This window comes from Paenibacillus sp. J23TS9 (assembly GCF_018403225.1).
Classification (GTDB): domain Bacteria; phylum Bacillota; class Bacilli; order Paenibacillales; family Paenibacillaceae; genus Paenibacillus_AQ.
In genome coordinates this window covers 346,028-802,995 of sequence record NZ_BOSG01000001.1, presented here as the reverse complement: position 1 = coordinate 802,995, position 456,968 = coordinate 346,028, and the positions used below count along the sequence as shown (strand labels likewise).

Sequence of the window (456,968 nt, the reverse complement as noted above, 5' to 3'; positions counted from 1 at the left end):
AAGGTTGCTGTTGCACCGGGCATCGGTTTTGGTGAGCATGGCGAAGGCTATGTCCGCGTGGGGCTCCTGACTTCCGAAGAAAGGCTTCAGGAGGCTGCAAGACGGATCGGAGAGCTTAAACTTTTTAAATAACTTTTTTGCAAACCCGGATATTCCGTGGTATTCTATGTGAAATAACGGGTTTTCCATACCTCATAAAACGTGACGACGGGACCAGTACGAGCTATATATCGCGAAAATAGAGAGTAAATTCCACCGGCTGAAAGAATTTACCCGATTCGCTCCGAATCCTACCCCTGAACGGCCCGCATTAACCTGTGGGACAGTGCCTTCTGTTACAAGGCCTTAAGCCGGATGATTCACATCATCAATAAAGGTGGTACCGCGGAAGTTAAGCTTTCGTCCTTTAACCAAAAGGATGAAGGCTTTTTTTGTTTTAAGTATGAAAATGTTCGAATTCCTATACCTATGAAATGGAAGTGATGACATATGTCGACGCGCGTCGTCGTCAAAATTGGAAGCAGCTCGCTCACATCCGTCGAAGGTGGCCTCAGCCGTGATGCTGTAGCATTTTTCGCGAGTGAAATTGCTGCTTTGAAACAAGCTGGCTGTGAAATTCTGCTGGTTACCTCCGGAGCAGTCGCCGCGGGATTCCGTGCGATTGGTTATAGCTTCCGCCCTAAGCTTCTGCATGAAAAGCAAGCTGCGGCGGCCGTTGGCCAGGCACTGCTAATGCAGGCTTATCAGGAGGTATTTGCCTCCCATGGCATTACAACCGCGCAAATCCTCCTCACCCGTACGGATTTCGGAAACCGCAAGCGGATGAATAATGCCGGCATGACGATTGAAGAACTGCTGAAGCAAGGCTCCATCCCGATCATAAATGAAAATGACACCGTATCGATTGATGAGCTGAAGTTTGGTGACAATGATACCTTATCCGCACTGGTAGCCAACCTGGTAAAGGCGCAGCAGCTTCTCATTCTGACCGACATGGACGGACTATACACGGGTGACCCCCGTAAACATCCGAATGCTGTGCGTTTCGAGCATGTTGAAGAGATCACCGAAGAGATTTACTCCATTGCCGGAGGAGCCGGATCTTCTGTTGGTACAGGTGGTATGCGTTCCAAGATCGATGCCGCCAAAATCGCCACACGCGGGGGGGTTCCCGTATTTGTGGGCAAAGCGGACTCAATCGGTGATTTGCAAAACGCCGTTTCGGGTCAAGGCAGAGGAACCTATTTTGATACCCACCTTAACTCATTGCCGATGAAAAAACAGTGGCTCGGATTTATGTCTACGCCGCTAGGCTCGCTGAAGGTAGATCCGGGTGCGGAGCAGGCCTTGGTAAATGGAGGACACAGTCTTTTGCCCGTTGGCATCAAAGAGGTTGAAGGACATTTTCAGACAGGCGATGTTGTTGAAGTGCTTAGTCTGGAAGGCACAGTTCTCGGACGTGGAATTGTGAACTATGACGATGAGCAGCTGCGCCGGATTCAAGGCATGAGCAGCTCTGAAGTCATTCAGACACTGGAGCTGGTCCATCGTCTTGAAGTGATTCACAGAGATGAATGGATTACATTAAAATAAAAGATTCAAAGGCCCTACGAAAAAAAGGAGGCTTATATATGAGTGAAATAAAAATGAAAGCCGGGAAGGCCCGTTCTGCCGCGGCTGTACTGAACAGGCTCAGTACCAATCAAAAAAATGATGCACTTCAGCTCATGGCTGACAGCTTACGTAATCATAAAGACGACATTATCGCAGCCAACCAGGAAGACCTTGAGCGCGGCCGTGCACAGGGCACATCTTCTTCCCTGCTGGACCGCCTTGCCCTAAATCCGCAGCGAATTGAAGCCATTGCCGAAGGACTGGAGCAGATTATCGCACTGCCAGACCCGGTCGGAGATGTACTCGACAGCTTTGAACGCCCCAACGGATTGCAAATCACTAAAGTCCGTGTCCCTCTCGGTGTCATCGGTATTATATATGAAGCGCGGCCCAACGTTACGGTCGATGCAGCAGGACTTTGTTTGAAAGCAGGCAATGCAGTCGTTCTGCGTGGGGGTTCGTCTGCGTTATCGTCCAATCGTAAAATTGTGGAAGTACTCCACACTGCCCTATCAGCGTCGCCGCTGCCTGCGGACGCAATTCAATTGATTGAAAGTGCGGACCGCTCGTCCGTAGATGAAATGCTGAAGCTGAACGGCATGCTGGATGTGATAATTCCCCGCGGCGGCCAATCGCTGATCCGTAACGTCGTGGAAAATGCCACGGTTCCCGTTATTGAGACAGGTGCAGGCATCTGTCATACTTATGTGGACGAAACGGCAGCGCCTGCCATGGCTGAGGCCATTGCGGTCAATGCCAAAGTTCAGCGGCCTTCGGTCTGCAATTCCATGGAGACGCTGCTCGTAAATACCCGCTTTGCTGCAGCCCATCTGGGCCATCTTGCAGATCAGCTGAAAAACTCCGGCGTAGAGATTCGCGGCTGCACGGAAACCGTCAAGCTCATACCTTGGGCTGTTCCCGCTGAGGAGCAGGATTTTGCAACAGAATATAACGATTATATTTTAAATATAAAATTGGTCGATACTCTAGATGAGGCCATGGATCATATTTCCCGCTTCAGCACCAAGCATTCGGAGTGCATTGTTACCGAAAATACAGCAAACGCCGAGCGCTTCCTTCAGGAAGTCGACGCAGCTGCGGTCTATCACAACGCTTCCACCCGGTTCACGGACGGATTTGAATTCGGCTTCGGTGCGGAAATCGGAATCAGTACCCAAAAGCTTCATGCACGCGGTCCGATGGGACTTCCCGCATTGACGTCAACCAAATACATTATCCATGGCAATGGACAAATTCGCGGGTAGCTTTCACTGCAACATCTAATCGAAACACCTGCTGGGAGGATGAACAAAATGAGTCAACAACAAGCGATGATTACAGATCCGATCACCTTTTACGGTGCCGGATCAATGGCCGAGGCTATAGTGAAAGGGCTGATCGGCAAGTCTGTTCTGCAGCCATCCGATATTATGATGCTGAACCGCAGCAACAACCGCCGTTTGGAAGAGCTGCAGCAGCTATACGGCGTGCAGGTCAGCAACAATGCCGACAAACTGCATGACATTTTGCAGAGTTCTCCGGTGATTGTGCTCGCCATTAAACCCAAAGATGCGGCGGAGGTTCTCAGAAACCTGGGTCCTCTGCTCTCAGAAGATACACTCCTTGTTTCAGTCATTGCCGGCCTGACCATCCGGACCATTCAAGACCTTTTGGGACGAAAGCAGCCGGTTGCGCGTACGATGCCGAATACTTCAAGCTCCATTGGACTTGGTGCAACAGGTATTTCTTATTCGAAAGAAATCAACGACCGGCAGCGTCAGACGGTTATGACCCTTTTCGGAGCCGTAGGTACCGTCACCATTGTCGAAGAAGACAAACTTGAAGTGCTCACAGGCATTTCCGGCAGCGGCCCAGCTTACATCTACTATATGATGGAAGCCATGATGGCTGCCGGTATCCGTGGTGGCTTGACTCCCCAGCAGTGCCGGGAACTGACCGTGCAAACGGTATTGGGTGCCGCCCGTATGGTCCAACTGACCGGCGAAGAACCGGCAGCGCTTAGAGCCAAGGTAACATCCCCTAACGGATCTACGCAGGCAGCACTCGAGACATTGGATAAAGGCGATTTCTTTGAAACGGTGATTGCTGCCGTGGCCCGCTGCGCGGAACGCTCGAAGGAAATGGGAACCGCTTTGAAGGAGGGAATTTCATGAATAACTGCACAGCGACATACCGTTTATATGATGATAAAGCGGATTTCCGCAAAAAGGCTGAATCGATTGCTGTCGGCATGACTGTAGGGAGCTGGACTGAGCTCCCACAGGCCAAGCGGGAATCGATGCAAAAGCATCTGGGACAAGTTCTGAAAGTCGATGTCCATGAACCGGAAGGTGCTCAGCCGGGCGAACGCTACGCGGATGTGACGATTGCCTATCCGGATGTTAATTTCAGCAAGGATATACCGGCACTGCTAGTTACCGTTTTTGGTAAAATCTCTATGGACGGCCGCATTAAGTTGAACCACCTCGGATTCTCTGATGATTATCTCTCTGCTTTTCCAGGGCCGAAATTCGGCATTTCCGGCATCCGCGATCTTCTCGGTGTGCATGACCGGCCGCTGCTCATGAGCATTTTCAAATCCGTGATCGGCCTCAACATGGATGAGCTCCGGGATCAGTTTACGAGACAAGCCCTGGGCGGAGTTGATCTGATCAAAGACGATGAAATTCTGTTCGAGAATGAGCTTACCCCCATTGAAAAACGAGTCGAGGTCTGCCTGAAGGCGGCAGAAGCTGCAAGCCGTGAAACCGGCAAAAAGCTGCTCTATGCAGCCAATCTGACCGGGCATACGTCTAGTCTGAAGTCGCAAGCCAAAAAAGCGATCCAAGCCGGCGCCAATGGCCTTCTGTTCAACGTGCTGTCTTACGGCTATGATGTGCTGCATGAACTGAGCTCTGATCCGGAGATTACCGTTCCGATTGCTGCGCATCCAGCACTGGCAGGTGCTTATTACCCATCTCAGCACTACGGTATTTCAGCGTCGGTACTGCTTGGCCAGCTGATGCGTCTTGCAGGTGCAGATCTGGTCCTTTTCCCTTCGCCTTACGGTTCCGTAACCATGCCGCGTGAAGAGAATATGGCAATCCGCGATGAACTGATCACGAGTTCGCTCCCTATTAAAACCAGCATGCCGGTTCCTTCCGCAGGCATTCATCCCGGCCTTGTTCCGTTGATCATGCGTGACTTCGGCCAAGACGTGGTTATCAATGCAGGTGGCGGTATTCATGGTCATCCTATGGGTACAGAAGCCGGCGGACGAGCTTTCGTGCAGGCCATTGAAGCAGCTCAGCAGTCCCTCCGACTGGCCGATTACGCCGAAGCCGGACATCCGGAACTAAAGGCAGCTCTTGAGGCTTGGGGAGGAGAACGATAATGACAGCAGGTAAAAAACCCGTCATCTTTTGCGATTTTGACGGAACCATCACACTTTCTGATAATATCGTCGCGATCATGAAGCATTTCAAGCCGGAAGGCTATGAACCGATGATGAAACGGACTGTGGATCAGGAAATCACGCTGCGTGAAGGCGTTGGCAACATGTTTGCCCTGCTGCCTTCCAGCCGGAAGGATGAAATCGTAGATTTCGTTCTCAGCCGTGCCGGTATCCGGGAAGGCTTCCGGGAATTTCTTGATTATGTGAAGCAGGAGAATATCGAATTTTACGTCACAAGCGGCGGCATGGACTTTTTTATCGATCCTCTGCTCGCTCCTTTTGACATTCCTGTAAGCCATATCTACTGCAACAGTGCTGATTTTAACGGTGAAAACATTGAAATTTTATGGCCGCATCCCTGCCAGAATCCATGTGACAATGGCTGCGGCATGTGTAAGACTACCGTGATGCGCCGTTTCCCTGAAGATCAATATGAGCGGATTCTGATCGGCGACAGCCTAACGGATTTTGAAGGAGCGAAGATTGCCGACATGGTCTATTCCCGTTCCATCCTCACCGATAAATGTGCCGAGCTGGGTGTTAAGCATGTACCTTTCCAGAACTTTTTTGATATCATGGGCGATATGAAACAGAAACAACAACAAGGAGTGCTGTAACCAATGACGTTTGCAAGCATCAATCTGGAGCATAAGCAGCAGGTGCTGGATGAGCTCCGTCACATTAAACAGCAATTTGCGGCTAAGAATTGGTTCCCGGGTACCAGTGGAAACCTATCCATGCGCGTAGGCGATTTTGATTCTGAGGAATTTCATTTCGCCATCACCGCCAGCGGTAAGGACAAATCGCTGAGTACACCTGAAGATTTTCTGTTCGTGGATAAAAGCGGCAAAGCCGTGGAAACGACGAACCTGAAGCCAAGCGCGGAGACCCTCATTCATTGCGAAATATACCGCTTGACCGGCTGCGGCGCAGTTTTTCATGTGCATACCATTTTCAATAATGTCATCAGTGAATGGTTCGGCGATCAAGGCGCTGTTCCGGCACAAGGGATCGAACTGATCAAAGCATTTAACATCTGGGAAGAAAATGCGCCTGTCTCCATTCCGGTGCTGCCCAACTTTGCCCATATCCCATCCATTGCCGAGCGCGTTCCCGACGTACTGAATCCAAGCATTCCCGGAATCCTGCTGCGTGGCCACGGCATTTACGCTTGGGGTAAAAACGCATTTGAAGCGAAGAAGCATCTGGAGGCCTTTGAATTTATTTTTGAATACTTATACCACAGCATACTGCTGAAAAACAGCGTGCCGCAGGTAATTGCCGACGGCCGCCGTTAAGCTGAAAATGAAGATGAAAAGCCCTGCTGCATACGACATGCAGTCAGGGCTTTTTTCGTTTATTGCGGTGCACTACATTGCTTCAGCAGTTCCGTCACTTTGTGATTCCCCTGCTTTTCGGCTAATCCAATTGCAGTTTCGCCCTCATCAAACTGAGCATTCACATCTGCACCATACTCAATCAGCAGATGAATCAGCTCCACATTGTCATCATGGAAAGCGGCACTGTGCAGGCATGTGTGGCCGTTGCTGTCAAAAATCCGGGTTCCAGCATGATGAGTAAGTAACAACCGGATGACATCCATATTCCTCTCCCCGGCGATCGCCGCGTGCAGTGCTGTATTCGAAGGAATGAACGATATATTCGAATGAGAGACAGCATCAACATCCGCTCCGGCAGCAATAATTACCCGCACAGCCTCCGGATGCCCGAAATGCGCAGCATAACCAAGCAGTGTCAGCCCTTCTGCGTTTTCCATGTTCACATATTCAGGACGGGGAATCAGGAGCTCCTGAAGTCGTGCAGCATTTCCTTCCTTCGCTGCATCAAATAACTCATTTATTATCTGATTATGATCCATTCACTTGTCCTCCAATTCAATTTCAAAGTATGTACAGGACTCATCATAATTCCGGAAGCGGTTTTTTACTTCTTGAAAATCACCTTTTACACTTCCCGCGATATACTGACGGACTAACCCCAAATTTCTGTGTAAACAGGCTGCTGAAGGAGCCAAGGCTTTGAAACCCGACCTCCAAACAAATTTCAGTTACTGGCAATTCCGTTCGCTGCAGCAGCTTCCCTGCCTCCTGCAGTCTTTTCTCCTTCAGCAGCTGATGAGGCGTGAAGCCAAAAAGCTGTTTAAAGCTTCTGAGAAAATGATTCGTTGAAAGACAAGCCGCTTCCGCTGCCTCTGAAATGGAGATAGATTGATTAAAATAAGCGCAAAGATATTCATATCCAACATGCACGCGCCGATATAGCTCTTGCCGGGTTGAAGATTTGATGGAATGAAGCTGGGCGATCTCTCTTTTTACCTGTTGTTGCTCTATCAGTAGACCATATGCCAAAGCATGCAGCTGTTCTTCCACACGAGTACGGTCTTGAAGTTTATGTAAGGAATCTATCCGCATCTGCTGCATGACTTGCGAGAGCTCCGGTGATGTCTCATAAGTTTTGACGACAAAATCAATCTCCCGTACCACCGGGTGAAATGGCTCGACCAGCAGCTCATCTGCCGGTACCATCAAGCTTCGGCGCATCTCTTGAACCATCCCCTCCGGAAAGAACACGCAGAAGGATTCGACAGGCTTTTCTGATTCTATAGTGATGCTGTACTCCTGCCCTTGATTTAACAGCAAATACCGGTCTTCCCCTACAGCAAAATGCCCATGCCCTGCCTGGTACAAGGCTCTTCCGCCTCTGAAGGTTTTGATCGATAGCCCTCCTGTTCCTTTCCAGTAATACTCGGCACTTTGCTCGTGGAGAATCGGTGAGAAATTTAGGATGCTGCCATTGCTATGACTCATATTCCCACAGCTCTCTTTCACTTAAAAATGTGGATCGGTAAGCTGCTTCAATATCGAATGCGCCCGGTTCACGCTCTCAACCGTCCAAGGCGGCGTATCAGGGTGATTGATTATTTCTTCGGTCGTCATCCAATATACCGCCTCGACTTCCTCCGGACTTTTTCTATAGGCAGTTCCATGATCATATTCACAAATAAATACCACGTTGATCACAGGAGACCCGCCCTCCGTAACAAATGATGAACTATATGCAAAATGCAGCCTTTCCTTGACCTCAACGCCGACCTCCTCGAAAATCTCTCTTTTGACGGTCCGCTCCAGAATGTCCTGTGAGAATCCTTCCTGCTCTACGGTTCCTCCTACGAAAGACAAGGTTCCAGCCGCATTCTCTTCCCCCGATCCACGCTTAATCACCAGCCACTTATTCTCTTGATATACAGCCCCTTCAACATTTACAACGAACATCGCCTTTACTCCCCTTCTATAATTTACCTGTAATTCCCTATTTCATTGTAATCTCTAAACCGTAAAAATAAAATAACCGGCTCATCGCCGGTTATTAAGAAATCTCAATCATCATTGCAACACCATCGCCCATCCAGACCACTTGATAAACGATTATCAATCAACTTTCCCTGATTACACTTTAGCGAGTATGGAGCCGGGCAAGCGCCTGATCTGTAAACCACTGATGTTTTTCCCGCATACTCTTTTCCGTATGGCTATCGAGCCCCCAACTAGACAAACTTGAAGCAGGCTTGAGCGCTGCAAAAAGATCCCAGAAATGAAGCTCCGATATGTCTGTTTGCAGATTGAGCGCTTGATACTGCCGTGTAAACTCATGCATAGCGTCCGTGCCATATGCCCAGAGCACCTCGAGTCTGCTATTCGCAAGGTCATACATTGGATCACCGATTGCCGCATCCTCCCAGTCGATCACCGCAGCAATTCCGTTGTCTTTCCACAAGATGTTACCCGGCCAATAATCTCCATGCAGCAGCACATTTTTGTTTAATGGAGACAACGGCCATGCGGATTCAAGCACATCCCGGATTGTACTTTCATTTAATGATTCATCCGGGTTCCTGGGCCTATTCCCAATCTTGTCGGAACACCATACAAGCTGTTCAGGAAGAAAATCCAGTGAATGGCTTGTCCAATCCACTTGATGGATATCCGATAATATCCCCGCCATTCGCTGCATAGCATCTGACAAATCCGAGGGAGACATATTCACGAATCCATCCACAAAGTCGGTCACGATGTAAGGAGTGGGTAGAATAAATTCGGTTGCATCGTATGCATATGGCTGAGGTACAGGCAACCCCGCGTCCACTAGACCTTGTAAAAGCTTAAATTCATCCTTTGCAATTTCCGGATTCCTGTTTCGGTCAACAGCGCCATGCTGACGGACAACCAGCTTTTTCATACTGCCATCCGTCTTTTCAATCTCAATCAACGTCACTTGGGCTGAAACCCCGCCTTTAAGCTCCTTTGTTCGAAGCAGTCTGGACCCGGGTTCTGTCATGCGCGCGACTTGTTCCCATTGTTCTTCTGACACTTTGGTTACACCAACTTCTCCTTGATCTTTTGCAATACCTGGAGCTTCAGCTCATTCGACTGGTTTGATAGCTCGGCTCCCGTTTCTTGAAATGAGCTCCTGACACCTGCATCTTTAATGCTTCCTAGATTTATTTCTACCGTAATCCATGCCGATTGTACAGCCGCATCCAGCATGATGAGCGCTATGCCTAGATCTGATATGACATTTTTATTGACTTCTTCCGTAATTTTATCCAGTGCCGACATCATCTCCAAGCTTCGCTTCATGAGGTGCAGCGGAACAGAAGCAGCTTGAACCGCGGCCTTTTGCAGAGCAAGGGAACGTATTTTCTTTTCCTCATCATTCCCTTTAGGCAAACCAAGTGCGGCCATATAGCCGTTAAACGATTCCATGTCCTTCTTCAGAAAACTTTCAGCCTCCAACATCGCAGACTGCATCAGCACCACGATGTCCGCCATCTGCTCCCGCACACTCGCAAACTTTGGCCCGCTTGTAATGTTCGCCACCATGGCCCCCATGGACGCACCCAATGCGGCAGATAGGGCAGCAATACTCCCTCCACCCGGCGTAGGTGCGCTTGAGGCAGACATCTGCAGAAATTGCCGGATCGTTTGGTCAAATACCTGTTGATCCCCATTCGTTTTCAAGGCCTCAGCAGATTGCTGCTGCAGCCGGATTGCCAGCATCAAGTTCTCAAAGAGCATAACCGTTGTGAGTGTTCCCACACCGCCGGGGACAGGCGTAGTCGCTTTTGCAAACGCTGCAGCTTCAGGTACAACATCACCTGTTATCCCGGTTGCTGTCTCATTAATGCCTGCGTCAATGACAACGAGGTCCGGATGCATCATATCTGGAGTAATCAGTCCGGCCTGTCCTGCGGCGGTCATCAGAATATCCGCATTCGCAATATGACCGGCGATGTTTGGGGTATGGGAATGACAGACGGTCAACGTGGCATTTTCCCGCAGCAGCAGCTGCATCAGGGGTCTGCCAACCGTCTCTCCCCGTCCTACAAGCACAACATTTTTGCCTTTCAGCGTGAAGCCAAAATGCTTTAATATAGCGATACAGGCCTGTGGTGTTGCCGGATAAATGCCAGTGTTCCCCGTCATGCAGGCGAGCTTGTTCGCCGATGAAATGCCATCCACGTCTTTTTCAGGCGTAATCGCGTCCGAACACTTTTGAACACGGATATGTTTGGGTACAGGAAGCTCGAGCATAATGCCATGTACCGCCGAATCCTGGTTCAAGCCTTCAATTTCATCCAGCAAACGACGCTCTGTGACCTCCGGATCAAACTGAATCAAATCGAATTCAATGCCCAGCTGCTGGGCTTTTTTCTGTTTCGCTTTCGCATAATATTCCGAAGCAGGATCCCCCTGCACTAAAATCGTAGCAAGCCTCGGCTGTATGCCTTTTTCTTTAAGACGGTTAACCTCTGTGATGATGGATTCAGAAACCTCGTTTGCCAGTTCTTTGGTTTTAAGCAGCATGCTCATTCCAGTCGCCTCCGTTAATGGTAGTAAGATTATATTTCTTAAATCTAAACAAAAAAAGTATTTGGATGGAATGAACCACCAAATACTTTTGCCCAGGCGTACGGCTGTTATGATCCATGTGCTCCCTCGTGGTTTACCCACGTTACGCCAGTCACACACGGCTGAAATCAAGTCAGGTTTATTGTAGCACAGTTCATCTAGAATAGAGGATACAAATTTACGAATCTTGATGATTCACTTGATCTTGCTGCAGAATGCTGTAAATTTCAAGATCGACAATCCCTTTTCCCGACCATAAGGCCGCTTGTCTCAAGAGACCCTCTTGTTGAAAACCATTCTTTTGCAAAACCTTCTTTGATGCTTCATTCCGCAGCATAACCTCTGCCTGAATCCGGTTGATGTTAACCTCATTGAACAGATAAGGCAGCAGAAGCTTTAGAGCTTCCGTAGCCACTCCTTTTCCCCACTGTTGTTCAGCTAAATAATATCCCACTGACAGCGTGTTTACCTTTTGGTTAAAATTAAATGCCTCAATAATGCCAAGCAGCCGATCAGGTTCCTGCACCGTAAATATGCCCCACTTGATCCTTGCCTTTTTCAAAAAATCACGCTCGAAATGTCCAATCATATTTTTGACCGTGTCTTTGTTATGCTTCGGAATAATGCCGCAGTATGTAAATACATTTTCATTATTATAAATTTCAAAAAGGTCCTCCAGATGGCTGGCTTCGATTTTTTTCAAGATAACTCGATCTGACGCAAGAATAGGAAATGTTCTAAATGCCGCTTCTAAATTCATACCATCACCACTCCAAGTCTAATGATTTCATTTCATCCTCTTTTCTTAATGGGGACATGTAGATCTACTTTGCATTTCCCTTCCGCATCCGTTGCAGGATCATTTTTACAGATTTCGAGGCAAGGACGGTCATCGGCTTCATAACCGCTGTTCGGCAGCCACAGGCTGTATACATTCTGATAGGCTAGGACAAACCGTTCAACGGTATCATAATAGGGATATACCGCATACAACCCGCCCGACAATATTTTATAATCCACTACCTTTGAATCATGTTCTTTTCGATGTCCTGCCGGTAATGTGACACAAGCATCATAGCGGCAGGCCCATTCATCAACCAAATTAAGATCATCCAGCGAAATGCCGATAAACTGTTGATTTGCAGGTGATATTCCCCTTCCAGCGGCCCATCGCCCCAGCTTGTCCCAAGCAGAGTACGTATCCAAATAACTCCCCACATGTCTGACGTATGCCACTTCAATATCCATTAGCTCTTCGAATCTGATCATCTGATCCCACACCCTTGTTAAAAGAGAATTCTTACGGTTCTGATTGTACTCTTCCAGGAATGCAGACTCTTCCGGATTTTTGCTATAAAATGATGGAAAATTGCTATCATTTCTCATACCTCTACGTACCTCACTTGGTGTTTGGCCATAGTGCTTTTTAAATGCGGCATTAAAGGTGGACAGCGATTCGAAGCCGCATTGATTGGATATTTCAAGAATCGTCAGCGGGGTGTCGGCAAGTAAATGCACGGACTTTTGTATACGCTCCCGATTCACAAAAGCCACAGGCGTCACACCGACGATGGCAGTAAATATGCGGCTGAAATGATATTTCGAAAAATTAGCCATGTCCGCCAAAAGATCCAAGGTGAGCTTATCGCTGCTATTCTCCTCGATATATCTGATGACCGTTTCGATCCTGTCTTTATACTCATGGTTCATCATGTGTGGTTCTCCATATCTGATCATTTGGGTTTACCAAAATTATACACGCTAAATGAAAATTTGGGTGTAAGGTTCTTGGTGACGGAATCGTTTTTTAAGCTTAAAATGGGATAAAAGCTGGTTCAGGGAGGTTCAATATGCCGTACGTTCAACTTCAGGATCTGGAGGTATTTTACGAAAAAATGGGAAGCGGTGAGCCCATCATATTTTTACATAGCGGTTATTCCAGAGGCATATTGGCCTTTGCGAGTCAGCTGCTGGATTTCCAAAAAAAATATACCTGTTATTATCCCGATTTGAGAGGCCATGGCAGAACACGCTGCGAAAGCCTGGAATGGAGCACGCCACAGCTCGCAAAGGATATGATCGCTTTTATGGATGCACTTCACATTCCAAAAGCTCATTTGGTGGGTTACAGCTTGGGGGCAAATGTCGGTTTATACTGCGCGGTTCAACATCCGGAAAGGGTGACAACGTTGACTACCATAGGCACGAGCGGTTTTGCAGACCCTACGGGTGTGGAGGAATTTGAGCCGGAGTGGCTCATTGAACAGGACCAACAGGATACCATCAAGCAAATGACGGAGCGGCATGAAGAGGCGCATCGTGGAAACTGGCAGGAGCATATGCGGCAGTCGGCGCAGGATTGGCGTCTCTATCCTCAGCTTACGGAAGATCAGCTGCGAAGTATTCGATGCCCCGCTCTCTTGATCACCGGCGAGTTTGATCCTTTTGTGGGCGAGGAGAAACTATCCTATTTAGGCTCACTTATTCAAGATTCGGAGATTTATATGGTTACAGGCGGAAGTCATAGACCGCATATGTCCAGGGAACATCCGACTCAGGTGAATGATCGCATTTTGCAATTTTTGGACGCATATTCTTTTGAATAATCCTTATGTGAAAGAAATGAAAAAGGTACAGAAGCTTTTGTTCCGATCCCTTTCAGGTGGATGCATCTGTACCTCACTCCATTTAGATTCCCCTTGTAAATCCTTGTCTCAAATTGTCCCGGGAACGAGCGAACTTCAACCTGACATCCTCAAGCCAGTCCGGACCCTGCTCCATCTCGCTGTCGTCCAGTGACCCTAACAATCTCGAGAATCCATACAGGTTCATGAATCTTTGGAAATAGGGGATCTGCTCTATAAAATCATCGCCAAGCACTCTCACGCTGCGGTATCCCTTTAAAAAGGACTTCATATGTTCACTCGACAGCGGATCTCCCTGACCGGGCATATCAGGAAGAGCTGACACAATATCAAGAGCGTACCAGCTGTAAAAGGAATCATCAAAATCGATCACGTTAAATGAATGCTGCTCTTCATCATAAAATACGTTATCCAGCTGAAAATCATAGTGGATTAGCCCATATGTCTCCTTCGTGACGGGCTGGGATTTAAGCCATAATGTCATCCGTTTAAGCTCTGCGGCTGCATCCTGCTCCTGCGGGTGATTTTGAAGAACATGATCGATCCATCCCAGTATATCCCGCCAGCTTTTTCTTTCAGAGTGAACAGGCTTATAAACTGCAGATAACGAATGTAATCTGGCAAGCGACCTTCCCCATTCCTCACATTGTTCAGGAGACAGGCTTTCATCCAGATTCGTTCCCTGGGCCGCATGAAAAACAACTGCAAAATACTTCCCCTCTGAATTCTGTACCGTTTCAATGAGCTTGTCGTTAATGGAGGAAACCGGAGAAACACAAGGAAAATGATTCGCGATCAAGTACTGCATGAACTCAAGCTCGGCTACTATCTGTTCCATGTCATGGTCCTGCTCCGTACTGAATCTCAAAAAATATCTCTCCTGATTCCGCTGAAAAGCATACACAAAATTGGAGCTGGCACGCCAGAACCTCAAAGATCCTTTGTCATGCTCCCAATTCCGGATAAGATCTCTGGCAACATGATCGGATGACAATCCGATCACCATGGTTTTTAAATTCATCAATGGATGATTTCCTCCCGCTGCAATAGAGAGGACGGAACGTCGTTATGAAGTGCGCCCTCTCATCTGCATATCATTTTGAAAGTCGACTTTTTTCAAAACGTCACCCCTTCCTTTGATTCTCATTAACATATTTTCACTTATTCAACTTACCATACGATGAAGGGAATCATAGGTCAGAGAATGGCTTTAATTAAAAAATCCATATCACACCAATGATCCGCCAGGTGTTGAATTATACGATTTGAAAACAAAAAGAATGACCGCTCAAAAGCAGCCATTCTTCTTAATCTGCTGACATGAATTGCCGTCATTTTATAGTTACAAAGTATAATTGAGCATGATAAAATGATCACTGTAGTTTGAGTGGAGATCTATATCCCTCAGAAGTAATGACCTTCTGTGCCAGCAGGAGGTCATTTTATTTCAGCAACGATGACGCTTACGCCGCTTGCTTGGATCTTCTCGATTTCATCCCTCGATGTTTCTTCATCCGTAATAATCAATTGAAGCTGATTCAGCGGACCAACTCTTGCAAAGCAGTCAATTCCAAATTTATAGTGCTCAGCCAGACATATATTTTTTCGTGAATTTTCAGCAATAGTACGCCCAAAACTCGCTACTTCCGGCGTAGCTGTGCTTAGTCCTTTTACTGATAATCCGCCCCCCGTTGCAAAAGCAAGATCAATCGTAAATTGGCTTGCTAATTCATTCGCTAAAGCATCCGTCATATTTCCGGAAGATTTAATTTTGCCTCCAAGCAGATACGTCTGTATATTTTCATCGTCCTTTAAAGTATCTGCAATTCTCAATGAGTTGGTGACCACCGTAAATGGAAGATGCTTGAGAAGTACATGCATGTTTTTGCAGTTTTTTACGTTATCCATGAAAGACCGAAAACAGACTACTTATTCTAGGTTGAACACTCAACCGATGTAACCAATGCGATTCCACCAACTTTTAGATTTTTTGATATCAAAAAAAGCCTGTTGAATTTAATCAACAGGCTTTTTTAGAGATACTCTATTACTGATGAATATATTCCGATCACTCGCTGCACTCATTATATTCATTCAATAGGATCAGTTAAGCTTCAAGCTTTGCTTCTCCTCTTCCGTAAAAACACGAGAACGGGTCAGAAACCTTTTGCCCTCAGGTCCCTCTAATGAAAACATCCCTCCCCGCCCAGGGACCACATCGATGATGAGTTGTGTATACTTCCAATATTCATACTGTGCCCTGCTCATATAAAATGGAGCCCCGCCGATTTCTCCCATTTGCACATCGCTGTCTCCTACGATAAATTCTCCTAGAGAGAAGCACATTGGTGAACTTCCGTCGCAGCAGCCACCCGATTGATGAAACATAACCGGCCCGTGCTTGGCCTTCAGCAGTTCAATTAGCTCCAGTGCAGCGTCTGTAGCAATTACCTTGTGAACCTCACTGTCTTTCAGGGTCATATCAATGTCCCCTTTTTAGAAGAAGCCCAGCTTATCTGGACTGTAGCTGATTAACAGATTTTTCGTTTGCTGATAATGGGAGAGCATCATCAGATGGTTCTCACGGCCGATACCGGAAGATTTATACCCGCCAAAAGCAGCATGAGCAGGATAAGCATGATAGCAGTTAGTCCACACGCGGCCAGCTTGAATCTGACGGCCAACCCGGTAAGCGGTGTTCATATCACGCGTCCACACTCCGGCTCCCAGTCCATAGAGTGTATCGTTGGCTATTGCAAGGGCCTCCTCCTGATCCCTGAAGGTCGTAACAGCCACAACGGGTCCAAAGATCTCTTCCTGGAATATTCTCATGTTGTTTTGCCCCTTCAAAACGGTCGGCTGTATGTAATACCCGTCAGACAACTCTCCCGTAATTGAAGCTCTGCCTCCACCGATCAGACATTCCGCACCTTCCTGTCTTCCGATGTCGATATAGCTGAGGATTTTTTCCATCTGTTCCGTAGAAACCTGTGCACCAATCATCGTGGATGGATCCAGCGGGTTTCCTTGCTTAATTGCTTCCACGCGCTTCAAAGCCCGCTCCATAAATTCATCGTAGATGGATTCCTGGATCAAAGCACGGGAAGGGCAAGTGCAGACCTCCCCCTGATTGAGCGCAAACAATGTGAAGCCTTCCAGCGTCTTATCGAAGAAAGCATCATCCTTAGTCATAATATCCTCGAAGAAAATATTCGGAGACTTGCCGCCAAGCTCCAGCGTAACAGGGATCAAATTCTGAGAGGCATACTGCATGATCAAGCGCCCCGTTGTCGTTTCGCCCGTGAATGCCACTTTGGCAACCCTGCTGCTGGAAGCGAGCGGCTTGCCTGCTTCGAGACCAAAGCCGTTTACAATATTCACCACGCCCGGTGGGAGCAGATCCTCAATAAGCTCCATCAGAACCAGGATGGAAGCCGGAGTTTGCTCTGCGGGTTTCAGAACAACGCAGTTGCCTGCCGCTAGAGCGGGAGCTAATTTCCATGTCGCCATAAGCAGCGGGAAGTTCCAAGGAATGATCTGCCCGACGACACCAAGCGGCTCATGGAAATGATATGCCACGGTATCATCGTCAATTTGACTCAGGGATCCTTCCTGTGCCCGGATGCAGCCGGCAAAATAGCGGAAATGATCGACCGCAAGCGGCAAATCCGCTGCCATTGTCTCCCGTATCGGCTTGCCGTTGTCCCAAGTCTCAGCGACCGCGAGCATTTCCAGGTTTGTCTCGATCCGATCCGCAATCCGGTTCAGAATGACCGCACGCTCCGCAACAGACGTGCGTCCCCAGGCATTTTTGGCCTCATGTGCCGCATCTAATGCCAGCTCAATATCATCAGCAGTTGAGCGGGGCACCTCGCAGAATGCCTGGTTGTTAACAGGTGATACGTTTTCAAAATATTGACCTTGAACAGGTGCAACCCATTTGCCACCGATATAATTTTCATAACGCTTCTTAAAAGTTACTTTCGATCCATTCTGTCCTGGTTCAGCATATACCATAAAAGAACAGCCTCCTCTAATATAGATATTGTCATCTTATCAGCCTTGGTTCATTGAAGGATTAACACGTAACTCCGCCAAAGAAAGCGCTATCAATATGAAAAACATCAACATGATTGTTTCAGACATCCACCGCAAATATTCAGAAACCAATAGCTTACGGCGGTTTTACAGTCAGTCTTCCCACCTTCTTTCCACTTTGGAATCTCGAATACATGCCAAGAATATTTTCCTATGCGTGATGCGATACCTCATTGACAACATCACGCTTTATAAATCCTCTTCACCAATATGATAAAAACTAGCCCTTGCATTGTCAATAATTGGTTTTGTCGAATGCCTCTGCACAAAGCTGACTTAATGTTAAACACTTCGTTCCCTGCTTTAATAGATTAGTAAGTCAGAGCGCGTTTAATATTTGCTTTTGCTTCTTCAGCTATTTTCTCGTCTTGATCGCTGGTAGCCTGCAATAGAATCAGCATCGGAATGTATACGGCTATGAAACGGGCTAATATTTTCGTTTCTTCGTCCACCTCCCCATATTCTTTGAAAAAGGCTGACCGAGCATCGGGAGGTAAAAAGCTGTATACGAGATTCAAATCACAAGCAGGATGACCGATATTCATGTCTCCCCAATCAATAATTCCAGATATTTTACCGGTTTCGTCCACCAGCATGTTTTTGAAGTGAAGATCGCCATGTAGGAATACATCTTTTGGTTTTACATGATCCAACGTTAAATGCTGCAAATAAGCTTCTATTAAGCCGTATTCTTCCTTCTGAAGATGTTCTCTTAGATCGGAGAGGAAGTTCAGCATTTTTTCTTTTCTGGAGGTTATGTCGATAAGAGATCGATGGTCATGCGGGACACCATGTTCCCGTGCGATCTGCAATGGAAATGCATGCAAGCTTTTTAAAAATTGCGCAAGAGCGCTCACCGAGAGCAAGCGCTGCTCGTCTGTCAATCCGATCGGAAACTCTCCAGCCAAATATGTATATCCCAGAAAAGGTGAGGGATAATCGCCGGTTTCTTTGCCAAAAAACAGAGGTTTCGAATACGGAATCGCAATACGATCTGCAAGCTCCGGCAGTATCCTGCTTTCCATTTCGAGCAAATTCACTGCAATCTTTCTTCTTGGAAAACGAAACACAAATTCATCTCCAACAACATAAACGGTATTATCCCAACCATGACCTAATTTTTGAATCCTTTTGGAAGCTAACTGAGGAAACTGACTACTTATTAATCGAGAAGCTAATTCCTCTGAAACTTCCCAGTCCGCGTCCCATATCTTTGAGTTTCCCATATCCAGCTTCTCCTAAATTTCAAATTTAATTTCTTTACAACAGTTACTATCATAGAGTATGTTTTCTAATATATAGATTGTGGTTGATTTAACTGTGCATTAATTATTGGGAACATTAATTACTATTTTCGTGTTAGAATAGATAGATTCTACTTTACATAAGAGGTGTATATTGGGTGTGATGGCATGGATTGACTTCGCGGTGTGTATCCTATTGTTTGTTTTATTGGTGTATGTGTTTGTTTCAGTAACAATAACTAACTTGCACAAGGCTTATCTAGTATTCCACTTTGCCATGATGTTATGGCCCTTCTGCCAGTTTGCTATTAAAATAGCAGATACTACCAAGCTTCAATTGTTTTATGTGAAACTCGCTTTTGTTGATATGGCTCTTTTGGCTGTTGGATGGTTATTTTTCACAATACTCCTAACGAACCACTCTCTACTATCACGAATTCGAAAAATATCCTTTCTCATACCTATTCCAGCCTTATTAACAGCCGTAGCTGCAATTTTCAACCCAAATGCGATGTTCGTCCAGCCAATACACGGTGGATACATCCAAAGAATTTACGGACCTCTTTTCTGGATTACCGCTGTGATCCTAATTGGCTATGGTATCGTGTCACTTTACATCATCTTTCAGACTTTAGTTTCGGAAAATGCCCCTCGAATCAAAAAAAAGGTAAGGCAAGTACTTAAAGGGATTGTAGTCGTCATTGGGTTTATTGCGGCGGATATTTTAATCAATGTTGTCTTCCCTATTTCTCAAAAGGTGACGCCAGGATTGACTTCTCTTGGCATTCTATTTTCTGCTGTCTTTTTTATCATTGCCATCAATCGGGATAAAGTGTTTGATATCGTTACCATTGCTCATCAAGATATCATTAACACGATCACTCTTGGGATCCTGGTTCTTGATGATAATGAGATCATTGTAGAAATCAATCAGTCGCTTCCTTCCCATATTGACCTACATACGGGCGAACGCTTTGATATCACAACCATACTGCCTCCACAGGAGCCGGTAAACAGCATGATCACATTCATCAAAACATACCAAGAACATCCGCTGGAAAGTGTGGAGATTGAAGTTCTATATCCGAAACTCGATCCAAGCTATGTTCATATTCATGTCTCTCCGATCTTGGTTGGCGGTACCCGATTGGGGCGGATCATCACCTTTCAGGATATGAGCGAGCTGCGCCGTCTCATTAACGAGACAACATTGCAAAATGACATCCTGCAAGAACGCAACCTATCGCTAACTACCATTCAGCGGGAGCTATATCTGACTAACCAAAAGCTACAAAAAATGGCGATCACCGACGGTTTAACAGGCTGTTATAATCGAAGTTACCTAACGCAGCAGTTAGAGCATGAAGTGATAAAAAATATGAAATATCAAATACCATTTTCCATACTTTTATTAGATATCGACTTTTTCAAACTAATCAACGATAATTACGGCCATTTGGTCGGTGATGAAGTGATATGCGGCACGGTGAACGCCATCCAAGAAAAGCTTAGGCAGACGGATATTTTAGCCCGTTTTGGCGGAGAAGAGTTTATCATCTACTTGCCAAATACGCCTTCAGCCCATGCGCTTCATATAGCTGAACAAGTACGCACTGCAGTCGAATCCAATGTGATCGCCGTTCCTCATTCCATTGAGTCTATTTCCATAACGGTCAGCATCGGATTGTTATCCATACATAATTTCTCGATTGAAATGAATCCAGATTCCAGAACAATGATCAATGATATGTTTCAGGCAGTAGACCAAGTCTTATATCAAGCTAAAAGAGAAGGCCGAAACAGGATGGTCGGCACCATAAAATAAGGCATTGACTTCAAGATAAAACAAGCGGAACCACTTCGACATCTTAGTGGCATCCAGCTTGTTTTTATTTTTTCTTTTTTGTTATCGTTTTACTTTCGGCTTTTTCAACGTTGCGCGCAGCTCTGAATTTAACAATTCTGCGTATCAATTCATAAGGCACCGGCTTATCGAATGGAAATTGAATGGCCCCTTTTGACGTCTGGTATTCTGTTAATTCTTCTTGAAATTCCTCGACTCCATCCGGAGCCGGATAGAAACCGATGTGTTTCTTAAATGCCGCAAAGTGGACGAGATTCCCATGAAGTTCAAAGGTAGGCATCTGATAGCTAATCTTTTCCTTCGCCTCCGGTGCCGATTCTTGAATGACTTGTCTCATTGTTTGAAGAGTATCCTGAATTTCAGGAGAAAACGCGGAGATATACTCGTCAATCGTTCCATAAGCAGCTTTATTTTCATTCACGGGGTCCATTCTCCTTTTTCTAGAATATGTGGATTTTAAAAACCATTATAACAGGCTCCCCCATGGCAAGCCACTTCATAAGATGAGGAAATGACGGAGTCGATGGACACGATAGTCTAATATTTCAACGGACAATACAAACAAAGCAGACGATATGAGCTGATCGTTATACTAAAAATTAAACCAATTTATTTTGTAGCGATGTGCTTTAAATAAACCTGCCTTCTCAGCTGTTTTTTGCGAAGCCATATTGCTCTCCATGCAGTCCCACCAAGCTGTAGTGTTGTTTTCATTGAATTTTTTTAATAATAACTGCACAAGTGAACTAGACAGCCCTTGTCTTTTATACGTTTCTTGTGTTTCAACCCCAATTGCATGTGTGGAATTAAAAATGAATGAGGAAACAGCTATACTTACGATCTCTTTATTCTCCGTGAGTGCAGCATAACCATAGCCTTTCCCTAAATAATTATTGAATGTGCCCCAATATTGTTCAATGTAATTCACCAAAAATTCCGCATTTTTGATTCCGCCATTATTCAGTTCACGATAAAAGGCGTCATCAATCTCCGCGATCATATAAGATGGTGGAATATCTGTGTAGAGATAATCATTTTTATTCGTACTTGATTTATAGACATACTGGAAACTTTCTTCTATTTTTCGGTTTCCGATAGCTTGATATATTGTAGGAAACCAGTCATATGTATCCACTGAGAACTCAAAACTATGTATATTTTTATTACTTAAGAAGGGAATTATTTCATGATCAATGAATGTTTCTATTGATTGATTAAAGTAAGTGTTTCCAGCACTCCCCATAAAATTGAAACCTCCAAGCCCACTAGACCATACGATCGCGGATGATGGATTTAATTCGTTATCTGCCCACACTTGCCCTGGATTATTACCAGCAACGACGCCTGCAAACATCATATCACTGTCGGCATGAACCAATTTACGGGCCAACCATTCGTTTCTTTCGTTCATAAGAATCAACTCTCTGTTACCTCCTCTCATTCCGGTGTCTCAAAGGATATACGAGCTGGATATCCTTTTCTGTGATCAGCCCTTCATACAACACATGATTATGGTCTGCACCAACAATGCACAGGATTCGTTTCCCTGAGTGCTTCAAAATGGCATTTTTTATTCGTTGAATCATGATTAAATGTCTACATACCCACCTGAATAAATGTGCCTGCGGATTTATTTGTTCTAACCACTCGTACTTCTGCTTCGTAACCATATCAAATTCTAAAGAATTTAACGGAATAGCACTCATATCCCATGTAGAAAACTGTCTTTGAAACCATTGCTCTAACTCACAGCTCAATTCTTGTCTTTTTTGTTCATTGTAAATATTAAATGGGTCAAAATCCATCCACACATCCAGCTCAACCCAATCAATAGGTACAAATTCGATTCTCTCTTCTTCACATAGTGGAAAGATCAAATCCCAATATTCACTAGCCGGCTCTCCCCAATATCCCCGATTCGTTCTATCTAGATGATATTTTTCCCAACTGTCGGGAAGCACCTCGCCACAAATAACATCCGGATTAAATTCTAATATTAACTCCTTAATGAAATCCAAAGATAAATTATACTTTTGCCTAAGCTCATCATCATGTACTACACCTAATATGCCTACTGTCGTCACGAGAGAACCTCCCATCTTGCCCACATTTCTTGAGGATTTAATTCGTAAATTTGATTCTCTCTAAACATGAATTGATGCATAATAAATTCCCTGCGTATCGTCGCAAAATCATCATGGAAATTCTTAATAAAATCATTGATTTCCTTCTCGCTATACTTGCGCCCCTTATCCAACTGGGACACGAGATGTTCCAGCACAATAAGTTTTTTCTTAAGTTGAACGGGGAGACTTTTCAATTTTCCATCGGATGTGAAAAAGTTTTTGATGATGGAATCTTTCATTCGCTTATGATCATCGCGCAAAATGTCCATATCTCCCTTAGAGTTAGCTTTTCTATAAATCAAATCTTCTGTAGCGCTGGCATTATTTTTGATGAAGTAGTGATTTAACGAAAAATATATCGTATTTTTATCCCTTCGCTCATTAATCAGACTCGCTTCTCGTAATTTCGTCGTATGATGCGTTATTGTTGCAGGCGTAACACTTAATTTTTCCGCCAATATTTGACCATTAAGTTCTCCATCAGCGAGTAGAATCAAAATTTTTATCCTTGTAGGGTCTGCTAGCGCCTTATGATAGTTGACTACCTTATCTAACTGCATTATCACAATCGACCTCCAAATTCAACAAACATCTAATTTATATATCATTAAATTAGATGTTATTCTAATAGGAATAAAATGTAAAGACTTTTGTTGAATTGTAATGAGGCCCAACAACCTGCCTGGCAACATAAAAGAACCACCCAAATTGCGGATGGCTCTAGTTTTTATCATTCCACTTCTATAGTCCTTCAATGGACATGGTAGTCGGAAGAATATTTTTTCTGACAGATTATTGGGTTACATGTGTCGACTCTGATGATGATCCCAATACAGTCAACAGCATGACAGAGGTTTGGAATCTACCGCTTTCGGGCACTACGCACAACACCTGCTCTCCCTCAGAGAGTTGTCCCGAATTCAGCATTTCCTCCAGCATAATATAAATCGAAGCCGAGCCCGTATTGCCCTTCGTGTATAAATTCGTAAACCATTTCTCTTCCGGGATTGTCACCCCGCCAAGTTCCAATAACCGGAATATTTCTTCCTTGAAAACATGAGATGAATAATGACAGACCATCCAATCAATCGCCTTAGGGTCAAACCGCCCTTCCTCCACAAGTTCCAAAAATCGAATTACTCCTACCTTTGTTATTTCATTTACAAGCCGTACATCTTGCTTCAGATTAAGGACTCCATGATCCGCCGCTTCATGAATGGATGAATAATCAAGCCAGGATTGATTTCCGTCTTCTTTACTCATTCCTGAATACATACAAACATCGTATTTATTCGCATACGACTTGTTATCAATCCATTCAATTCGGAGCGATTGTCCCACGCTGGAGGGAGTATTTTGCAATATAGCTGCACCTGCTCCATCCGATAGCATAAATCGTAAAAAATCCGTGTCGAAGGGTACTCGGCTGCTGCCATGAATACCCTGCGCTTCATATTTGGTATGTTTAAATTCACGGCTAAGAAACTCACTGGCACAAGAGATCGCAACTTCATGCTCACCGGATTTAATATGTAAATAAGCATTCTTAAGGGCATGCATTCCACCCGCACATAACCCGGAATGCGATGCAATTTCCATAACGGGTAAACCGCTCTCTGCATGCACCATACTCGCAAAGCCAGGTAAAAGCACGTCACCTCTAGTCGTACCTGTCGCAAGGAACCCGATATCATGATCTGCCACGTTCCCATTTCGTTCTAATGCATCTCGAATAGCCAGAGAAGCCATCTCTGCGTTCGTGTATAAACTCTTCTGTTCTTTATCCATCGCATAATAGCGATACCGAATTTGATTCTTCTCAAGAATAAGACGCTTGGTTTTGGAAGGCTTGCCTCCAATTTTGCCGAGATAATCCTCCATTTCATCATTGCTAACCGGAGATCCAGGAAGAAACTTACCCATACCTGTAATGTAGACTGAATTCATAGAACACCTCTCAAATTTTAATATATTTGTTAATTATTATAACTTATAGCATTTGTAAAGTATTGGATTTTTTTGTTATTAATCTCAAATATTTGACGAATATTGTATTTTGTTCTTGTTAGCTGATTGAATAAAAGACAAAAAGACGCCTGGATCATATACATCCAAGCGTCTTCTTTATTCTCTATTTTGCATAATTCATATTTAATTAGAATCCATTGTTGGGCTCTCGCATCTAATTCACATTAAACTGCCTGAAAGTCATCTGCTACATTTTCTACATTCGTCTTACACTCTACTCCACATACCTCGCAAGCGCCGCCTGGTACACTCCTTTGGGTCTGAGTCCAATCAATTTATCCATCGGTTCGCCGTTACGAAACACGATTACAGTAGGCGTGGACATGACACCGAATTCAGCGGCTATCTCAGGTGATTCGTCACAATCCACTTTTAGGATCGACAGTCGGTCCCCTTCTTCATTACTCATTTCGTCAAGAATAGGAAGCAGCACTTTACAGGGCGGGCACCACTTCGTGACAAAATCGACAAACGTCACTTCCTTCTCTTGAATAGCACGCTGAAAAGTTGATGCGTTGATCGTTTCAATACTCATGTTCAGTCCTCCGGTTCGCTGGTTTCCCGTTCATCTAGAATCGACTGCATGCGTTCCTCCAGATTCGCCTTGATGTTTTGCAGCTGGAGTATTTGTGCTTCGATCTCCGCGAGTTTTTGGCGGTAAACCGGAAACACTTCCTTGCAGAACGCCTCTTTACTCGTCAAGACGCAGTGCAGAAAACTGGCGATCTGCTCCGTAGACAGTCCCAGATTGAGATACAGCTGTATGGTCCGCACCTGCTCTTCCGCAAATGGCGAATATTCCCGGTAGCCATTCTCGCGCCGAACCGGCGTAAGCAATCCCTGCTCGTCGTAATAACGAAGCGAACGGATGCTGACTCCGGTACGTGCTGCAAGTTCTCCAATTTTCATGCTTCAGCGCCTCCTACATGAACGATTCGATTTCATTCTATACCCTGACATTAATGTGAGGGTCAAGAGTTTTCTCTCCGAGAATTAATATGAACGGACGTTAACCCGGTAAAAGTCTGAATATGTGAAGGAGTTCTCTATTCCTTGTGCCTGATTACCGTTCCTGAAATCACATCATATATCGTTTGTTTATTTTTACTCCACAATGAACTAAGCAGGTAGAAGAGTATTAGTCCATAGACTGCCGACAATAAAACATAAATGATCGGATCGGGGTAACCGGAAGGAATAACCATGTGCCAAATCGTGAAATGGGCCAGCTCCCAAGGAAGGAATTTAAGCGCAGAACGAAAAAGCGAGGAACCGAGTCCGATGGATTGACCGCGAATACCGCTTACTACAATCCCCATTTTCCGTTTCCCCCATGTCGCATGTGATTTGGAACACTCACATATGGCAAAATACAAATACACTGGCAGGGTAATAAATAGAAAACCGGTGATCTCTGCCAGTAAGGCACTTGTCGTAAACAGCGGAACCAACCACGGGCGTATAAGAAAAGATAGGCCCACCAGCAGGAGCAGATAGCCCGCAATGATCACATAATCCCACAAAAATGCGATTATACGAGTACCTAAAGATACGCTTTTCATATTTTCATGTATATACATAGCTATACCCCTCTAGGAAATAATCCGGGATTTTCATTCAATGAAACCTCCCCGGTAGCTTCTTAGTACTTTAACAAGAACATTGCTTCTGAGCTGTACGGCAGCTTTTTGAATGATTCTACAAGATCTGCAGTAAAGTAAACGAGTAAGCAGCTCATGGATAAACCTGAAATCTACAAGGGGATTAATTTTTCGTCGTAATAAGTGATCTGCCACAAAGCCTGCAAGGAGCATTCTATCTATTGCCCAGCAGGTAACGACTTTTCTTAAGATCACAGTAAACTCTTGAGATGCTCTGCAGTCGATGATGAAGCGATATAAATCATGATCTTTAGCGTCGGGTAGTTTGGTTGCTGTAATGTCACGTGCTCAAACTCCATCTCCCCGATCAAGGAGTCACTCCATCGCTTGTGGCAATCGGTGATGACTTGAACGTCATGTCGCAGCCAGCAAGAACGGAACAGTTCACTTATCTGCATAAATTCCTCTATCAGTTCCTTAAACCTCGGGTCATGTTGGCAGTACACGTAATCTGCTCGAAACCGTGCAATCATGACACGCGCTTTTTCTTCCCAATCCAAGTTGTTCATTTGAAGCGATGGATCAGTCAAAAACCGTCTTAGCCAATTGGGCCGCTGCTGCATTTCCTTAGAAAAAACCGGTAGTCTAAACACAACCTCCGCCGCTTTGTTCCACATCAATAAATCCCAACTTCTCCCCAGTATAAAAGCTGGATTAGGTTCAGGAGCAAACACTGTTCGCTCCAAACCGGTACTCACCTCTTGATCCATTTCATCTTTCTCCAAATCTGTTTGGCTTGCCAGCATGTGGAGATGACGTCGTTCATCCATGGACAATCGTAACCCTTCGGACAAACCATCCAGTACCTGCTCGGACGGATTAACTACTCTGCCCTGTTCTAATGAGGTATACCACGAGGTACTTATATGGGCAAGTTGGGCCACCTCTTCACGTCGAAGTCCAAGCGTTCGGCGTCGACCATATGACGGCAACCCTACTTCTTCCGGGGTAAGGCGCTCTCGACGTGCTCGCAAAAATTCACCCAGCGATTCGTTTGTAAAACTCTTTTTCATAGTTTAATCCCCTTTATCCTAACACTGCCAATCGTACGATAAACACAGGAAGGTTGTTGATTCCACAATCTGTAATACTACAAGTATAGCATCGACAATATGAGGAGGACATCGAAAGTGAATATATTCGTAACTGGAGCAACAGGAAAAATCGGAAGCCGGTTTGTACCTCGTTTACTGCAACGTGGTCATAACATTAAAATTTTGGTTCGCGATGTTTCGAAGGCGGATTCTTTTCGACAGCAAGGGGTCGAGGTTATAGAAGGTGACCTCTTGCACATAGAAAATCTCGCAACTGCGTTGCAAGGCATGGATACCGTGGTACATCTGGCGGCACAATTTCGTGGAGTAGATGAAGCAACTGCGAGAATGTCAAACATCGATGCCAGCATTGTTTTAGCAGAGGCTGCCCTGAAGGCGAATGTTCCAAGGTTTGTGTTTGCTAGCACAAATTTAGTGTATGGTGCAGGTACTCATAGCAGACCGAGCCGTGAAGAAGATGGGCTACGACCTGCATTCCCTTATCCACAAACTAAAGCGGCAGCTGAAAAAGATTTGCTTCTGATGCATCATGAGCAGGGATTAGGGCTTCGTATCGTAAGGTTTGCTTTTGTCTATGGAGAGCGTGATCCCCATATCTCGGAATTTCTGCCGATCATGAGCAAATGGAACCCTGCCAAACGACTCCATATGGTACACCATGCGGATGTAGGCCAAGCGCTGCTACTTGCCACCACCACACCGGACATTGATGGCAGCATCTATAACGTTGCCGATGACTCCCCCATAACAGTGTCAGAGCTGGTTCAACTCCATGGTTTTCCCCACCAAGAATTAGTGGGAGCCTTACAGCAAGAATTCAATCCATGGGATATGATCGTGGATACAACACGCATACGGAACGAATTAAACTATCGTCCTATATTCCCTTCCTTCTATACGGCAAGGGATGCAGGAGCATTGTAATAGCTTTTAAGCCCCTTATCCCTTTTAGGGGCTTTTTCAGTTTCATAACAGGCGAGTATATCTTCATCTATAGATCTTATTCGTATTAGGCTAGCCTGCGGGATCAAACCGCTGAGCAACTGAGCCAAGTAACCTACCAGCAAAAACAAACCTTGTGCAATACTGTTACATCTCATCTATTCTTTCAGTACCATCAATATTACGCATTCCACGTGACTTGAGTGTCGGTCACTTAAAATGAAACAGCGGCGCACTAGGACTTGAAAAATAAAGTCTTAGACGGCCGCTGTTTTTATTGTGATACCCGTTACTTAATTTATAGATATAGTTAATTTTTCTCTGTCGTATAATAAATCATCGCGATGATTGGAAAAGCTATTCCAATCCATAACGCTGCACTCCAGCCACCTATGGCATATGCCCAACCACCTAAGGCAGATCCTATAGCACCGCCAAGAAAAAAAATGGCCATGTATAATCCATTTAATCGGCTACGAAACTCTGCCCCTAATGAAAAGATAACACGCTGTCCAAGAACCAGATTAGCAGAAACTCCCATGTCTAAAAGGATCGCTGCAACGACTAGGGTTGCAACTGCAGTTGTCGAACCGCCTTGAATCATCAGGGGAAGCAATATAGAAATGATAACAATAGCTAGCGCTAATCCTGTGGCAGGTCGAATCCAGCCTCTATCTGCAAAACGTCCTGCCACAGGCGCAGCAACCGCTCCGGATACTCCGACCAGTGCGAATAATGCAATCTCTTTTTGAGAAAAATGAAAAGTGGAGCTGCTCAATAACAAAGGAACCGTTGTCCAGAACAGGCTAAATGTTCCGAACACACAAGCGTGATAGATCGCTCGACGACGCAGGACCGGAGTCGTTCGGAGTAAATGCCACATGGAGCCCATAAGGGTTGGGTATTTTACATTTACCAACGGTTTCCTTGCAGGCAGCGCCTTTACTAATAAAAGTGCCAGAACAAAGATCATTGCAGCAGACAAGAAGAATACAGCGTGCCAGCTCAGGATATCTGCAACCAAACTCGATACAGGACGCGCAAGCATGATACCGAGTAACAGACCACTCATGACATTACCAACTGCACGTCCACGCGAGGCATTGGGCGATAGATGAGCTGCATAAGGTACAAGCACCTGAGCTGCGACTGACCCTACCCCAATAAACAGTGAAGCTATGAGGAATAGCGCTGCATTATTCGCTACTGCCGCAATCGCCAAAGCGACTGCAGTGAAGAGCAATAATGTCACTACCAGCCGTCGGTTTTCAAGAATGTCTCCCAAGGGTACGATAAATAATAAGCCGATACCGTAACCAATCTGGGTTAGTGTGACGACAAGCCCTACAATTTCTGTAGATAACCCGATTGTTGAACTGATTGGTCCCACCAGGGGCTGCGCATAATAGAGATTAGCGGCGATTACACCGCACGAAATGGCTAGAAGGAGGGTGATCCAAGACGAAACAGCTTTCTCAACTTTTTGGTTTACGCTTAAACTCATAGTAAGCCCCTTTACAGTAGTTATGGAAGATGTATTTTTCGGAACGATCGTTCCGGTAAGATCAAAAAAAAATATGTTACAGCATCTCAATCACAATATTAATCATGTCATGAAGAACTTTCTTGTCACTTTTCACTTTGGAAATTACATTTATACTATGATTAAGGTTAAGTAATAAATGTGATAGCACTTTTATATCTTTTTTGGGGTCGATTTCTCCTGTCTGCTGTCCTTTACGTAAAAGTTCATAAAAAGACTGTTCCAATCCCTCAAATCGGTCACGTATCAATTTACGTAGTTCTTCATCTGGTGAATCCATATCAATGGTTGCATTTGTTATCAAGCATCCTTTTGGTGAATCCTCATCAAATGCGGAAGTAATGTGCTGATCAAAATACTGGCGGATTCCAACTTTCGCAGACGGAGCATTTACCAAGAGATTTCTTTTTTTTTGCCCTATTTTTTTGTAATGGTGTATTGCCTCAACATAAAGCGTCTGTTTGTCCACAAATGTTTCGTACAAGCTTGATCTGCTTAATCCCATTGCTTTTAATAAATCCGGTACGCTTGTCGCTTCGTAACCTTTTTCCCAAAAAACTAACATTGCCTGATGAAGTACGCGCTCCTTGTCAAACTCTTTTGTACGTCCGATGGTTACTCCCTCCTCTCTGTAGGAACAGTATAATATTTCAGGAACGAATAGTCCAGTATTTTTATTATGATTCCAATCCAGTTCCATTAAACTGCTCGTTAGCGTAATGATCCTAAATTTTTTACGGAGCGAACGAGGGTAAACCCTACGGCAAGAGAAGGAAGCAAATCATCAGGCACCCCGTGGGGGTAACAAGGTCGGCTCTACTTACCAATCACCGATACTAGCGAAGAAGCAGGTAATTGGAGGGGAATTATAGAACTAGTTATCGTAAATGAATAGGTAGGAGGAGCAGAGATTGGCAATTGAAACGGATATTCCTGAAAATCACAGATTATCTTCGAAGGCTTTAGTAGAGTTTTTCACACGAATTGAACAATTAAAATTGGAAATAAACAGCTTTATGTTGCTACAAGATGGTAAAGCCATCGCTCAATTTTTTCGCCCCCCCTATCGTAAGGACAGTCCAAAATTATTATATTCTCTGAGTAAAAGCTTTACTTCTATAGCTGTAGGAATCGCTTGGGATAATGGCTTCCTAAATTTAGATGATAAAGTCATATCTTTTTTCCCTGAAAAACTACCGAGAATTATTACACCAAATTTAGCTAAAATGACCGTACATCATTTGTTATCAATGAACGCAGGTCACCATGATAATATCTATGCTACAGTGGCGAATGAACAGGATTGGGTAAAGACATATTTATCTTTAGATGTTGAACATGAACCGGGAAGTCACTATCGTTACAGCACTCATTCCACATACATGTTGTCTGCAATTATTAAACAGGTAACAGGACAAAATATGATTGACTTTTTAATGCCTAGATTATTCGAACCATTAGGGATATCAAGACTATCATGGGAAACCTGCCCATTGGGCATTTCAGCAGGCGGAATGGGATTGAGCATCCCAACCGAAGGCATAGCTAAATTTGGTCTTATGCTCTTGAATAGAGGGGTTTACGAAGGGATAAGAATTGTTTCTGAGCAATTCATAAAGTTAGCTACAACGGAACAAAGTGATAATCGTGCAGGAGCGGAAAGAATAGATTCAGCACAAGGTTATGGATATCAAATTCATTTATGTCGACGCGGCTGTTATAGGGGCGATGATGGATTCGGTCAATTATGTTTCGTAGCCCCAAAAGAAAATTTAGTCATTGCCGCAACTTCTAGCTTCAAGAATATGAAGCCATTACAGACACTTTTAGATTTAATTTATGAACATATCATCGACCAGTTAGACAATAATGTTTCCTACAATCCTGAATACAATATCGAATTGCAAAAACTATTATCTATAATTCCTAATTCTGTTCCTGCAATAAAGCCTGTGCCCGTCAACATGCCAATCGTAAATGCTAGTAGTTATGTCATGAATGATAACCCCCATGGTCTTAAAAAGATAACCTTCCATTTGAAGGAAGGGCTGTTGGAACTTCAAGTTATTTACGGGGATAATAGGGACAACATTCTACCATTTAATTTTACTGAACCAATGGATACTAAGGATGTATTTAATAAAGATTTATCCATGCATCTTCAAAAAGTAATTACATACGCTACATGGCAAGATGAAAACACATTACAGCTTACACTTTTCTATATCGAAACTCCTTACGTAGTCACTTATACAATAACATTCCATGACCAAACTATTGATTTTCAATTCAACATCAATGTATCCATGAACATACCGGATTTTAGAGTTACTGGGCACTTAACAAATGTGCAAGTTTGATTCACAACAAATGAGAAAAGCTTGGACGCTCAGGATCACTTTCTAGATACTTGTTGTCCGCCTAATATTGTCACAAGCACTTTCACTAAACCTTAATTGCTTTCCAGCAAGCTTCAAGAGTCTGCTGAATCTGATATTCATCAAGAGAATATTTTCCTGCCAAATAGCCATTTATGACAGAGTTGATCATTCCAGTGACGAGTTGGCAACATAATATGATATCCATTTCTCGGATAATACCCTGTTTTTGACCCTCTTCAATGATTGAGAAAATTTCGATATGCGAGGGATCTAACTTATTCCTCAATTCTTCGGAGATATAGGGTGACTGACAATAGTTCTCAATAAATGAAAGCTCCTTGGGATAGTTAAGCGCATAATCTGCCGTGCTTTTTAGAATGCCTTTTATTCTTTCATAGACAGTCAGGCTGGGATCATATCCAACCATAACTGCTTCTCCCATATGAGTACGAGCATTCATAAAGAGCTCACTAACTAGTTCCTCTTTGCTCTTATAATAATTATAAAAGGTGCTAGAACCCACATTTGCCCTCTTAAAGATTTTCGAAAAGGTAACGGACTGCAAGCCCTCTTCCGTAATTAAATCAAGGGTTGCCACCAAAATGTCTTCACGTTTACTCATTTCGCACCTCACTAAGGAATATTTATTCTGACTAATCATACAACTTGTTTAAAAGTGTGTCAATTTAGGGAATAAACATTCCACTAAATTAGCTGTTATGTACTTAAAATTAGCTATTTAACGCATTTATCTCATGAAAATAGAATGTTTTTTCTAATTTAATTGACTTTTAAATATTGAAAACCTATAGTGAAGTAGAATAAATATTCCAATCGATGGGTTAAGTAACACAGAAACTCAAATTTTATATCCAGGAGGCTTTAACAATGGTCGATTACAAAGGCAAGGTGGCACTGGTTACCGGTGCTTCAACAGGTATCGGCAAGGCATACGCTTCGGAACTGGCTGCTAAAGGCAGCCATGTGATTGTGGTGGCCCGGTCGAAGGACAAACTAGAGACCCTGGCAAAGGAATTATCATCTAAATACGGTATAAAGGCATATGCCCTACCAGCTGATTTATCTAAACCAGGTGCGGTGCGACTGTTGGCTGAACAAATTGCCGAGCTTGGCCTGAACGTCAACATTCTGATCAATAATGCAGGTTTCGGTACACACGGTCGTTTCGAGGAGATTTCGAGTGAGCGAGAACAGGAAATGATTAGCCTGAATGTAGCTTCGCTCGTGGATATGACCCATCAATTTTTGCCCTATATGCAGCAGCAGAAGAATGGAATTATTGTAAATGTAGCTTCCCTTGGCTCCTTTCAGTCAATCCCCTATATGGCTACTTATGCAGCTACCAAAGCGTTTGTTCTTTCATTCACTGAGTCAGTCTTTGCAGAAAACCGTCATCTTGGGGTGCGCGTTCTTGCATTATGCCCGGGAACGACCAAGACGGAATTTTTCGATGTGATTGGCACAACGGAAATGCCAGGAGGAATTAATGGCACTCCCAAGTCGGTTGTGAAAGCTGGCTTCCGTGGGATCGAGAAAGGGCGAAGCTATATCATAGATGGAACCTCCAATTATTGGCTGGCTCAAAGCGTTCGCTTTCTCACACGAAAATTTACTGTCATCATGACCGAGCGAATGACGCGTCCTGCTTCATCTAAGACTGCCGCTTCAATACCAGCTTCGGGTAAATCCAAATAAAAGGTTAGGCAGGAGGAAATCCAAAAATGAGTTCCATCCATATTATTTCTAGGAGGTAGAATGCATGAGGTCGGAATCTATACAAAAAAGGAAGCTTGGACGTGAGGGATTAGAGGTTTCAGCATTAGGTCTTGGAACCATGATGATGCCGAATAACGAGGAATCGGTTCGCGTGATTCATGAGGCGCTGGATATCGGCGTCACTATGTTTGACACAGCGGATATTTATGGTGAATTTGCGCAGCAGCGGTTTGGAGAAAATGAGAAGTTGGTAGGGCGGGCGCTTAAGTATAAACGGGATAAAGCGGTGATTGCCACGAAATTTGGTGTAACGCATACCCAGGGACCCAAAGGTGATCGGGCGTATATTAAAAAATCCGTGGATGCTAGCTTATACCATCTCGGATTGGATTACATTGACCTTTACTATCAACACCGCTACGATCCGAATACCCCTATTGAAGAAACCATTGGAACGATGGCAGACTTGGTCAAAGATGGGAAAATCCGTTATATCGGTCTTTCCGAAGCACCTGCTGATATCATCCGTCGTGCACACGCCATTCATCCCATTACGGCAGTGGAAACGGAGTATTCTTTGTGGAGTAGAGAAGTGGAAGATGAAGTACTTCCGGTTCTTAAAGAATTAGGAATTGGTTTTGTACCTTATAGCCCGCTGGGACGGGGATTCCTGACAGGACAAATTAAAAAGTTCGATGATTTGGCAGAGGATGATTATAGGCGACATTATGAACGGTTCCAAGGCAATAACTTCTTTAAAAATGTGGAAGTAGCAGAGCTGATCGAACAAATGGCTTCAAGAAAAGGGTCCACCTCTGCTCAACTTTCTTTGGCGTGGCTGCTCGCCCAGGGAGATTTCATTGTTCCAATTCCCGGTACAAAGCGAATAGACCGGGTTAAGGAGAATCTTGGCGCTTTGCAGGTTCAACTTACTCCAGAGGATTTCGAAGAAATTGAACGTATCTCTCCAAAAGGCTTCGCTGCCGGGGGGCGTTTCTAAATTTACAGTAGTCATTTATCAGAAAACTCCTATATAGGAGTTTTCTTTATTTTTACAATCACGTTCAAGATGAGTCACCAATTACTGTTGAGGCAGGTCCGAAATACTGATAATAGGATCATCTCCACCTTGTAATGTTTCCATTTGAATAAATTTAGCCACAACATTAACGAACTGACTTATAAGCGTGCTTGAGCAATACGGCCACACCTCATTTTCGGACCATCAATAATAAGCACTCCACATGACTCGTCTGCGGAAACATATCCACCGGCTGTACCCACTCAAGATGATAGCCGCCGTTCAGCAGCACCTGGCAGTCTTTTGCCAAAGTTGCCGGGTTGCACGATACATACACCAGCCGCTTAGGCTTGGATTTCACGATGGCGTCCAGAAGCGGACGTTCGCACCCGGTACGCGGCGGATCGACAACCACGACGTCGGGACGGATACCGCGGCTGACCCAGTCCGGCAGCAGCTGCTCGGCGCGCCCTTCATAGAAATGGGCGTTAGCAACGCCAGAAGATTTCGCGTTGTCGCGGGCATCCAGCACCGCCTCGGGAATCAGCTCGATCCCGCGGACTTCCTGTGCGAACGGTGCAAGCCAAAGTCCGATCGTACCCGTACCGCAGTACGCATCGACCACAAGCTCTGAGCCGCTGAGCCCGGCAGCCTCCTGCACGGCATTATACAACTTTACCGTCTGATCCGGATTCAGTTGGAAGAATGCCCGCGGAGACAAAGCGAAACGCACGTCACCGAGAGATTCCTCCAGCTGCTCTTCACCCCATAGAATCACGGTCTTGTTACCGAAAACAAGTGGAGATTTGCCCTTATGGATGTTTTGTGCGACCGTAATCACCATCGGCAGCCGCTCGCGTATTTTTTCAACCAGTCGTTTCGAATCAGGAAGACGGTCCGTTGATGTAATGAACGTCAGCTGCACTTTGCCGGTGGCTTGGCCTACACGAGCCACGATGGTCCGGATCGCTCCCTCACGCGTCCGTTCATTGTAGACAGGGATCTGCAGCTCCTCCATCACTTCCTTAACCCGCTCGATGACATGGTTGACCACCGGATGCTGAATCGGACATCCGCTGATATCGATCAGGCGATGCGAGCCTGCGGCATACAGACCTGCGATGATGTCTTCTCCTTCTCGCCCTGCCTGAAGCTGTGCTTTATTCCGGTACCCCCATGGATTGTCCATGCCGAAGATCGGTCGAAGCGGAATATCCTGCAGCCTCGCATATCGCTGGAAGGATTCCCGCACAATTTCTTCCTTGGCCTGCAGCTGCGCCTCATAGGTCATATGCTGCAGTTGACAGCCCCCACAAATCCCGTATACGGGACAAGGCGGCTCCTGCCGCTGCGGCGAGCGCTTTTCGATTTCGATAATCTCTCCGTTCAGGTATCCCGGCTCTACTTTGATTACTTTAGCCTTGACCACCTCATTCGGCAGTGCGCCATCGATAAACACAGCCTTGCGGCGGTAATATCCGACGCCTTCTCCATTGATGCCGATACGCTTGATCGTGACAATGATCCGGTCTCCGGACTTGACATTCTCCGCGGAAGCAGCCGGTTTATTCGCAGGATTCTGCTGCCGATATGTCGACTTTAGATTTCTCTGGGATGTTTGCGGTTTACCTTGCTGCTGTTGCTTCGGATGGGCAGCTTTTGTCCGGGCTGAAGGAGCACCTGCCGGTTTGGCAGTTCGCTTGTCCGCTCCGCTACCCGCCTTGCTCCCTTTCGCCTTGTTGTGTATTCTCTCAGCCATCCTGATAATCGCTCCGTTTCTCACATAAATTCATTCTACTACTATATCACATCGGGCCTTCATTCCCAATGCGTAGGGCTCTCCTTTAGGCAATAGGTGTTCCGTTAGGCACCACCACGTCCGGCTTCAAGAGCACCACGTCACCCTCTTCTGGAACTCCGCCCAGCACAAGCACTTCCGAATCAAAACCCGCAATCCTGCGAGGCGGGAAGTTCACCACCGCAGCCACTTGTCTGCCGACAAGCTGACCCGGCGTATATCTCTGGGTGATTTGTGCTGAAGACCGTTTTATCCCCAGCTCGCCAAAATCGATTTCCAGCTTGATCGCTGGCTTACGTGCTTTTGTAAAAGCCTCAGCATTCGTAATTGTGCCAATCCGGATATCCAGCTTCAACAAGTCTTCTATATTCGCCACTTTGATCACACTCACTGTTCTAAAAATTATAGTCTGGTACCATCTTAACAGACCCCTTAATAGGTGACAAACCATTGGAGTTCATATGAAATCCTGCCAAAACGGAAAAAAGGAGCAGTCTCTGCTCCTTCATCCACAATTTACATATCTGCTGGCTCTATCACCGTGCCATCATTCCGGCGGATTTCCACCTTCAGGCTCTTAGGGGCTACGACGGTCATATTGAGCGGCGACCAGCTCCCTCCAAACATGCTATTACTTTTAGGTGGATCCGAGAACATAATGTAAAGTGTATCTCCAACCCGCTTCATCTGCGTTAGACTGTCAGTATCCAGAAAGCCTGCATTCGCTGCCGTGGTCCGAAAGTTTGCGAACATATGCACTTCCTGCACGTTCCTCTGGTCTACTTTGACTTGATAAGGGTTATCCCCTTGAATAACAAGATTATGGACATCCGCCGGTATATTCTCGGTCCATTCCGGAAGTGTAATGGTATGCTCCACTTCGTTCAGTGACTTTCGCACACCGTCAACGACCCCTAGCGAGCTTAAGCCGGCAAATACGAGGCAGCAGAGCGACAGAAAGCCAACAAAAAACACACTCAGCACATCATAAGACATTTTCCCGTTTTTACGAAAAAACAAAGTGTACAGCAGAATCTCAAGGCCCAATAAAATAAAGATGATAGGCCACCACGTCATTGCAGTGTCGAACACATCGCTTCCCTGCCATTGCGACAAGAAAATAATGATGCCAAGCATGAAAATGGAAAGTCCCATGGAGAATGTGCCTACCCGCCAGTGCCTCTGGGAAGTGAGCGCAGCATCTGATTCTAAAGAAGAACCTGGAAAAGGCTGCGGCACCAGTGTTTCACCAAACACCATATGCGTTTGCGGACGATCACTTTCCATGCCGCTTCTCCTCCCTGCTCGAACGCTTCTCTTCTGTACCCATCATCAGTTTGATTCCGCCAGCAATCAGGAGTATCGAAACGATCACCGGCTTAAAATATTGACTGATTCGATCATCGATATACATATCAGGTAAAAGCTTATTCATTACGGGAATGACAAAACTGGTCACCACATAATACAATCCGAGCAGTAGCAGCCCGATGCCCAACCAGCGTTGATGATTCGATATGCCCTCCACGATCGGGCGGTCCACCAGCGGCTCACGTCCATAACGGCTCGTTTGCTGCAGTCCATCAAAAAATGAGAAGAACCAGATCAGCGGGATCAAAAAGAGAAAGAGCGATAAATGCAGTACATCCAGCACATATACACTGCCCAAGAAAATGACCATGAGCTGAAGTCCTCTCTTTTGTAGTCCAAGATACATATGCCCTGCGCCTGGAAAAGCGGACAACAGTGTAGCAATGACTTTGCTGCGCTTGCCTTCCTCGCGTCCTGCTTCCATATCGTCGAACAGACTATGGTCTTGAAGCACTTCTCCCGCCTGTCTGCGGTGAATGAGCTGAACGGCATCAAACATACAGTACAGCCAAATGATCGGGAGTATACCGAGGAACAACAGGAATATCGTATGACTGGTCAAGCCCGTCAGGAAAAACATAATCGTGCCGAGTCCGAAAAAAGCAATGAGAAAAGAAAGCCCGCGCTGCATCAACCCCATATGAAGATGTCCAAGTCCCGGTACAAAGGAGAGCAAAATAGTATAAAAGCGCTCACTCTCCGGACTCCTTACTGCGCTTGCTGGAGGTGGATATGGCTGGAATGAATGCATTTGCTGCCCTTGCATCTCCTCCGGATCCGGATAGATGCCCATTCCAGCAGGCGGATTGCCCGGATTACCATAAGGGGGATGCATATTCGGACCATATCCGCCTGAGTGATATTGATTATTCTGTACAGTAGGGATCCGCAGCAGATAGACGATAAGATCCAGCATGCAGATGATCCACAGGACGAACGCGCAGACTGCTGTTAGTGCAAAGACGGCTCCTTCACCATTACTGGCCACAAACAGCATAAACCCGAGAAGGATTCCTCCAAAGAACAGGAGTGGATATATAAATCCTCTGCCTTTTCTTCCCATATAATAGTGCCCCAGCCCAGGGATGAAATTGAGGATAAAGGCTGTCATTTTATTGCGGTACGGTTCCAAATTCATCTTTCCTTTCAACAGATATATTCATCTATTTATTAGTTTTTAAGGCTTAATCCGGTCAAGCCACCCCGTCGTCACTCGAACGAGCTCCTCGCTGTAGGAAGCTTTGTTTGCATGGGCATTAACCTGCTGTGGCCCAGGCGTAAGCTTATCGAACCACCCTGCCGAGAGGAAGATCAAGGTTAAGCAGGCTGCTATCGCATAATGGAACAATCGGTGCTCATACCAACGACGCCTGTTGTCTTTTTGCTCCATGGGTATATTATTGACTTCCGGTATTTCAAGCTGATTCATGACATTCTGTACAAACTGCTCCGGATTTCCCATCACAGGAAGACCATCCGCTTCCATATCCATGGCCTGCATATACAGTGAAAAAGCAGTTTCATCCTCAAGAAGGAGCGTTTCCATCCATTCGGCCTGCCCCTGCGGGATTTCACCACGAATATAAGCTATCCATTCCTCGATTGTCAGTATTGACTGCCTGTTGTCACTCATTCCATTCTTCCTCCTTCCAGTGGTTGCGAATCCAGCTTCTTGCCCGGTACAATCTTGACTCCACAGTTTTCACCGCAATATCCTGCTCCCTGGCAATCTGGTCATAGCTTTTTTCCTGTATATAAAATTGAATTAAAATATCCTTGTGCTGGGCAGGCAAACTGTCCATTTTTCTCTCTAGCAGCATCTTTTTCTCTTGGCGGACCAGCTGCCCCAGCACATCCTCTTCAGCTGATGGCAGATGCTCGATAAGCTCTCCTTCAGCCATTTGGTCTTCCCGCCGCCTGTTCAGCTTGCGTTTGGCGTCAATCGCTTTATGTACCGCGATGCGGGTAATCCATGTTTTGAACCCTTGGGAACGGTAATCCGGGAGAGATTTATAGACTTGCAAAAAAACTTCCTGTGCCGCGTCTTCCGCTTCTTTCGGTTCTTTTAGCACAGAATAGGCGGTTTGGAAAACATGCTGCCCGTAATGCTCTACAAGCATCTGGAATGCAGCCTGGTCGCCGCGCCTGATTTGATCGATCAATCGTTCTTCGTCAATCTTTCTCTCCCCCTTCCCCGTATCAATAGACGACATGAATTTTGCTAACCCTGCATCTTTTCCGAAAAAAAGTTCATGAAAAGAAAACAGCCACATTCCCCATGGGGAAAGGGCTGCTATGATATCCTTTTTTTAAAATTCGCCAATACTACTTTTCTTGCATAGACAACTGGCGGATTAGCGCAGGCAGCCAGGAACGAAGCGGCTGGAATTGAAAACCTAAACGTTCCGCCTTGTTCGTATCCATGACCCAGGAGTCCGGCACGCCAAAAGGAGATTTGTTGCTATCCGTGATTTGCTTCGTAATCAAAGCCTTCTTACCGGCTTCCTTCTCAATCCATCCCATCAGTTCGGATAATTTCACATCTCCCTGAGAACGGGCATTGATCGGGCCTTCCACTCGCTGGTTTTTGAGCCAGCTGAGAAAGGCTGCAGCCTCGCCAGACGAAATAAAACACATTTTTGCCTGAAGGTTTGGAATCCCGATGGGCTCCTCCTGCTTCACATGGTCGATATGGAATTCCAGCCGGCCCGTATAATCATCCTCTCCAAGCACAATCGGAAAACGGACCGCCACAGCCGGAAAATCGGCATTTTGGAAAAATACCGCTTCGGCAAGACGTTTGCCTTCTCCATAGGAAAAGTCATTTTTCCCGCCCAAGGTCACCGGGTAAATATAAGGATTCACATCCTTTTCCTCATGCGTGCGGGAAGCAGGCTCGTACACAGATAGCGTGGAAGTCAGTATGTACCTCTTTACTTTCCCCTGGAAAACATCGCAAGCGTCCTGGGCAGCCTGAGGGGAGTAACAGATATTATCATATATCGTATCCCATTCCTTGCCACCTTCAACCGCTTTGGCCAGTGATTCTTTATTTTCGCGATCAAGCTGGATGCGTCCGACTTCATCGCCAAAGCCGTCCTCCGTATTCCCCCGGGTTGCGATCGTCACTTTATGCCCTTCATCCAAAAGAAGCTGGACAAGTCTTTTACCGAAAAAGCGGGTCCCGCCCAAAATAAGTATGTTCTTCATCTATGATCCTCCTTCATTAGATTTCCTGATAAAGATAAATTAATAAAATTCTCTTCGTATTTTACCACAAAAAGCGTGTCTTCCGAATACTCTCGGAAAGACACGCTCATATGAAAATTATGCTCGTCCGCCACTGCGGAACTTTTGCGTATAGGCTTTGGCGTCATCCACTGTTTTCACTCGGTTCCGGCTCCATTCAAGCAGTATCCGGTCGATATACCTGAAATGTACCTTTCCGGCGAATACAGCTTCTTTCAGCGCCATACGAATAAGCTCATCCGGGTACCGGTCCTGATCCATCCAACCGGAGATCGTCTCGCATTCCATGGGAGACAATGGCCGGCCAAATTCCTTCTCGATGACGATGAACAGATTATTATGTCCTTCCTCCTGATCCAAAGACTCCTGAGGCTTTGGAGGGGAAAGCTGGGAAGATCTGTTCTTCTCTTCGGCAGCTAAGCAGCGCCCCAGTTTCTCGTAAAGACCGGACAGATTATAGCGTTCATATTGAATATTACGCAGCTCATCAAGCTCTTCATCGATACTGATCAAGCCCGCTTTTAACAATTTCTGCAGGCATTGCGCGATCGCTTGGGACGAAGCCCCCATGACTTCCTGGAGTTCTTCCAATGAGGGGAAATCCTTCAGTTCCACCTGTTTGAAAGAAATCAGATGAATCAGCAGGAGCATCTCCTGATCGCTAATCTTCAGCTTGCGGTAATGTTGGAGCAGGACATACGGTATAATCGCCATGCCCGCTCCCAAACCGGATGAAGCTCCCTCGGCCCATGTCTTCCATCCAGCGCTGTCCATGAGCTTCACCTCTCCTTATCTTATGGGTAAAGACGATACAAGGTACGAGGGAAAGGAATGGTTTCGCGAACATGATCCAGACCGCAAATCCATGCCACCGTACGTTCCAGACCAAGCCCGAAACCCGAATGCGGTACTGTTCCGTATGTGCGCAGATCCATGTACCATTGATATGTTTCCATGGACAGATCATGCTCCTTGAAGCGTTGTTCCAACAAAGCCGGATCATCGATACGTTGTGATCCCCCGATAATTTCTCCATAGCCTTCCGGTGCGATCATGTCCGCACAGAGAACCACTTCCGGACGGTTAGGATCTGGTTTCATATAGAATGCCTTAATACCGGCAGGATAATTCGTGATGAATACAGGCTTGTCGTATTTCTCAGCAATAGCTGTTTCATGCGGAGCGCCAAAGTCCTCACCCCAAGGAATGTCGAAGCCTTCCCCTTGCAGAAATTCAATGGCATCGTCATACGAAATGCGCGGGAATGGAGCTTGAATATGTTCCAGCTTGGAAATATCGCGTCCAACCGCTTCCAGTTCCGTTTTGCAGTTCTTCACTACGGATTGAACTACATAACTGATGAACTGTTCCTGAACCTGAAGGCTTTCCTCATGATCCGTAAAAGCCATTTCAGGCTCAATCATCCAGAACTCGATCAGGTGACGGCGCGTTTTCGATTTTTCAGCGCGGAATGTCGGACCGAAGGAATACACTTTTCCGAGTGCCATGGCTGCGGCTTCCATATAAAGCTGGCCGCTTTGCGTCAAATAGGCATCCTCTTCAAAATACTTCGTATGGAATAAATTCGTAGTTCCTTCAGCAGAAGTTGGAGTCAAAATCGGCGGATCCACCAATGTAAAGCCATTTTGATCGAAAAACTCCTGAACGGCGCGGATAATTTCGCCACGGATAACCAGAATCGCGCGCTGTTTCGGCGAACGCAGCCACAGATGGCGGTGATCCATCAGGAAATCGACACCATGCTCTTTCGGTGTAATCGGATAATTCTCGGTCAAATGGATAATCTCAATTCCAGTTACCGTCATTTCATAACCGGATTGGCTGCGCGGTTCCTCACGAATGATGCCTGTAACATATACGGAGCTTTCCTGAGTTAAGCTCTTGGCGTCATTCCATATTTCCTCGGAAACTTCGCTTTTTACGACAACGCCTTGAATATATCCACTTCCGTCACGAAGCTGCAAAAACTGGATTTTACCGCTGGAACGCTTGTTGTTAATCCAGCTGCCGATCGTAACGGTTTCTCCTACATGCTGATTCACATCACGAATCACACTTTTAGTGGCCATGCCTAAATCTCTCCCTTTGCTTTTGCTTGCTTGGATTCATTAAAGTCTACGACTTTAATCCCTGAACGATGCGATTGGTATCCCGTGCAATGACAAGCTCTTCATTGGTTGGAATCACCAAAACCTGCACCTTGGAATTAGCCGAAGAAATACGGCGCGGTTCACCGGAACGAATCTCATTAAGTTCCTCGTCCAGCTCAACGCCCAGATAAGTCAAATTTTCGCATACTTTTTTCCGTAAAACAACCGAATTCTCTCCAACGCCTGCTGTGAATACAATCACATCAACGCCGTTCATTAAAGCTGCGTAGGAGCCAATATATTTACGGAGACGGTATTCATACATATCAAAAGCCAGCTTCGAATTGGCATCGCCTTTTGACATTCCATCCGTAATCTCGCGCATATCGCTGCTGATACCGGAAATAGCGAGAAGACCGCTGTGCTTGTTCAACATGGAATTCACTTCATTAACCGTCAGTTCTTCCTTGTTCATGACATAAGGCACAATCGCTGGGTCCAAATCACCGCTGCGCGTTCCCATCATAAGTCCTTCCAGCGGCGTCATGCCCATGGAAGTGTCGATCGAACGGCCATCTTTCACAGCCGTGATGCTGGCCCCGTTGCCGATATGGCAGGAGATGATCTTTAAATCCTCAATTGGACGATTTAGGAATTCCGCTGCTGTCTTGCTGACATACTCATGAGACGTACCATGTGCACCGTAACGTCTTACCTTATGCTTGCTATATAGCACTCTTGGAATGGCGTATAGATAAGCATGCTCTGGCATGGATTGATGGAAAGCCGTATCAAATACCACTACCTGCGGTACGTTCGGCATATTTGATTCTGCCGCCTTGATCCCCATCATCGATGCAGGGTTATGGAGCGGAGCGAGATCAAACAGCTGTCGGATTTTGGTCTTCACGTCTCCATCAACCAACGCGGACTCCCCAAAGTACTCACCGCCGTGGACAACACGGTGTCCTACCGCTTCGATATCTTCCACAGAACTGATTACGCCATGCTCTTTATCCGTCAGCAAAGCCAGAACTTTGCGGATTGCTGTCGTGTGTTCCAGAATTTCGCTGACCTCAGTAACCTCGGCACGCCCCGCTGGCTTATGGGTTACAATGGAAGAGTCCATTCCAATCCGCTCCACCAAGCCTTTTGCCAGTACGGACTCATCCCTCATATCGTACAGCTGGTATTTCAAAGAGGAACTTCCTGCGTTAATGACTAAAATTTTCATACCCGGTCACCATCCTTGTCATACTTGAAGAAGCCTTCACCCGTTTTTACGCCCAAATGTCCTGCGCGCACCATTTTTTTCAATACAATCGACGGACGGTATTTCAGTTCGCCGAATTCACGGAACATGCGCTCAAGAGCAGCCAATACGGAATCAAGACCGAAGCGGTCAGCCATCTCCAAAGGTCCGTGTTGGAATTGATATCCAATACGCATAGCATCATCGATATCCTCTGCAGATGCCACACCTTCCTGAAGAATATGTAACGCTTCGTTAATCATCAAACAGATCATACGGCTGGATACAAATCCTGGTGATTCATAAACCATGACGCCTTTTTTGTGAACGACTTCTTCCACAAAACGCTTGGTTTCTGAAAAGGTTGTATCCGAGGTTTTCAGTCCGCGGATAATTTCTACGAGATCCACTTTACTTACCGGATGAATAAAATGCATGCCGATGACGCGCTCTGGATACATCGTAGAGCTGGCAAGCTCAGTCAGGCTGAGTGAAGATGTATTGCTGGCAAGGATAATATGATTAGGACAAACCTGATCCAGCTGGGAAAACACCTGCTTCTTGGCATCCAAATCCTCGGAAATGGTCTCAATAACCATATCGCAAGTGCCAAGCTCAGCAAGATGTACCACCTTATGAATTCTGCCCAAAATTAATTTTTTTTCTGCCTGGGTAATAGCCCATTTTTCAAGCTGTTTGTCCAGACTCATTTCGATCAAAGAATAGGAGTATTCCAGCTTCTCCGGCGATTTCTCAACCAGAAGAACATCGAGACCGCGCGCAGCCAGCATCTCTGCGATACCTTGGCCCATCGTTCCTCCGCCAATCACACCAATTTTCTTAAAGTACATGTTTCTCTTCCACCTTCCTATGGTCACTATTTCTTATATTTATAATGTACCCGATTCTTTATTTTTGTAAGAGAGCACATAGTGACCCAAACTATAATAATAACTTAGCACATGAAAAAAGTAAAAAAAAAGAACCAGCATCACAATTCATGCTGGTAACAGGGAATGTTCATGAAATAGACACCGAAATTGATCACCTGATAACGTCTCTTCCTTAAGCAGTATATCCAGTGACTGCTCATAGATCGTCCGGCGCTCCTCGAGCATGGTTCGTGTCCGTTTCATCAGGTCTTCCAAAATAATATGGTTTTCTTTCATCAGCTCTTCTTTCGTCACCATGTCCAGATCCACAATACCAAGGGATGTGAGCCCGGATTTCATCATGGTCTGCACAATGTTCAGCGCCTGCTCAAAATCATTGCTTGAGCCGGTACTGCGTCCGCCGTAAAATATTTCCTCTGATGCGGCGCCGCCCAAAGCGATCATAATCTGCTCTTCCAGGAACGATTTTGTATACAAATATTGCTCCTGCTGCGGATTATGGCGCACATATCCAAGCGCTTTGCCGCGGGGGCTGAGTGCAACCTGGCTGACGCTCCCCGGACGGACAAGCTCTGCCATTATGGCATGTCCGAGTTCATGAATCGCGACGCGTTTTTTCTCTTCGAGTGAAGATTCACGGTCGGTACGTTCACCCATCATAACCTTATCGATGGACATCGACAGATGTCTTTGTTCGATTTCCTTTAACCCTTCACGCATGGCGTAAATGGCAGCTTCATTCATCACACTTTCAAGCTGGGCACCGGAGAAGCCATAGGATTCCTCAGCGATCTTTTCCAGGACCACTTCGGGCTGAAGCGGTTTGTTCTTGGCATGAAGCTCAAGAATATGCTTGCGGCCTTTTTTATCAGGCAAGTCCACTTGAATATGCCGGTCAAAACGTCCCGGACGAAGCAGAGCACTATCCAGCATCTCTTTCCGGTTGGTGGCTGCAATAAGCAGAATACGCGGACTTTCGGAAGAGTAAATCCCGTCCATCTCGGTGAGCAGCTGGTTGAGCGTCTGGTCATATTCACGCTGCTGTCCGCCCTCGCGTTTGCCGCCGATAACATCAATTTCATCAATAAAAATAATGGCGCTTTGCTTATTTTCCTTGGCAGCACGATTGCGAGCATCACGGAAAAGCTCGCGGACACGTCCGGCACCAACGCCAACATACATTTCTACGAACTCACTGCCTGATGAAGCGACAAATACAGAATCCGTATAATGTGCCGCAGCTTTCGCCATTAGTGTTTTACCTGTTCCTGGAGGGCCAGTCAGCAAAATCCCCTTCAGAGGGCGGATACCCAGCTTACGAATTTCTTCATGCTTGATCAAAAAGTCGAGAGCTTCCATCAGCTCCTGCTTAGCATTATCTTGGCCGCCGATTTGTTCAAACGTGAGCTTCTGAGGACCACTCTTTTTACGTTTACGCTCAGCACCTGCGCCAACAGCCAGGCCGCCGCGCATATTGGCTACGAACAGCAGGCCGCCGATCATCAGTCCTGCGATCACGAGCGGAATAATATTAACACCAATGAAAGCAAGGAAAATAAACAACACGGGTACGAATCCAATGAGTACTTCTTTAATCCATCTTGGCATTATTCCCACACCCCTATCTTGGCGGGATCACGAGGCAATACGATAAATTTGCTGGCTGTTCCATCGCTAAGACTGATATATACATTCTTAGTGTCCATCTCCGTTTGGGCTTTGATCCCTGAATCCTTAGCCAGATCCTGCAATTTCGCAGGAATATCCGTATACTTTTTATTATCCATGGCTTCCGCTACCGAAAACATGGCGGAATCCCAATATCGATTCAGCTTGTCGGAGGAATGATCTACAAAATCGAATTTCAATGTGCGGCTCCCTACAACCGACTTACCTTTCGTCGTAATCTGATCGACAAGACCAGATAAATTCGTTTCCGGCTTCAAATCAAGTTTCAAATTGATCTGATTGCGGTTAATATTAAATTGAGCATTATTAACGCCCTTATAATCCTGGACAATTTTTTGAAGCGGCCCTTGCATGGTTGTCTGCCGGTAAAAGAACCAGCCACCAAACAATATTGCAGCTGAAACAACAACAGTAAGCACAATAGGTATTGGACGTAGTTTCAAACAGTTGTCCTCCTCTCAAAATTGAAAAAACTAGATTACCTAGTTACATCATACAAAAAATAGACAACCGCGGCAAAGGAGGCTATGGCAGCAGCTTCTTGTCACGGTTATTCAGGCTCTATTCTATCAACATCAATACAGCCGATACATCGAGCTGCATATCTTATATCTCATGAATACAAATAAAAGTATATCACATCGTATATATGATTTCGAAGGTAAAGTGTGAAATTATTTAAAATTTTATCCTGTACACACCAAAGAACCCCATTTTTCAATGAGGTTCTTCCATTTTCAGGATGATTTTTCACCTATTCGGCAGAGTAAATGGTCCACCAATACTTTGTCCATCGCTGAAACGATAGAATTGATAGTAATAGTGGTCCTTAGAGCGGTAAAACAGCTGCCAAGCATATTCTCCGTTATACGTTCCAGGCAGCAGTCTCATTTTGTCCAAATCCGGTATTTCCTTTTGAATCTTTTCTTTGATCTGGGCTTCGGACAAACCGTTTGAAAGCAGCTCCTCATGAACCGCTCCCTCTCCCGACTTGACCTTTCCGTTCTCATCCATTGTCACCCACACCATAATTGGCCGGTTCTCTTTATCCAACCCTTCAATAGCCCAGCAGATCGTGTCCCAAACTGATTTCTCTGCCTCGGTCACCTTTACCAGACTGGTATCCTGTTTGGCTTTGAGAATGGCTGCCGTTTCTTCTGCGCGGATATCCTGCGTTACATATATGTAATAACGATAAGAACCGAACCCAAGCAGCAGGAGTAACAGTATTCCGAGAAATATCCACGTTTTTTTATTCTTTAACATAAGCTCCCTTTCTGAGGCCCTCCGTCCTTATCGGGACAGAAGACCATCAAAAGCGGCTTGGGCTTCCCGGCGGATCCGCTCTTCGTCCAGCGTCAGACAGGCGCCATGTTTCACAATTTGCTTGCCGTCTACCCAAACATGCTCAACATCCTTGCTGCAAGCGGAGTAAATAGCATGTGAGATAAGATCGGTATGTGGCAGGAAATGCGCCTGATCCGTATTCAGGGCGATGAAATCTGCCTTCATCCCCGGAGCCAGCGTACCCACATTTTTCAAAAAGAGCGATTGAGCCCCATACACCGTACCCATTTTGAGTGCTTCGGCTGCAGGAATAGCAGTAGGATCGCCGGAAACACCTTTATGAATCAATGCCGCAAGACGCATTTCTTCAAACATATCCAAATTATTATTGCTTGCCGCTCCATCGGTACCCAGCGATACGGTTACTCCTGCTTTGAGCAGGTCTGTTACGCGGGCCACCCCACTGGCCAGCTTCAGATTGCTTCCCGGGTTATGGGAGACAGCAACATGATTAGCAGCCAGAATTTCAATTTCCTCATCCGTCAGATGCACAGCATGTGCCACCAGAGAAGGACGCGAGAACATGCCAAGCTTCTCTAAGTGGGCGACCGGACGAACTCCATAATCGCGGACATTTTGTTCCACTTCAGCCTTCGTCTCGGACATATGGGTATGCATCGGCAGATCCATGTCATGGGCTGCCTGCACAAACTTTTCGATAAAGTCCGGAGGGCAGGTATATGGTGCATGTGGTGAGATCATAGTCGTGATACGACCGTCTGCTTGTCCGTTCCAGTCACGTGCAAACGCGATAGCTTCATTCAGCTTATGGCGCTGAACCTCTTCTGGACACAGACCAATAACCCCGCGCATAAGTGATGCACGCATGCCCGATTCCTTAACCACCTTAGCGACTTGGTCCATATGGTCATACATATCCAGGAACGTAGTGGTACCGCCTTTCAGCATTTCCAGTACGGACAGTGAAGTGCCCCAGTACACATCTGAAGAAGTAAATTTAGCCTCCATAGGCCACATTTTTTCTTCCAGCCAAATTTGCAGCGCAAGGTCATCACCATACCCGCGCAGCAGTGACATGGCAGCATGACCATGGGTGTTAACCAGTCCTGGCATGAAGAAAAGGTGAGTTCCATCCACGACAGAAACATCGCTTTCGATCTCAGGCATTTCCTCTCCTATATAAGTAATCATGTCATCCTCGATCACCATACAGCCGTGAATCACCGGCTTGTCTGCATCAGAAACCGCAAAGCTTCCGTTCTTAATTACCCATTTATTTGTCTTTATGTTCTCCGTCATCCGCAGAATCGTCCTTTCCATTGTCCAAATAATAAGCCAGACTCAGCAGATCTGTTGTGAAATCAGCCGCATGGATCCGGATGTTCGCAGGCGCCTTCAAAATGGTTGGTGCGAAGTTGAGAATAGCCTCAATACCGGCGGTAATCAACTTATCTGCCACATTCTGCGCTTCAACATCAGGAACCGTAATAATCCCAATACGGATGTTCTGGCCTTTGATCGTTTCACTAATTTCATCCATCGACTGAACCGTTAAGGTACTGATGCGCGTTCCTACCTTTTTGGGATTCTCATCGAATACAGCGACAATCTTGATATTTTCCCGAAGGTATAAGTTATAATTCGATAGCGCGTGACCCAGATTACCGGCTCCAACGAGCACGGCATTGATCTGCTGGTCCAGATTCAGGATATGGCGAATTTTCTCGATCAGGTACGATACATCGTAACCAATCCCCTTGCGGCCAAAATCCCCGAAATAAGCCAGATCCTTACGAATCTGTGCAGGATTCAAATCCAGCTTCAGTCCGAGCTCCTGTGATGATACTGTGGATACCTCGCGTTTATTCAGATCATTCAAGTATCTTAAATACACAGGCAATCTGCGGACAACCGCTTCGGATATTTTCTCCGATTTCATGCTTGCTCCCCCTATTTAACAGCTTAATTTATATACATGTTTTTCAGTCAATTGATTCGGATGCATGCTTAGCCCTCATGAAGCCATTCGGATATGCGAGGAACCATTTTTTCAGTAATCATATGTTCCATTTTGGGTCCTGGCAATGAGTATAGGAAGTACTTGCCGTAATAGGATTCAATCACACGCGTATCGTATACAATAACAATCCCACGATCATTTGCCGTACGTACCAGCCGACCAAAGCCCTGTTTGAAGCGAATAACCGCCTGCGGCACAGAAAGCTTCATAAACGGGTTTTTCTTCTGCCGCTGCAGCAGTTCGCTTTTTGCCTCAACGAGCGGATGGTTCGGCGGTTGGAATGGCAGCCTTACAATAGCCAGACAAGTCAGCGCTTCTCCGGGAATATCCACACCTTCCCAGAAGCTGCTTGTACCGAGCAGTACAGAAGCGCTGCTGTCTTGGAATCTGCGGATGAGTTTGGTGCGGCTGCCGCTGTCAACACCTTGGCCTAATACAGTTATATCGCTGCTGGCAAGTGCATTTTTGAGTGGCTCATGGACCTGCCTTAGCATGCGGTAAGAAGTAAACAATACGAGCATTCTTCCGTGGGTAGCAACCGCGGTATCCGCCAAAGATTGAACCAGTGTATTCACAAACACTGCATCTCCGACACTTCCTTTTACACTTGGAAAATCACGCGGAATCACCAGTAAAGCCTGATCCCGATAATTGAATGGAGAAGGAAGCTGCACAGAGACCAATCGCCCGTTTTCCTGATCCTCTTGCAATCCCAGATTATCAATCATGTATTGGAATGATTTATCCACAGACAACGTGGCAGACGTCAATATGACGCTTTTTTTCTTATCAAAGAACAAATCCTTGAGCTGCTTGCTTACATCGACGGGAACAGCGTACAGCTGGAGTGACTTGCTCCGGTAATGGCTGCTGGCTTCCATCCAGTATACAACGGTCTCATCATTAAGATTCATGAAGAAACGAAGATCATCCCGCTCGACTGCCAAATCCTTAAATAGACCGCTTAGATCCGTGATCAGGCTGTCCGCGCTGTAATCGTCTTCATCCTCCTTGTACTCTGCAAGCATTTTCTCCCCGCGGCGCACAATTTCGCTGATTTTAACATGATTTTGGTTTTCCAGCGCCTTGAGCGTCTCCCATTCCTGAGGCCATTTGCCAGGCTGCAAACGAAGTACAAACTGACCGGCATCACCAGGTGCAGCATCATTACGCTCCGGAATGAGACTAAAGAGGGATTCGCTGAGCTTATCCCAGTTCTCTTTGACATCGACCAGATCCTCACTGATGCGGTCGATTGCCGCAATCCAGTCTCCGGCGCGTTCCTGTCCCGAGGACTGGAGCTGCTGGCGTAGTGCAGGAAGCTGACCGCTGCGGCCATCCTTGTACAGGCGGGTAAGCGTGTGGACCACACTGAAATATTTCATATTAAGTCCGAGATGCTTGCCTGCCACATCCTCCAAATGATGCGCTTCATCGATCACCAGACGCTCATATGCAGGCAGAAGCTGATGGCCTGCTTTCACATCGGTGAAGAGCTTGGAGTGGTTCGTAACGACCACATCCGCGATGCCTGCTTCATGCTTCGCCCGGTGGTAATAACATTTGCGGAACCATGGGCAGCCTCGTCCGAGGCATGAATCGGAATCACTGCTTACGGTTTCCCAGAAGTCGCCGCCACGCCCGCCGAGATTCAGCTCTTCATCATCCCCATTTTCGGTTTGGGCCAGCCAGACGATCATCTGTGCCGCCGTTATCGTGTCTTCCTTGGGATTAAAGAAGTCTCTTCTGTTTATTTTATGTTCAAATTTTCTCAAACACAAATAGTGTTGTCTGCCCTTAAAGACAGCGGCCTTGAAGGGGAACGGCACAACCTGTGTTAATAGAGGCACATCCCGTTCACGGAGCTGTTCCTGAAGGTTAATGGTATGCGTGCTAACCATCACTTTTTGCTGCTGCTTCACGCTTTGATATATGGAAGGGATCAGGTAACCCAAAGATTTACCAGTGCCCGTACCTGCCTCAATTAGTAGATGCTTGTCCTGATCCAGGGCATTCATCACTTCTTCGAACATAATCGACTGCGGTTCACGCTCTTCATATTGGGGCATAATACCTTTTAACCGTTTCTGAATCTCATCAAGATACTCTTTGAAATCGACTCCCGAAAGTGGATTATCATCCGATTCCTCTCTCGGCGGCTTCATTTCAGTCCAATCATCCACAGCAAGCGCCAGTTGGCGGTAAAAGGTATGGCTGTTCAGGTCCTGTATCGGCTCTTGTTCCTTTTGTTGACACAGACCGTCGAAAAACCAGCCGAGGTCACTGTCTTCCTCTGCAAAAAGCTCACTTAAGCGCTGCAAAGTAATCAGAGGAAGATCATCCAGCTCATCCAGACATTTTAACAATACATAGGCTGTAGCTAATGCATCGCTATCGGCTTGATGCGGATGATCATGCTTTATTTGAAAATGCGCTGTCACCTGCCCCAATTGATATGAAGTCAGGGACGGAAAACATATTTTAAGAAAGTCCAGTGTATCCAGGATCCGGCCGGAAAACGGCAAATATCCGCTGCGGTCCAGCGCATTCTGCAGAAAATTAAAGTCAAACGCAACATTATGTCCTACAAGAATGACATCATCCAGCATAGGGACAAGCTCCATGAGCATCTCTTCCAGCGATGGTGCATCTGCAACATCCGCTTCCGTTATGCCTGTCAGACCGGTAATAAAAGGCGGAATTTCCACACCAGGTTTCACATAGGAACCATAAACACGGGAAATCGTCAAATCTTCTTCTATGATGGCAAGTCCAACTTGAATAATTTCATCGGCGGACTGGTTGCCTGTCGTTTCAAAATCCAGTACGGCAAATTTCATGATTTATGTTTAATCCTTTCATTCCAGTCTCATTACCAGCATAACAGAAGATTTCACATTTGAAAATTAAGTGACAACAAAAAGGCGATGCTCAAGGCGCTTTTTTGCGCAAGATGCATCGTCCCTTTCGCGTTGCCTTACATTAAGGAAATCAACTGGCTGCCATATTGAAGCTGACCGCGGTTTTGCTGGCAAACCTTCAAATTAACCAAGGGATCGGGAAGTGTGGGATCACTCTGCAATGCCAATGTAAAAAATTCCTGGGCCTTGCCGGCATTCCCATGCTTCACGGCGATACATCCTAACGCATTGTAGATCATGGCCTTCAGCTTCTGGCTTTTGGCCAGCGGGAGTATCCAGTGAAAATGAAGATGCGCTTCCTTGGTTTCCTCGAGATACAAATGTGCCATGGCCAAGTACATCCGGGCCAGAAGACTGTCCGGATATTGACGGATAACCTGGGAAAATTGCTGGGCGGCCTGACGGTACATTAGTAACCGGAAATATCCCTGTCCGCGCACAAATGCGTTTAACTCCATTTCAGGTGTCTGCTCCGAAAATAAGGTGGAAGGCACCTCGGCATGCTGGCGGAACTCACCCATCTTCTCCTCAAAAGATAACCACTCATCAATAATTCCATCACTCATGGTTTTAAGCATATTCCACTTTTGTATCAGCTGATGCTTTTGGGCCTCCTGCGCCGTCGGGTAATGTTTCATGATCTCATCTAACATGTGGTTCATTTCCGCGAATACATGTTGGAACATGGCTGCATCCCACCCTTAACCAAAAATGAAATCAGTGCGGTCACCTGCATTCATTTTTTGTAGATACAGCCAATTTCATTCCTCGATGGACCTGCCATTCCTTGTCTTTACCCGAGTCGAGCCAAACCTTAAATAATGGTAGCGTGCACTTCCTTATTCATGGTCGTCTTAGGCTGATTCGATTCATTAACGAACACGACCGTAGGCTTGTGATTCTTGATTTCATCACTCGACATCATGGCATAAGAAATAATAATGACGGTATCTCCAGGCTGAACCATACGCGCTGCTGCGCCATTGAGACAGATCACGCCGCTGCCCCGGGGTCCTGGAATAACATAGGTTTCAAGGCGTGCACCATTGTTATTATCCACGATTTGCACTTTTTCGTTCTCCAGAAGATCGGCAGCTTCCATCAAATCTTCATCAATGGTAATGCTGCCAACATAATTCAGATTCGCCTCCGTTACGGTAGCACGGTGTATTTTTGACTTCATCATCGTTCTAAACATGCTCTTATTCTCCCTTCGGGTATAACAGACAGTTATCGATCAAACGGGTTTTGCCAAACTTTACCGCAAGAGCCATCAGAACAGGTTCATTATTTTCTAATACGCCTGCTTCATCCTCCAGAAGTGAAAGCTCTGGAAAAGCTACAATTTCTACGTAATCAATTACAGCCAGTGAGGTTTTACTGATGCTGCTCACCAAAAGATCTCTTGCCTCTCCTGCTGTCCGGATCTCCCTCTTCTCCAGAGCCTCTTGCGTCTTGCGCAGTGACTGGGAAAGCACAAGGGCCTGGGAGCGTTCATCAGGGCTCAGGTACACATTGCGGGAGCTAAGTGCAAGACCGTCTTCCTCACGGATGATCGGACAAGGAACGATTTCGACATTAAAGTTCAGATCAAAGACCATTTGCTCAATGACCGCTACCTGCTGCGCATCCTTCATGCCGAAAAAAGCATAATTCGGCTGGACGATATGAAACAGCTTGCTAACAACCGTCGTTACGCCGTCAAAATGCCCCGGACGTGATGCTCCACACAAACCGGAGGTTACGTCTGAGACAGCAATTCTCGTCTTCGCAGCTTTTGGATACATGGTCTCTACGGAGGGCAGGAAGACCAGATCAGCTCCTGCTCCTTCCGCAGCTGCCAAATCCCTTTCTTCATCACGCGGATAGGTTTCAAAGTCCTCTCCGGGTCCAAATTGGATAGGGTTGACGAAAATGCTGACTACCACGATATCCGATTTTTCTTTTGCGGCTCGGATCAAGCTGGCATGGCCCTGATGCAGATACCCCATCGTAGGTACCAGGCCGACGGTAGTTTTATTTAAAGAGGATTTCAATTCCTCAATTTGTGCTCTGAGTTCTGTAATGGTTCTTACAGCTTTCATGCGTTGTTCACCTTTTCCCGGCCTTTACCGTATAAATTCTCCACAACTTGATCCTCTGCAGTAAATACATGGCTCTCATCCGGAAAAGAACGTTCCTTCACTTCTTTGACGTATTGAGCGAGTCCTTCGCGGATCAAGGTGCCGGCATCGCCGAATGTTTTCACAAATTTTTTGCTGCGGTATGGGGAAGCATATTGAAAAATATCATGGAATACAAGCACTTGGCCATCAACTCCGCGGCCGGCACCGATTCCAATCGTTGGAATGGACAGCTGGGACGTGATGTATTCAGCTACCTGCTCCGTTACCAGTTCCAAAACAACGCCAAATGCTCCTGCCTGTTCCAATGCCTTGGCATCATCCAGCAAACGCTGCGCGTCCTTCTCATCCTTGCCTTGAATTCGGTAGCCGCCAATTTGATTCACCGACTGCGGTGTAAGACCGATATGTCCGAGTACAGGAACACCGGCTCCGACAATCGCTTCAACTGCAGCGCAGATCTCTCTTCCGCCTTCCATCTTGACGGCTTGAGCATGACCTTCCTGCATCAGCTTGCGTACATTGCGCAGCGTTTCATCAATACTTCCGTGATATGTCATAAACGGCATGTCCGCGACAATAAAGGTATTTCCTGCCCCACGTACTACAGAGCGCGTATGATATACCATATCCTCAATCGTTACCGGAAGTGTCGAGTCGTATCCAAGCACAACATTTCCAAGTGAATCGCCGACCAGGATCATATCCACGCCTGCTTCCTCAGCCAGACGTGCAGTAGGGTAATCATAAGCGGTGACCATACTGAGCGCGCTGCCCTCCTGTTTCATTTTTTTCATTTTCACAATGTTTAGCGGATGTTTAACTGCCATTTTTTTTGCAGCTCCTTCCATTTCGGAATATTTTGAAAAACAAAAAAACCTTTTAGCATTTCACTAAAAAGTTCCGAAAGGGCAAAAAAGAGTCACTTGCGATCGTCCCTTCTGTCTCGGTCCCTTCGGCTCAGAGCAGAATCCAACGTAGCGGCGTCTTGCTATTATGAATGCTACATGTCTTTCACTTGCACAGGCAGAGTGCAGTTCGGTCACGCCGATACCGCCTCTACATGTCAGTATAACAAAAACATCTATCGAAGTACATTCAAATCAGCATGGGCCACGTTTTATGAAGAAGTTTTTTTCCTTAAGATCTATTTATTCTTAGCAAACCCTGTGGATGATTTCATCGTTTAAGTTCGACATCTCCGGAAAAAATAGACACATGCTGTCCCTCGCCGGTTGCGATCAGCAGCGCTCCGCTGTGATCCAGCTTCTCCGCAGTGCCTATGACAGCTCCACGGGCTGTATTAACGGTCACTGACTTCCCCAGAGTAACGGATAATGCTTCCCATAGCGATGCGATCGGTCCGAAGCCTTCCTGCTGATACAAGGCATACAGCACTTCAAACTCTTCCAGAACAGCAGCGATAAGAGCTACTCGATCAACCTCTTCACCCGCTTCGATCTTAAGTGAGGTGGCAACATCGGTTAGCGCTTCGGGATAATCCTGCGGATCCAGATTAACACTAATACCAATTCCGGCAATGCAGTAGCGTACATACTCATCCTCGGCTGCGGATTCCAGCAAAATGCCGCTGATTTTGCGCCCATTCACCAACAGGTCATTAGGCCATTTCAGCCCGGCCATAACTCCTGTAGTTCTGCGCACTGCCCGGCAGACGGCGACTCCGGTCATCAGTGTCAGCTGCGGCATGTAATGCATCGGCTGTTTGGGTCTGAGCACAAGGCTCATCCATATTCCTTTGCCTTTAGGTGAATACCATTTACGACCCATTCTTCCTTTACCGCCGGTCTGTTCCTCCGCGATCACAAGAGTCCCCTCAGGCGCATCCTCTTCGGCCAATAACTTGGCCTCCTCCTGCGTGGATACGGTAGATTCTATAATCTTTACCTTTTGGCCCATGGTTTTTGTCTTCATAGCTTTGATCAGCGATAACGTATCAAGCCGCTCGGGCTTGCGCAGGATCCGGTAACCTTTATGGGGAACAGCCTCAAATTCATAACCCGCTTCCCGCAGTTTATTGATCTGTTTCCAAACGGCCGTTCTGCTGACAGACAGCCTGCGGCTGATCTCTTCGCCGGATATAAACTCCTGCGGGTTCGCAAGCAGCAAATCCAGAAGCGTTTCCTTCTCACTCATGTAATCATCACCCGTTTCACTTCATCAATTAATATCTCTCTGTCATTGGGCAGAATTCGAGAAGCTACTTTAACAAGCAGGATGCCAAGTATCTCTCCGATCCATGGACCGCCTCTCCGTCCGGATAGATCCATCAGGTCCTTCCCTGTAACGGATAACTCGGACAAATGATAAATTTCCATCTCTCGGGTCCAAGCATCGCCGTTCTTCAATATTTCAGATGGGTAAACTCCGGGGTGCCGCCGGGTAATGTAACCCGCCATGAACAGCCATCGTTCAGCCGTCTCCCGTCCGTGTTGAAGCACCACCGAAACCCATTGTTCTTGATATGGGATATCCGTATTCATCGCTCCTACGGCTTCACCGACACTCAGAATCCCCGCTATTTGTTCCCGCATTGTATTCGCAAACGTCCATGAACGCAAGCTGTTATGTGCCCCTTGTGCGCTTAATCCGCAGGCATAAAGGAGCATTGCCCAACGGATGATTGTATTTTCAGGGGATATCTCATCAATCACCGAAACCAGATCTCTATCCGGTTCATATGTAAAAGGGATTTTTGCATCCGACAGGAGCCCGCTCCGGTGAAGAAGGTGAAGCCCTCTGCAAGGCCTGCTGCCCTCCATCAGCTTTTCAAGTTCTACCCGAAACCGTTCCATGGCAATATAACGGATACCCTCGCGCTCTTCAAGCAGTGCTCTCCATGTGCGGTAAGCGATGCCGAACCCGAAGACCGAGGCAAAGCGGATACAGCGGACCATACGCAGAGCATCTTCCTGAAACCGAGTTCTCGCATTGCCCACGCAGCGGACAACGCCTTTACTTAAATCCATTGTCCCTTCAAAGGGGTCGACAATCGTTCCATCAACCGCCCTTGCAATCGCATTTATCGTAAAATCTCTCCGTTTGAGATCTTCCTTCAAATCACGGACAAATTCAACCTCTGCAGGTCTTCTGTGATTTTCATAGGCGCCCTCAACACGGTATGTCGTTACCTCATAAGCGAAAGATCCGCAAAGCACCGTAACCGTTCCATGTTTAATACCTGTCGGTACAGTCCGCTCAAATACGGTTTCTACTTCTTCCGGAAGTGCGGATGTAGTGATATCCATATCATGCACAGGCCTACCCATGAGCTCATCTCTCACACATCCGCCTACCCAGTAAGCTTCATGGCCATGCTCAAGCAGCTTGGATACCACCGCTTCGCTATGAAACGCCATATCTGCGTCCGCCTGTTTCCAAGTTACCAAAATAATTAACCTCCCGCCTACAGCTATTACCGCTTTGAATTAGCCGCAAACCGGATTAAGCTTCGGAACCTCGCGTCCCAGTACGCGGTAGTAAATTTGCTCATACTGCTGTGTTATGAGACCGTCAGCAAATTCACGGCAAGCTCTCTTCAAACATGCCTCCCGGAAATTTGCGGCAAGCGCCTCGTTTGACAGAAGCTGAATCGTGTAATCCGCCATGCGTTTCGTATCCCCGATAGGAGCCAAAAATCCGGTTTCGCCATGAACGACAAGCTCGGGGATGCCCCCGGCAAGTGAACCGACAGTTGGTACGCCGCAGGCCATCGCCTCAAGCGCAACCAGTCCGAAGCTTTCCTTCTCGGAAGGAAGCAGCAGCACATCCGCAAGCGAAATCACCTGTGCAATTTCATCCTGTTTTCCAAGGAAAAAGACTTTATCCTGCAGACCAAGCTCCTGAATTTTGCATTGTACCTTAGGCAAATCCGGACCTTCTCCAACAAATAAGAGCTTGGATGGAACCTTTTCGTTTACCTTTGCAAAAATCTCAACAACATCCCCCACCCGTTTTACAGGACGGAAATTGGAAATATGCATCAGTATTTTTTCATGGGGCTCAGCAAAATCACTGCGAAGCGAGCTGGTGTCTCGCGGATAATATATCCGTTTATCCACAAAATTATAGGTGAGGTCAATATCTCTGCTGATATCCAGAACATCACGTGTCTCATTGATCAAATCCCGGGAAACGGCAGTTACTGCATCGCTTTCATTAATGGCCAGCCGGATCAGGTCTTTTAAAGACTCATCCTGCGCCAGGACGGTAATATCCGTACCATGGAGCGTCGTCACAACCTTCAGTTGATCCCCTACCATTTGCTTGGCAAGAAACGCGCAGACAGCATGCGGAACCGCATAATGCACATGCAGAACATCCAACTGCTGCATTTTCGCAACCTGAGCCATTTTCGTAGCCAAGGACATATCGTACGGCGGATAGCGGAATACATAATAATCGCTTACTTCCACCTCATGATAGAAAATATTCTTGTGGAATGTTCCGCCCAAGCGAAATGGTATGCTATGTGCAATAAAATGGACCTGATGCCCTCTTTCAGCCAGCAGCTTCCCCAGCTCAGTCGCTACAACACCAGAACCGCCCAAAGACGGATAACATGTGATGCCAATTTTCAATTGTTGGCTCAATGTGACCCACTCCTTCCTTAAACATCCATTATATGTTTATATTATTGTTCCCAAAGCGTTAAATAGCCAGAACTGATCTCCTGTTATCTCCAAAAGATCAGCCCTGACTTTTTTTAATGGGAATCCTTCATGAATTTGTCCACAAGAAAAGGCGACCGCGCAGCAAAGCCTTCCGCATAAGGAACGAGTCTGCGTTGCCCGGTAAGCTTGTCCCGGGACCGCACACGTTCAATATACCCCTGATTCAGCGGGGTCGAAACGGCATCTTCCCCATCCTGGCTGCGTTCAAACTGTGAACGGTAGCACAGAAGGGATTGCTCCTTCTTCTCCTGCTGGGCCGTTATATCAACCATAAGTTCGGCTCTGCCCATATCATTAATGAAGTAAAAATAAAGCTGATCTACGAGCACCGCAGGCTTGTCCGGCATATAACGCCGAAGCTTCGCATTAAAAACAGCTTCTTCCACAAGCTTGCTGCAGGCGACATGATCCGGATGCCTGTCCTCCCAATAGGGTGCAAACACGATTCGGGGCGCATGAAGGCGGATTTCTGCTGTGATTGCCTCAATATGCTCAGGTGTATTAAACAAACCGCGGTCAGGAAGTCCCAAATTGCTCCGCATCGTGAGCCCAAGAACATCGGCGGCGGCGGCTGCTTCCTGCTGGCGCCGCTCGACGGTACCGTTAGAAGACATTTCAGCAAACGTTAAATCGCAAATCCCTACACGGTACCCGGCTTCTACATGCTTTATAATTGTACCGCCCATACCAATTTCGGCATCGTCCGCATGTGCTCCGAATACCAAAATATCTAGTGATTCACTCATATTTCAGCACCTGGCTTATATTTATGCACCAGCTCCCGCCAAGCGAAATCTCCGCGATCCAGAGCTTTGACTAAAATTTCCGCTGTTGCAATATTGGTTCCGAGTGGAATGCCCTGCACATCGCAAAGTCTCAATAGAGCATTAATGTCCGGTTCATGCGGCTGAGCCATCAGTGGATCACGCAGGAATATAATCAGATCCATTTCATTTTCCGCGACAAGTGCTCCGATCTGCTGATCACCGCCGAGGGGGCCTGACATAAAACGGTGAATTTTCAAGTCTGTGTTTTCCATGATCCGTTTCCCTGTCGTTCCGGTTGAATACAGCTCATGTCCTTCAAATACTTTTTCATAGGCCGTTACAAAATTGACCATCTCGTCTTTTTTACGGTCATGTGCAATAAATGCGATTTTCATCCTGTCCCACTCCTTTAGAAGCTACTCTATAAAGTGATCAAATCCGTAAACCATACCGGTATAGCTCATAACTTTTTCAATGGCCATTTTCACGCCAGGCATATAACCTGCCCGTTCATAGGAATCATGGCGGATTTTCAATGTCTGGCCGAATCCGCCGAAAATCACTTCCTGCTGTGCAAATACGCCCGGAAGACGGACACTATGAATGCGGAAGCCATTGTAATAGCCGCCCCGCGCACCATCAATTGTCTCTTCTTCCTTCGGATTGCCCTGACGAATTTCTTCGCGGTTCTGAGCAATCATCTCAGCTGTTTTAATCGCGGTTCCTGATGGGGCATCCAGCTTCTGGTCACCATGAAACTCCATGATCTCCAGATGAGGGAAATATTTAGCCGCCTGAGCAGCAAACTTCATCATGAGAATGGCGCCAATTGAAAAATTCGGTGCGATCAGTCCGCCAATATCCTTGCTTTGACACTGCTTGTCCAACTCTTCGATTTGTTCGGGAGTAAACCCGGTGGTGCCTACAACTGGCCGGATGCCAAGAGAGACTGCCAGCGCCGTGTTCGGATAAGCAAACTGCGGCGTTGTAAAGTCGACCAGAACATCCGGTTTTGTTTCCACTAAAGCTAGCTCCAGATCACTCGTCAGCTTGATTCCGCATGCTGGCAGGCCTACTAATGTTCCTGCGTCTGTGCCTTCCTGAGAGCGGTTCACAGCTGCTACCAGTTGAAGACTTGCATCCTCAAGCACTAGTTTGACTACCTCTTTTCCCATTCTGCCGGCTGCACCGGCTACAGCAACTTTAATCTGATCTGACATCTGCTTTCCCCCGCCTTCCTGTACTATGTTCATCAATCATGCAAATATGTGCTTAATCGATTTTTAAGCTGAGCGAGCATATCCTGCAGTCCATGATCCTGCGGCTGAAGCGCTATGACCTCCTTCAAGGAGGATATCGCCAATGCATGTTCATTCAGCTGGCTGTACGTTAATGCAAGCCAAATATACGCCTCACCATACAGTGGATCGAGCCGCACAGCTTCCTTCAGCATGGATACTGTCTGGTATAAATCACTTGCAGGTGCCACCTTACCGGAATCGATGATCTTTTTTGCATCCTGCACCAGCCTCATTGACTGCAAATGCTGTAGATAAAGCAAATATTCTGCTTTTTCCGGATCCAGCTCACATGCTCTTTGCGCATGATCAAGCGCCTTCTCGAGCCTGCTGCTTCTGGCGTAGGTCACGGAGCAGCGGTAATGAATTTCCGCGGATTCCGGATCCTCTGTTACAGCCGCTTCAAACCATTGTAAGGCCCCTTCAAAATCATTCTGCAAAATGCAGTGATATGCATTCCGGACGAATTGTTCGGATTTCATTCTGCTGTACTCCCCCCTGTTATTACGGGCTATTGTACAGCATATGTATGACGGACTTATTCGGTGTCCTTTTTCGTCCACCGGTTCGCGTCACGAGTATTAAATTTATGCATGACCTTGTCATGCGCCTCGGCTAGATCAATCCCCAAGGAATTGGCAAAGCATATCGTTATGAACAGTATATCCCCAAGCTCAAGCTCGATCGAATTATCTTCTTCAGAGGCCTTTTTCGGCTTTTCTCCGAAGCTGTGATTCACCTCTCGCGCCAGCTCGCCGACTTCTTCCGACATCCGCGCCAACATGGACAGAGGACTGAAATATCCTTCTTTAAACTGGGAGATATACTGGTCAACTTCCCTCTGCATTTCAGCCAAAGACTTCTCCATCTTGATGACCATTCCCCCTTTTTAACTGTATCCATATACCGGATAAACCGGGTATTAGTTTACTCCATATGTTATCGCAAAGCAGAATTGAAAACAAATCTTTTTTAAATCCGGAGGGAAAAAGGTATACTAAGAATGGAGCGAAGAACAAATTCTTCCTACTTTTAGCTATGCGAGGGGTATCATGAGTTCATCAAAATGGTTTGTACAAATGAAAATGGTATTGCCGATTATACTCGGAGCTGCGATTTATGCTTTTGGACTGCTCTACTTCATTATTCCCAATCAGTTAATGGAAGGCGGTGTGACTGGTGTCACCGTGCTTCTCAACTATGCTTTTTCCATACCGCCCGCGCTCTCTACACTGATACTTAACATTCCGCTATTTTTGCTTGGTTGGAAAATATTGGGATCAAAGCAAATGGTATATACAGGCGTAGGTATCGCTTCACTGACGTTTTTCTTATGGCTGTTTGAAAAAATGATTAACGCAGGGTGGATTTCGCCCTTCCAAACGGAGCGGGATTATATCCTTGCCTCTCTCTATGCCGGTGTGACATTAGGTGCAGGACTTGGTATCGTCTTCCGATTCGGCGGAACGACTGGCGGTTCAGATATCGTGGCGCGAATCTGCAACCGGAAATTCGGCTGGAGTATGGGTCAGGTTATTCTGGGGATCGATATCATCATTATAGGCGCTTCCCTTTTCTTTATCCCGAGAGAAAAAATTCTCTATACATTTGTAGCCGTCTTCATCTCATCAAAGGTCATAGATTTCATCCAAGAAGGGGCTTACGCTGCTAAAGCCTTTACGATCATCAGCGATCATGCGCCTGAAATTGCCGATCTGATCACGGTAGAGATGGAACGGGGGGTTACGCTCATTCCTGCGATTGGCGCCTACTCCAAACAGGCCAAGCATATGGCCTACTGTGTTGTCGCCAGGCATGAAATCCGCAGGTTAAACGGGATTGTCAAATCCATAGATCCACGTGCATTCGTCATTATTAATGATGTCCATGATGTACTCGGAGAAGGATTCAAGGAAACCTAAAACCGATCTCAATCAAAAAAGCTCATCTGAACTTTATGTTCAGAGAGCTTTTTTAAATGAATGAATTAAAACGCTAAACGCCTCAGACACTCGACCCCTGATCACGCAGGTAAAACTTCCATTAGATATGGTCTGTCTTCATTTTTGTATCGTTAGTTTACTTACCACTTCGGTGTCACCTTTTTAAAACTGTCCCGCTCTCCCCGATATTTCCGGTATGCTGTATATGCGAGAATGACGAGGATAAAAGCACCCGCCCACATCGCCCATGGCCATGCCCCGTTAACCTGCTCCAAAGGAGCAAGTGCCGGATAATCCTTTTTCTTACCAAACAGACCGTTGAATATTTCCTCGCCTATCTCAATACTTCTCTGCATTTCACCCGTTTTGGGTGTCACTGCGTTGACCAACCCTCCCGCATAAGAAAGCCATGAGTCCACCATCGTCACGTCGGCAGGCTTGCGCTGAATAACCACCGCAGGACGTATGATTTCATAATGCTCCTGGAGACGCTCGTATGCCTGTTTTGCGGCTAGAAAATCACCTTTTTCGGTGTTAGACTTCATTTGAGTGAGCTCTTCACGGATCAGCTTGTAATACTGAAGCCACAAGGCCTGCTTCGGATTGTTTATACTGTCAGCCGCCATTCTCAGCTTAGCCGATGCTGTAAGCCAATGTTTCGGGTCCAGCTGAACCCTGGCAACGGCTTCTTTCATTTCGATGATGCTTTCCGAGAGGGCATGTATGCCTTCTACAGTGGTCAGTTTTTGCAATGAGGAATTCTCGAATATGGAATCAACCTCTTGAAGATCCTTATGCACGAGATTGGTATCTCCTTCGAGAACATGCTGATACAGCCGCTCAACAGTCTGGCTAAGCGTTGCTGCCTGCTTAACAGCCTCTGCTGACTTTCCCGAATCCTGGTTATCACCAAGAGCGTTTATCTTAGCAGGCTGCATGGTAATGCATAGAGCCACCAGCAATATAAATAACCATGGTTTGCGTTTAAATAATCGTTTGCTCCCCCGCATAGGACATCCCTCCTACCGTAAATCTATGGCAGAAGGGATGGTTGTAGAACAAGCTATATGTTTTTGCGTTTGGCAAGCCTTAGAAAGACCCAAGCCAACAGTACACTGAAAGCAGTCAGTCCTAAAGTAAAATACTGAACTCCAAGAAGATCATCCTGCAGTTCATTTGGAAGCCATGGAAACACACCATATGTATAATCCACAATATCGTTCAGGAAGGTCCATGCCGCAGCCGGAATCAGCATAATAGCTCCAAAGCGGAAGAAACGAACAAACAGCAGCGCTTCTACAGCCATCGCAAGATGCGATGCCACAAGCATCCAATCCTGCCATACCAGATGGTCCCCTTGTGCGGCTCCTGCGAAAATAATACTTACCGCCCATATCCCATATTTAACAGAAGTAACGACTGCTAGGGATTCCATCAAAAAACTGAACCCCTTCACAGCCTGCGACTTCGGAGGATATAATAAAAAGAGAATTCCGATGGTGAAAAAAAGACTGGCCGTTGGACTGTCTGGAACAAAAATGACCTGCCAAATGGCATTATGGGCGATGGTATATTCCATCTGTTCACCGTACCACATATATCCATATATGGTTCCAGCCAGATTACACCAAAACAGCAGCCATAAAACAAACCGGTTAGTCAGCAATGCACGGCTCCAGAAAAAAGAAATGGACATGATCGTCCCTCCTACATGAAGAGCTTGAAATTAAATCTCTGTGTATGATCCTATACTCCCAAAAAAACCTGACCGCTTTCACGATCAGGTTTTTGGTAAGTATATTCGGCTTATTTTGCTTCAGCCTTTTGTTTGGAAAGCCAATCTGCCAAATTATCAACGTCTTTGTCGGTCAAGCCTGCTGCAATTGCACTATCGTACATCGCAGGCATTTTACCTTCATAGCCTTCTTTGATAATTTTCAGAATGTCATCTTTACTATGTTTATCACCGACACCGCGAAGCGATGGACCGCTGGCACCCTTCATATCAGCAGCGTGGCAAGAAATACAGCCCGCTTTTTTGAAGGATTCCATGGCTGGGTTTTCCTTATCTACAATAGCAATTTCTTTTTGCTGATTGCCGCTTGTCGTAGGAAGACCTTTAGCCTTGTTCTCAGCAGCTTTTTCTTCACGCTGAATGTTCTCAGGAATTTGACCAGTTTCAGCCATCTCGTCCTTGTAATGAGTCCAAGCGCTGTTGGTCAAATATACAACCGCGATCAGAGAAAGAATCATTAATGACGATGCAATCGGTCTGCGGTTGAAACGACGTTCTTTACCCGTATCCAGGAATGGAGCCAGGAGCAGTGAGCCGAAAGCCACGCCGCTTACGCCGATCGTACCAAGAACGATATAACTTCCGGAAGCGTATGGAAGCTTCAGGTACTGATACAAGAACAAGAAGTACCAGTCCGGCATCGGAATAATGGACGCACTCGGATTCGCAGGGAACCATAGTGGAGCAGGTTCTGCGATGGTAAGCACCAGGAACCCTACGAGGACAACAACACCAACCATCCATTCTTTCAAAAGAAAGTTAGGGATGAACGCTTCCGATTTGCCCGGAAACGCAGTGTAATCCGGAGGAGTTATAAATCCGCCGCCTCTTTTAACACGGGAATCGCCTACATATACAACTTTTTCTTTTGAATCTTTTCCATGTGCCATCGATATTCCTCCCTTCTTATTATAGTGGACCGGAAATGCCCTGTCTGCGGATCATGATAAAGTGTCCCACGATCAGTACGAGCAATACGGCTGGGAGGAAGAATACATGCAGTGCGAAGAAGCGCGTTAGCGTCTCTGCGCCTACAATGGTTCCGCCCTGCAGGAATTCCTTAATAATTGGCCCGAGCCATGGAACGGAATTCGCAATTTCCAGGGTAACCTTTGTAGCAAAGTAAGCTTTGTTATCCCAAGGAAGCAGGTAGCCTGTAAGGCCCAGACCCAGCATAACAAAGAAAAGAAGCATACCAACAACCCAGTTCATTTCACGAGGCGCCTTGTAAGAACCTGTGAAGAACACGCGCATGGTGTGCAGGAACATCATTACGATAACTAAGCTCGCGCCCCAGTGATGCATACCGCGTACGATTTGACCAAAGGCCACTTGCGTTTGCAGGTATTCAACACTGTTATACGCGTTGATGATGTCCGGTACATAGTACATGGTCAGGAACATTCCTGACAGGATTTGAATGACCGTGATAAAAAACGTCAATCCGCCAAAGCAGTATACGAATGCGGAGAAATGATGCGCCGGGTTAACATGCTCAGGCACTTCATGGTCAGCAACGTCTCTCCAAATCGGCGTGACATCAAGACGTTCATCAATCCAGTTGTAAACATTCTTAAACATCCGAATCTACGCCTCCTATTTCACTTCAGTATTTGGCTCCAGTTGTCCCAAGTATACCCAACCGTCTTTTTGTTGCAATTTGTACGTGTCGAGTGGTTTTGGGGCTACAGCCAAGTTCTTGCCGAGTTTGGTGTAACGTGCGCCGTGGCATGGGCAGTGATACTCATCCGGGAAATTTTTATCATTGTTCCAGCCGACTGTACAGCCCAAGTGCTTACAGATCGGGGACAGCGCGTAGATTTTCCCTTTTTCATCCTTACGGATCCAAGCTGTTAACGTAGCTTTGCTCGCATACCATCCATCCTGCTGCGGGAGTTCAAAAGTGAATTCCTGAGGCTCGTCCGTAATTTTGTTTACTTCCACGACCTTAATGAATTCGCCTTCACCTTTTTTATGCAGAATCGGATCGACTGCAAACCGCACCATTGGCAGGACAGGGCCCATAGCCATAAATGCGCTTGCACCACCTAAAGTATAAGCCAGAAATTGTCGACGGGACATTTCTTTACGCCCGGGTGGTTTTCCAGATGGTTCATGGTGGTCATTTTGGTTGCTCATAATGTCTTCAACCCCCTTTGTCAACCAATTCTTTAAGTGCTTTCAATGATTATTATCACACGACTTACTAGGACATAATAATAATATATTAGCCTTATAAGACCGTCAAGAATATCCAGATCTTTTTATCATATAGATGAAGATTTACCCAAATAAATTGTTGAATTTCTGTCACATTTACGTCAGAAGGACAGGATTCCATAAAATTTGGATTTTTGCCTGTACAGCAGCCGCAAGTTCCTTCCCTTCCAGCTCCTTCATCTCAGACCGTGAAAGAATAAGATCTGCTTCCGTTAAATCCTCTGATTGAAGTACATTGTCTGATGAAATTACGACTACATGCTTAAATCCCGTACTCTTCATGTTTCCGCATATTTCATTCAAAAGTGACATTTCTTGCTGCAATCCATACTGGAAAGCCGGATATGTAATAATTCTGCCCTTATACGGAATCTCGACCAGATCCATGAAATCCCGCAGCCGCTCCAAAGCTGCGGTGGCCTGCATCGGATTCTCCTTCCCGGTAAGTCCGGTATAGGGGATAAGGCAGGTGTCGAAATAGGGCTGCAGCTCCTGCCAGGAAGCCTCGTCCACTTCACTGAACTTCATTACTTTCATCCTTCCATCATTTTTCTCCATTATATTTCATATTATGCCAAGACTGAAGTAAAAAAAGAAATGCAGGTGTCTTTCAATTCATTTATATTTGGTATTTAATAAATGAATTGCAGCGAACTGCATTTCTTTTCAGTTATATTTTCAGTTCAGCAACCTCAGTTCATCCGTAAGATTGCGGAAAGCCGATTCGTCTCCGGAGGCTAGCGCCCGATCAATTTCTCGGTAAAGCTCCTCGCTCCGGTGTTTGCGCAATGCTTCGTCCCATACCATTTCAGCCGCCAGCCCCAACATGACTTCATACGTAACTTTCATTTTATCCATAGGATGCACCTCCAAGCTTTTGTTAGAACATCCTATACTCCTTCCCCTTCTCCACATAATTTTGAGTCGTGCGGTACATTCTTTGCAAATCTGCCTCCGTTAATTCACGGACCACTCTCGCGGGAGACCCCAGGGAAAGGGTATAGGGTGGTATTTTTTTATTTTCAGTAACGATAGAACCTGCTCCTATTAAAGCATATTCTCCAATGTCAGCCCCGTTCAATACAATGGCCCCCATACCGATTAATGTACCCTTACCTATCGTACATCCGTGAATGATGGCTGAATGTCCAACGGAAACATCATTGGCTAAGATCAGTGGCTCATCCGCATTCACATGCCCGACGGTTCCGTCTTGTATATTGCAGCGTTCGCCAATGATAATCGGTGCCATGTCTCCTCTGAGAACAGCGTTGAACCAAACACTCGAGTCCATTCCTATTTGAACATCCCCGATAATCTTTGCTCCCTCGCCCACATAGACCGAGGAATGGAGCTTAGGCATATGTTGACCATAACGCAATAACATTTCTCATCACTCCTAACTTTGGGAGTGATTTTAACAACATCGCTCAGGTCTTGTCAATGGATGTATGGAGCGTACCTCCACCCAAAACAGAGCTTTTGCCGGCAATCTTTTGCCCCCAGGCGGTCATTTGAACAACCATGCCATGCTCAGGGCTTTCTCCAATCCGCAGTAACCCCAAATGAAGCATCATCCCAAGGATTCGCTCATTCAATATCGATTCTGCCGTATCGTAGTAGTATGGCTTAATCAGCCAGCCTATAGCCTGATGCAAAGACGAAACCGTTACCCAGTCTTTCGTGCATTCGCTTGTCCAATATACCAGTGAGGAAAGGTTTGGCACGGCTTGTTTATAAAGTCTTAACCAGAAACGAAAAATTTGTACCATGCTCTCTTTCATTCCGCCTTCTAGAACCTCAGTTCCTTTTGCAGTTAAGCGCAGCCTTAGTCCATCTTCCGATATATATTCATGGTAGTATGCAAAATCGTACAGTAATGCAAACCGGCTTGGATAGGAGCTGAATGTTCTGCCATAGCCAAAACGCCACCCACCCTTCAGCACCAGCGGCTCTCCCACATGCAGCATCTCCATGATTTGCTGTTGATGACGTCGATACATCACTGACTCCTGATTAAGCTCGATATCCTGTTGATGCAAGTACCGGAGAAATAGCAACAGATCATCCGCGCATAAATTCTGTTCCTCCCGGTATACAGGAGGCTCGCTAGTCCTGCTGATTTGTTTGCGGAGTGTCATCCCAAGCTCTAGTCTAAACCTGTCCTTCAAGTCATTAGGCATCTGGAACAAAAATCTCGTGTTTTGCGTCATTCCGTTAAACAGCCACCCGCTCCGTTTGTAGCGTGCAATAGCTTCTCTGGGACTTTCGGGCTTCTTCTTCCCCTTCTGCTCGCCATCGAATGCCGTTTGCGTAATCATGGCCTGCAGCTCTTCTACGCTGTATGAATTGCGGTTATCAAACAAAAGGGTGTTTAGAAAACGCAAATCCTTGGCCGAGCAGTTACTGACCTGTTGCTCAATGAATTCCCTGCGGCTTAGCATAACCAAAATGCTCTGGATCAGTTCATGCTTGGAATTCCGTTTGCACTCGCATTCATAATGCTCCGCAATGGTTGTCAGCTGGCCGATATCCGCGTATGTCAGCATATCCGCTAAATTCATCTCTGATCGCCTCGCCGTTTTAATACCATTATGGGAATTATTACAATTTTTATTCGGTAGAGACAAAAAAAATAACCCGAATGAGTTCGGGTTATTCCTTGTTTTCCAAGAGGTGCCTTGTGCAATTATAGAGAAGCGGGACCCAATCCAGATCCGTTTTCTCAACAATGGTTAAGGACAGATTACCTATCCTTTCCGTATAGCGTTCCTTATACAAGGAGCGGTAAAGCTGCGCCAGAAAGCCACCATGAGAAATGACCAGCATATTTTTGTCAGGATATGTATTCCACATGTCATCCATAAAAGCAAGACCCCGTGCCTGGATCACTTCATCCTTTTCCTGACCGAGCTCCTGCAAATGCCAATCGGGTCCCCATTTACCCTCTCTTTCGGAAAGTGTCAGGCCTTCCACCTGACCGAAAGAACGTTCATTTAATCTCGGATCAGGCTCAAGTACGGGAATATTCAGCTTCGAGGCTATAATTCTCCCGGTTTCTTCTGCGCGTGAAAGTCTGCTGCTGATCACAAAGTCCCATGTGTACTCCTCAGTAAGCAGACGATCGCCAAGAAGTTCAGCCTGTCTTCGGCCTTCCGTATTAAGTGGTATATCACTTTGCCCTTGAATTTTGCCCAGCATATTCCAGTCCGTTAACCCATGCCGGATTAAACCAATTTTCATATGTGAACCCACTTTCTATCTGCAGTTCAAGGAAGAACCGTTCTATTTTCGCATCTGACTTAATTTCCGCAGTGAAAACAAGGCCATTGCAACACCAAGCACCGACAGAATCATCCAGTATTGCGGATGAGTAGGACCCATCCCTACAACCAGTGGCTCAATAATCCCACTGTTTGCAGCGGGGATGTCGTAGCTGAAACGATCCGATATTAAAGTCGCATGCCCAGCAATTCCGGTTGGCAAAATTCCGGTGGCTGCCTCCGCCGTTTCTTTCACATGCGGTTTATCCATTAGCATAAAGTATAGAAAGCTGCACAGAAAAACCATGACAAAGCCGGCTATCCAACGTGACAGATGCCTTCTGGCAACCGCAGGCACATCAAACGGTTTGCTTTGATCCGGGATTAGCCACGGGGATTCACGATAAATCCTATCCATGACATTCCGGTTGATTTCCTCAGCACGCGCATCGGATGGTTCATCCTGCAAGTCCATAATGAAGCTGCTGCTCTCCACCCATAATTCAAACTCGGCCGCGCAGTCGCTGCATGTAGTCGTATGCTCCTTCAGCAGCCTCAGTCTTGGATCATGCTCCTCCATATCCGATATCAGCCCGAATATTTCCTGAGCTTCATCGCAAGTCATCTGCTTTTCATCCCTTCGTATTGTTCATAGTAATTCTCATAAAAATACGGTTCCAGCTGTAATTTAACACTGGATCGGGCTCTAAACAGCAAGGATTTGACCGAGCTGACACTTTGTCCAAGAATATCTGCTATTTCCTGGTAGTCCAGCTGATCGTACTCCCGAAGGATTAAGGCTGACCGCTGTTTCTCCGGCAAATTGTTAATGGCCTCGCGGACAAGCTCCACCTTCTCATTGCGCAGAATGGCTTGTTCCGGGGCAATCTCTGCCGGCGCTACCGGGGTAATCCCGCTTTCCTCCAAAGGAATATGTGCGCCTCTTTGCTTTCTCAGCTCACTAAGCACGGTATTCCGTGCAATCGTATACAACCATGTCGAGAAGGATGCATCTACTTCCCGGAATGAGTGCAGGCTGCGAAAAGCCTTATAGAATGTCTCGGAGCATAGGTCTTCTGCCATGAGCTCCATGTGGGAGCTTTTAAGCATATGATAAACAAAAGCCAATATTTTCCGTTGATAACGGCGCATTAATTCAGAGAAGAGCTCAATATTGCCCTCCTTGATTTCCCTAATCATCTGGGAATCCGTCATTTTTATGTAACCTCCTCGCCCGTACAAAAGCGTTTCCGTTCGATTCAGTTGTATATTAGTACCGAACAGGACTTGAAAAGTTGCGGTCGAATACTCGCGTTGGCGGTTTTCGTCAAGCAAACCTATGTATTGGCAATTTCACCAACGATTCTATAAAAATACCTAATTCATTGTACCATATTAATGTTTGATAGTCAGTTAAACCCTGCACATATTGCCGGATTTTGCTGGTACATAAAGATTTTTCCCGACATAAAAATATACTCAATATCCTATTAGACGAAACAAGTCCTTAAAAAGTTACTAGAAAATACATATTTTTTCCGAGTCGTTGATAGAGGTATAAGTTAAGGCATTGTTTTCGGTGGAAAGTTCATTTTCTCATCTATTTATCCACAAAAATGACCGCCATAATGGCGGCCTGTCCCCCCTATTTGGGCAACACCTTCCCAACATCCGTTGACAATTCTTTCTAATTAAATTAATGTTTATGATGATATTGATAATCATTATCAGTTAAGTGTTTATCATCCATGCAAGATACTAGTGAATTGGAGGCGGATCATAGTTCGGCTATATACGACAAAATTATAATTTGAATGCTCTTATTTAATAATTTGAAGGAGTACATAACTATGAAAAAGGCATTACTTCCACTTTTATTATGTTTTATCTTAATTTTAAGCGCCTGCGGTAAGCAATCATCGGATGACAAGGGGGCAGCGCCTGACTCTGCTGCAGATCACGGAGACAAAACGATCACTTATCAATCCGAGGACGGTCCAGTCGAGGTACCAGATCATCCTGAGCGGGTCATTGTCCTATCTACTTATGCCGGAAATGTAATTTCGCTGGGAGTAACTCTGGTGGGTGTGGATGTTTGGTCGAAAAAGAGTCCGATCTTTGAAAAAGACTTAAAGGCTGTTGCCGAAGTATCGGATGAGAATTTGGAGAAAATTATTGAACTCAATCCTGATTTAATTATTGGTTTGTCCGGCTCTGATATTAAGAATCTTGACAAATTGAAGCATAGCTCCTACCGTTACTTTTACCTACGGGAAATTGGATTATTTAACGCAGCATTTAGAGATCGGTAAGCTGCTTAATAAAGAGAAAGAGGCTATAGCCTGGGTGGATGATTTCAAACAGCGGACAGAAGAGTCCGGGGAGAAAATCAAGGCCAAAATTGGTGAGAATGCTACGGTTTCTGTGATTGAGAATGATGATAAACAGCTGTATGTGTTCGGAGACAACTGGGGTCGGGGTACAGAAATTCTGTATCAAAAAATGAAACTGAACATGCCGAGTAGGGTAAAAGTGGTGGCCTTGAAGAAGGGTTACTATGCGATTTCTTCTGAAGTATTGTCAGAGTTTGCAGGTGATTATGTGATTTTCAGCAAAGACAGAGAGGGTGACACTTCATTCGCATTCCAGGAAACATCGACTTACAAAAATATTCCGGCTGTGAAGAATCATCATGTATTTGAAGTCAATGCGAGATCGTTTTATTTTAGCGATCCCATAAGTCTTGACTATCAACTGAAATTCTTTGAACAAAGCTTTCTGGGTGAGTAGCACTAGATAGTACATGTGGAGCGTAACAAGTATTCGGTGAAAATAAAGTCTTTCGAGTATATCGGTCTCATTTGCGTCCTCCTTGTTAGACCTTTTACTTAAATGCCATACCACGTTAAATTGCCCGTTTGTTGAACAAATGGCAGCCGATTATGTTGAGATCGGCTGCCTTCTTGTTTTTATTGAGCTATCGCTTCCCGTCAACGCCACCGCCCAATCTATAACTTTATTATTACGGTCTAGTTCTTTATTGTTCAGTACTTCATTTTATCGAACACCAACAAATCTTTTGCATTTCCCCACCCCATGCGTTATTATTTTTACATTGACAAATATGCAGGTCTATATAAGGAGGTTAACACGCTATGTGCCCCCGTACCAAAGCACAAAATGAACTCATACGCATGCAGCGCAGAGAACAGATTCTGGACGTCGCCGCGCTCTCCTACTTTCGCACGGGCGGCAGCTTTGATATTCGCGACGTCGCCCGCGAGGCAGGGCTTGGTTACGGCACAGTATACCATTATTACCCCAATCGGCATTTATTAATAGAAGATGTGCTAGGAAGCGGCTTCGAACGATGTGAGCAAGTTATCGCACAATGGGCGAACATCAGCGGCAATCCCCCGGATGACTCTCCGTTGTTGACGTATTGTAAAGCGCTGCTCCGGCTGTGGCAATCGGACGCCCGCGCATATCTCGTATACAAAATGGCGGCGGAACATTATTCAGGCTTGCCTGAAAGGGATCGGCACCACGCCAAAAGAAAATTTATGGAACGGCTGTACGTTCCACTCCAATCGATCGCCCAGTGCGAAGACGACAGCGTCGACCATATGCTTGCCGTGCTGGTCGGTTGCTGTGGGCTGCACTACTATGCGGGCAATTCCGACCTGGACGTCGAACGAATCGCCCGACTCGCTATACAAGCTATTACGAAGGAGTCCTGATACCAACATGGTCATTTTAAAAAGCAAGCATGAAATTGAGGCTATCCGCAAGGCATGCCAAGTGGTAGCTGAATGCCATCGTACAATCGCCCCGCTTATCAAACCGGGGATTACCACCAACGAAATTGAGCGCATATTCGAGGACATTATGCTGAAGCACGGCGCAAAGCCATACCAGAAAGGCTATAAGGGCTATCAATATGCGACCTGTGCCTCCGCCAACGATGTGATCGCACATGGCTTCCCTAGCAATAAGCCACTTGAGGAAGGCGATATCGTGACAATTGACACGGTCGCTGAGCTCGATGGATGGCTCGGCGATTCGGCCTGGAGTTATGCGGTCGGGCAGATCTCGCCGATGGCCGAGAAGTTGATGCGTGTCACGAAGGAATGTCTTGACCTGGGCATCGAGCAGGCGCAGCCCGGCAATCGACTCGGTGACGTGACGAGTGCGATTCAGCGGCATGCGGAATCACACGGTTTCGGCGTCGTTCGCGACCTTCTCGCCCATGGCATCGGCCGCGACCTGCATGAAGAGCCGACTTATATGCATGTCGGCAAGCCTGGAAAAGGCCTCCGTATCAAGGAAGGTATGGTGTTCACGATTGAGCCCATGATCACCGAAGGCTCCTACTTCATGACGATCGATCCGGACGGCTGGACCGCACGGACGATGGACAACAAGCTCGCCGCCCAATACGAGCATACGATCGCCATCACGGCTGAAGGTCCACAGATATTGACCGCGCAATAGAAAAATTAGAGGTCGACCAACGAATTGGTCGACCTCTTTTTTTCGTATTCGGCATAACATCTTTCTTTATATTTTTTCATTCTACAACTTTATTGTTGTCCGCTAACTCATCTGCCTGGCGTTCATAATCTTCTACATTAGCTGGGATCTTTAATCTTACTTTATCGCCATCAAGGACTACTCCCATTTTGCTCGCATGTTTGAATGGATCATACGGTTCGTTGTTTTTAAGGCATGAGTATAGAACTTGTGCAATCTTACCGCATACATGACCTATGGCTTTTCTCTTGGCCATTCCTCGATCAACTAATCGTTTATAGTAAACGCGAAAACTATTTTCGCTTATTTTTGGGGATATTAACAGCAAAGCTGTTTGGTAAACGCCGTGACATGAAAATAGCAGGAATAAGGGGCACAGCACCCTTTGTTCCTGCTATTTCTTTTATTGAATAATAACTATCGTCAGCTGAACACAACTATCAATAAGTTCCAGCCTCTCTCCCCTAAACGGGAGGCACAGGTATCATTTGATTGCGTTCCATCAGAATCCACAACTCTTCAACCAATTCTTCTGCGGGGTAAGACTCGGAAGAGGTAATCCACCATTCAATCATGCCTGCCATTGCGGAAGCGAGGAATTGAAGCATAATCTCCTTGTTCCTCCCCTGGTTGATGCCACTCATGTCGATCTGTTTATCCAATCCTCGAAGCAGAGCAGCCTGCAAGCGGGTTCGAAATTTCGGGACGCTTTGATCAGCCAGCACTGCATCATAGAATGGGGCATGCTCTCTCAGATACCGAAAACTGTACAGCAAAGCTTCTTTGGAAGGGAAAATGCCAGTAACTCCACAGAAGAGACTGCTCTCGATCAGCTCCACCAAGTGGGATTTAATACACTGATCCAGCAAGTCAAACTTGTCCATAAAATGCAGATACACCGTTCCGCGACTTACATTGGCCCGCTCAGCGATTTGATTAATCGTGATTTGCTCAAAGTTTTTCTCGGACAGCAGTTTAATAAAAGCCTCTATAATCGATTCACGTGATTTTAGTATTCTTCTATCCATGCTTACTCCTTTTTGATCGAACAGAGATTGAACAATACCGTGAAATGTGTTCAATATTGTACATATTCCATTGTTTTAACAATTGTTCCCCAATCCCATTATAAGTACAATCAATTATATTGAACGGCTATGTACAAATCAACCAACAGCCAGCAATACCGAATGGAGGACGACAATGATGAAAGCAGTAGTGATAGAAAATTATGGTGGCTCGGAAGTTTTTGCGGAGCAGGAGTGGGATATACCACATATTCGTGATACACAGGTGCTCGTGGAGATGAGGGCGACCACGGTATCCTCAGCAGATCAACTGATCAGGAGTGGAACATTCCGTCAATTCATGCCAACCCAATTCCCTCATGTTCTTGGAGTCGACATCGCTGGTATCGTCGTGGCTACCGGAAAAAAGGTTACTCGTGTACAAACCGGGGATCGCGTTCTTGCAGTGTCCCGTACAGGCGGGGGCTACGCTGAATATGTCGCTGTGGAAGAATGCGATCTTGCTGTGATACCGCAGTCTCTTTCCGATGCAGAAGCCGCTTCGCTCTCTGCTTCCGGCATGACGGCCTGGCTATCCCTATTTCACTATGGCAAGCTGCAGCCGGGACAGCGTATTCTGATCCACGCCGGTGCAGGTGGCGTAGGACATCTCGCCATACAATTAGCCAAACAGCGTGGAGCTTATGTGATTACCACAGCTCAGGCACATAATCATCCCTTTGTTCTTCAGCTCGGTGCTGACGAAGTGATTGATTATACATCAACCGACTTTGCGGAGACTCTGAGTCCTGTTGATGTCGTGCTGGATATGGTCCGTGACCCAGATGTCGATAAAGTTACGGGAATCGGAGTAACAGAACTGAAGAATTACAACATTTTAAAGGATAATGGGACGTTCATCTCTCTTGTAAATCCGGCGATTGCGAAACACCCTCTCATCCGTGGGATTCATGCCCAGTTTGCCTTGATCACCCCGGGTGCGGGTGACTGGGAAGCGTTTATTCAATGGATTCAGACGAATAAGCTCGACATACATGTGGACCACGTATTCCCCTTTACCGGCCAAGGTGTAGCCGAAGCTCATGAATATTTCGATACCCGGAATAAGAGAGGCAAATTAGTCATTCAGAGGGACTCTATTCACAGTTAATCCATCGTTAGAAATCATACTACGTCTAGGATGGTCGAATTGTGCAATCGGACAGGCGTTAGGACGGCACCATTCCGCGATTGCCAGAGAGCGGCTATGCGGGGGTGAAGATAGTATGTATACGGCGGAGCATTCCCACTCGGCCTACATCGCACGCCTAATGTCCAGTAGACCTGTAGGAAGGCTGACTGCGGAACTGGCCTTTGAACTTGAAGAGAAGCTCCATCAAACCTTTTGTATGCTTCAAAACGATCTACCGATGGTGATATGCGAGTCACACATGCTGAAGGCGAAGTAAAGGTGCTGCGGCATAAGGGAAAGCGTCGTAAGCCTGTCATCCATAGTCTGTCATCGGGAAAATGCTTCAAAAGATTAATGCCCCCCCTACCGCCCTAATGATCGTAAGAAGGGGCTTTCTTTATAAAAACTTGCTGCTATTTATGGTAAGGTTAAGGTTCACCGTGTTTGATCTTAAACTAAACTGCCCGTTAGTTCAATAAAAGGACGCTCCCATGCCTTGCTTGGGCTTTGTCCTCCTCCCTACATTCCATCTCCAATATTTAACTAAAGAACGTATCCGGGTAGCATGTAATGCTTAAAAGGAACCCTATCTTAATCAAACCACTAAGAAAACACTTTATTTTCCAGTCTAGAACTGAATTTTATTATCTTTTGACAGACAATAAGCCCGCATGTTCGTGTATGTAAGAACTTATTATTTCATAAAAAAAAGGCCACCTTTATTGGTGGCCTGTCGCCCATATTAGGGCAACTCAGTTATTTGGATAGGAGTGGAGAGAAACCATACTGTACTTTTATTATATGTATACGTTTTCATTTTGTCAACCCTATATTAAAACTTGAAATGTAAACGTTTCATGGACTACAGCGAAATGCTGTAGTCCATGTTGTTAAGCAGCTCTTTGGCCCGCTCCATATCCGTTTCTTGGCGGAAAGACAGTCGCATAATGCCAGGTACATCTTCTCGACTCTCGATGATCTGCATATTACTCAGGTTAATATGGTTTATCCCGAGCTCGGTTGCGATTTTTCCAATAATACCAGGATGATCCGGTACGTCGATGTACAGGTCAAAAGAGGAAGTAATCATGCCCTTACGGCCTTCTGGAAGCTCGCTGCGGAAGTCGTTGGCTTTGGCAAAGGCTTCTGTGATCCCTTCTCCGTCTTCTGCCTCAAGCATCTGTACAAACGAAGTGATCCCCTCGTTCCAATCCGAAAGCATCTGAAGCATAATATCGCGGTTATTCAGCAGAATATCACGCCAAATCAACGGATCACTGGAAGCAATCCGTGTTATATCCCGGAAGCCGCCTGCAGCCAGCCTGCGGTAAAGGGAATTAGTTTCATTGTAATCACATACTTGGTTTACCAGCGCTACAGCAATGATATGCGGAAGATGGCTGATGGCACCAACAATTCTGTCATGCTCTAGCGGATCGACCTTAACAATTTGAGCACGGGTATATACGAGTAGTTGCACTAATGATTCGTACACCCCTTCCGGAAGCCCAGTTGGAGGCGTCAGAACATAATAAGCGTTCTCGAACAGCAGCGGTGTTGCCGCTTCGACTCCTGAGCGCTCTGAACCCGCCATAGGGTGACCGCCGATAAAATAGACATCCTGAAGCTCAAGCTTGGATGCCGCAGCAGCGATGCTCGCTTTGGTACTTCCAACATCGGTAATAATGCAGCCCTTCTTCAAAGGCATGGAGCTAAGCTTCGTCAGGTACTCGTCCAACTTGCCCACAGGTACACATAAAAAAATGAAGTCGGCATCGAGTGCCGCTTCCTCTATGGACAGCGTGGCTTCATCGACAACACCACGGCTTATATACTTTTCAGCGGAGACGGGACGGTGGGCATGACCCACGACGGTAATCCCCGGCTTGCCTTTGAAGCAAAGAGCCAGAGAACCGCCGATGAGTCCCACTCCGAAAATTGCAATTTTCGTAGTCATGTTACCTCACTTGATTGTTCGCATCTTATTATGCATGAGCCTTTTCTTCTTCCAATACCTGCTCCAGCGCATGAATAAATGCTTTATTTTGTTCTTGCGAGCCTACGGTCACCCGGATATAAGTCGGGTACTTGCTGTGGCCACCCCGAATAATGATACCTTTGCGGAGCAATGCTTCGAATATTTGACCCGAAGGCTTGCGTACATCCACCATGATGAAGTTGCCATGTGCAGGGAAATACTCCAGACCCAGACGGTCAAATGCATCCTGAAGCTGTACGATTCCCGCAGCATTGGCCGTACGGCACATCGCAATGTATTCTTGATCCTTCAGCGCTGCTTTAGCCGCTGCCTGGGCTACACGTGACGTGTTGAACGGTTCACGCACCTGATTAATCAGTTTAATAACATCGGGCTGGCCTACACCATATCCGATACGCAGGGAAGCGAGACCGTAAATTTTGGAGAATGTGCGCAAAATGACAACATTCGGATATTTATCAAGATATTGAATGCTGTTCGGGTAAGATACATCTGTTACATACTCACAATATGCTTCATCGAGGACAACCAATACATCCCCTGGAACTTTTTCCAGGAATGCTGTCAGTACTTGCTCAGACAAAATGGTGCCTGTCGGATTGTTTGGATTGCATACCCAAATCATTTTCGTATGGTCGTTGACCTTATCCAGCATCGCATCCAAGTCGTGGGTCCCATCAACAAGTGGCACTTCAATGCTGATTGCCCCTTCGATATCCGCGTTGCTTTTGTATACCGAGAACGTTTGGTCTGCCATGATGGTTTCATCACCAGGAACAAAGAATGCACGTGCAAGCAGGGCGATAATTTCATCGGAACCGCAGCCAAAGATGATTTGATTGGCATTCACGCCAAGAGAGCTCGCAAGATCAGCCGTCAACTCGACAGACCCGCCATCCGGATAGATGCTGATATTTTCCAGCTCAGCCAGGATAGCCTCTTTTACTTTGGGAGAGGCACCATATGGGTTTTCATTTGACGCCAATTTGATGACCTCATCCAGTCCTAGCTCTCTTTTCACGTCTTCAATTGGTTTGCCCGGCTGATACACGGGAAGATTCACAATATGGGATTTTGGTTTCATGATAACCACTCACTTTCAGCAAATTTATGCTTTTAATTGTGCCACAAACTTGCGTATTTGCAAGAGCCCTTCCTGGCGGGTGTCCACATTTTGTAGGAGTGGTATGGTTTCTTCTATCTGGCGGACAATAGCGCTGCCTACGACAACGCCGTCGCAGATCCGTGCAAACTTCGCTGCTTGCTCGCCGTTAGAGATGCCAAAACCTACCGCTGCTGGAATGTCCGTATACTCTTTCACTTGGGCGATAAACTCCTCCACTCCATCAAAGAAACTGGAACGCTCACCCGTCACACCCAGGGAAGATACGCAGTATACAAAACCTTTGGCACTTGCCACGATGCTCTTGATTCTTTCATTGGAAGTCGGTGCTACCAGAGGAATGAGATGAATCTCCGCGGCTTCTGCGCGTTTAGATAATTCCGCTGATTCTTCTACCGGCAGATCCGGAATGATCAGTCCGCTGATGTCATGCTTCTTCACTTCTTCGAAGAAACGCTCCAGACCGAACTGAAGCACCGGATTATAATAGGTAAACAGGATAAAAGGAAGCTTTACGCCGGCAGCCCGCGCTTTAACAGCAGCCTCCATGCAGCTGGCAATGTTCACTTGATGCTTCAGCGCCCGCTGGGAAGCCCGTTGAATGACAGGTCCATCCGCAAGAGGATCTGAGTAAGGAACACCGAGCTCGACAATATCAGCCCCGGCCGCCTCCAGCTCTGCTATAATCTCAACCGAGGTATCCAAGTCCGGGTCACCAATGGTCAAAAAAGGGATCAAAGCAGTCTGCTGATTTTCTTTTAATCTGGCAAACGTTTGGTCGATCAAATTCATGCCTGGTTCCCTCCTGTGTATGCCATAATGGATTCCACGTCTTTATCCCCGCGTCCGGAAAGGCAGATCACAACAATATCATCACTGCTGAGACCAGGTGCCATCTTGATCACCTGCGCAACTGCATGCGCGGATTCCAGTGCAGGAATAATCCCTTCCGTACGGCACAACAGCTGCAGTGCATCAAGTGCTTCCTGGTCCGTAACCGGTACATATTTGGCACGTTCAATATCCTTCAGATACGAATGCTCTGGTCCTACTCCAGGATAATCCAATCCTGCAGAGATCGAGAAGGCTTCCTGAACCTGTCCAAAATTATCCTGAAGCAGGTAGCTCATAGAGCCTTGGAATACCCCCTTGGTGCCTTTGCTCATGGTCGCTGCATGAAAGGCGGTTTCCACACCCTTACCGGCAGCCTCAACACCTATCAAAGCCACTTCCTTATCTTCGATAAAAGGATAAAACATACCAATTGCGTTGCTGCCGCCGCCGATTGCCGCTACTACATGATCCGGGAGACGGCCTTCTGCTTCAAGAATCTGGCGCCGTGTCTCATCTCCAATAATCCGCTGAAAATTACGCACCATCATAGGATACGGATGTGGTCCAACAGCCGATCCCAAAATATAAAACGTATCCTCCACGTTGCTGACCCAGTAGCGGAGAGCCTCATTGCCGGCGTCCTTCAGTGTCCGCGAGCCAGACAAAACCGGAACCACTTCGGCTCCGAGCAGCTGCATGCGGAATACGTTCAACGCCTGACGCTTGGTATCCTCTTCCCCCATGAACACCTTGCATTCCATTCCCAGAAGAGCTGCTACTGTTGCGGTAGCCACACCATGCTGACCTGCTCCCGTTTCAGCGATGACCTTTTGCTTGCCCATTCTTTTGGCCAAAACACCCTGCGCCAAAGCGTTGTTGATTTTGTGGGCACCCGTATGGTTCAGATCCTCACGTTTTAGATAAATTTTGGCCTTACCCAGATGCTTACTCAGCCGTTCCGCATAATAAAGCGGGGTTTCCCTTCCCGAATACTGCTTCAAAAGATAGGAAAGCTCCTCCTGAAAGGAAGGCTCCTCTGAATAATGATTATAAGATTCTTCCAGATGTATCAGAGCGTTCATCAAAGTTTCCGGTACAAACCGTCCTCCGAATTCGCCAAAGCGTCCATTTTGATCCGGCAGTTGTGTCATGCCTGCTTCACCCTTTCCACAAAAGCTGCGATTTTTTCGAGATCCTTGTCCCCGTTCGTTTCCACACCACTGGATACATCAATTCCGTCCGGTGCATAATCCTGTATGAGTCCTGCGACATTGGAAGCGTTCAGCCCCCCTGCCACAAACAGCGGTATACGTTGACTTTCGGTCCACTTCTGATATGCCGGGATCTTATCCCAGGCAAAAGTGGAGCCAGATCCGCCTCCGTAATGCGGTTCAAATGTATCAATCAGCAAAGCATCGATAAATCCCGCATAATCCTGAAAAGCCACGGGGTTTCCGTCCGCGCGCTGCTGAGGTCCTACAGAAACGACCTTGAACAGGTCAACTTGAAAGCGTTCCTTGATATCCCGGCAAAAATTCGGACTTTCCTGGCCGTGAAGCTGGATCACATCAAGCTCAAGATGAGACATAACCTTCTCAAGCTGATCCATATCCGGATTGACAAACACTCCCACACTGCGTGGAATGACAGGCGCTTCCCATTCTTTCAAAACGGCTGCCATGGAGGCCGCCGCTTGGGGCATGACCTGCCGCCGGCTTTTGGCAAATACAAAACCAATATAATCAACAGGCATGTTTATCATTGATTTTAGCACTTCAACGCCCTGAAGTCCACAAATTTTTACTTTTGTATTATTCATGCAAATGAACGCCGCCTTCCTCCGTTACCGGCCCCATCAGGCTCCGAACCGCCGCAGCGATATCTTCCTGTCTCATGAAATATTCACCCACAAGGACGCCCGATGCACCTGTATTTCTTAGAAACTCCATATCCTGCGGGCCTGCTATCCCACTTTCACTAATGACGGGCACACCTGCCGGCACCAGCTTGCTCAGCAATTCTGTTGCTGCAAGAGAAGTTTCAAAGGTATGGAGATTTCGGTTGTTGATACCAATCAAGGCACCATCGTGAAGTTCGAGTTCGAGCACCTGATTCATCTCTTCCAGGCTGTGAACCTCGATCAGAGAGTCTAGGCCAATCGAGGCTGCCGTTTTCATAAACGATGAAATTTGTTCCGGTGTGAGGATCGCTGCGATGAGGAGAACCGCGTCTGCTCCCAGCAGCCTCGCCTCATAGATCTGACGCTCATCGATTACAAAGTCTTTGCGTAACAGCGGGAGATTCACAGCTTGACGTACAGCCTTCAGATATTCGCCGCTTCCTTGAAAATAAGTGATATCCGTCAGTACTGACAAGCAATCCGCTCCCGCCTTTTCGTAAGCAAGTGCAATTTGGACCGGATCGAAGTCCGGACGGATCAGTCCTTTCGAAGGAGAAGCCTTCTTCACTTCCGCAATAAGCCCCATATCCCGTTTCCGGCCTGCTGTAAGCGTACGGGCGAACCCTTTGGTTGCAGGCAGTCCTGCGATGGTCTCAAGCGCCTTATCTATTGAAAAGGTTTCAGCCAGTATGGCTGTTTCTTCACGTTTGGTTTCTACGATGCGATCAAGATACATAGCTCAGCTCTCCTGTCATTTGAATCAGCTGCTGCAGTTTGGTATATGCGCTGCCGGTATCAATAGCCTTTGCCGCTGCAAGGACCCCTTCTGCTATGCTGTCTGAAAGTCCGGATACATAGATACATGCGCCTGCATTCGCAAGAACAACATCCCGGTACGGACTTTTTTCTCCTTGAAGTACGGACTCCACGATTTTGGCATTTTGCAGCGCATCCCCGCCCAGTACGGACTCAAGCGGATGAACATCCAGTCCAAGATCATGGGGATGAATATCATAAGTGCGGACCTCACCATCACGGAGCTCAGAAACTTGGGTTGATGCAGAGATACTGATTTCATCGAGACCGTCATGACTTGTCACGACAAGTGCACGTTTGGAACCAAGCTCTCTAAGTACCTCGGCAATCATCTGGGTCCGGTTACGATCATAGATTCCAAGCAGCTGCCGGTCTGCACCTGCAGGGTTCGTTAATGGTCCAAGCATATTGAATACCGTACGAATACCAAGCTCCTTGCGCGGGGCAGCAGCATGCTTCATCGAAGGATGATAGAGCTGTGCGAATAAAAAGCAGATGCCGATCTCATCAAGACAGCGCTTTGCCTGCTCACTGCTTAGATGAATGTTCACACCGAGTGCTTCCAGTACATCTGCGCTTCCGGCCCGGCCCGATGCCGACCGGTTTCCATGTTTGGCTACCCGCACAGAGGCGGAAGAAGAAATAATGGCCGACGCTGTTGAAATATTAAATTTGTGTATTCCCGATCCGCCTGTGCCACAGGTGTCCAACAGCTTCTCATTATCGGTTTGGACCGTGCTGGCAACATTCCGCATCGCTTCTGCAAACCCAGTAATTTCTTCAACCGTCTCTCCCTTGATTCGCAGTGCCATCAGCAGCGCTCCGATCTGTGACTGGGTAACATTACCATCCATGATCGACGACATCAATAGACGTGCTTCCTCACGCGTTAAATCCTGCCCCCCGATCAGCTGGTTCAAGCATGCTGGAATAAACTCGCTAGTACTCATACCTTCTTCTCCTCCTTTGTGTTTATGGCGTGTATTCATAAAAATAATCCTGATTCAGCTGCTGCTCTATTTCCACTTTGGACTCTGACGGAAACATGGCTTCAGCGGTCCGGATCGATTTTAGCAGTGCTTTGGCTTTATTCACCGTCTCTTCGTATTCCTTCTCGGGCACCGAATCCCATACGATCCCTGCCCCGGCCTGCACGTACGCTTTGCCCTTACGGAAGATGATCGTCCGGATTGTAATGCATGAATCCATATTGGAGTTAAAGCCCAGGTAACCAATGGCTCCCGCATAAGCTCCTCTGGCTTCCCTCTCCAGCTCGGCGATAATTTCCATCGCTCTCAGCTTTGGCGCGCCGGATACCGTTCCCGCGGGCAGGCAGGATAGAAAAGCATCGAAGAAATCCTTGTCGTCCCGAAGCGTGCCGGATACGTTAGAGACCATGTGCATGACATGCGAATAACGCTCAATTTCCATAAACATGTCGCATTTAACCGTCCCGAACTGTGAAACACGGCCCAAATCATTGCGTCCAAGATCGACGAGCATCAAGTGCTCAGCCCGTTCCTTTTCATCCTCAAGCAGTTCCTTTGCCAACCGATCATCCTCGGCTTCGTCCGCTCCTCGGGGCCTCGTACCTGCAATCGGCCTCGTTTCGACTTTACCACCGTCAATTTTAACCAGTGCTTCAGGCGAGGTTCCAACAATGATCTCCTCATGCATCTTAAGGTAATACATATAAGGGGATGGATTGAGTGTTCGCAGCACGCGGTATACATGCAGCGGAGAGACTTCCGTTTCAATATGAAAACGCTGGGACAGTACCACCTGGAAAATATCGCCTGACCGTATATATTCCTGTGCCTGCTCCACATTTGCCATATATTGTTCCTTCGTCATATTGGACTTGATGTCGCCCAGCTCAATATCTGCAGGAATCGTACGTCCATTTACGTTTTCTCGCGGCCCCTGCGTCTGCAGCTGTTCAGCAATTTGACTAAGCTTGTTGTCGATCTCCACGTAACTGCGGCGGATATCCTCATCCCGATCACCGTCCTGGACATGAACATTACCGACCAGCAAAATCTGCTGCTTTACATGATCGAAAACAATCACCGTGTCGCAAAACATAAACCGGATGTCATCCATGACAAGATCATCTACTGCATGGGAAGGAAGCTTCTCATAATATTGCAGCAAATCATAGCCGAAGAAGCCGATCGCTCCACCCGTGAAAGGAGGTAGCTCCTCCGTTTTCGGACTCCGGTAGCTGCGGAGCAGTGCCTTCAGCTCTTCAACAGGCTTGCCCTTGACGACTTCTTCTGCGCCGTTTCTTTCCAGTACAATCTCGCCCTTCTTGCCGTAGATCATCATGAAAGGATCGGTTCCAATAAAAGAATACCGTGCCCACTGACTGCCACCCTCTACACTTTCAAGCAAAAACGCGCAATCGCGTTCAGCGTAACGCTGAAAAATTCGTATCGGGGTTTCCATATCCGCCAGCAGCCGTTTTACGACAGGAATCAGATTATACTCGCGGGACATCTTTATGACCTGCTCCACACCCGGATTCATCATGACTTGTTCCCTCCTTCGTTTTTCATTCGGATTTCGGTAATACTAGGGTGAACTATTGATGTAGATAACAAAAAAACCTCTACCGAAGTAGAGGTTTGACGTTCATTAAGTATGTGGAAAGAGTCGTCCGCAGCAATCACGTTGTGCTTAGATTATTTGTAATTCCCGCATCCCAGATCTCTGGAAAGTAGAACTAGAAACATCTATGCAAAACATTATGGCTGGACGTTCCAAAATTTGCATTACGCATATGGACTCAGCTCTTCTATACTCAACTCAGCTCATCTAAACTCTACTCAGCTATACAGATTAACTTAGATCTCTATCTAAGTTCAATCCATGGACATTGTTCGAAATCCTTCGTTCGAACTTTGCGTTATAGAATGATCATCAACATCTTCTCGCATCTGTCATTCTATGTAACTTACCTACACTATACAGGATGGACCCTCGTCCTGGCAAGCATACATCTCAAAAAGTTAGGCCTTGGGGGCGGCAAGGTCCGGGCGAAGCTTCTTCGCTTCGTTCATATACACATGCTTAATATCGCTTTGGCTCTTTTCGGTGTTAACCTGAACCATTAGGCGGATGCAGCGCGGCAGGCTTCCTTTTACAGGAACTTCTACGGAACACATCAAAGGAACCAGTTCCCAGCCCTCCAATTGTCGGATAGCTTTCGCCGGAAATGCGGCGTCCAGATCTTGAGTCAGGGTGATCCAAACACTGCAAATATCTTCCGGATTTACTTCATTGCGCTCCACGATTTCACGCATTAATACGACAGTTTCATCCAGAATTTCACGTTCCTCATTAAGCTCCACGGTTGTCGCACCGCGAATACCTCGGTTATACATGGGCTTCTCCTCCTTTTCTAAGCTGTTTCAGGATATCTCTGACCAGTTGCTGCGGAATATCCTTCACAATGCTGACTGAGCCGATCGAATCCGGTACCACAAATACCATTGTACCTTCCTTGAACTTCTTATCATGCATCATAGCCTCCATCAGGTCGTCCTCATCCAAATGCTCCGGTAGTACAACCGGCAGATTCAGAGCGGTAAGCATTGCTGCCGTTTCAGCATAGATACCTTTTTTTCGTCCCAATGCCTCAGCCAAGAGCGCCGAGCCGGCCATTCCGATCGAGATGGCTTCACCATGCAAAAACTCTCCATAGCCGCCAACAGCCTCTATCGCATGTCCAATGGTATGTCCAAGGTTTAATATGGCACGCAGACCACCTTCACGTTCATCCTGGGATACAACATCCGCTTTAATAGCAACGCCCCGCTCCAAACCATATCCAAGCGAATCTAAATCAAGGGCTAACAGTTTACCCGCATGATCCTTGCACCAGTATGCAAACGCTTCGTCTTTGATGAGGCCATGCTTGACCATTTCAGCCAATCCGGCAGAAACCTCGCGGGGAGGAAGTGTTGTAAGGGTGTCAAGATCATACAGCACAAATTCAGGCTGATGAAATGCGCCAATCATATTTTTGGCAAGCGGATGGTTAACGGCAACCTTGCCGCCAACGCTGCTGTCATGTGCCAGGATGGTGGTTGGCATCTGGATAAATGAAATACCGCGCATATAAGTAGCGGCTACGAAACCGGCCAAATCTCCAACGACGCCTCCACCAAGGGCGATAACAGATGAGTTGCGATCAAGTCCACCCTGAATGGCATCTGTCATGACATTTTCAAAGACTGACAAAGATTTGGACCCTTCTCCGGATTTAACGATTGAGATCACTAACCGGAATCCTGCCTCTTGCAGCGAGGACTTCAAGGTTTCAAGGTGATAAGGAGCGACCTTATCGTCTGTGACAACCAGATGCGGACTTTTAACAGATAATCCATGCTTTATCAGATAAGCCGCGGCCTGCGGCAGCAGGCCGGAGCCGATATAGATCGGATACGAACGCTCTCCCAATTCCACATGTACGTTTCTCATCATCAGTAATTCTCCACTTGTGTTAAGTAGTTATTGTAATTCGCACGGATCTCATCCATCGAATCGCCTCCGAATTTCTCAAGGAAAGCTTTGGCGATTTCCCATGCCACGACATGTTCCATCACGACACTCGCCGCAGGTACCGCACAAGCATCAGAACGCTCAACCTGAGCTGTAAATGGTTCCTTTGTATCAATGTCCACACTTCTGAGCGGCTTGTAAAGAGTTGGGATCGGCTTCATTACGCCGCGCACAACCACAGGCATTCCATTCGTCATGCCACCCTCAAAACCGCCGAGACGATTACTTGCGCGGTAGTATCCTTGTCCGTCTTCGTGAATAATCTCATCATGCACCTGAGACCCACGGAGAACGCCCGCTTCAAATCCGATACCAATCTCTACACCCTTGAATGCGTTAATCGACATCACCGCCTGAGCAATGCGCCCATCAAGTTTTCGGTCATACTGGACATAGCTTCCAAGTCCAACCGGCAGACCTTCAACAACACACTCGACAACCCCGCCGACCGAGTCGCCTTCTTTTTTAATTTGATCGATATAAGCTTCCATCTTTTGTTCCGTTTCGGAGTCCACCACTCGTACGGAAGAAGCTTCTGTCCGCTCATTTAGCTCATCCACAGATAGTTGGTTGGCAGGTGCCTCAATCTCTCCGATACGTATAACTTGTCCGCCTATCTTCACGCCGAAGGCTTCAAGAAACTGGCGGGCGATCGCTCCACAAGCGACGCGGACGGCCGTTTCTCTTGCGCTGGACCGTTCCAGCACATTCCGAAGATCCTTCAAATTATATTTCAGGCCTCCGTTCAAATCCGCATGACCCGGACGTGGACGATGCACACGACGCTTCTCTTCATCACTGCCTTCAATTGGCTCAACATTCATGATCTGGTTCCAGCTGGCCCAGTCCTTATTTTCCACCACGATGGCCACGGGTGCACCTGTCGTTACGCCATGGCGTACGCCACCGACGATTTTTGCAGTGTCCTTCTCAATTTGCATCCGGCGTCCACGACCATGACCTTTCTGGCGGCGGTGGAGCTGGAAATTCAATGCTTCAAAATCAAGCTTAAGATTGCTTGGCAAACCTTCAATAATGGCAGTAAGCTGGGGACCATGCGTCTCCCCGGCTGTTAAGTAACGAATACTCATGTTGCTTTCCCCCTTTAAACTGTTAAACGGTAATTGGCTAAAATCCGAAGATATCTTTGCTCATTATAGTATAGCTGCCACCGCTTTGACAAGGAAGGTATACATTTGCAAAAAAAGACGCCAATCCCTCAATTGAAGGGACGGCGTCTTACTCTGCATTACTGCTATTAACGGGGAAGCACTCTTTTTGATTACTTTCTTCCTTCAGTCTTTCCACGGAATCCTGTACCATCTGGCTGAGACGGATGTCCTCGATACCCAGGATCTGACCGCATTCCTGAATCGTTATAAAACCGCGACGGTACGCCGAAATCACTTTCCGCTTATCCATACTGAAGCAGACCTCCACTTATCCATATCATTGTGTTAGCCATAGTATCGCATCAAGCGGCTGCAATTATACCCTCAGGATGGAATTTCAGGATTTCTTCCGGTAGAAAAAGGTTTCTGTCGGTTCGAGGCCATATTGCCCAGGTGTAAATATCTGCTCTGTGCTGCCAACAAACAAATAGCCGCCTGGACGAAGGGCCTCCGCAAACTTATGATACAGTTTGTTTTTGGCATCCTCTGTAAAATAAATCATCACATTTCGGCAGACAATCAGATCATGTTTCTCCTCGAAACGGTCCATAAGCAAGTTTTGTTTGCGGAACTGAACGCTTTTCTTCAACTGTTCGCTGAATTTATACATCAAGCCATCCTGTGCAAAATAACGGGAAGCGACATCTTGAGGCACGTCCTTCAAAGAGCGTTCCATATAGAGTCCTTGCTTCGCCTTTGCCAAAGCCCCTTCATCAATGTCAGTCGCAACCAGAGATGAATCAGCCAGCAACCCTTTTCCATCAAGAATCATAGCAAGGGTATAAGGCTCTTCACCCGTGGAGCAGGCGGCACTCCACACCTTGAGGCGACGATTGCCGCCTGCGGACAGCTCAGGGAGAATGATATCTCTAAGAACCTCCCAACGGTTGGGATTACGCCAAAATTCTGAAACATTGATGGTCATACGATCGAGGAATTCATAGAAAAGAGTTTTGTCCTTAGAAATGGCTTCATAGAAAGACGCAAAGCTTTGATAGCCATTTTTTACCCGAAGTGTCGTCAAACGGCGCTTCATTTGGGCTTCTTTATACTCCGACAAATCAATGCCGGTACTTTGCTTAATATTTTGAATGAATTTCAAATAATCCGGATCCGGTTGATGCTCTCCGGCAGGAGCGCCTCCGGATTGAGAAAACGGGTTCATTACATCCACGGCGAAATGCTTTTGTCGTAATTCACCAGTTCATGCGCTTCAAAAAAATTAGCAATTTCGCGCGCGCTGCTTTCTGGAGAGTCGGACCCATGAATCAGATTATGAGGTGTATGCGATGCATAATCGCCTCGGATTGTACCCGGCAGAGCTTCTTTTACATTTGTTTTCCCCATCAGAATTCGGGACAGCGCAATAATATCATCGCCTTCCCAAACCATAGCGAACACAGGGCCGGAAGTAATGAAGCGCACCAGATTATCATAAAAGTCTTTTCCTTCATGCTCGGCATAATGCCGCTTCGCCTGCTCCTCAGATACCTGGACCAGCTTGCCGGCTGCCATGGTGAATCCCTTGTCTTCCAGTCTCGCAACAATTCTGCCGATTAAACCGCGCTGAACGCCATCAGGCTTGACCATTAAAAAAGTTCGTTCCATAAACTCACTCTCCTGTTTTGATTCAAGTCATAAGGTTTGGTTTGGTAATCTTATTACAGTTATTTCAGACTGACAATTGATAGAGGATCGGATCAAAAACCTTAATAAGAGCGCTTCGCAACAAAATTTGCAATATCCCTGAGGTTTTTCTTCGTCCGAATGTCCGGCAGCCGTTCAAGCGCGTCAAACGCTTTTTTGAAGTAGCGGTCGGCCAACTCCTCCGCCTTCGTAATGCCCTTGCTTTCCTTGATGATTCGAATGGCACCCGTGACATCACATTCCCCGTTTCGTTCACGGATATAGCTGATTTCACGCAGCAGCGGACCCCGTAATTCTTCGTCCTGCAATGCATATATGACCGGAATCGTAATGTTTCCCTGTCTCATGTCGCTACCCGGCGGCTTGCCGATCTGCTTTTCGGTGCCGCACAGATCGAGCAGATCATCCTGGATCTGATACGCCATGCCGACATTGTAGCCATAGCGGTACAGCAGATTAACGGTTTTCCGATCAGCGTCGGATGCAACAGCACCAAGCTGGCAGCTGATCGCGATCAGTAGAGCGGTTTTCCGGCGGATACGCAGAAGATAACGGCGCACGTTCTGTTCCGTATTAAAGAAATCACGGATCTGTTCCATTTCACCGATGGACATTTCGACCATTGCTTTGGAAAGCACCTGATGGATCAGAGGATTTCCCAGCTGCGCAGCGATCATAAGCGCTCGGGCATAAATATAATCCCCTGTGTACATCGCGATGCGGTTATCCCACTTTGACTTGACGGTCAGCTCCCCGCGGCGTGTATCCGCATCATCGATCACGTCATCATGAACCAGAGAAGCCATATGAATCAGCTCCAAGGGGACAGCCACATGCTTCAGCTTTTCCAGATCATAAGAGCCGAATTTGCCGCCCATCAGGACAAATACCGGACGCAGACGCTTTCCTCCCGCTTTAAGCAGGTGCATGGACGTTTCGTTCAGCAGTTCATGCTCGCCTTCGATACTCCGAAAGAGCTCGTCTTCAATATAATTCATGTCTTTTTTCAGTAAGCCGAATATGTCTAATCTTTTCATTCCTTCACCCGTGTCAGCGTATTCTCAATCCGCAATCCTTTTTCACAAGCAGCAGAATTCGAGTCGAAATTCTTCATCAGAAGCATTAATAGTCAAATCATAGCATATTTCTATCCCATAAATCACTTATGCGATCTCTCAATTCTCTGTAGACAACCTAGCCGCAGCTTGACCGCCGTTCCAGCGAGTAAAGAGACGATGCTCAACGCGCATGCTATCAAGCATTTTCCCCACCTGAAAATCAACCAAATCCGCAATCGTTTCCGGATGAAAATAAAAAGCCGGCATAGCCGGGATAATCCGTACGCCCAGCCTGGCGAGCTTCAGCATATTTTCGAGATGGATGGCGTGAAGAGGCGTCTCGCGTGGCACCAGAACCAGCGTCCGCCCCTCCTTCAGCATTACATCCGCTGCACGGGTCATTAAATTATCGGAGGTCCCGTTTGCGACTGCAGACAGCGTCCCCATGGAGCATGGAGCAATCACCATGCCCTCTACCCGAAACGATCCGCTTGCAATAGTTGCACCGATATCGGCAATGGGATGATAATACAGTTTCCCCGGGAGTCCGTCGAACTTCTCTCTAAGAATCTGTTCCCTCTTGCCGGCATTCCATTCCAGTTCCTCGCTTAGCACCCGCCAACCCGCGTTGGATACCACGACATGAACAGGAAAGCCTTGTTCAAGCAGCACTTCGACCAAGCGCACCCCGTAAACGGAGCCGCTTGCTCCCGTTATGCCGACGACCCAGCCCCGCTTTTCATTTTCCGTATGTATCAATGGTACTGCACCACCAGATCAATCAGTGTAAATACGAATACCGCAATACTAAGTACGCTGTTCATCGTAAAGAACGAGGTTTGCAGCTTGCTCATATCTTTAGGAGACAGGATGTAGTGTTCATAGAATAAAATAATATATGAGATCACCATTCCGGCAAAATACCACCAGCTAAGATCTGTCGTGAAGAACAGAACCACAAAGCCAACCGCCGTCACAACATGGAAAAACTTTGCAATCTGAAGTGATTTATGAATCCCAAAACGTGCAGGAATGGAATATAACCCCTCGTTTTTGTCAAACTCCATGTCTTGAATCGCATAGATCACATCAAACCCTGCAGTCCAGAAAGCAACCGTTACATAGAGCAGGACAGCAACCCAATCGATGCTGTTAGTCACTGCAACCCACCCTCCCAGTGGAGCAAGGCCGAGCGTTAAACCAAGCACCAGATGGCAAAGCCAGGTAAACCGTTTGGTATACGAATAAAATACGAGCATAAACACTGCAATAGGAAGCAGCTTCAACGCAAGGGACGAGAGTTCATATGCCGCCCAGAATAATAAAATAAATGACACGATCGTAAATACGATGACTTCCGCATTCTTCAGAAGCCCCGCAGGAATCGCACGGCCAGCCGTACGCGGATTCTTTTTATCGATAACCTGGTCAATCATCCGATTCAGACCGAATGCCGCACTTCTTGCCCCGAACATGGCCATAAGAATCCAGCCGATCTGTGCCCATGAAGGCAGGTGGCTATTGACCACTACCGATCCCAGAATGGCTCCCATGAAAGCAAAAGGAAGGGCAAACAATGTATGCTCAATCTTAATCATTTCCAAAAAAACACCGATTTTCTTAAACATGCCGATTCTCCTTAATCCCAATATGTAATGCCGCGATGCCACCAGTCAGGGGAAAGGCCTCGACATGCTGTAAACCGACGTTCCGGAATATCGTTGCCAGCTCCTCCCTTCCTGGAAAAAGGGCTAATGAATCCGGCAACCACTTGTACTGCTCATATCTTTTGGCAAAGAGCTTGCCCATATTAGGCAGTATTTTTTGAAAATAAAAATAATAAATGCCTTTAAACGGCTGCCAGGTAGGTTTGGACAATTCCAGACAAACTACCATGCCGCCCGGTTTAACGACTCTTCTCATTTCCTGAAGCACCTTTTCCAAATCAGGCACATTCCGCAGCCCAAATCCAATGGTGGCATAGTCAAAGCGGTTATCTTCGAACGGCAGCTCCATTGCATTCCCCTGAACCAGTGTAATTTGGTCTTCCAAGTGCTTGGCGCGTACCTTGCTCTCCCCAACCTTAAGCATGTTCGGACTGAAATCCAGTCCCACCATTTTACCGTTTCCGCTTGCTTCAGCCATGCTCAGTGTCCAGTCGCAGGTTCCACAGCACAGATCCACCGCCGTATCACCCGGTTTCATCGCCATCTTCTTCATGGCAAATTTACGCCAAGCCTTGTGTCTGCGGAAGCTCAAAATGTCATTCATAATGTCGTACTTGGGAGCTATGCTTTCGAATACGGACTGGACATGATCATATTGTTCCTCCGTATGTGCTTTGGGCTCAGAAGTATTGATATTCATTGAAGCAACCCTACCCTTCTCCGACAGCAGATCCGGAAGCATGAAGCTGCCGCTGGAAAGGCTCCAAAACTTGTCCGATTTCACGGAAGCGGCTATCAGCCTTGACGCTTTTCAGTATGGACTGAACACCGTTTACCGCTTGGCGAAGCTTTTCAGCCATATGCTCTCCTGCTTTATATTTCAGCATCAGCTTTTTCCAATCCTTGTTGTCGATTTTACGTTCTCTGAGTGCCTGTTTGTCTTCTTCACTGGCAACATCCAGGATATGCCAATACGAATAACTGTACATAAACGGCTCATTACTGCTCCGCTGCATTTCTCTTGCTACGGTCTCACACTCGCTGACATTGCGCAGGAGCGTATTCCACAAATCATGCAAGGATTCTTCGAGCAGGGGAGTAAAAGAAAGAAACAGCTGCATATTCAGCTGCACCGTTTGCCGCAAATATTCTTCCGCTGACATGAACAGGCTCTTCATTTTCCCATACAAATTCATTTTTAACACGTTCACGTCGCAAATCGCCTGACTGAGACGTGACACAGTCTCGATTTGCCCTTTTTGAGACAGGATCTGATAAAACCGGCTGCTGAAATAATCTCCTGCGAGAACCTTCAGCTGGCGGGAACGCATAAATCCTTCTCCCGGCTTGCCCTCCTGCGTATCAATCGTTTCATGCGTATCTATACCCATTTGCACCAGGGAGGTAACCAGCGAGAACAATTCGCTATGAACGGATGTCTTGCTTGTTCCCTGGTTCAGAAAAATATATAACAGCTGAACACGGGCGTCAGGAAAAGGCGGCAGCTCCGTATGTTTTTGTATCATGTCGTATTCGACATATTTCTTTGCTAGTTGGGGTACGCGGTACGGTTTCATCGTCAGCCTCCGAGCCTATTTCTTTCTTGAATCACTTTCTTTTTCACGAACAAGAACTTTTGTTCACAATCTTTCCTATTATATCACATGTTTTTTCGCCACGCACGGTGGCACTTCTTCTTTTTTAGATTATAAACGGATAAGTTTTCAGCAAAGTGAAAACGATTCTATAATCGTAAGATAAACTTCCATTAAAATGGGATCTGTCTTATGAGAAATAACATCAATCATGTTTTTCTTACCCGTTTTGGAGCAATCCGAACTGGTTTTTCCACAATATTGTTTCGATGACATGGAAACGCTGTTTAATCAGATCAGACAATGGCGCTTCCCCCGTACGTTTAAGCTCCCCATTTAGTCCGCTGTCCCAATCTTCCCTTCTGACATCCGCTGCGAGCAAAAGATGTTTTGTTCCAAGCCACTTGTCCTCAGCCACAAGCCTGAGCTTGACCTGATTCACATTAATAGTACTTGAAAAGCTAAAAGAAAGGAGATCAGCAATATTTTCATACATCTCCGAAAGCTTGGTATCCGGAGCCGATACGATGAGATCAATAGACATGGCTGGTTCATTCCATTCCACTCTGCGGATTGGCATAGTCAGAGGAAGTGAATGCAATGCATCGACGATATTGTCATTGCTAAGTTCCCAGCCGGGTTGATGCAGTAGAACAGGTAATGTTTCTGGTGAACGCGACACCGAGGTATGAAGATTGCTGAATGGTAAGAGCAGAAGTACTGTTCCCAGAGTGATGAAGAGTGCAGCACTAGTTAGGATAAAGCGGTTCATGGAAAAGGCCTCCCTCGCTTGTTGTATCCTTTAGTTTAATCTTCATCGCAGAAGTCCATACCTCGATTTACAACGAAAAAAAGCAGGCTATGCCTGCAATCTAGCTTTCGCTCTCGATAACGCCATGCTTCGTCTGAACTTCTGCCTTGCCACGAATTTTCATTGCAGAAGTATGATCTGTAAACTGAGCAATCAGGACTTCACCCTTGTCGAGCTTTTCCGTGTGATGAAACTTGGTATCCGTACCCCGGGTCAGTCCGATCACTTGCACACCGTTTTCCTTGGCCTTGACGACAATGTAATCCGTATTATTGGTATTTTCCATTCTTCATCCTCCTCTCCTATATCATTTTAATGGTCATAAGCTGTTGCGCTGCCGGGCATACTGACACGGTATTTATTATAAAAGGGAGTGTTTGCGATGAACTATGAACCAGCACAGCTGGATGAAGAAACAGTATTCAAGCTTCGCGAGTTTGAGCAGCAAATGAGTGAAGCCGCAGGCGAAACTGTGGTACTCATTGCTTATACGGATCAGGAAACATCCCGATAGAAAAGAAAAGGCCGTGAACAGCCTGCAGATCCATTCGGTTGAACCGAAAAGACTTGCAGGTATCTTCAATTCTTTACTGACAAAAGTTGAACAGTAAAAATTTGAAGATTTATCACGGTCTTGTTCTTGCTTACATATGGAATATGTAGAAATCTTATTTGATTCCGTCTTTGAGCGCTTTGCCTGGTTTGAAAGCAGGAATTTTGCTCGAAGGGATTTCGATTTCTTCACCTGTTTGCGGGTTGCGTCCTTTGCGTGCAGAACGTTCGCGAACTTCAAAGTTGCCAAATCCAACGAGTTGGACTTTGTCTCCGCTTTGCAGAGCTTGTGCAATGGATTCGAACACAGCGTCAACCGCTTTAGTCGCATCCTTCTTGGACAATTCTGCCGTTTCAGATACTTGGGAAATCAGTTCGGATTTATTCATTTCTATTTCACCTCCCCAATGATTGAATCGGTTGTTACTCACTCTTTCCGTTTTGCCGTAAAATATACGTTCATCTGTTTATTTTACAGATAGAATCGCCATAAAGCTAGTACAGCCGCAGGCGCGGACAAACTTATAGTAATACAGTGCAACTAGAATTTCAAGAGTTTTAAACTTGAGAACGGTTTAAAACATAAAAAGTGACGATAAATGCATGTCTATATACGCTTCTCTCCAGAAAATCAAGCATACAATTTCTCCGCAAGATAACACTCCCATTCCCTGCATTTCACCATTCTACGGCCGCAATTACTGCTAGGAATTTAATGAGAATTAATTTACAAACAAATGAATAAATATTAATTTTGTAACGCTAAATTGACAACAGCATGGTATATATAACTCCTGAGATTCAGGCTATTTTAAAAGCATCATGTTATTAACTTTGTAAATGTAAACAGCAAAAAGCCGCAGGAGGAGTATTCCGCCTGCGGCTTTCTTTTTGCATTTTTATAAGATGATGGCAATGAGACCGCCAGAGCCTTCGTTGATGATCCTGCCAAGTGTCTCCTGAAGTTTGTATCTTGCATTATCCGGCATCATGGCAATCTTGCCTTGAATACCTTCGCGGACGATGGAGTGCAGAGACCGGCCGAAGATGTCTGAATCCCAAATTTTGATCGGATCGTTTTCGAAATCCTGGATGAGGTAGCGCACAAGCTCCTCACTTTGCTTCTCGGTGCCGATGATCGGGGAGAATTCGGATTCAACATCCACCCGGATCATGTGGATCGAAGGTGCAGTAGCCTTCAGTCTCACGCCAAATCTTGTTCCCTGACGAATGAGCTCAGGCTCATCCAATGACATTTCCGCAAGAGATGGTGCAGCAATGCCGTAACCCGTCGTCTTGACCATCTCCAGTGCCTCAGCGAAGCGGTCATACTCCCGTTTGGCATGAGAGAATTCCTGCATCAGCTGCAGCAGATGATCCTTGCCGCGGATTTCAACACCGACCACTTCCATGAGGATCTGGTCATATAATTCATCCGGAGCGAACAAGTCGATCTCCGCTACACCCTGACCCATGTTCATGCCGCTGAGAGCAGCACGGTTAATGAACTCATAATCCATGAACTGCGATACTACACGGTCCACATCACGCAGACGACGGATATCCTTCACCGTATCGCGGACGGAATTTTCATAGTTGCTGCGGAGCCAGTGCTTCTCGTTCAGCACCATCACCCAGCTCGGCAGATTCACGTTCACTTCGTGCACAGGGAATTCATAGAGAACTTCACGAAGAACCCCTGTGACGTCATCCTCAGTCATCGTAGCAGCGCTGAGAGACATGACCGGAATGTCATACTTTTCAGCAAGTTCATTCCGAAGCTGGAGTGTTTCTTCACTGCGCGGACGGGTAGAGTTGATTACAAGAACGAATGGCTTACCCACTTCCTTGAGTTCAGCAATGACACGCTCTTCTGCCTCCACGTAAGAACCGCGGGGAATTTCGGCAATAGAGCCGTCTGTTGTAACAACCACGCCAAGCGTGGAATGCTCCTGAATTACTTTGCGTGTTCCGATTTCAGCTGCTTCCTGGAATGGAATCGGTTCCTCAAACCAGGGAGTGGAAATCATACGCGGACCGTTTTCGTCCTCATATCCCTTCGCACCTTCAACCGCATAGCCCACACAGTCCACCAGGCGGACGTTGACGTCCAGACCTTCAGCCACCTTAATTTGCACTGCGTTGTTTGGCACAAACTTCGGCTCGGTTGTCATAATGGTTTTGCCTGCTGCGCTCTGCGGCAGTTCATCTACGGCTCTGGCACGGTCGGCTTCGCTTGCGATGTTCGGAAGCACGATGGTTTCCATGAACCGTTTGATGAAAGTTGACTTGCCTGTTCGGACCGCGCCGACGACACCCAGGTAAATATCCCCGCCGGTGCGTTCGGCAATGTCTTTAAAAATGTCCACTTTTTCCAAAAGAGATCCCCTCCTCATTTACTCCGAAGGAAAAATGCTTAAGAGCATCCGCTTCGTGTTCCATCTGGAGCCTCGAGCCATTGCAACGGATTGGAGCCATACAATGTCGTCAGTAGTCCGCCGCCGGGGTCAGAATTGGATCGGAAACGGCAAAGCGGCGATACTCGCTTTAGGCATTTGGACTAGTATCATATTATGTACCTATCAAAAACAATATGACGGGTATTTTGCAAAATCTCATAACTTATAGATTGAGTTAAGGTTGCTTCTGCCCATTCCCCTCAACATTAGCTCATTCTATATACCCAAACTTTGCCCGGCCTCGTCATCCATCTCAGATATATGCGAGAAGATGTTCATCTATGTATATCAATTGGATGGAGAAAAAAAAGAAAGCCATTCTCCAAAGTGCAGAAGCACGATAGAGAACGGCTTTGAAGTTAAATCATTGACCTTCAGGATATTATGACTGTGGTTGAATCGCGACCGGAGAATCACCGGACCATTTATAAGGCAGAGACTTGACGGGGACATAGTCCGAGGACTTCACGAGTTCTTCCCGCAAATCTTCCTCTTTGGAAGGCTTCAGCCCTTCCTTGTCAATCAACTGCATAATATCAAACGCATAGTCAACATAGACCACACCCGTCTGATCCATGATAAAATTCATGTCTTGACCTGAGTAGACACTTTTGAGAACGATATTTTTAGTATCCGCGAGTGCCGGATCTACCATATGAATACCTGCATACACTTCATCCCCGGCAGGGAGCTTACCGTCATGAGCAATCTTATAGCGGTTTACAGCCCGTTGTACATCGTTAACTTTCTGTACCGTTATCAGATCCATGACCTTAATCGTCGGGTCTGTTTCCTCATTCTGAATGATGAAATAGCCGCTACCGCCTTTTTCAAAGGCTGTGGTTGGTATTTCATCAATGAATCCCCGCTTTTGAAGCTGATCCAAATCAACACGAAACTTTTCATATTTCGGGGTATCTTCATCCGCATTCAGAATCGGCAGCAGGCCCTGATCCTTCTGAAAATCATCAATAGCCGACTGAATCCGTTTCACGCTTTCACGGTATGAGACCCTGTTTTCGTTCTTCTTATCATCCGGGTACAAGCAACCGGTCAAACTCACTGCGAGCAGAATTACCATAACAGTCGCTGCAGCTTTCCGGAAGCCTCCGGAGCGTCTAGAAAATGAAGCTTGAGTCACAATGATCATCCTTTATATCCATTGATATTATGTTAATGAGACTGTCTTACCACAGCCGATCCTGATCTTCTTGCCGGGCCGCTTCCAATTGTTTACGGATTGCTGCCTTTAATTTATCTTCCGGTATGTCTACGGTTACGGGTCCTTCGATTTTGGACTGACAGGCCAGTCTGACGCCTTGATGCACAAGCGATCCAAGCTTGCGTTTTTCAGATTCGGCCGGACGCGATAACATACCGCGAGCTTCTTCATCCACATTTATCTTGCACATCAGACATCCCATCTTCCCGCCGCAGCGTGTGGGGATATGTACTCCAGCCCGGTGTGCGGCAGCCAGAACAGATGTACCATGGCTTACCACAGCTTTTTTGCCGGAAGGCCTGAACGTGATTTCATGTTTCATTTCGTGTATGGCTCCTCTCGCAACGGAGCTTGAAGAGGATTTGCACTATCATTCCCGATTCGGTTCAAGCCTAATAGACCTTCTACCCGCCGGATATGCATTTCGGTAAAGCTGCTGCTGTCTAGTATTTGTCTTAAAAGCGGTAAATGGGCCTGAAGATCTGTCCTCATTACCTTAGCAATTGCTTCATACCGGTCGGACCGGTCTCTGAGCATATTAAATATCAGTTCATGACTAAGCGGCATTAATGGTACAAATATTCCTTCCAACTCAACCACTGTGGCTTGTGGTAACAACAGCTTGTCTACATGCACTTCATAAAGACTCCCTTGATCACGTACCCGAAAGCCGCCCACCAATTCCATCGTGTAATCTTCAAGCTCATAATGGCTTAGGATGGAATGGTATCTTATCGTTTCACTTAAAGCAGGCTCGTCAACAGAGCGGTCTTGCAGCAGATGATGAAGATCTGCCATATGGACTTGGTCCGTATAAACATCGATGTCTCTTGGCATCGCGTCCAGATGCACGTTCTGGAGCAGAAGTCCGCAGCTACCGCCGATCAGCCAGCATGTTCCGGCTTGGTTCAGCGTCTCGGACACCTGCTGCAGCGCATGCTGTAATTCGGATGTGATCTGCATGACCCACTCTCCTGTTCTTCCCATCCGTTTAGAAATAGGTTTTATTACGCGCTGAAATAATCCCTGATGTCTTCACAACCGCTTGGCAGCCCAGACGGAAGCCTTCGTCAAATTCTTCCGGATCGAGGCGTTTATGCTCAGCTTCCGTCGGCTCCTCCAGAAACTCAGCACCTTCAAGCACCTGACATCTACAGCGGGCACAAGTGCCGCGTTTGCACATATGCTGCCAATCAATCTCATGATCCTTGGCGTGCTGAAGAATGGTCTTACCCGGTTCAGGTACTACCATTTTCTCAATCGTATTGCCCTTAAGCTTCATCGTGGCTTCATGTGTCACAGTCGCTTCAACTTTAATAGTTTCTTGGGCCGGCTTTTTCTTGTCAAAAAGCATGCGGAAACGGTTCATCACATTAACGCCGCCATTCCCCCGAGAAATCCGACCACCATAATAATAAACGCCACAAAGGATAACGTCCCCCGAAGAACGCCGGTCGTTTTGGTACGTGCAAATGTAATTAAAAACACAGATAACCCCATTACCAGCATGGCAATCAGGGAAACCCACATTTTTGTCATCGGATCCATAGGCTCTGATTCTCCAATCTTTTTACGATGATATAAGCGTATTATAGCATGAAACTTGTTCACTTTCTTGCCTATAGATAAAAGCATGATTCCATGGAAGCATGTACATTCTTTTATCTTAAAAAAAGAGCATAAAGTCTCGGAAGCCGCGAGGCTTCGTCGACTTATTGCCCTTTACGCTACAGTATTCATGGGTTATTTCTTCATCATTAGTTTCATCAGCGATTCCATATTTTGCGGACTCATTCCGCTCTTTTTAACCGCGCTTACGATATCCTGTATGGTATCTTCGCTGACTGGAACATTGGCCATCGCGGACACCTGCTTGATCAGTTGGCGGAGCTGGGTCTCATTTTGCATAGTAGAAGGTTTTACGGTGCTGGCAAGCTTCTTAACGGCATTTTCCGAGATATTCTTTCCTGATTTCTTATTGACAACATTCAGAACATCCTTGGAAATATTTTTGCTCATCTTCTCCCCTCCTCCGGCAGTCCTCAAATTATATATATGAGGAATTGCCCCGAAAGGTGAAAAGCATCAGCTGTGCCACTGCTCCCAAGTTGCGAGCTTCATCGACTCCATTTCCGTCTTGGGATCGCGCCCCATCAACGCTTCCACCGCAATACGCGGGTCTTTGTCTTCAAAAAGCACTTGATACAGCTGGTCAGCTATAGGCATCTGAACACCGAATTTTTCTGAAATTGTGTGAGCCGCCTTGGTCGTGCGGATCCCTTCCACCACCATGCCCATGGAATTCAGCACTTCATCCAGCTTTGTCCCTTGGCCGAGCATCGAACCTGCGCGCCAGTTACGGCTGTGCTGGCTGGTAGCGGTAACAACAAGATCTCCGACACCTGCCAGTCCAGAAAACGTTAGCGGATTTGCTCCCATCTCGACACCGATACGGGTTATTTCCGCAAGGCCCCGTGTAAGAAGAGCTGCTTTGGCATTGTCTCCGTAGCCAAGGCCGTCTGACATGCCTGCACCCAGTGCAATAATGTTCTTCAGTGCACCTGCGAGTTCCACACCAAGCATATCCCGATTGGTGTACACACGGAAATCCGCATTCATAAACAGATCCTGAGCAACTGCAGCAGCCTTTTGATTGAGAGATGCGACGACGACCGTGGTAGGGCAGCGCCGGACCACTTCCTCCGCATGGCTTGGTCCGGAGAGGACGACAATATCCCCTTCCGTGCATCCGAGCTCTTCGGAGATTACCGTGGACATCCGCTTCATGGTCTCAGTTTCAAAACCCTTCGTTGCATGTATACATATCATATCCTCACGCCAATAGGCTTTTAAGGACCGTGCAACCTCGCGCATCGCTTTGGAAGGCGCAACAATCAACACAGCGGCTGCTCCATTGACTGCCTCTTCCATATCAGTTGTCGCTTTCAGATTCTCAGGCAGACTTACCTCTGGAAGATAGCGGCTGTTCATGTGCTTTCCGTTAATTTCCTGTACTTGTTCAGCATTGCGGCTCCAAATCACCACATCCGGATGATTGGCGGCGAGGACGCTAGCCAGTGCCGTTCCCCAACTGCCAGCCACTAGTACAGCTACTTTATTTGACAATTCCCTTTCCTCCTTTGGATCCTCCGGAGCCTATCTTGTTTTCCCGACCTTGAACAATTTTCACAATATTGCTTCGATGTCTCCAGAAGGCAAACAAACAGATAACGAAGCTGGACCAGAAGACGGACCAGTCAAAACCAAAGATCAAACCAGAGATCAATAGAGAAATTGGGGTGAGCGCTACAAATACGAGCGACCCGAGAGATACGTAACGTGTGATTACAATAAGCAGTATCGCGATAGCTCCCGCACATAAGGCCGGAACAAAGCTGAGGGTGGCCATTACGCCAATCGTAGTGGCAATACCCTTGCCTCCGCGAAAGTGGAAATAGATCGGCCAGTTATGACCGATGATCGCAGCAATGCCGCAAAGAGCAGGAATCCATTCATTTCCGTCTCCAAGCCATCTGCCAACCCATACGGCAACGATTCCTTTTAAAACATCGAGCAGGAGCACGACAATTGCCGGTCCTTTGCCCAGAATACGAAGTGTATTGGTTGCTCCCGCATTCCCGCTTCCATGCTGGCGGATATCAATCCCTTTAAGCATTTTAGCCAGCACGACGCTGAAGCTGACAGAGCCGAGCAGATAACTCAGAACAATAGCTATGATCTGTAGAATCAATCTATTCTCCCCTAACTTTCATCCGATTTGCGCCGAGTAAAGATTCTAATCGGTGTGCCCTCAAAATCAAACGCTCCCCGGATTTTGTTCTCCAGGTAACGCTCATAGGAGAAGTGCATCAGTTCAGGATCGTTGACAAAAACAACTATGGTTGGTGGCTTCACAGCCACCTGGGTTACATAGTTAATGCGCATACGTCTTCCCTTATCCGTCGGAGGAGGATTAATTGCCACCGCGTCGGAAACTACGTCATTAAGAAGATGGGTCTGTACTCGAAGATTATGCTGTTCAGCCACATGCTGAACTACAGGAAGCAGCTTATGTAAACGCGACTTCGTTTTGGCAGACAAGAACACGATCGGTGCGTAGGTCATGAAAAGAAAATGATCACGGATCTTTCTATCAAACTGCAGCATCGTTTTATCATCTTTGTCCACAACATCCCATTTATTCACAACGAATAGTGATGCTTTGCCCGCTTCGTATGCATAGCCGGCAATGTGCTTGTCCTGATCGATGATTCCCTCTTCGCCGTTAATTACGATCAGCACCACATCAGCACGTTCAATGGCACGCATGGCACGCATAACACTGTATTTTTCCGTTGTTTCATATACTTTCCCACGCTTACGCATACCAGCTGTATCAATAAGCACATACCGCTGTCCATCTTTCTCAAAAGGCGTATCGATTGCGTCCCGTGTGGTTCCTGCGATATCGCTGACAATGACACGTTCTTCGCCAAGAATCGCATTAACCAGTGAGGATTTGCCCACATTCGGCCGACCAATCAAGGCCACACGAATAACATCTTCATCATACTCATCATCATTTAATTCAGGCAGAATCTCGACGATTGCATCCAGCAAATCGCCAATCCCTGTGCCATGACTTCCGGAGATTGGAATCGGGTCTCCAAATCCCAGGCTGTAGAATTCATAAATCTCGTCGTGACGGCCGAGGTTATCGACCTTGTTCACGGCCAGTACAATCGGCTTACCGGAACGAAATAGAATTTGAGCTACTTCTTCATCAGACTGTGTCAATCCGCTCTTAGCGTCACACATAAACACAATGACATCCGCTTCTTCAATCGCAAGCTCTGCCTGCATGCGGATAGATTTTAAGATCTCATCGTCTCCATCAATCTCGATACCACCAGTGTCAATGACGCTGAACGGTTTTCCGTTCCACTCTGAAACACCATAAATTCGATCACGGGTAATTCCCGGTTTATCTTCCACGATGGCCAGTCTATCGCCGATCAAACGGTTGAAAATGGTTGATTTGCCAACGTTAGGCCTGCCAACGATAGCTACTACGGGTCTTGCCATATTCACTCCTCCTGTCAATACTTACGATTATCATCATAGCAAAAAACACTTATTTTGGCTAACGTTTCATCTGACTATGCTCACTTTAATCCTATTTTTCCGTAGAAAATGGTTTCCATGCACCTTTGTGCCATATTTTCACTGCATTTTAGCGAATCCTATGCCAAGATGATAACGGAAAAGATAAAGTAATTTACGTCTAAAAAAAAACAATCGGAAAACCCGGTAAAGGGTTCGCCGATTGTCATTTCCGAGACTGCAAAAATCATTTGAATTTGCTGAGTTTGTCTCCAAAACGCTCTCCAAGCGTAATGCTGAGGCCTTGGTTGCTCAGAGATACGTTAGGATTGTCCTTAAGCTCATCCTTATGATTGCTGCTTCCTCCTCTAGCTGGTCTTTCCGATCTAGGAGCAGCAGCCGGAGCTTCTTCTGTTTCTTTGATGCTGAGACTCACACGTTTTTCTGCAGTGTTGATGTCAAGGATTTTCACTTGAACCTCTTGTCCTTCTTTCAGGACTTCCTGCGGAGTTCCGATGTGTTTATGAGAGATTTGGGAAATATGAACAAGTCCTTCAACTCCTGGAGCAAGCTCAACGAATGCGCCGAATGCCACAAGACGTTTAACTTCGCCTGTAACCACATCGCCTGTGTTGAATTTCTCTGCAGCAGAATCCCAAGGTCCAGGTTGAGTAGCCTTCATGCTGAGACTGATTTTACCTTTTTCAGGGTCTACTTTAAGGACTTTAACCTTCACTTTGTCTCCTTCGGAAACAACGTCGGCTGGCTTTTCAACATGATTCCATGCCATTTCAGACACGTGAACCAGTCCGTCTACTCCGCCTACATCAACGAATGCGCCGAATTGCGTCAGACGTTGAACGGTACCTTCGATTTCTTGTCCTTCTTGAAGCTGGGACATCACTTGCACTTTGTTGGACTCGAATTCTTCGTCGAGAACATCTTTAGCGGAAAGAATAACCTTGTTGTTTTCACGGTCAATTTCTTTCACTTTCACGCGCAAAGTGCGTCCTTTGTAGTCGCTGAAATCTTCAACGAAATGACGTTCTACCATGGAAGCAGGAATAAAGCCGCGTACACCCACGTCAGCAACGAGGCCGCCTTTAACCACGTCTGCTACAGTCACTTCGAGCACGTCTTTAGCTTCAAAATGCTTTTCGAGCTCTTCCCATGCATTTTCGCTATCGATCGCACGTTTGGAAAGAACAAGCTTTTCCTTTTCGTCGTCAATGCTGACCACTTTGCATTCAACTTCTTGACCAACCTGAACCGCATCCGATGCGTTGTCCAGATGAACAGAAGACAGCTCACGAATCGGAATCACACCGTCATATTTATATCCAATGCTTACATAAGCCTGGTTGTCCTCCAGCTTGACGATTGAACCTTTCACGGTGTCCCCTTTTTTCAAGGATACGAATTGGTCCATTTCCTCTTGGTTTACTTCAACTTCCTGATTTTTTGTTTCTTCCGACATGTCAATACCCTCCTCAATTCAAAAAAAGCCATTTATTCAAACCTGCTGAAGCAGAGTTCAAAACATTCAAATATGTGTTTAATATCTTTCCAATAAGTGCTTGCCTTCATGCACGGGACCGTTAATTCACCGTAGGCTTTCCGGTCTTCTGCATCTCATGAATGCGGGACATTATTTTGTCAGTCACTGCATCTACCGCTTCTGCGGACTCCATGTCAGCAAATTCGGATAAATCTAGCGGCTTCCCGTATATAACTTTCATTTTCCGTAAAAACTTGTAATCACCAATGATTGCAGCCGGCACGACTGCGGCTCCGCTTCGAAGAGCAAAGCTTGCAGCACCTTTTTTCGCAGCACCACTGTCAGAATTACGTGTTCCTTCCGGAAAGATCCCCATGATTTCGCCACCCCGTAAAATTTTCAGGGATGTCTTAAAGGATTCTTTGCTGACGCCTCCGCGTTTTACCGGAAATGCGCCAAGCTGTGTGATGAGCCAGCCAAGAACAGGAACCTTAAACAATTCTGCTTTAGCCATGAACCTGACTTTGCGTCTGAATTTAATTCCCACCGTCATGGGATCAAGTAAGCTGATGTGATTCGAGCAGAGCAGAACTCCGCCTTCCTCCGGGATGTTTTCCTTGCCTACCGCCTCAAGACGGTACATAAAAGCAAATATCACCCGCAGCAATCCCCGGCAAAAAATATAAATCATGTTTCGTTCTCCCCATCCTTATGAGTTCGTATGAGTTCTACAATAAGAAACAATCGTTTCCACAACCTGAGGGATGTCCATTTGCGTCGTATCCAGAACGATGGCATCTTCTGCACAACGCAGAGGTGAAACTTCACGACCTTCATCCAGACGATCACGTTCTGAAATATCCTTCTCAAGCTGTTCCAAGGTCAACCCTGGTGCATCACTCATCTCTTTAAAACGGCGGAGAGCACGTTCCTTGACGCTGGCCGTCATGAAAACTTTCAATTCGGCATCCGGCAGTACAGTTGTTCCGATATCCCGTCCATCCATAACGACGCCTTTGCGTGCAGCCATCTGCTGCTGGAGTGCTACCAAATGCTTGCGTAGCCCTTCAATTTGCGCATATTGCGACACCATGCCATTCACTTCCTGTGAACGGATAAACGGCGATACATCCTGACCATCCACCAATACCTTCTGCCCATTGGCACCCGGTATTAATTCAATCACCATGTTTTGAGCATGTTGAAGCACTTCAGCGGAAAATTCCGGTAAAATTTTATGCTTCAGCATATACCAGGTTACTGCCCGGTACATGGACCCAGTGTCCACGTATATGTAGGACAGCTCATTGGCCACCAAGCGGGCAATCGTGCTTTTGCCTGCCCCGGCAGGACCATCAATTGCAATATTGATCTTCAAGTTGTTTCCAGTCCCCTGCCTATCCAAAGGGGCATTCCTCCTCAAACACAAACGTAAGAAAAAAGCAGGCACTGCCTGCGACGTGAAAATTATACCACACAACATACACTGATGCAAAAAAGACCCATGAAATCAGTCATGCCAATCCTTGACATTCCGCTCCTTGACAGGGATGCCATCCAGTCGATCCACCGGTGAAATAAAAGGGCGCAGATAACGGATATGCAGTGCGGCTTGAAAGAATATTAAGGCAGCGATTAAAAAGATCAGCAGGATCTTGGTTAACTTTCCTGCTTGTGCATTCAGCCTTTCAAATAATAGCAAATACTGTTTTACCTGCTCTTTTTCGTTCATAAAGATGCACTCCCGGATTTTTCCTATAATGTTTCCGGAAAATGGCTGCTTTATTCTTGAATCATCTTTTAAGCAGGGACATTTTAACGTCTGAAATCAAATTGACGTTCAAAGCAATAACGGATCAGCTTTTGGCGTTCCATATCTGCAATTGTTGTGAATTTGACCATGACAATTTTGCGGCCATTCTCAAGCACCTTGATGCGGACGACTTCCCCATTAAACGGCACATGTTCAATACTTCCGTTTTTATATGGAACGAGAACCCAGCAAGATAAGCCTTCCCCTTCCGAAATACGGTGGTTGGCGTCGCAGTAGAAGGACAATCCGCCCCCCCCCACATCATCCGTACGGGCAACGAAGCGGAGCATCTTGTCCGTTTTGACAGCTACCTCAAGCTCAGCATGGACACGCAAAAAGCTGCGCCGCTGGATTTTACTGATGGATTCGGGTTCGGGTCTGCGGATCCGTACCATTCGAATAACATCTTCTTTATATCCAAAGACATAAGAATTGAAATAGTTTTTGATTCCGCCCTCGGTCATAAAAAAAATGGATAGCTCGTCCCCGATAAACAATCGCTTCAGCCGTCCGGTGCCCTCCTGCATTGGCACCTCGATGAGAATCGAATCCTCGTCCATATCCCCAATTCTGGATTTGTACTGAACGTTCGCTTCTTTTTCATCCCCTGAATCTACGCTAATAAACAATAAGTCACCAATTTTAGGATACAAAAAAGTTCACCGCCAGCTCATATATTAACCGCATATCCTGATTATACCATGTCTTTCGTCACAGGTAATATGTGTTTTTAAGCAAAAAAGAAGCCTCTTTACGAAAGAGGCTTCTTGATAGCTGGGTTAAAAGTCATTTATTTTACAGCCGCCTGCTGGTCTGAAGATTTGAGCTCCTCAACAATTTTTTCGGAGCCGTCAGCAGCATCCATGTATAAACGGTATCTCGCTCCATTAATGTTTCCTCCGAATTCATAGCAGAGCGTTTCCTTGGATTGGTCATCCTTAATCAATGCCAACCGGCTGTAAGTCTCCTTGAACTCGGGGTTTATCTTTTTGCGAACCTCATCAATGGTCATCTTTGGCTTCGGCAAATTACGTTTGCCTTTATGCTCATAAACATAATCGCTTGCTTGGAACCCTGTGACTTCACCATTATCCAAGCCGACTCGGACCGTGATTTTTTCAGGATATATCAAAACACCGTCCTGTACACTAACATAAGTGAGGTTACCCATATTCCCATATTGGTCCGCGGTCACAGCTGTCATATCTTTATAGCCCTTTTTATTCAGAAACTGGCTGGCCTTTTCTTTGGCCTGCTTAATGGTAACCGACTTCTTACCGATCTTCCGATTGTCATGGTAGCTAATCAGAAGTCCGCCTTTTTTGGTAAAGTCCATGGAAACTATCGCAGGCAAGTTTTTGGATTTAACCGTAGCCGTATAGGATTCCCAATCCGTTCCCTTACCGTTTTCTGTTACCTGAATGGAGGCTTTTGGGCCTGCATCCGCGAATTTCGCAGCCTTACGCTTAATATCCTCCTTGGATACCGCTACGCCGGACAGCATTTTAACAGAACGCTTGTCGTAAATGCTTGATACAGCCGGTCCCCAGTTTAGTTCCGGATATTCACCAACCCGCTTGTCCACCGTTTTGAAACCGTCGATGATCGTGTTGTCGAGAGCCTTTTCCTCAGTGGCCATAGCACTCTCTACATCCATCCAGCGAAGCCGGTTCTGAATAACCTTGCTTTGCACCGTCTGCAGATCCTTGGTGATGTCAGCCGAGTTCTTATACAGAGTTTTCAGGTTTATAAGCTCATCCTGTGACAATGGCTCCTTATCCAAATTACGCATCGAGGTCTGATACGAGAAATTTGAAATCCGGGACAGAAAATCCTCTGTCTTATTAAAAGGAAGCATCGTCAGCGGCAGCTGGTTAATCTCATTCTGGGCCTCGCTAGTCAGTCTCCAAACATTTATTAGCCCTTTGCGGTGCATTGCGTTGGAGGTAGAGCTGACCGCAAGCGTATTGCCAAGCTCACTATGCAATCGGTCCATATGATAGGACAAATCATGAAAAGCCCGCTGGTACTGGTTCTCGGCTTTGATGAGAACTGCGTTTTTCTCTTGATTCTCCTGATACCCCCACACGAAAGCCCCGATCATAAAGAGGGTGACGATGGGAAACAAAACAGCGCTTAGTCGCTTGTACATAATTGCTTGAGTCTCCTTTCTTCAACTGTTTAGATCAAACCAAAGCCCGCGGCATATCACAGCTGATTTTGATCAATCTACCACATAAAATGAACTAAAGTTTAGCCTTGTATTTCCTTGATTCTTTAGTCCAATTTATATCGTTGCTGCTGTTAGTTTGACAAGAAGAAAGGAGTCTTATGCATCTTATGGCAGTTTACTTTACCGGTTTTTCAGCTTAGATCGGCAGCTCTTCAATATCGAACAGGTTTTTATTGTTGCATAGGCATTGCTTAAAACCCGTCTCAATCCGTCCCCGGTCTCTTTTTCCCCTTAATATAAAACGTTCTCCGCATTGTTTGCATACAATCGTGACTTTGACACGCAAAAAGGCACCCTCCATCCTGTACAAATTTCCAAAATTGGAATCTCGTAGGATAAAGTGTGCCCATTTTTATTAGGTATTAACCTCTTCTTCACGTTTGACGAACCGGAACGGAGAGCGGTTGTTAGCCCGGTATACCTTCCCCATTCCCCCGTACCACAGAAACGCCATTAACGGAACGATAAACCATATCCAGTACTGGGTCATAGTGGCAAGAATCAGATCATAAACGCCATGCCAGAACCAAGGAATGATCATGGAGTAAATCAAGTAACGCTTAGCTTTCCTTCCCGTGGAGAAGCGGGCGCGTCCCAGATAATAACCCATCATAACCCCAAACATGGCATGGCCTGAGACTGGCAGCAGCGCCCGCAGGAACATCGCTCCGATGGAAGCGTGGCTGTACCAGGCGTACATGACATTCTCCACCGTAGCAAATCCAAGCGAAATGGCGACCGCGTACACAATCCCATCGTAAGGCTCGTCAAATTCCGTATGGTTGTAAATCATATGGTACAATACAAACCATTTCAGAAACTCCTCAACAAACGATGAAATGATGAATGACTCGATATATGGATTGCCTCCAAACCCGTTCGTCATCCCCCGCTGGATGATCATTACCGGCACAACAATCAGAAAACCAAGCACAAACACCTTGATGACCATCATGAGTGGTTCCTGCTCATATCTGTCTTTCAGATAAAAATACGTCAAAAGGGCCAGACCCGGCGCTAGCGCCGAAGCTATGACTGAAAACCAAAGCACCGTTTCTTTCCCCCTTTTCCCGTGTGTTTATCGCTTTAAAAAAGCAATTCATCCCATGAAATCATTGTTCATGGGATGATTCACCAAAATTAATCCTGTCGTTTGAAATGCTCGCGTATGCCCGCGATAGCATTTTCCTGCATGACAACCTTACCGTATTCGTCGAGAACAGCTTCTGTATAGGAAGCAGCTTCTCCGTATTCTGCCAAAACGGCTATGAGTGAAGGATGCTTGCTGGAATCAATCAGTTCAGGATCCATGTACAGCACCCATTTATCTTTATAGTGATAAAGACGGCCTGCCTCTGTAATATGACCGCCGAGAACATGCGCAGCTTCAATCAGTATTTCAAAATCGTTGAAAGCATACACGATGGAGTCGCTCTGCTCCAGGGTCACTTCCATTTCATACACTTCTTCGGGCAGCTCATCTTCCCCTAAATGACTGTAATGCGAATGATCATATTTCCCACGTGTCACGATGACGACCATGCCTTGAGCAGGCAGAGCAAAGACTTCCACAGCGAGCGGTCCAGTTGCGTCAAAACCAAGTTCATTATAGGCTTGATCCATCATTTCGGTGAACAGCTCGTGGACCTTTGGAAGCTCTTGCCACATGTCTTCCTTTTGGATTCCGCGCTCACTCAAATCGTCGAACGTGAGGAAAATCCGTATCTTATCTGAGCTCAATCGTTCTATTTTCATGACAGGATCCTCCTCTGTAAGCAATGATATAACAAATTATGATGTCCCCCATAATGTGTGCTGAAAATAGTTCTATGTAAGTATGTTATCATTATATAACCAGAAATGCACGCTGTAAAATAGACAAAAAAAAGAATCATTTCGAGCATTACCTGCTCTAAAAATGATTCTAAAGGCTTGCGTTTCGTTTACATTCCAGGTATGACCGTATTGGTTTCCTTCATAATCATGTCCACTTCTCTTTTCACGTCTGGATTCGAGTTGATGAAGTCATTGATTTGCTTCATACTTTGATCCTTGGAGTGCGTCTGGACATGTTGGCTGCTATGGCTCCCTGAACTATTCATTCCAAGGGAACTCATATCCATCATTTTCCCCGCATTTTGAGTAATTGCGGAAGTGATCGAGCCTTTGTTTTTGGACATGATAGCCGTAGCTGCGGCACCAATCAGCACACCGCTTATAAATGACGAAGTATTCACAATTACAACCTCCTTATGTGATAAACTCAAGTGTATTGTTCGCGGAAAAGGACATACTCATGCGGCATAAAAACAGGAAAGTGAGATGGAAAAATGGTTAAAAAGACAGCTGCGCTTCTTCTTGTGACTGCCTTGTTGTTAAGCGCATGCGGCGGCAAAAACGAAACGACTGCAGACAAGAATCAAAACACGACTACCCAAGACAACACTAAAACGACGACAACAGCCGTTCAAGGCTCAAATGATGATTCAGGACATGAGAATGCTTCCAATGGAAATCAATCCGGAGAAGCCGGCAAAGATGAGCCAGACGGAACGAAAGAAACAGGCACGCAAAATGATGGTACCCAGGATAACGCGGCGGGACAAAATGGTGAAACTGCTGCCGTACCTTTGAAATACCACATGAATAAGGCATACAATATTGTCCCAAATGAAGAAGGCACGGAGAAAAAGGTCGTGCTGCTGACATTCGATGATGGTCCTAAAAAGGCTGAATGGATTAACAGCTTGATTGATACGCTGGACAAGCATCATGCCAAAGCAATTTTCTTCGTAAATGGATACCGTGTCAAAGAAAATCCGGATTTGCTTAAGCTGATCCATGACCGTGGACAGATAATCGGCAATCACAGCTGGGATCACATTTCCTTGCGAAAAGAACCAGAAGCAAAAGTGAAAAAGCAAATTGAAGATGTACAAAAGATCGTAAAGGATACAATTGGAGAATCGCCTGTATTCTTCCGGCCTCCTTTCGGTGAAGGCGGAGATGTGGGCAAGAAGATCGCGAAGGAAAACGGACTTCTGTACATGACCTGGTCAAACGGTTCTCTCGATTGGACGATGAAGTCCAAAGGGACAGATAATCCACATAAGGTGATCCAAAACGTTATGGACCAGCTGCATGCCGGAAGCAACATTCTGATGCATGAGCTCTCATGGACCACCGAAGCGCTTGATCAACTGCTGACCAAGCTTGAGAGCAAGGGCTACACGTTTGTGGATCCCCGCAGTATTGAACTTGATATGAGATAATGTGACGAAACTAAACAAAGGCACTCTTCCCAATTCATTGTCGGGGCGAGTGCCTTTTCGTATATACAGGAAAATTACTTCAGCTTACCAGCCGTGCCCTTCTTCAACCGAATAAGGTGCATCTCGGCAGGACAGCATAAGCGGAGCGCGACGCGCCTATTGCCGAATCCGCGGCTGATCAGCATTTGCGGCAGCTTCACAGCAGACTGCGGCTGATACCATCTAAACCAGCCGCAATCATATTTGCGGTAAAAAGCGTTCAATCTGATCGCCCCGAAAAATGGCAGTCTGATTTGCCCGCCATGTGTGTGCCCTGCAAGAATCAGATCCGGTTTATCGGAAGCATAGCGGATCCAGGCGGGGTCATGTACCACAACAATCCTGCACGCCTTAATATCACCGTCCGGCAAATCCGGAACCCCAGGATAACCATCCCGCTTGGTTAGCGGCTGGTCGACGCCTGTCAGGCATACCTCTTCTCCTTCTCGTTCCAGCCGTATGTTCTGATCCCTTAGTAGAATTCCACCCGTATCTCTTAGCACCTGTTCCAATCCTTCGGGATCTGCCTTCAGATCATGATTACCGTATACGGCGTATACCTGACCCAAGTCTGATAAAATCTCCAAGTTTTCCTTCACACGCTCTAACGGAACGTTTTTCTCCATAATATCCCCGCCAAGAATTACCCAATCCGCTTTGCCTTTAAATTCCTGCAAATATTTGTCCGAAAGCTTGCGCTTGTGAATATCGGAGATAAAAAAAATGCTGCAGCCATCGAAAGCTTCCGGCAAGCCTTCCATTATAACTTCTGAATGCGTAACGGCATGAAGCCGTGCCTCATAGGACATCCTTGCAAAAATCAGCACACAGCATAAAACAAGGAATCCGGCGATCCAAAGCAGCACTGCCGTTACCATAAGTCCTCCAGTGGGGGTGCACCCTTCACACCCCAGTATACGAGAAATACCGTCAGAACAAGGAACAAGAAAAATAAAGAGTTGGTAAAGTACTTGCTGATCACATTTCTGCGTGAACCATAGGTTTCAGAACGTGCCGGGGCAGAGTCCAGCTCCTCTTCTGTGCTTGCAGCTCCATAACCCGCTTTATGCTTATGTGCGCGGGAAGGGTATGTCTGTTTGGGATCCGGCTTTGGATCAGATACCTGCGGGGCTTCTGACCGGCTGTCTGCAGGAGAAGATAAAACTCCGCGGCTTTTCCTCTCCTTCATTGCCCTCACCCTGCTTAAAGGAGGGGCAGCTGCCGGCTTCTTCTGTTCCCTACGGCTATTCGCGGGCTTAGCCTTAGGAGCTTCTTCAGAAGTTGCAGGGGGCTTTTTTGTTTGGTTTTTTTTTCGGCTTCTGTTATACGTTTCAACTCTGCTTAATTCACTACTCATGATTCCCTCCGAAATCGAATCACTAACCCGGAAATACAATCTATCGCAAAATGGCATACCACAGGGGCAAGAAGTGTGCCGGAGTGTATGTAGATATAACCGAGTCCGAAGCTGCTCAGGAATACCCAGCCCGTCGGAATCCAGTGCTTCAAATAGCGGACATGGATCACGGCGAACAAAATACTGGTCCAGTACGGACCGAATGAATGCTGGATAGCACCCCGGAACAGCAGCTCTTCGCATACCGCCACCAGAGCCGCTATCAATACAATATGCCAAACAGGACGGTTTTGAAACAGCATGTTGTTGATTCCGCCGTCATCCATGACTTCCTCTGGCGTTACGCGGGACACCAGAAAATCAATTAAAAACATGACGGCAGCCAGTCCCAGCCCCCAAGCCACAAAATAGTCACCTTTATGCGGCACGAATAATTCGAAAGGATTTCTCTTCTGAAATAATATCCAGGCCAATCCGATAATTAAGGTAAGACCTTGTGTAAGATAAAGATTGATCAGGAGCAGACGGTCTGTCAGCTGATCTGGTGTCGCCTGCTTCAACTTCGGCGCACGGAATTTAAATTTTTTCATATTATGCCTGCCTGTCTTTAGTTATTAAACGATACAAGGATCATCACCATTTTGAAGGAGTGCAAGAGATCATGAAAAACCGCCCCTCCCGTTTCGAGCTTTACTTCAGCCTATTATTTATACTCGCATTGATTGTGACAGCAGCAGCGTTTCTGTCAGGGGTTCAGGTAGGTGCCAACCGTATGGAGGAAAAGTACAACTATCTGAAGTTATCATCCGCTACACCCGATTTCACCGATTCCTACCAGCAGCAGGATGTCGTCACCTTCTATCATACCGTATTTTTGCCTTATCGGGAATTCAAGAGCGAATGGCTGGCACAAACCGAAACTGCTGGTATCTTTGCGAAAGAAAAATCCGGCATTTTCAAAAGCCTTTCCAAGCTGGCAGATCAAAAATATAATGAGGTTCTCCAAATCTCCATGTATGACTCTTCACCTCTGCTGCAGCAGTCCCAAAATAACACACTGAAAAGCCTGCGGTTGTTCAGTAAGGCTGCTCAACACGCGGCTGTGACGGAATCGAATTCAAAAACTATCCTTGATTCGCTCGAAGAGGATGCATATTATCAAAATGCGGTGAAATACGGTCTCTTGGCTCAAAAACAATATTATTCCTCCATGCTGAAATGGGGAACAAAGGTGAGTCCGTCCATCCCGAATCAATATATCATGCCCTCAACCCTAAAACTGACCGAATGGGAATCTTACCCGTTGATGGTGAAAAACGAAGCGGTAGCCTCCATCATGCTGAGCAGCGCCTTCTTCAGTGCAGCCGATCCGCAGGATGTCACCGCATTCATTGATTCCTGGATTGCAGCAGGAAAGACCAAAACGTATAAACTTAACTCACTTCAGGAGACCATTAACTTTCTACGTAAAAAGAATGCCGTTCATCCGAAGGATTTTATTAAACTGAAGGCACAATACGGCGGAAATGAGCTGCTGCCCCAGCTTCCCTTCTTTTTCGAGTCATAAAGCGACAATGCCCACAGGAAAACGTCAAATAATATCATAAAAATCATAGCAGATTTAGCGCAGAAGATTCAAGGAGCCAAGATTCCCTATTGACAGCCATCACGGGGCCGTGATACATTATGAAAAAATTAACGAGTTAAAACCGATGAAGGAAAAAAGACCCTTGAAAGTCTTCAGAGAGCCGGTGGTTGGTGCAAACCGGTGACAGTCAAGCCGTCTTAGCGTTCCAGAGAAGTTGCATTGAACATTACAGTAGGTGCGACCGGGTCATTTCCGTTATCAAATCAGGTCTTTAGAAGGCCTCTGAGGCTGCCGGATGCAATATCCGGTGGTGAATTAGGGTGGTACCACGAACAACTCTCGTCCCTTACTACGCAAGTAGTGTGCGGATTGAGGGTTTTTTTGTTATATTAAGCCATTTGTCCGTTGTTCTCCCAAGTTGCGGGCGGAATCCGAGTAACAGCATACCTTCACTCTTTTATACAGCACCGCGTTGCCCAGGGAATACAATATTTCCACAAAGCATCTGAGTATGGTTTTACGGGAATGTATTTTTTGTGAAATACAGCCCTCTATTATATATGTTTTCCAACAGAATGAGGAGGAAAGAAACCATGTTTAAAGTGTTAGTATCGGATCCAATCAGTGATCTGGGAATTCAGCAGCTGATGGATGCAGCCGATGTCCTGGTAGAGAAAAAGACGGGACTCGGAGAGGATGAGCTTGTTGCCATTATCGGAGAGTATGATGCCCTTCTCGTCCGCAGCCAAACACGTGTCACGGAAAAAATTATGGAAGCAGGTACAAATCTCAAGGTGGTTGGCCGCGCCGGCGTAGGTGTGGATAACATTGATCTTGAGGCAGCTACCAAGCGCGGAATCATCGTTATTAATGCTCCTGACGGCAATACCATTACCACTTGTGAGCACACCTTTGCCATGATGATGGCTCTGGCTCGGCATATTCCACAGGCTTATGCCAAAACGGTTGGTGGCGTATGGGACCGGAAATCCTTCCTGGGCGTCGAACTTCGCAATAAGACTCTCGGCGTCATGGGTATGGGACGGATCGGCAGTGAAGTAGCAAAGCGTGCGAAAGCATTCGGTATGAACATCCTGGCGTTCGATCCCTTCCTGACTCAGGAGCGTGCTGAAAAGATGGAAGTCAAGCTGGCATCCGTGGATGACATCGTTCGGAATGCAGACTTCATGACCGTTCATACGCCGCTGACGCCTGAAACACATCATATGATCTCCCGTCCGCAATTTGAAGTCATGAAAAAGGGCATGCGTATTGTGAACTGCGCACGTGGTGGCATCATCGATGAAACGGCTCTCGTGGAAGCTATTAATGAAGGCATCGTAGCTGGCGCAGCATTTGACGTATTTGAAAGTGAGCCGCCGGAAAAGGATCATCCGTTCCTTACCAATCCAAAAATCATTGTGACACCTCACCTTGGCGCTTCGACCGTTGAAGCCCAGGAAAACGTGGCCATTGACGTATCGGAGGAAGTACTTCATATCCTTCGTAACGAACCGTTTAAAAACGCTGTGAACATGCCTCCGGTAGCCGCAAGCGTCATGAGCCGTCTGCAGCCTTACTTCTCAATCGGTGAGAAGCTCGGCAGCTTTGCTGCACAAGCTGCCAACCAAGCTGTCAATGAGATCCATGTAGACTATGCGGGCGACCTGTCGGATGTGGATACACTGCCACTGACACGTTATATTGTGAAAGGTGTGCTTGCGCATCATCTTGGAAGCGAAGTAAACATCGTCAATTGCATGCATCTCGCTAAATTGCGGGATATCAACGTGGTTGTGACCCAAGCTTCGAAGTCCAAGGGCTTCACGAATTTGCTGACAGTCACCCTGAAGACACAAAACAATGAGGAAACTCTGGTTGCCGGTACCCTGTTGAACGGTTATGGCGAACGGATCGTACAAATTGACAAATTCCCTGTTGATATGGCACCGGAAGGCCATCAAATTCTCATTTCCCATAACGATAAGCCAGGTATTATCGGCAGTGTCGGTACGCTTCTTGGCCAAAACGACGTCAACATCGCCTCCATGCAGGTGGGTCGTAAGATCATCGGCGGCGCGGCCATTATGATTCTGTCCGTTGACAAAGCTGTCCAAAAAGATGTGCTGGTTCAGCTGACAACCCTTGCTGAACTGAACCGTGCCATCGAAATTACCCTGTAACGATTCACGCAAAATTAAATCAAATAACCAAAAAGCGCATGCCCTATTAGAGGGTAAGCGCTTTTTGGGCATCATCGATTGTTCCACGTTGAACAAGATTAATCTTTCAACTTCAACAAAAAACACCCCAGAATGAGGTGTTTCTTGGTATGCTATCAAGATTTATGGCTTTCGACAGGAAGTCGTATCGAGAATATGGTTCCTTCGCCAAGCTGGCTTGTAACCCGAATCGATCCGGAATGGGATTCTACGATACTTTTCACGATGGCAAGCCCGAGCCCCGTTCCATTGGAACCTCCACGCACTCTGGCTTTATCTGCCTTATAAAACCGTTCAAATACAAACGGAATATCTTCCTGAGGGATTCCTGCACCTTCATCTTCGATCTTTATCTGCAGATCAGTAGCAAGTCCCTCTCCTACCCGTTCGGCTACAATACGGATCTGCTTGCCTTCAGGTGTATGGCGGAATGCGTTGTCCAGAAGATTTGTGAGCACCTGCTCCAGCTTATCTTCGTCCGCCTCCTCCAAAAAGAGATCATCCGACTTTTTAATGTAAGATAGCTCGATTACATTATCCTTCGCCCGTACGGAGAATTTACGGTATACGCGTTCGAGCAGCTCATTTACATCCAGCCTGCTCCGCTGTATATCCGTATGCCCGGCCTCCATTCGAGCCAGATCAAGCAGATCCTTTACCAGCCGTCCCATCCGCAAGGATTCATCGTGAATAACCTGAATCAGTTCCTCACTCTCTTCCGGAGATGCAGCCATTCCATCAAGCAAAGCTTCACTGTAGCCCTGCATCATCGAAAGAGGTGTCCGGATTTCATGGGACACATTGGCCACAAAATCCTGTCGCATTTTCTCCAGCTTCACCTGTTCGGTAATATCTCTGAGCACTGCCACAGCGCCGCGAATATCATTATCAGCATACAGGGGAGCCATATGGACAGACCATACCCCCTGCTTAACATGCACATCCGCACTTACATCCGCACTTTCCTGAAGCATCCGTTCAAACAAATCCAGCAGCGGTTTAGGCACCTTTTCCTCGAATGGACCTTCAAGCTCTTCTGACTGATCCATATCCCAATCGATATCCTTCCACTTGGGAATCAGCTTCTGGGCCGGTGGATTAGTCAAAATAATATGGCCAGAATTGTCAATCGTAATCACTGCATCACTCATGCTTCGCAGTACACTAGCCAAGTGTTCTTTTTCCTGATTGAGATTGCGGATATTGTCTTCAAGCTCAGTAGCCATATGGTTAAACGTATTAGCGAGCTTTCCAATCTCATCGCTGGTTACGATGGACAGACGGGTACTATACTCGCCTTTACTGATCGCCTCTGTTGCGCTGATCAGTTTTTGCATAGGCTGAGTAATTTTAGTGAGAAGGAATAGCGCAAAAAAGGTGGTCATCGAAAAGCCGATGATCGCCGTATACGTAAATAGACGCTTAATGTCTCCGGAATTGTTCGAGAAATTGGTATCGATATACGGAAGCAGGAACAAGGCCATGATAATCAGAATACATGCCACCAGGCATATGATCGTTGCCCACAATTTACCGACCAGAGATGTCCAGAAGTTCACGTTACTTTGGCACCTCTAACTTATAACCGACTCCCCATACGGTTGTAATCATGGCAGCCGACTCCGGAGATACTTTATTCAGCTTTTCCCTTAATCTTTTGACATGCGTATCCACGGTACGCAGATCACCGAAGAACTCGTAATTCCACACATCCTTCAGCAGCTCTTCTCTTGAAAATACCTTATCAGGTGAAACTGCGAGATAATGCAGAAGCTCGTATTCTTTCGGTGTCAAACTGACTTCATGTCCGCTTGCGGTTACCCGGTGTGCGTCATGTTCAATGACAAGGTAAGGAAATACGATATTATTGCTGGAATTACTATCCTTCGACAAATACGCCGTGGCTGAGGAACGTCTCAGGATCGCCTTTACACGATATATAACTTCCCGGGGACTAAACGGCTTAACAACGTAATCATCCGCTCCGACTTCAAACCCTTGAACACGGTTGATTTCCTCGCCCTTGGCCGTCAGCATCAGGATCGGTGTTGATTTTAATTGTCTTAAACGGGTGCAGACCTCCATGCCATCCATTCCTGGCAGCATCAAATCCAGCAGAATAAGACCATAATCTTGATTCGAAGCTTTGCGCAGCGCAGTTTCTCCATCTTCCGCTTCTTCCACTTCATAACCTTCTTTTTCCAAATACATTTTAAGCAAACGTCGAATCCGTTCTTCATCGTCCACAACCAGTATTCGATTTCCGTGCTCTGACATAGACAACAACCCCTTTATGTTCATACGAAGATCTTCCACTTGCTCTCAAAGGACAATTATAGCGAAAATCCGCTTCAACATTCAACATCAAATGCGAAACGGATTCTCTTTATGATGGTTTTTGTCGATTAATGAATGTTATTCAACACCTGCATAGGAATGCAAACCTGCAATAACCAGGTTTACCCCGACCAGGGTGAACATAACTACAAGGAAGCCGATAACCGCGAGCCAGGCCGAATTGCTGCCCTGCCAGCCGCGGGAAAGTCTGAGATGCAGATAAGCACTGTAGAACAGCCAACAGATGAGCGCCCATACCTCTTTCGGATCCCAGCTCCAGAAGATACCCCAGGCAATTTGTGCCCAAATCATCGCAAAGATGAGAGCACCTAAAGTGAAAATCGGGAAACCAATCGCAATGGCGCGGTAGCTGATCTCATCCAAATCGTCTGCATCAATGCCATCCATTAAAGGAGAAGCGGCACGGCCAAGCGGCTTGCGGACGATCAGACGCAGAATACCGTAAAGAATGAGGCCGGTGAGAACGGACCAGATAATCGTGTTGAATTTACGTCCGGCATTTACCCCGTTCATCCAGGATGGAGCATTAAACAACGGCTTGCTCATGCCCAGGAATGGCTCATAGCTTTCGATCTTGCTGTGATACGGTGCAACGATCGGCGGCAGTTTATAGGATACCTTCTCGGTAATCGTTGTTTGTGCCCCTACTTGGCCCGTTACTTTCGTTTGGGTAAACACCGACTCATAACCGGCTGAGCGGAAAATAAATACAGTAGCTATAAAGGATATAACAAGGATGATTGAAAAGAAAATAACTTCCACCCAGCGCTGCTGTTTCTTCGCTTTCTTCTCTTTACTCTTAAAATCAACCGTGCGAATCAAGTACATAAATCCGGCTGCAAAGCCGATGGCGAAGAAGGACTCACCCGCTGCAGCTAAAGTAACGTGAATCTTGAGCCAGTAGGATTGCAGCGATGGAATCAGCGGCTGCACTTCCTGCGGGAACACCGCAGCATATGCCATAATAATGATGGTAATCGGTACGGCGAACAAGCCAAGCAATGTCTTTCTGTAAATCAGGTATACGACCGTAAACGCGACCATAACCATCATCGACAGGAATGACATAAATTCATACATGTTACTAACCGGTATATGTTCGCCGCCAATCCAGCGGGTCACGAAAAATATCAGGTGGAAGATCAGACCCAGGGACGAACCCAGAAAGGCGATCCCCCCCCATTTTTTCATATGTGCTTCAGGGTCGCGATTGCTCCACCTGCGGCCCATCAGAGCAACGGCGAATAATATAAATGCCGCGCAGTAAAGGAAGAATGCAACGACAAACATATTGCTGCTGAAATCCAATAACTTCATGCGTTTTTTCCTCCGTTATCCATGGACTTTTCGTCCACATCCAGATTCATTTTTTTCAGAATGGCCGAGATCTCCCGGCGTATGCCGAACCAGTTTTTATTGGTGTGTGCTCCGAGTGTCAACATACCGTCATCAATCCGCAGCCAGATCCGGCGGTGCTGCCAGTAGAATCCCAGCACGAGGCCAAGCATCACGATGCTGGCGCCGATCCAGATAAACGGCATTACCTTATCCACGCGAATATTCAAGTATGAGGTAGATAAAGAGAAATCGACATTTTCCATACCCTTCACGTCAAGCATGAGTGGAGCACTTCCTCCATTCAGCTTGGTGTTGATGGCATCTTGCTGAAAACGCTCTTTATCAATTTCTTTCGGAAAATAGATATACTGCACACCCGCAGCTGGCAGATCCGGACCTTTAATCAGGAAAAGAAATGCCGGCGCATTTGGATTCGGAGTTTTCGTGACAGGCTTGCCATTTTCATCAAGACCAAAGTCATTGTACTTTTCTTTCAATTCAAGCGAATAGTCGCCAACCGTATAGTTGCGTTGCGGATTTCTGATATCCAGCTTGAATTTCCCGAAGTCTTGGCCCGTCTTGACATCTACCAAAGATGGACTCACCGCTCGCAATATCGGAGTCATGTCATAGTCAAACTGGTATGCCATCAGGCCCTTGTAGTCCAAAGGATCATTCACCTGAATATTATGCTTTGTCACTTCTTCAAGCTTTGGTTCTTTGGTCGGATCATCACAATCGGCAGTGCATTGATACAATGTAGCTTGGGTATTAAACAGCTTGGGAAGAGTCTTGCCTTTATTGCGGAACTCCTCCGGCATTTCCTCCTGCGTATAATACTCGACTGTGAACTTCTCGTTTTTCAGATAAAACGAAGTATCCGGTATGTGTTTGATTTCCCCTTCGGGAAAAGGAATATGCTGGTCCATTTTCAGTCCAGGCAAACCACGTGCCAGAACGGCAAGCAAAAAGATGATGAGGCCGATGTGAATAACATAAGGGCCCCAGCGGCTAAAGCGGTATTTTTCCGCCAAGAGAGCGTTTCCGTCTGTGTACACACGATAGCCCTTCTTTTTGATCGGGGCTGACACCTGCTTCATCCAATCCTCAACTGTACCTCCAACCGGGCCCTGATAAACAACCCTCTGTCGTGTCAAAAACTGCATGTGCTTAAGTATTCTTTGTTTGGTAAGTGCTTTATAAAGCGGGAGAACCCGGTCCAAGCTGCATATAATCAGCGATGCGCCAATCATCACGAGCAGCAGAATAAACCACCAGGATTCATAAGTATGTGTCAATCCAAGCTTGTAATAGACCAGGCCCCAGGTTCCATAGGTATCCTTGTAATAGGTCGAAGGATCGACGTTCAGGAAAGTGCTTTCCTGAGGAAATATCGAACCGAGCATCGAACCGATCAGCGTCAGGATGATCATGTATACTGCTATTTTGACAGAAGAAAAGAAGTTCCAAATGCGGTCAATGAAATTCGGATTGACGCGCTGCGATCTGCGCGCCATTCCGTCATAACGCATTTCCAGAACTTCGGTAGACTCACGGTCCTCTTCTTCAAGCGGTCTGCCACAGGCCTCGCAAAGTACGGTGCCCACCGGATTCTGGTGTCCGCACTCGCATTTTGTGTTTTTAAAAGCGATTACTTCTTGTAACATTACGATTTCACCAGCTCTGCAATTTGTTTGTCGAGGGTGGCCAAATCCAGTTGACCGAGATGAATCTTGTTAATTTTCCCGTCCTTGGACACAAAAAGGGTGGTAGGCAACGGCGAAATGCCGTATTTTGCGATAGCATCCTTATTCGGATCAAGAAGAATCGGGAAATTCACGTTAACACTATTCACGAAATTTTCGACAGCCATCTTGTCCTCACCGGCATTAATTCCGACCACAACCACGTCTTGATCCTTCCATTTTTCCCATTGTGCCTGCAGAGCCGGCATTTCTTTCACACAAGGTCCGCACCAGGTTCCCCAAAAATTAAGAACCATAGCCTTTCCCTTGTATTCATCCAGCTTATGAGCCTTGCCATCCAGACCGAGAAGGTCGAAATTCGGCGCTTTGCTGCCTTCCGTAGGCTTGCCGCCCGAACCAGACACTTGCGAAACAATGGCATATCCGCCCAGAACAACGATCAAAAGCAGGATAATTATCTGAATTTTCTTCCTTGATTTACCCATGCCAAATGCTCCTTTACTATGACAAATCTCATGTTTTCCATCGCAGGTTTTGAACATCCTATGAACAATTATATCGAAAACATGTCATATTTGTGGAGGCTGGTTATGAATATTGTGTGACCTTCCGAGCTATTTTTTACCCTGTTTTCCGGATATAGCCATATTCTTCAGGCTCTCTATTTCATCCTTCGTTAAATGACGATAGAGTCCGCGCTTCAGATTCTGGAGCAGCAAATCACCGAACGAAATCCGCTTCAGACGGATGACTTTATGGGAAATCGCTTCGAACATCCGGCGCACCTGACGGTTTCTGCCTTCATGAATCGTAATGCTGATTACAGCCTCTTTTTTCTCGGTATCGATATCCTTATATTCGACTTCTGCAGGGGAAGTCATACCGTCCTCCAGCTTAATTCCCGCGCGCAGCTTGTCCAGCTCGCTGCCGTGAGGAATACCCTCTACGGTCGCGAGATATGTTTTGGGCACATGATGCTTCGGATGCGTCAGCATATTCGCAAATTCGCCATCATTTGTCAGCAGCAGAAGTCCCTCTGTGTCGTAATCCAGACGTCCTACCGGATAGATCCGTTCCTTGATGCCTTTTACATAATCCGTAACAATCTTGCGTCCGGCAGGGTCCGATGCACTTGTAATGACGCCTTTGGGTTTGTTCAGCATAATGTAAATCTTGTTTTCATTTCTGATCGGCTTGCCTGCCACCGTGATGATATCTTGTTCGGGGTCCGCCTTTGTTCCAAGCGCAGTAACGGTTTCCCCGTTAACTTCCACCTTGCCGGCCAGTATCAATTCCTCGCATTTGCGTCTAGATGCGATACCTGCCTGTGCTAAAATTTTCTGTAATCTTTCCATTGTTTATTAGGTCACCTCAAACTAATGATACCCGTGAGAAGGGTAAATCACAAGTTCATTCCAGGGAAATTCTTTTCCCGGACAGGAAGGTGTGTGCGGATAAAGAAAAAGGGGAGAAATGTCATACTGTCTGGACAGCTCCATAATGAGTTTGCTGGCAATAAAAAGCTGCTGTTTTTCAGCAGGACCCAACAGCTCGTAGTCCCTGTTGAAATTGCCTTCCAGACAGATATGAATATGGGATGGGTCCGTCAATAAAGGAGCCGAGGTCACGAAGCCGTCCGCTCCGATCCAGAAATCATAGCCGACTCCATTGATGGACGTGCAAGAGGAATGATGAATAATAAAGCCTTCAAATGTCATGATTTCACCTCAATCCCTGTACAAATTCATGCGTGGTACAGTATATGAGGTGTCTATCATTACGTTACGCTCATAAACGGGGATTATTTTCAGCCGAAAAAGAGAAGGCATACGGCAATTGAAGCTATAAATCCGATCACATCAGAAAAGAGACCGACTTTTAGTGAGTACCTGCCATTACGGACGCCTACCGCTCCCATATATACAGTTAAAACATACAGAGTCGTATCTGTACTGCCTTGAATCGTAGAAGCCATCCTTCCAATCATGGAATCGGGCCCATACACCGAAATCAGATCTGTAGCGAATGCGAGTGAGCCTGTACCCGTTAATGGGCGCAAAAGTCCAAGGGGTAAGATTTCACTCGGTACTCCCAGCCGATGCAAAAACGGGCCTGTCCAGCCCACAAAAAAGTCCAGTGCGCCGGAAGCCCTGAATACGCTAATGGCTACCATCATGCCAACAAGATTGGGTATGATCTGAATGGCCGTTTGGAAGCCTTCCTTTGCACCAATGACAAAGGATTCGTACACAGGCACCCTTCTCGTAAAGGCAAAAAGCGGAATGAAGGCGATCAAAACAGGGATCGCCCACGCTGAAATCATATTAATGATTGCAGTCATCCGAAATCATCCTTTCATATCCGGAATGTCCTGTTTTAAGGCTGATGATGGACCCATTAAAATTGGGGGCTTTGGATGTCGGTTCAAAAATTTCCTGCGGTACCATCTGTCTGCCGCCACCGCGGCAAGAGTCGCCACTATCGTGGCTGCTAGCGTTGTGCCAACGATTTCTGTCGGGTTGGCCGACTGGTAATTCATTCGTATGGCAATCAAAGTCGTTGGAATTAAGGTTATACTCGCCGTATTTAAGGCCAACAGTGTACACATCGCCGGACTTGCCGCGGTTTTATCCGGATTCAGCGTTTGCAGTTCCTGCATCGCCTTAATCCCCATCGGTGTTGCTGCATTGCCAAGTCCGAGCAAATTCGCACTCATATTGGAAAGGATGTACCCCATTGCAGGATGGTTTTTGGGCACGTCGGGGAACAAGAATCTTACGACCGGGCTCATCAGCTTCGCAATTTTTTGAAGGAGCCCCGAGTCCTCGGCCAGCTTCATCATTCCCAGCCAAAATACCAGCACACTGATGAGCCCAAAACATACGGTGACACCGGTTTTGGCTCCGTCAAACGCAGCTGAGGTTACGATTTCTATATTCCCCTGCGCAGCTGCAAACCCAAATCCGATGACGATCAGCGCCAGCCAAATGACATTGATCATTAGACATTCTCCTCTCCCGCTTCTCCCATTATCGACGGTTAGTCATGCTGCAGGAACAGTTTTTTAACCACTTCTGACAGCGCTCCGGCAAAGGTCGATGGATGCACCGGAGCCATTGTGTTCTGGACTGGATTCCGTTCTTTTTCAGCAGGCAGGAAACTTCCTTTCTGATAAACCGGAACCACTCCCACTTGCTTCCCCTCAAGATAAATCTGTATTTCCCCCCGCAGTCCAAAGCTTACATCTGTGCTCCCTTCTCTAACAGGCTGATGGAGAACCAGCTTTTTTTCGACTCCATCCTGTTCACCTTTGGCAAAGGGATATTGGAAGGTATTACTTACCACCAGATCATAGCCCTTTACAGCTTCCCCTTTCTCCATCAATGAGGACAAGGGATAGTATTCAAAGCCGTAGTCCAGCATTTTGCCATGATCATTCCAGTCATCCCCATCATTCAGCGTCACAGCGACCAACTGCTGGCCATTGCGTGTTGCCGAGCTAACCAGACAGCGAAATGCTTTTTTGGTATACCCAGTCTTCACGCCATCGGCTCCATCGTACAATCTAAGCATTTTGTTCTTGTTATCCCATTTGTAATCCCAGGACTCATTAGGATTCGGTGCTTTTTTGGTTGGTGTCTTGACGATATTCCGGAAAACGGGATTATGCAGTGCATAGGCTGTCAGCTTGGCCAGATCATTCGCCGATGAATAATGACCTTCCGCATCGAGCCCATGGGGGTTGGCAAAATGTGAATGCACCAGACCAAGCTGTTTTGCTTCTTCATTCATTAAATAAACAAAGCCTTCCTCTGACCCGCCAACATGTTCGGCAATTGCCGTAGCTGCATCATTCCCTGAACGGAGCATTAGGCCGTAAAGCATATTTTCAAGGGTCATCTCTTCACCCAGCTTGAGATAGATGGATGAGCCCTCTTTTCCAAAAGCATTTTTGCTAACCTTGACCGGTTTCTTGAAATCTCCGTGTTCAATGGCAACAATGGCCGTCATGATTTTAGTCAAGCTGGCAATCCGCAGCTCATCATCTCCATGGCTGGAATACAGCAATCGCCCTGATGTTACATCGATCAAAGCGGCAGCCTGCGCATGTGTGTACAATTCAGGAAGAGATGGTCTGTTTTGCGCTGAAACTGATACGCTGCAGGTCAGCAAAAGTGCAATCATAGCGATCCAGCAAGTGATTGATTTTATCCGCATGGTTATCTTTCCTCCGGGATTCTTGAAAATCTTGTACAAGTATATGCTTGTCTTCGGGCGGTTATGCCCCTGCGTTCATTCACACAAAAAAATCCCCTCCGGCTGGAAGGGGACGGGCAAGTGTTAATAAAACGTTGGATTGGGTTGCTCGACTGGTGTTTGTGTAGTATTTACGCCAGCGGTTGCAGCAGGATTGGTTTGGAACATGGACTGGATCTTTTCAACCATCATCGGTGCAGAGTCGATCAGCTTCTCAAACAGATGGGTTTGATTATCCAGCGGCACGATATGCACACCTTCTTTACCCACAACAAGAAACGCGATTGGACGAATAGATACACCACCGCCGCTACCGCCGCCAAATGGCATGGAAGATTTAAGATCGTTGTGGTTTTGGCCGTTTGCGTTAACGTCTTTACCGGCATATTCTCCGTTAAAATCGCTGCCTCCGGCTGCAAACCCAAACCCCACTTTACTGATCGGAAGAATCACGCTGCCATCCGGTGTTTGAACGGGATCTCCCACAATTGTATTCACATCAACCATGCCTTTGATGTTTTCCATAGCGGTCTGCATGAGGCCTTGAATTGGATGATCGGTCATTTGCTGCTTCCTCCTTCATGAAATCTAAATAAGGTCATTTCAAAAATTAGTTTGCCCAACTTCATATCGAGTATGTAGGAGGGATTTTACTCATCTCCATGTCAAACACTTGGAACTTTCTGCCCCTTACCCTTACCTTTCCTCTGTCGGTATAAGCGAATCCATTTTTTCAATCCGCCTTCCACTTTCAGAATCCGTGATAACAGAATAATGGCAGCGAATAGGGCGTAACCGAAGGATAGCCGGGAAACACAATAAAATTCCGTCGAAAAAAGCATCTCGTCTTTGAACACGGGAATGACATTTATCCGGGGACTGCTTTTCATACGGACCTGAAAGGATAACCAGCCGATCAGCGTTGTTTTGATGCTCCATAATACACCCGAAGCGATGGCAGTCCACTCGGCTTCGCCTGTTGAGAAATTAGTTGACCACTTCAGCTCGTGAACCCGAACATGGGAAAATGTCCGCTGAAGCCATTTTTTTAATGAAGCGGTCGATCTTAACAAAATCCGGATTTCATGAGCCCATAAATCCGTTTTTTTCTTATTAATCCGGGTATGCGTCGTGTTTCCCGAATTCCGGCTCAGGTTGCTGCTTTTTTCAAGCTTAAGGAGAAAGCCTTTTTTCATATTTTCAAACACAAGTTTGGGCATTTCATAATGAAACCGTACCAGTCCGTACAGCATATGGATGTCGATTATTGCCTTATCATCATGACCATCCTTGCTGAAACGGATGGTGCAGATGATGTTCGACATGGCGGCAGCGGCAAGCAATATGAGAATAACGGCTATAACAGCCAGCGTAATCCACACAATATAGCCCCCTACAAATGACCATTCGTTATCTTCGGACATAGTATGGCATACAAAGCTGGAAAAGATTCGAATTTCTATTTTAAGCTCAATTTGGACATGATTTCTTTTTCGTCTGATCACAATAAAAAACCGGCAATCTAAGATCTAGATTACCGGTTCTATTCATCAAATTAGTTCACATCATCGATCGTAAGCTGTCTGCCGTCAAGCTTTTCGAACAGCAGCTGTGTTTCTTCCTCCAGATTTTCTGTGCTTTCAAATAATTGCGGTTCCGGAAGCGCCTGTAGACTTGGAAGGCCGAAATAATCGAGGAATGATTTTGTGGTCCCATATAAAATCGGCCGACCAATCGCCTCTGCTCGGCCGATCTCTTCTATAAGGTCCTTGTGTACCAACGTCTGAATGGCACGCTCCGATTTAACACCGCGGATCTCCTCTATCTCAACCCGGGTGATGGGCTGGCGGTAGGCTACGATGGCCAACGTTTCGAGCGCTGCCTGGGACAGAGAGGACCGGGAAGGCGAATAGGCCAGCTTCTCATAATATGCTGCATGATCCCCGAGCGTGGTCAGCTGGTAGCTTCCTGCAATTTGCAGCACCTGAATACCCCGCTGCTGCTGTTGAAAATCCTCTTTCATTTCCGTGAGCGCATCAGCGACAAGCTCTGCCCGGTGATCCACTATTTCGGCAATTTGTTTGACCGTAAGGCCTTCATCCCCTGAGAGAAACAGCAGTCCCTCAATAATCGATTTCAATTTCGGAAAGTCCATGATCCTGCTCTCCCCCTTTCCATTCCATTACAATGTCGTCGAAGAGCTTTTCCTGATAACATAGAATTTGTTTCATCTTCATCAGCTCCAATATGGCCAGAAAGGTTACGACGATCTCATGTCTCATCATGTCTTCATGTAAAAGCCTGGAGAACAGCACTTTGCCGCCCCGCCCAGACTGCTCAAGTACGTTTACGACCTGTCTGATCCGGTCCTTGACCGATATCTCATCCCGCTGAATGCGGGTATAGGTTGTCCGTTTAACCGCTTTGCGGAGAGCTTTCTGGAACGCGGCGACCAAATCTGAAGCATGGAGGCCCCGCACCGGATTCTCGGTTACCGCCGGCACCCATGGAGTCAAATCCTCTGGCTCTTTCGCATAGAGCAGGCTCCGTTCCCATTCCTTCTCCTGCAAATGCTTGGCAATTCCTTTATACTTCCGGTATTCAATCAGCTTCTGCACCAGCTCCGCACGCGGATCAAGATCCTCTTCATCGTAAAAATCAAATTCGTCCATGATGAAAACCGGGGGCTTCGGTAATAGAAGCTTCGATTTAATGGATAGCAGCGTGGCTGCCATCACCAGAAACTCACTTGTAATATCGAGTTCCAGCTCCTGCATGCTGTGCAAATACTCCATATATTGGTCGGTAATCTCGCTGACGGGGATATCCTGGATATTGATTTCCGCTTTGTCTATCAGGTGAAGCAGCAAATCGAGCGGACCCTCAAATGTCTCCAGCTTGTATAATACTGTGTTCACGGCCTATCCTCCGTCCATAATAGATCAATCTATCAAATTTTATCAGCACTACTTCTACTTCTATATTAAAAAAATGTAGTGCCCTATGTAAAGGCACTACATTAACTAAGCATGATTTCTGCAGTTTCGTCAAGCTCGTAAGCTTGTCACATAGAGATTATCCGATGATCTTTTGGGCTACAAACGCCAAATCACTCAGATTTTACAGAGAAGGATACCAGCGGCAAACCCAGGATATCTCCTAAATATGGCAGGGAACTTGTTGGCTTTGGTCGCCTCAAAACCATGAAGTGAAAGAACTGCCTCCTGGTACCCGGACAACTGGGAGGACTTCAAATAAAATACATCCGGCAAATCGTTTGCCGCGAGCCTCACCTTTAAATATTGACCGTTGTTATCCGGTATGGTCTAGATTTCCTGGCTGGGCGGTTTGCAGGGAGCGATCCGTATTTTGCTGCAGAATATCGCGTTTGTAAATTGAGGATGATAGAGCAGATCAGCTATAAATAAACGCAAAAACACCTACCCAGCCTTCGAGGTATTTCGGGAAGTTACCCTATCATTTGACGGTAATGCAGAAGGACTCCGATGATTTGAAAAGCATCTATCGACGTATTATCACATAAGGGGGGCCCATCATTGGAGCATGCAAAAAAAAGACACCCTATGAAAAGAGTGCCTCCTTGTCCTTGAATTCTTATTTAAACTGTTTTGTCAGGTTGGCCATTTCGATAGCTGACGTCGCCGCTTCGTAGCCTTTGTTCCCCGCCTTGGTACCCGCCCGTTCGATGGCTTGCTCAATGCTGTCTGTCGTCAGAACGCCGAAGATGACCGGAACGCCTGTCTTCAGACTGGTAGCGGCAACGCCTTTGGCCACTTCATTGCATACCACATCGTAATGGGAAGTGGCCCCGCGGATGACGGTTCCGAGAGTAATCACGGCGTCATACTTTCCGCTTTCGGCCATTTTGCTGGCAACTAACGGGATTTCAAAAGCTCCCGGTACCCACGCCACATCAACTTCATCTTCACCAGCACCATGACGCTTTAATCCATCGAGAGCGCCGCCGAGCAGCTTACTTGTAATAAATTCATTGAATCTTCCAACCACAATCCCGTATTTTAAACCGCTTGATACCAAATTGCCTTCAAAAATATGTGCCATTTCTATATCAACCTCTCTTATATGTGATTAAGATTCCATGCTCAGCATGTGTCCAAGCTTCGTTTGTTTCGTATGCAAATAACAGCTGTTATCGACTCCGGCTTCCATCTGAATCGGAACACGCTCGACAACTTCCAGACCATGGCCTTCAAGACCTTTGATCTTTCTCGGGTTATTGGTCAGAAGACGGATTTGCCGAACGCCCAGATCCTTAAGGATTTGAGCGCCGATGCCGTAGTCGCGAAGGTCCGCCGGAAATCCCAGCTTGAGATTTGCATCCACGGTATCCAGCCCCTGCTCCTGCAGCTCATAAGCCTTTAACTTGTTAATCAGGCCGATTCCCCGGCCTTCCTGCCTCATGTATAACAAGACGCCGGAGCCTTCTTCTTCGATCTGCCGGAGCGCTGCAGCGAATTGCGGACCGCAGTCGCAGCGCAGCGAATGGAACACGTCCCCTGTCAGGCATTCGGAGTGCACCCTCACAAGCACCGGTGTTTCACTGGATATCGTCCCTTTGACAAGTGCCAGATGCTCTTTATCATCCACATCGTTGGTATAAGCTACTGCCTGAAAGACTCCGAAATCCGTTGGCATCCGCACCTCGGCTTCCCGGTGGACCAACTGCTCTCGCTGATTGCGGAATTTAATCAAATCCTGGATCGATATCAGCTTCAGATTATGCTTATTCGCGATGCCCTGTAAATCCGGAAGTCTCGCCATCGTTCCGTCCTCTTTCATAATTTCACAAATCACGCCGGCGGGGGCGCAGCCGCTTAATCTTGCCAGATCCACCGCTGCTTCGGTATGACCTGCCCGCCGCAGGACGCCCCCATCCTTGGCGATCAGAGGAAACATATGCCCGGGTCGGCGAAAATCCGCGGCTGCGGCTGCCAGATCGGTCAGAGCCTTTACTGTTAATGAGCGTTCAAAAGCGGATATGCCCGTAGTTGTATCTCTATAATCAACCGATACCGTAAAAGCCGTACCGTGATGGTCGGTGTTTTGCTCTGTCATGGGAGACAGCTTAAGTACTTTCGCCCGTTCTCGTGTGATCGGCACGCACACCAGCCCCCGGCCTTCAGTAATCATAAAGTTAATAACCTCTGGCGTGGCCTTTTCTGCCAATGCAACAAAATCCCCTTCGTTCTCCCGGTCCTCATCATCCACCACGATAATGACCTTTCCTGCCCGAAGTTCCTCAAGCGCGTCTTCAATCGGGTCAAATATGAATGGATCCATCATGTCAATTCCCCCTTTTGTTCTGCTGAAAATCATATACGTCCATTAATTAAAGCCGTTCGCTGCCAGCATCTCAAGGTTGATTCCCTTCGAACGGCTCCCGGATTCTGTACCCCTCTGGCCAAGCAGTGCATGCACATACTTGCCGATAATATCGCATTCGATATTCACTACGCTGCCTGCCCTAATGCCTGATAGACCTGTTTCACCAATAGTATGAGGGATGATGGATACCCTGAAGCTATCCCCGTCTACCTGCGCAATCGTAAGACTGACGCCATCTACTGTGACCGATCCTTGAGGAATGATGTATGCCGACATTTCCGTTCTATCGGGCGCAATATCAATCAGTACCGCATTTCGTTCTTTGGATAACCTGCGAACTGTACCAGTCATATCGACATGCCCCTGCACCAGATGTCCTCCGAAGCGTCCATTTGCCTTCATGGCTCGCTCCAGATTTATCTGGCTCCCCGGTTTAAGAAGAGCCAGATTGGAATGCCGGTAAGTCTGCGGAGTAACATCCACCGAAAATCCGCTGCTTCCAATCCTCGTCGCTGTCAGGCACACACCGTTCACCGCAATGCTGTCACCGATCCGGATGTCATCCATAATCACAGAAGCCTTAATACTTAGAACCAGGGCTTCACCCTGTCTTGTGATTCCATCCAGAATACCGATTTCTTCTACCAATCCGGTAAACATGCCATCTCTCCTTTATTTATTGAGCTTCATCACTTTGGCCACACCGGTATTCCCGTTACAGATATGTTATTCCCGATCTGTTCGATCTCCAGGGAATCGAGCGTAACAGCGTCTGCGATACGGTGAACCCCTTCAAAGTTGAAATTAACCGGGGCTGCTTTTCCACCGACAATCATCGGAGCCAAATACATGATAATCCGGTCTGCAAGACGCTCTTTAAGCAGTGAACCGTTCAGCGTCCCTCCGCCTTCGACCAATATGGACCCGATCTCCAAGCGCCCCAGTTCCTGCATAGCGAACCTGAGATCCACGGAAGGACCACTGCCGCAAGCGAGAACGGCAGCTCCCAGGTCCCTTAGGAGCTTCACTTTCTGCGGATCCGCCTGCTCCGTCGTTAGTACGATAACCGGAGATAGGCCTTCACTGAAAATCCTGGATTCAGGGGACAAACGAAGCTTGGAATCCACAACGATTCGGATTGGCTGCAGGCCGTCGACCTCGTCATGCCTTGTCGTCAGTGCGGGATCATCAGCTTGAACCGTTCCGATGCCAACCATGATGGCCTGATGCCGGTGACGGAGACTGTGTACCTGCCGCCTTGCCTCTTCATTCGAAATCCACTTGCTGTCACCCGTGTCGGTTGCAATCTTCCCGTCCAGCGTACTCGCCGTCTTGATGGTCACATAAGGGGTACCTGTCGTAATATATTTCATAAATTTCTCATTTTGGCGAATGGCTCGATCTCTTAAAACACCGACCTTCACTTCAATGCCGCTCTGTCTGAGCCTTTCGATTCCTGTACCCGCGACCTGCGGATTCGGATCTTCACAGGCGATAATCACCCGCTTCACCTTGGCCTTCACCAGCAGATCGCAGCAGGGCGGGGTTTTGCCGTAATGGCTGCAGGGTTCTAGCGTCACATATACGCTGCTTCCTTCAGCTTTTTTACCGGCCATATCCACAGCATGAACTTCCGCATGCCCGCTTCCCCGCTGGAGATGCGTTCCCAGCCCAACAAGCGCACCATCCTTAACGATGACACAGCCTACCACCGGATTAATGCCTGTTTGTCCTTGTGCACGCTCCGCCATATCCAGTGCCAGCGACATATAAAATTCATCGTTAACAACCGTTTCCATGCCTTTCTCAACCTCCTCCCTATTCCAAAATGCAACAAAAAAAGCCCGCCGGATCAACATCCGGGGGCAGCTTGAGAGTAATTTGAAGACACGCAAATAAAGCTTCTGTCATGATGAATTATAGACAGATCCTGTGTGCAGGAATAGCAAATAACAATGTCTTTTTTATGGATCGCATACTATCCGGTATACAGAATACAGAGTAAGCCAAATAAACTTCCCCTATTTAGAATGAACTAAGAATAACCAGATTAACCAGATTCTCCCCATACAAGTGAATGGTGCAGAATGATAGCAAGACAAATAATAGTTCAATCTGTGTTCACACCAGAGTACGTGAAAAAAGACACGCATGCCTAAGCTTTATTGGGTGGCATCGCATGAACAATATGTAACATGCGCTTCCTCTCCTTCTCCCATCCAGACTATACTGTCGGTCCCGGATTTGCACCAGGTCCACCGTACGCGGGCCAACTTGCCACGCGTCCGGGTCACGGACTGAGACGCATCCGCTTCATGGCTTCTCACCTTGAAACAATATGCATCATCACCGCCGGTAGGGAATTTCACCCTGCCCCGAAGGATTAAACCAATTAATATGATTGCTCATGATGTCCACTTCATGACCGATAGTGTCGGAACCCCAGTGTTTACAAGAGATTGGTCAGGTTCTCCGTTTCCTTTGAATCTCTGAATGTTACCCTTGTTCCTACCAAGTATCCTACCAAAAACCTACCGTTTTGAAATTACTTTGACATCACTTGCTTAGGTGTATGTTACTACCGTTTTTTTATAAAAGCAAGAGGCAAGCTCCCCTGCTTATGATTCTAAACCTTTCTCTCCATCCAACCACCGAAAGAAATCATCCCTCGAAATTTTGATTACACCGCGTCCGCCTAACCTTTGAACAGTAAAGGGTGGATCTTTCAGTAACTCATAAGTCTGCCGTCGACCGATAGCCAGAATTTTTTGAATATCTTGAGGATTGAGGACAAATGGCAGTTCTTCTTTTTTATAGATCATTAGATGGTTCCCCTTTCTCGCTAATTTCAACTTTCACAGCAATACCCAAATGCAGTGCGAGTTTATAAAAAGCTTCCCAGCGATATTTCTTATACAATGTCCAACTGATCGGCGGCTGGAACTCAAAATTATAAATGTGCTGATCGTTTATATAACTGCTTTCCTCGGACATATAACGCTTTTCGATTAGAAACTTCTCCATTCGAGGGAGTCTTGCCACAGCCCTCTCAACTTTCAAACAGTATTTTTTTCGTTCATTTTGTTTGTCGACGTTGTACGTTGCGATATCTCCTGTCTGATCACTGGTTGTTCCGGTATAACCCCTTGGAGTATCGCTAAGACCTGCAGTGACATTTGCTTCACGATCTTCAAACGTTAGGTATTTGCATTTCCGGTATTTATCAAATGCATCAATGACGGCCCTCTTTGTTTTCGATGCATCCAGTTCAGGAAGAAATTCATCCCCGAGGCTCATTTGTCCCACTGTCTCACCCCGTTGTTAAGATGTTCCCCGACCGAAGCCGGGGCCATGTTGCAATCAATCAAAACGGCAGATCATCGTCACTTTCAGGCATCGTCGGACCATCTTCCCCTTGTTCCTCAGAACCCGCAGCAACCTCATCGAGAGTCATTTGGTTCTTATCATCCACATCGACTGTTCCGTCCGGATTGATCTTGCCGCGAACACCTTCACGAGGCTCATTAAATTCCTCGATGCTCATCTGACTTGGAGCCACGCCCAGGGTTACGTTTCGACCAGCGAGTTTATAAAGCTGCTGGGCCTTGTCATCCTTATCACCTTTGATGCCGAACTTCATGACAGTCTTCTTGCTGTCGCGCTGCATGGAGACAAACTCTGCAGAAATGCCACCGCACACATCGTCTCCACCAACTTCCAGGGAGAGCACCACAATACTGCCAGAGAGCTCAAACAGCTCCATTTCATCGCCAGCATCCTCCGATCCCTTGATTTCGAATTTGAGGATCTCCTTCTTGTCATCCTTTTGCATCGATTTAAACAGTACGTTCATATTAGTTTTCATTTATAATTGCTCCTCTCGATTTGAAAGTAAATTAATTGCTTGTCCTTGCGGTTTACCTGAAATCACCTTAAGCGGTGAAAGAAGGCTGACCGTCATTTCAAACATTTGCTGTTGCTCAGCTGTGAGGGCCACAGGATACAGCGTGCCATCCTTGCAGTAAAACAGAACTGGTTGATCCTTCATCTTCACAGACCTCTCCTTTATGAGCTTTTCGTTCGTACTGTTCAGTTTGCTTTTGTACCGTCCAAGTCTCGACGTGGATTTCTATGTTTGTCTTCCCATTTCTTCAAATCAGGAACTTTATTCGCACAACCGCTGTGATAGTAGAATTTACTTTCACTAATCACAAAATCTTGGTCTGCCCATACAGGCTCAAAACACAATCGGCAAATACCTTTTGATCCCTCGATTTTTGGCATACTATTCATCTCTCCCCTTCGCATAATGCGTCAATAAATCTATTTCGTAACATCTAAGAGCATGAGAAACGATCTCCCAGATTTGAACTTCTGTCAAAGTCTCCGGGTCCTTACCCTCCATAACCGCGATTTCCTTAACCCTTTCAATATCAAACCCTACTAAATCAACTTTCATCTTAAAACCTCCTTTGTATCGCATTTTGTGTCTACTGCGTCATACGGTCGGAATGCGCTATTCCGACTTATCGAAAATGCCGGCATTAATCCGTTCGAGAATTCTTCTGCACTCCCATTCAATTGCCTTATCGCTGCCTGTTCCAACGATCCTAGCAGACATGATTTCAGATTCTATAAACTCAACGAGTTTATCTTTATCGATCACGTTTATCCCGGTCAGCTCTTTAATAACTGCATCCTTCTCCTCAAGTGCTCGCTGCAGTTTTCCGATCGTCCCGCCGATCACCATGCTTTCAGTCAGTGGAACATGCTGGAGAGAATGGCGAGCTGGAGCGATCATCTTTTCAATGTCTGTCTTTTCGCTCACAATTTCTTCCCTCCGTGCCGCTGCGGCCACGTCGCGTTATAAGCCATCTTCTCCCGGATCGCTTGTTCCAGGTCGATACTGTACCGCCCACAGGCGTCAAACACGCGAATTACAATGTCAGCCAACTCGGACGGAATGCCACAAGGTTTCCGAAATTCCTCACTTTGCATATCAGAGCATTCCCCTGGCCTGCTTTTGCTTTCGTACCACATTGTCCTTGGGTGTTCTCCGTTCCGATAATCCTCCAATGCCTCAGAGGCCTCGGAATGGATCAAGGCAATGATCTCACCGAAACTCCGATCCTCGTCCCACCAGCCTTTTGATTTCGCGTTTTCATGTGCTGCTTGTACATATTCATTAATGGATTTCATCCGTTCATCTCTCCTCATTTCACAAATCTTCTTGCAAACCGTAGTTGCTGTTCGATATATGGGTCCGTAGATTCCCCGCCCATCGCTAACCAGTCACCTATTCGCTTGTTAATATCCTCCAAAACAGCCATAGGCAGTTGATCTGAAATTTTCAGGATCTCTTCCATTGGATTAGCTTTATCCGTCTCATTCATCGGGATTATCCCTCCTCACAATGAAAACTCCATCTGTCCGGCCCCGACCGCTTCCTTATAACGTTCGTAGCTCAATGTATTTCCCGACCCCATACACATCTCTGGCAGATTCGCGAGTACAAATGCCTTGGGAATAAGGGGGGATACACTATTTCCGCATCTTGCCACCTGGGCCGACTTGGGAACCGATTTACCATCCGCATACCGATTAATGATGTAGTTGCTTGGGAATCCCTGTGCTGCGAATAGTTCGTGTGGCTCCAGCATCCGCATGCCGATATCAACAATCTGGTAATCAACACCCTCGACCGTGACCAGCCCGAACCTATCTTTTGTGGTTACTGTATGCAAAGGATTGTCCAGCTGCTGGCCGTTGTCAGCTGAGCCGTAATATTTCAATAAGAAAGCTCTAACTTCCCCAACATGTAATCCGCCTGCCGTTATGGTAGGCATCGGTTCTGTGACCGGCTGGCCGTCTTGGCATGTTCCACGCAGTTTGATGAGATGGCTGGTCACAAGAGAACTCTTACCGCCACCTCCTGCAGTTACTGTACCGATTGGATCGTCTGCTGCGCTGCCAACGGACTCTCCAAAATGCCGAGCAATATGAGCCGTAACCAGTGCGTTATGATCAACCGTTGTAACTGTACTAAGCGGGTAATCAAGATCAGTTCCCGGCCCTGCATAATTGCCGCCGTAGTGCTTCGCAAGAAAAGCAGCTACAAGTGCATGCTTACGTCCTCCAGCAACCACTGTCCCCAATGGCTTTTGTAGCCCCGGTACTCTTGGATTCTGTCCCGGTCCTTCGCCATATCCGATTTCAATGAGCGTCGGACTGACAAGCCCCCATCCGTTTTTGGATGTAATTGTCTTGAATGGCTCATCAATATCATCCGTATAGTGGTGGTTTGATCCGCTGTGATTGACTCGGACTATGAATGGTTTGGGATTGTTAGTCACAAACCGCTGAATCCCTCTGGCGATCCGTCGCTCCGTATTCTCGGCCAGTGGCTTCTTGCGTTCAAAGATACTCGGGCAGGGAATGGACCAGTCGATGATCTCCGCTGCCGTTCGCCAAGGCTTCCGCTTTCCAGCCATTACCTCCGGGCTATCCGGTGCGCCGTGGGTCGGTTCGGGCCATACGATAGGTCGGCCGTCACAACGAGCGATTAAAAATAGTCGTTTCCGAATCGTTGGAGCCCCATAATCACAGGCCTTCAACTCTTTCCATTCAACCTTGTAACCTTGCCGACGAAGAGCATTCACGAAGCAATTAAATGTCCGACCTTTCTGGTCAGGATCCGGATAACCATCTTTCATGAGCGGTCCCCAGGTTTTAAACTCTTCCACATTCTCAAGCATGATGACTCGAGGTCGAACCGTTGCCGCCCAGCGAACTGCAATCCATGCCAGTCCTCGAATTGCCTTTTCTACTGGTTTTCCACCTTTCGCCTTACTGAAGTGCTTGCAGTCTGGAGAGAGCCAGACCAGACCCACCGGACGGCCTGCAGCTACCTCTCGAGGATCAACATCCCAAACCGATTCGCAGTAATGCTTGGTTTCCGGGTGATTTGCCTCGTGCATCGCAATGGCAGCCGGATCATGGTTAATTGCTATATCCACACTTCGTCCGGTAGCCAACTCTATACCTGTACTGGCACCACCACCGCCGGCGAAGTTATCAACGATAATCTCTCTTTCCTTCCGGTTGTACACACCTTGCCAATATGCAACCAACTTAGCGCGGTCGGCCTCATCTAGACGTTTTTTACGAGGAATTATGACATTGAATCTTTTTGTCTCAGCCATTCACACCCTCAACCTTATGCCCTAAAATATCAGCGGCAATCTGTAAACCTGTCCTAAAGGCAACACCCGAATGAGCCCCAAATCGTGCCTCTGCATTTTCAAATTCCTGAAGTAGCAGCTCATCGGGAGTCTTTACTGCTTCGAATCCGAAATACAGAGCGCGGATCATTTCGTCCATGGACAGATCATTCAGTGGGTCCAGCGCATCCAGCCATCTCTCCCGAGTAACAATGAATGTTGAAGAGTGATGCAAAACAATCTCGTCCGGTTGCTTAATCTGTAGGACTAACCGAAGTGCATCAGCCTGCTCCTGGGTCAGTTGCACCGGTAGCGAAGGGATTACTTCAATCTGCTTTTGGGCTGGAGTTGTCTTTTCCGGTTCGATCGGAGCCGGGGGAGTGGATGTCTCTGACTTGATCTCTGTTGCCAGTTGATTGGCGGGAACCTCCTGCCTCTTCTCGGTGCGCAACTCTTTATATCTAGCGATCTCCACTTCTTCGGAAGCGTCACTCTTAATGCCCCACTTACCGAACCAATAGGTCTCCAAGCTTTGTTTTGAGGTACCGAGTTTCTTAGCTGCATCTTTGCGTGAGGAACCTTTAACACGCAGCTCCAGGTAATCTTCTTTTTTGATCTTTGGCATATCTGATCTAACCTCCTCAGGATTAGTGTTCTTGACCTTTGTTCTGAAACCAAGGGGCGTTGAATGTGATTTTGGTATGGGCTTTGGTTGAATGGCTGCGAGCTCTTCTGGAGTTAATGTGTAGGTCTTTATAGCACCCTGACCAGATACGTTCAGTTCGTTTTCCCGTCTGGGAATTGATGTCCCCATTAACACTCATCCTCTCAAAATAAGAACTGCTGTTCCTTCAAATGGGTGTGACTGCCCGCCGCCGCAGGCTTCCCTGTGCGTTTGTTATGCTTTATTTAATATGGCTTCGACAACCTCGATCTGGTAAGGGAGCGTGTCCAACAAGGGCTTGTATTCACGCATCAGGTAGAGATTTAAGGCTATTCTTGCGATGATATAAGCATCAATGACGTTGTCGCTTTTATGTGTATATCCAAAGTGCTCTTTAACAGCATCCTTGATTGCTTTCTTCTTCTCCTTATCAACCAGGCGCCTCTTATTACCTGCCTCGCCTACCCATCCAGTTACTCCTACATATTTCTTGACCGCGGCAGGTGCTACAAAATTCGGGCTCAAAGACCTGCGACGGATCATGTAACGTAAAACACCATGTATCATTCCAGTGGTTATACCCCGCTGTGTACCATGAGCCGCGTCTTCCATGACGACCTCGTCACCAGGTTTCAGATGTTTATACAGCTGATGCCCTAAGTCTGCAAGCTGCTCATCTGTGATTCCGCCTTTCATGGTTTTGCCAGCGCCCTTGAGTTCAACTTCTTCCAACACATTACCTTGCTCGTCCAAGGCAACAAATCCGGTGGCGGTAGCCGGGTCAGTTCCAACAAACCTCATGATTCAATCACCTTCCTCCTATTCATCCAGCCAGCCTGAGAGCCTAGAGGATGGCTTCTCTTCTTTCTGTTCCTGCGGTTCCTGCTGCTGCTCTGTTACGGATGACTGTATAGGTTCAGACTCCAATTCCTGCCACTGGTACCCGATCTGCTGGTATATTTCTCGGAGATGCGGGAACTGCTGGACGAGTCCGCCGCGTCGGTACTTTGTCATTAGATCGACGGTGCGGTCATAAACCATATTCTTTTTCTCGCGTTCTGCCGCAGTCATTCCGCTCAGCGGATCATCCAGGTCGGCAGCCATTTTGAGGATCGCCAGCCTGGCCGTTTCGTACTGCTCATCGTTTTGAATGACCTTGCCGCTCACGTTCTCTCACCTTCTCTGCAAGCTTTTCCTTTTCTTCCTTGGTCATGTTGATAAAACGGCCTGTATCTTTTTTGAATACCATTTCGAAGGTTCCTGTGCCGATATCCCGACCCTTGGCAACGATTAACTCGACGATGTCCTTCTTGATGGTATCGGCATTGTAATACTCATCTCTGTAAAGGAATGTGATCACATCCGCATCACTCTCGATATCACCGGATTCCCGGAGATCGGACATCAAAGGCCGCTTGTCTGGTTTCTTCTCACAATCCCGGCCGACTGCAGATATGGCAACAACACAGACGTTAAACTCGCGAGCAATCCCTTTAAGCACTTTGGTGATGTGCCCAACTCGTTCATTGTTTTTTGAAAATTTCCGCTCGGTGTTAAGGAACTGAAGATAATCCACATACACGACCAACTTGGCATATTTCTTCTTGAGCTGCTTCACCTGCTGCCGTACATACTCAACAGTTGCTCCCGGAGTATCATCGATGAACAAATTTCGGTTTGCTATGATCTCCACAGCTTTGCTATATGAATCCCAATCGTTATCCGACATTAGGCCGGACTTGATTTTTTTGTTCTTAATGCCGCCAATACTGGATACCAAACGCTCTACCATCTTTAAAGCGCCCATTTCAAGAGAGAAGATGACAGCCGACCAACCCGATTTAGTAACGGCGTCCATATCATTCAGGACATACTGCGTTTTCCCCATACTCGGGCGGGCCGCTATAATCTCCAGGTCACCCGGTTGGTGTCCTCCGCTCATCTGATTCATTTCATGATTGGCGGTATTCGCCCCAGTTACGCCTTGCGTTTGAGCCCGTTTCATAATGGTTTGTCCATGGCCTTCGAGAATGGATGCCATGTGAACCGGACCTGTACCTTCTTGACCGCGCTGAAGCTCTGCCAATACATTCATTTTGAGTCGGAGCTCGGAAAGATCGCCTCCACCAGTAGCTGCAATCTGTCGGCCGACCTCTTGTATTTCACGCTGAATCCTATCTGCTCGTACACTTTGTTGGTAATGGTTGAATCCTGCTGTGCTGGGCACTGACTGACGCAGAGACATTAGCCTGGATATTCCGCCGACATTCTTCAGCCGCTCGCCCCATTTCGTTACCAGGAGCACTGGATCGAATGGTTCCTTCTCTCCTTCAAAATGCTCCTTGGCGAACTGTAGGACTTTGAACAGTGTGCGGTTGTCTTCCTCCTCGCTGAAGTCGTCCGGCGCAAGGTAACAATCATCCATCAGTTCGTGATCTTTGAGGAGTGACCCAAGGACGGCGCGTTCTGCTTCAAGATTCATCTTCGTTCACCCGCATCCCCGCAAAGAGTTGATCCAGCCGATTAGCGATATGTTCCGGCATCGGTTTTACTTCTTCCCTTTCGTGATACTCTTGGAGCTCCAATAGCTGCTGCTCATGTTCTTTCTGCTGAATCTGGTAGACGGTCAACGTAGAGCTGCTTTCAGTACAAGCTTGATAGATTTCAGCAGGAGTTGGAGCGAAATCTGTCTTTAAACGGCAGAGCCTTCTGGTTTCCTGCTGAGCCGTTTCAAAAGGTACGTTCTGGAGAATATCCATCCAAACGTTCACAACACCCTCCGCTTCATCTGGATCAATCGTAAAGCTCCGGTACGCTGCCGATAGATAATTTAGGATCCACAGAACTTGAGCTCGGTTCACTGATCATCAACTCCTCTTTCAGCATCCGGTTCAGGACACTGCCAGTCTTCTTTGGTTCTGTCACCTGGGACAGTCCTTCCGGATCAACAACGACATAATCCTCATACCGCTTTTGGTTTAAGTATGTGGAGGGATGCGGAATGTGCTTTTTATCTGTCTTAAGCAGCCTATGCGTTTCTGCAAAATTGGCTGTATTTCGAATAACAATGTCTGAGTCGAATTCAATATCCTTACAGAGCTTTCCCCATACTTTTTTCGCATAGGCTTTTGAGATCTTTCTTGGATAGATTTCATAGAATTGTTCAAACATCGCTATATTATCTTTAATACTTTTCTTTAAAAGATCTTTTTCTTTATATGGGGGAACAATACTTCCCCCCAAAACACCATCTGGAGGTGAAGGATACTTCCCCTCAGGGGTGAACGATCCTTCCCCCCTCTCCCCATCTTCAGGGGGTGAACAATACTTCCCCTCGGTGATTGAAAACAGGTCATCTTGCTTCACCGATTGATCACCACTTTTCGATATAGTCCATTGATCATAATCTTTGTTGAATGCGAGCTTTCGTGCTGTAGTGCTGGTTTCTGGTTTGGTTACAACCAGCACCTTTTCTTTGACTAGGGTTGCGATCTCTTTTTTTATGGTCCGATCCGACAACCCTGTCGTTTGCTGTAAAAAGGAAATTGAAAAATCATGGTCCTTCCTGCTGTACCCATACGTCAATCTCCATACCTTGAGTACGATACGCAGTTGCGCGCCATTGAAGGTGTACTGACATATCGCGTCTAAAATCTCATTAGCGATTGGCGCGAAGCCGTGTTCCTTCTGGACGTTCGCCATTCCACCTCACCAACGTTCAGGATGTTTTTTGCAACAGATCAATGATGCCATCGGAAAGATCGTACAGTTCAGCGTCGGTTACATCGCCGGGAACGGCGTACCATTTCTCGATGAGTTGCTTTACCTTGTCGCGTGGTTCGAGCTCGACGGTGTAACCATTGACCAGTGCCAGTATAATCAGATCACCATTACTTGGTTGGTCATCCGGAGTTGTTGTGTTGCAAAACGTCTGAATAATACGCAATTCGTCGTGATGATCTTCAGCGTACTCGGGCTTGTTTCCGTGATGCATTATTCCGAATGTTGAATATTTGGCATCTGTTAATGCTTTTAGTGCGTTCGCCACGTCCCATGGGAGCCTCACCTTCTTCTCATCAATCGTCCGTTCTATCTGCTGGAGAAGCACCAGCTTTTCATTTTGAATATCAACTATGGTCTGCGCATGCCGGGCGAGGTCGCCGATAGCCTTGTCGCGCTGCTGCTTGAAAATTCCGTTCTGTTCCAACGCTGCATCTTTCAGTTCCTCCAGGCGTTTGTATTCATCGGCCGTATAAACGTTTTTGTACGATTGCATTTATCCCACCTCACGAGGTTCAAATTTATTTGAAGTCCCAAACAGATAAGCGTATTGAGGAGCCCATGCAGGAGGACCGTATTTGCTCAAATATCCAAGCTTATTAAGATACCGATCAATCGGATCTGCTTCGTGCATAGCCTTAAGCAATTCCCAGCAGCCGATTACGTCATTTAGCGCTCGATGAGCTCCTTCCAACTCAATTCCGTATTTACCACACATATCCGTCAGCTTATGAGGGTAGGTATGCCGTTCTCGGCTGATCGTCAGCGTATCGATAAATGGATTGGTGAACGTCTTTCCGGCGAGACGCTGCAGCGCATGGTGCAAGAATTGAAGGTCGAAAGCCGCATTGTGAGCAACCAGCAGGCTGTCTCCCATTATGTTCCGAAGGATACGGAAGGCGAGAGACTCATCCATCGCATCAACAAGCATGTCATCTGTAATGCCTGTAATTTCCGTGATCTTGGGTTCCAATAATCGTCCTGGCTTGACCAGTGCATGGAAACTGGTTACGATCTCACCCCCGGTCACCCTGATTGCCGCCATTTCGATAACACGCTCTGTCTGAGCATTCAATCCTGTTGTTTCAAAGTCGAAGACCGTAATATCTGAAAGCATTTATACCACCTCGATCGTGTAATGTTTTCCTGCTTCGAATCCCCTCTGCCGGAGCGCCGCCTTTACAGTCATCTCCGCTAGCTGCGGGTTATTGTTCTCGCCCGACAAGTGCGTTAGGTATATCTGCTCCCCGCGGCCCCGTACGACTTGCTGCAAGGCCGCCGCTGTTTGCTCGTTACTCAGGTGACCAATGTCGGAGAGGATACGGGTCTTAACGGAGTCCGGCCGGCTGCATAGCGGCACCAAGTCAGGATCGTGGTTTGCCTCGATAATGATGACCTGACCCTCCATCATGTCGATGATGTCTTCGTCTACATGGCCCGTATCCAGAACGATGCAAGCGCGGCCGCCGTAGTCATACTCCACTGCATAACCGACAGGCTCGTATGCATCATGGTGGACCTTGAAGGGATAAACGTGGAGTCCACCGAGCTCTATCATCTCGTATTTGCTAAACCTGCTCTCCACAGTCCGCCGCAGCTCATCATCTACACCGGATATCCCTTTCCATTCTCCGTCCGTAGCCCATACCGGGATCCGGAATTTGTTAGCCAGCGGCAGTCCCTTCACATGGTCGCTATGAGCATGAGTGATGAATATCCCTTCGATGTGATCCGGCCGGATGCCCGCGGCCAGCAACCGCTTTTCAATCTTCGTTTTCGGAATGCCGGCATCGATCAGGATGATCTGCTCGCCGGATGTTACCGCAATGCAGTTACCGGATGAACCGGATGCAAGGATGTCGACTTTCATATCGCACGCTCCCTCATTGTTTTCTCCCGCCATTCCTTGTCAAAGGTGCACCCCTTAGCGGCCCATTCATAATGCCGGCGCCCGAGGACAAAGGATACAAACAGCCCCGTCGCCTGCTCATAGTACACGCCGTTCAGTACTTCCTGGGTGGGAGCCGGCGGGACTAGGTCAGCCCCTCCGAACAGGTCGAGCTGCTCGGGATTGCTTCCGTCTATCATGCTTCCTGTCCACCTCCAGTTCCCATTTGCAGGTCTTGCATACCCGCAGCTGGTGGTACTTCTTTTCATCGCCGAGACTTATTTCATCACCACATACCTGACAATCAGGCGTAAGCTGGTAGATCTCGATTAGCGGCTTCATGGCTTACAATGGCAGTTCGTCGTTTGCTTGCTCTGCTGCCTGTTTTTCTTGAATTTGCAGGTCCATGATTTTGAGGTAAGCCTTTACCTCTGCGATCGTCGGCTCGTTCCCCTTCACCGTCATAAACTCTTCTCGGTGAGATATGATTCCCTCGGATGTTGTGATGCCGAGCTGTTTGTATTTCCGCTTCATTTCAGTTTTTAACTGCACTTTTTGTTCGGCATCATCGTCTTTTTCCTTGGTAGGCTCAGGTTTAGACGTTGTTTTGATCGCTTCAGACTCAGGCGTCACGTCTTTGCGTTCATAGGAATCAGTGACGGCAACTGGCGGCTGTTCAACATTTTCGTCACCAAACTCCAAGCCGTATTGCTTTTTAAGCGCCCGCTGTTCGGCATGCTTACCGATCATATCCGGCTCCCATTTGTTCCAATTGTCCTTGTTCTGTCCGGTATAGACATGTGCGATATGCTCCTTGTCCACAAAAACAGTGACAGGACGGTACCCGTCTCGATAAGCGATGGAATAGGCACCAACGATGGAACCGCGTGGGAAAGTAACCTCATGATCGATAATCTCCCAGTCGTCCTCACCCTTTTCATTTTTGAATTTACGGGCTTTGAAGGTGTCATTCGCGCAAACGGTTTGAGTGTCTGGCGCCTGAAAGCCCTCCTTTTCACGAGCTTTGGCGAGGTATGCTTCCGCTGCGAACTGGATGCGAGCCTGGTTACCATATTTGATAAAGAAGATTTCGTTTTTGAATGGATCGAGTCGGTAAGATGCAGCTTTATGAGCAAAGAGAAGGAATTCCGGATCTGATGCTGTGGGGCAAAGGGATGTACGGATTACATCAAGAACTTCTGCTGGGAACACTTCTTTGATTTCAGGAGTGAGTGTCATGATTTGCGAATTATTTCCCATATGAATGATTGCCTCCTATAAGTAAATGATTTTGGTAGTGCCGGTTAAGCGATGGGTGAGTTCAAGACGGTCGTCTAGCGCTTTGCATACCAGCCAGTTATCCGGGTTAAAGCCTGCTTCTTTGATTGCGATCTTCTGGCGGCGAGATGGGTTTTTACCGTTTTTCAATATTCGTACACCCCCGACCGCAAACCGAGTATTTCAATGGCATCCTTAAGTGCCGATCTTGCCCTACGGGCGGATCTTGTATCGCCTGAGAATTTTTCAAATAGAGCACTCAGCCTTGACTGATCGGCAATAGTAACGAATGTTTCAGGAAACAGCTTTTCAGTTTCTAGTACCACAGATACCGCAGCTGAAGGGCCTTTCAATAGCTTCAGATCAATTAGTTCTTCAAGAGCATTTCTAAGATTGAGAGATTCAGAAATTGTAAGATCAATGTTTGGCGTATCCTCGTGGAAAGGCAGTGCCAGTCTGATTGTTTGTTCGTTCTCAATACGTCTAATCACAAACGCATCAGATGAAGGACCACTGAAGTATCTGTAATTTTGAAAAGTTACTGTTTTAATCATCTGACTGCTACCTCCGTTTCGATCTTGAGCTCCTGATCGTGTACCGCCCTTGCAGTGATCAGCTGGTCGTATACTGCAATCTTTCCTGTGTACTCGCCGATCCCATCGATGAATGTTGGAACGATCAGGCCGGATTGCTTGTGCAGCACCTCGGTTAGTTCAAGCCCGGCAGTGATTTTTTCTCCTACAGACAAGGACACATAATCTTTGCCGTCCATCTGGATCGAGAAGTCCGGTTCATACTCTCCGCTGGTCTTTACATACTTGAAGAGGCGAATCTTCAATCTGGTGAATAGCGACTGGACCTTTTCAGCCTGGAGCTCGGCTTCCTTGGCGCGATATGCTTTGATCGCGTCCAATATGAATATGGACTCTTTCAGGTTGGTGAGCGTGTCGGATTCGGCCTTTTTCGCTGCGGTAACATCAGCTTCTATTCTCTCGCAGGCTATCTGGTTACGGATATCATCCAGCACGACGTTTAGCTGATTCTCCAGTTCTCGAACCTGCTTTGGTAGGTCACCAACATCGATGGGAATAATACTTGCAAGCTCATCTTCCAGTTCAATGCGTTTATCAATGAGTTCTTGGTGTGCTTCGCGAGCTTTAGCAACACGGGTATCCTTGTTCTCCTGAGCAGCGGCTACAGACTTTTTGTCCAAAGCCTGTTTGCATGTTGGACAATGTCCTTCGATTTGTTCACCATGCAACACCAGGAAACGCTCTTTACTTTGGTTGATTTTTTCACGTTGTAGATGGAGTTTGGTTGCCACTTCTCGGTGCTTCATTTCGATTTCATGAGCCTTAGCAGGCAATGCATCGGCGATCTTGATTTGCTCTCGTAATTCAGCTTCCGAGGATCGTAATGATTCCAAATCTTTGCCTGAGCTATCGGGCAGACGATCAAGCTGCTCCTGCAGTGTTCTGGTCCGGCTCTGCGCGGCGATGTGCTGCTTCTCCAGCTTCGATTTCTGCCCGCCCGTGCCGCCGTGAATTTTTTGCAGATCGTCTAGCGAGTGCTTCTTCATGAGCTCGTCCAGCTTGGCTGCCGCTGGATTCAACTTAATTTCCTTAGCTTTCTGATCCGGGCTTGTCCGGCTCATTTCCTTAAGCACTTCGGACTTAGCCGGCGGAATGGAGTATTTCAGGACCTGCTCACGTTGCTTGGACCAGTGTTGGGTAAAAAAGTAGCCTGGATTGTACATCGCAAGGAAATCCTCTTTATCGAATAAGGCAGCCACCACTTCCTCATATTCCTTGGCTTTAGTGGGAACCGAATTGATGTACGTGGCGTTCTTGCCCTTCTCGTCGATCTCCCTAGCGAATTCGATTTGCTCTCCATCAACCTCCAAGGTCAGGGCTGAGTAAACACGATCAAACTCGTAGGTTGTTGGAGACGGATTATATTTGCTCCCGTTAATGTCCGTGCCGCAGAAAGCCCATACAGGACCTGTACCAATGGATGATTTTCCTTCGCCATTTTTGCCGGACAGTTTGGTAATATCGCCGTACTCAACCGCTGTGTCACCTTCAAGCCCGGCGAAGTTCCGGAGACCGAGACGGATAAATCTAAAGTGCTTTGCCATTTGCGCACCTCGTCTTTCGTGTTATGATGGATTCGGATAATTTTTAATTGACCGCTCTCACTGGGCGGCTTTTTTTGTGTGATTTAACGTAAGATTGTACTTGCGCTCATAAAGCTGCATTTCACCAAGAAGCACTTCCCGCACTGCTGGATCGCTCTCTTCCAGATACATTTCGTAAACGTAGAGGTACCGATCGATGTCTACCTGAATCTCGGGTGATAGGTTACTGCGGAACAATTGGAAGAGTTCTCCTTCAGAACGATTCACGACGGGCTTTCCCATATTAGCCTCCGTTTCTGGGCTCAGAACCCCGATTTTGGCAAAAAAATAATAGGACCTACGAATCCAGATCAATTTCCCCGTCCATTCCCGTCCAGTACGTGTTGCCCATGTTGTCGGAGACAAGAATATCAACGGTGCCATCTTCATGCTGCTGAGCGTCCATGACTTCAATTTGACGGGTGACCGTGCCTTTAAGGCCGATCAGATCCTTCCGTGTTTTTGTGCTCATTAGCTTTGTTCACCCCCTTCCGTGGAATCTTCGTTTCAGTTGATCATGCTGGCTTTGCTTCCCTTGCCGGAATCAGTTCACCATCGCCCCAGCTACCAGTCAGCTGCCTGCGATATGTGCGATACTCAGCTCGGGCATCCAGTGCTTCGATGTATTTGTGCTCTGCCAGCAGGCGTTTCTCAGTTTCCAGAGCGAGGACCATCTTGCGGCGTAGTTCGTTTGGATTCAAATGAGCTTCTCCTTTCAGTGCAGATATTTACTGTAAATAGCATTCGATATCGGGATATCTAGAGCGAACTTCTCTTTGACCGACATCAGATTGACCGTATCGTCCAAGACCGCCTGCCGGCTTACCAGCATGTCCGGTGTCATCTGGTCCTTCTTGATCATCTTGGGGTGACCGTACATGGATGACACCGCCTTGTTTGCAATCGTGTTGGCTTTGATGAAATCAACCCGGACCGGCTTCCGCAAGGACGATTTAAGATGCTGCATCGCTTCTTTCTGGTGGTCCTTGTCCAACATTCGGAAGATTTGGAATCCTTCTAAACCGGTGGATTGTCTGATGGTTTTCAACATTGTAAAAATCCAATCTTCAAACTCTTCGGCTTCGGGACGTTGTGACCGTGTAACGGCTTTATAAATGCCCTGCTCGCTGATGGCTGTGAATTTCTGGTTTACACCCGTCAATCTGACGTATGTGAGAAATTTAGATCTTAAGTGTCGAGTCATCGCATTGGTATTGCTGTATTGCAAAGCATCTGCAACATCTTTTGCAATTCCAAACCATTCGCCACGTGAAACTTCTACAAATCGGATTTCATTGCCTAGCCAGTTTTCAGTTCGAATGTTCATCGAAATTCCTCCTTTCTCTCAGTTCTGCTACCAGCCAAAGCCTGAGAGCAACCCAGATATTAAACAGGATTATCGTGAAGACGATCAGGAGTGGTTTCATGGTTGCGGCTTGATGCCTATTTCGCGTTCGATTGTGGCTATTTCCATGCGGACGAAATCGACTTTCAAAGGATCAATGAGGCCACTGTTTAGGAAACGGTGAAGGTTGTTGTAGTGTTCGGCTACTCCTGCTGGGATGTCGTTAATTTCAGGCATTAGTGACTGCCTCCTCGATTTTTATCCATTGTGTCATTTGACACATTGATATCAAAAAAAATCACGTAATCAAAAACCTTTTTTCCAAAGTACCCAATAAGACCGCTCCACACCAACCCACTTGGTTCTCTCTTTTGGTTTAGTACTCTTGACATACAAGAAGGGGACACCCCAATTTTTTCTGCTAGTTTTGAGGTGTTCAAATCTTTCTCATGTAAATAAGCAGTTAATTTTTCGACATTCAAACCTGCACCTTTCATCGCTCTATTCACCTCGCTTTCCTCTGTGCCTTTTGACAAAGCCAATGTTAAGCCATTTGTGTCAAAAAGCAAAATGTCATATTATTTCATATTCAGGCAAAATAACCCTTGTTGGTCCTATTTTGTCATTTGACACATTATTTCCTTAGATTTTCTTTGCTTTTTGACAAAACACATGTATAATTACTTTTGTCAATCAGCAAATTAGTATAGAATATAGTCAATGGATTCTAATGAATGGTGGGAACTTTATGAATAATTTTGGTCAGTTTATCAAGTCTGCTCGTGAAGCGAAAAAATTAACTTTGACTGAGGTTGCTGAGAATGCTGGAATAAGTCACTCACATTTATCTCGAATAGAGAGTGGGGAAAGAAATCCCCCTAAAGCACCTGTCATGCAAAAATTAGCACATGCATTGGGTATTAATTTCTTAGAATTAATGGAACAAGCAGGTCAATGGGGGAATTTAAGTTTAGAAGAAAAGGAACAATTAATAGAAGTTTATAGTAACGAAGAGATTACATTAAATAATATACTGTCTTTTCTAAGAATAATAAGAACTGATGAGGGGACTTTCCCAGGATCTTGGCACAATGATTTATATAAAATATTTGGCGGAAGAATTAATATGTTAAGTGACGAACAGGATCGACTCGATAAATGGTACCCTGATTATTTGAGCTCAGAAGAGGAAAATAGGACTAAAGCGGAAGAAGTTGAGGCACTTGAAGAGTTCAATACTGTATACAACTATAAGAATATTAAGGATGCCCTCATACAACATGATGAAAGGTACATTACAGGGCAAAAATCATTAAGTGAATTTTTAGAAGAACTTCAAGAGTTATTTTTAAAGAGAAACATAAAAACCCCTCACGCATCTTCCGATACAAAAGGGGATAATAGCATCGACATAGAGGATCTAGTAAACAACAATCTCATATTCCGAGGTCGTGTGTTGTCTGAAGAAGAAAAGGAACGATATCTCAAGATGACTCAGGCGCTGTTTGGGTAAGTAGCAAACTCGTTAAAAAGGCTCTTAGTTCTGAAGTGTCTTTTCCTTCACTTTCTAACTGTAGTAAATGTTTTTCTAGATCGATTACTTTAAGTTTATTATGCTTCATAAGCATCGCTCCTCAGATGTAATTTATTTCCGTACGAGATGTTAGATTGAGTATATCATCATCTCATTAAAAATGCGAACAAAAACACGAACATAATGTGTACAAAAATTGACTGGGAAGGAGAAATACATGAGTCTCCAGCTCGGGAAATGTCTCCTGCTGGAACGACTAAACGATAAAGAAATGAGTCAGGCAAGCTTTGCGAAGAGAATGGGCGTTTCACGTCAGTATGTAAGTAAACTCGTTAGCGGAGAACGAAAAATGTCCCTTGAATTCGCATTTAATGCCGCTCAAATTCTTGATTGTCACATCTCAGATCTATACATCCTTAATGTCGTTCACAACAGGCGCGAGTAGTTTTCTACTCTCCCGCGAGCTGATTGTCACCCGCATGGGTTACAACCTATTCTACCTTCTTCCAGTAACTTCCGGTGTCACAAAGTGTCGAAATACATACTTGTAAAATAATCCAGTTCCACTCCTTTCAAGAGAACGCAAAAAAGCCGCCAAAACTTTAGAAGAAGTAACTCATCTTTTATAAAAACCACACTTTCTCGTTGACTATGGGCAACGACAATGGTTTTTTTGAAAGACGGTAAACTTCCTCCCTGAAGTTTTGGCGGCTTGAGTTCTCGCCGCATATCCCAGGATTTCCTCCATGAATCAACGCTCTCAAAGAATCGAGTTGCGTATCCTGTGATAAATAAATTTTCAATTTTCGCTAATGTCAATGTTATGCGTGTATACTATCATGCCGTTCTAAATATTGTCAAACAAATTCGTTTTTCTAGTATGAAATCGACGTTACGATACCATCATCAAAATACACATATCGATAGCCATCATATACCCATTGCTCGCTCTTAACGTGCGCTGTGACTGTAGTATTAATACTATCAGGCGTTCCCCACAAAGAAGCTTCAACCTCTTTTTTTGTCATACCAATCGTAGGATCCATGTTGGCAACTTGTTTCAAACGTTCTCGCTGCTGCTTCCATTCTTCTAAGTCCTGTTTTTTAGCAAGTTTTTCAGCGATTGGTTTGTATATACTATCGATCTTCGCATTTCGACTGTCATCCTCTTTGATGCTAGATATTTCCTTAATTTCCTCATCAGTCATCATATACTTCTCAGATAACAAGTTAAGTACATTATTTCTTTTGTCCCTTAACTCGTTATCCATTTGTTTTTGAGGAAGGTCCGTTTCATCTAATATACCGAACAACCACTTCAGACCAGCTTCGACTTTATCATCTCCATCCAGTTCTTGTGATTCCTCATACATATACATTCCAGCATCTGCATTCTTTTTAGCATCTTTTAATTCGTTTGAACACCCTCCTAAAATAGCCATGAACATACAGCATCCAATTATGATTATGCCCCTGCTTTTCATAATGACTTAATGCACCCTCTTATTTTTTATGTAACAAGGAGTATTCTACCATGTTTGGGATATTAGGGTAGTACATTTTTCCTATTTTATACGTTTTATCATGTCCTCTACCGAGCTCTGATAGACTCTGTATGGACGTCCTTCCACCTTGTACCGCCCTACTCCCACGATCCACAAATACGGAAACACCTTCTTCCCCGCAGGCTGCCACAGCTCCTTTTCCCACGCTCCACTCACATAATACTGCTCATACCGATTTAGCTTATCGGCCATCACCCGGTCCGTGTAATGAGTCCTTTGAATCTCTACGAACCATGGAGCTGCCTTCCATATCATAAAGATATCCGGTTCAGGAAGCCCTTTCCCATATTTGGGTTCCACTATAAATATCCTGGGCTGCTCAGCCTTACGAACCTGCTTGTAAAAGTCAGCTATCGCCAAGAAGTGATTGATCTTCTGAGAGTCCGTCTTGATCGTCCGCTCCGCTGGGAAGTAGATATACTTGCGCCGCTCTATCGAGCACTTGATCAGGCCATCACGCCGCAGCCGCTTAAGGACCATATTGGCATGAGTTACTGGGTGCTTGGTGTGTGTAAAATGTAGGTCAGCAATATCATCTCGGGACAAGCAACGGAAGCGTTCCAGGTCGGCCAGAATGGCCTTGTCTCTCGCAATCATAGTAACCCCACCTCCACATACTCAACCTCTTGCTCTGGCGGCTCTGTTGTTGCTGTCTGCTCTTGATGCATGACAGCTTCCGTCCGTCGGTATGGAGCGAGCATCTCATAAGCTTCTTTTAGGTCCAAATGCGGCCCCTGAACATATCGGCACCCATCGAATTTGAAGATCATACGCCCCTTCTCACTTTGTTTAATCGTGGCAGCTTCGCCCCCATCAATGGTAATTCGGCTATTGATCTCATCAGCATGTCGGAACGCCATACGGACCGTCAAGTTATTCTTCAGCTTTCCATCCAATACATCTGCATCCGGCCGCTGCATGGACAGGATCAGGAAGACACCCAGGGCACGCCCGATTGTACTGATCTCCTCGATGCCCTCCATAATGCTCTTTTCCTTTTTGAGCAATGCTACCTCATCTACAGCCAGAATAATATATGAAGGGCGGTCCCACTCAGGCAGATCGTTTACGTGGGCGACCTCATGGCGATCCAGTAGATCTCCGCGATTCTTCATTTCCCTCCGTAGCTTAAGAACAATTGCATGCAGCCCAACAGCGTCCATGACAACCTCCTGAGCAATTCCACGAAACAGATGGAACTCACTGCGCTTCATATCGGCACAATATAGTTCCAGTTCAGGAACTGATCGGAGCAACGTGCTTAGCACCGATCTAACGGCAACTGATTTCCCACTACCGGTCTCCCCGGCGATAAGCAGATGCGGATGCTCTACCATGTCATACGCCACGTCTCCAGACCGACTACGCCCCACGTAGATAGGTAGATGTAGTTTTCCGATACATTGGTCTATCTGCTCGCAATCGTACTCAAACGGAGCCACGGACGTACTGTACACCTGCATGACAAATGTCTTAGCGTCCTCACTACAAGACAACTCTGCACCTGGACCAAACACTTGCCTGAAAAGCCACTCGTTGTCGGTTATCGTCACCGGTGGCATTCCCACTGGAAGAATAAAGGCAGCTTCGGTCCTGTCGAAATACATGGTCACTCGTTTTATTATTGGGTAACTCCGGAGTTCACGCCCCTTGTACCCAATTATCGTGTAATACAGATTGCCCGTTCGAAAAAGACCCATTAGCTTACGCCTGATAACCTGTTCCGGCATACCGCGCCAGACAAGCCAAGCCGCAGCCCCGCTCCCTCCTGCTCCAATCAATTTAATTGCCGCTGTTGTCGTTACTCCGCTCACTACCATTCGCGTCGCTCCTAACACTTTTCATTTTTGCTATAACAGCAGGTTTTTAAGCCCGTATTACATATTCAGAGATACATATGCAATTACATGCTCAATTGCATATGCTGCTGCATATGTCACCAGCTCACATGGACACCAAAGGCAAGCCCCAGCATACGTAACGCAATACGCCATTGGTACAAGGCGATCCCGGCACAGACTACATATGTCGACATCCGAACCAAGACGACCCTGCCACCATGGCCGGCACGTTCGAGTTTTCGCTCAACGACATGTGCGACTATTCCCACGCCTGCCAGTTGAGCAAACGGTATTAAGCTAATCATAAAAAGTCACGCTCCTTTAAAGTAAGGCGTCTTTGATCCAATCTAAAACGGCATCTAACGAATGCTGTTGACTATCCAGATAATCAATACGTTGGTTTACTGCTTCGATGACCTCACGCGCCCGAAATCCGCTGATATGCAACACATCTTTAAACATTCCAGTAGGTGCCCCATCGTATGCTTCGATCACTCCGCTTTTGATGGCCTGCAGCTCCTCGATGTTTCTGCTTTTGCTAATGATCCTCAGAATGGTTTCCCACATCATATACAGCCCCTTAGTCTGTCATACTGCTTCGTACCTTTGGCGATAACATAGGTTCTTGGCTTTTTATCGCTCATGATCTTCATGCCGATCCATGTGCCGATGATGTAGTAACGGTAAGCCGGACAAAGGAAATATACTGTAACAGCTGCCGTGGCCAGAGCAGTCTTGACTGGTTTACGCATGTTTTCATCCCCCTACAAAATCAGGTCTTTGACCAAATGTAATAAATCCTCTGCGTTAATCTGAGACATCACATCGGATGGATCGACGGCAATTGTCTTCTCGGCAAGCTGCTTGATAATTTTTTTGATAAGGAAGCTCATATAAACCCTCCCAGGTTAAAGTCATCATCTGTGCTCAATGCTTCCGCCACAGTACCACCAACGTTAAACATCACACCGTCCAAATCTCGCTGGATCAACCGCTTAAGATATCCCGAGGAATTGATCTTTCCGTAAACATGCTCATACAGCCGCTGCTGATCCGGGTCTAGCACATTAAACGTAACCTGTATTCGCACTATCTGTTTAGGCATAAACTCGCCTCGCAATCATGAGGAATGCACGGACGTTTGCTGTGGACGGATCTTCATCGATCAGCTGCGCATGCTGGAAATATTCCTGCAGGTGAGTCAGCAATGCCGCCGCACCGCCGCCAACCAGGTACACCTTATCAGCCGCGGACCATTTACGGGTTATTGCCTTGGAGGCGATCTGTCGAGCGAAGGCAGCCGGCTGTAGTTCACGTTTACTTTCCATCCCCTCGGTAAAGGTCCAGCTGCCACGGTTATTAAATTTTCGGTTGATGATCGTTGCAAAGTTCACGCTGCCGCTACCGATATCGATAACTCGGATCATGCCAGTGTTTGGGGCAACCAGGAGTCCCGCAGCCGCCCCTTCCGGTGATACTTCGCATCTATTTACGGTGATGATCTTGCGCTGGTCATTTACCGTCAGATCATGCCGCCCGATGTACATTTTCTTGATAGCCATCTTTTCGGAATCCGTGTGCGTCTCAATCGGCTGGCCTACAACAATATCAAATTCATTTCCAGCTCCGAATCGGTGCAGAGCAATCAGCGTCCGCAGTTTAGCGTCAAAGTGCGCTTTGGAGTCATCCTTCCGGCTCTCCACGTACTCGCTCTCCTCGAGCGCAAGAGTGCCAGCAAAACCACATTTACCTTCGTAACGCCATTCGAAATCATATGGACTAGGATCTCGTTTAAGGTTACGTGCTAGGTCATTAACTCCAATAGCCGATGGAAATATAAAAGGGTTTTGCTGCAAACCTACGAACTTAGTGTTGCAGTTGCCTGGATCAATCGCGGCTATCATGTAGTCCAAGCACCTCCTCTGGTTGTGTATCTGGTTACACCACTCAGCCCCGGCCGGACGCCGCAGTGACGTATCTGGTTATATATCTATGGCACATAGCTTGCTCAAATTGCTTCAACCAATGAATAAATTTTTCATAGATTGTCCACCCTGAATAATAGGGAGGCGGTCAGTATATGTATGGATTAGGTAAGAGTAGATCACCATTAGGACGGTATCTCGATAAAAACAAAATAAAGCAAGATTGGCTTGCTAAGGAGGCTGGGTTAAGCAGGAACGTTATAGGGAGATTATGTGACGGAGAAAAAAACACGGATAAAATACAGATCCGTTCAAAGTATCTAGTCGTTTCTACTCTCCGCAAGAACGGATTTGATGTACGGGTGGATGACTTTTGGAATTGAATGTATTCGTGGAAAATCCCACCAGTCTCTGATAAACTAATTAAAAATCGTCTCTTACGTGAGGTGAAAAAATAATGATCTTGAAAAAATTGACCAAAGCTACTCTAATTGCGATAGCAGTAATCATATTGTTATCTGCCTGCGCCAGCAAAAAAGATAAGCTAGACAAAGAGCCGGTATTGATGGAAACTAAGTTACTTCTCATGGAGAACAACCCGACTGTTGATGAGAGAAAAAAAACTGCTGAAGCAATTAGGACGGCCGTTGAATTTCCGACTGCACTTGAAAAAGATAAATGTCTTAAACTTGCTGATTTAATCGAACAAGGTGAAATAGAAAAAGCAAAGGACTTGTATAATGAACTGAAAGATGGAAACTAAGGGGAATTATAAGGGGTGACGCAGTTGAAAATCGGAATGCGTAAACCAAGCATTAAGAAGCGCATAGCAGCCCGAACCAGCATCAAGAGACAGATTGTACATAGAGCCGGAATAAAGATGCCCCGCGGTTATGGATGGCTCAGAAACCCTAAGAAAGCAGCATACAACAAGGTTTATAATCGCACTACATTTGACATTTTTAAGCTTATAAAAAAGATACTTAAATAAACAAAGACCGCTCATAGGCAATATGCCTCAGCGGTCTTTTTCTTTATGTACTTGCCGACAAAATGTCATTGAATTTAATCCAGTCCCAATCATCCTCATTGCGGAGTTTGATTTCCTTCAGAAACATATTGATTACCGTAACAAAGCCGCTTAACTCTATTTCTTCATACGGATCAAAGACTTTGATTGTAATACGAACATGTTCATTAAACGACTCGCTCAATACTTCCCCGATCTGCTGCCATTCCTGCTCATCAATCACCGGCTTAATAATTGGGTCCTTGTGTGTCAGCTGATGTGAGTACGCCTCACGATGCTCTGGTAATAACCAACGAGATGATTCAAATAACCCATTGCCCTCCAGTTTCTTTGCCATGCAACACGCCCTCCTAATATTGAGTCCAGTAATCTGTGTTGCTCGTTGTGCTTGGTTTCCGCTCTTCTTTTACAGTTCCACCATGTTCCCAGCCGTTCAAAATCTTAATTGATTGGACCAGGCGCTTATTATCCCAGATGATGAACATTTGATCTTCAAGGTTGATCAGCGACTGCTTGATGTCCTGCTTGCTCTTACCTGTTTTTATGATCAGTTCTTCCATAGATGGCAGTCGTCTTCGACCACTGGAATAGTTGTAAAGGATCCGGAGTATTTTACGATCGATATCTGCAAGCATTAGCTCGCCTCCTGATTATGTAATGACAAGAACAATTGTTCTTAAATTATATCCAAACAGGCGTTCGATAATCAATGTAAATTTCCTCCTGCTTCACCCTTCTTCCCCTTCTTCGGTAAAACTATTGGAAAATTATTGTTATAGTTTTTCGTCAATATCACTATAATTAGAATGAGAGTTTATAATTATATAAGTTGTATCGTGTTGATAAGGAGGAAATAAACCATGTTAAAAAAAATATCTTTAACAACCTTCTCTGCAATAATGTTGATTTTTGGAGTAGCTCTTACTGTACATTTATCAGCGGATGATCCTAGTATTGGTATCCCCTCGAGTCCAACATCAAGCACTTCAGAAGAAGCCCCGGCAAACCTTGGTGCTACTGATTTCGAAATCTCTGATCCAAAATTAAGGACTGTAGAAAATTCCGACCAGGATCCAGACATCAGTCCAAAAGTTGATTTCGAAACGCTCAGGTATACAAGTAGAATTTCTACAACATACGGCGATTTTGTTAGACAAGACAAACAAATTATTTCCAATGAGTCCGAGATAGCACGAGAATTAAGGCAGGTTGGACCTGATACAAAGCAACTAATTCTTAATTTTGGAACCTTTTTAAGAAACGATTACTCAAAATAGGCGTCCCGCCGATCAAGGTCAGGAAATTTTTCCTTAGCGGTTGACTCTTAGAAAAAATTGCAGGTGGTGTTTAATATGGGTTTCGTTATAGAATCAAAATTCGATGACGAAATTAAGAGAAACGTTCAAGGGGTGACATGAATCAATGATCGAAGCTGAATACACTATTGCGGCATCGTATGGGCAAAAGGTAATTATACGGTTAAGTAACGGGGAAATTATTATTGGAACAGCTGAATTAACAATGGACCTGCACAGAGCTAAAATAACAACAGACGATGGGGTTATTTGGATTCCGTTTTGCGATATAGAAGATCTGCAAAGGTCCATTATTCTTCATTAAGGAATCTTATAGAAATTAAAAAATATCCCTGCCGCTCACATATTATCCAGCAGGGATATTATTATTTTCCTGGGGGATTTATTTGTTTACTATGATGTTATTTTCTTTCCGGTAGTTGATCACGAGCTGCCGCCAAAAGTCATAGCTGCCCTTTTCGTTAGCAATATACGGTTTATAAAATGCATAAGCATCCTTCGCCCAAGACGGGCACGGCATTTCAGTCAGTTCCTTTTGGGATTTAATCCATTCTGCTTGCTGCTTAATGGTGCTTTTAAGTTCTTCAAACTCCTTCTGCTCTGCTGCTGTCATTGGTTGTTCACCTTCCTTTAAGTCATATTGGTAAAGCTTGTACTGCTCAATGATATTGATCAGCAGCTGTGTGTAATTTGGATCAGTTGCATACCCACCTTTCCGAATCTCCAAGGCTGCTGTTTTATAATCAGCATTCAGGACGCCGTGGTATCTCGTGGGTTTATACTTGGTACCATTGAGGATCAACTTGGAGTGATCTGCAACGGATTCTGACCAGTTGTAATAGGCCCGGAATGCAGCATTTACCGTGATCTGCTTGCCATTAACATATTCTTTTGTTGGCATAGTGCAGCTGCCGGCTGTCCCCTTACCTTTTATGCCAAATAGGTTATTAGCCTGTTTGGTCAGCCCACTAGCTCCCCATCCGGACTCCAGCGCGGCCTGAGCTATCGTGAGAGATGCAGGAACGCCTGTTACCTGCATATCCTTAACAGCGCATGGTGCAATTGTTGCGATAAACTCAGATTTAATCATTCCTGATCAGCCCCGTTCTTTGCCTGCTTGACCACCTGATGCCCAAACACAGCAAAGGCCCCAGCTAAGATGCCCTGTATAAGCGACTCTGGTCCCCAACCAAGCAGCCATACAGTAAGAGCTACAGCAAATACCACCACGACATAAACAATGATCCAATCAGGTACGCGCGGCGTCTTTTTGAGAATAAATCCAATAATCCAGCATGCCGCCACCACGATCAGCAGCCGCGGGTCAATCAATGTCCAAATCATATTCCAATCCATAATTCTATACGCCTCCATTCATTTCTTCTTTGCGATCCAACCGTTTATGAGCCTGCTTTGCCGACTCTTCCACCCTTGTAACGCGCTCAGACAATGCGTCAATTCGTTGACCTTGTACACGCTGCTCGAGTCTTATATCATCCACACCACGTTTGATATAATCCACGTCTGCACGCTGCAAAGCATCAGCTCCCGCCTCTTGGATTATGTCCTGTCTGTAGGATCGGGTTTTCCCCAACCACCCAAGGATAATCCCACTTATAGCTGCTATTAATGCGATCATCGTCTTATAGTCCACCCTTCTTCCCCCTGTCTCTATTTCTAAATAAAACTGCCCCCGGACCACTCCCGAGGGCAAAATAAAAACGCCTATTGGCGTTGGTCCTTACGAAACTATAAGATCGGTACGTTCCTTTTCAGTCAGGTAAGCATCAATCCCGCCCTTAAGGTCTGGCCGTTTACTTATTACGAAAGAATAATTTTGAGCTCCGTCAACAATACGTTGCGCCATAAACTCTGCCATTATAATCCACCACCTGACAGAATAAGTTCCTCAAGAGCTTTTTTCATGAGTTCAGTCTCTGCTTCTGCTTGATCTAATCGGACTTTCAAAAGTTTTTCACTTTCGGTTAATGGAACATCGATATATTCATAAAACAATTCGTTAGTGGTTGTGTTTATGCATAGTTCTGCAACTTTACCTAGCTTTGATTCTGGTTCAGGTAATTTACTGACATCAACATGGGTTATTAGAGTTTCGTTTGTGTAAGTGGCTATAACCTTCGCTTTTGTATCATTTTCTTGTAAGCTAACTATTTTCATTCAGAAAACCTCCTATCTAATATAAAATGAATACTCTACCGCTGCTACCGCTGCTGCCACTACCACCAATTGAGATACCATCACCAGAACCACCATCGCCACCGCTACCAAATCCATGCTTTGCTCCATACCCACCAACACCATTATTTTTAGGCGCACTCCCGCCACTTCCCCCAGAGACACCAAAACCGTACGTAGAAAAACCGGAACCAGGGCTACCACCTGTTCCTGGATTACCAGATCCACCGTTATAGGTTCCAGGGTACCCGCCACCTCCACCATATGCGGTAATTGTAAAACCGTTGACGCTAAGGCTTGAGCTTCCGCCATCGCTACCTTTCTCAGCACTGCCACCAGTAGTACCATTACCGCCCTTGCCACCGCTTCCTACCACAATACTACAGCTTTGACCAGGAACAACATTAAGTGTACCTATGCTGACCCCTCCTGTAGCTCCGCCGCCACCGCCTGCAGTGCCATTGTACCCACCGCCACCGCCGCCGCCTCCCCCAGAGAGTACAACAGTTATCCTGGTTACACCTTCAGGAATAGTGAAATTATAGGTCCCTACAGTAGAAAATTCCTGCTTTCCCACTGGAGGTGTTCCAACTTTTCCTCCGCTGTAATACCCAGCAAGCAGGGTATCACCCACTTTAAGCGCTGGTGCACCCCTATTTGGCATTGTACCAGTCAATCCGTTTCCGTTAGCATTTGAGAACTTTTTCCCTGTTAACACATCTGCTACTGTTGCATCACCTGTTGCTCGGATCACCGCAGCAATCTTTGGTAAGAGCTGCGTCCATGACTCGCTTGTGGATGCCATTACGCCAATGGAATTGAGCGCGGCAACCACTTCCGCTTTACGATCAATTCCAGCTTGCTTTCCCTCCTGCGCTTCTTTCATGACCAACCCCAAGGCTTTCTCCGTTGGCGCCACATTCTCCCTCACTCCGTCCGTCGCGTTGGACAGCTGAACGATACCCTCTTTATCAAGAGTGGCTCCAGGTATCACAACTTTGACCCCATCGATCGCTTCTTGTAATTCCGGATGCGTTACATACACGAGCGATTGATCTATACTCGCGGACACATTAGTTGCCTGCCCCACAAATGCTAAGATATCAACACTTTTTTGGATAACATCACTGTTTCCGCTTGTGTTTTCACCGACAAATTGTATTTGATCCTCCCAGATCGTTGTTCCGGGAGATAGACCAGGGGGTCTTCCGGTCCATAACTCAACAGGCTGCACGCCGTCCCAATAAAAAGGTAATTCCACCCATGTCCAGTCCGTCTTCAGTTCGCTCGGCGAAAACATTACCTGGTCATCACTCGGAACCCCATCCCCTTTATGCTGTTCGAATGGCGTCATTGTTTGAGGATTTTGCATGCAGAGAACGAATGATTTAACAGTTGAAGCCGTATTGTCCACTTTGAGCCTTGCCCGCACTTTAAATTGCCCAGCCTTGTTCCCTAGTAGACCTTTGAGAGTATCACCGCTTATAGCGGCTTTTCCGTTTCCGTTTGTCGCATAAGCAAACTTTACACATTTACCATTAGTTGCCCCGGCCTGCGTATCATCAACGGTTGCTCCATAACCGACATTAACAACCAGGTTCTCAGCTTCCAATAATGACACTATGCCATTCGTACCTGGTGGGATGTAATCAGCAGTCTCCCCTGCATTTGCATACCAATATAGAATTTCACCCTCATCCGGATCCATAGCAAAGAGTCCCATTTCACGAAAGAAAAAGCCCGTCGCAACATCCTGATTCGACAGAACAAATCCGACTATAGCTTCATTAGGAGGCCGCATTTTTAATTTTGTGATTGGTACTGTTTTTTTCGGACTTATAATATTAGTGAGCGCGGGCATCGACTGTCCAGTAAGACGTCCATCGCCGATTACAAACTTGGTATATTTTAGCTGGACTCCAGCCTGTGCCTTGGCTTGCAGAGCTAACCCTTTGTTCGTTAATGCCTTCGTAAAGGACGACATCTAATCACCTACCTAAATTCTAATAAATTCGCCAATCTGAATTGCAAAGCCGGTATAATTGCGGATTTCTTCAACCTGAGACAAGATGACCCGTTCCAGTTTGGCAGATAGCCTGTTAACAGACTCGACAGCTCGGTAAAACTCCTGAGCACGCTCCTGAGTTACTGCTGGGTTATTGGTGATGACTTGGAACCGACCAGGAACGCCACCGTATTCAAACCACTCCTCGACTTTACCCTCACCAAAGAGAATCGAGATAAGATCCTCAACGGCAGCAGGTGTGCCTTTCCTACGATGAAACCGGAAAGCGTTCTTCACCAGTTCCCGCTTCTGCTCGATCGGCAGCGCCGGGTCGTAGAAGTCCACATGGAACTGCCAGGCCAGTTCGTCGGCTTCTTCGTCATCAAGTTCATCCATGCGCGAAAACCGTGGGAGTCTCATGATCTGGTCAGATAAACTTCGAAGTTGATCATCTAGCGCACGGGCTGATGCTGATATATTAGGATCACGTTTGAAATTATCCGGCAGCATATTAAGCATGCTGATACTCTTAAGATCAATCATCTGCCAGTCCTCCATATGTGACGACAACCTGGGTATCCTGAGCTAGTTGTATCTCAGACACCTCAACAAAAGCAGGTGCTGCCACGTTAACCCGCAGCGCTCCCGCTCCCATTACACGCCAAATAAGCTCCGATGGATTAATATCCCGTCCGAGCTTGGACCTTTGCCAAAGCCTGTATGCTTCTACAGCTGCTATGACTGCTGCTTGTATGGAGGTTGATTCTGCCGCGCGACTCCGGGCTACATAATAGGTTAAAGTGATGTCGTAGTTGATTGGGATTGGTGCTTGGACAGTCACATGGTCTGTAAGCGGACGGACTGTACGATCATTCAAAGCTTCGTTAACAGCGTCCAAGATATCTGGTGTCGGCATCTTCCCACCTGTAAGGAGTGGCACCACCACGACCTCTCGCTCTGCAGGAGATGTTACCGCAACATCAACAATCGATGAGCTGGCCGTCATCGCCCAATAACGATATGCACCTTCGGGGCCAGCTACCGAGAAGCTTTCCGGCGCTGTCCGGATCCGCTCACGGAATGCGTCATCCGTTTCTCCAGCTGCACCTCCCGCGCTCTCAGTAACATTCACCGCACTCTGAACGAACGGGATGGGGTCAATCAGCGTGTCTATCTGTCCCGGAAGGAATTCATTCCCCAATGCTCCTGGAATCGAACACAGTGCTGTCACGCTCCCCACAAGAGCTCCTGAAGGAATCTCTAAAACATCATCAGTAACAAAGAACAGCGAACCGTCTGCCCCTTGTGGAGCAGTCCGGGTACCCGCTGGAATGATAATTGCCGATGTAAGGGGCACAGAGAGAGTGAATGTGATTGTCGTCCTGGCGGCTGCTGCAGGTAGACGAGTTACATCCTGCATGATCCCAATATGATCCAATTTCGGACCGACTGCATATTTGAGCAAGTCTGCCTTTTTGTTGTGGTTAAGTAAAATTTGCTGCTGGATAATGATTTGAGCCAACCCCAAAACAAAGAGGCGTCTCGGATCAGCCGGAAACAGCTTTTTACCGATAAGCCCCTCGAAAGTGGTTATGATGCTATGTTGAATTGATGCTGCATCTACTTCTATAAAATCAATGTCTTGCAGTGAGTCAAAGCTGCTGCTCACGTCATCGCCTCCTCCGCGATGCTATATTTAACGTATGGTTTAACCTTGCCAGCATCGTCTGTATCATAAGTGACTGAATCAACAACAACACGGGGCTCGAAATCTTGGATCGCTGAGATGATTTTGTTTGTCATTTGGGACTGTACAAAGTTAACCGGAGTATCAATATCAGCCTGATCAATACCAAATGATCGAGCGAGAGGCACTGATCCCGCAATAGTCTCAGTAATACACTTAATATTTTGATCCAGCTCTTCGACAAGATTCTTTGGAGCAAAATTTACAATCATTGTACATACTCCTTTAGCTCGATGGTAACTTCAGAGACAAGAAGCCTTCCAGCGTTATCGACGGTTATAAAATCCTCATCCAGCTGCCGTATTGTCCATTTATAGACCCCCAAGGCTTTATCATCTATGGTTAGAGTGTACGGCTTTCCAGAGCGCTCCATCGTCACCAGACGGTCCATCTCAACTCGTGGGTTAAGCCCGAGAAATGCGTCAAAGCGCATTTTAAAAGTAATGGAGTCGAGTCCAGGACCGATGAATTGTGATAGCGGCTTTTTTCCGATAACCTCATGATCCGCCCACCTACCTGTACAGGATCTGCGGAAGTCATCAAAAGTCCGAATTTTTGTGTCGGATACCAGGAAGTTCACTTCTCCGAAAGCGCCAATCATAAGCTACCACTTCCCGGGGTTAATCCATTGATTGTACCGGATACCTTGAAATCACCCGTCACAATCACTTCAGGAGCAGTAATAGTAACCTTTGTCCCTTCAAAGATGACTTCCTTTGCTTTCACGGACAATATTCCGTCCTTATACATTACTTGGTTCTCGTCATCAAACAAAATCCCCCACTCACCCGCAGTCATCTCCGGTGTAGCATCCTGTATCATCCCGATGCAAAATCCCTGCGACTCCGTGAACACACATAGCACAGTATCACCTACGTCAGGCATATGGTACTCCTGTGCGCGCGATGGAGGAATGACAATAGACAACTCATCTGATACCGATGTATCCAGTCCATCAAATACAACCTGCACGGTCATATCCTCCGGATTAAGAATTGAAACCGTCCCGATCTTCACCCATTGCATGATTACCACCCCAATATCTTTCTGATATCCATCCGTGTCTGGTATCCGCCTCCGCCGATTTGATGCACAACGCTATCCACGATGTACTTCCCGTCAAAGCGTCCAAAACCGGCAACAGTAACAACCACACCCTTTGTGATCCGGATATCTCCAACGATTGTCATTGTAGCCTTATTTGCGAGCTTGTTCCGCTCACGTAGCCGATTTTTGGCAATACGTCGAGCATCGGCTTGAGAGGATGCATTCTCTTTTATACGCAAAATGGGCCCGGATGCAGGAGCACCGGGCGGTATATAGGTTACCTTATTCGATTGTTTAATCGACTTGGCTTTGCCCTTTTTAGGCTTCTTAACAGGTTTGGGTTTCGTTGAGCTTCCCCCACCCGGTTCAAATATCCCGCCATCGGTTTTTGTGGTCTTAGCTTTTAAGGCCATCGGCTCAAATATAGAGCCCCCATTATCCTTGTCCTTGCCGGGCGTTTTAACAGTGGTCTTTATGGTCTCATCGTAGGTGAGTTCACAACCGCGGTATGCGCAATTCTCCGCCGACCAGTCAAAAGAATAGCTCAGTATGTTGTCTTTACCACACTCAAAAGTGGCCACTGATTTTCCTTTTTCAAATTTAGACTCATCAAAGAGCACCAGTTTGTTGTCGGTTACCTTTACTGCAATTCCCTCTTGCGACGTCAACTCCAACAAAAATGCAAAGTCTGTTTTTTCAAACTGCTCAATGCGATCATAGGACGGATCATCTGGAACCTCGCGCACAAGCTTTAATTTTGCACGGCTCGCGATGTCCTGGGCGATTGTAGATAGCTTTACCTTTTCCCATACTTTCGTTCGTTTTTCTTGTCTTACGTCTGAAGATACAGGAAATGAGGCAGCCTTTATTGTTACTTCATCAGGCACTCCGGAGAAGGTCAGCCCATCTACATGGAATGTACCGCAATTATATTTCTTACGGTCACCTTCCTTGTACCAGTTTACGACCTCGATGCTTGCTTGTATCTTGTCTCCTTCTTCGGGAGCCCATGTTTTTTGCCATTTGCGATCACGATCAGACAGCCTGATCTGCAGGTCGTCCAGTTCTCCACTCGGAGCATCGGTAAAGGAAATGTCCAGATTGTAATCCGCAAGATCCTGCGTGATGTTCTTGCCGTTATAATTCACAAGGACATTCGCTTGTCTCAATCGACATCATCTCGCTTCCATGGTGGGAGGTCGTCCACCGTTTCCTCTGGTGGATCGGGAACGACGAGCTGAGCGCCGGCATCAAAAATTACCACGGTTATATATTGAGGATTAGCCACCATCAGGATAGGAAACAGCTTTTCATTTCCGTATACCTTATAAGCGAAGGCATCCCACATATCGCCTTGAATTGTCCTATACTGGCCCACTCATACTCACCCTCCCTTTCTGGCGTTGATATTGTTCGAACATACGGCCAAATCTTTCTTCATATTGGCGTAAAGCTTGCTCGATGAGTTTCACCGTGCCTGGATCAGCACTCCCTTGGATGAAAATGCTTGGTTTATGTTCAATGACTATTGGCGCTGCCGATTGTGAGGAATTACCTTTATCGTTCCAGACAGACTCAGCACGTTTACGCCCACCAAGTGCAGCCTTAGTCGAATTGATGATCCCACCGTTGGCAAATGGTTTAACACCCAACGACCGCCCCACATCTTCATACAGACTCAAGGCCCGGCTTCTGCGATTACTCGATAAAGGTATGATCGCTTCCGGTCCAGCTTCTCCAACAAGCCCAAGATGCGGACGAGTGATCATGCCACCATCTGCATACGGCAACGCTTGATTGACTTTTGCATTTGGTATGAACGCGCCGGTTGTACGCTGAATCACATCGATATTGATCTTCTTATCAGTCGGCAGTAGCTGCATTTGTCGATTCAATTCGGACAACTTTTGTAAAGCTGTGTCAAACTCCTGTTTCTGGGCATCTGTCATGGTCTTGTATTTCTTCGCTTGATATTCAATCGTTCCGCCCAGGTCCAACTCGATCATTTGCTTTTGTGCATTATACAATTCTTGATAGCTGGACTTTGCTGCTTCGAGATCATCTGATGTACTTACGAGCGAATCAAGCGTGTCCTTGTACTTGGCGAACAACTCATCCGATGTTCCCATCAAGTTCCCTAGATGGGAAAAGTTATAACCGACTGCTGCACCTACCTCATTAACGCGATCTCTAAGGGTCTCTATCTGCTTTGTTCGATCGTCTGAGTATGGAGCATTCAATATCTTTTGAAATTCGTTCTCGAATTCTTTAAAGCTTGCAACAGCACTGAGGTACTTTTCTTTATCAGCTTCTTGCGTGCCTTTTTTTCCTTGGAGACTATTTATCTCCTTTTCCATCTTCCCTTTATTGCTTAATCCTTCAGCGATATCTTGCTCTAATTTGAGCTTCATACCTTCGTTCTTGGCAATATTGATACGATCAATAAGACCAGCTGTTTCGCGCAAGTTCCCATTCTCAATATCTTGCTGTGAGAGCATATCTGGGTACATGTCGATCAATGTTTGTTCGACTACAGATAGTTTTCTTTTAGCCTCTGTGAGCTCATCGGCTGGTGTTTTCGCGTCAGCAATCTTGGTTTTCAAGCGGTCATACTCTTTGATCAGATCTTGGGTTTTCTTGGTTTGAGTATCAATAGCAGTGTATTCACTGAGTTTTTCCTTCAAGGCATCGCCCATATGGATCAAAGACTGCCGCGCATTTTCCTGATGCCGTTTGTACATATACCAGCTGCCAGCCAAGGCGCCAACGCCTAATACTGCCCATCCGATTGGATTAGTAAGTGCAGCTGCTGCACCAGCCATTAAGCTAGTACCTTCCGCTGCTGCACCAGCCGCCGTAGCCGCGGCGGAAGCAGGTTTAACAAATTTACCTACTGTAGATACCAGCGGAGCAATGGCACCGCTCGCTTTACCCGCCGTTTTACCCAGGATTGCAAGCGAAAGCCAACTTGTTGCCCCGCCACCTGAAAACACTTTGCCTGACTCACTCAACAAAGCCTTAAAACCTGTCCACATCCCTTTTCCAAGCATGGTTCCGGTCTTCTGGCCAAAGCTGTAAACAATCTTCTCGCCTGATTCTTTCCACCAGGAGTTCAGCGGTTTAGAGATGACGTTTTCCCATGTGAGATGAAACTTCCCCGTCAAATCTGCTTCCTTCCAACCTTTGGTATTGATTAGAGCGTTGAGTTTATTTCCGGCAGCAGTTAATTCTGTTCCCGCGGATGCAAGGACGCCGCCGATCGCGTCAGCCGCTGCCTTACCGAGTGGTTCAGCTGCAACAAGAAACTTGTTCTTGATGGTCTGGATTTTATCGTCCAGCGTTTCGGTGTCTGCGAAGTCTTTATCAATAGCACCTTTTGCGTTTCTTAAGTCCTCTGCGAGCTTACCAAGCTCAAAACGCCCTTCCCTTACGGCTGCTGCCATATCTGGGCCAGCTTTTGAACCGAACGCCTGCATGGCTAGGGCCGTTGCTTCGCCTGTGGTTTTAGCCTTCTTAATCTTATCGATGACAATATTCAGCGCCTTGTTGGTATCCTTGACGCCCACCTTTGCCATCTTCCCGAGTGCGATCCGCAGCGACCCGAGAACAAGCTCAGCGTTTACACCTTCTTTTTCCCATTTGCCCATCAAGGCCATCGATGTCTCGAAATCAAAACCCATCTGGCGCAGCGGCCCTCCGAAAGTCGTCATTTTCTCGGCAAGTTCCTCAACACCAATTCCGGTACTCTGCGATGCGATATACAGCTTGTCAAGTGTTTCCCCGCCTTTTTCAAGCGGTATAGACCAGTCTCCAAACATCCGAGTACTCTTCTCGATGGCTCCGCCTAGATCGGCTGATGCAATTGCGGTCAAAGACAAGGCTTTACCCGATAAATCTTCGAGTACCTTCCCTGTTGCACCCGTACGCGTATTGAAATCGGACAATGCCGTCGCAACATCTTTTAGATTATCAGGGACAACGGAGCCGAGATTATGATAGCTACTCATTAAGCCATCTAAATCTTTACCTGCTGCCCCAGTACCTGTTTTGATGATCCGGAAAGCGCCCTGATACTGATTAATAAGCGTCTTTCCCACGTCTATGCCTTTTTTGACGACATACAGACCAGCTAACGCACCAGCTGCTGTCTTTAATGTGGATGTCATGGCGGATGCTCCGCTTGATGTCTTGTGGAACATACTCGTGAGTCCGCTGAACTTTCGTGTAGATTGATCTACCCGGTCGTTCAGATTTTTCGCCGATTTCTCTGTTCCTTTGAACTTATCCTGAGCAGACGAAAAAGCTCGGGAGAATGAGCCTTGCAGCTCTCCCCCGAGTTCAAAGGATACTTCATATTTTTTTTTAGCCAAACTCACTCACCCCTTGCGTCTACCATCCAGCGGTAAAAGTCCTGCATGGGCATTTCCATCCAATGTGTCACCGCCGTATGGGTTGCCACAGATAGCTCGATTGCCTTCTTACGGAGCACACTCGACCTATCCTTTCGCGCCAACCCTACGGCGCTAAAAAAGCTTGTACCTCGACGGTGATCCGGCAAAAATCCTTTGCGCTTAGTTCTGCAAACAAATCATAAGGGGCCTTCGCAGCGCGAGCTGCTAGGATCGCTAAGAAGAGTTTATTCACTTCAATGAGCTCAACGATCTCGCCTGGTCTGCATCTGTCACGAAACTCCTGCTCACATATCATGATGTCCTGGCCCGTCAAACCTTCCAAGTTAAGGCTCAATTTTTCAATTTTCTTACCGTCGAATTCTATCGGCTTTGACAATTTATATTCTTCCATAGTGGCCTCCTACAGTCCGAGAATTGAGCGAAGCTCTGCACGATAATCCACACCGTCAACAACATAAATGTTATTGAGCTTGTCGATCTCGATCATAACCTTGCCGTCTTCTTCAATTTTCAGATAAATGCATTCCATTTCGGTGCTTCCGTCCATGGTTGTCGCCGCTTCCGCTTTGCCGAGGTCCAGCTTCTTCGGCATTGCCTTAACGGTAATTTTCTTGCCGATGGTTTTGTATTCCGAGTTCGATTTATCAAAGACTTGGATCGCAGCACGGAAGTCAATCAAATGCGCTTTTGGCTTCATTAGCTGGATCGCTTCTTGTGTTGGCGATGTTCGCCAGTTCAACGTGATCGGCATCGGACCAAAGTGTCCCGGCGTAATGGAGTCAATCTCCCCGGCAATCCCCGCCCCCTTCAGCGTATCCGACATCATTTCCAGAGACGGCAGCTGCACACCCGATACGCCAAGATATGTGTTCGCATTCAAAAACACCGTATAATCAATCAGTTTTTCATCGATTTGATTACGTCCCATTTAACATTCCCCTTTCGTTACCCCGCAGTAATAGTGGATAGGTATGATGTATCTACTTCGATCGTAAACTCCATTGCCTCAGCAACAGGTGAAAGCCCTACGGCCACGGCAAATTTGATTTTTCCGTCAAGAAGTTGACTGTCTGGGTTGTCCGCTGGGTTGAACGTACAGCGGCCGCCCAGAAGCACCCCCATGGATACAAGCCCATTAAGCCTAAGGTTGTGCTTATCTGTAACCGACTCAACAAACCGCTTGGTGATGTTGTTGTCTACATCTTCCCAGGTGTCGGTGACGATGCGATTATTGAGCCAGAACATCATGCGTTTGGCTGAGATAAACACATCCTTCATCTCGGTTGCTCCGTCTGGATAGGCGGCAGTTCGGTTGCCCCAAGCACGAGGTGCACCGATAAACGACAACAGCGTCGAAATGCCAGCACCGTTGAGCTCATTGGCTTCATCCATGCCGATAAACACCGGGGTGCCATCTGCCAAGACGCAGCCATCTGCAATCATTGTCCGGTTTGACGGCGAAATTGATGGGATACCGTTATTCGCTGCATCCATCTGTACGATAAGTCCCGCCTTGAGCGTACTCATGTGGTACTGTTTATTTTTATAAATAACTTTCGGCCAGCAGATATCCTGACCAGACGCCCCTGTTTTCTTCGCGTCAATGGCCGCTTTCTTCGTCCTGATCGTGGTCGTGTCGAGGTCAGTCAACGCGAACACCTTAAACATCGAATTGATCTTTTGCGATTTTGCTGTCAGCGCCGCAGCCACCGCATTATCCGCGCTGTACTTTGGAGCCAATACCAGCCCGGGAACCACGCCGAACATCGGGATGACAGTATCCAAAAGCTCAAATCCTGTTCTTTTCCCCGTAGCAACATCTGCCTTGCCGATCAGGTCAGCGCTTTTGACTTTTGACGGATCAGCTGCATCGTAGGTCAGGGTCAAACCTGCAGCAGGCAAAACAACCGAGCTGCCTGTCGGTATGGAAATGACCAGATAACCATCACCGTCCAATTCGACGGTGTAATCCGTTCCTTTGACAAGCTCAGCCGATGCCTTCTTGATCTTAACGCTGTCCATGACTGGATATTGAACATCCGTGACGGTGAGTTCCTGAGAAATGTCCAAGTTCCCCGTATTGCTCTTTTTGGCCGTCCCCGGGTCCAAGACGTTAATGAGGATCGCCTGAGATAGACCGTAAAGATTAAAATGAGCATCAATAAATTCGGATAGCGTAAAGCTGACAAAATCCTCTGAGAACCCGAAAACTTCAACAGCTTGTGAGTATGACTTGACCATCACCGGGGTATTAGCAGGACCTTTCGGAGCCGTGCCAAACACCACCGGGATTGTAGAGTCCTGATTACTTGATACAGGAGCCTGCGCCTTTTCGTTAACATATACACCATGTTTAAACACCATAGCTTTTATCATCTCGCTTTCAGCGTATATTCACTTTGTTCAAAGACCGGTTGCATGTCCCATTCCGTTGTCACAACCGCATTCCAGATAGGGCCGAAACCTGCTGTTTGCTCATCAATAATAAGACCCCATTTGTACGTGGGTTCCATGCGGTATTTTTTCTCTATGGGGCCGCTTATCTGCAGCAGTTGACGCACCCGTTCCGACAAGTTCATGAGCTCAATTAAACCATCTTCGCCCTCACCATAAGCCCCCAGGATGATTTGTACCTTCACCGTGGAATCGGCGTCCTGGCCTGTTTCATCCGTGTACTCGGTTGGACGAATAATGATATAAGGGTACGACTGACTAGAATCGCCTGCCTCCTTGGCTTTCGGCCAACCTATGGCGACACCGGGCGCCTTTTCCTGCCCATCTCTGGTGGATAGGATCAGATCAGCAAACTCGGCGATAAAAAACTTCTTTAAAGCTATTAGCAGACCAATAAGAGTCATTTTCTCAATCGCTCCCATTCACGATTTGCTTCGTGTTCGATACGCTGCATGAAGGTTTCAGAGGCCACACGTTCAACTTCTTTACGCGCTTCCTCATTGTTAAACATGGACGGAACGCTCGGACCGTACAGCTCTGCTATAGGCAACTGTGACCAGATGGCGCGGTCATTCTTGGATATCTTTTGATGCCGAGCATTTGGCCCCCTCATAAACACACCTGTATGTCCGCCAGCCTGTGCCACAAATGCCCCGATAACAGATTTCAGGCCGCCCTTTTTGACCATGGCTTTCTGTACTTTTGGCCGACGTTTAAGGACACGACTTGGATTTGTTTTAAATTTGATAAGCTTTCGAGCTTCCCCACTGACAACGATCGTAACTAATCCGTTTCCTGTGCGGATGACCTTCACAGCCTTGCTGACCTCTCCGGCAGGAACAGTATAGAGTTCACGCACCTTGCGAGATACTTCCGTTTTGGTCTTCTGCCCGGTCCGCTGGAGGGCATTGTTGAGCGCCCGTACCTTCACCTTATCACCAAAATCAGCAAGCACTTCCTCGGCCTTTTTGATGGCTTCGGCGTTGAGCTGGATATGAATGCTCATAGCGATTCATCCCTCTCCAGAGCGATTTCCATCATGCCCATTTCCTCAGCCACATTCGTTACACGATACCGTTTTCCATCAAGGTTAAACTCGTTACCTTCCTTTGGCATACGCTCGATTCTCTCGAGCTCTGTTCGGCTGACGTGAAGCAACAAATACGAACTGTATGCATCCAATGCCATTGCCTGAGATGCTTGCTTGAGTGAATCGTTGTTGATGACACAAAGAAGATCCATTCCGTATATAGAATGGATCTCTGCGAATTCATTTGGATTCATGAACGTCTGCTGCACGTCTCTTGCCATTTGCTCTTTAAGGTTCATAGCGAATCAGCTCCTTATTCAGCTGCTTCTTTTGCCTTCTTAGCGGCCGCCTCTTTAATCGCCTTCGCTTCAGCTTCAGGATCTTTGATTGCCTTTATTGCAAGAAGACGATCAACATCTTCTTTTTTCATGTCTTTTGGGATAGGCTCCCCAATTGCAATTTTCGTACCGTTATGACGGATGTTCCATTCAGCAATATAGCCCATGATTATATATCCTCCTTTGGATTAAAGAACTTTAGCAACGTACCAACCATCAACATTAACAGGAATGCAGATCGGACGGGACAACAATTGCAGCACACGTTTAGGCGGCTCTTTTTCTCCCCACACTTGCGGGTAGATTTTAGCTTCAGCAAACATAAAATCACCGTTTTCATCAGCGACTAAGTTCGCTCCGTACAAGAATTCAAACGGCTGACCATCAGGCAACATAGCCAGAGTTCCTGCTGGGATGTAACTCACGTCGTTGCCTTCATCATCGGTGTAGGAGTTGGTATATGACCAAATCTCCAAATTGGCTTGGCGCAGGTAACCATGGTAGATTACTCCTTCAGGCAAAATGCGCTGATTCAGATCTCCCACGTCCAGGTTTTCTTTACCGTTTTTGATCAGTTCCACCACAGTTGGGTGACTAACGATTCGTCTACCTACCTGAGCTGTTGTCAGCACGCGGCGAACTGTGCGACCGCTCTTGTCCATGACTTCCTGAACCTTTTCGGTGAGATAACCAACAACATCAAAGGAATTATCCGAGAAGTCAGTACCAGAAAGAACTTCAATATTCGTAAAGCCCCAGTCGAGTATCTGACTCACGCCCTCACCGATCTGCTCAGTTTTGCCCGTGAACATGATTTCGGAGAGTTGCTGCACTTTACGACGATCAATAGTATCTGTTAATTCTGACAGGTCCTTTACGATCAGCTCCTGATAACGTTGTTCAGGAGATTTAGGATTAAGCAGCGTCTCACCAGCCTGTTTCACCTTCAGATCGTGGCGAGTGATTACGCGCATCGGTTTCAAAAGAGCAGGCTTGTACGTTTTGGAAGAAAACCCGGTCCGCAAAACAACCTTGCCTGGTAGCAACTCGTTTACGTAAGGCGCCAGCGGCCGGTGACCCTTTTTGGTTTGAATTTCGATTTCGTCTGTCGTGAAGGTATCGCCTTCACTTGCGAAGGTATTGGTCAGGTAATAGGAATCCTGTGGGAATGCTTCAACAACTTGTACAAGCGTTGGAATTTCTAAAATATCGTGGTAAGATGCCATGTTTTTTTATCCTCCCTTTATTTAACTACTCGTTTTGTGATCAAGCCGACATTGCGCATTTCAACTTCATGCTGAGCCACTTTATCAGTACCGCCAAACTTGAGTGCATCACGATTAAATTCACCGTCGAGGTAAGCAGCTGCACGAGCGTCTCCTGTTGCAGCATCAACAATCGTGTCAGCTAAGATGCAATATGGATGTTGGGACCCGTCCGACTTAGTTGAATCAACCGGGACCACAACCGGAGTGCCGGCATAAAGATCGGATTCAGGTAACTGGTTTACACGGCCCATAACTGTACCGCGCGTCACCAAACCGGATCCAGATTTGATGATGATCGCCGTCATTCTTTCGGGCTGCACGCCCCCTGCAAACAGTTCGTCAAACGATGGGCTTGTATACTCTTGCATTATTTGCGACCTCCCTTTTTAATGTTCTGTGCCATGGCAACCATATTGGCTACCGCATTTGTTTTCGTCTCTTCTTTGACTGTCTCAGGTGTTTTGGCTTCGATTGCCTCTACGTCATCAACGCTACTTTCCTCCGCATCCAGTTTGCGGTTTGTAGCCTCTTGACCTGCTCGCTTCATCGATGCTTCCATAACCTTCAACGCAACGTCCTGTACAGTTCCTCCATTGGTGATAGCCTCGTTAATAAACGCAGCTGCACCTGGAGCTGTCGCATACGCTTGCAAAGCAGCAATCCGATCACGCTCGGCTTTTTGAGCCTCATTCGTGATCTGCGCATATAGATCGGGGTGCTTTTCTTTCATTTCGTTCATATCCATTGTCTTAGGTACCTCCTTATTTTTAGTGATCGCTTGCGGCTCAGCTACTGGCGAAACAACGGCAGCGGCTTTAGTGGGTTGCTTATGTTCACCATACTGATTGCGCATTTTCTTGATGACTTCCGGCGGGAGTGTATGTCCCATAGCAACGTTATTAGTTACCCCGGACTTTTCGACGAACATGATTTCGTCCGCGAATCCCAATTCAACAGCTTGCTGTGCGTTCAGCCATGTTTCTTTATTCATCATGGCGAGAAGTTCGTCGTGGGCCATACCAGTTTTAAGCGCATAGGCGTTAACAATTGCTTCGTCAGTGTTTTTCAACATTTCTGACGCGCCACCCATGGCATTCTTGTCTCCCCATGCGATAGTAGATGCGTTGTGAATCATGATCTGAGCTGTTGGAGACATCAGAACCCTCGTTCCTCCCATTGCAATCACCGATGTGGCAGATCCAGCAAGGGCAGTGATTTTACTCGTCACATCTACGGAGTGATCCTCGGCGTAAGACTTTAACATGGTGTAAATTTCCGACCCTGAATCGACCAAACCACCGCCGGAATTGATAAGCAGCTCAATCTCTTCTCCATTGGCATCGTCCAAGAAGTTTGAAACCGCACCGGGACTGATTGTAGGAATGTCGAACCAATCATAAATCCACTTTTCATCGTCTGAGATAACAGGGCCATTAAGCTTGAGTTTCTTAGGCATTAGTTTTGTTCACCCCCTTCCCCGTTATCATTGTTTTCATCACCTGCATTTGAAGGTTCGGAAGGTGTTACTGGCTCCGCCCCTTCAGTCAGACCCAACTCAGCAAGACGCCCCTTCTCATACGCACGCTGCTGTACATTCTGTTCCCACGACCCGCCATTAAGTTCTGCGGTTTCACGCTCAGCCGTTGACATGTTGTATTCAATCCGAGCAATGGCTGCAGCTACTTCCTTAGTCGGATCAAGCAAGCCCTGTGAAGGACCATGCCATTCGGCCCGAGTGTAGGCAGCAAAAATAGCCGGATCATCAAAGATGCCGGGTGCGTCGATTCTTCCTTTGGATACTGCTTCTACAAACCATTCCTCATATATGGGTTGGCAGAACGTTTTTGATAGCCAGGCACGACGCATTCGGTACATTTTCCACGCTTCCAACAGGGCGCCGCGGGATGCAGAATACGAACTCGTGAACTGCTTGGTTAGGATCTCGTAAGGAAGCTCGAGAGCCGCTGCAATCTGTTTCAGCAAGGCGCGTACGAACGCCTCATAGTTGGGATTTGGTCTGGTCGGATCGGCAAATTTCACATCCTCGCCCGGATCGGTCCGCATGATAGCCCCTTGCCCGAGTTTAATTTCATCTCCCGAAGCTCCAGGAGTATTTTCCACGCCGTCCAATTCTTCCTCTTCCATGCTGACTCCGTCAAACGGGTCCCCGCCTTCGTTTTCTGCAGGTGACGTGATAAACACCGTGTACATCGACGTGATAACTGCAGCGGCAAGTTCAGCGTTCGTGTACTGACTGAGCTGCTTCAGCGATTCGATGATTGGAGCGATGATTGGAATTCCCCGGCGCTGTCCCGGCCGTTCAGCTTCAAACAAATGAAGCACGTTAACTCGTCCTGTGCGCTTGCCGTATTTTTCAACGCGGACCCATTCGTTGGCCCCACTCAGACTGTACCCACCCGCTCCGGGGTGGCGGTTACTGAAGTGATAAGCAGCGACCATCCCATCAGCATCAACCTCAACCCCGGATTGGATTCGTTCCCTATCAAGGTTATCCTTGTCCGGAGGGGTTGCGCATCTGTCAGCTTCGATGAGGTTAATTTTCAAGTCATAGACCGACCAGGGGCGTTTTTTGCTTGGCAGCAGCGCGAACACATCTCCGCTCATGAGCGTTGAAATGAAGGCCAGGCCCTGCAATTCGTAAAAATCGTTCAGACCGGCAGCATCGCACTTTGTCGTCTCAGCCCATAAGGCCCATTCACGTTGGATTGAGCTGCGTAGCTTCTCCGCTTGCTCCTTGGTTAATCCCAGGTACGATGCATCAAAGGCGGGGTTTAGGCGCAGCCCTGTTCCCACGATGTTGGTTCGCAGACCCTTGTGTGCTGCGGCGACGATGTCCGAACCCATATGCAGGTCCCGGGCTCTCTCACGGAGTTTAGGTACGTTCTGATGGATATCCGTGTCTGCGTCCCCGACCGGGGTTTGCCAAAATAACATGGACGACTTGGTTGTGCTAGCTCCATGCTTGCCATAGCCCCGTCCGTTACTTCCAGACCCTCCGATGATGCTGTTTGCGACCTTCCTTACCGCCTGTTGCCTCACGACCTCCGTCCTGGCTCGCTCACGTTTAGCGGCAATTCCAGGAGCGAAGATATTCAAAGTCTTATCAATGATGTTCATCGGTCAACAGGGTAAAATCCCGATGTTCGGGAACGACGTTTACCACCGCTATCATAAGTGTCAACGATGCGTCCATATTTCCTTTTCATCATCTGGACCGTAGCCATGTCAACACGAGTTAAAGATCTGCCTGCAATGCTGTATGACATTCCTGTTGCTATGGCATCCTCGGCATCGTTCCACATCTTGTACTTCTCTTTGGCTTCTTCGTATGATATTCTCGGCATTTTCCCTTTCTCACCTCCTTCGATTGGTCTAGATACTGCTGGCCACATTCTTTTTCTTTGGTTTCTTGGGACGTTTAGCCCCGGCAACCGCGATGTAACCAGGTTCAGGTAAAGGCATATCAAAATTCGGGTTTATCATCTCAATTGCCGCACGATTGTAGACCGCTAGGTCAAGGGCTTCGTTTCTAGCGCGAGTCTGTACCCACGCGGTATATGGCTTGCCCTCCTTATACCGTGTGACGAGTTGTTCTGCAGTGAGTTGTTGGAAATATTCCTCGTCGTAAACAAACGGGTCTGGGTGGTCTGGGTGCGGCAACGGGAAACGACATGATCCCGGTTTGCCTGGTTCCATGCTGAGCGAAGAAAATATAATAGACTTGCCCTCGGAAACACCGACCCGGACGACGGTCGCTTTCGGGACATTGTTCGTGCTTATTCCGTTCAGAAGTGGAGTCTCCTGTCCGTCTCCCTTCTCTTCCCCTTTGAGGGCATAGATGTTCCGACCCTGTCGGGGTTTGCAAAACTTGTACACCTTGAGTGTAAAGTGACCACCGGAATCTATCAGGGTCCTAACCGGGCGGAACGAACGGCCATCAGCGTCTTTCCAAGTCCGAGACAGGAATTCATCCAGCTCCTGCCAAGGTTGCTGCTGATTAAGATCTCCAACTATCACATGACGCTGGATTCTCCAACTGGAGAACCCTTTCCCCCAGCCGACCACGTCTATTTCGAAGCGTGTATCCTGGGTATCGACCGCTGCGGTGATGAACCTGACACCCTCCGGCACCCTAGCCTGATACATCTCCCGCCGATTCATCAGGATTTCGTGTTCGAGCTTCTGGCCCTCTTCCTCCCAGGTCTCAGCAAGGACTGTATTAATAAATACTTTAATAGCCTGTTTGCCCTCTTTGTTGGCCTGCACCCACTCTTTGACAGCCATTTTCCAGGTGTAATTGATAGTCGCAGCGAGTGCCGAGAGATGAAACCCTCGCGTGGTGGCGTGCTTTCTGCCCGCGATCCACTTCGTTCGGTTTTCGTAATCCCTTTTCCACTCATGTTCTTCGTGCATCGCGCCGCACACTTTGCAGACATGATGTACTTCGGTACACTGGCTTGTTTCCTCATCGTATTCATACTTGATCTGAGCCCATTGCAGCGTTTGAAGCTCATCACAGCTTGGACACATGAAATGAAGTCGCTCTTGCGTACTGTCCTCGTAGAGCTTTTCTATTTTCGAGTGACCTTTGATCGTTGGTGTCGAGACGAAAATCATCTTCCGGTTATGAAATGTGGTTGTACGCTTAATCGCCAGGTTAAGCGGATCACCCTCGGTTCCGGCCGATTTCGCAAAGCGGTCAATTTCGTCAGCGAGCAGGATACGAATTGGCTTGGAAGCCAAAGACGCTGGAGCATTCGACCCCGCTATATTTATCCGGCCCCCTGGGAAGCTTTTGTAATATATCGTATTACGGCTATCGCGACTCTTCCCCTTACCGAATAGCTTGGATAATTGCGGAGAATCCCGATACATTGGCATCAATCGGTCGTTAGAGAAGTCCTTCCCGACACCTAAATCCGGTTGAACCATCATGATAGGAGAGGGATCATGCCCGGTATAATATCCAATCACGTTAAGCTGGATAGCTGTTTTTCCGAGCTGGGAGCCAGCCATTATTGCGATTGTGTCTATTTCCGGCTGAGTTAAAGCGTTCATAACCTCTTTTTGAAATGGAGAACGACTCGTCCGCCACGGACCAGGCTCGGCAGAATCCTCAGGAGACAAGACCCGGTGTTGGTCGGCCCATTCCCACACCTTGAGCGATGGAGGCGGGGCCACAAGCCGTAAAGTATCCTTCAGCAGCAGTCGTGTTCTTCTCTTTGCGTTGTTCACGTGGCCTCACCACTAAAAGGTTTGTCCCCCTCCTCAAGGGGGTCGTACTTGGACAACTCCACGAGCGCATCGGTTAGCCTAGATTCAAGCAGGGTTCTGATTTCTTTCGCATCGGTCATGAAAGTCAATTCACTGGCGAGTTTCGGAGGAAGAACCATAAGCCTGCCCCGGAAATTAACCAACAAATCTCCCCACGCCTCTTGTACATCTTTTGTGGTGTGGAGATTCTTCCGCTTTTCCTCTAGTTCGAGCTGAGCGATCTCCTTTTTAATCTGCTCGTGCTGTGCCTTCTCATCGTTATAACTGACCTTTCCCTCCTCAGCTACACCCGCAACATGCCTGATGTAAGCCTGAACAGATTCGGCGAGATTATATTTTCCTCGCGATACCTGAGTAAGCACACCGTCACGTGTCAATTGGCTGATCCATTGCTTCGTTTTGCCCACGATTGCAGCTAATTCGCTTGTTCCCACAATACCTTCCGGCTTCTTATCTCCTTTCCTCAATTTCGTTCCCCCACTTTCCATTCTTGATCTATATTTTAGCGGTGCTCTCAGACCGATTTAAAAGCCGTTTTTAGCGACGCATTAATTAGAAGCGATATTTGTACTATTTCAGCAAAAAGAGCCCTTAGCAGGGCTCTCGTTAGGCGACAGACACATATAAAGGGAAAGTGTTTTTGAAATTTGGAATCTAGCGGGATTTCGGGGTCGTCCGCACCCGCAGTCAATCCGAATGTCCAGAAGAACCTACGCCCCAGAATTTACCGCCTCTCAGCCGTTCGAAGCACTTTCGTGTCTCTTTGTTCATCTTTACATCAGAACGCCTACAGAAGCCATTTCCGTCTGTCTGACGACGTCCTATTAAATATCCCTGAAACAAGAGCTTGAAGACTCTTCTTCCTCTCTTCAGCATCCGCTGTATTATCAATCTTCAAAGACTCACTAATAGATACTGCCGTATCGGTAAACGCAAGGCGCGGCCCACGTGATCTATATGCCTCTGCGCTAATAGACGGCATTGCAGCAATCACCATGTCCATGACTCTATCGTCATCACCGAACTTCTCAACCAGTTCGTCATATAGATCCTTGGCATTGCTTGCAATCCTCTCAGCGATGGTCGTCACATCAGGTGGATCAATTGCTCTTCTTATCTCTTCAGAATAGATTCCAGCACCACTCAATGGAATAATCCTTTCAGGCGTATCATCGCCGATCGTTCTCAGATGTTCACCAGAAACAATACCACCTGCAGCATACTTGCTTTGATTCATATCATTTCACCCTTTCCTAATCATTCCGCCCATGTCGGCGTTCTTTGCGATTACGTGGCGGTGTCGATATTCCCTGCGTCTTCCTAGCCAGCCATGAATTATCAACTGGCTGGATGTCCTCCGCTGAATGCTTCGACTACTCTGCGCTTTCCGCATTTGGTGCATTCCTGATACCTGTACTTACTGGATCGTTTCGCTGTGATCCATTTGTGGAATATGTGCATGCCCTTCACGTCCTTTCCCCAAAATAAAAAGCCACTCGAATGAGTGACTTTGTTTATCCCACATCAAACCGCCTTGGTGCAGCATGCAGGAACGCTATGATATTCCCATTGTTGCTCTTCGGCAGCTCTTTGAAATGCTCCATGACCTCAGCTTCCCATTCCTCTACAGTAACTCCAAAGGAATGCAGCAGATCGATCTGCTCAACAATGTTTTGATATTGCTCTTCTGTAATTCTCATATGCTGTTTATTCTTTAATCTTTTGAATTGTTCAAAGTAAGTTTTTATAAATGGATCGTCGATTTGATTAAAATCGATGTATATTCTTTCTTTAACTTCTTTTTTTACTTCTTTTTTTATATGGGTGTCTAATGAGTCACTACCTCTAGTGTCTAACGAGTCACCCCCAGTAGTGTCTAATGAGTCACTACCTTCAACCTGTTTAATTAATGTATGCATTAACTCTGCACAATTAATGCAAAGCATCCGTTTTGCACCATCATAACGTTCAATTAGTATCTTCTGCTCAATGAGCTTACCGAGTTCCCTTGTGACCTGACGTTTATTGCAGCCGGTCTGTTCAGAGAGGAAAGTCAGTGAGAATTGATTCCAAATCTTATGGAAACCGAACGTGTGCCGGATCACAACATGTACAATTCGGAACTGGGTCATATTTAAACCGGCGGTCATTAGGTAGTCCATCAGCCAGTGCGGTACCTGAACATATTTTTCATTATTACTTGACTTGGCCATAACCTACACCCGCTGTTCCATAAGCTCACGGGCTTTATAATGATCCGTACACTCCCGAAGTTTAAGCAACAATTCTTGATCAAGTATTTCACCAGGCTTAGTGATATAAATGAAATGTCCCTCAAAGAATAACCCTTCCCGCGGCCTTAAAGTTTCTCCTTCAAGGTTACTTAATTCAAATACTTGAACTCGATCCTCATCACCATATACGTTGCGCATAGCTTTGACTGAAAGATACCACTCAGTTGAACCGTGCTGAGTAAATCTCCTCACTTCACCGTTAGAAAGATGTTCGTTAAATCTTCCTCTGTTGAGCGCAGCTATTAAAGTGTTACGTTTCATGCCCCAACGATAAGCCGCCTCAGATGGCGTTAATTCGTCACTATCTTCCAAGTACTGCTTGTAATCTTCGCGCAATATGCTCACCCCTGTAATCATCATTTGATGATATTTTACATCACCATATGATGATTGTAAAGAAGGTGTTTATGGCTTCTTTGAAAATAAAAAGCCGCTCATTTGAGCGACTCAATCAATTTTCAACCTTCTACTTTGTCGAAGCCTTTTTTAGCAATCCTAACTTTGTATTGTGTATTATTACTACTCACTAAAGTCAGATACTCATTCTCAATTAACCAAAGATAATCGAGAAAAGCAGGACCTTGTACTCGATTCAAATCTATTGTCAATTCTGCTCTTCCGTTTTCATGGTGTCCGTATACTATATCTAATAAATCAAATCTTTTTTTCGATCGTTCATTGTACTCGTCAGGGCTGAATTTCCCCAAAAAAAATCCCACCTATCTGCTTATTGAATTTGATATTTTTCTGCAACTTCTTCCATCTCAAAAAGAATGGATTCAAATACCCCATCTTCATCCAAATTTAGTTTTTTGAATTTTGTAAGCAATTCGCCTACTTGACGAGCAGCGTCCAGGTTCGTGTCCTTTAACCTTACCGCAGTTCTTGGCAAGAGCATGATTAGAATGTCGGCGCTTGTTGATGTATGCAGTTTATTTGGAAGATATTCCAGCAGAGATTCAACATCTTCTCCAATGTAATTTAAATACAACTTATTCACCTTAATAAACCGTTCTTTATCTTCGATCGATAAATTTGTTATAATGTCCACCCCCTCTCAATGCCATACTTCGACATTCAGGAAGGAATTTCCTTTTGATGCACCGAAATACCCAGGAGGGAAGGAGGTATTTACATGGCTACGTACATCGTTAACATCGGACCCAACAAAGAGGTCCATCGCACTGCTCATGTCGTTTCTGCTTGTAATATTCATCTCATCAGCTCGAAGCACCGAGTTGAAACGAATGATGATTGGACCGTCCTTTATCCAAACATCTATGATGGATGCAAACATTGTTACACTTCGAAGCATCGAAAGTAGTCTTTTAGAGAGGAGTTCGCTGCTCCTCTCTTTCCTTCCATTGCGCGCAAGCTGCTTCTGTAAGGCATCCTGTCTTCAGATACATTTTAGATACCCCACATTGTTCTCCATCTGCATAAGTATAAGGGAATGGACGATATCCTAACTTCTGCGCCTGTTCTACGCTTTCTTCGTCTATAAGTGCATGTGGTGGTTCAACAAATCCTTTCCACCGCCCGAAGCCGTTCTCCCACTCCGTGATCTTACCTGCGGATCCATGACCGCAGCAACACCCAAGAGTCACGACACCAGCCATATTGAGTTGTTTAATTTCGTCTGATATGCACGCATCAACTGGTACCCGTTTTCGAACCTGGTTTGGATTGATAACATCCACCATTACATAAGTTCCGTAGAGACACATTTATCAACACCGCCTCAATGCAGTTCTAATTTTATATTTAGCCATTATATTCAAACAGCGTTTGTAGCATACCCAGATGACATGAAGCACGACACTCTATCCTTGTCCCTTCAATGAGAGTAAAAAACCACTCAAGTGAGTGGTCTTCACGATCAATTATGTGCTCCGCTTCACCAAGGCAGCGGAAAGCCCCTGCGATCTGTTCTTTAACCGCTGCAGTCACGGCTGAGATAAAAGGGGCTGGCGTTGTCAAGAACAGCCTAATACATTCTATGTCTGACTTGAAAACTAAGGAACGGCACTTTCCCGGGTTCTATCTAGTAATTTTAAGGAGCCCCTCACAAACTCAGCCACGTAGGAACGTAACCTTAGACACTTATGACAGGCCCCTAATATAGCCCACCTCCAACAATACAGTTTGAACACAATATATTGTCAGTGGACAGGATCGGCGAGATTGGAACTTTCACCACTAATTAAAAGAGGCCGGCTCATTGGCCGACCTGGTAGGTAGGGCATTCATGCCCCTGTGGTGTCCTCTTCTCGATTTTCCATGATACAAATATAACACGATAAAAGCTAACAGAATCATTAATCGTTAGTTTTTTTTTAGATAATTTTTATAAAATAAATCAGTCCATCCTCATTATTTGTTACCTTATTATTACATTTAGTTGCCGCTAGTCTCCTTTGTTTGCTATAGTGTTTTGAAAGGAGGTTCGGCTAGATGCCTATTTATTCTTACATGAAGAAAGGCAAAGAACATTGGTACTATGCTTTTGAAGTTAAGGACAAGTATGGAGAACGTAAGACAATTAAAAAACGTGGATTCACCGGAAAAACTGAGGCACGCGCTGCGGAAAGGTTAGCACGAGTTGAATGGGAAAAAGGACAGTATGTTGATCCTTCAAAATTAACCGTATCAGAATATATGGAAGATTGGCTTGCAAACAAACAAGATGTTTCTAAAGAAACAAGAGAGACAAATGAAGGGCATATAAAGAATCACATCTCTCCTGCTATAGGGCACATTCTTTTCCAGAAACTCGATGTAACTGATATTGAAAGGTTAACGAGATCGCTTCAGGAAAAGGGCCTTGCTGATGGAACAGTACGAAAAATATTCAATCTTGTACAGACAGCGTTCAAAACTGCACAAAGAAAAGAGCAGATTGCTAAGAATCCTTTTGATCTGTTAGACAAAGGCTCTCGACCTCGAGCTGGTAAATCAAAAGTTGATTATTGGACGAAGGAAGAAGTAAAACAATTCTTTAGTGTATTAAACCACAGACACAGAATATTGTTTGTTCTGGCTATTTACACAGGCATGCGTCGAGGGGAAATATTGGGATTGAGATTTAAGGATATTGACTTCGAAAATTCTCAGATCAGAATTCGTCAGACGCTTAAACCTCGAGGAAGGGTTAAGGAAGGCGGAAAGAATGAAAACGCAGAACGTTCAATTACAATCTCGAAATTTGTGCAAAAAGAATTGAAGCGACATAAAACTGTGATTATTCAAGAACGTTGGGAAGAAAAGATCGACTTCAAAGATGACAGCTATGTAGTTTGTCATCCTGATGGACAACCAGCGAGCTTGGGGAACTTCCATAAGTTTTGGATGAGAATCCTCAAGAATACAAATATGCGACAGATCCGCTTCCACGATCTGAGACATACTTGTGCATCCCTCCTACTTACATCGGGAGCTCATCCTAAAGTAGTCCAAGAATTATTAGGACATTCTTCGATAAAAGTTACACTCGATTTATATTCCCATCTAATGCCGAATATGCAACGTGAAGCACTTGAAAAGTTAGACCAAATGTTAAACTGATAACACCACTTGATTACCTATGGGTGGTGAATTATTATCTCCTGTTCCCTACCAAAAAACCTACCAGAACAAGTTCCCTACCAAACAAAAAACGCTGAACCCATTGGTGCATAAGGGATTCAGCGTTTTTTAAATTCGAGGTACTACTTTCCTGCCCCGAAGGATTAACCAATCTTGCTTATGAAATTGTAGAGAAAACTTTCCTGAACATTCAGGTGCTTTCTTAAAAGGAATGTTAACACCGCATTTCGTAAAATGCAACCTCAAATCTGCGGGGCTCATTCTTTTTCAAAACGAAAAAGACCGCCTTCCCCTTGCAACAGCAATGAAAAAGGCGGCTTGATTGTTATGAATTTTGCTAAAAACCCCCTCCGAAGGACATACCTCTGGAGGGGGTTTTTCAAGAATATATTACTCTGCGTCCCAAACCTTAACTTCTTTCATTTTGTCGCCTTGTTTGACCGCATCGATCAATTCCATGCCCTTTGTAACTTTTCCGAAGACAGTGTGTACACCATCCAGATGAGGCTGCGGCTCATAAACAATAAAAAATTGGCTGCCACCCGTATTGCGGCCAGCATGTGCCATAGAGAAAACACCTTTAGTGTGTTTCGTTGTATTCGTTGCTGTTTCGCAATCGATGGTATAACCCGGTCCACCTGTTCCGTTACCTACTGGACAGCCGCCTTGAGCGACAAAACCAGGAATTACACGGTGAAATGACAGTCCATTGTAAAAGCCGGAGTTAGCAAGCTTTTCAAAGTTTGCAACCGTATTTGGAGCTTCTTGTGGCAGAAATTCTATTTCAACAACTCCACCATTTTCAAGTTCAATTGTTCCTTTTTTCATTAGTAGTCACTTCCTCTGGAAATTTTTTAACCATAGACAAACCCCTTTAAAGGCATGTCCTTATTTTCATCACTTTCTGATTGTATCTCAATTCACAGCACTTTTGCAATATTTCACATACTTTGTCTACCAGTAATCTTAAGTAAGGATGAGCAAAAATCGGCAAAATTAAACGAAAAGAATCATTTCTGCATTCCCCAATACAGAAATGATCCTTTTCGTGTTTTGTTCTTCACCAATTCTTGCTTTAAGTACGGCTGATTTCTATTTCAAAACAGCCTGCTTGCTAATACGCTCAGGTACCATGTCATTGCCAATGATATCCTGCAGCGTTTCCCGGCGTACAACCAGATCGCTTTCGCCCTGATTGACAAAGACGACCGCCGGACGGCGAATCCGGTTATAATTGCTGGCCATGGAATAGTTGTATGCTCCCGTGCAGGCAACAGCCAGTAAATCACCACTGTTTACCTGTGGCAGATCCAGATCCCAGATCAGCATATCTCCGCTCTCGCAGCATTTACCGGCAATCGAAACCGTTTCTTGAATCGGTTCATTGGCACGGTTAGCGAGCACGGCTTCATACTTGGATTCGTATAAAGCAGGACGCGGATTATCCGTCATGCCTCCGTCAACGGCCACATACTTGCGAACGCCAGGAATATCCTTGCTTGTTCCTACGGTGTACAACGTCGTGCCGGCATCTCCAACGATGCTGCGTCCCGGCTCTACCCAGATTTCAGGTACCTCGGAAGACCAGCTGGAGAAATGTGTTTTGACCGCATCGGTGATCGCTTTGACATACTGCGAAACCTCAAGCGGTGTGTCGCCTTCCACATAACGGATACCAAAGCCTCCACCAAGATTGACCACTTTGAACTGCACGCCAAGCTCTTGATGAACCCGTTGAGCGAATTCTGCAACTCTTTGGACGGCCATTTCAAAGCCCTCTACCTCAAAAATCTGAGATCCGATATGGGAGTGCACGCCGAGCAGATCCAAATTGGACTGTTCGGATGCCAGCTTCACAGCTTCAAATGCAGAACCATTTCCGATGTCAAAACCGAATTTCGAATCGGTTTGGCCTGTGGAAATGTACTCATGAGTATGCGCTTCAACACCAGGCGTTACGCGGAGCAAAATCTGTACACTTACATTTTTCTCGGCAGCCACCGCATTGAGAAGATGAAGCTCAATCAAGTTGTCCACAACGAAGCAGCCGATTTCAGCATCAATCGCCATTTCGATCTCTTCGAGTGTCTTGTTGTTGCCGTGAAAATGAATGCGCTTGGCTGGAAAACCCGCCTGCAGTGCCGTGTACAGCTCACCGTCAGAAACGACATCCAGTGACATGCCCTCCTGATCCGCAATACGGCACATGGCCATAACGCAGAACGCTTTGCTCGCATATGCTACCTGGAATTTCAGTCCTGATGCGCGAAAGGCGGCTATATACTGCTGGCAGCGCTGGCGCACAAGATCCTCATCCACGACATAGAGCGGGGTTCCGTACTTGGCCTTGAGATCCGTAACATCGCATCCGCCGATCTCCAGATGTCCGGCTGCATTTATTTGACTTGTACCATGTAAGAACATATTCAGCATCCCTTCACTTTCTGTGGAACATGTAAAGATTCCATCTGAACTTTTACACCAGTATAACAGACAACGGAAGAGTTTGAATGGATTTTTATGCACATCATTTGTATTTTTCTACGATTGGTCGGTATCGTCCGGATTTGGTGCCATTCGTGTATTATCCCTTGTTTTGTTGAAGGATGGCCTTTTCTTGGATTCAAGCAGCGGAAAACGGAATAAAACACTTGCCAGTGCTTTTGCATTAAAAGGTATAAATGGCCACAAATATGAAGAATTGTAGGACCGGTGCATTGTCAACAGCAGGATGAGCAGCGTGGTGCCAACGACGAAGCCCTGAACTTTAAAAATAGCCACCGCTACCAAGAGCACCAGTCTTACCATCCGGTTGGCGAGCCCGAGCTCATAACTCGGTGTCGCGAACATTCCGATGGCGGCAACAGCCATATACAACACGACTTCATTTACAAACAGACCTGTCTTGACAGCTATATCACCGACCAAGATCGCCGCGATGAGACCCATAGCCGATGCCAATGGCGTCGGTGTATGAACCGCAGCCAAGCGCAGCAAGTCAACCCCAAATTCGACCATGAGAAATTGTGCGATTATAGGGATTTTGCCATGATCATGCGGCCCGATAAAATCCAGTACAGCCGGCTTCAATTCAGGATTCACCACAAAGAGCATCCAGAGCGGCAGCAGAAACATCGAGGCGAAAATACCGAGGAAGCGGACCCATCTAAGGTACGTGCCCATGAACGGTGTTTGCCGGTTTTCTTCGGCATGCTGGCATAAATCAAAAAAGGTCGTCGGCATGACCATCACGCTGGGGGAGGTATCCACGAATACGGCCACTCTGCCCGCAAGCAAATGGGCAGAAACCAAATCGGGACGTTCCGAATAGCGAACTAACGGATAGGGATGCCAGCCTTTATTGATAATGGCTTCCTCCAGCTGTTTATCCGCCAACGGAAGCCCTTCAATATCCAATCCTTTAATCTTCTCACGGATGGAATCTACCTGCACTTTATCAACGATGTCATCAATATATGCAATACATACATCCGTGCGTGTGCGTCTGCCCACCTGCACCAGGTCGCATTTGAGGCCCGGATCGCGCAGACGCCTGCGGACGAGTGCCACATTGCTCAGCAGTGTTTCGGTAAAGCCATCTCTTGCTCCGCGCACAACTCTTTCAATACTTGGCTCTTCCGGGCTGCGTACAGGAAACGTACGTGTATCCATCACGATTGCTGCATGCTCACCCTCGATAAAGAGGGCGGACATTCCCATCAGCACCTTATTGATCGTCGAGCTCAGCTTTTTATCGACTTCAACCTGAATATGCGGGATATAGCATTCGAAAAAGGAGCGCAGCGCATCCGTTGACAGCTGATCCGCAGTCAAATATGTCAGCCTTTTCAGAATTTCCAGCATAATATTATCCTTGGCGAAGCCATTGACAAAGAATAAGCCCGTTCTCTGTTCGGCCAGCGTCATCTCGCGGAATACGATGTCAAAGGAGGTTCCAAGACCAACCACTTCCTTCAACGTTGCCTTCGTCCGGTCCAGGCTTCCCTGTACATCATCGGTCTGCTGCCAATAAATGACGGACTCCTCAACCGAGTCGGACTTCTCCGCCTCCCGCTTCTTTTCCTGGGCCTTTAGCTTATCTGACTCCTCCGGATCACCTTCTTCGGAAGAATTTGCTGATTCCTTCTTTCCCTCCTCCCGCTCCCTTTCTTCGCCGGAAGCTTTATTTTCCTGCTTCTTGTCTGCTTTCTCCTGACCATGCTGCATCAGCATCGCTAGTCCTGACGGATCCTCTACGCTGTTCTGTTCGTTCTCATGCTTGTTCATAATCCACCCGCACCTTTCGCGTCTTACTTTCTGTATACAAACCAGTCAAACAGTGAGCCTGCCACCTTTCCGGTCACCATAGCCATTAGCAAACCAAACAAATAGTGGATCATTCTCAATCTCTTCGCCAAAATCGGAAGCACATTCAGAACTTCTGTCAGGGCCGCTGCCAGCAGGCCAACGAAGATCCCGTTGAACAAACCAACGATAAATCCGGACCATGCCCCAAGGGACATCTTCCAGTTCCAAAAATCAAAAACCGTACCTATCAGCGAACCTGACACCATAGCACCCTCATACCAATGGACCCTATGATATGATTTGGTCAACTGAGCTAACCGCGGAATCATGTCGAGTACGATAAACAACGCAATGACACCTCCGCCTACCGCAATGCCGCCTGCGATGCCAAGCAAAATTTGTACAATCCATCCCAGCATGCTATTCAAGTCTTATCACCCTGATTTTGTGATGATTTCATCCGCTTATATTCCTGGGCAACGACGTATTGGTCGATATTCTCCTGGTAGAGATACATCTCGACTTCAAGCGGCGTCGGCTCTTCGTTCCATTTTTTCTTGAACAGATGATTAAAAAAAACCACCATACCAAATCCGATACCGAAAGAATACGCTGTCTGGAACAAATACGGATGCTCGTCCCGTTTGCCTGTCAGCATCTCCACCGTCCGGATCTGGACCTCCTGCATGTTCACGTCCGCGTGGAAATTCATAATGGTAAGCGCAGATCCGAAGAATAGCAGCAGCCAGACGAGCAGAAATAGCAGCATCGAGGGCTTTTTAGGTTTTTTGATCACTTCCACAAGCACATGGTGCTGTCCGATCGGTTCGATTTTGGCGCCAGGGATAAGCTCCTGCACCTTTGGAATGATTTGCATAAGATCAATAAGTAACAAGTTACCGTCCCATTTATGCGGCTGTACCAGCTCAAGATTGCGAAGCGGCGTCTCCCACTCCGGGTCACTCAATATCCGGGCTACATGCCCGAGTGTTACATTCCTTCCCTGACTTATCGGTACGCGGCTGCGCAGCTGCAGGTACACCGTAGGAGCCGGATTTGGAGACATTCCCTATCACTCCTTTGCTGTTTCATTGACGTTAGTATAGGAAATAGCACCGTTTTCTAGTCAGGTATTGCAATTTCACCATAAAAAGGGGCGGCCTCAAAAAGTAAAGGCCCCCACAGATCCCTCCACTCACCATCGATGCCATACACAAAAAATAGACCGGCCAAGGTTATCCTTGGCCGGTCTATTGATCTTCATAGCGCAATCTGATCACGGATCAGCTGCAATATTTTCTTTTCCAGACGGGATACCTGCACCTGTGATATCCCAAGCCTCGAGGCTACCTCCGACTGTGTCTGATCGCGGTAATACCGTAGATATACGATCAGCTTCTCACGCTCGGAGAGACCGTCTATGGCTTCGTTAAGAGCAAGCTTATCAAACCACCGTTCCTGGGAGTCGTCGGCAATCTGATCCATAAGCGTGATCGGATCCCCGTCATTCTCAAATACGGTTTCATGGATAGAGGTTGGCGGCTTGTTGGCCTCCTGGGCGAAAACCACTTCCTCCGGCGTTACCCCGAGTTCTTCAGCAACCTCTTTGATCGTAGGCAGTCGGTCCAGATGCTTCGACATCTCGTCCTTCTTCTTCCGGACCTTATTGGCCATTTCCTTCAACGAGCGGCTGACCTTGAGTGTGCCGTCATCCCGCAGGAAACGCTGGATCTCTCCGATAATCATGGGAACAGCATACGTTGAAAATTTAACATCGTAGCTCAAATCAAATTTATCAACAGACTTCAGCAAACCGATACAGCCGATCTGAAACAGATCCTCGGGCTCATAGCCGCGGTTCATGAACCTTTGTACAACGGACCAGACGAGACGGATGTTGCAGTTTACCAGCGTATCGCGGGCCATGCTGTCACCGGTCTGACTCAGTGCGATCAGACGTTTGACTTCCGCATCTTCCAGATAGGTCTGAGAAGGTTTTTTCACATCAGCATCCATGCGCCCAACCCCTAATTATACAAAGCTTTCTTGGATTCAATCCTTTTCTTCATCCTGATCGATGTACCGGAGCCAGGTTCGCTGGAAACTTCAAACTCATCCATGAAGTTTTCCATGATCGTAAATCCCATTCCTGATCTCTCCAGTTCAGGCTTTGACGTGTATAGCGGCTGCCTTGCCAAATCCAAATCCTCAATGCCGGCTCCCTTATCTTCAACGGTAATGGTAACCGTGTCGCCGACAATCTCGGCGGTGATGGTGACCTTCCCTTCCGGATTGCTGTCATAACCGTGAATAACACTGTTCGTGACCGCTTCCGAAATGACCGTTTTCAGATCGCTCAATTCATCCATGGTCGGGTCAAGCTGGGAAATAAAGGCCGCAACCGTTACCCGGGCAAAAGATTCATTTTCGGATTTGGATGAAAATTGGAGCGTCATGAAATTACGCTGCGGAGCCTTTTCTTCATTCATGACACAACCTCCAGTCCCGAGAGCGCCTGGCCCTCGTTATCATAAATAGGCATGATCTTAAACAGCCCGGACATGTCCAGCAGACGATAGACCGCTTCATTCACATCGCATACCGCCATTTTGCCGCCTTTGCTTTTGATCAGCTTGTACCGTCCCAAAATAACGCCTAGTCCGGAACTATCCATAAACTGTAAATGTTTAAAACTGAGCACCAAATGCTCCGTTTGTCCTTTCTGAATGGATTCATCCAGCTGTAAACGGACATGATCGGCTGTATGATGATCAAGCTCTCCGGATAGACGGACAATCAGTGTTTTGCGGTGATGTTCCATTTCCACTTGCAAATTCACGCCTGCTCACTCTCCTTCCTGTCTTGAACAAGGATTTCTACGCAGTAAAAAGAGATTCCTGCACCCCGACAAAACTAGAAGAAAACTGCTATCAATCTACAAGAAATAATTTGGCCGTCGTTCGCTTGAAAAGCTTCCACCAGCCAGCCTTTCCGATCTGTTCAGGGGATTTGAGCTCGAATTCCTTGAGAACTTTGTCGCCCTGGTAAACCACCAGCTTACCGAGCACCTGTCCGGCCTGAACCGGGGCTTTCACTTCTTTCGGAACTTGGAGCTCATGACGCACGCCCTCCGCTTTTGCATTCTTCTTCAGGAGAACACTGTAGTTTTGTCCGGCTGTAAGCGTCAGTTCTTTGACATTGCCTTTATTGATTTTCACCGTTCCGATGGTATCTCCCGGTTTAAATATCGTATGGGTACTGTACTGCGCAAACATATAATCAAACATCTTGGATACTTCTTCATTGCGCGTCTTTGTATTCGGTTCACCGAGTACAACGGCTACAGCTCTTAGATTACCATTCACGGCGGTAGCCGAAAGGCAGAACTTTGCTTCAGAGGTGTATCCGGTTTTCAGTCCGTCGGCCCCAGTATAAAAGCGAACCAGCTTGTTCGTATTAACGAGCCAGAACGGCTTCTGTGAATCTTTGCGCAGATAATCCTGGTATGAGCCGGTGTATTTGGTAATTTCCTTATGCTTCAAGAGCTCACGGCTGATCACCGCGATATCATGTGCAGAAGAGTAGTGATTTTCCGCAGGCAGACCGTTACAGTTAGCAAAATGGGTGTCCGTGAGTCCCAGCTCCTGCACCTTGTCATTCATCATTTGAACGAAGGCTTCTTCGGTTCCAGCGAGCTTCTCTGCCATCGCCACAGAAGCATCATTACCCGATGCCATCGCAATCCCTTTCAGCATTTCATTGACAGACATTTCCTCGCCGGGTTCCAGGAAAATCTGTGAGCCCCCCATGGATGCAGCATACTCGCTCGTGCGGACCATGTCGGTCAGCTTCAGCTTCCCGGAATCAATGGCCTCCATGGTAAGCAGCATGGTCATGATCTTGGTGATACTGGCTGGCGGCAGTTTATCATGGCTGTTTTTTTCATAGATAATAGTTCCCGTATCCGCATCCATGAGGATGGCAGACTTGGCATTTGCCGCGAGCTCCGCTTGGGCGGACTGCTTGGCCTTTTCCTCGGCAGATCCCATTTGCGGAAAAGCAGCAGTCGAAAAGCATAACATAAGCACAACTGCTAATAGCGTTTTTTTCAAAATAAGTCCCCTCCTGACCTCTGGTCATTAGTGATATGAGAATTTTGGAAATCCTGCATCACCCTAAAGCCTGCGCGAATTCACAAAAATCTGATATTGCTGCTGTTTTCCAGTGTCGTCAGGTTGGCAGAAAAATATTCCATGCAAAGGCGGGATATGGAGGAAAATTTTGGACAAACCGGACAAAAAAATGTCCACAGGTCTATGACCTGCGGACATTCTCATTCATTTGATTAAGAAATTATGCTCCAGTCTTACATGTTCGGAATGACAGAGAGCACCAAGCTCAGGAATTTCTCACGCACGCGGTCCGTGGTTTCCATGACTTCGTCATGCGAAAGCGGCTGGTCCAATATCCCCGCAGCCATGTTGCTGATACAGGAAATACCAAGCACTTCGAGTCCGGCATGGCGGGCTACGATGGTTTCTGATACCGTTGACATTCCTACAGCGTCAGCGCCCAGAGTCCGCAGCATTCTGATTTCAGCAGGAGTTTCATAGGTAGGACCCAGCAGTCCTGCATATACCCCTTCTTGGACATGAATGCCTTTGGATTCAGCCGTATCCTTCAGAAGCTTGCGCAGACGGCGGCTGTAGCCTTCGGACATATCCGGGAAACGTACGCCTAGTGCAGCGTCATTTGGACCGACGAGCGGACTTTTGCCTGTGAGATTTAGATGATCCGAAATCACCATCAGGTCCCCGGGCTCATAGGAAGTATTCACGCCGCCGGCCGCATTGGTTACGAGCAGGCTTGAAACACCCAGCTCTTTCATCACGCGTACCGGAAACGCCGTCACTTCAGGCCCATATCCTTCATACATATGAAAACGGCCTTTCATCATGACTACTGCACGCCCTTCGATGGTACCGAGCAGGAGCTCACCGTCATGTCCTTCAACCGTGGACACTGGGAAATGAGGAATTTCCTGATAAGGAATCGAAATTCCGTCCTGAATCAAATCCGCAAGTACACCTAGCCCTGATCCTAAAATCAGGCCTACCTCCGGTTTCGCCTCTGTTTTGCTTTGAATATAAGCTGCTGCCTCTTGAATGACTGTCTGATTAATCGTTGTCATGGGAAGATCTCTCCTTCAATTGTGTTGAATGCATGCGCTCCCGCGGATGATGGTTTTCATATACATCCTTCATCGCTTTTTTCGTTAAAGCGCCGTATATTTGGGTAGTTGAGATATCGCTGTGTCCCAGCATTTCCTGCACGGACCTTATATCGGCCCCATCCTCCAGCAAATGTGCGGCAAAGGAATGACGCAGCGTATGTGGAGTAATATCCCCGTTTATGCCGGACTCCGCGGCGTATTTCTTCAGTATTTTCCAAAATCCCTGCCGGGTCAGTCTTGTCCCCAGATTGTTTAGAAACAGCGCCTTTTCCTGATGTTCCCGGGCCAGCTTCGGCCGCATCTGTGACATGTACATTCCCACGACATCAGCTGATATGCTGCTGATCGGCAGCACCCGCTCTTTCCCTGAACTGCTTGTACACTGGAGAAACTTCATGTCCGGGTTCACATCATCCAAATTGAGCGCCATCAGCTCCGATACCTTCATGCCTGTAGCATATAGCAATTCCAGCATCGCCTTATCCCTCAATCCCGGCGGGGACGAAATGTCCGGCGCTGCCAGCAGGCGTTCTACCTGCTCCACGGTTAAGACCTGGGGAGCCTTCTTTTCCAGCCTTGGTGACTCCATGTAAAGTGTGGGATCCTGTTCGAGCAGTGACTCCTTGACCATGTAATGAAAAAAAGAACGCAGCGACACCAGCTTCCTAGTAAGCGTGGATGATGCGAAACTGTGGCCTTTGAGATTATTCATATACATGGATATATGGACCTTCTTAATCTGGTCCGCCGACTCAATCCCCTGCTTCTCTATAAACTCAAAAAATTGCAGCAGGTCGCGCTGATAGGATTCGAGCGTGTTTTGTGACAAACCCTTCTCATCACCTATATAACGAATGAAGGACTGAACATACTGCATCATAAGTTAAAAAAGCTCCTTCGGTTAGATTAGCCGATCCATTCAACAATTCGACAAGAAACCTCTGGTTCCCTGCTTAACACCCGCTGCTACTCCCCGTACCAGTAAAAAAACCGCAGCCGGTCACCCATCATTTCACCTGATTTAGCCTTATCCGACGGTTGAAAAGCCTTTACGGCATGTCCCTCCGGTATACGGTAATGATCCACAGGAGTAATCCAGGCACCGATCAAACCAAACAGCTGATACAGTGTATATGTAAGCGCCGCAAAGACAAGCAAAAATTTCAAGGAAGTCAAGCATTTACGCATTGATATGACCATCCCAATCACTCTCCCGGAAAATAAAAGCTAATGGCTGATTGCTGCCAATTACTCGTTATTTAAGCTTATGAATCTTTATCCGGTTGTATGACAAGCCCGCGGCTTTAAGTCACCAAAAAAGCCCTCTCCGGCAAACATTATGCCGGCGAGAGCTTGTGATCTTGGAGGATCATATCCGATTGTTAATTATCCGACTTCTTGTCATCGCTGCGCTGGCTTTCTTCCTTATCCTTGCAGCGGTAACAAATTCCATGAAAATCAAGCCGGTGATCGGAAACCGTAAAATTAAACTCGCGTTCCAGCCGCTCTTCCAGCGGTCCCAGCCAATCCTCGCGGATTTCATCCATGCTGCCGCATTTCACGCAGATCAGATGATGGTGGTGGTGTTTTGCGGTATCTGTCCGCAAATCATATCTTGCAACGCCATCGCCGAAATTAATCTTTTCCACGACATGCAGTTCACTGAGCAGCTCAAGGGTACGGTATACGGTAGCCAGACCGATTTCAGGAGCCTTTTCTTTGACGAGCATGAAAACATCCTCCGCACTGAGGTGATCTTCTTCATTCTCGAGCAAAACTCTGACGGTAGCTTCCCGCTGGGGTGTCAGTTTATAGCCCTGGGATTGCAATTGTTGTTTGATTTTATCGATCCGCGCTTCCATTTTCTCCCTCCCCACAGGAAAATCACTGCACCATTTGCTATATCACATCTTACATTATAGGGGGAGTTGAACCGCAAAGTCAAACGATTTTACTTACATCCCAGGCACTACCGCGGTCTCCAGCAGTGTTGGAGTTACCCATTTCATCATCGCCGGAGTCACCCAGGCTTCAAACGAGGAAATTCCCAGCATAATCAGACACATGAACACAGTCAAACCGACATAAGCTGCAAACGGGCGAATTACATTGACACGATTATGCATCATAACTCTATTTTTGATCACATGCAGTGAAAAGGCAATGGCAGATACACTGGTCACAATCAGAACCGGGATAATCAATAGATTGGGCGGTGCAACTGATACCAGGGCAAAGAGCAGTCCCTTCCAAGAAAATTGCCCCACCAGATAGCCCACCGAGAACCCAATCAAAACACCTTTCAAGAAATCCAGAATAAGAATCCCCGGCAAACCGATAACCGACAGCCCGAGAAACCAGATCAAACCGACCCATTTCAAATGCAGGCCCGCGATATTCCAGAACGATTCTGCGGCGCCCGTTCCCGGTTCACTTTGATCCACCGTAATGAAAAAATTCTGAAGATACCGCCCCAGGTCCTGCTGCTGCTCCAGCGACAATGCATTAACCATTAGAGCACCGAAGATAACCCCGACAAGAAACAGCACGGCGACAAATATATAGAGAACCGTTTGCTCCTTCAAGGTATGGCGGAAAGTTCGCATACAGGATTTCCCCCTTCCTATCACATACCTCTACTCTATGAAGACAAGCTCCAAACTATGTCTTGTCTGTTGATGCTGCTACTCTTCCGTAGGTTCCTCCCCCGCCGGAAGTGAGGGACAACGAGCCGTTTCTTGCCATAACAATTTGCTTTGCCATGCTGCCTCCAACAACCTCGGCCAGCTCCGCTTCGGCAGTTCTATGCAAAATGGACATTTCCGTTCCAAACCGGTCCAGCAGCTTTTTCATCGTGACTTTGCCAAGGCCCGGAATAAACTCCAGCGGCACCTGATAATGATAGATTGGACGCGAAGCAGGACTCCAGGACTCCTTGCGGTCGGCGATATCCAGAATCCGGTCCAATACCCCTTGAACCTTCTTCAGTCCGCCGCAGTGAGGGCATGCGCCCGTCATGGCTTCATTTTGGTCCAGGATACGGCTGCAGCTCAGGCAATAAGTACGGTGGTATTTTCCAAGACGGGGATTCAAGCCGAAATTGGCAGTTACCTGACGCCCCTCTTTATTGCCAAGCGCCAGAACAAGTTCATTGAAGCTTGGCTCCGCCAGCTTGATCCGGTTATACTCCCGGCCGATCTTTCCAAGGGAATGGGCATCCGAGTTCGTAACAAAGGTGAAGCTGTCGAGCTCGGAAATCAATCCGGCCATCTCGGAATCAGAGCTGAGTCCAAGCTCCACGCCGCTGATCATATCCAGGTCCAGAACTTCGGACATACGGGGTGTCACGTTTCCGTAAATACCTTTATGCGGGGTAAACACATGTGCGGGAATCATGATGCCGCCCCTGGCATAGATTTCCTCCTGCAGCTTGCGTGCCGGCACATAAATACGCTGGGAGCTGAGATTGACATTTTTCATATGCTTCGTCATCCAAGCCGTAAAATGCTGCATGACAGATAAATCCGGGAAGTAAGCAAGCAGATGCGCGGCTCCCTTGCCTTCCTCGTAAATCTCAATTTCACTGCCTAGTAAAATCGTCGTGCCTTGGTAGGATATGCCTCCGCCTTCAAGCTCACTCATATCACCTGCGTAAAGACAATCCATAATGTCCTTTTGCACTTCAGGGGAATGACAGTCGATGATCCCGACCAAGTCGATGCCCTTACGGCCGGCAGCTTCCTTAGCGATATTGGCAAAAGTCAGATCCTTGCTGCCGCTGATTTTCACTGCCTGTCCAGAAGTCGTACGGCCAATATGGATATGCAGATCGGCGTAGTACTCATTTAGACAACTGTTAGATTTTCGCGTCAAATCTTCAGCTTCCTGTCTCATAGCCCAAATGTCCCTGTCGCTTGCTTCAGCTTCATGGCATAGACGGCCATAATGGTTTTGGCATCGCTGATTCTGCCTGATGCGACAGCCTCTTCTGCCTCTGCGAGTGTCAACTCATAAAGCTCAAGGAATTCATCCTCATCTGGAGCAGCATCTCCGCTTTCAAGTTCTTCCGCTACATATAAATGAATGATCTCGTCAGCAAATCCCGGCGATGTATAGAAGGAATGTAACAGTTTGATGTTTTTGCAAACATAACCGGTTTCCTCCTGCAGTTCCCGTTTGGCAGCTTCCAGCGGATCTTCCCCTTTTTCAAGCTTACCCGCGGGTATTTCCAGCTCGCAGCGGCCCATAGCCTGGCGAAACTGATCCACCATAATGATTTTATCCCCATGAACTGCAAGTACTGCTACCGCGCCTGGATGTTTGACAATCTCTCTGGAAGCTGTGCTCCCATCTGGTAATTCGACAGTATCAATCTGCAGTGAAATGATTTTCCCTTCAAAAATGGGCTTGGTTGAGACTGTTACTTCGTCAAGTTTTGAGTTCTGTTTCGAAATTTCTTTCAACGTCTCATCTCTCCTTATTTTAAAAACAAGCATGTTTGTACAAGCTGACACATATGGTGTTATTATAACAAACTTCAAGCGGAAAGAAGGAAGGCAAATGAAAAGCTATCGTACAGGCAACTCATTTCATATGGTTGGACAGGCTTGGCAGATCCAAATCATGCTTAAACAGTGGATGAAAGAAACAGATCCTCATACCCCATTGGCAGCCATCCTGAATGGGTCCAAAGACAAATGTAATGGCTAAAGTAGTGTAAAAAGCATCGATTTTTAGTAAATCTATCAATAAATGTGAGAAATGACATGGATTTTTCGTTTTTTTTAACTTTTTAATGCGCTTCTTATAACAAAAGACAGCTAAAGTTGTTATATATAGCGGAGGGTTCACAATGACCCTGCTTTCACGGACGGGGATGAATGTTAATGAAAATGAAATATCCCTTCAACTTACATAGGTCAACAATCCCGTTCTGAATTAAATCAAGTCCACTACATACTATGTCTGATTTATATAAAATCAATTCAAGGAAGCGCTCATCCTATGATCACGAACGCCCATGAATCATGATCGTGTACTGCTTATGACTGCTCAGCAGATGATCAGAGTCACGGAAGTTATTAATGTATGTAAATGGTGCCTGTATGGTATGAAGGGAGGAATCGGTATGCCTGTCTTATCCAGGTATGAAGCTTTGGAAACAGCCAAAACCGCCATCACTCTAGGAAAGATCGATGAAGCGCTCACCATCCTATCAAGTCCGACAACACAGGAGTACAATGAATTAATCTATACCTTGTACCAGCAGGGATATCGTGAATTGGTCGCAATGCGAATATCCGAAATGAAGCAGCTACCTCTTTATGATCGCAGTCAGATATCGCTTGAAATTTGTTTCATTGCCGCCGAGATTCAATATGACGCCGGTAATTACGAGGAAGCCGCATCCATATTCGAAGCGATTTACAGCACGGATCCTAACCATTCACCAGCCAGATTTGGTGCTGCCTCCTGCTACCTGCAGCAAACGAAAGGATCTTTGACCTCCAGACTGGAAAGCAGCATCATCGACAGTGAAATGTTTCTCAAGACCGAACGTTATTTAAGCAATATCACACGTGCTCTGCAGATACTAAATATTACACAGTGGCATACGGAATGGACACCAGCCCAGCAGCAGAATCATACGGCATCTTCAGCCAAATTATTTCATTAATATACATTATTAAAAAAGGCTCTCCTAGCCGGTTTCATAAGCCGACTTGGAATAGCCTTTTTGTTGTTTATTCTCTTATTTCGTTGTCTCACGAATAATACTGATAACCATTTCTGCTGCTTTCGCCATATCTACTGCACGAATACGTTCTTTGGTCGTATGAATATTTTCATAGCCAAGTGCCAAATTAACGGTTGGAACCCCCATACCATTAAAAATATTCGCGTCACTTCCGCCTCCGGAATGGAAAGTCCGGCTGCTGAGCCCCATATTTGCTATGGCCCGCTGCGCCAGCTGGACAACCTCGTCATTCTCTCCAAAGTTAAAGGCAGGATATACAATTTCACTGATGAATTCACATTTCGCTCCACATTCCTGTACGGCACTATGCAGCGCTTCGCGCATATGTTCAATTTGGCGTTCGACTTTGTCCTGGACGATACTGCGCGCTTCTGCGTCAAGTTCGACATAATCGCATACCACATTGGTGGCACCGCCCCCGGCAAATTTACCGATATTGGCTGTTGTCTCATGATCCAGTCTGCCAAGCTTCATACGGGATATCGCTTTGGAAGCTACCTGAATGGCACTGATGCCGTCTTCCGGATTAACACCGGCGTGAGCAGATTTCCCAAAGATTTTCATTTTAACTTTAGCTTGTGTTGGGGCGGCTACGGCTATGGCACCTATTTCACCATTGGAATCAATGGCGTAGCCCAGCTCTGCATCCAAATATTTCGGATCCATGCAGCGTGCTCCAAGTAATCCGGATTCTTCACCCACAGTAATGACAAACTGAATTTGGCCATGATCGATTTGTTGTTCCTGAAGAACCTTAGTCGCTTCTAAAAGTACCGCTAGACCAGCCTTGTCATCAGAACCAAGAATGGTAGTTCCATCACTTGTAATCCAGCCATCTTCACCAAGCGTTGGCTTAATGCCCTTGCCCGGCGTTACCGTATCCATATGGCATGTGAAGAACAGTTTGGGAGCTGTGGAACCCGGCGTTCCTTCCATTGTAACAATCAGATTGCCTGCGCCGTGGCCTGTTCTTGACTTGGAGTCATCCTCGATAACCTTTAGTCCGAGGTCCGTGAATTTCTTTTTCAGAACGACAGAGATCTCTTCTTCATGTCCTGTCTCGCTGTCCACTTTCACGAGTTCCATAAATTCTTCTACTAAACGGTCTTGTCTGATCATTGGACTTTCCTCTCTCTCATGGTTAAGTTACAATAAACATAGCAGCCTGTCTATCAAGATCAAAGTCATACTGCAATCCATATATCTTCAATCTGTAAAGGAGTAACTATGCAAAATAAAAAATGGTTTCGTGTTTTTATTTACCTGATGCTGATCGCCATGGTTGGCTCCGTTATTTTCGGAGTGGTTGAATCCCTGATCGCCCGCTGATTCAGCGGGCTGTATCAGTTACTTCTTCCCCAGTCAACTCATACGAAAAGACTTCGGTAAAGAAAGGCATGATTTCTTTCGCAACCTGTTCGACAGTAAAAGATTCACCCGTGCATTCTTCCAGTGAAGTCACACCGAAATCCTGAATTCCGCAAGGGATGATTCCCTTAAAGCCCTGATCTTCGATACCTGCCTTGATGTTAAATGCGAACCCGTGGCTGGTTACAAACGCACGGCGACTGCGGCATTTATTAAATTTGACCCCGATTGCGCAAACCTTCAAATCCCCAACCCACACACCTGTATACTCAGGCTTACGTCCCGCCTCAATTCCATGGTGCTTTAAATAGTTGATAATGACTTGTTCAAGGCTGCGCAAATACCCGTGAAGATCCAGTCCTTCTCCTTCCAGCAGAAGCAAAGGATACCCTACAAGCTGGCCAGGTCCATGGTATGTAATATCACCACCGCGATCGATTTCAAATAAGCCGATGCCCTTCTCCTCCAGCTCTTGTTTGCTAAGAAGCAGATGCTCCGGATGTCTTTGGGAACCAATGGTATAGGTTGGCGGATGCTGCAAGAGCAGCAGGGTATCCTGCTGCTCTCCAAGGTCAATGCTTTTTACGATTGATTTTTGCAAATCCCATGCTGCATCATAACCCATCATCGGCGTATAGGAAACATTAAGTGCTTTGCTCATGAATGATTCACGCCCTCTCCCTGATGATGAATGCACTACCGGTTTTTAATAAACTTTGGTATCCAGCGTATAGGCTTCGATGTTTTCCTTGACACGCTGCAGGAATCGTCCGCAGATAACCCCGTCGAGAATCCGGTGATCCAGGGACAAACAGATATTGGCCATGGAGCGGACCGCGATCATATCATTAATGACAACCGGACGCTTGACGATCGATTCGAATGTCAGAATAGCCGCCTGAGGATAGTTGATAATCGGATAGGACAGGATGGAACCGAATGAACCCGTATTGTTGACGGTGAAGGTACCTCCCTGCATATCGTCAAGCTTCAGCTTTCCTTGGCGGGTCTTCGTAGCAAGCTCTTCGATCTCCCGGGCCAAACCCGCAATATTTTTCTGATCCGCACGTTGAATGACAGGAGTCATAACCGAATCTTCCGTACCGACAGCCAGCGAAATATTGATATCGCGTTTAACGATAATTTTATTCACGGCCCATACGGAGTTCATGATCGGATAATCCTTGATCGCATTAACAACAGCCTTCAAGAAGAATGCCAGATACGTTAAATTATAACCTTCTCTGCGCTTAAATTCATCCTTCAGCTTGTTGCGCAGCAGCACGAGGTTGGTAACATCCACTTCCACCATTGTCCAAGCATGCGGAATTTCGGACACACTCTGACGCATGTTGGTTGCAATTGCGTTGCGAAGCGGAGTAACATCAATTAGCGTCTCACGCTCGCCGCCTCTTTCCACCTCTATAGGCGGGATTTTAGGATTCTCTGTCATATGCAGACCCGAATTTCTTTCCGGTGCCGGAGGCCGCGGAATATACTGTTCAGGCGTTACCGCGGGATTCGCATGCGGCAGATCCTTAAACGGTGACGGTGTCTCTTGTTGACCCTGACCAGCTGCTGCTTGCGAAGGGCTTCCATTGCCCCCCTTTTCCACAAAGGCAAGGACATCCTTACGGGTGATCCGTCCACCCATGCCGGTTCCCTGTACAGCACTTAAATTGACTCCATGCTCGGCAGCCAAAGACTGAACCGCCGGCGAATAGCGGCTTCTCATGGACTGGTCACCGGCATTACCGGCTGGAGCATTGCTCGGAGATTCCTGAAGAGGCTGAGCCGGAGCAGGAGCCTGGCCGGCAACAGCCATACGGCAAATAATCTCGCCCACACCAATTTTTTGGCCTTCTTCTGCGATTAATTCGGCCATCACCCCATCCACTGTAGAAGGGATTTCGGCGTTAACCTTATCGGTTATAACCTCACAAATCGGTTCGTACTGCTCCACCTTATCTCCAGGCTGCTTCAGCCACTTGGCAATGGTTGCCGAAACCAGCGATTCGGCCAGCTGCGGCATCACCACATCGGTTAACTTTTGATTTTCTGACATGTTTTCACCCCTAAGCTTCCCTAGTAGATTGCCAATTGACGCATGGCTTCTTTCACTTTGTCTTTGCTCAGCATATAGAACTTTTCCATCGGCGGGCTGATCGGCATTGCAGGCACATCCGGGCTGCAGCAGCGCATGATCGGGGCATCCAGATCAAACAGGCATTCCTCGGAAATGATAGCGGCTACCTCGGCACCAACGCCGCCAGTTTTATTATCTTCATGAACAATCAGTACCTTGCCGGTCTTACGGACGGCTTCGATAATGCTGTCGCGGTCCAGCGGCTGCAGTGTACGCAAATCGAGAATTTGGGCGGTAATCCCTTCTTCCTTCTCCAGCTCTTCCGCAGCCTGCATGCAGAAATGAAGCGGCATGCTGTAGCCGATAACGGTAATATCCGCTCCTTCTCGCAGCACATTTGCTTTACCGATCGGAACGGTATAATCGTCGAGAGGCACATCACCCTGTATCATTTTGTAACATTTTTTATTCTCGAAAAAGAGCACCGGGTCCGGGTCCTGAATGGCCGCCTTGAGAAGTCCCTTGGCGTCATAAGCTGTGAACGGAGCGACAATTTTAAGGCCAGGTGTACCAAAGAATATGGATTCAGGACACTGGGAATGATACAACCCCCCGAAAATGCCTCCTCCAATCGGAGCTCTGACAACAATAGGACAGCTCCAGTCATTATTGGAGCGGTAACGGATTTTGGCTGCTTCGCTGATAATTTGGTTCGTCGCAGGCAGCATGAAATCAGAATACTGCATTTCCGCTATGGGCTTCATGCCAACCATCGCGGCTCCAATAGCCACACCGGCAATCGCAGATTCAGCCAGCGGCGTATCCATAACCCGCTCCTCACCGAACTGCTCCATCAGGCCTTTGGTTGTCGTGAACACACCACCTTTGACACCGACATCTTCACCGAGAACAAATACAGCTTCGTCTTTCTCCATCTCTTCCTTGATGGCCAGACGGATCGCATCGATATATTCCATTACTGCCATGTGGTTTCCCCCTCTTTACGATCATCCGCGTAGACATGAAGCATCGTGTCTTCCGGCTTCGGAAATGGCGCATTGTCCGCATACTCGGTTGCATCCTTAATTTCTAGCGCCAGCTGTTCCAGAAGATCCGCTTCCTTCGTCTCATCCCAAATACCGCAGTTCATCAAGTAAGCTTTAAAGCGGGCAACACCGTCATTCTTCCAATTTTCTTCTACTTCTTCTTTGGTCCGATAAGCCAGATCATTATCGGAAGTGGAATGCGGAGACAGGCGGTACATCATCGCTTCGATCAACGTCGGACCTTCGCCACGGATCGCCCGTTCACGAGCTTCCTTGACCGCACGGTAAACAGCAAGTGCATCATTGCCATCTACGCGGATACCAGGGAATCCGTAGCCCAGGGCGCGGTCGCTGACCTTGCCGCTAATCTGTTTATGAAGTGGAACCGAAATGGCATATTGATTGTTCTCGCACATAATGATGACAGGCAGTTTATGCACGCCGGCAAAGTTACAGCCCTCGTGGAAATCCCCCTGGTTGCTGGAGCCTTCACCAAATGTTACAAAAGAGACCAGCTCCTGCTTTCTCATCTTGGCAGCCAGTGCAACGCCTACTGCGTGAGGAACCTGCGTCGTTACGGGACTTGATCCAGTGACGATCCGCAGTCTTTTGGAGCCGAAGTGGCCCGGCATTTGACGACCGCCGCTGTTCGGATCCTCTGCCTTCGCGAAAGCGGAGAGCATCAGTTCACGAACGGTCATGCCTACGGTTAAAACAAAACCATAATCGCGGTAATACGGCAGGAAATAATCCTTTTCCCGATCCAAAGCAAACGCGGCAGCCACCTGTGCGGTCTCCTGCCCAACGCCCGAAACGTGGAAGTTAATTTTACCTGCCCGCTGCAGCAGCAAATTACGCTCATCAAACTTTCGTGCGAGCAGCATATATCTGTACATGTCAATCACTTGTCCGTTGCTGAGTCCAAGCTGCTCATGCTCATGTCCTGTTCCAACAGTACCTTGTTCATTCATGGGAGGTACCTCCTTATTAATAAAGCCTTCGACCAAATTCTTAACCTGCTATTAAAACCTGGTACTAAGACTTGGGTTAACCTTATTATAATCCTTTACGCCCCAAAAAGAAAAGAAGGTTTTATAACTTTTCTCTGCCGCATGTTTCACTTTCCGGTTTACATCCCAATCGACAAACCATCCACAGCCAGCATGCCTTCCCCGATAACCTCAGCAAGCGTGGGGTGAGGATGTACCATCTGCCCTACTTCCCATGGTGTCGCATCCAAGAGCTGTGCCAGGGCTGCTTCACTAATCAGGTCAGTCACATGGGTACCGATCATTTGAACTCCAAGAATGTCATTGCTCCTAGCATCAGCTACAACCTTGACAAATCCCTCTTTGCTGCCATGTACCAATGCCTTGCCGATCGCCTGAAACGGGAACTTGCCAACTTTGACTTCCATTCCTTTTTGGCGTGCTTCCTTTTCCGTTATACCTACGCTCGCCACTTCAGGCCGGGTATATACACAGCGCGGAATCATATGCTGCGGAACGGGATGAACCGCTTCTCCGGCAAGATGATTCACGGCTGCGATACCTTCATGGCTGGCGGCATGGGCCAACTGCAAACCTCCAATGACATCTCCGATCGCATAGATATGAGCTTCACCGGTTTGCAGATGCTGGTTAACCGCGATGAAGCCGCGTTCAACCCGAACATCTGTGTTCTCCAGGCCGATGTTTTCTACGTTGGCTTGTCGTCCGACAGATACCAGAATACTTGAAGCAGTAAGTGTTTCTGTTTTTTCACCCTTACTTACATCAATTCTAACTTGTCCGTCCTCAATCTGGTATGTATCTGTCTGTACCGTGCTGCCCGTGTGTATGATGACTCCGCGCTTCACAAGAAGCTTTTGCAGCTCACGCGCCACATCCTCATCTTCGGCAGGGAGCAGTTGGTTCGCGGTTTCAACCACAGTGACTTGAACGCCGAAGTCATTCAGCATGGAGGCCCACTCGACTCCAATCACGCCGCCGCCAATAATAATGATGGATTGTGGAAGCTCGTCCATGACAAGCGCATCATCACTTGTTAGAATATAACGGCCATCCGGTTCAAGTCCCGGAAGATGGCGTGGACGTGAGCCTGTTGCGATAATCAGATTCGCAGGTACGATTGTTTCCATCTCGCCATCTGCCAGCTCGACGGCTACAGCTCCGCTTTTCGGTGAGAAAATAGAAGGACCGATCACCCGTCCTTTGCCCTGAAGCACTTGAATCTTATTTTTCCGCATCAGGTACTGCACTCCCTGGTGCAGCTGATCTACAATGGCAGATTTCCGGCTCTGCACCTTGGGGAAAACCAGAGTCGCTCCAGAGGTCTCAATACCGTAACTTTCGCTTTCACGAATTTCCGCATATACTTCAGCACTCCGCAGAAGCGATTTGCTTGGAATACAGCCGCGGTGAAGGCAGGTGCCTCCCAGTTTGTCCGCTTCAATGATGACGACCTGTTTGCCGAGTTGAGCGGCACGAATTGCAGCTACGTATCCTCCGGTTCCTCCGCCAAGCACAGCTACATCACATGTTATTGTCATGTTCAACCCCCACATTTATTATTAATTTGTAATTATGAATTTCATTTTTACTGAGCAAATGCCATGAATCTGTATTCATATACCTTTTATATTGTACTCTCTTTTTCCTTCATTACAAATCGGAATGGCTGATGAAATGGACAGAAGTTCATGAAAACGGTATGATATAATTAAGCTAAAAAGAACGACAGGAAGGGATTTTCCATATGAAATTAATGATTTCCCGATTCATAGCCATTCTTATTCTTGTTGTGCCTGGACTGATGGCCATGACAGGTTTTTTATTTATGAAAGACGCCGTATTCGCGTTCTACTCGGTTCATGGTGATGCGAGCATATCCAATCCAACTTTTGGATGGGGCCATTTCATACTCGGCTTACTGTTGTTCCTGATCGGCATGAGCTTTCTTGGCGGATGGATTTTGTACCGGGACCGCAAACGGAATTATGTCGGACCAAGATTCAAGGAAAAGCGCAAACCCAAGCCTCCCGCACAGCCAACTTCATAAGCACAACAAAACCCCGCCGCATTTTCATTTGTGGTGGGGTCTTTTAAATTTTACGGGTTGGTTGAGACAAGGTCGTTAAATGAGTGTTAAAATCTGGTCCGCTTGCGATGACATCCAGAGCCAAATCTTCTTGCTCTTCCCTTTCCTTATTACCTAACACCGGCAGCGCAGTTAGAGTATTGCTGGTAAGAATTACTTTTAACTCGTTATTTCGATTGTAAAGAACGGACTCCACGACAAAAAAGCCGGACAGAAGAGCGCCTATAACGGCAATCTGCTGGGGGCTTAATTCCACCGCCAATGCTGAAGATCGAAGCGGCTTCTTTTTGGGAGGAGCATTGTAATTACGCTGCGGCTTCTTTCTGGAACGGCCCACTTCATCACCCCGCCATATCTGATGTACTCCTTTTACAGGATATAACGGCAGAGCGGAATTGGTGTATCTTAATCAGAAAATAACTGCTGCACCCTTTATTCGTACAAAGCATCCTTCAGCTTTGTCGACATTCTCGATCCCTTATTTGTGCTTTTCAAAATCGTTCTGCGTAAAGCATAATTCTGCTGGATTGTAGTGCTTAAGTCCTCCAGCATTTCATCCAGAAGCGCTTTTACTTCCGGTGCTTGCTCAATGTCTTTCGATATCCCGGATATTCTTTCCTTATACTGTTCAATCTTCTCAAGCATGACTGCATTCCTCCGTAATCACTTTGACTTTCCTTCTCTAACCTTACCACTTTCTCCCCTGAAGACGCCAGTACGCAAAAGTCTATAGCCACTCCCAAAAGATTATGGTACTCTATAAAAGTCGCCATTTTTCGTGATTCTTCATCCTATGAAAGACCTGCTTCAAGTGGGAAAGGAGCATAAAAGTGAATAGAGGACGGATTACCGTAATTACGGGACCTATGTTTAGTGAAAAATCAGGAGAACTGATCCGCAGATGCCAAAAGCTGGTTCAATACGGACGGAAAAAGCTGGTTGCCTACAAACCTGCTGAGGATCAGCGTTATGCGAAGGATGAAATCGTCAGCCGTATCGGTTACAGACTGCCGGCCATTTCCATCCCGAAGCATCTCACTGATGAGCTTACGGCTAAAATTATCAGCGAAACAGCCGATGCAGATGTGGTTGCTTTCGATGAGGTGCAATTCTTTAACAAACCGATCCTCGGAATTGTTGAAGAGCTGGCGTACCGCGGCAAGCATGTCATAGTAGACGGCTTGAATCTGGATTACAGAGGCAAAGAGTTTGGGTTTATCGGCGGACTGCTTGCTATGGCGGATGATATTCAGCAGCTGACCGCTTTTTGCGCGGTTTGCGGCAGCCCCGAGGCTGTCTTTACGCAGCGGATTGTCAACGGCAAACCCGCCCCGCACGGCTCGATCATCCTGATCGGCGATTCTGATGATTATGAACCTCGCTGCCGGAACTGCTTTGTTCCTCCCCACAAAGTTCAATAAGATCAAAAGAATAACGAAAAGCTCTTCATTTCGAAGAGCTTTTTTGCTGTGCCTGTATATGATCAGGTTCGTAATTCCGTGGTGCCGGAATGAACTCCGAAGGTATGACATCTTTTGCTTGGATAGGATTTTCCCTAAATATCCTGACTTTTGTTTCGTAAAAATAGGGCTTTTCTTCCCACACCTTCTTCGGCATCGTAAGTATGAACGAACCATCCCTCGTCGGAACGGTCGAAGAATAATCTACCGGTGACCCGGAACGGACACCAATCATGATCCCCTGATAGACGGCACCTGGAAGCAATTTCATTCGCAGCATATCTGTATTGCCCTCTATCATCGTTCCCTGCTGCGGGAGGGTAATGTCTGTCTCCAAACTCGTTTGATGCGGAATAGGGATATAGACATCTTTTTGAAGCTCATACGTCTTTTCATCCATTTTCACTTGCAGACTGACTGCTTGAATATTTTGGGGAATTGCTTCTATGAGATAATCCCCCTGCTTGCCTGAAGGCTCTGAGGCAATCAAGGGCTCCTCCTTATCGTCTCCCCAAAGCTCCACGACAGCACCTGAAACCGGCTTGCCGTTACTGTCCTTAATGATGCCGTACCATCCGTACCTGTCAAACATCAGCCCCGGGAAAAAGGTTTTCATTTCCAGCTGTGCCTGAGCGTGGATTTCAACTTGATCCGGATCAGCTGCAGAAATATTGACTTGGCGTACTTTAATCGGATAGGCGATTTGCAGCTCCGCTTGTTCCTTCATTAATGTAGACTGCATAACTTTGCTCATCGGTTTACCAGACACAGTGGCTTCTTTCAGCGATTGAATATGCACCAGAACCTTAAGCGGCTGGCTTTGATCCAATAATGCACTAAAATCTCCCTCACCGTTTGTTTTCACCGTTTTAATGGTTGATATGGCAACTAGCGCATGGGTCACTGGTTGTCCATCCATAAGTACTTGTCCATGAATGGTGGTCATATGTGAGTTATCCATTTGCCAGGCCTTGACAGGCAATTCTGTATTCATAAGCTTGATTTCGCCATGATGTTCCTTTTCATTAGCACTGCAACCAACGAGCATCATCAGCACAATGAGCATAAGCATTCCAGTTTTTTTCATGTCCCTCTTCACTTTGTAAATGAGATTTGGTTTGATTTTTAAATACCCCAATCTGGCAAGAAAGACAGGGATAATTTTCCCTGCCTTTCTATAGGTTCTCTAGATTTTGATCTTCTTTAAGATTTGGGAGTTTCAGCCTTAATATGCGTCGGATCTTTGGCAGCCGGCTTTTGCAGCTGGTCCGATGACATCGTATCGCCAGGCTTGATTTCCTTCTCGATAAACCGGCTGAAGTTGGTTTCATAGAATGTCGGTGACTTTTCCCATGCTTCTTTCGGTAGAGTCAGGATGAATTCTCCCTTCTCATCTGGTATCGTCACCTGATACTTCACATCATCGCTTACATCCAAGCCAACCATAATACCGGTATACAGTGCACCTGGAGCCTCTTTACTGACAAGAGTTGGCGGCTCATCCTTAATGTAAGTTCCGTCTTTTGGCAAAGTGATGTTGGTTTCGATACTCGTTTCATCCGGGAAGAAATACACCTTATTCGGAGGCAAGGTATATTTAACCCCATTGTAGCCTACTTCCAGACTGATTTCTTCATCATCCTCCGGAATATAGTACATGCTGTATTTTCCGTCTTTATCTGTCGGTGTGGACTTGGCAAAGCCTTCACCACCGTCACGCGTGATCCATACCACTGCATTTTCAGCCGGCTTGTTATCCGCATCTTTTACGGTTCCATGAATGCTATATTTATCCTCATGAACGACCGGCCATTGTTCGCCGTCCTTCATCTCTGCTTTGATGTGGACATCTACCTTGCTGGAATCTTTGGCATTCACGCTCGTACTCTGCACTTTTAGCGGATAGTACACTTGGAGGGGTGTTTCTGCATTCAGCAGCTTCTCCGATTCCTTCTTATCGATATCCTTACCATCGACTTTAGCTTTATCGAGCGATGTTACCTTAATGTTCACCGTTGAAATCAAGCTTTGATCAACCAGCATTTCAAAAGAGCCGTCTTTATCTGTTATCACAGTGTGATTATTGTTACCAACCTTCACTTCCGCGTTTTCAACCGGCTTATCACCGATCATCAACTTGCCCTTTACAGGTTTCGTATGAGAATAATCCATGCTCCATTGTTTGACTGGAAAGGATGTCTGGTCAACATTCAGCTTTGCATCAGCAGCTTCTTTACCGCTGCCGCAACCCACTAGTGAAATGGCAAGCACTCCCAAAATGGAAAGTTGTGATATTTTACGCATTCTTTTTGGCTCCCTTCCTAACTGCTCCTATATGTAACACAAGGACAGGCTGTCAAATGCTCACAACCTGCCCACTGTGTTTATAACAATAGATTATTTCTTGGAGTGTGCGCTGCTGTCGTCAGCACTGCCTTCATGACCTTGCGTTTTATCTCCGCCAAGACCAAAGACCATAATTTGCGGTTTGGAACCACCTGTCGTTTGAACAAAGTAGTCCTTGCCGTCCACAGTAAAGAAGGAAGGTGCAGCACCGATGTTGTCACCCGTTGTTTGGAAGGTCCATACGAGTTTACCAGTTTTGATATCCATCGCGTTCATTTTACCGTCAAGTTCACCATAGAAAGCAAGACCGGCGCTATTGCTAGTAAAACCGCCTCTCATCATATCGGTGGTTTTGTTTTGGTAAGCCACTTTACCTGTGTTCATGTCAATTGCGGTAATTGTGCCATAGGACTTGATATTATCTGGAGCTGCTCCCATGGTTGTACCAAAAGCTTTGGCTCCAACGTAAGCATCATTGTACGCTTCATCCGTTGATTTTGCGGATTTAAGAACATTTGGTGCTTCGATACCAGGGATCAGAACAAAGTTAGATTCTGGATCATAGGTTTCTGGCGCATAGTTTTCGCCACCAAGTGTGCCTGGGTATACCAGAACGCCTTCAGGAGTTGGTTTTGGATGGTCGATTTTTGCAAAAGGTACGCCGTCATAGATGACTTTGCCTGTTGCAGCATCCCATGCCCACCATTGTCCGGATTTACCGCCTTCAACAACAACCTTTTGCTGTTTGCCGTTCACCGTTGCATTCATCAGCATTGGAGAAGCAGCTGCGTCATAGTCCCAAAGATCATGGCTGATTTCTTGCTTAGCCCATTTCAATTTGCCCGAAGCTGCATCAACAGCAACAACAGAGTCTGTGTACGGGTTCGCACCAGGACGGTCCTCACCATAGAAGTCAGGAGCCGGGTTACCTACGGAAAAGTACATGATTCCGGTTTCTTCATCGATGGTTACAGGGCACCATACTGCGCCGCCACCTTGGTATTTGTTGCCTGCGAGCCAATCTTGGCCTTTAGGTGGTACAGTCCAGAATGGGGAATCCCAGGCAGGAGTCAGGTCGCTGGCTTTGTAAGCCATCACGAAACCGCGTGCGCCGTTATCGCCACCGCTGCTGCCGATGTAGATGTTTCCTTTATAGTAAATTGGAGCTGTTGTTTCATAGTAGCCGTTCGCGAGAGTTACTTCAGGCATCGTATTGGAAATTGGCTCCATTTTAATCAGCTTGCCCGTTTTTTGATCCAGTGCAACGACGTTGTTGTCGATGGTCAGCATGAATACTTTACCTTCAGCTACCGCTACACCACGGTTTGCAACAATGCCCGCTTTTTTGAAATTAGCCGCTTGAGCTTCGTCCGGTTTCCAATGCCACAGCTGCTTGCCGCTAAGCGCGTCAAAGGCGAACACCTGGCTGCCGCTGACCGATACATATACCACACCGTCAGCTACAACAGGATAACTTTGGTTACCGTTCAAAATGGAACTATCTATTTTCTTGAAATCAGCAGACCAGATAACGCCGAGATCCTTGGCATTGTCCGCTGTAATCCCTTTGTATGGAACATGGCGTGTATTGCCGAGATCATAACCCCATGTCGGATAGTTTTCAAACTTTTTGTTTCCTGCAGTCGCATCCCCCAGTTTGGAAGTAATTCCATAAGCGCTGTCCTTCGAATCCGTGCTGGTGTTGGAATCTGTTGTTTTTGCAGTCGAATCGGTTTGTGATTTCGTGTCATCCGCCTTTTTATCATCTGCAGCGTTTCCACAAGCAGATAGCAACATCGTTGCAGCGATGATAGCACTAGCTAATTTCATTTGATGTTTCACAAAAATACCCCCTAATAATTAATATAATTGCTAATTACCTTGCAGCCCACAATATAGCAGCATCATTTCAGCCCTTTATTCAAACACATGCAAAGGAGCCCAAACAATATTATGTAAGGGTGATCTTCATGGTCAAATATCTTGCTTGATCGCATGAAATTTGAATTTCAGCGGTTTATATTGATCTACTTATTTGAAGACTACGCAGTAACTTTCCAGATGCATGATAGACGCACAGCTCCGATGTTTGCTATGTTCATCAAGCGACTTTCTTTTTTACACCTTACAAACGTCTTACATGAATCAAGCAGATAGGGTTTCCGTTTTTTCGATACCGTCCTTGGATCTTCATTAATGAATCGGTTCATTAAATATCTGTTCAGGCTGCATCCAATAAAGGAATCTGCTTTTCATTACCCCTTTTCTTTCCGTTGCAAACTAAAGTAAGCAATGTTAATAAAATTACAAATAATGCTACCAAACGTTAAGTAGCATACTCCTCGTTAACAAATTCGTCAATAATTGATCTTATTACATTTTTGTCATATGATTTTTATCATGGATTTTTCGATGGTTTGAAAATTCAAATAACATTAAATATCATCTTGATTCTGTATATTCAATTTATTTTTATGTTGACACTGACATACGAAAAGCGTAAACTCGTGTTTTGTAATGGTTAATCAACTTAGCCACATAGATAAAAAGGGGAGGCACATAGAAATGAAAAAGAAATTATTTTCTCTGATCGCTGTCGCTGCTCTTTCTGCAACCGTTCTTGCTGCATGCGGCAACGATGATTCCAGTTCCAGCAGCGCATCTGATTCTTCGTCTACTGCAGGCGGAGCTACAAAAGAAATCACTGTAAACGCAAAAAGCTTTGAGTTCACACCATCCGAAATCAAAGTGAAAAAAGGCGACAAAGTGAAGTTGACTTTCAAAAACACTGAAGGTGCGCATGGCCTTGAAATTCCCGAGTACAATGTGAACCTGCAAAAAGATGGCACAGCCGAATTTACTGCTGACAAAGCCGGTAGCTTTGACTTTGATTGCTCCGTAATGTGCGGTGCTGGTCACGATAACATGACTGGTAAATTGATCGTAGAGGAATAATATATTTATTTGTCATATATCTTTCATTTAAGCAAAAAACTCTTCAACTTTTAAAAAGTTGAAGAGTTTTTTAATCTTCCCACACATCATCCATCATTTTTTTGATTTCTTCGCTGCGTGTACGCGTTAGTTCGGGGTTAGGGAGCCACTTATCTCCATTCCACTCCACAACATCGCCCTGCTTCACATCGGAAGCAACTTTGATTTTCGGAATGTATTCTACGCTTCCGTCAATTTCAATCTTGCAGTACTCTTCTTCAAATCCTTCGACATATCCTTTATGCCCTTTCACATGAGCCACTCACCTTTCTGTGACAATATGAAGTGAATTCCCGTCCGATGTAATTTCAATGGTTCCCTGTTTGTCGTTACGGTAAACCTCGACCCCCTGCTTTTGCAAACGACTTAACACCGTACTTTTGGGATGACCATAGGTATTATCTTTACCTACCTGAATAACTGCATATTTAGGATTTACTGCTTTCAAAAATTTCAAGGTTGTGGATGAGTTAGAGCCATGATGGCCCACCAGCATGACATCTGCCTGCACATCCGCACCCGAAGCGAGCATTGCTTTTTCACTTTCAGCTTCAGCATCACCTGTCAGCAGAAATGAATTTTTGCCATAGGTAATCTTAACCACAGCGCTCATATTATTCGTATCCTCGTAGGTACCCTTTGGAGCAAGCATTTCCACATGCACCTGATTATCCAAATCCCAGGATAAACCTGCTTTGGCCGTCTTGACTTTGAGTCCTTTGTTCTTAATCGACTGCAACAGGGATTCAAAGGTTTTCGTATTGGATTGCACCTTGGGCATATATATGGTGGTAACCGGGATATGGTCAATGACCTTATCCAGACCTCCGATATGGTCCGCATCGGGATGCGTTCCAATGACAACATCAAGCTTGGATATACGGTATTTTTTCATGTAATCCAGCATCGTTTGTTCCTTGTCATTATTGCCTGCGTCGATCAGCATTGTTTTCCCAGAAGGAGTGACCAAAAGCTGCGAAGCACCCTGCCCCACATCCAGAAAATATACCTTTAACTTCTTTCCGTCCACTGAATCCGATTTTCCGGTATCCGGGACACTTCCTATGCTGCAGCCTGAAAAAGTGAATATACATATTGCCGCAAGCATGGAAATAATCATTGTGTATGTACTCTTAGATGTTTTCATATACTTCCTTTCACGCGTTTAAGAACGATATTCCGGATATAATTCAAAGGTTGCATTTTCGGCTTGGAATAAGCCATTTTTAAAAGAATATTTCAGATGTATATCACCCACAAATTCCGCAGGAGAAACCTGAACTGCCGTTGTAGCGGTTAATACTCCATCCTCTACAGTATACCGCATTATACCACCGATGCCCGGCTTATCGCCAAGATATTCTTTTTCAGTCATCAGAAGCTCCGAGGGAATGGTATAATGATTCGCTTGAAGCGTTATTTCAAGCCCCTTCGCGGTATAATTGCCACTAAACTGCTTTAAAAACACCGTATTGGCATCTTCGACAGGAATCAAGTCTCCCTCAGCAGTATACACAAGAACATTGGACTGGTAAACTCCGGTACCATACCCGGTGGTCAGAATAATGACGATTTCCTTTTTCCCATCTCCATCCAGATCTTGCGTAGCAATGAACGGTGCGTAAGAGGGATTCGTTACATTGTATCCAGGTATACTGCGGCTAAATACAGGAGTCTGGATTTGAAGTTGGTCAAAGGTTCCCGTTTCAGTCTCGTTCCCTGTAATATGAACGGTTTTATCCTCGGATTCGCCTATCGTAACTCCCGAAATATTGTCTACCGAAACGGTATTGCTTTTCTCGTCATAGGATACTTTCTTGCCAAACAATTGACCAAGTTCTTTTAACGGAAGCATGACGATCCCGTCCACCTTTTGAGCTGCTTTCGCAGTTACAAGCTCAGTGCCATTCAGCATGATTTTTATAGGATTGGCCTTTGCCAAGGCCATAATTGATGTACCGGATAACAAAACGACAGCGGCCGCCGAAGCAGCGATCATCCATTTTTTAAAAGTCAACGTGAAGCTCCTCTCTTCATCGCATAGCACAGCTTTTGTGTAAAGCTGCTACCCTATATCCATACTATGTTTTTTAGGGAAGCTTATCCAGCCAAAAGTTTGTAACCTTTACCAGTTGGCCGCTGTGCTTGTCTTCACGTGCACCTATGTTTTACTGCTCCTCGTTTGCGACCAAGCTGCTCTTGATCTCTTCAAAAGAAACAGGTTTATAGTCCCATAGCTCCACACTGGCATTGAAATAATGCTGTCCCTCGTATTTCTGACTATGAATATGTCCGTGAATATTCACGTAGGGCATATGTTTATTCATATACATCGGTTCATGGGATAAAATGAAAAAAGACTGGAACACAATCGGATATTCACTTACTTCATTAAAACCGGCATCCAGCCACCATGCCTTGCTTCGTCCACGGTCGTGGTTGCCCAGAATCAGAAACTTATTCCCGTTTAATCTGTCCACAATAGTCCGCGTCTTTTCTTTATTATAAAATGAAAAATCGCCGAGATGAAATACCTTGTCCTCTCCGGATACAACGGTATTCCACTGATTAATCATATACTCGTCCATCTCTTCGGCATTTTGGAATGGTCTGGATTCAAAATCGATAATTTTCTGATGACCAAAATGATGGTCTGAAATCACAAATACACGGCTCATTTTCCATTTCCTCCCTTATTATATATCCAATTATAACCTAGACTCTTTCACTTTTTTCAAACTTTATGGAATAAGTATATAAAAAAGCACCATCTTTGCGGAAAAAGATGATGCTTCCTCTTTTCAACTGATAAAATAACTTTGTTCTAATTCAACCTCTTCTACCCATACATCCTTAATAGCTGCATCTCGTAGGTTCATCCATACATCATAATAGTCTTTGGTCATATATACCTTCATCCGAAATCTTTTCCCTATATTAAACTTTACTTTATAACCAACAATCTTCTCTTCTGACATTGAATCTCCTAACCCCCATGAAACAATCTAGATAGGAGTAGTTTAACATATCCATGTTCTTATGAAAAACGGATGCAAATTCAATGCAGAATCAATACTTATCAACAATGGCTCCCAATACGGCTGCACGAACATAACTCTTCGTCTGTAAAGCTTGCAATGATTCGGGGCTTCCCGTAACGACAACACCAATGTTATGCACATCGTCTTTTGTCGGCTCGGCTTTGCTGCCTCTTAATTTATCGAAAATCTGGTGATATTCAAAGTCGTAATTCCCTTTTAACTTGAGACCGGCATGGATGAACGCAATGAACTTTTCCTCATTGTTCTCAAACTTGTCCTCCTGATCGGCATAGGCAGAATAGCCGAACACATTGCTGCCGGATATCGGAAGATAAGGAACATTTCCTAAATACTTCACATAATCGGCAGAATACGTATCGACCCAGAACCATCTGGCATGGACACCAGCAGGAAGCATGGCACGGATTTCTTTGGAAGTGTAGCTTCGGTCGAAAGAGATGGATAGCTCTACTCTTTTTTTCGGGTCAATCTGTCCCAGCTCGGTGACCTCTTTCAGCATTTTGGTATATTGAACCGCCGGATGATAGAACAACAGCTCTCTTTGTCCATTTTGCATGTTATAGGATCTAGCGAAATTCATGCCCTGCTCTACCATCTTCGGATCCGTTACGCTCAGTGGAGAGTACCCGCCATTATACAATGAAAAATGGTTAAGAACATTGTATTGTATCTTCTTCTCCGACCAAGGAAGCGGAATACCTTCGATGATTTTATAGGCTTGGAATTCTGCCGTTCCGCTCCAGATGCCGTCCACGGATTGAATGTTGCCGAGATTCACATTAGGATCCGAAATTTGTTTGTAATGGTACATGTCGTTATAAGCGGCATTCAGGCTGCGGGATAACAGTACCCGGTTTGCGATGAGCAAGCCCAGCACAACCAAGACCGCGCATATGACTGAAATGATAACGTTCCGCAGCATTGTTTTTCTTTTCGTTTTTTTCAGCAGCCTGTGAAAATCCTTCTCTTCACTCTCTCCGAGCTTTCCGAGCTTTCCAAGCTCATCCAATTCATCTGAAAAGTCATGGTTCATATCCGCATTCTCCTTCATAGATCTTTTTGAACGTTTTTCGTGCCCGATATAATTCCGTCTTAATCCGCTCGGACTTCACATTCATCAAAATGCCGATTTCCTCGTAAGACAAACCCATTTCGTACTTCAAAATGAGCAGCTGCTTGTATTTATGCGGAATTAGATTCAGAAGCGCCCTGATCTCCAGACTCTTCTCCTGCCTTAAATACTCGTTTTCCGGGGAATGTTCATCCTGCAGGGACACCGATTCGATCGAAATCGTCTTTCCTCTTCTTGCTTCTTTCCTGTATAGATCATAGTATTTATGGGTGGCCACCTTAAAAAGCCAGGACGTGAATTTGACCGGATCGATTGCTTCCACATGCTCGATCCCCTGCATCAGGGTATCTTGTACGATTTCTTCAGCATCCGGCGGACGTGCGCCGATCCGGATTAAATAACGCTTGATGACATTTCCCCTTTGGATCAATTGTTTGATTAATGCTTCATTGATGATCGCCCGCTCCTTTCTACTGACATAACGAAGAAAAAGACTCCTATGTATACAAAAAACAAAAATGATGCACAAAAATAGTTCAGACCTTCTGTTATCAACACAACGCAAAAAACCGCCGTTCATTGGATTTTCACGAAACCCAATCAACAACGGTCTTGGAAAAGTTTATCATAAAATGCGTGCATTGATTTAATTAAAATATGTTTGCTCTCTCAAAGCCCCTAACCCTTTCAGGACACCTTATGCTCGATTCTCAGCTTGTCTGCGACCATCGCGATGAACTCGCTGTTCGTCGGCTTAGACTTGCTGATATTGATCGTGTAGCCGAACAGGTGGCTGATGGAATCGATGTTTTGCTTGCCAAATCTATGTATCATATTCAATTTTCTCGTTATTTATCGGTTTGGAAGTAAAAGATTAATTGGTAAAAATGATTTCAGTATTACAGTAATATTTTGATTGATTTTTGTCAACTCCGTTCGATGTTGTTGATAATGGAAACAAATTAAAAAAACTTGAGTGTACTAGGACTTAGATTAATAATCTTCATAATTCAATTATTTATAATATTAATAAAATCGAACACACTATTTCCTCAAAATACCGCGTCAGACATTCCGCCAAAAGCTTGATAACACTGTACTTTTCAATGCTTTTCTTACTTTACAATATGTTTCAAATGAAAATAATCTCTAAATTCAGGTTCTTTAACTCTATCAAAAAATAGAGCATTACCTTTAATCTCCTCTAAAAATGATGTTCTCCAAAAATTCCTACCATACATTCTAATGTGGTTATCATAGTCATCGTTTAATGACTCTTGAATCACTTCAATTCTAGCGCCATGATAAACCTTATCCATAATCACAGAAATTTGTTCTTCGATCTTCTTACTAAATTGTTTTGTAAGATCGAGTTTGGTGTAATGGCTTTCAATAACTCGATAAGTCTCAATTGGGATTACTCCAGTATTTTGAATAGCAAAAGTTATTAGAGGTGCAAAATAATATTCATCCGTCCTTTCATTATCAAAGCGAGTATTACAAAAAAGATACTTCTGTAAATTGTCAATATTATCATAGTACATATTAATGAATAACCTCTGACCATCTACACCTAACCAGCGGTCATTTTTTTTACTATTACAATATGAACAACAGGGAATAAGATTGGGTGGAAATACTGAATACTCAGGAAAATCACTTATTGGTAGATAATGATCAATAGTTCTCGGAGAATCAAGACCACAGTACGGACAATTATTTTTGTGCTGCGGAGTCTGGATTTCTATTATTTGAGTTACTACCCTTCCTTCAAAATATCCGTTCGGATTTCTTGAATAACAGCTTTCCAATGCCACTTTATCGTTCTCATCTGTAATTGTACTGATACTTAGTAGCTCTAAATTATTTGTCGTCGCTAAATAGTCATCATACCGTTGAAAAACTGTTCCTTCTAAAGTACATAGTCTATCATATTTATCCAATGTATTAACTCTATTTACATTATTCTTTAAGGTTGAATATATATCCATCGCATCTAATCTAGGAGGTACTAGCTTCTTCATTAGCTACTCCTCCTCTCTTTGTACACGAACAACATTGTTTAGATATGTGAGTGCATTAAAGCTTAGTCCATTTACAAACAATGCCATAATATTTCCTTTAGTTTTTCCATCATTGATTTGATCACTAAGCCAAGTCTTATAATTGCTCTCATGTTCTCTTACTTCAAATAGATCACTTGTGATAACACTAATACTTTCACCGAAGGTTTCTATGTAAGGCTTATTGATATATGTTGAATTTTCACTACGGTAAAATACATTTATATATCTTGAAGGTATTTCTTGAATTATTAATGGGGAGTGAGTAGCAATAACCGCATATGCATTAAACTTCTCTAGAGTTGCGTATAACATTTTCATATATTTTCCAATTGCATTTGGATGAAGGTGGATTTCAGGTTCATCAATAAATAAAATTGAATCATTTTCAATATGTTCAATAATATTGGTTATACTAAGCAATATTACTTTCTGTCCAGAACTTAAAAGAGAGTCTATACTATACTGAACATCTTTACCATTAGCTTTAGCTTCTGCAATTTCCTGAATTAGTGAAATATCATCTTTATTAAAGAACTCAAGCATCAGATCATACCATTTATCTGTATACCCTCTAAAAGCAACACGTGAAAAGCTTTCGTAAAAGTTACGCTCAATACCTTGTAATTCTAACAGACCATCTTTGGTTTTTAATCCACAATATACATAACTAAAAAATATGTTTCCAAGATCTTCTTTTTCGTCAAATGGTTTATAAAAGTCATCATATGCGCTAAAGGATACAACAATTACTTTACTGAATGAAGGTCTCTCTGGGATAAATGAATCTTCATTAGGTTGTAGTAAACCACTCATTTTTGCACTTAATTCTCTTAATACTTTAGTTTTACCTGTAGCATTTTTCCCAACTAAAGCATTAATGCGATAAGGAAGGTTAGATGATTCAAAGTCTAAATTAATTACATGCTTATTAGAAGCATTCTTTAATAGACAGCTAAAATTAAATTTTAAAACCTTCTCGATTGTTTGGTTGTTAAAAATTTCTGCAGCCTCTTTATATGCTTTAACTGCATCGCTAAATCTTAATAAGGATGATCTAAATAAATTATTCCTCTTAAATTGTTCAGCTACATCTGAATTGATGGCTGCATCACGTAAAGCATTAAAAATATCATTTTGTTCTACCGCTGGTATCGTTTCACGTATTTTTTTATAAAACTTTACATCTTGACCAAGGGCGCAGTAAGTTTCATCAAGTTGAGTAAAATATCTATCTAAATGTCTTCTTGTAACCCCGCCCTTAGTTGTCATAATTTTTATATCACCTAACACAGTAAACTCACCATTTCTCTGATAATACTTTGCATGGAATAGAGTTTCTGCTATAAACATATCGTCCCAATTATCAGTTACTAATACAATACAAGGAAAGCGATCTCCTACATCATCTGGAAGCCATCCATTATCACTTACAAAAAAATGCATTTTAATCACCTCTATTTATGTCGATATTTCAATTTTTTAAAACTAAAAGATCGTGAATAATCATATGTGATTGCTTATCGCCAAAATCATCCTTTGAAGTACTTATTAATCTTTGAAATATTTAAATAACCCTTAGATTCAACTAAAAAATTTGTGACGCCCTCAGAACTAAGTTCTCCTTCTTTTACTCGAACAAACAACTCTATTAAAGCATACAAAGGAACTAACTTGAAATTGTGTTTCTTACCCAAATGGCTTGCTTGGTCAATAGCCAACTCTTGGAAATCGGGTCTTCCTAAGCATACATAACCATCTGGGTCTAACCGTGCTGATTGCGGTATAACATCCCCTGCCTTTTTTGAATCAATATACTTAGTCTTGTCTTCCTTTGCTGTTACTTGAATAGTATACTTATGTCCATTACCAAGAATCATTAAAAGATCAGGTTCACCTTTGCTTTGCTCTGAGATTCTATCCACTGTACCATCAATGAAATCCACATTAAACAACTCACATAGTTTGTGTTCAAATTCAAGTCCTAGTACATTGTATAAACTTTTAATTAATGTAGAATCTAAACCTAATTTTTCAATCCTAATAACATGATCTCTTTCCCAGAACTGCGAGTTCCTATCTCTATTATCGTTGATAGCTTTGATAACCTTATCAACTTTTGTAGGGTTTATTATACCTTTAAATTCTGATGTATCCTTCTCCAAAAACTCATCCAAAGCCACTAATCCGGATTCGACCAATCTTATTTTCTCTTCTCGTGTTAGATAATTAGATAGGGTATTTAGGAAATGACTTTTTAGTGTCGATCTATTTGAAACACATTTATTTAGTCGTTCTATTTCACTTGTAAATTCTGGTTTTATCACGTTCGAAATCTGATAAACCACATCTAGCATCCAACTCAAATTAAGCGAAACGCTCCTAATACTAGCTGATGTAAAACCAAAACTTTTTTTAATGGTAGATAGACTATTCTCACTATAAAGTATATCTTTGACTAACAAAACCATTGAGAATGATGCACATAATGATTTAGTTAATGGTCTTCCAATATTTGCGAGCCTTTCATACTCTGATAGATAGACTCCTGTCATCTCACCATTGGCATGTTCTTCTCTAAGACGAACTTGTATCTTATATTTAAGCTCTTGATTATCCCATCTAATTCTGTAGAACTTACCATTAATCTCCTCTGTTTTTGATAACAAGTATATGAGTTCAAGATAATTAAGTTGAGTTATCGTTTGTATATGCTCTACTAGCAATGAAAATGATTCTATTGAACAACCCATGGAAGCACATACTTTTCCCAATTCAGTTATTGTAATTTTAGCATGTGAAGACTGCTCAAACAGTCCATATGTTAAACATATATCTATTCCTTTATTTATGTGATCTATAATCTGTTGCTTTGCAATATCATTATCCCAAGAAAGAGCCGCGTAACTTTTAAAAATGAAATCAGTAATGTTTTCAACACTATCTCCATATCCTGATGCTACTACATCTAACACCCGTAAGCTAATATCCTTGCCTTCAAATGCTGATGTAAATTCCTCTAAAGGAGCCTTCAAATAAGTTCTTTTAATAAATTCACGTTCTACTGCATTTTTAGCTAAGAAAATCCCCCTACCAAAATCGTTTTCTATTCCATAACGACCCGCACGACCAAATATATTTCTCACCTCTCCTACACTCCAATTTACAAGCGTAGGGGTCGCACCTGCTACATCCCATTTCTGATGGTCTGCAAGTATTACAGTCTTACAAGGAAGATTGACCCCCATTGAAAGAGTAGTAGTTGAAACTAATATCTTAATATGTTTCTCTTTAAAACCTGCTTCGACCAATCTACGCTCGTTAATATCGCAGTCAGAATTGTGAAATGCAATAGAATTTCTGAGTGTTACTAATAATTCGTCACGTATTTCAGTTTCAGGCTCTTCTCTAAGTCGACCAATTACTTTTGACGCTGCTGGCATTCTCGAAAAATAACGTGCTAAATCTTTGGCTACTTGTTGCGTTGATGGAACTGAGTTCTTGATAATAATAATTTGTTCATCCTTGCCCACTAAATATTCAATTAAGCCATATAAGTCAGTAGCATTTATTTGCTCTTCATCAATTAATGATGTATTCCATTCCTTATATTCAAATTTCCCATTTGTAAATAATACTCCCTGCCTTAATTCCACAGGTCTTTTATCTACCTGTATTACCTCGGCTCCAAGCCATTTATCAAAACCATTTAGCGAGCTTAGTACTGCACTTAAAGCTATAATTTGGGTTCTTTTACTAGACTCTTTTATTTTAGTCAATAATAGCTCCAAATTTCCCCCTCGTTGTGGGTCGCTCATCATTTGAACCTCATCAACAATAACACAATCACAGTTATTTAACATACTAGGGCTGGCTATTAGCATTCCCGAAAGTTTCTCATAAGTCATTACTGCTATATGATAGTTTCCAACTCGAATATAATCATCATCATCTCTATGATCTCCATCTGAAATTCGAATATTAAACCCTAGATCGTAATATTTTTCTTTAAAATCTTCAAATTTTTCATCTGCTACAGCTTTAAATGGTACTAAATAGATAGTTTTTTTATTTGAATATGAATATTGAATAGCAGCCATTTCGCCTATAAAAGTTTTTCCAGAAGAGGTTGGAGCAGCAATCACCAAATTCTTCCCACTAAATAAACCTTTATTAATTGCCTCTTCTTGAATTGGTGTTAAATCACAAAAACGAGCCTTCTCCCACATATCAATTACATCTGCTGGGAAATCAAAATTTAGCAATTCTCTAATTTCCATAAGACACCTCGTTAATTTTCTATTAAAGTACACTTCCAAAAAATCAATACCTAGAAAAATAGATAGAAAAATAGTTCTATATTACCAGTTAAAACGTACCACATTTATACTTTATATGATATATAAATACAATAAAGACAGCCGGAGTGACTGTCATTAATCCATTCAATTTTAATTATCCAAACACAGCAACCGCATTCAGACCAGTAACAATCGCCCCACTGAAATTCCAATTTCCAAGTGGGTGGCTACTTCCGCTGGAGCTGGAAAACCTTAAATGTCCTCTGTCTGCTGTGAAGTAGTTACTTCCCTGATAGAATAGCTGGAGATCACCAACGCTCCCCCTAGAACTACATAATTGTTAGGAGAACCATTCTAGTAAAGTCTCGCTACCGAAAGGTTTATCGTGTCTATTTGGTTTGCATCCTGCTTAACATTAGACATATTCAACCCCACCTACGATCGTTTACAGTTATCGACTAATAAGGTGACTTTTTACATTTAGCGTACTTACATTTTACATGATGGTCAATGCTAACAACATACATAAGTCTGTGTTATGATCGGATTAGATTTTTGAAAAAAAGCTGGGGGACGTGTTGTTATGAATACTCAATACATGGAAAAGAAACTAGAACAAATTCGCGAAAAGATTTTTGAAATAATTACAAACCAATTTTCTAATGTAGTAGTACAAACTAACTATAAGGCTTACATCGACAAGTTTTACAATAGCAACAATATAGGATTTGCTGAGATCAGCAATACGATTTTTCCAAAGCTAGATAATGCTATTTTCATTGCAAGCAGCCAATATAATAAACAAGACTTAATTGTTGAGGTTTCAGTAAATGGCAAGAACCAAGGTATCGACATAAAAAATCTTTTAGATGAACTTGAAAAAGAAAAAATATATGTATGTATGGAGCAAGAATCACCATTTTATAAATTACTTAGGTTAAACGAGAATTTAGATTTTTCCGAAGTACCTGAAAGGGATCTAAATAATCCACATATGACCACTAAGAAAACCTGCTGTGAGCGTTTAATAGTCGAGAAAATTAACTGGCTTCATACTTTTTATCAGGTAAAAAAACTTGAGCTAACTGATGCTGATAAACGTCTATCTGAAATCTATGTAGAAGCAGAAAAAGAAAAATTGTCAGGGCTTATTCATCTATATACTAAGTTTGAACCTTGTTTATACTGTTATGGCACTCTTATAGAGATTAAAGATAAAAACCCTGAACTTCAACTTAAGGTATACCACAGATATGTTAGAGATGAACATGATAGAATAATGACCATGGCAGAAGACATGATAGCTAGATTTGACTCTGAAATAGTTGAATTATTCAAGACGGTGTTAGGTAATCTGATACCTTCTGGATTAACCCCTGAACAAGAGAAAGAGTTTGTTATTCATCAATTAGTGAACTATTCTCCCCAATAGCAATAGATTGATAGGATAATTTATCGATATTACTTCTTAGTTCAATCCATTTTTCGCATACTAGCTATCCTGCCCGTTAGCATAATGTCGCCGTCAGTCTGAGTCTCTATTTTCTCAGTCACAAAGGTCTGACACAAAGGAATACCCTTGGTAACATTAGTCTATAACTTAGTTAATCATTTTAGGCAGCCTAGCTGATTAGATCAGTTACACCCTTTTTCTGTAAATTTAATTTCGATTTTGATATTTACTCACCCCCTCCCAAAAAATGTAACACAATAAAAAAACTACTACCTTTTTTAAGAGTAGTAGTAATTAAACCAAACTATTTATGATATTCTTTCACAATTTTATAAAAGGTATTCTTTCTAAGTCTTAACATCTCCATAAATTGTACCGCTGTTATCTCTTTATCTTGCCACTTAGAATAATTCAATTCTAGAGTTGCTTTTTGTTCTCTTGTTAATGACTCCCAATTCATCTGGGGTCTCCCTAAATGCTTACCTTTTGCCTTTGCAACAGATATTCCTTCCGCCTGCCTTTGCTTGATGTTCTCACGTTCACGTTCAGCTACGAAAGAAAGCACTTGTAGCACCAAATCACTTACAAACGTCCCTAACGTATCCTTATGCTGCGTTGTGTCGAGTAAGGGCATATCGAGCACCTTAATGTCTGCCTTAATCTCCTGAGTGATGTGTTCCCACTCTCTTTTTATTTCCTTACTGTTACGCCCAAAACGATCAATTGATTTTATGTATAATAGGTCTCCATGGCGTAGACATTGCTTTAAAGCTTGATATTGCGGACGATCAAAATTCTTTCCACTTTCCTTCTCAATGAATATATCCCTTTCACTAATTCCAAGTTGAATCATTTCATGAATCTGTCTGTCTGGATTTTGGTCTTTAGTTGAAACACGTATGTACGCAAACGTTTTGGTGGACATTAGGCATCCCTCTTTAGTTTTGATGCTTTAATCATACCAAATACGTTTATAAATGTATACAAGTATTTATAAACGTTTATAAAATGCTTTACACACGTTTTCAAACTGGAATGTTGGTTCTTTTCTAATAGCCATAAAGGTATACGTTCTTAAACACATTAAAACTTTACTTATCCATAGACTTATTACATCTACACCAACCAAAAGCAAAGAGCCATTACAGGCTTTTGCTTTTGTTACTTATATTTCAAATCGGTCAAATCATTTATCTAGATCATTAATACGCTTTATCGTTCTTAGCAATTGTTCTTTATCAGCTCTAAACTCAATTCAGCTTATTGAAGTCTCTGTTCGGATTGATTGGTTTTCCAACATATCTGCTAATATTTGATTAGTGTCAAGAGATATTTCTGTCGCCTGAACGACCATTGCTTCCTGCCTGTCGTAACGTTCATTAAATCTAGTTTCGGACTTATCGAACCATTCATTCAATTGCTCCAGTTCTTCCTTCACCCTCATTCATCCACTCTACTTACCTTTCTCAGCACTACCTCTGTATTTTCTTCATTCATTAGCTTTCCAATAGCCAACAGACAACATCATATCGCCCATTTGGAACATTGCAATTGATTACTAAGGACTTTCGTATGATTTGTCTTCAGAGATTTTTGATAGTCAATGATACGAGACAAACTGAATTTGCGCCATTGTTCATATCGATTTATCCGCATTACAAAATCTATCGCCCTTTACGATAGAAAGCACGATAATTTATAGCTATTTACGGGACTGGACTATCGTAAATAAACAGGCGGCGCGGTGCTGGATAGATTTAAACCAGCGCTCACACCATTGACAGTGATTTCTCCACTGGCAAATTACATGAACGCTGACACAGTAGCAGAAAATTTGCGTTACAACAATCCTACAGTACAACTTTCAGTTTCTGTTCCTTTCTTGATAATGCCAATTTTGGTGAAATCACCTGACGAATTTGCTTGATCTGTGGAATACTTTCGATCATTTCAACTGAATCTAGCAACTCTTTCATGTGGATTATATAGGGATAGCTACTTTCTTCACCACCAAAGTTAATTTGGGATTTTATTTGCTTGTTCAATCTCGTTTTAACAAGGCTATATTTATCAAGAAACTCTGGAAGCATAGCTTTGAGATGGCGTTCTTTGATTTGTGTATTGCTTGATCTTACCATAGCCAAAATTTCCTTTTCGGTTATCCATCCACGTTCTTTTATATTCTTCAAAGCAACTTGTTCGATTTCTAAACTAATCTTTTCACTCTTTTTAGAAATCTGTTTTCCCTCCATTTTTGGATAAACTCGATTTGCTTCTTCCTCTCCTAATGTCCGTAACAAAAGTTCCCTCCCGAATCCTTTCATTGTAAATCCTTTTTTCACATACTCCATTGCTTTAGCTTTGCTGAATGCCAAAGACAATTCTCCATATGAAGGTATTGAATAAAACTGTATTGTTTGCTTTTGATTCTTCTTTGCAGCTTCATTCTTTGCTCTTTTTAATAAAAACTCTGGAATTTCCGAATCATTTAATTTATCAAGCAATCCTAAATAGGCGAATAAGGCAATGTGCTTTGAAATAGCTTGAACATCTTTTCCAAATTTAGAGGATAAAAAATTGTTACTGGCATAAAAAATCGGTTTGCCATTTGATGTTGTGAATGCTTCTGTTAGAATAAAATCTTTAGCAATTCCATTTAATGAATATAACTCAGGTAAATAATCCTTTATTCGTTTATATACTTCTTCATAACATTCTTCAAAATCATCATTTATTAATAAGCGCTGATTTTCTTCCAGAATGCCTCTTCGTTCCTTCTGCCATTCTGTCTCATGATAAGTCACATTATAAACCTTCCGTAGAAATCCTAAAGCCTTGTAGCGACTATAATTAGTAAGCAGTTCTGTTAATTGAATGATGTTCTTACCCTTGTGGTCAAGTCTACACTTATCGCTGTGACAATAATATATTTGATGCCCTGATTCACTCACAACTATATTAGCGCTCGGATTGTTGTCTTTATGGAAAAGACAAGAGAACTTACCGCCTCTTACTCCTAAATATTTTGCAAGGTCTTGTTTTTTAATGAAATCATAAAACTCATTATGATTATGTAAAGTAATTTGAACTGCATTTAATCGCTCTTTTAATATATCTTCTTTTCTATATTGAACCAGTAACCAATTCGGAGTAATCTGAGTAATATCTGGTTGACTGATAGCGGTGGGTTTTGGCACAGTAATAAAAGAGTTAGTACAATCTTTCTTCTTATCACTGTCACCAAACCCCACCGTATCTGGTGACATGACTTTAAGGAGAGTGGTTGGGCATTTTCTAATGATTTCCTCAATGTTATACCGAACATCGTTTCTTTCAATGATACTAATCTTATACTTGTTGTGGGAATCTTTACACCAATAGGTATTTGGAACTCGCATCAGATTGCACATTTTATTAACCGCTTTATCGGCGTTGAAATGTGTAATTAATAGATTCTCACAAATTTTGAATCGTTCTGCTGTTGCATTGTCATCTAAGAGCCAATAGCAATGTAATCCATTGCGTGTTTCAATAATATAAGTGGGCTTAATAGGGAACGACCTGATTTCAACAAGCTTGTTCTCTTTGTATTCTCGGACTACTTCTAATGGATAATACTCTTTATTTTTATTCTTCCCACAATCCAAATCGACAAAAACAGCATTTATAACTGTAATATCCTTATTTGAATAACCTCCGCTATTAACTACAAAATACACCTCATAGTTCTCCTCGTTTGTTCGTTCCAATGCTTCCCGCAGAGTCGAATCATACTTACCATGATAATCAATTAATTTGCCGCCAGTGTGTCTCATACAGCGAAAATATGCCTTCTCTTCCTTGAATAGATCATCAAAAAATTGTTGTGTTATTTCCATAATATCCGTTCTCCTTTTTTTAAGTTATCCTTATGAAAAAATCATTTACTTCTTATTCTCTTTTCTTCTGCTCTGTCTCCACTAATTTCCTTCGAAGTCACTCTTCCGATGCAATTCATTATCACTTCCATTCCTTGTATTCGGTATTTTGGAGATAAAAAAACAGCCAAAAGGATTTCTCCTAGGGGCTGTTCTAATGCTTACATTAAGTTTTATTTGGCTATGAAGATTATATGATTAGTTAGACTAACTATAATCCTTCCACTTTTGAAAGCACGTATACAGTATATAGGGAGTTGGCAGATATTTTGTGCAAGGTTTTGCCGAATATCCCAATCATTCAGGTACAATTGTGTCTATTGTTTGAAATTCATAGTTTACATCCAATACCAACCATTAAAAACTTGCCATCAATATATAATAGGGAGATGAAGGAGTTTTCGTTAGCGGTTTTGGACATTATAGAAAAAATGTTACTACTTTGCAAACAAAAAAGAAGCGTGCAACGATTTTACAGTTACGTTACCTACATTCTTGGCAATTGAACATCCGGAACATCCCTGATGATAAATGGCTTGATGACTTCCTTACCTCCGATATGTGTAAATGGCATTGGTTCGATACCAGAGATTCCAGCATCGCACAGATCAATAATGCACTCATCTGTAACCTTTCTATGTATCCGTGCCTTTTCATCGAATAATATTAGAATTTCTGACTCATTCTCCGTTACCTTAGCATTATACATTGGGAACTCGATTGCTCCTACTTCTGGCAACACAATACTTGTTCCTGTGTCAGATCGTTTGCTCATAATGTTTACCCCGATAAAATTGTCTTGCGAGTCATACAGCATTTTGCATCTCACGTCTGAAATAGAACATTTGTGCTTATGAACATCTTTATCCTTGAGGTAAATGTACATCTGGCAATCACCAGCAATGGTAATTTGCATTATTAAGCATCCTTTCTCCAATTTGCTGTATTGTTTGCAAGCCAATTAGCTACTTATTACACTTTCGTTCATCATGTATTAAATACTCCCTAACTTTCAACATTAACTTTTTACTAGTATCATACAATGCTATTTCAATGCCCAACAGAGAACGAATGTTTTCCTTGTTGCGCTTCGCTTCTCACCTACTTAAAGAAAAACAAGTAGACCGTCCCGCGATAGGATAATGGTCTACTTATTTTTTGGTTGATCGTCACCTATTCGAAAGCCAACCGTTCTTAAAGCGGTGGTCACGTTACGAGTCATTGATGTTAGCGCATCTTTAACTCAATTGGCATATTACCACTATTACCCAATGCAAATCAAGAGTATATTTTGTTTTTCCCCTCTGGCTACCATTTTGGGGTGATATTTTTCCCTCAAATCGGGATATACCAAGCGTTCCCCATAAAGCTATACGGCTCTATGGCTAAGGTGAAAATTCCGAAATTTGAACGGCGTGATATTTTTCGGAATCTACCCTCCGTGGAGCGAAATCGGCGTGATATTTTTCGCCCAAAATGGGATATAATATTCTTTTTATATTTTAATATTCTTTTAATATCTCTTGTCGAACGAAGTTCTCCAATCGGGCGGCTTCGCCTTGGGGCGCTTCGCTTAGGGGGGCTTCACCCCTACTCCCTGTGGGAGTGATAAAAGTTGAACAGTCAGAAAAACGAGTGCGAATCAACCTTTCATCTATTAATTCAAATAAACCTTACCGCTAGTGTGCAGTAAGGTTTATTTTAGAGAATTTTTGGTTCAAATGGTGTTTTTCCATTATCAAAGCAATATAAAGCAGGAGTATAGATTAGGTAGAAGATTATTACTTTTCATCTGTCATCTACAGTTAACCCTTCCAGTAGTATCATGCGCCTTCCAATCTCAGAGACAAACATCTCCCTGTCCAAGCGTCCGCTAAAGCGTACAACCATACATGACACGCTCTCAGCCCTATCGTGAAGCAGGAGGCACGCTGAGTAACTTTGAAGAAAAAAATCACCGCCAATCTTCCTCTCTCGAACATCGAACTTCTTCTCTCAATTCATCAGCTTCTTCTTTTGTCAAGGAACCTATTGCATTTCTAAGCTTCTCATAGGATGCAGGCTTAACCTTCTTAGGTTTGTAATTCAGGAAATCTTCGTCTAAAGATTCATTCTTTTTTGGTTTCATAACATCACTCCTCAGAGAACCATATAAAATTCCTAACTCAAATATACTGTATCCATTGCGTAGAAAACAAAAAGTAATCGCCCAACTCCGCACCAAGGAAACGGGGACTACTTTTTTATTACTCGACAAAGTTTGGTAATAAATAGAAAATATTGTTCTAATCACTATAAATATATATTTAGCATATTGAAAATTACAACCTTTACTGCAATCAACCGTAGGCTACTCCAGCACAGTTTTAAATACTTTTGCTGGTCAGACGATAATTCACCCATTCTGTCTACTTGACGAGCGCCAAACTATACGTAAACGCTTCTCAATAGCATTCTGAAGAAGGAGGCTCAGTCAGGATTGGTTTGTTCTGTGTGGCGGTGTTTTGAGTTCCTCCTTGCTCCACTTATTCTTAAAGTGATGATTTCTTTACAAATCTGATAATGTGCCTCAAATAAGTTAAAAGCAATATCGCACATTGCCATTGATACTGAGTCACTTTTTGATTTTTCCTCAGTGTATGTGAGGATTGACTCAATGATTTCCCAATGAACTTCTCTTTTCACCTGTAGTTTTTGTACCTCCAGTAAATAGCGCTCTTTGCTGTCTTGATGTAATTTTTCTTGTGAGTTTTCGTCTGTAATCATGTCTTTTCCCTCCGTATCATTTTGAGTAAGGCATCTCGCTCCGCTCGTAAACACTGTATTTCATTTTTTATGGATTCGCGGCGTTCAGGCAAAGTATTGGATTTCGAATGCTCCAAAGCCAGTTTACAATGATATTGGGCAATTTGCACAAGGCATGAGTTGGTTGCATCGTCAATATCAAGGTTATGGAGGTTTGTCATTATATCCCCTCCATAAACGTAAGTGGACTATGTTTCTGATATTTCTTAGCGATCTCTTCATCTGAAAAATCTAAGTACGCTTTTTGTGTAACCTCAACAGAAGAATGCCCCAATATTCTGCAAAGCGAGAACCAATCTCCATTATTTAATATATAATACTTGGCAAAATTGTTCCGTAGCTGATGAGGGTGAATATGGATACCCACTTTTTCGCCAGCTTCACGCAATGCTCGTTCATAATTTCGCACTTCAAGCTGTGTTCCTTTGGTAGTGGGGAACATAAAAGGACTTTCAGAGTATCGATCTTTATATCTCAACCATGACTTTAATTCGTTGGCTGATTTATAGGAAAAGTAAACAAAACGTTCTTGTTTATTTTTGGCATTTAAAATATGAATACTTTTGTGCTGAAAATCAATATGCTCTGGTAAGATACTTAGGCATTCGCCAATTCGCAAGCCTGTGTCCAGCAAAAGACGCGTAATGACTCGATTTCTATATCCATGAAATGTGCTTGTCTCAAACTGATTGAATACTTTCTTCAAATCGTCTGGTGTCAAAGTTTTTTTCATCTTACGTTCTGCTTTCGGATTTTCTAATTTCTCAACAGGATTCTTCGAGATCTCCCTCTCAACTTGATACAAATAATTGAAAAAAACTTTAATATTGCGAACATAATTCGCTATTGTCGTCATAGACACTTCTTTTTTATAGTCCTTCCTGTTTTCTGGGTGATTAATCTGCTTGGATTCCTCTTTGTTGACAACTGTGTACTTACCGCGTTCACGTAAATACTTAATGTACTGCCTCATATGACCTGACTGAACTTTTTTTACGTCCTCAATTTGAAATTCCTTCTTGAGATAGGCAACAAATAGCTTTAATGTCTGCTCATAGCTCGCCAATGTTTTGCGTGATAAATTCTTTGATGAACAATAAAGCATGAAGTTATCAAGCTGAAACTCAATGTCTGTCATAATAAAAAATACCGCCCTTCATTGGATTTTGGCAAACCCAATAAATAACGGTATTAGTTGGTATGATACATAGAAGTTTATCGGTATGGAATCCCTGATCTCAGATATTTACCGCCAAAATTGTTCTGGCTGGATGCTATTTCCAAAACCCGAAATCCCTTGCTCTCTCAAAGCCCCTAACCCTTTCAGGACACCTTATGCTCGATTCTCAGCTTGTCTGCGACCATCGCGATGAACTCGCTGTTCGTCGGCTTAGACTTGCTGATATTGATCGTGTAGCCGAACAGGTGGCTGATGGAATCGATGTTGCCGCGTGTCCAGGCGACCTCGATGGCGTGACGGATGGCGCGTTCCACACGGGATGGCGTGGTTTTGAATTTTTCGGCAATGGCCGGGTACAGCGTTTTGGTGATTGCACCCAAGATTTCAATATTGTTGTACACCATGGTGATCGCTTCGCGCAAATATTGATATCCCTTAATATGCGCTGGAACACCGATTTCATGTATGATTGAAGTAATATTGGCGTCCAAATTTTTTCCTTTTGCCATTGGAACGACGTTGGATTTGATGGAAGAACTCATGCTGAGATTTCCAGTCGTTACACTCTGCTGTCCTACAAGCTGACGAATCCGGCTCGCAAGAACTTCCATATCAAACGGCTTAAGGATGTAATAAGAAGCTCCAAGTTGTACGGCCCGCTGAGTGATGTTCTCTTGGCCGAAAGCAGTCAGCATAATGATTTTGGGCTGTGGTGACAAATTCATTTCACGTAAGCGCTCAAGAACACCCAATCCATCCAGATGCGGCATAATAATGTCCAAAATCAGCACATCCGGAATTTTTCTGGAATCACTTATCATATTAAGTACTTCCTCGCCATTATAGGCGATTCCCGTAACCATCATATCTTCTTGCTCCGTAATGTACTCAGCAAGCAAATTTGTGAATTCACGGTTGTCATCTGCCAACAAAACCTCGATTTTTTGCACTGGCTGCTTCCTCCTTAGAATCATTATCCAATTTTTTTTGTCTGAAATAGTTTTCGACATTCGAATTTAAATTCCTTCTGTCGAAAATTATTTTTGTTTATTTTTTTTCAATATTGATTTATAATGAATATTTTTATTCAAAATACTATGTATTTCTAGCTAATACGACAAAAAAATCTTAAGGCTCAGCTGGCCTTAAGATTTGATGCATCTTTCGTGTTATTGGGAATCACGCCGGAATCCTGAAGCATCCATTCAATAAAGCAGCCATAACCGGACTTCGGATCATTCACAAACACATGCGTGACAGCTCCGATTAGCTTTCCATCCTGAACGATTGGACTTCCGCTCATTCCTTGTACAATACCGCCTGTTTTCTCGATAAGTCTTGGATCTGTAATCCGGATCACCAGGCCTTTGGTGGCCGGGGCATCCTGCTTAGCTACGTGAACGATATTAACCTTGAATTTCTCAACCTGCTGACCATCCACAACCGTCAGAATTTCAGCTGGACCTTCCTTTACATCCTGAGAAAAAGCAACCGGTATTCCTTCTTTATAAAGGCTGTAATCAGGGTTTTGCTTCATTTTTCCGAAGATGCCGAAATGGGTGTTTCGCTCAATGCTGCCCAAAATTTTACTGTCCTTCAGAAAGTGGGCTCTCTTCTCGCCGGGCTCTCCATCTTGAGATTTAGAAATGGATGTAACGCTGGACTGAAGGATTTGACCACTGCCGACGGTAATGGGTGTTTGGGTATTCATGTCGGTAATTACATGCCCTAGAGCTCCATATACACCTTGATCAGGGGCATAAAACGTCAGGGTTCCCACACCTGCAGCAGAATCCCTGATATACAGGCCCAGCCTCCATTTTCCTTCGCTTTGGTCATATGCCGGTGTTAATTTGGTCTTCATGACCTTGTCCCCACGTTTAAATGTAATCTCCAGGGGTCTCTTTGCTTTGCCCGCATCCTCTACAACCTGAGCCACTTTGGATATATCCTGAAGCGACTCACCATTCATATGCGTCATTAAATCACCTAGCTGAATTCCGGCATTTTCTCCAGGAGAAACTCTGGTTGTTGGATCAATATGCACCAAATGGTGACCCACCACCAAAATGCCGGCTGATTTTACCTTTACGCCAATCGTTTGTCCTCCAGGAATGACTTTAAGGCCAGGAATCACATGAATCTGTACTGTTTTAAATGGAATCTTACCAAACAGCTTAAGCGTTAACTTGGCACTGCCGCTCTGCTGGGGAAGCAGCCGCAGCGGATGCTGGCGTGTGACTTTATAGGTTGGAGAAGCAGATCCATTCAACTGCAGCACATCTGGACGATCCACCGTCGCCTGTGCCGCCACCGGCATGGCTAATTGAACGGAGTTCGTGTCGCCAGCGAACATTTTGATCTCACTGGGGATGGACTTAAAGCTTTGCACGGGTGCAGTGATACATAAAAAACACAGAAAGAAGACAACGAAAAGACCGAGCAATTTATTCCTGAGGCTGGAGTTCAATGGCTGTCACGCTCCCTTTTGCTTCTTTCGCTTGACGAAAAAGGTGGTCGCCAATTGCGTACCTTTAAGATTACCCTGCCCCCAGGCTTTTATTACTGTCAATCATTACTCTGGTGCGGTTTTGGCAGCTTTCCGTTCCTCCGCCAGCTTCAGCATATCTTGGGCATGATGGAGTGTCTTTTCGGTAATTTCAACACCGCCCAGCATACGTGCAAGCTCTTCAACACGGCCACGTTCGGAAAGCTCTTCTACCCGCGTCATCGTACGATTACCCTCAATATTTTTCTCGATCAGATATTGGTGATCCGCCATACAAGCGACCTGCGGCAAGTGTGTAATGGAGAAGACCTGGCAGTTTTCAGCAAGCTTATCCAGCTTCTCGGCAATGGACTGAGCCGCTCTGCCGCTCACGCCTGTGTCGACCTCGTCAAAAATCAGCACAGGAATACGGTCATGTCTTGCAAAAATGCTTTTCATGGCCAGCATCATTCTGGAGAGCTCGCCACCCGATGCAATTTTGCTCAGCGGACGCAGCGGCTCACCCGGATTAGGTGATATCATGAACTCTGCTGTATCAATCCCTTGGCGTGTCAATTTGATTTTTTGACCATTGATTTCGGCACCTTTGGGATCCTCCATACGATCTAATCTAACCTCGAGTGAAGTTCTTTCCATGTGAAGATCCTTCAATTCCCTCTCAACCTGTCCGGCCAGATCCGCGGCACACATTTGACGCGCCTCACTTAGCTCCTGTGCCGTCCCGATCAGATCTCCAAGCATAACATCACGGCGGGATTGAAGCTCCTCCAGACGCTCGTCCTTGTTTTCCAGGGCATTGGTCTCCTGAAAAACATTATTGTAATACGCGAGAATTTCATCCACGCTATCCCCATATTTCCGTCGCAATGAGGCTATAAGATCAAGCCGCTGTTCCACTTCATCTAGGCGCTCAGGATTGAATTCGACCTCATCCCGGTAATCACGAAGCTGAAAAGCAGCATCCTCAAGCTGGTAATAAGCCGATTGGAGCTGCTCCAAAATGGGCTTCAATTCCTTCTCATCGTATTGCACTACATCCTCAAGCCGGGATACTGCTGTGCTGATCGTCCCCAGTCCCTGCTGACCATAGATTAGATCATATGCACCTGAGACGGAATCCATCATTTTCTCACTATGGGATAGCTTGACCCTTTCTTCCAAAAGCCATTCATCCTCACCGGATTTTAAGGAAGCAGCGGAGATTTCCTCAAGCTGAAAACGATAAAGATCCAACATTTGATAAGTCTTTTGACTGTTGCTCATTAGTTCTCGATATTCTTTTTCAATCTTGGAGAACGACGCATACTTTTCTTGATAAAGCTTCTTAACCGGCCCGATAACGGCCTCACCGTATGTATCGAGAAGATGCAAATGACGGTCAGCACGCATCAGGTTCTGATGTTCATGCTGGCCGTGTATATTAATCAGCTGCTCCCCAATTTCCCGAAGCATCGTCAAGTTCACAAGCTGCCCATTGATACGTGAAGTGCTTTTTCCTTGACTCGTTACTTCCCTACGGATAATTAAATGTTCCTCAGGATCGGCCTTGATACCGAGTTGCTCCAGAGCAATCCATACGGGATGATTGTAATGAAGCTCAAACATCGCCTCAATCTCGGCTTTATCGCAGCCATACCGGATCAAATCGGCCGAGCCCCTGCCTCCGGCAATGAGCCCCAAAGCGTCAATGACAATCGACTTACCAGCTCCCGTTTCCCCTGTGAGAACATGAAACCCTGCATGAAATGACACATCCACCGCTTCAATCACGGCCAAATTACGGATACTCAATGTCATCAGCATTTCAAAAAGCACCTCCCATTTATGCGCCCATCGCTGATATTAAGAAAAACGTCGATCGACGTACTCTCTTAGGAGACAGACCGCGCTTAGATGTTGTTTTTCTTGCGATATCAGGAAGCTCTTGCTTCGAATTTTATACTATCTGATATCTTAAGAAATATAGCTCATGATTAGCTCAACCAGACTTTCACTGTCCTCATTGGTCCGGCAGATCATCAGGATCGTATCATCACCGCATATGGTCCCCATAATCTGATTCCATTCCATATTATCGAGCAGAACCGCAATAGCGTTAGCCGTCCCCGGTAAAGCCTTCATAACCACCAGATTGTTTGTGTAATCGATATGGACAAAATTATCCACAAGCGCACGTTTCAGCTTCTGGACCGGATTATAACGCTGGTCAGTTGGCAGGGAGTATTTGTATCTTCCATCGTCCATCGGCACTTTGATCAGCAGGAGCTCCTTGATGTCTCTCGAAACCGTTGCCTGGGTTACCTGAAATCCTGCAGAACGCAGCGCCTCCACCAGCTCATCCTGTGTTTCAATTTCCTGTTGAGTAATGATTTCCCGAATTTTAATATGTCTTAGACCTTTCATAAGAACCTCCTGAAAAAAACTTATATTTATTCATCATATCCATTAGAGTCCTCTTCATCCCAATCGAAATGAATGCATGCAACCTCATCATTGTCCACATCCACATACAGCACACCACCACAGCCCGGATATAGCAGAAAATAAGGCAGAAGCCGATCCCTGATCGAGCTTCCCGTCCAGTCCATGGGGAGCCGGCTCCGGGCCACTTTAACCAGATACAGAGTATTCTCATCATTTCTGACAATAAAATCAATAAACAAGCGGCTGTAAAAATCCTCTCCGTCCACATCAAACCAAAGGGGGATTTTAATTTTACCGCCCAATACTTCATACCCCGCTCTCTCCAGCATATCTACGGCCGGATGATCAGGTATTTCTTCGTTTATAGGCATTTCCGGCACACGGGCAGGCAGTGGCTTGAATAGCCAATTCCTTAGCCCATTAGCAATCCAAATCAATAACAGCAATCCAATAAGAAGCATGACGAGCCAATCCGCCCGTTCCCCCATCCCGATCACCTCATGGTTCTATTCGCGGGAAAAGAAGAAATTCCTTTTTTATTAGATTCATGCAAGTTGATTGTGCCTTACGTTTATTTTCTATAGGATCATACGTGTTACTGCATAAAGAATATTTCAAGTACATTATATCCCAAACAGACGTTCTCCTCAAATTCATTTTTATATACTGCGGAAAAATGGCCTGGAAAGAAAAGAAACTCATCACTTGGATGAGTTTCCCGTAAATGTATTCGAGGCTTGAGCCACAATGTCATTAATGATTGCCTGTAGCTTGGAATCAAACTCTTCTGAAGACTCCACTTCTGCTGATTCATCTTCAGCGGGCAAATGCCAGTGTGCCAAAAATTCAATATTTCCTTCACCACCGGTAATCGGCGAGAAGGTCAACCCTTTCAGCACGAATCCAAGGTCATGAGCGAAGGAAAGAATGTTCATCAGTACTTCCCGGTGAACGGCTGGTTCACGAACCACGCCGGATTTACCGACCTTTTCCCGGCCTGCTTCGAATTGCGGCTTAATGAGAGCTGCCACGTCCCCCGGACGTTTCAGCAGCGCCATTAACGGCGGCAGAATAATCCGAAGGGAAATGAAAGATACATCGATACTGGCAAAATTGGGTTCAGGTCCCTTTAAATCTTCAGGTGTCATATAGCGGAAATTCGTTTTTTCCATCACATTAACCCTGTCATGATTACGCAGAGACCAGTCCAGCTGATTCGAGCCTACATCGATAGCGTAGACATAATCGGCACCATGCTGAAGGGCACAATCCGTAAATCCGCCTGTGGAGGAACCGATATCCAGCATGGTTCTGCCTGCCATATCGATGTCAAAGGTACGAAGGGCTTTCTCCAGCTTTAATCCTCCGCGGCTGACGTACGGATGTACGGCACCTTTTACGCGAATTACCGTTTCCCTAGGGATCTTCATTCCTGCTTTTTCAATGCGTTCCTCATTTGCCAAGACCAATCCAGCCATAATGGCTGCCTTGGCCTTTTCGCGGCTTTCATAAAAACCCTGCTCAACCAGCAGGATATCAATCCGTTCTTTTGGCGAATTCATGTTTATCTCCTGATCTGTTTCCCATTACGAAGAGAATCCCGTCTTACCCATCCCAAAAGTATGCAGCGACATCAGCTTTTTCAGCTCCGCGCATACGCCTTCAGCAGTCAATCCGGTTTCTTCACGTTGTTCTTTTACGCTACCATGTTCAATAAACCGATCCGGAACGCCCATCAGGGAAACTCTTGTATCAAAAATATGCTTGGAGGCGTAAAATTCCAGTACCGCACTGCCAAGACTTCCCGCTTCGCACACTTCTTCAAGAACAATCATATTGGTATGACTGTTTGCCAGTTCAACCAGCATATCCTCATCGAGCGGCTTTAAGAAACGGGCATTTACGACACGCAGATTAATACCTTCGCGTTTCAATTGCTCAGCTGCCTCGAGGGCAACTTGAACCATAGGACCGCTCGCCAATACAGCATAGCCTTCGCCCTCACGGACCGTTTCCCACTTACCTATCGGAATGGGCACAAGCTTCTCATCCAGAGGCACACCAAGACCATTAATCCGCGGATAACGGTAAGCGATCGGACCATCATCATAATCAAGTGCTGTTTTCATCATATGGCGCAGCTCGTTTTCATCCTTAGGCATCATCATGACCATATTCGGAAGATTCCGCATAAAAGCTACATCAAAGACGCCCTGATGTGTTTCCCCGTCCGCTCCAACAAAGCCTGCACGGTCAATGGCGAACATAACGTTCGCATTATGTCGACAAATATCATGCACGATTTGATCATATGCTCTTTGCATAAATGTTGAATATACCGCAAAAACAGGCTTCATGCCTTCCATCGCAAGTGCTGCGCACATCGTAGCCGCATGCTGTTCTGCAATACCAACGTCAATCATACGGCCAGGAAATACCTCACTGAAAGGAATCAGACCAGACCCTTTCGACATTGCCGGTGTGACGGCTACAATTCTAGGATCCTGTTCTCCAAGCTCAATGAGCGTTTTGCCAAACACATCCGTATACATCGGATTACCGACAGATTTCAGCTCTTTACCCGATTCAATCTTGTAAGGGGAAATCCCATGCCATTTGTAGGAATCAGCTTCGGCTGGTTTATAGCCTTTGCCTTTGGTCGTCAGAACGTGAACAAAGACCGGCCCACGCACGTTGTCAGCTTGTTTAAACGTCTCAATCAGCTTTTGAGTATCATGTCCGTCAACCGGTCCGAGGTACGTCAAACCAAGCTCTTCGAACAGGACACCCGGCACCATCATATATTTTAGGCTGTCCTTCAGGCGCGAGCCGGTTTTGGCCAGCATGCCGCCGATCGCCGGAATTTTCTTCAGCAGTATTTCAAGCTCATCCTTAGCCCGCAGATAATGGCGGTCAGAACGGATTTTGCTCAGATAGTTATGCATCGCGCCTACGTTCGGAGCGATGGACATTTCATTATCATTTAATATGACCATCAGATCTTTTTGCTCATGTCCGATGTGATTCAAGGCTTCAAAAGCCATGCCACCCGTCAAAGCACCATCTCCGATGATAGCTACGACCTTGTTCTTTTCTCCCTTGAAATCACGGGCAAGAGCCATACCCATGGCTGCAGACAGAGATGTGCTGCTGTGTCCGGCTTCCCAAACATCATGCTCGCTCTCATTTCTTTTTACAAAACCGCATAATCCTTTATATTTGCGAAGAGTGTCAAATTGGTCCATCCGGCCGGTCAGCATCTTGTGCACATATGCCTGATGGCCGACATCAAAAATAAACTTATCACGCGGGCTGTCATAGCAGTAATGCAGGGCCAGCGTGAGCTCCACCACTCCCAAATTTGATGCAAGATGCCCTCCTGTCACAGACAGCTTCTCAATCAGAAATTGACGGATTTCTGCCGCCAGAGAAGAGAGCTCTTCAACCGATAGAGATTTGATTTGATCAGGCTGATTAATTTGTGGAAGCAGCACGTCAATCTCCCCGCTTTCCTTGATAGAATAAAATATTTTCATTAAGTACGGCTTCCATGTAAAAGCCTCTTTTCATTCATATGGTTACGCTTTCCTTGCAGAAACAGCGATTCTTTTCGTCATTATATCACAAAACGTTACGCAAACATAAAATGATGCCGATTAATGATCCCGGTACATCAGATAGTCAGCGATTTCCAGCAGCCGGGAAGGATTGGAAAAACCCGCTTCGAGAACCGCTGCCTTGGCTTCTTGCGTAAGGCGCAGTACTTCGTCACGTGAAGCTTCGAGCCCAATAAAATAGGGATATGTTACCTTTTCCTGTTTAATGTCGCTTTGTGTTTTTTTACCCAGCTTCGACTCATCACCGACGATATCCAGAATATCGTCCTGAATTTGAAAGGCCAGGCCAAGCTTGCGTCCAAACATCCGCAGTGCTTCCAGCTTCGCCGCATCTGCTCCGGCAATTCTGCCGCCGGCTAGCAGTGAAAACATAATCAGATCACTCGTTTTGTGAAGGTGAATATATTCCAGCTGTGATAGCTCCGTCAGACCTTGTTCACCTTCCATATCCGCTGCCTGACCGCCCACCATGCCTCTTGGGCCCGATAGCTCTGACAGATCCATGGTGATCTCCACCACCCGTTCAGCTGGAATGCCATAAGCTCCGGACATTTGCGCAACAAGGTAGAAGGCATGCGTGAGCAGTGCATCACCCGCCAGAATGGCTGTGGCTTCGCCAAAAACCTTGTGATTCGTAAGCTTGCCTCGGCGGTAATCATCATTATCCATCGCGGGCAGATCATCATGGATCAGGGAATAGGTATGAACCATTTCAACAGCACATGCGGCGTCAAGGGCAGCATTCATATTTCCTTCCAGGGCCTCACATGCGGCCATCACAAGCAGCGGGCGCATCCGTTTGCCGCCAGCCATCAAAGAATACTGCATGGCTTCACGAAGTGAGGATGGTATCTGCCAGCTGCCGGGAAGGCTCTCCTCCAGTCTTGTGGTCACCTGGTCAATGATGTTTTGATGATATTGTCCGAAGGAGACCTGTTCACTCAAGTACGTCACCGCCATTTACATCAAGCTCAGAGCCGAAAGGCTTTTTGCGAAGTTCACCGTCTTCTTCCACGATCATTTCGATTTTACGCTCCACCTGCTCCAGCTTTTGACTGCAGAGTTGTGAAAGTTTCATTCCTTCCTGAAAAAGCTCGATTGCTTTCTCCAGAGGCACGTCGCCGTGTTCAAGTTCCCCAACGATGTCTTCAAGCTGAATCATTGCGTCCTCAAACTTCAGCTCATTTTCCTTGTCCGTCATTTTGCCCATCCTCCTTCATTCCCCACACCTGGCATGAAAGCTGACCGTCGCTCATCTTAATTTGCACCAGATCACCAGGCTGTACGTCATTAATTGATTTAATGAGTTTCTTTTCCTGCTCATCATAAACTAAGCTATAACCACGTGCCATAACCTTAAGCGGGCTCAAAGCGTCAAGCTGCCTCAACGAAGAATGCAGCTGTGATTGTTTATTCTTCAAGACAGACTGCATGAGGGATAACAGCTGTTTACGGCTGACCTCATTGCGCTTTCTGGCATAAGTGAGCTGCTCACGTGGATTGTATCGCATCAAGCCGTGATAGATCCTGCTTTGTTTCTCCCGGCTGAGACTCAGCTTCGTACGCATGCTTCCGCTAAGCCGCTGCTTCAACATATCTAAACGCTCAGCATGCTGGAGCATGTATCTCCTTGGATGCACGAGCACCGGAGAACGTTGAAGTGAAGTAAGCTGCTGCCGACTCCGTTTGACGCGCTGCAGAAGCAGTTGTTTAAGTAGCCTTTGGCGCTGCAAGAGTCTTTCATTCAGCTCCGCCGCATGCGGGACAGCTAGCTCAGCCGCCGCGGTAGGCGTTGCAGCCCGTAGATCCGCTGCAAAATCAGCGATGGTGAAATCCGTTTCATGCCCTACTGCAGATATCACCGGAATATGTGATGAACGAATCGCTCTGGCGACCGGTTCTTCATTAAATGCCCATAATTCTTCCAATGAGCCCCCTCCGCGTCCGATAATCAAAACATCCGCTTCATCCATCTCGTTCATATTGCGGATGGCTCGAACGATGGAGGGAGCAGCGCCTTTGCCCTGTACAAGAACCGGGTACAGCACAATTTTCGCCTGTGGGTAACGTCGTCCGAGCGTAATCATGATATCTCTCACGGCTGCCCCGGTTGGCGATGTAATTACTCCGATCGTTTCAGGAAACTCGGGAATGGGTCTTTTTCGTTCAATGTCGAAGAGCCCTTCATCCTCAAGCTTCTTTTTCAGCTGTTCAAACGCCAGATAGAGGCTGCCGATACCATCCGGCTGCATATGAGTCGCGTAGAATTGGTACTGTCCATCGCGCTCATAGACCGTTACATTACCTCTCGCAATGACTTTGGCGCCTTCTTTCGGCACGAATGGAAGCCGTTGATTGTGGGAAGCAAACATAATCGAGCGAATCCGGCTGCCCTCATCCTTGAGCGTAAAATACATATGCCCGCTGGAATGATGGGTGAAATTCGATATTTCGCCGCGAATCCAGACATCGGATAAAAGAGCATCCGAATCCAGCTTCATCCGAATGTATCGGTTTAAGTCCTTAATCGAAAAAATACGTTGTGGTTCCATCTCAGAACCCCTCTCTTACACAAGCCCGTGATGACGTTTTGCCGCAATCAGTGTATTTTGCATCAACATGGTGATCGTCATCGGACCAACGCCACCCGGAACCGGTGTAATGGGACCCGACACTTCCTTGACGCTTTCAAAGTCCACATCTCCGGCAAGCTTGCCATTTTCAAGGCGATTCATGCCCACATCAATGACAACCGCACCCGGTTTTACATAGCTGGCGTCAATGAAATTTGCTCTTCCGATCGCTACGACGAGCACATCAGCCTGGCGCGCGATCTCAGCCATGTTTGCTGTACGCGAATGGCACATGGTTACTGTCGCATTTTCACGTTGAAGCAGCAAAGATACCGGCTTGCCGACGATATTGCTTCGTCCAATGACCACCGCATGCTTACCTGATAAAGAAATGCCTGCACGCTTTATTAACTCAATGACACCCGCAGGAGTGCAAGGAAGAAGACTGTCATCACCAATCACCAAATTCCCCACATTGACGGGATGAAAACCATCCACATCTTTGTCTACTGCGATGGCATTAATAACTGCTTTTTCTTCAATATGCCCGGGAAGGGGCAGCTGCACCAAAATCCCGTCGATGCTGTCCTGGCAATTCAGCTTGTCCACAAGCGCAAGCAAATCAGCTTGCTTTGTTTCCGCAGGCAGACGGTGAACCTCGGAGTAGTACCCCAGATCATGACATGCTTTTTCCTTGTTGCGGACATACACCTGGGATGCTGGATCTTCTCCCACAAGAACAACAGCCAGACCAGGCACAACGCCTTTGGCTGCCAATTCCTTCACTTCAATTGCAATATTGCCACGAATTTCCTCGGATACCTGTTTACCGCTGATAATGGTTGCTGTCATTCTACTCTCTCCCCTGTATATGAATTGATCGATAACGATTGAAAAGTAAAACGGTCAAGCGGACGCAGCCTATGAAGGATTGTTTTTCAGCTTGTCCAGCTCGCGGAACATGTTCCCCAGAACACCGTTAACAAACTTACCTGATTCATCCGTACCAAAATGCTTGGAAAGCTCAATCGCCTCATTTACAGCAACCTTGGCCGGAACGTCCGAGGAATACAGCAGCTCAAACGTAGCGAGGCGTAAAATCTGGCGGTCGACCCTCGACAGACGGCTGATCTGCCAACCTTTCAAGTAATTTTCCAGAAGGCCGTCAATGGCTTGCTTGTGACTCCAGACACCGTTTACCAGTTCCAGCACGTATGCCTTCAGCTCAATTTCATTCTTAATGACACGTTCCGTATCATTTTCCTCTGCAGCCTCATCCAGCAGCATATTAACTGCTTCTTCACCGCCCACCTCATTCATTTCCATTTGATATAGGCTTTGCACGACGATTTCCCTTGCTAAACGTCTTTTCATTATGTTCCTCCTGAACCAGTCATAAGTGTCATTCTTATTATTATGGATTGCCGTATAAGGTTTTTTGCATCATTCTCGAATCAATGGCTTTTTCGCAAAAAAAAGCCGTGATACGATTCACCAGAAAGTGGGCATTATGAAGCTGCAGCTCTGTTTTCCGGAGAAAGCATATCACGGGTTCACTTAAAAGGACGCCAGCGCTCGGAAAGCCACTGCCCCATTTCACTCCAGCGAAAAAAAGACCCTAACCGCAAGTCCTTCCTTTTGCCGGCAGTATATCCTATGAACACAACCAATGCAAAGAACAACATATCCCAAAAACCTGCAAACAAATAAATAAACCCAAAAAAGATTCCGCCGGCAACGCCGATTATCCGCCCTCTGTGACTCTCCCATATTTCTTTCCAGAGCATTGGGAAGATCACCTCTATTCCACTCTACTCTTAATCGCTGCCGACTGGGCTACATTGGCTATATATACGGCCACATTCGACACCGGAATACCAGTTGTTTCCTGAAGATAATCATGGACCTGCTTTTGGATATCGGTCGTCATGGAAGGAATGGATACATCCCCCTCCACGATAGCGCGAATCATGATTTCAAGTCCAGCCTCCGTCACGCGAATCCGCGCCTTCAAATCCTTGGCTCCCCGAATTCTGGCAGCAGCTTTCAAGCAAAGATTTTCAATCGTTTCCACAGAAATCTGGATATCACCATATTCCGTACGCTGATCGATCGAATGAATATGAACCCGTTCGCGGCGAATGGAAATATAGAAAAACCGGATGCTGAGCAAGAACAAAACAGCGCCGACCACGATAACCGTAATCTGAAGTGTTGCTCCGTCCATGTAGTCACCCAGTGCCGGAACCAAATCACTCATGCGGAGGATGGCAAATACACTAATTACTCCGATACTTAGGCTGTACACAAACAGCAGAAGTCTATCCAGTATTTTGGCCACGAGTAGCACAGCCTCCTTAAATTAGAGTAAACCCTCGACGCATGTCGGGGGTTATAGATAGACTGAACTAAAGTTTATTGTCTGAACTTCAGCTCATTCTATATCAATCACTCTTTATTTCACTCGTTGACTGAAATCTATGTCATCCACTCTCTCGGCATTTTTGAAATGAACATCATGAATTTGCACGTTCACTTCAATAACGGTCAGGCCAGTCATCATTTCGATGGAGCGTTTGACGTTGCGTTGAATTTCAGTAGCCACCTCAGGCAGCCGCTGTCCATATTCAATAATGACGGAAACGTCTACAGCAGCTTCACGCTGACCGACTTCCACCTTTACACCTTTGGACAAGTTCTTACGTCCGAGCAGTTCGGCAATACCGCCTGCAAAGCCGCCACTCATACCTGCAACACCTTTAACTTCAACGGTTGCGAGACCTGCAATAACCTCAATCACTTCAGGTGCAATCTGTATTTCACCGATATCCGTACGTTCAGACTCACTCGGTACTGTGCTCATTCTGATTCAACACACCTTTCAGGTTGGATGGATAACCGATACACCCGTTAGGACGCTCTTATTCACTCATAATATAACATTAACGGTGAATCATGACAAACATCCTTTTAGATGCCTATATCTCGTTTTCCTCTAGGAATTTAATATCGAAATCACCTTTGTTGAAGGTTGGATGCTCCAGAAGCTTCAGATGGAAAGGAATGGTCGTGTGAATGCCTTCAACGGCAAATTCAGACAGTGCCCGTTTCATCTTGGCGATAGCCTCTTCACGTGTAGGAGCCCAAACGATCAACTTGGCAATCATGGAATCGTAGTACGGAGGAATCGAATATCCTTGATAGGCAGCGCTGTCTACACGCACACCAGGTCCTCCCGGTGGAAGATAGAACTGGATTTTGCCCGGAGCCGGCATAAAGTTGCGGGCTGGATCCTCTGCATTGATTCGGCATTCAATGGAACTGCCGTTAATTACGATATCCTCTTGAGCAAACGAAAGCGGATTGCCTTCCCCAACGGAGATCATTTCCTTAATCAGATCCATACCGGTTACCATTTCAGTGACCGGATGCTCAACCTGAATACGGGTATTCATCTCCATAAAATAGAATTGTCCGTCTGGTCCGAGCAGAAACTCAAGCGTTCCCGCACCCGAATAGTTAACAGCTTTGGCAGCACGTACAGCTGCTTCGCCCATCTTCTCCCGCACTTCTTGGGAAATAACCGGACATGGTGACTCTTCCACTAGCTTTTGTCTGCGGCGCTGGACTGAACAGTCCCGTTCACCCAAACTGACAGCATTACCGAAATTGTCGGCCATGATCTGGATTTCCACATGCTTCATGCCGGTCAGGAATTTCTCAAGATATACACCCGCATTGCCGAATGCCTTTTGCGCTTCCTGCTGTGCTGCTGTAATCTGCTTGACCAGTGCCGGCTCATCCTCTGCGATACGGATGCCTTTACCTCCGCCTCCCGCAGTCGCCTTAATAATCAAAGGATAACCGATATCCCGGCCAATCATAATAGCCTCATCCAAATCCTCTACTAGACCGTCCGAACCAGGAATGACCGGCACACCCGCTGATTTCATCGTCTGCTTCGCTACGGCTTTATCGCCCATCTTGTTAATTGCATCTGCAGATGGACCGATAAATGTAATATTGCAGGACTCACAAATTTCCGCAAAGTCGGCATTTTCGGCCAGGAATCCGTATCCGGGATGGATAGCATCACACTCGGTAAGCGTTGCCACACTCATTATGTTCGTGATGTTCAAATAGCTTTCCTTGGATGACGTTGGACCAATACAGTAAGCTTCATCCGCCAAACGGACATGGAGCGCATCCTTGTCCGCTTCGGAATATACAGCAACCGTGGAAATGCCAAGCTCCCGGCAGGCCCGGATGATGCGGACGGCAATTTCACCGCGGTTGGCTATCAGGATTTTATGAAATTTCATGCAAGTAACCTCCCTTTAAACATACGGTGCTTATTCCGACTTCACCAGAAACAGAGGCTGCCCGAATTCAACCAGTTGTCCGTTTTCCACGAGAATCTCCACGATCTCACCCTTGACTTCAGCTTCAAGCTCATTCATAAGCTTCATAGCTTCAATGATGCATACCGTGGATTTTTCATTCACTTTGTCTCCGACGCTAACAAACGAACCCGCTTCAGGGGATGGAGATCTGTAGAACGTACCCACCATCGGAGATACAATCTTATGTAATGAAGAGTCGGCTGCACTTTTCTCACCGGCCGCGGACTGCTGACCGGCATCGGTAGCTGCAGACGGATTCAAAAATTGAGGCATCGCTTGCTGCGGAACCTGAAGATATTGCTGGGTCGCAACCGGTTGGCTGGTTACCACTTCGGTTTTGTTTGCCTTGCGGATCGTCAGATGTGTTCCTTCCAATTCGATATCCAATTCATGTACCGAGGTCTGATCGACCAATTGTATTAACTCTTTGATTTCGCTTAACTTCAACATTCACAATTCACTCCTTAAAGGAAGCACCTAGCTTCCGGACATACATACATAACGATATGTATTATATCACAAACGAAAGAAATGGAAAGAGTCCAAGATAATCCCGGACTCTTTCGACTTTTTTCCATTTTTTTCGCGGCTCTTAAGGAGCCATATACTTCACGCTGACCTTATCCTGGGATACATTCATCTCTTTCATGACCAGCTCGACGATGCTGACTGCCTGCTTCACATCAGGTTTGTCGCTGAGAACAAGCACTTGATACTTATCATTTTCTTCCTTCACGAAAGCGTTGGCGAAGGAATATTTTTGCTCAAGTTCCTCTTCGATTCCTTGAATTTTGTTTTCTTTGGTTTCCAGTGTGGTGAGCTCTTCACTTGCCTTGGCGGATTCAGCCGGATCCTTGGTCATGTTGTTCATCGTTGCCATCAAATCATTATGTTTTTTCAGATTATCCTGTGAACGTTGGAAGAGGTATGATTCGATCTCGCTGACCCCGGAGCTTTTTTGGGTTTGAGCAGCTACTTCCTTCAGCACATCCGCATCGCTTTTTTCAGTTTTAGCTGTCGTTTTATCATCTGCTGCTGCCGTCTTGCCTGTGGAAGCCGTTTTATCTGTAGCAGCTTTATCTGCCGAAGCCTGGTCCTTGTCGTCTGTTTTCGCTGTGGCAGCGGTTTTGTCGGTATTGTCCTTGGTTGTGTCCTTCGCCGTATCTTTATCAGCATCTTTGGTGCCTGTTTCCGTGTTTGAGGCCGTCGTTTTTCCGGTTGTGTCATTGACTTTACCGTCTGTAATCACTTCAGTAACCTCGACTCCGTTTTCTGTCGTTGTTTTACCAGAAGACGCCGCTTCCTTATCCGATGTTTTCACCGCAGTCCCGACCTGCTGGCTATCAGCGACCGGTGTCTTGGATGAACCCGAGTCCTCCGTAAACAGGTAGTAAGCGGACAGCACAACCATCAAGCTCAGCATCGATACCAACCAAATCGTTTGTCTTTTACTGTTCATTCCTTAAATCCTCCTCAATTTAGAACTCATTATTTGAAATCTGCTTACCCCTGCTTACGCGGAACAACGGATATGCGGTATCCCGGCACGTTCAATCCTTTTTCCACCGCATCCACAATCAGCTGCTTTACGACTTCGTTCTCTGCACCTTTGGCGACAATCAGCACACCCCGGATTTGCGGCTTCACTCTTTTCGTAATCATGGGAGTTTGGGTTCCTGACTGCTCGTACGTAACAACTTCCCCGTCACGCGTATACTGCGTTGTGTGGCGCTTGCCGCCATTGGCATCATTTTCATCCGACTGCTGCTGTGAATCCTTGATATTTCGCTGGTATACGATTTCGTCTGTGGAATCTACCGTAACCATGATGTCCACCGTGCCCACACCAACGATTTTTTCCAAAATATCCTTCATCTTGTCTTCTGCCGCTTCCTCTATGCTGCTGAAAGCGCTCGTCTCGCTGTCGTTGCTTTGAAAGGTTTCCTTGGATGTTGTCGCTGATGGCGGTTCCCTGCCAATGTTCTCGTTATCAAGTTTTTTCACATTGACAAAGGAGTTGAAAAGAATAATCGCGACTCCGATCAGTCCCACGATAATCAACCAGCGGAAGGTGTTAATCCGCTTTCCGCCCCCCCGCCCGCCGCCACCGATCCACTGTTCCAGCTTCTTGAACCATTTCCCCATTTTGTGTTCACCTCGATTTTTTAGAGCTTCCGGTTTCCGGCTTTGCCGCTTTGAACAACGACGGTTTCCGGTTCGATTCCCCATGTGTTACCCAGCATTTTTTTGATGTCTTCGGCATGTTCACTTACGCTGATATCTTCATTTCCGGTACCCGCTGCTTTTGAAGATGTCGTTCCGCCGGAGTTGTCCGAACTTTCCTGTATCGGATCTATATTAACTTCAACCTGTACGGTTGTAACAGGTTCAACGCGGATATCCGGGGATGAATCCTGTCCGTCTGCCGTATCCTTTGGACCAGCTGCCTCTGGCTGCATAACAACCGTCACTCCTTTTATATAAGGGTTCAGCGCATTTCCCCCATCCGCAGCACGACCCTCCTGCATCGCCAGCACAACCTTCACTTCTGCCGGACTTTGACCATTTTGTTTCCGGATTTGTTCTTTCATCTGAGCTGCAATTTCCTGTGCGGCCCATTCCAGGGACTGCTCCTGCTGTTGATTTTTCAGCTGTTTCGCCTGATCCATAATTTGCTGTAGGCTTCCCTTGTTTCCGCCTAATGCAGATTGCTGATTCCATTTGTTAAAAGCATCCGCGAGTTTCACATCAGCTGCTTGCGTGAGCACTTTGATTAAGGGACTTAGCAGCGTGAGCAATATTAGAAGGCTCAGTACCAGCTTGACGTATCGCTCCATGGACCGGCTCGGCAGGATGAGATCCACGAAGGAGGCCAGCAGCACAACCATGATAACTTCCTTCAGCCAACCACTCAGCCAGGTCACTCTCATGCCTCCTTCCTTACCTCATCATGACGGTCACATTACCCGCTGTGAGCATGATCGTGATGGCCAGAAAGAACATCAGACCAACCGCTGCCAGCGCTGCGAAAACGTACAGCATGCTCTTGCCGATCGTTTCAAGACATGTAGTAATCGGCGAATCACCCAACGGCTGCATAATGGCGGCAGATATGTTGTAGATCAGGGCAAGGACTAAAATTTTTATGGCTGGGAAAGCACACAGGAAGAGAATAATGATAACCCCGACAAGGCCGATGGAGTTTTTGATAAGCAGTGAAGCCGAGATTACGGTATCCGTGGCATCGGCAAACATTTTCCCCACAACCGGTATAAAGCTTCCTGACACATATTTAGCCGCCCTGATGGTAACCCCGTCTGTAATAGAACTCGTGATACCTTGGACTGATATGACTCCTAGAAAGATCGTAAGCAGGACTCCGAGAAATCCAACGCTGATATTACGGAGCAAGTTGGCCATCTGTGTCAGCTTGTACTTATCGGAAATGGAGCTGACCAGGTGAAGCACTGCCGAAAAGAAAAGCAGCGGAAAAATCAGCGTATGGATCAGGGTTCCGACGGTGTTGATCATAAAGATAATGAGTGGATGTGTTACCGAGACCGTGACCACGTTACCCATCGATGCGAGAAGCGCGAACAGGAGCGGCACCATCGCCATCATAAAATCAATCATCCGGTCGATCGCTTCCTTGGCATATCCGATGGCAACGTTGAAGCTGTTAATAGCCAGTACGATGATCACCATATAGCAAAGCGAGTAAGCCACTTTACTGACTGTTTTTCTTTCGAAAGCCGATTGCAGCGTCTCCAGAATCATGCTCATAATGCTCAGTATCACGATGGTGACGAGCAGTTTCCCATTGTAAAGCACTTCATGCCACATAAAGGAGCCTAGAGCCGAGAAGACATTTTTGACATTGAAGCTGTCGCCACCCGGCAGCAATATATCCATAAAGGAAGGCACTTTCTGATCCGGAAAAAACCCTCCATAATCTTTCATCAGGTTCTCCCAGTAGGATTCCACTTGATCCTTCGGCAGGGCTTCCGCCTGCTGCTTGACCCACTGGTCTGCTGGAGAAGCGGCGAAAACCCGCGTTGCACCCACCAGCAAAAACAGAATCAGAAATATGATCAAATGCCGTTTGTCCAGCCGTCGTTGTCCCAGCATGGGTATTCCCACTTTCTTCTACGAAGGCAGCAATTTCAGCACGGTTTCTATAATGATGCCGATAATCGGTACCGCGAGCACCATGATCAAAATTTTGCCGGCCAATTCGATTTTTGAGGCTATGTTCTCCTGCCCGGCATCCCGTACTACCTGTGCGCCAAATTCAGCGATGTAGGCAATGCCAATGATCTTGAGAATCGTCTTCAGATAGATCATCTCGACACCGGAGGACTTGGCCATCCGCTCCAGCTCGGAAATGACAGTACTGATCTTGCCCATAAGGAACATGAAGATCAGTACGCCCGTTGCGGCGGCCAGCAGAAAAGCGAACATCGGCTTCTGCTCTTTAACGACCATAATCAATATTGTGGCTATGAGCCCAAGACCTACCACCTGTATAATTTCCATATGCAACCCCTACTGGAACAGAAAAATGGTTTTGATCTCCTGCAGCAGGTTATCGAGCAGCCGGACGACCATGAACAGCACCACGACAAAGCCGATGACCGTCACCCAATGAGCCATATCCTCTTTTCCCATTTGCTTGAGCACCGTGTGAATCATCGCAATGATGATGCCGATTCCCGCAATCTGGAAAATTGCGTTCACTTCAAAGTTCATTCCTTGGCACCTCGCTAAAAGATCAAAATGACGATCAATGCTCCAATCAATAGCCCGAGACTTCTGCTGATTTTTTCGTATTTTGCCTGCTCATCTCTTGCCACAGCTTCCTCATGCTTTAGCTGCTGGGCGGCCAAGGCGATGTGCTTGATTTGATCCTGCCTGTCACTTGTCCCAAGCGTGAAGCTGAGCTGATGGAGAATGTCGCGCTCCGGCGTTTTCATCGCGGTACGCTTCCAGTTCTCATTCAGGGAACGTTGGATGCTTTCCTGGGCTGTGATTCCTCCAGAGGCCATATGAATGGCTGCACTCCTGAAAATGCTCCGCAGCGGCTCTCCCAGCTGCTCTGACATCTTGCGGAATGCATCCGGGAGAGGCGTAAACCCATACGATATTTCAGTTTCAAGTCTCTGCATCGCAAGTATCAACTCCCGAATCTGCTTGGGTCTGGCCGCAAAACGGGCTGCCTGGTGAAACCCTGCAAGTGTGCCGGAGAGTAATATGAGCACCGCCCCGATCAACTTAAGCATGACGAGCTTCCCCCTTCATTCCCACCTGAAGCGCCCGCATTTGCCGATCCATCAAACGGAATGTTGTTTTGCCATTCCCGCGATGCAACAGGACATACATTTCAAACATTTGGTTTTCCATAAGTCCCTGCATGGCCGGTCGGTTAAGGATCTCTTCAGGTCCACTGCCGTGGGCTGATGCAATAACGGAAATACCTGCATGGAGAGCTTCGGTTACCGCCTCTGCATCCTCTTCCCTTCCGATCTCATCTACGATCAGAACATCTGGTGACATGGAACGGATCATCATCATCATGCCTTCAGCTTTGGGACATGCATCCATGACATCAGTCCGAGGCCCAACATCAAAGCTCGGCACACCATGCAGGCTTCCGGCAATTTCAGAACGCTCGTCAATGATGCCAACCTTCTTCCCCAAATTTCTGGCTGGTGAGGAGCCTAAGCTTCCGCTGCTGATCTGCCGGGCAAGATCTCTCAATAGTGTTGTTTTACCGTGCTGCGGTGGGGAGAGAATAAGCGTATGCTTCATTCTTCTTTCCTTGTCATCGTATAGATAAGGAAGGATTTCATTGGCTGCTCCTTGAACTTCTCTGGCGATCCGAATATTGAATCCGCTGATGTCCCTGATATGTTCCACTCTTCCACCTGACAAAACAGTTCTCCCGGACAATCCAATACGGTGTCCACCAGGAACGGTGATGAACCCTTTGCGCAGTTCCTCTTCCAAGGTATATAAGGAATGATTGCTGATCAGGTCTAGAAATCTGCGGCTGTCATCCCGCTCGGGCCTATACGCTTTCTCCTCTTCCATGGTGAGCATCCCTTGTCCGGTTACGAAGTGGTGTCCGCCTGATTCATTTACTTCCAGCGGTCTTCCTTCGCGGATGCGTATTTCCTCCAGCCTCTCTAGAAGATCACGAGGCAGCTGAAGCAGAATGGACTTGATCCGATCCGGAAACAGTTCAAGCCAGTTTAGATTCGTAATACGACCACCTCCGAGCTGTCCTCTCATTAGGTCTGAACCATGTGGTTGATAATCTAGTAGATGTTTTTTATACCTGATGTTTATGCTTGTACTTCAAATTTATGACGACCGAATCTATCATTTTCTCAAAATTCCGATTAAGAGACAGGATACACCGACAAAGATCCATGCGATCTTTCCCCAGGATAGCTTGTCAGCCAGACCAATGAGACCAATTGATGTCGTTAAGATAAGTACAGTCGGTCCTACGATAGCCAGCAAAGAGTTCACAGCAAGCGCCTTATCGACCTGAGCGAGCCGCAACATTAACAGGGCTGCAGCAATTTCAATGCCGCCCGAAAGCATACGTAGACTGGCCATACTGATTACGAACTTGTCCATTAAAGAAAACCTCCTTACCCAAAAATATGCATCTTCTATATGGATATGCTCCAATCTCTCTTTTTAGATATCTTTTACAAGAAACTGCCTGGAACATTTCCTCGCGGACTGCATATAGTAGCATTAAAATAACACATCTCTGTGGGCTTAAACCGCTGATAGAGATCAGCACATATAAGTGGCTTAAGGAGGATTTATTCCATGCGGGTGGACGTGATTGCCAATGTGGACGATATTAGAACAGAGGATTTTATACAAAAAAGCGCCGTTGTGATAGATGTATTGCGTGCTACGAGTACAATGATCACGGCGCTTGCCAAGGGTGCATGCGGCCTGCTTCCCGTTGAAACCGTCCCCCAAGCCCAAAGTAAACGCAGCGAACATACCTTTGTCGGCGGAGAACGCTATTATAAGAAGATTCCGGGTTTTCAGGCCGGCAACTCCCCTCACGACTATATGTCGGAGGAAATCGCAGGCAAGCTGGTGGTTTTGACCACTTCCAACGGAACTCGTGGTCTTCTGAAATCGCAGCGGGCGTCGCGGCTCCTCGCCGCTTCCTTTATGAACGGCACAGCCTGTGCATCCGCGCTCACAGCTTTTGAAAGAGATGTTATCCTGCTATGTGCAGGCTGCAAAAACGAATTCTCACTGGAAGACGGATTATGTGCGGGGATGATTATTGATGCCATGGAATCCCATTTAGGTCATCCATTGCGTTTGAACGATCTGGGAGTGGCTATGAAGCTTGCCTACCGGCAAAGCCGTCATATGCTGTATGAGACGGTTATGGAGGGGGCTTCCGCCAAACAGCTTATCAAGCTTGGATTCGCACATGATGTGGAATACTGCACGGGTGTTGATACCGTGCCAGTGGTGCCCATCGTCAAAAATGATCTCATTTTGACACCGCTCTATTAGTTGTCCACATTCTTTAGCGCTGGGAGTTAGCATGAAGTCCAAAAAACACAAAAAGGCCTGGAGCATTCGCTTCAGGCCTTTTCCCATATCATTTTCAAAAGATTAGAAATTACCGTCTATCCTGCGGTCCTCCGACAAAAACCTGTACATCGGTATCCAGGTTATAAGCGGTATGCAGTGCTTTAACTACCTGCTCCAAATTAGTATTCTCGATAACACAGGATGTTTTAATCTCCGATGTGCTGACCATTTTAATGCTCACGCCCTGCTTGGAAATCACATCAAACATTTGAGCGGCGACACCCGGATGACTGATCATGCCGGCACCAACGATTGAAACCTTCACCAGGTTGCGTTCGGAAGTAACATCACGGTACGGGAGCTTCGCCTTAAGGCCATGAATTACCTCCAGCGCATGGTCGCACTCGGACAAAGATGTCGTAAAGGAGAAGTCCGCCTTGCCGTCCTGTACGCCGCTTTGAACGATAATATCAACATTTATAGAAGCCTCAGCGAGTGTACCAAACACCTGGGCCAGAACGCCCGGAATATCCTCCACGCCAAGAATACTGATTCTTGCCACATTTTTATCATAAGCGATACCGCTTACCACTACTCCCTGCTCCACGCTTGTTTCCTCCTTAACCGCTGTACCCTCGTTATAGTTAAAGCTGGATCTGACAACCAGATGCACCTTATGATGCTTGGCGTATTCAACTGCCCGCGGATGCAGGACAGCTGCCCCCAGATTGGCGAGCTCCAGCATTTCATCATAGGAAATTTCCGTCAGCTTGCGCGCGCATTTGACGATACGCGGATCGGTCGAATAAATACCATCCACATCTGTATAAATTTCGCACACATCAGCCTCGATAGCTGCTGCCAATGCAACCGCTGTCGTATCCGAACCCCCGCGGCCAAATGTGGTGATTTCCCCATCTTCAGTCATTCCCTGAAAACCAGCTATGATGATGATGTGATTGTCCTTCAGGGCAGACAGAACACGTTCAGGTAAAATATTGGTGATCCGGGCTTTGCCATGCACAGGTTCTGTGCGGAATCCTGCCTGCCATCCGGTCAGCGAAACGGCGCTGCGTCCCAACTGGTTGATGGCCATGGACAAAAGAGACATTGAAATCTGCTCTCCTGTCGTCATCAGCATATCCATTTCCCGTGCCGGAGGCTCCGGATTCAGAAGCTTCGCCTGATCGATCAGATCGTCCGTGGTATCTCCCATCGCGGAAACAACCACAACACATTGATGTCCTTCGTCCTGCTTCTCAACGATGCGTCTGGCGACGCGCTTCATACGCTCCGTATCACCTACAGAGCTGCCTCCGAATTTCATGACGTACAGTGACAACTTCGATTCACTCCCCACTCATTATCCAAATGTCTATTTTTACGCTTTAAATTAGTATAATACGAAAGTCCATCGGAGAGGTAGCTTTTTTTCCTGATGAGGCTATATATATCAAGGGTTTTACCTACTTATGTAAGAAAAAAACATCCAATAAATTCCGACGATGCCAGATTACATTTTCAATATTTATCGACGTATTATTCCTTCTTATTCAAAAAAATTCCCCTCATCCAATTCATGAGGGGAATCCGAAAGTTCACCGCAGTTTTTCCGGAGGAAATCCTAAGCGCGGGAAATGTATTTGCCTTCGCGGGTGTCGATCAAAAGCACGTCGTCTTCGTTGATGAAGAGTGGTACCTGAACGTTCAGGCCAGTCTCAACTTTTGCACTTTTCGTAGCGCCAGTTGCTGTGTTGCCTTTAATTCCAGGCTCGGTTTCAACGACTTTCAACTCAACGCTGGTTGGCAGGTTGATACCCAGGATTTCTCCTTGATAGCTGACAATGTTCACGTTCATGTTTTCTTTCAAGAAATTAAGCTCCCATTTCAGCTGTTCGCTGTCCAGTGTGAACTGGTCATAGGTTTCGTTATCCATAAATGTATGTTCTTGACCGCTTGCATAAAGATAAGAAACTCCGCGGTTTTCGATAATTGCGCGGCCAATGGTTTCACCAGCGCGGAATGTACGCTCAACAGTGTTGCCATTGCGCAGGTTTTTCAGTTTGGAGCGTACGAAAGCCGCACCTTTACCTGGTTTTACGTGTTGGAAATCAATAACGGTAAAGATATCGCCATCCACTTCTACCGTCAAGCCTGTTTTAAAGTCGTTTACTGAAATCACAAAAATGCCTCCCAAAATAAAATATATATTGCGTTAATCACACCGGCAATACGGTAAATTCCTTCGATGAATGCGTCAAGACGGTAATTCCCGTCTCCGTAATCACGATATCATCTTCGATACGCACGCCTCCAAGCCCAGGAAGATAAATTCCAGGCTCTACAGTTACAACCATCCCTGGCTTCAGAATATCATCGCTCAGCTTGGAAAGGCGTGGATTTTCATGCACTTCCATACCAAGGCCATGACCCGTACTGTGGCCAAACTGATCGCCATATCCGTATTTGATAATGATGTCACGGGCCAAAGCATCGGCTTCTCGGCCAGTCATTCCTGGCTTAATATGCTCAAGGGTATGAAGCTGGGCCTCCAGAACAATGTCGTAGATTTCCTTCAGCTTCGGATCAGGCTCACCGATTGCAATCGTGCGGGTCAAATCAGAGCAATAGCCGTCCAGCAGCGCACCGAAATCAAATGTGATGAGCTCGTTCCCTGCGATCACGCGTTCACTGGCAACGCCATGCGGCATTGCGGAGCGCTCTCCTGAGGCGACAATCGTATCAAACGAGGAGCAAGTCGCACCGTGACGGCGCATGTAGAATTCCATCTCCAGATCGACTTCACGTTCCGTCATTCCCGCTTTGACAAAGCCAAGAATATGCTTGAAGGTGTCATCGGCAAGATCCGCAGCTCTCTGCATCACTTTCAATTCTTCCGCATCTTTGATCATACGCAGCTGTTCCACAAGACCTGAAACCGGAACCAGTTGGACCGGCTTCAGCTGTTCAGCGTAAGCACTGTACGCAGCGTATGATACATCATCCTGTTCAAATGCAACCTTGCCAATGTTGGCAGAGGCCAGCAGTTCCTTCACTGTATCCGTAACCCGCTGCGCATGCTCGACAACCTTGAAATCCTTCGCCTGCTGCGGCGCCTGGGTCATATAGCGGAAGTCAGTCAACAAATATGCGTCATTCAATGTAATCAGCACATAACCTGAAGAACCTGTAAACCCGGTCAGATACCGGCGGTTGATCGCGCTTGTTACAAAAAGTGCCTCCACATTTTTTTGCTGCATCGCTTCACGCAGTTTAAGTACACGATGGTTGCTCACTACTAATCGTCTCCTCTCTCTTCACAGCTTCATCCGGAAGAGGCAGCGAACTATTGTCCCTGACTTTCCAAGTGGCGAAGCAGGGCAATCAATCCAAGCTCATAACTGACAGCACCAAATCCGGCGATTTGTCCAACCGCTACAGGAGCAATGACCGAAGTATGACGGAATTCTTCCCGCGCATGAATGTTGGATAAATGAACTTCAACCGTTGGTATCCGGACAGAACTGATAGCGTCACGCACAGCGTAGCTGTAGTGAGTAAGCGCACCAGGATTCAGAACGATACCATCCGCATGTCCAAGGGCGCCATGAATCCGGTCGATAATGTCACCTTCATGATTGGATTGATAAAATGTAACCGTCACACCCAAAGCTTCAGCCTTTTGAAGCAAGCCTTCCTCAATTGCTTGCAGGCTTTGAGAGCCGTATACACCGGGCTCCCGAAGTCCGAGCAGATTCAGGTTCGGTCCGTTGATCACCCAAATGGTTCTCAAAATGGTATTCCCACCCTTATTGTCAAATTACCATCTGCTATTTTAACATAGGGGATGTCTACTTGAGAAGTTTTTTTGCGCGCCTCAGGCCTTGGCTTGCTTCGGTTCCCGCTTCCGCTCATCCGTAAACTCAAAAGCAATGGTGTACCCGATAAACAATCCCCAGAGCAGAAACAAGCAGATTTCGCTGATGATCGAGTTCCATCCGAGATATTTTAGGGGCTTCATCATATGAAGCGGGGGGCCAGCGATTGTGAAAATGATAACCCACCATACCAAGCCATATACCATTCCCGGCCAAGGCCCCTTCAATTTACGGAAAAGTAATACATATATAACGGATGCAACCGCTGAGAGAACGATAAAGAGCAGCCAGCCCACGATTTGTCCGGAGCCACTTTTGAGAAAGGTATGCTTGAAGAAAGATTCCCCGAGATAACCCGGTATCACCTTCGTAAAATGAAACATATAGAAAACCCAATGGATGGCTCCCCAGATTAGTCCCGCAAAAAATCCGAGCTCGAGAGCAAATGCAAGCGGATTCGTGTGACCTTCCTCTGACTTTTGGCGATAAGCAGCGGCCTGTGTTGTCATTTTCACAAGTCTCCTTTTGTTTTCCTTAGTATGTACATTTCATCCATGCCTAAACCAACTAGAAATTAAGCCGGAAATTAGATACAATAGTATTAATCAAGCTCTGGCTCTCATGCAATGAAAGCCGAGTAACCGATACAGGATATGCTAAATCCTGAACACATTAATTTCTCAGGGAAGGTGAACTGGTTGTCGCAAGAATCAAAAACTGTCAGCTACGGCGGCCAAGCTGTCATTGAAGGCGTTATGTTTGGCGGCAAATATGTCAATGTGACAGCCGTACGTCGGAAGAATCAGGAAATCACATTTTTGGAAGTGCCGAAGCAGGATAAGAATTGGATGCGCAAGTTGCGTAAGGTTCCGTTACTGCGGGGCATTGTCAGTATTATAGATTCGAGCGCCAAGGGAACGAAGCATTTGAACTATTCCGCCGATGCTTATGCAGATGATACGCTTGAGCCTGAAGAGCGCGCTAAGCTAAAAGAGAAGGATGAATCCAAATGGAGCCTTAGCATGATTATCGGCGTTGCCGCCGTGGGCGTCCTTTCCTTCGTGGTCGGCAAGCTGGTACTAACGCTGCTGCCCGTTTTTTTGGAAAATATTTTTTTCGGCAAGCTGTTTGACAACTACATTCTGCATAACTTGATTGAAGGAGTCATCAAGCTTCTGCTGCTTCTCGTCTATCTATGGGGAATATCCCAGACACCCGTTGTTAAACGTCTATTTCAATATCACGGCGCGGAGCATAAGGTGATCAGCACCTATGAAGCGGGTGACGAGCTGACCGTTCAAAATGTCCAAAAACACAGCCGTCTCCATTACCGCTGCGGCAGCAGCTTCATGATGCTGACGATTGTGCTGGGGGTACTCATTTATTCCCTGGTTCCGTGGGATAACATGACGCAGCGGGTTTTGCAGCGGATTATACTGCTCCCTGTAGTCATCGCCATTTCTTTTGAATTTCTGAAGTTAACCAACTCGCTCAGAGAGGTTCCTGTCCTCCGCTATCTTGGCTATCCCGGACTGTGGCTGCAGCTGTTGACCACCAAGGAGCCTAAAGACGATCAGGTGGAAGTTTCAATCGCCTCCTTTAAACGTATGCTTGAGCTTGATGCTCAAATGGAAAATGCACCTGCAGCAAACCAGCCTGTAAGAACTGGAGTCTTGGATCCCCTGAAAGGATGAGGATAACATGAAAAGGCATGCTCTAATCTTTGGGGTTGCAGTCGTGCTGGCCGTGCTTGGTTTCGCAAAATTGTTGTTGGCCGATCCACTGCAACTAATTAGAACCCTCCTCATACCCGTTCTGGTATTCGGCGTGATATTCCTGCTTTATAAATACCAGCCCGGACGCAGTAAATCGAGAACAACGCCAAAGGTCAAGCCATCCGCCCGAACAATGGAAAAGGTGGCCGCTGCCAAGAAGACGCATACAGCTGGGAAACGGAAGCATTATCCTTTTCAGGTCATCGAAGGCTCCAAAGGAAAGAACGATGATCAGCCAAAATATCATTGAACAGAACACATTGAAAAAGGCGTTCACCCTTCCCTCGCGGAAGAGTCGAACGCCTTCTTTATATTCAGCCCTTATATCTCGCAAAAAACTTGTTCCCCGCCTGAACTCCCGACTCGAATAGCTCCATGCTTTTTTCCGGTGAAATATGAAACTCTGTTGTTCCGACGCCCAGCGTAGGAATTTTAATGGTTCTGAACCGGTTTACCTGCTCAATATATCGCTCATCATGGGCGGAAAGCATCGTTTCAAACATCGCCTGCAGCATGCTGATCGGCCCGCGGATCATATGGGGACTGTTGGAACTGCGACCCACCATTTGAAATCCAATAGTCTGTACAGTGGTCTGCCCGGGAGCCTCCAGCGTTGTATCATCGAACAGCCATAAAGGGAAGTTGCTGAGTAGCCCTCCATCCACCACATACACAAACTGATCTGCGAAGGCTTTGCCTCTGGCCGCTTCACCGGATAATCTTAATATCACCGGATCAAAAAAATAGGGAATGCTCGTGCTCATCCGGATGGCCTTGGATACCTCAAAATAAGCCGGATTAAGACCCAGTTTGATCAAGTCTTCCGGGAGCACAAGAATCTTCCCATTGGTAATGTCTGAAGCAATAATCATCAGCTTTCCTGCAGGAATATCCGAAAACGTACGAATCCCCTTTTTTTTCAATATATTGTGAATCCAATATTCCAGTGCTTCTCCCGAATAAAGACCTTTTTTAATAATAAGACGTACCGCCGGGCCAATGATTTTCGTATTGAAAATGGGGGCGCGGTGAAGAAAAGAAGTAAAAGGCGTTGTTCTGACAATTTCGCTCATTTCATCCGCCGAAAATCCCGCTGCAAGCAGCGCAGCAACGATAGATCCTGAAGAGGTTCCTGCCACTTTGTTAAATACAACACCCGCTGCTTCCGCCGATTTAACCGCTCCTGCCAGCGAAATCCCCTTAACGCCGCCGCCCTCAAAAACCGCATTGATGAGCATACAAAAAACCCCCGTCCTCAACTATTCAAAATAATGTATGAGAACGGGAGTCGATTAATGACTCATGATATTCGTATTTATTGCTGATAAAATGCGGTAAGTGCCGGAATAAGTCCGAGCGGATTGTTAATCAGATGTGTGGCTCTGAAGAAAATGCTTCCTTTAATATCCGCATATTTTTCATTATATTTCAGCTGATTGATAATCTCCTGCGAGCTCTGCCAGCCAGCTTCTGTTGTGCCGAGCTTATAAGGCGCCTGACCGATATACAGATCCACACCCGTGCCTGCTACTTCACCAGCCCACCAATCGACCAGCTTGTCATATTGTGCAATTTTGAATGACATGCTCCAATAAATTTGAGGAGCAACATAATCGATCCATTTATTCTGAATCCAAGTTCTCACATCCGCATACATCGAATCATACGCTGTGACGCCCGCTTTAGTATCTGAGCCCGTTATGTCTGTCGCTTTATTACGCCACACGCCAAACGGACTGATGCCGAATTCAACCGAAGGCTTGGAAGCATGTATCGATTGACCAAGCTGCTGAACAAACTGGTTTACATTATCTCTGCGCCAATCCGCTTGGGAAAGTCCGCTGGTATTATAAGTTTTGTACGTACTGCTATCGTTAAATGTTCCTCCTGAAGGGTAGAAGTAATCATCCAGGTGAACGCCGTCAATGTTGTATTTGTTCACAACTTCCATAACGGTATCAATGATATGCTGGCGCGCTTCCGGAATTCCCGGATTAATGATCAACTGATTATTTGCCGTCACAATCCAGTCCGGGTGCTCGATAGCCACATGATTGGCAGCCAGCTTCGTTGTCACCGTATCCATGCTCGCACGGAATGGGTTAAACCATGCATGGAACTGCATGCCACGCTTATGAGCTTCCTCAATCATAAACTCCAGTGGATCATAACCAGGGTCTTTTCCTTGTGTGCCTGTCAAATACCTGGACCAAGGCACCAGATCCGAAGGATAGAACGCATCGCCTGCTGGACGTACCTGTACGAATAAGGCATTAATGTCCATAGCCTGCAGCTTGTCCAGCAGGGAGATGAACTCCTGCTTCTGCTGATCTACTTTTCCGTAGGATTTCGTTGAAGGCCAGTCCAAGTTCGAAACGGTGGAAATCCACGCACCATGCAGTCCCTGTGTCTGCTGCCCGTTTCCTTTACCCGGATCGGGTTGGCTAGGCTCTGCCGGATTCGGCAGGTTAGGTATGTATGATCCCGATAGCAGCGCAATGCTCTGAGCCGACTGATTCCAAATCACCTGAAGCCCCAGATTTTCACCAACAAAACGCAGTGGCACCATAATTCTGCCATTCTTGATCTGGACGGATGCATCCAGAGCCACATCGTTGCCGTTCACCAATGCAGTCTTCTTGCCGCTAACCAGCGACATGGATGAACCATCGCGGTTAATCTTAACGGTTTTCGTGGTCTGCTGCCAATCTACCGATGCTCCCAAACCTTCACTAATAACGCGAAGAGGTACCATCGTGACATAAACCTTCGGTATGATATAGGGGGCAACATCACTGCTGATCTTATCTCCATCGAGACTGATGCTGATGGATTGCTTCGAAGTTTCCGCTTGAACAGAACGACTGGTAACAGGTAAAAACAATACTAACACGAGTGCCAGGATCATCCATTTGTGAAACTTCCAAAACCTCATTCTACGAATCCTCCAAGTAATAATAGATTTGCAGGCATAATGCACCGCAGCCTTTTCGGGCAGGCTGTCATGCCTACATATGGGGTATTACCTCTCCAAAAACGAAGAGGCATCCGTCTCTTGGAAGGGACAGATGCCTATTTTACCGAATCGCCCACTAATTCATTGTGAATATTTCGCAAGTCTTGAAGACGCTGCTCATCCCGCCGGAAAAACTCTACAAGCGTTTCAATATGCGTAATGGAATCCCAGCTCAGGTGATGCTCGATCCCTTCCACATCTGTATAGATATGCTCATCGGATACACCGATCATCGTCAAAAATTCTTCCAGCAGCTTATGGCGGTCTACCAAACGTTTACCCATCTTTTTCCCTTTACTGGTCAGGACAAGTCCACGGTATTTCTCATAAATGAGGTAATCATCCTTATCCAGTTTTTGAATCATTTTGGTAACCGATGAAGGATGAACCTCCAAGCCTTCGGCAATGTCCGAGACACGAGCATATCCCTTTTCGTCAATCAGCTTGTAGATGCGCTCCAAATAATCCTCCATGCTGGGCGTTGGCATCTTTTTCCCTCTTTTCTCTTTTTAAGCATGAATCATGGAACCAAAATACCTGCTCTTGTAATGATACATGTTTCCGTGAGGACTTGGCAAGTCCTGCCGGGAAACGGCCCTTTTACCACGATTGAGGCGGGAACGGGCCACGCATAATAAAACGTGAAAGGAGCATGATGCTATGGGGACAGGTGTGAAGGAACGACCGCGCAAGACCTTAAGGCCAACCAAACCGTTCTTACCGGACCTTGTATATTTTGAACCGGATGCGCTTAACTATTCCAAAGGCAAAAAAATAATGGAATGGGTAAAATCCAACAATATTCCGCTGCGCATGACCAGCTCCCATAACCGCATCACGAACTTGCCGGGAGAAACGGATCTTGAAAAGTACAAAAATGCCAAGCGGACGCTAGTCGTGGGTGTTCGCAAGACCTTAGAATTTGATCAATCCAAGCCTTCAGCCGAATACGCAATCCCGATCTCTACAGGCTGCATGGGACACTGCCATTATTGTTATCTTCAAACAACGCTTGGGGCTAAACCTTATGTACGCGTGTATGTGAACACCGAAGACATTCTTGCAGCCGCCAAACGGTATATTGAGGAGCGCAAGCCTGAAATTACCCGATTTGAAGCTGCCTGTACCTCGGACCCCGTGGGTATTGAGCATATTACCGGTTCGCTCGCAGATCTGATCACGTTCATGGCCGATGAAGAGTTCGGCAGACTGAGATTTGTGACCAAATTCCATCATGTGGATCCCTTACTCGGCTTAAAGCATAATGGGCATACGAGGATCCGCTTTAGCGTGAATTCCGATTATGTCATTCGTCAATTCGAGCCCTCGACTTCTCACTTCGAGGAACGGATTGAAGCCGCAGGAAAAGTGGCTCACGCCGGTTATCCGCTCGGTTTTATCATCGCCCCGATTATTTGGTATGACGGCTGGGAAGAAGGCTATGCAGACCTCCTGCAGCGTCTGGAGAGAACACTTCCAAAGGATGCTGCCAAGGATTTAACCTTCGAGCTGATCCAGCATCGTTTTACCAAAACGGCAAAATCGGTCATTGAGCAGCGTTATCCCAAATCCAAGCTCGAAATGGACATGGAGAAACGTAAAAAGAAGTGGGGCCGCTGGGGACAGTCCAAATACGTATATCCCGACGAACAACAAACCGCCCTGCGCGAATTTATCACAGAGCGGATTTTTGAGCATTTCCCATCAGCGAACATTGATTATTTCACCTAAAACTTGAGCCACTCCGGCGTAATTGCCTGCAGCCAAATCGTGATTTTGGTCATTTGATTCGTAAACAGCAGGACACCCATCAAGAGCATCAATACACCGCCGATTTTCATCATAATGCCCGAGTACTTTACGATCCACTTGGTTGAACCGATAAAAAATGCCAAAACGAAAAAGGGAATGGCAAATCCAAGCGTGTATGCGGTGATAAGCGGGAACCAAGCCCCGGGCTCCGTTGCCGCTAATGCAATAATGGCAGCCAAAATCGGTCCGACACACGGGGACCAACCAGCTGAAAAACCGATTCCGAAGATAAAGGAACCTATGTATCCGGCAGGCTTGAACTTGAAATCCATTTTGAAATCTCTCATCAAAAACTTAGGCTGGAATATACCCACGAGAAAAAGTCCCATTAGAATGATTAGAACGGCAGACAATTGACGGATGAGATCACGGTTATTGTTAAAGAAATTTCCGAACAAGCCTGCCCCCACGCCAAGTGTGTAAAAGACTGCTGAAAAACCCAAAATAAATGCAAGCGTATGTGTCATGGTCCGGAAACGGACTTCTTTTTTATTTTGCTCCGATTTCAGCTGTTGAACCGACATCCCTGTAATATAGGACAAATACGATGGATACAACGGCAGACAGCAAGGAGAGATAAAAGAAGCCAGTCCGGCAAGAAATGCGATCCAAATATTCAAGTTTGACAAGGCCGTACCCCCTATTTTGATTCTAAATCGATAACCCCTTTTTACCGGCCATGGTCAAAATCAGAAGTGCAATCAACAGAAGAACAATGGTTGCCCCTGGCGCTAAATTCCAAATGCCGGCGATGACGAGCCCGATAATCACGGCAATTTCGGAAATAACTACGGATAATATCACGGAAGATTTGAAGCTTCGCGCAATCAGCAGACTTATCGCAACCGGAATGGTTAACAGTGCCGATACCAAAAGCGCCCCTACAATCTTAATAGCCGTACTGATAACAAGCGCAGTCAATATCGTAATCAGCATGTTCAACATGCGTACAGGCAGACCATTAACGCTTGCGGCATCTTCCTCAAAGCTAAGCAGAAAGAACTCTTTAAAAAAGAGGGATATCACCACGACCACAACCAGCGTCACAGCCCCTACCACGTACAAGTCCTGTGTATCCAGCGTATAGATGCTTCCGAACAAATAACTCATCACATCTGTATTGTAACCCATACCGAGTGTAAAAAACAAAGACGCCAGCGCGACTCCACCGGACATGATAATGGCTATGGACAGCTCAGCATAGCTTTTATATGCTTTCCTAAGCTTTTCTATCGCAAATGATGCCAGTACCGCAAAGACAAGTCCGGCACCAAGCGGATATACTTCAATTAAAAAGCCGAGCGCGACACCGGCAATGGTCACATGCGCGAGAGTATCTCCGATCATGGACAGCCGGCGCAGCACCAGAAAAATACCAATCAACGGCGCGGTTATTCCGATCAGAATGCCTCCGGCCAATGCACGCTGAAAAAAATCACTTAGCATAATATCGATAGCCAATAATAACGACTCCTTCTGCGGGAGCAGCAAAAGATCAAGTCAGCGAATGCTGCAGATCCTGTACCTCGCAATTTTGAATTTCATGTGAATGCCGGACATAAAAGTTAATGTTTCCGTTTTGCTGCTTCGGATGTTTCCCAAGGTAGCTTTCGACCATCCCCATATCATGGGATACCATCAGAAAAGTCATATGATGATGTTCGTGCATATGTGTAATCAGTTCAGTAAAGTCCGCTTGTGTTTTTGCGTCGATGCCAACGGTAGGCTCATCCAAAATCAGCAGATCCGGATGGTTAATCATCGCTCTTGCCAGGAAGGCACGCTGCTGCTGTCCGCCCGAAAGCTCTCCGATTCTTTTGCCTGCGATATCCTGGATTCTCATGACCTCCAGCGCATCATCGCACTGCTTTTGCTGGCTTTTGCTTACTCTGCGGAATAAATTTTTATTATTGTACAGCCCTGACAGCACAACCTCACGGACGGTTGCCGGAAATAGGGGATTAAAAGCATTCTTTTGCGGTACATAACCAATCCGTTCCCAGTCCTTGAACTTGCGGATAGGCTGTCCAAACAATCGGATGTCACCCTCTCCTGCAGGCAGGAGCCCCACGATCATCCGCATCAGCGTCGATTTACCGGCGCCGTTCGAGCCGATAATGCCTACAAAATCTCTCTCCTTGACTGTAAAGCTCAGATCGGAAATGACCTGCTGATCCCGGTAGGAAAATGAGATATTTCCCAGCTCCACCACAGGTTGATGGCAATGATCATCCATTGGCGTATACATGCGACATCTACCTCTCTATTTAAAATACGATTACGAATATTACTCCTGCAGTGCCAGAATGAGGTTAGTCAAATTATTGCGCATAAGGCTAAAATAGTCATCCCCGCGTTTCAGCTGATCCTCTGTTAGTCCCTCAACCGGATTAAGCACCAGCACCTGCGCGCCAGTTTCCGATGCCAATGTTTTGGCCAGACGGTCCGATACCAGCTCTTCGAAAAAGATATAGTGGATGCCTTTCTCCTTGACCAGCTCGGAAAGCTGCAGCAGATCCCTTGCCCGCGGTTCCGCATCCGGAGATAATCCCATAATGGCATGCTGCGTCAACCCATAATCCCGTGCGAGATAACCAAAAGCCTCGTGAGAAACAACAATTTCCTTCCGGGGCATCTCTTCCAGATGGGTGCTGAATTCACTGTCCAGTTCTTCAAGCTGTTTTTTGAGGTTCATATAACGACTTGTATATGCATCTTTATGAACAGGGTCTGTCTCAATATAGCTGTTCTTCATATTTTCCGCCATGATCATTGCTGATTTCGGACTAACCCAGGTATGCGGATCGACGTGGTGCTTATCCTTATGGCCTTGGCCTTCGTGATCATGATCGCCTTCATCCTCCGCTTCAATCAGCTTTATCCCCTGGCTGACCTCATAGGCTTTCACTTTACTGTCGTGGTTTAAGCCTTTCAAGAATTGCGGAACCCATCCTTCCAGGCCGGCACCATTATAGAAAAAGAGCTGCGCCTTGGAAGTGTTCACAATATCCTGACTCCGCGGAGTCCAGTCATGCGGCTCAACGCCTGCGGGTAACAGGTTAATGACATTGGCGTCCTCGCCGCCAATCGCCTTGGCAAATTCATATATCGGGTAAAAGGTGGTCACTACATTGACCTTGCCTTCAACAATCTTCCCTTGGCTCTGTGGACCGCAGCCTGCAGCCAGTATGATCATGAGCAAAATAACGGACCCTATCGCTCCGGCTTTAAGCCGCCATTTCATCTTCACCGTTAAATGACCCACCTTAATCGTAATTTTTACTAATAAATTATAGAATGGGTTTAGAAATTTTGTCAACTCTATCGAATAAACAAAAAATAACCAAACATGATTTCAAAACAAATATGCAAAACGGAAAAAAGACGGAATACCTATATTTCTTAAGGTATTCCGTCTTATTATTCCTATATTTGTGCCTGTTCAGACCAACCGGGACGTGATTACTTCACAACTGCGCCGTTTGGCATGCTGTCTGGTACAGTAGCCAGCGTCAATTGGTCTCCCTGCGAGGCTGCAAGAATCATCCCTTGAGACAGTTCCCCACGCAGCTTGACCGGTTTCAGGTTGGTCACGCAGATAACCTTGCGTCCAACCAGATCCTCAGGTGTGTAGAACTTCGCAATACCGGAAACGACCTGACGCTGCTCATAGCCCAGATCCAGCTGCAGCTTCATCAGCTTATCGGCTTTTTTGACTGGCTCTGCCGCTATAACTTGCGCTACACGCAGCTCAACCTTGGCAAAATCCTCGATTCCGATTTCTTCCTTCAGCTCCGGCACTTCGGTAACAGCCGCCTCATCTGTTTTCACTACTGTTTCTGTGGCAGCTGCAGCGCCTCCAGTCATGGCTTCCTTGATATAAGCAATCTCCGGTTCTGACTCCAGACGAGGGAAGATCGGGTTCCCTTTAACAAGCTTCGTGCCTGCTGGAATCGAGCCGAATGTTTTGCCGCTGTCCCAAGAGGTCAGCTCGCCTTCTTCAAGACCAAGCTGCTCCCAGATTTTACGCGGAGCCTGGGTTAAGAACGGCTGCAGCAGAATCGATGCAATGCGCAGGCTTTCCACCAGATGTGACATAACCGAAGCAAGCTCGCCGCGTTTGGCGTCGTCCTTTGCAAGTGTCCATGGCTGGGTTTCGTCAATGTATTTATTGCTGCGGCTGATAAACTGGCTGATGGCTGTCAAGGCTACGGAGAATTCCATGTTCTCCATGGCCTCCTCTACCTTGCTGTATACCGCCGCGGCCGCTTCCTCAATATCAGCGTCAAAAGCAGTAACTCCTGCCTGATACTCAGGCACCAGACCATCAAAATACTTATCAACCATGGCTACCGTACGGTTCAAAAGGTTGCCCAGGTCATTGGCTAGATCCGAATTCACACGCTCCACAAAGCTTTCCGGCGTAAAGGTTCCATCCGCGCCAAATGGGACTTCGCGAAGCAAGTAGTAACGCAGGGTGTCCAGACCATAACGGTCGATCAAAGTTACCGGATCAACCACATTTCCTTTGGACTTGGACATTTTACCGTCCTTCATCAGCAGCCAGCCATGTGCGAAAACCTTCTTCGGCAGCGGTAGATCAAGCGCCATCAGAATAATTGGCCAATAGATCGTATGGAAACGTACAATTTCCTTACTCATCAGATGAACATCTGCTGGCCAGTATTTTTCGAATAATGAGGTGTCTTCCGATCCATAACCAAGAGCCGTAATATAGTTAAGCAGCGCGTCAATCCATACATAAATGACATGCTTCGGATCGCTTTTGACTTTAACTCCCCACTCATAGGTCGTACGGGATACAGCCAAGTCCTCAAGTCCCGGTTTGATAAAGTTATTAATCATCTCATTTTTACGGGATACCGGCTGAATGAAGTCCGGATGATCTTCGTAGTATTGAAGCAGACGGTCTACATATTTGCTCATCCGGAAGAAGTAGCTTTCTTCCTTGACGCGTTCCACGGGACGTCCACAATCCGGACAGTTTCCGTTAACCAGCTGTCTTTCAAGGAAAAAGGATTCATCCGGGGTGCAGTACCAACCTTCATATTCACCCTTGTAAATATCTCCCTGGGCCAGCAGACGTTCAAATACCTCCTGAACGACCTTGGTATGGCGCGGTTCTGTCGTACGGATGAAGTCGTCATTTGAAATATCGAGTTTTTTCCATAATTCCTTGATTCCGGCCACAATATCATCCACGAACTGCTGCGGTGTTTTTCCGGCTTCGGCAGCCTTGCGTTCGATTTTTTGACCGTGCTCATCCGTTCCTGTCAAATAACGCACATCATATCCGCGCAGCTTCTTGTAACGGACCATTGCATCACCGGCAACCGTTGTATAGGCATGACCAATATGCAGTTTGTCACTTGGATAATAGATTGGTGTTGTCAGGTAAAACGTCTTTTTCTCGGACATACGTCAGTTCATCCTCCTGAAATCGTTTAATTTTGTTTGAACACAAAAAAATCCCGCCCCGCTATGGGACGAGAGTTCTCTCACGTGTTACCACCCAATTTCCCCGCTTCCTCTCGGAAGACAGGCTCCATCGGTTCCCGGCTTGCTGCCGGATACCGTCCATTAACGCTGGAACACGCCGCCCCCTCACGCAGCTGATCAAGTGCAATCGCTGCCGCTCGAAAGCAGTTCCTCCCGGACCATATTCGGTGATTGGCTTAGACCGGTTTACAGCTACCCCGGCTCTCTGAGCTAAGCTATTTCTCCTACTCATCCGTTCGTTGGAAATGTCATATATTCCTTAATATACTGAACCTCTGGGTCTGAAGTCAAGTCAGACTACCGCTGTCCGTATGCGGCTTGCCGTCTTTTCTCTCCTTGCGCGGAGGAACAAGATCCACCCCGCCAGGGTGAAATGGCTGACATTTGGCTATCCGTTTAGCAGCCAGCCATGATCCCTTCAGCGCCCCATGCACTTCAACCGCTTCGAGCGCATAGGCGGAGCAGGTTGGATAGAAGCGGCATGTCGGCGGCTTGAGTGGAGAAACGTATTTACGATAGAAAATAATTGGACCTTTAACGATCTTTCGCGTAACTCCCACTTTATCGTCCCCCGCCGGATTTGGTAGACATTTGCTCCTCATCCGAAGCGGACTGCTGGCAGTCCTTACAATAACCGAATACTTCAAATTTATGCGTCACGACCTGGAAGTGCTCCGGTGCATCGGCCAGATGTATAGGGCAAAATTGAATCGGATAGGTTCGCTGGCATTGCAGGCAAATCATATGATGATGATGATGATCTTCACTACAGCTCGCCTTGAACTTCATCCCATCCTCAAAAACAACCTGCTCCAGCACTCCTAACTCCTGCATCACTCTGAGATTACGGTACACCGTGTCAAAGCTGAGACCGCTATATTTTTTGCACATATACTCATAAACATCCTTGGCCGACAAATAACCCGAATGTTCACCAAATAATCTGGCGAGCGTCTTCCGCTGGTCGGTAATGCGCAGTCCTTGTTCCGACATGGCGTCAATAATCTGTTCTGTCGAAAGCATAACGCTCATCCTCCCGTTTATATCAACGCAAAGCTATAAATTTAAATGCACTGCGTTCTTCTTATAAATCGAATGTTGCAGCATCCTGATACTAATAATAATGCCTCAAAACGATATGACAGTCAATTACAGCAAAAGGGGACCCGATTGGGGTCCCCTCCATATTTTAAATAGGATTTACTTGATAAAATAAGTTTTCAGATCATCCAACATCAGGTTAGCAGCCAATACGCCGCCCGCCGTATTCCAGATCACATCATCAACTTTATGCGCATTTCCTTTTTTCACGACATCAAGATTTTTCCACAGCTTGTCATTGGTCCATTCCTTCTCCATCTCATTGCCCTTGCCATTACCGGTTTCATACGTGAAGTAGAACAGGATATCGCCGTCCATTTCCGGAATGCGCTCCTTGCCTACGTCATCAAAGAATCCTGCGTTGTCCTGGGATTTCGGACGTGCGAAGCCAAGCTCGCTCAGAATGAGTCCCGAGAATGTGTCTTTGTAGTACATCCGGGCTTTACCTGCCATAAAGCGGACCATGGAAACCTTCATGTTCAGCTTGTCGCCGAGCTCGGCTTTCAGATCAGATACATGCTTGTCATACGCCGCAAGCACTTCTTCACCTTTGGCTTGCTCGTTCACAGCATTAGCCCACAGCTTGAAGTTTTCCTTCCATTCGCCGCGCAGTGTTTCAGAGAACACGGTTGGTGCGATAGCAGACAGCTGATCGTAAATTTTTTCCTGACGCATTTTTGTACCGAGGATCAGATCCGGCTTCAGGGCTGCGATCGCTTCCACGTTCGGCTGGCCTTCCTCTCCGAGGCTTTCTACTCCTTGCATCTGGTCTTTAATATGCGGGTACCATGGATCTCCCGTCCAGGACTTTACAGCCCCTACAGGCTTTACTCCAATGGACAAAAGAGCTTCCGTGCCTTCGTTGGTCAACACGACTACGCGTTGTGGATGAGCGGGTACAGTCACTTTGCCCATAATTGTATCAATTGAACGGTCAGCGTCATCGGAACCTTGCGCCGCCTCTTTATTCCCATTATCCGTTCCTGTGCTGCCGCTGTCTTTACCGCAGGCTGATAAAACTAGCACGGTTGCCAGAAGCATAAGTATGATACCGTTCCATTTTTTCATAAGTATGTGTTCTCCCCTTCGATTTCTATCTGATAATGATTATCAGTATCGTGTTTAATCCTAATCGAAGTTCCTTTTGCTTGTCAACATAATCAATGAAATATTACATTAAACCGGAAGGAACACTTGGGTGAAGCAATTTTAATTGAGAATGATATTCATTGACATTCCATCCCCCTCCCCTTAAACTTTTATATGTTGTTTATTTTGCCTGATAGGAATGAGGGATACGCCATGCAGACAGTATGGCTGCATAAAACTACATATAAATGGATGGGCCTGATTGTCGGGATCATCATCCTGCTGCTCAGCGTCGCAGCAAGCATTCTGTTTGGCGTGCACAATACGAGCTGGAGGCAGGTGCTTGAAGCTTTTACCTCATATAATGGAAGTACGGAACATATCATTGTCCGCGAAGTCCGGGTGCCCAGAGCCTTGATAGCAGCTTTTGTTGGAGGTAGCCTTGGCATTTGCGGGGTTATGCTTCAGTCATTGACTAAGAATCCGCTCGCGGATTCCGGTATTTTCGGCCTGAATGCGGGCGCTTCGCTGTTCGTTGTCGCATCATTTGTCCTTTTCGGGGTCAGCTCGCTGGCTTCATTTACTTGGATCGCTTTCCTTGGTGCAGGTGTCAGCTGCCTGTTCGTATTCATTCTCGGCTCTGCGGGCAGACAAGGTCTTACACCCTTGAAAATCACGCTGGCCGGTGCGGCGATTACCGCCTTCTGCAGTTCAATGACCAATGGCATGCTCATTATCAGCGGACGTGCCATGGAGGAAGTTCTCTTTTGGATGTCAGGATCGGTTGAAGGAAGAAGCTTGGACATTTTGCTCAGTCTGCTTCCTTATATGCTGGCCGCTTGGCTGATTGCCCTGCTCATCAGCTCATCCATCAATACGCTCATGCTTGGTGATGATGTCGCCAAAAGCTTGGGTCAGCGAACCGTGCTGCTTAAGTTGACAATGGGATTATTGATTGTTGTTCTTGCAGGCAGCTCCGTTGCAGTAGCCGGACCCATCGGCTTTCTCGGACTTGTGATTCCGCATATTGCGCGGACTGTTGTCGGCAAAGATATCCGGTGGCTTATTCCGTATAGTGCGATTTTGGGTGGTATTCTATTGCTGCTGGCGGATATTGCCGCCCGGTTTATTGCGATGCCGCGTGAAATTCCAATTGGTGTCATGACCGCCATTATCGGCGTTCCTTTCTTTATTCACGCTGCTAGAAAGGGGCTGTTAAAAAAATGAGCCGTTCAACCAAATCCAAAGAACCGATTGCCGTTCGTATTAAAGGAAGCCAAATTTCCTTTCTAACGAGTAAAAGACAAATTCTTGTTCTTGCCGGATTGGCCGTTCTTCTGCTCCTGGCCATGATCGTAAGCGTCGGATTCGGAACAAAATATGTAAATCCTTGGGCCGTCGTGCAAGGCATTTTCGGACAAGGTGATTCACTTGATGTGGTCGTGGTACAAAAGCTTCGTCTGCCACGTGTCCTGGTCGGCGCGATGGTTGGTGCCTGTCTGGCGATGTCGGGTGCAATCACTCAAGGGCTCATCCGTAACCCTCTCGCATCTCCGGATGTTATGGGTGTAACGAGCGGTGCTTCACTTGCAGCCACGGCCGTCATTACGCTCATCCCTTCTGCAAGCGTGTTCTGGCTGCCACCCGCGGCTTTCGTAGGTGCGGCACTCACCACGCTGCTGATCTATGCCTTGTCCTGGAAAAAAGGTGTCAATCCATTGATGCTTGTTCTCGTTGGCGTTGGGATCGGCTCTGTAGCCTCTTCGATTTCCACGATGCTGCTTGTTACCGGGCCGACCGATGTTGCCCAAAAGGCCTTTAACTGGCTCCTCGGCAGCGTGTATGGCAGCTCGTGGAAGCATGTGAACATGATTTTACCGTGGTTTGTCATACTCGGATGTTTAAGTCTTGCCTTTGCCCGTCGAATCAATATGCTCCAGCTTGGTGATGACCTGGCTGCAGGCGCGGGAAGCAGCGTGGAAAAGGACCGGACCTTGCTGATTTTCACAGCTGTCGGTCTTGCCGGTGCCGGTATCTCCGTCGGTGGTGCAATTGGCTTCATTGCGCTTTTGTCCCCGCATATTGCCAGAAAGCTTATTGGTTCTTCTTACGGTTCCTTGCTGCCCGCGAGCGGTCTGTGCGGAGCATTTATCGTTGTGCTGGCCGATGTGTTGGCGCGGAACTTATTTAGCCCGTTGGATATCCCGGTTGGCGTGTTTACTTCCGCCGTAGGTGCTCCGTTCTTCATTTACCTGTTATGGCGGAGCCGGAGCTCTTAGAAACATTGCGAAAATGGCGGATCGGCAGTCTATTGTGGACTGCTGAGCCGCCATTTTTGTCTCTATATTTCCTTCATCGCTGGTATAACTCATCTTTATAACCTCTTGTTAACCATTCACACTTCATATTTCCTCATATTTAATAAAGAAAGCTGCCCCAGACATCTAATATTCGATGCTGAGGCAGCTAATAATTATTGGTTTTATCCCATAAGGACTGCAATTCTCATGAAGATTATTTTTCCTGTGGCAAAGGCATCAGGAGCAAATTGATCGGCAAGTTGCTTCCTGGCGATGGAGTATACATGATCTCCACATTCTGCTCAAAGTCACCTGTACGGTATAGAACGCTGTTCTCATTCGGCGCGCTTACCGCCGCTTTATTGGCTACCTGAATGACTTGACCATTCACAGTCACAATACCGTTGTAAAGACCTCCACGAGGGTTCAGCGTTATCAAGGTATGTGGTGCGACACGGCTAAATGTAATTTTGTACAATACCCCAAAGTTACCGGCATTAGAGGTCTCCGTTCCGTAAATGCCGTCAAGCCCTATTAGGTTCGGGTCAGCTTTGTTGTCTCCAAGAACCAACCGGGATGGAGTACTACCGACAGGCTCATCATAACGGATCAAACGGACAGAATCCGGATAAGTCCCACGATTATGAACATCGCGTTCGAGGCTTGTGAGATATGGCAAAGTTTGAAGCGGATCCTTGTTTTCATCGATCATGATCACGCTGTATTGAACCGGATAATCACTGAATGCATCAGCAAGGGCAGAAATCGTATCGCCCGGCTTCATTTTCGTTTTATTCACATCCGTCATAATCACTTTGCTTTCACCCGGTGCCAGATTAATAACCTGACGAGCCGATTGATCCTGCATCGATTGGAAATACCGCTCAATAGATGTCTTTCCCGTCAATTCCGGATAAGGATTTGGACCGCCAATGCCAAAGTTTTGCATGGTAATCTGCGCTGGTCTATCCGTGTACGTATTGGTTGCGATAACGTACAGCTTCTCGTTTTTACCGGTTGAATTCACATGATGAAGCATAAAGCGTGTGCTGCCAAGCGCTGTTTCCTTATACAGCAACCCTTCCGAGTACACGGTTTCAGGGCTGTTGCTGCGGATCAAAGTGGCCGGCTCTGATGTGAATGTAAAGTCCATGTTCTTCCACGATGGCACCTTGGTTCCATCAAAGGTATATTTGTCGCCTACCGGAATAAACAGCTTATTGAAATCATCCTCGGTATATAGCGTTTCATTCGTAATGGTGATAGTCTTCTGGAATTCCCCGACGGCACCATGCTTATCTGTGACCGTGAGGCGAATGGTTATAGGACCCGGGGTAAAAAATGCCTTGCGGTCATTCATCCACTGGCGATCCACAATTGCATTCTCATCATCGGTACTCAGATCTGTGATATTTACCAATTCACCCATCTTGTATTCGTCTTTGTCTGTTGTAAAGTTAGCCACTGGCGGCTCATTCGCTTTCAGAACATTGATGGTGACGGTGTATGGATCACTCCATTGTCCGCTGGAATCTTGCACATAATGAGTAATCTTATGAGTGCCAACCTCTTCGAAAATATCCTGCTTGCCTTCCCAACGCTCATCCACAATTTGCAAACCATTCGAGGTTTTTGATTGTGTCGTGTAACTAACATTCGTTTCACCTGCAAATATATCAGAAGGCTGAACGGTAAATGCGGCTACCGGCTTTGTTGAAAGTGACAGAATGACTCTCTTGTTCGCCTGATCCACCGTATACGGAATGTTCAGCGCTTGAGTGATCGAAGTCAGTGGAACCATAAATGTATTATTTTGTTGATAGGATGGTCCTTTCATCGGCTTGGATTCGCCGTTAACACGATAAACATTGCTGTTGGTTTTAAAGCGAAGCTCCTTACCATCCTTGATGATGATCGTTTCCTTCGTCTTGCCATCATAAGTAAGCTTTAGACCCACGCGTTCTACCATTGCCCGAATGGCTACATAGGAAACACCATTTTTCACAGCCATAGGCTGACCTGCAAGGAAGAGCTTGCCATCCTGGTACATTTTGTTACTGTTCATCATCAGGATCAGCTGATTAGCACCTGCCTGAGATGTAATTCCTTTTGTTACCTCCGAATCGCCCGCTTGCTCGGATGTCGTTCCCGGAGTTGTTTCGCCTTTATCTCCTCCGGTTGTACTGCCATCACCCGTGGTATCAGTACCGTTTGCAGTATCTTGATTACCGTCCTGAGAGGATGTGGATGTTGGTGTGTCATTGCCTGTTTTGCCGGAGTTATCCGTACTCGAAGTACCGTTTTCTCCGTTTGTTCCCCCTGTGTTGGTCTGGTTGTCCCCAGTGTTCTCGTTTTGCGTTTTTTCACTGGTGGAATTGCCAGCAATTCCTGCTGTGTTACCCGGTTGCGCGTTTGACGTGCTGTCTGGGTTGTTTGCTGCATTCATGTTGATGCCCTGAATGGTTTCAGGCTGAACTGTATTCGCACCTTCCGCGCCAGCGGCCGGAATGACGAGTGCAGTCTGAGCTACAGCTAACACAGCAATCATTGTCAGTTTTTTGAAATTCATGTACAGACTCCTTTATGCTTCCATTTTTGTATCTCGCCCTCTAATAGACATAGTATTAGACGCATATTTTGTTGAAAAGTTGCTCTCCTGCTTCCAATAATGTGAAAAACGGAAGTTTCCTTCAACTGAAGGAAACTTCCGCCCTTGCAAAGTTTGAAGCAGCTTGCCATAAAAGCATGGATAATGCTAGTTTGCACTTACCATATTGGGCTCATCAAGGCTGACAGGAAGTTTGCCTTCCGCTTTACTTTGACCTGCCAGAATGGAAGCCAGAGCCTCCATGAAATAAGGCGTATTCTCATAACAGCACAGATAAGCGGGAATGCCGGGAATATCGTTCAAATCATAGGGATTTCGTGTAGAAGCAGCAATCAACTTGCTGTGGTTCTGCTGCAGCAGTTGTTCTGCCAAAGCACGCTGACCCTCAGGGAGGGAGCTTCCAGCGGTGTATGTTGCCAACACCACTTGAGCGCATGATGAAGCAGCGTTCAGAACCTTCTCGATTTCTTCCTGATCCGGCTCGGCGCTTATGCGGATTTCTTGAACATCCTTCATCCACCCTGCGAGGGCATCACCCAGCGTCACAACCTCGGTCCAAGGCTCATCGACCTGTGTTTCGGAACGAACTTCAGGCCAAATCACGAGTACTTTTTCATTTATGTTTAACGGAAGCTGTCCTTGGTCTTTGACGAGCGTCACGCTCTTCAGAGATACCTCCTTCAGCAGGCGGTCCACCTCAGGCTTTTCATGTCTTTCAAGAAATACAGGCGATGCATCCGATGCCGGCAGATCGGCAATACGTTTTTGCTTGAGGGCCAAAATACGTTCGACAGCTCGATCAATCGTATTTTCACTGATTCGTCCACTCAGTACAGCGCTTTTGACCGCTTCGAACGCCTCTATCTGGTCACTGAGCGTATGGCTTACAAGCACAACGTCTGAACCAGCCTCTATCGCCTTAACAGCACCTTCACCAACGCCAAAGAATTTGGCAATGGCATGCATTTCGAGGCAATCTGTAACAATAATACCCTTGTAGGCCAAATCCTCTCGCAGCAGTCCGGTTAATACAGATCTGGACAACGTCGCTGGAATAGGCTCGGACTCAATCGCCGGGAAGATTACATGAGCCGTCATAATAACATCCACATCTTCCTGAATCGCCTTGATAAAAGGCTTCAGTTCTACCTGCTGCAGACGGTCCAGATCATGTTCAACGGTCGCCAGCCCCATATGGCTGTCTACACTGGTATCTCCATGGCCTGGAAAATGCTTGGCTGCTGCAGAGATCCCCTTTTCCTGGAACGCCCGGATTACGGCTGCACCATGCTCCGATACCTTGTCCGCGTTCTCACCAAAGGATCTTACACCAATTACAGGATTTTGAGGGTTGTTGTTCACATCCAGACATGGAGCAAAGTTCATATTGATGCCGAGCTGAAGCATTTCTTCCGCGCTGATCAGGGATACTTCATAGCTGTATTCCGGGTTATCCGTTGCGCCAAGGGACATATTTCCTGGAATTCGGCTCATCTTCTTATGGTCAATACGAGCCACCATGCCGCCCTCCTGGTCAATGGCAATCCAAAGCGGCAAATCCTCGTTAGCCGCAGCTAAATTCTGAAGCGAAGCAGACAGGCTGGCCACCTGCTCCAGCTTATCAATATTACGCCGAAAGTAAATGACGCCTCCCAGATGGTAATCCTGAATCAGTTTGCGGATTTGGTCATCCGGTACCAGAGAATGAAAGCCGCAAATGAACATTTGGCCGATTTTTTGTTCCAATGTAAGTTTAGAAATATCCAATTTCTCTACACATCCTTTATATATAAGTTCGGGATTTTGCAAAAAGCCATTCCAGCGTTTTCTGCAAAATCCTCACATAAAACCAGCTTCACAAAACCAGATCACTTAAATTAAAACGAAGTAAAGGTACGTCTTCACATGTGTAATGCCGTATGGGCCGAGATGAACGAAGAACAGACTTCAATCCATTTTATATAGCAGGGATGTTCCTAGCTTGGTCGCGGAATTCCGAAGGAGTCATGCCGGTATACCGCTGGAATACTTTTGTAAAGTACCGCCTTTCGTGATAGCCGATGCCAGAACCGATTTGGGTAATACTTTTTTCACTATGGACTAACAAGTATTTGGCGGCTTCAATACGCTTGGAGGTGACATATTCCACAAAGGTCATGCCCAGATGGTTCTTGAAAAGCAAACTGAAATAGCTGCAGCTGATTCCGAGATACCCCGCCAGTTCTTCGATACCGAGATCTTTGTCGAGTTTGTCCGCGATGTAACCAACGGCTTCACCCATCAGCTGCTGCGGATTTTTCCGGACAATTTGATCGTCCTCATTTTCCTGGATTCTGGATACGGTCTGCCGGAAAGGATCCTTAAGCCGGTTCTGTACAATCTGTTCACCAATAGCGCGGATATTATTTTCCAACTCTTTGTAATGTATTGGCTTGCAGATATAATCGCGGACTTTATACTTAATTCCGGCTTTTGCATATTCAAACTCCTGGTATCCCGTCAGCAAAATGATCTCAGCCATAGATCCTTTGTCCCTAAGCTGGCCGACCAAGGTCAAACCATCCATCACGGGCATCCGGATATCACATAAAATAATATCCGGATTATGGATTTCAAAAAGTCCCAACGCCTCCTGCCCGCTTCTGGCCGTAAGCACCTGCATATTCATTTCTTTCCAGGGAATGATGCTCTTCAGATTATTAAGTATCGGAGCCTCATCATCCACCAGCAGCACTTTAAGAATCATTCCAATCCCTCCATTCAGCATCAGGAATAACACACTGAATAATCGTTCCAGTCAGATGCGATGAACATATAAAAAGTCCATACTGCTCCCCGTAGTGAATTCTGATCCGGTCAGCCACGCTCCGTACACCCAAACCCCGTCTTTCCTCATAAAGATATCTGACCTGGTCTTTTCTGTCAGCCACATCTTCCTTGTCTGTCTTCATATATTGGAACTTCAGAAGCTGGTTCGGTTCCATGCCAATTCCGTTGTCTTGAACCTGCAAAATAATGCGTCCCTGATCCGCCCAGCAGGAAATATGAATATGCCCCGTGTATGCGATGCCTTCGAAACCGTGCTGAATGCAATTTTCCACGAGCGGTTGCAGCGTCAGCTTCAACACGCTCCGTCTCCTCAGCTCAGGCGGTATGTCGATTTCATAATCAAACAAGTCATCAAACCGGAATTTCTGTATTTCTAGGTAGCTCTGCAGATGTTCAATTTCCTGATCCAGGGGGATTTCCTCCTTGTCTTGAATGCTAATCCGTAAGATGCTACCCAGCCTATGCACCATTTCGCTGACCTTGACTCCTTCATTCTGAATAGCCAGTACATTAATGGATTCCAGTGTATTAAACAAGAAATGCGGTTTGATCTGGGCTTGAAGCACCCGAAGCTCGGCCTGGGTCTTCTGCTTCTGCTTGGTGTTGATCTGTTTGAACAGGCTGTTGATTTGATCCACCAGATCATTGAAGCCTTTGGCCAGAATATGAAGCTCATCTTTTCCGCGGTCCTCGACACGGACGTTGAAATCTCCGCCCTCCACCTTTCTCATGAAACGGACAATGACTGCGATGGATCCTGTAATCCGTCTCATGAACACCATATTGAAGGTGATCGCAGCGAGCAGGCACAGCAAAGTGATACCGATAAACCACTGGGCAAACACAAGGGTTTCCTTTGAAAGTGATTTCCAGGAGGTGACCGATACCAGATTCCATGAGTAATCCTTAAGATGATATATGGAAACAATGCTCTTCTCATCATGGAAATCTGTCTTGAAGCTTTGATATCCGCTTCCAAACTTCACCGGTTTTTTCATAACTGTGCTGAGCTGCTGTCCTTCAAATGCTTTATTCGGATCATAAAGAATTAGACCATCATCATTCACCAGCATAAATTCTGTAGATTGCATGCTTTGGGTTGGAGACAGGTTATGGAAGATCGATTCTATATCCCAGTTTTTGATTTGGACCACCAAAATACCGATATTTTTAAAATAGCTAAGCTCTTTGATCAACCGAATTTGTGTGAAAACCGGCTCAGTCCCCGTTAGTTCAGGATACTCATGCGGCGCAATCCATTTGGGCACACCGTTGAGATCCATTACCTCTTTGTATAACGGTTGTTTTTTGAAATCCTCAAAGGGCATGGTTGTGAAATTTTCCTTGGTGAAGATCGATACATTACTGTTTTTGCCTGATCCGTTCAGATTATAGAGGAAAGCATAGCTGATTGCCGGATGATTGTAGAGCAGACTCCGAAAGTTCCGCTGGCTGTTATTCAGACTCAGCTGTTCAGCATTCAAATCCTGCTTGGTAGGATCCTTGGCAGCAAGGGCCATGTGAAATACTGAAGTGGCAATTCCGTTGTCCGTGACATTATCCATCTGCTTCAGCACGGTACTGATGCTATAGCTTATCGCTTTTAGAGAATATTCCGTCTGACGGCTGTATTTTTCCTCAATAGAATGCGAAGAGACAATATAGGTGACAACACCCAATATGCAGAGAGGAACAATGATTAATACCACAAATGCCGTAAATAATTTGATGCGCAAATTCATAGGCACTCTTCCAATCTTTTTCCTGTAACGCCTGCTGCGGCATTTTCGATGTTTTTAGATTTTCACTTATTCTGCTAAAGCATTGGCTTCATTCTGTACTTTCTGCAGGGCTTCAGCCATTTTTTTCGGTGTCGTTTGATTGCTGATGAGCTTTTGAATTTGGACATTGCTGATTTCAGAGGTCACATCCGTTTGGATCAGGGAATCGAACGCCGCAAACTTTGTATGGGCATTTTCCAGCACATCCACGATCTCCTTCATCAGGGTATCGTTGAGGCTCGAAGCAAGTACCGAAACATCGAGATTCATGGCAGGCAGAACACCGTCTTCGACCAGTCCGCGGATTTGCATATCTTCATTGAACATATTTTTGATAAAGGATTTCACAGCTTCAAGCTTGCGCGGATCTTTGGCTACTGCAGCCGAAAAACCATAGCCGTTGTTGACATTGAACATCAGCGATGCTTGGTCACCGACACCTCCCTCCAAAGGTGGAAGATTGAAAAATCCGACCTTGCCGACCATGGCCGCACCAGACTCCCCTTTTTTGAATACGGAGGATTTCCATGTGCCGTCGTACATCAGTATGGCCGTGCCGTCCGTAAATTGGGTCGTATATTCGGGATATTCATAACCAAGCTCACCCTTTTTAAAATAGCCCTTATTCTCCCATTCCTGATGCTTCGCAAATGCCTTAATGACATTCGGATCCGTCCATTTAGCTTCGCCTGAAGCGAATTTGGCTGTAATATCCGGACCCGCATAACGCGACCACAGGTGATTGGTGAGCATCAATGGTACCCAGCCGTCTTTGGAAGCAGCGGCAATCGGCACTCTGCCGTCTGCCTTGATTTCGGCCAGCATTTGTTCAAGCTCGGCAAATGTGGTTGGCGGCTTCCAGCCTTTTTTATTGAAATACTCTTTATTATAGAAGAAGCCTTCAGCCGACCCGCCAATCGGAAGCCCATAAACCTCGCCTTCGTAAGTAAATGGTTCCAGAGAAGAGAATTTGTCCTTGATGCCAAGCTCTTCAATAATGGGTGTCAGATCCAGTAGTTTGCCTTCTTTGGCGTATATTTTGGAGTCCGGACTGCCAAACAGGTCAAATATATCCGGAGGATTACCTGCGGCCATCTCGCCGCGCAGCTTTTCTTTGCGGTTCACATCCGATTCAACGCCATCCAGTCTGAATGTCAATCCTTCCACTTCGCTTTCCACCTTTTTCACCACATCATTCAAAATGGCAAAGCGTTTTTCCTTATCTTTACCAATCTGGGTATGACGGAGTGTCAATTCAAAAGGTTCCGCTTTATGCGACTCTTCGTCTTTGGTTTTGGCAGTGGTGGATGCGTTTACATTTGTTTGTGTGTTTTCACAGGCTGACAACAGAAGTGAAGATACCATGCAAAACGACATCAAAAGAATCAAACTTCTCTTTATCTTCATTGTTGATCCCCCTCGAAACATCTTACAATTCTCATTATAAGAATGAGTATACACTATCGTTAGTGTAATAATCTGCTAATTAGGGGATAAAATCCTCTACTAATTTTCAAAAGAACGACATTCGGCATACACAGATCGAAGTGAATCTGCATCATAAAAATTGTTTTTTACAGCCAATGGCCGCTAGGGGCATCGGAGAATTTCCACATGAAAAAAGAACCCTTTTCCCGGCTGCGGAAAAGAGCTCTTTTTAAATCTTACGACACGGCAGCAGTCTGCTTTCGTCCCTCTTCTATTAAACGGTATGCCCGCTGTACTTCTTCTTCTGTGGGGCTCGGTACACCCTGTAACGGGTACTCTTTGCCAAGAGCCTCCCATTTGTAAATTCCCATTTGATGATAGGGCAGGATCTCGAATTTTTCCACACCTTTTAGGGTGCCGATAAATCTGCCCAGATTGATCAGATCTTCTTCCTGGTCGTGAATACCAGGAACGTACACATGCCGGATCCACATTTTACGACCATGATCCGATAACCACTGCGCGGTACGAAGCGTACGCTCGTTGGACTTGCCCGTCAGCTTAATATGCTTCTCATCATCGATATGCTTAATATCCAGCAGCACGAGATCTGTCACTTCAAGCAGCTGATGTATCCGCTCCGCCTCGTTAAAGCCGTTGCTGTCGAGCGTGGTATGCAGATTCCAGCGGTTCTTCACTTCCTTAAATAACTCCGCTACAAAATGCGATTGTAACGTGGGTTCCCCACCGGAAACCGTTAGCCCGCCTCCCGAGGAACGGTAATAGTTCAAATAAGGCTCAATTTCGGCTAAAGCATCCTCGACCGTCATCTCTTTGCCCTCATTCAGTGCCCAGGTATCCGGGTTATGGCAGTACTCGCATTTCAGCAAGCAGCCTTGCATAAAAAGGACAAAGCGGATGCCCGGTCCGTCTACTGTTCCAAAGGTCTCCATGGAATGGATATGTCCCTTGATCATATGAAGTCACCCTTTCCGCATCCGCTTCTCTTTAAAATTTAGTATATAAACATCCAGTCATTACATCGAACCGTGGAATGTACGGTTGATGACATCCAGCTGCTGTTCCCGTGTCAGCTTCACAAAGTTAACGGCATAACCCGATACACGGATGGTCAGCTGCGGATAATTTTCCGGATGATCCATCGCATCAATCAGCTGTTCGCGGTCAAAGACGTTGACGTTCAGATGATGCGCCTTGCTTCCGAAATACCCATCCAGCATGGCAACCAGATTCGATTTACGAACCTCCGGTTCCTTGCCGAGAGCTTTAGGCACGATCGAGAAAGTATTCGAAATGCCGTCAAGACTATCCTCATAAGGAAGTTTGGCAACCGAACTGAGGGAAGCGAGCGCTCCCTTCTTGTCACGTCCATGCATTGGGTTGGCGCCAGGGGCAAACGGTTCTCCCGCTTTGCGTCCATCCGGTGTTGTCCCTGTCTTTTTGCCGTACACCACATTAGACGTAATGGTCAGAACCGATTGGGTCGGCATGGCGTTACGGTACGCTTTGTGCTTACGGATCATGCTCATGAAGGTCTCTACCAATTCAACGGCTATGCTGTCTACGCGGTCATCATTGTTTCCGTAGCAAGGATATTCACCTTCGATTTCAAAGTCGACCGCTATACCCTTTTCGTTACGCACTGGTTTTACCTTGGCGAATTTGATGGCACTCAGCGAGTCGGCTGCTACCGACAAGCCGGCGATGCCGCAGGCCATCGTGCGCAGAATATCACGGTCATGGAGCGCCATTTCAATACGTTCGTAGGAATATTTATCATGCATAAAATGAATGACATTCAGTGTGTTCATGTACAGCTTGGCGAGCCATTCCATCATTGGTTTAAAGCGTTTGATGACCTCATCGTATTCCAGCACTTCAGCTGTAATGGTCGGATATTCCGGACCAACCTGATCACCGGACTTCTCATCAATACCACCGTTAATGGCATACAGTAAGCACTTGGCCAGATTCGCGCGGGCACCGAAGAACTGCATCTGCTTACCGATACGCATCGCGGATACACAGCAGGCAATACCATAATCGTCGCCATAGATCGGACGCATCAGGTCATCATTCTCATATTGAATCGAGCTGGTCTCGATCGATACCTTCGAGCAGTATTTTTTGAAACCTTCAGGCAGTTGTTCGGACCAAAGCACGGTCAAGTTTGGTTCCGGCGCAGGTCCCAGGTTATACAGGGTGTGCAGGAAACGGAAGCTGTTCTTCGTCACACGGGTTTGGCCGTTCGAAGACATGCCGCCGATCGATTCAGTAACCCAGGTTGGGTCACCACTAAATAGTTCATTATAATCAGGCGTACGCAGGAATTTTACAATTCTGAGCTTCATAACAAAATGGTCTACAAGCTCCTGCGCCTGATCTTCCGAAAGTACGCCTTCCGCCAAATCCCGTTCAATATAGATATCGAGGAACGAGGAAACGCGTCCAAGCGACATAGCCGCACCGTTCTGTTCCTTAATAGCTGCTAAATAACCGAAGTAAAGCCATTGGAAGGCCTCTTTGGCATTTTGCGCCGGCTTGGAAATATCATATCCATGCATGGCAGCCATTTGCTTCAGCTCGCCAAGAGCACGAATTTGTTCAGATAATTCCTCACGCAGTCGAATCACATCTTCATCGATGACATCGACTTCCAGCTCCATAAGCTCCTGCTTTTTCTCTTTTATCAGAAAATCTACTCCATAAAGAGATACGCGGCGGTAATCGCCAATAATCCGGCCGCGGCCGTATGCATCGGGAAGACCCGTGATAATGCCTGCCTTACGAGCAGCTCGCATATCTGTTGTATATGCATCAAACACACCTTGGTTGTGCGTTTTGCGGATATCCGTAAATGTCTTAATCATTTCTTCGGGAAGTTCAAAGCCATACGCCTTGCAAGCATCAATCATCATGCGGATTCCGCCGAAAGGTTGAATGGAACGCTTGAATGGGGCATCGGTTTGTACGCCGACGATCTGCTCTTTGTCCTTGTCGAGGTACCCCGGCTGATGAGAAACAATCGTCGAAACCGTGTTCACGTCAACATCAAGCACACCGCCGTTATCCCGTTCTTTTTTGGTAAGATCAGAAACGATCTTCCAAAGCTCGGTCGTGTTATTCGTAGGACCCGCCAGAAACTCTTCATTGCCTTCGTATGGATTGATGTTGCTTTCAATAAAGTCATTCACATTTACTGCCTTCGTCCATTTTCCCTTCTTAAAACCTTTCCAGCCCGATTGCATGTTTTGAACATCTTTTTCTAGCACCGACATCTGAATCCCTCCATCTTTTTATTTAATAGAGACCATGAGCTTGAAGGAAATCTCACATCTCCTGAACCCGCATGAATCCGCTGTTAGGACTAAAGTATTGTGACTATTTTCACAAATATCGCTTTATTTATGCCTAATGCCCTGCGCCTTTATGCAGCTTCCGCTTCATATGCGATGTTCTTTTTACAAGTTCAGTTTACTGGTTTTTTCTGAAAATGACTGTGACAAATATCACTTTGCGCGTGATACTTGTCACAGTTCCCATCATTTTCTGTCCATGTTAATTCTCGAAGCGACCGTAGAAGGCATCCCGATATACTTCTGCCAGTTCTGTTACAAGCGGAAGCTTAGGATTGGCCGTCGTGCACTGATCTTCGAATGCGCGATCCGCCAAATAATCGACGCGTGCTTCAAAATCCTTGGCATCGAAGCCCAGCTCCTGGAACGATTCCTCGATTCCCAGCGTTTTATTCATCTTGCGGATCGCCAGAATGAGGCTATTCACGCCTTCTTCTGTTGTGCGGGCTGGCAGACCCAAAATACGGGCGATTTCAGCATAACGTTCATCGGCGATAAAATGCGAGTATTTAGGGAACGAAGCGAACTTCGTTGGTTTCTTCGCATTATAACGGATGACATGCGGCATCAGAATGGCATTGGTGCGGCCATGTGCTGTGTGATACTCCCCGCCCCACTTATGCGCAAGACTGTGATTGATGCCCAGGAACGCGTTGGCGAAAGCCATGCCTGCCAGCGTCGAGGCATTATGCATTTTCTCACGTGCTAAATGATCTCCTGTCAATGCCGATTGCTCCAGATATTGGAACACCAGCTGGATCGCTTTGATTGCGAGCCCATCCGTGTAATCGCTGGCCATAACCGAAACGTAAGCTTCAATCGCATGTGTCAATACATCCATACCGGTATCGGCGACTGCGGTTTTCGGCAAAGTGAATACGAATTCCGGATCCACAATCGCCACATCCGGCGTTAACTCGTAATCCGCAAGTGGATACTTCGTATTACCCTGGTTTTTGTCCGTGATAACAGCGAACGAAGTAACTTCCGAGCCTGTGCCCGATGTTGTTGGAATCGCGACAAATTTCGCTTTTTGTCCAAGACGCGGATATTTGTAGATCCGTTTGCGGATGTCCATGAATTTCTGCTTCAGGCTCTCAAAATCAGTATCCGGATATTCATAGAACAGCCACATCGCTTTCGCGGCATCCATCGGCGAGCCGCCACCAAGCGCGATAATGCAGTCCGGCTGGAACCGGTTCATCATTTCTGTACCCCGGTCTACCGTAGTTGTCGAAGGATCAGGCTCTACATCCGAGAAGACTTCAATGACAACCGGTGTTTGGCGCTGGCGCAGATAATGTTCTACTCTTTCCACATAACCAAGTTTGACCATAACGGCATCCGTAATGATTGCCACGCGGCTGATATCCGGCATTTTAGCCAGATACTGAGTCGAGCCTTTTTCAAAATAAATCTTATCCGGTACCTTGAACCACTGCATATTCACTGTACGACGAGCCACCCTTTTCACATTAATGAGATTGACTGCGGTCACGTTAGACGACGTCGAATTCCGGCCATATGATCCACAGCCAAGCGTCAGCGACGGCAGGTTCGTATTGTAGATATCCCCAATGGCGCCGTGAGTCGATGGCGAATTGACAATAATACGGCCCGTTTGCAGCCGATCCGCGAATTTCAAAATAACTTCCTCATTATGCGAGTGGATGACCGACGAATGTCCCATTCCGCCGAAGGCTACGACCTCAGCTGCCCGCTCGATGCCTTCTGCAGCATTCTTCACCTTGTAGCAGGCCAGTACCGGACTCAGCTTCTCAGCCGACAACGGGTACTTCATGCCTACGCCTTCGATTTCAGCGACCAGTATTTTTGTTCCGGCCGGTACGCTAAAGCCGCTCATTTCCGCGATCTTGACAGCCGATTGGCCGACAATCGCCGGATTGACAGCGCATTTTTCCACGTTAATAGCTCCAGCTGTCAGTTTGGCTGCCTCATCCTTATTCACAAAGTAGCAGCCGTTAGCGATCATTTTCTTTTTAACCTGGTCAAAAATCGGCTCCTCGATGATTACGGCCTGTTCCGAAGCGCAAATCATACCGTTATCGAAAGACTTGGACAAGATCAGATCCGTTACCGCCTGGTTGATATCCGCCGATTTTTCGATGAAGCAAGGGACATTGCCAGGTCCAACGCCAAGAGCCGGTTTGCCGCAGCTGTATGCAGCGCGCACCATGCCTGAACCACCGGTTGCCAATATGAGGGCGACATCCGGATGATTCATCAAAGCATTGGTTTTTTCCATGTTCGGCTCATCAATCCACTGGATGCAGTCTGCCGGGGCTCCATGCTTCACGGCTGCCTCGAGCAATGTTTTAGCCGCTTCTCTGCTGCATTGCTGGGCTGAAGGATGGAAGCCGAAAATAATAGGATTACGTGTTTTAATAGAGATAAGTGCTTTAAACATCGTCGTTGATGTCGGATTCGTTACGGGTGTAATCCCCATAATAATGCCGACCGGCTCCGCTATTTTCTGATAGCTTTCATATGGATTGTCTTCAATGACACCAACGGTCTTTTCATACTTAATACTGTGGTAAATATACTCCGTCGAGAACATGTTCTTGGTGATTTTATCTTCGTAGATGCCTCTTCCTGTCTCTTCGACCGCGAGTTTTGCCAGATACATATGCTTGTCGAGTCCTGCCAAGGCCATTGCCTGAACGATGTCATCGATTTGCTCCTGGGTCATGCTCATAAATTTTTCCTGGGCCTTGTTTGCCTTGTTGATCAGGGTCTGGATGTACTCTTCGGCTGATTGCTGTTTTGTATTGGCAACAATATCATTTTTTACAGCCATATCTCTCATCCTCTCAGGTAAATTTTGGTTTTATCTCTCTCTCGACTTGATCATAACATAATCATGAAAAGATTTAAAGTGAAAACTTTCACAATGTTTGAGGGTTTTTAACATTAGTTTTCAAAGCGCTTTCATTACCGATTCACTGCTTTGTATGGTGTTATGTAAAAATCTGAATATAGAAATTCATCCAAAAGTGAAATTTATCACAATGTCGGAATTTCGACACTTTTAAGGGCTATTCTCCCCCCAAAAACAGATTTTTTCAGGTTATAATTAGTTTAAAATTTACTGAAAATTGAAGATACAAAGGGGATAACGAGTATGAGCAACCAACTGAATGTTATCGAAGCCCGTGGGAATACAAGCTGCTTTACAGAACAAAACATGGATCGTCTAATGGTCATTATGAAAGAACGCATCGTGCCTGAAGGCTCGCATCTGTTCTGGGAAGGTGATTTTTCCGATAAGCTGTTTTATGTCAAACGCGGTCGCATCAAATTGACCAAATCGACGGATGAAGGTAAAGAGCTGATTCTATATATGTATCAATCGGGTGACATGGTTGGTCAAGCGGATCCTTTTTTCAGCAGCAAGCACAGCTTTACAGCGGAAGTACTCGAGGAAAGTGAAATTGGGGTTATTGATCAAAAGGATTTGGAGATGCTGATCTGCCAGCACTGTGATTTCGCGATCGATTTTATGAAATGGATGGGCATACACCACCGCCTGACTCAAACCAAATTCCGTGATCTGATGATGTACGGGAAACCTGGTGCGCTCTGCTCGACTCTAATCCGACTCGGCAATACGTATGGTGAAAAACATGGGGATACGATCCTTATTCATAAAAAGATTACCCATACGGACCTCTCGAACATGATCGGAGCAACCCGCGAAAGCGTAAACCGTATGCTCAGCGATCTCCGCAAAAAGGATGCTGTGGAATACGAGAATGGTATGATTGTTATTAAAGATCTTGGAATGCTCCAGGATATATGCCATTGTGAAATGTGTCCAAATGAAATCTGCCGGATCTAGTTGCTTGTTCATTGATCCCTTCCGGCTTAAATATACGTCTGTTAAAAGACTTCCGTAACCGGTGCATGGTTCTGCGGGAGTTTTTTTGTGCGCAAAAAGACCCAAACTTTCCCTGATTTGAATAATTTTCAATCATTTCCTCTTCCTCCCCCTCAATATACCTATTAATGTCACAAAAATGACCTTATTCCTCAATTTAAGGACTTAAGTCCTATGAAACTTACGGATAAAAGAACCGAAAATTAAGTTATAACCCGTTCCCAAGTCTCATTTGATTGCGCAGTTCTTCCTATACATCAAATTAAGGAACTGAGCACTGCCCGATATAAGGAGGTTAGGCTTCTACCCGATAAGAACTACATACATCCAAACTTGTCGCTTAAGGTCAAAGGTCTGAAGTCTAATTCCCCCAATGTAAAAGGGCATAATGAATCATACGTCTGTACAGATCATTTAAGGAGTGTAAACCATATGGCAGCAAAATTTTTAAACCGCTTATGTTTGATCACCGTTTTCTGCAGTGTTATTTTGTCCGGAACCGGACTGTTTTCTCCTCAAGAGGCTAAAGCCCAAGGTTATTATCAGAAGGCTACATGGCTGTGGAATACCGAACGGATTCGGAAAAATCCGCAGGAGGTTTTATCGTTTCTGAGTCAGAATCAGGTCAATCTGGTTTATTTGCAGATTAATATCGATATTCCGGTATCTTATTATAAAAGCTTTATCAAAGAATCCAATGAGCTCGGAATCCATGTTGAAGCACTGAATGGTGCCCCGCTCTGGGGTCTTGAATCCGAACGCTACAAAATTACAAACTTCCTGAGCTGGATTCAGGCTTATCAAAATGGCGCCGCTGCTGCAGAGAAATTCAGCGGTATTCATGTGGACATTGAGCCTCATGTCCTATCCCAATGGAAGATAGACCAAGAGGGTGTCATCCGCCAGTGGCAGAGCAACGTCTTGTATCTGAGATCGGAAGCCGAAAAGCTAAACCTTCCGCTCGCAGCTGATATTCCATTCTGGCTAGGTAATTACACCACTGCAGACGGCACAACGTCACTGAGCCGGTTTATGATCAGCCAATATGATTCTGTCACCATCATGTCGTACCGTGACACAGCCTCGGCTATTAACAGCATCGCAAAAAAAGAGCTTGAGGATGCCACTGCTCTTGGCAAACAAGCCTTTGCCGCTGTCGAAACCAAACCCAGCAATGAAGGCGACTTTCTCACGTTTTATGAAGAAGGGGCAGCCTATATGAACGAGCAGCTCATTGCGCTTCATGAACTTGCCAAAGTAAATCCGTCTTATGCCGGTATTGCAATCCATGATTTTGACGGCTGGAAAGATCTCAAATAATTTATTTATTATAAAAGGGGTGCCCAGGTCATTAGACCGGAGGGCACCCCTTTTTATGAGCAAAGATATTATGATTTCGGCTGAAGCTGCTTTAAATAATGAAGTGCTTCCTGACTATGTCGAACCGGCACGATCCGGATAGAATAATTTCTTTTCTTGGCTTCATCCATGATATCTTTTGCGTTAGTGTCACCCGGCTGCACATCAGCTGGGCAGAAGAAGATGTCCACCTTGCCTTCATGAGCTGCTACGATTTTATCGCGAATGCCTCCGATCTGGCCGACATTCCCTTCCTGGTCAATAGTACCGGTACCTGCTATCTGGTAGCCTTTCGTCAGATCCTCCGGTAGAACCTGGTTTAATATCTCCAGAGAGAACATCAATCCAGCGGAAGGTCCGCCTATGTCATGGGTATTGATTTTAACCTGACGCGGTGGATGGATATCGAATTCATCTTCCGGCTGGATGCCAAGGCCCACCTTCCCTTGGTCATTGATGACAGTCAGTTCGAACGATTGTACCTGCCGTTGCCCTTCATGCAAATACACCATATTCACCGTTTCACCCGCTTTTTTCGCACTCAAATAGGCGATTACATCAGCTGATTTCTTCATCTCTTTTCCATCGATCTCCGTAATAACATCTCCTACGGATATTTTGCCCTTGGCCTTGGAAACCGGAAGAACATTAGTGACGAAAACACCTTTGTTCTGCACAGGAACGACTTCTCCTGCAGCACGCAGACCTGCAATAACGGCATTTTGCTGGGAAGAGGTCATCATATGTCTGAGCAAGAAATCATATTCATCCTCGGAAAGATTGCCGCTGACGCTCTGTTCCTTGCGAATCTGCGTATTCGGTGCAAACCAGCCGTAGATGAGGTAGTACAGATGAGAAGTTTTAATGGTTGAAACGGTAGTTAGATAAAAATTCCCCTGCTCCGATTTATGCCCGTTCTCAACGGTGATAACCGGAGAAAGCGGCTCCACATCACCTGGCTGGTACAAATAATACGGCATGGGAATCATCAGGACGACCAACAAAACCACGGCGATCCCTGCGCTCCATATATACTTTTTCGTTTTTTTAGTTGAGCTCACGTTTAAACGAATCCTTCCTAAGCTATGATGGAATAGGTTATTTATTTGTCCGGATTGAGCTGTACTGCGGCCTGCTTGCCGCTGAGCTGAACTCCTGTGGTTTTGCGTCCCACATGGCTCAAATCCTTCATCAAACGCTCCAGCAGCTCTTTGGCAACCGCCCCCTCTTTGCCTTTGATACGCACCACTAGAAGAACCGCGTCACCGGATTCCAGAATTTTCTCTGCCTGCCGCTGTTTTGTGTCATAGTCATGCTCCTCAATCTGGGGAGTCAGGCGAATTTCCTTGACTTTCATCTGGCGCTCTGAGGCTTTGGCCTGCTGTTTTTCTCTCTTCGCCTCTCCCGCCCCAATCAGCTTGCACGGAGGCGGACTGCTCATCAGAGACATGCATACCAGATCAACCTTCAGCTTCTTTGCCATGGCAAGTGCCTCAGAGATCGGTACTATACCAAGATCTTCTCCATTCAACCCGGTAAGAGCGACTTCTGCCGCTTTGATTTTTTCATTCATTATCATTTGCATACACTCCTGTCCATCCATATTTTACAACGGACAGGTGGTTGTTGAACATACCATATCATGGGTAGATATTAAAAAAGCTTGCATCCGTCGAATCGGATGCAAGCTTATGTTCAATGATGCGCACAGGTACAGCGGCAATTACAGTGATGTCCCGATGCCCTGCTCATGCCCGCTGCTCATGCCTATGCTTACCGTACCTTCTTCAATGAGCACCTGATGCGTTCGAACCTCGCCATGATCCGGCGCTTGTACAAATCCATCCCGCAAATCGATTTTCCAGTCATAAAGCGGATCATAGACAAAATGCCCGGAGACCATTCCCTCCGCGAGCGGTCCTCCTTTAGGATGGGGGCTGCGGTTGTCTAACGCGTACAATTCTCCACTGGTGGTACGAAACACAGCAATTTCATGCCCCTCAATTTGCACTGCACGACCCATTTGCACATAATAATCTTCCAAGCTTCCTGCCGGATAGTATTTCACCGTTTTATTCATGCTGCTCTCTCCTCCTTCCCATACAAAAGCTTTTATACTTCAAGCTTGTTGTGCGGAGCATCCCCATTTACCTCTCCATACATCACCCGCCGTGTTGCGTTTTCTCTCAGCACTTGGCTCCATGGCTCTTCGACCTGTTGAAGCGCAAAATTATTACGCTCGAGGAGCTGCATACGCTGCTCTTCATCCTCCAGTACAGCTGCTTGAATCGCTTCAAGACCCATCCGTTCCACCCATTCCGATGTTCTTTCCAGATATTTGCCTGTTTCACGGTACAGCTGAATGACCGCTCCGCAGATGTCTACCAGCTCCTGGTCGGTTTTCACTTTGCAGAACGAGTCTGCAATTCGAGGTTTAATGCCTCCATTGCCACCAACAAAGATCTCCCAGCCGCCATCATTGCCTACGATGCCAATATCCTTGGTACAGGATTCTGCGCAGTTGCGCGGACAGCCATTTACCGCCATTTTAAACTTTGCCGGAAAATCCAGCCGTTCAAACTTGCGCTCCAATAAAGCTCCCATTGCCATCGAATCCTGCGTGCCAAACCGGCAGAACTGAGATCCTACGCATGTTTTGACAGTGCGGAGTGATTTGGCATACGCGTACCCCGAGGGCATATCAAGCTCTTCCCATACCTTGGGCAAATCCTCCTTTTTGACCCCGATCAAGTCCAGCCGCTGTCCTCCCGTAACTTTTACTACCTTCACATCATATTTCAGCGATACGTCAGCGATTCGTTTTAGATCCTCAGGCGTAGTCACTCCCCCGTACATTCGCGGAACCACCGTATATGTGCCGTCCTTTTGAATATTTGCATGCAGCCGTTCATTTACAAAACGCGATGCCTTCTCATCCTCATGCTCGGCCGGATAGACCATCCCAAGGTAATAATTAAGGGCAGGACGGCATTTCGAACAGCCCTCCGGATGGCTCCATTCCAGAACATTCATAACCTCACGTATCGTTTTCAAACCTTTCCCGCGGATTTCAGCAACGATTTCGTCACGGCTAAGCTTGGTGCAGCCGCATATTCCCTGCTTGCTTTCCGTTTGAAAACCATCTCCAAGCACATACTGCAGGATCTGCTCAACTACAGGCTTACAACCGCCGCATGAACGGGTAGCACCTGTGCATGCCTTGATTTCTTCCACAGTCGTCAGACCTTGTTCCGTGATAGCTTCCACGATCATTTGCTTGGTTACCCCGTTACAGCCGCATACAATTTCTTCACTGGCCATCGTTTCAACGGAGAGGCTCTTTTTCGCACCGCTGCTTCCACAGCAGCCCCCTCCCATGATCTCGTTATAAATGTCGTCTGTCATCAAAGCATGCTCTTTGACCAGCTTTTGCAGTGGAGCTGCTTCCGTCACATCACCAAACAGTACCGCACCTGCTATTTTTCCATCCTGCAGCAGAATTTTTTTGTACGTATGCTTCCAGTCGTTTTGCGCTGCGATAACAGTGTGCATTGGCCCCTCAATAAATTCACCGGCAGAAAATACATCAACACCGGAAATTTTCAGCTTGGTGGATACGACGGAGCCCTCATAAGGCTGCGTTGCCACTCCGCAAATATGTTTGGCCAGCACGTTGCCCTGTTCAAACAATGGAGCCACGAGACCATAACATATGCCGCGATGCTCATTGCATTCGCCCACCGCGTAGACATGATGCATGGAGGTTCTCATGAAATCATCCACGATAATCCCTCTATTGACAGCAATACCGCTGACCTTCGCTACGCCTGTATTGGGTTTAATCCCTGCTGCCATCACCACAAAATCACAAGCTAGCTCCGTACCATCACTAAAACGCAGCCCTTCTACCCGCTTGCCGCCAATCAGCTCTGTGGTCTTTTTCCCCATGGCAAACCCGATTCCTTGACGCTCCAACTCATCCTTCAGCATCAAAGCCGCTTGATGATCAAGCTGCCGCTCCATGAGATCCTCCATCAGATGGACGACTGTAACCTGCATGCCGAGACTGACAAGACCCTTAGCAGCCTCCAGCCCTAGCAGTCCACCACCAATAACAGCGGCACTGTGATAGCTTCGTGCAGCTTCAATCATTTGATTGCAGTCTTCAATATTTCTAAAACCTACCACACCCTGCTTGTCACAGCCTGGAATCGGCAGGATTAGGGGATTCGAACCCGTAGCAATGATGACCTTGTCGTAAGGCACAGATGCCCCGTCCTCGGTAATGACCCGTCTTGTTTCACTATCGATCCTTGCCACGGTCGTGTCTGTATACAATTTGATTCCATGATCTTCATACCAGTTCAGGTCGTTCAGAATAATATCATTGATGGTTTTACTGCCCTCCAGAACATAGGAAAGCATAATCCGATTGTAATTGGGATGAGGCTCACTGCCAAACACCGTAATGTCATATGAACCGCTGAGCTTTAATATCTGCTCTACCGTACTTATTCCAGCCATCCCGTTTCCGATGACTATCAATTTCTCCCTGTCCGCTTTCATCATAAAAGCCTCCTTCCAATGTTGCAGCAGCAATCAGCCATTAATTTATGATCGTTTTCAAGTTCTGCGCTAAATACTTTTTTTGGATATCTTCATTATAGAGGATTGTTAAAATTTAAAATGTGATTTGATTCACATTAATTGTGAATAATTTCACTTATTTTGTCATACATTTATTATTTATTAATTGATTTTTTTCAATCCGTCCGTGATTCATATGTATTTTCAACAGCTAGGACCTGTCCAATCGGATTTCCACCTCGTCCTGAGGTGTTAGCTTCATATCAAGACCATTCTCAACGAGCTCCTTGCTGTTCACTTTAATCACCCATTTTTCAATGGACTTTGGACTATAACCTTTCACGGTATCGATAAACCGCTTATTCATGGACAGCTTGATGAAATCCGTGCTTAGCAGCATATCGCGTACGCTTTGATTTTCAACGTAAGGAAGAATATACGTGTGCGATATTCCCGGCTGGATTGATCCCCCGTTCAGTTTAAGAACTGTGAACTGCAGATTGTTATCTGATTTTCTCTGTTCCGTAGGCTCAATCGAAATACCGATCTCATCATTATCCTTAAGAACCGTATCCAGCTTGTCCTTTCCGAGCTTTTTCTTATTAAGCTCCAGGCCCCATACGAATGCAGGTGAAAGCGACACCTGGCTGATCGAGCGGATGGCTCCGTCGTCTGCAAAGGTCACAATCCCGCTGTTTTGCAAGCCTTCATGAATCGTTTCGCCCTGCTGCAAATATTTTTCAAGATCCCGGATAATTTCTGGAGAGAAAAAATCATCCTTTTCGGAAATCAATATCGTAGAGACGTCGCCGGCATAGACCTTTGCTGTAGCCTCCTTGGATTTATCATTGTTGCAGCCTGCAAGGATGAGCGAAACTGCTATGATGAAAACGATTGCCCTTTTTATTCCTTTCTCCACCCTAACACCACCTTCAGTTATTCATTCCACGCTTCTGTCCGGTATGAAAAACGTCTACCGACATCTATCGACCGCAGACAGACCGATTTTTAGCTGAAGTATCTCATCAGATCAGGAATCCATATATATCGCATATTACTTATCCTAAAATTCTAAAAAAAAATAGAGTTCTCACCCTGAGATCTCTATTTTACCATAGTAGGACAAGGTTTTTCGACAGGAAGGCATGGGTTTTGACGAAAAATATCAATTAATGAGCGCCTGCATAAATGTTCTGCTGCCATCTGTGTTTTTGAGATAGGGTCCGAGCCCCAAAAAGTGACCTCGGTCCACATAAACTCCCGTCATCCAGGTACCCTCAAGCACCTCGCCATCCAAGTGTACGAGCAGTGGTGGAGCCGATATAAATTCTTGAAAAACGGGAATACGCATATCATGCTTTTTGAAGGGTTTACCTGACTGTTGAAAAGGGATTTCGCTGACATACGTAGGAACGAAGTACGTGGAGATGACTTCCATCTCCTCTTCATCATAGAAGGGGGAATCTCCCAAAAAGGGGTGGAACAGTGCAATTTCTTCAAACTGTGACCAGATCAGAACTTGTAAAAGCATACTTTGAAACCTGCCGTTATGGAATATATATTCCCGTTTATCGGGCACTTCCTTCTCCGTGGCAGGTGTGAGACTCTCCACGTAATGTCGTTCACAACCTATACACTTCCAGCCTGACGGGCTTTGAATCCATTTTTGAAAAACGGGACTGCTGTTTTCTCCGCCTGCAGAAAGCGACTCCTGAGTGGGCCTCTGAACGGCCCATGACTTCCACATCGATTCCGGCAAATTACGCATTAGCATCGTGATCGCTTTATCGTAAATATCACGCACTTTGATAGAAGCGCTTTCAAGTTCATTAACATCCTCTTTGCCATACCTGATTCCCTGGGAAAGTACTCTTTTTCTCATCGTCGTCCGCCTCCTTAAGCGCCGAAAAGGCAGTTTTTTACCAATTATACTACAGAACCCGCGGTAAGGTGCAAGTCTCTGCCTAAATTTAGCAAAAAAATCCAAATGGTAATCTATCTTCACCCTCATTCCTTACCTTTACATTAAACAAAAACCTTCCTTGCAAATACAAGGAAGGTCTGTCATTACAGTTGGTTTTTCAGTTGACTACTCAAGGTCAACCCAATGCTCCGCCCAGTTTTGAACCTGGTCCATAACGGGCTGCAGTGCTTTGCCTTTTTCCGTCAATTCGTATTCAATCCGGACTGGTGTTTCAGGATAGACATGGCGTACCAAAATACCTTCGGTTTCCAAATCCTTCATACGCTCGGAAAGCATCTTATCGCTCATGGTAGGTATGATATGGGATATATCCTTAAACCGTTTCGGTCCGGTCATCAACGAGTAAATAATCAATCCATTCCAACGTTTACCGAGAACGGAAAAAGCAGTTTCAAACCGCGGACACATACTGAAATCCTGACTGTTCATGATCTTCACCTCTTTACGGGATCCATGTAAACAGTTACGTCTCATGAAAGCTTACATTAAGTTAGTTTGTTTCATTTTACCACATTTCATGCTAAAAGAAAACTCATCTGCAAGTGAATCCGCGTAAATAGCAAAAAGCGGCAGCATGGACTGCTACCGCTTTACCTGCTTATGCCATGGGTACTTTACCCAATGCTCTTACCGGCTGCATATTGCCAAACTGCAATGCGTTACCCGAGGCTGGATTAGCCCATTTGACACCATTCGAAATGACTTTGATAATTTCAGGCTGATAATAGGTTGGGTATGTCTCATGTCCCGGACGGAAATAAAAGATTTTTCCCCGTCCGCGGCGGAACGTACAACCGCTTCTGAATACCTCGCCGCCTTCAAAGTTACTGATAAATACCAGCTCATCCGGTGTTGGAATATCGAAATATTCTCCATACATCTCTTCATGCTCCAGGATGATTTTCGCGTCAATTCCCTCAGCAATCGGATGGGAAGGATTCACATTCCATAAAATTTCCTGTTCTCCCACCTCACGCCACTTCAGATCGCATGATGTTCCCATCAAAGCTTTAAACGGCTTGGAGAAATGTCCCGAATGCAGGACGATAAGCCCCATACCTTCCTGTACGCGCTTGACCACCCGGGCAGTAATTTCATCACTAACACGGTCATGCGCCATATGTCCCCACCAGATCAGAACATCGGTGGTATTCAGAACTTCCTCTGTCAATCCGTGCTCCAGCTGATCCAGCGTTGCAGTCGTGATAGCATAGCCGCTGCCTTGAAGACCTTCGGCCAATACCGAATGAATGCCTTCCGGATAAACAGCCTTTACTTCATCATGAATCTTCTCATGGACAAATTCGTTCCAGATCGTTACGTTAATCATTAATGTATCCCCCTAGACCCACCACATGTCGCCAAGCGACTCCTCGATGAGTACTTGCTGTAAGTTAGCTACGGCTTTCGAGAAGCCTTCTTCAATAGACATCAGACCGTCTTCATGCTCAATGCTGACCGCATAATCATATCCAACCAGACGCAGCGCACTAATAATATCAGCCCAAGTTTTCACATCATGGCCGTAGCCAACGCTGCGGAACTGCCATGCGCGATCCAGCATGTTGGTGTAAGGCTGCATATCTGTAAGACCATAACGGTTCACGTTGATCGGATCGATCACAGTATCCTTGGCGTGGAAATGGTGAATCGCTCCTGCACGGCCCAAAATGTGAATCGCCTGTACCGGATCAATGCCCTGCCACCACATGTGGCTTGGATCCAGGTTGGCGCCGATGGTTTCCCCTGCTGCTTCGCGCAGGCGTAGCAGCGTTGCCGGCGTGTGCACCGAAAAGCCGCCATGCAGCTCAAGTCCGATTTTCACATGATGCTCTGCCGCGAATTTAGCCTGTTCCGTCCAGTATGGAATAACTTTGTTTTCCCACTGCCAAGCCAAAATCTCCTGGTAATCATTCGGCCACGGAGCAACCGGCCAGTTTGGATACTTCGCATTCTCATGATCTCCCGGGCAGCCGGAGAAGGTGTTAACCACCTCTACACCCAGCTTCTCCGCAAGCTTAACGGTATTCACAAAATCTTCGTGATCCGCTTGTGCCAGATGCTTCTGCGGGTGGAGCGGGTTGCCGTGGCAGCTGAGGGCGCTGATCATCAAACCGCGGGATTCCACCGCATGTTTAAATTCTTTCAGCTTTGCTTCGTTTTCCAGTAGTTCAGCAGGATTACAGTGAGCCTTGCCGGGATTGCCTCCCGTACCGATTTCTACAGCCTTTAAACCTTTGGAAGCCACATAATCCAGTGCATCCTCCAGCTTGCGTTCACCAAACAATACCATAAATACGCCGAGTTTCAACGAAAATTCCTCCTTAGCCTTGATTCATTTAATAGTAGATACTTTCAAGCTACGGTCGCTTTGAAATCCGAATCCCCATACAGCCTTGACTGCATGGGGAAAGGAAGTGGATGATTCCATGATTAACTTATTCGAAAATACTATTCAAAATAAACAGCTTTACCGGTTTTGGCAGACTCATAAATGGCCTCCAAAATTTGTGTTACCACAAATGCCTGCTCTGGTTTGACAACAGGCTCTTTGTCTTCGAGGATGGCATCCAGCCACAATCTTTGCTCCAGATCGGCTTCATTTTCAGCTGCGCCAGAGTAGAATGCAACACCGCCCGCATTGAGGTCAATATTTGTATCATACAAACGGCTTAATTTTTCACCGTTAATACGCAGTCCGTCTTTCATATCTGCGCCACCTTCGGTACCTGCGAGAATGGTTTTGGCTTCGCCGGTTTCCACGACATTCAATGCCCAGCTGGATTCCAGGATAATCGTTGCCCCGTTCTCCATCGTGATGAAACCAAATGCGGAATCTTCCACTTTGAACTGCTCCGGATCCCAAGGTCCGAATGCATTCGCGGCGTTTTCACGGTGTCCAAGCTTATGGAATGTGGAACCAAGCACGCTCTTCGGCTTGTAGTTGTCCATCAGCCAGAGAGTCAAGTCCAGTGCATGCGTACCGATATCGATAAGCGGGCCTCCGCCTTGTTTTTCTTCATCCAAAAACACGCCCCAAGTTGGAACCGCACGGCGGCGGATTGCCAAAGCCTTGCCGAGATAAATATCTCCGAGCTCTCCGGCTTCGCAAAGCTGTTTCAGATATTGGCTGTCATTACGGTAGCGGTTTTGATAACCGATGGTAAGCTTTTTACCTGTACGTTTCGCAGCATCTATCATTTCTTGTGCTTGGGCAGCAGTTTTGGCCATTGGCTTCTCGCACATTACATGCTTGCCGGCTTCCAACGAGGCCACCGAGATTTCCGAGTGAGAGTCATTCGGTGTGCATACATGGATAACATCAATACTATCATCCTTGAGCAGTTCGTGGAAATCCGTGTATACTTTAGCACCTTCTGCCCCGAATTCCTCAGCAGCTTTTTCAGCGCGTTCCTTTACAATATCACAGAAAGCCACCATTTGAGCATTCGGTTGCTTGGCCAGACTTGGCATATGCTTACCATTAGCGATTCCTCCGCAGCCAATGATTGCAATTTTCAATGTTTGATTCGTATTAGACATTTACAGGTCCTCCATTTTGGGCGTAATTTTTAATCCATTCCATACTTTTTGCAATGCTTTCAAGCGGTGGATTCTGGCAGAAATCCTGCTCTACAACAATCCATTCGACTCCTGCTTTGTCCGCAGCTTCAGCAACGGCTTTCAAATCGACTTCGCCTTCACCAAGCTCTACCGTTAATGGTGAACCGTCCTCTTGTCTGCGCACATCCTTCCAATGAACAATTGGAAGACGTCCAGCGTAGGCTTCGATATACTCAGCAGGACTGTATCCTGCGAAGTGAGTCCAGCAAGTATCCAGCTCAACCTTGAGCAGATCCGCAGGAACGGCATCATACATAGAGTCAAACACCGTTTTGTCCCCGATCTTTTCGGTGAATTCGAAATCATGGTTATGGTACAGCAGCGTTGCCTGCTGCTCTTTGCAGCGTTCACCAATCGTCTTGAGATTTGAGAACACCTCGTCCCATTTGCGCTGGTCATCGCCCAAATAAGGAACAATCAGATTGGTATTGCCGATTTCTTTATTGTAGGCGATTTCCTCATCAAGGGCGTTCAACATGCGGTCATACGCAGTATGCGTTCCAAGGGCAACTAGACCGTTTTGATCCAGTAATGCCTTGACCTCAGCTGCGGGACGTCCGAAGAAGGTGTGAAATTCCACGCCCTGATATCCAAGTTCTGCTACTTTCTTCAAAGTACCCTCAAAATCCTGCTCCATTTGATCACGAACGGTGTACAATTGCAAACCCAATTTCAACATGTTTGCCACACTCCTGTTTTTTGGATTGATGAAGATCAGTTTATTTCAGTAGATCTAGGATTTTTCCAAGGAAAAATCCCTATATAGGATGGAGTTATACGAGTTCGCTTGTCTTAAGCTGTGTGTCATATTCGTACTTACTCTCCAAAACCACATGTCGGCCCTCCAGAGAAGAGGTTTGAAATGCGTACATGGCTTCAAGCACATGGTATGCGAGTGCACCGTCAGCCCGGTGGCTGCGGCCTTCCAGAATGGATTTGGCCATATCGTTGACGCCGAGGCCGCGTTCATTCTGTCCACAATCGAACATCGATGTCAGTGTCTCGATCTCATCCGATCCGGTCCGGCGAAGCTTCACTTCTCCATTAAAAAAATTCGGATCTGGTAAAGTCAGCGTGCCTGCGGTTCCATATATTTCGATCCACGGCAACGTGGCACCACCTTGAATGTCAAAGCTCATAATCATGGTGGCAATGGCTCCATGCTCGAAATCAATCGTGCCTGCCAAATGTGTAGGTGTTTTCACCGGAATCTGCTGCCCCGCTTTCGGTCCCGCGCCAATGATTCGCGTTGGAATCTGTGCTCCGACCGATGCGGTGACACGATCAATCGAGCCCATCAGCTCCACAAGCGCCGTCAAATAGTACGGTCCCATATCGAGCATCGGTCCTCCGCCCGGCGCATAAAAAAACTCCGGGTCTGGATGCCAGCCCTCCGGCCCTCCGCCCATCATAAAGGCGGTTGCTGCAACCGGCTTCCCAATCATACCGGCTTCTATGGCTGCTTTGGCCGTCTGGATCCCTGATCCGAGAAAAGTGTCCGGTGCACTGCCGACTCGCAGATTTTTGCTTTTGGCTAACTCCAGTACATGTTTCCCATCCGCAAGCGAAGTTGCCAGCGGCTTTTCGGCATATACATGTTTTCCAGCTTCAAGTGCTGCTATATCAATGGCTGCATGGCTGCCCGGAATTGTTAAGTTGATAACCAGCTCAATTTCCGGATCCGCCAGCAGTTCATTCACACTGAATGCGTTTGCAATCGCAAACTCTGCTGCCCGCGCCGCAGCACGCTCCTGCACCATGTCTGCACAGGCCACCACTTCCACGGTATCGCTCTTTTTTAAATTTTCCAAATAAATCGCACTGATATTTCCACAACCGATAATACCAGCCTTCATTTTGGTTTTCATGCAGTCACTCCCCCGTGATGTAGAAGGTGGAATCAACAATCTAGTACCCATGGTATTCCGAATTCATTTATATTAAAATGAATAATATGATTAAAACATGAACAATCTGGTCATTATTTTTCAAAGAGCCGGATTTTACTTACATTCACCATTGTAAAAGGAGTCATTTCATGTCCACGCAAGATACAGTACACATTTATACAGCAGGATTCTCGTTTCACCACAAACCCTTTTACATGACCGAAATGAACGGTGTCAATAACTATCTGATGCGCCTCCAGACAGATGGAAGATGCCGGGCGCGTGTCGGCGGCGAGCTGGTACAGATTGAGGCAGGAGACCTGCTCATTTTTTCGCCGGATGAGCCCTATGAGTTGAAGATTGAAGAGGAACTTAACGCCCAGAACGAGCTTTCGGTTGAAAGCGGCGATTATCATATCTTTTTTGGCGGGGCCTGGATTGATGAGTGGTGGACCAGTCAGAAACGCCCTACAAGAATCAAAGTACCCTTGAACGAAACCATCCTTGGCCTCTTCCGGCAGATTGTGCTGGAGCAGCGCAAGATATCCAATCCATTTCCCGAAATATCGGGGTATTACATGCGCATTTTATGTCTGGAGACGGACCGCTTGCTGCGGGAGCATCCATCCACAACCCCAAGGACATACCTTGCATACCGGATCAAGCATTACATTGAAGAGCATGCATCCGTATCCTTCAAACTCGAGGATGTTGCTGCCTATGTTGGAATCAGCGTTTCACGTGCCGTCCATCTGTTTAAGGACGCCTTCGGCACAAGCATTATGCAGTACACGCTGGATGTCCGGCTTGAGATGGCGCGTGAACGGATCATTTTCAGCCCGATGTCCCTTGAAAATATCGCCGAAACCTCGGGCTTTGCCAATTATACGTATTTTCACCGCGTGTTCCGATCCCGCTTCGGAAAATCTCCCAAGGAATTCCGCATCGCAAACAGGGAGCAGATATAGTAGGGCACCTGACCCGTTGCGAAGCTCTAATCGCTAAAGTCTTCGAATACTGTTTCATCCGCTTCCCTTCAGATAATAAGAAAAGGCAGGTCCCATACAAGGGGCCTGCCTTTTCTATGTGATGAATCTAGTATACGGTATAGGTTTGTCCTGTCTGCGCACCCTCGACACTCTTGCGGAATGCCTTGGCCGCTCTGGCGGCAGGGACCGGTTCAAAGCCCCGGAAGAAGGGACCATAACTGTCCATGGACTCTTCCAGGACATTCGGGCTTACATTGTTGATGCGGATGTTGCGCGGCAATTCAATCGCAGCAGCCTGAACAAAAGCTCTAACCGCTCCACCTGCCATCGCGGAAGATATACCGCCGATGATCGGATCATCCATAATAATGCCCGTTGTCAGCGTAAAACTGCCGCGATCGTTAACATAATCCAGTCCAAGCAAAACCAGATTGATTTGTCCCTTCAGCTTGCTTTGAACAGCAACTTCGTTATTTTCCGGAGTAAGTTCGCTCAGCGGGCCGAAGTAAGCATTTCCGGCGGCACAAATCACAGCATCAATTTTGCCTACCTTTTGATACATCGCCTTAATGCTTTCTACGGATGTGATGTCAACCTTAACATCGCCTTCACTGCGGCTTGCTGAAATCACCTCATGATCTGAAGCCAGTTCATTACGAACCGCGCTCCCAAGCGTCCCGTTCGCTCCTACAACAAGAATCTTCATGTATGAATCCTCCATAACCCGAATCTACACTCATGATGAGCTAAATCTAGTATAGACCAATACGATGAAACAATTTCTGCAAATTAATTCTTTTGGGCTCTTCTTGAAATCGCCTCTGACACGATAAATGCCAGATCCTCATTGCCGAATAACGATAATACTCCGAGAACGGTATCATCCGGAATCGGACCCGCCTCTTCCTTCGAGACCGTCAGCTCCAGTACACGCTGCAGCCGTTCATTGCTTTGCTGCTGTGGATAGGCCTGCATGTACAATTCCTCAGGATTTAATCCCTCATTGATACACCACTGGGCAAATACCATGATCATCATATCCTCGTCCTGCCGGTAGCTTTCCACGATCCCGTCTTCGATTGATTTGCGGTACTCATCCATTTTCTATTTCCCCTTTACCTGTTATCGCAGACCTTTGCGGCCAGCTCGTGGCTGCTCATCACCTGATCAGCACTTATGCTGCAGTGTTCGGGGCTTCCGATACACTCCAGGAAATGATCGACCGCTCCGGCAAATCCTCTGCGCTCCAGTATCGTGTCCCAGCTGCCAAAGGTCTTGGTAACTGGAAGCATGCCGTTCTCATACAAAACTGCCTGTTCAAGGTTGGTGACCTCGACAGAACGGCCGCTGCCGTGAAGCTCTAACTTTTCAAGATCCGCCCCAGATTGCCGGACCATACCGTAGCTTCCATAACGCGCATCCTGAAAGCTCATCACACCCGATGCATGGCGCATGCGTCCTTCCTTGTCCTGTGCCAGCTGCTGCGAAGCAAGCTTGTAATCATCCCCGCCAAGCCATAGAAGAAGATCGAGCATATGAATCAGGTCATCAAATACCGTTTCTCTGCTGGTGCTGGACTGCTGCCGTGTACGATGCTTAAGCGCCGTCACCTGGTCAAAACCGCCGGCGGCTTGCATCCATGCCTGTGCTTCCCTGTACAGCGGGGCAAATCTCCTATTAAACCCAACGGCCAGGAGCAACCCCTTATTTTCTGCCAGCGCTGCAAGCTCTCTGCATTCGGACAGATCACCGCTAAGCGGTTTATCCACATACACAGACAGACCATGCATTAAACAAGTCTTTACCGTTTCGTAATGAGCCGCTGTCGGACTATGGACAAAAACCGCGTCCACATCCCATGACATCAATTCATTCAAATTCGTAGCAGCATTCCGAAAACGGAATCGTGCTGCTGCATGCTGCACCGTTTCCTCTGAGCGGCTCATCACACCGACGACTTCAGCTTGCTCGTGATGAGCAAGCAGCGGCAGGTATACCTTGTTCGCAATGTCTCCGATGCCTATCATGGCGACCCGTCGCTTGCGGATGTTGTCATTCATTGTGCACAATCCACCTTTCACCTGGTACGCTTGGGATCGATACACATTATACCTTCTTTAAGAAAGAAACTGAATACGAACGGCTTTAGTTCATCCCTACAGCCTGGGCTTTGGCTGCCTCGGCTTTCTTCTTCTTCATTCGGAGTCCAACCAAAACCACGGCTGCAACCACAACGAGTTCAAAAACATATTTCAGGACTGTGCTTGTAAACATGTTGTGAATCATAGGCTCCTCCACCAGCATTTTTGAAGCGGTCCAAGCGAGTACGGCTGACCCGAAGGTAATAATGAAAGGAAAACGTTCAGTCAATTTAACAATCATCGTGCTGCCCCAAACCATAATCGGTACAGAGATCGCCAGCCCGATGATGACGAGCAGGAAGTCACCATGCGCCGCACCGGCTACAGCCAGAACATTGTCGAGTCCCATCATGGCATCCGCGATAATAATGGTACGGATAGCAGCCCATATTTGGTTTCCTGCCGAAATATCATGCTTTTTCTCATCGATTAATAGCTTATAGGCAATCCAGATAAGCGCCAGCCCGCCGACTAAACGTAGGCCTGGAATCAACAGCAGCTGAACGACAAGCAATGTCGCGATGACCCGTATGACTACCGCACCAACCGTCCCCCACAGTATTACCTTTTTCTGATCTTCTTTTCTGACATTGCGTGCGGCAAGACCGATCACGATGGCATTGTCTCCAGCCAGTACCAGATCAATGACGACAATTGACATCAAGGCTGTCCAAAATGCCATGGTTAACAACTCCATTTTTCTTCCACCTCTCCTGTTTTGGGAAATTCATCCCGGATTAAAATGGTTGCTATGACTAGCCCGCCGCATTAAAAAAAGCGCCCCTTACCTTCATTAGGTAATGGCGCTTTTAATCCCACCAAAAAAGACCTTTACCTAATGAAAATCAGGCAAAGGTCTCGCAAAACAACGTTTAAGTTGCCAATAAAGCCGGGGATACGATCCCGTAATGACGACTTTATTGCATGAGCTACTCCCCTTTGGGAACTATTCACTTATTGGAACCATTATAGCAAACACCTTTGGAAATTTCCATGGTTTTATTTTTCACTTCTGTATTTGGTATGATATACATTAGAAGCAATGATTATCAGCAGAAAGGAAACAGCATGAACAAATGGATGCTCGCCGCCTTATATGCGGTTGTTCTTATGATTACTTATATATACCGGAATCCGATTGTGGACTATATGCATCAGCATGGTTCCTTTCCTGTCCTCGTGGGTCTGGCAACCCTGATTGCCCTGTTTCCGATTATTCCTTACAAGCTGGTGATTGCCGCGCTTGGCTATTCCTTCGGGACAGTCTGGGCTGCTGGCATCAGCTGGCTGGGTACGATGATCGCCGCGACAATTATCTACGCGCTGGTAAGAACGGTTTTCCGGAAACAGGGGCAGCAATATCTGGGCAGATTTAAATCCCTTCAGTCATTCACCTCATGGGTGGAGTCCCGTCCTTTTGTCAGCGTTGCCGCCGGACGCTTTATACCTTTTATTCCGCAAATGGCCGTGAATGTGTTCGCAGGCGTTGCTTCCATTCCCTTCTGGACCTATACGGCTGCTTCCGGCATCGGAAAGCTTCCAGGTATTTTTCTGTATGCTTTTCTTGGCGGACAAGGCGGGCGTCATCCGATTGTTTCCATTTTGGTCGCGGCCGGTTATATATTACTGCTCGGATTAATGTTTATACTATACAGGAAAAAGGGACGTTCACACTCACATGCCCGGGTCCTTGGTTCCACCATGCAGATCGATTATAATGAAGAAGAGAAATAAAGAAACGGAGTGATATCATGAGCGATTTACAAGCGGTTCATCAGGAAAAGGCGACCTTTGCAGGCGGATGCTTTTGGTGCATGGTAGCCCCGTTCGAAGAGCTGCCCGGCATTATCAAAGTCGAATCAGGCTATACGGGCGGCCATACCGAGAACCCTACCTATGAAGAAGTTTGCTCCCATACAACCGGACATGTCGAAGCTGTGCAGATTACTTACAACCCGGATATTTTCCCTTATGAAAAGCTGCTGGAGCTCTTTTGGCAGCAGATTGACCCTACAGATGAAGGCGGCCAGTTCTATGACCGTGGACATTCTTACCAGACGGCAGTCTTTTACCATACGGAAGAGCAACGAGTTCAGGCCGAGGCCTCCAAGGTCAAGCTGGCGGAGAGCGGACGTTTCAACAAACCGATCGTAACGCCGATTCTGCCTGCAAAGCCCTTCTATGCGGCTGAAGATTACCATCAGGATTACCACAAAAAAAATCCGGGACATTACAAGCGCTACCGTAAAGGCTCCGGTCGGGATGACTTTTTGGAAAGTCATTGGACCCCAGAAAAGAACAAAGCCGAGCTGAAGCAGCGTTTGACTTCGATTCAATATGAGGTCACCCAAAACAATGCCACCGAAGCTCCATTTCAAAATGATTTTTGGGATCACCATGGTGATGGAATCTATGTGGATATCGTTTCCGGAGAGCCCTTGTTCAGTTCGCAGGACAAATATGATTCCGGCTGCGGCTGGCCAAGCTTCACCCGTCCAATCCGTGATTACAGCGTCAAGGAAAAGATGGACCTCACCCATATGATGGTGCGGACAGAAGTCCGCAGTAAAGGCTCCGATTCCCATCTGGGTCATGTGTTTGATGACGGTCCCGGACCTAATGGTCTGCGTTACTGCATCAACTCAGCAGCTCTTAGATTCGTTCCAAAGGAAGAACTGGAGCAGCAGGGCTACGGCGAATATAAAGTGTTGTTTAATTAAGAATTCAAAAAAGCCTGAGGCTCAAAGAGCCCCAGGCTTTTTTTGTTTGCTTACACGGATGATGCGGTTGCAGCTTTGTCAGTCTGTCCCTGCTTTTGCGATTCTGGCAGCTTGTTAGAGGTCCGCAGTGGAATTTCACGCAGGAAGAAGGTCAGCACGAGCGCTACTGCCACGAGAGCTGCTCCTGACAGGAAAACTGTCGTCAAAGAAGAGCTTAGTGCATGCTTCAGCGTATCGATCATTTGTGTCAGCACCGACTGCACTTCTTGCGGCATCGTTTCCTGCAGTAGGTGAAGCTTTGGTTGATCAAGCAGCATCTCCGGATTTTGGAATGGCGCCAGCTGTTTGGCCAGCTCCGGATCCAGATTCTTCATGTCGACACCTTTGCCAGATGTCATCGCATCCTTCATATGTCCCGTAAGACTTGATGTCATAATGGTTCCCATAACCGCAATCCCAATAGTACCACCCAAATTCCGGAACAACTGTGATGATGCGGTAGCAACACCCAGTTGGTCAGGTCTGACCGCATTTTGCACGGTCAGGGAGAATACCGGCATGCCAATACCCAATCCCAGTCCGAATACGATCATGGCAATGACGGCCAGCCATACGCTGTTCATGAGGGCCATGATAAGCATACCAATGATCATGATTGGAATACCGGTCAGAGCAAATCTTTTGTATTTGCCTGTTTTGGTAATCATCCTGCCCACGATCGTACTTACGATAACCATGGATATCGACATCGGCATGGTTACATAACCGGAATATGTCGGAGAAATGCCTTCAACGCCCTGTACGAAGAAAGGCAGATAGATGAGCGCTCCCATCATGCCTGCGTTCATAATAAAGCCGATTGTGTTCGAGATGGTTACGATATCATTGCGGAACAGTGACAATGGAAGCACCGGACTTTTCACAACTCTTTCCACAAGTATGAACAGAATCAGGAACACAATCGCCCCACCGAACAGACTCAGAATCTGCCATGATCCCCAGTCATATTTCGTGCCTGCCCAGGAGAAGCCGAGCAGCAGCGGTACAATGGTCAACGTCAGGAACAAGGAGCCGAAATAGTCGATTTTCTCGGACTCTTTGCGCACACCTTTTGGAAACAGCATCATAATCATGATAAATGCCACAACCCCGAGTGGAAGGAAAATCCAGAACAGCCACTTCCACTCCATATTATCGACAAGCCAGCCGCCAAGCGTTGGTCCGAGTACGCTGGAGAAACCAAAAACAGCCATCATAATCCCCGTCCACTTTCCTCTTTCACGAGGAGAGAACAAATCACCCACAGCAGTAAAAGCGGATGCCATGATGATCCCCGCACCGATCCCCTGAATCCCCCGGTACGTAATGAGTTGGAAAATATCTCTGGAAAAACCGCTTAGAAATGCACCGATGATAAAAAATACGATACCCGCTAATATAAACGGCTTGCGCCCGTAAATATCCGATAGCTTACCAACGAGAACCGTTGCGATTGTAGAGGTCAGCATGTAAATGGTGATGACCCACGTGTAGTAATCCATGCCGCCGAGAATGGCGATAATGCGCGGCATAGCCGTACTGACAATGGTCTGATTGATTGCGGAGAAAAACATGGCAGCAATGATCGCAATCATGATTGTCACTTTCCTCTTTTGGGATAAATCCTCCAAATGTACTCCACTCCTTGTTTTCATGAATGTATATTTTTGTGTTGCTCTTATGTAATCTCACAGCTGCAGATGCCCTGCTGCTATAAATGCAGCCTGAGCGTTGTTAATTCATTTGCTGTCCAACCATCTTTTCACATAATTCGGTGAACATACGCACTTCGTCAGGCTCAAGACGGGATAAATGTTCCTTAAGACATGCATCCCTTTTTTGGACGGCTTGTGCAAGAACCTTTTCGCCTTGCGGCGTTGCTTCTACCAAAATCACTCTACGGTCTGCAGGATCATGGGAACGCGCAACATAACCGGCCTTTTCCAGACGATCCACCATAACGGTAACAGCGCTAGGTTTCACTTCCAGCCGATCTGCGACCTGTGTCAGATTGCATTTTTGTTCTCCATGGATGTAGTTGAGCATAAATAATTGCGGTCCGGTCAGATAATCCTGCATTTCCTTACAGATATCCGTCTCCAGACTCCGCCAGAATGATTTCACGGCAGCATATAGCCGGTTCGCAAGCGCGTCCATTCCCGATCCCCCTTTCATGTCCAATTAGTAAGGTTAGCTATTATTTCAATGGTTTAAATATTAAAATCTTTAAGGGCTTATGTCAACCCTGTTATATGTAAATTTTTTCAACTTGTTTCGGGCTCATCCTATGATCCAGCCAATCCAATACGCACAAGGCACCAGCAGCAGTTGGGCGAGCATCGTCCCCGCCATTCGCGAAACCATCATAAGTCCGAATACACGGTTGATTCGTCCAAGCCCTTCCTCCCCGCGCAGAGCTTTATCCGAAAGCAATGCAATCCGCGGATCAATCAACAGCGTCAGCAGAATTGTTGCCAGTCCATTAATCAATCCCGAAGAAGTCGAAGCAGTCAGCCTGAAGGCAGGCCATAAATAAGCTGCATACAAGGAAGCAAGAACCCCTACGGTGTAGATCGCAGTTACCGTCATATTGAGCACCATCAATCTTCTTGGCAAGGGTCCATCGAACAGAGAATGCAGCATCCTGAAGGTCGGCCGTTTGAAATAAGTCATTCCATTTTTCCATTTGGAGAAGGACATTAGATTTCTGGTCATTTTTGGAATAGAACCGGCGGCTTCCAAATGAACAACCATTCTGGAGCAGAGCCTAACGACACTGGGAAACAGAAACATGGCCAGCAATGAGCCCACAGTCGCAGCAGCAATAATACCATGAAGTTTTGGCTCCAGATGAAAAGCTGTGGATTTCAACGCTTTATCCACCATGTTTCCGACCATCGGCCCTTGAGCTATATTGGAAGTCCGGGACACCAGAACAAGCAGTCCTGAGAGTGACAAAGCGAGCGTAATCCGCCGGCTGCGAAGTCCGCCTAATCGCAAAGCATAAGAAAGACTGTCTACTGTATGTATCACTACCGTAAACATAAGGATCACGACCAGTTGTATCATTAGGGAAGCTCCTTTTCATCAAATTATTTTTCCATTATAAACCAATCGTTACAAAAATCTACCGTTTGATTCATCCTGCCCCGGGTAATATACGGATAATAGCAAACACCAATCAGGAGGGAAACCATATGCCATGGAATAAACACGACTACCCTGTTTCTATGAAAAATCTCGATGCCAGAATAAGAAATAAAGCGGTTGATATCGCAAATGCGCTGCTGCATGAAGGCTATGAGGAAGGCCGTGCCATTGCGATTGCCACAGCCCAGGCCGAAAAATGGGATCAAGATCACCCTCGTTCAGAGCATCATGAATCAAACCATCATGATTCAAAATCAGGCAATTCAGGGCAAAGCAGTCAACCTAATCTGCACATCGTTTCCTCAGATGAAGGCTGGGCTTTGAAGGAAGAAGGCCTCGACAAGCCTCTGTCCACTTTTGACACAAAAAAGGAAGCTCTTGAAGAAGCAAAAAAGCGGGCATCGAAAAGCGGTGTCAATACGATTATACATGGTGAAGACGGGCGTATTCAGACCACCAAGAGCTCGTAGATCAATACACAATACACATCATATATTCTGCAATCTAAAAAAAACCGCCTGATTCTTAGAAGAACAAGAATCAGGCGGTTATCTGTTAGTGAGCACTCCGCACCGCATGAACGGGTTTAGAGGCAGCTTTCTGGGATTGAGCCGGTTCGGGTATCGCGGTAACATCCGCTTTTCCCATACGGAATGTGAATGTAAATGTTATGGTCTGCCCGGCAATGCCAACCGCCAAAATCGTAAACAATGTTTCTTTCAGCGGTAAATAGAACAGAGACAGCAGCAGTACGGCGGCATCCATTAAAATAAACACGGTACCTACCTTCAAACCACTCCAGCGGCTAATGAGCAGCGATAAAATATCATCTCCGCCGGTGGCTCCCCCAAATCGGAGAACCAGTCCTGTGGCGAACCCTGTGACCAAACCGGACAACAGCGCAGCCAGCAGCAGATTGTTGTGCAGGTCAATGACCAGCACTGAATAGCGTTCCAATAATTCGTAAAAAATAGAAAACGAAAAGGTCGCGAGCAGTGTATTCATCACGAATTTACGGCCTTTCAAAAACATGGCGATCAGAATAACCGGTATGTCCAGGATCAGCATGCTCAGCGAGGGATTCAAACCCAGCACATACTTACCAAGCAGGGACAAACCTACGAATCCGCCCTCTGATAAATGATTTTGAAAATTGATGTGATAATACGCAAATGCTAGCAAAAATGTTCCGAACAGCATTATAACGATTGGTGCAAGCTTAGAAATAAAATGGTCTTTCTTCCTCATACAGGTTCCCTCTCATCGCAGTAGGTTGGTCATGGATGTGACAAACCACTGTGATAAGACAGAAACCTGCAGGACCGAATCCTTCGCATCTTGAGCTTCCTTCTTTCGCAGAGTTTGTCATACGTCCTTGGAGTGTCTAGTTGACTGTATACTCTACGAAAGGGAGCTAAGTGTAAGAGAGATCATAACGTTTCCAAATCGTCCTTTGGGGATTGTTCCTTCGGGGACACATGGTATCCTGATCCTTTCTTTGTTTGTTTAGTTTCTTGTATATATTATAACACAATCCGAGCAGGTGCTAAACAACTTGCTTGCTGGAATTGGAAAAAAACCAAAATTTACATTTAAAATTCATCAAACCGTCTCACCGTCGGAGTGATTTGTGAGCCTTGTCCTTGCCAAGTTCGCGCGTTCACATATTGTCTAACTTTAATGTGATCGGAATCACAATTACGTATTTTCACTTTTCCTATACTGAATAAGAAAGCACCGAAACATAACAAAGGAAAGAGGAATTCGCATGCTATCTAAAGAGACCATCGACATTATAAAATCAACGGTTCCTGTCTTGGAAATTCACGGTAAGACGATTACGACTACCTTTTATCAAATGCTGTTCGATAATCATCCTGAACTGCTAAACATATTCAATCATGCCAACCAACGGGAAGGCAAACAGCCGCAAGCTCTTGCGAATGCGGTGTATGCAGCTGCTGCTCATATCGATCATTTGGAGGATATTCTGCCTGTCGTCAAGCAGATCGGGCAAAAGCACCGGGCACTGAATATTTTGCCAGAGCATTATCCGATTGTCGGGGAGAACCTGCTTGGCGCCATTAAGAAGGTCCTTGGTGATGCTGCTACGCCTGAAATTCTGGATGCATGGGCACAGGCCTACGGTATGATCGCCGATGCCTTTATCAGCGTAGAAGCCGAGATGTACCAGGAAGCCGAGAATGCTCCGGGCGGATGGCGGGGATTCCGTCCTTTCGTGGTGGAACGCAAAATGAAAGAAAGCGACGTGATCACCTCCTTCTATTTAAAACCGCAGGATGGCGGCGCGATCTCAAGCTACCTTCCGGGCCAGTATATTACTGTGCGAGTTCAGCCCGACAATGAATCTTATACCCATATCCGTCATTACAGCTTGTCTGCTGCTCCTGGTGAAGATTACTACCGGATTTCGGTCAAGCGTGAAGATGCAGCTCCCGGCAAACCTGCAGGGCTCGTGTCTACCTATTTGCATAATTCGGTGAATGAGGGAGATGTGCTGGAGATAAGCGCACCGGCCGGATCATTCACATTGGATCAAGAGCAAAACATCCCGCTTGTTCTGATCAGCGGCGGCGTCGGCTTGACTCCGATGATCAGCATGCTGGAAACTGTGCTGAAAGAACAGCCTGAACGCGAGGTTACTTTTATCCATGCGGCTATAAATGAAGGATTCCATGCGATGAGAGAGCATATCGAGCAGTTGGACGCGGCGCATCATTCTATGAAATCTTATGTTTGCTATGAAAAGCCACTAGACCAAACCCTTTGCCATAAGATTGGCTACATCGATCTTCCTTGGCTTCAGGAGGTCACTTCCAAAGAATCAGATTTCTATTTCTGCGGTCCTGTGCCATTTATGCGTGCAGTGAATCAGGCCTTGCAGGCTTGGGGCGTTCCCGCCGAGCGGATTCACTATGAATTCTTTGGACCTGCCGGAAGCCTGTAACCAACTCTTAAGCAAATGATCGGGAACACAAATCAAGGGATACCTCTCCTCATACGGACAGGTATCCCTTATTACGTATGCCGGATTTCTTGTCTGAATTTTGCCATATTGCCCTATGCTGCACGATATTTATCCCCATTTCAGAAACATAGCCAACTTGCAGCATGGGGAGTTTTGAACTTTGGGGTCCACCGTAATTCCAATCCCGCTTGGGGAAAATTCGGATTGGATTGTCGCATTGGAGCTGATCGTTTTCATTAACCGGTCAACTTCCTGCTTATTGCCTGCTTGAGCCGCAGTCATGACTTGAACTGCAAACGAATGCTCGGACAGTTTGCTCAAGACCCTGTAGCCCTCTTCCATAAGCTTGTAATAGTCCTGTATCGATTGGTTCAAAGTATCGGTCTTTACCTGCGGGTACTCACGAATCCAATAATAGGTATGAGGATATGAATAGGGGATAGCAGAATATCCGTAATTTGGGGGGTAACTCATCTGAGTTATCTCCTTTCTGTGTGTACAGATAACCCATTATATGTGCCTGGATATCTTTTGTGAGATCACCCCGGATAAACAAGATGAGGACATAAAAAAGACCATCCTTGTCTTGGGTAATCCATAAAGACAGGGATGGCATATGTTTATCATTATATTTTCATAAGTCCATACCATGGGACGTGTTCAAGACTCATTTACTCATTGCTAACGTTTCAACCGGACCCGCATCCTTCCATATGACATTCTCACCGTAATTTTTGCCCCAATCGTACATCATCCGCAGCACCGGCATCAGAGACTGGCCGTATTCTGTCAGCGTGTATTCCACTCGGGGCGGAACTTCCGGATACACTTTTCTCGAGATCAACTGATCATCTTCCAGTTCGCGAAGCTGATTGGTGAGCATTTTTTGCGTAATATGCGGGATCAATTTTTTAAGCTCGCCAAATCGCTTCGTTCCATCCAATCCCAGATGCCACAGTATAATCAATTTCCATTTGCCGCCGATGACGGCAAGCGTCAATTCCTTCTCACAGTTAATTTCCTTAAGGTTGATACGGTCTTTAATTTCTGTTGCCATGATGCCACCTCCCTTATTAGGATACTACATTTCCGACTCCCAAATCTAATGCAATAATACCCCACTGCAAGCAGTGGGGATATCCAATCAAGCTTTTTAGAATTTGCGGTCTACTCCAAGTTTGCATGTCTGCCGAACATTTGCCTGGAGTTCTGATCCTTCTGATCCATTAATCTGAGAATAACGGCATCGTATAATATGATGAGTGTCTGTTCGAACAGCGATGCCATCGGCTGAATGGTTACATCCCCCGCATTTACCTGATCCTTAGGCGATCCGGGCAGCTTTACCGAGAAATCGGACAAGCTGGCTAGCGACGAATCGGGCTGAATGGTTACTGTAACCACCGTTGCTCCCAATTGCTTCGCCTTTCGGGCCATTGTGACCAGGCTTTGAGTCTCGCCTGAGCCAGATCCAATGATAAGCAGGTCGTCAGGACCAATACCCGGTGTCACCGTTTCACCAACAACAAAAGCATTAATTCCCATATGCATTAGACGCATTGCAAAGGCTCGTCCCATAAAACCGGATCTTCCGGCGCCAGCGAAAAATACTTTTTCCGCCGTCTGGATTACATCTGCCAATCGTTCAGCTTCTTCCTCCGAAATGAGTGTGACAGAGCGCTGCAGCTCCTTCACGATTTCGGCAGCATATTTCACCGTCTTCACCAGACCTTTTACGCCTGGCTTACCAGTTGCTTCATTTCAGACGCCACAGTCCGCTTGTCCTCTTGGCTAGTTATCCCGCCACCAACAATAACAAGGTCCGGACCTGCAGCGATAACCTGAGGCAGCGTACTCAGCTTAATGCCGCCGGCGATAGCCGTTTTGGCCTGTTTCACTACACGCTTAATCGTAAGCAGATCGTCAAAAGAACTGATCCCTGCTGCTTGATGGTCATATCCGGAATGCACACAAATATAATCCACGCCCATTTGGTCGATTTCCACGGCTCTTCGCTCGATATTTTTGACATTGATCATGTCCACCATTACCTTGGTGTTCTGCTTCTTGGCTTCCTCAACCGCGCCCTGAATCGTCGAATCATCCGACACACCCAGCACTGTAATGATGCTCGCTCCCGCTTCGGATGCCTTCATCACTTCGTAACCGCCTGCATCCATAATTTTCAGATCAGCCAGCACACGCAGAGAAGGAAAAGCTTCTTTCAGTTCTTTCACAGCACGAAGTCCTTCATTAATGACGATCGGAGTTCCAATTTCGACGATATCTATATATTCTGCTACCTCATTTACGATTTCTTTTGCGCCTGGGATATCTACAAGATCGAGTGCCAATTGAAGTTCCATATGATTATTTCTCTCCTCATTCATCTATTTGGTCATCAACCACACCCTCATTTTAAATACTAATTTTCTTTTTCGTAAGTAGGCACTATTTAGTAAGGAAGTTACCTGGACGATACTATTGGACCCTGATTGGCATAAAAAAGGGATCCCTGACGGGACCCCCACTACCGCTTATCGATATTCAGATGTAATTCGACCCGGCAAGCCCCTAGACCCCGCAGGCAAGCTCCACCTTGATCCGGTCCGGATCCTCAAAAAACACTGCATAATGCTCCGGGCCGCCAGCATAAGGATATTTATCCTCATACAAGACTGGTATGCCTTTTTGCTTAAGTATGTTGGCCATCTCATCGATCTGACTGCTCGACTCTGCATGAAAAGCCAAATGATTGAGTCCAGTTGCCTTCCGGTGGTATGTAGCGTCCTTAAATCGTTCTTCCGTCTGCACAAATACCAGGTAGGTCTCCCCCTGCTTGAAGCTGAACCCATGCTCCCATTCCTGGAAAATATCATAGCCAAGCCAGCTCAGAAACCATTCCCAGAACTCCCGGCTGCGCCGCAAATCCGATACATTGAGCTCCACATGATGCAACATATTAATGCCCCCTCAGCAAGCGGTTTATAGTTTCTCGCCGCACTCCGATCAATTGACCAATCTCCTCCTGTGTCAACAGCTCGGTAAAATGAACGCCATGCGAATAATCATCCAGCCACTCGGACAAAAGCTCAAGACGCTCTGCGGGTGTCCCTACCGTCAGATGATCCAGCCTTTTTTGCATAAAACGAACCTTCTCCTGAAGCAGGAGCGCGATTTCAAGCGCCTTCTCCGGACTCTCTCTCACATCGCGGTACCACTCTTCAGCCGGAATTCTCTCTACTTCGCTTCGCATCAGGGCTATCGCCGTTCCATGAGCTTCCTTGGGGGTAATCAGCGAATGATGCGGCACCGTTTCCCCGGCATACAATATATTAAAAAGTACCATATTTCCATTTTCGTGAAGACGCGTGACTTTAAAAAGCCCACTCTTGATCTGGTATAAATATTCTCCGCCGTCACCCTGGTGGAATAATATTTCCCCTTTATGCAATATCATATGATATCCTCCCCCCGATACTGATATAAAATGCTGTTGGCTCGGGCTGCCAATTACATATTTATTATACCAGAAAGATCAGGCATCATTTCCAGTGATTTAGCCCTTGCTATCATACATACTTTTCACGTAACATGAATATAAATAGAACATACGTTCTGTATTCTTATTCCTGTAGTCAAGGAAGTGCTCCCATGAAAGCATCATCCCTTCCCCCTGCCCCGGCCGAAGAAGACACGCTGCTGGTCAAAACCTATCTGCTGCATGTTATCCTGCTGGATGTACTGGAGCGGGATATCCGCACGCTGGGTACCCTTGCCCTGAAGCTGCCTGATGTCTATATCCGCGGGCTATCCGGTGTGCAAAACAGAGTCATTTACCGGCTCACAGCCATCCGGAAGGATATGCGAAACCGCGGTATTCGGGTGTATGAGGAAAACCGCAATACGAAAGGCATTGAAGCTCTGTATTTATGCCGGGGTTATCAGCGGCGGTTTTTCATGCTGTGGTCCTATGTAAAAGCGGAGACGGCTTCCGAGCTTTGCGTTTACCTGGGAATCAGTCTGACCTCGGATGATGACAATTAAAAAGGCGCATCCTATGAATGCTCATAGAATGCGCCTTTGCCATTTGTCCTGATGTCAGTTTCTCATGCTGCTTTGCTCCTGCTTCGGATCTGCCGAAGCTATTTTTTCATGCCAGGCTTCATAGTGATGCACTGCCAGTCCCGCAAAGGAAGAATAGGAATCGCCGAGCCGGTATACCTGCTTCATCTCTTCCTCCATGACGGGAAGAGATTTGCCGAAGAAGCTCACATGATCTCCTTCCTTCGTATCTCCCAGCTCCATGCCGATCCAGACGGATTTCCCCAGCTGGTCAGCTTCATTCAGCATTTCCTTGGACAAATCGACCATTTTTTGACCACTGTCACGGTATGACATGACGGCCAAGGCATCAAACCGGCCCAGCATCCAGCGGCTCAAACTGCCGCTGCTGTCATCGGCTTCAATTTTCCCCAGCCAGAACGGCACAGCTGCACTCATATAGAGCCCGCCATTTCGGCCTTTATTTGTCCATTCCTCCATATTGCGGCTCCATTCATTTACCACGCCGGTCTGGTCACGCTCCCACCGCTTCAGCTGATAGGGTTCGACATCAAGCTGAATTCCAGCAAAGCGTTCCTCCGGCGATGCCTTACGGTTATAATCAAGAACCCAGTCCATAAATTGATCCGCTTCCGTTTGCTGTTCCTGATACGCCCATTGCGGCTTTCCATCCAGTGCGTGGACTGAAATATCCTCCTGATGGGCTTCGCTGATGAACTTCCTGTACTGCTCCGCTTCCACATTTTTTTGTATCTGCAGGAAAATAACGTTAACTCCCTGCTCCTTGCAGAAGTCAAGAACCGTTCCCGGATTTTCAATCAATGAGGCATCCCACAGCCAGGTCGCTTTTTGTTCTTCCATGGAAGATGATTTAAACAGGAAGGGCAGGAGCAGCAGGCAGCAGACGACCAGGACGATGCTAGGTTTCGCTTTTGCTTTTGCCAATAACGCTCCCATCCTTCCCCTCCTTTTGGTTTTATACAATCAATGCCATGTTTGGCTCTTCAATATGCTGAACCGAATGTCCGATTTTATAAATATGCGGCTCGTTGAAGCTGCTGAACGCATTACGTGTATCCAAAATCGGTACGCCCATGGCTGCGATCTCGCCGTAATCCAGTCCACTGTGGTTTGTGGTCAGAACAATGCAATCATAGGTCTTGAACTTCGCCAGATCATAGGCTACGCTGTGAACGGTCTCCCCATGCTTGTCACGGAAGCTGACAGCATGCGGATCATAGTATTCAACATTGGCTCCGTTCTCTTTGTACAGTTCATATACCTCAAGCGCCGGAGACTCGCGCAAATCGCTGATGTCTGGCTTATATGCCATACCCAGCACCAGAATGGATGATTTTTTGATGGACTTGGCATATTCATTCAAAATGGTGGATGTTTTGTTAATTACGTAATATGGCATATTGTCATTGGTGGACTGCGCCAGCTCAATAAATTTACTGTAGAACCGGAAGCCCTTGGCTTTCCAGGAAAGATACATCGGATCCAGCGGGATGCAGTGTCCGCCGATTCCCGGACCTGGGTAGAACGGCATGAAGCCAAACGGCTTCGTTGCAGCCGCATCAATGACTTCCCAGATATCGATGCCCATGCGGTCGCACATCATTGCCATTTCGTTAATGAACGCGATGTTGACACTGCGGAATGTATTTTCAAGCAATTTGGACATTTCAGCAACCTTTGGTGATGTGACCGGTACAACCTTTTCCACATATTTCGAATAAAGAGCGGTACCGAGAGTCAGGCAGGCCTGCGTTGTTCCCCCGATAACTTTAGGGGTATTGAATGTATTGAAGCGTACATTGGAAGGATCGACGCGCTCAGGCGAGAAGCAAAGGAAGAAATCCTCACCTACCTGGAAACCAAGCTCCTCGATTTTTTCCTGAATCAATTCCTCGGTGGTTCCTGGATACGTGGTGCTTTCCAGCGTGATGAGAATTCCTTTTTTCATATGCATCTTAATCTGATCAACCACGCTTGTAATATAGGAAGTGTCCGGATCCTGGTTCTCGCTGAGCGGAGTCGGAACACAGATACTGAGTGCATCAATGACAGTAATCATGCTGTAATCCGTTGTTGGCTTGAAACGGCCGCTGGCCACACATGCCTTGAGCTCTTCCGAAGAGATGTCGGTAATATACGATTCCCCATGGTATATTTGTTCGATTTTGGACGGATCCACGTCAATCCCGATGACTGTAAATCCCTGCTTGACCATTTCGACAGCAAGCGGAAGTCCGACATATCCCAGACCTACAACACCCAATACAGCTTTCTTATTCTCAATTCCACTCAACAGTTGTTCATATTCCTGATTCACTAGCTTCAACCTCCATATGATGTAGTTTGGTTATGCGCTTAAAGCGGATGATTATTTAGTGAAAACACCGGTGTATTCGGGCATCCAGCTCGACCGGAGAAAAAGGTTTGGTTACATAGTCGTCAACGCCGTTTTTAAAGCACTGGCTAATGGTTCGCTCCACCCGTTGTTCGGTCAGAACGACAATTTTAGGCGTATTCTCTACCGGCAGCTGCTGGATTTGGTGGATAAAGGGCAATCCGTCAATGCCGTAGAGATTAAGCTCTGTCAGCACCAGATCCGGCTCCCACTTCTCAATCAGCTCCAGAGCCGATGTGCCGTCAAGCGCCTCGAGGGTTTCAAATCCCTGCATTTTGAGGCGAATGGTCAAGAACTCGCGGATGGTATCGTCATTATCGACTATAAGAATGCGTCCAGGCTCCTGGATGGCTTCTTCTTTGGTGAAAATATGAATGTCCGATGATGTGCTGAGCCTGGTTGACTCGGCCATCTGCTTCAGTACCCCCGGCGTAGGATCAACTTGTCCCGGGAAAACGGTCAATGTGATCCGCGGATCAGCATCCTCCATAGTTTCCTGTAAATACTGCTTGAGCAGCAGCGCCTGGTAATGGGTCGCATCGAGTGTGAATCCCGGCAGCAGAATCGCAAGTGTTTGCGTGGAGCTGTCTTTCAGCACTTCAATTTCCAACCCGGATTCATGCTGCAGAAAGTCGCGCACCCGGCTCTCCAGCTGTGGAGGATTGCCGCTGCAGTACAGAAACATGATTCCGCAAAGCTCCCGGGAGGTCTCCTTAAGACGTTCTCCGAGATTGTGATACACGTCGGTTTTCTGTTCGCGCTGCAATGTTACGGATTGGGGCATTATCAATTCCCACCTTTCAAAGAATTAGTTATGAATAATGAATCACGCCGGTTAGGCAGTCTCGCTTTCTTCCTTCCAGCTTTGTCTTGTCATCGCTCCCCAGGAATTGTTTTTCCGGAGATACTGAATATGGCCTTGTACACGCCATATAACGCCAAGCTGATGGTAGCCAGCAAATTTGAGGGCGGAGAAGAGCAGCATTTTCCATAGATCGGAAAGTTTCTTGAACCTGCGGAAAGCAATCTCCTCCAAAATAATGGCACCCACACTCAGCAGATAGCCGCTCAGGAAGTTCAGAAGAAAGAAAGTAAGCAGTATGCGCCAATGCGTCATATCCAAAAGCGTATATCCTATCAGAGCCAACAGGCCCGTGATTCTAAAATAAGGGTTAAATGTTTCAAATAAAACGTTGTACGGCATCGTGATCATACCCATGACCTTATACTTTGGATTAAATAGCATCCCGCGGTTCTCGATCATGTTTTTGAGATTTCCCCGGCCCCAGCGCATCCGTTGGTTGGAGATGATTTTGTATGAATCAGGAGCCTGGGTCCAGCAAACCGCCTCGGGACAAAAGGCTACTTTATACGGCAGCTTGTGGCTTAGCATATACCGGTGGAGCTTGATAATAATGTTCATGTCTTCACCGGGATAACCGCCCCGGTAACCACCGACGGCAATGACATAGTCCTTGCGGAACAGCCCAAAGGCTCCAGAGACGATAACAAGACCATTTATATGACTCCAGCCAATCCGTCCGCCTAGAAATGCTTTTAAGTATTCGATAGACTGAAACATCGGCCATATTTTCCGCGGCAGCGAAACTTTTTTTACCGCACCATTCTCGATCAGGCAGCCGTTCGCTATGCGGACATCGCCGCCGATCGCCACCATCTCCTCCGGATTTTCCATATACATGCGGGCCATCCGGATCAGTGCATCCTTCTCCAGAAGCGAATCAGCATCAATGGAAGATATCAGCGGATAATGTGAAAAGTTGATGCCGGCATTCAGCGAATCCGCCTTGCCTCCATTTTCTTTATCTATAATAAACAGCTGTGGATAATCGGGATTGTGATAAATGCCTCTCATTTCATTCGTTTCGATGGTCCCCCTGATTTCCGGATTGGACATCTTTTCAAGCTTGAATTCCGCGATTAGAACAGACAGCGTCTCGTCGCTTGAGCCGTCATTGATCACGATAACCTCGTAATTCGGATAATTCAGCGTCATCAGGCAGTACACATTCTCGATAATCGTCAGCTCTTCATTATAGGCCGGAACCAGCAGCGACACCGATGGCACCAGCTCGGAGCCAGAAAGCGTATTATAGCTGGAATACTTGGATCTTCTGAATATCGTTGAGATGTTACGGTATGACAATCCCATAATCGCAAAATACAGAATATTAACGATCATGACATAATAAATCGCAACCATGCCGTAAACAAGTAATGTTTCTCTAAGCAGTGTAATCCCCTCCTACCGCAGCTACGCCAGTCACTCGTCTAACCGGCTGTTTCACTCCAAAATAACGGTCGTGAATAAGCCGCTTTTTGTTGTAGGCCACCATTTGTTCAATTGCACTATGCTCCTCTACCTTCTCCATTACAAGCTCAATGCGCTGCAATGCGGCCTCGCGCTGGATTCCTGCTCCGCTGAGCGCGGCCTGGCACAGGGCTTCAAATCCAGCTTCGCCAAGTGCTGCCAAGCTCTCGGCACTGTTATGCCGCACTCTCCAGTTTGCATCCTGAAGTGACTTGACCAGAAGCGGTATGCTCCCCGCAGCATGCAGTGGACCCAGCGCTTTGGCAGCTGCGGCCCGAACCTCCCAGTCGCGGTCGCTCATCAGCTGGACAATGGTCTCATCCTTAAGCGCAGGGTTCGAGCTGAGATACAGCTTGACCGCCTCGGCGCGAACATCCTTCTCTTCGGAGCCAACCAGTCTTCCCAGAACAGGCATAACTTCGGGAACAGCCTGTCCCCACATGGCTACCAGCCCCACCTTGACGAGAGCCGGGTCCGAATCATCCAGCAGCTTCATCAGAATGCTGCTCGCATCCAGCCCTGTTTCCAGCATAATATCTGCTGCCAAATGATGGATCGGCTTCCCGTGAGACAGTAAGCTCCTCAACATTGTAAGGACATCCTCGTCGTTTTCTGCACTCTTGGCAATGGAACGTGCAATAACAATGGAAAGCGAGGTGTATTTGCCTTTCTGCAGCATCTGCAGCAGGTCCGGCACAGCTTCTTCGGCACGCATGCCCCCGAGACGATAAGCCGCCTCAAGTCGGCGTCCAAAGCGGAAGCTGCGCAGTCCTTTCAGGTCAGCTTCCACGAATCCCGCGTCTCTGCAGAGCTGGATCAGATGTGTGCGGTATTCTCCTTTAAACTGCTCAATCCATTCCATGTATTTATCCTGAATTACCTTGCGCTCTAGCGGCTTCAGCTTACCCGGGGGCAGCCGGAGCGCCCCCTTATCCTCAATATGAGCCTGGATATACATAAAGTAATCATGATGCTTTTGCTCATACATTTCTCTGCGCTGCTGTTCTTTGTTATGTGAGATTTTCATCTGGAACAGAAGTATAATTCCCAAGCCAATCAGTCCGAGGCATATATAGATAAATATATATGCGACCATTAAATGCGAGAACATGTTGCAGTTTCCTCCCTTCAGGGTTTTGCGATAATCCAATGCCACTCGCCCATTGGACTATTGCAAAATTCTCCTTCGAATGAATTCTTCCTATCCTAAATGGCAAGAAAAGTTTCCGCTAAACGCGGTCTGTATATTTGGAAAGCCTTTTTGTTATTTCATTCGATATGGCTGTACAGATCTTTCATCGTGTAATAGCTTTGCTTCAGCTGCTCGCTGTAATGAACCGTGTCCCACGGCTTCCATGTATAGGGAGGAATATCGTTGACGTCCATCGTCTCCGCCGTCCCTCCAGGCCAGCCCGCCGTGCTTCCATTCTCGACAATCCAAGGGATCAGCCGGATGCCATCCGTTTTGACGCTGCTGAATGACCGGCCTTCCTTGAGCGGACTGTAATCGATAACCTGAAGTGAGCTCGGATCGGAAAAGCCCAGAAGCATCCAAGGAATGCGCATCTCTATCACATTACCGCTGTACTGCCAAGAAGTTAGAGAGTCAAACTGGGCCTTGCTGCGGTCCGTTGTCCCCCTTTTCAAAGTTCCTACTGTTTTATCGATAAACGGATGTGCGAAGCGCGTATCCGGCGGATTCATCTGCAGGCTGATCGCCAGCTTCCATGGATGGAATGGTGTATCCTGCCCTTTTGTCGTCTCCGGCAGCATCCAATAGCCGTCCTTGCCGTACAGCCTTGTATGAAAATCATAGTCAGCCGCAATCTCTACCTGTGTTTCCTTGTCTTTTCCGATTTCGATCAGCGCTTCTGGCGCTCCTCCTCCCAGCTTTTTGCCTGGAAGCTGTAATGCGGAAGGCTCATTCCCGCCCGCAATCGTATCAGCACCGATATACAGCTTGGAGGTTTTCGGATCAAAGTTTTTATCCAACTGGATTCCCAGGTAAAGGTACCCCTCGTCATGCGTAATCCTCATGTCCTGAATGCCTGGAACTTTTCCTTGCCAGTGTTTGACTTCGTTCTGTGCCAGACCATCCCAATCGTTCAGCTTGCCATCGATCGTAATCTGCTTTTCCTTACCTGGAAGCATACCAAGAACCCCGAATAACTTCTCGTTGGTCAGCACGTTGATCCAATAGGAGCGGCGGTCGGCCGGTATTTCAAACGGCATAGTATTCCAAGTTTTTTTAAACCATTCATCCTGCCACATGAACAAAATGGCTCCCGCATAACCTTCGTCATAAATATCCCGGGTGAGCGAAGCATCAATTTCTCCCTGCTCCTGCTCGTTATGCCCGCCCTGATCCCTGCCGCCGGCACCAAAGTGGGAAATCCCCACAGAAGATGGCACCCCATATTCAGTGACCATGATCGGCATGTCCTTGAACTTGGCCTTCAGCTGCCGCAGATAAACTTTGTAGGTATTGAAGTCACCCTGCTTATCCTTGATCGTCTGCAGCGTGGAATCCGTCCGGAAAAAATCCGGGTAATAAGGATACACATGATATGCGGCGAAATATCCGCCTTTCCAGCCCGTCGGCTGGACATGTCTGGCATCCACACTCACCATATCCTCTTCAAACAGCGGTTCTCCCGGATGGCTGAGCACATCGGTGGTGACCCAGTTTGTAAATGTCACGGGATGCTCCCATCCGTAGTGCTTCTCCTGCTGTGCAGTGTAGTCAAGCAGTCCTGCGAGCCAGCTTTCAAAAGGAGAGGCATCCTGGGTACCCGAGAAATATTCACCCTTGTACACCGGAACGTTGCTGTGTTTCTTATTGGTGTTCTTGACCATCTCCGGATCCCATTCGGTCCCTACATGCCAAGCCATCAAATACTTGCCTGCATTTGTTGTGTAATCTCCGCTGGATGCTCCCTGCTTCTGCGGCACGTCGACATCACCATATACCGCAGCCACTGCCTTCTTTATTTCAGCATTGAACTGCTTGCTGATATCTTCCGCATAGGCATCCTGACGTTCTATCAGCTCTTCCTCCGGGGACCAGATGCCCTGCATGAAATACAAAGGATCGTCGCCTTTATCCTTGTTGTATTTCACAAGCGCCGAGTAAAACACGGGCTGATGCACGGTGTAGACACGGATGACGTTTGCCCCCATTTCATCGATCTGCTTGAACCAGCGCAGGTAATCCTCTTCAGTAGCCGGAAGCTCTCCCGGAAAATGTCCGGGAACCGTAGCACCCAGGTTCACGCCTTTTACAAACATTTCCTTCCAGTTCCCATCCTTGTCATATCGCATAAAACGGTCGCTCTGGGTCTTAAATGTGAATTTAGTTCCATCCTGATCTTTGTATGCCGTCACCGACGAGCTGTTCACCGTAAATCCGGCAACAACTCCTCCGGCAATGAGAACGGCGGCTGCTGTGATCCAGATGAATAGTATTCTACGTTTGATCATCGCCTGAAAGTTCTCACCTCTATTTTGCTTGGCCTCTTCTTGGCCCGGCATTCTCGTTTTTTGTCATAACTTAATTTTTAACGAAGATTAGCAATCTGTAAACTAGGCTGCTGGAAGGATTTTTCAGAACCTGGCGACCTATCCCGCTGATGTCTCAGAAACAAAAAAACGGCAGTGGCCGAACTTCAGCACTGACGTCTGCATGGGTAGTTAAGCAGCGGTATCTTCCCTTGGCCGAAGCGACAACTGGTTATGTATACGTCGAAAAATTGCTAAAGTTGTGGTCGTTTTAACATCTTTATCCATAAAGATTACAAAATTGATACTATAGTCCGATAAAGCAGCAGCGAAAAACCGCGCCACTACAACGTTTTCCGAAAATCGCATTTTTCAAAAAATAAGGAGAGAGTCCCGGACGGGACAAACAGTCCCGGATGTTTATTAAATGGATATATATGGATATAATTGGTATGACTATCCGGGTACTATTAAAGTAGGCCCCAGTTGGTTTGCGCTCCTTTATAACTAGGAATATGGTTGATGATCTCAGAAATTCAAACCGCGGATAAGCCTTTTTTGCAAATAATTCCGGTTGAAAATAGAATATTTCTCCGTTATGCTAATAATAATAAGAACATGTGTTCCTGCAATTGTGAAATGATAAGGAGCGAGTCCCATGGTCAAGGCAAAAAACCGTGTCATTATGCTGGCTGACTGCCAGTCCTTTTATGCCAGCGTCGAGAAGGCTGCCCATCCCGAATATGAGGGCAAGCCTTTAGTCGTATCCGGGGATCCTGCCCGCCGCTCAGGCATCATTCTTGCCGCATGCCCGCTTGCCAAGAAATTTGGGGTGACAACGGCCGAGCGCCTCGGGGATGCGCTGCGCAAATGCCCGCATCTGATTGTCGTCCGCCCGCGGATGGCCGAATATATCCGTGTATCTCTGCATATCACGGAAATTCTGCAATCCTTCACCGATCTTGTGGAGCCTTACAGCATTGATGAACAACATCTGGATGTCACCGGCAGTCTCGGATTGTTTGGCAGCCCGGATGAAATCGCACGCCGGATTCAGCATCAGGTAAAGTATGAAACCGGCATTTATGTACGGGTAGGAATCAGCGATTGCAAGGTTCTCAGTAAAATGGCCTGCGATATTTTTGCCAAAAAGAACAAGGAAGGCATCTACACACTGAAGCGTGAGGAGTTGGCCAAAGACCTGTGGGAAAAGCCTGTACATGAAATGTTCATGGTCGGCTCGCGGATGACCCGCCACTTATTCAAGATGGGTATCCACACCATCGGAGATCTGGCGCAAACGCCGCTGCCCCGGCTGACTGAGCGCTGGGGCGTGAACGGCGAGGTGCTGTGGCGCATTGCCCGCGGCATGGATTCTTCCCCTGTCACACCTCATAGCCAGCTCCAGCAGCAAAAGGGCGTAGGACATCAAATGACACTTCCGCGTGACTATACAGACTGGAAAGAACTTCGGGTCGTGCTGCTGGAGCTGTGCGAGCAGGTCGGCCGGCGCTGCCGGGAAAAGGGACTGATGGGTTTCGTCGTCAGCGTAGGATGCCAAGGGGCAGACTATGACCGCCCCACCGGCTTTTCCAGACAAATGAAGCTTTCTGACCCCACCAATATAACCGATGAAATTTACAGCGCGGCCTGCCTTTTGTTTCATCGGCACTGGAACGGACTTCCAGTCCGTAAAATCGGCATCTCCTTATCCGATCTCAGCGCGGATTCCCTCGTTCAGCTGACGCTGTTCGGAGACCGTGACCGGAAGCGGGAGCTGGAGCGGGCCACGGACGGTATCAAGCGTAGGTTTGGCGAAACCGCCATTCTCCGCGCTTCCTCACTTCAGGATTCCGGCCAAGCGCAGGAACGCTCTCTTCGAATTGGAGGCCACTATAAATGAGCAAAAAATTGCAAGGCAACGGGCTGTTTGAATCATCGCGGATGATGCTGCCCGAGCACCGGGAAGCATATATCCAGCATCAGCAGCATCTGGTACACCGCCATCCGCCGCTCATTGATCCTCAGGCCGAGGAGGAAATGACCAGAGTGATGGCGGCAGCATGGTACAGCGGTTCACCGGTTACGATCACCCTGTTTGACGAACCCGCAGATATACAGCTTACGGGGCATGTACTCCGGATCGACGCCTCCCGGCGGCAGATCCGGTGGGACGGAAATGATGGCGAAGGTCCTGAATGGATCCGCATGGATCAAATCATCGGCGCAGTGGCGGAAAGCGAAATATAGCGGTACACTGGATATCATAAGGCTGCTCGGTCTTCTGTGCTTTAGGAGCATTAGAAAAGTGCCGGCAGCCAGCCAAGGAGGGCTGATGCCGCATGTGTGGGCGTTTTACACTGATTGTATCGCTGGAGGAACTTATGCTGCGGTATGAGATGGATCCCGGACATTCCGTACCCTATCATCACCCGCAATATAATATTGCGCCGACACAGATGGTTCTATCCATTATTCATGACGGAAGCCGTCTCCGGCTCGGTGAGCTGAAATGGGGATTGGTGCCTTCCTGGGCCAAAGACAGCACCATGGGCAGCCGCATGATCAATGCACGGAGCGAAACGCTGCTTGAAAAGCCGGCCTACAGGCTGCCCTTCGAACGGAAAAGATGTCTCATTCCAGCAGATGGATTTTATGAATGGCAAAAGACAGGTAACGGAAAGCGACCCTACCGGATCAAGCTGAAAAGCAGCGAATTGTTCAGCATGGCTGGACTGTATGATATTTGGGTCCGCGAGGATGGAAGCAAGCTTGCGACCTGCACCGTCATCACAACCCGGCCGAATTCGCTGATGGAGCCGATTCATGACCGAATGCCTGTTATCCTTCGTCCAGAGGACGAGCTGCGCTGGATCGAACGGGGAACCGCAGATACAGAGGAACTGCAACAGCTTCTGATTCCTTATCCCGCCAGTGAAATGGAAGCTTATCCGGTAAGCAGTACGGTGAATTCGGTTAAAAATGATTCTCCGCTTTGTATTGAAAAGAGCTCGTTGTAACTATAGCCTACATCTACAAATGCAACGCAAAATACCGCCAGATAGCCTCAATTGAGGATATAGGCGGTATTTTACTGTCCTTACGTGTGATAATTAAAATGCTTATTCTACAATGATTTTACCCACCATGTTGTCATGGCCGGCACCGCACATAACGGAGCAATGGAATTCATGTTCTCCTGCTGCATCCGCTGTGAATTCAGCGGAACCATCCTTTTGCAGGTTTACCTTGAAGTCTGGGATTTCCAAACCGTGTGCACCTTCTTTATTGACAAGCGTAATTTTGACCTTATCGCCTTTTTTAACTTTAATCTCGGCAGGTTCAAACTGGAAATTCGTTGCTGTAACTTTAATTTCCTGAGTTCCCCCGGCACCCGTGCCAGTACCGCCCGAAGAAGCCGAATTATTCGCAGTGTTGTTGTTGGTCTTGCTGCCGCAAGCGCTCAGCGCAAATACCAACAGCAATGTTAACCCCAGTGTCATCCATTTTTTCATGCGTAAGACCTCCAGTAAAGTAATGATGAATGTAACACGTATTACTTAAACCAGTTTACATAATGTTAATCAGATCTTTTCCGGCTATCTCGATTCAGCTCGTCATTCGTGGGCAGCTGCCGGCTCCAGAAAAACGGCTTCCTTTCACCTGTCTTATTTTTGACCGAGAAAGCGCGAACTATGCAAGCTGAAGGTCTTTCTGTATAAAAAAAAGACCTTTAAGGAGATACCGCAGCGGTATTCTCCCTAAAGATCCCATCCATTTTTTCATTATTCACTCGTACGATCAACGGAACATGCCCCAAAGCTTGATTAAATGAAATGTATTATTCGGATCAATCTTCTGAGCCACCACAAAGCGTACGATCTGCTGCTCCTCGGCTTGTGATAAATTCTCCTTCAATACTCCCGTCGCTGATTTGACCAGGCGCTGAACCTTTGCTGGATCCTGAAGATCATACTTACTGACACCTTCAATGATTCCTTTGATCCGTTCCTTGGTCGCAGGATTTTTCATTTTTTGCTTGATTCTAGCCACGAGTGCAGGACTAATTCCATACTGCTGATAACCCAAAACATTGGCACCTCCCGTCAAATTCCAATTCAACTAAGTATATGACGGGGTGCCTGTCCCAAGTGCCTAATCTACCAAATCTCCTTGAAAAATCTGTTCCTGCTGAAGATATTCCCTCAAGGCGGCAAACGCTGGTGAAGTCCAGAAAATATGATCCCCCACCAGTTGTGACGCATCATCCCGCGCCTTCTCCAGAACTTCAAAATCGCTGACCATATCTGCAAGCCGAAACTCCGGGAGCCCGCTTTGCTTCGTCCCGAAAAAATCACCCGGACCTCTAAGATCCAGATCCCGGCGCGACACTTCGAAGCCATCGTCAGTCTCCGTCATGACATTCATGCGTTCCTGTCCAACTTCAGACTTTGGATCGGCAATGAGTATACAGTAGGAGGCATGCTGCCCCCGGCCTACCCGGCCGCGCAGCTGATGCAGCTGGGACAGGCCGAAACGGTCAGCATCCATGATGATCATCAGCGTCGCATTGGGCACATCCACACCGACCTCTACAACGGTAGTAGACACCAGCAGTTGAACTTCATTTTCATTAAAGGAGCGCATTACTTCTTCCTTCTCGGCCGGCGTCATCCGGCCATGCAGCAAACCAACCCGATATTTCGGAAAAGCCTGCTGCATCTGAATATGCAGGTCAATCGCGTTTTGTACATCCAGCTTCTCGGATTCCTCGATTAAAGGACAAATGAGATAGGCCTGTCTTCCCTGGTCGATCTCTTTGGAAATGAAACCGAGCACACGGTCCATCATGTCATGCTTGACCCAATATGTCGTAATCGGAATCCGCCCTTTTGGACGTTCTGATAACGTCGAGACATCCATATCCCCGAAAGCCGTAATCGCCAGCGTCCGCGGAATCGGAGTAGCCGTCATGGTCAGTACATCCGGATTATAGCCCTTCCGCCGCAAAATGCTGCGTTGATTAACACCGAAGCGATGCTGTTCATCCGTAACGACCAGACCCAGTTGGCGGAAGAACACATCCTCCTGAATCAATGCATGTGTTCCCACCACAATATCGGTCATACCCATTTGCAGCGAACCCAGCAAATCTTTCCTTTTCCGCCCGTTTACGCTGCCTGTCAAAAGACCCACAGAGATACCGAACGGTTCAAACAGCTTTTGCAAGGAACGCATATGCTGCTCGGCCAGGATTTCCGTAGGAACCATCAGAGCTCCCTGGAACCCGGAACGGACCGCGCCATACAGAGCGATCGCCGCAATCACGGTTTTCCCTGAACCTACATCGCCCTGCAGCAGCCGGTTCATACAGTAAGGAGAACGCATATCCTGCAAAATTTCCAGCTCCACTTTTTTTTGCGCATCCGTCAGTTCAAAGGGAAGGCTCCGTACAAACTCCCGCATCGTCTTGTTGTCCACGGTATGCACAATCCCATCCATCCGGCTGCGGTTAAGTGCCCGGTAAGCCTGCATTTTTAGCTGGAACAAAAACAATTCCTCATAAACCATCCGTTCCCGCCCCTGTGATCCTTCGCGTGTATCCTGGGGCTGGTGGATGGTAGCAATCGCCTGCTTGCGCGGCATAAAATGATACTTTTGCATAATCGTTTGCGGCAGAATCTCCGGGATCATTTCTCCGTATTGGGTAAGTGCCTGACCCATCGTCTTCCGCATCCAAGACTGCGTTATTTTCCCCCCGACGGAGTAGACCGGCTGCAGCGTACCGCTGCGCCAGGCTCCCTGGTCCGGAAATTCCGATTCAGACACGGTCAGCTGCATTCTCCGCTGATCCCATTTGCCCACCAGCACAATTTCTCTGCCGCTTGTCAATTGATCACGCAGGAAGTGCCTGTTGAACCATGTCGCCGTAAACATCCACTGCTCTGCCATCATCTTGCAGGATAATCTCGATTTCCGCCCGAAGCGCTGCAGCACAGGAATACCCATGATTTTGGCTTGTATCGTTATTTTATCTCCGTCTTTGACTTCACTAAGTGTACGCAGACGATAATCTTCATATCGAAAAGGGTAATACTCCAGCAGCTCTTTCACCGTAGAGATGCCAAAGGCGTGAAGCTCTCCTTCTTTGAGAGCACTCACGCCGCGCACCTGCCGGATTGAAATTTGATCCAAACTAAGACTCATTTCCATCCCTCATTTTAAGCTGGCCATATAAATACGGCCAAAGTCCCGGGTCCCACATGGGTGCCGACAACCGGACCGACATTGGTGAGCACGACTTCACCCAGGCTGTAATGCCGGGAAAGCTCTTCCAGTACCGGATCGGCTGAAGCCGGGTCTGCCGTATGGCCTACTGCCACGTTAATGTTTTGTATCCCGCCCAGATCCTCCTGAAACCGTTCAATCATGCGGGCTATTGCCTTTTTGCGGCCTCTAACTTTTTCCACTGCATATATAATGCCTTCTTCATCAATGGACAGGATCGGCTTAATGTTCAGCAGGTTACCGATGATGGCAGCCGCTTTGCCGATCCGCCCTCCTTTTTGCAAATACTCCAAAGTATCTACGAGAAAATAGAGCTTGCGCTGCTGACGCATTTTTTCTACGGATGAAAGGATCTCATCCACGCTTTGGCCTTCAGCGGCAAGCCGGGCTGCATGCACAACCAGTAGACCGAAACCGTAGGAGGCTGATTTGGAATCTACTACCGTAATTTCCGGGGGATCCTCCATCAGTGATTTGGCCAGGACCGCCGATTGGTATGTGCCGCTCAGTCCCGACGAAATATGAAGTGAGATAATCGGGCTGCCGGGATGCTGAGTCATAATATTCTCATAGACTTGCATATAATCGGCAGGGGAAGCCTGCGACGTGGTAGGCAGCTGCTCCGACTGAACAAGCCTTTTGTAGAACGCTTCAGCTGAGATATCCACGCCGTCTTGAAAGGTTTCTTCACCAAACATCAGGCGAAGCGGTACGACATGAATATCATACTTGCTGACCAGCTCTTCAGGTATGTCAGAGGTGCTGTCCGTCACAATTACCGCATGGGTCATGCGAGTGGCCTCCTTTAACTGATTTAACTATATTAGTTCAATTTAAATCTTCGTTTCTCTTTCAATATGATCTAGGATTCTACAGAGAAAATATAATAATAAACTGGCTGTCCGCCTTGATGCACTTCCACCTCAGCATTCGGATAATTCTCGCCGAGCCAGTCTGCCAGCTCAGCCGTCATCTCAGACTGTGTCTCTTCACCAGCGAGCACCGTTACGATTTCATCTCCGCTCACAAGCATTTTCGACAGAAGCTCCTGGCATGCGCCCAAAAGTCCTTCAGCCGCAGTAACAATCTTCGAGTTCTCGATGCCGATATACTGACCGGCTTTAATATCGAGATTATCGATCTGGGTATCGCGTACCGAATAAGTCACCTGTCCGGACTTGATCCGCATAACAGCGTCCATCATATTGTGCGTGTTGATGTCCTGGGTCTCCTCTTCGGAGAAGGCAAAAGCGGCAGCGATGCCTTGCGGAATGCTCTTGCTCGGAATAACCGTTACACTGCGTTCGCCTTCAAGCAGTTCTGCAGCCTGCTGAGCAGCCAGCACAATGTTGGAGTTATTCGGTAAAATATATACATGCTGTGCTGAAATGGATCCGATAGCATTGACAAAATCCTCGGTACTCGGATTCATGGTCTGTCCGCCGGATAGCACTGCATCCACGCCGAGACTTTTGAAAATATCCGCGATGCCCTGACCGGAAGCCACCGCGATAAAGCCATACGGTGCCAGTTCATCCGCCGGAGGCGTAGCCGGAGCCTGCTCCCGCGAATCCACTACGGGATCGACTGGAATTTCAGCGAAGAGCTCGGGCATTGGAGCAATATCCAGACCGGTAGTTAAAAGATCCCGATGCTGTTCACGCATATTCAAAATATGGATTTGTGTAATTTCACCATAACGAAGCGCAAGATTCAGCACCTCTCCCGGAGCTTTGGAGTGGACATGCACTTTGATCAGTTCATCATCGGCAATAATAATAATGGAGTCCCCATTAATTGATAGCGCTTTCCTGAATAGATCCTCATCAAAATGCGCCTCAGTAACGCCACCAAGCTGACGGTTAATAAAAAATTCCATATCGTACAAAAATTCGATATCTTCTGTTTCAATTTTGGATTGGGCAAGCTCAGGGCGGTTAGCAAATACAGAAGCAGCGGGTCCCGTTACAGCTGCAGACGCTGTCTCCTGATCATTCACCTCGTATGCTTGTCTTGCGGCTGGCTGAGCCACATAATCAGGCGAGCTCAGCGCTCCTTGCAGGTAGCGGAGGAAGCCTTCATAAATGTAGACAAGTCCCTGCCCCCCTGAATCAACTACTCCTACCTGCTTTAGAACAGGCAGCATATCAGGAGTCTGAGAGAGTGTTTCCTGCGCCTTAAGCAGTACCTGCTCCATCAATTCGGTAATATCATTAGTCCGACGAGCATAGTAAACCGCATGTTTGGCAGCCTCTTTTGCCACTGTCAAAATCGTGCCTTCAACCGGCTTTACAACAGCTTTATATGCAGCATCCACACCTGTTTGCAGGGCAGCGGCAAATTGCATCGCATTCAGCTCGCTGTACGGCGCAGCATAACGTCCAAAACCGCGGAACAGCTGTGATGTGATTACACCGGAATTTCCGCGTGCCCCCATCAGCAGTCCTTTGGACAACACACCTGCACTGTGTCCAATCGATTCGGAATTATTTCTTTTTAACTCAGTTACACCTGCACTCATCGTCAAGTTCATATTAGTCCCTGTGTCACCATCAGGCACCGGAAACACATTTAAGGAATTGACATGTTCTGCATGCTGCTGCAATTTTTCAGCACCGGCCAATACCATGGCGGTAAAATCAGTCCCATTCAAAGAACGCTTACTCAATGATAAATCCCCTTCCTAGCTTGATCCCTAAGCCACTGGCGTTCTTATACATACGTATCATTCACGTTTTCGTTTCGCCATTTGCGTTCTAAAATCGTATTTTGCTCAACCCTTATATTAAACATATAAACACCCCATGATAATCCAGTATGGGCTATTCATCATTGTACTATAAGAAGCATGAGAAATAAATGTTTTTGCACGATGGTTGACGAAGCATTTTTTGCTGTGATATTATATACAAGTATTGTTTTATGCAGGTGTTTGGAACAAGGAGGTGTAATCTATGTCTCGCCAATGTTATGTGACTGGCAAGAAGCCAGGAAGCGGTAACCACGTATCCCACGCTAACAACCGTAACCGTCGTTCTTGGGGTGTGAACGTGCAAAAAGTTCGTATTCTTGTTGACGGCAAACCAAAGCGCGTTTATGTGAGCACTCGTGCGCTCAAAGCAGGTAAAGTTACCCGCGTATAATAGAAACAAACTTGTATCGTTTTACTTACACAGTAGAAAGACCGCTTCATGCGGGAGATTATTTCTTAAGTATAGCATATAAGCAAAAAGCACCTTGTTTGCAGCAGGTGCTTTTTTTAATGCCTTTGTTCCTGTTCGGTGGGGTTTCATGCCGCCTGCGTCAGAGGTTTATTGCACTAAGCGGCATACCATAAGGAGTCTTCAGCTTTTATGAAATGTGTTTAAAATAGCTTTTACGAATCCTCCCAAAAACTTTGGCAGCTTAAATGTGTAAAATTTCATATTCCATTCCACCCTCCCCATCATTCTCATGTCATCACGTATGGTATGCCTGAGCGTGTTTGCTACAGAAAACGGACAAAAAAAGGTTACATGAGAACCTTGCTCATGTAACCAATGTATGCGCAAAATGCGTGACCTATGACTCAGGCAGACAAGTGAAGCCCGCCCAATATATTTATCCGTTTTGTACGCTGCTGCGAATGGCCTGAATCGCTGCTTCACGGTCCTTTTGTCCGAACACGGCACTTCCTGCAACCAATACATCTGCTCCAGCCTCTACAACCAAAGGCGCCGTCTCGCTCGTAATCCCGCCATCCACTTCAATATGAACATCGAAGAGAGAAGCTTCATTAAGCCACTGACGCACTTGGCGCACTTTCTGAACTGCCCGCGGAATAAATGCTTGTCCTCCGAAGCCCGGATTAACCGTCATGATCAGAACCATATCGATATCCTCCAGAACCTCTTGAATAACTGCTGCCGGTGTTCCCGGATTAATAGCGATTCCTGCTTTCACCCCATGCTCCTTGATCAGATGGATAACGCGGTGCAGATGAATACAGGCTTCGGCATGTACAGTAATCAGATCTGCGCCAGCCTTGGCAAAGTCAGCGATATATTGTTCCGGCTTATCAATCATCAAATGCACGTCCAGAGGCAGGCTCGTATGCGGCTTAATGGCACTGACAATAGGCGGCCCCAGTGTGATGTTGGGCACAAAATGCCCGTCCATCACGTCCACGTGGATCCAATCGGCTCCCGCTGCTTCCACGATCGAAATTTCCTGGCCCAATTGGGCAAAATCCGCTGACAATATCGATGGCGCTATTTTAATCATTTCCGTTAATACCTCCGCTTTTTATCTTTCATTTCCGTTAAAAACAACACATAATGCTCATAGCGGCTCGCTGCAATCTTTCCCTCTTCCACTGCTTCGATCACTTTACAGCCCGGTTCATGGGTATGGCTGCAGCCCCGGAATTTGCAATTCTCCGCATAGGAGAAGAACTCCCTGAAGCATGTCGACAGTTCCTCCACGCCCAGTTCCAGAAAATCCAACTGACTAAAACCTGGCGTATCGGCTACAAACCCGCCCTGCTCCAGCTCAATCAACTCCACATGGCGTGTGGTATGCTTCCCGCGGCCAAGTCTCATGCTGATCGCGCTGGTTTCAAGATCCAGCCCGGGCACAAGCCGGTTGAGAAGCGACGACTTGCCTACACCGGATTGACCGGAAAAGACACTGATTTGGCCTTTCAATGTTTCCTTCAGCAGATCCGTTCCCAGCCCTAAGCGTGAGCTTGATATGATCACTTGATAACCGATGTTTTCATACAAAGCTTTTACTATAGCGGCCGGGTTCTCAGTACCCGCTTCATCTGGCAGAAGATCATGCTTTGTCAGACAGATCACTGTATCCAGACCCGAATGCTCAATGTGGACCAGAAACTTATCGAGCAACTGCAGGTTTAGATCCGGCTCCCGCACCGAAAATACCAGAACTGCCAAGTCAACGTTGGCCACAGGAGGACGGATCAATTCAGAGCGGCGCGGTAGAATCTCATCCACCATGCCCTCCCCGTTTTCCGTATGGGAATAAAGAACATGATCCCCAACCAATGGAGTCACGCCTCTTTTCTTAAAAATGCCGCGTCCTCTGCATTGGACGGCGTTCTCGCCTCCCGAAGCAGCCATTCCGTTTTCGAGCGGTTTGACGTAGTAATATCCGCTTAACGCCTTCACGATCACTCCTTCAGGCATACATGAAAGGCCTCACTTTCTCTGACAGGCTCACGAACAAATCATCGGAACCTTTAATGGTCATGTTTGTATATTACAGCTTGGTTATCCTTGTTCTTACCTTTACCCTTGCCTGGATTACCATTATTCTTCCCGTTCCCGTTCCCAGGAAAATTCATACCCGTTTCATCATTATTGCCGTCATGGTTTCCGTCACCATTATCATCTTGAGATCCCGGATCGCTACCACTGTTATCCGGAAGGGTAACTGCAGGCACCGTACCATTCTTGGCATCTTCATAGGTAACCGTATAGGTGTCGAAAATCTGTCCGTCCTGTTTCACCGTTACAATCCCGTTAACGGTTGGGGAAAGCACCAGATCCACAGGGAATACCTGCGTTGAGTTAATGGTTTTCGTGCCCCACACTTTGCGCTCGCCACTGGTACGCGCATCGCTGTATTCAATGCTGATCTTGGTGTTCTGCCCTTCGACCGTTGGGGCAACCGGCAAATTAAACGTATATTTAAGCACGTCAGGCGGATATCCCGAGCTGACAGTCAAGACAACCTTGTCTCCTGGATTCGCATCCGAGCCCGGGTCGTACGGCCACTGCTTGATTACTTTACCTTTTTCAACGGTGTAGCTTGCTTCCTGCTCAATCGTCGGATCTGAGGTGAAGCCGTTCGCTTTCAGCTTCTGTACCGCCTTATCCTGCGTCAAATCGATCAGGCTTGGCATCTTCACCTGATTCGGACCCTTACTTACCGTTAGAGTGACCTTAGCTATCTCCGGATCCACATCGGAGTTGGCCCCAGGATCCTGAGAAATGACCGTGTTGACCGGCTTATCGCTAAACTGAGGATCCTGTTTGATGTTAACCTCTTTAAATCCGGCAGCCACCAAAGTCTTTACTGCTTGTTCATAAGAAGATTCTTTGACATCCGGCATTGGCTTGCTCGGCTTGGCCGCGCCGACGGAAAGCTGAATGGTGGAACCCTTCTTGACCTCGGTTCCCTCATCCTTGCTTTGGTCAAACACGACTCCTTCCTCCACACCTTCCTTATATTTGCGGATTACGTTCTCATCCACAACAAGGCCAAGCGCAGTTAGCTGGGAGCGGGCTACATCCTCTGTCTTATTGATGACACTCGGCACCTTCACATCCGGAACCGTGAGTGCATGAGTGACGTACCAAGCCAGCCCCCCCATAGCCAAGAGAAGCAGCAGCGTCAAGCCGATCCACAGCGCAGGGCGCCCCTTGGAATTTTTAGGCTTCTCTGCAGCTGCCGGCCGTTCCTCACGCTCAGAGTCAGCTGCCACGGGCGCTGGTCTGGATCGTACGGGACTTGCCCCGATATGCTGCGGCTTAATCGCGGGAATGACGCGCGTGCGGTCCTCATCATCGATATCCGTAAAATCTATTTTCTTCTCGTTTCTGCGCTCCGGCAGGAGGCAAGTTTCCAGGTCTTGCAGCATTTCTTTTGCACTCTGGTAACGCTCCTGCGGATTTTTACGCATCGATTTGAGAATAATATTTTCCACACTCTGCGGGATGAGAGGATTCACTTCACGCGGCTCTTCAAACTCCTCCTGCAAATGCTTGAGTGCGACACTGATCGGGCTTTCTCCAAGAAACGGGAGGCTAGCCGTCAGCATTTGATACAGTACAATACCAAGTGAATATAAATCCGATTTTTCTCCGGTAACTACACCTTTGGCATGCTCCGGAGAGAAATAATGTACAGAACCGATCACAGACCCGGTCTGGGTTATGGTCGTTGAGGTTACGGCACGGGCAATCCCGAAATCCGTTACTTTCACTCTGCCGTTACGCCCGATCAATATATTATGAGGTTTAATATCCCTATGAATAATCTGATTTTGGTGGGCATGATCGAGCGCATCACAAATCTGGGATGCGATTCGCACAGCCTCATCAATCTGCAGAGGTGCCCGCTCCTTGATAATTTCGTTCAGGTTATGCCCTTCGACGTACTCCATGACGATATAATGAACTTCGTCTTCCTGACCCACATCGTATATGCTGACAACGTTAGGGTGCGAGAGCGAAGCAGCCGATTGCGCCTCACGGCGGAAGCGGCGGATAAACTCCTCATCGTGCACAAACTGCTGGCGCAGCACCTTGACAGCGACGTTGCGGCCCAGTAGCAAATCATGGGCTTTGTAGACGAGAGCCATCCCGCCGCCGCCAATTCGTTCAATAATTTCATAACGGCCGCCCAATTCGTGTCCGATCATGAATCCCACTCCTTTATACTTTGCCCGGCGACTTCATCTTGAAGTTCAAACAGGGCGACGGTAATGTTGTCATCGCCTCCGGCGAGAAGTGCCAGCTGCAGAAGTCGGTCCGCCCGTTCATTCAGCGGAACGTCCTGCATTCCGGTAATTTGGGCGATGTGATCGCCACTAACCAGACTGCTGAGTCCATCGCTGCATAAAAGGAGTACTTCTCCGGCAGATAGTGTGACAGGATACAGATCGACAGATACCTCGGGATCAGTGCCCAAAGCGCGCATGATCACATTGCGCCGCGGATGGGTCTTCATTTCCTCGAGGCTTATCTGGCCGCTTTTAAACAGCTCATTAACAAGCGTATGATCTTCCGTAAGCTGAATGGCTTCACCATTCATAATCTTGTAAGCCCGGCTGTCTCCGATATGTCCAATAATTCCGGACTCGTCATGCAGCAGCAGCACCTCAACCGTCGTTCCCATGTTGTGATATTTTTCATTTTTGGATGCTTCGCTGTAGATGACATCATTGGCATGCAATATGGCATCACTAACCGCAGCGCTAAGACCCTCGGCAGACATGTTCTCTTCCAGCGCGGTCAGGTCTCCCGCAATGGTATCCACGGCAAGCCTGCTCGCGGTATCGCCAGCCTGATGGCCGCCCATACCGTCAGCAACGATGCCGATGGTGTATCCTTGCGGAAGCTGACCGATCCAGACTGAGTCCTCATTCACCGTTCGAACCCGCCCGATGTTACTGGCCTGAACTGTTTTGATCAAGTTTCTCTCACCTCAACTCCATATGCTTGGCACGCAGTTGTCCGCATGCAGCCGCGATATCGTGGCCTTGTTCACGGCGGATCGTTACATTCACACCGTTTTCTGCGAGTACTTTCTGAAACTTGAAAATATCATTACGTGATGTCCGGATATATTTACGCTCAGGCACATGGTTTACCGGAATCAAATTGACATGACAAAGCATGTCCTTCAGCACGTTGGCCAGCTCAAGCGCATGCTCCGGCTGATCATTTACCCCGCCGATCAAGGCGTATTCAAAAGTGATGCGGCGGCCAGTCTTAGCCAGATAGAATCGAAGGGATTCCATCACGTCCTCGAAAGGATAACGGCGGTTAACCGGCATGAGCTTGGAACGCAGCATGTCATTCGGAGCATGAATGGAAATCGCCAGATTGATCTGGGTATCCTCATTAGCGAATTTATAAATATTTGGAACAATGCCGCTGGTGGATACGGTAATATGCCGCTGGCCAATGTTAAGACCCTTCTCATGGATCATGATACGAAGGAATTTCATCGTAGCTTCATAATTCTCAAACGGCTCGCCGGAGCCCATGATAACAATGCTGCTGACACGTTCGCCCCTTTGATCCAGTATTTTTTGGGCCTGGACTACCTGTGCAACAATTTCGCCTGCTGTCAGATTACGCTTGAGCCCGCCAAGGGTAGATGCGCAGAATGTACATCCGATGCGACAGCCTACCTGGGTAGTCACGCAAATGCTGTTCCCGTAGCTGTGCTTCATAATAACCGTTTCGATTGCATGTTCATCATGCAGGCCAAACAGGAACTTAACCGTTCCATCCTTCGATTCGAGCTTGGTAATTTCGTTTAGGGTTACAAACTCAAACTGGTCCTCCAGCTTCTGGCGAAGCTCTTTAGAAAGGTTCGTCATTTCCTGAAAATTATTAACTCTCTTAACGTAAAGCCAGTCAAAAATCTGTCCGGCCCGAAACGCGGATTCTCCGTTTTCTTTTGCCCATTCCTGAAGATCATCCAAATTCAAATCATATATAAAAGGCTTCATTTCACCACACCTGTCTTTTATCATTCTATGCGTATTATTTCTCATTCTTCCTATTTTAACACAAAAAAAAGTAGCGGTAAAAGAGAAACCCCGCCCAAGCTAAAGGCCCAGCGGGATCATTTAAGCTGTATCAATCATGTCTTATTGCGATAGTTTAAGAGAATCTTTGGAGTCTGGCAATATAAAAGCCGTCACTATGATAGTCCTGCGGCAGTATCTGTACACCCGCTCCGCCGGTTGCGGAGTGCAGCTTGCTCCACTCCTCACCGGAATTTTCCGGAACCCCAAAACCGGGATGGGTCTCCAGAAAATGCTGTACCGTTCCTTCGTTCTCTTCCGGATCAATTGTGCAGGTACTGTACACCAGAATCCCGCCGACCCGCAGCAAAGAAGAAACGGAATCCAGCAGTTCAAGCTGCAGGCTGGCGATTTCGCCGATATCTTCGGCGGTTTTAGTCCATTTCAGGTCGGGCTTGCGCCGGATGACGCCTAGACCCGAGCAGGGAGCATCAAGCAAAATCCGGTCGAATGAACCCGCTGGATACCTTTGAACCAGTTCGAGCGCGTTCCCCGTCACGGTGTGGATGCTGTCTAACCCTAATCTTTCAGCCTGTTCGCCGATCAGCTTGCGCTTATGCTCATGTAGATCATTGGCTATAATCTCGCCTTGATCGTGCATAAGCTCTGCCATATGCGCTGTTTTGCCGCCCGGTGCGGCGCAGCAGTCCAGCACCTTCATGCCGGGCGCCGGCCGGACAGCGCCTGCCACGAGCATGGAGCTCTCATCCTGTACCGAGATTTGCCCGTCCCGGTACCACCCGCTAAGCGCCATATTGCCGCCGCTGTGCACCAGAATTCCTTCCGGTGAGAGCGATGAAGGGGTAGCCTCAAGTCCTGCCTCCTTCATTTCAGCCAACATCTCTTCACGACTGATCATCGTGATGTTAACCCGGACACTTACGGAAGGAGGCTCATTATTGGCCCGGCAAATCGCTTCTGCTGTAGTTTCGCCATATTGACTGATCCAGCGTTCCACCAGCCACTGCGGATGGGAATGCTCAAGCGCAATACGTTCGGCAGTCGAAAGACCTTCAGGGATTACCAAGTCCTCGCGGTTTCTCAGTAAGTTCCGCAGAACTCCATTCACCATTCCGGATATTCCTTGATGTCCCCGGTGTTTTGCCAGATTGACCGCCTCGTTGACCACGGCATGCGGAGGAATCCGGTCCAGGTACATCATTTGATACAAGCTGAGCCGCAGTAAATTCCTTACCCAAGGCTGCAGCTTTTTCACTCCTTTGGCTACAAAACGTTCCAGAAAATAATCCAGCGTATTGAGCCGGGAGACTGTTCCGTATACCAGCTCTGTTGCGAGACCCGTATCCTCTTTGGACAATGAAGCCCGCTGCAAGGCCGAATTCAGCTGCAAATTACTGTAGGCTTTATTCTGTTCAACCTGTGTCAGTACTTCCATGGCGAGTTCCCGCGCCGACATTCTTCCTTTGCCTTGGCGGTTACCTGCGCTCACCCGAGCACCGTCCCAGAAGTCATCGTATTGCCGCGGACAAACTCAGCCGCTTCCATCTGTTTTTTGCCGCTAGGCTGAATCCGAGTCAGCCACAGTGACGCATCGCCTGTTTTTACTTCAATCCCCTGATCAGTAAGCTGAAGCACCGTTCCAGGATCAGCTTCCTTGGAGGCTTTGTCTGTTTTTCGGGAAGCCCACGCTTTAAAGACCTCATCATTCCAAAGCGTGAAGGCACCGGAAAAGGGAACCAGACCACGAATCTGATTATAGATATCGCGCGTTGACGCACTCCAATCTATCTTTTCATCCTCGCGCTTCAAATTGGGCGCATACGAAGCCTTCTGCTCGTCCTGCACCTCAGCCTCCAGGCGTCCATTGGCCAGACGCGGCATTTGCTCTTTCAAGAGCGCCGCCCCGGCAATACTCAGCTTCTCAAACAGCGTTCCCGAGGTGTCCTCCTCATCGATAGGGATCTTCACCTGGGCAATCATATCTCCAGTATCCAGACCTTCTGCCATATACATCAGCGTGATGCCCGTTTCGGTTTCACCATTGATGATACAGCGCTGGATCGGTGCACCGCCCCGATATTGGGGAAGTAGCGAGCCATGAACATTGACACAGCCATTGGCAGGCAGTTCAAGCACACCTTTGGGAAGGATCTGCCCATATGCTGCCGTCACGATCAAATCCGGCTTGTAAGCTGCAAGCTCCGCTACCGCTTCAGGACTGCGCATGCGCTGAGGCTGAAGCACGGGAATCCCTTGCTCCAGAGCAACCTCTTTAACCGGTGTTGGCATCAGCACCTTTTTGCGTCCCTGAGGCCGGTCAGGCTGAGTTACCACTGCAACGACGTTATATCCTTCGTCCAGAAGCATGCGCAGACTGGGAACGGCAAAGGCCGGTGTCCCCATGAACACGATTTTCATGAAGCATTACTCCTTTCCGGGACGTTCTGGTACGTATTCATATACTTTTTCAGCAATGTCGGTAAACAGGACTCCATCCAGATGGTCAATCTCATGTTGGAAGCAACGGGACAATAATCCGGTACCTGTAATCGTTACCTCGTTACCGTTCTCATCCAATCCTTTTACCGTAACCTGCTCGGCGCGGCGCACATCCCCGTTATAGCCGGGAATACTGAGGCAGCCTTCGGGACCAAACTGTTCGCCTTCCTTCGCAACAATCACCGGATTCACAAGCTTGATCAACCCGTGATCGTCGCCCACGTCAACGACAATCAGCCGTTTCAGGATTCCGACCTGGGGAGCGGCAAGGCCGACACCTTCCGCGTCGTACATGGTTTCCGCCATATCCTTCAGTAGTTTTTTTACGTTTGGTGTAATTTCTTTTACTTCTTTTGCTATTTTGTGCAGTACTGCATCAGGTTCTTTTACGATAATGCGAATTGCCATGATGACACCTTCCTTATGGGTATTCATGTCAGGATTTTGCATAATCCTCATGTATTTGATTACATCCGTAGTTTCATTTCATATGACGGGGATTACATCAGCATTTGCGGATCCACATCGATACTGATCTGAAGCTTTTGGTTATGTGCCGTGTCTTCAAGCTGTTCGGCCGCTGCGCGTACCAGCCCGACGGCATCGATATTCCCACGCCATTTTACCATACATTGAAATCTGTATCTATTTTTTATGCGCGGAATGGGTGAAGCTACTGGTCCAAGCACGTCGAATGCATCTGCTGTCAGCCGGTCCAAACTGCCGAACCATCCGCGCTGTCTTGCTTTCCCCTGAAGCACCGACACCATGTTTTCAGCCATTCGAACCAGCAGCGGAAGCTGCTCATGAGTTAACGTAATCAGAATCAGGCGGCAGTATGGCGGATAGTGAAGATTACGGCGGTGCTTCAGTTCATCCCTCACGAAGGAATGATAATCATGCCCGCTTGCATGGATGATGGAGTAGTGATCCGGCGTATAGGACTGGATCATCACCTCTCCCGGCAGCTGATGGCGTCCCGCCCGTCCTGCTACCTGAGTCATCAGCTGGAAGGTTTTCTCGCCAGCGCGAAAATCCGGCAAATTGAGGGCGGAATCGGCGGTAATAACACCGACGAGCGTAACATCCGGAAAATCCAGCCCTTTGGCCACCATCTGGGTGCCCAGGAGAACATCCGCCTTCTTATCGCGGAACTGCTTAAGCAGCTTCTCATGAGATCCCTTTTCTGTCGTTGTATCCACGTCCATGCGGATAACCCGAATACCCGGAAATAGCTTGGCCAATTCCTCTTCCACCCGCTGCGTGCCCGTTCCGAAATAGCGGATATGCTCACTGCCGCAGTCCGGACAAACGGATGGTGCCGGCTCGGCATAACCGCAATAGTGACAGCGGAGGTTGTTCGATTTTTGATGATAGGTCAAGGAAATATCACATTCCGGGCACCCCGCCACATAGCCGCAGCTGCGGCACATCACGAACGTAGAATACCCGCGTCGATTAAGCAGCAGCACCGTTTGCTCCTGCCGCTCCAGTCGTACTTCGATCGCCTGATGCAAAGAACGGCTGAACATCGAACGATTACCTTCCTTCAGCTCCTCCCGCATATCTACGATCTCCACAGCTGGAAGCTCGTTGCCGAGCGCCCGGTGCTTCATTTCCAGCAGCATAGGAGAGAAGTTATCATCCGACTGGGAGCGGGCTGCATAGTAGCTCTCCAGCGAAGGCGTTGCTGAACCCAAAATCACAGCCGCTCCTTGCTGCTGAGCACGCTTGACTGCCACGTCCCTTGCATGATACTTGGGACTTTCCTCTTGCTTGTACGACGTTTCATGCTCTTCATCCATAATAATGAGTCCGATTTGCTCAAATGGTGCAAATACTGCAGAACGTGCCCCTATGGCTACCTTCACCTTACCTTCGCGGATTTTCCGCCATTCATCATAGCGTTCGCCGCCGGAAAGCCGGCTGTGCATGACCGCCACCAGATCGCCGAAACGTCCTTTAAAGCGTTCAACCATCTGCGGTGTCAGCGATATTTCCGGTACAAGGACAATAGCCTGCCGCCCCTGCTCAATACAGTGCTGAATGGTTTGCAGATAAATTTCGGTTTTACCACTGCCTGTAACGCCATGCAAAAGAAACACGCCATGACGGTAGGCATCCAGTGTGTCCTGTATACGGTCATAGGCCTGCTGCTGCTCATCGTTCAACTGCAGTGGTACCGAAGGCTTGAAGCGTCGTCCCCTGTATGGGTCGCGGAACACTTCCTGATCTTCGATCGAAATAAAACCCTTGTCTGCGAGCCCCTTGACGGTAGCAGCCGATACCTGAAGCGAGGACAGAATTTCTTTTAGAGGCAACGGCAGCAGTTCCTTCATTTCCAGAATAAACTGTAGAACTTCCCGCTGACGTTGTGCCTTAGCCGGAAAGTCTTCCAGTGCTGCTTCTGCTGCATCCGGCTCCACGACAAGATCGACCGCCTTGAGCGTTTTCTTCTGAAGTTTGTCCTTTATCGATTGATTCTCCTGAAGAACTCCTTTACGAAGCAGAGATTTAATTGTATCTGCACTATCCGGGAAAATACGGCTGAGATGCTGGGCAGGAACCTCGCCTTTTTGCCCGACATAAGCCAGGATCGTTCGGACTTCTTCCGTTGTTTCTGACGCAATTCGGACCAGTGTCCCTGAATACTCATCCTCTTCTTCATCTTGCTCAGGGGCATCTCCGAGTGAGATATACCTTTCGGCCTTACCTTTCAGCGCTGTCGGAACCATGACCTGAAGAGCTGTGATAAACCGGCAGGCGTACTTTTGACTCATCCATTCTGCAAGCTTCACCAGCTCAGGCGATAACGGAGGGACTACATCCAATACCTCCTGAATAGCCTTCAGGCGCATTCCACCAGCGGAAGGTTCCTCCTGCAGCGCCACGACGAAGCCCTGAACCGTCCGGTGGCCGAAAGGAACTCCAACACGGCTTCCTATCTCAATCCATGCCCGCATGGATTCTGGGATAAGATAATCAAAGGGGCGGTCGGTATCCTTTACCGGAACATCAACGATGACCTTGGCCACTTGCGGCTGCATCAGTTACCTGCTCCGTTCATCCGCGCAGCAGCAATGGTCAGAAGCCGCCGTGCAATTTCATCTTTTGACATCACGGGCATTTGCTCCACTAAACCGTCAGCATCATAAACCTGCACGATGTTGGTGTCCGAACGGAAGCCGGCTCCCTCTGCCGTAACATCATTGGCTACAATCAGATCGCAATTTTTACGGACCAGCTTATCCTTGGCATAAACTTCCACATTATGAGTCTCAGCGGCGAATCCGATCAAAAACTGGTTTGCTTTGCTTTTGCCAAGCTGCTCCAGAATATCCACGGTCTTGACGAGTTCGAGCGTCATCGTATCGCCCTTCTTCTTGATCTTGCTGCTCGCTGTTTCGGCTGGACGGTAGTCTGCTACTGCTGCGGCTTTGATGACTATGTCACTATCATGCCAATGCTTCAGAACAGCCTGGTACATATCATCCGCCGATTGAACAGCTTCGGCATCAATTCCTGCCGGTGGAGCCGTATCGGTATGACCATGAATCAGGTGGACCGAAGCCCCCATCTCACGCGCGGCCTTGGCAATGGCAAAGCCCATTTTACCGGATGAATCATTGGTAATATAGCGCACAGGATCAATACGCTCGATAGTGCCCCCCGACGTAACAACCACTTTTTTTCCATGCAAAAGCCCCGGCTCTGCCTTCTCCTTCTCGGCAAAATAACGTTCGACCACGGCCACAATGCTTTCCGGCTCCTCCATGCGTCCTTTTCCAACGTAGCCGCAGGCAAGCAGGCCTTCGCCCGGCTCGATCATCATAACGCCTCTTTGCTCCAGCGTTTTCATATTTTCCATTACAGCGGGATGCCCATACATATGAACATTCATCGCGGGAGCTACCATTACCGGCGCCATCGTCGCCAAAAGCGTGGTGGTCAGCATATCATCAGCCAGTCCATGAGCCATTTTGGCAATCACATTGGCTGTCGCCGGTGCGATCAGCACAAGATCGGCCGCGTCCGCCAAACGGATATGAGAAACCACGGATGGGTCTCTCTCATCAAAGGTATCACTGAACACCGCATTTTTGGACAGGCTTTGCAGCGTCAGTTCCGTAATGAACTGCTTGGCCGAGGACGTCATAATAACATGCACATTTGCCCCTTTTTGGACCAGCTTGCTGCACAGAGTTGCCGCCTTGTATGCCGCAATTCCTCCCGTAACGCCAAGTACGATCGTTTTACCGCTTAACATGTGAATCCCCCTCTTTCACCCAGAAATAGAGAAAAAAATACAACCTTGCGGTTGTATTCGGTACAGCGTCTATTGACGCTAGGACAGGAAGCAGGCCGGCATTACTCATGCGCGCCTCCTCCTGCGACTATAGAATGGTTCAGCACCGCTGAAGCCTTCAAAATTCTATAATCCGTGATTTAACGTTTCTTGATTTCGTCTTTTTCTGTTGCAGGCTCAGGAATAATACGAAGAAGGTCACCGTAGATTTCCTCCAGAGCTACACCCACATATTTATGAGATCTAGGATGTTTGAGACCGGTCTTCTCGCCTTCGCGCAGTTGTCTTGCACGTCTTGACGCAGCGACCACCAGCGAATATTTACTGTCGACTTTATTCATCATTTCATCAATCGAAGGATACAACATGTTACCGCCACCTCTTCTTCATCAAAAGTCTAAACTACTCTCGTCCTATCGTTTCACCTTACAATGTTCGGCTACAATAATAGATTCTATTCGTTTGCACGCGGAATCGATCTGATCATTAACGACAGCATAGTCATAATGCTCCATCAAATTGATCTCATCGACTGCAACCGACATCCGGTGATCGATTGTTGCCTGATTCTCCGTACCGCGTCCGCGGATACGGTCTTTCAGTTCATCCAGTGATGGCGGCAGCAGGAAGATAAACACTCCCTCAGGGAACTTTTCCTTCACCTGCAGCGCACCCTGCACCTCGATCTCTAAAATAATATCATTGCCGCTTAGGAGCGTCTTTTCCACGAAATCACGCGGTGTACCATAATAGTTCCCTACATATTCCGCATGCTCCAAAAGCTGGTCGTTCTGCATCATATTCAGAAACTGGTCACGGGTTTTGAAAAAATAATTCACTCCGTCTTCCTCGCCAAGCCGCGGACTCCGGGTCGTTGCCGAAACGGAATAAACGAGTTCCGGAATCTTGCCTCTCAGTGCGGTACATACGGTGCCTTTCCCGACCCCGGAAGGTCCGGATAATATAAACAATATTCCTTTTGCCATATTACTCCCCAACTCGTTATTCGTCATTATCGTCGTCTTTGCTTGAGAGTCGGTGCGCTACCGTTTCAGGCTGCACCGCGGACAGGATGACATGATCGCTATCGGTAATGATCACGGCACGCGTCCGGCGTCCATAGGTCGCATCAATCAGCATATGACGGTCTCTTGCTTCTTGAATGATTCTTTTAATGGGTGCTGATTCAGGGCTTACAATGGAAATGATTCGGTTAGCCGATACAATATTCCCGAAGCCGATGTTAATGAGTTTGATTGCCATAATCAGGTTTATCCCCCTATACATTTGACTCTTGCCTGTTTTCTGTCGAAACTGCCTGTTTATTCTATATTGGCCAATTGTTCGCGAATTTTTTCCAGTTCCGCCTTCATTTCGACAACACGGTTTACCAGAGTCAGATGATTGGCTTTCGATCCAATCGTATTGACTTCCCTGTTCATTTCCTGAATCAGAAAATCCAGTTTTCTTCCGACCGGTTCATCCGCACGAAGCAATCCCTTGCACTGCTCAAAATGGCTCTGCAGCCGTGTCAGTTCTTCATCAATGTTAGAACGGTCTGCGAAGATAGCAACTTCCATGCCAAATTTATGTTCATCAAAGGCAAACGAACCGTCATTAAGATCAGACAGCCTTTGTTTGAGCTTATTGCGGTAATCCTCGACTACTGTTGGTGCCAGCTGCATCATCTCGCTATGCAGATGCTGAAGCTTAATCAAACGCTGCTCCACATCTGTGGCAAGATGTTTGCCTTCCAGACTTCGCATGGCCGAGAGTCCCTCCATAGCCTTCCGCAGGCCATTTTCCAGGACCGGACCCCAATCATCCAAATCGGAAGCACCCGGTAAGGCGATGTGCTCGGGGGCAATCCACACACCGGGAAGAGACAACAAATCCTTCACAGTCAGCTCACCATCAAGGCCATACTGCTGCGAAAGATCCTGGGCGGCCTGCAAATACGTTTGTATGGCATGCTCGTTCAGCAGGGCATGTGGAGCATGCTCGTCGCCCTCTTCCTTATTGACGTAAACGTCAACCCGTCCGCGTTTTACATACTGCTGCACCGTTCTTCGCAAAGAGTCCTCAAAGCATGTCCACTCACGCGGCAAACGAAGGACAACTTCGCAGTATCGGTGATTGACGGACTTCACTTCAAATACTACTTTATACCCTCCATGCTGGAGGGCAGATTGACCATATCCGGTCATGCTAAAAGACATCGGCACCACATCCATTACACTATTGTAATTGATTACGATCAACGAAACAAGGGGGACAATTGCCGGCCCGATCTGGCCCAAACATGCTCGATGAGCTGGGCGCTCATTTCATAAAGCATAAATGGAGTCATCAGATAGATGCCGTTAAAATGGTCCATCGCTACATCCAGGAGTTCCTTTGCGATCTGAACCCCCATGGCTCTGCCCTCTTCCCCTTCAAGCCCGGCCATCCGCCCGCGGACATCTTCCGAAAGCTGAATGCCCGGAACCTCGTTGTGTAAATATTCTGCATTTCTACCGCTCGCCAGCGGCATAATCCCCATAAAAATAGGCGTCTCCAGGTGGCTTGTCGCTTCCTTGACGGCGCGGATCAGCTCGGGGTCATACACAGGCTGAGTCATAATGTAATCCGCTCCTGCAGCTATTTTCCGTTCCAGACGCGCTACTGCTTTATGCAGATGCTTGCCATGCGGATTAAAAGCTGCGCCTACCACGAATTTTGCTTTTTGCTTCAATGGCTTACCTGAAAAGGATATGCCTTCGTTAAGCTGTTTAATCATGCGGATGATTTCAAAGGATGTCAGATCATACACCGAGCTTGAACCCGGCAGATCCCCAAATCGTGCAGGATCACCTGTTACAGCCAGCACATGATCAATGCCCAGTGCATCAAATCCCATCATATGTGACTGCGTGCCGATTAGATTGCGATCCCGGCAGGCAATATGCACAAGTGGTCTCAAACCCGTTTGTGCCTGAACCAAATGCCCGAGTGCCATATTGCTCATGCGTGTAACCGCAAGGGAATTGTCAGCAAGCGTGAGCGCATCCGCACCGGCTTGCTTCAATCTTTCAGCTCCCTGCATAAATTTGGCGATATCCAGATCACGGGGAGGATCAAGTTCCACAATTACGGTATGACGCTGTTTGGCTAAATCTACCAGGTTAGGCTCCGTCTTCTCCTCATTCTCTTCCTGCGGAAGATGCTCATGGATAACAAGAGGCGCCGTTTGTTCAGGAATGGGCTCATATACAAAAACTGGCGGTGTGTAGCCTTCAAGCGCTCCGGCTATTGCCGCAATATGTGCCGGTGTGGTGCCGCAGCAGCCGCCAATGATATGTGCCCCCAGATCGGCGAATTTCACAGCCATTTGACCAAAGTACTCCGGGCCTGCTCCATATTGATATTCCCCGTCTACGTAGTCGGCAACACCCGCATTCGGATAGACCGACATCGGAGCCGGCAGATGGCCGTCAAGCGTCTTCATTGCGCCCATGATACCGTTTGGACCGGTGCGGCAGTTAAAGCCGATTACATCGGCCCCTTCCTGCTGCATGATCCGGAAGGCTTCCGGCATCGTGTATCCATCGAGAGTTCTGGCCACATCCTCCACCGCGAACTGACAGATGACAGGTACAGCAGTTAAACGCCGCGCAATGGACAAAGCCAACGCAAGTTCTTCAACATCATAAAAGGTTTCGAGCAGAATACCGTCTACTCCCTCGCTTAATAGCACTTGAAGCTGCTGTTCAAAATACTTTTTCAGTTCTCCAGTGGATACATTCGTCCGCTTGCCGCCCCGGATCGAGCCCACAGCCCCGACCACATAGCCATATTCTCCAGCGGCTTCACGGGCGATACGTACGCCTGCACGGTTAATCTCATTAACCTTGGATTCCAATCCGTACTTGGACAGTTTGTCAAAGTTAGCTGAAAAAGTGTTCGTCTCAAGTACTTGTGCGCCTGCTTCCATATAGCGCCGGTGAACATCCCGGATGACTTCCGGTGAGGTCAAATTTAACTCTTCATACGAAATCCCAACGGGAAAACCCATTTGATATAAGAAAGTGCCCATCGCTCCATCCCCGACAAGCACTTGAGTATCCAATGCCTTGCGCAAATCCGGCTTCATCATAATTCCCCCAACCTGACCGTAGTTTCATACTAATGTATCACAAAACCTTATATATTCCCACAAGTTAGGACGGAATTAACGGAATTTTAAAGATAGCATCCCGAAGGGCGGAAAAAAGCCTGCAAACCCATGCCCGCAGGCGGATTAGCAAGCTTTTTGATCAAAAACCCATCGGCTCAGGTTTATGCTGTTACCTTCCCTGTGTATACAAAAGCCGCTGGACCTGTCATGTACACCCGGTTATCCTGTTCATTCCATTTAATATAGAGACTGCCGCCCTTCAGGCGAATTTCCGCCTCACGGTCTGTCTTCCCGTTCAATACCGAAGATACCAGTGTGGCACACGCTCCAGTACCGCAAGCCAGCGTCGGGCCTGCACCGCGTTCCCAGACGCGCATGTCGACGGTTTGGCGGTTAAGAACCGTAGCAAACTCCACGTTTACTTTTTTCGGAAATAGAGGATGTGCTTCAAGCTTTGGCCCCCATGTGTTCAGATCGAAGTTTACCGCATCATCCACATAGATCACGCAGTGCGGGTTGCCCATAGACACCGCTGTGAAATGGAATGAAGATCCATCAGACTCAAGCGGGACATTCACAACGGGCGTGGAATTGATCGTCGTCGGGATTTTGAGCCCCTCAAGCACAGGCTCGCCCATATCAACGGTTACCGTAACCGCCTTTGCATGATCTGTGTGAATGGAAACCTTCTGCACGCCTGCCCCCAACGTTTCGATCGTAATTTGCTCTCTCTGCACATAACCGTGATCATACACGTATTTGGCAACGCAGCGGATCGCATTGCCGCACTGCTCTGCTTCACTTCCGTCAGAATTAATAATTCTCATCCGGTAGTCCGCCTGTTCGGAAGGCAGGATATAAACCAGCCCGTCTGCTCCGATGCCAAAATAACGGTCGCACCATTTGACGGCAAGCTCTGCCGCATCTTCAGGAAGAACCTGCTCACCATATATCACAATAAAGTCATTACCCAGACCATGCATTTTTGTAAATTCCATCGGTTTTGCCACTCCTTCGTTCGGCTTGTTTACTGCTCACAAGCATATCGTAAGGAGTGGCGAAATTGTATTAACTTTATGCTGAAAATTTTGTACTTTTCATCACGAAGCGCCCACCGCCGCCTTTGCGCTTTTGGCGTCTGCCGCCCCATACACTGCCGGCACCCATCAGGAAGGTAGGAATGCCAGCCGCGACGATCGAAATCGCCCATTCGCGGAAGCCAAGCGGCACCGTCTTGAAAATCGGCTGCAGCGCTTCAATATACATCACGCCAAGCATCAATACGACGGAGGATAACACCGCGAGAACCAGGTATTTGTTTTGCAGCGGATTGCGGTGGAAAATGGAGCGCGAGCTTCTGCAATCAAATACATGGATAAGCTGGGCCAGTACCAAAGTTGCAAATGCGACGGACTGCGCTTTGGCAATCTGGCCTGCATTGCCCGGGTCGGTCTTAAGCGTAAGCCAGAAGGCTCCAAGCGTGCATAATCCGATCAAAAAGCCGCGGCTGATTATTTTCCAGCCAAGCCTGCGGGCAAAAATATTCTCTCTTGCACCCCGCGGCTTATGTTCCATTAAGTCCTTCTCCGGCTGATCCACGCCCAGCGCCATAGCCGGCAAACCATCTGTAACCAGGTTCACCCATAAGATCTGGATCGGAAGCAGCGGAAGCGGAAGCGCCAGCATCATCGCGAAAAACATGGTTAAAATTTCGCCCACGTTTGATGCGAGGAGATAACGGATAAATTTGCGTATATTCTCATAGATGTTCCGGCCCTCCTCGATTGCCGCAACGATTGTAGAGAAATTGTCATCGCTGAGCACCAGCGATGAAGCTTCCTTGGTCACATCCGTTCCGGTAATGCCCATAGCAATGCCGATATCGGCAGCTTTGATGGCAGGCGCATCATTGACGCCATCCCCCGTCATTGCTACCACATGCCCTTTCCGCTGGAGAGATTTGACGATACGCAGCTTATGCTCGGGAGATACGCGGGAATACACAAAAATATTATCCACTTTAGAATCCAGCTCGTCATCATCAATACGGCCCAGATCCTGCCCGGACATCGCCAGTCCTCCGCGCGGTATAATACCCAGCTGATGGGCAATTGCTTCGGCTGTTGTCCCGTGGTCTCCTGTGATCATGACGGTTTTGATTCCGGCGCGGCGGCAGGTACTTATCGCGTCACGCACCTCACGCCGCGGCGGATCGATCATCCCCGCGAGGCCGACGAACACGAGCTGGCTTTCTGCTTCTTTTTCATTGCTCAAGGAATCATGCGACCGGATATCCCGGTAAGCCGTGCCAAGCACGCGCAAAGCAGCGGAAGCCATCTGTTCGTTGGCTGCGAGCACCTTTTGCTTCAACGTGGTTGTGAACGGCACCACGTTCCCTTCCCATAAAATATATGTGCATTGATTCAGCAGCACATCCGGCGCACCTTTCGTGCATAGCAGCTTGCCGCCTTGATGGCTGACCACGACCGACATCAGCTTCCGCTCGGAATCAAAAGGAAACTCCTGATCCCGCTTGTACAGTCCTGACATGGATTCCGACGTCATCCCCATCTTGGAGGACAGTGTAATCAGTGCTCCCTCGGTCGGATCACCCTTTAACCCCCACACGGGACCTACCGTTTCTTCCTTTCCCTTCCGCTTACCTTTTGGCTCTGCTTGCTGCATCTCATAAATTTCGGCATTGTTACACAGTGCACCGATCTGCAAGAGACGGCGCAATCCCTGATCGTTCCGGATATCAATAGACTTGCCCTTTTCCAAGACCTGACCGGTTGGCGCATAGCCGTCGCCAGTCACTTCCATGTCGCGGCCGCCGATCCACAGCCTGGTAACGGTCATTTTATTTTGGGTCAGGGTGCCTGTCTTGTCAGAGCAAATGACGGATGCGCAGCCAAGCGTTTCTACGGAAGGCAGCTTCCGGACAATGGCTTTCCGCTTAATCATACGCTGTACACCTAAGGCCAATGCTACAGTAACGATTGCCGGCAGCCCTTCAGGTATGGCTGCTACCGCAAGGCTGACACCCGCAAGGAACATGCCTACCGCTGGCTGTCCGTGCAAAATCCCCGCTGCGACAACCATGACGGTCAGGCCGAGGGAGAGAATGATCAAAAGCTTGCCAAGCTGCTCTAAACGGTGCTGGAGAGGGGTCTGCTGTGAATCCGTATTTTGGATAAGATCAGCAATCTTGCCCATTTCCGTATTCATGCCGGTCCGGATGACGATGGCTTTAGCAGTACCCCGAGTCATCATCGTTCCCATAAAGCCAAGGTTTTTCTGATCTCCAAGCGGCACTTCGGATTCGGTAATAGCCTGGCTATGTTTGCCTACAGGCACCGATTCACCCGTTAGTGCCGATTCCTCAATGTAGCAGCTGCTCGTCTCCAGCCAGCGTATATCCGCAGGAATGCGGTCGCCGCTCTCCAGCATGACAATGTCGCCGGGGACCAGCATCTTAGCCGGGATCGAGACCGTTTTTCCATCCCTTAGCACCTTTGCTGACGGGGCTGACAGCTGCTTCAGTGCGCGCAGGGATCGCTCAGCCCGGAATTCCTGAACAAATCCCAGTATTCCGTTCAGCAGGATGATTGCGATAATGGTAATGGCATCCAGATATTCACCCAGCAGGCCGGACACCAGTGTGGCTCCCATCAGCACCAGAACCATAAAATCCTTGAACTGGTTCAAAAACAGCGCGAATAGAGAGATCTTTTTGCCTTCAGACAACTCATTGCTTCCATGCTGCTTTCTTCGTTCGTCAGCCTGTTCTTCCGTAAGGCCATGCTGCGGCTCTACGCTCAGAACCTGCTGCAGATCCTCGGCATTCATCTGATGCCATGCTTTTTGTTCCATGCTTTCCTTTCCCTCCCGCTCTTTGTGCTGCTGCCGAAGATACCGACAGCTTTTCCACCTGTTCTAACGTAAATGTATTCGGACAGGACCTGAAATATCACAGAAGACGCCTCTTAAGTTTTTGGGCAAACTATGGCATCATAGAGAAGACTGGATTTTGACCATGAGCATTTTGCTAGGATCGACTTAAATTCTGTATTAAAAGATGGGAGATATATAAACAATGGCATTGGACGGAATCGTAACTAGGGCGATCGTGCATGAGCTCGAAGCCTACCGGGGAGCCCGGATCAGCAAAATATACCAACCGAACGATCATGATATTCTGTTTCACCTGCGCACACGCGAGGGCAACGTTAAGCTGCTGCTGTCGGCCAACCCGACTTATCCGCGCGTTCACTTTACGGACCGGAGCTTCTTGAACCCGCAGGAGGCGCCGATGTTCTGCATGCTGATGCGCAAGCACTGCGAAAGCGGAATTATCGAGGAAATCAGCCAGGTGGGGATGGAGAGAATCATTCATCTGACAGTGCGCCAGCGCGATGAACTCGGGGATGTTTCAACCAAAAAGATTATCATTGAGCTGATGGGACGCCACAGTAATATTATTTTGACCGATCCTTCAAGCGGAACCATTCTGGACGGAATCCACCATGTCACCCCAAGCATCAGCAGCTACCGGATCGTTATGCCCGGCTTTGCCTATACCGAGCCGCCGCAGCAGCATAAGCAAAATCCGCTCACGGCAGAGCGCAAGGAATTTTGTGCGAAATGCTCAGGAATCGAAGAGCCCATTCCATGGATCGTCGACACCTTTAGCGGAATAAGCCCGCTCATCGCACAGGAAATGGTTCACCGCTCCGGCACACCTGATATTTACGATCTTCAAGTGAGTGAGGATGAAGCGTATCAGCGCTGCTCCGCTTTATGGGATGCTTTCAGCTCGGTTATGGAACCCGTCCAGAAAAACGAATATACACCGGTTACGGGGGCAAACGCCAAGGGCAAGATGATCTTTTCAGCGGTAAACCTGACTCTGTTAAAAAACGAAGTTAAGCACTACGAATCCATGAGCGCATGCATGGAGGATTATTACGGGGAGAAGGCTGAGCGCGACACGGTTAAGCAAAAGGTCAGTGACCTTCTTCGTTTCCTGCAAAACGAACGCTCCAAAAATATTAAGAAGCTGGATCATCTGCATGAGGATCTGGCTGAGGCTGGCGATGCAGACCAGTACCGTATCTATGGAGAACTGCTCTTCGCTTCGCTCCATACGATTCAAAAAGGCGACAAAACTGCGGTGCTTGTCAACTTTTATGATGAGGACCAAAAAGCGGTCACCATTCCGCTGGATCCGCTGCTCATGCCTTCGGACAATGCGCAGCGCTATTTCAAAAAATACAATAAATATAAAAACAGTCTGGTAGTCATCAAAGAGCAGCTCGAGAAGACGCAGGAAGAAATCCGTTATATGGATGAACTGCTGCAGCAGCTGTCCTACGCCTCCATGAGTGATATTGCCGAAATCCGCGAGGAGCTGATCCAGCAAGGATATCTTCGCGACCGCAGCAAAAAGGTAAAGAAAAAGAAGAAGAACGACCGCCCTACACTGCATGTTTTCACGTCATCGGAAGGGATCGAAATATTCGTTGGCAAAAACAACCTGCAAAATGAGTATTTAACCAATCGATTGGCAAGCTCAAATGATACCTGGCTGCATACGAAGGACATTCCCGGCTCGCATGTTGTCATACGCAGCACCGAATTTGGAGATCAAACATTGGAGGAAGCGGCGCTGCTTGCGGCCTACTACAGCCAGGCTAAAGAATCCAGCAGCGTTCCCGTCGATTACACGCTCATCCGCCATGTCCATAAACCAAGCGGGGCCAAGCCGGGCTTTGTTATCTATGATCATCAGAAAACATTGGTTATCACGCCCGACAGTGAACGGATCAAAGGTCTTCCGAATACCCTAAAACAAAATTAACTCCCGCCAATAAGAAAACCACTGGAAAATATCGCTCCAGTGGTTTTTTTGCATGATTATCCGACTTGGGGGTCGATCCAATCAATGACCTGCAGAGCCCCGCTTCAACTGCTCCAGTACCGAAACGGGAACCCAGCGGCTGCCGATATCACCGTGAAATATAACACCCTGTCTTGCCCCGTGATAATCGGAGCCAGCGGTAACAATCAGTGCGTAATCATCAGCCATAGCCTGATAGCGTTCCTCCTCAGCCTTTCCATGATCGGAATGAAAAACTTCAATGCCTGCAGGCTTGGCCTGCTCCAGAATATCTCTCACCAGATCATCATCCCCGTATATTCCCGGATGAGCCAGCACCGGAGTCCCTCCAGCCTCGCGGATCCACTCGATTGCTTCCAGAGGAGAAATCCTCGGTACAGACACATATGCAGGCGCATCCTCTCCCAGATAACGGTTGAATGCGTCTCTCATATCCCTAGCATATCCTTTGCTGACCAGAACATCCGCCATATGCGGTCGGCCGACGCTCTCATCTGGACGCAGCTCTCTTCCTAACCCGGATATAACATCTTCCATGGTAATCTGGACATCAAGCTCCTGCAGCTTCGCGATCATTTTTACATTCCGTTCTTCTCTGGTGTTCCGCAAATCAGCCAGCCGTTTCAGAAACTTCTCATCCGAGCAGCTTACGTAATAACCGAGCACATGAATATCTTTCCCTCCCGCACGGGTGCTGATCTCCACTCCCGGCACTACGTCTATACCGCAGCGTTCCCCTTCTTCCATCGCCTCGAGGACACCTGCAACGGTATCATGATCCGTGATCGCCACAGCCGATAATCCTTTTTCACTAGCTCGCCGCACGTTGTCCGCCGGACTCTGCATTCCGTCTGAGGCCCGGGTATGGGTATGCAGGTCGCATCTTCCTTCAGCTTGGTTCATCTTCTGATATCCCTCCTGATTCTTCTGTCGATGTCCATTTATTGTATATGATCCGAACAAGGCATACAAAAAAAGCATGAAATCCATCATCGGACCCCATGCTGCTAAAAGCTATTGGTTATGTATACTATCTGCGTTTACGCGTGTTCTTAATCAAAGTCATTCTCCGGGAATGGCGCAGCCAAGAATAATAGGACTTCAAATCTCTCAGTTCGATGGTCTCAGACATTCGTCCCAAAAAAGTAACTACAATCATTTTATGCAGGGGATTGCCACTGATGTCATGCTCTCCCTCTATTTCAGTGAATTCGGCGACAACAACCAAATCCTCATCAATCAAGTATACGTCCTGTTCATTACGGTAATAAGGAAGCATCCGGCTTTGCTTCAGACATTCCCACATCCATGCCGCAATATCGTCAATCTGGCTATCCCCGCTTTGAATACGGTCATTATATCGTGTCTTTGCATGATTGGTTATGACAATGTCTGCGACCCTCTTATCACCCAGAACAACATAGAATGGTTCATAAGTGCTCCATCTTTCCATTCCTTTGTCGCGCATGGAACATCACTCTCCACCATATAGGACTTTTTATCTAAGTATATTTACCTATTATATTACATCATCATCACATGTTAAACAAGCAAAAATATCTTAAAATTAATAGGATTCAGAAACAGGTATTCTACTAAAAAAGCCTAATTAATAGACTATATGCATCTTTTCTATCCATCTTTCCGTTTTTTTAAAATATAAATAATCGACCGATAGAGCTCTCCACCATATAGATCATTATTACTAACTGAAAATTCCATTGCGGTCAAGCCATCGAACCGAGATTAATTATGCAAAAAAAAAAAAGCAGCCCTAGGGCTGCTTCTAGTAAAAATTATTTAGCGATCGATGGGAGACCACAATTGTGGCAGAAAGAACGGTCCGCTTGGCTACATGCCATAATAACTTGTCTTATCGGGGATATCCTTTGTATATTCCGTTTTGATCTCATTGCGATAGGAGCGCTCAATTTTTCGCACATAGGAAAGTCTGCGAATATTTTTGGCAACCTCTTCAGCACGATCCGCATTGACGTACATCACCACATAATGCATACGTCTCGAAATATAATGAACAGTCCCGTACTTTTCAAGATTTCTGGCCGCTTTCACATCTGTTACCCAAATAATGTAACCTGTCCGTTCTGCAAACATCTTTTCCCACCTCACTTTATGTTCCCTGTCTCTTTGTAATTAACCGCCGCAGCCGCATTTGCCGCCCCCGCCGCAGCCCTTTTTGGGATTCGGATCATTGCTTGGCACCTTGATCGTGTCCGATACGGAAAAAGCAATCATCTCGGACATCTGGTGCAGCATGTCATCCAAATTTCTTTCTGCCAGCTTAAAGCGGGCAACCTCTTCAAATTGTTCCAGCTGTTCTTCCACTGCCTTAACCTCATCCTTGGCACTGTGATAGTTTGGATGAAAGTGTCCAAACCGCTGAGTTTCATCAAAGAGTTCTTTCTTTTTGGCAAGCATACGGACAAGCTCCTGAATACCAGGATTGCTGTCGACGCGCTGCTTCCAATATAAATAATCAGATACCTCGACGGACTGATTGATCATATCGCCTAATTCATAGGCGTTCATCAGTACGGCAGCCATGTCCATCGTCTGCACTTCAGATACGCTCATGAAATTCATCTCAATTCTATAAAAGTTCAACTCTCTAGGAGTGGACTCTTCTATCATATCATAACCCGTGTTTCTTAAGAAGAGGATTTCTGTACTTCCTTGCCAAGAATATTTCAGTCAAAGGAAGGGAGAATCAGCTTCAGTTCCCCCAAATCATCTGAAAAGAGCTCCAACTGCTCGAACCTGTCGTTTTCCACATCATACAAAATACCTTCAGCGCGCCATGGACTCAGGTTAATCGTCAGCGGGGCAAATTCCACCCTCTTCCCTGCATGCTGTAAAAGCACTCGCGTTTGCCAGCTTTGGGCTTGTTCTATAATATTTTGCGCTGTTGAACTGTGATAGCTCCTGTAATCATGAAGCCATCTGGGAGGAATCTGATCATGTCCAGGAAATAAGGAGGCGGGCTCAGGAATTTCATGATCAGCTTCAAAAAAATGGACATTCCGCCCGCTGTATACCACTCCCTGATTCTCATACATTCTTTCGCTAAGCAAGCTCCCACGCGGTGTATCTGAAATCTCGCCTTTATGATGAATCAGCGGATACTCTGGGTCATCCCGGTCTCTGCTTCCCGTCAATTTGAGTGGAGCAAGTCCCATGGACTCCAGTATTTTGCGCAGTTCTGCTACTTGAGATGCCGTTATGATAAAATGTTTAGGTCCAATCCGATCCAACTTACCATCCATTCGAGGATTGGCAGCAATCGCATCCCCTTCATCTTCGCTCACACAGGACAACAATAGCACCTCGTCAAAACGGGTCCGGCCGATCTCTTTCCCCCACTGTTCAAGCGCAGCTTCTACATGGCCCGGTATTTCGTGAGCGGAGCTTGCTGTTAAAAAGCTTAGGATCTCGACTATTCGCATCCCATTCTCTACCGCCTTGGCCACACTTGACCTCGTCAGCTTGTATACGGACATCCGGTCCGATTGAACCAGATCGGCACAAGCAAGCAGCTTCCACCGCTGAATGTACGGCACACCGGGAGGACAGATGATATCAAAATCAGGCTGGACGTACAAACGGTCGATCTTCGGTTCATGAACCTCATCCGTTCCAAACAGCAACGGCTCAGGATCCATATTCCAGCGAAAAGCATACTTTCCGTCATTCACTTCAGCTACATCTCCCCAACCAAAGCCAGCTAAGGCATACAGCCAGGCAGCAACCCTCTCCATACTGTTATCTGCTTCCAGCATTCCCTCGGTATCCATCCACTGCACGACGGAAGACACGTCAAACCACATCCCTTCCTGAAAGGCGGGCAGACAGATCAAATAACGAAACAGCTGCATGTCAGCCTCGTTCTGGCTGTAACGCTCGCTGACCGTACGAAGCAGAACCCGATTCATCTCCTGTTCCGTCAGACTCAGCCAATCGCGAAGGCGTTCCTCCACAATGATCAGAGAGCCTGCAGTTTTAGAGAGCAATCCTATACATAACAGCAGGTCAAGAACCACCGCAGTTACCGGACCATATATCTCTTGGTGGGCATATTGAAGTCCTAACCGCTCCAAATGCACTTCCTTTAAGGTGATGAGCTCCTGCAGCTTTTGCAGACTCTTTTTATGAATCGTTCCTTTGGCCGTCAAGGGAAGTCCTTGTTCAGCCGTATAGGCAAGTGTGTGAAGCAGGTCGAGGGCAAGTCCCGGCCCTGACTCACACCGGATGTCCAGCATCGATTCATTCACAGGTCTTGCAACCGGCGTAAAAAAGCCCGGCAAGAGCTGAATCAGTTTATCCACCGGAATAAAATAAAGCCTCTCTCCCCAGGATTTCTTCACTGCCTGTACCCAGCCATGTTTTCTTAAGTGTATGAACGAGAGCTTTAGCTCCGCTCCACTGCGGTTCATGCTGCTCATCTCTTTCCAGGCTTGCTCACTGAAGGATATTCCGCCAAAACGGCCGACCAGCATGCGCAGCAGTTCAAGATCCGTTGCAGCAAGCAGGCTTAAGCTTACTTGTTGTGTTGGTGTTTCGTTGTTCATGTCCCGGATCGTACCTCCTTGGCGGAATGGACTGTATATTCATAACCCTGTTCAATGAGAAACATCTGCCGGCGGACGGCAAATTCTTCTTCCTTGCTATTTTCAGAAACAAGCGTATAGAAATAGGCCCGGTTGTCTCCGGCTTTCGGACGCAAAAGCCTGCCCAGCCGCTGAGCCTCCTCCTGCCTTGACCCGAAGCTTCCTGATATTTCGATCGCCACCGATGCATCCGGGAGATCTACGGCAAAATTCGCCACCTTGGAAACAACCAGCACAGGAATTTCCCCTTTTTTAAAGGAAGCATATAAAGCTGTACGCTGCTGCTGTGGCATTCTTCCGCTGATGAGTGGGGCTTCAACCGCATCTGCGATTGCGTGCAGCTGATCCAGATATTGACCAATAATGAGAACACCTGCAGTTGCATGTCTATTCAGCAGCTCTTTCACGGTATGCGTTTTGGCCGGATTTTCCGCAGCAAGACGGAATTTCTCCTTGCCTTCCGCATATAGGTATTGCTCGCGCAAAGCCGCATCCATGGGTACACGAATTTCACAGCAATCCACCTTTGCGATCCAGCCCTTGGCCTCAAGCTCCTTCCAGGGCATTTCATATCGCTTCGGGCCAATCAATGAAAATACATCCTGCTCGCATCCGTCCTCACGGACAAGAGTTGCAGTCAGTCCAAGCCTGCGCGTAGCCTGAATATCGGCTGTTGCCCGGAATACCGGTGCAGGCAGGAGATGCACCTCATCATAGATGATCAATCCCCAGTTCCGTTCATTAAATAGCTTCATATGTTCAAACTCATCGCCTTTGGAACGCCGATGTGTCAGGATTTGATATGTGGCGACCGTTACCGGCTTCACTTCTTTTTTCTGGCCTGTATATTGACCCACCTCGGATGATTGTAGAGTTGTCTTCCCCGTGAGCTCCTGGATCCACTGCTCCACGGAAGTCGTATTGGATGTAAGAATCAAACACTCACACTGCTGGCGTTCCAGCGCTGCAATGCCTATTACGGTTTTGCCCGCGCCGCAAGGCAGGACGAGCACACCGCTTCCTCCAATGCCCGCCACTCCTTCGAAGGCCGCTACAGCTTCCTCCTGGTAGCTTCGCAGTGCAAATTCATTTACCTCGCTTCCATGTTTCCACTCAAGCTGCAGGGCCTGTCCCTCATGATAGCCAGCCAGATCCAGCACGGGAAACCCATTCCGCATGAGCTCCTGCTTGAGACAACCTCTTTTATCCGCTTCAAGCCGGACCTCCAACGGGGAAATCCGGGACAGCCCTAGCGCTGCCAATGCCGGCACGTCCAATATTCCGTCAAGAAAAAGGCTGTCTGAAGCCGACAGTAGCAGCATATTTGCGTTTCCCTCTTCCTTTTGCAGCTTTAGTTTGCCATATCTCGAAACGAGCTCGCGGATCTCCTGCAGTAATCCTGCCGGCACGCCCCATCTGGACAGGGATGTGAGATCAGCCGCAATTTCATCCGTAGTACAGCCTAATGCCGCTGCATTCCATAGGGAAAGCGGTGTAATCCTATAAGTATGAAATGCGGATGGACTCTTCACAAGCTCCGCAAACCGGGATAATTTCTCCCTTGCCGCCTCGAATCCGGGATGACCGCATTCCAGCAGAACTGTCCGGTCGCGCTGGACGATACAGGCTTTTAGATCGTTCATACTCGTCTCCTTTCTTATATCGAGAAAAAAGTTCATTCCCTGATGAAGGAAATGAACTTTCGGTCTTGTTCCGTGTCATTATATTTTCCCAATGTTCGCCAAATCATTCTCTCAGAGACTCCATTTCATTCTCTGTAACGATACTACTCCCAGCCCTGATAAGACTGAGTCATTGTCACCATAAGCTTGGCTGCGCTCAGCATCGCCGTTTCATCAAAATCGAAACGGGGATGATGATGCGGGTAGATCGCTTGGATGCTTGCGTTGCCTGCACCGACGAACATAAAGCAGCCTGGTATTTGCTGCAGGTAGTAGGAGAAATCCTCCGCAGGCATAATTTTTTCACACTGAGCTACATTTTCCGCTCCAAATATGCTTGGTGCTTCCCGAAAAAAACGCCCGGTCTCGTCCTCGTCATTCACAAGCGGAGGATAACCCATCAGATAATCGACTTTTGCCTCTGCACCATAGGTTTTGGCCGTCAAATGGCTGATTTCTTCGATCCGGGTGCGGATCAGCTCCCGCGTCTCTTCATCAAAGGTGCGTACCGTTCCTGTAATGCGGCAGGATTCGGCAATGACGTTTTGCGCGCTTCCTCCCTTAATGGTGCCAATCGTCACAACAGCCGGCTTTAATGGGTCTACCGTACGGCTGACGATGCTCTGCAGCTGCATGACAAGCGCCGCTCCCGCAACTACGCTGTCAACGGTTACATGCGGCATTCCGCCATGGCCGCCCTTACCCAGTATATCTATAAAAAACTCATCCGCCGCCGCCATAAGCGGTCCCGGTGCGCTTGCCGCCGTACCTGCCGCAAATGGCGTCCACAAATGAACCCCATAAATGACATCGACTCCCTGCAGGACCCCGGCTTCAATCATGCCTTGAGCGCCACCGGGACATACTTCTTCTGCCGGCTGGAAGATGAAACGAACTTCTCCTTGCACATCCTTTTGACGCTGACAAAAATATGCAGCCACCGCAAGCAGCGTCGAGGTATGACCATCGTGACCGCAAGCATGCATGACGCCTTCCACTTCGGAAGAATATTCACAGGATTTCTCATCCTGGATCGGCAGTGCATCCATATCGGCACGAAGCGCCACGGTCTTACCCGGCTTGCCGCCCTTTAAAATGGCCAGAACGCCATGGCCGCCGTCAACGCGTGTAGAGACCTCAAGTCCAAGCTCCCGCAGTGTCCCGGAAATAAATTGCGATGTTTTCTCTTCATGGTACGAAAGCTCCGGATGGCGGTGCAGATAGCGTCTCCACTCCACCATTTGCGGCTGCAGTGCATTTAACAATGCCTCTTCTCTCATGTAAACACGTCCTCTCGCCCAAGAATGTCCTGTCACATTGTTTTCCACAACCTGGTCACAATGCCTTTTTTCTATTGTAGCAGAAACGATTGAAATGGGGTATGTCCCCCTGTAGTGGCAAGGCTTGCACAAGTGCCTGAAACATAATATCATGAGTAAAGAACTCTACAGGCATTTAAATAAGGAGGATTTTATAGGATGATTTTTGAAAATACAGGACTTGTCGGACTGAAAAGCGACTTGGTATTTATGGATGAAGTTGCCGAAAAAACAGGATTTGTACGTTGGCAGTGGGAGTACTTCCGTGCTACATACGAATATAAAATCGAAGACACAGATACCAATTCCGAATACTTTGTGCGCATGAACACACGCGCTGTTGAAGGTAAGCTGGAAAAGCCGGATACCGTGCTCGAAATCGAAGCCGTTTACATGGGAAAAGCCACCTTCCCTCATGGCTTGGAATACGAATCCCCGATTCCTTCCAAGATTCTTAACACGGCCAATAAAAAAATTCAGCAATTCAAAGCCGCTCTGGAAGCCTAAGCAGGTCTCTTATGAATCAGAAAAAACCCCAACCCAAGAAGAGAGGGACGCCGGATTTCCAACTGCTTATCCTTACTTTTTTGTTGGTCGGTTTTGGGCTGGTGATGGTGTTCAGTGCCAGTTCAAGTCTCACCATTTCCAGCAGTAAATTCAATAATGATCCGCTTTATTTCACGAAAAAACAGTTCGTTTGGGCTATGCTTGGCACATTTGTGATGTTTGTCTCGATGAACATCCATTACAGCAAGTATAAGAAGCTCTTTGTCCCACTGTTTATCGTTACGGTGATCATGCTTGCGATCGTGCCTTTTACAAAAAGCGTCAATGGAGCTCGAAGCTGGTTGGGCATTGCAGGTCTGGGAATCCAGCCGACAGAGCTAGCCAAAATCGCGATCATTCTCTACCTCTCCGCCTTGATCGTCAAGAAGGGAGAACGTTTCAGGGATTTGAGGACAGGCTATATTCCCGTTATGGTGATTGTCGGTTTTGTGGCAGGACTAATCATGATGCAGCCGGATCTGGGTTCAACCCTGATTCTCGTAGCGACCAGCGCGATCATTATCTATGCAGGTGGCGCCAGCTTGAAGCATATGCTCGCCTCGGCCGCCCTGCTGATCCTTGGAGCCAGCCTGGTGCTCGGTGCCAATTATTTGATCAAATCGATTGCGCACAGTGATGAGCCCCAGACGCAGTCCAGCAATTACAAAATGGGAAGAATCTCGGCATGGATTGATCCGTACCAGGATGAGAAGGGCGACGGCTACAATCTCATTCAGTCTTTGACCGCCATCGGAAACGGACAGCTTACGGGCACCGGCTTCGGGAAAAGCATTCAAAAGCTGAATTATATTAAAAACCCGTACAATGACTTTATCTTCCCTGTCATGGCAGAGGAATTCGGGTTCATTGGAACGAGCCTCTTCCTGCTTGTATACATTTATTTCATATGGCGAGGAATCATCATCGCGCTCAGGTGTACCGATCCCTTTGGAACGCTCGTCGGCATCGGCATCATGGGACTTTTCGCGATTCAGGCCTTCGTCAATATTGGTGGTGTGTCGCAGACGATTCCGCTGACCGGGGTTACGCTTCCTTTTATCAGTTACGGAGGAACCTCCCTGCTCATCATGATGTTTGCCATGGGAATCATGCTCAGTATCTCAAGACAAAGCAACCAGCCTGTTCAGCAGGAGGTTGTGAAGTCCGTAAATATTAAAAGAGACTACCGGAGGTCCGTGTAGTCTCTTTTTTTTGCCTGTTGTGTAATAACATCCATGGATGTTCTTTGTGCGTATGTGTTTTTATTTTGCTCGGGATGGAATGTCTTCAATTTCATCATCCTTGAAAGCGACGCCTTCAACCTTGACGTTGACTTCCACGACTCGAAGACCTGTCATGCTTTCGACTGCTTCCCGCACGTTTTGTTGCAGCATGCGGCAAACCTCATGAATTGGTGTTTCATACAAAACGATGATCCGCAGATCGATTGCAGCTTCAAGCTGCCCCACTTCCACGGTGACGCCCTTCTGTACATTTTTTCCGCTCAGGCGTTTGGCCCATCCTTCGGATAATCCGCCGGACATTGCAGCAATGCCGGGGGTTTCCAGAGCCGCCAAACCGGCGATTTTCGATACGACATCATCCGATATCCGGATCGTTCCCGTCTCCAGTTGAAGCTGTTCAGTCATACCCCTTCCTCCTTCACCTCATTATCAGTTATTGTAAATCCTAAAGGGACCAAAAAGCAAATATTGAACCCAAGATTTGTTTACAACCCCATACGTTTTGGGTATATTGAAAAAGAATCTTTATCCTACATATCACCGAGGTGTCGAAAATTGAAAAAATGGTTGAGCCCTTTTTTACTGATTGCATTTTTTATTCTTAGTGCAATAGCACACTATGCGGGCTGGGATCCTATAGTCCAATTCATCCTGGCAGCCATTTCTGTAATCTTCGTGGCGGGGTTCCTGGGTAAAGCGACCGAGAATGTAGCTCATTACGCAGGTCAACGTCTGGGCGGTTTCTTGAACGCAACCTTCGGTAACGCTGCCGAGTTGATTATCGCCATCTTCCTCGTCAAAGAGGGTCTGTTCGATATGGTGAAGGCCAGTTTGACCGGTTCCATTATCGGCAATTTGCTTCTCGTGCTTGGTTTGAGCATTTTTGCGGGCGGAGCTAAATTCAAGATACAAAGCTTTAACGTTTCCCTTGCCGGTATGAACGGCTCGCTGATGATTGTGGCGGTCATTGCCCTGTTTGTTCCTGCGGTATTCCTGAACACGCATTCGATTACCACAAGTGATACCAAAACGCTCAGTTTGATTGTAGCCGGTATATTAATCGTAGCTTATATTGCCTGGCTTATCTTCTCCATGATCACACATAAAAATTACCTATCCGATGTGTCAGAAGATTCCGATGAAGAACTGCCGCATGAGCACGCTCCGGAATGGACCAAGGGCAAGGCCATCCTGTATCTGATCATTGCTACCGTGATGGTAGCTTTTGTGAGTGAATGGCTGGTCGGCACACTTGAAACATTCACAACCCGTTTCGGTCTCAGCGAACTGTTTGTCGGTGCCTTCCTGGTAGCTATCATTGGGAATGCAGCCGAGCATAGCGCGGCAATTATGCTCGCGATGAAGAACAAAATTGGAGCAGCTGTGGAAATCGCCGTAGGCAGCAGCTTGCAGATCGCCTTATTTGTGGCTCCGGTGCTTGTGTTCGCCAGTTATTTCTTCGGCAATACCATGAATCTAGTATTTACCACCATCGAGCTTCTAGCTATCGGAGTCGCCGTCTTTATTGCCAAGTCGATCATCCAGGACGGGAAAACCAACTGGTATGAAGGGCTGCTGCTGCTGGTCGTGTATCTGATTCTCGGTGTTTCCTTCTTCATGGTGTAACAATAGTTATTGCAGCTTTACCCTACAAAAAAAGCATGGACTCCATATGGAGTTCATGCTTTTACCATGTAAACCCGTAAAACAGGCTTATTATGCTTCCTTGTTATTCAAGGCCTCGTAAAGGATGGCCAGATTACGTTCAAGCTGGCTGACAAGCTGTTTGCCAGTAAGTTCAGGCAAAAGTCCAGCTCTTACCGCAAAGTCAACTTGTCTTGAAAATCCGTACATCTGGGTGTCCAGCACTTCCTCATAGAGAGGGCAATAGCGGGTTGCCAGATTCTCCATTTGTACTTCGATCAGCTTCTGTATTTTATCTGCATCTTCTTGCAGAAGACTAATTGCTTTCATGTTCAACTGTTCCTGCAGCTCAGAAGAAGTCATGCATCTTCCCCCCTATGTCCAAAAGTCACACCCTCGTTCTCTTCTCTAATATTAGACGAAATCAGTGCCCAATACAAGAACCTGCAAAAAAAAGCGTCCCACCGTATTACGGTAGGACGCTTTTCCAAGTTTATTCTTCTACAAGCTCAACTTTGAGGCTGTGTTTAGCAAACACTTCCTGCATAGCCGCTTTAGCCTCATCCGCATCCGGTCCATGAACGTGAAGCTCATAGCCTTTATTGCTAACAAGGGTCGTAAACAAACCCAGAATGCTCTTTACATCAATGTACTTGTTGTCAGCCTGAAGCACGATTGACGAAGTAAACTGGCCCGCCGTTTGGGCGATTTCCACAACAGCTGCATTATTACTGGACATAGTGATCCCTCCGTAGCTTTGATATCAGGTATAATATCATTTTACCACTATCATGATACATTGAATCCGCTTTCCGGCGCAAGGGATTTCTATGTTATTTTTGTAGATTAAACCAATTGGTCCGGGTTCAGGCCTTTCAGCTCATCAATTACGAAAATACCGTCTTTGCGGATCAACACATCGTCAAAATAGATTTCGCCGCCGCCGTAATCCGGACGCTGGATCAAAACGATATCCCAGTGAATGGACGAACGGTTGCCATTGTCGCAATCCTCATAGGCCTGTCCTGGTGTGAAGTGAATGCTGCCCGCGATTTTCTCATCGAACAGAATATCCTTCATCGGATGCAAAATATACGGGTTAAAGCCGATGGCAAACTCTCCGATATAACGCGCACCTTCATCGGAATCGAGAATTTGGTTCAGACGCTCGGTTTCGTTACTTGTAGCTTCGACAATTTTGCCGTCTTTGAACGTGAATTTAATATTTTCAAAGGTAATGCCCTGGTAAACCGTACTTGAATTGTAGCTGATCGTACCATTAACGGAGTCACGAACAGGAGCGCTGTACACTTCACCGTCAGGAATATTTTTCTCGCCGGCGCATTTAGTCGCACCGATGTTTTTGATTGAGAAGCTGAGATCTGTTCCAGGTCCCACAATGCGGACTTTATCCGTTTTTCTCATCAGCTCGGCAAGAGGATCCTGTGCCTTGTCCATTTTGGCATAATCCAGATTGCACACGTCAAAATAGAAGTCCTCAAAAGCTTCTGTGCTCTTATTGGACAATTGTGCCATACTTGCATTCGGATAGCGGAGAACGACCCATTTGGTATGGTTTACGCGTTGCCCACTGTGAACAGGGTGGTTGTACAGCGTGTTGTACAAACGCATTTTCTCATCCGGCACATCAGACAGATCATTCACGTTTTCACCGGCACGGATACCGATGTAGCAGTCCATTTTTTTCATACGTTCCAGATCAAGCTCTCCCCATGTCTTTACCATTTCTTCTGTGGCATTCATGAGCATGGCGCGCTGAACCGAACGGTCCGTCAACTCGACAAACGGATTACCTCCGCGTTTATGTACCTCTTCGATTACCGCTTTTAGCAAATCACGCTCATTACCGATCATTTCGACCAGAACATTTTCACCCGGCTGAACGTTTACTGAATAGCCCACCAGATTTTCCGCAAGCTTCTTAATTCTTGGATCACGCATATGTCTATTCCTCCCAAACCCCGCACAAAAACTTTTTTGAACAAAGGTTAATTTAGTCGTCTTCTATTGTAGCACTTTCTACCCGCTCCAGTCAGCCGAAAACCAAGAAAACCTTACGGATTAAAAGAGACGTCATTCACCAGTGTTTCCTCCTCCTCCTGGTTGTGAAGATTAAGATAGCGGATCACATTTTCAGAGGAAAGCTTAACAGGAAAACCGGTCTTTTTATCAATCGTTAAATAGTAGACCATTCCTACCTCTGAATGATCCAGCATCTGTTTGAGCTGTGCGTCCCCTTTATTCCACACATCGGCCAACTGCCGCTTTTCTTGCGCGGAGCCCGCCTGCTCCCCTGTATCAGCCTGCTGCCGGATCATTCCCATTTCCGCTTCCAGCTGCTCTGACAGCCACTGTCTGGCCGCTGCAGGCTCAAGTTCGATACGCAGCACTTTCGTACCTCGGGCAGCCCCTGAGGCCTCTTTCATTGACTTAGGCAAGCGGCTGACCGCATCCAGCTGTGCCAAAGGGTTAAACCGGGCCAAGGATGAATTAAGCGTGGTGCTGCCTTCACTGAACAAATGCACCCACTGCCCATCCTGACGACGGAATCCGGACTCGGCCGCATGGACATCCTTGATATTCACCGGTTTAGATGTCTTTACTTCAGTCGGCTGGGAAGGAAGCATGCTTCGGATCGTCAGCTTGTCGTGTTCAGTTAATCTTCCTTCATAAGACAGGCTTTCCCGGAATCCCTTCTGCGACTGCGTGCGTACCGCAGCTTCCCCGTTGAATGTAAAAGAGTCTTTTCCAGCCAGTCCACCGAGCGTCTGCTTGAACCATTCCTCCGGATTTCTATCGTTTTGCAGTAGGCTGCAGCCTGTTAAATAAATGCTCATCCACAACAAGGCAGCCATCCCGCGGTAAATTTTACTTTTTTTCATCATGTCATACCTCTTTAGTAACATTTTGCCTTAGGCTTGCCTGCGGTCTGCGCAATTATGCACTTATAACCAGAAAAAAAGAGTGTCTGCATCAAGTACAGATCACTCTCATTATTCATTCATATTTTCGATTTGAATCTGATTGCGGCCGCTGTTTTTAGCGCGGTATAAAGCCATGTCAGCCCGATAAAAGAGACTGTCCACGCTGACCAGTTCATCAATGATGCACCATTCAGCGATCCCGCTCGAAACGGTCACACCCGGGTCAGTTTCCTGAGCTACCCGCGACCGGATGACCTCGGCCACCTTCATCGCCTGGTGAACGCCCATCTGCGGCAGATATACGGCTAGCTCCTCTCCGCCCCAGCGCGCGGGAATATCCTCAGGCCTAATGGAGGTTTTCACAATCTCGCTGACCTGTTTCAGGATTTTATCGCCCTTCTGATGTCCATAGGTATCATTCACCTGCTTGAACTGGTCAATATCTACGACGATCAGAGAACCGCAAAAATCGTTCGCCTGGTATTCCTGAATCGCTTCATCCAGGTAATGGCGGGCATACATATCCGTCAGCATGTCCCGGTTAGCCATCCGTCTCAGCTCCGCATGCAGCAGCGCGTTGCTTACTGACAGACCGATATGACTCGCGAGCGTTTGCAGGAGCCGGTAGTTATCGTAGGAAAAGAAATGCGGGCTGCGGTGTGTCAGCAAAATCGCTCCCATAACCTTTCCGTTTACCGTCAGCGGCGTTGCAATTAACGATTGGGATCCAGTAACTTCCATCAGCTTGGAGGATACCTTGGTGTTCAAATGGTAGTCCGACAAAATGACCGGCTCTTTTTTCTCGAACACAAGACCACCAAAACCATAATCCCTGTTGAAAATATCTTTTGAAAGCGACGGCACGTTACAGGACATCACCTCAAGCATATTGCGCTCTTCATTGTACTGGAGAAAGCAGCTGTAGTCCGCATTAAAAATATTCAGAAGCTCTTCATTGGCGAACTGATAAATATCAGAAAGCTGAAGGCTCTGGTTCAGCCGTTGCGTCAGTTCATTGATCAGCCGAAGCTCATGGATCAATAAATTGGATTGCTCATACAGCTTCGCATTTTCAAAAGCATTTCCGGCCGTGTCAATCATCATCGTAATCAGCTGCAGATCAAGATCTTCCTTAAGCTCCCGCGTCATTTTCAAATGAAATACACCGTAAATCCCCTGCTTGCCTCCAAGCGGTATGCTCATTTCCACGTAATTCTCTTTACCGGGTTCCTTGCAGTCCTGAATCATAAGGCGTCCGTCCATAAAAGCACGTACACATATATCCTCGCCCCAGGGATGAAACACCAATGGTTTGACTTTCGGATTGCTGTGCTGATGATCCTGAGACATCAATAGACTGAGCTGGATGGACGGATACAGCATGGCAATACTGTCGATCACCTCTGTAAGTACGGTATCCACGTCAATCTGATCATGCATGCGCTGCATAATTTGAAAAAGAATCGACCTTCTGCTTGCTTCTCGTTCGGTATTCTTTTGAATCTTCATGACATCGGAGACAAATATGTATTCATAACGCCTGAAAAAACAGGAATGATAATGCAGCGCTGTCGCTTCGATCGCATCCAGCCCGGAACTGTCGGAAATATGCTTCGGCAGCACACATGCCAGTACAGAGATCACCAGCTGCCCGCTGCGTGACAAAATTGGAACCATGCAAAGAACCTGTCCCGTAAGCATCGGATAGTCCGCATGCTCTATCACGTCGTAAACCAGTTCATGGGACAGCAAACAGTGCTGGAGAAGCCCCGCATGCGGTCCTTCCAGCAGCGAATATACCATTTCCTCTCCAGAGATGTAAGCTCCCTCATGATCAATCATTGCCCACTTCGAATGCTTCGATAGAGGCAGAGAGCCGGTTTCCTTTCGCCAATCCACAAAGGACTGCTGAAGAACCTCACGGACGTAAGGTAGGTCATACTGGGAAATGTCCATCTCCTTCAGCCATAAATCAGAAGACTCGCTAGGAGACGCCACCTCAATATTTGTCTGAAATAAACTTTGATGTCTGGAAAAATCCTGTTGATGTTCTGACATAAGCAGGCGCTCCTTTACACCGTGTTAAAAGGTGTCTTGCACGGCACCATTCGATCGGAATAAAATATGAACTCATTGAATCACGAGCAGACTTTAGACTCATATATCTTAATCTTTATTTTCGCATTCAAAAAAGCTTAATTTCGTTGATGTTTTAATAACCTTATTCTACTCTCTTCAAACTAATTTTGCATCAATATTTCAGAGATTCGTCCTACTTTTTTGGGTCCAAAGCCCTATCGACAAAATTAGACGTTTCTCGATATTTATCAGGACTTGACTTCGCCCTTGCTTTTCGTATAAAATCTATTGTTGAACAAGACTGTTAGACAGTCTGAAATTTGGGCGTAACGTTGTGTCACCCTCACGTGGTTTGTTACTGATTGAACAGCGGCTGAACTTTTCTCTCAGGTGCCTTGCCGATAAGGCTAGCACAATCAACCAACCCGGCGCAAATAGAGCCCTACTTTACATTATTTGAAAATAAAGGAGTCTACTATAACATGGCACGTTACACTGGTCCTAAATTTAAATTGAGTCGCCGTCTGGGCATCTCCCTGAGCGGTACTGGCAAAGAATTGAAGCGTCCTTTTCCTCCAGGACAACATGGTCCTAACCAACGGAGAAAAGTAAGCAACTACGGTATGCAGCTCGCTGAAAAACAAAAACTGCGTCATATGTACGGTTTGGGTGAAAAGCAGTTCAGCACCCTCTTCCACAGAGCACAAAAAATGCAAGGTATCGCTGGTGAGAACTTCATGTTCCTGCTGGAAAGCCGCCTGGACAACCTCGTTTACCGTCTTGGTTTTGCTAACTCCCGTGCAGGCTCACGTCAGCTGGTATCCCACGGTCACGTTACTGTAAACGGCAAAAAGGTTGACATTGCTTCTTACATGGTGAACACTGGGGACGTAATCGGCCTTCGTGAAAGAAGCCGCAGCCTTTCTTCTATTAAAGAAGCTTTGGAAAACCGCAGCCATCTTCCAGGCTACCTGGAATACAATGATACAGCTTTGGAAGGCAAATTTATCCGTTTGCCTGAGCGTTCTGAGCTTTCCCAAGATATCGACGAAAAACAAATCGTCGAATTCTACAACCGTTAATCGTTGCTTTGAACAAATCCCGGAACCTTTGGTTCCGGGATTTTTGCCGTCTTTGCTCGATTTAATGCATTATGAGCAATTAACCCAATTTAATTTTCGCAAATTTCCGTTTACCGGATTGAATGACATCGCCATCCTGCAGCGCTACTTCCGCGTTTGGATCTTCCAGCTTCACTTCGTTCAGCCTGACTGCTCCCTGCTGGATACTGCGTCTCGCATCCGCATTAGATACAGCAAAACCTAACAAAGTCAACAGCCTGATCAAGCGTATTTTTCCATTTTCGAACTCTCCGGCGGAAATGACATGCTCTTCAATATCTTCCGGAAGGGCTCGCTGCTGGAATACCGTCACAAAATGCTGCTGGGCTGCCCCTGCCGCTTCCGTTCCATGATACATACGAACAAATGTGGCTGCCAGACGCATTTTTGCATCACGCGGATGTATGTTTCCATCATTTAATCCCTGCTTCAGCTCAGACAGTTCTTCGTTGGTTAGATCTGTCGCAAGCTCGTAGTATTTCAGCATCAGCTCATCCGGAACGGACATCGCTTTACCATAGATTTCATTCGGCTCCTCATCGATCCCGATATAATTGCCAAGGCTCTTACTCATCTTCTGAACGCCGTCTAAGCCTTCAAGCAGCGGAAGCGTAACTGCGATTTGCGCTTCGGCACTGTATTCCTTCTGAAGCGTACGTCCCATCAGCAGATTGAAGGTCTGGTCTGTGCCGCCAAGCTCGATATCCGTTTTAAGCGCCACAGAGTCCATCCCTTGCATTAACGGGTAGAAGAACTCGTGAATGCTGATCGGCAGCCCGTTGCTGTACCGTTTTTGAAAATCATCCCGCTCCAGCATTCGGGCAACCGTCACCTTTGCCCCCAAATTAATGACATCCGCAAACGTCATCGGGCTAAGCCACTCGGAGTTGTAGTATACGCGCGTCTTGTCAGCATCCAGGATTTTGAATATTTGCTTCTGGTATGTTTCGGCATTAAGCTTAACGTCTTCTTCTGTCAGCTGCTTCCGGGTTTCCGACTTTCCGGTCGGGTCACCGATTCGTCCTGTGAAATCTCCGATGATAAGCTGAACCTCATGACCCAATTCCTGGAACTGGCGTAGTTTATGCAGCACGACCGTGTGACCCACATGTATATCAGGCGCAGACGGGTCAAGGCCAAGCTTAACACGCAGCGGTTCACCCGTTACCACAGATTTCATCAGCTTTTTCTTAAGCTCCTCTTCAGGAATAGTATCTACGGTTCCCCTTGAAATTACCGCTAGCTGTTTTTCAACCAATTGCTGCTGCAGTGGTGATAAATCTTCCCACTTCATCTTTCATTCCTCCAGTACTATTCCTGTATTTAAACGCAAAAAGCTCCTTCTCATCCCAAGGGACGAGAAGGAGCACTCGCGTTACCACCCTAATTAAAGCCGTCTCAAGACAGCCTTCACTTCATTCCTATAACGGATTCTTACATCCGGTACCGGACTACTAACGTTCAACCCGCGTTCCTCCGGACGGCTCAAGACGGTAATTCAACAGGAATAGCTGCCGGTTTACACCACCCACCGGCTCTCTGACAAAGCTAATAACCTGTCTACTGAGTCTTTCTACGCCTTTAACGATATGTACTTTAGCATTATCTATAACATATGCGCTAAAAATATGTCAAATATTCTAAAAAAAAGCCCTCATTCGTTCCCTGCATTCAAAAGCCGCAAATTATGCTATAATAGTTCCGTTAAAAGGAGGAACGCACGCGAATGGTTGAAAATAACAATAAAAAACCTGATAAACAGCCTGCCCCGAGGCGCCAACGATCCTATGCCCGGATAACCGGTCTCGTTATTCTCTGGCTGCTTGTCGTTGGTCTAATGGGGGCCCTGTTTGCTGGCGGCGCCGCCATGGGTTATGTCACTTCCATCGTGAAGGATGACCCCGTCCGCTCAAGAGCTCTGATTGACCAAAAAATGAGTGAAAACTCCATTACAAGCTTTGCGTATTTTCGCGATCAGACAACACCTATCGGTCAGATTCGTACGGACGAAGACAGACGTCCTGTGGAATACAAGCAGATTCCAACTACAGTCATCAATGCGGTTGTTTCTATAGAAGACAACAACTTTTTCAATCATAATGGTGTGGATTTGAAGGGCACGCTGCGTGCCGTCAAGCAAAAGGTACTTAAGGAATCCGTACAAACAGGCGGCAGTACATTGACACAACAGCTGGCCAGGCGGGTCTTTCTGAATCTAGACAAGACCGATGACCGCAAGTTCAAAGAGATTTTACTCGCACTGCGGCTCGAGAGATTTATGACGAAAGATGAAATTTTAACTGCTTATCTTAATAAGGTTCCTTTCGGAAAGGGCTCCAGCGGATACAATCTGTACGGAATAAAAGCAGCTGCAAAAGGTATTTTCAATGTAAATGATTTAAGCAAGCTTAACATTGCAGAGGCTGCTTATCTCGCTGGTCTCCCTCAGCTTCCAACCAAATACTCCGCCTACAATTCCAAAGGCGAATTCAACCCGGACGCCTTCAAGCGGGCCCTGGATCGCCAGCATCTCGTGCTGCGGCGTATGAAGGAGGAAAACAAAATTACGGAAGCTCAGTACGCGGAAGCCTTGGCTTTTGATATCCGCAAAGCTCTGGCTCCGCGAATGGAAAAGGCATATGCCACCTTCCCGTACCTGATGATGGAAACAGAACGTGAAGCTTCGGAGATTCTCATGGAGCTGAATAACAAAGAAGCCAGCAAGAATCAGATCGATCAGACCGGGAAGGAAGACACGAGTGATCAACTCGAAGCCGCCAATCAGCAGTTGAAGACCGGTGGATATCGTGTTTATACCACGATCGACAAGCGTGTTTACAGTTCCATGCATAAGATCGGCGAAAACAAGGATAACTTTGGTCCCGACAGCAAAACCAAAGGACCGGAGCAAACCGCTGCCATGATGATCGACAATAAAACCGGCGCGATCCTGGGGATGCTGGAGGGCCGGGATTTCAACAAAGAACAGATGAACTATGCAACGCAGATGATCCGGCAGCCGGGTTCAACCATGAAACCGATTGCGGCCTACCTGCCTGCCATTGAATCCGGGGCTATCCAGCCTGCAAGTATTTTGGATGATGCACCGATCATTCTGAAGGACTACCAGAAAGGCTTCCATATCCCGAAAAACTCGACCGCGGGCTACAGCGGCTTGATGACAGCACGGACTGCCCTCAACAAATCGGTGAATACCGTTGCATTGAAGCTGTTCAATAACGTCGTCGGGATCGACAATGCCTGGGCCTTTGCCAAGAAGGTCGGTATCAACACCATTCAAAAAGAAGACTACTCGGCATCAACGGGGGTTCTGGGCGGTTTGAAATATGGTGTAACCGTCGAGGATCTAACCAATGCATATAGTTCCATCGCCAATCAAGGGACGTTCAACGATGCCTATATGATCGAGAAAATCGTCGATTCAAACGGCAACATCATATATCAGCATGAAACCAAACCCGTGCAGGCATTTTCCAAGCAAACCGCTTACCTGATGACCGATATGCTGCGCACGGTTATTACGGACGGTACGGGCAGTACAGTCCGGGACACATACAAACACTTCAAAACGATACCGATCGTCGGGAAAACAGGCTCTACCCAAAACTACGCGGACGTGTGGTTTATGGGCTTCTCGCCTGACGTTACGCTTGGCGTATGGGTAGGCTACAAGGAACCGGTCAATACGCTGACAAGCAAGCCGGCCAAGAAACGCGCACAATCCATATGGGCGCTCATTATGAATGAAGTCGCGGATAAAGAACCCGATCTATTCAAAACAGCGAAGTTCGAAAAGCCCGATGGCATCGTATCCAAAACGGTTTCCGCCTATAGCGGCAAGCTTCCAACATCCTTAACAGATAAATTTGTTACAGATCTCTTTAATATTAAATATGTTCCTAAAGATAGTGATGATGGAATCGCGAAGGCCAAGTACATCACGTATAACGGAGTCAACTATATTCCGAAGGATGAAACGCCAGATGATATGCTGAAGGAAAAAGTTGTCGTCAAACGTGAAAAACCGATTCAGGAACTCATCAAAGAGCTTGAAGCGGCATTCGCCAAAATGCGCGGAGGACATGAGCCTTTATCAACCTACATTCCGCGAGATGCAGGTGAAGATATGCCGACGGAAATTGATCCTCGAGTAGACGACGGAAGCGCCCCTACGGCTCCTTCTAGCGTCAGAATGACTCTGAATGGAAGCAAGGCAAGCATTACCTTCAGTCCGTCTGGTCAGGCTGATGTTGTCGGCTACAGGTTGTACCGCTCCCAGAACGGCGGCCCCTTCCAAAATACAGGAAGTGTCGTGCTTACAGGCAATGCGTACAACTTTAGTAATTCTGCTGATTCGGGTTCAAGCTTCTATGTCACTGCTGTGGATGTCGCAGGCAAAGAGTCAGTACCAAGTGCAACCGTCAACAGTCAGGGCAGCGGAAATATTGATCAACCTGGAGAAATTGGCGACCCTTCCGATCCAGGTGATCTCGATCCAGGTACAGATATTCCGGATATTCCGGATGGGAGCGATCCAGGGCAAGGGCCCGTAGCCGCGCCCTCCTCTCCAACAGCGCTGCAAATAGCACCGCTAGATAATGGAATCCTGTTCCAGTGGAATCCATCACGTCCTGAGGACATGGTTACGGCATATAACGTTTCATACAGTGAAAAACCTGGGGGCCCATATAACATTATTGGCTCCAGCCATGAAGCGGGCTTCCAGTTCGTCACAACCGCTCCAATGAAAGGTTACTTCCGGGTGACAGCCGTTAACGCGCTAGGTGAATCGCAGCCATCTGCTGCTTCCTTCTACGAGAAAAAGTAATTTGCATACCTGGTTTCGAGGTAGAGATCCTGCATTTGCAGGGTCTCTACTTTTTTTTATACATGAAATTCTTTCAGAATCTCAGCATCAGACGCTCAACTTAAACGCTTGTTTAGATAAAAAAGGAAGCCCCGAACATATCATCCGGTGCTTCCTTTTATTAATACATATTTATAAATTCCCTATTAATCTTCAATTGTAGAAAGATCACCCGTAGGCAATTTGAGCTCCCATGCTTTGAGTACCCGGCGCATTATCTTACCGGATCTCGTCTTCGGCAGCTTATCGCGGAATTCAATTTCGCGTGGCGCCGCGTGAGCGGAAAGTCCTTCTTTCACAAATTTATAAATTTCGTTCTTCAGCTCTTCGGATTCCTCGTAACCTTCACGGAGCGAGATGAATGCCTTAATGATCTCACCTCGGGTAGCATCAGGTTTGCCAATGACGCCAGCCTCAGCCACCGCAGGATGCTCAACCAGCTTACTCTCAACTTCAAAAGGTCCAATTCGTTCGCCGGAAGAGTTAATAACATCGTCGACACGGCCTTGGAACCAGAAATACCCCTCTTCGTCCATGTAAGCCGAGTCTCCGGAAATATACCAACCCGGAATCCGGAAGTACTCCTGATATTTGGTAGGATTGTTCCAAATTTGATTCATCATGGAAGGCCATGGTGTTTTAATGGCAAGATTCCCCATCGTGTAAGGTGGAACTTCGTTGCCTTTATCATCAAGAATCGCAGCCTGTACGCCCGGAATCGGACGGCCCATGGATCCAGGTTTAATATCCATAGAAGGATAGTTACAGATTAGATGTCCGCCGGTTTCCGTCATCCACCACGTGTCATGAATGCGCTGACCATATACCTTTTGACCCCAACGTACCACTTCTGGGTTCAGAGGCTCGCCTACGGAGAGGACATGGCGCAAGCTGCTCAGATTAAACTGGGAAATGACATCCGATCCCGCTCCCATCAGCATCCGGAATGCTGTCGGAGCACTGTACCATACTGAAACATTGTATTTATCAATGGTTCCGTACCAGTCCTGCGGACTAAATCGGCCACCGCGGATAACATTCGTTACACCGTTCAGCCAAGGAGCGAAGATTCCGTAAGAAGTACCCGTTACCCATCCTGGGTCGGCTGTACACCAGTAAATATCATCTTCACGTAAATCAAGTACCATTTTACCGGTATAATAATGCTGAACCATCGCATTCTGAACATGGAATACGCCTTTCGGTTTACCCGTCGATCCAGATGTATAATGTATAATCAATCCGTCATTGCGATCAAGCCATTCGATTTGAAGATCCGAAGAAGCTTCCTTCATTTCCTTCGCGTAGTCAGCAATTTGCTCGTCCTCGTCCACGTTGTCGCCTATGACGATAATATGTTTCAAATCAGGCAGCTCGTCACGCTTGACACGTCCCAGGAGCTGGCTTGTCGTTACGAGAGCAACGGCACCACTGTCTTCCAGACGGTCCTTGACGGCTGTTTCCATAAACGCTTCAAATAGCGGCCCTACAATGGCTCCCACTTTCAAAATGCCCATGAGAGAGAAATAGAGTTCTGGACTGCGTGGCATAAAGATAAATACCCGGTCCCCTTTGCCGATTCCGTGTTTACGAAGAACGTTGCCGAATTTATCCGACTGTTCCTTCAGATCCGCGAAGGTGTAGCTTTCATCACGCGAAGCATCACTGTATAGCAAAGCATTTCTATCTCCTCGGCCTTCCTCAACATGACGGTCAACAGCCTCATATGCCATATTGACTTTGCCTGTCGTGTACCAGCTAAAATGCTTTTCTACCTCTTCCCATTGAAACTGTGAACGTGCTTCCTCGTAATCACCCAAATTGGACGCTTGGACAACGCTTTTTAAAATTTCATTTTGATTTTGATCCATACTTTCATCCTCCCTCTGTTCTCCCAATTGATAGGGCAGCGCTTACAATCTTGTATGAGTTCATGCCATAATGACAACATACACACGTAATCAGTCTTCAAAACAAAAGCTTTTGATGATTGCTATATAAATTGAACAAAAGTTTAATCCTTCATTTTTGATTCATGTTGCTGATAAAAAAGATGGTTATCCTTCTTTAGTTTCAATTTATCTAGGTAAGCGTAAATCACATGTTACAGCAGGTCTGGCAGATGGTTAAAAAGATCAAAAGATGTGGCTATTTTATGTCAGAAATCATTATAGCATAGGATGAAAGTTCCTGCCATCGCTTTTCATTTATTTGTTTTTTTGCTATAAGTAGGATTAGAAGCAGAAAGGAGCGTCCAGATGGAACACCTTAAACTGTACCATGTACAAACCATACCTCTTGAAGAGCGCTGCCTGGTCATTGAGGGGCCGGTGCCGCCCGGAAGATTAGCAGAACTGACCATGCACCCCGATCTTGATGCTTTCCGCCGCCCGGCAGAGCAGCATAAAGCGCTCGTTGAGATTGCGGGTCTGGAAGAAGGTCGAATCATATTAACCCGGGAAGAAAATATGATTGTCGGATATGTTACCTTCCATTATCCGGACGAGCAGGAGCGTTGGTCCCAGGGCAGCATGAAGGATCTGATTGAGCTCGGAGCAATCGAGGTCGCCAATGACTACCGCTCGCTTGGCCTAGGGCAGAAAATGATCAAAACCGCCTTCGAGGATGGCCAGATGGAACAATATATCGTGTTCACGACGGAATACTACTGGCACTGGGATTTAAAGACCAGCGGTCTTAGTGTGTGGGATTACCGTAAAATGATGGAACGGCTCATGAAGGTTGTCGATATGGTCTGGTACGCAACAGATGATCCGGAAATATGCTCACATCCGGCTAACTGCTTGATGGTCAGAATAGGACGGGACGTCCCGATCTCCTCAAAGGAGCAGTTTGACCGAATTCGTTTTCAGCAGCGTTTTATGTATTAAGTCCTACTAGATAATCACAATATAAAAACAACTCCGGAAATGATTCTTCCGGAGTTGTTTCGTTACGGATAGATAGCACAGCCATCAACTTAAATATGCGAAAGCATATAATCCAAAATGGCATGGGAGCGGCGTGAGGAAGCAACGGTAAATTCAGCGAAGTTCGCGTGCGCCGAGCCGTCAGCTTTATCCGACATAGAGCGGATGATGACAAAAGGCACTCTGTTCATATAACAGACCTGAGCGACAGATGCCCCTTCCATTTCCACACATGCACCTTGCAGATGCTCATAGAACCAGGTAACCTGCTCTACACTGGCGATGAACTGATCACCTGACAGTACGCGGCCGACTATGCAGTTCACCTCACCCAGTTCACCGCAAGCCTTCTCAGCCAGAGCGACGAGCGCTGGGTCAGCTTGAAATGCCGATACCTCCTGATAAGGAATAACCCCACGCTCAAACCCAAGCGCAGTCACGTCCATATCATGCTGCAGGCATTCGGAGGAAATAACGATGTCTCCAATATTCAGTTGCGGGTGAACCGCGCCTGCCACGCCTGTGAACAGCACTTTGGATACTCCGAGGGAATCAATCAGAATCTGCGTGGTTACCGCTGCATTTACTTTGCCAACACCGGATTTGCATACGACAATATCCTGATGCTGATATGTACCTTTGTAATAACGGATTCCCGCTTTATCGACAGTCTCTGCGTTTTGCATTCCAGCCAGAAGAAGCTCAACTTCTTCGTCCATTGCCCCGATAATTCCGATCGTTTCCGGCATGTTTTCTCTTCTCCCTTATTATGATAGATTTCAGACTTAAAAAAAGCTCCCGTAAGGAGCTTTTTTCAGTATATCTTAACCTTCTCATCTCGTGTTCAAGAGACTTTGTTCCTTATTCGTTCACATGGCTTACAGATAAGCGCAGAATCGTTTCATGCGGCAAAATAACCCGAGGGTTGTCCACATTTTCCTTCTTCATCAGCTTGGTCAATAAACGCATTGCAACTGCGCCAAGATCGTACATCGGCTGTGCTACCGTAGTAAGCAAAGGACGTACCATGGAAGCCATACGTGTATTATCGACACTGATGACAGAGAAGTCGTCAGGCACTTTCAAGCCTTCGTCCTGAATGCTGTGAATGGCACCGATGCCCATTTCATCCGTCGCTGCGAAGACAGCCGTTGGCTTCTTCTTCAGACCAAGGAAATATTTCATCGCTTCTACGCCGGATTCATAGCGGTAGTTGCCAATGCGAACCAAGTCCTCTTGGTATTCAATACCTGCATTCTCCAGTGCTTTCTTGTAACCCTGAAAACGCGAATAGCCATTCGCAGGATCCTGAAGCGTGCCGCTGATCATCGCAATTTCACGATGGCCATGACGAATCAGCGTATTAACAGCATCGTATGCCGCGGCTTCATGATCGATATCGACGGACGGATAATTCCCGTTCTCATCCCGCGTCGCGCAGAGCACGATTGGAACTGCAGAGGTCTGGAAAGCCTGAATATGTTCCTCTGTTACCGTACCGCCCATAAAGAGCAGTCCGTCCACCTGCTTCTCGAGCAGTGTGTTGATGACACGGATTTCCTTTTCCTTCTTCTTGTCAGCGTTACACAAAATAATATTATAGTGGTACATGTTGGCAATATCTTCAATACCCCGGGCAATTTCAGCGAAAATAGAGTTCGAGATATCGGGAATAACGACCCCGACTGTTGTCGTCTTTTTGCTCGCAAGACCTCTTGCCACTGCATTCGGACGATATCCCAAACGTTCAATTGCTTCATATACTTTTTTCCGGGTCTGAGGCTTCACGTTGGGGTTGTTGTTTACAACCCGCGATACCGTCGCCATCGATACGCCTGCTTCACGCGCCACATCGTAAATGGTTACCGTCAAATTCCTTCTCTCCATTGCCAATAAATTTTCATTCGTCAACCCATTAAAATAATGATACGACAAATTGTCGCATTCTGCAATGATAACGCTTTACTAGCTTTCTAAATGCTGCTTCAAAGCATCCACAGTAATGTGGGAATGAGATGTATGCCAGACAGGCGCCTGATTTTTGACCAGAATCACCTGAGGGGATTCATGCTGAACACCGAGAACATCCGCCGCTTCAAGCGAAACCGGACGATCCTCCACTACATGGATTAAAGCGTATTCTACCGCTTCGTTTGGCTCTTTTTGTAAGTATGACATTACCTGCTGATGGGCCCCGGCACTGATCGGACAGCGCGTGCTGTGTTTAAAAAGAAGCAGAGGTTTATCTTTTGAGGCTTCCAATGCAGTCTGCAGCTGGTCGCTAGTAGTCAGTTTGGTCATCGTCGCCATTTGATATACATCCCCTTTTTTCGATTAAAATCCTTACTCTATCGTATCAAAAAGCTCGTGAAAAATCCAACTTACTATGAAAATAATTCTGAAAACCGTTTATGTTTCAAACATCTGCATGAAATACATTCATTTCCGGCAAAATTACAGACAGCTGCGAAAGCCTGAGCCGTATTTCCTCAAACCATGCCTCATCCTGCAGGCTTTCTGCCATTCTGTATAAATCCAGAAGCAGGTTGATGCGTTCCTGAATCTCATAATCCAACCTGCGGTTTACATTATCTTCGGAATATTCCCCATCTGCCAGTACTTCATATACCAAATTGGCCAATTCATGATAGTCGGTCAGCGAAAAGCTGGTTTTCGAAGGATCCGGACCAAGCAGATCCACGCACTTCTTCAGGTCGGGTCTCATGGAAGGAATAAGTTCATAAGTTAAACAGTGGTCGCAAACAAGCACCGGAACATGACGGATCATGACACTCCGTGTATACATCACTGTGCGAAGCTCGAGCTTCAAATTTTGCTCGCAGTTACATTTCATGGACATGTTACCACCTCAACGATTTCTATCTATCTACTCAGATGAGCGCAATATTTCAGTTGCTGTTGATATTCGCCTCATCCTCCCCCGATTCCTTCCTCCCGAGGCTAGCTGTTTTATTTACCAAAAAGACCATCTCCTTCATGCCTTTATGCATGAAAATAAAAACAAAAAAAGCCCACGGCATGCAATGGCATGCCGTGGACCTCATTATGCAAAAACGTTAGTTTCATGAAACGTGACTGTCTTTCCCCTTATCCATCTTACGCGCTTGGTTCTCCACCCGGCTGGATTCATTAAAGTCTGTCAGCAGCTTTTCAATTTCCGTGCTGGTCGCAAGCTTGTAGCATTGCTGTGCGGTACTGCACGCTTCCAAAGCCGATGTATTCAATATACGGTGCTTCACCCGAAGCAGCGACTGGATCGACATGCTCAGATCATGAACACCAAGTTCAAGCCACAGCGGAATGGATCGCTCGTCTCCAGCCATTTCACCACATACGCTCACGGGAATACCCGCATTACGAGCAGCATCTACAATCGTACGGAGCATGCGAAGTATCGCTGGATGATACGGATGGTACATATGGGCAATCTGCTCGTTCATCCGATCTACGGCAAGTACATACTGCACCAGATCATTGGTGCCTATGCTGAAGAAGTCGCTCTCCTCCGCCAACAGATCGGCAATCATCGCGGCAGCCGGGATCTCAATCATGACTCCGACTGGAATGTCAGCATCATAAGCGATGCCCCGAGCGTCCAGATCAGCCATGGCTCTGTGGAGAATCTGATTGGCTTGTCTGACTTCCTCCACCGATGAAATCATCGGATACATAATTTTGACTTTGCCGTACGCGCTCGCCCGTAAAATAGCCGTAAGCTGCGTCTGGAATAGCTCCTGCCGTTCCAGGCTGATCCGGATGGCACGATACCCCAGGAAAGGATTATCTTCCTGCGGAAGCGGGAAATAATCCAGCTGTTTATCCCCGCCGATATCCAGCGTCCGAATCACCGTCGAACACCGATCCATCTTCTGAACGACCTGCCGGTATACCTCAAACTGTTCCTCTTCCGACGGGAAGGTGCTACGATCCATGTATAGAAACTCCGTACGGAACAGTCCGACGCCAAGTGCACCATATTTCACAGCCACATCCAGCTCCTTAACCGAGCTAATGTTTGCTGACAAGCGCATTTGTGTACCATCTTTCGTGACGGATTCGACCGCGGAGAGTAGTTCAAGCTGCTCCTTCTTCATCTGCTGCTCGGTACGCATGCATTCAAATTGTTCGACAACACTTTTATCAGGGTTCACGAACATATGCCCTGATTCACCATCCAGCACGATCAGATCACCCGTTTGAATCGGTGTCGGCAGCTTGCTTTCAAGTCCTGCGACAAGCGGAATACCGAGAGCCCGCGCCATAATGGAAGAATGCGATGTTTTTCCTCCCAGCATCGTAACCACGCCCAGAACATGGGATGGATTCAAGTGCGCAAGCTGTGAAGGCGTCAGCTCTTTGACGACAAGAACATAGGGCTGTGTATCCGACGGCAGCGTAATCTCCGGAGCTCCCAGCAGATGCTTGAGCAGTCGGTTGCCGACATCCTTGATGTCCATGGCTCGTTCTTTCATATATTCGTCATCCAGAAGGTCAAACATGGTGACAAAGTGATCGATAGCTTCCTTTACTGCGACTTCAGCAGCCTTATACTGCCGCTCAATGACCCCTTGAATTTCATTCATGAACACGGGATCGTCCAGAATAGCCAGATGAGCATCAAAAATACTGGACTCCTCTTCTCCGACAATATCCCGGAATTCATTCTTGATATATTCGATCTCGTTTTTGGAGGTGCGTATCCCTTCATACAGCCGCTCAAACTCACTGGCCAGATCGACTGCGTCTATACCGGTTTCAGGCAGATCCCATTCCCAGTTTGGCAGAACGAATGCTTTTCCAATTGCGATGCCGGCAGATGCTCCGATGCCTTGTATCATGATTCCAAACCCCCAACATTTCTGTCGTGTAATACTACGGACATGACTGATGTTTGCCCCTTCTTAACCGCTTTAAATGGAGCAAAGCTCCAGGATTTGACACGATCCGGATTCGTAATAACCATCGGTGTCGCTATAGATGTAGCATGTTCCCGGATATACGCCAAATCAAATTTGACAAGCAGCTGACCCGGTTCGACCGGATCACCCTCCTGAACGACTGCTGAAAAATGTCCTCCCTTTAGCTGAGAGGTGTCAATACCGATATGAAGCAGTACTTCCAGCCCTTCCGGTGTGGAAATGCCGACAGCATGCATCGTTGGATAAATATGCATAACCGTTCCAAAAACAGGCGAGACAAGTTCTCCGCGATCCGGCATGAAAGCCACGCCATCGCCAACCAATTTGGCAGCAAATATTTGATCCGGAACCTCCTCGATTGGAAGCATTTTGCCCTGCACGGGAGCGCTGAACAGTACCTGCGGCAGATCCCGCTGCATAAGCTTGTTCACTTCCTCACGGATCAGCTCGGAATAAGTACCGAATACAACCTGCACGTTCCCTCCGCCAAGCTTGATAAGGCCTGCAGAACCAAGGAGTTTTAAGGCATTGCCGTCCACGATCCTGTCGTTTTTTACGGTAAGTCTGAGCCGGGTGATACAGGATTCCACCTGAACGATGTTTTCCTTTCCGCCCAGAGCTTCAAGGATCAGCGGTGCCTGATATGGAATGCTGCCTGCCCAATCTTCAAGCGTAGATCCTTCCTCGCGTCCCGGCGTCGGGATTTGGAACCTTCGAATCGCCCACCTGAATAAGAAATAATACACAAGGCCGTAGCCAATGCCGATTGGAATCAGCAGCCAGGCGTGATGGGACAAATGCAGGTTCAGGAAATAGTCAATGGCCCCCGCTGAATAGGAAAATCCGTGATGGATATCCAGCTCATAGGTCAGCCACATGGCTGCTCCTGAGAGTACCGCATGCAATATGAACAGATACGGCGCTGCGAACAAAAAAGCAAATTCAATCTGCTCGGACACCCCTGTTAAAAAGCATACGAGCGCTGCCGTCAAAAAAGTCTTCTTAATCTTCGGCTTCAGATCCTCGCGCGCTTCCTGTATGATGGCGAGGGCAATGGCCGGCAGCGCGAACATCATAATCGGAAACAGACCGGCCATGAAATTCCCGGCTGTCGGGTCTCCCGCAAAAAAGCGCGGCAGATCCCCCTGCACAATATTCCCGGAAGGTGTTTGATAAGTCCCCACCTGGAACCAGAAAATATTGTTGAGAAGATGATGCAGACCAAATGCAGTCAGAATCCGGTACAAAATACCGTATAAAAACAGTCCGAAGCCGCCCAGATGGCTCATCATTAGTGTCAGTTCATTCAGTCCCTTTTGCAGAAACGGAGAAATGAACAACAGTAACCATGAAAATCCGGCCGAGAAAAGCCCCATAAACAGCAGGACAAACCTTGATCCTCCAAAAAACTGCACGATTTCGGGCAGCTTGATATGTTTGAAGCGGTTATATGCGACACCTGATAAGATACCGAATATAATGCCGATCAGGGTGGTAGGCTGAATATCGCCATTTCCCATATGCCTTGTAATTTGGTCGTAAATGAACATGCCTGCTAGCGCAGCAAGTCCTGCGGGTCCGGCCTGGTTGGCCAGTCCCCAGGCTACGCCAACCGCAAACAGATACGGGAGAAAATAAAAGATGCCCTGTCCTGCCCACGTACACACTTCAGCGACGTGAGGAAGGCCCCATGCGGTCCAGGGAAGACTGCCTACGCTCAGCAGTATGGCGGCCGATGGAAGCACCATCGTGGGCAGTATTACCGCTCTTCCGAGCTGCTGCAGTGATCCGAGCCAATTCAAGAAAGGCACTCTCCTTTCTAAAAACACATCAGAGTTTGCAAAATTCACGCTCGCCGATTCCTGCAAAATCCGCACATAATTCAAATGGTAAGCTTTCATCAAGATTTTGTCAAAAAGAAAAAACACCCCCACGTGCAAAAAAAAGCATCCCCGGTTTGATGCACGATCCGGGGATACCTTTTTGGAAACGGATGCTTACTATTTTCCTGATCGATCAGGCTGGGTCACAGCCTCTTCAACTTTGATGCAGCGGTCCATGATCGCTCTCATGCCGTTTTGCTCCGCGATCGCTGCTGCTTCGTCATTCACGATGCCTAGCTGCAGCCACAGCACATTGGCGTTAATGTCAGCAGCTTCCCGTGCCACGTCCGCACAATATTCACTTCTGCGGAAAACATTGACGATGTCCACCGGTTCGGGAATATCCTTCAGCGATCCATAGCAGGTTTCACCCAGAATTTGTTTTCCTTCCGCAGCAGGATTCACCGGTATAATTCGATAACCGCGGCTTTGCATGGCCTGGGCGACCATATATGAAGTACGGTCCGTTTTGTCAGATAAGCCGACAACGGCTATATTCCCTGCATTTTCCAAAATCTTTCTAATTTCATCGCGAGTCGGATTTTCAAAAGACATGCTTCATCCCGCCTTTCCATATATACGTATGCAATTACACTACGAAATTATTTTACCCATTCTACCTGGGCGCCAAGCGCCTGCATATGATCAAAGAACTGTGGATAGGATTTGGCCACATGATGCGCGTCTTTAATTTTCAGCGGTTCCTTGGCGCGAAGACCTACAACCGTCAACGCCATAATCACGCGGTGATCATAATGCGCATTGATTTCGACACCGCCTTCCACACCTTCGGGACGACCATGAACGATAATCTCAGCCTGACGCTCCTCCACATTCGCTCCGGCTTTGCGCAGCTCAGCCAAATAATCGGTAATACGGTCGCATTCCTTAAAGCGCAGATTCTCCACATTATAGAAACGCGAGGTTCCCTCTGCGAAAACTGCGGCAGCCACCATCGCAAGCACGGCATCCGTTGCTGCGTCACCGTCAAACTCCACCGCCTTCAATTTCCCGTTACCTCTGACATGCACCTCATCATTGTCATGCGTTAGTGGTACCTCCATCATCCGCAGAACATCCACGACAGCCCGTTCGCCCTGCTTGCTCTCCGCAGGCAGACGTTTTATCAGCACATCAGACTGTGTAACAGCTGCAGCTGCAAGCACGGCAGCTGAACCCGGATAATCGCCTTGTACGGTGTAGGATTTGGCTTGGTATGACTGGTTGCCCGGAACCCGGAATCGCATGTAGTCCTCACTTGCATGAATAACGATCCCTGCCTGCTCCAATACTTCCAGCGTCTGTCCAACCACAACCTTGGATTTCAGGTCACCCTGCACTTCAATTTCACTATCCTCTGCAAGCAGTGGCGTCACAAACAGCAGAGCGCTCAAATACTGCGAGCTGACAGATCCGGATACTTTAATCTGGCCACCCTTTGGCTGCCCGCCTTGAATGCGGATCGGCAGACGGCCGTTGTTGTGCTCTACCTGAACATCCATTTGTCCCAAAGCCGTGATCAGATCGTCATGAGGACGTTTGCCCAGCGAGTCGGGATATGTATTCACAAATGTAACGTCAGGGCAAAGTGAGGCCACACCCATCAAAAAGCGGAGAACAGCGCCAGCATTTCCAACATTCAGCTCTTTGACATCACGTGGATGGCGGCCAAACCCGGTAATTACCGCTTTCTCCTCATCCTCCACGAGTACGGCCCCCAAATCTTGAATACAGCGGCGCATCGCGTCACTGTCTTCGCTGTGGGCCGGAAAATACACTGTACTTGTCCCTTCTGCAAGTGCTGCAACGAGCAGGTAACGTGTCGTATAGTTTTTGGAAGAAAGCGCTCCAATTTCCCCTTCTAAGTGTGGAGTCGGTTTTACTATCAAATCCATATGCCCCTTGTCTCCTTCTCTAATATATTTATGCTCTAACCGGCATGCACTTCATTTGACAGCCCATTTAGAGCTTGGTTATCATATACATAATTGCATATTAAAACATCTGAAAAGAGGTTATCTTAATGACACCTATCCATACAATCGAACCATCCGAACTTAGACGGCGCCTTCTTGCAGGTGAATCCCTGCAAATGATTGATGTCCGTGAAGACGATGAAGTTGCACAGGGCAAGATCAGCGGTGCCAAGCATATTCCTCTCGGAGAAATCCCGGACCGTCTGGATGAAATCCCTAAGGAAGGCGAAGTCATCATGATTTGCCGCAGCGGCGGCCGCAGCATGAGAGCCTGCCAATTCCTGCAGCAGCATGGCATTGAATGCACCAATATGACTGGCGGCATGCTTCAGTGGAACGACGAAGAAGCTTAAGCAGTGACTCATCGGCAGGCCTTTTAGGGGCTTGCCGATTTTTTTATGGGATGGTTATCAAAAAAAGTATAACTATTTGATATCTTATCACAAAAAGGCTTAGACGCGGTAATGCGTTAAAATTTTCTGCGCGACTTCATCCGCACCCATATTTCCGGTCTCCACCGTGAAATGGGCAAATTGATAAGCATGCTTCCGTTCCTCAAGTATGGTCCGGATCCGTTCCTCCGCATTCCCAGCCAGCAGCGGCCGGTTGCTGTCACCCTTAACCCGTTCAATGATCTCTTCCGCCTGCGCTGTCAGTGCAACGACCAGCCCCCCATTTACCATCAGCTCGCAATTGAGCGGCTGCAGCACGGCCCCACCGCCTGTGGCTAAGATCTGCTGTCCACCTGAAGACAGCACCTTCTGGAGCATGGCCGTTTCTGCTTCGCGGAAGTAAGCCTCCCCATGAAGGTCAAACATCTCCGGAATCGTCAACCCCGCGTTGGCAACGACTGCCGCATCAAGATCGACAAGAGTATAACCCAGCTTCTGAGCTAATATTTCGCCTACCGTGGATTTGCCGGTCCCCATCATTCCGATCAATATGATATTTTCTTTCCTAGGATTCAACGCTACACCCCTTTTGTTTCCTCGTAATCCTCAAGCTTTTTCATATCATAACACAGGCCAAAATCTTTCGACAATCTCGCAAACTCTCTAACGGGATACCGAAGTCTATTTTCCGCAAGTCTATCATATACATCTAGTAATATGGATTGAAAAAATGAAAATCAGGAGTTCGTAAGGAGTGGAATGTATCCGCCATGCCAGAATCCCGTACCCATTCACCCGAAACGGCCGCCAGGATCAAGCAAATAACGGATCCGCGGCATATTCTTTGCCGGGAAGACATGCTTTGGGTTTTGCATTATGTACAACAAAAAGTGGCTCAGGGAGAACCAGCTTTACTGGAACTCTCTAAGCCACGGATATTACAAAACTTTCAATACTTCGGTGATGCGGCACTGCTTCTGCTGAGCCGCATCACGAGCGGCCAAGCGCAGGACGAACAAATCCGCGCTTGCCTGCAGGAGGCCATGCATGGGCTTATCCCACCAGATGATGAGGATGAGCCTTAACCGATCTGCCTGCTATTCCTGAATCCAGTTGTGGTGGAATACGCCTTCTTTGTCCACACGCTTGAACGTATGGGCACCGAAGTAATCACGCTGAGCCTGAAGCAGGTTCGCAGGGAGTCTCTCTGTACGGTAGCTATCGAAATAGGCCAGTGCACTGGAGAAGCCCGGAACCGGAATGCCGCGGCTAACAGCAGCAGATACGGTGGCACGCCAAGCACCTTGGTAATTTTCAATAATTTCTTTGAAGAATGGATCAAGCAGCAGGTTTTTGAGGCCGGCATCCTTCTCGTAAGCATCGGTGATGTTTTGCAGGAAACGGGAGCGGATAATGCAGCCGCCGCGCCAAATTTTAGCTAGTTCACCGTATTTCAGATCCCATTCATACTCATCGGAAGCCACACGCAACTGCGCGAAGCCTTGAGCATAGGATACGATTTTGCTCGCAAACAATGCTTTGCGGACATTTTCGATAAATTCGGCTTTATCACCTTGGAAAGCTTCTGCATTAGGACCATTCAGGATTTTGCTTGCTTCCACGCGCTCTTCCTTCATGGCAGACAGGAAACGGGAAAATACCGATTCGGTAATCATGGAAAGAGGCACCCCGAGATCGAGGGAGCTTTGGCTTGTCCATTTTCCTGTTCCTTTTTGTCCGGCAGCGTCTAGAATCACGTCAACCATCGGTTTGCCAGTATCTTCATCTTTTTGTGCAAAGATATCGGCAGTGATTTCGATCAGGTAGCTATCCAGCTCACCTTTGTTCCAGTCTTTGAAAATCTCATGCAATTCGTCCGCGCCGAGGTTCAGCACGTCTTTCAGCAGATGGTAAGCTTCACCGATCAGCTGCATGTCACCGTACTCGATACCGTTATGCACCATTTTAACATAGTGACCGGCACCGCCCGGCCCGATATATGTACAGCAAGGCTCGCCATTTATTTTGGCGGAAATGGAGGTCAGGATCGGTTCTACCAGCTCATAAGCGCTTTTTGGTCCGCCCGGCATGATGGAAGGTCCTTTGAGAGCTCCTTCTTCGCCACCGGAAACCCCAGCGCCGATAAAGCGGAAGCCTTTTTCCTCAAGCATTTTACTGCGGCGTTGTGTATCCGGGAAGTAAGCATTACCTCCGTCGATAATGATATCGCCTTGATCCAAATGCGGAATCAATTGATCGATCGTAGCATCCGTCGCTTTGCCGGCTTGTACCATGATCAAAATTCTGCGCGGCTTTTCCAGAGACTCGACAAATTCTTCAATGGAGAATGTGCCAGTCAGTTTCTTGCCTTTCGCTTCTTCGAGAAGGGCTTCTGTTTTCTCCGGGGAACGGTTGAATACGGAAACAGTAAAGCCTCTGCTTTCAATATTGAGAGCCAAGTTTTTGCCCATGACCGCAAGGCCGATGACACCGATTTGTTGCTTCGACATATGGTCCTCCATCCTTTACCTCTTTATTTTTAATAAATAAAAGAATACACCTATTTTAGCGTGTTTACGCGTGAAAGTGAACCCCTCTGTCTTCAAATGATACCGTGACAAAACACCCCGCCTAAGCTGAGGTGCTTCCATCACTTTGTTATATTGTAGTACAAACAGGACATTACCATTCAAGCATGAGCAGCTGTTTGGATAGATCAGAGAGCTTCTGCCGACATACATCCGCCTTCTCGGTATCTCCATTTTGAAGCGCTTCATGCAACCGTTCAAGCTCATCATCGACCTCAAGCCGCAGCAGCATCATCCGCATTTCACCCTCTGTGGAAAAATACAGCTTGGAAATCTCCTGCTCCGTCATGAATGGCCCCTTTTGATACAGCACTCTTTGCTGGTATCCGGATATTTCAACCAAACGGATTACTTCGCCGAATAAAATGCTTTCCACCAGGATTTGACGGTCTTTAAACCGTTTTACAATGGCATGACCGCGGGTATCCTCGATTAACTTTTCCATCCACTCCGCTAATTTGGCATCCCGTATGATATAATCCCCAACCATTTTGTAACCGTTTTTGGTACGATTAAACCGCAGCTTGACAAGTTTGCGCCCCGTTCTGACGGAAACGATGAATAATGATTCGTTCTCGCTCCAGTACAGGGAATATCCTTCCTGAATTAAATCCTTAATCAGGTCCTGAATATGCCGCCGGTTAAACCGAAGCTCCAGATTGCAGTATTCCACTTCATAGCTCTTGTTCACGGCACTCCCTCCTTCAGTTTTGGACCGCTCATTCGAATACATCTGCGATTGGAAATTGATTAAATGCTTTATTCTATTTTATACTTTATCTTATGTAACGGTAACTTGGTTTATTGACTATTTTTACCCTTTCCATATCGTCGCCAAACAGGCAGCAGGGTATGCTATAATAGGACAAACTTTACACAGCACTTGAACATAGGAGGCCGCAGCATGCCGTTTGAAGGTTTTAATTCGCAGGATTTTGAAGTATTCACAGTACCCGGACTTGAGCCTCGGATGGAGGCTTTGATAGCCAACGTAAGACCGAAGCTTGAAACGCTGGGAGGCGAGATCGCCCCATACCTTTCCGCCCTTTGCGGAGAAGAAATGTTTCCCCATGTAGCCAAGCATGCCCGCCGAACCATTAATCCGCCCAATGATACCTGGGTAGCCTGGGCCGCGAGCAAAAGAGGGTATAAAGCACTGCCACATTTCCAGGTTGGAATGTTCGAGTCCCACCTGTTTATCATTTTTGCGGTTATCTACGAAAGCTCAAATAAGGCGATCTTTGCCAAGCATTTGGTGAAAAACCACAGCAAGGTGAAAAAAAGCCTGCCGAAGGAGTTTTATTGGTCCATGGACCATATGGATCCGGGCTTTACCCCGCATGCTGACATGAGCATCAAGGATTTCTCGCAGATGGCTGAAAAGCTGGAGAAAGTTAAAAAATCCGAAGTGCTGTGCGGACTCCGTATTCCTAAAGGTGAAGCGGTTCTCGAAAACGGACCGGAGCTCATCTCCGTTATCCAATCCACATTTGAGAAGCTGCTGCCGCTTTATAAAATGGCATTTTAATATCCGAAAATAAAAAGCTGCACCCGGCCGGTTCATTCCGGAACCTGGTACAGCTTTTTTTGATGCGGCCACTTTTCCAGGCTTCTCATAAAGCTGGCTTCATTCTGCGTGAGAGAATAAAGTGGATGACGAACAGCATGGCCATAACGATCGCGCTTGCCAGAAACGGTGAAGAATGGCCAAGGCGGTCCCACAGCTGACCCGATACAATCGGCCCCACGACCATGCCCGACCCCTGTAATGTGAGGAAAAATCCCCATATGGCACCGCGCTCGCCTTCCGGAATCAGATGAGACACAAAGGTATTCCATCCAGGCAAAATCATCGCGTAGCTGACACCGATAATACATACAAATACAAACACCAAGACAAGGGAATGCACCATTGAGAATATGCTTAGCGAGATCGCAGCCAGCAGAAAACCGCTATTCAAGAACGGTCTCGTACCGAATCGGTCGATCAATTTTCCGCATGGAATCAGAGCAAGTACCGTAATCCCTCCACCTGCGACCAGCAGCAGACTGTACATATTAGGTGAAATATGAAGCTCATTTTGCACATATAACGTGATTACAGGGCTGAGAAGCCCGATCACAAAGGACTGGAGGAAAAGCGCAGGATAAACCATCCAGCTCACCTTCAGTGTATTCTTAACCTCATACAGCGTTTTTTTTACGCTGCCAATCAGATGACCGAGCTTATGTCCCATAACCGAAAAAAAACCTTTGCCCGCTTCCGACGCAGACGCAGCCGCCGATTGAATCGGAATCCTGACTTTAGAAGGCAGCATTAGAGCCACCAGCACCAGGATAATTCCTACCCCGATTAAAATCAGAAAAGCGGTGTGATAATTTTTATCGGTTCGATCCATAAGAAAGTTCATGACGATCGGTCCGGATCCCGTACCTGCCAGTGAAGCCATTTCAAGTGTACCCATCGCCTGCCCGTTGCTGTTATTTGGCCCCGATATTTCCGTAGTCCCCGTCATCGCGGTAGGCCACAGCGGAGACGTGCCGAGCCCAAGAATAAAGCATGCAATCGCCAGCCAAAAGGCACCGGAGGAGAACGCAATAATGCTTACAGCAATAACTGTCATCAGCAATGCACCCGCCATCGTTTTGCGGTACCCTAGCCTCTCTCCGATCCAGCCAAAGGGACTCCGAAAGAGGTTATCACCTATGTACTGCAGCGAAAATGCAATTCCGATCGTGTGTGCCGACAACCCGAGCGAGTTCTTCATATATACGGGCAGCACAGCCACGAGCAGCGAGCCTTTCATAAACTCAACTAGAAATAGGATAATGAGCAGTCCGACAAAAAATGGGGATCTGAGCCGTCTAACGGCAGCTGCTCCTGTTGCTTGTGGCATCTTTTTCACATCCTCTACTCGTGTTTACAAAGCATCTCTTGGAACGACACTTATTTATAATGTACCCCGAATTCCTTCCATATTTTCACCCTTGACGAAATGCACGCTTGCAATCGCCCCCCATTTTGCTATACTCATCCTTGTAATTTTAACAGACGAAAGGTTGTGACAGCATAAAATGGACCACCGCCGTACGCCGCTATTTACTGCTCTGAAGGAACACGCGGCCAGCAATCCCGTACAATTTCACATTCCCGGACACAAGAAGGGCATGGGAACCGACACCGAATTCAGAGAGTTTATAGGTGATAACGCCCTATCCATAGATTTGATTAATATTGCGCCGCTGGATGATCTGCATCAGCCGACAGGTGTCATTGAAGAAGCCCAAAAGCTTGCCGCCGACGCATTTGGCGCAGACTATACTTATTTCAGCGTACAGGGGACAAGCGGTGCCATTATGACCATGATCTTGTCCATTTGCTCGCCCGGGGACAAAATCATCGTGCCACGCAACGTGCACAAGTCGATTATGTCCGCCATTATATTCTCCGGTGCCAAGCCGGTATTCGTATCTCCAGCACGGGATGAGAACCTGGGTATCGATCATGGCATTACGACAAAATCCGTTCAACGCGCCTTGGATCGCCATCCGGATGCCAAAGCAGTATTGGTGATTAACCCGACCTATTTTGGCGTATGCGCGAATTTGAAAGAAATTGTGGATCTTGCCCATAGTCGGCATGTGCCTGTCCTCGTAGACGAGGCTCATGGCGTGCTCATTCATTTCCACCAGGATCTTCCGATGTCCGCTATGGAAGCCGGGGCTGATATGGCTGCGACCAGTGTGCACAAGCTTGGAGGCTCCATGACGCAGAGCTCCGTGCTCAATCTCAATATAAAAAACGGGTTTGTTAACCCGCAGCGCGTTCAGACGATTATCAGTATGCTGACGACAACATCGACTTCCTATATTTTGCTCGCATCTCTGGATACGTCGAGACGGAATCTGGCAATTCATGGACATGATATGGCACAAAAGGCGATTAATCTCGCCCAAAATGCACGCCGTACCATTAATGAAATCGAAGGACTTTATTGTTTCGGAGAAGAAATTCTCGGAGGCGAAGCCACATTTGACTATGATCCGACCAAGCTGACAATCCATGTCCGCCATTTGGGCATTACCGGATATGAAACGGAAAACTGGCTGCGCGAAAAGTACAATATCGAGGTCGAGCTGAGTGATATGTACAATATCCTCTGCCTGGTAACCCCAGGTGACAACGAAGAAACGCTATCGATATTGCTGACCGCTCTGCGGGAGCTTGCGGAAACGTTCTATAATGTAAATACAGCTAATGAGCTTATTGTTAAGATCCCTGAGATTCCTCAGCTCTCCCTTATTCCAAGAGATGCATTTTACGGAGACACCGAGGTGATTCCTTTCAAGGAATCCGCGGGACGGATCATTGCCGAGTTCATTTATGTCTATCCGCCGGGTATTCCAATCCTGCTGCCGGGTGAAGTCATTTCCCAAGACAATATCGACTACATCGTAGACCATGTTGATGTTGGACTTCCGGTTAAAGGTCCCGAGGATCGTTACATCAAAAATGTGAAGGTTATCGTTGAAACCGATGCGATTTTCTAATCTGGGCGCCTAAGGCTTCAGCAATAAGAAAAAACATACAAATTGTTTAAACATAACAAAAAACCCGGAACCACATATGTGGTTCCGGGTTTTAGTTATGGAAAATATTTTAGCCTTCGGAATCCTGCTGAGCTACAAGCTCATTGTAAGCCGCTTCAACTTCATTCCACTCTTGCTCGTCTTCAATATTGTAAAGCATCATTTCGTCGTTTTCTTCCTCAACGCGCAGAATAATGCCGTCCGCTTCTGGATTTTCACGCTCAAGCAGCAATGCGTACATTCTCTCGCCAACATCAAATGTTTCGACAAGAACCATTTCCACATCGTTTCCTTGCTCGTCAGTCAAAGTCAGAACAAATTCCTCATGCTCATGGTCGTGATCATGATTGCAATTTTCGTCATGCACGTGGTTGTGATCGCTCATTACAAAAACCTCGCTTTAGGTTATATAGTCATACCTTCGTATCGTATCACGTAGCCAAGCCCTGGTCAATTTATCCTTTTGCAGCAAGCTTAGACCCATTAATTCAAGGCTGTAATGACCTTCTCGGATACCAATTCATAGTCAACATTTTTCGAAGCTTTCACGTAAAACCCAACCTTATATTTTCCTGCGATTTTAAAATCATACGTGAAATCATACGTCCGGAACCAAAAATTATCCTGTTGGTCGCTACCGAGGTTCTGTGACTGGATATCCTTAACATTGCCTGACGGATCCGTAATTGCCACTTTAACGGCGGTAACATGCTCAGAAAGGCTGTCCACCTGAGAAAATACATTGAATTTCAGCTTGCCCTTATTGACATTGCCAAAGACGGTATCGCCTTTAAATAAGAAAATATGTACGTTCGGCTTGATGAACTTCACTTTATTGGCATCTCCATCCCAATCGACCACACCATTAAATTCCCGGATAGGAACATAAGTTTTGCCGTCAATTACAAAGCCGCCATCCTGTACTTCCTGACCATTCATCCAAACTCTGATTTTCTGGGATACGGAGTCCGCGAACATGACGGAGCCGCCCATCAGAGAAAAGGCAAAAACACATATCAAAATCTTTTTCCAATTTCTCACCCGTAAATCCCCTCCATTTCCTTCATGCTGTTGTATGTATATACGAAATGTGAGTTTGCAAGTTGCGGTCAATCCTTACATTCATTGTGGATTTTTTTTCATTTCTTAAAAGTAAAAAACCTGCTCAAATTCGCGCAGGTTTTTTAAAGAGAGCGAAGGTTATTTCACTTTAGTTAAAATACAAGGTACACCTTTGCCAATGGCCCCCGGCTCTCTCATACGGGCTGCATAAGCCATTCCTCGTGCACAAGGCGTTTTGCAAACCTCGCATACCTGTGAAGTGACCAATCTCATGCCTTTATGCACTTTTTCGCTTTTGGCCTGCGACGGTTTCTTACCCTTAGACTTGACCATGTCTCCATCCCCATTTCCTAAAAGCCTATGGTGCATTGTATGGGGATTTATAACAATGTGGAACCGTGGTATATAATGAATAACACATCACATCAGGAGGTGCTTCTAATGAATTTAGAACTACAGATGATTGGAACCGGCAGTGCCTTTGCCAAAAAGTATTTTAACAACAACGCCCTGCTGAAGGACGGTGATTTCACACTGTTGATTGACTGCGGGGTAACAGCTCCGCTTGCGCTTCACCAGCTGAACAAATCCTTTGCCGACGTGGACGCGGTGCTCATCACCCATATCCATGCGGATCATGTGGGTGGTTTGGAGGAGCTTGCCTTTAAAATGAAATTTACCTTCCAACGGAAAATCAAGCTCTATATCGCCGAATCCCTGACTTCGATCCTCTGGGAGCACTCCCTGAAGGGCGGATTGTATCAGGCGGGTGAAATCGCCTCTTTAGAGGATTTATTTGAGGTATGCCCGCTGACACCCAATGAGCCGTACTCCATATCGGAGCATATCCGTCTTGAACTGATTCCTACCGAGCATATCCCCGAAAAAAAGAGCTATTCGATGTATTTAAATAATCACATTTTCTACAGCTCTGATATGATATACAATCCGGAGCTGCTGAAATATCTCGTGGAGAAACGGAGCTGCAGCATGATTTTCCATGACTGCCAGCTTGAAGGCCGCGGTGAGGTTCATACCACGCTGGATGAGCTGATGAAATTGCCCGAGGATATCCGAAGGATTACATATTTAATGCATTATGGAGATAACAAGGATGAATATCATGGCAAAACAGCGGAAATGAACTTTATCGAGCAGGGCCGCTCCTATTCCCTGTAAAGACTAAGCGCTGAGCCTGGATGTTCAAAAAAGCCGGCAACAAGCAGAATATGCTTGTTGCCGGCTTTTGGATGTGATGCTATTCAAAACGAGGCAGCTGATCCAAATTATTCGAAGGATCTCCGTCCGCGTCACCACGGATATACATGCCTCCGTCTCTTCCCTTGAACACATTGACACCGGCAATCGCACCAGCTTTTACTTCCTGCAGCGCCTCATCGTAACCAAGTACGCGTCCCGAAGAAGTTTTGAAGGCGGTCAAGTCCCCGTCACCGTTCTTTTGCACAGCGATAAATTGCTCACGGCCTGCAGTTCCCATTGTAATCCGCTCCTTTGTCAGGTGAGATACCCATCATATGGGCTTTTAATAGCATCCCCTGACATCCATGCCGCTATTCGGCTTACAAGGTTTTTTTCATGCGGACATGTGGAATTCCGGCGTCATCGAACGGCTCTTTTGAAATGGTCTCATAGCCCTGTTTCGCATAAAAGTTCTCTGCCTGGCACTGAGCATCCAGAATGGAGTAAGCCAGTCCGAGCTCTCTTGCACGTTTTTCCATCGCCATCAGCAGAATGCGTCCATATCCGCCTTTACGGTAGTCCTGAAGCACGGCGATCCGCTGCATTTTGGCTGTTTCATTGTTGTAATAAATCAAACGCCCTGTAGCGACATATTCACCATCTTCATTCTGTACAAGGATATGATGCACATCTTCACTAATCACATCATACTCGTCGATTTCGAGGTCAACGGGAACTTTCTGTTCCTCGACAAACACTTTTTTGCGGATATTCAGACCAAACTGCAGCTGATCTTTGGTCGTTACATTAATGATTTCGGCAGCCATGATGAGCCCTCACTTTCGTCGTTCAGTATACATAAGACTGATTTTTCCGTAAACACACGGTTGAATTATTATACAAAAAAAAGATTTTCATGTATAGTTTAGGCAGTATGTTATTCAATACGGAGAGGAGTCAATGTACAAAAATGGGTATGGGAGCCACTATTGTGATTTGTGCAGTCATGGCTGCTGCATTGATCTATTCCTTTGTTTATGTAACGAAAAAAGGGTATTCCCGCAAGTGGGATGAAGAATAAAAGAGAGAGTCAGCAAAAACGCTGACTCTCTTTCTTTTATGAAAGATGTTTTGAAATTAAGGGGGTGAGATTTGTCCTTTGGAGTAAACGTCACCCGAGACCGACTGGTCGTAGACATCTTTCATGACCGGGGAACTTGAACCACTGTTTGCTTTGGACTGATTTCCTGAACAGCCTGCCAGCATGGCGAACAGACAGCAGCCCAGGACTCCAAACCACAATTTTTTGGGCATATCATGCCACTCCTTTAAGTCGGTATATCTGATATTTTTAACGCTTTTACCTGTTTTTAACACTCTATTAACTGAAAACAGGTCTATTCCTTGCCATTTTCTCTAGTCATGCTGTTATGTATTCGTCCTAAAGTAAAAAAACAATTGACACCCATTCTGCTCGCTGATAAGATATTAAATATCCTTAATTGCCCTATTTGATCTGCTAGCTCAGCTGGGAGAGCACTATCTTGACAGGGTAGGGGTCAGTGGTTCGAGCCCACTGCAGATCATACAGAAAAAGTCCTTGATTATCAAGGGCTTTTTTCTTTGTTCAAATTATGTTTTTTCAATGTTTTATGACCGCCCATCCATTAATCGGATGAGCGGTTTTTTACGTTCTACTTCTCCTGCTCCTTTATCACCTGCTCAATCCCTAACAGAATCAGCTTCAAGCCGAACTCGAACGCCTCGTCGGTCCCCATCAGTACGAACAGCCCGTTCGTGAACATTCTCCGGAATAGTCCCGCATCCGTCTCGCTCATGGAATCCAAAAGGCGAATCATCCCCTCACCCGGAAGCGCTTCCGATCCCTGGTCCTTAAGAATCGCAGAAACATTGCGCTGGTGCTCATAATCATCCAGAACGAAGTTGAAGACATAATTCATAAGCGTAAGAACCACTTGCATTTTCTGCTCTTGCTCGAGCGGCGTCGATTCCACGCAAAGCAGCATACGGTTGGTGAACCGGATGATGTCCGGTTCGTGGGGCAGCGTCGACATCATGAGCTGCGTGGAGCAAGGATACCGGCCGAGCACGCTTCGCACCGTTACCGCAAGCCCCTTCAATTGCTCCTTCCAGTCCCCCCCGGAGTGGTACTCCTCCAGAATGATTTTCGATATCTGGTTGGCCAGACGCTGGTAGAGATTCTGCTTGCTCTTAAAGTACCAGTATAGAGAGGGAGCCTGAATCCCTAGCCTGACGGCCAATCGTCTCATGCTGAATTTCTCGATACCCTCCTCCGCAAGAAGCTCCCACGAGGCTTCCAAAATCTTATCCTCCGAAATCTGAGGCTGCTGTTTTTTCATCGGTATCCGCCCTTTTATCTAACAGTGTAAGTTTATGCTTTACAGGTTCATAGGTTCATGATATCATCTAACACTGTAAGGCACAACCTAACACCGTTAGATTAACGCCAAAATAAATAAAGAAAGTAGTGACCCACATGGATGCAGAAAACCTCCATTACTTTGAAAAGGCACCGGTCGCAAAAGCCGTAGCTCACTTTGCTGTACCGATGATGCTAGGCACGTCATTGAGTGTCATCTATTCCATCTTGAATGCCTATTTCCTTGGTACGCTCCACAATACGGCCATGTTAACCGCATTGGCGCTAACCTTGCCGTTATTCGCGATCATTATGGCGCTGGGCAATTTGATTGGCATGGGTAGCGGTACTTTCATCTCCCGTTTGCTGGGAGAGAAAAAATATGATGACGTAAAGCATGTGTCTTCATTCGCCTTTTACAGCAGCTTAGTTCTCGGTCTTATCGTGCTGGCCGTCGGCCTCCCGTTGATCGATCCAATCGTTCATGGCCTGGGGGCCACGCCTGAGTCCTTCGGATTTACGAAGGATTATGTCACGGTTATGCTTATGGGTTCACCAGTCGTTGTATTATTCTTCACGCTGGAGAATATCGTGCGCTCTGAGGGGGCAGCCATCACGTCAATGATCGGTATGATTCTCAGTGTTATCGTCAATATTATTCTCGATGCGTTAGTCATTTTCGTGTTCCATTGGGACGTGATCGGCGTCGCGTCTGCTACAGTCATTTCGAACTTGGTTGCGAGTGTATTCTACGCCTTCCATATGGGAACTAAGAGCCAATTCTTAACTGTATCCGTAAAATGGTTCAAGGCTACCAAGGACATTCTGAGCAATGTATTCAAAATCGGTGTTCCCGTTTTTATTATGAGTATCTTTTTGGGTGCCATGTCGCTTATCTTTAACCATTTTCTTGTTGAATATGGGGACCCGGCCGTAGCGGCTTACGGAATTTCATCACGTTTATTGCAATTTCCTGAGTTTATTCTGATGGGGTTATGCGAGGGAGTCGTGCCGCTTATTGCCTTCTCTTTTACAGCGAATAAATTGCGCATGAAGCATACCATTGGATTTACGATCAAAACGATTGTGGCATTAGCCGTCGTGTTCGGCGTCATCGTCTACCTGATTTCAGACCACTTGATTGGTTTATTTACGAATGACCCGCATTTAATCGAAATGGGCAGCTACATTCTGCATGTGACGTTCTTATCCTTGTTCATTACCGGAATGACCACTTTGTTTACGGGGATCTTCCAGGCAACAGCGCAAGGAACGGCCGCATTTATTATGTCAATCATTCAAGGAGTTACTCTGATTCCTGTATTGTTTATCGCCAATCATATGAACGGCTTCCACGGGGTTGTCTGGTCGCTCGTCATTGCAGATGCCGTCTCATTCCTTGTCGGTGCCATCATGCTGTATGTTCTGCGAACCAGATTACAGCCGGATTTGGCTAGTTTAGTGCAGTAAGAAAATATATGACACATAAGAAGGCAGGATAAGGGCACTCCCCGATCTTGCCTTTTTTTAGGTACATGGACGGAATAGGGTATTGTCATTAAATATAAAAAGAAACTGCTCCCTCCAATTCGCTCTCAAGGGGGCAGTTTATGGGACTACAGACGAATATCCATCCCGATGCATTTGTATCGACAAATTACCGTATTAGTGATCCAATCTCCATACGCATTTCATGACAATTTGATTCTCGGATAAATCTGCGGTCAGCTCTCCGTTCATTTTGACCATGAGACTTTTGGCAATGGCTAATCCGAGGCCTGTTCCTTTGCCCGACCGGGATTGGTCGGCTGTATAAAATCGATCGAACAAATTGTTCATATCACTTCGTTGCAAGTGATTAGCAGCGTTTCGGATAGACAATATAACCGTCGATTCGTGCCTTTCCATATTGATCCAGATGGGCCCATCGGAATGATGGATCGCATTGGTTATCAAATTCTCGATTACGCGCTTGATGGCAGACTCATCTGCAGTCAAGAGAATGCTTTCTTCGGTAAGTTGAATATCGGCTTCCCCTTTGCGTTCGTTAAACCTGTCGTAGAATCCCAGTAATATTTCAGGAACCAGGACGTTCATGTTTACTTTCACCGTTTTTAACTCGTAATCCATCGATTCTATGACGGATAATTCAAAAAAATCGTTCAGCAATACCTGCAGCCGTTTCGTACGACTTTTAGCGATCGATATATATTCCCGCCTCTCTTCATCAGTCACCTGATCCGATTCCAAGAGCTGAATATAGCCGAGAATGGATGTTAATGGCGTGCGCAGATCGTGAGAAATATGAGAAATACTCTGTTTCAGTTCATGCTCCGTCCGTCTTCTAAGCGCTTTCGCCTCCGCTACCAAATCCATAAGGTTGTTGATTTCGATGGCCAGTTGCTCAAGATCTCGTTCAAAAAAACGAAGATCGACTTTCTTTTCAGTTAATCCTTGATTGTAATCATACAGCTGACGATGAATTTGTTTCATTTCTTTCTTCAACATATACAAGCGGATGAGAGCAGTAATAGCTATAAGACTTACAGCCGCAACGATATAGATCAAGCCGCCTTCACCCGCTTCTCAAGTTTACTTTATTTCTTTTCGCCGATATACCCATGCACTCAACAATCCGAAACAGACAAATGTAATAACCGGAATTACAACCATGCGAACCAACAAGCTGCCATCAAGGGAAACATTTCCTATATCATACAGCAGCTTAAACACCGTATAACTATATATCGTCTCAACAAATGAAATATATTGGCCCACTACAGCAAAGAACATGTCGATGAACAGGAAGAACACCATCGTAAAAGCAATCGTTTTACCACTTTCCGCCATGAGCGTTGCAATCAATGTGGCGATCGATGCGAAGGCTGCCGCGTAAAGAACAAGCAGTCCAAGCGTTCTTATGAAATATAGTGATGTCGATTCACCGGGCAGCTCTCCGAAACCGGACAGCAACGTTGCAACGACACAATTGATTACGGGAAACAGCAAGCCAAGAATGACGGAACCCAGTGCGAACACGAGTTGTTTAGCAGCGATAATCCTTCTTCTACTATTGCCGCTGGAGGCGATACTTTTCATCACACCAGTCGTATATTCGCTAGAAATAAAGAAGCCGGCGAGCACGCACATCCCAATGATCATCATATAATTACCCAAAAGCGCACTTTTCCACATTTCTATCCCCGTAACCGGAGATTCCCCATCCATTCTGTGGTCGATATATTGAAAGATGGACCAAAACAAACCAGATGCCGAGATGATCAAGATGATCGCCCGGAACGACCGATCCCTGCACAGTTTATACCATTCCGATTGGATGAGATTATTCATTCCGCTCACCGCCAATCCGGCTCGTAAAGTAAGCTTCTAAATCTTCACCCATGGGCATAAATTGTTCGATAACCAGTTCAGCCTTCGTTAGCGTCGCGGAAACCTTACCGGGTGTATCTACGTATCTAAACAGTTTGATCGTTCCGTCCGGCATGACTTCAAATTCGGAGGTAGCCAACTCCCCTTCAATAACAGCCGCCGCCTTCCCGGCATCATCTACCTTAATATGCAGATAGTGCTGGCATTTCTTATGAAGATCACTCGCAGACAGCTGCTCCAGTAATTCCCCTTTATGAATAATGCCAAAATGGGTGGCGAGCAGGTGAAGCTCACTTAAGATATGACTTGATATTAAAATGGTAATTCCGTTTTCCTGATTGAGTTTCTTGAGGAGCTCCCTCATTTCGACGACTCCCATCGGGTCCAGGCCATTCGTCGGTTCATCCAGAATCAGAAACTCTGGATCTCCAAGAAGGGCGATGGCAAGTCCTAGTCGCTGTTTCATCCCTAAAGAGAAGTTTTTCGCTTTCTTCCTGCCCGTATTTTGCAGGCCAACCAAAGTCAGTGTCTTCTCGATGCAGGCTTTGCCCGGGATTCCCCGTAGAAGCCTGTGGGTCTCCAAATTTTCTTTTGCGGTCATATTCGGATATAATGCCGGACTTTCAATGATCGAGCCCATTCGTTTTCTCGCCTCGCTCAGATCCTGTGCATCCCTCTTACCGAACAATTCGATGGAACCGTCTGTCGGGGAAGCCAACCCACTGACAATACGAATCAACGTTGATTTACCCGCGCCGTTCTGTCCAATAAAACCATATATGGAACCTTTTTTGATGGACATATTCACTCGGTTAAGTGCATAGTCCGTTTTGTAGACCTTAGTTAAATGATTGGACTTCAGTACATATTCACTCATCATCTCACTACCTCTCTCTGGGATAGCTTCATTATCGGAGGCAAGACATAAGCGATCATAAAGGGATTATTAAGAAAACCTTAAGTTGTTATTTGAGCCGGTATCCCATACCCCATAGAGTTTCGATGTAATCTTCGTCCGGGTTTGCCTTGGATAGTTTATTCCGTAAATTGCTCATATGGACGTTAATCGTATTGTCATCCCCCACAAAGGTTTCCTCCCATACACTCTCAAATAAATTCGCCTTAGAGAACACTTTCCTCGGATAGGACATGAAAAGCTCGAGAATAGCGAATTCTCTAGCCGTCAGCATCACTTCCGATTGGTTGATCGTTACGATCTTTGTATCCTTGTCTAAATGGATGTCTTTATACTCCATTCGATTGCTGGGAGCCATGCAGATCATACGGCTGTACCTTCTTAAATGAGAGTCGATTCTAGCCGACACTTCTTCGATATCGAATGGCTTCGTTATGTAATCATCCGCACCGATACGTAGAGTTGAAACTTTCGTCTGCTGTTCTTCTTTTGCTGAAATAACGATAACAGGAGTCGAATTCTTCTCGTTTATTTTCATGAGAAGCTCCTCTCCAGGCAGACCGGGAAGCATCAAATCCAGCAGCACCATATCCCACTCCTGTCTTTCCAGGTAGATCATAGCTTCTGTTCCGGAATAGGCCGGCTGAGGGGAATAACCGCTTTTCATTAAAATTTTGCACAGCAATTGGTTGATGTCACTATCGTCTTCAACCACTAATATGTGTGTGGTTCTATTCAACATCTCACCTACTTATCTTTCATTTAGAGCAGCTTTTGAAAAGAAGCGCTGAAGCTGCCAGGTTATAATAGAGAGCCTTCGAAACGGAGGCCCGGCTTTCATTCATATAAATTATAGCCAGCTGCCTCATGCCAAGCAAACCTGGGCAGCACTTTAGCAAGTGATTATGCCATGCTCACGTATACCACCGGTTAAGCAGCCTCTGATGGCTGTGTCACTGAATATATCTGCGTAGTGTCTGATTTTTGACGAGCAGCTGATTGTTTCCAATATCTCTTGCGCCAAATTCTCGGTATGTTAGTAGAAGCCACTTGCAAATAGATTTTCCTTGTTATAAAATCCATGATATTCGATGATCTCAACACTTATCTTTCGAAGTCTAACATTCCAAAGTTCTGATGCTATGGACACATAATCCTTTTTTTGTTCCAATCATTTCTATTGTAATTAATCATCCCTATGTAAGTTGTCCGGCCTCCTCATCCCCTCATTTATTAACACATATCCTTAACACTTCCAAGAATGTTCCTTTGTTTTCGGTATAACGCATGTCTTTTTCTTAAATAGTATGAAAAATTCATACCGTATCTAGTTCTATATTCTCAGGATTGTAACAAATAAGTGCTTTATATCCGGCCTCATTTCCCGTATGATAGGAATAGAAAATGATTCCAAAGTCTTGAACACAGGAGAATAGTCGCATGGAAAAGGAAATCGAACTCGCCATCAAACGTGGGCATTATGTCTTTGTCAAAAGCGTCGACGGCAGCACTCTGACTGGAATACCGGAGGAATCCACTGATCCCGGAAAATTAAAAATGCGCACCACTCTTGGCTCATTCTGGATACCCATGGATGAAGTGAGCCATGTATCGCGCCTGATTGCATTCAAATAACTTCTAAACTGCTGCATTCCGCAGCAGTTTTTTTCTTACCCCGTGCCTATCTGTTCAATTGATTCAAGCCTGTCCGTTCCGGTTTATCGTTAGATATAGAACACAGATGTTCGAATAGGGATATGGTCTTTGGATCAACCTATACCGAATTGACGCAGAAAGGGATGGATTATGATGGATAAGCATGATGACCATGAAAACGAAGCAAGATTCCCTGGTGTGGATCCCATTCCCGATCCGGGAACTGAAAATCCTTCCTCCACCAGCATGATCGAGGATATATTGGAGGAAGGCTCCGAAGAGGCCAAGAAGCATAAGGAAAGTGATCAGTCCGATCATTCCTAGTACTGAATACAGATGTTCTTCTTCATTACTGCTTGCAAAGCACTTCAAGCGATACACAAATAAACCAGGCCTGAATGCAGGCCCGGTTTATTTTTTATAAATTATTCTTTTATACTTTCGCTGTCAGCAGCGCCGCGAGCTGATCGGGATAATCGGTAATGATGCCATCCACACCAGCCTGGAGCAACCGCTGCATCTCTTTTACATCATTAACGGTAAACGGATGATAGGCTTTCCCGGCGGCCTTAGCGCCCGCCACAAACTCTGGCAGTACCGCATAATGATATGCATGCAAAGCGTCTGCCTGTAGCGTCTTAGCGTATTCCCATGGCTCGTAGAGGCCTTCCATGTATAATATGCCGGTACGAATCTCAGGAGCAAGCTTTTTACAAAGAAAGAGGGAGTAGTGATTAAAGCTGGAAATAATGACACGGTCACTCATTTTAAAATCTCTCACACGTTCAATGACCTTTTGTTCTAAGCCTTCATACAGAATGACTCCATTTTTCAGCTCGATGTTGATTATGGTCCCACTGTCTTTGACAAGCTCCAAAAGCTCATCCAAAAGTGGAATCTGTTCATCTTGAAAAGCCGGATCGAACTTGCTGCCTGCATCCAGGTCCTTCAGCTCATGCAGGGCATGATCCTTCACCCAGCCCGTACCGCTGGTCGTTCTCTCGAGTGTTTCATCATGTATCAGCACCATTTGGCCGTCTTTTGTGAGCTGCACATCCGTCTCAATGCCGGTTGCACCTTGCTCCAATGCTTTTTTAAAAGCCGCCATCGTGTTTTCGGGACATATCTTGGATGAGCCCCTGTGCGCAAAATTAATGACGTTTCCCAAACCTCTCAGCCTCCCTTATGTACCTTCTCAAAAGCTATTATATTCCTCATTTGTCAAAGCCGTGTTAACTATAAAATTAACATAAATCTAAGCTTCATTTCATCTCCTGTTAACAACCCTATTTTATCATGAATGTAGTCATTACAATAAATAGAACTGAGGAGTGAAGACATGATTGTTTTTGATGTTATCGTACACGGAGAAGTGAAAGAAACGATTCGTCCCATCAGCCAGCGTCTGCATGCCATGCTTGCACAAGTAACCGAAGAAGCACGACGGCTCAGCTTGTTATATGGAACACCCGTACAGGTAAACCGCCGCATTATTTATTAATCGCAACCGCATGATGCTCCTCCAAAATTGCCCGGATCCCCCTGCCGTCCCTCCGTTCACACACCATCATAACGATGATATGATCCTCCATTAGGAAGTCCTCGTATTTTTGCGCATCCTCCTTGGGTATGCCAAGTCCAATCAGGCCAACAACCAAACCATCCGTTACTGTTCCAATCTCCGCCCCGGCTAGCTTAGCAGCAGCAGGTCCAGTCACCCATATAATCTCGGAACGGAGCTCGATGCTGGTAATCATATCTTTGATTTCTCCAAACAACCCCGTATTCCCATTGCCCGACTCGGGTTTTTTCAGCCCCGTGTCATGACTGATCATCGATAGCTCCTTCTTATTTTTTCCCAGAACAGAAATATCCTTTTTGTTATACCCCTTGTCCAGCAGCTGGATAATAGCAAGCGCCGCATCCTGTCGGGATCTATACACACACATAATGATTTGTTTCATCGTGCAGCCTCCTTTTCGAATTCGCCTTATGTAATAGGTTAAACCTTTCAGGTGCCATAAAAAACATCCTGACATGAATCCGCCAGGATGTTTTATGCTGCGAGTCATTAATATATGATTGCGCGAGTGATGATGACCAAGAGAATGAAGAGCACCAGAATCGCTCCCGTGGAACCGAATGCTCCACCAGGAAATCCGTAACCAGCGCCGCCTACCACTTCACTCATTGATATTCCCTCCTTCGCCCTAAACTCATCCATATTTTATGAAGCACGTTCTCCATATGTTTGGACGTAAATCCATTTTTGTGGCCATGATGTAAATATGCCTTTATTTCACAGCCGGCATGGTGAATCAGTGGCCTGCATATTGGTTAAAGGGGTATATAGAAAAAATTTAGATTGTTGTACATAGAAAAGCTGGGGGGATCCGTTTGCTGCAGAACAAATATTTTCGAACATGCCTGGGGATAATCTTCGCACTGTTGATTATTTATCTGGGTTCTAAGGTGAGTTTTATTTTTAATCCGGTGGTTTTACTGTTTAATATCATGATCGTTCCGGTGATGCTCGCTGGGTTTATGTATTATCTGCTTCGTCCGGTCGTGAATTTTTTGGAAAAGCACCGCTGGCCGCGACCGATCTCCATTCTGTTGATTTATCTGGTTTTTGCAGGACTGATTGTCCTGTTCTCGATTCTCGTATGGCCAACGCTGCGTGAGCAGCTCATTAATTTTGCCGAGAATGCCCCATATTTTGTAGAGGGTCTGCAAAAGCAATTCGAGAAGCTACAGCAAAACCACTTCATCTCCAAAATGATTCCGAGTGAATCCGATCTGACCGCCCGGGTCAGCGAATATCTCAACAAATTAATTACCACCGTGACCAATTCCGTATCGAACTTCATTTCGGTGGTATCCAATGTCGTTGTCATCATCGCAACCGTGCCCATCGTGCTGTATTACATGCTGAAGGAAAGCAGCAAGCTGATGCCCATCCTACTTCATCTACTGCCGCGCAAATACCGTAAGGAAGGCCATGAAGCCCTGGGAGAAATTGACTCGGCGCTGAGCAATTTTATTGTTGGCCGCGTCCTATTGAATATTATTCTTGGCGTGCTGATGTATATTGGCTTTTTAATTATCGGTCTGCCTTATTCGCTGCTTCTTGCGCTTATCTCCATCGTACTTAACCTGATCCCGTATGTTGGAGCCATTATCGCTGCGGTGCCGGTCGTTATCGTCGGCTTCATTGATTCTCCCTCGGTCGCCATATGGTCGCTTGTGGTCATCGTTGTAGCCCAGCAAATTCAGGATAACCTGCTTACCCCGATCATTTACGGAAAACAGCTGGACATTCATCCGCTGACAACAATTGTGCTGCTCCTGATCGGCGGCGACATATCCGGTATTCTCGGCGTCATTCTGGCCATTCCAGTCTATATGGTCGCCAAAATCATCATAGTACGAATCTACAACCTTTTTCTGTCGGAGAAAATAGATGACATGATGGAATAAAAAAGGCGGGCCGCGGCCCGCCTTTTCGTATGTTATGAAATATTAGGAATCGACCAGTCGATGGGCTTCATCCCATGTGACTCCAGAAACGCATTCGTTTTGGAAAAAGGTTTGCTGCCGTAAAAACCGCGGTGCACCGATAATGGGCTCGGATGCACAGACTCCAGCACCAGATGCTTGCTACGATTGATGAAGGCACCTTTTTTCTGGGCATGGCTTCCCCATAAAATGAAAACAACAGGCTGATCACGTTCGTTCAGCTTTTCGATCACTGCATCCGTAAAACGCTCCCAGCCCAAACCCTTATGAGAGTTGGCTTGTCCGTCGCGGACGGTTAATACGGTATTGAGCAGCAAAACTCCCTGCTCAGCCCAAGGAACCAAATAACCGTTGTTCGGAATAGGCACTCCCAGATCGCTGTGCAGCTCTTTATAGATATTACTTAATGAAGGTGGTATCCTTACGCCCGGCAGCACGGAAAAGCTCAGCCCATGCGCCTGTCCCGGTCCGTGATAGGGATCCTGCCCTAATATAACGACTTTGGTATGTTCATAGGAAGTAAGTTTAAGTGCCTGAAATAAATTCTCCTTGGAGGGATAAACCGTATGTAATTTATATTCCTTGGCCAGCGCATAGCGCAGCTCATTAAAATACGGCTTTTCCACTTCCTCCTGTAGCTGCTCATCCCAATCATTATCAAACATCTTTTCCAATCTCCTCTCCGGTGTCTTCTCTATTATATTAACCTATAGCCAGGTTCCAACCCAGCCGGGAATGCTGCTGCTTCATCTCGGAATGGACCGGCAAAAATAAAAAGCCCGGCACATGAGTGATCCGGACTTTTTATATGTATTGCTTGATATGCCGAGGACCGGGATCGAACCGGTACGATAGTCACCTACCGCAGGATTTTAAGTCCTGTGCGTCTGCCAATTCCGCCACCCCGGCTCGCAGACTGTGGAAACCTCATAGATTCCGCATAAATGAATATTAAATGCAATGAAATCATATCTTCAAATCTATGAATCCTGAGCGATAAACACAAAGAGTAATTTACCATGTTTGTCCTCTGCCTGCAAGCACTTTTTCCTTCTCTACGTTCAAAGGCTTATAAACAAGGAAAAGCCCCCAGCTTCGGAGGCTCCTTCCTTCTATTATTTAGCCGTGAGTTCATCTTCCGTCACCCATTTATGATTTTTAACCGGTTCTCCACCTGTTGATGGCGTATAATCCACCATATAGACCGTCGTATGTTTAGCGGATTCGATGGTAGCATCTGCGCCCTTCATCCCCTTCATATGGTCTGCTTCCAGGACAACCTTCGCTCCTACTTCATATGGCTGCTCGCCCGCATCTTTCAGTTCTTCATGAATTACCCATTTATGGTTTTTGACCGGATCTCCGCCTGTCGTTGGCGTATAGGTAACGGCATAAGCTGTCGTGTCATAGGCTCCAGCAATCGTTGCGGTAGCGCCTTTCATGCCTGGCATATGATCTGCCTGAATTACAGCCTGTGACCCAACTTTAAAAGCGGGATTCGATGCATTCTTTAATCCTTGAGGAACTTCACCCGAACCCGAATGGTTCATATCTGAATGATTCATGTCCGAATTACTCATGGTTGCGCTGTCCTCCTGTGCCGTATTATTCTTATCTGCTTGGTCTCCGCATCCACCTAAAGCAATCATGGCAGCGGCACCGAGCATTACAAGCTGTTTTTTCATCCTAAAACACTCCTCACAAATAAATTAATGTCTGTATATATAGTGTACCCCCTTTGGGTATATTACAAACAATAATCGAATCAGAGCATCTCTGCCTTGAATGAATATCTACCACATCTTCTTCGTTATATATGAAAAAAGCCCTGCATGGCTTTTAACCATGCAGGACTTCTTCTTATGTACTGATGTTACCTCTACGATATACGCAGAAGCTTAAGTATGCCGAGGACCGGGATCGAACCGGTACGGTAGTCACCTACCGCAGGATTTTAAGTCCTGTGCGTCTGCCAATTCCGCCACCCCGGCAAATACGCATGAATTCTTATATGGTGGGCCCTGAGGGACTCGAACCCCCGACCAATCGGTTATGAGCCGACCGCTCTAACCAACTGAGCTAAGGGCCCTGATCAAATATGTTATCGATCAAAATAATGGCAGTTAAATTGGTTGCGGGGGCAGGATTTGAACCTGCGACCTTCGGGTTATGAGCCCGACGAGCTACCGAACTGCTCCACCCCGCGTCATTAGTCAGTAACAAATTAGCGACAAGAATTAATATACAGCATAAATGCACTTTACGTCAAGTCTTTTTTTATGGAATAAAGCGAACTCCGTATCTTCCCTTGCGCGAACGGAAAATTTCAACCAAATGAGGGTCATCATATCCGTAAATCCAACCATTCTGCTCCAGCCTTTTTGCCAAGCACCCCGCCTGAAATTTTGTCTTATACAGCTTGCTGAAATAGATCCATTGCATGATTACTTCTCCTTCCCGGCATGATATAGGATGTCTTGGATATTGTTGCCTGAAGGTGCAGTCATCATGCATTTTCCCATAAACTTTGAGATTATTTCTAAATTATTTTATAATATTAACTAAGTTGTTTAACATCAAACTCTGGAAGCGAGGAATCTGCATGGCAAAAACACACAGGAAACTCTCCCCCGTCGAATTACTGAAGAAGTTTATTTTTATTACGGCCGGGGCGATATTAATGGCAGTTGCGCTCGAGGTTTTTCTCGTACCGAATGACATCATTGATGGAGGCATCACGGGTATATCTATTGTATTATCCAAAATCACCGCACTCCCTCTCGGGATCTTCCTCTTTGTCATCAACCTCCCCTTTCTATTCTTGGGCTACAAGCAAATCGGTAAAACCTTTGCATTTTCCACATTGTACGGAATCATTGTCATGTCAGTCACGACACAGCTCCTGCATCATGTCAGTCCCTTTACCAATGAAAAAATACTTGCCGTATTGTTCGGCGGTCTGATTCTGGGTCTTGGCGTCGGCCTGGTGATACGTTTTGGCGGCTCGCTGGACGGAACTGAAATTGTCGCGATTTTGCTCTCCAAAAAAACCCGTATGCCGGTAGGCCAGATCATTATGGTCATGAACGTATTCATTTTTATCATCGCAGGGTTTGTGTTTGGATGGGATTCTGCAATGTACTCGATCTTCACATACTACATGGCCTCGAAGGTTATGGATATCGTCGTAGAGGGTCTCAATGAGTCCAAATCCGTCACGATCATTTCCGGCGAGTATGAAGAGATCTCTCAAACGATCCAGGACCGCCTCGGACGCAGCACGACCTTCATTTACGCACGGGGTGGCTATTCCGGAGAAGATACACAGATGATCTTTTGCGTCGTTACAAGGCTTGAACTGGCCAAGCTGAAGTCCGTCGTGCATGAAATTGATCCGAAAGCCTTTATTGCGATTGAGCATGTGTCAGACGTACTTGGCGGTAATTTCGAGAAAAGCGCGATTCACTAAAAGCAGGCATTTCCTAGTTCCATAGGAAAAGTAAAAAAGCAGCCCGAGGGCTGCTTTTTGATTTACTGATATTATACGCCGTATGAAGAAGGATCTTCTCTCCACGCTTTGAGCGTCTGTACATCATCTTTTTCGATAGTGCCCTGTTCCAAAGCCACATCCATCAGTGCTGTGTAGTTAGACAAGCTCTGGAGCGGGATTCCCGCTTCATTGAAAGCTTGTATAGCCTTGTCCAGCTGATAACTGAAAATCGCGAGTACAGCCTGCGGCTCGGCTCCCACGTCTTTGACCGCAAGAGCGGCTTTGATCGAGCTGCCACCCGTTGAGATTAAATCTTCGATAACGATCACTTTTTGTCCCGGTTTAATGATGCCCTCGATCTGATTTTCTTTGCCATGGCCTTTCGCTTTGTCGCGAATGTACGCCATCGGCAGGTTCAGCTTCTGCGCTACCCATGCGGCATGGGGGATACCTGCAGTTGCCGTTCCGGCAATCACTTCGGTATCAGGATACTGCTCACGGATGACCGCAGCAAACGATTCTGCGATATATTCCCGGATTTCCGGATAAGACATCGTAAGCCGGTTATCACAATAGATCGGGGATTTTATTCCGGATGTCCATGTAAAAGGCTGCTTCGGACGCAGCGCCACCGCTTCGATCTGCAGCAAATATGCTGCGATTTGCCCAGGGATTTCTGCTAGTTTCGTCATGCTTCCATCATCTCCTTAATGATTTGTTCTGCAGCGGCTCTCGGCTTCTCAGCGGCCGTAATTGGCCTTCCAACAACAATGTAGCTGCTGCCGTTACGGATGGCTTCTCCAGGCGTTAGAACACGCTTCTGATCGCCCTGGTCGCTTCCTGCCGGCCGGATACCCGGTGTCACGGTAACAAAATCCGCACCGCAGACGCTGGCGATGTCGCTGGATTCCATTGCAGAAGCCACCACACCGTCCAAACCTGCGGCTTTTGTCAGTTCCGCATAACGTATGACTGCATCCTTCACGGTTCCTGGGATGCCAATCTCCTGATTAAGCACATCCTGTCCTGTACTGGTTAATTGGGTTACAGCGATGACAAGCGGTTTTTGCAGGGTACGATCCGATTGAATCGCCTTCGCTACCCCATCCAAAGCAGCGTTCATCATGTCCTTGCCACCTGCTGCATGAACATTAAACATATCCACACCAAGACGGGTGATGCTTTCCGCTCCACCCTTGACCGTATTGGGTATGTCGTGCATTTTTAAATCCAGGAATACTTTATAGCCACGGGTTTTCAATTCCCGTACAAAATCCGGGCCTGCAGCATAATACAGCTGCATGCCCACTTTCATATAACATGGAATGCCTTCAAGCTCCTGAAGCAGAGCTGTAGCTTGAGCCGCATCCGGATAATCGAGGGCCACAATCAAGCGGCCCGCCATTTCCTTGTATTGTTCATTCATACCCTTCATACCCTTCATCCCCCTAGCGCTCGGAAAAAGCCGGCATTGCTTGGGATGAGAAGTTAATCGTATCCAGCATGATAAGCAGTGCTTTGACCGTATCCAGGGAAGTCATACATACCACCCCGTTCTCGACCGCTTCACGGCGGATCCGGAATCCGTCACGCTCTGGTGTTTTGCCTTTAGTCAGTGTGTTGAAGACAAATTGTGCTTCTCCGTTGCGGATCAGATCAAGTATGTTTGGTGTACCGTCGCTAAGCTTTTGTACCGTCGTAACAAGGATTCCAGCCTCTTCGAGCGCCTTCGCTGTACCGCCTGTAGCATAGATTTTGTATCCGAGGCGTCTGAAGCCTTTCATTAGATCCACCGCTTCATCTTTATCCTTGTCGGCCACAGTCACGATGATCGCGCCGGTGGAAGGAATCTTCATACCTGCTCCGATCAATCCTTTGAACAATGCTTTTGCATACTGCAGATCACGGCCCATAACTTCACCCGTCGATTTCATCTCAGGTCCCAGTGTAGGCTCCACTCTGCGCAGCTTCGCGAAGGAGAATACCGGTACTTTAACCGATACATACTCGCTTTCCGGCCACATGCCTTCCTCGTAGCCCAGATCCTTCAGCTTTTTGCCGAGTATCGCCTGTGTTGCCAGATTAGCCATCGGTATGGTCGTCACTTTGCTCAGGAACGGAACCGTCCGGGACGAGCGCGGGTTGACTTCAATGACGTATACTTCATCTTTATAAATGACGAACTGGATGTTTACCAGACCGATCGTTTTCAGTTCTTTGGCAATGCGGGTCGTGATGCTCACAACTTTATCTTTCAGGTGCTGCTCCAGATGCTGCGGCGGATATACTGCGATCGAGTCGCCGGAGTGCACGCCTGCGCGTTCAATATGCTCCATGATTCCCGGAATGATGACCGTTTCTCCATCGCAGATGGCGTCGACTTCAACTTCCTTGCCGAGCATATAGCGGTCGATCAGCACCGGGTGATCCGGATTGATATTTACGGCTTCTTCCATGTAGCTAAGCAGCTCCGTGTCGGAGTATACGATTTCCATGGCCCGTCCGCCGAGTACATAAGATGGTCTTACGAGAACCGGATATCCAAGCGATTGTGCAGTACCCACTGCTTCATCCACCGATGTGACCGTGCTGCCTTTAGGCTGTGCAATCTCGAGACGGGACAGCAGCGCTTCGAATTTCTTGCGGTTCTCTGCTTCGTCGATGCTTTCAAGGCTGGTTCCCAGAATCGATACACCTGCTGCACTCAGTGGTGCCGCCAGATTGATCGCTGTCTGTCCACCAAACTGTACGATAACACCGATTGGCTTCTCCTGCTCAATGACATTCATTACATCCTCAAAGAACAGCGGTTCAAAGTACAGACGATCGGATGTGCTAAAGTCGGTTGATACCGTTTCAGGATTGTTGTTGATAATAACTGCCTCATAGCCTGCTTTTTGAATCGCCCATACGGCATGCACCGTCGAGTAGTCGAACTCAATTCCTTGGCCGATCCGGATCGGTCCGGAGCCCAGCACAACCACTTTTTCCTTATTGGATCTTGTAACCTCATTCTCTGTTTCATAGGTTGAGTAGTAGTAAGGCGTGGAAGCCTCGAACTCGGCTGCGCAGGTGTCTACCATTTTGTATACCGGACGCAGGTCGTTCTGGAGGCGGTAGTCACGTACTTCCGCTTCCGTCGCGTAGCTGTCCGCATTTGCTTGCGCGCGAATTTCGGCAATCGCTCTGTCGGTAAAACCAAGTCGCTTGGCTTCATACAGGGTATCGTATGTCAGCTCTTTTTGCTGGATTTGGGCCTCGAAAGCAATGAGACCATGCAGCTTGTCGAGGAACCACCAGTCGATTTTGGTCAGGTCCTGGATCGACTGAAGATCGAAGCCGCGGCGGAAGGCTTCCGCAATCAGGAAGATGCGCTCGTCGTCCACCTTGACTAGACGCTCTTTCAACACCTCTTCGCTCAGTTCCTCGGTTCCCTTCAAATACAAGCGGTGCACGCCGATTTCCAGCGAGCGGATCGCTTTATGGATGGATTCCTCAAAGGTCCGTCCGATGGCCATGACTTCGCCGGTTGCTTTCATTTGCGTACCCAGCTTGCGGTTGGCGTGAATGAATTTATCGAATGGCCAGCGCGGGATTTTGCTAACAATGTAATCCAGCGTCGGCTCAAAGCATGCGTAGGTTTGCCCCGTCACCGGGTTGGTCAGTTCATCCAGGGTGTATCCCAAAGCGATTTTGGCAGCCATTTTGGCGATCGGATAACCGGTTGCCTTCGAAGCCAGGGCCGACGAGCGGCTTACCCGCGGGTTCACTTCGATGACATAGTATTGGTAGCTGTGCGGATCGAGCGCTAGCTGCACGTTGCAGCCGCCTTCGATGTTCAAGGCACGGATGATCTTCAAGGATGCCGATCTCAGCATTTGGTACTCGCGGTCGGACAGCGTCTGGCTCGGCGCCACGACGATGCTGTCACCGGTGTGCACGCCGACAGGATCGAAGTTCTCCATGTTGCAGACAACGATACAATTATCGTTCGCGTCGCGCATGACTTCATATTCAATTTCTTTCATTCCGGCAATGCTCTTCTCGATCAGACACTGGCCGATCGGGCTGTAACGGATACCTGAGGAAACCGTTTCGCGGAGCTCTTCTTCGGTAGCGCAGATGCCGCCGCCGGTACCGCCCAGGGTGTAAGCCGGGCGAACGATAACCGGATATCCGACTTCTTCCGCAAAGATAAGTGATTCTTCCAATGTAGTGACGATGCTGCTTTCAGGTACCGGCTGTTCCAGTTCACGCATTAAATCACGGAACAAATCGCGATCTTCAGCTTTTTCGATGGATGTCAGCTGCGTTCCTAGCAGCTTGACATTTTCCTGCTCGAGGATGCCTGCCTTTGCCAGCTCTACAGCCATGTTAAGTCCTGTTTGGCCGCCAAGCGTTGGCAGAAGTCCGTCCGGCCGCTCCTGGCGGATAATTTGTGTCACAAATTCAAGGGTAATCGGTTCAATATAGACTTTATCAGCCATATTGGTATCTGTCATAATCGTTGCCGGGTTGCTGTTGATCAGTACAACCTCAACGCCTTCTTCTTTTAGAGCCTCGCAAGCTTGTGTACCTGCATAGTCAAATTCCGCCGCCTGACCGATAACGATCGGGCCCGAGCCGATAACAAGGATTTTCTTGAGTTGTTTATTGAGTGGCATGATTAACGTTCTCCTTTCGCGGCTGCAGCAAGCTCAGCCTGGCGCGGGTTCGCCGGATTCTGCTGTTTATGTTCACTGATCATGTCCAGGAACTGATCGAAGAGATAGCTGTTATCATATGGACCTGGTGCTGCTTCCGGATGATATTGTACGGTGAAGGCTGGATATTTTTTATGTTTCAGCCCTTCAATCGTTTTGTCGTTGTTGTTGATATGTGTTACTTCAAGCTCCGTGCCTGCAACTGAATCCTCTTTAACTGTGAAGCCATGGTTCTGAGAAGTGATATAGCAGCGGTTCGTTCTCAAATCTTTGACCGGATGGTTCCCACCGCGATGTCCGAATTTAAGCTTCTCTGTATCCGCGCCGCAAGCCAGTGCAAACAGCTGATGTCCGAGGCAGATACCGAAGATTGGGTATTCTCCAAGAAGCTCTTGGATTGTACGGATGGCATGCGGTACATCCTTTGGATCCCCAGGTCCGTTGGACAGCTGAATTCCGTCTGGATTAAGGCGGCGGATTTCATCGGCTGTCGTGTCCTGCGGCACAACCACCACATCACAGCCACGGGCAGTCAGTTCGCGCAAAATACCTGTTTTAGCACCGTAATCCACCAGTACGATCCGCTCTTTGGGTCCAGGGCTGCTGTACGTATGTTTGGTGGATACCGTTGCAACCTGATTTGTCAGGATTGGGCTGGCCGTCAGGCGCTCTCTCAGTTCTTCGACCGATTGGGCTGAAGTTGTGAGGATACCCTTCATCGTTCCGTGCTGACGGATCATCCGAGTCAGCATGCGAGTATCGATGCCGCTGATGCCGACGATGCCGTATTCTTTCAGCAAGCTGTCCACGCTGTATTCCGCACGCCAGTTGCTAGGAACCGTCTCATGGCGGCGCACAACGAAGCCATGCACATATGGCGCTACAGATTCAAAATCATCACGTGTAATTCCGTAGTTACCGATCAGGGGATACGTCATCGTTACGATCTGTCCGCAGTAGGAAGGATCCGACAGTACCTCCTGATATCCAGTAATCCCCGTATTGAATACAACCTCACCCGTTTTTTCACCTTCGGCTCCGAACGCACTGCCTGTAAACAGTGTTCCGTCCTCCAGAAGCAATCTTGCCTGCATTCCACTCACTCCTCTGTCAAATACGTATGTTTGAGAATGTCGCATAAGCGAATCCGTTCTTCTTTGCAGCATTCTGCTTTTTTTCTATATCATTGTGTTTCTTTAATCTTGTTTACGGCAGGTCCGGCTTAATCAGCCCATACAACCTTGCCGTTCACCCATGTTTTTACCGGCCAGCCTTTCAGCTTCCATCCGGTAAATGGAGTGTTGCGACCTTTTGTCGCGAATTCTTCCGGATTCACTTCTTTTTCTGTATCCAGGTCGATCATGGTCAGGTCAGCAGGTGCCCCCTCTTCCAGTCTTCCTGTATCCAATCTGAACACCTTCGCAGGATCTGCGGTCATGCGGCGCACCAGAAGGGAGAGATCCCAAAGCCCTGTTTGTACGAATTTTGTGTACAGGAGCGGGAAAGCTGTCTCGAAACCAACGATTCCGAAAGGCGCCATCTCCATTCCCTTTGCTTTCTCTTCTTCTGTATGTGGGGCATGATCCGTTACGATGATGTCGAGCGTCCCGTCCTGCAGAGCTTCGATACAAGCCTCTACATCACGTGGAGAGCGGAGTGGCGGATTCATTTTCCAGTTGGCATCCAAACCCGGAATATCTTCATCGGACAGCAGCAGATGATGCGGGCATACCTCTGCGGTCACGTTGATCCCGATCGATTTGGCCTGACGGATGAGCCGGATGGATTGCTCCGTGCTGACATGGCATACATGGTAATGGACTCCTGTCGCTTCAGCGAGAAGGATATCACGTCCGACATGGATAGCTTCCGATTCATTCGGAATTCCCACAAGTCCATGCTTCTCGGCAAATTTGCCTTCCGCGACGCTTCCTCTTTCAACCAGGGAGTTATCTTCACAGTGTGCGATAACCGGCATATCCAGCTCAGCAGCCATCCGCATGGCGTTTTTCATCATTTGCGCATTTTGTACGCCGACACCGTCATCGGTAAACCCGATCGCTCCGGCTTCCTTAAGCGCTGTAAAATCCGTCAGTTCCCGTCCCAGCTCTCTAACGGTGATCGCAGCATAAGGAAGGACCTTGACGAGTCCCGCCTCTCGCGCCTTGTCCAGCACCAGCTGAACCGTATCCGGATTGTCTGTCACCGGCTTCGTATTCGGCATGCAGGCGATCGTTGTAAATCCTCCTTTAGCAGCCGAACGGCTTCCGGTTTCAATGGTTTCTTTATGTTCAAAGCCAGGCTCGCGCAAATGAACATGCATATCGATCAGGCCTGGCGTTACCAGTTTATCGGCGGCGTCAGTCACTTCAGCATCTTCCCGAGGCTTCCACTCGGAGTCTCCATCGATCAGTGTCCGGATCACTCCGTTTTCCAGAATGATATGTTTTTTCACCAATTCACCTTGTTCGTTCAACACGCTTGCATTCGTAATAATGTGCACGCTGTTTACCTCCGCTCGTTGATTGGCGCTGTGGCTTCCAATCTATTGTATAATATTAATTCATATTTGTGTATATTTATTAGTGCAATTACATGTAAATTCTTTGTGGCAGTTTATTTCAACGCTCTTTCCATGACTGCCATCCGTACCGGAACCCCGTTACTCATCTGCTTGAATATGGCTGATTGCTCACATTCGACGAGTTCGTCATCAATTTCAACATTTCTGTTCACCGGTGCCGGATGCATAATCAATGTGTGTTTGGAAAGCTTGGATGCTCTTTCCACCGTTAATCCGTACTGTGCCCGGTATTCTTCAGCTGAATTCTGCAGTCCTTTTTCATGGCGTTCAAGTTGAACCCGAAGCATCATGACCACATCTGATTTCAGTGCTTCTTCCATCGAGACGTACTTGGCGTATGGCTCAAGCTCTGGCGCAGCCATATTGCGCGGCGCGCAGAATTTGACTTCGGCGCCGAATTTTTGCAGGGCCCAGAGATCCGATCTTGCCACCCGGCTGTGTGATATGTCGCCGATGATGGAAACGCTCAGTCCTTGTAGGGTTCCGAACTTCTTTTTCATTGTGAAAAGATCCAGCAGCGCTTGAGTCGGGTGTTCATTGTTGCCATCCCCGGCATTGATCAGCGGCACCGAAATCTTGCCCGCCAATTCTTCAAGTACGCCTGCAGGCTTCAGCCGGATGACGCCAGCGTCGATTCCCATGGATTCCAGGGTTTTTACCGTGTCGTAGATCGACTCGCCTTTTTCCACACTGGAAGCTGCCGCTGCAAAATTCAGGACCTGAGCACCAAGCCGCTTCTCTGCCATTTCGAAGGAAAACCGTGTTCTCGTGCTGTTTTCAAAAAACATGTTCGCTACAAAGCGGGAGCTCAGCACCGGAGTAACCTTTTCCTGCTGCGCTTCCCAGTAAGCAGCCCGATCCAGTATCGATTCGATTTCACTGCGGCTGAGATCCTTCAGTCCGAGCAAGCTGCGTTCCTTAAGCTTCGTCATCGTCATCATGTTTATTTCTCCTCCCGGTTTTGGAAAATCATAACCTCGTCCTTACCGTCCGTTTCCGTCAGCGCGACTTCGATTTGTTCCTGCCTGGAGGTCGGAACGTTCTTTCCGATGTAATCCGGCCGGATCGGCAGCTCCCGATGGCCCCGGTCTGCCAGTACAGCCAGTTGGATCATTTGCGGCCTTCCGCAATCCATAAGCGCATCCATGGCCGCCCGGATCGTCCGTCCGGTGTACAATACATCGTCGAACAAAATTACCTTTTTATCTTCTATTTTCAGAGCTTTAAGCTCCTTGTTCACATCCATGGCCGCTTTCGGGTCGGTTTCCTTTTGGTCATCCCGGTAAGGCGTTACATCAATCGCTCCCCAAGTCACCGGTGTTCCTTCAATTTCGAGTATTTTATCGGCAAGTCTTTCTGCCAAAAACTCTCCCCGTGTTTTGATGCCGATCAGAACGCAGTTTTCAATCCCCTTGTTCCTCTCCAGTATTTCGTGTGCAATTCGTGTCAGTGCGCGGCGGATCGCCGTTTCATCCATAATGACATGCGCTTCAGTACTCATGCTCCACACTCCTTTTCGTAATAGGGATTTTGACTACATTATCACCCGTGAACAAGCAAAAAACTCCTTGCCGTATTTGGCAAGGAGTTAACGTCGCTAGACATCATGTTACACAGAGATATCCTTTCGGGATCGCACAAAAGAAGACATGCGCATGCCGCGAAAGTGAACCTCGGTTCACGTTACCTTGCCAGTCTCACGGGACTGAATTAAAGGTGCATATTTAACTACAGAGAATTATGACAGACGGGCCTCACAATGTCAACAGGCGCTGATCATTTCAAGGCATGGAAACTTATTCCGGCAAATTTCGAGACGGCTGCGCCTCTGTTTGTGCGGCAGCGGCTGCAGGCTGTTCCGTTTTCTGAACGGATTGCTGGCTGCTTGAGGATTTTGGGGAATCACCAAATATCTCATTCATTTCCCTCTTCACCTCACGCAGCGTCTTTCCTGCGGCGCGGCCCAGTCCAGGCAGCTTATTCGGTCCAAACAGCAACAGAGCCAACAGCGCCAGAAGAATGAACCCCGGTGCTCCAATATCGCTTAACATGTTGTTCAATAAACCTCCTTCATCAAAGCAGATCCTGCATCTAAAAGGCTTGTCTGTTGCTTATACCGCCCCATAGTTCATCCCGTCATCATATTTCGTATCCAGCCGCTGCTGCTTGCGGTAAACGACACGGGACATCAGCACACTGACTTCATACAAAATGATAAACGGTACGGAAACGGAAATATGAGAGAAGAACTCCGGCGGAGATATCATACAAGCGATGAGTACCAGCACCATATAAGCAACTTTCCGCATTTTTCCAAGCTTGACCGGATTCAAAATACGCAGTCTTGTCAGAAACATCGCAATAACCGGCAGCTCGAAGGCAAGAGAAACCGGCACCACAATATTGGTCAGGAAAGAAAAATACTGTGCAATGCCATATGTTTCAACCAGGCCCAAATTTTTCGTTGTATCCGTCGTAAATCGGAACGCCATCGGAAACACCACGAAATAAGCGAATACGAATCCGATGATCACCAGAACAAATGCAACAGGAATATACTTGAGCGCAGCCAGCCGCTCATCCTTACGCAATCCCTTTTTTACAAATCCCCATACCTGGAACAACGTGAATGGAACAGCCACAATCATCGACAGCGCCGCTGAGAGATACATATAGATTTTTATACCGTCAAAGGGGCTAAAAGCATTCCAGGCTATAAGTGAAGCAGGAGGCCGACTTTTCAGAAAATGCAGCACATCCCCTGTAAAAAACATGGCAGTAATCATTGAAACCAGAAAAACAGCGAGAATCCAGAACAACCTTTTCCGAAGCTCGGATAGATGTTCCACATATAAAGACCAGTTCAAACGGTTAAGCAGGTTCATCAGCTCCTGTAATTATAAGCATATGTCATTTCTATACATACCACTTTACCATTTCCGTCTCTAAAAATCACGAATTCCTTCTCATTCTTGCAAGCCGCTCCATCACCATACGGATTGCGATCGCGTCATCGATATATCCAAAAGGAAAACTGAAATCAGGAATAATATCCGCCGACAGTACGAAATACAAAAGCGCACTACCAATGACATGCTGCTCTGCCGCAGGCAAATCCTCTGAAGCGTACTCATCGTACAAATCCCTCAATTGGTCAATGTAATATCCCGCACTCCGTAAATAATCCAGCTTTGGCAGAAACGACTTTTCTATCATGTCCCTGCCTTCCTCTGTCTGTGCGTACGCCTCATATTTATCCAGTTCCTTGCGAATCTGACCAGCCATATCCTCTACGTTAACACCAATCCCCTGCAGGGCGTCTCTCAGCTCGCTGATACCGTCCTTTTCTTCCAAAGATTCCAGCCCGGCAGCGGACAGCAGCTCAATTAGTGGTATCCCCAGATGCTGTGAGAACAAGTTGAGATGCTCGAGCCTTGGCTGCTGCTTGCCGTTTACAATTCTTGAGATGGATGCTGTATCCATTCCTATTATTCCGCTCAATTTTCGCATCGACATCGCTTTGGCCGTTAATGCTGATTTAATTAGCAGGCCAAGCCTGTTTTGCTCTTTTAACTGCTCTCCATCAGAAGCCACAATCCCACCGCCTCTTTTCTTCATCTCAAAACCATGTTGCATATATATCAACAGTATATGATTCAAAGCGTCACTTTTTCTCAACATCCTCAATAAGATATATGAGGAATTTGCAAATACCTGAATTTATTTTCTACAAGGAGAGTGCTCAACAATGATTGCACCATGGTTATCATCCATTTCTATTGCCCTTGCTTCCAATCTGGATAATGCAGGTGTTGGTGCTGCTTATGGCATGAGAAAAATAAAGATCCCTTTTCTGGCAAGCACGGTGATTGCTTTTATGGGGTTTCTGCTCACATTGATCGGCGGTCTGTTTGGGCAAGTCATTGCCCTTTGGATTCCTTCTATGGTTTGTAACATCATCGGTATGGTCATTCTCGTCGTCATTGGCCTTTGGGTGATGCTGCAGCCCTTCCTGTCGCTGAAACAGAGGAAGAAGAAGAAGGAAGCTTCCCCTGGATTGATTAAGGAAATTCTGAAGAACCCGGAAGCTGCTGATATTAACCAGTCCCAGTCCGTTGATTTCAAGGAATCCATCATTCTCGGCATTGCCCTCTCCATTAACAACCTCGCCGGGGGATTCGATGCGGGCATCACTCATATCAATATATGGGAAACCTCATTGTTCTCGGGAGCATTCAGCTTCATCTGTATCGGTATCTGTTCGCTGCTCGGGCGCAAAATAGCCGGTGATCGCTTGGGACGAAACGCCAGCTGGATCGCCGGACTCATCCTCATCATTATCGGACTCCATCAGGTGATTTAGCGATCCTTCCTCTCAGGCACGGTATCAAATGACCAGACAAATAAACGGGCAGCCTAAGAATATACTTGGGCTGCCCGTTAAATCCGTTTTAAAATTCAAATTCCACATCACTCAAACGGTTCTTGATTTCATTGATAACACGCTTCTCGTCTTCTTCCCCATTTGCAATAAAGGTTACGGAGAAGCGTACAAAGTGGCCTGCATCATCCCATGGCACGCTGGAAATCAGCTTTTCGCGGATCAGGAACTGGGAGAAATCCTCGCCTGATTCAAAACGGCTGCCGCCTTTGATCCCTTTTGGAGCTTCCACATACAGGAAGAAGGATCCTTTCGGTTTCTCAGCCTTGAAGCCCAGCTCGTTCAGAACCGCTACCAGCATTTCATGACGGCGGGAGTATTTGGCCGCAATCTTCTCTGTAATTTGCGGATTGTACAAACCGAAAGCTGCTGCTTTTTGAATCGCGATGAATTGTCCGGAATCATTGTTATCCTTCACATCGCCAAATGCTTTTACCACTAGCGGGTTACCCGCGATAAAACCAATTCGCCAGCCAGTCATATTGTAGGATTTGGACAGGGAATGAAGCTCCACACCCACATCTTTAGCACCCGGAACAGACAGGAAGCTGAGCGGCTTCAGGCCGTCATATGTCAATGCTGCGTACGGGGCGTCATGGACGATCACGACATCATGCTTTTTAGCCCATGCAACAACCTCAGTGAAGAATTCCGCTGTTGCACTTGCTCCGGTCGGATTATTCGGGTAATTCAGGTAAAAAAGCTTGGCGCGTTTAGCAATCTCTTCGGGAATCGTGTTCAAGTCAGGCAGGAAATTATTCTCCTTCTTAAGCTCAACGTTGTATACTTCACCGCCCAAGTACTTGGTGTGAGTTCCCATCACCGGATAGCCCGGAACGGTCATAATCGTAACATCCCCCGGATTGATAAAGCATGAAGGAAGCATGGCAAGTGCCGGTTTGGATCCGATGGAATGCAGCACTTCATTCTCAGGGTCAATTCCCTCGACGCCAAACACTTCTTTTAAATAATAAGCTGCCGCCTCCTTGAATTCGGCGATGCCATTATCCGCATATCCGCGGTTTTCAGGCTTGGCCGCTTCTTCCGCAAGCTTAGCGACGATTCCGGCATCCGCCATCTCATCAGGTTCACCTACCCCAAGATCGATCAGTTCGACCTCCGGAAAGTCCTTTTTGGCTTGTGCCTTAGCGCGTTTGATTTTTTCAAACTTGTAGATCGCCGTATCTTTACCGTAATTGGAACCGCCAATCCGGTCCGCAAAATTGTTCTGGATATACGTATTTTGATATAGTTCGATACTCATGTATTGGTTCATCTCCCATTTAGGCAAAATTCTACCCTAAATATGAAGGAATCCATGGCTGAAAGCCATGGATTAATTATCGTATCATTTGTACTTTCATCGACTGCGCAGATTTACAAGCAGTTCTTCTATATCAGGGGGCACCGGAGCCGTAAATTCCATATACTCACCGCTGGACGGATGTACGAAACCGAGCGTCTTGGCATGCAGGGCTTGTCCATTCATTTTGATGCCTTTACTGCGTCCATAGACCGGATCGCCAACAAGCGGATGACCAATAAATTTCATATGGACACGAATCTGATGAGTCCGTCCCGTCTCAAGCTGCAGCTCGAGCAGAGTGTATTCACCGAAGCGCTCCAGCACTGCAAAATGCGTAACCGCATGCTTGCTGTTTCTTTCCGAAACGGTAAACATTTTGCGGTCCTGAGGATCACGGCCAATCGGCGCATCAACAGTCCCTTGATCATGGCTCACATTCCCGTGTACAAGAGCGACATATCGGCGTGTAACAGTGTGCTCCTTCAGCTGGGCGGCAAGTGAAGCATGCGCCTTGTCATTTTTGGCAGCCATCATCAGACCCGATGTATCCTTGTCAATCCGGTGAACGATACCGGGACGCAGCTCCCCGTTGATACCCGATAAATCCTTGCAATGATACATCAACGCGTTAACAAGCGTTCCCGATGAATGTCCGGGAGCCGGATGTACAACCATACCTCTTGGCTTGTTTACCACGATAACATCACTGTCTTCATAAGCGACATCAAGCTTAATATCTTCCGGTACAATTTCCACAACGGATGGTTCAGGCACCGTCACTTCGAGATGATCCCCTTCTGCCAGCTTGTAATTGGATTTAACAGAATGTCCATTTACCTTGACATGGCCAGAGGTGATCCACAGCTGTACCTGAGATCTGGAGATCTCATCTTCCCAGGATTCCGTGATATATTTATCTATCCGATCCCTGGCATAAGCCTGGTCGATCACCCACTCCCTGATTTCGGTTTCACTCACACGATTTCATTCCCTTCCTCGCTCTTGCTCTCTGGTGTTGTTTTGTTCAAATCAATCAATGAATCCAAAATAATTAGCGCGACGCCGATCACAATACAGGAGTCCGCAATGTTGAAGATTGGAAACGTATAGCTCCCGAAATTCAACATCAAAAAGTCCACCACTTCCCCGTTCAAAGCCCGGTCGAGGAAATTGCCAACGGCTCCTCCCAATACGAGACTCAGGGCAATTGGAAGCAGTTTGCGCGAGGAGGATTTTCTCACCCTTTGCATGTACCAGATAATAGCAACGACCACACACACGGTAACGATAATAAAAAACCATCTTTGGTTCGGAAGAATACCGAATGCAGCACCATTGTTACGGCTGGAGGTAATCAGGAAAAAGTTACCTATAACAGGTATTTCTTCACCGATCACCAGTTGTTTGGCAATCATAAATTTCGTTCCTTGATCCACTAAAAATGCAATTAAAGCGAGTATGTAGTACCACACAGCACCAAGTCACTCCGTTCTTATCATTTAGACCATCTGGATTGACGGTTCATTTCATGTAAAGACCTGTATATTGTAGCACAGCACGTCAGAAATCGTCCATTAACGTCCAGCCCCGAGAAGATTTTCCTCATCTAAAACCCTTGCGTTCCGCACATTCTAAGATTGAAGGAATTGTCTTAAGCGGCATTGTGCGCCGCAAAAGGAAAGGGGCTAATATCCATGCAGCATCTTACCGCATCACAGCTAACACATCTGCGTTCCATGCTGGAAGAGCAGCAGCAATCGATACAGCGCAAAGATCAGGACAATGACCATTACGGTCTCGATGAATCCATGCGTGATGAAACTGGCGAATTGTCGCATATTGATAACCATCCCGCAGACTTGGCCACAGAGCTATATAACCGTGAGGTGGACCTTTCCCTGCAGGATCATGATGATCATCATTTGGATTCAATCAGCGACGCCCTGCAACGAATGGACCAGGGTACGTATGGTGTATGTCCAATCTGTGGTAAACCGATTCCTTATGCCCGTCTCGAAGCTGTCCCGACAACAGAATATTGCGTCGAGGACACGCCAAAGCAGCATGTGTCGGATTATCGCCCGGTGGAGGAAGAATTTCTTATGCCTCCTTTTGGCCGTACGAGCTTGGACGAGCGTGAAGATCAAAATGGCTTCGACGGCGAGGATGCATGGCAGGTGCTCGAAAATTTCGGAACATCCAATTCTCCTGCCATGGCCGAAGGGAATGAAATCCACAGCTATAACGAGATGGAAATCGAAGCTTCAGAAGAGCTTGAAGGATGTGTTGAACCTTTGGAAGCCTTTGTGGCTACTGATATATACGGCAACCTCATTGATATTGTCCGCAATCAGGAATACCGCAGATATATCGATAAAGGCGAAGGCATCGACATGCAGCAGCTCGCTGAAGAAGAAGAGGACGAAGAGGAGTTTTAATTTCAGTATGTATTCAGCTCCAGCTGGCGCTGTACAATACGTACAATATCAGCAATATAGTCTCCGATGATCGGCAGGTTAAGCGCACCTAGCACCTGTAAAACGTAAATAATGGTGGCAGCGAAAAAAGTGAATCCGATCGCAATCCCGACACCTCGAGCGGTTCCGGACAGCAGATTCAACCATATTAACCGCCAGGGCTTATGAAGAAGCTGGGTATAGTCAGCAATACGGGATTTTTCCATTTGGTCAGCTATGCTGGCCGTTAGCTTATATATTCGGCTCAGCTTTTCTTCATCTGTCGCAGGTTCACCTTTTTTAGGTTCATGTACCATATCTTTTCCCCTTTTGAATTCGTAACCGCATTTCAAAAGAAAAACAAACGAGCCGAGTGACGCATGATTGTTCATATGCGTTTCAAGGCTCGTTTATTCCTTTTTACTGCTATTATTCGCCCAAAATGCGGCACTCATTCAAATAAGGTATTTCAAATTCCTGATTACGGAAAACAAGCTTTATTCCGCAATGTGTACGCCGAGCGTTTTACCCGCTAAATCAACGGTTTCCATTGCAGCTTCCTTACCGAAAATAACATCCTTGACCAGTACATTTTCACGAAGGACGTGGTCATAAGCCTGAATAGCCTGAGTCAGGTCCTCGTCTGCATCCAGAACCAATGTAATACGCTTTTCGATCGGCAGATCCAGCTTTTTACGGTAATCCTGAACGGCACGAACCACTTCCCTGACCCAGCCTTCCTGTTCGAGTTCAGCTGTGATCTCTGTATTCAGCGCTACCGTGATACCGTAACCTGAAGCTGAAGCAAATCCGCTCTTCGCATGCTTCTCTACGAGCAGCTCCTCTGCAGTCACTTGAAGCTCTTCCCCTTCTGGAGAAGTGATGTTAATGGTTCCGGATTGTACAGCCGCTCTCGTTTCATCCGGAGACAGGCCCTTGAGGAATCCTTGGAGGAAGCCAATATTTTTACCGTATTTCTTACCGGCTACTTTCAAGTTCATCTTCAAGGTGAAATCTACAAAGCCGCTATCACTGGTTTCCACCACGATATCCTTCACGTTGATCTCTTCCTTGATGATCTCCTGGTAACCCACCACATCAAATTCACGATCCATCGAGATGATCAGCTCTGATAATGGCTGACGCGTTTTGATGCCAGTTTCATTACGAACATTTCTTGCAAGCTCTACGATTTGACGGGCTGCTTCCATATCTGCTTCAAGCGACTTGTTGATCAGAGCCTCATCCGCCTGCGGGAAATCTGCCAAATGCACACTGCCTTTTCCGCCGAGGTTGGTGTAAATATCTTCAGACAAGAACGGTGTATATGGCGCCATCATTTTCGCAAGTGTGAGCAGCACATGGGTAAGTGTTCCATAAGCTGCGAGTTTATCTTCGGTAAGGCCGCTGCCCCAGAAACGGTCACGGGAACGACGGATATACCAGTTGCTTAGCTCATCAATAAAGCCTTCGATGGCTTTTGCGGAATTCAGGAAATCATTAACCGCAAGTCCTTTGTCGACCAATTGGATCAGGCTGTTGAGACGGGACATAATCCAGCGATCCAATTTATTTTCAGACGGTTTGTATGGATGCTCGGAAGGATCGTATCCATCGATGTTCGCATACAACGTCAGGAAAGAATGTGTGTTTACCAGCGTATCCACTACTTTGGATTTCGCCTCGGCTACAATGCCTTTAGAGAAGCGTTTGCTGTTCCATGGCGCACTATCAGCAAGCAGAGCCCAGCGGAATGCATCCGTTCCGAATTCGTTGATGATCTCCCACGGATCGATAACATTGCCTTTGGATTTGGACATTTTTTGACCGTTCTCATCCAGGATATGCCCGGTAGCGATAACGGCTTTGTATGGTGCAACGCCTTTGAAAAGCGTGGAAACCGCCAGCAAGCTGTAGAACCAGCCGCGGGTTTGGTCGATACCTTCGCAGATCATATCCGCTGGGAATTGATCCTCGAAATTCTCCACATTTTCAAACGGATAGTGATGCTGTGCAAATGGCATCGAGCCGCTGTCGAACCAAACGTCGATTACTTCAGAGGTACGTTCCATCACCCCGCCTTCACAGTGCGGACAGTGAACCTTAACCTCATCAACATATGGTTTATGCAGTTCAAAATCATCCGAAAGCGGAGATGTTGCACGTTCTCTCAAATCCGCGAAGCTGTGCGGAGCGTATTGTTCATTACAGGAATCACAAACCCATACGTTCAGCGGAGTGCCCCAGTAACGGTTACGGCTGATGTTCCAATCCACCAAATCCTCGAGGAATTTGCCGAAGCGTCCTTCACGGATATGTCCCGGGAACCATTTCACGCCGTTATTATTAGCGATCAATTGATCCTTCACGGCAGTGGTTTCAATGAACCAGCTCTCCATCGCGTAATACAGCAGCGGAGATTTGCAGCGCCAGCAGAATGGATAACTGTGCTCATATTTTTCCTTGCTGTACAGCAGACCTTTTTCGGACAACATCTTCACGATATCCAGGTCGCAGTCCTTCACGAAACGGCCGGCCAGATCCGTAATCTCATCCGTGTAACGGCCTTGGGCGTTAACTACGCTGATAAAGCTGATGCCATTTTCACGGCAGGTTTTATAGTCATCTTCACCATGAGCAGGAGCCATGTGTACGATACCCGTACCGCTGGAATCCGTTACAAAGGAAGCACCCACGATCAGGTTGCCTTTTTCCGGCTTGGTGTACGTGAATGGCGGTGTATAGGTCTTACCGATGAATTCGGAGCCCTTGTGCGTGGACAAGACTTGATATTCACCTTTCATGACGTCTTCAACCAGGTTTTTGGCAACGATGTACACTTCGCCCTCCTGCTGCACACGCGCATAGTCCATATCCGGATTCATGGCCAATGCCACATGGGCTGGCAGCGTCCAAGGTGTTGTCGTCCAGGCCAGCACATAATCGCCGCTGTCATGCAGCTTGAATTTGGCTGTTGCACTGAGGTCCTTTACATCTTCATAACCCTGCGCCACTTCATGGGAGCTGAGTGTAGTTTGACAGCAAGGGCAGTAGGGGCTTACACGGTGACCGCGATAGAGCAACCCTTTGTCATGGATCGTTGCAAGGATATTCCATACACTTTCGATGTAGTTGTTCTCGAGAGTGATGTATGGATGATCCAGATCGGTCCAGTAGCCGATGGCTTCTGTCAGCTCTCTCCATTGCTTTTCATATTCAAAAACGCTGGCTTTACATTTTTTGATGAATTCTTCCACACCATATTTCTCGATTTCCTGCTTACCGGAAATGCCGAGCTGCTTTTCCACGCCAAGCTCAACAGGCAGTCCATGCGTATCCCATCCCGCTTTGCGGACAACACGGTAACCTTTCATCGTTTGGTAGCGGCCGATAAAATCCTTGATTACGCGGCCTAGAACGTGACCGATATGTGGTGCACCGTTGGCTGTTGGAGGTCCTTCATAGAACACATAGTTCGGCTTGCCTTCCCGGTTTTCCATGGATTTGCGGAAGGTATCTTCCTCATTCCATTTTTTCAGCACCCGCAAATCGCGTGTGCGTGCTTTTTCTTTGATATCAACTTTTTGCATCATAATCAACCTCCGAAATCTTTCAAAAGATTTTCCATCCCCCTAAATCCCCCTTTGGAAAGGGGGATTTAGGGGGAATCGAAAAAAAACACAAAAAAAGCCTCATCCCAAAAGGGACGAGGCTTCTGCTCGCGTGACCACCCTAGTTCCGCTCATGAAAAATTCCAGAACGACTCCTCAAGTCCTCGCCTAAAAGTTTTCCCAAAGGAAAATTTGCTTGTTCAGCAAGGAGCCGATATAACGTTCAGCAGTCCGGTTCAGCTTACGCACGTTAGTAACGTTTCAGCCTCACTTCTCCGGGAGGATCTTCGGCTTCGGTCTGAACATTGGCTCGCAGCACATCGCCAACTCTCTGAGGAACATATCCAAAGCTTACTTATCCCATCATTGAATACTTATACGTTTAGTCGCTGCACAACAGCGCAACAACCGATATGACTATAGTTATAGTCCATTTTAAAACAAAAGTCAACCAAGCAGAAGCCTAGTATACTTCATTTGCTTCACGGGTATTCCGGGAATCATTGGAGGATTCCAGCGCTTCCCAGCCATCTTGGCTCAGAAGCTCAAGCTGTGCTTCCACCAACGTCCGGAAACGCGTACGGTAGATTGAAGCCTGTTTTTTCAGTTCTTCCACTTCCATCGCAATTTTACGCGATTTGGACAACGATTCGTTAATAATCCGGTCCGCATTCTTCTCGGATTCCTTAATGATCAGCTGTGCTTCCTTCTTGGCGTTGTTTTTCACTTCATCTGCTGCTTCCTGAGCCACAATAATGGTTTTGGAAAGCGTCTCTTCAATATGAACGAAATGATCCAGTCTTTCCTGTATGGACATCATCTGGTTATGAAGTTCCTTGTTTTCCCGGATTACAATTTCATAATCCTTGATGACCTGATCGAGGAATTCATTCACTTCATCTTCATCATAACCCCGGAGCCGGCGGGAAAATTCCTTGTTATGTATATCCAGTGGCGTTAATGGCATTGATGTGCACCTCCTAAGAATGTTCAGGTCTCCCTGTTATCACACGGATCTGTAGATACAGCCCCACTTGGAATGTATCGGCCGAAGAAATACATTTTGTTAGTTTCCACTTGCAGTTGAATGAATTAATAATTTAGACAGGTTATCCTTATTAATTCATAAGATATTAGCTATTTCATTTCGACAGAAAAAACCTATTTCCTGCTTAGAGTCTACACAAATTTACCTATTTTAACGCGGAATCGCCCTTTTTTCGTGACATCGCCCGCCTCAAGCACCTTGAAACGTCCAAAGCCCTGCATCGAGACCATGTCGCCTTCCTTCAACGGGGATGAGGGATCCTCTATCGTCTTCCAGTTCACGCGGCACCGTCCGGCCCGTATCGGAATCAATACCTTACTGCGGCTGAGACGGTAAACATCCGAGGCAATGCCATCAAGACGCAAAGAAGCGACCGTAATATCGAGCATCTCCAGAGAGATCTTGCTTGTACGCAAAAGCTCTATCGGCAAAATCTCACTCTGGACATGTATACGGTGCACCTGATTCAAATTCATATCAAGAAAAGCACTGATATCCTCACAGACGACAGTGTGACAGCCATTCTCCAAAACGTGGATATCTCCAATTTTGGATCGTTTGACACCCAGTCCAAGAATGGACCCCATATAATCTCCATGCTCAAGGGTCAGAAATTTCTGGTCGATAGAGTCTATGCTGAGCACCTTCAGTTTCATGTCCTCATGACTTAAATCACGGTAATCCGGAGCGATGAGCGCTCTGCACCGTTCCGCTCCTTCATAACCACCATCCAGGCGCACATGCACATCCGGATGACGATTTACCAGCGATTCAACAATCACCGTCTGTCTCGGATCCAAAAAATCCGTTAGTTTGGTTTCATGATATTGGCCCGCATTGACGATCCATTCCCATGCCCGATCGACAAACTCGCGTTCATCCGGATGAAAATGCTCGTATATATCCTGTTTCATGGTAATTACCAGAGAAGATGAAGGATGGCGATCAAGCCTTCTTCAGCAAATTGCAGGATAAACAGGGCGACAATTGGTGAAATATCAAGCATCCCGAAAATAGGAGGAATGAATCGCCGGAAAGGGGATAAATAAGGCTCCACCAGCTTAGCGAGCAGTTCTCCAATAAAGTTTTCACGAAGATTAGGAAGCCAGGACATGAGCACATAAACAATAATCATGTAAAAGTAAATATTGAAAAGCAGTCGTAATATTGTATCGATTTCGGTCAAAATTGGCTCACCTCATTCTGTTGTAATCATGTTCTTCTGCCAGTATTTCTGATATGGTGCCTGTAATTTCAACCGTATCCGGTGTGCACAAAAATATGTTGCCGCCAATCTTGGATATACCTCCGCCCAAGGCATACACCGTCCCACTCAGAAAATCAATGATCCGCAGGGCTTGGTCGGTACGCACCCGCTGCAAATTGACTACAACGGTCCGATGCGAACGTAAATGATCCGCAATATCCTGGGCTTCATCATACGAACGAGGCTCATGCAGGATTACCTTAACGTTTTTTTGCGAGTGAATGCTGACCACATTATTTCCCCTTGGGTTTTTACGTGTTTCCACCGGTGGAGTTTCAAATTCTTCTTCTTCAACGGGGAGCTGCTCCCGTTCAACAATTTCCTCCTGCTCCTGCAATCCCAAAAAAGACATAAATTTGTTCATCACGCTCATCATTCCCCCTCCTGTTTCCCAACTAAAATGCTGCCTAAACGAATCCAAGTCGCTCCTTCCTCTATCGCTACTTCAAAATCGTTAGACATGCCCATGGAAAGCTCCGTTAACGGCTCCTGTGTTACTCCCTGACGGTTCAAATCATCCCTTAAGTCACGAAGCCCTCTGAAAACCAAACGAGTAGCTTCCGCCGTCTCCTCGAACGGAGCCATGGTCATGAGGCCGATCACTTTAATATGGGAAAAGCTCTGAATTTCTTGTAAAAAAGCTGCTGCTTCCTCCGGTGCCAATCCGTATTTGCTATCTTCTCCAGAAATATTAACCTGTACGAAGGTTTTAATTACCAACCCTTTCGCAGCTGCGGACTTCTCAAGCTCCTTGGCCAGCGAAAGTCTGTCCAGCGAATGGATGTATTCAAACTTGCCGATCACATCCTTCACCTTGTTTGTTTGCAGATGACCGATAAAATGCCATGTTCCGCGATGGCCCAGTGCATTCCATTTTTCCTCTGCATTCTGCCAGCGGTTCTCACCCAGATTTTCCAATCCACTGTCCAATACCTTGGCTACCATAGCAGTCGATACATACTTGGTCACGGCCACGGTATTCACTTCTTCAGCAGACCTTCCGCTGCGCAGACAAGCCTCTTCGATCCGCTTATTGACTTCCTGTATCCGCTCTTCCAGATTCATGGAAGGCTCACCTCTCTTAACCCGATCCAACTAGCCATTCGTCCTGTCGTTCCTCCATCCTTGCGGTATGAGAAAAACAAATCGTTACGACAGCTTGTACACCATGATGTACATTCGATATGAGTCGGCAATATTCCTGCTTTAATCATAATGTGTCGATTCATTTCTTTCAAGTTAAGCATGCTTTTGCCGCCTTCTTTTGCTATGTACCAATCTGAAGTGGAATACTGCTCATTACCCAGGAAATGTTTTTCTAAATCGCGGACATGAGACATCACTTTTTCATCGACCTCATAACAGCAGGAGCCAATCGACGGACCAATCGCTGTTATGATATCTTCACTTTTGCTTCCAAAGGTATCCTGCATACGCTCAACCATTCTGGCCGCAATCAGGGCAACCGTACCCTTCCATCCGGCATGGGCAAGCCCTACGACCTGCTGCTTCGGATCATAGAAAAAAAGCGGAACACAATCCGCGTAAAAGGATGTCAAAAGGACTCCAGGCACATTCGTCAGCAGCCCGTCGGTGTCTTGAATGGCAGACTCCCGGTTTAGGCTTCCAGCCCCCTGCTTGTCTCCGTCAATAACGGCGATATTCGCATGATGCACCTGCTCTCCGCAGGTCCATGCATCCAAAGAGAATCCAAGCTGAGCGGCAACAAGCTCACGGTTTCCGATAACATCCTCCGGACGGTCACCAACATGAAAAGCACAATTCAGTGTATGATAAGGCGCTTTACCCACGCCTCCATTTCTCCCAGTAAAGCCGGCACTTAGATTGTTATAACGGCTCATCCAGGGCTCCAGCATCAAGAGTGCAGGCTGTCCATCAGCCTCTTTTAAAACAAACGGTTCCATTCTCTCACCTCAAGTTCCAGTGTACCATATACGAGAGCTACAATTATAGCTTCAGCATTTTCACATTAAAAAAACAGCTGTTTAATTATTAACTTCACAAATCCCTGTAATTACGCCGGTCCCTCTCCTGCCTTTCCGCATAGGTCGCAGCATCCTTTTCGTCCTGCAGCGTTTTTAGTTCCTCCATCTTGACCAGAACGACATCCGATCCAATTTTAACAATATTCCGCCACGGTATAATTAAATCCGCGCCGCCGCCAAACAGCCCCAAAAATTTGCTGTAGCTCGGAACAACAATGGCGTCAATCCGGCCTTGACGGAGATCCAGTTCAAGATCACTGATTTGACCTAGCCTTTTGCCGTCCACAATATTGATGACATCCTTGGTTTGAAAATCGGATATTTTCATATTCTTCCCCACCGCCTGATGATCTGGAATCACGTCCGCAGCTCCTTTTCCATAGGTCCTTAACCTGTAGTCCGCTAACCTGCCATATACGTTAAGTATATGTTTGGTCTGGGCAAAATGCCCTTCTTTTTAAGGAATCCCCAAAATAAAAAACATCCCTGCAAAGATCTAAAAAAAGCGACCCTAAAAAAACGGATCGCTTTACACGGAAAGGATTCACAGAAACAGACATCAGCTTCTGTTAAAACCTCAATATTCAATTTTTAGTTTTTTATTTTAAGACTTCACATGCTTTTGCATTTGCTGAATGGCCGACTTCTCTAAACGGGACACCTGTGCTTGTGAAATACCGATTTCATCGGCAACCTCCATTTGGGTTTTCCCTTCAAAAAAGCGCATTGAAAGTATCATTTTTTCCCGTTGACCCAATCGTTGCATGGCCTCGCGCAGAGCAATCTCTTCAATCCAGAGCACATCCTTGTTCTTATCATCACTGATCTGGTCCATCACATAAATGGGATCACCACCGTCATGATAAATCGGTTCGAACAGAGAGACAGGATCCTGAATGGCATCAAGAGCAAAAACCACATCTTCCTTAGGTACATTCAGCACCTGGGAAATCTCGAAGATTGTCGGTTCCCTTGAATTTTGGTTCGTTAGGGAGTCGCGCACCTGAAGTGCCTTATAAGCGATATCACGCAGAGATCTTGAGACACGGATCGGATTGTTGTCCCTCAGGTACCTGCGAATTTCCCCGATAATCATCGGAACCGCATAGGTCGAAAATTTCACATTTTGCGATAAGTCAAAATTATCAATGGCCTTCATGAGTCCGATACAGCCTACCTGAAACAAATCGTCGACAAACTCTCCCCGATTGTTAAAGCGCTGGATGACACTGAGCACCAGTCTCAGATTGCCGTTAACCAGCTTTTCTCTGGCTGACCGTTCGTTGTTTTGCTGTAAGGAATGGAACAATTCCCGCATTTCCACATTGGTTAAAACTGGCAATTTTGCGGTATCCACACCACAAATTTCAACTTTGTTTCGGGTCATGATGATATACCTCCCAAGGAGAAACATTAATGTACATTATCTCCCTGGGGGCTCATTTTATTCCTGTGAAAAAATTTGCTACACCATCTTGTTAAATTCTTTGCGGAGTCTCTTGATGATTCGTTTTTCAAGTCTTGATATGTAGGATTGAGAAATCCCCAGCATATCGGCGACATCTTTTTGCGTTTTCTCCTCACCATCCTGAAGTCCAAAACGCAGCTCCATAATGATGCGCTCCCGTTCTGTCAGCTTTTCCAATGCCTTATGAAGCAGTTTACGGTCAACCTGTTCTTCGATATTCCGGTAAATCGTATCATTCTCGGTTCCGAGGACATCTGAGAGAAGGAGCTCGTTGCCATCCCAATCGATATTAAGCGGTTCATCAAAGGAAACCTCACTGCGGATTTTGCTGTTGCGGCGCAGATACATTAGGATTTCATTTTCTATACAACGTGATGCATAAGTGGCAAGCTTGATCTTTTTCTCAGGATCAAACGTATTGACTGCTTTAATGAGACCGATCGCACCAATTGAAACGAGATCCTCGATATTGATGCCTGTGTTTTCAAATTTGCGGGCAATGTAGACGACCAGGCGCAGATTGCGTTCAATCAGCATAGATCTGATTGCCGCGTCTCCCGTAGAGAGCCGCTGCAGCAGGTACTCCTCTTCCTCGCGTGTCAGCGGTGGAGGGAGAGCCTCACTGCCGCCGATGTAGTATATTTCCTCACTTTTTAGTCCCAGCAGAAAAAGGAATCGGTAATATTGCAGCTGCGCTATCAATCGCCATTTTACTAGCATTTGTCGTCCTCCTAAAAATTTTCCGTAGAAAAAATGGTCTCCGTAAGCATGACCCTTTTCCCGAAGGGAAATTAACTTCGCAAGCATAATCTTGATTTCCCTACTCCTCATCCATCGTCAGGAGCTCAGCGTAGAAGGGGCCACTGGTGGCTTCACATCTGCCGTGACGCTTCTAGCATCTTGTACAAGGTCCGGATGGATAATGGCTTGATAGGATTTGTCCCCCGATAAGCTTCCCCCATCGAGTCCAATCAGAACCTTTACCGCATGGCTTGTCTGATCACCTATTCGAATTTCCACAAAATCCGGCTTTATCGCCAGCATGAATGCTGAACCCCGGTTGACACCGCGGTAAGGAACAAGCCGCAATCGGTCCCTCCACTCAAATTCCGCATCATCAAGCTCCAGCACAAGTTTGTCCGGTTCCCCCTCGGTTAGCCGCTCCAGCCAGGTTACGGGCAGCTTTTCCTTCCAAAGCAATGCTTCCATAACCATCACGGGTGTTCTGGTGAGCGGGTCAGCAAGCTGATTGCCTGTATCAAGAAGACCTTTGCAGCTTACCCGGTATCCCGCAATCTCGACAGTCACCTCTCCCATATACTCATGTCTGTTCTCCAGCTTGCGCCTTGAGGAATGAACAAACTTGAACCACATGAGGACAACAAAACACATGATAAACGTAAACCAAAATCCGATTTTCAGTTCAAACGAGAGTCCTCCCGAAGCCGTATACCATATGCCGTTAAAAATTTCTCCCGTATTTTGAAGCAGATAGTGAATTCCGATTATTCCGCCGGCAGCTGCGAAGTTTATAATATAAAAAGCTCCCATGTTCCGGATATAGTTTTGCAGACTACCAAAACCAAAAGCAATCCAGAGCATCCACAGGGACAACGCAAATTTAATGATAAAGGTATACATAAATGATAGTTCAGGCAGGAACATCATCACCACATACAGTGCCCCTACCGCCGCCGAGACCGTGATCCGCCACCACCTTAGCCTTTGCTTCCTCATCCAGGCGGTAAGCCACAGAAGCGCTCCGTCTATCAGCAGATTGGTGATAAAAATCAGATCAATATAAACAACCAGCTCCATCACCTGCCTGCCATGTCGTGGAATCTTTCGGAACTTGCTATGATGACTTATTTCTCAATAAAGCATCTTCATACTTGGGAGATGTATTTAGTATAAAAAGAATGGTATCCAAAGTCTGTCTAAAATTGGGGGTAAGACCTCAACTTTTTTTGTCGAGTTCCGTAGGGTTTTAGAGGAGAAGGAGACGACAATAAAAAGACCCGCGATTTCCGATAGGAATGCGGGTCTTGGTTTTAAATGTCGTATACAATTAGTCCTTGCGTGAACGATTCCGCAGGAATGTCGGAATGTCCAGCTGATCGCTGCCGCCCTGGTTGCCGAACGGACGAAGGTTATTCGCATTGCTG

497 protein-coding genes, 5 tRNA genes, 5 pseudogenes, 2 riboswitches and 2 other annotated features (2 of these 511 running past the window's edge) are annotated in these 456,968 nt (G+C 46.7%); of the genes and pseudogenes, 76 read left to right on the top strand and 431 right to left on the bottom strand.

Going from position 1 to position 456,968, the window contains the following annotated elements; genetic code table 11:
* The 7 genes from KJS65_RS04115 to mtnB form a co-directional block, all read left to right on the top strand.
* Positions 1 to 132 carry the 3' portion of a pyridoxal phosphate-dependent aminotransferase gene (locus KJS65_RS04115; protein WP_213648691.1) on the top strand. 1,077 nt of this gene lie to the left of the window's left edge, so the window shows 132 of its 1,209 coding nt (coding positions 1,078-1,209); its start codon lies off the left edge, out of view; the stop codon is at positions 130 to 132.
* 357 nt (positions 133 to 489) lie between these two features.
* Complete coding sequence (gene proB, locus KJS65_RS04110; RefSeq protein WP_213648690.1) at positions 490 to 1,593, top strand: glutamate 5-kinase; 1,104 nt, start codon at positions 490 to 492, stop codon at positions 1,591 to 1,593.
* A gap of 38 nt (positions 1,594 to 1,631) precedes the next feature.
* The gene (locus tag KJS65_RS04105) at positions 1,632 to 2,879 is read left to right on the top strand and encodes a glutamate-5-semialdehyde dehydrogenase (RefSeq protein ID WP_213648689.1); all 1,248 of its coding nucleotides are present in this window, start codon (positions 1,632 to 1,634) and stop codon (positions 2,877 to 2,879) included.
* Between the two features lie 48 nt (positions 2,880 to 2,927).
* A complete protein-coding gene (gene proC, locus KJS65_RS04100; RefSeq protein ID WP_213648688.1) occupies positions 2,928 to 3,788 on the top strand; it encodes a pyrroline-5-carboxylate reductase in 861 nt (286 codons plus the stop codon).
* The gene (locus tag KJS65_RS04095) at positions 3,785 to 5,008 is read left to right on the top strand and encodes a 2,3-diketo-5-methylthiopentyl-1-phosphate enolase (protein ID WP_213648687.1); all 1,224 of its coding nucleotides are present in this window, start codon (positions 3,785 to 3,787) and stop codon (positions 5,006 to 5,008) included. Before proC ends, KJS65_RS04095 begins: the two co-directional genes overlap by 4 nt.
* Positions 5,008 to 5,685: a 2-hydroxy-3-keto-5-methylthiopentenyl-1-phosphate phosphatase gene (locus tag KJS65_RS04090; RefSeq protein WP_213648686.1), complete on the top strand. Its 678-nt coding sequence runs from the start codon at positions 5,008 to 5,010 to the stop codon at positions 5,683 to 5,685. The genes KJS65_RS04095 and KJS65_RS04090 overlap by 1 nt, the downstream gene beginning before the upstream one ends.
* Before the next feature lie 3 nt (positions 5,686 to 5,688).
* Positions 5,689 to 6,366 (top strand): methylthioribulose 1-phosphate dehydratase, encoded by a 678-nt coding sequence (mtnB, locus tag KJS65_RS04085; RefSeq protein ID WP_213648685.1) that lies wholly within the window; start codon positions 5,689 to 5,691, stop codon positions 6,364 to 6,366.
* A gap of 59 nt (positions 6,367 to 6,425) precedes the next feature.
* Here mtnB and KJS65_RS04080 read toward each other — a convergent pair whose 3' ends face one another.
* From KJS65_RS04080 to KJS65_RS04050, 8 genes and pseudogenes are all read right to left on the bottom strand, one after another.
* Positions 6,426 to 6,947: an ankyrin repeat domain-containing protein gene (locus KJS65_RS04080; RefSeq protein ID WP_213648684.1), complete on the bottom strand. Its 522-nt coding sequence runs from the start codon at positions 6,945 to 6,947 to the stop codon at positions 6,426 to 6,428.
* Between the two features lie 79 nt (positions 6,948 to 7,026).
* On the bottom strand, positions 7,027 to 7,896 hold the full coding sequence (locus KJS65_RS04075; RefSeq protein ID WP_213648683.1) for a helix-turn-helix transcriptional regulator: 870 nt from the start codon (positions 7,894 to 7,896) through the stop codon (positions 7,027 to 7,029).
* A 21-nt stretch (positions 7,897 to 7,917) separates the two neighbouring features.
* Complete coding sequence (locus KJS65_RS04070) at positions 7,918 to 8,361, bottom strand: NUDIX hydrolase (RefSeq protein ID WP_213648682.1); 444 nt, start codon at positions 8,359 to 8,361, stop codon at positions 7,918 to 7,920.
* A gap of 181 nt (positions 8,362 to 8,542) precedes the next feature.
* Positions 8,543 to 9,457 carry a phosphotransferase family protein gene (locus tag KJS65_RS04065; protein ID WP_213648681.1) on the bottom strand — a complete coding sequence of 305 codons (915 nt, stop codon included), beginning with the start codon at positions 9,455 to 9,457 and terminating at the stop codon, positions 8,543 to 8,545.
* A 5-nt stretch (positions 9,458 to 9,462) separates the two neighbouring features.
* A pseudogene (locus KJS65_RS29690) lies at positions 9,463 to 10,059 on the bottom strand (cyclodeaminase/cyclohydrolase family protein); the annotation flags it as partial.
* A 45-nt stretch (positions 10,060 to 10,104) separates the two neighbouring features.
* Positions 10,105 to 10,959 (bottom strand): annotated as a pseudogene (locus KJS65_RS29685) (bifunctional 5,10-methylenetetrahydrofolate dehydrogenase/5,10-methenyltetrahydrofolate cyclohydrolase); the annotation flags it as partial.
* Positions 10,960 to 11,042: 83 nt separating this feature from the next.
* Positions 11,043 to 11,124, bottom strand: a riboswitch (ZMP/ZTP riboswitch).
* 52 nt (positions 11,125 to 11,176) lie between these two features.
* Positions 11,177 to 11,758 (bottom strand): GNAT family N-acetyltransferase, encoded by a 582-nt coding sequence (locus KJS65_RS04055; protein WP_213648679.1) that lies wholly within the window; start codon positions 11,756 to 11,758, stop codon positions 11,177 to 11,179.
* A gap of 32 nt (positions 11,759 to 11,790) precedes the next feature.
* Positions 11,791 to 12,711 (bottom strand): AraC family transcriptional regulator, encoded by a 921-nt coding sequence (locus tag KJS65_RS04050; RefSeq protein WP_244864369.1) that lies wholly within the window; start codon positions 12,709 to 12,711, stop codon positions 11,791 to 11,793.
* Positions 12,712 to 12,848: 137 nt separating this feature from the next.
* Here KJS65_RS04050 and KJS65_RS04045 point away from each other — a divergent pair, with 137 nt between their 5' ends.
* A complete protein-coding gene (locus KJS65_RS04045; protein WP_213648678.1) occupies positions 12,849 to 13,604 on the top strand; it encodes an alpha/beta fold hydrolase in 756 nt (251 codons plus the stop codon).
* Between the two features lie 82 nt (positions 13,605 to 13,686).
* Here KJS65_RS04045 and KJS65_RS04040 read toward each other — a convergent pair whose 3' ends face one another.
* The 5 genes from KJS65_RS04040 to KJS65_RS04020 form a co-directional block, all read right to left on the bottom strand.
* Positions 13,687 to 14,664: a phosphotransferase enzyme family protein gene (locus KJS65_RS04040; RefSeq protein ID WP_244864549.1), complete on the bottom strand. Its 978-nt coding sequence runs from the start codon at positions 14,662 to 14,664 to the stop codon at positions 13,687 to 13,689.
* 416 nt (positions 14,665 to 15,080) lie between these two features.
* Positions 15,081 to 15,524, bottom strand: a complete 444-nt coding sequence (locus tag KJS65_RS04035; RefSeq protein ID WP_280531321.1) for a DeoR/GlpR family DNA-binding transcription regulator — start codon at positions 15,522 to 15,524, stop codon at positions 15,081 to 15,083.
* Between the two features lie 222 nt (positions 15,525 to 15,746).
* Entirely contained in the window at positions 15,747 to 16,124 is a 378-nt protein-coding gene (locus KJS65_RS04030) for a DUF779 domain-containing protein (protein WP_213648675.1), read from the bottom strand.
* Positions 16,125 to 16,139: 15 nt separating this feature from the next.
* Positions 16,140 to 17,660, bottom strand: coding sequence for an aldehyde dehydrogenase (gene adh / locus KJS65_RS04025; protein ID WP_213648674.1), 1,521 nt, complete (start codon positions 17,658 to 17,660; stop codon positions 16,140 to 16,142).
* Positions 17,661 to 18,052: 392 nt separating this feature from the next.
* Positions 18,053 to 18,967 carry a phosphotransferase gene (locus KJS65_RS04020; RefSeq protein ID WP_213648673.1) on the bottom strand — a complete coding sequence of 305 codons (915 nt, stop codon included), beginning with the start codon at positions 18,965 to 18,967 and terminating at the stop codon, positions 18,053 to 18,055.
* 181 nt (positions 18,968 to 19,148) lie between these two features.
* On the opposite strand from KJS65_RS04020, the gene KJS65_RS04015 reads away from it, so the two are divergent.
* On the top strand, positions 19,149 to 20,810 hold the full coding sequence (locus tag KJS65_RS04015; RefSeq protein WP_213650620.1) for a histidine kinase N-terminal 7TM domain-containing diguanylate cyclase: 1,662 nt from the start codon (positions 19,149 to 19,151) through the stop codon (positions 20,808 to 20,810).
* Between the two features lie 64 nt (positions 20,811 to 20,874).
* Here the strand turns inward: KJS65_RS04015 and KJS65_RS04010 are convergent, their stop codons facing one another.
* The 9 genes from KJS65_RS04010 to KJS65_RS03970 form a co-directional block, all read right to left on the bottom strand.
* Complete coding sequence (locus KJS65_RS04010; protein ID WP_213648672.1) at positions 20,875 to 21,279, bottom strand: iron chaperone; 405 nt, start codon at positions 21,277 to 21,279, stop codon at positions 20,875 to 20,877.
* 162 nt (positions 21,280 to 21,441) lie between these two features.
* The gene (locus tag KJS65_RS04005; protein ID WP_213648671.1) at positions 21,442 to 22,260 is read right to left on the bottom strand and encodes a GNAT family N-acetyltransferase; all 819 of its coding nucleotides are present in this window, start codon (positions 22,258 to 22,260) and stop codon (positions 21,442 to 21,444) included.
* Between the two features lie 16 nt (positions 22,261 to 22,276).
* Positions 22,277 to 22,933: a hypothetical protein gene (locus KJS65_RS04000; RefSeq protein ID WP_213648670.1), complete on the bottom strand. Its 657-nt coding sequence runs from the start codon at positions 22,931 to 22,933 to the stop codon at positions 22,277 to 22,279.
* The gene (locus KJS65_RS03995; protein WP_213648669.1) at positions 22,930 to 23,535 is read right to left on the bottom strand and encodes a DUF2087 domain-containing protein; all 606 of its coding nucleotides are present in this window, start codon (positions 23,533 to 23,535) and stop codon (positions 22,930 to 22,932) included. The genes KJS65_RS04000 and KJS65_RS03995 overlap by 4 nt, the downstream gene beginning before the upstream one ends.
* A gap of 232 nt (positions 23,536 to 23,767) precedes the next feature.
* On the bottom strand, positions 23,768 to 24,922 hold the full coding sequence (locus KJS65_RS03990) for a beta-ketoacyl-ACP synthase III (RefSeq protein WP_213648668.1): 1,155 nt from the start codon (positions 24,920 to 24,922) through the stop codon (positions 23,768 to 23,770).
* 295 nt (positions 24,923 to 25,217) lie between these two features.
* Positions 25,218 to 25,538 carry a thioredoxin family protein gene (locus tag KJS65_RS03985; RefSeq protein WP_213648667.1) on the bottom strand — a complete coding sequence of 107 codons (321 nt, stop codon included), beginning with the start codon at positions 25,536 to 25,538 and terminating at the stop codon, positions 25,218 to 25,220.
* 2 nt (positions 25,539 to 25,540) lie between these two features.
* Positions 25,541 to 25,912: a MerR family transcriptional regulator gene (locus tag KJS65_RS03980; RefSeq protein ID WP_213648666.1), complete on the bottom strand. Its 372-nt coding sequence runs from the start codon at positions 25,910 to 25,912 to the stop codon at positions 25,541 to 25,543.
* A 137-nt stretch (positions 25,913 to 26,049) separates the two neighbouring features.
* A complete protein-coding gene (locus KJS65_RS03975; protein ID WP_213648665.1) occupies positions 26,050 to 26,583 on the bottom strand; it encodes an RDD family protein in 534 nt (177 codons plus the stop codon).
* A gap of 272 nt (positions 26,584 to 26,855) precedes the next feature.
* Positions 26,856 to 27,677, bottom strand: a complete 822-nt coding sequence (locus KJS65_RS03970) for a helix-turn-helix transcriptional regulator (RefSeq protein WP_213648664.1) — start codon at positions 27,675 to 27,677, stop codon at positions 26,856 to 26,858.
* 117 nt (positions 27,678 to 27,794) lie between these two features.
* Between KJS65_RS03970 and KJS65_RS03965 the strand changes: the two genes are divergently transcribed.
* Positions 27,795 to 28,643 carry an NAD-dependent epimerase/dehydratase family protein gene (locus tag KJS65_RS03965; RefSeq protein WP_213648663.1) on the top strand — a complete coding sequence of 283 codons (849 nt, stop codon included), beginning with the start codon at positions 27,795 to 27,797 and terminating at the stop codon, positions 28,641 to 28,643.
* A gap of 328 nt (positions 28,644 to 28,971) precedes the next feature.
* Here the strand turns inward: KJS65_RS03965 and KJS65_RS03960 are convergent, their stop codons facing one another.
* Positions 28,972 to 30,165 (bottom strand): MFS transporter, encoded by a 1,194-nt coding sequence (locus tag KJS65_RS03960; protein WP_213648662.1) that lies wholly within the window; start codon positions 30,163 to 30,165, stop codon positions 28,972 to 28,974.
* A 76-nt stretch (positions 30,166 to 30,241) separates the two neighbouring features.
* The gene (locus tag KJS65_RS03955) at positions 30,242 to 30,904 is read right to left on the bottom strand and encodes a TetR/AcrR family transcriptional regulator (protein ID WP_213648661.1); all 663 of its coding nucleotides are present in this window, start codon (positions 30,902 to 30,904) and stop codon (positions 30,242 to 30,244) included.
* 211 nt (positions 30,905 to 31,115) lie between these two features.
* Between KJS65_RS03955 and KJS65_RS03950 the strand changes: the two genes are divergently transcribed.
* Complete coding sequence (locus tag KJS65_RS03950; protein ID WP_213648660.1) at positions 31,116 to 32,564, top strand: serine hydrolase domain-containing protein; 1,449 nt, start codon at positions 31,116 to 31,118, stop codon at positions 32,562 to 32,564.
* An 85-nt stretch (positions 32,565 to 32,649) separates the two neighbouring features.
* Here the strand turns inward: KJS65_RS03950 and KJS65_RS03945 are convergent, their stop codons facing one another.
* Positions 32,650 to 33,207, bottom strand: a complete 558-nt coding sequence (locus tag KJS65_RS03945; RefSeq protein WP_213648659.1) for a TetR/AcrR family transcriptional regulator — start codon at positions 33,205 to 33,207, stop codon at positions 32,650 to 32,652.
* Between the two features lie 266 nt (positions 33,208 to 33,473).
* On the opposite strand from KJS65_RS03945, the gene KJS65_RS03940 reads away from it, so the two are divergent.
* Together KJS65_RS03940 and KJS65_RS03935 are read left to right on the top strand one after the other, a co-directional pair.
* Positions 33,474 to 34,301, top strand: a complete 828-nt coding sequence (locus KJS65_RS03940; protein WP_213648658.1) for an SDR family NAD(P)-dependent oxidoreductase — start codon at positions 33,474 to 33,476, stop codon at positions 34,299 to 34,301.
* Between the two features lie 79 nt (positions 34,302 to 34,380).
* Entirely contained in the window at positions 34,381 to 35,322 is a 942-nt protein-coding gene (locus tag KJS65_RS03935) for an aldo/keto reductase (protein WP_213650619.1), read from the top strand.
* Between the two features lie 211 nt (positions 35,323 to 35,533).
* Here the strand turns inward: KJS65_RS03935 and rlmD are convergent, their stop codons facing one another.
* The 29 genes from rlmD to KJS65_RS03790 all read right to left on the bottom strand — a co-directional run bounded on the left by rlmD (position 35,534) and on the right by KJS65_RS03790 (position 63,705).
* Positions 35,534 to 37,102 carry a 23S rRNA (uracil(1939)-C(5))-methyltransferase RlmD gene (rlmD, locus tag KJS65_RS03930; protein ID WP_213648657.1) on the bottom strand — a complete coding sequence of 523 codons (1,569 nt, stop codon included), beginning with the start codon at positions 37,100 to 37,102 and terminating at the stop codon, positions 35,534 to 35,536.
* 85 nt (positions 37,103 to 37,187) lie between these two features.
* Positions 37,188 to 37,517 (bottom strand): chaperone CsaA, encoded by a 330-nt coding sequence (gene csaA / locus KJS65_RS03925; protein ID WP_213648656.1) that lies wholly within the window; start codon positions 37,515 to 37,517, stop codon positions 37,188 to 37,190.
* Positions 37,518 to 37,657: 140 nt separating this feature from the next.
* Positions 37,658 to 38,428, bottom strand: a complete 771-nt coding sequence (locus KJS65_RS03920) for a hypothetical protein (protein WP_213648655.1) — start codon at positions 38,426 to 38,428, stop codon at positions 37,658 to 37,660.
* Positions 38,418 to 39,575 (bottom strand): hypothetical protein, encoded by a 1,158-nt coding sequence (locus KJS65_RS03915; RefSeq protein ID WP_244864366.1) that lies wholly within the window; start codon positions 39,573 to 39,575, stop codon positions 38,418 to 38,420. Before KJS65_RS03915 ends, KJS65_RS03920 begins: the two co-directional genes overlap by 11 nt.
* A 114-nt stretch (positions 39,576 to 39,689) precedes the next feature.
* Positions 39,690 to 40,145, bottom strand: coding sequence for a hypothetical protein (locus tag KJS65_RS03910; protein WP_213648653.1), 456 nt, complete (start codon positions 40,143 to 40,145; stop codon positions 39,690 to 39,692).
* Positions 40,138 to 40,725 carry an RNA polymerase sigma factor gene (locus KJS65_RS03905; protein WP_213648652.1) on the bottom strand — a complete coding sequence of 196 codons (588 nt, stop codon included), beginning with the start codon at positions 40,723 to 40,725 and terminating at the stop codon, positions 40,138 to 40,140. Before KJS65_RS03905 ends, KJS65_RS03910 begins: the two co-directional genes overlap by 8 nt.
* Before the next feature lie 112 nt (positions 40,726 to 40,837).
* Positions 40,838 to 41,722, bottom strand: a complete 885-nt coding sequence (locus KJS65_RS03900) for an NAD-dependent epimerase/dehydratase family protein (RefSeq protein ID WP_213648651.1) — start codon at positions 41,720 to 41,722, stop codon at positions 40,838 to 40,840.
* 117 nt (positions 41,723 to 41,839) lie between these two features.
* On the bottom strand, positions 41,840 to 42,535 hold the full coding sequence (locus KJS65_RS03895; protein WP_213648650.1) for a DnaD domain-containing protein: 696 nt from the start codon (positions 42,533 to 42,535) through the stop codon (positions 41,840 to 41,842).
* A 20-nt stretch (positions 42,536 to 42,555) separates the two neighbouring features.
* Positions 42,556 to 43,851: an asparagine--tRNA ligase gene (gene asnS / locus KJS65_RS03890; protein WP_213648649.1), complete on the bottom strand. Its 1,296-nt coding sequence runs from the start codon at positions 43,849 to 43,851 to the stop codon at positions 42,556 to 42,558.
* A 46-nt stretch (positions 43,852 to 43,897) separates the two neighbouring features.
* On the bottom strand, positions 43,898 to 45,106 hold the full coding sequence (locus KJS65_RS03885; RefSeq protein ID WP_213648648.1) for an acetate/propionate family kinase: 1,209 nt from the start codon (positions 45,104 to 45,106) through the stop codon (positions 43,898 to 43,900).
* Complete coding sequence (locus KJS65_RS03880; RefSeq protein WP_213648647.1) at positions 45,103 to 45,975, bottom strand: 3-hydroxyacyl-CoA dehydrogenase family protein; 873 nt, start codon at positions 45,973 to 45,975, stop codon at positions 45,103 to 45,105. Before KJS65_RS03880 ends, KJS65_RS03885 begins: the two co-directional genes overlap by 4 nt.
* A 147-nt stretch (positions 45,976 to 46,122) precedes the next feature.
* Positions 46,123 to 47,625, bottom strand: coding sequence for an AAA family ATPase (locus KJS65_RS03875; protein ID WP_213648646.1), 1,503 nt, complete (start codon positions 47,623 to 47,625; stop codon positions 46,123 to 46,125).
* Entirely contained in the window at positions 47,625 to 48,149 is a 525-nt protein-coding gene (locus KJS65_RS03870; protein WP_213648645.1) for a hypothetical protein, read from the bottom strand. The genes KJS65_RS03875 and KJS65_RS03870 overlap by 1 nt, the downstream gene beginning before the upstream one ends.
* 307 nt (positions 48,150 to 48,456) lie before the next feature.
* On the bottom strand, positions 48,457 to 48,972 hold the full coding sequence (locus KJS65_RS03865; protein ID WP_213648644.1) for a cell wall elongation regulator TseB-like domain-containing protein: 516 nt from the start codon (positions 48,970 to 48,972) through the stop codon (positions 48,457 to 48,459).
* Positions 48,973 to 48,999: 27 nt separating this feature from the next.
* Entirely contained in the window at positions 49,000 to 50,301 is a 1,302-nt protein-coding gene (locus KJS65_RS03860) for an amidohydrolase (RefSeq protein ID WP_213650618.1), read from the bottom strand.
* Positions 50,288 to 50,953 carry a redox-sensing transcriptional repressor Rex gene (locus tag KJS65_RS03855; protein WP_213648643.1) on the bottom strand — a complete coding sequence of 222 codons (666 nt, stop codon included), beginning with the start codon at positions 50,951 to 50,953 and terminating at the stop codon, positions 50,288 to 50,290. Before KJS65_RS03855 ends, KJS65_RS03860 begins: the two co-directional genes overlap by 14 nt.
* A gap of 68 nt (positions 50,954 to 51,021) precedes the next feature.
* On the bottom strand, positions 51,022 to 53,874 hold the full coding sequence (gene dinG, locus KJS65_RS03850; RefSeq protein ID WP_213648642.1) for an ATP-dependent DNA helicase DinG: 2,853 nt from the start codon (positions 53,872 to 53,874) through the stop codon (positions 51,022 to 51,024).
* A gap of 137 nt (positions 53,875 to 54,011) precedes the next feature.
* Positions 54,012 to 54,641, bottom strand: coding sequence for a tetratricopeptide repeat protein (locus KJS65_RS03845; protein ID WP_213648641.1), 630 nt, complete (start codon positions 54,639 to 54,641; stop codon positions 54,012 to 54,014).
* Positions 54,642 to 54,769: 128 nt separating this feature from the next.
* Entirely contained in the window at positions 54,770 to 55,153 is a 384-nt protein-coding gene (panD, locus tag KJS65_RS03840; protein ID WP_213648640.1) for an aspartate 1-decarboxylase, read from the bottom strand.
* A 4-nt stretch (positions 55,154 to 55,157) separates the two neighbouring features.
* Positions 55,158 to 56,039 carry a pantoate--beta-alanine ligase gene (gene panC / locus KJS65_RS03835; RefSeq protein WP_213648639.1) on the bottom strand — a complete coding sequence of 294 codons (882 nt, stop codon included), beginning with the start codon at positions 56,037 to 56,039 and terminating at the stop codon, positions 55,158 to 55,160.
* Positions 56,036 to 56,908: a 3-methyl-2-oxobutanoate hydroxymethyltransferase gene (panB, locus tag KJS65_RS03830; RefSeq protein WP_213648638.1), complete on the bottom strand. Its 873-nt coding sequence runs from the start codon at positions 56,906 to 56,908 to the stop codon at positions 56,036 to 56,038. The genes panC and panB overlap by 4 nt, the downstream gene beginning before the upstream one ends.
* Positions 56,909 to 57,257: 349 nt before the next feature.
* Entirely contained in the window at positions 57,258 to 58,235 is a 978-nt protein-coding gene (locus tag KJS65_RS03825) for a biotin--[acetyl-CoA-carboxylase] ligase (RefSeq protein WP_213648637.1), read from the bottom strand.
* Positions 58,232 to 59,488, bottom strand: a complete 1,257-nt coding sequence (locus KJS65_RS03820; protein WP_244864365.1) for a CCA tRNA nucleotidyltransferase — start codon at positions 59,486 to 59,488, stop codon at positions 58,232 to 58,234. The genes KJS65_RS03825 and KJS65_RS03820 overlap by 4 nt, the downstream gene beginning before the upstream one ends.
* A gap of 39 nt (positions 59,489 to 59,527) precedes the next feature.
* Positions 59,528 to 60,691 carry an N-acetyl-alpha-D-glucosaminyl L-malate synthase BshA gene (bshA, locus tag KJS65_RS03815; RefSeq protein ID WP_213648636.1) on the bottom strand — a complete coding sequence of 388 codons (1,164 nt, stop codon included), beginning with the start codon at positions 60,689 to 60,691 and terminating at the stop codon, positions 59,528 to 59,530.
* A gap of 113 nt (positions 60,692 to 60,804) precedes the next feature.
* Entirely contained in the window at positions 60,805 to 61,518 is a 714-nt protein-coding gene (bshB1, locus tag KJS65_RS03810) for a bacillithiol biosynthesis deacetylase BshB1 (protein ID WP_213648635.1), read from the bottom strand.
* Positions 61,515 to 61,934, bottom strand: a complete 420-nt coding sequence (gene mgsA / locus KJS65_RS03805) for a methylglyoxal synthase (protein WP_136606161.1) — start codon at positions 61,932 to 61,934, stop codon at positions 61,515 to 61,517. The genes bshB1 and mgsA overlap by 4 nt, the downstream gene beginning before the upstream one ends.
* Before the next feature lie 21 nt (positions 61,935 to 61,955).
* A complete protein-coding gene (gene dapB, locus KJS65_RS03800) occupies positions 61,956 to 62,759 on the bottom strand; it encodes a 4-hydroxy-tetrahydrodipicolinate reductase (protein ID WP_213648634.1) in 804 nt (267 codons plus the stop codon).
* A gap of 32 nt (positions 62,760 to 62,791) precedes the next feature.
* Positions 62,792 to 63,319, bottom strand: a complete 528-nt coding sequence (locus tag KJS65_RS03795) for a tetratricopeptide repeat protein (protein ID WP_213648633.1) — start codon at positions 63,317 to 63,319, stop codon at positions 62,792 to 62,794.
* A gap of 56 nt (positions 63,320 to 63,375) precedes the next feature.
* Positions 63,376 to 63,705 carry a nucleotide pyrophosphohydrolase gene (locus KJS65_RS03790; RefSeq protein ID WP_213648632.1) on the bottom strand — a complete coding sequence of 110 codons (330 nt, stop codon included), beginning with the start codon at positions 63,703 to 63,705 and terminating at the stop codon, positions 63,376 to 63,378.
* Positions 63,706 to 63,889: 184 nt separating this feature from the next.
* Here KJS65_RS03790 and KJS65_RS03785 point away from each other — a divergent pair, with 184 nt between their 5' ends.
* Positions 63,890 to 64,759: a YitT family protein gene (locus KJS65_RS03785; RefSeq protein ID WP_213648631.1), complete on the top strand. Its 870-nt coding sequence runs from the start codon at positions 63,890 to 63,892 to the stop codon at positions 64,757 to 64,759.
* Between the two features lie 161 nt (positions 64,760 to 64,920).
* Here the strand turns inward: KJS65_RS03785 and KJS65_RS03780 are convergent, their stop codons facing one another.
* The 12 genes from KJS65_RS03780 to KJS65_RS03725 all read right to left on the bottom strand — a co-directional run bounded on the left by KJS65_RS03780 (position 64,921) and on the right by KJS65_RS03725 (position 73,273).
* On the bottom strand, positions 64,921 to 65,790 hold the full coding sequence (locus KJS65_RS03780; protein WP_213648630.1) for a sporulation protein YpjB: 870 nt from the start codon (positions 65,788 to 65,790) through the stop codon (positions 64,921 to 64,923).
* Positions 65,791 to 65,843: 53 nt separating this feature from the next.
* Positions 65,844 to 66,476: a DUF1405 domain-containing protein gene (locus KJS65_RS03775; RefSeq protein ID WP_213648629.1), complete on the bottom strand. Its 633-nt coding sequence runs from the start codon at positions 66,474 to 66,476 to the stop codon at positions 65,844 to 65,846.
* 110 nt (positions 66,477 to 66,586) lie between these two features.
* On the bottom strand, positions 66,587 to 67,465 hold the full coding sequence (locus KJS65_RS03770; protein WP_136606168.1) for a c-type cytochrome: 879 nt from the start codon (positions 67,463 to 67,465) through the stop codon (positions 66,587 to 66,589).
* A 19-nt stretch (positions 67,466 to 67,484) separates the two neighbouring features.
* On the bottom strand, positions 67,485 to 68,156 hold the full coding sequence (gene qcrB, locus KJS65_RS03765; RefSeq protein WP_127607180.1) for a menaquinol-cytochrome c reductase cytochrome b subunit: 672 nt from the start codon (positions 68,154 to 68,156) through the stop codon (positions 67,485 to 67,487).
* Between the two features lie 15 nt (positions 68,157 to 68,171).
* A complete protein-coding gene (locus tag KJS65_RS03760) occupies positions 68,172 to 68,714 on the bottom strand; it encodes a Rieske (2Fe-2S) protein (protein ID WP_211147009.1) in 543 nt (180 codons plus the stop codon).
* Between the two features lie 177 nt (positions 68,715 to 68,891).
* Positions 68,892 to 69,323 (bottom strand): DUF2487 family protein, encoded by a 432-nt coding sequence (locus KJS65_RS03755; RefSeq protein WP_213648628.1) that lies wholly within the window; start codon positions 69,321 to 69,323, stop codon positions 68,892 to 68,894.
* A 150-nt stretch (positions 69,324 to 69,473) separates the two neighbouring features.
* Positions 69,474 to 69,653, bottom strand: a complete 180-nt coding sequence (locus tag KJS65_RS03750; protein WP_136606170.1) for an IDEAL domain-containing protein — start codon at positions 69,651 to 69,653, stop codon at positions 69,474 to 69,476.
* 22 nt (positions 69,654 to 69,675) lie between these two features.
* The gene (locus KJS65_RS03745) at positions 69,676 to 70,182 is read right to left on the bottom strand and encodes a gamma carbonic anhydrase family protein (RefSeq protein WP_213648627.1); all 507 of its coding nucleotides are present in this window, start codon (positions 70,180 to 70,182) and stop codon (positions 69,676 to 69,678) included.
* 43 nt (positions 70,183 to 70,225) lie between these two features.
* A complete protein-coding gene (locus KJS65_RS03740) occupies positions 70,226 to 71,359 on the bottom strand; it encodes a hypothetical protein (protein WP_213648626.1) in 1,134 nt (377 codons plus the stop codon).
* Positions 71,360 to 71,450: 91 nt separating this feature from the next.
* Positions 71,451 to 72,038 (bottom strand): histidine phosphatase family protein, encoded by a 588-nt coding sequence (locus KJS65_RS03735; RefSeq protein ID WP_213648625.1) that lies wholly within the window; start codon positions 72,036 to 72,038, stop codon positions 71,451 to 71,453.
* A gap of 42 nt (positions 72,039 to 72,080) precedes the next feature.
* On the bottom strand, positions 72,081 to 72,683 hold the full coding sequence (locus KJS65_RS03730; protein ID WP_213648624.1) for an anti-sigma factor: 603 nt from the start codon (positions 72,681 to 72,683) through the stop codon (positions 72,081 to 72,083).
* Positions 72,680 to 73,273, bottom strand: a complete 594-nt coding sequence (locus KJS65_RS03725; RefSeq protein ID WP_213648623.1) for an RNA polymerase sigma factor — start codon at positions 73,271 to 73,273, stop codon at positions 72,680 to 72,682. Before KJS65_RS03725 ends, KJS65_RS03730 begins: the two co-directional genes overlap by 4 nt.
* A 635-nt stretch (positions 73,274 to 73,908) precedes the next feature.
* On the opposite strand from KJS65_RS03725, the pseudogene KJS65_RS03720 reads away from it, so the two are divergent.
* The 3 genes and pseudogenes from KJS65_RS03720 (at position 73,909) to map (ending at position 76,552) form a co-directional block, all read left to right on the top strand.
* Positions 73,909 to 74,848, top strand: a pseudogene (locus tag KJS65_RS03720) (iron-hydroxamate ABC transporter substrate-binding protein).
* Positions 74,849 to 75,213: 365 nt separating this feature from the next.
* Complete coding sequence (locus tag KJS65_RS03715) at positions 75,214 to 75,798, top strand: TetR/AcrR family transcriptional regulator (protein ID WP_213648622.1); 585 nt, start codon at positions 75,214 to 75,216, stop codon at positions 75,796 to 75,798.
* 7 nt (positions 75,799 to 75,805) lie between these two features.
* Positions 75,806 to 76,552, top strand: coding sequence for a type I methionyl aminopeptidase (gene map, locus KJS65_RS03710; protein ID WP_213648621.1), 747 nt, complete (start codon positions 75,806 to 75,808; stop codon positions 76,550 to 76,552).
* Between the two features lie 76 nt (positions 76,553 to 76,628).
* On the opposite strand, the gene KJS65_RS03705 is transcribed toward map, so the two are convergent.
* Both KJS65_RS03705 and KJS65_RS03700 read right to left on the bottom strand, forming a co-directional pair.
* Positions 76,629 to 76,847, bottom strand: a complete 219-nt coding sequence (locus tag KJS65_RS03705; RefSeq protein WP_244864364.1) for a hypothetical protein — start codon at positions 76,845 to 76,847, stop codon at positions 76,629 to 76,631.
* Positions 76,848 to 77,055: 208 nt separating this feature from the next.
* Complete coding sequence (locus tag KJS65_RS03700) at positions 77,056 to 77,619, bottom strand: TetR/AcrR family transcriptional regulator (RefSeq protein WP_213648620.1); 564 nt, start codon at positions 77,617 to 77,619, stop codon at positions 77,056 to 77,058.
* Positions 77,620 to 77,794: 175 nt separating this feature from the next.
* On the opposite strand from KJS65_RS03700, the gene KJS65_RS03695 reads away from it, so the two are divergent.
* Together KJS65_RS03695 and KJS65_RS03690 are read left to right on the top strand one after the other, a co-directional pair.
* The gene (locus KJS65_RS03695; protein WP_244864363.1) at positions 77,795 to 78,769 is read left to right on the top strand and encodes an NADP-dependent oxidoreductase; all 975 of its coding nucleotides are present in this window, start codon (positions 77,795 to 77,797) and stop codon (positions 78,767 to 78,769) included.
* Positions 78,770 to 78,884: 115 nt separating this feature from the next.
* A complete protein-coding gene (locus KJS65_RS03690) occupies positions 78,885 to 79,067 on the top strand; it encodes a hypothetical protein (RefSeq protein WP_213648619.1) in 183 nt (60 codons plus the stop codon).
* Positions 79,068 to 79,652: 585 nt separating this feature from the next.
* Here the strand turns inward: KJS65_RS03690 and KJS65_RS03685 are convergent.
* The 21 genes from KJS65_RS03685 to mtrB form a co-directional block, all read right to left on the bottom strand.
* Positions 79,653 to 80,747, bottom strand: a complete 1,095-nt coding sequence (locus tag KJS65_RS03685; RefSeq protein WP_213648618.1) for a prephenate dehydrogenase — start codon at positions 80,745 to 80,747, stop codon at positions 79,653 to 79,655.
* A 28-nt stretch (positions 80,748 to 80,775) separates the two neighbouring features.
* Positions 80,776 to 81,873, bottom strand: a complete 1,098-nt coding sequence (hisC, locus tag KJS65_RS03680) for a histidinol-phosphate transaminase (RefSeq protein WP_213648617.1) — start codon at positions 81,871 to 81,873, stop codon at positions 80,776 to 80,778.
* A gap of 24 nt (positions 81,874 to 81,897) precedes the next feature.
* Positions 81,898 to 82,704, bottom strand: coding sequence for a tryptophan synthase subunit alpha (gene trpA, locus KJS65_RS03675; RefSeq protein ID WP_213648616.1), 807 nt, complete (start codon positions 82,702 to 82,704; stop codon positions 81,898 to 81,900).
* Positions 82,701 to 83,897, bottom strand: a complete 1,197-nt coding sequence (gene trpB, locus KJS65_RS03670) for a tryptophan synthase subunit beta (protein WP_136606184.1) — start codon at positions 83,895 to 83,897, stop codon at positions 82,701 to 82,703. Before trpB ends, trpA begins: the two co-directional genes overlap by 4 nt.
* Complete coding sequence (locus tag KJS65_RS03665) at positions 83,894 to 84,565, bottom strand: phosphoribosylanthranilate isomerase (protein ID WP_213648615.1); 672 nt, start codon at positions 84,563 to 84,565, stop codon at positions 83,894 to 83,896. Before KJS65_RS03665 ends, trpB begins: the two co-directional genes overlap by 4 nt.
* Positions 84,558 to 85,382 (bottom strand): indole-3-glycerol phosphate synthase TrpC, encoded by an 825-nt coding sequence (trpC, locus tag KJS65_RS03660; protein WP_213648614.1) that lies wholly within the window; start codon positions 85,380 to 85,382, stop codon positions 84,558 to 84,560. The genes KJS65_RS03665 and trpC overlap by 8 nt, the downstream gene beginning before the upstream one ends.
* Positions 85,372 to 86,412: an anthranilate phosphoribosyltransferase gene (trpD, locus tag KJS65_RS03655; protein WP_213648613.1), complete on the bottom strand. Its 1,041-nt coding sequence runs from the start codon at positions 86,410 to 86,412 to the stop codon at positions 85,372 to 85,374. Before trpD ends, trpC begins: the two co-directional genes overlap by 11 nt.
* Positions 86,413 to 86,434: 22 nt before the next feature.
* Positions 86,435 to 87,994: an anthranilate synthase component I gene (gene trpE, locus KJS65_RS03650; protein WP_213648612.1), complete on the bottom strand. Its 1,560-nt coding sequence runs from the start codon at positions 87,992 to 87,994 to the stop codon at positions 86,435 to 86,437.
* 479 nt (positions 87,995 to 88,473) lie between these two features.
* Complete coding sequence (aroH, locus tag KJS65_RS03645; protein WP_136606189.1) at positions 88,474 to 88,848, bottom strand: chorismate mutase; 375 nt, start codon at positions 88,846 to 88,848, stop codon at positions 88,474 to 88,476.
* On the bottom strand, positions 88,841 to 89,947 hold the full coding sequence (gene aroB, locus KJS65_RS03640) for a 3-dehydroquinate synthase (protein ID WP_213650615.1): 1,107 nt from the start codon (positions 89,945 to 89,947) through the stop codon (positions 88,841 to 88,843). The genes aroH and aroB overlap by 8 nt, the downstream gene beginning before the upstream one ends.
* 2 nt (positions 89,948 to 89,949) lie before the next feature.
* Entirely contained in the window at positions 89,950 to 91,119 is a 1,170-nt protein-coding gene (gene aroC / locus KJS65_RS03635; protein ID WP_213648611.1) for a chorismate synthase, read from the bottom strand.
* A 148-nt stretch (positions 91,120 to 91,267) separates the two neighbouring features.
* Positions 91,268 to 91,450, bottom strand: a complete 183-nt coding sequence (locus KJS65_RS03630) for a hypothetical protein (RefSeq protein ID WP_213650845.1) — start codon at positions 91,448 to 91,450, stop codon at positions 91,268 to 91,270.
* An 87-nt stretch (positions 91,451 to 91,537) separates the two neighbouring features.
* Positions 91,538 to 92,365 carry a CheR family methyltransferase gene (locus KJS65_RS03625; protein WP_213648610.1) on the bottom strand — a complete coding sequence of 276 codons (828 nt, stop codon included), beginning with the start codon at positions 92,363 to 92,365 and terminating at the stop codon, positions 91,538 to 91,540.
* The gene (gene ndk, locus KJS65_RS03620; RefSeq protein WP_213648609.1) at positions 92,365 to 92,808 is read right to left on the bottom strand and encodes a nucleoside-diphosphate kinase; all 444 of its coding nucleotides are present in this window, start codon (positions 92,806 to 92,808) and stop codon (positions 92,365 to 92,367) included. Before ndk ends, KJS65_RS03625 begins: the two co-directional genes overlap by 1 nt.
* Before the next feature lie 101 nt (positions 92,809 to 92,909).
* The gene (locus tag KJS65_RS03615) at positions 92,910 to 93,884 is read right to left on the bottom strand and encodes a polyprenyl synthetase family protein (RefSeq protein ID WP_213648608.1); all 975 of its coding nucleotides are present in this window, start codon (positions 93,882 to 93,884) and stop codon (positions 92,910 to 92,912) included.
* A gap of 138 nt (positions 93,885 to 94,022) precedes the next feature.
* Positions 94,023 to 94,664 carry a UbiX family flavin prenyltransferase gene (locus tag KJS65_RS03610; RefSeq protein ID WP_213648607.1) on the bottom strand — a complete coding sequence of 214 codons (642 nt, stop codon included), beginning with the start codon at positions 94,662 to 94,664 and terminating at the stop codon, positions 94,023 to 94,025.
* Complete coding sequence (locus KJS65_RS03605) at positions 94,661 to 95,533, bottom strand: UbiA-like polyprenyltransferase (protein ID WP_213648606.1); 873 nt, start codon at positions 95,531 to 95,533, stop codon at positions 94,661 to 94,663. The genes KJS65_RS03610 and KJS65_RS03605 overlap by 4 nt, the downstream gene beginning before the upstream one ends.
* Positions 95,526 to 96,272, bottom strand: coding sequence for a demethylmenaquinone methyltransferase (locus KJS65_RS03600; RefSeq protein WP_213648605.1), 747 nt, complete (start codon positions 96,270 to 96,272; stop codon positions 95,526 to 95,528). The genes KJS65_RS03605 and KJS65_RS03600 overlap by 8 nt, the downstream gene beginning before the upstream one ends.
* Positions 96,273 to 96,282: 10 nt before the next feature.
* The gene (locus KJS65_RS03595; RefSeq protein ID WP_213648604.1) at positions 96,283 to 97,149 is read right to left on the bottom strand and encodes a heptaprenyl diphosphate synthase component 1; all 867 of its coding nucleotides are present in this window, start codon (positions 97,147 to 97,149) and stop codon (positions 96,283 to 96,285) included.
* Positions 97,150 to 97,387: 238 nt separating this feature from the next.
* A complete protein-coding gene (locus KJS65_RS03590; protein ID WP_213648603.1) occupies positions 97,388 to 97,939 on the bottom strand; it encodes a hypothetical protein in 552 nt (183 codons plus the stop codon).
* Between the two features lie 100 nt (positions 97,940 to 98,039).
* Positions 98,040 to 98,264, bottom strand: coding sequence for a trp RNA-binding attenuation protein MtrB (gene mtrB, locus KJS65_RS03585; protein WP_136606197.1), 225 nt, complete (start codon positions 98,262 to 98,264; stop codon positions 98,040 to 98,042).
* Between the two features lie 96 nt (positions 98,265 to 98,360).
* Between mtrB and KJS65_RS30055 the strand changes: the two genes are divergently transcribed.
* The gene (locus KJS65_RS30055) at positions 98,361 to 98,492 is read left to right on the top strand and encodes a hypothetical protein (protein ID WP_280531303.1); all 132 of its coding nucleotides are present in this window, start codon (positions 98,361 to 98,363) and stop codon (positions 98,490 to 98,492) included.
* A gap of 154 nt (positions 98,493 to 98,646) precedes the next feature.
* On the opposite strand, the gene KJS65_RS03580 is transcribed toward KJS65_RS30055, so the two are convergent.
* The 21 genes from KJS65_RS03580 to KJS65_RS03480 form a co-directional block, all read right to left on the bottom strand.
* Entirely contained in the window at positions 98,647 to 98,919 is a 273-nt protein-coding gene (locus KJS65_RS03580) for an HU family DNA-binding protein (protein WP_136606198.1), read from the bottom strand.
* A gap of 510 nt (positions 98,920 to 99,429) precedes the next feature.
* Complete coding sequence (gene spoIVA, locus KJS65_RS03575) at positions 99,430 to 100,908, bottom strand: stage IV sporulation protein A (protein WP_213648602.1); 1,479 nt, start codon at positions 100,906 to 100,908, stop codon at positions 99,430 to 99,432.
* 463 nt (positions 100,909 to 101,371) lie between these two features.
* A complete protein-coding gene (locus KJS65_RS03570) occupies positions 101,372 to 102,139 on the bottom strand; it encodes a hypothetical protein (protein ID WP_213648601.1) in 768 nt (255 codons plus the stop codon).
* Between the two features lie 37 nt (positions 102,140 to 102,176).
* On the bottom strand, positions 102,177 to 102,533 hold the full coding sequence (locus tag KJS65_RS03565; RefSeq protein WP_213648600.1) for a 2Fe-2S iron-sulfur cluster-binding protein: 357 nt from the start codon (positions 102,531 to 102,533) through the stop codon (positions 102,177 to 102,179).
* Entirely contained in the window at positions 102,530 to 103,174 is a 645-nt protein-coding gene (locus KJS65_RS03560; RefSeq protein WP_213648599.1) for a nucleotidyltransferase family protein, read from the bottom strand. Before KJS65_RS03560 ends, KJS65_RS03565 begins: the two co-directional genes overlap by 4 nt.
* 28 nt (positions 103,175 to 103,202) lie before the next feature.
* Positions 103,203 to 103,580, bottom strand: a complete 378-nt coding sequence (locus KJS65_RS03555; protein ID WP_306432976.1) for a 2Fe-2S iron-sulfur cluster-binding protein — start codon at positions 103,578 to 103,580, stop codon at positions 103,203 to 103,205.
* Positions 103,580 to 103,759 carry a DUF2768 family protein gene (locus KJS65_RS03550; protein ID WP_127602835.1) on the bottom strand — a complete coding sequence of 60 codons (180 nt, stop codon included), beginning with the start codon at positions 103,757 to 103,759 and terminating at the stop codon, positions 103,580 to 103,582. The genes KJS65_RS03555 and KJS65_RS03550 overlap by 1 nt, the downstream gene beginning before the upstream one ends.
* Positions 103,760 to 103,954: 195 nt before the next feature.
* The gene (locus tag KJS65_RS03545; protein WP_213648598.1) at positions 103,955 to 104,230 is read right to left on the bottom strand and encodes a stage VI sporulation protein F; all 276 of its coding nucleotides are present in this window, start codon (positions 104,228 to 104,230) and stop codon (positions 103,955 to 103,957) included.
* 66 nt (positions 104,231 to 104,296) lie between these two features.
* A complete protein-coding gene (locus KJS65_RS03540) occupies positions 104,297 to 105,337 on the bottom strand; it encodes an NAD(P)H-dependent glycerol-3-phosphate dehydrogenase (RefSeq protein WP_213648597.1) in 1,041 nt (346 codons plus the stop codon).
* A complete protein-coding gene (gene plsY / locus KJS65_RS03535) occupies positions 105,327 to 105,962 on the bottom strand; it encodes a glycerol-3-phosphate 1-O-acyltransferase PlsY (protein ID WP_213648596.1) in 636 nt (211 codons plus the stop codon). Before plsY ends, KJS65_RS03540 begins: the two co-directional genes overlap by 11 nt.
* Before the next feature lie 11 nt (positions 105,963 to 105,973).
* A complete protein-coding gene (gene der / locus KJS65_RS03530) occupies positions 105,974 to 107,296 on the bottom strand; it encodes a ribosome biogenesis GTPase Der (RefSeq protein ID WP_213648595.1) in 1,323 nt (440 codons plus the stop codon).
* 265 nt (positions 107,297 to 107,561) lie between these two features.
* Entirely contained in the window at positions 107,562 to 108,791 is a 1,230-nt protein-coding gene (gene rpsA / locus KJS65_RS03525; RefSeq protein ID WP_213648594.1) for a 30S ribosomal protein S1, read from the bottom strand.
* A 121-nt stretch (positions 108,792 to 108,912) separates the two neighbouring features.
* Complete coding sequence (locus tag KJS65_RS03520; protein WP_213648593.1) at positions 108,913 to 109,503, bottom strand: lysophospholipid acyltransferase family protein; 591 nt, start codon at positions 109,501 to 109,503, stop codon at positions 108,913 to 108,915.
* Positions 109,504 to 109,521: 18 nt separating this feature from the next.
* Positions 109,522 to 110,217 carry a (d)CMP kinase gene (gene cmk, locus KJS65_RS03515; protein WP_244864361.1) on the bottom strand — a complete coding sequence of 232 codons (696 nt, stop codon included), beginning with the start codon at positions 110,215 to 110,217 and terminating at the stop codon, positions 109,522 to 109,524.
* A 105-nt stretch (positions 110,218 to 110,322) separates the two neighbouring features.
* Entirely contained in the window at positions 110,323 to 110,544 is a 222-nt protein-coding gene (locus KJS65_RS03510) for a hypothetical protein (RefSeq protein WP_213648591.1), read from the bottom strand.
* 83 nt (positions 110,545 to 110,627) lie between these two features.
* Entirely contained in the window at positions 110,628 to 111,278 is a 651-nt protein-coding gene (locus KJS65_RS03505; protein WP_213648590.1) for a flagellar brake protein, read from the bottom strand.
* Positions 111,279 to 111,415: 137 nt separating this feature from the next.
* On the bottom strand, positions 111,416 to 112,777 hold the full coding sequence (gene ypeB / locus KJS65_RS03500) for a germination protein YpeB (protein ID WP_213648589.1): 1,362 nt from the start codon (positions 112,775 to 112,777) through the stop codon (positions 111,416 to 111,418).
* A 217-nt stretch (positions 112,778 to 112,994) separates the two neighbouring features.
* Complete coding sequence (locus KJS65_RS03495) at positions 112,995 to 113,144, bottom strand: hypothetical protein (RefSeq protein ID WP_213648588.1); 150 nt, start codon at positions 113,142 to 113,144, stop codon at positions 112,995 to 112,997.
* A gap of 69 nt (positions 113,145 to 113,213) precedes the next feature.
* Positions 113,214 to 113,909, bottom strand: coding sequence for a glutamic-type intramembrane protease PrsW (prsW, locus tag KJS65_RS03490; RefSeq protein WP_213648587.1), 696 nt, complete (start codon positions 113,907 to 113,909; stop codon positions 113,214 to 113,216).
* 89 nt (positions 113,910 to 113,998) lie between these two features.
* Positions 113,999 to 114,613 carry a genetic competence negative regulator gene (locus KJS65_RS03485; protein ID WP_213648586.1) on the bottom strand — a complete coding sequence of 205 codons (615 nt, stop codon included), beginning with the start codon at positions 114,611 to 114,613 and terminating at the stop codon, positions 113,999 to 114,001.
* Between the two features lie 188 nt (positions 114,614 to 114,801).
* Positions 114,802 to 115,095 (bottom strand): hypothetical protein, encoded by a 294-nt coding sequence (locus KJS65_RS03480; protein ID WP_213648585.1) that lies wholly within the window; start codon positions 115,093 to 115,095, stop codon positions 114,802 to 114,804.
* Positions 115,096 to 115,188: 93 nt separating this feature from the next.
* Here KJS65_RS03480 and KJS65_RS03475 point away from each other — a divergent pair, with 93 nt between their 5' ends.
* On the top strand, positions 115,189 to 116,130 hold the full coding sequence (locus KJS65_RS03475; protein WP_213648584.1) for a polysaccharide deacetylase family protein: 942 nt from the start codon (positions 115,189 to 115,191) through the stop codon (positions 116,128 to 116,130).
* Positions 116,131 to 116,204: 74 nt separating this feature from the next.
* Here the strand turns inward: KJS65_RS03475 and KJS65_RS03470 are convergent, their stop codons facing one another.
* The 3 genes from KJS65_RS03470 to KJS65_RS03460 all read right to left on the bottom strand — a co-directional run bounded on the left by KJS65_RS03470 (position 116,205) and on the right by KJS65_RS03460 (position 118,116).
* Positions 116,205 to 117,047 carry a metallophosphoesterase gene (locus tag KJS65_RS03470; protein ID WP_213648583.1) on the bottom strand — a complete coding sequence of 281 codons (843 nt, stop codon included), beginning with the start codon at positions 117,045 to 117,047 and terminating at the stop codon, positions 116,205 to 116,207.
* Complete coding sequence (locus KJS65_RS03465; RefSeq protein WP_213648582.1) at positions 117,041 to 117,358, bottom strand: hypothetical protein; 318 nt, start codon at positions 117,356 to 117,358, stop codon at positions 117,041 to 117,043. Before KJS65_RS03465 ends, KJS65_RS03470 begins: the two co-directional genes overlap by 7 nt.
* Before the next feature lie 164 nt (positions 117,359 to 117,522).
* A complete protein-coding gene (locus KJS65_RS03460) occupies positions 117,523 to 118,116 on the bottom strand; it encodes a CPBP family intramembrane glutamic endopeptidase (RefSeq protein ID WP_213648581.1) in 594 nt (197 codons plus the stop codon).
* Positions 118,117 to 118,187: 71 nt separating this feature from the next.
* Between KJS65_RS03460 and KJS65_RS03455 the strand changes: the two genes are divergently transcribed.
* Positions 118,188 to 119,093, top strand: a complete 906-nt coding sequence (locus KJS65_RS03455; RefSeq protein ID WP_213648580.1) for a hypothetical protein — start codon at positions 118,188 to 118,190, stop codon at positions 119,091 to 119,093.
* A gap of 136 nt (positions 119,094 to 119,229) precedes the next feature.
* Positions 119,230 to 119,464: a binding site (T-box leader), on the top strand.
* A 243-nt stretch (positions 119,465 to 119,707) separates the two neighbouring features.
* Positions 119,708 to 121,297 (top strand): phosphoglycerate dehydrogenase, encoded by a 1,590-nt coding sequence (gene serA / locus KJS65_RS03450; RefSeq protein ID WP_213648579.1) that lies wholly within the window; start codon positions 119,708 to 119,710, stop codon positions 121,295 to 121,297.
* A gap of 155 nt (positions 121,298 to 121,452) precedes the next feature.
* On the opposite strand, the gene KJS65_RS03445 is transcribed toward serA, so the two are convergent.
* From KJS65_RS03445 to KJS65_RS03210, 48 genes are all read right to left on the bottom strand, one after another.
* Complete coding sequence (locus KJS65_RS03445; protein WP_213648578.1) at positions 121,453 to 122,895, bottom strand: HAMP domain-containing sensor histidine kinase; 1,443 nt, start codon at positions 122,893 to 122,895, stop codon at positions 121,453 to 121,455.
* Position 122,896: 1 nt separating this feature from the next.
* A complete protein-coding gene (locus KJS65_RS03440) occupies positions 122,897 to 123,613 on the bottom strand; it encodes a response regulator transcription factor (RefSeq protein ID WP_136606222.1) in 717 nt (238 codons plus the stop codon).
* A gap of 138 nt (positions 123,614 to 123,751) precedes the next feature.
* Positions 123,752 to 125,011: a cytochrome c biogenesis protein CcsA gene (gene ccsA, locus KJS65_RS03435; RefSeq protein ID WP_213648577.1), complete on the bottom strand. Its 1,260-nt coding sequence runs from the start codon at positions 125,009 to 125,011 to the stop codon at positions 123,752 to 123,754.
* Positions 125,008 to 126,699, bottom strand: coding sequence for a cytochrome c biogenesis protein ResB (resB, locus tag KJS65_RS03430; protein WP_213648576.1), 1,692 nt, complete (start codon positions 126,697 to 126,699; stop codon positions 125,008 to 125,010). Before resB ends, ccsA begins: the two co-directional genes overlap by 4 nt.
* A complete protein-coding gene (resA, locus tag KJS65_RS03425) occupies positions 126,699 to 127,223 on the bottom strand; it encodes a thiol-disulfide oxidoreductase ResA (RefSeq protein ID WP_136606225.1) in 525 nt (174 codons plus the stop codon). Before resA ends, resB begins: the two co-directional genes overlap by 1 nt.
* A gap of 129 nt (positions 127,224 to 127,352) precedes the next feature.
* Complete coding sequence (locus tag KJS65_RS03420) at positions 127,353 to 128,093, bottom strand: pseudouridine synthase (protein ID WP_136606226.1); 741 nt, start codon at positions 128,091 to 128,093, stop codon at positions 127,353 to 127,355.
* 21 nt (positions 128,094 to 128,114) lie between these two features.
* Positions 128,115 to 128,456 carry an N-acetylmuramoyl-L-alanine amidase gene (locus tag KJS65_RS03415; RefSeq protein WP_136606227.1) on the bottom strand — a complete coding sequence of 114 codons (342 nt, stop codon included), beginning with the start codon at positions 128,454 to 128,456 and terminating at the stop codon, positions 128,115 to 128,117.
* 89 nt (positions 128,457 to 128,545) lie between these two features.
* The gene (locus KJS65_RS03410) at positions 128,546 to 129,079 is read right to left on the bottom strand and encodes a spore maturation protein (protein ID WP_213648575.1); all 534 of its coding nucleotides are present in this window, start codon (positions 129,077 to 129,079) and stop codon (positions 128,546 to 128,548) included.
* 6 nt (positions 129,080 to 129,085) lie between these two features.
* Positions 129,086 to 129,739, bottom strand: coding sequence for a nucleoside recognition domain-containing protein (locus tag KJS65_RS03405; protein ID WP_213648574.1), 654 nt, complete (start codon positions 129,737 to 129,739; stop codon positions 129,086 to 129,088).
* Positions 129,740 to 129,777: 38 nt separating this feature from the next.
* On the bottom strand, positions 129,778 to 130,956 hold the full coding sequence (locus KJS65_RS03400) for a D-alanyl-D-alanine carboxypeptidase family protein (protein WP_374706134.1): 1,179 nt from the start codon (positions 130,954 to 130,956) through the stop codon (positions 129,778 to 129,780).
* 123 nt (positions 130,957 to 131,079) lie between these two features.
* A complete protein-coding gene (gene ytfJ, locus KJS65_RS03395) occupies positions 131,080 to 131,559 on the bottom strand; it encodes a GerW family sporulation protein (protein WP_213648573.1) in 480 nt (159 codons plus the stop codon).
* A gap of 101 nt (positions 131,560 to 131,660) precedes the next feature.
* Positions 131,661 to 132,377, bottom strand: a complete 717-nt coding sequence (locus tag KJS65_RS03390; RefSeq protein WP_213648572.1) for a DUF2953 domain-containing protein — start codon at positions 132,375 to 132,377, stop codon at positions 131,661 to 131,663.
* Between the two features lie 173 nt (positions 132,378 to 132,550).
* Positions 132,551 to 133,150, bottom strand: coding sequence for an SMC-Scp complex subunit ScpB (scpB, locus tag KJS65_RS03385; protein ID WP_213648571.1), 600 nt, complete (start codon positions 133,148 to 133,150; stop codon positions 132,551 to 132,553).
* Complete coding sequence (locus KJS65_RS03380) at positions 133,119 to 133,913, bottom strand: segregation and condensation protein A (protein WP_136606234.1); 795 nt, start codon at positions 133,911 to 133,913, stop codon at positions 133,119 to 133,121. The genes scpB and KJS65_RS03380 overlap by 32 nt, the downstream gene beginning before the upstream one ends.
* A 697-nt stretch (positions 133,914 to 134,610) precedes the next feature.
* Positions 134,611 to 135,078, bottom strand: a complete 468-nt coding sequence (gene ribH, locus KJS65_RS03375; protein ID WP_213648570.1) for a 6,7-dimethyl-8-ribityllumazine synthase — start codon at positions 135,076 to 135,078, stop codon at positions 134,611 to 134,613.
* A gap of 27 nt (positions 135,079 to 135,105) precedes the next feature.
* Positions 135,106 to 136,320 (bottom strand): bifunctional 3,4-dihydroxy-2-butanone-4-phosphate synthase/GTP cyclohydrolase II, encoded by a 1,215-nt coding sequence (locus KJS65_RS03370; RefSeq protein ID WP_280531302.1) that lies wholly within the window; start codon positions 136,318 to 136,320, stop codon positions 135,106 to 135,108.
* Between the two features lie 42 nt (positions 136,321 to 136,362).
* Positions 136,363 to 137,022: a riboflavin synthase gene (ribE, locus tag KJS65_RS03365; RefSeq protein WP_213648569.1), complete on the bottom strand. Its 660-nt coding sequence runs from the start codon at positions 137,020 to 137,022 to the stop codon at positions 136,363 to 136,365.
* A gap of 29 nt (positions 137,023 to 137,051) precedes the next feature.
* On the bottom strand, positions 137,052 to 138,161 hold the full coding sequence (gene ribD / locus KJS65_RS03360) for a bifunctional diaminohydroxyphosphoribosylaminopyrimidine deaminase/5-amino-6-(5-phosphoribosylamino)uracil reductase RibD (protein ID WP_213648568.1): 1,110 nt from the start codon (positions 138,159 to 138,161) through the stop codon (positions 137,052 to 137,054).
* Between the two features lie 404 nt (positions 138,162 to 138,565).
* Positions 138,566 to 138,749: riboswitch (FMN riboswitch) on the bottom strand.
* A gap of 231 nt (positions 138,750 to 138,980) precedes the next feature.
* Positions 138,981 to 139,184 (bottom strand): helix-turn-helix domain-containing protein, encoded by a 204-nt coding sequence (locus KJS65_RS03355; protein WP_213648567.1) that lies wholly within the window; start codon positions 139,182 to 139,184, stop codon positions 138,981 to 138,983.
* Complete coding sequence (locus KJS65_RS03350) at positions 139,174 to 139,659, bottom strand: ArpU family phage packaging/lysis transcriptional regulator (protein ID WP_213650612.1); 486 nt, start codon at positions 139,657 to 139,659, stop codon at positions 139,174 to 139,176. Before KJS65_RS03350 ends, KJS65_RS03355 begins: the two co-directional genes overlap by 11 nt.
* Positions 139,660 to 139,726: 67 nt before the next feature.
* Complete coding sequence (locus KJS65_RS03345; RefSeq protein ID WP_244864360.1) at positions 139,727 to 140,227, bottom strand: hypothetical protein; 501 nt, start codon at positions 140,225 to 140,227, stop codon at positions 139,727 to 139,729.
* The gene (locus tag KJS65_RS03340; RefSeq protein WP_213648566.1) at positions 140,228 to 140,410 is read right to left on the bottom strand and encodes a hypothetical protein; all 183 of its coding nucleotides are present in this window, start codon (positions 140,408 to 140,410) and stop codon (positions 140,228 to 140,230) included.
* A gap of 41 nt (positions 140,411 to 140,451) precedes the next feature.
* A complete protein-coding gene (locus KJS65_RS03335; RefSeq protein WP_213648565.1) occupies positions 140,452 to 140,646 on the bottom strand; it encodes a hypothetical protein in 195 nt (64 codons plus the stop codon).
* Position 140,647: 1 nt separating this feature from the next.
* The gene (locus KJS65_RS03330) at positions 140,648 to 140,821 is read right to left on the bottom strand and encodes a hypothetical protein (protein WP_213648564.1); all 174 of its coding nucleotides are present in this window, start codon (positions 140,819 to 140,821) and stop codon (positions 140,648 to 140,650) included.
* A 57-nt stretch (positions 140,822 to 140,878) separates the two neighbouring features.
* Complete coding sequence (locus tag KJS65_RS03325) at positions 140,879 to 141,190, bottom strand: hypothetical protein (RefSeq protein ID WP_213648563.1); 312 nt, start codon at positions 141,188 to 141,190, stop codon at positions 140,879 to 140,881.
* The gene (locus tag KJS65_RS03320; protein WP_213648562.1) at positions 141,187 to 141,561 is read right to left on the bottom strand and encodes a nucleoside triphosphate pyrophosphohydrolase family protein; all 375 of its coding nucleotides are present in this window, start codon (positions 141,559 to 141,561) and stop codon (positions 141,187 to 141,189) included. The genes KJS65_RS03325 and KJS65_RS03320 overlap by 4 nt, the downstream gene beginning before the upstream one ends.
* Positions 141,562 to 141,575: 14 nt before the next feature.
* Entirely contained in the window at positions 141,576 to 141,755 is a 180-nt protein-coding gene (locus KJS65_RS03315) for a DUF6877 family protein (protein ID WP_213648561.1), read from the bottom strand.
* Positions 141,756 to 141,770: 15 nt separating this feature from the next.
* Positions 141,771 to 143,564 (bottom strand): DNA cytosine methyltransferase, encoded by a 1,794-nt coding sequence (locus tag KJS65_RS03310; RefSeq protein ID WP_213648560.1) that lies wholly within the window; start codon positions 143,562 to 143,564, stop codon positions 141,771 to 141,773.
* Positions 143,557 to 144,396 (bottom strand): hypothetical protein, encoded by an 840-nt coding sequence (locus tag KJS65_RS03305; protein WP_213648559.1) that lies wholly within the window; start codon positions 144,394 to 144,396, stop codon positions 143,557 to 143,559. Before KJS65_RS03305 ends, KJS65_RS03310 begins: the two co-directional genes overlap by 8 nt.
* 84 nt (positions 144,397 to 144,480) lie before the next feature.
* The gene (locus tag KJS65_RS03300; RefSeq protein ID WP_213648558.1) at positions 144,481 to 145,047 is read right to left on the bottom strand and encodes a hypothetical protein; all 567 of its coding nucleotides are present in this window, start codon (positions 145,045 to 145,047) and stop codon (positions 144,481 to 144,483) included.
* 18 nt (positions 145,048 to 145,065) lie between these two features.
* Positions 145,066 to 145,413, bottom strand: a complete 348-nt coding sequence (locus tag KJS65_RS03295; RefSeq protein ID WP_213648557.1) for a hypothetical protein — start codon at positions 145,411 to 145,413, stop codon at positions 145,066 to 145,068.
* Positions 145,385 to 146,728: a replicative DNA helicase gene (locus KJS65_RS03290; RefSeq protein ID WP_213648556.1), complete on the bottom strand. Its 1,344-nt coding sequence runs from the start codon at positions 146,726 to 146,728 to the stop codon at positions 145,385 to 145,387. Before KJS65_RS03290 ends, KJS65_RS03295 begins: the two co-directional genes overlap by 29 nt.
* Complete coding sequence (locus KJS65_RS03285; protein ID WP_483874575.1) at positions 146,718 to 147,017, bottom strand: hypothetical protein; 300 nt, start codon at positions 147,015 to 147,017, stop codon at positions 146,718 to 146,720. The genes KJS65_RS03290 and KJS65_RS03285 overlap by 11 nt, the downstream gene beginning before the upstream one ends.
* A gap of 22 nt (positions 147,018 to 147,039) precedes the next feature.
* Positions 147,040 to 147,948, bottom strand: coding sequence for a replication protein (locus KJS65_RS03280; RefSeq protein WP_213648554.1), 909 nt, complete (start codon positions 147,946 to 147,948; stop codon positions 147,040 to 147,042).
* A gap of 16 nt (positions 147,949 to 147,964) precedes the next feature.
* Positions 147,965 to 148,522: a hypothetical protein gene (locus KJS65_RS03275; protein WP_213648553.1), complete on the bottom strand. Its 558-nt coding sequence runs from the start codon at positions 148,520 to 148,522 to the stop codon at positions 147,965 to 147,967.
* Positions 148,523 to 149,143, bottom strand: a complete 621-nt coding sequence (locus tag KJS65_RS03270; protein ID WP_213648552.1) for a 3'-5' exonuclease — start codon at positions 149,141 to 149,143, stop codon at positions 148,523 to 148,525.
* The gene (locus KJS65_RS03265; protein ID WP_213648551.1) at positions 149,144 to 149,896 is read right to left on the bottom strand and encodes an MBL fold metallo-hydrolase; all 753 of its coding nucleotides are present in this window, start codon (positions 149,894 to 149,896) and stop codon (positions 149,144 to 149,146) included. It lies immediately after the preceding gene.
* Positions 149,893 to 150,114, bottom strand: a complete 222-nt coding sequence (locus KJS65_RS03260) for a hypothetical protein (protein ID WP_213648550.1) — start codon at positions 150,112 to 150,114, stop codon at positions 149,893 to 149,895. Before KJS65_RS03260 ends, KJS65_RS03265 begins: the two co-directional genes overlap by 4 nt.
* Positions 150,115 to 150,259: 145 nt before the next feature.
* Complete coding sequence (locus KJS65_RS03255) at positions 150,260 to 151,174, bottom strand: RecT family recombinase (protein WP_213648549.1); 915 nt, start codon at positions 151,172 to 151,174, stop codon at positions 150,260 to 150,262.
* 15 nt (positions 151,175 to 151,189) lie between these two features.
* Positions 151,190 to 151,342: a DUF6906 family protein gene (locus KJS65_RS03250; protein ID WP_213648548.1), complete on the bottom strand. Its 153-nt coding sequence runs from the start codon at positions 151,340 to 151,342 to the stop codon at positions 151,190 to 151,192.
* Positions 151,339 to 151,746 (bottom strand): hypothetical protein, encoded by a 408-nt coding sequence (locus tag KJS65_RS03245; RefSeq protein WP_213648547.1) that lies wholly within the window; start codon positions 151,744 to 151,746, stop codon positions 151,339 to 151,341. Before KJS65_RS03245 ends, KJS65_RS03250 begins: the two co-directional genes overlap by 4 nt.
* Positions 151,743 to 153,329: a coiled-coil domain-containing protein gene (locus KJS65_RS03240; protein ID WP_213648546.1), complete on the bottom strand. Its 1,587-nt coding sequence runs from the start codon at positions 153,327 to 153,329 to the stop codon at positions 151,743 to 151,745. Before KJS65_RS03240 ends, KJS65_RS03245 begins: the two co-directional genes overlap by 4 nt.
* Positions 153,330 to 153,386: 57 nt before the next feature.
* Positions 153,387 to 153,611, bottom strand: a complete 225-nt coding sequence (locus tag KJS65_RS03235; RefSeq protein ID WP_213648545.1) for a hypothetical protein — start codon at positions 153,609 to 153,611, stop codon at positions 153,387 to 153,389.
* 55 nt (positions 153,612 to 153,666) lie between these two features.
* The gene (locus tag KJS65_RS03230) at positions 153,667 to 153,840 is read right to left on the bottom strand and encodes a hypothetical protein (RefSeq protein ID WP_213648544.1); all 174 of its coding nucleotides are present in this window, start codon (positions 153,838 to 153,840) and stop codon (positions 153,667 to 153,669) included.
* Positions 153,841 to 153,883: 43 nt separating this feature from the next.
* Entirely contained in the window at positions 153,884 to 154,069 is a 186-nt protein-coding gene (locus tag KJS65_RS03225) for a hypothetical protein (protein ID WP_213648543.1), read from the bottom strand.
* Positions 154,070 to 154,083: 14 nt separating this feature from the next.
* The gene (locus KJS65_RS03220; protein WP_213648542.1) at positions 154,084 to 154,695 is read right to left on the bottom strand and encodes a BRO-N domain-containing protein; all 612 of its coding nucleotides are present in this window, start codon (positions 154,693 to 154,695) and stop codon (positions 154,084 to 154,086) included.
* A 96-nt stretch (positions 154,696 to 154,791) separates the two neighbouring features.
* Complete coding sequence (locus KJS65_RS03215) at positions 154,792 to 154,950, bottom strand: hypothetical protein (RefSeq protein ID WP_213648541.1); 159 nt, start codon at positions 154,948 to 154,950, stop codon at positions 154,792 to 154,794.
* A complete protein-coding gene (locus KJS65_RS03210; RefSeq protein WP_213648540.1) occupies positions 154,950 to 155,210 on the bottom strand; it encodes a helix-turn-helix domain-containing protein in 261 nt (86 codons plus the stop codon). Before KJS65_RS03210 ends, KJS65_RS03215 begins: the two co-directional genes overlap by 1 nt.
* Before the next feature lie 251 nt (positions 155,211 to 155,461).
* Here KJS65_RS03210 and KJS65_RS03205 point away from each other — a divergent pair, with 251 nt between their 5' ends.
* Complete coding sequence (locus KJS65_RS03205; protein WP_213648539.1) at positions 155,462 to 156,226, top strand: helix-turn-helix domain-containing protein; 765 nt, start codon at positions 155,462 to 155,464, stop codon at positions 156,224 to 156,226.
* 238 nt (positions 156,227 to 156,464) lie between these two features.
* Positions 156,465 to 156,692, top strand: coding sequence for a helix-turn-helix transcriptional regulator (locus KJS65_RS30195; protein WP_213648538.1), 228 nt, complete (start codon positions 156,465 to 156,467; stop codon positions 156,690 to 156,692).
* Between the two features lie 430 nt (positions 156,693 to 157,122).
* On the opposite strand, the gene KJS65_RS03195 is transcribed toward KJS65_RS30195, so the two are convergent.
* The 8 genes from KJS65_RS03195 to KJS65_RS03165 all read right to left on the bottom strand — a co-directional run bounded on the left by KJS65_RS03195 (position 157,123) and on the right by KJS65_RS03165 (position 161,557).
* Positions 157,123 to 157,689: a hypothetical protein gene (locus KJS65_RS03195; protein WP_213648537.1), complete on the bottom strand. Its 567-nt coding sequence runs from the start codon at positions 157,687 to 157,689 to the stop codon at positions 157,123 to 157,125.
* Between the two features lie 123 nt (positions 157,690 to 157,812).
* Positions 157,813 to 158,409 (bottom strand): replication-relaxation family protein, encoded by a 597-nt coding sequence (locus KJS65_RS03190; RefSeq protein ID WP_213648536.1) that lies wholly within the window; start codon positions 158,407 to 158,409, stop codon positions 157,813 to 157,815.
* Positions 158,406 to 159,632 (bottom strand): FtsK/SpoIIIE domain-containing protein, encoded by a 1,227-nt coding sequence (locus KJS65_RS03185; RefSeq protein WP_213648535.1) that lies wholly within the window; start codon positions 159,630 to 159,632, stop codon positions 158,406 to 158,408. The genes KJS65_RS03190 and KJS65_RS03185 overlap by 4 nt, the downstream gene beginning before the upstream one ends.
* A gap of 342 nt (positions 159,633 to 159,974) precedes the next feature.
* The gene (locus tag KJS65_RS03180; protein WP_213648534.1) at positions 159,975 to 160,223 is read right to left on the bottom strand and encodes a hypothetical protein; all 249 of its coding nucleotides are present in this window, start codon (positions 160,221 to 160,223) and stop codon (positions 159,975 to 159,977) included.
* Positions 160,220 to 160,405: a hypothetical protein gene (locus KJS65_RS03175; protein WP_213648533.1), complete on the bottom strand. Its 186-nt coding sequence runs from the start codon at positions 160,403 to 160,405 to the stop codon at positions 160,220 to 160,222. The genes KJS65_RS03180 and KJS65_RS03175 overlap by 4 nt, the downstream gene beginning before the upstream one ends.
* Positions 160,406 to 160,417: 12 nt before the next feature.
* Positions 160,418 to 160,546: a hypothetical protein gene (locus KJS65_RS30050; protein WP_280531301.1), complete on the bottom strand. Its 129-nt coding sequence runs from the start codon at positions 160,544 to 160,546 to the stop codon at positions 160,418 to 160,420.
* Entirely contained in the window at positions 160,543 to 160,758 is a 216-nt protein-coding gene (locus tag KJS65_RS03170; protein ID WP_213648532.1) for a hypothetical protein, read from the bottom strand. Before KJS65_RS03170 ends, KJS65_RS30050 begins: the two co-directional genes overlap by 4 nt.
* Entirely contained in the window at positions 160,751 to 161,557 is an 807-nt protein-coding gene (locus tag KJS65_RS03165; protein WP_213648531.1) for a ParM/StbA family protein, read from the bottom strand. The genes KJS65_RS03170 and KJS65_RS03165 overlap by 8 nt, the downstream gene beginning before the upstream one ends.
* Before the next feature lie 478 nt (positions 161,558 to 162,035).
* On the opposite strand from KJS65_RS03165, the gene KJS65_RS03160 reads away from it, so the two are divergent.
* Both KJS65_RS03160 and KJS65_RS29680 read left to right on the top strand, forming a co-directional pair.
* Entirely contained in the window at positions 162,036 to 162,341 is a 306-nt protein-coding gene (locus KJS65_RS03160; RefSeq protein ID WP_213648530.1) for a hypothetical protein, read from the top strand.
* 24 nt (positions 162,342 to 162,365) lie between these two features.
* Positions 162,366 to 162,569, top strand: coding sequence for a hypothetical protein (locus tag KJS65_RS29680; RefSeq protein WP_244864359.1), 204 nt, complete (start codon positions 162,366 to 162,368; stop codon positions 162,567 to 162,569).
* Between the two features lie 43 nt (positions 162,570 to 162,612).
* On the opposite strand, the gene KJS65_RS03155 is transcribed toward KJS65_RS29680, so the two are convergent.
* Positions 162,613 to 162,945, bottom strand: coding sequence for a YolD-like family protein (locus KJS65_RS03155; RefSeq protein ID WP_213648529.1), 333 nt, complete (start codon positions 162,943 to 162,945; stop codon positions 162,613 to 162,615).
* 13 nt (positions 162,946 to 162,958) lie between these two features.
* Positions 162,959 to 163,243 (bottom strand): hypothetical protein, encoded by a 285-nt coding sequence (locus tag KJS65_RS03150; protein ID WP_213648528.1) that lies wholly within the window; start codon positions 163,241 to 163,243, stop codon positions 162,959 to 162,961.
* 225 nt (positions 163,244 to 163,468) lie between these two features.
* Here KJS65_RS03150 and KJS65_RS03145 point away from each other — a divergent pair, with 225 nt between their 5' ends.
* Together KJS65_RS03145 and KJS65_RS03140 are read left to right on the top strand one after the other, a co-directional pair.
* Positions 163,469 to 163,885, top strand: a complete 417-nt coding sequence (locus KJS65_RS03145) for a hypothetical protein (protein ID WP_213648527.1) — start codon at positions 163,469 to 163,471, stop codon at positions 163,883 to 163,885.
* A 145-nt stretch (positions 163,886 to 164,030) separates the two neighbouring features.
* Positions 164,031 to 164,228, top strand: coding sequence for a hypothetical protein (locus KJS65_RS03140; protein ID WP_213648526.1), 198 nt, complete (start codon positions 164,031 to 164,033; stop codon positions 164,226 to 164,228).
* Between the two features lie 78 nt (positions 164,229 to 164,306).
* Here the strand turns inward: KJS65_RS03140 and KJS65_RS03135 are convergent, their stop codons facing one another.
* From KJS65_RS03135 to KJS65_RS02970, 35 genes are all read right to left on the bottom strand, one after another.
* On the bottom strand, positions 164,307 to 165,014 hold the full coding sequence (locus tag KJS65_RS03135; protein ID WP_213648525.1) for a glycoside hydrolase family 73 protein: 708 nt from the start codon (positions 165,012 to 165,014) through the stop codon (positions 164,307 to 164,309).
* On the bottom strand, positions 165,011 to 165,280 hold the full coding sequence (locus KJS65_RS03130) for a phage holin family protein (RefSeq protein WP_213648524.1): 270 nt from the start codon (positions 165,278 to 165,280) through the stop codon (positions 165,011 to 165,013). Before KJS65_RS03130 ends, KJS65_RS03135 begins: the two co-directional genes overlap by 4 nt.
* Before the next feature lie 4 nt (positions 165,281 to 165,284).
* Positions 165,285 to 165,578, bottom strand: a complete 294-nt coding sequence (locus KJS65_RS03125; RefSeq protein ID WP_244864358.1) for a hypothetical protein — start codon at positions 165,576 to 165,578, stop codon at positions 165,285 to 165,287.
* 87 nt (positions 165,579 to 165,665) lie between these two features.
* Positions 165,666 to 165,803, bottom strand: coding sequence for a hypothetical protein (locus KJS65_RS03120; protein ID WP_213648523.1), 138 nt, complete (start codon positions 165,801 to 165,803; stop codon positions 165,666 to 165,668).
* A complete protein-coding gene (locus KJS65_RS03115) occupies positions 165,803 to 166,102 on the bottom strand; it encodes a hypothetical protein (protein WP_213648522.1) in 300 nt (99 codons plus the stop codon). Before KJS65_RS03115 ends, KJS65_RS03120 begins: the two co-directional genes overlap by 1 nt.
* 16 nt (positions 166,103 to 166,118) lie before the next feature.
* Positions 166,119 to 168,104: a glycine-rich domain-containing protein gene (locus KJS65_RS03110; protein WP_213648521.1), complete on the bottom strand. Its 1,986-nt coding sequence runs from the start codon at positions 168,102 to 168,104 to the stop codon at positions 166,119 to 166,121.
* Between the two features lie 12 nt (positions 168,105 to 168,116).
* A complete protein-coding gene (locus tag KJS65_RS03105) occupies positions 168,117 to 168,695 on the bottom strand; it encodes a phage tail protein I (protein ID WP_244864357.1) in 579 nt (192 codons plus the stop codon).
* Positions 168,661 to 169,794, bottom strand: coding sequence for a baseplate assembly protein (locus KJS65_RS03100; protein ID WP_244864356.1), 1,134 nt, complete (start codon positions 169,792 to 169,794; stop codon positions 168,661 to 168,663). Before KJS65_RS03100 ends, KJS65_RS03105 begins: the two co-directional genes overlap by 35 nt.
* Positions 169,791 to 170,084: a GPW/gp25 family protein gene (locus KJS65_RS03095; protein WP_213648520.1), complete on the bottom strand. Its 294-nt coding sequence runs from the start codon at positions 170,082 to 170,084 to the stop codon at positions 169,791 to 169,793. The genes KJS65_RS03100 and KJS65_RS03095 overlap by 4 nt, the downstream gene beginning before the upstream one ends.
* On the bottom strand, positions 170,081 to 170,473 hold the full coding sequence (locus KJS65_RS03090; protein WP_213648519.1) for a phage tail protein: 393 nt from the start codon (positions 170,471 to 170,473) through the stop codon (positions 170,081 to 170,083). The genes KJS65_RS03095 and KJS65_RS03090 overlap by 4 nt, the downstream gene beginning before the upstream one ends.
* Entirely contained in the window at positions 170,470 to 170,898 is a 429-nt protein-coding gene (locus KJS65_RS03085; RefSeq protein WP_213648518.1) for a hypothetical protein, read from the bottom strand. The genes KJS65_RS03090 and KJS65_RS03085 overlap by 4 nt, the downstream gene beginning before the upstream one ends.
* Positions 170,899 to 170,900: 2 nt before the next feature.
* The gene (locus KJS65_RS03080) at positions 170,901 to 172,067 is read right to left on the bottom strand and encodes a phage late control D family protein (protein WP_213648517.1); all 1,167 of its coding nucleotides are present in this window, start codon (positions 172,065 to 172,067) and stop codon (positions 170,901 to 170,903) included.
* Between the two features lie 17 nt (positions 172,068 to 172,084).
* Entirely contained in the window at positions 172,085 to 172,297 is a 213-nt protein-coding gene (locus KJS65_RS03075; RefSeq protein ID WP_213648516.1) for a tail protein X, read from the bottom strand.
* Positions 172,284 to 175,289 (bottom strand): hypothetical protein, encoded by a 3,006-nt coding sequence (locus KJS65_RS03070; RefSeq protein WP_213648515.1) that lies wholly within the window; start codon positions 175,287 to 175,289, stop codon positions 172,284 to 172,286. The genes KJS65_RS03075 and KJS65_RS03070 overlap by 14 nt, the downstream gene beginning before the upstream one ends.
* A gap of 145 nt (positions 175,290 to 175,434) precedes the next feature.
* On the bottom strand, positions 175,435 to 175,722 hold the full coding sequence (locus KJS65_RS03065; protein ID WP_213648514.1) for a phage tail assembly protein: 288 nt from the start codon (positions 175,720 to 175,722) through the stop codon (positions 175,435 to 175,437).
* A 9-nt stretch (positions 175,723 to 175,731) separates the two neighbouring features.
* Complete coding sequence (locus KJS65_RS03060; protein ID WP_213648513.1) at positions 175,732 to 176,259, bottom strand: phage major tail tube protein; 528 nt, start codon at positions 176,257 to 176,259, stop codon at positions 175,732 to 175,734.
* 17 nt (positions 176,260 to 176,276) lie between these two features.
* The gene (locus KJS65_RS03055) at positions 176,277 to 177,695 is read right to left on the bottom strand and encodes a phage tail sheath family protein (protein ID WP_244864355.1); all 1,419 of its coding nucleotides are present in this window, start codon (positions 177,693 to 177,695) and stop codon (positions 176,277 to 176,279) included.
* 8 nt (positions 177,696 to 177,703) lie between these two features.
* Positions 177,704 to 178,189 (bottom strand): hypothetical protein, encoded by a 486-nt coding sequence (locus KJS65_RS03050; protein ID WP_213648512.1) that lies wholly within the window; start codon positions 178,187 to 178,189, stop codon positions 177,704 to 177,706.
* Positions 178,186 to 178,791, bottom strand: a complete 606-nt coding sequence (locus KJS65_RS03045) for a phage tail protein (RefSeq protein ID WP_213648511.1) — start codon at positions 178,789 to 178,791, stop codon at positions 178,186 to 178,188. Before KJS65_RS03045 ends, KJS65_RS03050 begins: the two co-directional genes overlap by 4 nt.
* Complete coding sequence (locus tag KJS65_RS03040; RefSeq protein ID WP_213648510.1) at positions 178,788 to 179,114, bottom strand: hypothetical protein; 327 nt, start codon at positions 179,112 to 179,114, stop codon at positions 178,788 to 178,790. The genes KJS65_RS03045 and KJS65_RS03040 overlap by 4 nt, the downstream gene beginning before the upstream one ends.
* A 14-nt stretch (positions 179,115 to 179,128) precedes the next feature.
* The gene (locus KJS65_RS03035) at positions 179,129 to 179,320 is read right to left on the bottom strand and encodes a hypothetical protein (protein WP_213648509.1); all 192 of its coding nucleotides are present in this window, start codon (positions 179,318 to 179,320) and stop codon (positions 179,129 to 179,131) included.
* Positions 179,321 to 179,341: 21 nt separating this feature from the next.
* Positions 179,342 to 180,379, bottom strand: a complete 1,038-nt coding sequence (locus KJS65_RS03030) for a major capsid protein (protein ID WP_213648508.1) — start codon at positions 180,377 to 180,379, stop codon at positions 179,342 to 179,344.
* Positions 180,380 to 180,396: 17 nt separating this feature from the next.
* Positions 180,397 to 180,789, bottom strand: a complete 393-nt coding sequence (locus tag KJS65_RS03025) for a head decoration protein (protein ID WP_213648507.1) — start codon at positions 180,787 to 180,789, stop codon at positions 180,397 to 180,399.
* The gene (locus KJS65_RS03020) at positions 180,789 to 181,877 is read right to left on the bottom strand and encodes a head maturation protease, ClpP-related (RefSeq protein WP_213648506.1); all 1,089 of its coding nucleotides are present in this window, start codon (positions 181,875 to 181,877) and stop codon (positions 180,789 to 180,791) included. Before KJS65_RS03020 ends, KJS65_RS03025 begins: the two co-directional genes overlap by 1 nt.
* Positions 181,877 to 183,481: a phage portal protein gene (locus KJS65_RS03015; protein ID WP_213648505.1), complete on the bottom strand. Its 1,605-nt coding sequence runs from the start codon at positions 183,479 to 183,481 to the stop codon at positions 181,877 to 181,879. The genes KJS65_RS03020 and KJS65_RS03015 overlap by 1 nt, the downstream gene beginning before the upstream one ends.
* 74 nt (positions 183,482 to 183,555) lie before the next feature.
* Positions 183,556 to 183,786: a DUF6148 family protein gene (locus KJS65_RS03010; protein ID WP_213648504.1), complete on the bottom strand. Its 231-nt coding sequence runs from the start codon at positions 183,784 to 183,786 to the stop codon at positions 183,556 to 183,558.
* Between the two features lie 28 nt (positions 183,787 to 183,814).
* Positions 183,815 to 185,623, bottom strand: a complete 1,809-nt coding sequence (locus KJS65_RS03005) for a phage terminase large subunit family protein (RefSeq protein WP_374706166.1) — start codon at positions 185,621 to 185,623, stop codon at positions 183,815 to 183,817.
* Positions 185,559 to 185,690 (bottom strand): hypothetical protein, encoded by a 132-nt coding sequence (locus tag KJS65_RS30045; RefSeq protein ID WP_280531328.1) that lies wholly within the window; start codon positions 185,688 to 185,690, stop codon positions 185,559 to 185,561. The genes KJS65_RS03005 and KJS65_RS30045 overlap by 65 nt, the downstream gene beginning before the upstream one ends.
* On the bottom strand, positions 185,674 to 186,183 hold the full coding sequence (locus KJS65_RS03000; protein WP_213648502.1) for a hypothetical protein: 510 nt from the start codon (positions 186,181 to 186,183) through the stop codon (positions 185,674 to 185,676). Before KJS65_RS03000 ends, KJS65_RS30045 begins: the two co-directional genes overlap by 17 nt.
* Positions 186,184 to 186,503: 320 nt before the next feature.
* A complete protein-coding gene (locus tag KJS65_RS02995; protein ID WP_213648501.1) occupies positions 186,504 to 186,953 on the bottom strand; it encodes a hypothetical protein in 450 nt (149 codons plus the stop codon).
* A gap of 277 nt (positions 186,954 to 187,230) precedes the next feature.
* Positions 187,231 to 187,929: a replication protein gene (locus tag KJS65_RS02990; protein ID WP_213648500.1), complete on the bottom strand. Its 699-nt coding sequence runs from the start codon at positions 187,927 to 187,929 to the stop codon at positions 187,231 to 187,233.
* Between the two features lie 3 nt (positions 187,930 to 187,932).
* Positions 187,933 to 188,346, bottom strand: a complete 414-nt coding sequence (locus KJS65_RS02985; protein WP_213648499.1) for a helix-turn-helix domain-containing protein — start codon at positions 188,344 to 188,346, stop codon at positions 187,933 to 187,935.
* Between the two features lie 122 nt (positions 188,347 to 188,468).
* Positions 188,469 to 188,717 carry a hypothetical protein gene (locus tag KJS65_RS02980; protein ID WP_213648498.1) on the bottom strand — a complete coding sequence of 83 codons (249 nt, stop codon included), beginning with the start codon at positions 188,715 to 188,717 and terminating at the stop codon, positions 188,469 to 188,471.
* A gap of 20 nt (positions 188,718 to 188,737) precedes the next feature.
* Positions 188,738 to 189,061 carry a hypothetical protein gene (locus KJS65_RS02975; protein ID WP_213648497.1) on the bottom strand — a complete coding sequence of 108 codons (324 nt, stop codon included), beginning with the start codon at positions 189,059 to 189,061 and terminating at the stop codon, positions 188,738 to 188,740.
* A 277-nt stretch (positions 189,062 to 189,338) separates the two neighbouring features.
* Positions 189,339 to 189,713, bottom strand: a complete 375-nt coding sequence (locus tag KJS65_RS02970) for a hypothetical protein (protein ID WP_213648496.1) — start codon at positions 189,711 to 189,713, stop codon at positions 189,339 to 189,341.
* Positions 189,714 to 190,464: 751 nt separating this feature from the next.
* Here KJS65_RS02970 and KJS65_RS02965 point away from each other — a divergent pair.
* Positions 190,465 to 191,574: a tyrosine-type recombinase/integrase gene (locus KJS65_RS02965; protein WP_213648495.1), complete on the top strand. Its 1,110-nt coding sequence runs from the start codon at positions 190,465 to 190,467 to the stop codon at positions 191,572 to 191,574.
* A 411-nt stretch (positions 191,575 to 191,985) separates the two neighbouring features.
* Here KJS65_RS02965 and KJS65_RS02960 read toward each other — a convergent pair whose 3' ends face one another.
* From KJS65_RS02960 to KJS65_RS02885, 16 genes are all read right to left on the bottom strand, one after another.
* Positions 191,986 to 192,423 (bottom strand): peptidylprolyl isomerase, encoded by a 438-nt coding sequence (locus tag KJS65_RS02960; RefSeq protein WP_136606253.1) that lies wholly within the window; start codon positions 192,421 to 192,423, stop codon positions 191,986 to 191,988.
* 264 nt (positions 192,424 to 192,687) lie between these two features.
* Entirely contained in the window at positions 192,688 to 194,019 is a 1,332-nt protein-coding gene (gene lysA / locus KJS65_RS02955; protein WP_213648494.1) for a diaminopimelate decarboxylase, read from the bottom strand.
* 117 nt (positions 194,020 to 194,136) lie between these two features.
* Entirely contained in the window at positions 194,137 to 195,822 is a 1,686-nt protein-coding gene (locus tag KJS65_RS02950) for a spore germination protein (protein ID WP_213650607.1), read from the bottom strand.
* Between the two features lie 83 nt (positions 195,823 to 195,905).
* A complete protein-coding gene (locus tag KJS65_RS02945; RefSeq protein WP_136606255.1) occupies positions 195,906 to 196,322 on the bottom strand; it encodes a stage V sporulation protein AB in 417 nt (138 codons plus the stop codon).
* Positions 196,323 to 196,327: 5 nt separating this feature from the next.
* On the bottom strand, positions 196,328 to 196,969 hold the full coding sequence (locus tag KJS65_RS02940) for a stage V sporulation protein AA (protein ID WP_213648493.1): 642 nt from the start codon (positions 196,967 to 196,969) through the stop codon (positions 196,328 to 196,330).
* A gap of 194 nt (positions 196,970 to 197,163) precedes the next feature.
* The gene (sigF, locus tag KJS65_RS02935; protein WP_213648492.1) at positions 197,164 to 197,919 is read right to left on the bottom strand and encodes an RNA polymerase sporulation sigma factor SigF; all 756 of its coding nucleotides are present in this window, start codon (positions 197,917 to 197,919) and stop codon (positions 197,164 to 197,166) included.
* 11 nt (positions 197,920 to 197,930) lie between these two features.
* Positions 197,931 to 198,392, bottom strand: coding sequence for an anti-sigma F factor (spoIIAB, locus tag KJS65_RS02930; RefSeq protein WP_213648491.1), 462 nt, complete (start codon positions 198,390 to 198,392; stop codon positions 197,931 to 197,933).
* Complete coding sequence (gene spoIIAA, locus KJS65_RS02925) at positions 198,389 to 198,742, bottom strand: anti-sigma F factor antagonist (RefSeq protein WP_136606259.1); 354 nt, start codon at positions 198,740 to 198,742, stop codon at positions 198,389 to 198,391. Before spoIIAA ends, spoIIAB begins: the two co-directional genes overlap by 4 nt.
* 91 nt (positions 198,743 to 198,833) lie before the next feature.
* Positions 198,834 to 200,015 (bottom strand): D-alanyl-D-alanine carboxypeptidase family protein, encoded by a 1,182-nt coding sequence (locus KJS65_RS02920; RefSeq protein ID WP_374706133.1) that lies wholly within the window; start codon positions 200,013 to 200,015, stop codon positions 198,834 to 198,836.
* Positions 200,016 to 200,269: 254 nt separating this feature from the next.
* Positions 200,270 to 201,094: a purine-nucleoside phosphorylase gene (locus KJS65_RS02915; protein WP_213648490.1), complete on the bottom strand. Its 825-nt coding sequence runs from the start codon at positions 201,092 to 201,094 to the stop codon at positions 200,270 to 200,272.
* Complete coding sequence (gene xerD, locus KJS65_RS02910; RefSeq protein ID WP_213648489.1) at positions 201,081 to 202,016, bottom strand: site-specific tyrosine recombinase XerD; 936 nt, start codon at positions 202,014 to 202,016, stop codon at positions 201,081 to 201,083. Before xerD ends, KJS65_RS02915 begins: the two co-directional genes overlap by 14 nt.
* Positions 202,017 to 202,102: 86 nt before the next feature.
* The gene (locus KJS65_RS02905) at positions 202,103 to 202,336 is read right to left on the bottom strand and encodes a DUF4227 family protein (protein WP_213648488.1); all 234 of its coding nucleotides are present in this window, start codon (positions 202,334 to 202,336) and stop codon (positions 202,103 to 202,105) included.
* A gap of 182 nt (positions 202,337 to 202,518) precedes the next feature.
* A complete protein-coding gene (gene fur / locus KJS65_RS02900; protein ID WP_136606264.1) occupies positions 202,519 to 202,998 on the bottom strand; it encodes a ferric iron uptake transcriptional regulator in 480 nt (159 codons plus the stop codon).
* A gap of 93 nt (positions 202,999 to 203,091) precedes the next feature.
* A complete protein-coding gene (spoIIM, locus tag KJS65_RS02895) occupies positions 203,092 to 203,742 on the bottom strand; it encodes a stage II sporulation protein M (protein ID WP_213648487.1) in 651 nt (216 codons plus the stop codon).
* Between the two features lie 55 nt (positions 203,743 to 203,797).
* Positions 203,798 to 205,009, bottom strand: a complete 1,212-nt coding sequence (locus KJS65_RS02890; protein ID WP_244864353.1) for an endonuclease Q family protein — start codon at positions 205,007 to 205,009, stop codon at positions 203,798 to 203,800.
* A gap of 17 nt (positions 205,010 to 205,026) precedes the next feature.
* A complete protein-coding gene (locus KJS65_RS02885; RefSeq protein WP_244864352.1) occupies positions 205,027 to 205,599 on the bottom strand; it encodes an NUDIX hydrolase in 573 nt (190 codons plus the stop codon).
* A 97-nt stretch (positions 205,600 to 205,696) separates the two neighbouring features.
* Between KJS65_RS02885 and mciZ the strand changes: the two genes are divergently transcribed.
* Entirely contained in the window at positions 205,697 to 205,846 is a 150-nt protein-coding gene (mciZ, locus tag KJS65_RS02880) for a Z-ring formation inhibitor MciZ (RefSeq protein WP_213648484.1), read from the top strand.
* 418 nt (positions 205,847 to 206,264) lie between these two features.
* Positions 206,265 to 206,813, top strand: coding sequence for a tetratricopeptide repeat protein (locus KJS65_RS02875; RefSeq protein WP_213648483.1), 549 nt, complete (start codon positions 206,265 to 206,267; stop codon positions 206,811 to 206,813).
* Between the two features lie 75 nt (positions 206,814 to 206,888).
* Here the strand turns inward: KJS65_RS02875 and KJS65_RS02870 are convergent, their stop codons facing one another.
* Positions 206,889 to 208,013, bottom strand: a complete 1,125-nt coding sequence (locus tag KJS65_RS02870; protein WP_213648482.1) for a M20/M25/M40 family metallo-hydrolase — start codon at positions 208,011 to 208,013, stop codon at positions 206,889 to 206,891.
* 108 nt (positions 208,014 to 208,121) lie between these two features.
* Between KJS65_RS02870 and prli42 the strand changes: the two genes are divergently transcribed.
* A complete protein-coding gene (prli42, locus tag KJS65_RS02865; RefSeq protein WP_136606271.1) occupies positions 208,122 to 208,223 on the top strand; it encodes a stressosome-associated protein Prli42 in 102 nt (33 codons plus the stop codon).
* A gap of 1 nt (position 208,224) precedes the next feature.
* Here the strand turns inward: prli42 and lipB are convergent, their stop codons facing one another.
* The 5 genes from lipB to lpdA all read right to left on the bottom strand — a co-directional run bounded on the left by lipB (position 208,225) and on the right by lpdA (position 213,945).
* Entirely contained in the window at positions 208,225 to 208,923 is a 699-nt protein-coding gene (gene lipB / locus KJS65_RS02860) for a lipoyl(octanoyl) transferase LipB (RefSeq protein WP_213648481.1), read from the bottom strand.
* 45 nt (positions 208,924 to 208,968) lie between these two features.
* Entirely contained in the window at positions 208,969 to 210,327 is a 1,359-nt protein-coding gene (locus tag KJS65_RS02855) for a dihydrolipoamide acetyltransferase family protein (RefSeq protein ID WP_213648480.1), read from the bottom strand.
* Between the two features lie 20 nt (positions 210,328 to 210,347).
* Positions 210,348 to 211,334 (bottom strand): alpha-ketoacid dehydrogenase subunit beta, encoded by a 987-nt coding sequence (locus KJS65_RS02850; RefSeq protein ID WP_213648479.1) that lies wholly within the window; start codon positions 211,332 to 211,334, stop codon positions 210,348 to 210,350.
* The gene (locus tag KJS65_RS02845) at positions 211,325 to 212,365 is read right to left on the bottom strand and encodes a thiamine pyrophosphate-dependent dehydrogenase E1 component subunit alpha (RefSeq protein WP_136606275.1); all 1,041 of its coding nucleotides are present in this window, start codon (positions 212,363 to 212,365) and stop codon (positions 211,325 to 211,327) included. The genes KJS65_RS02850 and KJS65_RS02845 overlap by 10 nt, the downstream gene beginning before the upstream one ends.
* Before the next feature lie 158 nt (positions 212,366 to 212,523).
* The gene (gene lpdA, locus KJS65_RS02840; RefSeq protein ID WP_213648478.1) at positions 212,524 to 213,945 is read right to left on the bottom strand and encodes a dihydrolipoyl dehydrogenase; all 1,422 of its coding nucleotides are present in this window, start codon (positions 213,943 to 213,945) and stop codon (positions 212,524 to 212,526) included.
* 206 nt (positions 213,946 to 214,151) lie between these two features.
* Here lpdA and KJS65_RS02835 point away from each other — a divergent pair, with 206 nt between their 5' ends.
* Entirely contained in the window at positions 214,152 to 214,454 is a 303-nt protein-coding gene (locus KJS65_RS02835) for a DUF2627 domain-containing protein (RefSeq protein WP_136606277.1), read from the top strand.
* A gap of 43 nt (positions 214,455 to 214,497) precedes the next feature.
* On the opposite strand, the gene KJS65_RS02830 is transcribed toward KJS65_RS02835, so the two are convergent.
* Entirely contained in the window at positions 214,498 to 214,830 is a 333-nt protein-coding gene (locus tag KJS65_RS02830; protein WP_213648477.1) for a hypothetical protein, read from the bottom strand.
* A 95-nt stretch (positions 214,831 to 214,925) separates the two neighbouring features.
* The gene (locus tag KJS65_RS02825; RefSeq protein ID WP_213648476.1) at positions 214,926 to 215,138 is read right to left on the bottom strand and encodes a hypothetical protein; all 213 of its coding nucleotides are present in this window, start codon (positions 215,136 to 215,138) and stop codon (positions 214,926 to 214,928) included.
* Between the two features lie 185 nt (positions 215,139 to 215,323).
* Between KJS65_RS02825 and KJS65_RS02820 the strand changes: the two genes are divergently transcribed.
* The gene (locus KJS65_RS02820; protein WP_136606280.1) at positions 215,324 to 215,914 is read left to right on the top strand and encodes a thymidine kinase; all 591 of its coding nucleotides are present in this window, start codon (positions 215,324 to 215,326) and stop codon (positions 215,912 to 215,914) included.
* A gap of 25 nt (positions 215,915 to 215,939) precedes the next feature.
* Here the strand turns inward: KJS65_RS02820 and KJS65_RS02815 are convergent, their stop codons facing one another.
* From KJS65_RS02815 to KJS65_RS02805, 3 genes are all read right to left on the bottom strand, one after another.
* Complete coding sequence (locus tag KJS65_RS02815; RefSeq protein WP_213648475.1) at positions 215,940 to 217,040, bottom strand: hypothetical protein; 1,101 nt, start codon at positions 217,038 to 217,040, stop codon at positions 215,940 to 215,942.
* Positions 217,041 to 217,156: 116 nt separating this feature from the next.
* Entirely contained in the window at positions 217,157 to 218,257 is a 1,101-nt protein-coding gene (locus KJS65_RS02810; protein WP_213648474.1) for a carboxypeptidase regulatory-like domain-containing protein, read from the bottom strand.
* A 93-nt stretch (positions 218,258 to 218,350) separates the two neighbouring features.
* The gene (locus tag KJS65_RS02805) at positions 218,351 to 220,141 is read right to left on the bottom strand and encodes a pyrroloquinoline quinone-dependent dehydrogenase (RefSeq protein WP_213648473.1); all 1,791 of its coding nucleotides are present in this window, start codon (positions 220,139 to 220,141) and stop codon (positions 218,351 to 218,353) included.
* Between the two features lie 723 nt (positions 220,142 to 220,864).
* Between KJS65_RS02805 and KJS65_RS02800 the strand changes: the two genes are divergently transcribed.
* Positions 220,865 to 221,254, top strand: a complete 390-nt coding sequence (locus KJS65_RS02800) for a cupredoxin domain-containing protein (RefSeq protein WP_136606284.1) — start codon at positions 220,865 to 220,867, stop codon at positions 221,252 to 221,254.
* Positions 221,255 to 221,324: 70 nt separating this feature from the next.
* Here the strand turns inward: KJS65_RS02800 and KJS65_RS02795 are convergent, their stop codons facing one another.
* From KJS65_RS02795 to KJS65_RS02745, 11 genes and pseudogenes are all read right to left on the bottom strand, one after another.
* The gene (locus tag KJS65_RS02795) at positions 221,325 to 221,546 is read right to left on the bottom strand and encodes a DUF3006 domain-containing protein (RefSeq protein ID WP_244864351.1); all 222 of its coding nucleotides are present in this window, start codon (positions 221,544 to 221,546) and stop codon (positions 221,325 to 221,327) included.
* A gap of 9 nt (positions 221,547 to 221,555) precedes the next feature.
* Positions 221,556 to 222,440 carry a ComEC/Rec2 family competence protein gene (locus KJS65_RS02790; protein WP_213648471.1) on the bottom strand — a complete coding sequence of 295 codons (885 nt, stop codon included), beginning with the start codon at positions 222,438 to 222,440 and terminating at the stop codon, positions 221,556 to 221,558.
* An 18-nt stretch (positions 222,441 to 222,458) separates the two neighbouring features.
* Positions 222,459 to 223,310, bottom strand: a complete 852-nt coding sequence (locus tag KJS65_RS02785) for a stalk domain-containing protein (RefSeq protein WP_213648470.1) — start codon at positions 223,308 to 223,310, stop codon at positions 222,459 to 222,461.
* A gap of 151 nt (positions 223,311 to 223,461) precedes the next feature.
* On the bottom strand, positions 223,462 to 223,971 hold the full coding sequence (locus KJS65_RS02780) for a metallophosphoesterase (protein WP_213648469.1): 510 nt from the start codon (positions 223,969 to 223,971) through the stop codon (positions 223,462 to 223,464).
* Between the two features lie 123 nt (positions 223,972 to 224,094).
* The gene (locus KJS65_RS02775) at positions 224,095 to 224,271 is read right to left on the bottom strand and encodes a hypothetical protein (RefSeq protein WP_213648468.1); all 177 of its coding nucleotides are present in this window, start codon (positions 224,269 to 224,271) and stop codon (positions 224,095 to 224,097) included.
* Between the two features lie 91 nt (positions 224,272 to 224,362).
* The gene (locus KJS65_RS02770) at positions 224,363 to 225,388 is read right to left on the bottom strand and encodes an anti sigma factor C-terminal domain-containing protein (protein WP_213648467.1); all 1,026 of its coding nucleotides are present in this window, start codon (positions 225,386 to 225,388) and stop codon (positions 224,363 to 224,365) included.
* Positions 225,378 to 225,857, bottom strand: coding sequence for an RNA polymerase sigma factor (locus tag KJS65_RS02765; protein ID WP_213648466.1), 480 nt, complete (start codon positions 225,855 to 225,857; stop codon positions 225,378 to 225,380). The genes KJS65_RS02770 and KJS65_RS02765 overlap by 11 nt, the downstream gene beginning before the upstream one ends.
* A gap of 257 nt (positions 225,858 to 226,114) precedes the next feature.
* Positions 226,115 to 226,237, bottom strand: a pseudogene (locus tag KJS65_RS02760) (sporulation initiation factor Spo0A C-terminal domain-containing protein); the annotation flags it as partial.
* Positions 226,238 to 226,542: 305 nt separating this feature from the next.
* Entirely contained in the window at positions 226,543 to 227,451 is a 909-nt protein-coding gene (locus KJS65_RS02755; RefSeq protein ID WP_213648465.1) for an HNH endonuclease, read from the bottom strand.
* Between the two features lie 3 nt (positions 227,452 to 227,454).
* Complete coding sequence (locus KJS65_RS02750) at positions 227,455 to 228,936, bottom strand: AAA family ATPase (protein WP_213648464.1); 1,482 nt, start codon at positions 228,934 to 228,936, stop codon at positions 227,455 to 227,457.
* 86 nt (positions 228,937 to 229,022) lie between these two features.
* Positions 229,023 to 231,770, bottom strand: coding sequence for a DEAD/DEAH box helicase (locus tag KJS65_RS02745; protein ID WP_213648463.1), 2,748 nt, complete (start codon positions 231,768 to 231,770; stop codon positions 229,023 to 229,025).
* A 604-nt stretch (positions 231,771 to 232,374) separates the two neighbouring features.
* Here KJS65_RS02745 and KJS65_RS02740 point away from each other — a divergent pair.
* Positions 232,375 to 233,223 carry a hypothetical protein gene (locus KJS65_RS02740; protein WP_213648462.1) on the top strand — a complete coding sequence of 283 codons (849 nt, stop codon included), beginning with the start codon at positions 232,375 to 232,377 and terminating at the stop codon, positions 233,221 to 233,223.
* Between the two features lie 325 nt (positions 233,224 to 233,548).
* On the opposite strand, the gene KJS65_RS02735 is transcribed toward KJS65_RS02740, so the two are convergent.
* From KJS65_RS02735 to KJS65_RS02575, 33 genes are all read right to left on the bottom strand, one after another.
* Positions 233,549 to 234,169 (bottom strand): recombinase family protein, encoded by a 621-nt coding sequence (locus KJS65_RS02735; protein ID WP_213648461.1) that lies wholly within the window; start codon positions 234,167 to 234,169, stop codon positions 233,549 to 233,551.
* Positions 234,170 to 234,499: 330 nt separating this feature from the next.
* Entirely contained in the window at positions 234,500 to 234,682 is a 183-nt protein-coding gene (locus KJS65_RS02730) for a hypothetical protein (RefSeq protein ID WP_213648460.1), read from the bottom strand.
* Between the two features lie 412 nt (positions 234,683 to 235,094).
* Complete coding sequence (locus KJS65_RS02725; protein ID WP_213648459.1) at positions 235,095 to 237,122, bottom strand: hypothetical protein; 2,028 nt, start codon at positions 237,120 to 237,122, stop codon at positions 235,095 to 235,097.
* A gap of 526 nt (positions 237,123 to 237,648) precedes the next feature.
* On the bottom strand, positions 237,649 to 238,077 hold the full coding sequence (locus tag KJS65_RS02720; protein ID WP_213648458.1) for a hypothetical protein: 429 nt from the start codon (positions 238,075 to 238,077) through the stop codon (positions 237,649 to 237,651).
* 1,038 nt (positions 238,078 to 239,115) lie between these two features.
* Positions 239,116 to 239,289 carry a hypothetical protein gene (locus KJS65_RS02715; protein ID WP_213648457.1) on the bottom strand — a complete coding sequence of 58 codons (174 nt, stop codon included), beginning with the start codon at positions 239,287 to 239,289 and terminating at the stop codon, positions 239,116 to 239,118.
* Between the two features lie 341 nt (positions 239,290 to 239,630).
* Entirely contained in the window at positions 239,631 to 239,927 is a 297-nt protein-coding gene (locus KJS65_RS02710) for a hypothetical protein (protein WP_213648456.1), read from the bottom strand.
* Positions 239,928 to 240,126: 199 nt separating this feature from the next.
* Complete coding sequence (locus tag KJS65_RS02705; RefSeq protein ID WP_213648455.1) at positions 240,127 to 241,104, bottom strand: tyrosine-type recombinase/integrase; 978 nt, start codon at positions 241,102 to 241,104, stop codon at positions 240,127 to 240,129.
* Between the two features lie 185 nt (positions 241,105 to 241,289).
* The gene (gene spo0A, locus KJS65_RS02700; protein WP_136606291.1) at positions 241,290 to 242,096 is read right to left on the bottom strand and encodes a sporulation transcription factor Spo0A; all 807 of its coding nucleotides are present in this window, start codon (positions 242,094 to 242,096) and stop codon (positions 241,290 to 241,292) included.
* A 185-nt stretch (positions 242,097 to 242,281) separates the two neighbouring features.
* Positions 242,282 to 243,616 carry a SpoIVB peptidase gene (gene spoIVB, locus KJS65_RS02695; RefSeq protein WP_213648454.1) on the bottom strand — a complete coding sequence of 445 codons (1,335 nt, stop codon included), beginning with the start codon at positions 243,614 to 243,616 and terminating at the stop codon, positions 242,282 to 242,284.
* Positions 243,617 to 243,721: 105 nt separating this feature from the next.
* Positions 243,722 to 245,458, bottom strand: a complete 1,737-nt coding sequence (recN, locus tag KJS65_RS02690; protein ID WP_213648453.1) for a DNA repair protein RecN — start codon at positions 245,456 to 245,458, stop codon at positions 243,722 to 243,724.
* 150 nt (positions 245,459 to 245,608) lie between these two features.
* A complete protein-coding gene (ahrC, locus tag KJS65_RS02685; protein WP_136606294.1) occupies positions 245,609 to 246,058 on the bottom strand; it encodes a transcriptional regulator AhrC/ArgR in 450 nt (149 codons plus the stop codon).
* A gap of 26 nt (positions 246,059 to 246,084) precedes the next feature.
* Positions 246,085 to 246,567, bottom strand: a complete 483-nt coding sequence (locus tag KJS65_RS02680) for a hypothetical protein (protein WP_136606295.1) — start codon at positions 246,565 to 246,567, stop codon at positions 246,085 to 246,087.
* Positions 246,568 to 246,780: 213 nt separating this feature from the next.
* Positions 246,781 to 247,641, bottom strand: a complete 861-nt coding sequence (locus tag KJS65_RS02675) for a TlyA family RNA methyltransferase (protein ID WP_213648452.1) — start codon at positions 247,639 to 247,641, stop codon at positions 246,781 to 246,783.
* Positions 247,642 to 247,665: 24 nt separating this feature from the next.
* Positions 247,666 to 249,573: a 1-deoxy-D-xylulose-5-phosphate synthase gene (gene dxs, locus KJS65_RS02670; protein WP_213650605.1), complete on the bottom strand. Its 1,908-nt coding sequence runs from the start codon at positions 249,571 to 249,573 to the stop codon at positions 247,666 to 247,668.
* A gap of 162 nt (positions 249,574 to 249,735) precedes the next feature.
* The gene (locus tag KJS65_RS02665; RefSeq protein WP_213648451.1) at positions 249,736 to 250,656 is read right to left on the bottom strand and encodes a polyprenyl synthetase family protein; all 921 of its coding nucleotides are present in this window, start codon (positions 250,654 to 250,656) and stop codon (positions 249,736 to 249,738) included.
* Positions 250,634 to 250,897: an exodeoxyribonuclease VII small subunit gene (gene xseB / locus KJS65_RS02660; RefSeq protein WP_136606298.1), complete on the bottom strand. Its 264-nt coding sequence runs from the start codon at positions 250,895 to 250,897 to the stop codon at positions 250,634 to 250,636. The genes KJS65_RS02665 and xseB overlap by 23 nt, the downstream gene beginning before the upstream one ends.
* Positions 250,878 to 252,248, bottom strand: a complete 1,371-nt coding sequence (gene xseA, locus KJS65_RS02655; RefSeq protein ID WP_213648450.1) for an exodeoxyribonuclease VII large subunit — start codon at positions 252,246 to 252,248, stop codon at positions 250,878 to 250,880. The genes xseB and xseA overlap by 20 nt, the downstream gene beginning before the upstream one ends.
* A 15-nt stretch (positions 252,249 to 252,263) precedes the next feature.
* Complete coding sequence (folD, locus tag KJS65_RS02650; protein ID WP_136606300.1) at positions 252,264 to 253,121, bottom strand: bifunctional methylenetetrahydrofolate dehydrogenase/methenyltetrahydrofolate cyclohydrolase FolD; 858 nt, start codon at positions 253,119 to 253,121, stop codon at positions 252,264 to 252,266.
* 69 nt (positions 253,122 to 253,190) lie between these two features.
* Entirely contained in the window at positions 253,191 to 253,643 is a 453-nt protein-coding gene (nusB, locus tag KJS65_RS02645; protein WP_213648449.1) for a transcription antitermination factor NusB, read from the bottom strand.
* A 179-nt stretch (positions 253,644 to 253,822) separates the two neighbouring features.
* Positions 253,823 to 254,056: a DUF2273 domain-containing protein gene (locus tag KJS65_RS02640; RefSeq protein WP_213648448.1), complete on the bottom strand. Its 234-nt coding sequence runs from the start codon at positions 254,054 to 254,056 to the stop codon at positions 253,823 to 253,825.
* A 14-nt stretch (positions 254,057 to 254,070) separates the two neighbouring features.
* Positions 254,071 to 254,610 (bottom strand): alkaline shock response membrane anchor protein AmaP, encoded by a 540-nt coding sequence (gene amaP / locus KJS65_RS02635; protein ID WP_213648447.1) that lies wholly within the window; start codon positions 254,608 to 254,610, stop codon positions 254,071 to 254,073.
* A 114-nt stretch (positions 254,611 to 254,724) separates the two neighbouring features.
* Positions 254,725 to 255,132: an Asp23/Gls24 family envelope stress response protein gene (locus KJS65_RS02630; RefSeq protein ID WP_136606304.1), complete on the bottom strand. Its 408-nt coding sequence runs from the start codon at positions 255,130 to 255,132 to the stop codon at positions 254,725 to 254,727.
* 115 nt (positions 255,133 to 255,247) lie between these two features.
* Complete coding sequence (gene accC / locus KJS65_RS02625) at positions 255,248 to 256,591, bottom strand: acetyl-CoA carboxylase biotin carboxylase subunit (protein ID WP_213648446.1); 1,344 nt, start codon at positions 256,589 to 256,591, stop codon at positions 255,248 to 255,250.
* A 30-nt stretch (positions 256,592 to 256,621) separates the two neighbouring features.
* On the bottom strand, positions 256,622 to 257,122 hold the full coding sequence (gene accB / locus KJS65_RS02620) for an acetyl-CoA carboxylase biotin carboxyl carrier protein (protein WP_213648445.1): 501 nt from the start codon (positions 257,120 to 257,122) through the stop codon (positions 256,622 to 256,624).
* Between the two features lie 142 nt (positions 257,123 to 257,264).
* Positions 257,265 to 258,131 carry a SpoIIIAH-like family protein gene (locus KJS65_RS02615; RefSeq protein WP_213648444.1) on the bottom strand — a complete coding sequence of 289 codons (867 nt, stop codon included), beginning with the start codon at positions 258,129 to 258,131 and terminating at the stop codon, positions 257,265 to 257,267.
* A 44-nt stretch (positions 258,132 to 258,175) separates the two neighbouring features.
* Positions 258,176 to 258,817, bottom strand: a complete 642-nt coding sequence (spoIIIAG, locus tag KJS65_RS02610; RefSeq protein ID WP_213648443.1) for a stage III sporulation protein AG — start codon at positions 258,815 to 258,817, stop codon at positions 258,176 to 258,178.
* A gap of 20 nt (positions 258,818 to 258,837) precedes the next feature.
* A complete protein-coding gene (gene spoIIIAF, locus KJS65_RS02605; protein ID WP_213648442.1) occupies positions 258,838 to 259,596 on the bottom strand; it encodes a stage III sporulation protein AF in 759 nt (252 codons plus the stop codon).
* Positions 259,597 to 259,612: 16 nt separating this feature from the next.
* The gene (gene spoIIIAE / locus KJS65_RS02600; RefSeq protein ID WP_213648441.1) at positions 259,613 to 260,800 is read right to left on the bottom strand and encodes a stage III sporulation protein AE; all 1,188 of its coding nucleotides are present in this window, start codon (positions 260,798 to 260,800) and stop codon (positions 259,613 to 259,615) included.
* 18 nt (positions 260,801 to 260,818) lie between these two features.
* On the bottom strand, positions 260,819 to 261,208 hold the full coding sequence (spoIIIAD, locus tag KJS65_RS02595; protein WP_213648440.1) for a stage III sporulation protein AD: 390 nt from the start codon (positions 261,206 to 261,208) through the stop codon (positions 260,819 to 260,821).
* Positions 261,209 to 261,217: 9 nt separating this feature from the next.
* Complete coding sequence (gene spoIIIAC, locus KJS65_RS02590) at positions 261,218 to 261,421, bottom strand: stage III sporulation protein AC (protein ID WP_076170008.1); 204 nt, start codon at positions 261,419 to 261,421, stop codon at positions 261,218 to 261,220.
* 14 nt (positions 261,422 to 261,435) lie between these two features.
* Complete coding sequence (gene spoIIIAB / locus KJS65_RS02585; RefSeq protein WP_213648439.1) at positions 261,436 to 261,951, bottom strand: stage III sporulation protein SpoIIIAB; 516 nt, start codon at positions 261,949 to 261,951, stop codon at positions 261,436 to 261,438.
* Positions 261,944 to 262,963, bottom strand: a complete 1,020-nt coding sequence (gene spoIIIAA / locus KJS65_RS02580; protein WP_213648438.1) for a stage III sporulation protein AA — start codon at positions 262,961 to 262,963, stop codon at positions 261,944 to 261,946. Before spoIIIAA ends, spoIIIAB begins: the two co-directional genes overlap by 8 nt.
* Positions 262,964 to 263,053: 90 nt before the next feature.
* Positions 263,054 to 263,317 (bottom strand): YqhV family protein, encoded by a 264-nt coding sequence (locus KJS65_RS02575; protein WP_213648437.1) that lies wholly within the window; start codon positions 263,315 to 263,317, stop codon positions 263,054 to 263,056.
* Between the two features lie 201 nt (positions 263,318 to 263,518).
* Here KJS65_RS02575 and KJS65_RS02570 point away from each other — a divergent pair, with 201 nt between their 5' ends.
* Complete coding sequence (locus KJS65_RS02570; RefSeq protein WP_213648436.1) at positions 263,519 to 264,235, top strand: 2-phosphosulfolactate phosphatase; 717 nt, start codon at positions 263,519 to 263,521, stop codon at positions 264,233 to 264,235.
* A gap of 109 nt (positions 264,236 to 264,344) precedes the next feature.
* On the opposite strand, the gene KJS65_RS02565 is transcribed toward KJS65_RS02570, so the two are convergent.
* From KJS65_RS02565 to KJS65_RS02545, 5 genes are all read right to left on the bottom strand, one after another.
* Positions 264,345 to 265,598, bottom strand: coding sequence for an aspartate kinase (locus KJS65_RS02565; protein ID WP_213648435.1), 1,254 nt, complete (start codon positions 265,596 to 265,598; stop codon positions 264,345 to 264,347).
* A 282-nt stretch (positions 265,599 to 265,880) separates the two neighbouring features.
* The gene (gene efp / locus KJS65_RS02560) at positions 265,881 to 266,438 is read right to left on the bottom strand and encodes an elongation factor P (RefSeq protein WP_213648434.1); all 558 of its coding nucleotides are present in this window, start codon (positions 266,436 to 266,438) and stop codon (positions 265,881 to 265,883) included.
* A 37-nt stretch (positions 266,439 to 266,475) separates the two neighbouring features.
* Positions 266,476 to 267,552 (bottom strand): M24 family metallopeptidase, encoded by a 1,077-nt coding sequence (locus tag KJS65_RS02555; RefSeq protein WP_213648433.1) that lies wholly within the window; start codon positions 267,550 to 267,552, stop codon positions 266,476 to 266,478.
* Between the two features lie 50 nt (positions 267,553 to 267,602).
* A complete protein-coding gene (gene aroQ / locus KJS65_RS02550) occupies positions 267,603 to 268,049 on the bottom strand; it encodes a type II 3-dehydroquinate dehydratase (protein ID WP_136606319.1) in 447 nt (148 codons plus the stop codon).
* Positions 268,050 to 268,133: 84 nt separating this feature from the next.
* On the bottom strand, positions 268,134 to 268,643 hold the full coding sequence (locus KJS65_RS02545) for a YqhR family membrane protein (protein WP_213648432.1): 510 nt from the start codon (positions 268,641 to 268,643) through the stop codon (positions 268,134 to 268,136).
* A gap of 189 nt (positions 268,644 to 268,832) precedes the next feature.
* Between KJS65_RS02545 and KJS65_RS02540 the strand changes: the two genes are divergently transcribed.
* Together KJS65_RS02540 and KJS65_RS02535 are read left to right on the top strand one after the other, a co-directional pair.
* Positions 268,833 to 269,828 carry a DUF1385 domain-containing protein gene (locus tag KJS65_RS02540; RefSeq protein WP_136606321.1) on the top strand — a complete coding sequence of 332 codons (996 nt, stop codon included), beginning with the start codon at positions 268,833 to 268,835 and terminating at the stop codon, positions 269,826 to 269,828.
* Positions 269,829 to 269,835: 7 nt separating this feature from the next.
* On the top strand, positions 269,836 to 270,159 hold the full coding sequence (locus KJS65_RS02535) for a YihY/virulence factor BrkB family protein (protein WP_213648431.1): 324 nt from the start codon (positions 269,836 to 269,838) through the stop codon (positions 270,157 to 270,159).
* Positions 270,160 to 270,223: 64 nt separating this feature from the next.
* Here the strand turns inward: KJS65_RS02535 and KJS65_RS02530 are convergent, their stop codons facing one another.
* The 3 genes from KJS65_RS02530 to mntR all read right to left on the bottom strand — a co-directional run bounded on the left by KJS65_RS02530 (position 270,224) and on the right by mntR (position 273,413).
* Positions 270,224 to 271,147, bottom strand: coding sequence for a patatin-like phospholipase family protein (locus KJS65_RS02530; protein ID WP_213648430.1), 924 nt, complete (start codon positions 271,145 to 271,147; stop codon positions 270,224 to 270,226).
* Positions 271,148 to 271,224: 77 nt separating this feature from the next.
* On the bottom strand, positions 271,225 to 272,844 hold the full coding sequence (locus KJS65_RS02525; RefSeq protein WP_213648429.1) for a family 10 glycosylhydrolase: 1,620 nt from the start codon (positions 272,842 to 272,844) through the stop codon (positions 271,225 to 271,227).
* A gap of 137 nt (positions 272,845 to 272,981) precedes the next feature.
* A complete protein-coding gene (gene mntR, locus KJS65_RS02520) occupies positions 272,982 to 273,413 on the bottom strand; it encodes a transcriptional regulator MntR (protein WP_136606325.1) in 432 nt (143 codons plus the stop codon).
* A 172-nt stretch (positions 273,414 to 273,585) separates the two neighbouring features.
* Between mntR and splB the strand changes: the two genes are divergently transcribed.
* Entirely contained in the window at positions 273,586 to 274,656 is a 1,071-nt protein-coding gene (gene splB / locus KJS65_RS02515) for a spore photoproduct lyase (protein WP_213648428.1), read from the top strand.
* On the opposite strand, the gene KJS65_RS02510 is transcribed toward splB, so the two are convergent.
* The 8 genes from KJS65_RS02510 to KJS65_RS02475 form a co-directional block, all read right to left on the bottom strand.
* Positions 274,653 to 275,366, bottom strand: a complete 714-nt coding sequence (locus KJS65_RS02510) for a cytochrome c biogenesis CcdA family protein (RefSeq protein ID WP_213648427.1) — start codon at positions 275,364 to 275,366, stop codon at positions 274,653 to 274,655. The genes splB and KJS65_RS02510 overlap by 4 nt on opposite strands.
* A gap of 22 nt (positions 275,367 to 275,388) precedes the next feature.
* Positions 275,389 to 276,183 carry a metal ABC transporter permease gene (locus KJS65_RS02505; RefSeq protein ID WP_136607026.1) on the bottom strand — a complete coding sequence of 265 codons (795 nt, stop codon included), beginning with the start codon at positions 276,181 to 276,183 and terminating at the stop codon, positions 275,389 to 275,391.
* 49 nt (positions 276,184 to 276,232) lie between these two features.
* Positions 276,233 to 276,985 (bottom strand): metal ABC transporter ATP-binding protein, encoded by a 753-nt coding sequence (locus KJS65_RS02500; RefSeq protein ID WP_213648426.1) that lies wholly within the window; start codon positions 276,983 to 276,985, stop codon positions 276,233 to 276,235.
* 39 nt (positions 276,986 to 277,024) lie between these two features.
* Positions 277,025 to 277,981 (bottom strand): metal ABC transporter substrate-binding protein, encoded by a 957-nt coding sequence (locus KJS65_RS02495; protein ID WP_213650604.1) that lies wholly within the window; start codon positions 277,979 to 277,981, stop codon positions 277,025 to 277,027.
* A gap of 218 nt (positions 277,982 to 278,199) precedes the next feature.
* The gene (gene metG / locus KJS65_RS02490) at positions 278,200 to 280,176 is read right to left on the bottom strand and encodes a methionine--tRNA ligase (protein WP_213648425.1); all 1,977 of its coding nucleotides are present in this window, start codon (positions 280,174 to 280,176) and stop codon (positions 278,200 to 278,202) included.
* A 368-nt stretch (positions 280,177 to 280,544) separates the two neighbouring features.
* Positions 280,545 to 280,817, bottom strand: a complete 273-nt coding sequence (gene yidD, locus KJS65_RS02485; protein WP_244864350.1) for a membrane protein insertion efficiency factor YidD — start codon at positions 280,815 to 280,817, stop codon at positions 280,545 to 280,547.
* A 1-nt stretch (position 280,818) separates the two neighbouring features.
* On the bottom strand, positions 280,819 to 281,280 hold the full coding sequence (locus KJS65_RS02480; protein WP_213648423.1) for a Fur family transcriptional regulator: 462 nt from the start codon (positions 281,278 to 281,280) through the stop codon (positions 280,819 to 280,821).
* A 177-nt stretch (positions 281,281 to 281,457) separates the two neighbouring features.
* Positions 281,458 to 282,426, bottom strand: coding sequence for an ABC transporter substrate-binding protein (locus KJS65_RS02475; protein WP_213648422.1), 969 nt, complete (start codon positions 282,424 to 282,426; stop codon positions 281,458 to 281,460).
* Positions 282,427 to 282,660: 234 nt separating this feature from the next.
* Here KJS65_RS02475 and KJS65_RS02470 point away from each other — a divergent pair, with 234 nt between their 5' ends.
* On the top strand, positions 282,661 to 283,674 hold the full coding sequence (locus tag KJS65_RS02470; protein WP_213648421.1) for a FecCD family ABC transporter permease: 1,014 nt from the start codon (positions 282,661 to 282,663) through the stop codon (positions 283,672 to 283,674).
* Positions 283,671 to 284,726 carry a FecCD family ABC transporter permease gene (locus KJS65_RS02465; RefSeq protein WP_213648420.1) on the top strand — a complete coding sequence of 352 codons (1,056 nt, stop codon included), beginning with the start codon at positions 283,671 to 283,673 and terminating at the stop codon, positions 284,724 to 284,726. The genes KJS65_RS02470 and KJS65_RS02465 overlap by 4 nt, the downstream gene beginning before the upstream one ends.
* Before the next feature lie 235 nt (positions 284,727 to 284,961).
* On the opposite strand, the gene KJS65_RS02460 is transcribed toward KJS65_RS02465, so the two are convergent.
* The 8 genes from KJS65_RS02460 to adhE all read right to left on the bottom strand — a co-directional run bounded on the left by KJS65_RS02460 (position 284,962) and on the right by adhE (position 299,591).
* Positions 284,962 to 287,316 (bottom strand): stalk domain-containing protein, encoded by a 2,355-nt coding sequence (locus tag KJS65_RS02460; protein WP_213648419.1) that lies wholly within the window; start codon positions 287,314 to 287,316, stop codon positions 284,962 to 284,964.
* 186 nt (positions 287,317 to 287,502) lie between these two features.
* A complete protein-coding gene (nagZ, locus tag KJS65_RS02455) occupies positions 287,503 to 289,122 on the bottom strand; it encodes a beta-N-acetylhexosaminidase (RefSeq protein ID WP_213648418.1) in 1,620 nt (539 codons plus the stop codon).
* A 190-nt stretch (positions 289,123 to 289,312) separates the two neighbouring features.
* Entirely contained in the window at positions 289,313 to 290,101 is a 789-nt protein-coding gene (locus KJS65_RS02450) for a response regulator transcription factor (RefSeq protein ID WP_306432950.1), read from the bottom strand.
* A complete protein-coding gene (locus KJS65_RS02445; RefSeq protein ID WP_213648417.1) occupies positions 290,091 to 291,926 on the bottom strand; it encodes a cache domain-containing sensor histidine kinase in 1,836 nt (611 codons plus the stop codon). Before KJS65_RS02445 ends, KJS65_RS02450 begins: the two co-directional genes overlap by 11 nt.
* Positions 291,927 to 291,992: 66 nt before the next feature.
* Positions 291,993 to 293,372, bottom strand: coding sequence for an extracellular solute-binding protein (locus KJS65_RS02440; RefSeq protein ID WP_213648416.1), 1,380 nt, complete (start codon positions 293,370 to 293,372; stop codon positions 291,993 to 291,995).
* Between the two features lie 257 nt (positions 293,373 to 293,629).
* Positions 293,630 to 294,370, bottom strand: coding sequence for a pyruvate formate-lyase-activating protein (gene pflA / locus KJS65_RS02435; RefSeq protein ID WP_213648415.1), 741 nt, complete (start codon positions 294,368 to 294,370; stop codon positions 293,630 to 293,632).
* A 60-nt stretch (positions 294,371 to 294,430) separates the two neighbouring features.
* The gene (gene pflB, locus KJS65_RS02430; protein ID WP_213648414.1) at positions 294,431 to 296,692 is read right to left on the bottom strand and encodes a formate C-acetyltransferase; all 2,262 of its coding nucleotides are present in this window, start codon (positions 296,690 to 296,692) and stop codon (positions 294,431 to 294,433) included.
* A 280-nt stretch (positions 296,693 to 296,972) separates the two neighbouring features.
* Positions 296,973 to 299,591: a bifunctional acetaldehyde-CoA/alcohol dehydrogenase gene (gene adhE, locus KJS65_RS02425; RefSeq protein ID WP_213648413.1), complete on the bottom strand. Its 2,619-nt coding sequence runs from the start codon at positions 299,589 to 299,591 to the stop codon at positions 296,973 to 296,975.
* Between the two features lie 324 nt (positions 299,592 to 299,915).
* On the opposite strand from adhE, the gene KJS65_RS02420 reads away from it, so the two are divergent.
* Complete coding sequence (locus tag KJS65_RS02420; RefSeq protein WP_213648412.1) at positions 299,916 to 300,632, top strand: Crp/Fnr family transcriptional regulator; 717 nt, start codon at positions 299,916 to 299,918, stop codon at positions 300,630 to 300,632.
* Positions 300,633 to 300,673: 41 nt separating this feature from the next.
* Here the strand turns inward: KJS65_RS02420 and KJS65_RS30190 are convergent.
* A pseudogene (locus KJS65_RS30190) lies at positions 300,674 to 300,760 on the bottom strand (KxYKxGKxW signal peptide domain-containing protein); the annotation flags it as partial.
* Between the two features lie 343 nt (positions 300,761 to 301,103).
* Here KJS65_RS30190 and KJS65_RS02415 point away from each other — a divergent pair.
* Positions 301,104 to 301,991, top strand: coding sequence for a hypothetical protein (locus KJS65_RS02415; RefSeq protein WP_213648411.1), 888 nt, complete (start codon positions 301,104 to 301,106; stop codon positions 301,989 to 301,991).
* Between the two features lie 68 nt (positions 301,992 to 302,059).
* Here the strand turns inward: KJS65_RS02415 and KJS65_RS02410 are convergent, their stop codons facing one another.
* The 12 genes from KJS65_RS02410 to KJS65_RS02355 all read right to left on the bottom strand — a co-directional run bounded on the left by KJS65_RS02410 (position 302,060) and on the right by KJS65_RS02355 (position 314,093).
* Complete coding sequence (locus KJS65_RS02410; RefSeq protein ID WP_244864349.1) at positions 302,060 to 303,091, bottom strand: SepM family pheromone-processing serine protease; 1,032 nt, start codon at positions 303,089 to 303,091, stop codon at positions 302,060 to 302,062.
* 41 nt (positions 303,092 to 303,132) lie between these two features.
* The gene (infC, locus tag KJS65_RS02405; RefSeq protein ID WP_136606343.1) at positions 303,133 to 303,609 is read right to left on the bottom strand and encodes a translation initiation factor IF-3; all 477 of its coding nucleotides are present in this window, start codon (positions 303,607 to 303,609) and stop codon (positions 303,133 to 303,135) included.
* Positions 303,610 to 303,753: 144 nt separating this feature from the next.
* The gene (gene nirD / locus KJS65_RS02400; RefSeq protein ID WP_213648410.1) at positions 303,754 to 304,110 is read right to left on the bottom strand and encodes a nitrite reductase small subunit NirD; all 357 of its coding nucleotides are present in this window, start codon (positions 304,108 to 304,110) and stop codon (positions 303,754 to 303,756) included.
* 32 nt (positions 304,111 to 304,142) lie between these two features.
* Positions 304,143 to 306,596 carry a nitrite reductase large subunit NirB gene (gene nirB / locus KJS65_RS02395; protein ID WP_213650601.1) on the bottom strand — a complete coding sequence of 818 codons (2,454 nt, stop codon included), beginning with the start codon at positions 306,594 to 306,596 and terminating at the stop codon, positions 304,143 to 304,145.
* Between the two features lie 232 nt (positions 306,597 to 306,828).
* Entirely contained in the window at positions 306,829 to 307,536 is a 708-nt protein-coding gene (locus KJS65_RS02390) for a hypothetical protein (protein WP_213648409.1), read from the bottom strand.
* A gap of 246 nt (positions 307,537 to 307,782) precedes the next feature.
* Positions 307,783 to 308,499 (bottom strand): hypothetical protein, encoded by a 717-nt coding sequence (locus tag KJS65_RS02385; protein ID WP_213648408.1) that lies wholly within the window; start codon positions 308,497 to 308,499, stop codon positions 307,783 to 307,785.
* 207 nt (positions 308,500 to 308,706) lie between these two features.
* On the bottom strand, positions 308,707 to 309,030 hold the full coding sequence (locus KJS65_RS02380) for a winged helix-turn-helix transcriptional regulator (RefSeq protein ID WP_136606348.1): 324 nt from the start codon (positions 309,028 to 309,030) through the stop codon (positions 308,707 to 308,709).
* A 169-nt stretch (positions 309,031 to 309,199) separates the two neighbouring features.
* A complete protein-coding gene (locus KJS65_RS02375) occupies positions 309,200 to 309,931 on the bottom strand; it encodes a ThuA domain-containing protein (RefSeq protein ID WP_213648407.1) in 732 nt (243 codons plus the stop codon).
* A gap of 12 nt (positions 309,932 to 309,943) precedes the next feature.
* Positions 309,944 to 310,912, bottom strand: coding sequence for a sugar phosphate isomerase/epimerase family protein (locus tag KJS65_RS02370; protein WP_213648406.1), 969 nt, complete (start codon positions 310,910 to 310,912; stop codon positions 309,944 to 309,946).
* Positions 310,913 to 311,052: 140 nt separating this feature from the next.
* On the bottom strand, positions 311,053 to 312,144 hold the full coding sequence (locus KJS65_RS02365) for a Gfo/Idh/MocA family protein (protein ID WP_213648405.1): 1,092 nt from the start codon (positions 312,142 to 312,144) through the stop codon (positions 311,053 to 311,055).
* Positions 312,137 to 312,904 (bottom strand): sugar phosphate isomerase/epimerase family protein, encoded by a 768-nt coding sequence (locus KJS65_RS02360; protein WP_213648404.1) that lies wholly within the window; start codon positions 312,902 to 312,904, stop codon positions 312,137 to 312,139. Before KJS65_RS02360 ends, KJS65_RS02365 begins: the two co-directional genes overlap by 8 nt.
* Before the next feature lie 94 nt (positions 312,905 to 312,998).
* Positions 312,999 to 314,093, bottom strand: a complete 1,095-nt coding sequence (locus KJS65_RS02355) for a Gfo/Idh/MocA family protein (RefSeq protein WP_213648403.1) — start codon at positions 314,091 to 314,093, stop codon at positions 312,999 to 313,001.
* 170 nt (positions 314,094 to 314,263) lie between these two features.
* Here KJS65_RS02355 and KJS65_RS02350 point away from each other — a divergent pair, with 170 nt between their 5' ends.
* Positions 314,264 to 315,082 (top strand): AraC family transcriptional regulator, encoded by an 819-nt coding sequence (locus KJS65_RS02350; RefSeq protein ID WP_213648402.1) that lies wholly within the window; start codon positions 314,264 to 314,266, stop codon positions 315,080 to 315,082.
* A 127-nt stretch (positions 315,083 to 315,209) separates the two neighbouring features.
* Here KJS65_RS02350 and KJS65_RS02345 read toward each other — a convergent pair whose 3' ends face one another.
* The 4 genes from KJS65_RS02345 to KJS65_RS02330 all read right to left on the bottom strand — a co-directional run bounded on the left by KJS65_RS02345 (position 315,210) and on the right by KJS65_RS02330 (position 317,941).
* Positions 315,210 to 315,809: a short chain dehydrogenase gene (locus KJS65_RS02345; RefSeq protein ID WP_213648401.1), complete on the bottom strand. Its 600-nt coding sequence runs from the start codon at positions 315,807 to 315,809 to the stop codon at positions 315,210 to 315,212.
* An 83-nt stretch (positions 315,810 to 315,892) separates the two neighbouring features.
* Positions 315,893 to 316,204 carry a hypothetical protein gene (locus KJS65_RS02340; protein WP_136606355.1) on the bottom strand — a complete coding sequence of 104 codons (312 nt, stop codon included), beginning with the start codon at positions 316,202 to 316,204 and terminating at the stop codon, positions 315,893 to 315,895.
* A gap of 14 nt (positions 316,205 to 316,218) precedes the next feature.
* Positions 316,219 to 317,163, bottom strand: coding sequence for a Gfo/Idh/MocA family protein (locus KJS65_RS02335; RefSeq protein ID WP_213648400.1), 945 nt, complete (start codon positions 317,161 to 317,163; stop codon positions 316,219 to 316,221).
* Positions 317,164 to 317,248: 85 nt separating this feature from the next.
* Positions 317,249 to 317,941 carry a TerC family protein gene (locus KJS65_RS02330; RefSeq protein WP_213648399.1) on the bottom strand — a complete coding sequence of 231 codons (693 nt, stop codon included), beginning with the start codon at positions 317,939 to 317,941 and terminating at the stop codon, positions 317,249 to 317,251.
* Positions 317,942 to 318,312: 371 nt separating this feature from the next.
* On the opposite strand from KJS65_RS02330, the gene KJS65_RS02325 reads away from it, so the two are divergent.
* A complete protein-coding gene (locus tag KJS65_RS02325) occupies positions 318,313 to 318,978 on the top strand; it encodes a TVP38/TMEM64 family protein (protein WP_213648398.1) in 666 nt (221 codons plus the stop codon).
* Positions 318,979 to 318,995: 17 nt separating this feature from the next.
* Entirely contained in the window at positions 318,996 to 319,964 is a 969-nt protein-coding gene (gene msrA, locus KJS65_RS02320; RefSeq protein WP_213648397.1) for a peptide-methionine (S)-S-oxide reductase MsrA, read from the top strand.
* Positions 319,965 to 320,014: 50 nt separating this feature from the next.
* Here msrA and KJS65_RS02315 read toward each other — a convergent pair whose 3' ends face one another.
* From KJS65_RS02315 to KJS65_RS02305, 3 genes are all read right to left on the bottom strand, one after another.
* On the bottom strand, positions 320,015 to 321,634 hold the full coding sequence (locus KJS65_RS02315) for an MDR family MFS transporter (protein ID WP_213648396.1): 1,620 nt from the start codon (positions 321,632 to 321,634) through the stop codon (positions 320,015 to 320,017).
* 103 nt (positions 321,635 to 321,737) lie between these two features.
* The gene (locus KJS65_RS02310) at positions 321,738 to 322,160 is read right to left on the bottom strand and encodes a MarR family winged helix-turn-helix transcriptional regulator (protein ID WP_213648395.1); all 423 of its coding nucleotides are present in this window, start codon (positions 322,158 to 322,160) and stop codon (positions 321,738 to 321,740) included.
* Positions 322,161 to 322,283: 123 nt separating this feature from the next.
* Positions 322,284 to 323,072: a lipid II flippase family protein gene (locus KJS65_RS02305; protein ID WP_213648394.1), complete on the bottom strand. Its 789-nt coding sequence runs from the start codon at positions 323,070 to 323,072 to the stop codon at positions 322,284 to 322,286.
* A 128-nt stretch (positions 323,073 to 323,200) separates the two neighbouring features.
* Here KJS65_RS02305 and KJS65_RS02300 point away from each other — a divergent pair, with 128 nt between their 5' ends.
* On the top strand, positions 323,201 to 323,623 hold the full coding sequence (locus tag KJS65_RS02300; RefSeq protein WP_213648393.1) for a DUF2188 domain-containing protein: 423 nt from the start codon (positions 323,201 to 323,203) through the stop codon (positions 323,621 to 323,623).
* Between the two features lie 85 nt (positions 323,624 to 323,708).
* Here the strand turns inward: KJS65_RS02300 and KJS65_RS02295 are convergent, their stop codons facing one another.
* On the bottom strand, positions 323,709 to 324,401 hold the full coding sequence (locus KJS65_RS02295) for a YitT family protein (protein WP_136606364.1): 693 nt from the start codon (positions 324,399 to 324,401) through the stop codon (positions 323,709 to 323,711).
* Positions 324,402 to 324,921: 520 nt separating this feature from the next.
* Here KJS65_RS02295 and hmpA point away from each other — a divergent pair.
* The gene (gene hmpA / locus KJS65_RS02290) at positions 324,922 to 326,121 is read left to right on the top strand and encodes an NO-inducible flavohemoprotein (RefSeq protein WP_213648392.1); all 1,200 of its coding nucleotides are present in this window, start codon (positions 324,922 to 324,924) and stop codon (positions 326,119 to 326,121) included.
* Positions 326,122 to 326,250: 129 nt separating this feature from the next.
* On the opposite strand, the gene KJS65_RS02285 is transcribed toward hmpA, so the two are convergent.
* The 6 genes from KJS65_RS02285 to KJS65_RS02260 form a co-directional block, all read right to left on the bottom strand.
* The gene (locus KJS65_RS02285; protein WP_213648391.1) at positions 326,251 to 326,616 is read right to left on the bottom strand and encodes a YuzC family spore coat inner layer protein; all 366 of its coding nucleotides are present in this window, start codon (positions 326,614 to 326,616) and stop codon (positions 326,251 to 326,253) included.
* Between the two features lie 193 nt (positions 326,617 to 326,809).
* A complete protein-coding gene (locus KJS65_RS02280; RefSeq protein WP_213648390.1) occupies positions 326,810 to 327,199 on the bottom strand; it encodes a winged helix-turn-helix transcriptional regulator in 390 nt (129 codons plus the stop codon).
* Between the two features lie 110 nt (positions 327,200 to 327,309).
* Complete coding sequence (hxlB, locus tag KJS65_RS02275) at positions 327,310 to 327,867, bottom strand: 6-phospho-3-hexuloisomerase (RefSeq protein WP_213648389.1); 558 nt, start codon at positions 327,865 to 327,867, stop codon at positions 327,310 to 327,312.
* Between the two features lie 8 nt (positions 327,868 to 327,875).
* Positions 327,876 to 328,508: a 3-hexulose-6-phosphate synthase gene (gene hxlA, locus KJS65_RS02270; RefSeq protein WP_213648388.1), complete on the bottom strand. Its 633-nt coding sequence runs from the start codon at positions 328,506 to 328,508 to the stop codon at positions 327,876 to 327,878.
* A 208-nt stretch (positions 328,509 to 328,716) separates the two neighbouring features.
* Positions 328,717 to 329,103 carry a VOC family protein gene (locus KJS65_RS02265; protein WP_213648387.1) on the bottom strand — a complete coding sequence of 129 codons (387 nt, stop codon included), beginning with the start codon at positions 329,101 to 329,103 and terminating at the stop codon, positions 328,717 to 328,719.
* A gap of 1 nt (position 329,104) precedes the next feature.
* The gene (locus KJS65_RS02260) at positions 329,105 to 329,602 is read right to left on the bottom strand and encodes a Crp/Fnr family transcriptional regulator (RefSeq protein WP_213648386.1); all 498 of its coding nucleotides are present in this window, start codon (positions 329,600 to 329,602) and stop codon (positions 329,105 to 329,107) included.
* A 194-nt stretch (positions 329,603 to 329,796) separates the two neighbouring features.
* On the opposite strand from KJS65_RS02260, the gene KJS65_RS02255 reads away from it, so the two are divergent.
* Entirely contained in the window at positions 329,797 to 330,189 is a 393-nt protein-coding gene (locus tag KJS65_RS02255) for a YhjD family protein (RefSeq protein WP_213648385.1), read from the top strand.
* 54 nt (positions 330,190 to 330,243) lie between these two features.
* Here the strand turns inward: KJS65_RS02255 and KJS65_RS02250 are convergent, their stop codons facing one another.
* From KJS65_RS02250 to KJS65_RS02225, 6 genes are all read right to left on the bottom strand, one after another.
* Positions 330,244 to 331,164 (bottom strand): hypothetical protein, encoded by a 921-nt coding sequence (locus tag KJS65_RS02250; RefSeq protein WP_213648384.1) that lies wholly within the window; start codon positions 331,162 to 331,164, stop codon positions 330,244 to 330,246.
* 19 nt (positions 331,165 to 331,183) lie between these two features.
* Positions 331,184 to 332,545, bottom strand: coding sequence for a nucleotide sugar dehydrogenase (locus KJS65_RS02245; protein WP_213648383.1), 1,362 nt, complete (start codon positions 332,543 to 332,545; stop codon positions 331,184 to 331,186).
* A gap of 55 nt (positions 332,546 to 332,600) precedes the next feature.
* Positions 332,601 to 333,407, bottom strand: coding sequence for a response regulator (locus KJS65_RS02240; protein ID WP_213648382.1), 807 nt, complete (start codon positions 333,405 to 333,407; stop codon positions 332,601 to 332,603).
* 51 nt (positions 333,408 to 333,458) lie between these two features.
* Complete coding sequence (locus KJS65_RS02235; protein ID WP_213648381.1) at positions 333,459 to 334,826, bottom strand: glycosyltransferase family 2 protein; 1,368 nt, start codon at positions 334,824 to 334,826, stop codon at positions 333,459 to 333,461.
* Positions 334,827 to 334,869: 43 nt separating this feature from the next.
* Positions 334,870 to 336,066: a HEAT repeat domain-containing protein gene (locus KJS65_RS02230; RefSeq protein WP_213648380.1), complete on the bottom strand. Its 1,197-nt coding sequence runs from the start codon at positions 336,064 to 336,066 to the stop codon at positions 334,870 to 334,872.
* Positions 336,067 to 336,224: 158 nt separating this feature from the next.
* On the bottom strand, positions 336,225 to 338,435 hold the full coding sequence (locus tag KJS65_RS02225; RefSeq protein ID WP_213648379.1) for a hypothetical protein: 2,211 nt from the start codon (positions 338,433 to 338,435) through the stop codon (positions 336,225 to 336,227).
* 676 nt (positions 338,436 to 339,111) lie between these two features.
* On the opposite strand from KJS65_RS02225, the gene KJS65_RS02220 reads away from it, so the two are divergent.
* The 3 genes from KJS65_RS02220 to KJS65_RS02210 all read left to right on the top strand — a co-directional run bounded on the left by KJS65_RS02220 (position 339,112) and on the right by KJS65_RS02210 (position 341,473).
* On the top strand, positions 339,112 to 340,356 hold the full coding sequence (locus KJS65_RS02220) for a DNA polymerase IV (protein ID WP_213648378.1): 1,245 nt from the start codon (positions 339,112 to 339,114) through the stop codon (positions 340,354 to 340,356).
* Positions 340,353 to 340,703: a YolD-like family protein gene (locus tag KJS65_RS02215; RefSeq protein WP_213648377.1), complete on the top strand. Its 351-nt coding sequence runs from the start codon at positions 340,353 to 340,355 to the stop codon at positions 340,701 to 340,703. Before KJS65_RS02220 ends, KJS65_RS02215 begins: the two co-directional genes overlap by 4 nt.
* A 92-nt stretch (positions 340,704 to 340,795) precedes the next feature.
* Complete coding sequence (locus KJS65_RS02210) at positions 340,796 to 341,473, top strand: SOS response-associated peptidase (protein WP_213648376.1); 678 nt, start codon at positions 340,796 to 340,798, stop codon at positions 341,471 to 341,473.
* Between the two features lie 102 nt (positions 341,474 to 341,575).
* Here the strand turns inward: KJS65_RS02210 and KJS65_RS02205 are convergent, their stop codons facing one another.
* The 5 genes from KJS65_RS02205 to KJS65_RS02185 all read right to left on the bottom strand — a co-directional run bounded on the left by KJS65_RS02205 (position 341,576) and on the right by KJS65_RS02185 (position 347,409).
* Positions 341,576 to 341,968, bottom strand: a complete 393-nt coding sequence (locus KJS65_RS02205; protein WP_213648375.1) for a cupredoxin domain-containing protein — start codon at positions 341,966 to 341,968, stop codon at positions 341,576 to 341,578.
* Positions 341,969 to 342,254: 286 nt separating this feature from the next.
* Positions 342,255 to 342,542, bottom strand: a complete 288-nt coding sequence (locus KJS65_RS02200) for a stage VI sporulation protein F (protein WP_136607032.1) — start codon at positions 342,540 to 342,542, stop codon at positions 342,255 to 342,257.
* A gap of 66 nt (positions 342,543 to 342,608) precedes the next feature.
* Positions 342,609 to 344,660 carry an ATP-dependent DNA helicase RecG gene (gene recG, locus KJS65_RS02195; protein WP_213648374.1) on the bottom strand — a complete coding sequence of 684 codons (2,052 nt, stop codon included), beginning with the start codon at positions 344,658 to 344,660 and terminating at the stop codon, positions 342,609 to 342,611.
* A 14-nt stretch (positions 344,661 to 344,674) separates the two neighbouring features.
* Positions 344,675 to 345,532, bottom strand: coding sequence for a DegV family protein (locus tag KJS65_RS02190; protein WP_213648373.1), 858 nt, complete (start codon positions 345,530 to 345,532; stop codon positions 344,675 to 344,677).
* 71 nt (positions 345,533 to 345,603) lie between these two features.
* Positions 345,604 to 347,409, bottom strand: a complete 1,806-nt coding sequence (locus KJS65_RS02185) for a DAK2 domain-containing protein (protein WP_213648372.1) — start codon at positions 347,407 to 347,409, stop codon at positions 345,604 to 345,606.
* A gap of 286 nt (positions 347,410 to 347,695) precedes the next feature.
* Here KJS65_RS02185 and rpmB point away from each other — a divergent pair, with 286 nt between their 5' ends.
* Positions 347,696 to 347,884 carry a 50S ribosomal protein L28 gene (gene rpmB, locus KJS65_RS02180; RefSeq protein WP_136606385.1) on the top strand — a complete coding sequence of 63 codons (189 nt, stop codon included), beginning with the start codon at positions 347,696 to 347,698 and terminating at the stop codon, positions 347,882 to 347,884.
* 201 nt (positions 347,885 to 348,085) lie between these two features.
* Here the strand turns inward: rpmB and spoVM are convergent, their stop codons facing one another.
* The 18 genes from spoVM to KJS65_RS02090 all read right to left on the bottom strand — a co-directional run bounded on the left by spoVM (position 348,086) and on the right by KJS65_RS02090 (position 368,861).
* Positions 348,086 to 348,166: a stage V sporulation protein SpoVM gene (gene spoVM, locus KJS65_RS02175; protein ID WP_034273235.1), complete on the bottom strand. Its 81-nt coding sequence runs from the start codon at positions 348,164 to 348,166 to the stop codon at positions 348,086 to 348,088.
* A 175-nt stretch (positions 348,167 to 348,341) separates the two neighbouring features.
* On the bottom strand, positions 348,342 to 349,004 hold the full coding sequence (gene rpe, locus KJS65_RS02170) for a ribulose-phosphate 3-epimerase (RefSeq protein ID WP_213648371.1): 663 nt from the start codon (positions 349,002 to 349,004) through the stop codon (positions 348,342 to 348,344).
* 5 nt (positions 349,005 to 349,009) lie between these two features.
* On the bottom strand, positions 349,010 to 349,927 hold the full coding sequence (gene rsgA, locus KJS65_RS02165) for a ribosome small subunit-dependent GTPase A (protein ID WP_213648370.1): 918 nt from the start codon (positions 349,925 to 349,927) through the stop codon (positions 349,010 to 349,012).
* A gap of 53 nt (positions 349,928 to 349,980) precedes the next feature.
* Complete coding sequence (gene pknB / locus KJS65_RS02160; RefSeq protein ID WP_213648369.1) at positions 349,981 to 352,167, bottom strand: Stk1 family PASTA domain-containing Ser/Thr kinase; 2,187 nt, start codon at positions 352,165 to 352,167, stop codon at positions 349,981 to 349,983.
* On the bottom strand, positions 352,164 to 352,940 hold the full coding sequence (locus KJS65_RS02155) for a Stp1/IreP family PP2C-type Ser/Thr phosphatase (protein WP_213648368.1): 777 nt from the start codon (positions 352,938 to 352,940) through the stop codon (positions 352,164 to 352,166). Before KJS65_RS02155 ends, pknB begins: the two co-directional genes overlap by 4 nt.
* Positions 352,941 to 352,947: 7 nt before the next feature.
* Positions 352,948 to 353,988 (bottom strand): dual-specificity RNA methyltransferase RlmN, encoded by a 1,041-nt coding sequence (gene rlmN, locus KJS65_RS02150; protein ID WP_136606390.1) that lies wholly within the window; start codon positions 353,986 to 353,988, stop codon positions 352,948 to 352,950.
* A gap of 154 nt (positions 353,989 to 354,142) precedes the next feature.
* Positions 354,143 to 355,462, bottom strand: a complete 1,320-nt coding sequence (gene rsmB / locus KJS65_RS02145) for a 16S rRNA (cytosine(967)-C(5))-methyltransferase RsmB (RefSeq protein ID WP_374706165.1) — start codon at positions 355,460 to 355,462, stop codon at positions 354,143 to 354,145.
* 50 nt (positions 355,463 to 355,512) lie between these two features.
* A complete protein-coding gene (gene fmt, locus KJS65_RS02140; RefSeq protein ID WP_213648367.1) occupies positions 355,513 to 356,445 on the bottom strand; it encodes a methionyl-tRNA formyltransferase in 933 nt (310 codons plus the stop codon).
* A 6-nt stretch (positions 356,446 to 356,451) separates the two neighbouring features.
* Positions 356,452 to 356,934: a peptide deformylase gene (def, locus tag KJS65_RS02135; RefSeq protein ID WP_213648366.1), complete on the bottom strand. Its 483-nt coding sequence runs from the start codon at positions 356,932 to 356,934 to the stop codon at positions 356,452 to 356,454.
* A gap of 92 nt (positions 356,935 to 357,026) precedes the next feature.
* Positions 357,027 to 359,573: a primosomal protein N' gene (gene priA / locus KJS65_RS02130; RefSeq protein ID WP_213648365.1), complete on the bottom strand. Its 2,547-nt coding sequence runs from the start codon at positions 359,571 to 359,573 to the stop codon at positions 357,027 to 357,029.
* A complete protein-coding gene (gene coaBC / locus KJS65_RS02125) occupies positions 359,573 to 360,793 on the bottom strand; it encodes a bifunctional phosphopantothenoylcysteine decarboxylase/phosphopantothenate--cysteine ligase CoaBC (protein ID WP_213648364.1) in 1,221 nt (406 codons plus the stop codon). The genes priA and coaBC overlap by 1 nt, the downstream gene beginning before the upstream one ends.
* A gap of 179 nt (positions 360,794 to 360,972) precedes the next feature.
* Positions 360,973 to 361,200: a DNA-directed RNA polymerase subunit omega gene (gene rpoZ, locus KJS65_RS02120; protein ID WP_213648363.1), complete on the bottom strand. Its 228-nt coding sequence runs from the start codon at positions 361,198 to 361,200 to the stop codon at positions 360,973 to 360,975.
* 45 nt (positions 361,201 to 361,245) lie between these two features.
* Positions 361,246 to 361,818 carry a guanylate kinase gene (gene gmk / locus KJS65_RS02115; RefSeq protein ID WP_213648362.1) on the bottom strand — a complete coding sequence of 191 codons (573 nt, stop codon included), beginning with the start codon at positions 361,816 to 361,818 and terminating at the stop codon, positions 361,246 to 361,248.
* Positions 361,819 to 361,834: 16 nt separating this feature from the next.
* On the bottom strand, positions 361,835 to 362,095 hold the full coding sequence (gene remA, locus KJS65_RS02110; RefSeq protein ID WP_006209218.1) for an extracellular matrix/biofilm regulator RemA: 261 nt from the start codon (positions 362,093 to 362,095) through the stop codon (positions 361,835 to 361,837).
* Between the two features lie 59 nt (positions 362,096 to 362,154).
* Positions 362,155 to 363,051 (bottom strand): YicC/YloC family endoribonuclease, encoded by an 897-nt coding sequence (locus tag KJS65_RS02105; protein ID WP_213648361.1) that lies wholly within the window; start codon positions 363,049 to 363,051, stop codon positions 362,155 to 362,157.
* A gap of 38 nt (positions 363,052 to 363,089) precedes the next feature.
* A complete protein-coding gene (locus KJS65_RS02100) occupies positions 363,090 to 364,964 on the bottom strand; it encodes a bifunctional homocysteine S-methyltransferase/methylenetetrahydrofolate reductase (protein ID WP_213650599.1) in 1,875 nt (624 codons plus the stop codon).
* Positions 364,965 to 365,149: 185 nt separating this feature from the next.
* Positions 365,150 to 365,986 carry a diaminopimelate epimerase gene (gene dapF, locus KJS65_RS02095; protein WP_213648360.1) on the bottom strand — a complete coding sequence of 279 codons (837 nt, stop codon included), beginning with the start codon at positions 365,984 to 365,986 and terminating at the stop codon, positions 365,150 to 365,152.
* Positions 365,987 to 366,062: 76 nt separating this feature from the next.
* Positions 366,063 to 368,861, bottom strand: coding sequence for a calcium-translocating P-type ATPase, SERCA-type (locus tag KJS65_RS02090; protein WP_213648359.1), 2,799 nt, complete (start codon positions 368,859 to 368,861; stop codon positions 366,063 to 366,065).
* Positions 368,862 to 369,084: 223 nt separating this feature from the next.
* Between KJS65_RS02090 and KJS65_RS02085 the strand changes: the two genes are divergently transcribed.
* Positions 369,085 to 370,848, top strand: a complete 1,764-nt coding sequence (locus KJS65_RS02085) for an Rqc2 family fibronectin-binding protein (RefSeq protein WP_213648358.1) — start codon at positions 369,085 to 369,087, stop codon at positions 370,846 to 370,848.
* A gap of 81 nt (positions 370,849 to 370,929) precedes the next feature.
* Here the strand turns inward: KJS65_RS02085 and KJS65_RS02080 are convergent, their stop codons facing one another.
* From KJS65_RS02080 to KJS65_RS02050, 7 genes are all read right to left on the bottom strand, one after another.
* On the bottom strand, positions 370,930 to 371,790 hold the full coding sequence (locus tag KJS65_RS02080) for a PHP domain-containing protein (protein WP_213648357.1): 861 nt from the start codon (positions 371,788 to 371,790) through the stop codon (positions 370,930 to 370,932).
* A gap of 127 nt (positions 371,791 to 371,917) precedes the next feature.
* Complete coding sequence (locus KJS65_RS02075; RefSeq protein WP_213648356.1) at positions 371,918 to 372,355, bottom strand: hypothetical protein; 438 nt, start codon at positions 372,353 to 372,355, stop codon at positions 371,918 to 371,920.
* A 383-nt stretch (positions 372,356 to 372,738) separates the two neighbouring features.
* Positions 372,739 to 373,002, bottom strand: coding sequence for a YlbG family protein (locus tag KJS65_RS02070; protein WP_136606402.1), 264 nt, complete (start codon positions 373,000 to 373,002; stop codon positions 372,739 to 372,741).
* Positions 373,003 to 373,041: 39 nt separating this feature from the next.
* Positions 373,042 to 373,482: a YlbF/YmcA family competence regulator gene (locus tag KJS65_RS02065; RefSeq protein WP_213648355.1), complete on the bottom strand. Its 441-nt coding sequence runs from the start codon at positions 373,480 to 373,482 to the stop codon at positions 373,042 to 373,044.
* 113 nt (positions 373,483 to 373,595) lie between these two features.
* Positions 373,596 to 375,473: a helicase-associated domain-containing protein gene (locus tag KJS65_RS02060; protein ID WP_213648354.1), complete on the bottom strand. Its 1,878-nt coding sequence runs from the start codon at positions 375,471 to 375,473 to the stop codon at positions 373,596 to 373,598.
* Positions 375,470 to 377,155, bottom strand: coding sequence for a DNA repair helicase XPB (locus KJS65_RS02055; RefSeq protein WP_213648353.1), 1,686 nt, complete (start codon positions 377,153 to 377,155; stop codon positions 375,470 to 375,472). The genes KJS65_RS02060 and KJS65_RS02055 overlap by 4 nt, the downstream gene beginning before the upstream one ends.
* A gap of 143 nt (positions 377,156 to 377,298) precedes the next feature.
* Positions 377,299 to 378,474 (bottom strand): M20 family metallopeptidase, encoded by a 1,176-nt coding sequence (locus KJS65_RS02050; RefSeq protein ID WP_213648352.1) that lies wholly within the window; start codon positions 378,472 to 378,474, stop codon positions 377,299 to 377,301.
* 198 nt (positions 378,475 to 378,672) lie between these two features.
* On the opposite strand from KJS65_RS02050, the gene KJS65_RS02045 reads away from it, so the two are divergent.
* Entirely contained in the window at positions 378,673 to 379,020 is a 348-nt protein-coding gene (locus tag KJS65_RS02045; RefSeq protein WP_213648351.1) for a YugN family protein, read from the top strand.
* 11 nt (positions 379,021 to 379,031) lie between these two features.
* Positions 379,032 to 380,261: a putative lipid II flippase FtsW gene (ftsW, locus tag KJS65_RS02040; RefSeq protein ID WP_213648350.1), complete on the top strand. Its 1,230-nt coding sequence runs from the start codon at positions 379,032 to 379,034 to the stop codon at positions 380,259 to 380,261.
* A 60-nt stretch (positions 380,262 to 380,321) separates the two neighbouring features.
* Here the strand turns inward: ftsW and KJS65_RS02035 are convergent, their stop codons facing one another.
* The gene (locus tag KJS65_RS02035) at positions 380,322 to 380,708 is read right to left on the bottom strand and encodes an Asp23/Gls24 family envelope stress response protein (protein ID WP_136606409.1); all 387 of its coding nucleotides are present in this window, start codon (positions 380,706 to 380,708) and stop codon (positions 380,322 to 380,324) included.
* Between the two features lie 150 nt (positions 380,709 to 380,858).
* On the opposite strand from KJS65_RS02035, the gene cax reads away from it, so the two are divergent.
* Positions 380,859 to 381,929: a calcium/proton exchanger gene (cax, locus tag KJS65_RS02030; protein WP_213648349.1), complete on the top strand. Its 1,071-nt coding sequence runs from the start codon at positions 380,859 to 380,861 to the stop codon at positions 381,927 to 381,929.
* A gap of 90 nt (positions 381,930 to 382,019) precedes the next feature.
* On the opposite strand, the gene KJS65_RS02025 is transcribed toward cax, so the two are convergent.
* The 5 genes from KJS65_RS02025 to KJS65_RS02005 form a co-directional block, all read right to left on the bottom strand.
* Positions 382,020 to 382,310: an Fpa/YlaN family protein gene (locus KJS65_RS02025; RefSeq protein ID WP_136606411.1), complete on the bottom strand. Its 291-nt coding sequence runs from the start codon at positions 382,308 to 382,310 to the stop codon at positions 382,020 to 382,022.
* Positions 382,311 to 382,440: 130 nt separating this feature from the next.
* Positions 382,441 to 382,686 carry an HPr family phosphocarrier protein gene (locus KJS65_RS02020; RefSeq protein WP_213648348.1) on the bottom strand — a complete coding sequence of 82 codons (246 nt, stop codon included), beginning with the start codon at positions 382,684 to 382,686 and terminating at the stop codon, positions 382,441 to 382,443.
* Positions 382,687 to 382,793: 107 nt separating this feature from the next.
* Positions 382,794 to 383,909, bottom strand: a complete 1,116-nt coding sequence (locus KJS65_RS02015; RefSeq protein WP_213648347.1) for an aminopeptidase — start codon at positions 383,907 to 383,909, stop codon at positions 382,794 to 382,796.
* 113 nt (positions 383,910 to 384,022) lie between these two features.
* Entirely contained in the window at positions 384,023 to 384,853 is an 831-nt protein-coding gene (locus tag KJS65_RS02010; protein ID WP_213648346.1) for a hypothetical protein, read from the bottom strand.
* A 108-nt stretch (positions 384,854 to 384,961) separates the two neighbouring features.
* Positions 384,962 to 386,950: a sensor domain-containing diguanylate cyclase gene (locus KJS65_RS02005; RefSeq protein ID WP_213648345.1), complete on the bottom strand. Its 1,989-nt coding sequence runs from the start codon at positions 386,948 to 386,950 to the stop codon at positions 384,962 to 384,964.
* A 503-nt stretch (positions 386,951 to 387,453) separates the two neighbouring features.
* On the opposite strand from KJS65_RS02005, the gene rpsD reads away from it, so the two are divergent.
* The gene (rpsD, locus tag KJS65_RS02000) at positions 387,454 to 388,053 is read left to right on the top strand and encodes a 30S ribosomal protein S4 (RefSeq protein ID WP_213648344.1); all 600 of its coding nucleotides are present in this window, start codon (positions 387,454 to 387,456) and stop codon (positions 388,051 to 388,053) included.
* A 79-nt stretch (positions 388,054 to 388,132) separates the two neighbouring features.
* Here the strand turns inward: rpsD and tyrS are convergent, their stop codons facing one another.
* Positions 388,133 to 389,386: a tyrosine--tRNA ligase gene (tyrS, locus tag KJS65_RS01995; protein WP_213648343.1), complete on the bottom strand. Its 1,254-nt coding sequence runs from the start codon at positions 389,384 to 389,386 to the stop codon at positions 388,133 to 388,135.
* 55 nt (positions 389,387 to 389,441) lie between these two features.
* Positions 389,442 to 389,677, bottom strand: a binding site (T-box leader).
* 141 nt (positions 389,678 to 389,818) lie between these two features.
* On the opposite strand from tyrS, the gene KJS65_RS01990 reads away from it, so the two are divergent.
* Complete coding sequence (locus KJS65_RS01990; RefSeq protein ID WP_213648342.1) at positions 389,819 to 392,941, top strand: penicillin-binding protein 1A; 3,123 nt, start codon at positions 389,819 to 389,821, stop codon at positions 392,939 to 392,941.
* A 185-nt stretch (positions 392,942 to 393,126) separates the two neighbouring features.
* On the opposite strand, the gene acsA is transcribed toward KJS65_RS01990, so the two are convergent.
* Positions 393,127 to 394,851, bottom strand: a complete 1,725-nt coding sequence (gene acsA, locus KJS65_RS01985; protein WP_213648341.1) for an acetate--CoA ligase — start codon at positions 394,849 to 394,851, stop codon at positions 393,127 to 393,129.
* Positions 394,852 to 395,238: 387 nt separating this feature from the next.
* On the opposite strand from acsA, the gene KJS65_RS01980 reads away from it, so the two are divergent.
* On the top strand, positions 395,239 to 395,871 hold the full coding sequence (locus tag KJS65_RS01980) for a GNAT family N-acetyltransferase (protein WP_213648340.1): 633 nt from the start codon (positions 395,239 to 395,241) through the stop codon (positions 395,869 to 395,871).
* A gap of 89 nt (positions 395,872 to 395,960) precedes the next feature.
* On the opposite strand, the gene KJS65_RS01975 is transcribed toward KJS65_RS01980, so the two are convergent.
* The 8 genes from KJS65_RS01975 to aroA all read right to left on the bottom strand — a co-directional run bounded on the left by KJS65_RS01975 (position 395,961) and on the right by aroA (position 404,628).
* On the bottom strand, positions 395,961 to 396,659 hold the full coding sequence (locus KJS65_RS01975) for a 5'-methylthioadenosine/adenosylhomocysteine nucleosidase (protein ID WP_213648339.1): 699 nt from the start codon (positions 396,657 to 396,659) through the stop codon (positions 395,961 to 395,963).
* A 112-nt stretch (positions 396,660 to 396,771) separates the two neighbouring features.
* Positions 396,772 to 397,782 carry a catabolite control protein A gene (gene ccpA / locus KJS65_RS01970; protein ID WP_136607036.1) on the bottom strand — a complete coding sequence of 337 codons (1,011 nt, stop codon included), beginning with the start codon at positions 397,780 to 397,782 and terminating at the stop codon, positions 396,772 to 396,774.
* 93 nt (positions 397,783 to 397,875) lie between these two features.
* Positions 397,876 to 398,220, bottom strand: coding sequence for a bacillithiol system redox-active protein YtxJ (gene ytxJ, locus KJS65_RS01965; protein ID WP_213648338.1), 345 nt, complete (start codon positions 398,218 to 398,220; stop codon positions 397,876 to 397,878).
* A gap of 106 nt (positions 398,221 to 398,326) precedes the next feature.
* The gene (locus KJS65_RS01960) at positions 398,327 to 398,764 is read right to left on the bottom strand and encodes a hypothetical protein (RefSeq protein ID WP_213648337.1); all 438 of its coding nucleotides are present in this window, start codon (positions 398,762 to 398,764) and stop codon (positions 398,327 to 398,329) included.
* Positions 398,765 to 398,993: 229 nt separating this feature from the next.
* Complete coding sequence (ptsP, locus tag KJS65_RS01955) at positions 398,994 to 400,769, bottom strand: phosphoenolpyruvate--protein phosphotransferase (RefSeq protein WP_213648336.1); 1,776 nt, start codon at positions 400,767 to 400,769, stop codon at positions 398,994 to 398,996.
* Complete coding sequence (locus KJS65_RS01950) at positions 400,766 to 402,652, bottom strand: glucose PTS transporter subunit IIA (protein WP_213648335.1); 1,887 nt, start codon at positions 402,650 to 402,652, stop codon at positions 400,766 to 400,768. Before KJS65_RS01950 ends, ptsP begins: the two co-directional genes overlap by 4 nt.
* Positions 402,653 to 402,850: 198 nt before the next feature.
* Positions 402,851 to 403,288, bottom strand: coding sequence for a CoA-binding protein (locus KJS65_RS01945; RefSeq protein ID WP_213648334.1), 438 nt, complete (start codon positions 403,286 to 403,288; stop codon positions 402,851 to 402,853).
* Between the two features lie 47 nt (positions 403,289 to 403,335).
* Entirely contained in the window at positions 403,336 to 404,628 is a 1,293-nt protein-coding gene (aroA, locus tag KJS65_RS01940) for a 3-phosphoshikimate 1-carboxyvinyltransferase (RefSeq protein WP_213648333.1), read from the bottom strand.
* Positions 404,629 to 404,756: 128 nt separating this feature from the next.
* On the opposite strand from aroA, the gene KJS65_RS01935 reads away from it, so the two are divergent.
* Positions 404,757 to 405,062 carry a rhodanese-like domain-containing protein gene (locus KJS65_RS01935; RefSeq protein ID WP_213648332.1) on the top strand — a complete coding sequence of 102 codons (306 nt, stop codon included), beginning with the start codon at positions 404,757 to 404,759 and terminating at the stop codon, positions 405,060 to 405,062.
* 99 nt (positions 405,063 to 405,161) lie between these two features.
* On the opposite strand, the gene KJS65_RS01930 is transcribed toward KJS65_RS01935, so the two are convergent.
* Complete coding sequence (locus KJS65_RS01930; protein WP_244864348.1) at positions 405,162 to 405,677, bottom strand: shikimate kinase; 516 nt, start codon at positions 405,675 to 405,677, stop codon at positions 405,162 to 405,164.
* 194 nt (positions 405,678 to 405,871) lie between these two features.
* Between KJS65_RS01930 and KJS65_RS01925 the strand changes: the two genes are divergently transcribed.
* Positions 405,872 to 406,186: a hypothetical protein gene (locus KJS65_RS01925; protein WP_213648331.1), complete on the top strand. Its 315-nt coding sequence runs from the start codon at positions 405,872 to 405,874 to the stop codon at positions 406,184 to 406,186.
* 12 nt (positions 406,187 to 406,198) lie between these two features.
* Here the strand turns inward: KJS65_RS01925 and gndA are convergent, their stop codons facing one another.
* Positions 406,199 to 407,611, bottom strand: coding sequence for an NADP-dependent phosphogluconate dehydrogenase (gndA, locus tag KJS65_RS01920; protein WP_213648330.1), 1,413 nt, complete (start codon positions 407,609 to 407,611; stop codon positions 406,199 to 406,201).
* Positions 407,612 to 407,783: 172 nt separating this feature from the next.
* Positions 407,784 to 408,380, bottom strand: coding sequence for a hypothetical protein (locus tag KJS65_RS01915; RefSeq protein ID WP_213648329.1), 597 nt, complete (start codon positions 408,378 to 408,380; stop codon positions 407,784 to 407,786).
* 213 nt (positions 408,381 to 408,593) lie between these two features.
* Here KJS65_RS01915 and KJS65_RS01910 point away from each other — a divergent pair, with 213 nt between their 5' ends.
* Positions 408,594 to 409,217: a DUF1054 domain-containing protein gene (locus KJS65_RS01910; RefSeq protein WP_213648328.1), complete on the top strand. Its 624-nt coding sequence runs from the start codon at positions 408,594 to 408,596 to the stop codon at positions 409,215 to 409,217.
* A gap of 85 nt (positions 409,218 to 409,302) precedes the next feature.
* Here the strand turns inward: KJS65_RS01910 and KJS65_RS01905 are convergent, their stop codons facing one another.
* On the bottom strand, positions 409,303 to 410,586 hold the full coding sequence (locus tag KJS65_RS01905; protein ID WP_213648327.1) for an MFS transporter: 1,284 nt from the start codon (positions 410,584 to 410,586) through the stop codon (positions 409,303 to 409,305).
* A gap of 178 nt (positions 410,587 to 410,764) precedes the next feature.
* Here KJS65_RS01905 and KJS65_RS01900 point away from each other — a divergent pair, with 178 nt between their 5' ends.
* Positions 410,765 to 412,240, top strand: a complete 1,476-nt coding sequence (locus KJS65_RS01900; protein WP_213648326.1) for an aminotransferase class I/II-fold pyridoxal phosphate-dependent enzyme — start codon at positions 410,765 to 410,767, stop codon at positions 412,238 to 412,240.
* 109 nt (positions 412,241 to 412,349) lie between these two features.
* Here the strand turns inward: KJS65_RS01900 and KJS65_RS01895 are convergent, their stop codons facing one another.
* The 3 genes from KJS65_RS01895 to KJS65_RS01885 all read right to left on the bottom strand — a co-directional run bounded on the left by KJS65_RS01895 (position 412,350) and on the right by KJS65_RS01885 (position 413,674).
* Positions 412,350 to 412,664 (bottom strand): DUF1292 domain-containing protein, encoded by a 315-nt coding sequence (locus KJS65_RS01895; protein WP_213648325.1) that lies wholly within the window; start codon positions 412,662 to 412,664, stop codon positions 412,350 to 412,352.
* A 98-nt stretch (positions 412,665 to 412,762) separates the two neighbouring features.
* Positions 412,763 to 413,272 carry a stalk domain-containing protein gene (locus KJS65_RS01890; protein WP_136607038.1) on the bottom strand — a complete coding sequence of 170 codons (510 nt, stop codon included), beginning with the start codon at positions 413,270 to 413,272 and terminating at the stop codon, positions 412,763 to 412,765.
* Between the two features lie 207 nt (positions 413,273 to 413,479).
* A complete protein-coding gene (locus KJS65_RS01885; RefSeq protein WP_213648324.1) occupies positions 413,480 to 413,674 on the bottom strand; it encodes a hypothetical protein in 195 nt (64 codons plus the stop codon).
* Positions 413,675 to 413,782: 108 nt separating this feature from the next.
* Here KJS65_RS01885 and KJS65_RS01880 point away from each other — a divergent pair, with 108 nt between their 5' ends.
* Positions 413,783 to 414,520: an MBL fold metallo-hydrolase gene (locus KJS65_RS01880; protein WP_213648323.1), complete on the top strand. Its 738-nt coding sequence runs from the start codon at positions 413,783 to 413,785 to the stop codon at positions 414,518 to 414,520.
* Positions 414,521 to 414,599: 79 nt separating this feature from the next.
* Here the strand turns inward: KJS65_RS01880 and KJS65_RS01875 are convergent, their stop codons facing one another.
* The 3 genes from KJS65_RS01875 to KJS65_RS01865 form a co-directional block, all read right to left on the bottom strand.
* Positions 414,600 to 414,839, bottom strand: a complete 240-nt coding sequence (locus KJS65_RS01875) for a DUF3892 domain-containing protein (RefSeq protein ID WP_136606438.1) — start codon at positions 414,837 to 414,839, stop codon at positions 414,600 to 414,602.
* Between the two features lie 82 nt (positions 414,840 to 414,921).
* Positions 414,922 to 415,368 carry a GNAT family N-acetyltransferase gene (locus KJS65_RS01870; RefSeq protein WP_213648322.1) on the bottom strand — a complete coding sequence of 149 codons (447 nt, stop codon included), beginning with the start codon at positions 415,366 to 415,368 and terminating at the stop codon, positions 414,922 to 414,924.
* A 310-nt stretch (positions 415,369 to 415,678) separates the two neighbouring features.
* The gene (locus tag KJS65_RS01865; RefSeq protein WP_213648321.1) at positions 415,679 to 415,855 is read right to left on the bottom strand and encodes a hypothetical protein; all 177 of its coding nucleotides are present in this window, start codon (positions 415,853 to 415,855) and stop codon (positions 415,679 to 415,681) included.
* Positions 415,856 to 416,054: 199 nt separating this feature from the next.
* Between KJS65_RS01865 and KJS65_RS01860 the strand changes: the two genes are divergently transcribed.
* Positions 416,055 to 416,127 (top strand) — tRNA-Val (locus tag KJS65_RS01860).
* Between the two features lie 108 nt (positions 416,128 to 416,235).
* Here KJS65_RS01860 and KJS65_RS01855 read toward each other — a convergent pair.
* Entirely contained in the window at positions 416,236 to 416,922 is a 687-nt protein-coding gene (locus KJS65_RS01855; protein WP_213648320.1) for a TetR/AcrR family transcriptional regulator, read from the bottom strand.
* A 137-nt stretch (positions 416,923 to 417,059) separates the two neighbouring features.
* On the opposite strand from KJS65_RS01855, the gene KJS65_RS01850 reads away from it, so the two are divergent.
* On the top strand, positions 417,060 to 418,412 hold the full coding sequence (locus KJS65_RS01850) for an MATE family efflux transporter (RefSeq protein WP_213648319.1): 1,353 nt from the start codon (positions 417,060 to 417,062) through the stop codon (positions 418,410 to 418,412).
* A gap of 195 nt (positions 418,413 to 418,607) precedes the next feature.
* On the opposite strand, the gene KJS65_RS01845 is transcribed toward KJS65_RS01850, so the two are convergent.
* From KJS65_RS01845 to KJS65_RS01830, 4 genes are all read right to left on the bottom strand, one after another.
* Entirely contained in the window at positions 418,608 to 419,510 is a 903-nt protein-coding gene (locus tag KJS65_RS01845; protein WP_244864347.1) for a sensor histidine kinase, read from the bottom strand.
* A 24-nt stretch (positions 419,511 to 419,534) separates the two neighbouring features.
* Positions 419,535 to 420,293 carry an ABC transporter permease gene (locus KJS65_RS01840; protein WP_213648318.1) on the bottom strand — a complete coding sequence of 253 codons (759 nt, stop codon included), beginning with the start codon at positions 420,291 to 420,293 and terminating at the stop codon, positions 419,535 to 419,537.
* The gene (locus tag KJS65_RS01835) at positions 420,286 to 421,209 is read right to left on the bottom strand and encodes an ABC transporter ATP-binding protein (protein ID WP_213650596.1); all 924 of its coding nucleotides are present in this window, start codon (positions 421,207 to 421,209) and stop codon (positions 420,286 to 420,288) included. Before KJS65_RS01835 ends, KJS65_RS01840 begins: the two co-directional genes overlap by 8 nt.
* An 88-nt stretch (positions 421,210 to 421,297) precedes the next feature.
* Positions 421,298 to 421,987: a response regulator transcription factor gene (locus KJS65_RS01830; RefSeq protein ID WP_244864544.1), complete on the bottom strand. Its 690-nt coding sequence runs from the start codon at positions 421,985 to 421,987 to the stop codon at positions 421,298 to 421,300.
* A gap of 701 nt (positions 421,988 to 422,688) precedes the next feature.
* Between KJS65_RS01830 and KJS65_RS01825 the strand changes: the two genes are divergently transcribed.
* On the top strand, positions 422,689 to 422,883 hold the full coding sequence (locus KJS65_RS01825) for a hypothetical protein (RefSeq protein WP_136606464.1): 195 nt from the start codon (positions 422,689 to 422,691) through the stop codon (positions 422,881 to 422,883).
* 171 nt (positions 422,884 to 423,054) lie between these two features.
* A complete protein-coding gene (locus KJS65_RS01820; RefSeq protein ID WP_213648316.1) occupies positions 423,055 to 423,228 on the top strand; it encodes a hypothetical protein in 174 nt (57 codons plus the stop codon).
* A gap of 109 nt (positions 423,229 to 423,337) precedes the next feature.
* Here the strand turns inward: KJS65_RS01820 and KJS65_RS01815 are convergent, their stop codons facing one another.
* Positions 423,338 to 424,072 carry a glycerophosphodiester phosphodiesterase gene (locus KJS65_RS01815; protein ID WP_213648315.1) on the bottom strand — a complete coding sequence of 245 codons (735 nt, stop codon included), beginning with the start codon at positions 424,070 to 424,072 and terminating at the stop codon, positions 423,338 to 423,340.
* Between the two features lie 171 nt (positions 424,073 to 424,243).
* On the opposite strand from KJS65_RS01815, the gene KJS65_RS01810 reads away from it, so the two are divergent.
* Positions 424,244 to 424,405, top strand: coding sequence for a mechanosensitive ion channel protein MscL (locus KJS65_RS01810; RefSeq protein WP_136606466.1), 162 nt, complete (start codon positions 424,244 to 424,246; stop codon positions 424,403 to 424,405).
* On the opposite strand, the gene KJS65_RS01805 is transcribed toward KJS65_RS01810, so the two are convergent.
* Together KJS65_RS01805 and KJS65_RS01800 are read right to left on the bottom strand one after the other, a co-directional pair.
* Positions 424,395 to 424,868 carry a general stress protein gene (locus tag KJS65_RS01805; protein ID WP_213648314.1) on the bottom strand — a complete coding sequence of 158 codons (474 nt, stop codon included), beginning with the start codon at positions 424,866 to 424,868 and terminating at the stop codon, positions 424,395 to 424,397. The genes KJS65_RS01810 and KJS65_RS01805 overlap by 11 nt on opposite strands.
* A 107-nt stretch (positions 424,869 to 424,975) precedes the next feature.
* Positions 424,976 to 425,095, bottom strand: a complete 120-nt coding sequence (locus KJS65_RS01800; protein WP_213648313.1) for a YjcZ family sporulation protein — start codon at positions 425,093 to 425,095, stop codon at positions 424,976 to 424,978.
* Between the two features lie 206 nt (positions 425,096 to 425,301).
* On the opposite strand from KJS65_RS01800, the gene KJS65_RS01795 reads away from it, so the two are divergent.
* Entirely contained in the window at positions 425,302 to 426,384 is a 1,083-nt protein-coding gene (locus KJS65_RS01795; protein WP_213648312.1) for an AI-2E family transporter, read from the top strand.
* Positions 426,385 to 426,416: 32 nt separating this feature from the next.
* Here the strand turns inward: KJS65_RS01795 and KJS65_RS01790 are convergent, their stop codons facing one another.
* The 7 genes from KJS65_RS01790 to KJS65_RS01760 all read right to left on the bottom strand — a co-directional run bounded on the left by KJS65_RS01790 (position 426,417) and on the right by KJS65_RS01760 (position 428,865).
* On the bottom strand, positions 426,417 to 427,097 hold the full coding sequence (locus KJS65_RS01790; RefSeq protein ID WP_213648311.1) for a uracil-DNA glycosylase: 681 nt from the start codon (positions 427,095 to 427,097) through the stop codon (positions 426,417 to 426,419).
* A gap of 149 nt (positions 427,098 to 427,246) precedes the next feature.
* Positions 427,247 to 427,332, bottom strand: a tRNA-Leu gene (locus tag KJS65_RS01785).
* A gap of 206 nt (positions 427,333 to 427,538) precedes the next feature.
* The gene (locus KJS65_RS01780; protein ID WP_213648310.1) at positions 427,539 to 428,108 is read right to left on the bottom strand and encodes a DUF1541 domain-containing protein; all 570 of its coding nucleotides are present in this window, start codon (positions 428,106 to 428,108) and stop codon (positions 427,539 to 427,541) included.
* Positions 428,109 to 428,328: 220 nt separating this feature from the next.
* A tRNA-Leu gene (locus tag KJS65_RS01775) sits at positions 428,329 to 428,414 on the bottom strand.
* Between the two features lie 21 nt (positions 428,415 to 428,435).
* Positions 428,436 to 428,512: transfer RNA gene (locus KJS65_RS01770), tRNA-Ile, on the bottom strand.
* 40 nt (positions 428,513 to 428,552) lie between these two features.
* Positions 428,553 to 428,629, bottom strand: a tRNA-Met gene (locus KJS65_RS01765).
* Positions 428,630 to 428,700: 71 nt separating this feature from the next.
* Positions 428,701 to 428,865: a hypothetical protein gene (locus KJS65_RS01760; RefSeq protein ID WP_168928953.1), complete on the bottom strand. Its 165-nt coding sequence runs from the start codon at positions 428,863 to 428,865 to the stop codon at positions 428,701 to 428,703.
* Positions 428,866 to 429,025: 160 nt separating this feature from the next.
* Between KJS65_RS01760 and KJS65_RS01755 the strand changes: the two genes are divergently transcribed.
* Positions 429,026 to 429,892 (top strand): YitT family protein, encoded by an 867-nt coding sequence (locus tag KJS65_RS01755; protein ID WP_213648309.1) that lies wholly within the window; start codon positions 429,026 to 429,028, stop codon positions 429,890 to 429,892.
* Positions 429,893 to 429,963: 71 nt separating this feature from the next.
* On the opposite strand, the gene pyrE is transcribed toward KJS65_RS01755, so the two are convergent.
* From pyrE to KJS65_RS01705, 10 genes are all read right to left on the bottom strand, one after another.
* Positions 429,964 to 430,605: an orotate phosphoribosyltransferase gene (pyrE, locus tag KJS65_RS01750; protein WP_213648308.1), complete on the bottom strand. Its 642-nt coding sequence runs from the start codon at positions 430,603 to 430,605 to the stop codon at positions 429,964 to 429,966.
* Positions 430,602 to 431,339, bottom strand: coding sequence for an orotidine-5'-phosphate decarboxylase (gene pyrF / locus KJS65_RS01745; protein ID WP_280531320.1), 738 nt, complete (start codon positions 431,337 to 431,339; stop codon positions 430,602 to 430,604). The genes pyrE and pyrF overlap by 4 nt, the downstream gene beginning before the upstream one ends.
* Before the next feature lie 22 nt (positions 431,340 to 431,361).
* On the bottom strand, positions 431,362 to 434,577 hold the full coding sequence (gene carB / locus KJS65_RS01740) for a carbamoyl-phosphate synthase large subunit (RefSeq protein ID WP_213648307.1): 3,216 nt from the start codon (positions 434,575 to 434,577) through the stop codon (positions 431,362 to 431,364).
* A 2-nt stretch (positions 434,578 to 434,579) separates the two neighbouring features.
* Positions 434,580 to 435,710, bottom strand: coding sequence for a carbamoyl phosphate synthase small subunit (locus KJS65_RS01735; protein WP_213648306.1), 1,131 nt, complete (start codon positions 435,708 to 435,710; stop codon positions 434,580 to 434,582).
* Between the two features lie 128 nt (positions 435,711 to 435,838).
* Entirely contained in the window at positions 435,839 to 437,119 is a 1,281-nt protein-coding gene (locus KJS65_RS01730) for a dihydroorotase (RefSeq protein ID WP_213648305.1), read from the bottom strand.
* A gap of 113 nt (positions 437,120 to 437,232) precedes the next feature.
* On the bottom strand, positions 437,233 to 438,141 hold the full coding sequence (locus KJS65_RS01725) for an aspartate carbamoyltransferase catalytic subunit (protein ID WP_374706132.1): 909 nt from the start codon (positions 438,139 to 438,141) through the stop codon (positions 437,233 to 437,235).
* Between the two features lie 2 nt (positions 438,142 to 438,143).
* Entirely contained in the window at positions 438,144 to 438,701 is a 558-nt protein-coding gene (gene pyrR / locus KJS65_RS01720; RefSeq protein WP_136606477.1) for a bifunctional pyr operon transcriptional regulator/uracil phosphoribosyltransferase PyrR, read from the bottom strand.
* A 295-nt stretch (positions 438,702 to 438,996) separates the two neighbouring features.
* On the bottom strand, positions 438,997 to 439,251 hold the full coding sequence (locus tag KJS65_RS01715) for a twin-arginine translocase TatA/TatE family subunit (RefSeq protein ID WP_213650593.1): 255 nt from the start codon (positions 439,249 to 439,251) through the stop codon (positions 438,997 to 438,999).
* 60 nt (positions 439,252 to 439,311) lie between these two features.
* Positions 439,312 to 440,085 (bottom strand): twin-arginine translocase subunit TatC, encoded by a 774-nt coding sequence (gene tatC / locus KJS65_RS01710; protein WP_213648304.1) that lies wholly within the window; start codon positions 440,083 to 440,085, stop codon positions 439,312 to 439,314.
* Positions 440,086 to 440,152: 67 nt separating this feature from the next.
* The gene (locus KJS65_RS01705; RefSeq protein ID WP_213648303.1) at positions 440,153 to 440,794 is read right to left on the bottom strand and encodes a DUF1232 domain-containing protein; all 642 of its coding nucleotides are present in this window, start codon (positions 440,792 to 440,794) and stop codon (positions 440,153 to 440,155) included.
* Between the two features lie 154 nt (positions 440,795 to 440,948).
* Between KJS65_RS01705 and ytaF the strand changes: the two genes are divergently transcribed.
* Positions 440,949 to 441,563 (top strand): sporulation membrane protein YtaF, encoded by a 615-nt coding sequence (gene ytaF / locus KJS65_RS01700; RefSeq protein WP_213648302.1) that lies wholly within the window; start codon positions 440,949 to 440,951, stop codon positions 441,561 to 441,563.
* A gap of 88 nt (positions 441,564 to 441,651) precedes the next feature.
* Here the strand turns inward: ytaF and KJS65_RS01695 are convergent, their stop codons facing one another.
* The 3 genes from KJS65_RS01695 to lspA all read right to left on the bottom strand — a co-directional run bounded on the left by KJS65_RS01695 (position 441,652) and on the right by lspA (position 444,419).
* The gene (locus KJS65_RS01695) at positions 441,652 to 442,905 is read right to left on the bottom strand and encodes an LL-diaminopimelate aminotransferase (RefSeq protein ID WP_213648301.1); all 1,254 of its coding nucleotides are present in this window, start codon (positions 442,903 to 442,905) and stop codon (positions 441,652 to 441,654) included.
* A gap of 96 nt (positions 442,906 to 443,001) precedes the next feature.
* Positions 443,002 to 443,925: an RluA family pseudouridine synthase gene (locus KJS65_RS01690; protein ID WP_213648300.1), complete on the bottom strand. Its 924-nt coding sequence runs from the start codon at positions 443,923 to 443,925 to the stop codon at positions 443,002 to 443,004.
* Positions 443,922 to 444,419, bottom strand: coding sequence for a signal peptidase II (gene lspA / locus KJS65_RS01685; protein ID WP_213648299.1), 498 nt, complete (start codon positions 444,417 to 444,419; stop codon positions 443,922 to 443,924). Before lspA ends, KJS65_RS01690 begins: the two co-directional genes overlap by 4 nt.
* Positions 444,420 to 444,641: 222 nt before the next feature.
* Here lspA and KJS65_RS01680 point away from each other — a divergent pair, with 222 nt between their 5' ends.
* On the top strand, positions 444,642 to 445,385 hold the full coding sequence (locus tag KJS65_RS01680; protein ID WP_136606483.1) for a TraR/DksA C4-type zinc finger protein: 744 nt from the start codon (positions 444,642 to 444,644) through the stop codon (positions 445,383 to 445,385).
* Between the two features lie 2 nt (positions 445,386 to 445,387).
* Here the strand turns inward: KJS65_RS01680 and KJS65_RS01675 are convergent, their stop codons facing one another.
* The 13 genes from KJS65_RS01675 to ftsZ form a co-directional block, all read right to left on the bottom strand.
* On the bottom strand, positions 445,388 to 445,720 hold the full coding sequence (locus KJS65_RS01675) for a DUF5665 domain-containing protein (protein ID WP_213648298.1): 333 nt from the start codon (positions 445,718 to 445,720) through the stop codon (positions 445,388 to 445,390).
* Between the two features lie 180 nt (positions 445,721 to 445,900).
* Positions 445,901 to 448,993 carry an isoleucine--tRNA ligase gene (gene ileS / locus KJS65_RS01670; RefSeq protein WP_213650592.1) on the bottom strand — a complete coding sequence of 1,031 codons (3,093 nt, stop codon included), beginning with the start codon at positions 448,991 to 448,993 and terminating at the stop codon, positions 445,901 to 445,903.
* Positions 448,994 to 449,477: 484 nt separating this feature from the next.
* A complete protein-coding gene (locus tag KJS65_RS01665) occupies positions 449,478 to 449,981 on the bottom strand; it encodes a DivIVA domain-containing protein (RefSeq protein WP_213648297.1) in 504 nt (167 codons plus the stop codon).
* Between the two features lie 212 nt (positions 449,982 to 450,193).
* Positions 450,194 to 450,976, bottom strand: a complete 783-nt coding sequence (locus KJS65_RS01660; protein ID WP_213648296.1) for a YlmH family RNA-binding protein — start codon at positions 450,974 to 450,976, stop codon at positions 450,194 to 450,196.
* Positions 450,977 to 450,981: 5 nt separating this feature from the next.
* Complete coding sequence (locus KJS65_RS01655; RefSeq protein ID WP_213650591.1) at positions 450,982 to 451,251, bottom strand: YggT family protein; 270 nt, start codon at positions 451,249 to 451,251, stop codon at positions 450,982 to 450,984.
* A 4-nt stretch (positions 451,252 to 451,255) separates the two neighbouring features.
* A complete protein-coding gene (locus KJS65_RS01650; RefSeq protein WP_213650590.1) occupies positions 451,256 to 451,702 on the bottom strand; it encodes a cell division protein SepF in 447 nt (148 codons plus the stop codon).
* On the bottom strand, positions 451,702 to 452,394 hold the full coding sequence (locus KJS65_RS01645; protein ID WP_213648295.1) for a YggS family pyridoxal phosphate-dependent enzyme: 693 nt from the start codon (positions 452,392 to 452,394) through the stop codon (positions 451,702 to 451,704). The genes KJS65_RS01650 and KJS65_RS01645 overlap by 1 nt, the downstream gene beginning before the upstream one ends.
* Positions 452,391 to 453,254, bottom strand: coding sequence for a peptidoglycan editing factor PgeF (gene pgeF / locus KJS65_RS01640; RefSeq protein WP_213648294.1), 864 nt, complete (start codon positions 453,252 to 453,254; stop codon positions 452,391 to 452,393). The genes KJS65_RS01645 and pgeF overlap by 4 nt, the downstream gene beginning before the upstream one ends.
* Before the next feature lie 94 nt (positions 453,255 to 453,348).
* A complete protein-coding gene (locus KJS65_RS01635) occupies positions 453,349 to 453,663 on the bottom strand; it encodes a YlmC/YmxH family sporulation protein (protein ID WP_213650589.1) in 315 nt (104 codons plus the stop codon).
* 276 nt (positions 453,664 to 453,939) lie between these two features.
* Positions 453,940 to 454,722, bottom strand: a complete 783-nt coding sequence (gene sigG / locus KJS65_RS01630) for an RNA polymerase sporulation sigma factor SigG (RefSeq protein ID WP_213648293.1) — start codon at positions 454,720 to 454,722, stop codon at positions 453,940 to 453,942.
* A gap of 78 nt (positions 454,723 to 454,800) precedes the next feature.
* Entirely contained in the window at positions 454,801 to 455,523 is a 723-nt protein-coding gene (sigE, locus tag KJS65_RS01625; RefSeq protein WP_136606493.1) for an RNA polymerase sporulation sigma factor SigE, read from the bottom strand.
* Between the two features lie 117 nt (positions 455,524 to 455,640).
* Entirely contained in the window at positions 455,641 to 456,615 is a 975-nt protein-coding gene (gene spoIIGA / locus KJS65_RS01620) for a sigma-E processing peptidase SpoIIGA (protein WP_213650588.1), read from the bottom strand.
* 256 nt (positions 456,616 to 456,871) lie between these two features.
* Positions 456,872 to 456,968, bottom strand: partial view of a cell division protein FtsZ gene (gene ftsZ, locus KJS65_RS01615; protein WP_213648292.1) — the 3' end only. The gene runs 1,016 nt beyond the window's last position; only the last 97 of its 1,113 coding nucleotides appear in the window; its start codon lies off the right edge, out of view; it ends in the stop codon at positions 456,872 to 456,874.

Excerpts from the sequence above, each read along its gene's own strand:
- KJS65_RS02720 (WP_213648458.1), bottom strand. The coding sequence starts at position 238,077 with ATGCAAATTACCATTGCTGGTGATTGCCAGATGTACATTTACCTCAAG.
- KJS65_RS03335 (WP_213648565.1), bottom strand. The coding sequence starts at position 140,646 with ATGCCAAAAATCGAGGGATCAAAAGGTATTTGCCGATTGTGTTTTGAG.
- trpB (WP_136606184.1), bottom strand. The coding sequence starts at position 83,897 with ATGACACAACTGCCGGATCAAAATGGACGCTTTGGCGAATTCGGAGGA.
- KJS65_RS03415 (WP_136606227.1), bottom strand. The coding sequence starts at position 128,456 with ATGACATTTGAAGGCTTTATTATTCATCATTCCTCTTGCACGTCCATC.
- KJS65_RS02850 (WP_213648479.1), bottom strand. The coding sequence starts at position 211,334 with ATGGCAGTAATGGAATATATCGATGCGATCCGTCTGGCCATCAAGGAA.
- KJS65_RS03230 (WP_213648544.1), bottom strand. The coding sequence starts at position 153,840 with ATGAGCACAAAAACACGGAAGGATCTGATCGGCCTTAAAGGCACGGTC.
- KJS65_RS03330 (WP_213648564.1), bottom strand. The coding sequence starts at position 140,821 with ATGAAAGTTGATTTAGTAGGGTTTGATATTGAAAGGGTTAAGGAAATC.
- KJS65_RS03510 (WP_213648591.1), bottom strand. The coding sequence starts at position 110,544 with ATGAACGAAAAAGAGCAGGTAAAACAGTATTTGCTATTATTTGAAAGG.
- KJS65_RS03555 (WP_306432976.1), bottom strand. The coding sequence starts at position 103,580 with ATGAACCGTTTCCGCATGCTTTTTGACAAGAAAAAGCCGGCCCAAGAA.
- KJS65_RS30055 (WP_280531303.1), top strand. The coding sequence starts at position 98,361 with ATGAACTATGAACCAGCACAGCTGGATGAAGAAACAGTATTCAAGCTT.
- xerD (WP_213648489.1), bottom strand. The coding sequence starts at position 202,016 with ATGATGCAGTATGTTCAGTCCTTCATTCGTTATATAGGTGATGAGAAG.
- KJS65_RS03350 (WP_213650612.1), bottom strand. The coding sequence starts at position 139,659 with ATGAGCCTCGGGGATGAATTTCTTCCTGAACTGGATGCATCGAAAACA.
- rpe (WP_213648371.1), bottom strand. The coding sequence starts at position 349,004 with ATGATTAAAATAGCGCCATCGATATTGTCAGCGGATTTTGCCCAATTG.
- KJS65_RS04020 (WP_213648673.1), bottom strand. The coding sequence starts at position 18,967 with ATGGGAAACTCAAAGATATGGGACGCGGACTGGGAAGTTTCAGAGGAA.
- KJS65_RS03690 (WP_213648619.1), top strand. The coding sequence starts at position 78,885 with ATGTATACGGCGGAGCATTCCCACTCGGCCTACATCGCACGCCTAATG.
- KJS65_RS02545 (WP_213648432.1), bottom strand. The coding sequence starts at position 268,643 with ATGACAACACAGGCCGCTGCTTATCGCCAAAAGTCAGAGGAAGGTCAC.
- KJS65_RS03340 (WP_213648566.1), bottom strand. The coding sequence starts at position 140,410 with ATGAAGGATCAACCAGTTCTGTTTTACTGCAAGGATGGCACGCTGTAT.
- mntR (WP_136606325.1), bottom strand. The coding sequence starts at position 273,413 with ATGCCAACGCCCAGCATGGAGGATTATTTGGAGCGCATCTACAAGCTG.
- KJS65_RS02445 (WP_213648417.1), bottom strand. The coding sequence starts at position 291,926 with ATGAATTTGCGCATCAAATTATTTACGGCATTTGTGGTATTAATCATT.
- spoIIIAA (WP_213648438.1), bottom strand. The coding sequence starts at position 262,963 with ATGAGAGGACAGCTCGGAGGTGGTCGTATTACGAATCTAAACTGGCTT.
- KJS65_RS02875 (WP_213648483.1), top strand. The coding sequence starts at position 206,265 with ATGCCTGTCTTATCCAGGTATGAAGCTTTGGAAACAGCCAAAACCGCC.
- KJS65_RS01925 (WP_213648331.1), top strand. The coding sequence starts at position 405,872 with ATGCCAGAATCCCGTACCCATTCACCCGAAACGGCCGCCAGGATCAAG.
- dapB (WP_213648634.1), bottom strand. The coding sequence starts at position 62,759 with ATGTCAGATCAGATTAAAGTTGCTGTAGCCGGTGCAGCCGGCAGAATG.
- KJS65_RS03180 (WP_213648534.1), bottom strand. The coding sequence starts at position 160,223 with ATGATGTGGGAAACCATTCTGAGGATCATTAGCAAAAGCAGAAACATC.
- KJS65_RS03320 (WP_213648562.1), bottom strand. The coding sequence starts at position 141,561 with ATGAAATCCATTAATGAATATGTACAAGCAGCACATGAAAACGCGAAA.
- KJS65_RS02060 (WP_213648354.1), bottom strand. The coding sequence starts at position 375,473 with ATGAACAACGAAACACCAACACAACAAGTAAGCTTAAGCCTGCTTGCT.
- spoIIIAG (WP_213648443.1), bottom strand. The coding sequence starts at position 258,817 with ATGGGGAAATGGTTCAAGAAGCTGGAACAGTGGATCGGTGGCGGCGGG.
- KJS65_RS04050 (WP_244864369.1), bottom strand. The coding sequence starts at position 12,711 with ATGATGAACCATGAGTATAAAGACAGGATCGAAACGGTCATCAGATAT.
- spoIIAB (WP_213648491.1), bottom strand. The coding sequence starts at position 198,392 with ATGAATGAAGAAAAGGCTCCGCAGCGTAATTTCATGACGCTCCAATTT.
- KJS65_RS03845 (WP_213648641.1), bottom strand. The coding sequence starts at position 54,641 with ATGTTCCAACATGTATTCGCGGAAATGAACCACATGTTAGATGAGATC.
- KJS65_RS03550 (WP_127602835.1), bottom strand. The coding sequence starts at position 103,759 with ATGGATCCGATGACAAAAATGTGGGTTTCCCTGATTGCCATGCTGGTA.
- KJS65_RS02705 (WP_213648455.1), bottom strand. The coding sequence starts at position 241,104 with ATGACAGACATTGAGTTTCAGCTTGATAACTTCATGCTTTATTGTTCA.
- trpC (WP_213648614.1), bottom strand. The coding sequence starts at position 85,382 with ATGTATCTTGATCGCATCGTAGAAACCAAACGTGAAGAAACAGCCATA.
- ccsA (WP_213648577.1), bottom strand. The coding sequence starts at position 125,011 with ATGAAGTTATTGGATTTCAGCAGCAATATGTTTGTCGTTGCATTCTTC.
- KJS65_RS02330 (WP_213648399.1), bottom strand. The coding sequence starts at position 317,941 with ATGGAGTTGTTAACCATGGCATTTTGGACAGCCTTGATGTCAATTGTC.
- KJS65_RS03760 (WP_211147009.1), bottom strand. The coding sequence starts at position 68,714 with ATGAGCAACCAAAATGACCACCATGAACCATCTGGAAAACCACCCGGG.
- remA (WP_006209218.1), bottom strand. The coding sequence starts at position 362,095 with ATGGCAATCAAACTCATTAACATCGGCTTCGGGAATATTGTATCGGCT.
- KJS65_RS03960 (WP_213648662.1), bottom strand. The coding sequence starts at position 30,165 with ATGAGTTTAAGCGTAAACCAAAAAGTTGAGAAAGCTGTTTCGTCTTGG.
- KJS65_RS02345 (WP_213648401.1), bottom strand. The coding sequence starts at position 315,809 with ATGAAGATTCTTGTTGTAGGAGCGAACGGGACGCTTGGGAGCGCGGTT.
- KJS65_RS01890 (WP_136607038.1), bottom strand. The coding sequence starts at position 413,272 with ATGGGCGGCTCCGTCATGTTCGCGGACTCCGTATCCCAGAAAATCAGA.
- adh (WP_213648674.1), bottom strand. The coding sequence starts at position 17,660 with ATGGTATATGCTGAACCAGGACAGAATGGATCGAAAGTAACTTTTAAG.
- KJS65_RS03460 (WP_213648581.1), bottom strand. The coding sequence starts at position 118,116 with ATGAAAAAATTTAAATTCCGTGCGCCGAAGTTGAAGCAGGCGACACCA.
- KJS65_RS03920 (WP_213648655.1), bottom strand. The coding sequence starts at position 38,428 with ATGGAAAGTGATCGTCCGCAAACGCATATGGTGTTTGGTGAAACACTG.
- KJS65_RS03190 (WP_213648536.1), bottom strand. The coding sequence starts at position 158,409 with ATGATTGCGAGAGACAAGGCCATTCTGGCCGACCTGGAACGCTTCCGT.
- KJS65_RS03245 (WP_213648547.1), bottom strand. The coding sequence starts at position 151,746 with ATGATTAAAACAGTAACTTTTCAAAATTACAGATACTTCAGTGGTCCT.
- KJS65_RS01780 (WP_213648310.1), bottom strand. The coding sequence starts at position 428,108 with ATGAAAAAACAGCTTGTAATGCTCGGTGCCGCTGCCATGATTGCTTTA.
- KJS65_RS04095 (WP_213648687.1), top strand. The coding sequence starts at position 3,785 with ATGAATAACTGCACAGCGACATACCGTTTATATGATGATAAAGCGGAT.
- priA (WP_213648365.1), bottom strand. The coding sequence starts at position 359,573 with ATGCAGCCGCAAGTGGCCAAGGTCATCGTTGATGTTCCGGTAAAGGAT.
- xseB (WP_136606298.1), bottom strand. The coding sequence starts at position 250,897 with ATGACGGACAAGGAAAATGAGCTGAAGTTTGAGGACGCAATGATTCAG.
- KJS65_RS02015 (WP_213648347.1), bottom strand. The coding sequence starts at position 383,909 with ATGCGTGATCCAAGAATTAAGAAGCTTGCGGAAAATCTGGTGGGCTAT.
- KJS65_RS03040 (WP_213648510.1), bottom strand. The coding sequence starts at position 179,114 with ATGAACCTTAAAGAGCAAATGGCAAGAGACGTGCAGCAGACGTTCATG.
- KJS65_RS02235 (WP_213648381.1), bottom strand. The coding sequence starts at position 334,826 with ATGATCGTTAATATTCTGTATTTTGCGATTATGGGATTGTCATACCGT.
- KJS65_RS03705 (WP_244864364.1), bottom strand. The coding sequence starts at position 76,847 with ATGGCCAAGAGAAAAGCCATAGGTCATGTATGCGGTAAGATTGCACAA.
- KJS65_RS02075 (WP_213648356.1), bottom strand. The coding sequence starts at position 372,355 with ATGCGCGACAAAGGAATGGAAAGATGGAGCACTTATGAACCATTCTAT.
- KJS65_RS02710 (WP_213648456.1), bottom strand. The coding sequence starts at position 239,927 with ATGATTACAGACGAAAACTCACAAGAAAAATTACATCAAGACAGCAAA.
- ribH (WP_213648570.1), bottom strand. The coding sequence starts at position 135,078 with ATGGCACATATTTTTGAAGGCAATTTGGTATCAAGCGGTTTAAAATAC.
- KJS65_RS03750 (WP_136606170.1), bottom strand. The coding sequence starts at position 69,653 with ATGGATAAAATGAAAGTTACGTATGAAGTCATGTTGGGGCTGGCGGCT.
- KJS65_RS04040 (WP_244864549.1), bottom strand. The coding sequence starts at position 14,664 with ATGAATTTAAAAACCATGGTGATCGGATTGTCATCCGATCATGTTGCC.
- ytxJ (WP_213648338.1), bottom strand. The coding sequence starts at position 398,220 with ATGGCGACGATGACCAAACTGACTACTAGCGACCAGCTGCAGACTGCA.
- lysA (WP_213648494.1), bottom strand. The coding sequence starts at position 194,019 with ATGTTCTTACATGGTACAAGTCAAATAAATGCAGCCGGACATCTGGAG.
- KJS65_RS04030 (WP_213648675.1), bottom strand. The coding sequence starts at position 16,124 with ATGACCCTGAAAGACAGTGAGGTTCACAAGGTAATTGCTACAGACGCT.
- KJS65_RS03400 (WP_374706134.1), bottom strand. The coding sequence starts at position 130,956 with ATGCGGATAAAATCAATCACTTGCTGGATCGCTATGATTGCACTTTTG.
- KJS65_RS03590 (WP_213648603.1), bottom strand. The coding sequence starts at position 97,939 with ATGAACCGCTTTATCCTAACTAGTGCTGCACTCTTCATCACTCTGGGA.
- KJS65_RS02360 (WP_213648404.1), bottom strand. The coding sequence starts at position 312,904 with ATGTTGAAATTGGGTTTGCAATTGTACACCGTTCGTGATCAAATGGAG.
- KJS65_RS03240 (WP_213648546.1), bottom strand. The coding sequence starts at position 153,329 with ATGGCAAAGCACTTTAGATTTATCCGTCTCGGTCTCCGGAACTTCGCC.
- tatC (WP_213648304.1), bottom strand. The coding sequence starts at position 440,085 with ATGAACCTGCTTAACCGTTTGAACTGGTCTTTATATGTGGAACATCTA.
- KJS65_RS03135 (WP_213648525.1), bottom strand. The coding sequence starts at position 165,014 with ATGATTAAATCTGAGTTTATCGCAACAATTGCACCATGCGCTGTTAAG.
- KJS65_RS02035 (WP_136606409.1), bottom strand. The coding sequence starts at position 380,708 with ATGACTGAACAGCTTCAACTGGAGACGGGAACGATCCGGATATCGGAT.
- KJS65_RS01865 (WP_213648321.1), bottom strand. The coding sequence starts at position 415,855 with ATGCCCAAAAAATTGTGGTTTGGAGTCCTGGGCTGCTGTCTGTTCGCC.
- lipB (WP_213648481.1), bottom strand. The coding sequence starts at position 208,923 with ATGAGCAAAGCACTTAATGTTTCCTATACGCCGATGATGGGTTATGAT.
- KJS65_RS01885 (WP_213648324.1), bottom strand. The coding sequence starts at position 413,674 with ATGGTCAAGTCTAAGGGTAAGAAACCGTCGCAGGCCAAAAGCGAAAAA.
- hisC (WP_213648617.1), bottom strand. The coding sequence starts at position 81,873 with ATGAAACCAAAATCCCATATTGTGAATCTTCCCGTGTATCAGCCGGGC.
- KJS65_RS02105 (WP_213648361.1), bottom strand. The coding sequence starts at position 363,051 with ATGTCTTTTAGCATGACCGGATATGGTCAATCTGCCCTCCAGCATGGA.
- KJS65_RS04090 (WP_213648686.1), top strand. The coding sequence starts at position 5,008 with ATGACAGCAGGTAAAAAACCCGTCATCTTTTGCGATTTTGACGGAACC.
- KJS65_RS01810 (WP_136606466.1), top strand. The coding sequence starts at position 424,244 with ATGATTGTTTTTGATGTTATCGTACACGGAGAAGTGAAAGAAACGATT.
- KJS65_RS03290 (WP_213648556.1), bottom strand. The coding sequence starts at position 146,728 with ATGAATCTTGAAGCAGAACGCGCCGTCCTTGGGTCACTCCTCAAAGAT.
- ndk (WP_213648609.1), bottom strand. The coding sequence starts at position 92,808 with ATGGAACGAACTTTTTTAATGGTCAAGCCTGATGGCGTTCAGCGCGGT.
- infC (WP_136606343.1), bottom strand. The coding sequence starts at position 303,609 with ATGATAATGAATGAAAAAATCAAAGCGGCAGAAGTCGCTCTTACCGGG.
- KJS65_RS02220 (WP_213648378.1), top strand. The coding sequence starts at position 339,112 with ATGGTCAAGGCAAAAAACCGTGTCATTATGCTGGCTGACTGCCAGTCC.
- KJS65_RS01735 (WP_213648306.1), bottom strand. The coding sequence starts at position 435,710 with ATGCAGGCAAGATTGCTTCTGGAGGACGGAACACTGTTTACAGGCAGT.
- KJS65_RS03875 (WP_213648646.1), bottom strand. The coding sequence starts at position 47,625 with ATGCCAAGATGGATTAAAGAAGTACTCATTGGATTCGTACCCGTGTTG.
- KJS65_RS02335 (WP_213648400.1), bottom strand. The coding sequence starts at position 317,163 with ATGAATGACAACATCCGCAAGCGACGGGTCGCCATGATAGGCATCGGA.
- KJS65_RS03595 (WP_213648604.1), bottom strand. The coding sequence starts at position 97,149 with ATGAAACCGTACCGCGTACCCCAACTAGCAAAGAAATATGTCGAATAC.
- KJS65_RS01820 (WP_213648316.1), top strand. The coding sequence starts at position 423,055 with ATGATGGATAAGCATGATGACCATGAAAACGAAGCAAGATTCCCTGGT.
- KJS65_RS02190 (WP_213648373.1), bottom strand. The coding sequence starts at position 345,532 with ATGACCCATGCGGTAATTGTGACGGACAGCACCTCTGACATACCTGAA.
- fmt (WP_213648367.1), bottom strand. The coding sequence starts at position 356,445 with ATGAAAATCGTGTTCATGGGGACACCGGCCTTTGCCGTTCCCAGTCTG.
- KJS65_RS04010 (WP_213648672.1), bottom strand. The coding sequence starts at position 21,279 with ATGGACCCCGTGAATGAAAATAAAGCTGCTTATGGAACGATTGACGAG.
- KJS65_RS02780 (WP_213648469.1), bottom strand. The coding sequence starts at position 223,971 with ATGAGCCGTGTATTTGTGATTTCAGACCATCATTTTGGTCATCAGAAA.
- KJS65_RS02750 (WP_213648464.1), bottom strand. The coding sequence starts at position 228,936 with ATGCATTTTTTTGTAAGTGATAATGGATGGCTTCCAGATGATGTAGGA.
- KJS65_RS02240 (WP_213648382.1), bottom strand. The coding sequence starts at position 333,407 with ATGCCCCAATCCGTAACATTGCAGCGCGAACAGAAAACCGACGTGTAT.
- KJS65_RS03455 (WP_213648580.1), top strand. The coding sequence starts at position 118,188 with ATGAAAAACCGCCCCTCCCGTTTCGAGCTTTACTTCAGCCTATTATTT.
- KJS65_RS03470 (WP_213648583.1), bottom strand. The coding sequence starts at position 117,047 with ATGGTAACGGCAGTGCTGCTTTGGATCGCCGGATTCCTTGTTTTATGC.
- KJS65_RS03205 (WP_213648539.1), top strand. The coding sequence starts at position 155,462 with ATGAATAATTTTGGTCAGTTTATCAAGTCTGCTCGTGAAGCGAAAAAA.
- KJS65_RS02415 (WP_213648411.1), top strand. The coding sequence starts at position 301,104 with ATGGCAGCAAAATTTTTAAACCGCTTATGTTTGATCACCGTTTTCTGC.
- ytaF (WP_213648302.1), top strand. The coding sequence starts at position 440,949 with ATGATTGCACCATGGTTATCATCCATTTCTATTGCCCTTGCTTCCAAT.
- nirD (WP_213648410.1), bottom strand. The coding sequence starts at position 304,110 with ATGAATAAAACGGTGAAATACTATCCGGCAGGAAGCTTGGAAGATTAT.
- KJS65_RS03995 (WP_213648669.1), bottom strand. The coding sequence starts at position 23,535 with ATGCAGTTAGATAAGGTAGTCAACTATCATAAGGCGCTAGCAGACCCT.
- KJS65_RS03665 (WP_213648615.1), bottom strand. The coding sequence starts at position 84,565 with ATGAATAATACAAAAGTAAAAATTTGTGGACTTCAGGGCGTTGAAGTG.
- KJS65_RS03910 (WP_213648653.1), bottom strand. The coding sequence starts at position 40,145 with ATGAGTGACAACAGGCAGTCAATACTGACAATCGAGGAATGGATAGCT.
- KJS65_RS03895 (WP_213648650.1), bottom strand. The coding sequence starts at position 42,535 with ATGGACAGCGCTGGATGGAAGACATGGGCCGAGGGAGCTTCATCCGGT.
- KJS65_RS30195 (WP_213648538.1), top strand. The coding sequence starts at position 156,465 with ATGAGTCTCCAGCTCGGGAAATGTCTCCTGCTGGAACGACTAAACGAT.
- KJS65_RS01825 (WP_136606464.1), top strand. The coding sequence starts at position 422,689 with ATGGAAAAGGAAATCGAACTCGCCATCAAACGTGGGCATTATGTCTTT.
- KJS65_RS03305 (WP_213648559.1), bottom strand. The coding sequence starts at position 144,396 with ATGGGGACATCAATTCCCAGACGGGAAAACGAACTGAACGTATCTGGT.
- accC (WP_213648446.1), bottom strand. The coding sequence starts at position 256,591 with ATGAAATTTCATAAAATCCTGATAGCCAACCGCGGTGAAATTGCCGTC.
- KJS65_RS03010 (WP_213648504.1), bottom strand. The coding sequence starts at position 183,786 with ATGCCGAGAATATCATACGAAGAAGCCAAAGAGAAGTACAAGATGTGG.
- KJS65_RS02440 (WP_213648416.1), bottom strand. The coding sequence starts at position 293,372 with ATGAAGATAAAGAGAAGTTTGATTCTTTTGATGTCGTTTTGCATGGTA.
- KJS65_RS02800 (WP_136606284.1), top strand. The coding sequence starts at position 220,865 with ATGAAAAAGAAATTATTTTCTCTGATCGCTGTCGCTGCTCTTTCTGCA.
- KJS65_RS03195 (WP_213648537.1), bottom strand. The coding sequence starts at position 157,689 with ATGGCTATTTTAGGAGGGTGTTCAAACGAATTAAAAGATGCTAAAAAG.
- KJS65_RS02965 (WP_213648495.1), top strand. The coding sequence starts at position 190,465 with ATGCCTATTTATTCTTACATGAAGAAAGGCAAAGAACATTGGTACTAT.
- KJS65_RS03915 (WP_244864366.1), bottom strand. The coding sequence starts at position 39,575 with ATGGGAAGAAAAGGCAGAGGATTTATATATCCACTCCTGTTCTTTGGA.
- folD (WP_136606300.1), bottom strand. The coding sequence starts at position 253,121 with ATGACAGCAACCATTATCAGCGGTAAACAGGTATCCGAGGAAATTCGT.
- KJS65_RS02615 (WP_213648444.1), bottom strand. The coding sequence starts at position 258,131 with ATGAACAGTAAAAGACAAACGATTTGGTTGGTATCGATGCTGAGCTTG.
- KJS65_RS03300 (WP_213648558.1), bottom strand. The coding sequence starts at position 145,047 with ATGAGGTTTGTTGGAACTGACCCGGCTACCGCCACCGGATTTGTTGCC.
- KJS65_RS03355 (WP_213648567.1), bottom strand. The coding sequence starts at position 139,184 with ATGATCTATAAAAAAGAAGAACTGCCATTTGTCCTCAATCCTCAAGAT.
- mtnB (WP_213648685.1), top strand. The coding sequence starts at position 5,689 with ATGACGTTTGCAAGCATCAATCTGGAGCATAAGCAGCAGGTGCTGGAT.
- KJS65_RS02250 (WP_213648384.1), bottom strand. The coding sequence starts at position 331,164 with ATGGGAGCGTTATTGGCAAAAGCAAAAGCGAAACCTAGCATCGTCCTG.
- KJS65_RS02665 (WP_213648451.1), bottom strand. The coding sequence starts at position 250,656 with ATGGCGGTGACGTACTTGAGTGAACAGGTCTCCTTCGGACAATATCAT.
- rlmD (WP_213648657.1), bottom strand. The coding sequence starts at position 37,102 with ATGGCTGAGAGAATACACAACAAGGCGAAAGGGAGCAAGGCGGGTAGC.
- KJS65_RS02365 (WP_213648405.1), bottom strand. The coding sequence starts at position 312,144 with ATGTCTAATACGAATCAAACATTGAAAATTGCAATCATTGGCTGCGGA.
- rpsD (WP_213648344.1), top strand. The coding sequence starts at position 387,454 with ATGGCACGTTACACTGGTCCTAAATTTAAATTGAGTCGCCGTCTGGGC.
- KJS65_RS02280 (WP_213648390.1), bottom strand. The coding sequence starts at position 327,199 with ATGGCAACAGAAATTAAAGACCGTATCAACCTTAAGGAAATTAACTGT.
- KJS65_RS03030 (WP_213648508.1), bottom strand. The coding sequence starts at position 180,379 with ATGGCATCTTACCACGATATTTTAGAAATTCCAACGCTTGTACAAGTT.
- aroH (WP_136606189.1), bottom strand. The coding sequence starts at position 88,848 with ATGTATAACCGAGGTATTCGCGGTGCGACAACCGTGGAGCTTAATGAG.
- ribD (WP_213648568.1), bottom strand. The coding sequence starts at position 138,161 with ATGGAAACGGTTGTTAACGATGAATTTTATATGTCGCTGGCACTGGAT.
- spoIIIAD (WP_213648440.1), bottom strand. The coding sequence starts at position 261,208 with ATGGAAATTATACAGGTGGTAGGTCTTGGGCTCATAGCCACAATATTG.
- KJS65_RS02495 (WP_213650604.1), bottom strand. The coding sequence starts at position 277,981 with ATGAAATGGCGGCTTAAAGCCGGAGCGATAGGGTCCGTTATTTTGCTC.
- KJS65_RS03260 (WP_213648550.1), bottom strand. The coding sequence starts at position 150,114 with ATGATAGACGGAAGCAATCCCGAGCAGCTCGACCTGTTCGGAGGGGCT.
- mtrB (WP_136606197.1), bottom strand. The coding sequence starts at position 98,264 with ATGGAAAATACCAATAATACGGATTACATTGTCGTCAAGGCCAAGGAA.
- nirB (WP_213650601.1), bottom strand. The coding sequence starts at position 306,596 with ATGAAAGCGGACAGGGAGAAATTGATAGTCATCGGAAACGGGATGGCT.
- KJS65_RS03280 (WP_213648554.1), bottom strand. The coding sequence starts at position 147,948 with ATGGCGAACGTCCAGAAGGAACACGGCTTCGCGCCAATCGCTAATGAG.
- KJS65_RS03695 (WP_244864363.1), top strand. The coding sequence starts at position 77,795 with ATGATGAAAGCAGTAGTGATAGAAAATTATGGTGGCTCGGAAGTTTTT.
- KJS65_RS02305 (WP_213648394.1), bottom strand. The coding sequence starts at position 323,072 with ATGATACAACTGGTCGTGATCCTTATGTTTACGGTAGTGATACATACA.
- KJS65_RS03900 (WP_213648651.1), bottom strand. The coding sequence starts at position 41,722 with ATGAAGAACATACTTATTTTGGGCGGGACCCGCTTTTTCGGTAAAAGA.
- KJS65_RS02745 (WP_213648463.1), bottom strand. The coding sequence starts at position 231,770 with ATGGAAATTAGAGAATTGCTAAATTTTGATTTCCCAGCAGATGTAATT.
- qcrB (WP_127607180.1), bottom strand. The coding sequence starts at position 68,156 with ATGTTTAAGAATGTTTACAACTGGATTGATGAACGTCTTGATGTCACG.
- acsA (WP_213648341.1), bottom strand. The coding sequence starts at position 394,851 with ATGGATCAAAATCAAAATGAAATTTTAAAAAGCGTTGTCCAAGCGTCC.
- spoIIIAB (WP_213648439.1), bottom strand. The coding sequence starts at position 261,951 with ATGCTTAAGTTGATCGGGGCGGTGCTCATATTACTCTCCGGCACACTT.
- KJS65_RS02940 (WP_213648493.1), bottom strand. The coding sequence starts at position 196,969 with ATGTCTCCAAATCCGGCTCCTACGGTGTACCTGCAGCTGCGCAGCCGC.
- KJS65_RS02530 (WP_213648430.1), bottom strand. The coding sequence starts at position 271,147 with ATGCTCATCAATGCGGTTTTTGAGGGCGGCGGCGTTAAGGGGATTTCG.
- KJS65_RS03235 (WP_213648545.1), bottom strand. The coding sequence starts at position 153,611 with ATGGGAAAGCCCGTCGTGAATCGTTCTGAAGGAGAACTCTTCCAATTG.
- KJS65_RS03945 (WP_213648659.1), bottom strand. The coding sequence starts at position 33,207 with ATGAGTAAACGTGAAGACATTTTGGTGGCAACCCTTGATTTAATTACG.
- ytfJ (WP_213648573.1), bottom strand. The coding sequence starts at position 131,559 with ATGACCGATCATCCAATTCAAGGCCTCATGCAGACCGCTATGGAAAAC.
- KJS65_RS02775 (WP_213648468.1), bottom strand. The coding sequence starts at position 224,271 with ATGTCAGAAGAGAAGATTGTTGGTTATAAAGTAAAGTTTAATATAGGG.
- KJS65_RS02825 (WP_213648476.1), bottom strand. The coding sequence starts at position 215,138 with ATGCTTGAGAAGATTGAACAGTATAAGGAAAGAATATCCGGGATATCG.
- KJS65_RS02450 (WP_306432950.1), bottom strand. The coding sequence starts at position 290,101 with ATGATTCTTAAAGTGCTGCTGGTGGATGATGAGGCTCCGATACTTAAT.
- KJS65_RS02535 (WP_213648431.1), top strand. The coding sequence starts at position 269,836 with ATGAAAAGGCATGCTCTAATCTTTGGGGTTGCAGTCGTGCTGGCCGTG.
- KJS65_RS02225 (WP_213648379.1), bottom strand. The coding sequence starts at position 338,435 with ATGATCAAACGTAGAATACTATTCATCTGGATCACAGCAGCCGCCGTT.
- KJS65_RS01960 (WP_213648337.1), bottom strand. The coding sequence starts at position 398,764 with ATGAAATGTAACTGCGAGCAAAATTTGAAGCTCGAGCTTCGCACAGTG.
- KJS65_RS03215 (WP_213648541.1), bottom strand. The coding sequence starts at position 154,950 with ATGCCTGAAATTAACGACATCCCAGCAGGAGTAGCCGAACACTACAAC.
- KJS65_RS03155 (WP_213648529.1), bottom strand. The coding sequence starts at position 162,945 with ATGGCAAAGAAACTGGAGGGCAATGGGTTATTTGAATCATCTCGTTGG.
- rpoZ (WP_213648363.1), bottom strand. The coding sequence starts at position 361,200 with ATGTTGTATCCTTCGATTGATGAAATGATGAATAAAGTCGACAGTAAA.
- KJS65_RS01650 (WP_213650590.1), bottom strand. The coding sequence starts at position 451,702 with ATGAGCGTGATGAACAAATTTATGTCTTTTTTGGGATTGCAGGAGCAG.
- spoIIIAC (WP_076170008.1), bottom strand. The coding sequence starts at position 261,421 with ATGAACTTTGAAGTGAACGCAATTTTCCAGATTGCGGGAATCGGCATC.
- trpA (WP_213648616.1), bottom strand. The coding sequence starts at position 82,704 with ATGAATTTGATCGACCAAACGTTTGCCAGATTAAAAGAAAATCAGCAG.
- KJS65_RS02990 (WP_213648500.1), bottom strand. The coding sequence starts at position 187,929 with ATGGCCAAGTCAAGTAATAATGAAAAATATGTTCAGGTACCGCACTGG.
- KJS65_RS04075 (WP_213648683.1), bottom strand. The coding sequence starts at position 7,896 with ATGAGTCATAGCAATGGCAGCATCCTAAATTTCTCACCGATTCTCCAC.
- KJS65_RS03035 (WP_213648509.1), bottom strand. The coding sequence starts at position 179,320 with ATGGGCTATATTGCTGAATGGAACATCCGTCATAACGGTACGAAAATT.
- KJS65_RS01805 (WP_213648314.1), bottom strand. The coding sequence starts at position 424,868 with ATGAAACAAATCATTATGTGTGTGTATAGATCCCGACAGGATGCGGCG.
- KJS65_RS03370 (WP_280531302.1), bottom strand. The coding sequence starts at position 136,320 with ATGATGGATCCATTCATATTTGACCCGATTGAAGACGCGCTTGAGGAA.
- KJS65_RS02835 (WP_136606277.1), top strand. The coding sequence starts at position 214,152 with ATGAAATTAATGATTTCCCGATTCATAGCCATTCTTATTCTTGTTGTG.
- KJS65_RS03520 (WP_213648593.1), bottom strand. The coding sequence starts at position 109,503 with ATGATTTATATTTTTTGCCGGGGATTGCTGCGGGTGATATTTGCTTTT.
- KJS65_RS02470 (WP_213648421.1), top strand. The coding sequence starts at position 282,661 with ATGCAGACAGTATGGCTGCATAAAACTACATATAAATGGATGGGCCTG.
- KJS65_RS03145 (WP_213648527.1), top strand. The coding sequence starts at position 163,469 with ATGTTAAAAAAAATATCTTTAACAACCTTCTCTGCAATAATGTTGATT.
- map (WP_213648621.1), top strand. The coding sequence starts at position 75,806 with ATGGTCATTTTAAAAAGCAAGCATGAAATTGAGGCTATCCGCAAGGCA.
- gndA (WP_213648330.1), bottom strand. The coding sequence starts at position 407,611 with ATGTCGAAGCAACAAATCGGTGTCATCGGCCTTGCGGTCATGGGCAAA.
- KJS65_RS03740 (WP_213648626.1), bottom strand. The coding sequence starts at position 71,359 with ATGAATTTAGCGGATATGCTGACATACGCGGATATCGGCCAGCTGACA.
- splB (WP_213648428.1), top strand. The coding sequence starts at position 273,586 with ATGGGGACAGGTGTGAAGGAACGACCGCGCAAGACCTTAAGGCCAACC.
- KJS65_RS02915 (WP_213648490.1), bottom strand. The coding sequence starts at position 201,094 with ATGACAACGATTAATCAGACAGTCATTCAAGAGGCAGCAGCTTATATT.
- KJS65_RS03885 (WP_213648648.1), bottom strand. The coding sequence starts at position 45,106 with ATGAAAATTTTAGTCATTAACGCAGGAAGTTCCTCTTTGAAATACCAG.
- rlmN (WP_136606390.1), bottom strand. The coding sequence starts at position 353,988 with ATGAAGCCTTTTATATATGATTTGAATTTGGATGATCTTCAGGAATGG.
- spoIIM (WP_213648487.1), bottom strand. The coding sequence starts at position 203,742 with ATGCGAACTTTCCGCCATACCTTGAAGGAGCAAACGGTTCTCTATATA.
- KJS65_RS02460 (WP_213648419.1), bottom strand. The coding sequence starts at position 287,316 with ATGAATTTCAAAAAACTGACAATGATTGCTGTGTTAGCTGTAGCTCAG.
- KJS65_RS02905 (WP_213648488.1), bottom strand. The coding sequence starts at position 202,336 with ATGGTCATATCAATGCGTAAATGCTTGACTTCCTTGAAATTTTTGCTT.
- KJS65_RS03580 (WP_136606198.1), bottom strand. The coding sequence starts at position 98,919 with ATGAATAAATCCGAACTGATTTCCCAAGTATCTGAAACGGCAGAATTG.
- KJS65_RS01695 (WP_213648301.1), bottom strand. The coding sequence starts at position 442,905 with ATGAGTATCGAACTATATCAAAATACGTATATCCAGAACAATTTTGCG.
- KJS65_RS01760 (WP_168928953.1), bottom strand. The coding sequence starts at position 428,865 with ATGCAATGGATCTATTTCAGCAAGCTGTATAAGACAAAATTTCAGGCG.
- KJS65_RS02725 (WP_213648459.1), bottom strand. The coding sequence starts at position 237,122 with ATGGAAATAACACAACAATTTTTTGATGATCTATTCAAGGAAGAGAAG.
- KJS65_RS01980 (WP_213648340.1), top strand. The coding sequence starts at position 395,239 with ATGGAACACCTTAAACTGTACCATGTACAAACCATACCTCTTGAAGAG.
- KJS65_RS01755 (WP_213648309.1), top strand. The coding sequence starts at position 429,026 with ATGGCAAAAACACACAGGAAACTCTCCCCCGTCGAATTACTGAAGAAG.
- KJS65_RS01875 (WP_136606438.1), bottom strand. The coding sequence starts at position 414,839 with ATGGGAACTGCAGGCCGTGAGCAATTTATCGCTGTGCAAAAGAACGGT.
- proC (WP_213648688.1), top strand. The coding sequence starts at position 2,928 with ATGAGTCAACAACAAGCGATGATTACAGATCCGATCACCTTTTACGGT.
- KJS65_RS03485 (WP_213648586.1), bottom strand. The coding sequence starts at position 114,613 with ATGAAAATAGAACGATTGAGCTCAGATAAGATACGGATTTTCCTCACG.
- gmk (WP_213648362.1), bottom strand. The coding sequence starts at position 361,818 with ATGGCAAAAGGAATATTGTTTATATTATCCGGACCTTCCGGGGTCGGG.
- KJS65_RS03615 (WP_213648608.1), bottom strand. The coding sequence starts at position 93,884 with ATGAAAAGATTAGACATATTCGGCTTACTGAAAAAAGACATGAATTAT.
- pflA (WP_213648415.1), bottom strand. The coding sequence starts at position 294,370 with ATGATCAAGGGACATATCCATTCCATGGAGACCTTTGGAACAGTAGAC.
- KJS65_RS03310 (WP_213648560.1), bottom strand. The coding sequence starts at position 143,564 with ATGGCTGAGACAAAAAGATTCAATGTCATAATTCCTCGTAAAAAACGT.
- trpD (WP_213648613.1), bottom strand. The coding sequence starts at position 86,412 with ATGAGTACTAGCGAGTTTATTCCAGCATGCTTGAACCAGCTGATCGGG.
- KJS65_RS02755 (WP_213648465.1), bottom strand. The coding sequence starts at position 227,451 with ATGAAGAAGCTAGTACCTCCTAGATTAGATGCGATGGATATATATTCA.
- adhE (WP_213648413.1), bottom strand. The coding sequence starts at position 299,591 with ATGGCTGTAAAAAATGATATTGTTGCCAATACAAAACAGCAATCAGCC.
- KJS65_RS02230 (WP_213648380.1), bottom strand. The coding sequence starts at position 336,066 with ATGTTCTCGCATTTAATGGTCGCATATATATTTATCTATATATGCCTC.
- KJS65_RS02630 (WP_136606304.1), bottom strand. The coding sequence starts at position 255,132 with ATGAGCACAGTACCGAGTGAGTCTGAACGTACGGATATCGGTGAAATA.
- KJS65_RS02380 (WP_136606348.1), bottom strand. The coding sequence starts at position 309,030 with ATGAACAGTCAGGATTTCAGTATGTGTCCGCGGTTTGAAACTGCTTTT.
- KJS65_RS03775 (WP_213648629.1), bottom strand. The coding sequence starts at position 66,476 with ATGTCCATTTCTTTTTTCTGGAGCCGTGCATTGCTGACTAACCGGTTT.
- KJS65_RS01910 (WP_213648328.1), top strand. The coding sequence starts at position 408,594 with ATGCCGTTTGAAGGTTTTAATTCGCAGGATTTTGAAGTATTCACAGTA.
- resA (WP_136606225.1), bottom strand. The coding sequence starts at position 127,223 with ATGGGTAAATCAAGGAAGAAAATTCAGATAATTATCCTGCTTTTGATC.
- pyrF (WP_280531320.1), bottom strand. The coding sequence starts at position 431,339 with ATGAATGAACAATACAAGGAAATGGCGGGCCGCTTGATTGTGGCCCTC.
- pflB (WP_213648414.1), bottom strand. The coding sequence starts at position 296,692 with ATGTCGGTGCTAGAAAAAGATGTTCAAAACATGCAATCGGGCTGGAAA.
- pgeF (WP_213648294.1), bottom strand. The coding sequence starts at position 453,254 with ATGGAACCGTTTGTTTTAAAAGAGGCTGATGGACAGCCTGCACTCTTG.
- KJS65_RS02970 (WP_213648496.1), bottom strand. The coding sequence starts at position 189,713 with ATGGTGGATGTTATCAATCCAAACCAGGTTCGAAAACGGGTACCAGTT.
- KJS65_RS03855 (WP_213648643.1), bottom strand. The coding sequence starts at position 50,953 with ATGAAATCGGAGAAAATATCCGAAGCGGTTGTCCGCAGATTGCCTGTG.
- carB (WP_213648307.1), bottom strand. The coding sequence starts at position 434,577 with ATGCCACTCAATAAACAACTCAAGAAAATCCTTGTTATCGGCTCGGGC.
- KJS65_RS03060 (WP_213648513.1), bottom strand. The coding sequence starts at position 176,259 with ATGGGACGTAATCAAATCGATGAAAAACTGATTGATTATACGGTGTTT.
- KJS65_RS03790 (WP_213648632.1), bottom strand. The coding sequence starts at position 63,705 with ATGGAGAAGTCTTTGGCTGAAATGCAGAGGGAAGTTGACCAGTATATC.
- KJS65_RS02025 (WP_136606411.1), bottom strand. The coding sequence starts at position 382,310 with ATGACTTCTTCTGAGCTGCAGGAACAGTTGAACATGAAAGCAATTAGT.
- KJS65_RS01895 (WP_213648325.1), bottom strand. The coding sequence starts at position 412,664 with ATGAGCGATCACAACCACGTGCATGACGAAAATTGCAATCATGATCAC.
- KJS65_RS03745 (WP_213648627.1), bottom strand. The coding sequence starts at position 70,182 with ATGTTATTGCGTTATGGTCAACATATGCCTAAGCTCCATTCCTCGGTC.
- accB (WP_213648445.1), bottom strand. The coding sequence starts at position 257,122 with ATGTTGAAGTTAAGCGAAATCAAAGAGTTAATACAATTGGTCGATCAG.
- KJS65_RS03045 (WP_213648511.1), bottom strand. The coding sequence starts at position 178,791 with ATGAGCATTCATATCCAGCTCAACGCCGAAGCCATCAAAAAGGCCGAG.
- proB (WP_213648690.1), top strand. The coding sequence starts at position 490 with ATGTCGACGCGCGTCGTCGTCAAAATTGGAAGCAGCTCGCTCACATCC.
- KJS65_RS01975 (WP_213648339.1), bottom strand. The coding sequence starts at position 396,659 with ATGCCGGAAACGATCGGAATTATCGGGGCAATGGACGAAGAAGTTGAG.
- KJS65_RS03140 (WP_213648526.1), top strand. The coding sequence starts at position 164,031 with ATGATCGAAGCTGAATACACTATTGCGGCATCGTATGGGCAAAAGGTA.
- sigG (WP_213648293.1), bottom strand. The coding sequence starts at position 454,722 with ATGACCCGAAACAAAGTTGAAATTTGTGGTGTGGATACCGCAAAATTG.
- KJS65_RS03440 (WP_136606222.1), bottom strand. The coding sequence starts at position 123,613 with ATGTCAGAGCACGGAAATCGAATACTGGTTGTGGACGATGAAGAACGG.
- KJS65_RS01935 (WP_213648332.1), top strand. The coding sequence starts at position 404,757 with ATGACACCTATCCATACAATCGAACCATCCGAACTTAGACGGCGCCTT.
- aroA (WP_213648333.1), bottom strand. The coding sequence starts at position 404,628 with ATGGATTTGATAGTAAAACCGACTCCACACTTAGAAGGGGAAATTGGA.
- KJS65_RS02260 (WP_213648386.1), bottom strand. The coding sequence starts at position 329,602 with ATGATATTGCATAAAGGGGAAATATTATTCCACCAGGGTGACGGCGGA.
- aroC (WP_213648611.1), bottom strand. The coding sequence starts at position 91,119 with ATGAGTATTCGTTACTTAACAGCCGGGGAGACGCATGGTCCCCAGCTT.
- KJS65_RS03700 (WP_213648620.1), bottom strand. The coding sequence starts at position 77,619 with ATGGATAGAAGAATACTAAAATCACGTGAATCGATTATAGAGGCTTTT.
- KJS65_RS01645 (WP_213648295.1), bottom strand. The coding sequence starts at position 452,394 with ATGAATCTGGAAGAGCGGATACAGGAAGTCAATAAGCGGATCGAAGAG.
- KJS65_RS01990 (WP_213648342.1), top strand. The coding sequence starts at position 389,819 with ATGGTTGAAAATAACAATAAAAAACCTGATAAACAGCCTGCCCCGAGG.
- KJS65_RS02680 (WP_136606295.1), bottom strand. The coding sequence starts at position 246,567 with ATGGGGGAACGGGCGGATTGGCTCGTCATGCTTCTTATTGGATTGCTG.
- pyrE (WP_213648308.1), bottom strand. The coding sequence starts at position 430,605 with ATGACGAAACTAGCAGAAATCCCTGGGCAAATCGCAGCATATTTGCTG.
- KJS65_RS04105 (WP_213648689.1), top strand. The coding sequence starts at position 1,632 with ATGAGTGAAATAAAAATGAAAGCCGGGAAGGCCCGTTCTGCCGCGGCT.
- KJS65_RS02675 (WP_213648452.1), bottom strand. The coding sequence starts at position 247,641 with ATGAATTCGCCAAAAGAACGGATTGATATCCTGCTGGTTGAGCAGGGT.
- KJS65_RS02090 (WP_213648359.1), bottom strand. The coding sequence starts at position 368,861 with ATGGAACAAAAAGCATGGCATCAGATGAATGCCGAGGATCTGCAGCAG.
- tyrS (WP_213648343.1), bottom strand. The coding sequence starts at position 389,386 with ATGAAGTGGGAAGATTTATCACCACTGCAGCAGCAATTGGTTGAAAAA.
- asnS (WP_213648649.1), bottom strand. The coding sequence starts at position 43,851 with ATGGCCACTAAAAGTGTGATTCGTGATGTGAATCAGCATGTAGGAGAA.
- sigF (WP_213648492.1), bottom strand. The coding sequence starts at position 197,919 with ATGGATGCTGATGTGAAAAAACCTTCTCAGACCTATCTGGAAGATGCG.
- KJS65_RS03130 (WP_213648524.1), bottom strand. The coding sequence starts at position 165,280 with ATGGATTGGAATATGATTTGGACATTGATTGACCCGCGGCTGCTGATC.
- KJS65_RS03210 (WP_213648540.1), bottom strand. The coding sequence starts at position 155,210 with ATGAAAGGTGCAGGTTTGAATGTCGAAAAATTAACTGCTTATTTACAT.
- KJS65_RS03275 (WP_213648553.1), bottom strand. The coding sequence starts at position 148,522 with ATGCAATCGTACAAAAACGTTTATACGGCCGATGAATACAAACGCCTG.
- ahrC (WP_136606294.1), bottom strand. The coding sequence starts at position 246,058 with ATGAAAGGTCTAAGACATATTAAAATTCGGGAAATCATTACTCAACAG.
- KJS65_RS01840 (WP_213648318.1), bottom strand. The coding sequence starts at position 420,293 with ATGAATAATCTCATCCAATCGGAATGGTATAAACTGTGCAGGGATCGG.
- KJS65_RS02100 (WP_213650599.1), bottom strand. The coding sequence starts at position 364,964 with ATGAAGCCGGATTTGCGCAAGGCATTGGATACTCAAGTGCTTGTCGGG.
- coaBC (WP_213648364.1), bottom strand. The coding sequence starts at position 360,793 with ATGTTAAGCGGTAAAACGATCGTACTTGGCGTTACGGGAGGAATTGCG.
- KJS65_RS02385 (WP_213648408.1), bottom strand. The coding sequence starts at position 308,499 with ATGAGAAAAAGAGTACTTTCCCAGGGAATCAGGTATGGCAAAGAGGAT.
- panB (WP_213648638.1), bottom strand. The coding sequence starts at position 56,908 with ATGGCAGTTAAACATCCGCTAAACATTGTGAAAATGAAAAAAATGAAA.
- KJS65_RS03685 (WP_213648618.1), bottom strand. The coding sequence starts at position 80,747 with ATGACTACGAAAATTGCAATTTTCGGAGTGGGACTCATCGGCGGTTCT.
- fur (WP_136606264.1), bottom strand. The coding sequence starts at position 202,998 with ATGGAAGCGCGGATCGATAAAATCAAACAACAATTGCAATCCCAGGGC.
- KJS65_RS03170 (WP_213648532.1), bottom strand. The coding sequence starts at position 160,758 with ATGCCTAAACAGATAGTGCGAATACAGGTTACGTTTAATGTGCTAGAC.
- dinG (WP_213648642.1), bottom strand. The coding sequence starts at position 53,874 with ATGAAATTTGCCGTACTGGATTTTGAAACGACAGGCAACCAGTCCGCC.
- KJS65_RS04045 (WP_213648678.1), top strand. The coding sequence starts at position 12,849 with ATGCCGTACGTTCAACTTCAGGATCTGGAGGTATTTTACGAAAAAATG.
- KJS65_RS03115 (WP_213648522.1), bottom strand. The coding sequence starts at position 166,102 with ATGAAAATAGTTAGCTTACAAGAAAATGATACAAAAGCGAAGGTTATA.
- KJS65_RS01675 (WP_213648298.1), bottom strand. The coding sequence starts at position 445,720 with ATGGTACATGAACCTAAAAAAGGTGAACCTGCGACAGATGAAGAAAAG.
- KJS65_RS02740 (WP_213648462.1), top strand. The coding sequence starts at position 232,375 with ATGAATACTCAATACATGGAAAAGAAACTAGAACAAATTCGCGAAAAG.
- KJS65_RS03985 (WP_213648667.1), bottom strand. The coding sequence starts at position 25,538 with ATGAGTATTGAAACGATCAACGCATCAACTTTTCAGCGTGCTATTCAA.
- KJS65_RS03780 (WP_213648630.1), bottom strand. The coding sequence starts at position 65,790 with ATGCGGGGGAGCAAACGATTATTTAAACGCAAACCATGGTTATTTATA.
- KJS65_RS04005 (WP_213648671.1), bottom strand. The coding sequence starts at position 22,260 with ATGAACGAAAGAAACGAATGGTTGGCCCGTAAATTGGTTCATGCCGAC.
- KJS65_RS03600 (WP_213648605.1), bottom strand. The coding sequence starts at position 96,272 with ATGAATATCAATACTTCTGAGCCCAAAGCACATACGGAGGAACAATAT.
- KJS65_RS02085 (WP_213648358.1), top strand. The coding sequence starts at position 369,085 with ATGGCATTGGACGGAATCGTAACTAGGGCGATCGTGCATGAGCTCGAA.
- KJS65_RS03410 (WP_213648575.1), bottom strand. The coding sequence starts at position 129,079 with ATGACTGCAATCATTAATATGATTTCAGCGTGGGCGATCCCTGTTTTG.
- KJS65_RS02080 (WP_213648357.1), bottom strand. The coding sequence starts at position 371,790 with ATGAACCAAGCTGAAGGAAGATGCGACCTGCATACCCATACCCGGGCC.
- KJS65_RS03990 (WP_213648668.1), bottom strand. The coding sequence starts at position 24,922 with ATGAATTCAGTCTACATTACAGGTATGGGTAAGTTTCTTCCTGGATCT.
- KJS65_RS02010 (WP_213648346.1), bottom strand. The coding sequence starts at position 384,853 with ATGATGAAAAAAAGTAAAATTTACCGCGGGATGGCTGCCTTGTTGTGG.
- KJS65_RS01900 (WP_213648326.1), top strand. The coding sequence starts at position 410,765 with ATGGACCACCGCCGTACGCCGCTATTTACTGCTCTGAAGGAACACGCG.
- KJS65_RS01635 (WP_213650589.1), bottom strand. The coding sequence starts at position 453,663 with ATGAAAATATCCGATTTTCAAACCAAGGATGTCATCAATATTGTGGAC.
- KJS65_RS03465 (WP_213648582.1), bottom strand. The coding sequence starts at position 117,358 with ATGAAGGAGAGGAAAAGCCGCGGAGTTTTATCTTCTCCTGCAGACAGC.
- der (WP_213648595.1), bottom strand. The coding sequence starts at position 107,296 with ATGGCAAGACCCGTAGTAGCTATCGTTGGCAGGCCTAACGTTGGCAAA.
- lpdA (WP_213648478.1), bottom strand. The coding sequence starts at position 213,945 with ATGACAATAACATGTGATGTAGCTGTGCTTGGCGGAGGAACCGGAGGA.
- KJS65_RS01850 (WP_213648319.1), top strand. The coding sequence starts at position 417,060 with ATGGATGCAGAAAACCTCCATTACTTTGAAAAGGCACCGGTCGCAAAA.
- KJS65_RS03020 (WP_213648506.1), bottom strand. The coding sequence starts at position 181,877 with ATGCCTAAGAAACTCAAGCTTAATGGCCCTGTTATCTCAGACGATGAA.
- KJS65_RS03090 (WP_213648519.1), bottom strand. The coding sequence starts at position 170,473 with ATGATTGGCGCTTTCGGAGAAGTGAACTTCCTGGTATCCGACACAAAA.
- KJS65_RS02810 (WP_213648474.1), bottom strand. The coding sequence starts at position 218,257 with ATGCGTAAAATATCACAACTTTCCATTTTGGGAGTGCTTGCCATTTCA.
- KJS65_RS01835 (WP_213650596.1), bottom strand. The coding sequence starts at position 421,209 with ATGAGTGAATATGTACTGAAGTCCAATCATTTAACTAAGGTCTACAAA.
- spoVM (WP_034273235.1), bottom strand. The coding sequence starts at position 348,166 with ATGAAATTTTACACATTTAAGCTGCCAAAGTTTTTGGGAGGATTCGTA.
- def (WP_213648366.1), bottom strand. The coding sequence starts at position 356,934 with ATGGCAATTCGCATTATCGTAAAAGAACCTGATGCAGTACTGCACAAA.
- ribE (WP_213648569.1), bottom strand. The coding sequence starts at position 137,022 with ATGTTTACCGGATTGGTAGAAGAAATCGGTATTCTGGATGGAATCACA.
- KJS65_RS03865 (WP_213648644.1), bottom strand. The coding sequence starts at position 48,972 with ATGTTAAAGAATAAAAAAACGTGGATATTTCTCGGAATACTGTTACTC.
- KJS65_RS03730 (WP_213648624.1), bottom strand. The coding sequence starts at position 72,683 with ATGACTTGCGATGAAGCTCAGGAAATATTCGGGCTGATATCGGATATG.
- KJS65_RS02945 (WP_136606255.1), bottom strand. The coding sequence starts at position 196,322 with ATGCTGGGATGGATTGTACAAATTTTGCTTGGCATCGCAGGCGGCATT.
- KJS65_RS02005 (WP_213648345.1), bottom strand. The coding sequence starts at position 386,950 with ATGTCAGAACATCAACAGGATTTTTCCAGACATCAAAGTTTATTTCAG.
- KJS65_RS02310 (WP_213648395.1), bottom strand. The coding sequence starts at position 322,160 with ATGGACGCGCTTGCGAACCGGCTATATGCTGCCGTGAAATCATTCTGG.
- KJS65_RS02995 (WP_213648501.1), bottom strand. The coding sequence starts at position 186,953 with ATGAATCAAAGCAAGTATGCTGCAGGTGGTATTGTTTCTGGTGAACAT.
- KJS65_RS03630 (WP_213650845.1), bottom strand. The coding sequence starts at position 91,450 with ATGGATAAGCGGAAAGTGATTTCGGCGTACCGTCGCGGTTTTATAACG.
- prli42 (WP_136606271.1), top strand. The coding sequence starts at position 208,122 with ATGCAAAATAAAAAATGGTTTCGTGTTTTTATTTACCTGATGCTGATC.
- KJS65_RS02020 (WP_213648348.1), bottom strand. The coding sequence starts at position 382,686 with ATGTCCAGTAATAATGCAGCTGTTGTGGAAATCGCCCAAACGGCGGGC.
- KJS65_RS03345 (WP_244864360.1), bottom strand. The coding sequence starts at position 140,227 with ATGAAAACTAATATGAACGTACTGTTTAAATCGATGCAAAAGGATGAC.
- KJS65_RS02950 (WP_213650607.1), bottom strand. The coding sequence starts at position 195,822 with ATGCAGCATGGTCAGGAGAAAGCAGACAAGAAGCAGGAAAATAAAGCT.
- KJS65_RS03025 (WP_213648507.1), bottom strand. The coding sequence starts at position 180,789 with ATGCAAGAGTATACAAGCCCATCGTTTGACGAACTGTTTGCAGGGGGC.
- rpsA (WP_213648594.1), bottom strand. The coding sequence starts at position 108,791 with ATGTCGGAAGAAACAAAAAATCAGGAAGTTGAAGTAAACCAAGAGGAA.
- KJS65_RS04035 (WP_280531321.1), bottom strand. The coding sequence starts at position 15,524 with ATGCATGTACTTCTCAAGCATCTTCCATTTACGGTGGTCACCAACTCA.
- KJS65_RS02790 (WP_213648471.1), bottom strand. The coding sequence starts at position 222,440 with ATGAAAACATCTAAGAGTACATACACAATGATTATTTCCATGCTTGCG.
- KJS65_RS02475 (WP_213648422.1), bottom strand. The coding sequence starts at position 282,426 with ATGAAAAAATGGAACGGTATCATACTTATGCTTCTGGCAACCGTGCTA.
- KJS65_RS03095 (WP_213648520.1), bottom strand. The coding sequence starts at position 170,084 with ATGATTGTAAATTTTGCTCCAAAGAATCTTGTCGAAGAGCTGGATCAA.
- KJS65_RS02960 (WP_136606253.1), bottom strand. The coding sequence starts at position 192,423 with ATGAAAAAAGGAACAATTGAACTTGAAAATGGTGGAGTTGTTGAAATA.
- KJS65_RS03955 (WP_213648661.1), bottom strand. The coding sequence starts at position 30,904 with ATGGAACTGGATTGGAATCATAATAAAAATACTGGACTATTCGTTCCT.
- KJS65_RS03735 (WP_213648625.1), bottom strand. The coding sequence starts at position 72,038 with ATGAAAATTGGTTTAATCCGGCATGGGTTAACGGACTGGAATATGCTG.
- KJS65_RS30050 (WP_280531301.1), bottom strand. The coding sequence starts at position 160,546 with ATGAGCTTCCTTATCAAAAAAATTATCAAGCAGCTTGCCGAGAAGACA.
- KJS65_RS02715 (WP_213648457.1), bottom strand. The coding sequence starts at position 239,289 with ATGAAACCAAAAAAGAATGAATCTTTAGACGAAGATTTCCTGAATTAC.
- KJS65_RS03085 (WP_213648518.1), bottom strand. The coding sequence starts at position 170,898 with ATGCAATGGGTGAAGATCGGGACGGTTTCAATTCTTAATCCGGAGGAT.
- KJS65_RS02210 (WP_213648376.1), top strand. The coding sequence starts at position 340,796 with ATGTGTGGGCGTTTTACACTGATTGTATCGCTGGAGGAACTTATGCTG.
- KJS65_RS02355 (WP_213648403.1), bottom strand. The coding sequence starts at position 314,093 with ATGAAAACCAAAATGAAGGCTGGTATTATCGGTTGTGGAAATATCAGT.
- spoIIIAE (WP_213648441.1), bottom strand. The coding sequence starts at position 260,800 with ATGCTGGGACAACGACGGCTGGACAAACGGCATTTGATCATATTTCTG.
- KJS65_RS03265 (WP_213648551.1), bottom strand. The coding sequence starts at position 149,896 with ATGAAAGTCGACATCCTTGCATCCGGTTCATCCGGTAACTGCATTGCG.
- KJS65_RS03065 (WP_213648514.1), bottom strand. The coding sequence starts at position 175,722 with ATGGAAGAATATAAATTGTCAAAGCCGATAGAATTCGACGGTAAGAAA.
- KJS65_RS02215 (WP_213648377.1), top strand. The coding sequence starts at position 340,353 with ATGAGCAAAAAATTGCAAGGCAACGGGCTGTTTGAATCATCGCGGATG.
- recN (WP_213648453.1), bottom strand. The coding sequence starts at position 245,458 with ATGCTGATGACATTGAGTATCCGTAATTTGGCCGTGATTGAAGCGGTG.
- rpmB (WP_136606385.1), top strand. The coding sequence starts at position 347,696 with ATGTCTCGCCAATGTTATGTGACTGGCAAGAAGCCAGGAAGCGGTAAC.
- KJS65_RS03770 (WP_136606168.1), bottom strand. The coding sequence starts at position 67,465 with ATGGCACATGGAAAAGATTCAAAAGAAAAAGTTGTATATGTAGGCGAT.
- KJS65_RS02570 (WP_213648436.1), top strand. The coding sequence starts at position 263,519 with ATGCGGGTGGACGTGATTGCCAATGTGGACGATATTAGAACAGAGGAT.
- KJS65_RS03050 (WP_213648512.1), bottom strand. The coding sequence starts at position 178,189 with ATGACTCTTATTGGTCTGCTAATAGCTTTAAAGAAGTTTTTTATCGCC.
- KJS65_RS03120 (WP_213648523.1), bottom strand. The coding sequence starts at position 165,803 with ATGGCAGAGTTTATGGCGCAACGTATTGTTGACGGAGCTCAAAATTAT.
- KJS65_RS02770 (WP_213648467.1), bottom strand. The coding sequence starts at position 225,388 with ATGAACCATGACTTTTCAGATGAATTGGATGAGCTTGGAAAGCTCGGA.
- KJS65_RS03160 (WP_213648530.1), top strand. The coding sequence starts at position 162,036 with ATGATCTTGAAAAAATTGACCAAAGCTACTCTAATTGCGATAGCAGTA.
- ftsW (WP_213648350.1), top strand. The coding sequence starts at position 379,032 with ATGAATCAGAAAAAACCCCAACCCAAGAAGAGAGGGACGCCGGATTTC.
- KJS65_RS02480 (WP_213648423.1), bottom strand. The coding sequence starts at position 281,280 with ATGCTTTCGACAGAACAGATTATTGACGCCATGTCGGAACAAGGACTG.
- bshB1 (WP_213648635.1), bottom strand. The coding sequence starts at position 61,518 with ATGAGTGAATCACTAGATATTTTGGTATTCGGAGCACATGCGGACGAT.
- KJS65_RS03110 (WP_213648521.1), bottom strand. The coding sequence starts at position 168,104 with ATGTCGTCCTTTACGAAGGCATTAACGAACAAAGGGTTAGCTCTGCAA.
- KJS65_RS02350 (WP_213648402.1), top strand. The coding sequence starts at position 314,264 with ATGTCCACGCAAGATACAGTACACATTTATACAGCAGGATTCTCGTTT.
- KJS65_RS03605 (WP_213648606.1), bottom strand. The coding sequence starts at position 95,533 with ATGTTTAAGAAAATCGGTGTTTTTTTGGAAATGATTAAGATTGAGCAT.
- KJS65_RS02735 (WP_213648461.1), bottom strand. The coding sequence starts at position 234,169 with ATGTCCACCAAAACGTTTGCGTACATACGTGTTTCAACTAAAGACCAA.
- KJS65_RS02815 (WP_213648475.1), bottom strand. The coding sequence starts at position 217,040 with ATGAAAAAAACTGGAATGCTTATGCTCATTGTGCTGATGATGCTCGTT.
- KJS65_RS02295 (WP_136606364.1), bottom strand. The coding sequence starts at position 324,401 with ATGAGGAAGAAAGACCATTTTATTTCTAAGCTTGCACCAATCGTTATA.
- trpE (WP_213648612.1), bottom strand. The coding sequence starts at position 87,994 with ATGATGAATCCGGGTGTGGAGCAGGTCATAAAGATGTCCCGCGAGTAT.
- KJS65_RS03150 (WP_213648528.1), bottom strand. The coding sequence starts at position 163,243 with ATGCTTGCAGATATCGATCGTAAAATACTCCGGATCCTTTACAACTAT.
- aroB (WP_213650615.1), bottom strand. The coding sequence starts at position 89,947 with ATGAGAAACGTACATGTGGAATTGGGAGAGCGTTCGTATCCGATCTAT.
- KJS65_RS01715 (WP_213650593.1), bottom strand. The coding sequence starts at position 439,251 with ATGTTAAGCGATATTGGAGCACCGGGGTTCATTCTTCTGGCGCTGTTG.
- KJS65_RS03795 (WP_213648633.1), bottom strand. The coding sequence starts at position 63,319 with ATGAAATCCGAACAATTCGTCCGGAATGCATATCACTGCATTTTGCAG.
- KJS65_RS03975 (WP_213648665.1), bottom strand. The coding sequence starts at position 26,583 with ATGTATATACATGAAAATATGAAAAGCGTATCTTTAGGTACTCGTATA.
- KJS65_RS03625 (WP_213648610.1), bottom strand. The coding sequence starts at position 92,365 with ATGAACCCGTTTTCTCAATCCGGAGGCGCTCCTGCCGGAGAGCATCAA.
- panC (WP_213648639.1), bottom strand. The coding sequence starts at position 56,039 with ATGAAAGCTGTAAGAACCATTACAGAACTCAGAGCACAAATTGAGGAA.
- KJS65_RS02870 (WP_213648482.1), bottom strand. The coding sequence starts at position 208,013 with ATGATCAGACAAGACCGTTTAGTAGAAGAATTTATGGAACTCGTGAAA.
- ileS (WP_213650592.1), bottom strand. The coding sequence starts at position 448,993 with ATGCAAAAAGTTGATATCAAAGAAAAAGCACGCACACGCGATTTGCGG.
- KJS65_RS02055 (WP_213648353.1), bottom strand. The coding sequence starts at position 377,155 with ATGAACGATCTAAAAGCCTGTATCGTCCAGCGCGACCGGACAGTTCTG.
- resB (WP_213648576.1), bottom strand. The coding sequence starts at position 126,699 with ATGTTACAAGAAGTAATCGCTTTTAAAAACACAAAATGCGAGTGCGGA.
- KJS65_RS03270 (WP_213648552.1), bottom strand. The coding sequence starts at position 149,143 with ATGCTTTCAGATATTACGGTCTTCGACTTTGAAACAACAGGATTGAAT.
- scpB (WP_213648571.1), bottom strand. The coding sequence starts at position 133,150 with ATGGACTTTCCGAAATTGAAATCGATTATTGAGGGACTGCTGTTTCTC.
- KJS65_RS02050 (WP_213648352.1), bottom strand. The coding sequence starts at position 378,474 with ATGAGAGAAGAGGCATTGTTAAATGCACTGCAGCCGCAAATGGTGGAG.
- KJS65_RS03785 (WP_213648631.1), top strand. The coding sequence starts at position 63,890 with ATGAGTTCATCAAAATGGTTTGTACAAATGAAAATGGTATTGCCGATT.
- KJS65_RS03980 (WP_213648666.1), bottom strand. The coding sequence starts at position 25,912 with ATGAAAATTGGAGAACTTGCAGCACGTACCGGAGTCAGCATCCGTTCG.
- metG (WP_213648425.1), bottom strand. The coding sequence starts at position 280,176 with ATGTCCGAGAAAAAGACGTTTTACCTGACAACACCAATCTATTATCCA.
- KJS65_RS01725 (WP_374706132.1), bottom strand. The coding sequence starts at position 438,141 with ATGATGACGATGACGAAGCTTAAGGAACGCAGCTTGCTCGGACTGAAG.
- KJS65_RS02500 (WP_213648426.1), bottom strand. The coding sequence starts at position 276,985 with ATGTATACGCCAATGGATGATCATTGCCATCAACCTGTGGTGGAGCTG.
- mgsA (WP_136606161.1), bottom strand. The coding sequence starts at position 61,934 with ATGAAAATCGCATTTATTGCACATGACCGTAAAAAAGACGAGATGGTC.
- KJS65_RS02855 (WP_213648480.1), bottom strand. The coding sequence starts at position 210,327 with ATGTCAGAAAATCAAAAGTTAACCGATGTGGTGATGCCGCAGCTGGCC.
- recG (WP_213648374.1), bottom strand. The coding sequence starts at position 344,660 with ATGAGTCTTAGTTTGGATCAAATTTCAATCCGGCAGGTGCGCGGCGTG.
- KJS65_RS04080 (WP_213648684.1), bottom strand. The coding sequence starts at position 6,947 with ATGGATCATAATCAGATAATAAATGAGTTATTTGATGCAGCGAAGGAA.
- KJS65_RS03420 (WP_136606226.1), bottom strand. The coding sequence starts at position 128,093 with ATGGAAAGATTACAGAAAATTTTAGCACAGGCAGGTATCGCATCTAGA.
- ptsP (WP_213648336.1), bottom strand. The coding sequence starts at position 400,769 with ATGATACAAGGCATCGGAGCATCTGCCGGCATCGCAATTGGAAAAGCA.
- KJS65_RS01870 (WP_213648322.1), bottom strand. The coding sequence starts at position 415,368 with ATGGCTGCCGAAATCATTAATGTAACGACCAAAGATCAGCTGCAGTTT.
- KJS65_RS03940 (WP_213648658.1), top strand. The coding sequence starts at position 33,474 with ATGGTCGATTACAAAGGCAAGGTGGCACTGGTTACCGGTGCTTCAACA.
- msrA (WP_213648397.1), top strand. The coding sequence starts at position 318,996 with ATGAGCGATTTACAAGCGGTTCATCAGGAAAAGGCGACCTTTGCAGGC.
- KJS65_RS02070 (WP_136606402.1), bottom strand. The coding sequence starts at position 373,002 with ATGTTTGCAGAACGGACAGGTTACATTATTTGGGTAACAGATGTGAAA.
- nusB (WP_213648449.1), bottom strand. The coding sequence starts at position 253,643 with ATGAAAAGACGTTTAGCAAGGGAAATCGTCGTGCAAAGCCTATATCAA.
- KJS65_RS01880 (WP_213648323.1), top strand. The coding sequence starts at position 413,783 with ATGAATTTAGAACTACAGATGATTGGAACCGGCAGTGCCTTTGCCAAA.
- KJS65_RS01665 (WP_213648297.1), bottom strand. The coding sequence starts at position 449,981 with ATGCCATTAACGCCACTGGATATACATAACAAGGAATTTTCCCGCCGG.
- KJS65_RS03185 (WP_213648535.1), bottom strand. The coding sequence starts at position 159,632 with ATGGTAGTGAGCGGAGTAACGACAACAGCGGCAATTAAATTGATTGGA.
- panD (WP_213648640.1), bottom strand. The coding sequence starts at position 55,153 with ATGTTTAGAACGATGATGAAGTCAAAAATACACCGTGCTACCGTAACG.
- KJS65_RS01680 (WP_136606483.1), top strand. The coding sequence starts at position 444,642 with ATGCAGCATCTTACCGCATCACAGCTAACACATCTGCGTTCCATGCTG.
- KJS65_RS02255 (WP_213648385.1), top strand. The coding sequence starts at position 329,797 with ATGAAAGCATCATCCCTTCCCCCTGCCCCGGCCGAAGAAGACACGCTG.
- KJS65_RS04070 (WP_213648682.1), bottom strand. The coding sequence starts at position 8,361 with ATGTTCGTTGTAAATGTTGAAGGGGCTGTATATCAAGAGAATAAGTGG.
- KJS65_RS03560 (WP_213648599.1), bottom strand. The coding sequence starts at position 103,174 with ATGCAGATCACATCCGAATTACAGCATGCGCTGCAGCAGGTGTCCGAG.
- KJS65_RS02575 (WP_213648437.1), bottom strand. The coding sequence starts at position 263,317 with ATGGACAAGTTCGTAATCAGTATGGCCAGTCTACGTATGCTTTCGGGC.
- KJS65_RS03755 (WP_213648628.1), bottom strand. The coding sequence starts at position 69,323 with ATGAAGTTCAGTGAAGTGGACGAGGCTTCCTGGCAGGAGCTGCAGCCC.
- KJS65_RS03905 (WP_213648652.1), bottom strand. The coding sequence starts at position 40,725 with ATGTCGTCTATTGATACGGGGAAGGGGGAGAGAAAGATTGACGAAGAA.
- KJS65_RS02325 (WP_213648398.1), top strand. The coding sequence starts at position 318,313 with ATGAACAAATGGATGCTCGCCGCCTTATATGCGGTTGTTCTTATGATT.
- KJS65_RS02465 (WP_213648420.1), top strand. The coding sequence starts at position 283,671 with ATGAGCCGTTCAACCAAATCCAAAGAACCGATTGCCGTTCGTATTAAA.
- KJS65_RS03220 (WP_213648542.1), bottom strand. The coding sequence starts at position 154,695 with ATGAACATTCGAACTGAAAACTGGCTAGGCAATGAAATCCGATTTGTA.
- KJS65_RS03315 (WP_213648561.1), bottom strand. The coding sequence starts at position 141,755 with ATGAATGAGACGGATAAAGCTAATCCAATGGAAGAGATCCTGAAAATT.
- KJS65_RS01905 (WP_213648327.1), bottom strand. The coding sequence starts at position 410,586 with ATGCCACAAGCAACAGGAGCAGCTGCCGTTAGACGGCTCAGATCCCCA.
- KJS65_RS04015 (WP_213650620.1), top strand. The coding sequence starts at position 19,149 with ATGGCATGGATTGACTTCGCGGTGTGTATCCTATTGTTTGTTTTATTG.
- rsmB (WP_374706165.1), bottom strand. The coding sequence starts at position 355,462 with ATGGAAGTACTGACACAGGTTGAACAGAATAAAGCCTACAGTAATTTG.
- hxlA (WP_213648388.1), bottom strand. The coding sequence starts at position 328,508 with ATGGAACTTCAATTGGCACTCGATCTTGTAGATATCCCAGGCGCAAAA.
- KJS65_RS03725 (WP_213648623.1), bottom strand. The coding sequence starts at position 73,273 with ATGACGGATTCCCAGATGATTAGGGAAATCAAGGAGGGCAATATTGAG.
- KJS65_RS04055 (WP_213648679.1), bottom strand. The coding sequence starts at position 11,758 with ATGAATTTAGAAGCGGCATTTAGAACATTTCCTATTCTTGCGTCAGAT.
- KJS65_RS03570 (WP_213648601.1), bottom strand. The coding sequence starts at position 102,139 with ATGATCATTGTGACTCAAGCTTCATTTTCTAGACGCTCCGGAGGCTTC.
- KJS65_RS02640 (WP_213648448.1), bottom strand. The coding sequence starts at position 254,056 with ATGCTCTGGAAAGAAATATGGGAGAGTCACAGAGGGCGGATAATCGGC.
- KJS65_RS02505 (WP_136607026.1), bottom strand. The coding sequence starts at position 276,183 with ATGCTAAGTGATTTTTTTCAGCGTGCATTGGCCGGAGGCATTCTGATC.
- KJS65_RS02525 (WP_213648429.1), bottom strand. The coding sequence starts at position 272,844 with ATGAGGTTTTGGAAGTTTCACAAATGGATGATCCTGGCACTCGTGTTA.
- xseA (WP_213648450.1), bottom strand. The coding sequence starts at position 252,248 with ATGGAACCACAACGTATTTTTTCGATTAAGGACTTAAACCGATACATT.
- KJS65_RS02420 (WP_213648412.1), top strand. The coding sequence starts at position 299,916 with ATGAGCAACCAACTGAATGTTATCGAAGCCCGTGGGAATACAAGCTGC.
- KJS65_RS03715 (WP_213648622.1), top strand. The coding sequence starts at position 75,214 with ATGTGCCCCCGTACCAAAGCACAAAATGAACTCATACGCATGCAGCGC.
- KJS65_RS03165 (WP_213648531.1), bottom strand. The coding sequence starts at position 161,557 with ATGATAGCCGCGATTGATCCAGGCAACTGCAACACTAAGTTCGTAGGT.
- KJS65_RS02845 (WP_136606275.1), bottom strand. The coding sequence starts at position 212,365 with ATGAATGAACAAGGTACTGTTGGAACAGGACATGAGCATGAGCAGCTT.
- pyrR (WP_136606477.1), bottom strand. The coding sequence starts at position 438,701 with ATGAGTACTGAAGCGCATGTCATTATGGATGAAACGGCGATCCGCCGC.
- KJS65_RS01660 (WP_213648296.1), bottom strand. The coding sequence starts at position 450,976 with ATGAAACAGGATATATACGAGCATTTTCATCCGGATGAACGCGAGTTT.
- KJS65_RS01800 (WP_213648313.1), bottom strand. The coding sequence starts at position 425,095 with ATGAGTGAAGTGGTAGGCGGCGCTGGTTACGGATTTCCTGGTGGAGCA.
- KJS65_RS01945 (WP_213648334.1), bottom strand. The coding sequence starts at position 403,288 with ATGTCTTTTGAAAATCCGACTCGCGATGAAATTAGAAAGATTTTGGAA.
- KJS65_RS02375 (WP_213648407.1), bottom strand. The coding sequence starts at position 309,931 with ATGATTAACGTAACGATCTGGAACGAATTTGTCCATGAGAAGATTCAT.
- KJS65_RS02205 (WP_213648375.1), bottom strand. The coding sequence starts at position 341,968 with ATGAAAAAATGGATGACACTGGGGTTAACATTGCTGTTGGTATTTGCG.
- KJS65_RS02045 (WP_213648351.1), top strand. The coding sequence starts at position 378,673 with ATGATTTTTGAAAATACAGGACTTGTCGGACTGAAAAGCGACTTGGTA.
- KJS65_RS03970 (WP_213648664.1), bottom strand. The coding sequence starts at position 27,677 with ATGAAAAAGAGTTTTACAAACGAATCGCTGGGTGAATTTTTGCGAGCA.
- KJS65_RS03475 (WP_213648584.1), top strand. The coding sequence starts at position 115,189 with ATGGTTAAAAAGACAGCTGCGCTTCTTCTTGTGACTGCCTTGTTGTTA.
- KJS65_RS03175 (WP_213648533.1), bottom strand. The coding sequence starts at position 160,405 with ATGCGTAAACCAGTCAAGACTGCTCTGGCCACGGCAGCTGTTACAGTA.
- mciZ (WP_213648484.1), top strand. The coding sequence starts at position 205,697 with ATGAAAAGCTATCGTACAGGCAACTCATTTCATATGGTTGGACAGGCT.
- serA (WP_213648579.1), top strand. The coding sequence starts at position 119,708 with ATGTTTAAAGTGTTAGTATCGGATCCAATCAGTGATCTGGGAATTCAG.
- hmpA (WP_213648392.1), top strand. The coding sequence starts at position 324,922 with ATGCTATCTAAAGAGACCATCGACATTATAAAATCAACGGTTCCTGTC.
- KJS65_RS03880 (WP_213648647.1), bottom strand. The coding sequence starts at position 45,975 with ATGTACTTTAAGAAAATTGGTGTGATTGGCGGAGGAACGATGGGCCAA.
- KJS65_RS03565 (WP_213648600.1), bottom strand. The coding sequence starts at position 102,533 with ATGAAACATGAAATCACGTTCAGGCCTTCCGGCAAAAAAGCTGTGGTA.
- KJS65_RS02265 (WP_213648387.1), bottom strand. The coding sequence starts at position 329,103 with ATGTTGCATCATGTGGAGCTCAATGTATCGGATTTGCGGCGCAGCCGG.
- pknB (WP_213648369.1), bottom strand. The coding sequence starts at position 352,167 with ATGATCGGACACGAATTGGGCGGCCGTTATGAAATTATTGAACGAATT.
- KJS65_RS03825 (WP_213648637.1), bottom strand. The coding sequence starts at position 58,235 with ATGAGTGAGAAGGAAACGCTTCTGGATTTGCTGCTTGCGAACCCGCAG.
- KJS65_RS03405 (WP_213648574.1), bottom strand. The coding sequence starts at position 129,739 with ATGATCAATGTCATTTGGCTGGCGCTGATCGTCATCGGATTTGGGTTT.
- KJS65_RS01855 (WP_213648320.1), bottom strand. The coding sequence starts at position 416,922 with ATGAAAAAACAGCAGCCTCAGATTTCGGAGGATAAGATTTTGGAAGCC.
- ypeB (WP_213648589.1), bottom strand. The coding sequence starts at position 112,777 with ATGTACAAGCGACTAAGCGCTGTTTTGTTTCCCATCGTCACCCTCTTT.
- KJS65_RS02340 (WP_136606355.1), bottom strand. The coding sequence starts at position 316,204 with ATGGATGAGTACCGCAAATCAATCGAAGACGGGATCGTGGAAAGCTAC.
- KJS65_RS02300 (WP_213648393.1), top strand. The coding sequence starts at position 323,201 with ATGCCATGGAATAAACACGACTACCCTGTTTCTATGAAAAATCTCGAT.
- KJS65_RS02065 (WP_213648355.1), bottom strand. The coding sequence starts at position 373,482 with ATGAGCGTATCTGAAGTGCAGACGATGGACATGGCTGCCGTACTGATG.
- rsgA (WP_213648370.1), bottom strand. The coding sequence starts at position 349,927 with ATGCCTGAAGGAGTGATCGTGAAGGCGTTAAGCGGATATTACTACGTC.
- KJS65_RS03055 (WP_244864355.1), bottom strand. The coding sequence starts at position 177,695 with ATGGTGTTTAAACATGGTGTATATGTTAACGAAAAGGCGCAGGCTCCT.
- dapF (WP_213648360.1), bottom strand. The coding sequence starts at position 365,986 with ATGGAATTTACAAAAATGCATGGTCTGGGTAATGACTTTATTGTGATA.
- KJS65_RS02285 (WP_213648391.1), bottom strand. The coding sequence starts at position 326,616 with ATGAGTTACCCCCCAAATTACGGATATTCTGCTATCCCCTATTCATAT.
- sigE (WP_136606493.1), bottom strand. The coding sequence starts at position 455,523 with ATGCTAGTAAAATGGCGATTGATAGCGCAGCTGCAATATTACCGATTC.
- KJS65_RS03545 (WP_213648598.1), bottom strand. The coding sequence starts at position 104,230 with ATGAGCAAAAATATTTCCAAGGATGTTCTGAATGTTGTCAATAAGAAA.
- KJS65_RS03255 (WP_213648549.1), bottom strand. The coding sequence starts at position 151,174 with ATGGGAAATAATTCGCAAATCATGACACTCACTCCTGAAATCAAAGAA.